373 protein-coding genes and 34 pseudogenes (1 of these 407 running past the window's edge) are annotated in these 461,373 nt (G+C 58.1%); 210 read left to right on the forward strand and 197 right to left on the reverse strand.

What is annotated here, in order from left to right:
• The first annotated feature begins 6 nt into the window (after positions 1-6).
• Together ACSFC7_RS24280 and ACSFC7_RS24285 are read left to right on the forward strand one after the other, a co-directional pair.
• Entirely contained in the window at positions 7-435 is a 429-nt protein-coding gene (locus ACSFC7_RS24280; protein WP_436348482.1) for a PaaI family thioesterase, read from the forward strand.
• Positions 436-649: 214 nt separating this feature from the next.
• Entirely contained in the window at positions 650-1,867 is a 1,218-nt protein-coding gene (locus ACSFC7_RS24285; RefSeq protein ID WP_436348483.1) for a CaiB/BaiF CoA transferase family protein, read from the forward strand.
• 87 nt (positions 1,868-1,954) lie between these two features.
• Here the strand turns inward: ACSFC7_RS24285 and ACSFC7_RS24290 are convergent, their stop codons facing one another.
• Positions 1,955-2,881, reverse strand: a complete 927-nt coding sequence (locus ACSFC7_RS24290) for a ketopantoate reductase family protein (RefSeq protein WP_436348484.1) — start codon at positions 2,879-2,881, stop codon at positions 1,955-1,957.
• 333 nt (positions 2,882-3,214) lie between these two features.
• On the opposite strand from ACSFC7_RS24290, the gene ACSFC7_RS24295 reads away from it, so the two are divergent.
• Positions 3,215-3,499: a HalOD1 output domain-containing protein gene (locus ACSFC7_RS24295; protein WP_436348485.1), complete on the forward strand. Its 285-nt coding sequence runs from the start codon at positions 3,215-3,217 to the stop codon at positions 3,497-3,499.
• A gap of 187 nt (positions 3,500-3,686) precedes the next feature.
• Entirely contained in the window at positions 3,687-4,685 is a 999-nt protein-coding gene (locus ACSFC7_RS24300) for an LLM class flavin-dependent oxidoreductase (protein WP_436348486.1), read from the forward strand.
• An 18-nt stretch (positions 4,686-4,703) separates the two neighbouring features.
• Here the strand turns inward: ACSFC7_RS24300 and ACSFC7_RS24305 are convergent, their stop codons facing one another.
• Entirely contained in the window at positions 4,704-5,669 is a 966-nt protein-coding gene (locus ACSFC7_RS24305; protein ID WP_436348487.1) for a quinone oxidoreductase family protein, read from the reverse strand.
• Between the two features lie 218 nt (positions 5,670-5,887).
• Between ACSFC7_RS24305 and ACSFC7_RS24310 the strand changes: the two genes are divergently transcribed.
• Positions 5,888-7,192: an amidase gene (locus tag ACSFC7_RS24310; protein WP_436348488.1), complete on the forward strand. Its 1,305-nt coding sequence runs from the start codon at positions 5,888-5,890 to the stop codon at positions 7,190-7,192.
• 53 nt (positions 7,193-7,245) lie between these two features.
• Here ACSFC7_RS24310 and ACSFC7_RS24315 read toward each other — a convergent pair whose 3' ends face one another.
• From ACSFC7_RS24315 to nthB (ACSFC7_RS24325), 3 genes are read right to left on the reverse strand one after another with little or no spacing between them, the layout of a single operon-like run.
• Positions 7,246-7,638 carry a nitrile hydratase accessory protein gene (locus ACSFC7_RS24315; protein WP_436348489.1) on the reverse strand — a complete coding sequence of 131 codons (393 nt, stop codon included), beginning with the start codon at positions 7,636-7,638 and terminating at the stop codon, positions 7,246-7,248.
• Positions 7,635-8,438 carry a nitrile hydratase subunit alpha gene (nthA, locus tag ACSFC7_RS24320; protein WP_436348490.1) on the reverse strand — a complete coding sequence of 268 codons (804 nt, stop codon included), beginning with the start codon at positions 8,436-8,438 and terminating at the stop codon, positions 7,635-7,637. Before nthA (ACSFC7_RS24320) ends, ACSFC7_RS24315 begins: the two co-directional genes overlap by 4 nt.
• Positions 8,439-8,444: 6 nt before the next feature.
• Positions 8,445-9,164, reverse strand: a complete 720-nt coding sequence (nthB, locus tag ACSFC7_RS24325; protein ID WP_436348491.1) for a nitrile hydratase subunit beta — start codon at positions 9,162-9,164, stop codon at positions 8,445-8,447.
• Positions 9,165-9,346: 182 nt separating this feature from the next.
• Between nthB (ACSFC7_RS24325) and ACSFC7_RS24330 the strand changes: the two genes are divergently transcribed.
• Positions 9,347-10,279, forward strand: coding sequence for an HpcH/HpaI aldolase/citrate lyase family protein (locus tag ACSFC7_RS24330; protein WP_436348492.1), 933 nt, complete (start codon positions 9,347-9,349; stop codon positions 10,277-10,279).
• 16 nt (positions 10,280-10,295) lie between these two features.
• Positions 10,296-11,057, forward strand: coding sequence for a polysaccharide deacetylase family protein (locus tag ACSFC7_RS24335; RefSeq protein ID WP_436348493.1), 762 nt, complete (start codon positions 10,296-10,298; stop codon positions 11,055-11,057).
• Between the two features lie 42 nt (positions 11,058-11,099).
• On the opposite strand, the gene ACSFC7_RS24340 is transcribed toward ACSFC7_RS24335, so the two are convergent.
• Entirely contained in the window at positions 11,100-11,903 is an 804-nt protein-coding gene (locus ACSFC7_RS24340) for a winged helix-turn-helix domain-containing protein (protein WP_436348494.1), read from the reverse strand.
• Positions 11,904-12,130: 227 nt separating this feature from the next.
• Here ACSFC7_RS24340 and ACSFC7_RS24345 point away from each other — a divergent pair, with 227 nt between their 5' ends.
• Both ACSFC7_RS24345 and ACSFC7_RS24350 read left to right on the forward strand, forming a co-directional pair.
• Positions 12,131-13,291, forward strand: a complete 1,161-nt coding sequence (locus ACSFC7_RS24345; RefSeq protein WP_436348495.1) for an acyl-CoA dehydrogenase family protein — start codon at positions 12,131-12,133, stop codon at positions 13,289-13,291.
• Positions 13,292-13,388: 97 nt separating this feature from the next.
• Entirely contained in the window at positions 13,389-14,324 is a 936-nt protein-coding gene (locus ACSFC7_RS24350) for an NAD(P)-dependent oxidoreductase (RefSeq protein WP_436348496.1), read from the forward strand.
• 715 nt (positions 14,325-15,039) lie between these two features.
• Here ACSFC7_RS24350 and ACSFC7_RS24355 read toward each other — a convergent pair.
• The 3 genes from ACSFC7_RS24355 to ACSFC7_RS24365 form a co-directional block, all read right to left on the reverse strand.
• Positions 15,040-16,983, reverse strand: a complete 1,944-nt coding sequence (locus ACSFC7_RS24355; RefSeq protein ID WP_436348497.1) for an archaea-specific SMC-related protein — start codon at positions 16,981-16,983, stop codon at positions 15,040-15,042.
• A gap of 309 nt (positions 16,984-17,292) precedes the next feature.
• Positions 17,293-17,913 carry a rod-determining factor RdfA gene (gene rdfA, locus ACSFC7_RS24360; RefSeq protein WP_436348498.1) on the reverse strand — a complete coding sequence of 207 codons (621 nt, stop codon included), beginning with the start codon at positions 17,911-17,913 and terminating at the stop codon, positions 17,293-17,295.
• A gap of 542 nt (positions 17,914-18,455) precedes the next feature.
• Positions 18,456-19,220, reverse strand: coding sequence for an IclR family transcriptional regulator (locus ACSFC7_RS24365; RefSeq protein ID WP_436348499.1), 765 nt, complete (start codon positions 19,218-19,220; stop codon positions 18,456-18,458).
• A 473-nt stretch (positions 19,221-19,693) separates the two neighbouring features.
• Between ACSFC7_RS24365 and ACSFC7_RS24370 the strand changes: the two genes are divergently transcribed.
• The gene (locus ACSFC7_RS24370) at positions 19,694-20,821 is read left to right on the forward strand and encodes an acyl-CoA dehydrogenase family protein (protein ID WP_436348500.1); all 1,128 of its coding nucleotides are present in this window, start codon (positions 19,694-19,696) and stop codon (positions 20,819-20,821) included.
• 132 nt (positions 20,822-20,953) lie between these two features.
• Here ACSFC7_RS24370 and ACSFC7_RS24375 read toward each other — a convergent pair whose 3' ends face one another.
• On the reverse strand, positions 20,954-22,321 hold the full coding sequence (locus tag ACSFC7_RS24375) for an MmgE/PrpD family protein (RefSeq protein WP_436348501.1): 1,368 nt from the start codon (positions 22,319-22,321) through the stop codon (positions 20,954-20,956).
• A 194-nt stretch (positions 22,322-22,515) separates the two neighbouring features.
• Between ACSFC7_RS24375 and ACSFC7_RS24380 the strand changes: the two genes are divergently transcribed.
• The 12 genes from ACSFC7_RS24380 (at position 22,516) to ACSFC7_RS24435 (ending at position 34,349) form a co-directional block, all read left to right on the forward strand.
• The gene (locus ACSFC7_RS24380) at positions 22,516-23,706 is read left to right on the forward strand and encodes a CaiB/BaiF CoA transferase family protein (RefSeq protein WP_436348502.1); all 1,191 of its coding nucleotides are present in this window, start codon (positions 22,516-22,518) and stop codon (positions 23,704-23,706) included.
• Positions 23,707-23,777: 71 nt separating this feature from the next.
• Positions 23,778-24,566 (forward strand): enoyl-CoA hydratase/isomerase family protein, encoded by a 789-nt coding sequence (locus ACSFC7_RS24385; protein ID WP_436348503.1) that lies wholly within the window; start codon positions 23,778-23,780, stop codon positions 24,564-24,566.
• A gap of 273 nt (positions 24,567-24,839) precedes the next feature.
• On the forward strand, positions 24,840-25,847 hold the full coding sequence (locus ACSFC7_RS24390; protein ID WP_436348504.1) for a Bug family tripartite tricarboxylate transporter substrate binding protein: 1,008 nt from the start codon (positions 24,840-24,842) through the stop codon (positions 25,845-25,847).
• A gap of 146 nt (positions 25,848-25,993) precedes the next feature.
• Positions 25,994-26,587 (forward strand): tripartite tricarboxylate transporter TctB family protein, encoded by a 594-nt coding sequence (locus ACSFC7_RS24395; protein ID WP_436348505.1) that lies wholly within the window; start codon positions 25,994-25,996, stop codon positions 26,585-26,587.
• Positions 26,584-28,086, forward strand: coding sequence for a tripartite tricarboxylate transporter permease (locus tag ACSFC7_RS24400; RefSeq protein WP_436348506.1), 1,503 nt, complete (start codon positions 26,584-26,586; stop codon positions 28,084-28,086). The genes ACSFC7_RS24395 and ACSFC7_RS24400 overlap by 4 nt, the downstream gene beginning before the upstream one ends.
• Positions 28,087-28,221: 135 nt before the next feature.
• Positions 28,222-29,232 carry an LLM class flavin-dependent oxidoreductase gene (locus ACSFC7_RS24405; RefSeq protein WP_436348507.1) on the forward strand — a complete coding sequence of 337 codons (1,011 nt, stop codon included), beginning with the start codon at positions 28,222-28,224 and terminating at the stop codon, positions 29,230-29,232.
• 56 nt (positions 29,233-29,288) lie between these two features.
• Positions 29,289-29,930, forward strand: a complete 642-nt coding sequence (locus ACSFC7_RS24410; RefSeq protein ID WP_436348508.1) for a UGSC family (seleno)protein — start codon at positions 29,289-29,291, stop codon at positions 29,928-29,930.
• Entirely contained in the window at positions 29,930-30,991 is a 1,062-nt protein-coding gene (locus ACSFC7_RS24415; RefSeq protein WP_436348509.1) for a hypothetical protein, read from the forward strand. Before ACSFC7_RS24410 ends, ACSFC7_RS24415 begins: the two co-directional genes overlap by 1 nt.
• On the forward strand, positions 30,988-31,827 hold the full coding sequence (locus tag ACSFC7_RS24420) for a DUF6282 family protein (RefSeq protein ID WP_436348510.1): 840 nt from the start codon (positions 30,988-30,990) through the stop codon (positions 31,825-31,827). Before ACSFC7_RS24415 ends, ACSFC7_RS24420 begins: the two co-directional genes overlap by 4 nt.
• A gap of 207 nt (positions 31,828-32,034) precedes the next feature.
• On the forward strand, positions 32,035-32,460 hold the full coding sequence (locus tag ACSFC7_RS24425) for a universal stress protein (protein WP_436348511.1): 426 nt from the start codon (positions 32,035-32,037) through the stop codon (positions 32,458-32,460).
• A 116-nt stretch (positions 32,461-32,576) separates the two neighbouring features.
• Positions 32,577-32,996: an acyl-CoA thioesterase gene (locus ACSFC7_RS24430; protein WP_436348512.1), complete on the forward strand. Its 420-nt coding sequence runs from the start codon at positions 32,577-32,579 to the stop codon at positions 32,994-32,996.
• A 222-nt stretch (positions 32,997-33,218) separates the two neighbouring features.
• The gene (locus ACSFC7_RS24435) at positions 33,219-34,349 is read left to right on the forward strand and encodes an MFS transporter (protein ID WP_436348717.1); all 1,131 of its coding nucleotides are present in this window, start codon (positions 33,219-33,221) and stop codon (positions 34,347-34,349) included.
• A 448-nt stretch (positions 34,350-34,797) separates the two neighbouring features.
• Here ACSFC7_RS24435 and ACSFC7_RS24440 read toward each other — a convergent pair whose 3' ends face one another.
• Positions 34,798-36,459 (reverse strand): gamma-glutamyltransferase family protein, encoded by a 1,662-nt coding sequence (locus ACSFC7_RS24440; protein ID WP_436348513.1) that lies wholly within the window; start codon positions 36,457-36,459, stop codon positions 34,798-34,800.
• Positions 36,460-36,636: 177 nt separating this feature from the next.
• Here ACSFC7_RS24440 and tcuA point away from each other — a divergent pair, with 177 nt between their 5' ends.
• A complete protein-coding gene (gene tcuA, locus ACSFC7_RS24445; RefSeq protein ID WP_436348514.1) occupies positions 36,637-38,040 on the forward strand; it encodes an FAD-dependent tricarballylate dehydrogenase TcuA in 1,404 nt (467 codons plus the stop codon).
• A gap of 255 nt (positions 38,041-38,295) precedes the next feature.
• On the opposite strand, the gene ACSFC7_RS24450 is transcribed toward tcuA, so the two are convergent.
• Positions 38,296-39,771 (reverse strand): aldehyde dehydrogenase, encoded by a 1,476-nt coding sequence (locus ACSFC7_RS24450; protein ID WP_436348515.1) that lies wholly within the window; start codon positions 39,769-39,771, stop codon positions 38,296-38,298.
• Positions 39,772-39,921: 150 nt separating this feature from the next.
• Here ACSFC7_RS24450 and ACSFC7_RS24455 point away from each other — a divergent pair, with 150 nt between their 5' ends.
• From ACSFC7_RS24455 to ACSFC7_RS24480, 6 genes are all read left to right on the forward strand, one after another.
• Positions 39,922-40,425 carry a hypothetical protein gene (locus ACSFC7_RS24455; protein ID WP_436348516.1) on the forward strand — a complete coding sequence of 168 codons (504 nt, stop codon included), beginning with the start codon at positions 39,922-39,924 and terminating at the stop codon, positions 40,423-40,425.
• Entirely contained in the window at positions 40,422-41,021 is a 600-nt protein-coding gene (locus tag ACSFC7_RS24460) for a thiamine pyrophosphate-dependent enzyme (protein ID WP_436348517.1), read from the forward strand. The genes ACSFC7_RS24455 and ACSFC7_RS24460 overlap by 4 nt, the downstream gene beginning before the upstream one ends.
• Before the next feature lie 70 nt (positions 41,022-41,091).
• Positions 41,092-42,282 carry an FAD-dependent oxidoreductase gene (locus ACSFC7_RS24465; RefSeq protein WP_436348518.1) on the forward strand — a complete coding sequence of 397 codons (1,191 nt, stop codon included), beginning with the start codon at positions 41,092-41,094 and terminating at the stop codon, positions 42,280-42,282.
• Positions 42,283-42,580: 298 nt separating this feature from the next.
• Positions 42,581-43,681: an Ldh family oxidoreductase gene (locus ACSFC7_RS24470; RefSeq protein ID WP_436348519.1), complete on the forward strand. Its 1,101-nt coding sequence runs from the start codon at positions 42,581-42,583 to the stop codon at positions 43,679-43,681.
• Between the two features lie 127 nt (positions 43,682-43,808).
• On the forward strand, positions 43,809-45,083 hold the full coding sequence (locus ACSFC7_RS24475; RefSeq protein WP_436348520.1) for an MFS transporter: 1,275 nt from the start codon (positions 43,809-43,811) through the stop codon (positions 45,081-45,083).
• 299 nt (positions 45,084-45,382) lie between these two features.
• Positions 45,383-46,324 carry a DUF7260 family protein gene (locus ACSFC7_RS24480; RefSeq protein ID WP_436348521.1) on the forward strand — a complete coding sequence of 314 codons (942 nt, stop codon included), beginning with the start codon at positions 45,383-45,385 and terminating at the stop codon, positions 46,322-46,324.
• Positions 46,325-46,390: 66 nt separating this feature from the next.
• Here the strand turns inward: ACSFC7_RS24480 and ACSFC7_RS24485 are convergent, their stop codons facing one another.
• The gene (locus ACSFC7_RS24485; protein ID WP_436348522.1) at positions 46,391-47,182 is read right to left on the reverse strand and encodes an SDR family oxidoreductase; all 792 of its coding nucleotides are present in this window, start codon (positions 47,180-47,182) and stop codon (positions 46,391-46,393) included.
• A gap of 216 nt (positions 47,183-47,398) precedes the next feature.
• On the opposite strand from ACSFC7_RS24485, the gene ACSFC7_RS24490 reads away from it, so the two are divergent.
• Positions 47,399-48,190, forward strand: a complete 792-nt coding sequence (locus ACSFC7_RS24490; RefSeq protein ID WP_436348523.1) for an electron transfer flavoprotein subunit beta/FixA family protein — start codon at positions 47,399-47,401, stop codon at positions 48,188-48,190.
• Positions 48,187-49,143 (forward strand): electron transfer flavoprotein subunit alpha/FixB family protein, encoded by a 957-nt coding sequence (locus ACSFC7_RS24495; protein ID WP_436348524.1) that lies wholly within the window; start codon positions 48,187-48,189, stop codon positions 49,141-49,143. Before ACSFC7_RS24490 ends, ACSFC7_RS24495 begins: the two co-directional genes overlap by 4 nt.
• A 92-nt stretch (positions 49,144-49,235) precedes the next feature.
• On the opposite strand, the gene ACSFC7_RS24500 is transcribed toward ACSFC7_RS24495, so the two are convergent.
• The 3 genes from ACSFC7_RS24500 to ACSFC7_RS24510 all read right to left on the reverse strand — a co-directional run bounded on the left by ACSFC7_RS24500 (position 49,236) and on the right by ACSFC7_RS24510 (position 52,162).
• The gene (locus ACSFC7_RS24500; RefSeq protein ID WP_436348525.1) at positions 49,236-49,949 is read right to left on the reverse strand and encodes a fumarylacetoacetate hydrolase family protein; all 714 of its coding nucleotides are present in this window, start codon (positions 49,947-49,949) and stop codon (positions 49,236-49,238) included.
• 965 nt (positions 49,950-50,914) lie between these two features.
• On the reverse strand, positions 50,915-51,529 hold the full coding sequence (locus tag ACSFC7_RS24505; RefSeq protein ID WP_436348526.1) for a TetR/AcrR family transcriptional regulator: 615 nt from the start codon (positions 51,527-51,529) through the stop codon (positions 50,915-50,917).
• 150 nt (positions 51,530-51,679) lie between these two features.
• The gene (locus ACSFC7_RS24510; protein WP_436348527.1) at positions 51,680-52,162 is read right to left on the reverse strand and encodes a DJ-1/PfpI family protein; all 483 of its coding nucleotides are present in this window, start codon (positions 52,160-52,162) and stop codon (positions 51,680-51,682) included.
• A 281-nt stretch (positions 52,163-52,443) separates the two neighbouring features.
• On the opposite strand from ACSFC7_RS24510, the gene ACSFC7_RS24515 reads away from it, so the two are divergent.
• Together ACSFC7_RS24515 and ACSFC7_RS24520 are read left to right on the forward strand one after the other, a co-directional pair.
• Positions 52,444-53,904: an acetyl-CoA hydrolase/transferase C-terminal domain-containing protein gene (locus ACSFC7_RS24515; RefSeq protein WP_436348528.1), complete on the forward strand. Its 1,461-nt coding sequence runs from the start codon at positions 52,444-52,446 to the stop codon at positions 53,902-53,904.
• Positions 53,905-53,963: 59 nt separating this feature from the next.
• Positions 53,964-55,619: an aldehyde ferredoxin oxidoreductase family protein gene (locus ACSFC7_RS24520; protein ID WP_436348529.1), complete on the forward strand. Its 1,656-nt coding sequence runs from the start codon at positions 53,964-53,966 to the stop codon at positions 55,617-55,619.
• Between the two features lie 172 nt (positions 55,620-55,791).
• Here the strand turns inward: ACSFC7_RS24520 and ACSFC7_RS24525 are convergent, their stop codons facing one another.
• The gene (locus tag ACSFC7_RS24525; protein WP_436348530.1) at positions 55,792-56,364 is read right to left on the reverse strand and encodes a carboxymuconolactone decarboxylase family protein; all 573 of its coding nucleotides are present in this window, start codon (positions 56,362-56,364) and stop codon (positions 55,792-55,794) included.
• A 725-nt stretch (positions 56,365-57,089) separates the two neighbouring features.
• Between ACSFC7_RS24525 and ACSFC7_RS24530 the strand changes: the two genes are divergently transcribed.
• From ACSFC7_RS24530 to ACSFC7_RS24550, 5 genes and pseudogenes are all read left to right on the forward strand, one after another.
• The gene (locus ACSFC7_RS24530; protein WP_436348531.1) at positions 57,090-58,073 is read left to right on the forward strand and encodes an isocitrate/isopropylmalate dehydrogenase family protein; all 984 of its coding nucleotides are present in this window, start codon (positions 57,090-57,092) and stop codon (positions 58,071-58,073) included.
• Positions 58,074-58,209: 136 nt separating this feature from the next.
• Positions 58,210-58,437: pseudogene (locus ACSFC7_RS24535) on the forward strand (acyl-CoA dehydrogenase family protein); the annotation flags it as partial.
• Entirely contained in the window at positions 58,435-59,259 is an 825-nt protein-coding gene (locus ACSFC7_RS24540) for an acyl-CoA dehydrogenase family protein (RefSeq protein WP_436348718.1), read from the forward strand. The pseudogene ACSFC7_RS24535 and the gene ACSFC7_RS24540, both read left to right, overlap by 3 nt.
• Positions 59,260-59,616: 357 nt before the next feature.
• Positions 59,617-60,393: an enoyl-CoA hydratase/isomerase family protein gene (locus tag ACSFC7_RS24545; RefSeq protein ID WP_436348532.1), complete on the forward strand. Its 777-nt coding sequence runs from the start codon at positions 59,617-59,619 to the stop codon at positions 60,391-60,393.
• 156 nt (positions 60,394-60,549) lie between these two features.
• Entirely contained in the window at positions 60,550-61,752 is a 1,203-nt protein-coding gene (locus ACSFC7_RS24550) for an MFS transporter (protein ID WP_436348533.1), read from the forward strand.
• Between the two features lie 904 nt (positions 61,753-62,656).
• Here ACSFC7_RS24550 and ACSFC7_RS24555 read toward each other — a convergent pair.
• The 7 genes and pseudogenes from ACSFC7_RS24555 to ACSFC7_RS24585 all read right to left on the reverse strand — a co-directional run.
• Positions 62,657-63,190: pseudogene (locus tag ACSFC7_RS24555) on the reverse strand (thiamine pyrophosphate-dependent enzyme); the annotation flags it as partial.
• 8 nt (positions 63,191-63,198) lie between these two features.
• Positions 63,199-63,902 (reverse strand): annotated as a pseudogene (locus tag ACSFC7_RS24560) (MFS transporter); the annotation flags it as partial.
• Between the two features lie 433 nt (positions 63,903-64,335).
• Entirely contained in the window at positions 64,336-64,713 is a 378-nt protein-coding gene (locus ACSFC7_RS24565; RefSeq protein ID WP_436348534.1) for a cupin domain-containing protein, read from the reverse strand.
• A gap of 107 nt (positions 64,714-64,820) precedes the next feature.
• Positions 64,821-66,218, reverse strand: coding sequence for a dihydrolipoamide acetyltransferase family protein (locus ACSFC7_RS24570; RefSeq protein ID WP_436348535.1), 1,398 nt, complete (start codon positions 66,216-66,218; stop codon positions 64,821-64,823).
• On the reverse strand, positions 66,208-67,218 hold the full coding sequence (locus tag ACSFC7_RS24575; protein WP_436348536.1) for an alpha-ketoacid dehydrogenase subunit beta: 1,011 nt from the start codon (positions 67,216-67,218) through the stop codon (positions 66,208-66,210). The genes ACSFC7_RS24570 and ACSFC7_RS24575 overlap by 11 nt, the downstream gene beginning before the upstream one ends.
• Entirely contained in the window at positions 67,215-68,345 is a 1,131-nt protein-coding gene (locus ACSFC7_RS24580) for a thiamine pyrophosphate-dependent dehydrogenase E1 component subunit alpha (protein ID WP_436348537.1), read from the reverse strand. Before ACSFC7_RS24580 ends, ACSFC7_RS24575 begins: the two co-directional genes overlap by 4 nt.
• 246 nt (positions 68,346-68,591) lie before the next feature.
• A complete protein-coding gene (locus ACSFC7_RS24585; RefSeq protein WP_436348538.1) occupies positions 68,592-69,566 on the reverse strand; it encodes an LLM class flavin-dependent oxidoreductase in 975 nt (324 codons plus the stop codon).
• 303 nt (positions 69,567-69,869) lie between these two features.
• Between ACSFC7_RS24585 and ACSFC7_RS24590 the strand changes: the two genes are divergently transcribed.
• Together ACSFC7_RS24590 and ACSFC7_RS24595 are read left to right on the forward strand one after the other, a co-directional pair.
• Positions 69,870-70,865 (forward strand): LLM class flavin-dependent oxidoreductase, encoded by a 996-nt coding sequence (locus ACSFC7_RS24590; protein ID WP_436348539.1) that lies wholly within the window; start codon positions 69,870-69,872, stop codon positions 70,863-70,865.
• A 496-nt stretch (positions 70,866-71,361) separates the two neighbouring features.
• Positions 71,362-72,534 carry a M20 family metallopeptidase gene (locus ACSFC7_RS24595; protein ID WP_436348540.1) on the forward strand — a complete coding sequence of 391 codons (1,173 nt, stop codon included), beginning with the start codon at positions 71,362-71,364 and terminating at the stop codon, positions 72,532-72,534.
• A 26-nt stretch (positions 72,535-72,560) separates the two neighbouring features.
• Here the strand turns inward: ACSFC7_RS24595 and ACSFC7_RS24600 are convergent, their stop codons facing one another.
• From ACSFC7_RS24600 to ACSFC7_RS24610, 3 genes are all read right to left on the reverse strand, one after another.
• Positions 72,561-73,280, reverse strand: coding sequence for an IclR family transcriptional regulator (locus ACSFC7_RS24600; protein ID WP_436348541.1), 720 nt, complete (start codon positions 73,278-73,280; stop codon positions 72,561-72,563).
• A 416-nt stretch (positions 73,281-73,696) separates the two neighbouring features.
• Complete coding sequence (locus ACSFC7_RS24605) at positions 73,697-74,689, reverse strand: TIGR03617 family F420-dependent LLM class oxidoreductase (protein WP_436348542.1); 993 nt, start codon at positions 74,687-74,689, stop codon at positions 73,697-73,699.
• A gap of 65 nt (positions 74,690-74,754) precedes the next feature.
• The gene (locus ACSFC7_RS24610) at positions 74,755-75,390 is read right to left on the reverse strand and encodes an IS6 family transposase (RefSeq protein ID WP_436348543.1); all 636 of its coding nucleotides are present in this window, start codon (positions 75,388-75,390) and stop codon (positions 74,755-74,757) included.
• 175 nt (positions 75,391-75,565) lie between these two features.
• Here ACSFC7_RS24610 and ACSFC7_RS24615 point away from each other — a divergent pair, with 175 nt between their 5' ends.
• Positions 75,566-76,918, forward strand: a complete 1,353-nt coding sequence (locus ACSFC7_RS24615; protein ID WP_436348544.1) for an MmgE/PrpD family protein — start codon at positions 75,566-75,568, stop codon at positions 76,916-76,918.
• A gap of 71 nt (positions 76,919-76,989) precedes the next feature.
• Here the strand turns inward: ACSFC7_RS24615 and ACSFC7_RS24620 are convergent, their stop codons facing one another.
• From ACSFC7_RS24620 to ACSFC7_RS24630, 3 genes are all read right to left on the reverse strand, one after another.
• A complete protein-coding gene (locus tag ACSFC7_RS24620) occupies positions 76,990-78,645 on the reverse strand; it encodes an aldehyde ferredoxin oxidoreductase C-terminal domain-containing protein (protein ID WP_436348545.1) in 1,656 nt (551 codons plus the stop codon).
• A gap of 44 nt (positions 78,646-78,689) precedes the next feature.
• Complete coding sequence (locus tag ACSFC7_RS24625; RefSeq protein WP_436348546.1) at positions 78,690-79,112, reverse strand: PaaI family thioesterase; 423 nt, start codon at positions 79,110-79,112, stop codon at positions 78,690-78,692.
• 146 nt (positions 79,113-79,258) lie between these two features.
• Positions 79,259-80,398 carry an MFS transporter gene (locus tag ACSFC7_RS24630; protein ID WP_436348547.1) on the reverse strand — a complete coding sequence of 380 codons (1,140 nt, stop codon included), beginning with the start codon at positions 80,396-80,398 and terminating at the stop codon, positions 79,259-79,261.
• 453 nt (positions 80,399-80,851) lie between these two features.
• Between ACSFC7_RS24630 and ACSFC7_RS24635 the strand changes: the two genes are divergently transcribed.
• Both ACSFC7_RS24635 and ACSFC7_RS24640 read left to right on the forward strand, forming a co-directional pair.
• On the forward strand, positions 80,852-81,784 hold the full coding sequence (locus ACSFC7_RS24635; protein WP_436348548.1) for a ketopantoate reductase family protein: 933 nt from the start codon (positions 80,852-80,854) through the stop codon (positions 81,782-81,784).
• Positions 81,777-83,000, forward strand: a complete 1,224-nt coding sequence (locus ACSFC7_RS24640; protein ID WP_436348549.1) for an MFS transporter — start codon at positions 81,777-81,779, stop codon at positions 82,998-83,000. The genes ACSFC7_RS24635 and ACSFC7_RS24640 overlap by 8 nt, the downstream gene beginning before the upstream one ends.
• 89 nt (positions 83,001-83,089) lie before the next feature.
• Here ACSFC7_RS24640 and ACSFC7_RS24645 read toward each other — a convergent pair whose 3' ends face one another.
• Complete coding sequence (locus ACSFC7_RS24645; RefSeq protein ID WP_436348550.1) at positions 83,090-84,025, reverse strand: NAD(P)-dependent oxidoreductase; 936 nt, start codon at positions 84,023-84,025, stop codon at positions 83,090-83,092.
• Positions 84,026-84,226: 201 nt separating this feature from the next.
• Between ACSFC7_RS24645 and ACSFC7_RS24650 the strand changes: the two genes are divergently transcribed.
• On the forward strand, positions 84,227-85,732 hold the full coding sequence (locus tag ACSFC7_RS24650; RefSeq protein ID WP_436348551.1) for an amidase: 1,506 nt from the start codon (positions 84,227-84,229) through the stop codon (positions 85,730-85,732).
• A gap of 26 nt (positions 85,733-85,758) precedes the next feature.
• Here ACSFC7_RS24650 and ACSFC7_RS24655 read toward each other — a convergent pair whose 3' ends face one another.
• Complete coding sequence (locus ACSFC7_RS24655; RefSeq protein ID WP_436348552.1) at positions 85,759-86,946, reverse strand: iron-containing alcohol dehydrogenase; 1,188 nt, start codon at positions 86,944-86,946, stop codon at positions 85,759-85,761.
• Between the two features lie 342 nt (positions 86,947-87,288).
• Here ACSFC7_RS24655 and ACSFC7_RS24660 point away from each other — a divergent pair, with 342 nt between their 5' ends.
• The 3 genes from ACSFC7_RS24660 to ACSFC7_RS24670 all read left to right on the forward strand — a co-directional run bounded on the left by ACSFC7_RS24660 (position 87,289) and on the right by ACSFC7_RS24670 (position 91,285).
• On the forward strand, positions 87,289-88,698 hold the full coding sequence (locus ACSFC7_RS24660; protein WP_436348553.1) for an MmgE/PrpD family protein: 1,410 nt from the start codon (positions 87,289-87,291) through the stop codon (positions 88,696-88,698).
• A 73-nt stretch (positions 88,699-88,771) separates the two neighbouring features.
• Complete coding sequence (locus ACSFC7_RS24665; RefSeq protein ID WP_436348554.1) at positions 88,772-89,950, forward strand: CaiB/BaiF CoA transferase family protein; 1,179 nt, start codon at positions 88,772-88,774, stop codon at positions 89,948-89,950.
• A 150-nt stretch (positions 89,951-90,100) separates the two neighbouring features.
• Entirely contained in the window at positions 90,101-91,285 is a 1,185-nt protein-coding gene (locus ACSFC7_RS24670; RefSeq protein ID WP_436348555.1) for an MFS transporter, read from the forward strand.
• A 73-nt stretch (positions 91,286-91,358) separates the two neighbouring features.
• Here the strand turns inward: ACSFC7_RS24670 and ACSFC7_RS24675 are convergent, their stop codons facing one another.
• Positions 91,359-92,204, reverse strand: a complete 846-nt coding sequence (locus ACSFC7_RS24675; protein WP_436348556.1) for an HpcH/HpaI aldolase/citrate lyase family protein — start codon at positions 92,202-92,204, stop codon at positions 91,359-91,361.
• A 139-nt stretch (positions 92,205-92,343) separates the two neighbouring features.
• Positions 92,344-93,327 (reverse strand): LLM class flavin-dependent oxidoreductase, encoded by a 984-nt coding sequence (locus tag ACSFC7_RS24680; protein WP_436348557.1) that lies wholly within the window; start codon positions 93,325-93,327, stop codon positions 92,344-92,346.
• Positions 93,328-93,503: 176 nt separating this feature from the next.
• On the opposite strand from ACSFC7_RS24680, the gene ACSFC7_RS24685 reads away from it, so the two are divergent.
• The 4 genes from ACSFC7_RS24685 to ACSFC7_RS24700 all read left to right on the forward strand — a co-directional run bounded on the left by ACSFC7_RS24685 (position 93,504) and on the right by ACSFC7_RS24700 (position 96,542).
• Entirely contained in the window at positions 93,504-94,640 is a 1,137-nt protein-coding gene (locus tag ACSFC7_RS24685) for a mandelate racemase/muconate lactonizing enzyme family protein (protein WP_436348558.1), read from the forward strand.
• Between the two features lie 140 nt (positions 94,641-94,780).
• On the forward strand, positions 94,781-95,494 hold the full coding sequence (gene nthB, locus ACSFC7_RS24690; RefSeq protein WP_436348560.1) for a nitrile hydratase subunit beta: 714 nt from the start codon (positions 94,781-94,783) through the stop codon (positions 95,492-95,494).
• Between the two features lie 20 nt (positions 95,495-95,514).
• Positions 95,515-96,171 carry a nitrile hydratase subunit alpha gene (gene nthA, locus ACSFC7_RS24695; RefSeq protein ID WP_436348561.1) on the forward strand — a complete coding sequence of 219 codons (657 nt, stop codon included), beginning with the start codon at positions 95,515-95,517 and terminating at the stop codon, positions 96,169-96,171.
• Positions 96,168-96,542: a nitrile hydratase accessory protein gene (locus ACSFC7_RS24700; protein WP_436348563.1), complete on the forward strand. Its 375-nt coding sequence runs from the start codon at positions 96,168-96,170 to the stop codon at positions 96,540-96,542. The genes nthA (ACSFC7_RS24695) and ACSFC7_RS24700 overlap by 4 nt, the downstream gene beginning before the upstream one ends.
• Before the next feature lie 33 nt (positions 96,543-96,575).
• Here the strand turns inward: ACSFC7_RS24700 and ACSFC7_RS24705 are convergent, their stop codons facing one another.
• The gene (locus tag ACSFC7_RS24705) at positions 96,576-97,955 is read right to left on the reverse strand and encodes an MmgE/PrpD family protein (RefSeq protein WP_436348564.1); all 1,380 of its coding nucleotides are present in this window, start codon (positions 97,953-97,955) and stop codon (positions 96,576-96,578) included.
• Positions 97,956-98,086: 131 nt separating this feature from the next.
• Here ACSFC7_RS24705 and ACSFC7_RS24710 point away from each other — a divergent pair, with 131 nt between their 5' ends.
• The 3 genes from ACSFC7_RS24710 to dgoD all read left to right on the forward strand — a co-directional run bounded on the left by ACSFC7_RS24710 (position 98,087) and on the right by dgoD (position 101,871).
• Positions 98,087-99,175, forward strand: a complete 1,089-nt coding sequence (locus ACSFC7_RS24710; protein WP_436348565.1) for an Ldh family oxidoreductase — start codon at positions 98,087-98,089, stop codon at positions 99,173-99,175.
• 131 nt (positions 99,176-99,306) lie between these two features.
• Positions 99,307-100,491: a CaiB/BaiF CoA transferase family protein gene (locus tag ACSFC7_RS24715; protein WP_436348567.1), complete on the forward strand. Its 1,185-nt coding sequence runs from the start codon at positions 99,307-99,309 to the stop codon at positions 100,489-100,491.
• Between the two features lie 201 nt (positions 100,492-100,692).
• Positions 100,693-101,871 carry a galactonate dehydratase gene (gene dgoD / locus ACSFC7_RS24720; protein ID WP_436348568.1) on the forward strand — a complete coding sequence of 393 codons (1,179 nt, stop codon included), beginning with the start codon at positions 100,693-100,695 and terminating at the stop codon, positions 101,869-101,871.
• 195 nt (positions 101,872-102,066) lie between these two features.
• Here the strand turns inward: dgoD and ACSFC7_RS24725 are convergent, their stop codons facing one another.
• The 6 genes from ACSFC7_RS24725 to ACSFC7_RS24750 all read right to left on the reverse strand — a co-directional run bounded on the left by ACSFC7_RS24725 (position 102,067) and on the right by ACSFC7_RS24750 (position 109,050).
• Complete coding sequence (locus tag ACSFC7_RS24725) at positions 102,067-102,954, reverse strand: dihydrodipicolinate synthase family protein (RefSeq protein WP_436348569.1); 888 nt, start codon at positions 102,952-102,954, stop codon at positions 102,067-102,069.
• 166 nt (positions 102,955-103,120) lie between these two features.
• Complete coding sequence (locus tag ACSFC7_RS24730; RefSeq protein WP_436348570.1) at positions 103,121-103,993, reverse strand: NAD(P)-dependent oxidoreductase; 873 nt, start codon at positions 103,991-103,993, stop codon at positions 103,121-103,123.
• 591 nt (positions 103,994-104,584) lie between these two features.
• The gene (locus ACSFC7_RS24735) at positions 104,585-105,850 is read right to left on the reverse strand and encodes an MFS transporter (RefSeq protein WP_436348571.1); all 1,266 of its coding nucleotides are present in this window, start codon (positions 105,848-105,850) and stop codon (positions 104,585-104,587) included.
• A 187-nt stretch (positions 105,851-106,037) separates the two neighbouring features.
• On the reverse strand, positions 106,038-106,841 hold the full coding sequence (locus tag ACSFC7_RS24740) for a creatininase family protein (protein WP_436348572.1): 804 nt from the start codon (positions 106,839-106,841) through the stop codon (positions 106,038-106,040).
• Positions 106,842-106,938: 97 nt separating this feature from the next.
• Positions 106,939-107,757 (reverse strand): alpha/beta fold hydrolase, encoded by an 819-nt coding sequence (locus tag ACSFC7_RS24745; protein ID WP_436348573.1) that lies wholly within the window; start codon positions 107,755-107,757, stop codon positions 106,939-106,941.
• A gap of 75 nt (positions 107,758-107,832) precedes the next feature.
• Positions 107,833-109,050, reverse strand: coding sequence for an iron-containing alcohol dehydrogenase family protein (locus tag ACSFC7_RS24750; RefSeq protein ID WP_436348574.1), 1,218 nt, complete (start codon positions 109,048-109,050; stop codon positions 107,833-107,835).
• Between the two features lie 102 nt (positions 109,051-109,152).
• On the opposite strand from ACSFC7_RS24750, the gene ACSFC7_RS24755 reads away from it, so the two are divergent.
• The 5 genes from ACSFC7_RS24755 to ACSFC7_RS24775 all read left to right on the forward strand — a co-directional run bounded on the left by ACSFC7_RS24755 (position 109,153) and on the right by ACSFC7_RS24775 (position 114,818).
• Complete coding sequence (locus ACSFC7_RS24755) at positions 109,153-110,580, forward strand: class II fumarate hydratase (protein ID WP_436348575.1); 1,428 nt, start codon at positions 109,153-109,155, stop codon at positions 110,578-110,580.
• Positions 110,581-110,704: 124 nt separating this feature from the next.
• The gene (locus tag ACSFC7_RS24760; protein ID WP_436348576.1) at positions 110,705-111,682 is read left to right on the forward strand and encodes a quinone oxidoreductase family protein; all 978 of its coding nucleotides are present in this window, start codon (positions 110,705-110,707) and stop codon (positions 111,680-111,682) included.
• 115 nt (positions 111,683-111,797) lie between these two features.
• Positions 111,798-112,304 (forward strand): peroxiredoxin family protein, encoded by a 507-nt coding sequence (locus ACSFC7_RS24765; protein WP_436348577.1) that lies wholly within the window; start codon positions 111,798-111,800, stop codon positions 112,302-112,304.
• Positions 112,305-112,396: 92 nt separating this feature from the next.
• The gene (locus tag ACSFC7_RS24770; RefSeq protein WP_436348578.1) at positions 112,397-113,365 is read left to right on the forward strand and encodes an LLM class flavin-dependent oxidoreductase; all 969 of its coding nucleotides are present in this window, start codon (positions 112,397-112,399) and stop codon (positions 113,363-113,365) included.
• Between the two features lie 385 nt (positions 113,366-113,750).
• Positions 113,751-114,818, forward strand: a complete 1,068-nt coding sequence (locus ACSFC7_RS24775) for a TAXI family TRAP transporter solute-binding subunit (RefSeq protein ID WP_436348579.1) — start codon at positions 113,751-113,753, stop codon at positions 114,816-114,818.
• A gap of 155 nt (positions 114,819-114,973) precedes the next feature.
• Here ACSFC7_RS24775 and ACSFC7_RS24780 read toward each other — a convergent pair whose 3' ends face one another.
• Positions 114,974-115,936, reverse strand: a complete 963-nt coding sequence (locus ACSFC7_RS24780) for an NADPH:quinone reductase (RefSeq protein ID WP_436348580.1) — start codon at positions 115,934-115,936, stop codon at positions 114,974-114,976.
• 140 nt (positions 115,937-116,076) lie between these two features.
• On the opposite strand from ACSFC7_RS24780, the gene ACSFC7_RS24785 reads away from it, so the two are divergent.
• From ACSFC7_RS24785 to ACSFC7_RS24800, 4 genes are all read left to right on the forward strand, one after another.
• Positions 116,077-116,679, forward strand: a complete 603-nt coding sequence (locus ACSFC7_RS24785; protein ID WP_436348581.1) for a flavin reductase family protein — start codon at positions 116,077-116,079, stop codon at positions 116,677-116,679.
• A gap of 156 nt (positions 116,680-116,835) precedes the next feature.
• Positions 116,836-118,179, forward strand: coding sequence for an adenylosuccinate lyase (purB, locus tag ACSFC7_RS24790; protein ID WP_436348582.1), 1,344 nt, complete (start codon positions 116,836-116,838; stop codon positions 118,177-118,179).
• 428 nt (positions 118,180-118,607) lie between these two features.
• A complete protein-coding gene (locus ACSFC7_RS24795) occupies positions 118,608-120,554 on the forward strand; it encodes a TRAP transporter permease (protein ID WP_436348583.1) in 1,947 nt (648 codons plus the stop codon).
• A 180-nt stretch (positions 120,555-120,734) separates the two neighbouring features.
• The gene (locus tag ACSFC7_RS24800) at positions 120,735-121,532 is read left to right on the forward strand and encodes an SDR family oxidoreductase (RefSeq protein ID WP_436348584.1); all 798 of its coding nucleotides are present in this window, start codon (positions 120,735-120,737) and stop codon (positions 121,530-121,532) included.
• A gap of 47 nt (positions 121,533-121,579) precedes the next feature.
• Here ACSFC7_RS24800 and ACSFC7_RS24805 read toward each other — a convergent pair whose 3' ends face one another.
• The 3 genes from ACSFC7_RS24805 to ACSFC7_RS24815 form a co-directional block, all read right to left on the reverse strand.
• Complete coding sequence (locus ACSFC7_RS24805) at positions 121,580-122,008, reverse strand: universal stress protein (RefSeq protein ID WP_436348585.1); 429 nt, start codon at positions 122,006-122,008, stop codon at positions 121,580-121,582.
• A 357-nt stretch (positions 122,009-122,365) separates the two neighbouring features.
• Positions 122,366-123,730, reverse strand: coding sequence for a CapA family protein (locus ACSFC7_RS24810; RefSeq protein ID WP_436348586.1), 1,365 nt, complete (start codon positions 123,728-123,730; stop codon positions 122,366-122,368).
• Between the two features lie 179 nt (positions 123,731-123,909).
• Positions 123,910-124,419, reverse strand: coding sequence for a MaoC family dehydratase (locus ACSFC7_RS24815; protein WP_436348719.1), 510 nt, complete (start codon positions 124,417-124,419; stop codon positions 123,910-123,912).
• A gap of 102 nt (positions 124,420-124,521) precedes the next feature.
• Here ACSFC7_RS24815 and ACSFC7_RS24820 point away from each other — a divergent pair, with 102 nt between their 5' ends.
• From ACSFC7_RS24820 to ACSFC7_RS24830, 3 genes are all read left to right on the forward strand, one after another.
• Entirely contained in the window at positions 124,522-125,256 is a 735-nt protein-coding gene (locus tag ACSFC7_RS24820) for a fumarylacetoacetate hydrolase family protein (RefSeq protein ID WP_436348587.1), read from the forward strand.
• A gap of 188 nt (positions 125,257-125,444) precedes the next feature.
• On the forward strand, positions 125,445-126,650 hold the full coding sequence (locus ACSFC7_RS24825; protein WP_436348588.1) for an acyl-CoA dehydrogenase family protein: 1,206 nt from the start codon (positions 125,445-125,447) through the stop codon (positions 126,648-126,650).
• A gap of 710 nt (positions 126,651-127,360) precedes the next feature.
• Positions 127,361-128,539 carry an acyl-CoA dehydrogenase family protein gene (locus tag ACSFC7_RS24830; protein ID WP_436348590.1) on the forward strand — a complete coding sequence of 393 codons (1,179 nt, stop codon included), beginning with the start codon at positions 127,361-127,363 and terminating at the stop codon, positions 128,537-128,539.
• A gap of 1,346 nt (positions 128,540-129,885) precedes the next feature.
• Here the strand turns inward: ACSFC7_RS24830 and ACSFC7_RS24835 are convergent.
• A pseudogene (locus tag ACSFC7_RS24835) lies at positions 129,886-130,563 on the reverse strand (IS6 family transposase).
• A 642-nt stretch (positions 130,564-131,205) separates the two neighbouring features.
• Here ACSFC7_RS24835 and ACSFC7_RS24840 point away from each other — a divergent pair.
• Entirely contained in the window at positions 131,206-132,564 is a 1,359-nt protein-coding gene (locus tag ACSFC7_RS24840; RefSeq protein ID WP_436348591.1) for an amidohydrolase family protein, read from the forward strand.
• A 245-nt stretch (positions 132,565-132,809) separates the two neighbouring features.
• Here the strand turns inward: ACSFC7_RS24840 and ACSFC7_RS24845 are convergent, their stop codons facing one another.
• Positions 132,810-133,577 (reverse strand): IclR family transcriptional regulator, encoded by a 768-nt coding sequence (locus ACSFC7_RS24845; protein WP_436348592.1) that lies wholly within the window; start codon positions 133,575-133,577, stop codon positions 132,810-132,812.
• 992 nt (positions 133,578-134,569) lie between these two features.
• On the opposite strand from ACSFC7_RS24845, the gene ACSFC7_RS24850 reads away from it, so the two are divergent.
• Together ACSFC7_RS24850 and ACSFC7_RS24855 are read left to right on the forward strand one after the other, a co-directional pair.
• On the forward strand, positions 134,570-135,790 hold the full coding sequence (locus tag ACSFC7_RS24850) for a CaiB/BaiF CoA transferase family protein (RefSeq protein WP_436348593.1): 1,221 nt from the start codon (positions 134,570-134,572) through the stop codon (positions 135,788-135,790).
• A 592-nt stretch (positions 135,791-136,382) separates the two neighbouring features.
• Complete coding sequence (locus tag ACSFC7_RS24855; RefSeq protein ID WP_436348594.1) at positions 136,383-137,270, forward strand: fumarylacetoacetate hydrolase family protein; 888 nt, start codon at positions 136,383-136,385, stop codon at positions 137,268-137,270.
• A gap of 112 nt (positions 137,271-137,382) precedes the next feature.
• Here ACSFC7_RS24855 and ACSFC7_RS24860 read toward each other — a convergent pair.
• Together ACSFC7_RS24860 and ACSFC7_RS24865 are read right to left on the reverse strand one after the other, a co-directional pair.
• A pseudogene (locus tag ACSFC7_RS24860) lies at positions 137,383-138,666 on the reverse strand (RNA-guided endonuclease InsQ/TnpB family protein).
• Between the two features lie 183 nt (positions 138,667-138,849).
• Positions 138,850-139,851, reverse strand: coding sequence for a TatD family hydrolase (locus ACSFC7_RS24865; RefSeq protein WP_436348596.1), 1,002 nt, complete (start codon positions 139,849-139,851; stop codon positions 138,850-138,852).
• Between the two features lie 133 nt (positions 139,852-139,984).
• Here ACSFC7_RS24865 and ACSFC7_RS24870 point away from each other — a divergent pair, with 133 nt between their 5' ends.
• Both ACSFC7_RS24870 and ACSFC7_RS24875 read left to right on the forward strand, forming a co-directional pair.
• Positions 139,985-141,031, forward strand: a complete 1,047-nt coding sequence (locus tag ACSFC7_RS24870; RefSeq protein WP_436348598.1) for a WD40/YVTN/BNR-like repeat-containing protein — start codon at positions 139,985-139,987, stop codon at positions 141,029-141,031.
• Positions 141,032-141,037: 6 nt separating this feature from the next.
• Positions 141,038-141,442 (forward strand): DoxX family protein, encoded by a 405-nt coding sequence (locus ACSFC7_RS24875; protein ID WP_436348599.1) that lies wholly within the window; start codon positions 141,038-141,040, stop codon positions 141,440-141,442.
• A 438-nt stretch (positions 141,443-141,880) separates the two neighbouring features.
• Here ACSFC7_RS24875 and ACSFC7_RS24880 read toward each other — a convergent pair.
• A pseudogene (locus ACSFC7_RS24880) lies at positions 141,881-142,066 on the reverse strand (ISH3 family transposase); the annotation flags it as partial.
• Positions 142,067-142,817: 751 nt separating this feature from the next.
• Positions 142,818-143,813: an NAD(P)/FAD-dependent oxidoreductase gene (locus ACSFC7_RS24885; RefSeq protein ID WP_436348600.1), complete on the reverse strand. Its 996-nt coding sequence runs from the start codon at positions 143,811-143,813 to the stop codon at positions 142,818-142,820.
• Between the two features lie 313 nt (positions 143,814-144,126).
• Here ACSFC7_RS24885 and ACSFC7_RS24890 point away from each other — a divergent pair, with 313 nt between their 5' ends.
• On the forward strand, positions 144,127-144,465 hold the full coding sequence (locus tag ACSFC7_RS24890) for a helix-turn-helix domain-containing protein (protein ID WP_436348720.1): 339 nt from the start codon (positions 144,127-144,129) through the stop codon (positions 144,463-144,465).
• Positions 144,443-145,117 carry an IS630 family transposase gene (locus ACSFC7_RS24895; protein WP_436348721.1) on the forward strand — a complete coding sequence of 225 codons (675 nt, stop codon included), beginning with the start codon at positions 144,443-144,445 and terminating at the stop codon, positions 145,115-145,117. Before ACSFC7_RS24890 ends, ACSFC7_RS24895 begins: the two co-directional genes overlap by 23 nt.
• A gap of 15 nt (positions 145,118-145,132) precedes the next feature.
• Here ACSFC7_RS24895 and ACSFC7_RS24900 read toward each other — a convergent pair.
• The 6 genes and pseudogenes from ACSFC7_RS24900 to ACSFC7_RS24925 form a co-directional block, all read right to left on the reverse strand.
• Positions 145,133-145,621, reverse strand: a pseudogene (locus ACSFC7_RS24900) (IS6 family transposase); the annotation flags it as partial.
• A 156-nt stretch (positions 145,622-145,777) separates the two neighbouring features.
• The gene (locus ACSFC7_RS24905; RefSeq protein ID WP_436348601.1) at positions 145,778-146,206 is read right to left on the reverse strand and encodes a hypothetical protein; all 429 of its coding nucleotides are present in this window, start codon (positions 146,204-146,206) and stop codon (positions 145,778-145,780) included.
• Between the two features lie 3 nt (positions 146,207-146,209).
• Positions 146,210-147,691, reverse strand: coding sequence for a tripartite tricarboxylate transporter permease (locus tag ACSFC7_RS24910; protein ID WP_436348602.1), 1,482 nt, complete (start codon positions 147,689-147,691; stop codon positions 146,210-146,212).
• The gene (locus tag ACSFC7_RS24915) at positions 147,688-148,212 is read right to left on the reverse strand and encodes a tripartite tricarboxylate transporter TctB family protein (RefSeq protein ID WP_436348603.1); all 525 of its coding nucleotides are present in this window, start codon (positions 148,210-148,212) and stop codon (positions 147,688-147,690) included. Before ACSFC7_RS24915 ends, ACSFC7_RS24910 begins: the two co-directional genes overlap by 4 nt.
• A gap of 48 nt (positions 148,213-148,260) precedes the next feature.
• Positions 148,261-149,268, reverse strand: coding sequence for a Bug family tripartite tricarboxylate transporter substrate binding protein (locus ACSFC7_RS24920; protein WP_436348604.1), 1,008 nt, complete (start codon positions 149,266-149,268; stop codon positions 148,261-148,263).
• Positions 149,269-150,190: 922 nt separating this feature from the next.
• Positions 150,191-150,955 carry an IclR family transcriptional regulator gene (locus tag ACSFC7_RS24925; RefSeq protein ID WP_436348606.1) on the reverse strand — a complete coding sequence of 255 codons (765 nt, stop codon included), beginning with the start codon at positions 150,953-150,955 and terminating at the stop codon, positions 150,191-150,193.
• A 502-nt stretch (positions 150,956-151,457) separates the two neighbouring features.
• Here ACSFC7_RS24925 and ACSFC7_RS24930 point away from each other — a divergent pair.
• The 6 genes and pseudogenes from ACSFC7_RS24930 (at position 151,458) to ACSFC7_RS24955 (ending at position 155,960) form a co-directional block, all read left to right on the forward strand.
• Positions 151,458-152,036 carry a UGSC family (seleno)protein gene (locus tag ACSFC7_RS24930; RefSeq protein ID WP_436348607.1) on the forward strand — a complete coding sequence of 193 codons (579 nt, stop codon included), beginning with the start codon at positions 151,458-151,460 and terminating at the stop codon, positions 152,034-152,036.
• Between the two features lie 20 nt (positions 152,037-152,056).
• Positions 152,057-153,169 (forward strand): hypothetical protein, encoded by a 1,113-nt coding sequence (locus ACSFC7_RS24935; RefSeq protein WP_436348608.1) that lies wholly within the window; start codon positions 152,057-152,059, stop codon positions 153,167-153,169.
• A complete protein-coding gene (locus tag ACSFC7_RS24940) occupies positions 153,162-154,085 on the forward strand; it encodes an NAD(P)/FAD-dependent oxidoreductase (protein ID WP_436348609.1) in 924 nt (307 codons plus the stop codon). Before ACSFC7_RS24935 ends, ACSFC7_RS24940 begins: the two co-directional genes overlap by 8 nt.
• Positions 154,086-154,289: 204 nt before the next feature.
• A complete protein-coding gene (locus ACSFC7_RS24945) occupies positions 154,290-154,718 on the forward strand; it encodes a universal stress protein (RefSeq protein ID WP_436348611.1) in 429 nt (142 codons plus the stop codon).
• Between the two features lie 26 nt (positions 154,719-154,744).
• The gene (locus ACSFC7_RS24950; protein ID WP_436348612.1) at positions 154,745-155,290 is read left to right on the forward strand and encodes an Lrp/AsnC family transcriptional regulator; all 546 of its coding nucleotides are present in this window, start codon (positions 154,745-154,747) and stop codon (positions 155,288-155,290) included.
• Positions 155,268-155,960: pseudogene (locus tag ACSFC7_RS24955) on the forward strand (IS6 family transposase). Before ACSFC7_RS24950 ends, ACSFC7_RS24955 begins: the two are co-directional and overlap by 23 nt.
• Here the strand turns inward: ACSFC7_RS24955 and ACSFC7_RS24960 are convergent.
• A pseudogene (locus ACSFC7_RS24960) lies at positions 155,947-156,241 on the reverse strand (helix-turn-helix domain-containing protein); the annotation flags it as partial. The pseudogenes ACSFC7_RS24955 and ACSFC7_RS24960 sit on opposite strands and share 14 nt — an antisense overlap.
• A 518-nt stretch (positions 156,242-156,759) precedes the next feature.
• Here ACSFC7_RS24960 and ACSFC7_RS24965 point away from each other — a divergent pair.
• Positions 156,760-157,629 carry an SMP-30/gluconolactonase/LRE family protein gene (locus tag ACSFC7_RS24965; protein WP_436348614.1) on the forward strand — a complete coding sequence of 290 codons (870 nt, stop codon included), beginning with the start codon at positions 156,760-156,762 and terminating at the stop codon, positions 157,627-157,629.
• Positions 157,630-157,782: 153 nt separating this feature from the next.
• Here the strand turns inward: ACSFC7_RS24965 and ACSFC7_RS24970 are convergent, their stop codons facing one another.
• Positions 157,783-158,430 carry an HAD family hydrolase gene (locus ACSFC7_RS24970; RefSeq protein WP_436348615.1) on the reverse strand — a complete coding sequence of 216 codons (648 nt, stop codon included), beginning with the start codon at positions 158,428-158,430 and terminating at the stop codon, positions 157,783-157,785.
• Between the two features lie 107 nt (positions 158,431-158,537).
• Here ACSFC7_RS24970 and ACSFC7_RS24975 point away from each other — a divergent pair, with 107 nt between their 5' ends.
• Positions 158,538-158,843, forward strand: a complete 306-nt coding sequence (locus ACSFC7_RS24975) for a hypothetical protein (RefSeq protein ID WP_436348617.1) — start codon at positions 158,538-158,540, stop codon at positions 158,841-158,843.
• Between the two features lie 67 nt (positions 158,844-158,910).
• Here the strand turns inward: ACSFC7_RS24975 and ACSFC7_RS24980 are convergent, their stop codons facing one another.
• Entirely contained in the window at positions 158,911-160,173 is a 1,263-nt protein-coding gene (locus tag ACSFC7_RS24980; protein WP_436348618.1) for an AGE family epimerase/isomerase, read from the reverse strand.
• A 100-nt stretch (positions 160,174-160,273) separates the two neighbouring features.
• Between ACSFC7_RS24980 and ACSFC7_RS24985 the strand changes: the two genes are divergently transcribed.
• Both ACSFC7_RS24985 and ACSFC7_RS24990 read left to right on the forward strand, forming a co-directional pair.
• Positions 160,274-161,293, forward strand: coding sequence for an NAD-dependent epimerase/dehydratase family protein (locus tag ACSFC7_RS24985; RefSeq protein ID WP_436348619.1), 1,020 nt, complete (start codon positions 160,274-160,276; stop codon positions 161,291-161,293).
• Positions 161,290-161,523 carry a hypothetical protein gene (locus ACSFC7_RS24990; RefSeq protein WP_436348620.1) on the forward strand — a complete coding sequence of 78 codons (234 nt, stop codon included), beginning with the start codon at positions 161,290-161,292 and terminating at the stop codon, positions 161,521-161,523. Before ACSFC7_RS24985 ends, ACSFC7_RS24990 begins: the two co-directional genes overlap by 4 nt.
• A gap of 544 nt (positions 161,524-162,067) precedes the next feature.
• Here the strand turns inward: ACSFC7_RS24990 and ACSFC7_RS24995 are convergent.
• Both ACSFC7_RS24995 and ACSFC7_RS25000 read right to left on the reverse strand, forming a co-directional pair.
• Positions 162,068-162,352 carry a hypothetical protein gene (locus ACSFC7_RS24995; RefSeq protein WP_436348622.1) on the reverse strand — a complete coding sequence of 95 codons (285 nt, stop codon included), beginning with the start codon at positions 162,350-162,352 and terminating at the stop codon, positions 162,068-162,070.
• Positions 162,342-163,115, reverse strand: coding sequence for an SDR family NAD(P)-dependent oxidoreductase (locus tag ACSFC7_RS25000; protein WP_436348623.1), 774 nt, complete (start codon positions 163,113-163,115; stop codon positions 162,342-162,344). Before ACSFC7_RS25000 ends, ACSFC7_RS24995 begins: the two co-directional genes overlap by 11 nt.
• Positions 163,116-163,244: 129 nt before the next feature.
• Between ACSFC7_RS25000 and ACSFC7_RS25005 the strand changes: the two are divergent.
• Positions 163,245-164,594: pseudogene (locus ACSFC7_RS25005) on the forward strand (alpha-N-arabinofuranosidase); the annotation flags it as partial.
• A 102-nt stretch (positions 164,595-164,696) separates the two neighbouring features.
• Here ACSFC7_RS25005 and ACSFC7_RS25010 read toward each other — a convergent pair.
• The 9 genes from ACSFC7_RS25010 to ACSFC7_RS25050 form a co-directional block, all read right to left on the reverse strand.
• Positions 164,697-165,458: an IclR family transcriptional regulator gene (locus ACSFC7_RS25010; RefSeq protein WP_436348625.1), complete on the reverse strand. Its 762-nt coding sequence runs from the start codon at positions 165,456-165,458 to the stop codon at positions 164,697-164,699.
• 300 nt (positions 165,459-165,758) lie between these two features.
• Positions 165,759-165,953, reverse strand: coding sequence for a hypothetical protein (locus tag ACSFC7_RS25015; RefSeq protein WP_436348626.1), 195 nt, complete (start codon positions 165,951-165,953; stop codon positions 165,759-165,761).
• A 1,134-nt stretch (positions 165,954-167,087) separates the two neighbouring features.
• A complete protein-coding gene (locus tag ACSFC7_RS25020; protein ID WP_436348627.1) occupies positions 167,088-168,233 on the reverse strand; it encodes an ABC transporter ATP-binding protein in 1,146 nt (381 codons plus the stop codon).
• A 1-nt stretch (position 168,234) separates the two neighbouring features.
• Positions 168,235-169,380 (reverse strand): ABC transporter ATP-binding protein, encoded by a 1,146-nt coding sequence (locus tag ACSFC7_RS25025; RefSeq protein ID WP_436348628.1) that lies wholly within the window; start codon positions 169,378-169,380, stop codon positions 168,235-168,237.
• A gap of 3 nt (positions 169,381-169,383) precedes the next feature.
• A complete protein-coding gene (locus ACSFC7_RS25030; RefSeq protein ID WP_436348629.1) occupies positions 169,384-170,316 on the reverse strand; it encodes a carbohydrate ABC transporter permease in 933 nt (310 codons plus the stop codon).
• 2 nt (positions 170,317-170,318) lie between these two features.
• On the reverse strand, positions 170,319-171,281 hold the full coding sequence (locus ACSFC7_RS25035; protein ID WP_436348630.1) for a carbohydrate ABC transporter permease: 963 nt from the start codon (positions 171,279-171,281) through the stop codon (positions 170,319-170,321).
• An 86-nt stretch (positions 171,282-171,367) separates the two neighbouring features.
• Positions 171,368-172,651: an ABC transporter substrate-binding protein gene (locus ACSFC7_RS25040; protein ID WP_436348631.1), complete on the reverse strand. Its 1,284-nt coding sequence runs from the start codon at positions 172,649-172,651 to the stop codon at positions 171,368-171,370.
• Positions 172,652-172,982: 331 nt separating this feature from the next.
• Positions 172,983-173,117, reverse strand: coding sequence for an RICIN domain-containing protein (locus ACSFC7_RS25045; RefSeq protein WP_436348632.1), 135 nt, complete (start codon positions 173,115-173,117; stop codon positions 172,983-172,985).
• Positions 173,118-173,329: 212 nt separating this feature from the next.
• The gene (locus ACSFC7_RS25050) at positions 173,330-174,202 is read right to left on the reverse strand and encodes a fumarylacetoacetate hydrolase family protein (protein WP_436348633.1); all 873 of its coding nucleotides are present in this window, start codon (positions 174,200-174,202) and stop codon (positions 173,330-173,332) included.
• A 181-nt stretch (positions 174,203-174,383) separates the two neighbouring features.
• Between ACSFC7_RS25050 and ACSFC7_RS25055 the strand changes: the two genes are divergently transcribed.
• From ACSFC7_RS25055 to ACSFC7_RS25090, 8 genes are all read left to right on the forward strand, one after another.
• The gene (locus tag ACSFC7_RS25055; protein WP_436348634.1) at positions 174,384-175,832 is read left to right on the forward strand and encodes an aldehyde dehydrogenase family protein; all 1,449 of its coding nucleotides are present in this window, start codon (positions 174,384-174,386) and stop codon (positions 175,830-175,832) included.
• A gap of 173 nt (positions 175,833-176,005) precedes the next feature.
• Positions 176,006-177,241, forward strand: coding sequence for a mandelate racemase/muconate lactonizing enzyme family protein (locus tag ACSFC7_RS25060; RefSeq protein WP_436348635.1), 1,236 nt, complete (start codon positions 176,006-176,008; stop codon positions 177,239-177,241).
• 894 nt (positions 177,242-178,135) lie between these two features.
• Positions 178,136-179,212 carry a D-xylose 1-dehydrogenase Gfo6 gene (gfo6, locus tag ACSFC7_RS25065; RefSeq protein WP_436348636.1) on the forward strand — a complete coding sequence of 359 codons (1,077 nt, stop codon included), beginning with the start codon at positions 178,136-178,138 and terminating at the stop codon, positions 179,210-179,212.
• Between the two features lie 59 nt (positions 179,213-179,271).
• Positions 179,272-180,315 carry a zinc-dependent alcohol dehydrogenase gene (locus ACSFC7_RS25070; protein WP_436348638.1) on the forward strand — a complete coding sequence of 348 codons (1,044 nt, stop codon included), beginning with the start codon at positions 179,272-179,274 and terminating at the stop codon, positions 180,313-180,315.
• 142 nt (positions 180,316-180,457) lie between these two features.
• Complete coding sequence (locus ACSFC7_RS25075; protein ID WP_436348639.1) at positions 180,458-181,864, forward strand: GntP family permease; 1,407 nt, start codon at positions 180,458-180,460, stop codon at positions 181,862-181,864.
• 96 nt (positions 181,865-181,960) lie between these two features.
• Complete coding sequence (locus ACSFC7_RS25080) at positions 181,961-182,386, forward strand: universal stress protein (RefSeq protein WP_436348641.1); 426 nt, start codon at positions 181,961-181,963, stop codon at positions 182,384-182,386.
• Between the two features lie 84 nt (positions 182,387-182,470).
• Positions 182,471-183,223 carry a M24 family metallopeptidase gene (locus ACSFC7_RS25085; protein ID WP_436348722.1) on the forward strand — a complete coding sequence of 251 codons (753 nt, stop codon included), beginning with the start codon at positions 182,471-182,473 and terminating at the stop codon, positions 183,221-183,223.
• Between the two features lie 160 nt (positions 183,224-183,383).
• A complete protein-coding gene (locus ACSFC7_RS25090) occupies positions 183,384-183,530 on the forward strand; it encodes a hypothetical protein (RefSeq protein ID WP_436348642.1) in 147 nt (48 codons plus the stop codon).
• Positions 183,531-183,813: 283 nt separating this feature from the next.
• On the opposite strand, the gene ACSFC7_RS25095 is transcribed toward ACSFC7_RS25090, so the two are convergent.
• Positions 183,814-184,269 (reverse strand): universal stress protein, encoded by a 456-nt coding sequence (locus ACSFC7_RS25095; RefSeq protein WP_436348643.1) that lies wholly within the window; start codon positions 184,267-184,269, stop codon positions 183,814-183,816.
• A 110-nt stretch (positions 184,270-184,379) separates the two neighbouring features.
• Complete coding sequence (locus tag ACSFC7_RS25100) at positions 184,380-185,207, reverse strand: SDR family NAD(P)-dependent oxidoreductase (RefSeq protein ID WP_436348644.1); 828 nt, start codon at positions 185,205-185,207, stop codon at positions 184,380-184,382.
• Positions 185,208-186,154: 947 nt separating this feature from the next.
• Between ACSFC7_RS25100 and ACSFC7_RS25105 the strand changes: the two genes are divergently transcribed.
• The 7 genes from ACSFC7_RS25105 to ACSFC7_RS25135 all read left to right on the forward strand — a co-directional run bounded on the left by ACSFC7_RS25105 (position 186,155) and on the right by ACSFC7_RS25135 (position 194,351).
• Positions 186,155-187,219: a glycoside hydrolase family 88/105 protein gene (locus tag ACSFC7_RS25105; protein ID WP_436348645.1), complete on the forward strand. Its 1,065-nt coding sequence runs from the start codon at positions 186,155-186,157 to the stop codon at positions 187,217-187,219.
• Positions 187,220-187,386: 167 nt separating this feature from the next.
• Positions 187,387-188,229 (forward strand): NAD-dependent epimerase/dehydratase family protein, encoded by an 843-nt coding sequence (locus ACSFC7_RS25110; RefSeq protein WP_436348646.1) that lies wholly within the window; start codon positions 187,387-187,389, stop codon positions 188,227-188,229.
• Positions 188,230-188,234: 5 nt separating this feature from the next.
• Positions 188,235-188,543: a ubiquitin-like small modifier protein 1 gene (locus ACSFC7_RS25115; RefSeq protein WP_436348647.1), complete on the forward strand. Its 309-nt coding sequence runs from the start codon at positions 188,235-188,237 to the stop codon at positions 188,541-188,543.
• Positions 188,544-189,387: 844 nt separating this feature from the next.
• Positions 189,388-190,038, forward strand: a complete 651-nt coding sequence (gene rdfA / locus ACSFC7_RS25120; protein WP_436348648.1) for a rod-determining factor RdfA — start codon at positions 189,388-189,390, stop codon at positions 190,036-190,038.
• 85 nt (positions 190,039-190,123) lie between these two features.
• Positions 190,124-192,100: an archaea-specific SMC-related protein gene (locus ACSFC7_RS25125; protein ID WP_436348649.1), complete on the forward strand. Its 1,977-nt coding sequence runs from the start codon at positions 190,124-190,126 to the stop codon at positions 192,098-192,100.
• Positions 192,101-192,941: 841 nt separating this feature from the next.
• Complete coding sequence (locus ACSFC7_RS25130) at positions 192,942-193,157, forward strand: hypothetical protein (protein ID WP_436348650.1); 216 nt, start codon at positions 192,942-192,944, stop codon at positions 193,155-193,157.
• A gap of 21 nt (positions 193,158-193,178) precedes the next feature.
• On the forward strand, positions 193,179-194,351 hold the full coding sequence (locus ACSFC7_RS25135) for a dihydroorotase (protein WP_436348652.1): 1,173 nt from the start codon (positions 193,179-193,181) through the stop codon (positions 194,349-194,351).
• 229 nt (positions 194,352-194,580) lie between these two features.
• Here ACSFC7_RS25135 and ACSFC7_RS25140 read toward each other — a convergent pair.
• Positions 194,581-195,138 (reverse strand): annotated as a pseudogene (locus ACSFC7_RS25140) (universal stress protein).
• 130 nt (positions 195,139-195,268) lie between these two features.
• Positions 195,269-195,859, reverse strand: a complete 591-nt coding sequence (locus tag ACSFC7_RS25145; RefSeq protein ID WP_436348654.1) for an IS6 family transposase — start codon at positions 195,857-195,859, stop codon at positions 195,269-195,271.
• Between the two features lie 349 nt (positions 195,860-196,208).
• Here ACSFC7_RS25145 and ACSFC7_RS25150 point away from each other — a divergent pair, with 349 nt between their 5' ends.
• Positions 196,209-197,048: a VOC family protein gene (locus tag ACSFC7_RS25150; RefSeq protein ID WP_436348655.1), complete on the forward strand. Its 840-nt coding sequence runs from the start codon at positions 196,209-196,211 to the stop codon at positions 197,046-197,048.
• Between the two features lie 18 nt (positions 197,049-197,066).
• Here the strand turns inward: ACSFC7_RS25150 and ACSFC7_RS25155 are convergent, their stop codons facing one another.
• From ACSFC7_RS25155 to ACSFC7_RS25210, 12 genes are all read right to left on the reverse strand, one after another.
• Complete coding sequence (locus ACSFC7_RS25155) at positions 197,067-197,873, reverse strand: SDR family NAD(P)-dependent oxidoreductase (RefSeq protein ID WP_436348656.1); 807 nt, start codon at positions 197,871-197,873, stop codon at positions 197,067-197,069.
• A gap of 87 nt (positions 197,874-197,960) precedes the next feature.
• Complete coding sequence (locus ACSFC7_RS25160) at positions 197,961-198,365, reverse strand: PPOX class F420-dependent oxidoreductase (RefSeq protein ID WP_436348657.1); 405 nt, start codon at positions 198,363-198,365, stop codon at positions 197,961-197,963.
• A gap of 19 nt (positions 198,366-198,384) precedes the next feature.
• Positions 198,385-199,092 carry an ABC transporter ATP-binding protein gene (locus ACSFC7_RS25165; RefSeq protein WP_436348658.1) on the reverse strand — a complete coding sequence of 236 codons (708 nt, stop codon included), beginning with the start codon at positions 199,090-199,092 and terminating at the stop codon, positions 198,385-198,387.
• Positions 199,089-199,898: an ABC transporter ATP-binding protein gene (locus ACSFC7_RS25170; protein ID WP_436348659.1), complete on the reverse strand. Its 810-nt coding sequence runs from the start codon at positions 199,896-199,898 to the stop codon at positions 199,089-199,091. The genes ACSFC7_RS25165 and ACSFC7_RS25170 overlap by 4 nt, the downstream gene beginning before the upstream one ends.
• Complete coding sequence (locus ACSFC7_RS25175; protein WP_436348661.1) at positions 199,895-200,935, reverse strand: branched-chain amino acid ABC transporter permease; 1,041 nt, start codon at positions 200,933-200,935, stop codon at positions 199,895-199,897. The genes ACSFC7_RS25170 and ACSFC7_RS25175 overlap by 4 nt, the downstream gene beginning before the upstream one ends.
• Positions 200,932-201,840 (reverse strand): branched-chain amino acid ABC transporter permease, encoded by a 909-nt coding sequence (locus tag ACSFC7_RS25180; RefSeq protein ID WP_436348662.1) that lies wholly within the window; start codon positions 201,838-201,840, stop codon positions 200,932-200,934. The genes ACSFC7_RS25175 and ACSFC7_RS25180 overlap by 4 nt, the downstream gene beginning before the upstream one ends.
• Positions 201,841-201,861: 21 nt before the next feature.
• Entirely contained in the window at positions 201,862-203,109 is a 1,248-nt protein-coding gene (locus tag ACSFC7_RS25185) for an ABC transporter substrate-binding protein (protein WP_436348664.1), read from the reverse strand.
• 329 nt (positions 203,110-203,438) lie between these two features.
• Positions 203,439-204,860, reverse strand: coding sequence for a dihydrolipoyl dehydrogenase (lpdA, locus tag ACSFC7_RS25190; RefSeq protein ID WP_436348665.1), 1,422 nt, complete (start codon positions 204,858-204,860; stop codon positions 203,439-203,441).
• A gap of 1 nt (position 204,861) precedes the next feature.
• Positions 204,862-206,451, reverse strand: coding sequence for a dihydrolipoamide acetyltransferase family protein (locus ACSFC7_RS25195; protein WP_436348666.1), 1,590 nt, complete (start codon positions 206,449-206,451; stop codon positions 204,862-204,864).
• A gap of 6 nt (positions 206,452-206,457) precedes the next feature.
• Positions 206,458-207,471, reverse strand: coding sequence for an alpha-ketoacid dehydrogenase subunit beta (locus ACSFC7_RS25200; protein ID WP_436348668.1), 1,014 nt, complete (start codon positions 207,469-207,471; stop codon positions 206,458-206,460).
• Positions 207,472-207,474: 3 nt separating this feature from the next.
• A complete protein-coding gene (pdhA, locus tag ACSFC7_RS25205) occupies positions 207,475-208,581 on the reverse strand; it encodes a pyruvate dehydrogenase (acetyl-transferring) E1 component subunit alpha (protein WP_436348669.1) in 1,107 nt (368 codons plus the stop codon).
• Positions 208,582-208,699: 118 nt separating this feature from the next.
• Positions 208,700-209,797, reverse strand: a complete 1,098-nt coding sequence (locus ACSFC7_RS25210) for a Leu/Phe/Val dehydrogenase (protein ID WP_436348670.1) — start codon at positions 209,795-209,797, stop codon at positions 208,700-208,702.
• A 191-nt stretch (positions 209,798-209,988) separates the two neighbouring features.
• On the opposite strand from ACSFC7_RS25210, the gene ACSFC7_RS25215 reads away from it, so the two are divergent.
• Complete coding sequence (locus ACSFC7_RS25215) at positions 209,989-210,300, forward strand: pyrimidine/purine nucleoside phosphorylase (protein WP_436348671.1); 312 nt, start codon at positions 209,989-209,991, stop codon at positions 210,298-210,300.
• A gap of 18 nt (positions 210,301-210,318) precedes the next feature.
• Here ACSFC7_RS25215 and ACSFC7_RS25220 read toward each other — a convergent pair whose 3' ends face one another.
• Positions 210,319-211,140, reverse strand: a complete 822-nt coding sequence (locus ACSFC7_RS25220) for an SDR family NAD(P)-dependent oxidoreductase (protein WP_436348672.1) — start codon at positions 211,138-211,140, stop codon at positions 210,319-210,321.
• 205 nt (positions 211,141-211,345) lie between these two features.
• Between ACSFC7_RS25220 and ACSFC7_RS25225 the strand changes: the two genes are divergently transcribed.
• Positions 211,346-212,104 carry an IclR family transcriptional regulator gene (locus ACSFC7_RS25225; protein WP_436348673.1) on the forward strand — a complete coding sequence of 253 codons (759 nt, stop codon included), beginning with the start codon at positions 211,346-211,348 and terminating at the stop codon, positions 212,102-212,104.
• Positions 212,105-212,146: 42 nt separating this feature from the next.
• Here the strand turns inward: ACSFC7_RS25225 and ACSFC7_RS25230 are convergent, their stop codons facing one another.
• The 4 genes from ACSFC7_RS25230 to ACSFC7_RS25245 form a co-directional block, all read right to left on the reverse strand.
• The gene (locus ACSFC7_RS25230; protein ID WP_436348674.1) at positions 212,147-214,174 is read right to left on the reverse strand and encodes a hydantoinase/oxoprolinase family protein; all 2,028 of its coding nucleotides are present in this window, start codon (positions 214,172-214,174) and stop codon (positions 212,147-212,149) included.
• A complete protein-coding gene (locus ACSFC7_RS25235; protein WP_436348675.1) occupies positions 214,171-215,919 on the reverse strand; it encodes a hydantoinase B/oxoprolinase family protein in 1,749 nt (582 codons plus the stop codon). The genes ACSFC7_RS25230 and ACSFC7_RS25235 overlap by 4 nt, the downstream gene beginning before the upstream one ends.
• Positions 215,920-216,027: 108 nt before the next feature.
• Positions 216,028-216,903 (reverse strand): NAD-dependent epimerase/dehydratase family protein, encoded by an 876-nt coding sequence (locus tag ACSFC7_RS25240; protein ID WP_436348676.1) that lies wholly within the window; start codon positions 216,901-216,903, stop codon positions 216,028-216,030.
• An 85-nt stretch (positions 216,904-216,988) separates the two neighbouring features.
• Positions 216,989-217,180: a hypothetical protein gene (locus ACSFC7_RS25245; RefSeq protein WP_436348677.1), complete on the reverse strand. Its 192-nt coding sequence runs from the start codon at positions 217,178-217,180 to the stop codon at positions 216,989-216,991.
• A gap of 305 nt (positions 217,181-217,485) precedes the next feature.
• Here ACSFC7_RS25245 and ACSFC7_RS25250 point away from each other — a divergent pair, with 305 nt between their 5' ends.
• From ACSFC7_RS25250 to ACSFC7_RS25260, 3 genes and pseudogenes are all read left to right on the forward strand, one after another.
• Entirely contained in the window at positions 217,486-218,019 is a 534-nt protein-coding gene (locus ACSFC7_RS25250) for a thiamine pyrophosphate-binding protein (RefSeq protein WP_436348678.1), read from the forward strand.
• Position 218,020: 1 nt separating this feature from the next.
• A complete protein-coding gene (locus ACSFC7_RS25255) occupies positions 218,021-218,605 on the forward strand; it encodes a thiamine pyrophosphate-dependent enzyme (protein ID WP_436348679.1) in 585 nt (194 codons plus the stop codon).
• Between the two features lie 562 nt (positions 218,606-219,167).
• Positions 219,168-219,854 (forward strand): annotated as a pseudogene (locus tag ACSFC7_RS25260) (IS1595 family transposase); the annotation flags it as partial.
• Positions 219,855-219,862: 8 nt separating this feature from the next.
• Here ACSFC7_RS25260 and ACSFC7_RS25265 read toward each other — a convergent pair.
• The 3 genes and pseudogenes from ACSFC7_RS25265 to ACSFC7_RS25275 form a co-directional block, all read right to left on the reverse strand.
• On the reverse strand, positions 219,863-220,498 hold the full coding sequence (locus tag ACSFC7_RS25265) for an IS6 family transposase (protein WP_436348680.1): 636 nt from the start codon (positions 220,496-220,498) through the stop codon (positions 219,863-219,865).
• Positions 220,499-220,991: 493 nt separating this feature from the next.
• Positions 220,992-221,213 (reverse strand): annotated as a pseudogene (locus ACSFC7_RS25270) (aldehyde dehydrogenase family protein); the annotation flags it as partial.
• Positions 221,214-221,386: 173 nt separating this feature from the next.
• Positions 221,387-222,160 carry an IclR family transcriptional regulator gene (locus ACSFC7_RS25275; protein ID WP_436348681.1) on the reverse strand — a complete coding sequence of 258 codons (774 nt, stop codon included), beginning with the start codon at positions 222,158-222,160 and terminating at the stop codon, positions 221,387-221,389.
• A gap of 997 nt (positions 222,161-223,157) precedes the next feature.
• Here ACSFC7_RS25275 and ACSFC7_RS25280 point away from each other — a divergent pair.
• Entirely contained in the window at positions 223,158-224,612 is a 1,455-nt protein-coding gene (locus ACSFC7_RS25280; protein ID WP_436348682.1) for an aldehyde dehydrogenase family protein, read from the forward strand.
• 703 nt (positions 224,613-225,315) lie between these two features.
• Complete coding sequence (locus ACSFC7_RS25285) at positions 225,316-226,254, forward strand: dihydrodipicolinate synthase family protein (protein WP_436348684.1); 939 nt, start codon at positions 225,316-225,318, stop codon at positions 226,252-226,254.
• 141 nt (positions 226,255-226,395) lie between these two features.
• Here the strand turns inward: ACSFC7_RS25285 and ACSFC7_RS25290 are convergent, their stop codons facing one another.
• The 5 genes from ACSFC7_RS25290 to ACSFC7_RS25310 all read right to left on the reverse strand — a co-directional run bounded on the left by ACSFC7_RS25290 (position 226,396) and on the right by ACSFC7_RS25310 (position 231,762).
• Positions 226,396-227,691 (reverse strand): TRAP transporter large permease, encoded by a 1,296-nt coding sequence (locus ACSFC7_RS25290; RefSeq protein ID WP_436348685.1) that lies wholly within the window; start codon positions 227,689-227,691, stop codon positions 226,396-226,398.
• Position 227,692: 1 nt separating this feature from the next.
• Entirely contained in the window at positions 227,693-228,253 is a 561-nt protein-coding gene (locus tag ACSFC7_RS25295; RefSeq protein ID WP_436348686.1) for a TRAP transporter small permease, read from the reverse strand.
• Positions 228,254-228,310: 57 nt separating this feature from the next.
• Positions 228,311-229,348: a TRAP transporter substrate-binding protein gene (locus ACSFC7_RS25300; RefSeq protein WP_436348687.1), complete on the reverse strand. Its 1,038-nt coding sequence runs from the start codon at positions 229,346-229,348 to the stop codon at positions 228,311-228,313.
• 459 nt (positions 229,349-229,807) lie between these two features.
• The gene (locus ACSFC7_RS25305; RefSeq protein WP_436348688.1) at positions 229,808-230,884 is read right to left on the reverse strand and encodes a mannonate dehydratase; all 1,077 of its coding nucleotides are present in this window, start codon (positions 230,882-230,884) and stop codon (positions 229,808-229,810) included.
• 434 nt (positions 230,885-231,318) lie between these two features.
• Entirely contained in the window at positions 231,319-231,762 is a 444-nt protein-coding gene (locus tag ACSFC7_RS25310) for a universal stress protein (protein ID WP_436348689.1), read from the reverse strand.
• Positions 231,763-232,273: 511 nt separating this feature from the next.
• On the opposite strand from ACSFC7_RS25310, the gene ACSFC7_RS25315 reads away from it, so the two are divergent.
• The 4 genes and pseudogenes from ACSFC7_RS25315 to ACSFC7_RS25330 all read left to right on the forward strand — a co-directional run bounded on the left by ACSFC7_RS25315 (position 232,274) and on the right by ACSFC7_RS25330 (position 236,297).
• A complete protein-coding gene (locus tag ACSFC7_RS25315; protein ID WP_436348690.1) occupies positions 232,274-233,212 on the forward strand; it encodes a dihydrodipicolinate synthase family protein in 939 nt (312 codons plus the stop codon).
• A 689-nt stretch (positions 233,213-233,901) separates the two neighbouring features.
• Entirely contained in the window at positions 233,902-234,153 is a 252-nt protein-coding gene (locus ACSFC7_RS25320) for a carbohydrate-binding family 9-like protein (RefSeq protein WP_436348691.1), read from the forward strand.
• Positions 234,154-234,458: 305 nt separating this feature from the next.
• Positions 234,459-234,740: pseudogene (locus tag ACSFC7_RS25325) on the forward strand (malic enzyme-like NAD(P)-binding protein); the annotation flags it as partial.
• A gap of 417 nt (positions 234,741-235,157) precedes the next feature.
• On the forward strand, positions 235,158-236,297 hold the full coding sequence (locus tag ACSFC7_RS25330; RefSeq protein WP_436348692.1) for a tyrosine-type recombinase/integrase: 1,140 nt from the start codon (positions 235,158-235,160) through the stop codon (positions 236,295-236,297).
• Between the two features lie 31 nt (positions 236,298-236,328).
• On the opposite strand, the pseudogene ACSFC7_RS25335 reads toward ACSFC7_RS25330, so the two are convergent.
• Positions 236,329-237,230, reverse strand: a pseudogene (locus ACSFC7_RS25335) (IS630 family transposase).
• A gap of 224 nt (positions 237,231-237,454) precedes the next feature.
• Between ACSFC7_RS25335 and ACSFC7_RS25340 the strand changes: the two are divergent.
• Positions 237,455-237,763, forward strand: a complete 309-nt coding sequence (locus tag ACSFC7_RS25340) for a hypothetical protein (protein ID WP_436348693.1) — start codon at positions 237,455-237,457, stop codon at positions 237,761-237,763.
• Positions 237,764-237,780: 17 nt separating this feature from the next.
• Here the strand turns inward: ACSFC7_RS25340 and ACSFC7_RS25345 are convergent, their stop codons facing one another.
• Positions 237,781-237,927 carry a hypothetical protein gene (locus tag ACSFC7_RS25345; protein WP_436348694.1) on the reverse strand — a complete coding sequence of 49 codons (147 nt, stop codon included), beginning with the start codon at positions 237,925-237,927 and terminating at the stop codon, positions 237,781-237,783.
• A gap of 37 nt (positions 237,928-237,964) precedes the next feature.
• On the opposite strand from ACSFC7_RS25345, the pseudogene ACSFC7_RS25350 reads away from it, so the two are divergent.
• A pseudogene (locus ACSFC7_RS25350) lies at positions 237,965-239,023 on the forward strand (RNA-guided endonuclease InsQ/TnpB family protein); the annotation flags it as partial.
• A gap of 109 nt (positions 239,024-239,132) precedes the next feature.
• On the opposite strand, the gene ACSFC7_RS25355 reads toward ACSFC7_RS25350, so the two are convergent.
• The 4 genes from ACSFC7_RS25355 to ACSFC7_RS25370 all read right to left on the reverse strand — a co-directional run bounded on the left by ACSFC7_RS25355 (position 239,133) and on the right by ACSFC7_RS25370 (position 241,675).
• Positions 239,133-239,582 (reverse strand): DUF6653 family protein, encoded by a 450-nt coding sequence (locus ACSFC7_RS25355; RefSeq protein WP_436348695.1) that lies wholly within the window; start codon positions 239,580-239,582, stop codon positions 239,133-239,135.
• A gap of 573 nt (positions 239,583-240,155) precedes the next feature.
• The gene (locus tag ACSFC7_RS25360; protein ID WP_436348696.1) at positions 240,156-241,037 is read right to left on the reverse strand and encodes a CPBP family intramembrane glutamic endopeptidase; all 882 of its coding nucleotides are present in this window, start codon (positions 241,035-241,037) and stop codon (positions 240,156-240,158) included.
• 77 nt (positions 241,038-241,114) lie between these two features.
• The gene (locus ACSFC7_RS25365; RefSeq protein WP_436348697.1) at positions 241,115-241,351 is read right to left on the reverse strand and encodes a hypothetical protein; all 237 of its coding nucleotides are present in this window, start codon (positions 241,349-241,351) and stop codon (positions 241,115-241,117) included.
• 66 nt (positions 241,352-241,417) lie between these two features.
• Positions 241,418-241,675 carry a hypothetical protein gene (locus ACSFC7_RS25370; RefSeq protein ID WP_436348698.1) on the reverse strand — a complete coding sequence of 86 codons (258 nt, stop codon included), beginning with the start codon at positions 241,673-241,675 and terminating at the stop codon, positions 241,418-241,420.
• A gap of 549 nt (positions 241,676-242,224) precedes the next feature.
• Here ACSFC7_RS25370 and ACSFC7_RS25375 point away from each other — a divergent pair.
• Positions 242,225-242,626, forward strand: coding sequence for a hypothetical protein (locus tag ACSFC7_RS25375; RefSeq protein WP_436348699.1), 402 nt, complete (start codon positions 242,225-242,227; stop codon positions 242,624-242,626).
• Between the two features lie 88 nt (positions 242,627-242,714).
• Here the strand turns inward: ACSFC7_RS25375 and ACSFC7_RS25380 are convergent, their stop codons facing one another.
• Positions 242,715-243,095 (reverse strand): hypothetical protein, encoded by a 381-nt coding sequence (locus ACSFC7_RS25380; RefSeq protein ID WP_436348700.1) that lies wholly within the window; start codon positions 243,093-243,095, stop codon positions 242,715-242,717.
• A gap of 199 nt (positions 243,096-243,294) precedes the next feature.
• On the opposite strand from ACSFC7_RS25380, the pseudogene ACSFC7_RS25385 reads away from it, so the two are divergent.
• The 4 genes and pseudogenes from ACSFC7_RS25385 to ACSFC7_RS25400 all read left to right on the forward strand — a co-directional run.
• A pseudogene (locus ACSFC7_RS25385) lies at positions 243,295-243,885 on the forward strand (MEDS domain-containing protein); the annotation flags it as partial.
• Positions 243,886-244,485: 600 nt separating this feature from the next.
• On the forward strand, positions 244,486-245,994 hold the full coding sequence (locus ACSFC7_RS25390) for a sensor histidine kinase (protein ID WP_436348723.1): 1,509 nt from the start codon (positions 244,486-244,488) through the stop codon (positions 245,992-245,994).
• A 170-nt stretch (positions 245,995-246,164) separates the two neighbouring features.
• Positions 246,165-246,383 (forward strand): hypothetical protein, encoded by a 219-nt coding sequence (locus ACSFC7_RS25395; RefSeq protein WP_436348702.1) that lies wholly within the window; start codon positions 246,165-246,167, stop codon positions 246,381-246,383.
• A 194-nt stretch (positions 246,384-246,577) separates the two neighbouring features.
• Positions 246,578-246,934 (forward strand): DUF7344 domain-containing protein, encoded by a 357-nt coding sequence (locus ACSFC7_RS25400; RefSeq protein ID WP_436348704.1) that lies wholly within the window; start codon positions 246,578-246,580, stop codon positions 246,932-246,934.
• An 87-nt stretch (positions 246,935-247,021) separates the two neighbouring features.
• Here ACSFC7_RS25400 and ACSFC7_RS25405 read toward each other — a convergent pair whose 3' ends face one another.
• Positions 247,022-247,426 carry a nuclear transport factor 2 family protein gene (locus tag ACSFC7_RS25405; RefSeq protein ID WP_436348706.1) on the reverse strand — a complete coding sequence of 135 codons (405 nt, stop codon included), beginning with the start codon at positions 247,424-247,426 and terminating at the stop codon, positions 247,022-247,024.
• Between the two features lie 237 nt (positions 247,427-247,663).
• On the opposite strand from ACSFC7_RS25405, the gene ACSFC7_RS25410 reads away from it, so the two are divergent.
• From ACSFC7_RS25410 to ACSFC7_RS25420, 3 genes are all read left to right on the forward strand, one after another.
• Positions 247,664-247,939: a PadR family transcriptional regulator gene (locus ACSFC7_RS25410; RefSeq protein WP_436348707.1), complete on the forward strand. Its 276-nt coding sequence runs from the start codon at positions 247,664-247,666 to the stop codon at positions 247,937-247,939.
• A 403-nt stretch (positions 247,940-248,342) separates the two neighbouring features.
• The gene (locus ACSFC7_RS25415) at positions 248,343-248,978 is read left to right on the forward strand and encodes an IS6 family transposase (RefSeq protein WP_436348708.1); all 636 of its coding nucleotides are present in this window, start codon (positions 248,343-248,345) and stop codon (positions 248,976-248,978) included.
• Positions 248,979-249,472: 494 nt separating this feature from the next.
• Positions 249,473-249,682, forward strand: a complete 210-nt coding sequence (locus ACSFC7_RS25420) for a hypothetical protein (protein ID WP_436348709.1) — start codon at positions 249,473-249,475, stop codon at positions 249,680-249,682.
• A gap of 129 nt (positions 249,683-249,811) precedes the next feature.
• Here the strand turns inward: ACSFC7_RS25420 and ACSFC7_RS25425 are convergent, their stop codons facing one another.
• On the reverse strand, positions 249,812-250,777 hold the full coding sequence (locus ACSFC7_RS25425; protein WP_436348710.1) for an MBL fold metallo-hydrolase: 966 nt from the start codon (positions 250,775-250,777) through the stop codon (positions 249,812-249,814).
• 338 nt (positions 250,778-251,115) lie between these two features.
• Between ACSFC7_RS25425 and ACSFC7_RS25430 the strand changes: the two genes are divergently transcribed.
• Positions 251,116-252,297 (forward strand): thiolase family protein, encoded by a 1,182-nt coding sequence (locus ACSFC7_RS25430; RefSeq protein ID WP_436348724.1) that lies wholly within the window; start codon positions 251,116-251,118, stop codon positions 252,295-252,297.
• Between the two features lie 125 nt (positions 252,298-252,422).
• Here ACSFC7_RS25430 and ACSFC7_RS25435 read toward each other — a convergent pair whose 3' ends face one another.
• On the reverse strand, positions 252,423-252,728 hold the full coding sequence (locus ACSFC7_RS25435; RefSeq protein ID WP_436348711.1) for a putative quinol monooxygenase: 306 nt from the start codon (positions 252,726-252,728) through the stop codon (positions 252,423-252,425).
• 111 nt (positions 252,729-252,839) lie between these two features.
• Between ACSFC7_RS25435 and ACSFC7_RS25440 the strand changes: the two genes are divergently transcribed.
• Positions 252,840-254,039, forward strand: coding sequence for a CaiB/BaiF CoA transferase family protein (locus ACSFC7_RS25440; RefSeq protein WP_436348712.1), 1,200 nt, complete (start codon positions 252,840-252,842; stop codon positions 254,037-254,039).
• A 131-nt stretch (positions 254,040-254,170) separates the two neighbouring features.
• Here the strand turns inward: ACSFC7_RS25440 and ACSFC7_RS25445 are convergent, their stop codons facing one another.
• From ACSFC7_RS25445 to ACSFC7_RS25465, 5 genes are all read right to left on the reverse strand, one after another.
• Entirely contained in the window at positions 254,171-254,971 is an 801-nt protein-coding gene (locus ACSFC7_RS25445) for a winged helix-turn-helix transcriptional regulator (protein ID WP_436348713.1), read from the reverse strand.
• Between the two features lie 1,283 nt (positions 254,972-256,254).
• The gene (locus ACSFC7_RS25450; protein WP_436348714.1) at positions 256,255-257,424 is read right to left on the reverse strand and encodes a thiolase family protein; all 1,170 of its coding nucleotides are present in this window, start codon (positions 257,422-257,424) and stop codon (positions 256,255-256,257) included.
• Entirely contained in the window at positions 257,417-257,863 is a 447-nt protein-coding gene (locus ACSFC7_RS25455; RefSeq protein ID WP_436348715.1) for a Zn-ribbon domain-containing OB-fold protein, read from the reverse strand. The genes ACSFC7_RS25450 and ACSFC7_RS25455 overlap by 8 nt, the downstream gene beginning before the upstream one ends.
• 129 nt (positions 257,864-257,992) lie before the next feature.
• On the reverse strand, positions 257,993-258,997 hold the full coding sequence (locus tag ACSFC7_RS25460) for an LLM class flavin-dependent oxidoreductase (protein WP_436348716.1): 1,005 nt from the start codon (positions 258,995-258,997) through the stop codon (positions 257,993-257,995).
• A 201-nt stretch (positions 258,998-259,198) separates the two neighbouring features.
• On the reverse strand, positions 259,199-259,969 hold the full coding sequence (locus tag ACSFC7_RS25465) for an SDR family oxidoreductase (protein ID WP_436348725.1): 771 nt from the start codon (positions 259,967-259,969) through the stop codon (positions 259,199-259,201).
• Between the two features lie 148 nt (positions 259,970-260,117).
• Here ACSFC7_RS25465 and ACSFC7_RS25470 point away from each other — a divergent pair, with 148 nt between their 5' ends.
• From ACSFC7_RS25470 to ACSFC7_RS25495, 6 genes and pseudogenes are all read left to right on the forward strand, one after another.
• Entirely contained in the window at positions 260,118-260,453 is a 336-nt protein-coding gene (locus ACSFC7_RS25470) for a Rieske (2Fe-2S) protein (protein ID WP_436348053.1), read from the forward strand.
• 334 nt (positions 260,454-260,787) lie between these two features.
• On the forward strand, positions 260,788-261,939 hold the full coding sequence (locus ACSFC7_RS25475) for an acyl-CoA dehydrogenase family protein (RefSeq protein WP_436348055.1): 1,152 nt from the start codon (positions 260,788-260,790) through the stop codon (positions 261,937-261,939).
• A 126-nt stretch (positions 261,940-262,065) separates the two neighbouring features.
• Positions 262,066-262,341: pseudogene (locus ACSFC7_RS25480) on the forward strand (IS5/IS1182 family transposase); the annotation flags it as partial.
• A 295-nt stretch (positions 262,342-262,636) separates the two neighbouring features.
• Positions 262,637-264,397, forward strand: a complete 1,761-nt coding sequence (locus tag ACSFC7_RS25485; RefSeq protein WP_436348057.1) for an inositol monophosphatase family protein — start codon at positions 262,637-262,639, stop codon at positions 264,395-264,397.
• A 263-nt stretch (positions 264,398-264,660) separates the two neighbouring features.
• The gene (locus tag ACSFC7_RS25490; protein WP_436348058.1) at positions 264,661-265,803 is read left to right on the forward strand and encodes an amidohydrolase family protein; all 1,143 of its coding nucleotides are present in this window, start codon (positions 264,661-264,663) and stop codon (positions 265,801-265,803) included.
• Between the two features lie 1,139 nt (positions 265,804-266,942).
• Positions 266,943-268,325, forward strand: a complete 1,383-nt coding sequence (locus tag ACSFC7_RS25495) for an FAD-dependent oxidoreductase (protein ID WP_436348060.1) — start codon at positions 266,943-266,945, stop codon at positions 268,323-268,325.
• Between the two features lie 96 nt (positions 268,326-268,421).
• Here the strand turns inward: ACSFC7_RS25495 and ACSFC7_RS25500 are convergent.
• Positions 268,422-268,890, reverse strand: a pseudogene (locus tag ACSFC7_RS25500) (hypothetical protein); the annotation flags it as partial.
• A gap of 332 nt (positions 268,891-269,222) precedes the next feature.
• Here ACSFC7_RS25500 and ACSFC7_RS25505 point away from each other — a divergent pair.
• Positions 269,223-270,479 carry an alkyl sulfatase dimerization domain-containing protein gene (locus ACSFC7_RS25505; RefSeq protein ID WP_436348061.1) on the forward strand — a complete coding sequence of 419 codons (1,257 nt, stop codon included), beginning with the start codon at positions 269,223-269,225 and terminating at the stop codon, positions 270,477-270,479.
• A gap of 83 nt (positions 270,480-270,562) precedes the next feature.
• Here the strand turns inward: ACSFC7_RS25505 and ACSFC7_RS25510 are convergent, their stop codons facing one another.
• Entirely contained in the window at positions 270,563-271,822 is a 1,260-nt protein-coding gene (locus ACSFC7_RS25510; RefSeq protein ID WP_436348062.1) for an alkyl sulfatase dimerization domain-containing protein, read from the reverse strand.
• A 360-nt stretch (positions 271,823-272,182) separates the two neighbouring features.
• On the opposite strand from ACSFC7_RS25510, the pseudogene ACSFC7_RS25515 reads away from it, so the two are divergent.
• Positions 272,183-273,181 (forward strand): annotated as a pseudogene (locus ACSFC7_RS25515) (IS630 family transposase).
• 214 nt (positions 273,182-273,395) lie between these two features.
• Here the strand turns inward: ACSFC7_RS25515 and ACSFC7_RS25520 are convergent.
• The 5 genes from ACSFC7_RS25520 to ACSFC7_RS25540 form a co-directional block, all read right to left on the reverse strand.
• Positions 273,396-273,863, reverse strand: coding sequence for a transposase (locus tag ACSFC7_RS25520; protein WP_436348064.1), 468 nt, complete (start codon positions 273,861-273,863; stop codon positions 273,396-273,398).
• A gap of 39 nt (positions 273,864-273,902) precedes the next feature.
• Complete coding sequence (locus ACSFC7_RS25525) at positions 273,903-274,298, reverse strand: helix-turn-helix domain-containing protein (protein ID WP_436348065.1); 396 nt, start codon at positions 274,296-274,298, stop codon at positions 273,903-273,905.
• Between the two features lie 35 nt (positions 274,299-274,333).
• Positions 274,334-274,516: a hypothetical protein gene (locus tag ACSFC7_RS25530; RefSeq protein ID WP_436348066.1), complete on the reverse strand. Its 183-nt coding sequence runs from the start codon at positions 274,514-274,516 to the stop codon at positions 274,334-274,336.
• Positions 274,517-275,035: 519 nt separating this feature from the next.
• On the reverse strand, positions 275,036-277,084 hold the full coding sequence (locus ACSFC7_RS25535) for a TRAP transporter permease (RefSeq protein ID WP_436348067.1): 2,049 nt from the start codon (positions 277,082-277,084) through the stop codon (positions 275,036-275,038).
• Positions 277,085-277,119: 35 nt separating this feature from the next.
• The gene (locus ACSFC7_RS25540) at positions 277,120-278,136 is read right to left on the reverse strand and encodes a TAXI family TRAP transporter solute-binding subunit (protein WP_436348068.1); all 1,017 of its coding nucleotides are present in this window, start codon (positions 278,134-278,136) and stop codon (positions 277,120-277,122) included.
• 244 nt (positions 278,137-278,380) lie between these two features.
• On the opposite strand from ACSFC7_RS25540, the gene ACSFC7_RS25545 reads away from it, so the two are divergent.
• Both ACSFC7_RS25545 and ACSFC7_RS25550 read left to right on the forward strand, forming a co-directional pair.
• Positions 278,381-279,604 carry an acyl-CoA dehydrogenase family protein gene (locus ACSFC7_RS25545; protein WP_436348070.1) on the forward strand — a complete coding sequence of 408 codons (1,224 nt, stop codon included), beginning with the start codon at positions 278,381-278,383 and terminating at the stop codon, positions 279,602-279,604.
• A gap of 166 nt (positions 279,605-279,770) precedes the next feature.
• Positions 279,771-280,835, forward strand: a complete 1,065-nt coding sequence (locus ACSFC7_RS25550; protein ID WP_436348072.1) for a phosphotransferase family protein — start codon at positions 279,771-279,773, stop codon at positions 280,833-280,835.
• A 433-nt stretch (positions 280,836-281,268) separates the two neighbouring features.
• Here ACSFC7_RS25550 and ACSFC7_RS25555 read toward each other — a convergent pair whose 3' ends face one another.
• Both ACSFC7_RS25555 and ACSFC7_RS25560 read right to left on the reverse strand, forming a co-directional pair.
• Positions 281,269-282,165, reverse strand: coding sequence for a TIGR03619 family F420-dependent LLM class oxidoreductase (locus ACSFC7_RS25555; RefSeq protein ID WP_436348074.1), 897 nt, complete (start codon positions 282,163-282,165; stop codon positions 281,269-281,271).
• 141 nt (positions 282,166-282,306) lie between these two features.
• Complete coding sequence (locus tag ACSFC7_RS25560; protein ID WP_436348076.1) at positions 282,307-283,086, reverse strand: SDR family NAD(P)-dependent oxidoreductase; 780 nt, start codon at positions 283,084-283,086, stop codon at positions 282,307-282,309.
• 343 nt (positions 283,087-283,429) lie between these two features.
• Here ACSFC7_RS25560 and ACSFC7_RS25565 point away from each other — a divergent pair, with 343 nt between their 5' ends.
• Positions 283,430-284,503: an amidohydrolase family protein gene (locus ACSFC7_RS25565; protein ID WP_436348078.1), complete on the forward strand. Its 1,074-nt coding sequence runs from the start codon at positions 283,430-283,432 to the stop codon at positions 284,501-284,503.
• 113 nt (positions 284,504-284,616) lie between these two features.
• Here the strand turns inward: ACSFC7_RS25565 and ACSFC7_RS25570 are convergent, their stop codons facing one another.
• The 8 genes from ACSFC7_RS25570 to ACSFC7_RS25605 all read right to left on the reverse strand — a co-directional run bounded on the left by ACSFC7_RS25570 (position 284,617) and on the right by ACSFC7_RS25605 (position 295,351).
• Entirely contained in the window at positions 284,617-285,384 is a 768-nt protein-coding gene (locus ACSFC7_RS25570) for an IclR family transcriptional regulator (RefSeq protein WP_436348079.1), read from the reverse strand.
• Positions 285,385-286,333: 949 nt separating this feature from the next.
• Positions 286,334-288,016, reverse strand: coding sequence for an acyl-CoA synthetase (locus ACSFC7_RS25575; RefSeq protein ID WP_436348080.1), 1,683 nt, complete (start codon positions 288,014-288,016; stop codon positions 286,334-286,336).
• A gap of 237 nt (positions 288,017-288,253) precedes the next feature.
• A complete protein-coding gene (locus ACSFC7_RS25580) occupies positions 288,254-288,970 on the reverse strand; it encodes an ABC transporter ATP-binding protein (RefSeq protein WP_436348081.1) in 717 nt (238 codons plus the stop codon).
• On the reverse strand, positions 288,971-289,711 hold the full coding sequence (locus ACSFC7_RS25585) for an ABC transporter ATP-binding protein (RefSeq protein WP_436348082.1): 741 nt from the start codon (positions 289,709-289,711) through the stop codon (positions 288,971-288,973).
• Complete coding sequence (locus tag ACSFC7_RS25590) at positions 289,708-290,670, reverse strand: branched-chain amino acid ABC transporter permease (protein ID WP_436348083.1); 963 nt, start codon at positions 290,668-290,670, stop codon at positions 289,708-289,710. Before ACSFC7_RS25590 ends, ACSFC7_RS25585 begins: the two co-directional genes overlap by 4 nt.
• A gap of 47 nt (positions 290,671-290,717) precedes the next feature.
• Positions 290,718-291,587: a branched-chain amino acid ABC transporter permease gene (locus tag ACSFC7_RS25595; protein ID WP_436348085.1), complete on the reverse strand. Its 870-nt coding sequence runs from the start codon at positions 291,585-291,587 to the stop codon at positions 290,718-290,720.
• Positions 291,588-291,942: 355 nt separating this feature from the next.
• Positions 291,943-293,049, reverse strand: a complete 1,107-nt coding sequence (locus tag ACSFC7_RS25600) for an ABC transporter substrate-binding protein (RefSeq protein ID WP_436348086.1) — start codon at positions 293,047-293,049, stop codon at positions 291,943-291,945.
• 727 nt (positions 293,050-293,776) lie between these two features.
• The gene (locus ACSFC7_RS25605) at positions 293,777-295,351 is read right to left on the reverse strand and encodes a long-chain-fatty-acid--CoA ligase (protein ID WP_436348088.1); all 1,575 of its coding nucleotides are present in this window, start codon (positions 295,349-295,351) and stop codon (positions 293,777-293,779) included.
• A 499-nt stretch (positions 295,352-295,850) separates the two neighbouring features.
• On the opposite strand from ACSFC7_RS25605, the gene ACSFC7_RS25610 reads away from it, so the two are divergent.
• From ACSFC7_RS25610 to ACSFC7_RS25625, 4 genes and pseudogenes are all read left to right on the forward strand, one after another.
• Positions 295,851-296,630 (forward strand): enoyl-CoA hydratase/isomerase family protein, encoded by a 780-nt coding sequence (locus ACSFC7_RS25610; RefSeq protein WP_436348089.1) that lies wholly within the window; start codon positions 295,851-295,853, stop codon positions 296,628-296,630.
• Positions 296,631-297,288: 658 nt separating this feature from the next.
• Positions 297,289-298,053, forward strand: a complete 765-nt coding sequence (locus tag ACSFC7_RS25615) for a glucose 1-dehydrogenase (RefSeq protein ID WP_436348091.1) — start codon at positions 297,289-297,291, stop codon at positions 298,051-298,053.
• 63 nt (positions 298,054-298,116) lie between these two features.
• Positions 298,117-299,268 (forward strand): annotated as a pseudogene (locus ACSFC7_RS25620) (3-hydroxyacyl-CoA dehydrogenase family protein); the annotation flags it as partial.
• Between the two features lie 190 nt (positions 299,269-299,458).
• Positions 299,459-299,884 carry a universal stress protein gene (locus tag ACSFC7_RS25625; protein WP_436348093.1) on the forward strand — a complete coding sequence of 142 codons (426 nt, stop codon included), beginning with the start codon at positions 299,459-299,461 and terminating at the stop codon, positions 299,882-299,884.
• Positions 299,885-299,926: 42 nt separating this feature from the next.
• Here the strand turns inward: ACSFC7_RS25625 and ACSFC7_RS25630 are convergent, their stop codons facing one another.
• Positions 299,927-300,991, reverse strand: coding sequence for a phosphotransferase family protein (locus ACSFC7_RS25630; protein WP_436348094.1), 1,065 nt, complete (start codon positions 300,989-300,991; stop codon positions 299,927-299,929).
• 290 nt (positions 300,992-301,281) lie between these two features.
• On the opposite strand from ACSFC7_RS25630, the gene ACSFC7_RS25635 reads away from it, so the two are divergent.
• Entirely contained in the window at positions 301,282-302,067 is a 786-nt protein-coding gene (locus ACSFC7_RS25635) for an SDR family NAD(P)-dependent oxidoreductase (protein ID WP_436348096.1), read from the forward strand.
• On the opposite strand, the gene ACSFC7_RS25640 is transcribed toward ACSFC7_RS25635, so the two are convergent.
• Both ACSFC7_RS25640 and ACSFC7_RS25645 read right to left on the reverse strand, forming a co-directional pair.
• Positions 302,064-302,501 carry a PaaI family thioesterase gene (locus tag ACSFC7_RS25640; protein WP_436348098.1) on the reverse strand — a complete coding sequence of 146 codons (438 nt, stop codon included), beginning with the start codon at positions 302,499-302,501 and terminating at the stop codon, positions 302,064-302,066. The two genes, ACSFC7_RS25635 and ACSFC7_RS25640, sit on opposite strands and share 4 nt — an antisense overlap.
• Positions 302,502-302,640: 139 nt before the next feature.
• A complete protein-coding gene (locus ACSFC7_RS25645; protein ID WP_436348727.1) occupies positions 302,641-303,429 on the reverse strand; it encodes an enoyl-CoA hydratase/isomerase family protein in 789 nt (262 codons plus the stop codon).
• A gap of 200 nt (positions 303,430-303,629) precedes the next feature.
• Here ACSFC7_RS25645 and ACSFC7_RS25650 point away from each other — a divergent pair, with 200 nt between their 5' ends.
• The 3 genes and pseudogenes from ACSFC7_RS25650 to ACSFC7_RS25660 all read left to right on the forward strand — a co-directional run.
• A complete protein-coding gene (locus tag ACSFC7_RS25650) occupies positions 303,630-305,330 on the forward strand; it encodes an acyl-CoA mutase large subunit family protein (protein WP_436348099.1) in 1,701 nt (566 codons plus the stop codon).
• Positions 305,331-305,472: 142 nt separating this feature from the next.
• A complete protein-coding gene (locus tag ACSFC7_RS25655) occupies positions 305,473-305,889 on the forward strand; it encodes a cobalamin B12-binding domain-containing protein (RefSeq protein WP_436348100.1) in 417 nt (138 codons plus the stop codon).
• A pseudogene (locus tag ACSFC7_RS25660) lies at positions 305,886-306,362 on the forward strand (ArgK/MeaB family GTPase); the annotation flags it as partial. The gene ACSFC7_RS25655 and the pseudogene ACSFC7_RS25660, both read left to right, overlap by 4 nt.
• A 121-nt stretch (positions 306,363-306,483) precedes the next feature.
• Here ACSFC7_RS25660 and ACSFC7_RS25665 read toward each other — a convergent pair.
• Complete coding sequence (locus ACSFC7_RS25665) at positions 306,484-307,626, reverse strand: acyl-CoA dehydrogenase family protein (protein ID WP_436348101.1); 1,143 nt, start codon at positions 307,624-307,626, stop codon at positions 306,484-306,486.
• Between the two features lie 191 nt (positions 307,627-307,817).
• Here ACSFC7_RS25665 and ACSFC7_RS25670 point away from each other — a divergent pair, with 191 nt between their 5' ends.
• On the forward strand, positions 307,818-308,318 hold the full coding sequence (locus tag ACSFC7_RS25670) for a nuclear transport factor 2 family protein (protein WP_436348102.1): 501 nt from the start codon (positions 307,818-307,820) through the stop codon (positions 308,316-308,318).
• A 349-nt stretch (positions 308,319-308,667) separates the two neighbouring features.
• Here ACSFC7_RS25670 and ACSFC7_RS25675 read toward each other — a convergent pair.
• Positions 308,668-308,876: pseudogene (locus tag ACSFC7_RS25675) on the reverse strand (ISH3 family transposase); the annotation flags it as partial.
• A gap of 235 nt (positions 308,877-309,111) precedes the next feature.
• On the opposite strand from ACSFC7_RS25675, the gene ACSFC7_RS25680 reads away from it, so the two are divergent.
• Complete coding sequence (locus tag ACSFC7_RS25680) at positions 309,112-309,492, forward strand: nuclear transport factor 2 family protein (protein WP_436348103.1); 381 nt, start codon at positions 309,112-309,114, stop codon at positions 309,490-309,492.
• 324 nt (positions 309,493-309,816) lie between these two features.
• On the opposite strand, the gene ACSFC7_RS25685 is transcribed toward ACSFC7_RS25680, so the two are convergent.
• Complete coding sequence (locus ACSFC7_RS25685) at positions 309,817-310,212, reverse strand: nuclear transport factor 2 family protein (protein WP_436348104.1); 396 nt, start codon at positions 310,210-310,212, stop codon at positions 309,817-309,819.
• A gap of 472 nt (positions 310,213-310,684) precedes the next feature.
• Here ACSFC7_RS25685 and ACSFC7_RS25690 point away from each other — a divergent pair, with 472 nt between their 5' ends.
• The 3 genes from ACSFC7_RS25690 (at position 310,685) to ACSFC7_RS25700 (ending at position 314,019) form a co-directional block, all read left to right on the forward strand.
• The gene (locus tag ACSFC7_RS25690) at positions 310,685-312,046 is read left to right on the forward strand and encodes an NAD(P)/FAD-dependent oxidoreductase (RefSeq protein ID WP_436348105.1); all 1,362 of its coding nucleotides are present in this window, start codon (positions 310,685-310,687) and stop codon (positions 312,044-312,046) included.
• Between the two features lie 466 nt (positions 312,047-312,512).
• Positions 312,513-313,598, forward strand: a complete 1,086-nt coding sequence (locus tag ACSFC7_RS25695) for an amidohydrolase family protein (RefSeq protein WP_436348107.1) — start codon at positions 312,513-312,515, stop codon at positions 313,596-313,598.
• Between the two features lie 19 nt (positions 313,599-313,617).
• A complete protein-coding gene (locus ACSFC7_RS25700) occupies positions 313,618-314,019 on the forward strand; it encodes an iron-sulfur cluster assembly protein (protein WP_436348108.1) in 402 nt (133 codons plus the stop codon).
• 373 nt (positions 314,020-314,392) lie between these two features.
• Here the strand turns inward: ACSFC7_RS25700 and ACSFC7_RS25705 are convergent, their stop codons facing one another.
• Positions 314,393-315,238 carry an alpha/beta fold hydrolase gene (locus ACSFC7_RS25705; protein ID WP_436348109.1) on the reverse strand — a complete coding sequence of 282 codons (846 nt, stop codon included), beginning with the start codon at positions 315,236-315,238 and terminating at the stop codon, positions 314,393-314,395.
• Positions 315,239-315,695: 457 nt separating this feature from the next.
• Between ACSFC7_RS25705 and ACSFC7_RS25710 the strand changes: the two genes are divergently transcribed.
• Complete coding sequence (locus ACSFC7_RS25710; protein WP_436348110.1) at positions 315,696-316,529, forward strand: enoyl-CoA hydratase/isomerase family protein; 834 nt, start codon at positions 315,696-315,698, stop codon at positions 316,527-316,529.
• Between the two features lie 203 nt (positions 316,530-316,732).
• On the opposite strand, the gene ACSFC7_RS25715 is transcribed toward ACSFC7_RS25710, so the two are convergent.
• Positions 316,733-317,194, reverse strand: a complete 462-nt coding sequence (locus ACSFC7_RS25715; protein WP_436348111.1) for a MaoC/PaaZ C-terminal domain-containing protein — start codon at positions 317,192-317,194, stop codon at positions 316,733-316,735.
• A gap of 73 nt (positions 317,195-317,267) precedes the next feature.
• Entirely contained in the window at positions 317,268-318,779 is a 1,512-nt protein-coding gene (locus tag ACSFC7_RS25720) for a class I adenylate-forming enzyme family protein (RefSeq protein WP_436348113.1), read from the reverse strand.
• A gap of 277 nt (positions 318,780-319,056) precedes the next feature.
• On the opposite strand from ACSFC7_RS25720, the gene ACSFC7_RS25725 reads away from it, so the two are divergent.
• A complete protein-coding gene (locus ACSFC7_RS25725; protein ID WP_436348115.1) occupies positions 319,057-319,824 on the forward strand; it encodes an SDR family NAD(P)-dependent oxidoreductase in 768 nt (255 codons plus the stop codon).
• Positions 319,825-319,945: 121 nt separating this feature from the next.
• Here the strand turns inward: ACSFC7_RS25725 and ACSFC7_RS25730 are convergent, their stop codons facing one another.
• Positions 319,946-320,581 (reverse strand): IS6 family transposase, encoded by a 636-nt coding sequence (locus tag ACSFC7_RS25730; RefSeq protein WP_436348116.1) that lies wholly within the window; start codon positions 320,579-320,581, stop codon positions 319,946-319,948.
• Between the two features lie 51 nt (positions 320,582-320,632).
• On the opposite strand from ACSFC7_RS25730, the pseudogene ACSFC7_RS25735 reads away from it, so the two are divergent.
• From ACSFC7_RS25735 to ACSFC7_RS25755, 5 genes and pseudogenes are all read left to right on the forward strand, one after another.
• A pseudogene (locus ACSFC7_RS25735) lies at positions 320,633-321,394 on the forward strand (transcription initiation factor IIB); the annotation flags it as partial.
• A gap of 79 nt (positions 321,395-321,473) precedes the next feature.
• On the forward strand, positions 321,474-321,986 hold the full coding sequence (locus tag ACSFC7_RS25740) for a helix-turn-helix domain-containing protein (protein WP_436348117.1): 513 nt from the start codon (positions 321,474-321,476) through the stop codon (positions 321,984-321,986).
• Positions 321,983-322,435 (forward strand): hypothetical protein, encoded by a 453-nt coding sequence (locus tag ACSFC7_RS25745; RefSeq protein ID WP_436348118.1) that lies wholly within the window; start codon positions 321,983-321,985, stop codon positions 322,433-322,435. Before ACSFC7_RS25740 ends, ACSFC7_RS25745 begins: the two co-directional genes overlap by 4 nt.
• Before the next feature lie 198 nt (positions 322,436-322,633).
• The gene (locus tag ACSFC7_RS25750) at positions 322,634-323,455 is read left to right on the forward strand and encodes an SWIM zinc finger family protein (RefSeq protein ID WP_436348119.1); all 822 of its coding nucleotides are present in this window, start codon (positions 322,634-322,636) and stop codon (positions 323,453-323,455) included.
• 246 nt (positions 323,456-323,701) lie between these two features.
• Positions 323,702-324,586 (forward strand): hypothetical protein, encoded by an 885-nt coding sequence (locus ACSFC7_RS25755; RefSeq protein ID WP_436348120.1) that lies wholly within the window; start codon positions 323,702-323,704, stop codon positions 324,584-324,586.
• Between the two features lie 266 nt (positions 324,587-324,852).
• Here ACSFC7_RS25755 and ACSFC7_RS25760 read toward each other — a convergent pair.
• Positions 324,853-325,446, reverse strand: a pseudogene (locus ACSFC7_RS25760) (IS5 family transposase); the annotation flags it as partial.
• Between the two features lie 13 nt (positions 325,447-325,459).
• Here ACSFC7_RS25760 and ACSFC7_RS25765 point away from each other — a divergent pair.
• The 3 genes from ACSFC7_RS25765 to ACSFC7_RS25775 all read left to right on the forward strand — a co-directional run bounded on the left by ACSFC7_RS25765 (position 325,460) and on the right by ACSFC7_RS25775 (position 331,229).
• Positions 325,460-326,080 carry a tyrosine-type recombinase/integrase gene (locus tag ACSFC7_RS25765; protein ID WP_436348122.1) on the forward strand — a complete coding sequence of 207 codons (621 nt, stop codon included), beginning with the start codon at positions 325,460-325,462 and terminating at the stop codon, positions 326,078-326,080.
• A gap of 402 nt (positions 326,081-326,482) precedes the next feature.
• Positions 326,483-330,961 carry a DEAD/DEAH box helicase gene (locus tag ACSFC7_RS25770; RefSeq protein WP_436348123.1) on the forward strand — a complete coding sequence of 1,493 codons (4,479 nt, stop codon included), beginning with the start codon at positions 326,483-326,485 and terminating at the stop codon, positions 330,959-330,961.
• A 46-nt stretch (positions 330,962-331,007) separates the two neighbouring features.
• Positions 331,008-331,229: a hypothetical protein gene (locus ACSFC7_RS25775; RefSeq protein ID WP_436348124.1), complete on the forward strand. Its 222-nt coding sequence runs from the start codon at positions 331,008-331,010 to the stop codon at positions 331,227-331,229.
• 904 nt (positions 331,230-332,133) lie between these two features.
• Here ACSFC7_RS25775 and ACSFC7_RS25780 read toward each other — a convergent pair.
• Complete coding sequence (locus ACSFC7_RS25780) at positions 332,134-332,901, reverse strand: IclR family transcriptional regulator (RefSeq protein ID WP_436348125.1); 768 nt, start codon at positions 332,899-332,901, stop codon at positions 332,134-332,136.
• Positions 332,902-333,140: 239 nt separating this feature from the next.
• Between ACSFC7_RS25780 and ACSFC7_RS25785 the strand changes: the two genes are divergently transcribed.
• Genes ACSFC7_RS25785 through ACSFC7_RS25795 form a run of 3 tightly spaced genes read left to right on the forward strand, consistent with a single transcriptional unit; the run spans position 333,141 to position 336,393 of the window.
• Positions 333,141-334,250, forward strand: a complete 1,110-nt coding sequence (locus tag ACSFC7_RS25785; protein WP_436348127.1) for an amidohydrolase family protein — start codon at positions 333,141-333,143, stop codon at positions 334,248-334,250.
• Positions 334,247-334,729 (forward strand): Rieske (2Fe-2S) protein, encoded by a 483-nt coding sequence (locus ACSFC7_RS25790; RefSeq protein ID WP_436348128.1) that lies wholly within the window; start codon positions 334,247-334,249, stop codon positions 334,727-334,729. Before ACSFC7_RS25785 ends, ACSFC7_RS25790 begins: the two co-directional genes overlap by 4 nt.
• Entirely contained in the window at positions 334,726-336,393 is a 1,668-nt protein-coding gene (locus ACSFC7_RS25795) for a BCCT family transporter (protein WP_436348130.1), read from the forward strand. The genes ACSFC7_RS25790 and ACSFC7_RS25795 overlap by 4 nt, the downstream gene beginning before the upstream one ends.
• 91 nt (positions 336,394-336,484) lie before the next feature.
• Here the strand turns inward: ACSFC7_RS25795 and ACSFC7_RS25800 are convergent, their stop codons facing one another.
• The gene (locus ACSFC7_RS25800) at positions 336,485-336,916 is read right to left on the reverse strand and encodes a universal stress protein (RefSeq protein WP_436348131.1); all 432 of its coding nucleotides are present in this window, start codon (positions 336,914-336,916) and stop codon (positions 336,485-336,487) included.
• A 340-nt stretch (positions 336,917-337,256) separates the two neighbouring features.
• Here ACSFC7_RS25800 and ACSFC7_RS25805 point away from each other — a divergent pair, with 340 nt between their 5' ends.
• Positions 337,257-338,486 (forward strand): saccharopine dehydrogenase family protein, encoded by a 1,230-nt coding sequence (locus ACSFC7_RS25805; protein WP_436348132.1) that lies wholly within the window; start codon positions 337,257-337,259, stop codon positions 338,484-338,486.
• Between the two features lie 364 nt (positions 338,487-338,850).
• On the forward strand, positions 338,851-340,302 hold the full coding sequence (locus ACSFC7_RS25810; RefSeq protein WP_436348133.1) for an aldehyde dehydrogenase family protein: 1,452 nt from the start codon (positions 338,851-338,853) through the stop codon (positions 340,300-340,302).
• 248 nt (positions 340,303-340,550) lie between these two features.
• Here the strand turns inward: ACSFC7_RS25810 and ACSFC7_RS25815 are convergent, their stop codons facing one another.
• The 3 genes from ACSFC7_RS25815 to ACSFC7_RS25825 form a co-directional block, all read right to left on the reverse strand.
• Positions 340,551-340,877, reverse strand: a complete 327-nt coding sequence (locus ACSFC7_RS25815) for a hypothetical protein (RefSeq protein WP_436348135.1) — start codon at positions 340,875-340,877, stop codon at positions 340,551-340,553.
• 119 nt (positions 340,878-340,996) lie between these two features.
• Positions 340,997-341,395, reverse strand: coding sequence for a Rieske (2Fe-2S) protein (locus ACSFC7_RS25820; RefSeq protein ID WP_436348136.1), 399 nt, complete (start codon positions 341,393-341,395; stop codon positions 340,997-340,999).
• Positions 341,392-342,552: an amidohydrolase family protein gene (locus tag ACSFC7_RS25825; protein WP_436348137.1), complete on the reverse strand. Its 1,161-nt coding sequence runs from the start codon at positions 342,550-342,552 to the stop codon at positions 341,392-341,394. Before ACSFC7_RS25825 ends, ACSFC7_RS25820 begins: the two co-directional genes overlap by 4 nt.
• A gap of 983 nt (positions 342,553-343,535) precedes the next feature.
• On the opposite strand from ACSFC7_RS25825, the pseudogene ACSFC7_RS25830 reads away from it, so the two are divergent.
• From ACSFC7_RS25830 to ACSFC7_RS25850, 5 genes and pseudogenes are all read left to right on the forward strand, one after another.
• Positions 343,536-344,553 (forward strand): annotated as a pseudogene (locus ACSFC7_RS25830) (mandelate racemase/muconate lactonizing enzyme family protein); the annotation flags it as partial.
• Between the two features lie 321 nt (positions 344,554-344,874).
• Entirely contained in the window at positions 344,875-345,639 is a 765-nt protein-coding gene (locus tag ACSFC7_RS25835; RefSeq protein WP_436348138.1) for an IclR family transcriptional regulator, read from the forward strand.
• Between the two features lie 351 nt (positions 345,640-345,990).
• Complete coding sequence (locus ACSFC7_RS25840; protein WP_436348139.1) at positions 345,991-347,931, forward strand: FAD-dependent oxidoreductase; 1,941 nt, start codon at positions 345,991-345,993, stop codon at positions 347,929-347,931.
• 77 nt (positions 347,932-348,008) lie between these two features.
• On the forward strand, positions 348,009-348,404 hold the full coding sequence (locus ACSFC7_RS25845; protein WP_436348141.1) for a RidA family protein: 396 nt from the start codon (positions 348,009-348,011) through the stop codon (positions 348,402-348,404).
• Positions 348,405-348,598: 194 nt separating this feature from the next.
• Entirely contained in the window at positions 348,599-350,365 is a 1,767-nt protein-coding gene (locus tag ACSFC7_RS25850) for a sodium:solute symporter family protein (RefSeq protein ID WP_436348142.1), read from the forward strand.
• Between the two features lie 139 nt (positions 350,366-350,504).
• On the opposite strand, the pseudogene ACSFC7_RS25855 reads toward ACSFC7_RS25850, so the two are convergent.
• Positions 350,505-351,427, reverse strand: a pseudogene (locus tag ACSFC7_RS25855) (aldehyde ferredoxin oxidoreductase C-terminal domain-containing protein); the annotation flags it as partial.
• A gap of 50 nt (positions 351,428-351,477) precedes the next feature.
• Here ACSFC7_RS25855 and ACSFC7_RS25860 point away from each other — a divergent pair.
• On the forward strand, positions 351,478-351,672 hold the full coding sequence (locus tag ACSFC7_RS25860) for an SDR family NAD(P)-dependent oxidoreductase (protein ID WP_436348144.1): 195 nt from the start codon (positions 351,478-351,480) through the stop codon (positions 351,670-351,672).
• 34 nt (positions 351,673-351,706) lie between these two features.
• Here ACSFC7_RS25860 and ACSFC7_RS25865 read toward each other — a convergent pair.
• The 7 genes and pseudogenes from ACSFC7_RS25865 to ACSFC7_RS25895 all read right to left on the reverse strand — a co-directional run bounded on the left by ACSFC7_RS25865 (position 351,707) and on the right by ACSFC7_RS25895 (position 359,282).
• Positions 351,707-352,275 (reverse strand): annotated as a pseudogene (locus tag ACSFC7_RS25865) (IS6 family transposase).
• Between the two features lie 202 nt (positions 352,276-352,477).
• Positions 352,478-353,200 (reverse strand): hypothetical protein, encoded by a 723-nt coding sequence (locus tag ACSFC7_RS25870; RefSeq protein ID WP_436348145.1) that lies wholly within the window; start codon positions 353,198-353,200, stop codon positions 352,478-352,480.
• 67 nt (positions 353,201-353,267) lie between these two features.
• Positions 353,268-353,519 carry a helix-hairpin-helix domain-containing protein gene (locus ACSFC7_RS25875; RefSeq protein ID WP_436348147.1) on the reverse strand — a complete coding sequence of 84 codons (252 nt, stop codon included), beginning with the start codon at positions 353,517-353,519 and terminating at the stop codon, positions 353,268-353,270.
• A gap of 613 nt (positions 353,520-354,132) precedes the next feature.
• The gene (locus ACSFC7_RS25880) at positions 354,133-354,882 is read right to left on the reverse strand and encodes a hypothetical protein (protein WP_436348149.1); all 750 of its coding nucleotides are present in this window, start codon (positions 354,880-354,882) and stop codon (positions 354,133-354,135) included.
• The gene (locus ACSFC7_RS25885; protein ID WP_436348151.1) at positions 354,879-355,295 is read right to left on the reverse strand and encodes a phage integrase SAM-like domain-containing protein; all 417 of its coding nucleotides are present in this window, start codon (positions 355,293-355,295) and stop codon (positions 354,879-354,881) included. Before ACSFC7_RS25885 ends, ACSFC7_RS25880 begins: the two co-directional genes overlap by 4 nt.
• A gap of 555 nt (positions 355,296-355,850) precedes the next feature.
• A complete protein-coding gene (locus ACSFC7_RS25890) occupies positions 355,851-358,472 on the reverse strand; it encodes a heavy metal translocating P-type ATPase (RefSeq protein WP_436348153.1) in 2,622 nt (873 codons plus the stop codon).
• A 60-nt stretch (positions 358,473-358,532) separates the two neighbouring features.
• The gene (locus ACSFC7_RS25895) at positions 358,533-359,282 is read right to left on the reverse strand and encodes a helix-turn-helix domain-containing protein (RefSeq protein ID WP_436348154.1); all 750 of its coding nucleotides are present in this window, start codon (positions 359,280-359,282) and stop codon (positions 358,533-358,535) included.
• A 93-nt stretch (positions 359,283-359,375) separates the two neighbouring features.
• Between ACSFC7_RS25895 and ACSFC7_RS25900 the strand changes: the two are divergent.
• Positions 359,376-359,624 (forward strand): annotated as a pseudogene (locus ACSFC7_RS25900) (transposase); the annotation flags it as partial.
• Positions 359,625-359,998: 374 nt separating this feature from the next.
• On the opposite strand, the pseudogene gdhB reads toward ACSFC7_RS25900, so the two are convergent.
• Positions 359,999-361,294, reverse strand: a pseudogene (gdhB, locus tag ACSFC7_RS25905) (glutamate dehydrogenase GdhB).
• A gap of 505 nt (positions 361,295-361,799) precedes the next feature.
• A complete protein-coding gene (locus ACSFC7_RS25910) occupies positions 361,800-361,946 on the reverse strand; it encodes a hypothetical protein (protein WP_436348155.1) in 147 nt (48 codons plus the stop codon).
• 386 nt (positions 361,947-362,332) lie between these two features.
• Here ACSFC7_RS25910 and ACSFC7_RS25915 point away from each other — a divergent pair, with 386 nt between their 5' ends.
• The gene (locus tag ACSFC7_RS25915) at positions 362,333-363,397 is read left to right on the forward strand and encodes a tartrate dehydrogenase (RefSeq protein WP_436348156.1); all 1,065 of its coding nucleotides are present in this window, start codon (positions 362,333-362,335) and stop codon (positions 363,395-363,397) included.
• 256 nt (positions 363,398-363,653) lie between these two features.
• Here the strand turns inward: ACSFC7_RS25915 and ACSFC7_RS25920 are convergent, their stop codons facing one another.
• The 9 genes from ACSFC7_RS25920 to ACSFC7_RS25960 all read right to left on the reverse strand — a co-directional run bounded on the left by ACSFC7_RS25920 (position 363,654) and on the right by ACSFC7_RS25960 (position 375,677).
• Complete coding sequence (locus tag ACSFC7_RS25920; protein WP_436348157.1) at positions 363,654-366,254, reverse strand: heavy metal translocating P-type ATPase; 2,601 nt, start codon at positions 366,252-366,254, stop codon at positions 363,654-363,656.
• Positions 366,255-366,474: 220 nt separating this feature from the next.
• A complete protein-coding gene (locus tag ACSFC7_RS25925; protein ID WP_436348158.1) occupies positions 366,475-367,062 on the reverse strand; it encodes an AsnC family transcriptional regulator in 588 nt (195 codons plus the stop codon).
• 248 nt (positions 367,063-367,310) lie between these two features.
• The gene (locus tag ACSFC7_RS25930; RefSeq protein ID WP_436348159.1) at positions 367,311-369,356 is read right to left on the reverse strand and encodes a dipeptide ABC transporter ATP-binding protein; all 2,046 of its coding nucleotides are present in this window, start codon (positions 369,354-369,356) and stop codon (positions 367,311-367,313) included.
• A 67-nt stretch (positions 369,357-369,423) separates the two neighbouring features.
• On the reverse strand, positions 369,424-370,326 hold the full coding sequence (locus ACSFC7_RS25935; RefSeq protein ID WP_436348160.1) for an ABC transporter permease: 903 nt from the start codon (positions 370,324-370,326) through the stop codon (positions 369,424-369,426).
• Positions 370,327-370,400: 74 nt separating this feature from the next.
• A complete protein-coding gene (locus ACSFC7_RS25940; RefSeq protein ID WP_436348162.1) occupies positions 370,401-371,375 on the reverse strand; it encodes an ABC transporter permease in 975 nt (324 codons plus the stop codon).
• A gap of 39 nt (positions 371,376-371,414) precedes the next feature.
• Positions 371,415-372,926, reverse strand: a complete 1,512-nt coding sequence (locus ACSFC7_RS25945; protein ID WP_436348164.1) for an ABC transporter substrate-binding protein — start codon at positions 372,924-372,926, stop codon at positions 371,415-371,417.
• A gap of 237 nt (positions 372,927-373,163) precedes the next feature.
• On the reverse strand, positions 373,164-373,844 hold the full coding sequence (locus ACSFC7_RS25950; RefSeq protein WP_436348165.1) for an HAD family hydrolase: 681 nt from the start codon (positions 373,842-373,844) through the stop codon (positions 373,164-373,166).
• Between the two features lie 280 nt (positions 373,845-374,124).
• On the reverse strand, positions 374,125-374,325 hold the full coding sequence (locus tag ACSFC7_RS25955) for a heavy-metal-associated domain-containing protein (protein ID WP_436348167.1): 201 nt from the start codon (positions 374,323-374,325) through the stop codon (positions 374,125-374,127).
• Positions 374,326-374,495: 170 nt separating this feature from the next.
• Positions 374,496-375,677, reverse strand: coding sequence for an NAD(P)/FAD-dependent oxidoreductase (locus tag ACSFC7_RS25960; RefSeq protein ID WP_436348168.1), 1,182 nt, complete (start codon positions 375,675-375,677; stop codon positions 374,496-374,498).
• Between the two features lie 654 nt (positions 375,678-376,331).
• Between ACSFC7_RS25960 and ACSFC7_RS25965 the strand changes: the two genes are divergently transcribed.
• On the forward strand, positions 376,332-377,690 hold the full coding sequence (locus tag ACSFC7_RS25965; protein ID WP_436348169.1) for an NAD-dependent succinate-semialdehyde dehydrogenase: 1,359 nt from the start codon (positions 376,332-376,334) through the stop codon (positions 377,688-377,690).
• Positions 377,691-378,156: 466 nt separating this feature from the next.
• Positions 378,157-379,539, forward strand: a complete 1,383-nt coding sequence (locus tag ACSFC7_RS25970) for an NAD-dependent succinate-semialdehyde dehydrogenase (protein ID WP_436348170.1) — start codon at positions 378,157-378,159, stop codon at positions 379,537-379,539.
• A gap of 233 nt (positions 379,540-379,772) precedes the next feature.
• On the opposite strand, the gene ilvA is transcribed toward ACSFC7_RS25970, so the two are convergent.
• The 4 genes from ilvA to ACSFC7_RS25990 all read right to left on the reverse strand — a co-directional run bounded on the left by ilvA (position 379,773) and on the right by ACSFC7_RS25990 (position 382,917).
• Positions 379,773-381,017, reverse strand: coding sequence for a threonine ammonia-lyase (gene ilvA, locus ACSFC7_RS25975; protein WP_436348172.1), 1,245 nt, complete (start codon positions 381,015-381,017; stop codon positions 379,773-379,775).
• Complete coding sequence (locus ACSFC7_RS25980; RefSeq protein ID WP_436348173.1) at positions 381,014-381,184, reverse strand: hypothetical protein; 171 nt, start codon at positions 381,182-381,184, stop codon at positions 381,014-381,016. The genes ilvA and ACSFC7_RS25980 overlap by 4 nt, the downstream gene beginning before the upstream one ends.
• A 95-nt stretch (positions 381,185-381,279) precedes the next feature.
• Positions 381,280-382,419, reverse strand: a complete 1,140-nt coding sequence (solA, locus tag ACSFC7_RS25985; protein ID WP_436348175.1) for an N-methyl-L-tryptophan oxidase — start codon at positions 382,417-382,419, stop codon at positions 381,280-381,282.
• Positions 382,420-382,530: 111 nt separating this feature from the next.
• Complete coding sequence (locus tag ACSFC7_RS25990; protein WP_436348176.1) at positions 382,531-382,917, reverse strand: Rid family detoxifying hydrolase; 387 nt, start codon at positions 382,915-382,917, stop codon at positions 382,531-382,533.
• A 213-nt stretch (positions 382,918-383,130) separates the two neighbouring features.
• Between ACSFC7_RS25990 and solA (ACSFC7_RS25995) the strand changes: the two genes are divergently transcribed.
• Positions 383,131-384,267: an N-methyl-L-tryptophan oxidase gene (gene solA, locus ACSFC7_RS25995; protein WP_436348178.1), complete on the forward strand. Its 1,137-nt coding sequence runs from the start codon at positions 383,131-383,133 to the stop codon at positions 384,265-384,267.
• A gap of 417 nt (positions 384,268-384,684) precedes the next feature.
• Here the strand turns inward: solA (ACSFC7_RS25995) and ACSFC7_RS26000 are convergent, their stop codons facing one another.
• Positions 384,685-386,067: an aspartate aminotransferase family protein gene (locus ACSFC7_RS26000; protein ID WP_436348179.1), complete on the reverse strand. Its 1,383-nt coding sequence runs from the start codon at positions 386,065-386,067 to the stop codon at positions 384,685-384,687.
• Between the two features lie 713 nt (positions 386,068-386,780).
• Here ACSFC7_RS26000 and ACSFC7_RS26005 point away from each other — a divergent pair.
• Positions 386,781-387,914, forward strand: coding sequence for an alanine racemase (locus ACSFC7_RS26005; protein WP_436348181.1), 1,134 nt, complete (start codon positions 386,781-386,783; stop codon positions 387,912-387,914).
• A gap of 120 nt (positions 387,915-388,034) precedes the next feature.
• Here ACSFC7_RS26005 and ACSFC7_RS26010 read toward each other — a convergent pair whose 3' ends face one another.
• Positions 388,035-388,643, reverse strand: a complete 609-nt coding sequence (locus ACSFC7_RS26010; RefSeq protein WP_436348183.1) for a trimeric intracellular cation channel family protein — start codon at positions 388,641-388,643, stop codon at positions 388,035-388,037.
• A 218-nt stretch (positions 388,644-388,861) separates the two neighbouring features.
• Between ACSFC7_RS26010 and ACSFC7_RS26015 the strand changes: the two genes are divergently transcribed.
• Positions 388,862-390,334: a CoA-acylating methylmalonate-semialdehyde dehydrogenase gene (locus ACSFC7_RS26015; RefSeq protein WP_436348184.1), complete on the forward strand. Its 1,473-nt coding sequence runs from the start codon at positions 388,862-388,864 to the stop codon at positions 390,332-390,334.
• A 249-nt stretch (positions 390,335-390,583) separates the two neighbouring features.
• Here the strand turns inward: ACSFC7_RS26015 and ACSFC7_RS26020 are convergent, their stop codons facing one another.
• Together ACSFC7_RS26020 and ACSFC7_RS26025 are read right to left on the reverse strand one after the other, a co-directional pair.
• Positions 390,584-391,771: an MFS transporter gene (locus ACSFC7_RS26020; protein ID WP_436348186.1), complete on the reverse strand. Its 1,188-nt coding sequence runs from the start codon at positions 391,769-391,771 to the stop codon at positions 390,584-390,586.
• A gap of 408 nt (positions 391,772-392,179) precedes the next feature.
• Positions 392,180-394,003: pseudogene (locus tag ACSFC7_RS26025) on the reverse strand (FAD-linked oxidase C-terminal domain-containing protein); the annotation flags it as partial.
• Between the two features lie 106 nt (positions 394,004-394,109).
• Between ACSFC7_RS26025 and ACSFC7_RS26030 the strand changes: the two are divergent.
• Positions 394,110-394,508, forward strand: a complete 399-nt coding sequence (locus ACSFC7_RS26030) for a VOC family protein (protein WP_436348188.1) — start codon at positions 394,110-394,112, stop codon at positions 394,506-394,508.
• Positions 394,509-394,656: 148 nt separating this feature from the next.
• Here ACSFC7_RS26030 and aceB read toward each other — a convergent pair whose 3' ends face one another.
• Positions 394,657-395,964, reverse strand: a complete 1,308-nt coding sequence (aceB, locus tag ACSFC7_RS26035) for a malate synthase AceB (RefSeq protein ID WP_436348190.1) — start codon at positions 395,962-395,964, stop codon at positions 394,657-394,659.
• Positions 395,965-396,167: 203 nt separating this feature from the next.
• Here aceB and ACSFC7_RS26040 point away from each other — a divergent pair, with 203 nt between their 5' ends.
• From ACSFC7_RS26040 to ACSFC7_RS26050, 3 genes are all read left to right on the forward strand, one after another.
• On the forward strand, positions 396,168-397,352 hold the full coding sequence (locus ACSFC7_RS26040; RefSeq protein ID WP_436348192.1) for an NAD(P)/FAD-dependent oxidoreductase: 1,185 nt from the start codon (positions 396,168-396,170) through the stop codon (positions 397,350-397,352).
• A 298-nt stretch (positions 397,353-397,650) separates the two neighbouring features.
• Positions 397,651-398,835: an NAD(P)/FAD-dependent oxidoreductase gene (locus ACSFC7_RS26045; protein ID WP_436348193.1), complete on the forward strand. Its 1,185-nt coding sequence runs from the start codon at positions 397,651-397,653 to the stop codon at positions 398,833-398,835.
• A gap of 220 nt (positions 398,836-399,055) precedes the next feature.
• On the forward strand, positions 399,056-399,415 hold the full coding sequence (locus ACSFC7_RS26050) for a RidA family protein (RefSeq protein ID WP_436348728.1): 360 nt from the start codon (positions 399,056-399,058) through the stop codon (positions 399,413-399,415).
• Positions 399,416-399,698: 283 nt separating this feature from the next.
• Here the strand turns inward: ACSFC7_RS26050 and ACSFC7_RS26055 are convergent, their stop codons facing one another.
• Both ACSFC7_RS26055 and glyA read right to left on the reverse strand, forming a co-directional pair.
• Positions 399,699-401,144: an aldehyde dehydrogenase family protein gene (locus ACSFC7_RS26055; RefSeq protein ID WP_436348195.1), complete on the reverse strand. Its 1,446-nt coding sequence runs from the start codon at positions 401,142-401,144 to the stop codon at positions 399,699-399,701.
• Positions 401,145-401,341: 197 nt separating this feature from the next.
• Complete coding sequence (glyA, locus tag ACSFC7_RS26060) at positions 401,342-402,601, reverse strand: serine hydroxymethyltransferase (protein WP_436348196.1); 1,260 nt, start codon at positions 402,599-402,601, stop codon at positions 401,342-401,344.
• A gap of 212 nt (positions 402,602-402,813) precedes the next feature.
• Here glyA and solA (ACSFC7_RS26065) point away from each other — a divergent pair, with 212 nt between their 5' ends.
• On the forward strand, positions 402,814-403,950 hold the full coding sequence (gene solA / locus ACSFC7_RS26065) for an N-methyl-L-tryptophan oxidase (RefSeq protein WP_436348197.1): 1,137 nt from the start codon (positions 402,814-402,816) through the stop codon (positions 403,948-403,950).
• A gap of 223 nt (positions 403,951-404,173) precedes the next feature.
• A pseudogene (locus tag ACSFC7_RS26070) lies at positions 404,174-405,129 on the forward strand (D-2-hydroxyacid dehydrogenase).
• Positions 405,130-405,643: 514 nt separating this feature from the next.
• Here ACSFC7_RS26070 and ACSFC7_RS26075 read toward each other — a convergent pair.
• Positions 405,644-407,026, reverse strand: a complete 1,383-nt coding sequence (locus ACSFC7_RS26075; protein WP_436348198.1) for an aspartate aminotransferase family protein — start codon at positions 407,024-407,026, stop codon at positions 405,644-405,646.
• 351 nt (positions 407,027-407,377) lie between these two features.
• Between ACSFC7_RS26075 and ACSFC7_RS26080 the strand changes: the two genes are divergently transcribed.
• The gene (locus ACSFC7_RS26080; protein WP_436348199.1) at positions 407,378-407,983 is read left to right on the forward strand and encodes an NAD(P)/FAD-dependent oxidoreductase; all 606 of its coding nucleotides are present in this window, start codon (positions 407,378-407,380) and stop codon (positions 407,981-407,983) included.
• A gap of 68 nt (positions 407,984-408,051) precedes the next feature.
• Positions 408,052-409,524, forward strand: coding sequence for a CoA-acylating methylmalonate-semialdehyde dehydrogenase (locus tag ACSFC7_RS26085; protein ID WP_436348201.1), 1,473 nt, complete (start codon positions 408,052-408,054; stop codon positions 409,522-409,524).
• 147 nt (positions 409,525-409,671) lie between these two features.
• Here the strand turns inward: ACSFC7_RS26085 and ACSFC7_RS26090 are convergent, their stop codons facing one another.
• Positions 409,672-410,859: an MFS transporter gene (locus ACSFC7_RS26090; protein ID WP_436348202.1), complete on the reverse strand. Its 1,188-nt coding sequence runs from the start codon at positions 410,857-410,859 to the stop codon at positions 409,672-409,674.
• A gap of 275 nt (positions 410,860-411,134) precedes the next feature.
• Between ACSFC7_RS26090 and ACSFC7_RS26095 the strand changes: the two are divergent.
• Both ACSFC7_RS26095 and ACSFC7_RS26100 read left to right on the forward strand, forming a co-directional pair.
• A pseudogene (locus tag ACSFC7_RS26095) lies at positions 411,135-411,530 on the forward strand (integrase core domain-containing protein); the annotation flags it as partial.
• A 131-nt stretch (positions 411,531-411,661) separates the two neighbouring features.
• Entirely contained in the window at positions 411,662-412,252 is a 591-nt protein-coding gene (locus ACSFC7_RS26100; protein WP_436348203.1) for an oligopeptide/dipeptide ABC transporter ATP-binding protein, read from the forward strand.
• A gap of 1,106 nt (positions 412,253-413,358) precedes the next feature.
• Here ACSFC7_RS26100 and ACSFC7_RS26105 read toward each other — a convergent pair.
• Positions 413,359-414,792: an MATE family efflux transporter gene (locus ACSFC7_RS26105; protein ID WP_436348204.1), complete on the reverse strand. Its 1,434-nt coding sequence runs from the start codon at positions 414,790-414,792 to the stop codon at positions 413,359-413,361.
• A gap of 578 nt (positions 414,793-415,370) precedes the next feature.
• Here ACSFC7_RS26105 and ACSFC7_RS26110 point away from each other — a divergent pair.
• Entirely contained in the window at positions 415,371-416,762 is a 1,392-nt protein-coding gene (locus ACSFC7_RS26110; protein ID WP_436348205.1) for an SLC13 family permease, read from the forward strand.
• 133 nt (positions 416,763-416,895) lie between these two features.
• On the opposite strand, the gene ACSFC7_RS26115 is transcribed toward ACSFC7_RS26110, so the two are convergent.
• The 3 genes from ACSFC7_RS26115 to ACSFC7_RS26125 all read right to left on the reverse strand — a co-directional run bounded on the left by ACSFC7_RS26115 (position 416,896) and on the right by ACSFC7_RS26125 (position 420,553).
• Positions 416,896-418,230, reverse strand: a complete 1,335-nt coding sequence (locus ACSFC7_RS26115) for a CoA-binding protein (protein ID WP_436348206.1) — start codon at positions 418,228-418,230, stop codon at positions 416,896-416,898.
• 92 nt (positions 418,231-418,322) lie between these two features.
• Positions 418,323-418,868, reverse strand: coding sequence for a helix-turn-helix domain-containing protein (locus ACSFC7_RS26120; protein ID WP_436348207.1), 546 nt, complete (start codon positions 418,866-418,868; stop codon positions 418,323-418,325).
• Positions 418,869-419,782: 914 nt separating this feature from the next.
• Positions 419,783-420,553 carry an IclR family transcriptional regulator gene (locus ACSFC7_RS26125; protein WP_436348209.1) on the reverse strand — a complete coding sequence of 257 codons (771 nt, stop codon included), beginning with the start codon at positions 420,551-420,553 and terminating at the stop codon, positions 419,783-419,785.
• 232 nt (positions 420,554-420,785) lie between these two features.
• Here ACSFC7_RS26125 and ACSFC7_RS26130 point away from each other — a divergent pair, with 232 nt between their 5' ends.
• On the forward strand, positions 420,786-422,456 hold the full coding sequence (locus ACSFC7_RS26130; RefSeq protein ID WP_436348210.1) for a 2-oxo acid dehydrogenase subunit E2: 1,671 nt from the start codon (positions 420,786-420,788) through the stop codon (positions 422,454-422,456).
• The gene (lpdA, locus tag ACSFC7_RS26135) at positions 422,456-423,886 is read left to right on the forward strand and encodes a dihydrolipoyl dehydrogenase (protein ID WP_436348211.1); all 1,431 of its coding nucleotides are present in this window, start codon (positions 422,456-422,458) and stop codon (positions 423,884-423,886) included. The genes ACSFC7_RS26130 and lpdA (ACSFC7_RS26135) overlap by 1 nt, the downstream gene beginning before the upstream one ends.
• Positions 423,887-424,038: 152 nt before the next feature.
• Here the strand turns inward: lpdA (ACSFC7_RS26135) and ACSFC7_RS26140 are convergent, their stop codons facing one another.
• From ACSFC7_RS26140 to ACSFC7_RS26160, 5 genes are all read right to left on the reverse strand, one after another.
• Positions 424,039-425,013 (reverse strand): alpha-ketoacid dehydrogenase subunit beta, encoded by a 975-nt coding sequence (locus ACSFC7_RS26140; RefSeq protein ID WP_436348212.1) that lies wholly within the window; start codon positions 425,011-425,013, stop codon positions 424,039-424,041.
• Position 425,014: 1 nt separating this feature from the next.
• Complete coding sequence (pdhA, locus tag ACSFC7_RS26145; protein ID WP_436348214.1) at positions 425,015-426,172, reverse strand: pyruvate dehydrogenase (acetyl-transferring) E1 component subunit alpha; 1,158 nt, start codon at positions 426,170-426,172, stop codon at positions 425,015-425,017.
• A 251-nt stretch (positions 426,173-426,423) separates the two neighbouring features.
• Complete coding sequence (locus tag ACSFC7_RS26150) at positions 426,424-427,416, reverse strand: aminopeptidase (RefSeq protein ID WP_436348216.1); 993 nt, start codon at positions 427,414-427,416, stop codon at positions 426,424-426,426.
• A gap of 165 nt (positions 427,417-427,581) precedes the next feature.
• A complete protein-coding gene (locus ACSFC7_RS26155) occupies positions 427,582-429,786 on the reverse strand; it encodes an LUD domain-containing protein (protein WP_436348218.1) in 2,205 nt (734 codons plus the stop codon).
• 2 nt (positions 429,787-429,788) lie between these two features.
• Positions 429,789-430,298 carry an LUD domain-containing protein gene (locus ACSFC7_RS26160; RefSeq protein WP_436348220.1) on the reverse strand — a complete coding sequence of 170 codons (510 nt, stop codon included), beginning with the start codon at positions 430,296-430,298 and terminating at the stop codon, positions 429,789-429,791.
• Positions 430,299-430,680: 382 nt separating this feature from the next.
• On the opposite strand from ACSFC7_RS26160, the gene ACSFC7_RS26165 reads away from it, so the two are divergent.
• The 11 genes from ACSFC7_RS26165 to ACSFC7_RS26215 all read left to right on the forward strand — a co-directional run bounded on the left by ACSFC7_RS26165 (position 430,681) and on the right by ACSFC7_RS26215 (position 441,216).
• A complete protein-coding gene (locus tag ACSFC7_RS26165) occupies positions 430,681-431,655 on the forward strand; it encodes a Bug family tripartite tricarboxylate transporter substrate binding protein (RefSeq protein WP_436348222.1) in 975 nt (324 codons plus the stop codon).
• Between the two features lie 8 nt (positions 431,656-431,663).
• Positions 431,664-432,215, forward strand: coding sequence for a tripartite tricarboxylate transporter TctB family protein (locus tag ACSFC7_RS26170; RefSeq protein WP_436348223.1), 552 nt, complete (start codon positions 431,664-431,666; stop codon positions 432,213-432,215).
• The gene (locus ACSFC7_RS26175) at positions 432,216-433,721 is read left to right on the forward strand and encodes a tripartite tricarboxylate transporter permease (RefSeq protein WP_436348225.1); all 1,506 of its coding nucleotides are present in this window, start codon (positions 432,216-432,218) and stop codon (positions 433,719-433,721) included. It begins immediately after the preceding gene.
• A gap of 121 nt (positions 433,722-433,842) precedes the next feature.
• On the forward strand, positions 433,843-434,943 hold the full coding sequence (locus tag ACSFC7_RS26180) for a mandelate racemase/muconate lactonizing enzyme family protein (protein WP_436348227.1): 1,101 nt from the start codon (positions 433,843-433,845) through the stop codon (positions 434,941-434,943).
• A 548-nt stretch (positions 434,944-435,491) separates the two neighbouring features.
• Entirely contained in the window at positions 435,492-436,505 is a 1,014-nt protein-coding gene (locus ACSFC7_RS26185) for an ABC transporter substrate-binding protein (protein WP_436348229.1), read from the forward strand.
• A gap of 64 nt (positions 436,506-436,569) precedes the next feature.
• Positions 436,570-437,355 carry an ABC transporter ATP-binding protein gene (locus ACSFC7_RS26190; protein ID WP_436348230.1) on the forward strand — a complete coding sequence of 262 codons (786 nt, stop codon included), beginning with the start codon at positions 436,570-436,572 and terminating at the stop codon, positions 437,353-437,355.
• Positions 437,356-437,389: 34 nt separating this feature from the next.
• A complete protein-coding gene (locus tag ACSFC7_RS26195) occupies positions 437,390-438,160 on the forward strand; it encodes an ABC transporter permease (protein ID WP_436348232.1) in 771 nt (256 codons plus the stop codon).
• On the forward strand, positions 438,151-438,939 hold the full coding sequence (locus ACSFC7_RS26200; protein ID WP_436348234.1) for an ABC transporter permease: 789 nt from the start codon (positions 438,151-438,153) through the stop codon (positions 438,937-438,939). Before ACSFC7_RS26195 ends, ACSFC7_RS26200 begins: the two co-directional genes overlap by 10 nt.
• A gap of 110 nt (positions 438,940-439,049) precedes the next feature.
• Positions 439,050-440,033 (forward strand): malate dehydrogenase, encoded by a 984-nt coding sequence (locus tag ACSFC7_RS26205; protein WP_436348236.1) that lies wholly within the window; start codon positions 439,050-439,052, stop codon positions 440,031-440,033.
• A gap of 107 nt (positions 440,034-440,140) precedes the next feature.
• Positions 440,141-440,407, forward strand: coding sequence for a hypothetical protein (locus ACSFC7_RS26210; protein WP_436348237.1), 267 nt, complete (start codon positions 440,141-440,143; stop codon positions 440,405-440,407).
• Between the two features lie 155 nt (positions 440,408-440,562).
• The gene (locus ACSFC7_RS26215; protein ID WP_436348729.1) at positions 440,563-441,216 is read left to right on the forward strand and encodes an amidohydrolase family protein; all 654 of its coding nucleotides are present in this window, start codon (positions 440,563-440,565) and stop codon (positions 441,214-441,216) included.
• A 121-nt stretch (positions 441,217-441,337) separates the two neighbouring features.
• Here the strand turns inward: ACSFC7_RS26215 and ACSFC7_RS26220 are convergent, their stop codons facing one another.
• Positions 441,338-441,826, reverse strand: a complete 489-nt coding sequence (locus ACSFC7_RS26220) for a DUF3237 domain-containing protein (RefSeq protein WP_436348238.1) — start codon at positions 441,824-441,826, stop codon at positions 441,338-441,340.
• A gap of 114 nt (positions 441,827-441,940) precedes the next feature.
• On the opposite strand from ACSFC7_RS26220, the gene ACSFC7_RS26225 reads away from it, so the two are divergent.
• A complete protein-coding gene (locus ACSFC7_RS26225) occupies positions 441,941-442,363 on the forward strand; it encodes a universal stress protein (protein ID WP_436348240.1) in 423 nt (140 codons plus the stop codon).
• A gap of 732 nt (positions 442,364-443,095) precedes the next feature.
• On the opposite strand, the gene ACSFC7_RS26230 is transcribed toward ACSFC7_RS26225, so the two are convergent.
• From ACSFC7_RS26230 to ACSFC7_RS26250, 5 genes are all read right to left on the reverse strand, one after another.
• Positions 443,096-444,826, reverse strand: coding sequence for a thiamine pyrophosphate-requiring protein (locus ACSFC7_RS26230; protein ID WP_436348242.1), 1,731 nt, complete (start codon positions 444,824-444,826; stop codon positions 443,096-443,098).
• 196 nt (positions 444,827-445,022) lie between these two features.
• Entirely contained in the window at positions 445,023-446,033 is a 1,011-nt protein-coding gene (locus ACSFC7_RS26235; RefSeq protein ID WP_436348244.1) for an ABC transporter substrate-binding protein, read from the reverse strand.
• 1,275 nt (positions 446,034-447,308) lie between these two features.
• Entirely contained in the window at positions 447,309-448,025 is a 717-nt protein-coding gene (locus ACSFC7_RS26240; RefSeq protein ID WP_436348246.1) for an ABC transporter substrate-binding protein, read from the reverse strand.
• Complete coding sequence (locus ACSFC7_RS26245) at positions 447,956-448,183, reverse strand: twin-arginine translocation signal domain-containing protein (RefSeq protein ID WP_436348248.1); 228 nt, start codon at positions 448,181-448,183, stop codon at positions 447,956-447,958. The genes ACSFC7_RS26240 and ACSFC7_RS26245 overlap by 70 nt, the downstream gene beginning before the upstream one ends.
• Positions 448,184-448,395: 212 nt before the next feature.
• Complete coding sequence (locus tag ACSFC7_RS26250) at positions 448,396-448,722, reverse strand: Rieske (2Fe-2S) protein (protein WP_436348250.1); 327 nt, start codon at positions 448,720-448,722, stop codon at positions 448,396-448,398.
• A 208-nt stretch (positions 448,723-448,930) separates the two neighbouring features.
• Between ACSFC7_RS26250 and ACSFC7_RS26255 the strand changes: the two genes are divergently transcribed.
• The 7 genes from ACSFC7_RS26255 (at position 448,931) to ACSFC7_RS26285 (ending at position 455,321) form a co-directional block, all read left to right on the forward strand.
• A complete protein-coding gene (locus tag ACSFC7_RS26255) occupies positions 448,931-449,557 on the forward strand; it encodes a cysteine hydrolase family protein (protein ID WP_436348252.1) in 627 nt (208 codons plus the stop codon).
• Between the two features lie 279 nt (positions 449,558-449,836).
• Entirely contained in the window at positions 449,837-450,736 is a 900-nt protein-coding gene (locus tag ACSFC7_RS26260) for an EamA family transporter (protein ID WP_436348253.1), read from the forward strand.
• Positions 450,737-450,857: 121 nt separating this feature from the next.
• Positions 450,858-451,694 (forward strand): ABC transporter ATP-binding protein, encoded by an 837-nt coding sequence (locus tag ACSFC7_RS26265; RefSeq protein WP_436348254.1) that lies wholly within the window; start codon positions 450,858-450,860, stop codon positions 451,692-451,694.
• A 2-nt stretch (positions 451,695-451,696) separates the two neighbouring features.
• Positions 451,697-452,512 (forward strand): ABC transporter permease, encoded by an 816-nt coding sequence (locus ACSFC7_RS26270; protein WP_436348256.1) that lies wholly within the window; start codon positions 451,697-451,699, stop codon positions 452,510-452,512.
• A complete protein-coding gene (locus ACSFC7_RS26275; protein ID WP_436348257.1) occupies positions 452,512-453,285 on the forward strand; it encodes an ABC transporter permease in 774 nt (257 codons plus the stop codon). Before ACSFC7_RS26270 ends, ACSFC7_RS26275 begins: the two co-directional genes overlap by 1 nt.
• Before the next feature lie 190 nt (positions 453,286-453,475).
• Entirely contained in the window at positions 453,476-454,243 is a 768-nt protein-coding gene (locus ACSFC7_RS26280; RefSeq protein ID WP_436348258.1) for an IclR family transcriptional regulator, read from the forward strand.
• Between the two features lie 88 nt (positions 454,244-454,331).
• The gene (locus ACSFC7_RS26285) at positions 454,332-455,321 is read left to right on the forward strand and encodes an amidohydrolase family protein (protein WP_436348260.1); all 990 of its coding nucleotides are present in this window, start codon (positions 454,332-454,334) and stop codon (positions 455,319-455,321) included.
• Positions 455,322-455,543: 222 nt separating this feature from the next.
• Here ACSFC7_RS26285 and ACSFC7_RS26290 read toward each other — a convergent pair whose 3' ends face one another.
• Positions 455,544-457,004 carry an aldehyde dehydrogenase family protein gene (locus tag ACSFC7_RS26290; protein ID WP_436348262.1) on the reverse strand — a complete coding sequence of 487 codons (1,461 nt, stop codon included), beginning with the start codon at positions 457,002-457,004 and terminating at the stop codon, positions 455,544-455,546.
• Between the two features lie 165 nt (positions 457,005-457,169).
• On the opposite strand from ACSFC7_RS26290, the gene ACSFC7_RS26295 reads away from it, so the two are divergent.
• The 3 genes and pseudogenes from ACSFC7_RS26295 (at position 457,170) to ACSFC7_RS26305 (ending at position 460,820) form a co-directional block, all read left to right on the forward strand.
• Positions 457,170-458,234, forward strand: coding sequence for an amidohydrolase family protein (locus tag ACSFC7_RS26295; protein WP_436348264.1), 1,065 nt, complete (start codon positions 457,170-457,172; stop codon positions 458,232-458,234).
• Positions 458,235-458,830: 596 nt separating this feature from the next.
• A pseudogene (locus ACSFC7_RS26300) lies at positions 458,831-459,435 on the forward strand (IS6 family transposase).
• Between the two features lie 56 nt (positions 459,436-459,491).
• A complete protein-coding gene (locus ACSFC7_RS26305) occupies positions 459,492-460,820 on the forward strand; it encodes a phenylacetate--CoA ligase family protein (protein ID WP_436348265.1) in 1,329 nt (442 codons plus the stop codon).
• Between the two features lie 63 nt (positions 460,821-460,883).
• Here ACSFC7_RS26305 and ACSFC7_RS26310 read toward each other — a convergent pair whose 3' ends face one another.
• On the reverse strand, positions 460,884-461,373 hold the end of the coding sequence (locus tag ACSFC7_RS26310) for a hydantoinase B/oxoprolinase family protein (protein ID WP_436348266.1). 1,571 nt of this gene lie beyond the right edge of the window; only the last 490 of its 2,061 coding nucleotides appear in the window; its start codon lies beyond the right edge, outside the window; its stop codon occupies positions 460,884-460,886.

The following is a 461,373-nucleotide window of genomic DNA, read 5'->3' on the forward strand; positions in this document are numbered from 1 at the left end:
GTCCGGATGACCGACGAATCGCTATCGACGACGGTCATCGAGGAGACCGGCTTCCTCTCGTGGCTCGGATTGTCGGTCGAGTCGGAATCGGACGGACGAGCGGTCCTCACGTTACCGCACAGGGCCGAACTGACGAACGTCGGTGGTGACGTCATCCACGGCGGGGTCATCGCCACGATCATCGATAACGCGGCCGGATCCGCGCTCAGGACCGTCCTCGAGACGCCCGAGACGGCGACGTACGCGACGACCGATCTGAACGTCTCCTACCTCCGTCCGGCGACGGACGACCTCCGGGCGGAGGCGACCGTTCGTCGACACGGGTCGTCGATGGCGGTCATCAGCGTCGTCGTCCGCACTCGCGGAGACGGCGACGACTGGACGGACGTCGCTGTCGGGCGGGGGACGTTCTTCATCGGGACGGACGGGAACTGACCACGGGCCGAAACCTGATCGAAGCGCTTCGATTGCGGGACTCCTTCGAATGCGGAAATCGGTGCCGGGCGTTCTAGCTCCGAGTGGGCTTCCATCTCGGGAGCTGCAACCGGAAACCTGCCAATAGGCGACGGTCGACCTCTCGAGAGCGCTCTCCGGGCCGACGCGACGGGTCGGAGTAACGTTAATGATGGGCGGCTCCGTACCGTGAAAGATGGACGCGGACAACTCGTTACCCCTGTCGGGGATGAGCGTCGTCGAGCTCGGAAACATCGTTTCCGCCCCGTTTGCCAGCCTGTTGCTCGCCGATCTCGGCGCCGACGTCGTCAAGGTGGAACGACCCGGAACGGGTGATATCGTACGGAACACCGGCGACAGCGGCGAAGCGATCATCAACGCGTACAATCGCAACAAGCGGTCGCTCACGTTGGACCTCAAGACGGACGCCGGACGGTCCGCCTACCACGAGTTGGCCGGCGACGCGGACGTCGTTATCGAAAACCTCGGCCCCGCCGTCGTCGAGCGACTCGGGATCGGCTACGACGACCTTCGAGAACGCAATCCGGAACTTGTCTATCTCTCCATCAAAGGGTTTCACGAGGGGCCGTACGGCGACCGGCCGGGGATGGATATGGTCGCGGAATCGATGTCCGGGCTGGTCGCGATGACCGGCCGTCCCGGCGAGGACCCCGTCCGCGTCGGAACGTCGATCGCTGACATCGGTGCGGCCATGTACGGCACCATCGGGATCCTCATCGCCCTTCGGGAACGCGACCGGACCGGCGAGGGCCAGCGCGTCGACGCCTCCCTGTTCGAGTCCGCGGCGCAGTGGATGGGCTACTGGGCGACGTACGCGGATATGGTCGGTGACGACCACCCCCCGCTCGGCTCGTCGCATCCGTCGTTCGCGCTCTACGACATCTTCGAAACCGATGCGCCCGACGAGCGGGTATTCGTCGGCGTGACGAGCGAACGGCACTGGCCCGCCTTTTGCCGCGCGGTCGACAGAACGGACCTGCTCGCGGACGAGCGCTTCGAGACGGCTCCCTCCCGAATCGAAAATCAGGAGGCGCTCGTCGACGAAGTCGGCGACGAACTCCGCACGTGGGATCGCGATGCCGTAGTCGATGCGCTGCTCGAGGAGAACGTCCCGGTGGCGCCGGTGAACCGACCGTCCGACCTCCTCTCCGACGAGCATCTCGAGGAGGCGGACGTCCTCACGACGGTCGACGGTACCCACCGCGGGGAACGGCGTCGGCTTCGAACGGTTCAGACGCCGATCCGGGGCGACCGAATATCGACGGAACAGCGGCTCGACCCGCCCGCACTCGGCGAGCACTCGCGTGCGGTCCTTCGGGAGGCCGGGTACGACGAGGAAACGATCGCAACGCTGTTCGAAGACGGCGTCACCGACGAACCGGAGCAGAACTGAAGCCGCCGGACGGAACGGGACACCGGGTTCAGCCGGTGGCTGCTACTCCGAGACCCGCTCCGGAGATGTCAGTCAAGTAACGTCCGGTTACTCCTCGAGATAGCTGTACTCGAGGCCGCGAACGAGACGCGTGAGGAGCGCGTTCACCGATACGTCGACCCCTTCCTCGCGCCCCATCTCGACGAGGGCCCCGTTCACCTCGTCGAGTTCCGTCTTGCGCTCCGCTCGGACGTCCTGCAGCATGCTCGAGTCGTGGGAGTAGGAGGCTCGACAGGTCCGCACGATCTCGTCCATCGGGTCATCGGTGGTGAGTTCGATTCCTTTCGCATCGGCGACCGCGATCGCTTCTTCGACGACGAATTCCATCACTGCCCGCGTTTCGTCGCAGTCGACGAGTTCGCCGTTTGAGAGCCGCGTGAGCGAGGCGAGCGGTTTGACGGGGAGGCTGATGAGCTGTTTCGACCAGATGTGGGTGGTCGGATCGTCGACGACTTCAGCCGGTAACGCCGCCTCAGAGAGGGTTCTTGCGACGTTCCGGACGGTTGTGGTATCCCCGCCGCCGAACGTCGAGACGCCGTCGGACGTGTGCCTGACGCGACCGGGCTCCTCCATCACCGCCCCCTGATACGTGACGCCGGCGATCGCACGACGGTCGCCGACGAACTCTCGTAACCGTTCGTCGTGTCGGAGCCCGTTCTGAAGCGAGAGGACGGCGGTGTCCGGTCCGATACAGGCGGCGTGTTGCTCGAGCGCCGATTCGGTTACGTGGGACTTGACGAAGACGATGACGAGGTCGGCGTGACCGACATCCGCGGCATCGGTCGTCGCCGGAACGGCAACGCGGTGGGTGGTCCCGTCGGAGTCGATCCGGAGCCCCTGCTCGTTCAGGCGGTCGACGGCGGCCTGCCGGTGATGGAGGAGCCAGACCTCGTGACCGGCGAGCGCGAGTCGACCCCCAAACAGACACCCCAGTGCACCGGGTCCGATGACCGCGACCTTCATCGCGGAGTCCATTCGTTCATCCGGTGTGGCGTCCAGCCCTCGTTCGAACTGTTCGTCGTGGTCACGAACAGCGAGCCAGTCGCTCTGCCAGCGGCGCGTAGAGACGGTGGTATCATTCTCAGTGGCTATCGTTCTCACCAGCCGACAAAGAGTGTGTCGGACAGCAGTCCGTGTGCTGTGCTGCTGGAGTCCGTTCTCACTCGATACAGCAACGGTGTTTCGAAACGAACGGCAGTTCCCGACGTGCGGGTTCCGACACTATTGACCGCTGCTAACTCCGTATAATGTGTGATACTATCACACAAGCAAAAATACCTTTAACAAGCGCCGTCGCAATACCGACCGATGACCCGTGACCCACCGGAGCGAAATCCGTCGTCAGCGACGACTGCACAGCGGGTACTACCCCACCATTCGACACCGGTCTATACGGTCGTGACCGCAGTTGCGGAACTGGAAGACTGCACTCCTGACGAACTACCGCCGCTGTTCGACGTGATCGACCCCGATGCGCTGACCGAACTCGTCGCGTCGGACGGTGGCTTGACCGTCGAGCGGATCACGTTCCGGTATCTGGAGTACGATATCACCGTCACTCAGCAGCGGATACTCGTTCGCGCGGCCCAGTAACGGTTCGCCGACGTGGCGGCTGCATCTCCCTGGGGCACCGAGTGCCTCGCTCGCTGCCGACTCGAGTACCGGCAGAGCGTTTAATACTGCCGGCGGTGATAGATTGTCATACGATGTCGTATCACAACTCGGTCCGAGAGAATACCGTTCCGGACGCTGAACCCGGTCTCAGTGAGGGGGGATAGCGATGGACGTCAGCCTGATGGGGCTCACCCAACACCCCGGTGACCGAAACGCCGGCAACTGCTTCGACGACCTCCTCGAGCAGGTCCGACTGGCCTCGGAGCACGATTTCGCCGGCGTGTTCGTCGGCGAACACCACTTCACCGACGACATCTACTTCGATAGCCTGCAGACGCTCGCTCGAGCGGCCGCGGAGATGGACGACGGAATGATCGCCGGGACGAGCGTCTGTCTCCTGCCGCTTCACCGGCCGACGCTCCTCGCCGAACGCATCGCCACGCTCGACGTGATCACGGGTGGAAACGTCGTCTTCGGCGCCGCCGCCGGCTACCGAGACGAAGAGTTCGCCACGCTCGGAATCGACAAGGACGAACGAGACGGACGAATGGAGGAGGGAGTCGAGGTGCTCAGACGGCTGTGGAGCGCCGATAGCGCCTCCTTCGACGGCGAGTACGCGTCCTTCGAGAACGTCACGACGCGTCCCCGACCGGTTCAGGAATCGGGGCCGCCGATATGGCTCGGCGGCTCCTCACCCGCCGCCGTCCGACGCGCAGCCGAAATCGGCGACGCCTGGCTCATCGACCCGGTTTCGCCCGTGAGTCAACTCGAAAAGGCGGTCGGTCTCTACGACGACGTCCGCACCGAGGAGCCGGCGTGCCGGCCGATCCGACGCGACGTGTACGTCGCCGAGACCACCGAAGCGGCGATCGAGACGGCGGCTCCCTACCTGCTCGAGAAGTATCGATCGCTCGTCGAGTGGGGAATCATCGACGACGACGACGAGGCCACGAGCGAGCGCGAGCAGTTCGAACGCGTTCGCGAGGGCCGATATCTGATCGGCGATCCGGATCACGTCATCGGCGAACTCGAGGCGTTGAACGATCGACTCGGCGTCGACCATCTCGTCGCTCGCGTGCAGTGGCCCGGGATGGCCCACGACCGGGCGACGGACGCCATCGAACTGCTCGGCGAGGAGGTGCTCCCGCAGGTCGAGTCGCTGTAGCAGTAGGCTTCGATCACACTACGGGCGCAACAGCAGTTTCCCTCTCGTGTTTCGATTTTCGATGTACTCGTGGGCGGCGGCCGCCTCCTCGAGCGGGAACGCGTCGTCGATCACGACCTCGATATCGCCAGCCACGATCCGAGAGAACACGTCGTCTATCGCGGGCAGGACGCGATCTCGGCCGGTCTCGAGCGCTCGCGGAAGGTGATAGCCGACGACCGAAACGTTTCGTAACCGCATCGACCGAAGGTCGGGTTCGCCTTCGCTGCCGCTCGCGGAGCCGATCGACACGATCCGACCGAAGTTCGCGAGGACGTCGAGGCTCTCGTCGAACGTCTGCCCGCCGACGCCGTCGAGGACGAGGTCGACGCCCGATCCATCCGTGAGTTCCGTGATCGCCGCCGCGAAATCCGTCTCGACGTAGTTGATGGGGTGGTCGGCACCTAGCTCGGAGACGAATTCGAGTTTCTCGTCCGTGCTGGCAGTCGCGAAGATCTCGGCCCCGTCGTCGGCCGCGAGTTGCACGGCGGCACTGCCGACGCCACCGGCGGCGCCGTGGACGAGCACGCGCTCGTTCGCCTCGAAGCCGCCCCACTCGTGAAGACAGTTGTGGGCCGTGACGAACTGGACGAACGAGCCTGCGGCCTCCTCGAACGACAGGGCGTCCGGAATTCGAAACACCGATTCGGCGTCGGCGATCGTCGCCTCGGCGTACGCTCCGTCGTCGACGCAGGCGACCACTCGATCGCCGACCTCGAACGCCGCGCCGTCACCGACGGCGTCGATCGTTCCCGCCGCCTCGAGACCGGGAACGTACGGTGGCGACGTACTCGACGAACCGCTTCGTCGCTTGACGTCGGCGAAATTCACCCCGATAGCGGCGTTCCGTATTCGGACTTCGCCGGACTCGGGGGCGGGCGTCTCGGTCTCCGTCAGTTCCAGTACGTCGGCTGGACCGTGGGCTGGTACCTGAACGACTCGCATAGCGATGACTGTGTGTGTCTCCTAATAAGTCTATGGCAGTCTCGGGTGGCTCCGCGCTCGCGTGATCGTCTCTCGGAACCGAATATCGTTCGGACCGCTTACAGAAGAACTAACGTTCGGGCACCCCATCGTCTGTACCATGCTACCAGTTCACTCGTACATTCGATACTGGCTAACCGAAAGGCCACACGACCGTCGGCTCCGCACCGGGTGGGACGATGCTCGGTGATGCCCCGCTCGCGGAAACCGCCGCGGCGCTCCGGTCCGGTGAGCTATCGGTATCGGCGCTGTTCGAGCGGACCGAGGAGCGGATCGACGACCGGGAACACGAAATAGCGGCGTTCGTCGGGGACGACGTCCAGTGGGGTCGCGTCCGCGAGCGAACCGACGCGTTGGAGGCACGGTATCCGGACCCGTCGGACCGGCCGCCGCTGTTCGGCGTTCCCGTCGGGATCAAGGATATCATCAACGTGGACGGGCTTCCGACCCGGGCGGGATCGGCGCTTCCGGCGGCCGCCTTCGACGGACCCCAGGCGGACGTCGTGACTGCGCTGCAGGACGCCGGCGCGATCGTCCTCGGCAAGACCGTAACGACGGAGTTCGCGTACTCGAAGCCGGGTCCGACGCGAAACCCGCACGATCCGAACCACACGCCCGGCGGCTCGAGCAGCGGTTCGGCGGCGGCCGTCGCATCGGGGATGTGTCCCCTCGCCCTCGGAACGCAGACCGGTGGCTCCGTCGTTCGTCCCGCGGCGTTCTGCGGAGTCGTCGGCGTGAAGCCGAGTTTCGGTCGGCTGCCGACCGACGGCGTCCTCCGCTACGCGGAGTCGCTCGACCACGTTGGATTCTTCACACAGGATATTCCGGGGGCTCGACTCGCCGGCGAATCGATGTACGAGCGATGGACCGAACCCGCCGACGACTCGCGACCGCGGATCGGCGTTCCGGCCGATGCGTACCTCTCGCACGCGAGTGACGCCGGTCGTGCGGCGTTCGAGCGTCACCTCGAGGCGCTCTCGACCGCCGGATTCGAGGTCGAACGGACTGACGTCTTCGACGAGTTTCCGACGGTGTTCATGCGCCATCAACGCCTTAAGGCCGCGGAAGCGGTACTGAACCATTACGATCGCTTCGAGCGCTACGGGGAGCGGTATTCGGACGTCATGACCGAACAACTCGAAGTCGGTCGTAGCGTTCGCGTCGACGACCTCGCGACCGATCGCGCGAAACGAATCGACTACCGAGACGCGATCGAGGACGAGCTGGACGACCGGAACGTGGATCTGCTCGTCTCGCCGCCGGCACCCGGCCCCGCTCCCGAGGGGATCGATTCGACGGGAGATCCGATCATGAACCTGCCGTGGACGTACGTCGGCCTCCCGACCGCGACGGTGCCTGCGGGAACGGTCGACGGACTCCCCGTCGGACTCCAGTGTAGCGCACGCTACGACGCGGACGAACAGTTGCTCGCGTGGCTCGAGTCGATTCGGGCGGCACTACCGGGACTGCAGTCCTCGGCGTAATCGCCGAGAGACGTGGAGTTCCTGACGAGAACGATACCGGTCGCGAGTCGAACTCAGTGGTCGTGGGAGTGGTCGCCGACGACGAACTCGGACGCGTCGCGGTCCCCTCGAGCGAACTCGGCTGCGCGTTCCTCGAGTTCGTCTTCGTCGAGCAACTCGGCGTCGCTGAGTAACTGCGCCGTGGCGTCGATCCAGTGGTCGTAGTAGGCTCGCTCCGTGTCCGTCTCGAGCGAGCCGTCGTCGGTTCCGATCCGTTCGATCAACCGTCGCTGAAACGCGTCCCACTCGATCGCTTCGGTCTCCGAGAGGGCGACGACCAGCCCGAACGCGCGGAGTTGATCGGGCGAATCGCACTCCACCGGCGGCGCGTCGGGTGTGCTCGACGCTTTCGGGGATGCGGTATCCGTTGGCGCGCGCTCCCGCTCCCGCTCACGCTCTTCGGTCATGGGTCATTCACCCGGTCGACGCCGATCATCGCGTTACGCGTGACCCGATCCGCCAACTCCTCCTCGGAGCAGGTGTCCGCGTCCGCCGGCCGCTGGGGCAACACCATGTAGCGAATCTCCGAACTCGAGTCCCAGACCGTGACGTCGACGTCAGACTCGAGATCGAGCCCGAACTCCGACAACACCGCTCTGGGTTCGCGGACGACCCGCGATCGGTACGACGGCGTCTTGTACCAGGTCGGCGGCAGGCCGAGCAGCGACCACGGGTAACACGAACAGAGCGTGCAGACGACGACGTTGTGCGTCGTTTCGGTGTTCTCGACGACCCGGAGGTGCTGCTGGCCGATCTCGAAGTCGAACTCCGCGACGGCCTCGTTCGCGTCCTCGAGGAGCCGTTCCTTGAACGCCGGATCCGACCAGGCACGGGCGACGACGCGCGACCCGTACATCGGGCCGATCTCGTCCTCGAACAGTCGGATCACCTCGTCGACTGCATCCGTGCTGATCACGCCCTTCTCGACGAGCAACGACTGGAGGGCTCGAGCCCTGGCCTTGAGGTCGTCGGGCGACTCGTCGGTCGACCCCGCGCGGTCGTGGCTGTGGTCAGCGTCGTCGGCGTGGCTGTGTTCGGAATCGTGGCTGTGAGCAGCGTCGTCGGCGTGGCTGTGTTCGGAATCGTGGCTGTGAGCAGCGTCGTTGCCGTGGTCGTGGCTGTGTTCGGAATCGTGGCTGTGAGCAGCGTCGTTGCCGTGGTCGTGACTACGATCGGAATCGCGGTCGTGGGTGTGTGAATCGTCCATTGCAAATCACTCGCGTTGTGGGGTTTCGGAGTCGCTCGAGGTCGGCGTTTCGGTGCCGGCCGGCTCGAGATACCGTTCCCAGAGGTCGACGGAAACGCTATCGGCGTCCGTATCGTCGTTCCAGAGCTCCGCCGCCTCGAACTCGATCGAGTACAGCGGTTCGGCGGCGTCCGTCCCGTGGGCGACCTCGTCCGGGACGTCGTAGGTTCCACAGACGCGGTCGACGGTCCCGCAAGCGCGTCGCACGTATCGCGGACAGCGCGTGTGGCCGTCCGGATGGTCGTTCCGGACGACGACCTCGTCTCCCTCCTCGAAGGCCGGTTCGACCGGGTCGGCGTCGAAGGACGAATCCCGTCGGAAGGTCGCCCGTACCTGTTCGACCGTGGGTCCGTCGGTCTCCGCGGTGTCTCCGTCCCCGCCGTCCGCCTCCTGCGTCTGGGACTCGAGGCGTGCTTCGAGTTCCGCTTCGGAGACGACCCCTTTCTCGAGGAGCAGCGTTTCGATGCCGGCCGTCCAGCGCTCGAAGTACGACGCCTCGAGGTAGGTCGCCGGCGCCATGCGCTCGATCGCGTGCCGTTTCTCGTCGACGCGATACACTGAGTCGTACTTGAGCAGTTTGTCGACCGCGAAGAGTTGTTTCTCCCACTCGCCGTGGAACGCCGCCGAGTCCGCCGTCTCGACGGGGCCGAATCCGTGCATGCCGCCCATATCGTGGATCCCGTTCATACCACTATCTTGCGACTCATCCACATAGTATTTCTCCCGGTTACCGCACTCGGAACTGATCTCGGCGGGGAGTGATCGCTCGCGGCGAGCCACTGACGGCCGACCGTCGAACGCGAGACCGAGCGGCGGAATCGACCACGGGATTGGGTAACATATAAGGACGCATCGAACGACGTCATCGTATGGAACCGGTCAGATCCGCGCTGTTCGTCCCGGGGAATCGCGAGGAGTGGGTCGCAAACGCCCACACGAACGACGCCGACGTCGTGATCCTCGATCTCGAGGATTCGGTCCCGCCGGGGGAGAAGGACGCGGCGAGGGAGATCGTCGCCGACAACGTCTCGGCGCTCGCCGACGAGGGGCAGCGAATCCACGTTCGCGTCAACGCTCATCCGAACGCGAGCCAGGGGTTCGCCGAACGCGACTACGAGGCGGTCGTCCGCGCCGGCGTCGAGGCGATCACCGTGCCGAAGGTCAGGAACCCGGAGGACGTCGAACGACTCGATTCGGTGTTGACCCACATCGAGCGACGCGAGGGACTACCTGAAAACAGCGTCGAGTTGCTGGTCAGCATCGAGACGGCACAGGCGATGCGGCAGGTGTACGACATCTGTACGGCCGCGGAACGCGTCGCGACGATCGGCTGTGGCGCCGTGAAAGGAACCGACACCAACCGAGCGCTCGGATTCGAGTGGACCGGTCCCGGTCGGGAGGGACTGGAGACGGTTCACCTCCGCCAGCAGGCGCTGATGGACGCTCGAGCGGCGGGTATCGAACATCCGCTCGCCGGTACGTACGTCGATGTCGGCGACATCGAGGGACTCAGAGAGGACATGCAGTTCTCGCGGGAGATGGGCTACACGGGCTACATCGTTATCCACCCCTCTCACGTCGAACACGCGAACGAACTGTTCCTCCCCGACGCCGACACCGTCGAGTACTGGATCGGTGCGCTCGAGGCGCTCCAGGAGGCCGAACGCGAGAACAAGAGCGCGGTTACGTACGAGGGAGAGATGATCGATATCGCGAACGTTTCGACCGCCGAACGCTACCTCGAGTACGCGAAAGCGTTCGAGGACGATCTCGAGCTCGAGACCGACCTCGACGCCTACTGAGGAGAGCCGATACAATATGTCCGAACACGACAGTCTGACACAGAAGCGGCGCTCGATAGCGCCGTATCTCAAGTTCGTTCGAGCCCTGGATCCGGCGATCGATCTCGACACCCGCATTCATCACATCCTCCACGATTTCTTCGACGACGGCATCGATCGGTTGCTCGAGGACCTCGAGGCGGCGGGGGTGACGGCCGGATTTCCGGTCCCCGCGATCTATCTCGAGGAAGACGACCATCTCCGCGAGGCGATCGAGCGAATCGCCGCCCGAGGACACGACCTTGTCGTCCACGGCTATCGACACACCTCCTACATGGAGACGCCGTACGAGATGGCTCTCGAGGAGTTGACGACCGCCCGCGACGCGTTGGAATCGGTTTCGGCGTCGACGCCGACGGGGTTCCACGTGCCGTTCATGCGAGCTAGCGAGGGCACGGTTCGCGCCGCCGAAGACGCCGGTCTCGACTGGCTGCTGGGCCAGCCACCGTCCGAGACGTCGACGACGCTCGAGGTGCTCGACCCCGTCCGTCCGTACGATCTGCAACGCCTCGAAACCGGAACGGCTCCCCGCGACGCGTTCGAACGGTTGACCGCGAGCGCGACGACGACGTCCGTATTGCTGTGTCATCCGAATATTCACGTCCACCACGACGGGGTCGACGCGTTCGCCGAGATACTCGCGAATACCACCTTCGACACCCCGCAGGCCGTCGCGGACGGACGCGCAGACGGCCCCGGACTGTTGCTCGATTGTTTCCCGCCGTTTCGGGTGCGGTAAGCGCGGAAAATCGCGCCGATCGAGGACCGCTTCGCCCGGAATTCAGTCGCTCCGTTCGTCGGTCCCGAGGAGGTCGTGCAGGATCGCGAGCTCCTCGTCCGCGGAGATGTGGTCGGACTCGAGACAGGCGTGAACGACCTTGTGCAGGATTTCCGGGTCGCTAATCGCCGGCAATGACGACTGCGTCTCCTCGAGCGATCGCTCTACGGCAGTGAGTCGCTGAGTGAGTTCGTCGATCTGTGCGTCGCGGTCGTCGGCCCGTGGCAGCCTCGATCCGCCGTCCGTCCGTTCGATGGCCGCCGGTCGCCTCTCGGACGTCTCCCCTCGAGCTACCGCGTCGGGATCGTCGAAATACTGCTCGACGAACGAGCGACGATCGGACCAGTCGAAGCCGTCGATCGAGTTGACGCGTTTGTTGATGCTCGGGCTACTCACACCGAGAATATCGGCGATATCGGCCTGCGTCGCGTCGGGCCGTTCCGCGATGACGCGAAGCGCTTCGCGCTGCTTTTCCGTGACCTCCGTCTCGGTTCGCGTCTCGCTCGCAACGCCATCCCGACCGGTTCCCGTCGTTTCCTCGCCGTTTTCCGTCGACTCGGCAGCCGTCGATCCGGCGTCCACCTCCAGTGCTTCCTCGGCAGGTGCCGTCGCCGGGTCTCCGTACTCCTCGAGCACGTGATCCACGAGATCGGCAGTGGCACCGCTCACGGCCGTCGCGATGTCCTCCATGGACGCGTCGGGGTTCGTCTCTGCGGCGTCTAAGATCTGTTTGTGGATGATCGCACGCGGTATCCTCGTTGACTGTTCCTCTCGGTGACCGTTCGGGCTGGTCGCGGATTCGGACATTGACACTCTATGACAAAGATTGCCACGCTCTACCGTGACTATACCGGTCCGGGATAATATAGTTGGCTACTTCGACGGAGTGTCGACGGCCGCGCTATCGAGGTGCCTCGATTCGCCGAGAGAGGCCGACACAAGGGGCCGAGTCACGTCGATTTCCAGTCCCTCTCCTGTCACGATCCCTGCAGTAGTGAGAACGCTTAATAACGCCTGCCAGTTGAGTATAGGCTATGACAGGGATCTCAAACGTCCTCCTGGATCAAGAACACCAACTGTTCCGTGACGAGACGAAACGGTTCGTCGAGAACGAAGTGCTGCCGGAGGCCAGAGAGCGGGATCCGCAGCAGGAGGAGATGTCGGCCGAACTCGTCGACAATCTCCGCGAGATGGGCTTTTTCGGCATCCTCATCGACGAAGAGTACGATGGTCTCGGACTGGATCTCAAAGCCTACGCGGTGATCGCCGAGGAACTCTCTCGCGGCTGGCTCAGCGTCGGCAGTATTATCGCACGCGGCCAGAGTCTCGCCGGAGCAACCGAAGAGCAGAAGCAGGAATACCTCCCGAAGATGGCGAGGGGAAAACTGCTCAAGAGCATCGCGATCAGCGAACCCGACGCCGGAAGCGACGTCTCGAACATGCGACTGCGGGCGGAGCGAGACGGCGACGAGTACGTGCTCAACGGCCAGAAGATGTGGTGTACGTTCGCGAAGGGCTCGGATTTCATCCTGACGTACGCCGTTACCGACCCCGATGCGGAGCCGTCGTACCGCGGAATCTCCGGGTTCATCGTCGAAAAACCGGCCGGAACGTTCGACCGAGAGGGCCTGAGCGGGACCGCGATCGACAAGATCGGGTACCACGGCTGGAAGACGTGGGAGGTGAACTTCGACGACGTCCGCGTCAGCGCGGACAAACTCGTCGGCGGCGAGGAGGGACAGGGGTTCTACCAGATCATGGAGTTCTTCGAAGAGGGCCGGGTTCACACGGCGGCCAGAGCGGTCGGGCTGGCTCGCGGCGCGCTCGAGGACTCCCTGGGATACGCGCAGGAGCGAGTACAGTTCGACGAACCGATTTCGGAGTTCCAAGCGATTCGGTTCAAACTGGCCGATATGGCGACCGAGGTCGAAGCCGCTCGAGCGCTGACGCTCCTCGTCGCCGACGCCGTAGACGAAGGCGAGGGAGCGGATGCGGAGGCCGCGATGGCGAAGCTGTTCGCGAGCGAAGTCGCAGAGCGCGTCACGAGCGAGGGCATTCAGATCCACGGCGGGTACGGATACACGACCGAGTTCGACGTCGAGCGTTACTGGCGGGATGCCCGACTCACCCGCATCTTCGAGGGGACGAGCGAGATCCAGAAACGAATCATCGCGGATAAGCTGCTTTCCTCGTAGTCCCATCCCCGCTCGATTCTCCTGTCGCCCCACTTCCGATGAACGCTGCCCGCACAGACGATACTTATTTTACTCGCCGTGTGCGTTTATCACTAGCATGTATACGACGGATGTCGGAGTGATCGGACTCGGACAGATGGGCGGCAGTATCGCAGTCAGACTCACCGAAGCCGGATTTTCAGTCACCGGGTACGACGAGAGCGACGAGACGCTCACGCGACTCGCCGAGGACGGTATCGAACCGGGAGACTCACCCGCAGCCGTCGCATCGGCCGCGGATCTCGTCATCACGAGCCTTCCGACGCCGTCGATCGTCGAATCCGTGTATCTCGACGCCGACGGGATCGACGATGGCGCGAGTCGAAGCGACGGGGTGATCGCACTGGAGATGAGCAGCATCGAACCGGAGACGACCCGCCGTATCGCCGCCGAGAGCGAGGCCGTCGAACTCCTCGACGCGCCGGTCAGCGGCGGGCCGACGAACTGTGCGGACGGCTCGCTCATGGCCATCGTGGGCGGCGACGAGACGGTGTTCGAGGGGGAGACCGTTCAGGGCGTACTCGAGTCTCTCAGCGAGCGGATATTCTACGCGGGGGACGTGGGTTCGGGACACACGGTGAAACTCCTGAACAATGTCATGTCGATGGGGAACCTGCTTCTCGCGATGGAGGTCATGTCACTGGGCGTCGCCGCGGATGTCGATGGCGAAGTCCTGTACGAGATTCTGTCGAACACCGGGGGCGCGTCCAATCAGTTCCGGAAGCGACTCCCGAGAGTACTGAACCGAAACTTCGAACCGGGGTTTACGGTGGATTACGCGCGAAAGGATACGGGACTGGCACTCGAGATGGCGGACAATCAGGACGTTCCGCTCGCCCTGAGCGGGCTGGTCAATCAACTCTACACGAAAGCGAGCGCCGAAGGACTCGGTGACGAGGACTGCTGTAGCGTCGTCAAGTTGTTCGAGCAGAGTACGGGAGCCACTGTCGAATCCGAATCCGACGTCGACGAGACGTTTACCGGCTACAGTTGAACCGTTCGAGCAGTTATCGGAGCATTCGAAGCGCTGTCGTCAGAGAACGTTCGGTCGGGTGTCGACGTTCGTCCCTCCGTAACTGGTCGACCACCTCGTAATCCTTTGCGATTGTTGTTCGGTCGACGACTACGTCGGTCGGAATTCAGTGGACGTGATTTTCCCCTCGAGGTGCAACGACCACTTTCGGGACTCGCGGTTGACCGGTGAGCGGGAAGGAACAGCTACCTCGCGGGTCTCTCCACTACGATCTCTAGCCAATCTCGTCGTCGAACGCTCCTCTCCAGGCCGCATTCGTTTACTCGCTCCTCGACGTTCTCGGTGGTCTGGTAGAATCGACGGTCTCCCACCCATCAGTTAGGTCGGACTTTTAGAGCCATTCGTGGCTGCTCACTTAGTTATCTTTCTCTTGACTACTTATCGAATCTCTCATATTACTATCAATCTATCTGCCTTCAATACATGATTGTGGGATATATGGCGCTATTGTGCGTATAACTATATAAAATATCCAAAATTCTCTAATAATATCTGTACTATACGATATTGATCGTCTAACTGTGCAACTACCAGCACTTTACTGGGTCACAATCTCCCACCTCGTACCAGAGAACAAACCCGACTGTTCTCACCATAACTACTGTAATTGGTAGAAATTCCGCTTGATCGATTCGGAATGTCGACGATCCGAGACTGGAACTATTCCCGATGCATATCAGATTGAAGATATATACTGATAATCGTCACTGAGCGCCGACGCGTCCTCGTCGAGCAGGGCGACGACGAGATAGGGGCTGTACGTGTGCAGGTACTCGATCAACGTCGCGATTCGCTCGGAGTCGATCGCTTCGAGCGAATCGAGGAGGAGAAACGGAACCGTCTCGTAGACCTCGTGAACCAGATAGCCGGCGAGCGCGAAGACGAGACCGACGACTTCGCGTTCGCTTTCACTGAGGTGATCTACCGTATCCTTGTAGGTCGTTCCGTTCTTCGTCTGTCTCGCGATGTTGAGGTCGAAGACGCTTTTGCGTTCCTTTCGGCGTCCGCGTCGGACGTCCGTTTCCGTCCGATCGAGCCAGACGCGCTCGATATTTCCGTAGCCGAGGCGTTCCAGGACGGTGTCCATATGCTCGTTGAACTCCTCGACGGCCGTTCGCTCGATCCGTTTGATCTTCGTTCTCGACGCTCCGATCTCGTCTTTGATCGCGTCGCGTTCGGATTCGAGTTCGGCTTCGCTCTCGAGGCGAGTCTCGATCTCTTCGATTTCGTCGTCGATTCCTTCGATTTGGTTTTCCAGCTTTCCGAGATCGTACTCGTACTGATTGGCTTCCCGGTGGAGTTCGAGAACCTCCTCCTGCATGTCTTCTTCCTGGGCTTCGACGTCCTCTTCCAACGCAGAAATTTCCGTTCGCAGGCTGTCACGGCGTTCGGAGAGCCGTTCGATCGCTTCTTCCGTGTTCTCGATCTCCTCGGCTACTTCGGTCTGCCGTCGCTCGATGCGCTCCCGTTCGCGTTGTTTGTCGCGGAGTTCGGATCGCCGATCCGTTAGCGCGTCGAGTTCGTCGTCGATCTCGTTGATGGCGTTGAATTTCTCCTGACTCTGCTCTCGGAGCAGCGAAAGGGTGCTTTCGATCTGCTCTGCGTCGACGACGCTCCCACACGTCCAACACGTCACCGAGTCGTCCGGGAGCAGTTGATCGGTCACCGAATCGCCATTCTCGTCGGTGGTACCGTCGAGGAGGCCGTTCTCCGGGTCCTCGAGCATCTCTTCGTTGAACTGGATGACACTCTGCAGATCGGTGATCTCGGATTCGAGTCGCTGTTTTCGCGTCCGAAGCCTGTCGATGCGCGACTCGATTTCGTCGTGGTCTCCCATGGGCGTGTCCGGGAGGTCGTCGGCCTCGTCCGCAAGCGTCCGTTTCTCGCGCTGGAGGGATTCGAGACTTTCCTTCTCGGTTTCGAGCTCGTAGCGAACGGATTCGAGGTCGCCGCGTCGATCTTGGAGCTCGGTGAGCTTTTCCTCCAACTCGTTCTGTTCCGCGCGTGTCTGTTCGACGCCGTCGTCGTACGACTCGAGTTCCGCCTCCGTTTCGGCGAGCCGTTCTTTCGTCGACTCGATCTCCGATTCGATTCGCGTTCGGTCTTCCTCGAGCGACGGCAGTCGTTTTTTCAGGGACGCGATTTCGTCCAGTTCCTCGTTGATCCGTCGTCGCTCGTCGATGAGTCGTTCGATCTCCGCCTGGATCTCGTCGGTATCGATCGGTCGCATAATGAGATCCCGAAGATCGGTGTCCGTCACCACTGCGCGTCTCGCGTCGTTCGACTCGAGAAGAAATGCGAAGAGTTCTGCGAGAAGGGGCTCCTCGAGATAGGGGTCGCCACCCGTTCGGATCGAGCCGTTCGCTCGTTCGAGCTGTCGGGTGTATGTTTCGTCGCCGATGGTGAGCGTGACGTGAGCCTCGTCGGCGTCCGCCTTCACGGAGACGTCGTCGCTTCCGAGTGCGGCCATGATCGCCTGTAAGAACGAGGTTCGATTGGTCGCATTTCGACCAGCGAGGACCGTCACTCCGGGGGTGATATTCGCGCTCACCTCGTCGATGCCGCCAATATTGGTGACCTCGATCTCGATTTCCTTGGGTTCTAACTCTTGACCACTCATTCGTCTGTATTCCCGCCCACGTTACCATAAGTGCTTCTCTCTACATGTCTCGTGTCTCTCTCCGTATGGCCACTGAATAACTATAGTAACAATACCGTCACTATCTCACTGTTCCGTTCTGATACGCGCTATACTCGCCTCAATCCCTCAACAGGTGTTCCTACTGTTCCTCGGATCGGTACTCGTAGTGCTACTATCGGTATACGAGAATACAACTAACAGCATTTCCACGTTCGACGAGGTGGACGAAGTGACTCTAACCAATACTATCTCCGTAGCGGTCTTCCAGCACGGTCGGTAACCGCTCAGTTAGACACAATCACAACTCGTTCCGTCCGAGAGTTCGGTAATGTTCATCTGTCGGCCACACTCCGTACACGCGACTTGCACCCCGACCATGACACGTGGATTCTCGATCTCGAGGACGGTTCCGTCGTTAACTCGCTCGAGTCTGCTTTCAGTTACGGCCACGAGTTTGTTCTGCAGTTGCTCGACGGCGGTCTGTAACTGTGAGATGGGGTCACCGTCGGTCGCTTCGTAGCGTACACCCCGGTGCTTCTGCAGGTACGTTCGGATCGCCTGATACGAGACGAAATCCGACTCTAACTGATCGACGTCGATACCCTCCCCTTCGAGTCGTCGACGAACCCGGGTGCGGTCTGCAACGCTCGCCGAGTCAGTCGTGAGGAGGCGATAAAAGTTTTCGACCTCGCCGTCGAGTGTTTCGACGTTGGCGTTCCGGAGGATCTGCCGCAATAGCTCCCGATTGAAGTAGTCCGCTAGATCGCGAAGGCTGCGCCGATCTGCCCCTTCTTTCGTCCATTCGGTCTCGATTTCGGCGCCGAGTTCGGCCAAGTCGTACTGGTCGACGAGACGGGCTACTTTACTCGGGCGGCCTCGAGAACTGCTCGATTCTGTATCTTCGTCCATATTTCATCAGTCGTAGTTGATCCCCTAATCAGTTGTCATTGGCAAAGACGGGTTCGCGACACTACCGTCGCCTTTCGGATCGCTACGGATTCGTCCGTCAGAAATGACGAGTTCGGTACTGGCGGATCACCGCTCGACGGTCGCTCCGATCACGAGCAGCATTCCATAACAACTGTACCGGTGTTAGTAAATTCGAAACCTCGTCGTTTCGAACCCAGTTCCGGATCGTCACGAACGCTTCGAATCGATGCGAGTACCCGGCGATGTGCACGGACTCTGCTATACTGGTGTGGGTTCCTGTTCGTACTGATTTGTGGACTATCACAACTGGGAGCAACCGCGTTCGCCCCTGTTAATTCCGTAACAGTGGAACACTTGTTTGGAAAAGAGCTGACTAGATAGGATCCACCGCAACAACGGAACCGCTGTTAGTGAAACGTTCGCTGGGGACGCGGAATCAGAGCCGAGCGAAGTGAGATCGTCCGTTCGAGTGCGCTTCGACTCCCCGTTTGGAGGTCTCAGGATGAAACGGTTCGAGAGCGTTAGTCGGAGTACACGATTTCTAGCTCCAGTTCGTTCACCGTCGCCAGAAGCAGGTCCGGCAACTCATCGTGCAGGAAATCGCCTTTGAGGCGCTGGGCCGGACCGGAGATGGTCAGCGCGCCGAGAATACTGCCGCTCGGCTCTCGTACGGGTGCAGCAACCGCACTGCTCCCTTCGTAGTGTTCCTCGATATTGAACGCGACACCGCTGTCACGAATGGTCTGGAGCTCTTCGAATAGTGACTCTTTCGACGTAATACTCTGCTCCGTGGACGCTTCGATCCCGTGTCTGTCGATAATTTCGTGAACTCGTTCTTCCGGGAGATGCGCGAGAATCGCTTTTCCGGATGCCGTCACGTGGAGCGGGAAGCTCGTGCCCTTTCCGGTAAACGTCTCGACGGCGAGATTTCCGGTGCTCGTGTACACGTACCGGCCGCGACCGTGTTCCTCGGTTACGAAGTGGGTTCGACCACCGGTCTCTTCGGCGAGGGACTCGACCCGTGCTTCCGCTTTCCGGTACGCTGGTTTGCGGCGCCGCGTGTACTCCCCGATGTGGAGATACTCCATGCTGGGGTAGTAGAGATCCCCCTCTTTGATCACGTAGCCTTCTTCCAACAGCGTCTGGAGGTGTTTGTGCGAAGTGCTCGGTGCGATGTCGATCTCCGATGCGATCTCCGTTACCCGCGCCCCGTCCCGTCTGACGAGCTCTTGAACGACAGCCAGGCTGATTTCGACCGCGTTGATCTTTTGCGGGTTGTTTCCCATACTCTGCCATCGAAGACCGAGTATATAAAGTTCACGTCTGAGAAATAATTTTCTTTGCTTTCATGGCTGGGGAATCCAGTCCGAATACGTGACCTGCGAGACTCCTCCTGGAGGGTACCACCGCTTTACTGTTCGGCCGATCTACTCTACTGAGGAATATAATTACTTCGATACTCCTGAAATCAATGTATTAGTCGGCAACAATATATATCACTATTTCTCACCGACGAATCCGACCTACTACTTGATCCTTGCGATTAAGTGGCTAATCAATACTGATTGTGTTCGTATCCTCGCTGAATAACAATATATGTCATTTATTGGCTCGTCTGCTAGGGTATCTCTGCACCCGGCCGTTTTCGAAGAGCGAAAATCACTGTATCAGTAGTTACCATGTGGAACGGTAGCAACTCTCTTGGGCTCATCGTCTCCGCTACCACAACTCTCATACTGCTTTACTACGATCCGATCATATGGACTTCCAGTTGACCGAGGAACAGCAGTTAGTGTATCGAACTGCCTCCGAGATCGCGAAACAGGAATTCGAAGACGATGCGTTCACGTGGGAGGACGAGTTCCCGGCTCAGAATCAGGAGATCCTCGCGGAGCAGGAACTCCTCGGTATCGGGCTTCCGATGGAGTACGGAGGCGGTGGCTACTCGCCCGTCGAAGTGTTGCTGGCCCAGGAAGCCGTCGGTCGAGTCTGTCCGGACACCGCACACATCCTCTCGCGATCGTCGATGGGACCGCCTCGAGTGATCGCGGCACTTGGAAGCGAGTATTTGAAGGAGAAGTACCTCCCGGGCGTCTGCGCCGGAGAGACGGTTATCTCCGTCGCGATCTCCGAGCCCGAGGCGGGTTCCGACGCCGGGAACATGCAAACGAGCGTCGAATACGACGGTGACGAACTCGTCCTGAACGGGAGCAAGATGTGGGTAACGAAAGCCGAACAGTGCGCCGCGTTCCTCGTCTACGCACGGTTCCCGGACGACAATATCGGTGCCATCGTCGTCGATAAGGACACCGACGGACTGTCACTCGACGATGGAACGACGAATATGGCCGGCCACGTTCAGAACGAACTCTATTTCGACGACTGCCGGGTTTCTGAGGAACAGGTCTTGGTTCACGAGAAGGAGGCGTTCAAGGAATTGATGATCGAATTCAACGTGGAACGGTGTCACAATGCGATGATGTGCGTCGCGTGCGGACTGAACTCGTTCGATAAGGCGCTGGCACACGCACAGGAACGCGAACAGTTCGGCCAGCCGATCGGCGATTTTCAGGGTATCGAGTGGAAACTCGCCGATATGGCGATCGAACTCGAGTCCGCGCGGCTTCTGATATACAGAGCGGCGGCCAACGCACAGGATAGCGATCCATCGCGTCTGGAGACCTCGATCGCGAAGGTCAAGGCGAACGAAGTCGGCCAGAAGGTCGTCGACGAAGCGCTGCAGATCCACGGTGCGATGGGGTACATGCAGGAGTCGCCGTTGGAGTACATGTACCGGTGGGTTCGCGGGTGGAAGATCGCCGGCGGTACCGTCGAAGTGCAGCGGAACGGAATCGCGAGCTATCTCAAGAAATACGGACTCGACTGATCGAGCCGATCAGGTTAATACTGATCACCGAACCGGACGTTTCTGCCCGTCGACCGGCCGTTCCCGATCCTCGAGGCGGCGTTTTTGTACGATAGCGGACGACGACGACCGGGAGCGCGCTCTCGGCGAGCGCTATAGCTGTTCGGCGAACGTCGCGACCGAGTCGAACTCGTCGATCGAGAAGGCGTTCTCGATAACGGTCTCCTGTTGGTCCTCGGAGAGGTAACCAGCGCTGATATCGCGGAACTTCTCTTCCAACCGATCTCGCGAGAGCGGCTTCTCGGCTGCACCCAGCGGATACTTCACGAGCTCTTCGTACTGTTCACCCGAGTCCAGCGTGAATATCACGCGTGCCGGTCGCGTCTCCGGGTATAGCTCTTCCATCTCGTCGCTTAGGACGACCTCCACGTTCTCGATCAACGCCTCGACGTCCGGATTCGTCGCGTTCGACGGTTCGAACTGGGCCAGTTTCGCCTCTCCGGTGACGAGCGCGATCGCGACGCCGTACGGGATGCTCATCTGCGTGTCGAGTAGGTTCTCGACTGCTGTCTTGTCGTGATGGGAGGCAGTCCCGTACGTTTCGACGCGGATCGTGTCGACGTCGTCGGCTGTGACTCCTTCGTCTCGAACTGCCAGCGCGGCCTCGATCGGGCCGTGAATGTGACGACAGCACGGGAACGGTTTCAGATAGTTTTCCGTAATCGAGAACGGATCGCCGAGATTCTCGAAGGGCTCGAGATCGTACTCGTCGGTAAACGCCCTCGCGAAGCCGTCTTTCCCCTCGATGATCGTGTCGGGGCCGTCGAACCCGGTCGCGGCGAGTTCGGCGGCCAGAATTCCGGCGTGGGCGGCGCGTCCCGGATGGAATCGTTTGGCCATCGATCCCTTCTCGAGGAACTCGAACAGGCCGCCCGCCTGGGTGCCCGCGAGCCCGAGGGCGTGGGCCGTCTGCGTCTCGTCGAGGTCGAGGAGGCTGCTCACCGCCGCGGCGGCCCCGAAACAGCCACACGTCGCCGTGGCGTGGAACCCGCGTTCTCGGTGGGAGGTCTGGACGGATTTGGCGGTCTTGACCATCCCCTCGTAGCCGGCGACGATCGCGGTGATGAGATCCCTTCCGGACGCGTCCGTCTTTTCTGCGACCGCGAGGGCGGCCGGAATGGCGGCACTTCCGGGGTGTCCGGCGGCGCTTCTGTGCCCGTCGTCGACGTCCAGCGCGTGGGCGAGCGTGCCGTTCGCGAGCGCCGCGAACTGCGCGTTCGAGCCGGCGTCGTTGCCGATGACGGTCGCCTCGTCGTTCTCGTACTGGCTCACGTAGTCGAGCATGTGCCCGCCGGGATCGGTGTCGATTCCCGCGTAGGTGGCTGCGAGCGTGTCGACGAGCGCCTTCTTGGCCCCCTCGACGACGTCGTCGTTCAGTGCGTCGTACGTCAGGTCGGTGCAGAACGCCGCAAGACGGACGGTTTCGCCGTCTGTGAGGCGGTCCTGGGTACTCTGTCCCATACAGGATTCATCGACCGCGGACAGTTATAGCTTACCCGGAAGTCGACGAGATTCCGGTGTCGGGACCGCCTGCCACTACCGACGGAGGCGTCCTCACTCGTATCGATCACGACGGTCCTCTCGACCTTCGCTGCCGAAAAACGTCAGTCAGCTAGTGGTAAGCTTCATATATCCGCGACAGATACACAGCGTGTATGTCACGACCCCTAGATGGCGTGCGTGTCCTGGATCTGGGACAGATCTATCAAGGCGGCTACAGCGGTCTTCTGATGTCGTTTTTGGGAGCCGACGTAGTCAAAGTCGAACCCCCCTGGGGAGAGAACGTCAGGACGCGGAGCGAGGACGGGAAACCGCCGCAGTACCAGTTTCTGAACGTCACGAAACGCGGCATTACGCTCAATCTCAAGTCCGAACGAGGGAAAGAGACGCTCAAGGATCTCGTCGCCGAAGCGGATGTCCTCCTCGAGAACTTCGCGAAGGGGAAGATGGCGGAACTCGGCGTCGGCTACGAGACGCTCAGCGAGGTGAACCCGGAACTCGTCTACGCACACGGATCGGGGTACGGGGACGACGGGCCGTACGCCGATTATCCGGCGATGGATCTCACGGTACAGGCGATGAGCGGTGTGATGAATACGACCGGCTATCCCGAACAACCCCCGGTCAAGGCGGGCCCGGCGATCTGTGATTTCATGGGCGCGCTCCACCTCGTCGTCGGAATCGTCAGTGCGCTCTACGAGCGGGAAGCGACCGGTGAGGGAGAGTACATCGAAGTTGGTATGTTCGATACGATGTTTCCGACGTTGGCATCACCGATTGCATCGCTTGTCGATCAGAACGACGCGCCGGCCCGGACCGGAAACAAACACTCCGGATTGGCTATCGCGCCGTACAACACCTACGAGGTCGAGGACGGTCACGTCGCGATCATCTGCATCTCCGAGCGCCACTGGGAGAACCTGACCGAAGTTATGGGCAGGGCGGAGCTCTCCGAGATGGAGAAGTACTCCTCGAAGGCCCTCCGCGCACAACACATCGACGAGGTCGACGGCTACATCGAGGCGTGGCTGGACGGAAAGACGAAAAACGAGGTGATGGAGATCCTGCTGGAGTCGAACGTCCCGAGCGCGCCGGTCAAGACAGTCGAGGAGATCATCGACGATCCCCACCTCGAGCACCGAAACATGATCGAGTACCTGCCGAATCAGACGGACGGTAGGGAGGAGATGCCGGTCCCGGGGATGCCGATCAAGTTCTCGGGGGCCGAGGAGCCGGAGATCGACCGCGCCCCGTTCCTCGGGGAGCACACCGACGAGATCCTCGCCGACCTGACGGGCTACTCGGAACAAGAGATCGACGAACTGAGAGCCAACGATGCGATCTGAACCAATGACCACCATCGACCGAACCGAGGCGGTAGCGATCTTCGAACGTGGACTCGCACGGGAGGCCAGCCATGAGTAACGACCGCGAGTACGTCGACTATACGGTCGTCGACGGACGCGCCGAAGTCGTTCTCGATAGACCCGACGTCTTGAACGCGTTCGACGCACGGATGCTCGAGGAACTGAACGAGGTGCTGTACGAAGCGATGAACGACTCGGGGGTCTACGCGATTCTCCTCACTGGCAATGGCCGGGGATTCTGTAGCGGCGCCGACGTCAACGAGATGGACGGCCGTGACGACAGGGAGACGCCCTCGAAGTATCGCGCCCACCTCGGAAAGGTACAGAACGTCGTGCGACTGCTCTACACGGGATCGAAGCCGACGGTTGCGGCGATCAACGGACCCGCAATCGGCGCCGGCTGTGACTTCGCGCTCGCGTGCGACCTCCGGATTGCGAGCGAGGAGGCCGTGCTTCGCCAGCAGTTCGTCAATATCGGTCTCGTGCCGGGTGACGGCGGCGGCTGGCTGCTCCCTCGACTGCTCGGGGAAGCGAAGGCGAAGGAGTATCTCCTGACGGGCAAGGATATCACGCCGGAGGCCGCGCTCGAGGACGGACTCGTCGTCGACGTCGTCGAGGACGGCGAGACGCTTTCCGCCGCGCGTGACCTCGTTGACGACCTCGTCTCGAAGCCGCAAGCCGGCGTTCGCGGAACCAAGTCGCTCGTCGACGTTTCGCAGTCGTTCGAAGCGTACGCGCAGGCGGCGTTCGAGCGACAGTGGGAGTGCGTTAACGACCCGGAGCACTCCGAGGCCGTCGCCGCGATGCGCGACGGTCGACAGCCGGAATTCGAAAGATAACGTCAGGACGATCATGAGTGCGGCGATACGAGCGGCGTTCGAGTCCCCCTCGCAGCCGTGTTCGGTACGACCGATCTCGCCCTCGGAGGGATCGGCTTCGCTCCCGCCACATCGATATCGGTCCCCGTGCGGCCGTCGCAAGCGCTCAACTCGGACTTTGGCCGATCTCTATCTACGTCTCGTCGAATACCTGTTGGGAAGCGAACCTGTTTTCCGGTCCTGATACGGCCGTTGGAGTAGATTTATATGATCTTAGGAATATTGACGATGTGTATGCCACATATTACCAGTCGCAGGGACGTGCTTAAATACGGTGGGCTATCGATCGCTGGAACCAGCTTGGCCGGCTGTCTCGGCCGTAACGGTGGCGACGGCGACTATCCAAACCAACCGATTCGGATCGTCGTTCCGTTCTCCGAGGGCGGGAGTACCGACACGTACGCACGACAGTTCCAGCCGCACCTGTCAGACGAACTCGGTGTCGACATTCAGATCGAAAACATCCCGGGTTCGGCGTCGCTTCGCGGAGCACAAGAGGCGTATTCCTCCGAACCGGACGGCTACACGTATCTGATGATGAATCCGCCGTCCACACCGCTGTCGACGCTGATCAACGAGACGGACTGGGACATTACCGAGATGGAAGGGGTCGCGACGTACGAGTCGACGTCGATTCTCATCACTGCGAATCCCGACCTCGAGATCGAGGACTTCGAGGACCTGCAGAGTCGCTTCGCCGACGGCGAACTGAACCAGTGGGCCGGTCAGACGGTCGGAAGCTACTACCACGTCGCCTCCCTCTACCTGCGGGAGAACTACGACATGGATTTCGACGATTACATCGGCTACGAAGGAAACGGTCCGGCCACGCAGTCCGTCGTTTCCGGTGAGAACCCGGCCGGAATCTCCTCGTCGGCGGCGACCGAAGGGTTCACCGAAGACGGTCGACTCGAGGTCGTGGCCCTGCTCGGAAGTGTCGGGACCCCCGCGTATCCGGACGTTCCGACGCTGCCCGATCTCGGCTACGAAGACATGGACTTCCTGGGGAACCTCACCCGGACGTTCGCCGCGCCGCCTGAAACGTCGGACGACCACATCGAAACGTTCTCCAGCGCAGTCGAGAGCGTTCTCGAGGTCGACGAACTCCAGGAATGGGGCGACGATACGGGAGCGAACTTCCTGTACGAGGGCCCGGAGGAAACGGATCAACTCATCGACGAAGTTATCAACACGGTCCCCGAAGAGCTGGATATCGAGTCCATTCGGGAGCAGGTCGACTGAACCCGCTACCACGAGACTCGAGACCAGGTTACAGGATTCATCACTGTAGTTGGAATTCCTGTTTCCCGCCGCGAATTACGGCATTGTCGATAGTTGAGCGGTCGAAGGATAAGCTATAAGCCCATCAAAGTGTGCTATTACTAAACATGGAAATACGAGACAGGATCCACGTTTCTGAAAGAGTGATTGACTATGCAATCAATTTACTGTTCTTACTGGTAGCAATATACGCCTTTATCGAATCGCTTTCGTTCACTGAGTCGGCCCAGATCTGGCCGAGGAACGTGAGCCTCTTTATGATTCTCGCGGGAACGATCCTCCTCTTCAGGGAGTACCTGCCGAACTCGGTGCAACCCATCGTCAAAGACGAATCGCTTTTCGGGGACGGAGACGAGGAGGAGATCGTCGATGAGGTCGGTGCCGGGAAACTCGAGGATGGAGAGGAGTCCGACGCCGAAGGCGACGCGAACGAGGTAGAGGACCTGAACGTCGGACGGTACCCGATAGATAATTCCGTATTCACGGCCCTGAGTATGCTCGGTTACATCGTTCTCGGGTATGCTATCGGTCTGCTCTGGGCGACGCCGATATTCATCGCCTTTTACTGCTGGTGGTTCCAGAAACCGTGGTACCTCACGCTTGGCCTCTCCGTTACCGGGTTTGTGGTCGGGTACGCATTCTGGGACCTGCTGTATCTCCCGATCGATCAGGGCGTGCTCACGGAGCAGGTGATGGGATGAGCTTTCTCGACCCGATACTCGCCGGGCTCGAAATCCTGTTTAGCTGGCCGGCTATCGGCTGGATGGTTATCGGCGTAATCGCGGGAATCATCGTCGGTGCGCTGCCGGGCATGGGTGCGTCCCTCGGAATGGCGATCGTCCTTCCGCTGACGTTGCCATTGTCCGGGGTCAATGCGCTTATTCTCCTCGTCGGAATCTACAGCGGTTCGATGTACGGTGGGAGTATCGCAGCGATACTCATCAACGCACCGGGAACGGCCGGGTCCGCCGCAACCACATTAGACGGCTATCCGATGTCGAGACAGGGAAAGGCCAAGAACGCGATCGCGATCTCCGCGACCTCGTCCGCGCTCGGGGGAACGTTCAGTCTGATCACCCTGCTCGTTCTGATGCCGGTCCTGATCGAACTAGTACTGCTCTTCCAGACCCCGGAGTACTTCGCCGTCGCCGTGCTCGGCCTCTCGCTGATCGTCGTCGTCGCCCGCGGGTCCGTAGCTAAAGGGGTCCTCTCCGGTGCGTTCGGCGTTCTCCTCGCGACCGTCGGTATCGCCCCGATGACACCGACTCAGCGATACACGTTCGGGAGGCTGGACCTGTTCGACGGTCTCGACTTCATCGCCATCCTGATCGGGCTGTTCGCGATCGCCGAAATGATCAAACTGGCTTCCGAAAAAGGCGGCATCGCGCAGGGGGACGTCTCCTTCAGCGGTAGCATCGTCGACGGAATCAAGGAGGCCCTGTCGAAACCGGTGACGATGGTCAAATCGGCGTATATCGGAATGATCGTCGGTGCGATCCCGGGCGGGGGCTCGTCGGCCGCGAATTTCCTCTCGTACGGCGAAGCGATGCGCTCCGCGTCGGATCCCGACGAATTCGGTGAGGGTTCGACCGAGGGTCTCGTCGCGTCCGAAGCGTCCAACAACGGCACGATCGGCGGTTCGATCATTCCGACGATTTCGTTCGGCATCCCCGGAAGCGGCGCTACCGCGGTGCTGCTCGGCGGCCTCCTGATGCACGGCCTCCGCCCGGGTCCGGAGTTATTCTCGGCCGAAGCAGCGACGACGTACGCGATGCTTCTCTCGATTCTCTTCGGAAATCTGGTTATCCTGTCCGTCGGATTGCTCATCGTTACGCGTGCGAGCTACATTACTAAGATCACGACGACGACCATCATCCCGATGGTTATCATGCTCTCCGCGCTCGGCGGGATCGCTCTCCGGACGAACTGGGTCGACGTGCTGACCGTCTTCGCACTCGGGGTGCTGGGATACTGGATGCTCAAGAGCAATTACTCCGTGATCGCGTTCGTGTTGGGGGCGATCCTCGGTCCGATAGCGGAGGAGAACTTCGTCCGGTCGCTCCAGCTATCGGACGGGTCGTACATGATCTTCGCGACGCGCCCGATCACGGCCGCACTCCTCCTGGCGACGCTCGCGATCCTCGTCGGGCCCGTACTGAAGGACCTGTACGAACGATCGAACAGGTCGGCCACCACCTGACGACGGTCTCTCGGTGATCGATTTCACCAGCTAGCTACGATTCGGGTGATCTCTGCGCCCGTTCACCGCTCGCGTTCTGGTACCGCGCCTGTCAATTTCCATCGTATTTATCTGGGTTCGAACGAAGGAACACGTATGAAGTTCGGATTGCACCTGTTCGGTCATCACGACAAGTCACGGTCAGCCGTCGATAACTTTGACACCGTCATCGACCAAGTGGACGCGGCTCGAGAGGCGAACTTCGATCTCCTCTGGATGGGTCACCACTTCCTCGTCGCGGACAACCACAAGTTTCAGTCGATTCCGGCGCTCGGACGGATCGCCGCGAACTCCGGTGACATGCACATCGGAACGTCGTATCTCCTCCCGCTCCAACATCCGATCGTCCTCGCCGAGGAGTTCGCGACGCTCGACGCGATCACGGGCGGCAAAACCATCTTTGCGCCGGTGATGGGGTACCGCGACAAGGAGTTCGATTCGTTCGGGATCGACAAGTCCGACCGCCTCGGCCGGCTCATCGAGGGCGTCCAGGTCATCAAGAAGCTGTGGACCGAGGACAACGTCTCCTACGACGGGCGACACTTTCAGCTTGAGGACGCCACCATCGAGCCCAAACCCGTCCAGGATCCGCGGCCGCCGATCTGGATCGGCGGGAACAAGGATAAGGCGATCGAGCGGGCCGGTAAACTCGGCGACGTCTGGGTCGCCAACCCGCACGAGGACGAGCCCACGATCGCTCGGCAAGTGGAGATAGCCGGCGAACCGAGCGGCGACGGCTACCACGGTGTCATTCCGGCCCGTCGGGACGTGTTCGTCGCCGAGACGGATGCGAAGGCGCTCGAGATATACGGTCCGCAGATCAAGAAGTACTACGACTGGTACGTACAGGAGGGGCAGGCCGACGCGATGGAGAACCCCGACGCGCTCGATCAACGTCTCGAGGATCTCAAGGAGGACCGATTCATCATCGGCTCCCCGGAAACCGTCACCGATCGACTGGTCAACCTCTACGAGAACGTCGGGCTGGACTGTATCCTGATGGGGATGCATCGACCGGGCATTCCCCACGACGACGTGTTGCGGTCGATCGAACTGGTTGGAGACGAGGTCATCCCGGCCGTGCGGGACCGCATCGACGCCGAGTAGCGGCATAAACTTCCGATTTGATAATGGGTATCTCTCTTCATAGATATCCCCAAGGTATGAGTTCTGAAAACGGAACCGATGACGGGACGAACGTCATCGAAGTACTGGACCCGACCGGAAGCGTCACCGTTTCCTCGCACGGAATCGCACCTCGCGTGGACAGCCTCGATGGAACAACGATCGGTCTCCTCGACAACTCCAAGAGTAACGCGAACGTGTTACTGGACGAGATCGGGACCGTACTCGTCGAGGAGTACGGCGTCGAGGACACCGTCTACAGGCGGAAGGATAAGAGCCCGATTCCGGCCGACGACCTCGCGGATCAACTGCACAGTCAGTGCGATGCAGTCGTCAATGCGTACGGTGACTGCGGATCGTGTACGTCGTGGTGCGTCTACGACAGCACCGATCTCGAGAAAAAGGGAACGCCGGTCGCGACGATCAACACCGACGAATTCGTCAAGCTCGGCCAATCCGAGTCCCAATCGCTCGGAATGCCTGGACTGCCGATCGTGACGATTCCGCATCCGATGGGTGACCTCCGCGAGGAAGCCGTTCACGAGCGGGCTCGTAACGCCGTTCCCGAACTTGTCACGGTTCTCACGACCGATCGCGAGCAACTGATGGCGGAGTACGAGAACAAGTATCTCGATGCGGACGAGGAACTGAACGAGTCGGACCTTTACTGCCCGATCTGATGACCGAACTCGAATCAGATATCATCGAGATCGACGGCGATTTCGATGCTGTCAACCGCAAACTGTACATCCGGGGCAAGACCGACGGGCTCCCGGTCGTGCCGCCGACTCTCGACCGCGTCGAATCGATGCTTGAGGGGACCGGTCATGATCCGGACGAGAAACTGGGCGTCGTGCCGCCGAAATACGGTGACGCCACCGTCGAGAAGGTCGCTATCAACGCCGTCATGGCCGGCTGTGAGCCGGAGTACATGCCGGTGCTGATCGCCGCTCTCGAGGCGATGACCGAAGAGCAGTTCAACCTCTACGGGATCAACGCGACGACGCATCCGGTCGCCCCGTTGGTCGTCGTCAACGGTCCGATCGTCGAGGAGTTGAACATCAACTACGGCTACAACGTCTTCGGCCAGGGCTGGCAGGCGAACAGCACGATCGGCCGCGCGATTCGACTGCTCCTGACCAACGTCGGCGGGGGCGCCCCCGGCGATATGGATCGAGCGACCCACGGCCATCCCGGCAAGTTCAGCTTCTGTATCGCGGAGAACGAGAAACGAAACCCTTGGGAGCCGTTCCACGTCCAACGCGGATACGACGAGGACGAGAGCGTCGTGACCGTGATGGGTGTGGAGGCTCCCCACGAGATCAACGACCACGTCAACGAAACCGCGTCCGGGATCCTGACGACGGCGGCGGACGTGTTCGCGACGGTCGGGAACAACAACACCCACCACACGCACGGCGAGATCACTGTCGTGCTCGGGCCGGAACACGCGGACACGATCGCTCGAGACGACTGGTCCCGCGAGGACGTCCAGTGGTACCTCTATGATCAGGCCCGCAACGAACTCGAGAAACTCCGGACCGTCGGTATCACCGAAAACTACACGTGGCACCCGCGATTCGAAACCGACGACGTCGACGCGATGATCCCGCTGGTCGAAGATCCCGACGACGTGAACGTCATCGTCGCCGGTGGTGCCGGTAAACACTCGATGGCGCTTCACTCGTTCGGCGAAACCCGCTCCGTTTCGAAGCGCATCGACGGCGGTGATTCGGCGTGAGGATCGACGGTGCGATCGACATCCACGTCCACGCGGAGCCGTCCCTCTGGGACCGCAAGCACGATATCATCGAACTCGCCGAACGGGTCGAGGCGGCCGGGATGGGGGGCTTCCTCGTGAAGAGCCACTTCGGCAATTCGTTTCAGGCCGCGACGATCGCGGCCGCAGCCGTTCCCGACGTCGATATCTACTCGTCGGTCGCGCTCAACACGTTCGTCGGCGGGTTCAATCCCTCCGCCGTCGAACTGGCGGTCGAAACGGGTGCTAGCGTCGTCTGGCTGCCGACGTTCAGCGCCGCGAACTTCGATACGAGTCACCGCAACTTCCCGTTCTCGGGACAGCACCTCGTCGCGACGGACGACGACGGAACGGTGAAGCCCGACATCGTCTCGGTCATCGAAACGATCGCCGCGGCCGACCGGGACGTCATCCTCGGAAACGGTCACCTGGATCGCGAGGAGACGTTCGCCATCCTCGATCTGATCGAGGAGCGGGGCTACGATATCCCGTACCTGATCACGCACGCGGACTCCGCGTTCATGGGCCTTTCGACGGAGGACCAGGTCGAACTGGCGGACCGCGGCGCGTACATCGAGAAGTGCTATCTCCCCGTCGTCAAGGACGATATCGGTATTCCGGAGATGACGCGCAGCATCGAAGCGATCGGCGTCGATCAGTGTCTCCTCTCGACCGATCACGGCCAGCCCGATAACGCCTCACCACCGGACGCCTTCCGAACGTTCGTCGACGAACTCCGAGCGCAAGGGATCTCCGACGCCGACCTCGAGCACATGTACCGCGACCTCCCTCGAGCGCTCCTCGCCGAGCCCTACTGACGCTCTCCCAGTCGTTTTCCACGTGTGGGGAATGCGTTATCGGCTTTCTCTCTCACTCGCCAGCAGCGCTGACGGTGTCGAGCGGTCCGACAGCGCCGAGCAGTCGGTCCGGGTGGACCCGAGCGAGCACTGTACGACGGCCGACGGAGGCGCTGCTCGAGTCCGACGCGGGAAAACAATAATAACGCCTCGGGATATACAGAGCGTATGTCAATACTCGCAGCAGTCGATCGCTCGGACCGATCCACGTACGTCGTCCGGGAGGCAGCGAAACTGGCTCGAGCGTTCGACACGGAGATCCACGTCCTGCACGTCCTCAGTACCAGCGAATTCGTCGGTCTGGAACGGACTACCGTCGAGACGGAAAACGAAGCCCTCGAGGTCGACGAGGTGCGAGAACTGGCCGCAGAGATCGCCGACGAAGCCGCCAGTGATCTCGACCAGCCGTACACGGCGGTCGGACTCGTCGGCGATGCGTCCAGCGAGATACGCCGGTACGCGACCGAACAGGACGCAGACTACATCGTGTTGAGTCCACGAAAGCGGTCGCCGACCGGGAAGGCGATCTTCGGCAGCGTCGCCCAGAGCGTCATCATCAACGCGAGCCAGCCGGTCGTGACGGCGAGAGAGTAGGACGTCTCCGCTCTCACGTCCGAGCGCGCATCGGAACGGTCGGTCGACTAGCGGTAGTCCGTTGAGATATCCGGGTAGCGGGTATACTTTTGTCTACGGGCCACGATCGATCGTTCGTGAACGCCTCGTACACGTTCGAGCCGTCGGTTCGGCTCCGCGATATCGACCGGAACGGTCACGTCAATCATCCCGTTTACGCCGAGTACCTCGGTGAAACGCGAGCCGCCTACTACCGCGACGTCATCGGAGCGGACATGAGCACGCTCGATACCGTGGTCGTCCACATCTCGATCGACTTCGTCGAGCCGGTCGAGTACGCCGATTCGATTCGCGTCGACACGGCCGTTACCGAGATCGGGACCTCGAGTCTCACCATGGAGTACGACGTTCGCCGGGCCGATGGAACGACGGTCGCGACGGCGACGACGGTACAGGTTCGGTACGGCGGGAGTGGAGACGAATCACGACCGATACCCGACGCGTGGCGACGTGCGATCCGCGACCGCGAGGGATGGACCGATTATTGCGAACCGTAACGACTGCATCCGCTTCGCAGATCGGTCGACGCCGGCTTGAGCGATCGTCCCTCCGACTCCCGGGCGGTCGGTCTCGGCAATATCTTCTCGGTTGAGTGGGTTGATAAGAGTGAACACGAAACGGTAGATAGGTGGCTCATACTGACCGCGAAAATATTCTCGGATATTCGGCACACGCTGCGAATCCTCTGGAGTGATGGACGCGGGATCATTCTCGTCACCATCGCTGCCGGCTGGTTCTTCTCGCTGGGTGTCCGGATGGTCTACCCGGTGTTACTCCCACATATCCGCACGACGTACGGAATGAACCTCTCCACGGCCGGATTACTGCTGACCGCGCTCTGGCTCGCGTACGCGATCGGGCAACTCCCGGGCGGAGTGCTGGCCGATCGGGTCGGCGAGGGTCGAATCATGATGATCAGCTCCCTCGTCTCGGTCGGAATGATCCTGCTGATCGTCACCGCTCAGTCGGTGGTGTTACTCTTCGTCGCGACGATCCTCTTCGGCCTCACGACCGCCCTGTACGGGGTCGCACGGTTCACGTCGTTGAATCACCTCTACCCGAAACACGATGGGGCGGCGATCGGGATGACGATGGGTGCCGGAGACATGGGCAACACGTTGCTCCCGCCGATCGCCGCGTTCGTCGCGACGGTGTTCGCCTGGCAGTACGGCCTCGGTATGGCCGTTCCGATGTTCGCTCTCACCGCGATCGGTCTCTGGCTGTTCGTGCCGGCGAAGACGTCCGAATCGACGGCGGTCGACTCCATGTCTACCGACACGATTCGCTACATTTACTCGGAGATCATGCAGCCTTCGATCCTCGTGATGGCGACCATCCAGATTCTCATCTACTGCGTCTGGCAGGCGCTGACCGGGTTCTACCCCACCTACCTCATCGAGATAAAGGGGCTCCATCCGACGACGGCGAGCGCGCTCTTCGGGTTCTTCTTCGCGCTCGGGGTCGTCGTAAAGCCACTTTCGGGGACGGCTTACGACCGATTCGGCGCCCAAAAACCGCTCCGTGCGATGCTTACCGCGCTGATGCTCGGACTGATCGCGCTCCCGCTCGTGGACGGATTCTGGAGTATCGTACTCGTGACGATCCCGCTCAGCGGCGTTCTGGGCTACAGTGCGATCACGTTGACGTTCATGACGGGCGGGCTTCCCGAAGACATACAGAACACCGGGCTGGGAACGCTCCGGACGACGTACATGGCGGTCGGGGCGCTCAGTCCGACGCTCGTCGGGACCCTTGCTGACATGGATTACTTCGACGAGGCGTTCTTCCTGCTGGCGGGACTGACGTTGGTCGCCCTCGTCATCTCTCTCCGCGTCACGTCCGACTATTGATAGAACGGCCGATCGCTCGCAGGCGTCTCGCGATCACGCGCCGTTCAATTCGCTTCCCGTCAACGGGAGGACGACGTCGTCCGCCGAGTCGAGTTGATCCGTCGCTCGGTATCGTTCGAGCGCGCTCGCGGACGTCGGTTCCACGTAAAACCCGTTCTGATGGAGCCGTTCGAGCGCCCGCTCGACGGCCGGCTCGGCGACGGCGATTACGTCGCCGTCGGTCGCGTCGATCGCCGCGACGAGCTGTCACTCGCGAGCAGGACGCTGGATCTGGATCCCGTCGGAGAGACGTACTCGAGTATGAGTTCCGTCGGACGGTCGGTTCGATCGGATTCCTCGTCGCGCACGATGAGGACAGCCGAGTCAACGGGCTACCGCACTCTATCGCGTTGGCCCTGACACCCGCGTTCGCGGCGTCGCTGTCGTCACGGGTGACGGGTATTCCGGCTCAGTAGCCGGTGACGGTACCGTCTTTGCGCGGCTCCGTCGCGCCGGATAGCGTGTCTCCCCGCTTCCGGACGATCTGTGCGCCGCCGAACATCGACGGCGGGAGGACGCCGACGTCGTGGCCCTTTCGGGCGAGCTTCGTCTGATTCGGCAGCCGTTCCTCGACGCCGAGCGTTCCCGACTCGCGGTATCGCCACCGCGGTGCGTCGAGCGCCGCCTGCAGCGGCACGTCGTAATCGACGAGATTCGAGATGATCTGGAGGTGTCCCTGCGGTTGCATGTAGCCGCCCATCACGCCGAACGCCGCCCAGTCGTCCTCGCCGAAGTTGGCGAGGGCCGGGATCAGCGTGTGGAACGGTCGCTTGCCCGGCTCGAGACTGTTCGGGTGATCCGGATCGAGCGAGAACGAGGCCCCGCGATTCTGCAGGGCGATTCCGGTGTCCCCGGCGACGAGGCCGCTGCCGAAGCCGGCGAAACGGGAGTTGATGAACGAGACGACGTTGCCCTCCTCGTCAGCGACGGACAGCAAGACGGTGTCGGCGTCCTCCGCGTTGGCGTTCGGCACGCCGACTGCGGGATCTCGAATCGGCGAGTCGCCGATCGCGGTCGCTCGTTCGGCCGCGTACGCCTTCGAGCCCAGCGGCGGGATCTCCTCGTACTCGGGGTCCGTGATGTAGCGGTGTCCGTCGGCGAACGCGAGCTTCAGCGACTCGACGAGCGCGTGCGTCCGCTCCGGCGAGTCGTACGGGTGCTCGCCGGCACCGATCTCCTCGGCGATGTTGAGCGCCTCGAGTGCGATCAGTCCCTGATTGTTCGGGGGCAACTCGTAGATCTCCGATCCGTTGTACGTCGTCGAAACCGGGTCGAGGAACTCGGGTTCGAACGCCGCGAGATCGTCGACCGTCAGAACGCCGCCCTTCGACTGCACTTCGTCGGCGATCGCTTCGGCGATCGCTCCCTCGTAGACGATGTCGGCCCCGCGTTCGGCGATCGATCGCATCGAGTCGCCGAGACGCGGCAACGTCACCGTCTCGCCCGCCGTCGGACTCCTGCCGTTCACGAGGTACGCCTCGCGAGCGTGGTCGTCGGTGAACAGCTCCTCGGCTCCCGTCCAGTCGTGGGCGATCACTTCGGAGACCGGATACCCCTCCGTCGCGTAGTGAATCGCCGGCTCGAGGGCGTCAGCGAGCGTCTTCTCGCCGAAGCGCTGGACGGTCGCTTCCCAGCCTCGAGCCGTTCCGGGAACGGTCACCGCGTGGGGTCCGAGGAACGGCATTTCGACCGAGTCGCCGGTAGCCGACTCGTCGACGGCGTACCCCCTCTCTTCAGGGTAGTACCGGGAGAGGTCATCCTCGGATTCCAGCGCATCTCGGACGGTGTCGATCGTCGCGTCGGCGGGTGCACCGCCGCACGAGCGCATCGCCCCGACGTCGCCGTCCGCCGTCCGGTAGAGCGCGAAGACATCGCCCCCGAGTCCGGTCGACGTCGGTTCGACGACGTTGAGCGCCGCGGCCGTCGCGACGGCGGCGTCGAAGGCGTTCCCGCCGTCTCGAAGTATTTCGAGTCCCGCTTCGGCCGCGAGCGGTTGGCTCGTCGCGACCATGCCGCGGTTCGCGTGTACCGTTGATCGTCTCGACGTGAACCGGTCAAGATCGATATCCATGGGACATCGCTGTAAACCCTCACGCCTAAATCTCGTTGTACCGGCAATTTACGCGGCATCGCACCGGTCGGATCGCTGTATTGTGCGCCGTGTTTATGGGAAACGGACGGTTCGGGTCCGAGCGTCACCCGAACCGATACCACTAAGATTCTTCATGAGAATTCTGTGGTAGCTCATATGCAACGCAAAGAGTATGACGTCGTTATCGTCGGCTGTGGTATCGCCGGCATCACCGCAGGGCTCCGCGCAGCGGAACAGGATCTGTCAGTCGCGCTTCTGGAGAAGGCACCGAAGGAAAACCGCGGCGGACACACGCAGTTCACCGAGTCGTTCCGCATCCCGACGGCAGACATCGACCTCGACGCCGAGTTCAACGTCGAGGACTACACGGCCGCGGACTTCTACTCGGACATCATGAAAGTGACCCACTACCGGGCGGACCCGGATCTGGCAGAAGTGGTCACGCAGGAGGCCGCCGAGATGTTCGAGTGGCTGACCGCCCACGGCGTCGAGTGGGAGTACCAGGCGCCCCATCCCGGCTACACCGCCGGTCGCGTCTGGCTCGACGGCGAGGAGATGATCGACGAACTCGTCCCCATTCTCGAGGAGAAGGGGGTCGAGATCTTCTACAAGGCCGACGCCAGAGACGTGATCCGGGGCGACGACGGCTCCGCGGCCGGCATGGAGGCGTTCGTCGACGGCCAGCGGACCCGTTTCGAAGCCGACGCGACGATCCTGGCAGCCGGGGACTACGGCTCGAGCAAGGAGAAGCGGACGCGGTACTACGGTCCGGGCTACGGAAACATGAAAGTCCGCGGGAGTCGTTACAACACCGGCGAGGTCATCGAAGCCGCGATGGACGTCGGTGCGAAGTCCGACGGCGAGTGGGGCGACGCCCACATGGCGCTGATCGACGCCGGCTCTCCCGACGTCGAGGGCGGCATCACCCGCATCGACGGCTACCAGTACGGGCTCATTCTCAACCACGACGGCGAACGGTTCGTCGACGAGGGAGAGGACGCACGAGCGCACACGTACGCGAAATTCGGCCGGCGGATCTTCGAACAGCCCCACCACGAGGCGTTCATCATCGTCGATTCGAAGGTCGTCGACGATGTCGCACACATGGGCCCCTCCCGGGCGATCACCGCCGACTCGATCGAATCGCTCGCACACCGCGTCGATATCGAGAACGTCGAGCAAGCCGTCGAAACCGTCGAGGAGTACAACGCCGCCTGCGAGTCGAACTCGATCGACGATCACGACGCCGAAGTCCTCGACGGGAACAGCACCGAGGGCCTCGACCTGCCGAAATCCAACTGGGCGCTCCCGCTGGACGAACCGCCGTACACCGGCTACCCCGTTACCGGCGGGATGACGTTCGCCTTCGGCGGCATCGCCATCACTCCCGAGGCGGAGGTGCTCGACACCACCGACTCCGTCATTCCCGGCCTGTACGGCGCCGGCAACGTCACCGGCGGGTTGTTCTACAACAACTACCCCGGCGGCACCGGCCTGACGAACGCCGCGGTCTTCGGCAAGGTCGCCGCCGAAACCGCAACCGAGTACCTCGAGCAGTAACCCGATCGATCCGCTCGATAGCCCGCACCGTCGCGAGGACCGACTGGCATCTCTCCGACCGTCGCTTTCCGCCACTCGTTCTCGTTTCTACGGGCGTATTCCGTCGATAGATCCGTCTCTCACCAGTCGGTTCCCGCCGCTGGGTTCGCGTCGCTTCGTCGTTTTGGTACCGTGATCGACCGACGAATCGGTCGTCGATTGCCTCAAAACCGTCTCCGAAAGCGCATCAAAAGGCGGTCGAACGTCGGCGGACCGTTACGCGAACTTGTCGTCCGTCCCTTCGTCGAGTTCGATCCAGACCGTCTTCGTTTCGAGGTACTCCTCGATCCCGTCCACGCCGTTTTCACGCCCCCAGCCGCTCTCCTTGTAGCCGCCTTGGGGCGCGGTGAAACTCGAGTTCCCGTAGTTGTTGACCCAGATTCGACCGGCGCGGATGGCCGAACTCACCCGATGCGCTCGGCGGATATCTTCGGTCCAGACGCCGCCTGCGAGGCCGAAATCCACGTCGTTCGCGATTTCGACGGCTTCCGCTTCCGAGCCGAATTCGATGACGGCGAGCACCGGACCGAAGACCTCCTCCTGGGCGAGGCGGTCGGCGTTGTCGACGTCGGTGAAAATCGTCGGCTGGAAGAACCGGTCGCAGCCGTCGATGGTCACCGGGTCGCCGCCGGTCACGAGCGTCGATCCCGCCTCTTTCGCAATACTGACGTACGACTCGACGGTCTCGAATTGATCGTCGGAGGCCAGCGGCCCCATCTCGGTGTTCGGATCGCTCGGATCGCCGAGTTCGATCCGTTCGGCCCGCGCCGCGAGTTCCTCGACGAACTCGTCGTGGATGTCCTCGTGGAGGAGCAGCCGCGAGCCCGCGGAACAGGACTGGCCGGTCGCCGAGAATATGCCGGCGAGCGCGCCGTTGAGGGCGTTCTTGAGGTTCGCATCGGGGAAGACGATGTTCGGGCTCTTGCCACCGAGTTCCATCGAGGTCTGTTTGAACGTCTTTCCCGCCTGACTCGCGATGTACGAGCCGGTCTCCGACCCGCCCGTGAAGCTGATCTTGTCCACGAGTTCGTGGCTCACGAGTGCCTCACCGGCCTCGCTCCCGTATCCAGTGACGACGTTGACGACGCCGTCGGGGAAACCGGCCTCGTCGACCGCCTCGGCGAGAGCCAGCGCCGACGCGGACGTCTTCTCGTCGGGCTTGAGGACGACGGCGTTGCCGGCCGCGAGCGCCGGCGCGAGCTTCCACGTCACCAGCATCGTCGGCGAGTTCCACGGCGTGATCGCGCCGACGACGCCGACCGGCTCCTTCTCGGTGTAGACGTGTTTGTCCGGCTTGTGGACCGAGATCGTGTCGCCGTGAATCTTGTCCGCGAGACCGCCGTAGTAGCGGTACCAGTCGGGAATCGCTTCGTGCTGACCGCGCATCTCCCGGATCGGCTTCCCGTTGTCTCGCACTTCCATTTCGGCGTGACGGTCGCCTCGCTCCTCGAGCACGTCGGCCAGTTCGAACAAGTACTCGCCCCGTTCGGTCTGGGTGAGGTCCGCCCACTCGCTGTGGAACACGGCCTCGTGAGCGGCGGCGACGGCTCGATCGACGTCGGCTTCGACCCCGCGGGGAATCTTGATCCAGTCGTCGCCCGTGTACGGGTCGGTGCTTCCGAACCACTCGTCAGACGACGGTTCGACGAATTCGCCGTCTATGTAGAGACGGCTGTCATCTGCTGTTGACATTGGTTGTTTCTCCCGCTACGCTCACTTCACTGTTTCCCTGTGTGGCACGGTCAGGGACGGTTTTTGCCGGCCGCGGCATCCGTTTCAGGGGTGTCGTTCCGCGTCTCACGTGTACAAACATATAAATAGCAGAATTCACATGATTTTCGTATGGACTGGGAAGCACAAGCCATCTCATCCCTCAAAGAGGCTGATATCGATATCGTCGCCTATCTCCCGGATACGGCGCTGTCAGAGCTGATCGAACGCGTCGAGGCGGACGACCACTTCGACGCCGTTCCGATCGCACGGGAAGAAGAAGCCGTCGGCATCCTCTCGGGATCGTGGCTGGGCGGCCGACGCGGGGCACTGATCTGTCAATCGAGCGGGCTCGTGAACACGTTCAACGCGCTGGGCTCGCTGAGCAAGCCGACACGCATTCCGTTCCTCGGAATCGTCACTCACCGCGGCGGTCTCGGGGACCACAACCTCGCTCATCGGCCCGCAGAGCATCCGTTACCGGAGCTGTTGGATACGATCGGTATCCGCAACCACTGTCTCCACGACGGCGTCGACGTCGAGCGTCGGATCGAGATGGGCGCTCGATCGGCGTTCTCCATGGAGGAGCCGTACGTGATGCTGCTCGAACGCACGCTCACGGAGGCGGAAGCATGAGTTCTCGAGACAAATCCGCGTATCCGACGCAGTACGATTGTACGGCGGTCATCACCGAAACGATCCCGGACGACGGCGTGATCGTCTCGAACCTCGGCGTCGCGTCCTGGACCCTCTCCGCGGTCGACGACCGCGATCTGAACTACTACATGAAGGGCGCGATGGGAACGACGACGTCGGTCGGACTCGGACTCGCTCTCAGCCGGGACGAGCAGGTGACGGTCCTCGACGGCGACGGCTCCCTGCTGATGTCGCTCGGTTCGCTCACGACCGTCTCGCGACAGAACCCGGAAAACCTCGTGATCGTCGTCATGGATAACAGCGCGTTCGCGACGACCGGCGGCCAGCCGTCGCTGGCCGACGAGACCGATCTGGCCGCCGTCGCCGAGGACTGCGGGCTCGCCGGCTACGACGTCGCGTCGCTCGACGAACTGGAAGACGCCTACGAGGCCGCGATGGAGCATCCCGGACCGGCACTCGTCAATTGCAGACTGGTCACGACCGAACTCGAGGACTATCCCGACCCGGATTACGCCCACTCCTACCGCAAACACCGCTTCCGGACGGCGCTGCTCGACGACGACGGGACGGCGTAACGGTCGGAGACGCCGTTCGACTGTGCCGCGTGATCGAAGCGATTATGTGGCGCTTCCGGCGACATTGCGTATGAGCCCGGACAGGTCCGACAGTTCCTCCCCAGCCGTTGCGATCCTGGGCGGCGGTGTCGTCGGTATCTCCACCGCGATCTATCTCGAGTTGTACGGATACGACACGACGGTGTACACTGATCGAGTTCCGTTCGAAAGCGACCCGGACCCTGCCTTCGCGACGCCGTACGCTGCAGCGTCGGTCCAGCCCGCTTCGGTGACGATGCGTGATCTCCCCCGCGTCTTCGGGACCTCGCAGGCGGTCTTTCGCCTTCTCGCCGACGCCGGATCGATGGGCGTCCGTCGTCAACCGCACTTCGTCCTGTACGAGGTGGATCGTCCCGATCCCGACTACGCGACTGTCGTCGACGGGTTCGAACGCGTCTCCGACCTCGAGGCGTACCCCCGACGACCGGATGCCGCCGCCGTCTTCGGGTGGCGGTTTGACGCCTACTTCGCGGAGATGCCGGCCTATCTCGGCCGCTGTTACGCCCTTTACCGTGCAATCGGTGGCACGGTGACGAACCGCACTCTCACGCGGAGGGAATTCCTCGAGTGTTCGGCCGACGTGCTCGCGAACTGTACGGGCGTCCGGGCGACGGAACTGTTCGACGATCCGCGACCGTTCGACGTGGAGGTCGGCCACCAGGTGATCGCCGAGGGACTCCCGCCCGTCCGGGATGCGTCCGGAAGCATGTTCTCGTACAAGTACACCCCCGACGACGAGGAGATCGGTCGCTCTCTCGCCGGCGAGGTGTACGCCTATCCCCGCATGGACGCCCTCGTGCTCGGCGGGAGTCGCATCGTCGCGGATATTGGACCCGGTGATCGGTGGGAGGGTGAACTCGACGGCGCGACCCGCACGATCGACGGCGTCACGGTTCCCGCACGAATCGTCGAGACGAACGCGGAACTCCTCGAGACCTACGCCGACGTGGACCTTCGCGGAGCGGCCTTCTCGGGGCGATACGGGTATCGCCCGGTTCGAGATCCCGATGGCGAGGGCGTTCGCCTCGAACGCGAGCGGATCGACGGCCGGCCGGTCGTTCATAATTACGGTCACGGTGGTGCCGGCGTCACCCTCTCGTGGGGGTCCGCGGCCGAAACGGCGTCGCTGGTTCGGGAACTCCTCGAGCCGGACCCGAAACCGATCGATGTCGGTGGGGAGTTCGCCGTCGCCGAGCGGCTCGCAGAAACAATCGACGAGTGACAGGATCGCGTCCGAGACGTCGGCCCTCGACGTCGCGAATCGTCAGCTACCGTTCCGGGGCGCCTCGAGCCGCGTTCCGCGGATGGCGCGACCCGCACCGATCTCGTCGCCAGTGCGAGGAGACGGGAGCCGTCGGACGGCCCCGCTGTAACCGTGTCGGTATCGCGAAGGGAACACCTCGTTGACCGTCTCTTCGACGATATCGATGCCTAGCCTCCTCGCGACGACGGCTCACGGGTCGGGTGACCGACTCGTCGGAGGCGATACCTATTTGAAAAACTCTCGCAACGAATGGAGTATGCCTCGCGTCCAGCAGTCAGTACTCGAACCGTTCACCGAAGCGTTGCTCGTCGCCCTCGATACGCCCCGCTCGCTCGCGCCGGACGTCGCCGAGTCGCTCGTGACGGCCGACCTCCGCGGACACAGTTCTCACGGCGTTCGGCAACTCGTCTCGAAGTACGCCGACGAAATTACGGACGGAAAGATCGAACCGAGCGCAGTCCCGCGCATCGAGCGAGAGGGCGAGCCGTGGGCGCTCGTCGACGGCAACCTGGCCTACGGCCAACTCGCCGGTCGACTGGCCGTCGATACCGCGATCGAGCGCGCCAGCGAACACGGGATCGGACTCGTGAGCCTGAAGCGCGTCTCGCACATCGGTCGCGTCGGCGAGTTCGCCGAGCGCGCCTGCGAGTCGGGGATGGCGTTCGTCGGGTTCGTCAGCAACCCGGGGAGCGCGTGGGTAGCGCCACCCGGGAGCGCTCAACGTCGGTTTTCGACGAATCCGATCGCCATCGGCGTCCCGACGTTCGGGGCGCTCGAGTTCCCGCTCGTCGCCGACCTCTCGACGGCGCAGGTCGCCCACGGCAAGATCAAGGAACGAGCCGCCAGCGGTGAGTCGGTCCCCGACGAGTGGCTGGTCGCCGACTCCGGCGAATCGATGACCGATCCGGTCCGCTTCGAAGAGTCGGGTGACGGTGCAATCTTTCCGCTCGGCGGCCGGACGGCGGGGTACAAGGGGTTCAACCTCAGCGTGATGACCGAACTGTTGACCGCGAACGTCGCAGACGGAACCGTCTCGGGAATGTCCGACGTCATCTGGGGGAACCACGCGACGTTCTTCGTCGTCGACCTCGAGGCGGTTACGTCCCCGGAACGGATCGCCGAGCGTGCGGACGCGATCGCCGAGTACGTTCGCTCGACCGATTTCTCCGCCGACCTCACGCCGGGTACTGCTGCAGCGGGGGATGAGACGCTGCTCCCGGGCGAAGCCGAGCACGCCTCGACCGCTCGGTGCCGAGACGACGGGATTCCGTTCTCGTCCGCGGACGCCGCGGCACTCGCTGCCCTCGCCCGCGACGAAGGGGTCGACGAGACCCTCGTTCCGGCCTCGTTTCAGTGACTGGCGAGTTACTATCGTGTTCGCTCGAGGCCGGGAACCGACACGATACCCGAACGATTCGAACGGGTTCCACAACCACTAAATAACCGGCAACTGTGGTTTTCGACGAGAACTTCACCCATCCGCCATGAATGTTACTGAAAATGATCGGGCGATTGCGGGATTTACGATGGCCGGTCACTCGCTGGTTCACTGGTTCGAAACGTCGATTCCGATCTTTCTCGTCGTCTGGCTCGCTGAGTTCGACGTTTCGGTCGCACTGCTCGGTATCATCGTCGCGTTAGGGTACGCTCCGTTCGGACTCGGTGCCCTCCCGGGCGGCGTTCTAGCGGATCGATTCGGACCGAAACGGCTGATCCTGTTGTGTCTCGCCGGCATGAGCACGTCGTTTCTCGTCCTCGCGCTTTCGACGTCGATCTACACGATCGCGATCGGATTGATCTGCTGGGGGATCGCTGCGAGCGTCTACCATCCGGCGGGTCTCGCGCTCATTAGCACCGGCGTCGAGGAACGTGGAACCGTCTTCGCCTGGCACGGTATCGCCGGGAACGCCGGTATCGCTCTCGGACCGTTCGCCGCGGCGACGCTGTTGATCGTCGTCGGTCGATGGCAACTCGTCGCAGCACTGCTGGCGATTCCGGGCTTCGTTGCGGCGATCTACGGACTTCAGGCCGATTTCGACTCGACGGCGGCCGAGGACGACGTCGACGACAGCAACGCTGACGCCCTGTCGCTCTCCGAGTTCCTGTCGAATTCGCGTATACTGTTCTCGAGCGCGTTCGCCGCCGTCTTCGTCATCGTGACCTTCGAAGGGCTCTTCTACCGGGGCATGCTCACGTACCTTCCCGAGATTCTCCACGGGCTGCCGGCGATGGACGATCTGACGCTCTCGGCCGGTCTCGAGGGAATCGAACCCGGGGACTACATTTACGTCGGTCTCCTCGTGATCGGGATGGCCGGCCAGTACGCCGGCGGGAAACTCACGGATCGAATTCCGGCCGAACGGGGACTGATCGCCATCTTCGGCGTGCTCTCCGTCCTCGCCCTCGTTTTCATCCCCGTTATGGCGATGGGACTGATTCCAATCGTCGTCCTCTGTGCCGTGCTCGGATTCTTCCTGTTCGCGATCCAGCCGTTCTATCAGGAGGCCGTCGCGGTCCATACGCCCGCCAACACTCGCGGGCTCTCCTACGGATACACCTACCTCGGCGAGTTCGGTTTCGGTGCGGCGAGCATCGCCATCGGCGGATTCGTCCTCGGTGGCTTTTCGACGGCGGTCTTTTTCGTCGTGCTGGCCGGGTTCGCGGCTATCGGAATGGCGCTCTCGGCGGGGCTGGTCGTCACGCTCGACCGGACCGACTGGCTGCAACCGAATCTCCCGGACGCGAAATCGGGCGACTGACGCCCGCCGTTTCGCGGGATCGACCGTTCTTCCGTTTCGATCGTACTCGTTCACACCGATCGCACACCCGTCGGACGATCGAGCGTCTCATCAGCAGCTCCCCTCGTGGGAGCGCTAGCTGTCGACCGGTGTCTCGAGAGTCGGTCTGATACGCGGTATTCGATGGGATGACATCCCCGCTCCGACCACACTACCGAACTCGTCGGCCGAGACCGAGTAGTCGACGGCCCGTCGGCACTTACTGTAACCTCTCCCACAGAAACTGTGATATTGAATACCATAGAATGGCTACACACTCAATGACTACCGCGACCGCCCCTCCCGACGGAGTCGCTCGTCCACGAACCGCACGCAGCGCTACGCGTTCGCCGATCGGTTTCGGCTTCGTCACGATGGGGCTTCTCGTCGTCTGGCTCGTCTGGGTGTCGGACGGTCACTCACCGTCACCCGGTCTGACGGCCGACCTCACCCGTTTCGAACTCGGCACGCTCGTCGCCGGTAGCTCCGTTCCTGCAGCGAGAACTGCCGTCGAACGAGAACGCGAGCAACTGACTCGGGAGCGCGATGCCTTTCACCGGTTTACGACGGAGGTCGAATCAATTCCCGTCTCGACCGACGGTGGCGTTGGGTTCCCGCTGGTCGGCGTGAGACGGGCGAACGCGGTCGCGGGAGAACTCGGTAGCGTTCGAGCCGCCTACCGCGATAGCGTCATGGAACTGGATCACTTCGACCAGTTTTACGACGAACAGTTGTACGATAACATGTCGTCTGAACTGTCGGAGGACGTCGCGACGGCCGTCGTCCACGGCGATCAGTTCTCGCTTCCGGTAAAGCGAGCGGCGATACAACGGGCGACCGAGGCCGGTCTCCGTCGCGAGCGACTGTTGCAAACGATCGATGCCGAACGCGATTCGCTCGACCGTGCGCAACGTCACCTTCGAGAGATCGAATCCGCTCTCGACGCCGAACCGCCGCTGACCGATTTCACGCTCACCGAACTCTTCGATTACGAGCGACGGTTGACACAGTTGAAAGATCGGTGCGAACGATTGCTCTGTACTCGCCAGCGTCACATCCACTCCGAGGCTACGTTTCGACCGCACCTCGACTTGCTGTTCGTTCAAACCTACCTGTACGCGGACCTCGAGACCGACTTTCCGGTGTTGGACGCCTGTATCCGACGATATTCGCGACTCGAGACGCGTCAGCAAGCGGTGCATCACGAGATTACGTATCGGTGATTCGGGCGTCGACCTGCAGCGGTACTCACACCCGAAACGAATCGCACACCGACCACCGGTCTCCAGTTAGAACGTCGAATCCATCGATCCTCCGTCGACGACGATCGCCTGTCCGTTGATAAATCCGGAGCGCGGTGAGGAGAGGTAGGCGACCAGATCGCCCGTCTCCATGGGATCGCCCAGCCGATCTACGGGAATCGAGCTGGTTTTGTCCGCGAGGGCGTTCTCCATCCGGTCGTACGTTCCGTCCTCGACCGATCGCTCCAGCGATTCCGTCACTCGAGGCGTCTCGTGCGAGCCCGGAAGTACCGCGTTCGCGCGGATTTCGGGTGCGAGCTCCCTCGAGAGCGTCTTCTCGAACCCGACGACGGCCATGCGGATCGAACTGGAGAGTACGTTTCCCGGGTTCGCCCGCTTGACGGACCGGGAAGTGATGTTGGTGATCGTTCCGCCGCTGTCGGCCGCCAGATGCGGTTCCGCGTGCTGGACCAGCCGTACGACACTCATGACCAGCAGGTCGAACGTGTCGTACCAGTCCTCCTCGGTCGCGTCCAGCGGTCCCATTCTCGGTGGGCCGCCGGCGCTCGTCACGAGATGGTCGAGTCGGCCGAACTCCGAGACCGTCCGCTCGACTAGCGTTTCGACGTCGTCTGCGTCCGTCAAATCGCCGGGCTGCGTGATTACCGTCCCGGTTGCAACCGCTTCGATCTCCGTCGCGGCATCCTCGAGTCGTTTTTCGTCCCGACCGTTGATGACGACATCGACGCCCTCCCGTGCGAGCGCTTTGGCCGATACCTTGCCCAGTCCACTGCTCGATGCGGTGATCAGTGCCGCGTTCCCGCGGATATCCAGATCCATACCGACTACGTTGATCCGAGATAGCTTAAGCGTGAGTCCGGTGAACGGGAAGACCGCTATTGGACCGCTCTCCGGAGGCCGGTCTGATAGCGGATCGACGATCGCTGAACTAACTCGTCGACTCTCGCCCTCTTGGTGGAATAGCCACGCTGAGCAGCGAATTCTGTGACGATCGTAATCCTTTATACTGTTAGCGGCAATTAGCACAACCAGCTGATGAAAATCCTTGTTACGGTCAAAGAAGTCGCGACCGTCGAAGACGAGATCGAGATCGAGGGGACTGAGATCGCCGATCAGTACCTCGGCGCCGACCTCAACGAGTGGGACGACTACGCCATCGAAGAAGCCGTCCAGCTCCAAGAGGAGGGCGTCGCCGACGAAGTCGTCACGGTCACCATCGGGTCCGAAGAGTGTGAACAGACCATCCGCCAGGCGCTCGCCAAGGGTGCCGACCGCGCCGTCCGCATCTGGGACGACTCCCTCGAGGGCGTCGACCTGCTCGACGTCGGCGCGAAAACGGAGATCCTCAGCGCCGTCGTCGAGGCGGAGGATCCCGACCTCGTCCTGACCGGCGTCCAGGCCGGCGACGACAGCTTCGCCGCGACCGGCGTCTCCGTCGCCGAGAACCTCGGCTACGAGTGGGGCGCCGTCGTCAACCACCTCGAGCACGCCTTCGAGGACGACGTCGCCTCCGTCCGCCGCGAACTCGAGGGCGGCGTCGAGGAGCTCACCGAGATCGAACTTCCGGCCGTTCTGACGATCCAGACGGGGATCAACGAGCCGCGCTACGCGAGCCTGCGCGGCATCCGGCAGGCCCAGCGCAAGGAACTCGACGTCCAGCGCCTCGCCGACATCGGCGTCGACGAGAGCGCGATCGACGCCGACCTCACGCTGACGGACATGTACGAGCCCGAAAGCGAGAGCGACGCGACGATCTGGGAGGGCAGCCCCGAAGAAACCGCTTCCGAGTTAGGTGACATGCTCCGCGACAAGGGGGTGGCGCCATGACGGACGTCCTCGCAATCACGGAACACCGCCGCGGCGACCTGCGCGACGTCAGTCTCGAGGCGATCACCGCGGGCCGCGCGCTGGCCAACGAGACCGGCGGCGACCTGCACCTGGCGGTCATCAGCGGCACCGTCGACGAGTTCGTGGAGAAGGTCAACCGCGAGGGCGTCGACGCTATCCACACCATCGACCACGGTGAGGAGTTCAACCACGACGTCTACACGCAGGCGATCACCCAACTCTACGACGAACTCGCCCCGCAGTACGTCCTGACGCCCAACAGCGTCAACGGCCTCGACTACGCGCCCGCCATCGCCAACGCGCTCGATCTCCCCGTCGTCACCGACACCATCGGCCTCGAGACCGACGGCGAGACCCTGATCGCCACCCGCGAAATGTACGGTGGCAAAGTCGAGACCACCAACGAACTCGAGGGTCCAGCCGTCGCGACGATCCGGGGTGCCGAGTGGCCCGCCGCGGAGGGCACCGGCGACGCCTCGATCGAAGCCTTCGACGCCGAGATCGACGAGGACGCCGTCGGCTCCACAGTAACGGGATTCGAGGAGGTCGCCGGCGGCGACGTCGACATCAGCGAAGCCGACGTGCTCGTCTCTGTGGGCCGTGGGATCGAAGAGGAGGAGAACATTCCGATCATCGAAGAACTCGCCGACGCGCTCGACGCGACGGTCTCCTCGTCGCGACCGATCGTCGACAACGGCTGGCTGCCAAAGAACCGTCAGGTCGGCCAGTCCGGAAAGGTCGTCACGCCCGACGTCTACATCGCGATCGGGATCTCCGGCGCCGTTCAGCACGTCGCCGGGATGAAGGGCTCGGATACGATCGTCGCGATCAACACGGATCCGAACGCCCCGATCATGGACATCGCCGACTACGCGATCCACGACGACCTCTTCGACGTGGTGCCGGCGCTCACCGAAGAGTTCGGCGGGTAAGCGCGTCGTTCGAACGGGTGGCTTGCACCCGTAACGAAGGGTGCGACCGTGTCCGTTCTCTGTTACTCGTGCGGCGGACGAGCATATCCGTGCTACTCGACGATAGCGTTGCGGAGGGTTCCGACGTTCTCGTACGTAATTTCGATGGAGTCACCCGGCTCGACGAGTCCGGGATTTGCGGGACTGCCGAACGCGACGACGTCGCCAGGACGGAAGGTGAATCGCTTCGAGAGGTACGAGACGACCTCGTGGGGATCGAACAACATTTGTGAGGTGTTCGCTTCCTGTCGCCGCTCGCCGCTGACGTCGGTCCACATATCGATCCCGGTCGGATCGACATCCGTCTCGATCCACGGGCCGAGCGGCCCGGATCCGTCGAACGCTTTCCGCGGCGTCCGACCCTGCTGATCGAGGGCGTCTACGTCGTTCATGATCGTGTACCCCCTGACGACCTCGGGAACCTGCTCGACTGGAACGTCGTGGCAGCGCTCGTCGATTACGGCGGCGAGTTCGCCGGCGTAGGTCAGTTCGCTCGTAAACTCCGGGTACGTAATCGGGTCCTCGTGCCCTAGCAGGGATGCGGGCGGTTTGATGAAAAAGTCGGGCTCCTCGGGCGTTTCGAACCCCATCTGCTCGAGGGTATCTGCGTAATTGCGACCGACGCAGTACAGTGCCGACGGCTCGCAGGGCGGACGCAGGTCGCCGTCGACACCGATTTCGTAGGTTCCGTCGTCGGCGTGAACGACGCCGTCTTCGTACCGACCGGTAGCTACTCCGTCCGAAGTCGAAATCCGTGCGAGTCGCATTACTGATAGTTCAGTGTCTCCTGACGTAGCTCTATCGGTCGTCGCTCACGTAACTCGGCTGCACGTGTCGTCCCTCCATTCGAACTCTCCTCCCGTCACGAGACGCGTGCTTCAAGTGGGCGCACTAGACCCGCACCCATGTCGGATCCAGCGCCGGATCGTTTGGAAGCGACGGGAGAGCGGATCCCATCGATTAGTGGTGCCCGATATCCTTTGAGATGTTTGATCTATCTATTACACATTCTATTACTTAAACTGCCAATTCGCGGCTACAGACCCACCGAGTTGAGCTGGCTTGAGAAGTGAGGGAACGGACGGTAACGCCCCGGACGTTCGCCGTCCGGCTGCATACGGCCGGTCGTGCAGTCCTGAGGAAGTGGAGATTTTGTTTGCTCGGCATAGAACGCTCTCACAGAGCGGCCTGAAAGTGGGACCATCGATATCTGACAGCCTCTCAGATCCGCTGACGTCCTCGAGTGAAATATTATAAAGACCGCCTGAAGGTGTCGAATTCAGAGGACGGCAACGCCGTCACGGGTCGCCATCGTTGAGTCGAGAGTAGCGGCGGTCGCCCTGAGTATGCGCTGTACTAGCCTCGAACTCGAAATCCGGTATGGATGTCGCAGTGCTTAGACGTTCGGAAACTAATGAGCCGCCGTATTCCTACACGGTGTGTTCGAGAAATACGACCCCGCTGAAACCTATCTCTCGTCGTGGACTCCGATCATCCGACTGCATTTTCCCGATTGGATCGATCACCTGTTCGACTACGTCGGCCGAAACCCGTTGAGAAGCAATTTTACGGCCTCGAAATGCGAGTCGATCGGCTTCGCAATTCGTGGGTCGATAGTCGATTACGTGTCGGGGAAGAACGTGAACAGTTCGAACATTACTGTACCAGCCAACGACTCGCTAAAACCATTCAACTGATAAATGCCGTCGGAGGTATATACTGAGTATCGATATTATTCGTTATTAGTCAGAGAATTGAGGATGAACTCGTCGATGGCTTGCCGTGCTTCTTCGGGTGCGTCTTCGTGGCCTAGAGAGATCCGTCGTCCACGGGCGGCGTGAATTACATCCGTAATAAGTTGCCCCATGTGCTCGGCGTCGACGTCGCAAAATACTCCCCGTTCGATCCCTTCTTTGACGACTTCGACGATGCTCTCGTGAATCCGCTCGTAGTGTTCGTTGAAAATTTCGCGGTGCTGCTCGTCGTTCTGGGCGTATGCGAATAGTTCGTGGTAGACCTTCATGCGATCCCAGTGCGTGAACTCGTCGAACTCCGGTCCGAAGAGGCACTGCTCGATACGCGCATCGAGCTCCGTCCGCGGATCCGTCTCTTCGTCTACCTCGACGTTTCCCTCGTACTGCTCGATGACGTACTCGAGAAACGATGACATGAGATCGTATTTCCCGTCGAAGTGATAGTGGATCACCTGCCGAGTCATCTCCATCTCGTCTCCGATATCACGCAGTCTGAGGTCCTTGTATCCGTGCGTGTTGATCGCACGGAACGTGGCCTCCATGATCACTTCTTGCGTGTCTTTGGAGGTTACTTCCGTATCAGATCCGCCCATGGGCAGACTTTGGAGAAGAGCCATATATACTGATTGCTCCACTCGGCCACCGACGATCGCAGAGCGGACAAACGACGTAGAACGGCGTTTTTGCTGGTTATCTATCCGAAACCCACTTCAAGAGCCTCGTTTTATCCGCTCGACTCGGGTTTAGCGATCAGGCCGTTCGTAAAATCGGGTACGCTTCCCTCCAGTGATGACGTTTCCCGCTTGAACGATTCGATCGTCCACGACCGTCGCGTACTCGGAGAGCGTCTCGAACGCGCTGGGATGTGTTGTGGCCCGTCGACCAGCGAGGAATTCCGCCGCGCCAAGCAGCAGACTTCCAATGCAGACAGCGGTCTTGTACTCACAGCCTTCGGCCGTTCGGAGCCACTCGAGGAACCCGTCGTCGTGGCGGAGGTCGCGACTCGTGTAGCCGCCGGGTAGGAAGACGAGATCGTATTCGCCGAGATCCGGTTCAAGGCGGTCCACGTTGAGTGTAAGGTGATCCGACGTTACCGACTCTGAGCGAGCACAGACGTCCCACTCGAGGGGCATGAAATTCATTCGATCGAGACGTGTGAATGGATCGTACATTCCGATGAAATCCAGTGCGGTTATTCCGTCGTACACGCAAAATACAACGTTCATACTGGATATATGTATCGACAAGTAAAAAACAGCCTCCTCAGGAAATACACGAGTAGTTGCTCTTTGATTGCGAGATATCGGAATGGAATATATCCGTATGAGACACTAATATATAAGTGATCTCGAGATTTACCTGAGAATATGCTGTCCTCAGTTACCGACGACTTCCCCCGGTATTCACCGACAACGGCACGCCCCCGGTTGCGAGCCGCCGCACGGTGTTCACTGCTCGATATAAATCGGGTCGGGAATGGCGGTCAGCCACGGAGGGCTGACAGCTAATGGCCGCTCCCTCAGACCGCATGCACGGGCAGGTTCCCCGATGTAACGCGGCAACTGCGGCGGACGAAATCGGTGACGACGACACGGTGTTGGTCAGCGGCTTCGGAAGTGTTGGGTATCCGAAAGCCGTTCCCGTCGCACTGGCGGAAAGCGATCGAAACCTATCGCTGACGGTCGTTAGCGGCGGGAGTGTCGGCCCCGAGATCGACGACGAGCTCGTGAGACGAGGCATGGTTACCAGACGGTTTCCGTATCAATCCCAGAACTCGTCCACGACTGCGGCAAACGATGGAACGCTCGCCTACCACGACCGGCACCTGTCTCGCGTCGGCGACGAGGCACAAACTGGATACTACGGCTCGCCCGACATCGCACTGGTCGAGGCGATCGCCGTCGGCGAAAACTGGTTCGTGCCGTCTACGTCGATCGGGCAGGTACCCGCGTTCGTCAGCGCTGCAGATCGACTCATCGTTGAAGTCAACGAGACGGTTCCCCGGGACGTTCGGGCGTTTCACGACGTCTATCAGCGGGAACTCCCGCCCGATCGAACGACACTTCCGCTTACGGAACCGGACGGACGAATCGGCTCGGCTCGAGTCACGTTCAATCCCGAGAAACTCGTCGGAGTCGTTCAATCATCTCGCCGGGATACGCCCTACGAGTTCCGATCGCCGAACGATACCGACGACGCGATTGCGAGCAATCTTCTCGAGTTTCTGGTTACGGAAGCCGATCACAACCCGGCCCTCGACCGACGGATAGTGCTCCAGTTCGGTGTTGGTAGCATCGGGAACACGTTGATGGAAGCGGTTGAATCGATGGAGCTGCGGGATCGAGAGATCGTCTACTTCGGGGAAGTGGTCCAGGACGGCTTGCTCGATGCCCTGGATAGCGGGGTCGTTTCGGCGGCGAGTGCGACTTCGCTCGCGCTCTCAGCTACGGGAACGGAGCGATTGTTTGACGACATAGATCGGTACGCCGACCGGATCGTCCTCCGGAATACGTCAGTATCGAATAATTCCGGGTTGATCGAGCGGTTCGGCGTCGTCAGCATCAATACAGTCGCAGAGATCGACATCTACGGTCACGCAAACGTCACCCATATCAACGGCTCTCGTCTGCTCAACGGAATCGGCGGTGGCGGCGACTTCACGCGAAACAGTCTGCTGGGTATCGTCGTCCTCTCCTCGACGACGGCTGACGGTGAAATCTCTCGGATCAAGCCGATGGTTCCCCACGTCGATTACACCGAGCACGATTTATCGGTCGTCGTTACGGAACAGGGAGTGGCGGATCTACGCGGGCTTGACCCTCGTGAGCGAGCCAGTGAACTTATCGAATCGTGCGCTCATCCACGCTATCGTGACGATCTTCGGTCGTATACCGAGCAGGCCTGTGCCGGTAGCGGTCACGTTCCACACGATTTAGAGTCGGCGTTTTCGTGGCAGAATACTGACTGAGTTCGTCGAGAGGCGTTGATCCCGATGAACTTATTGTCGCCGACGTATAGGTTGTGGGTATGCTCCATGTCAACGGCCCACTTCTGAGTATCGATGTTACCGATCGGACAACGACGGTAGCGAACATCACCGACGAGTGCGAGCGGTTCATCGGTGGAAGAGGACTGGGAACGAAACTGGCGCACGACCGGATTCCGTTCGACGCGGACCCGTTCGGGCCCGAAAACCGCCTCTTTTTCACACTCGGACCGATGCAGTCCACGACGATGAGTTTTACCGGTCGAATGAACGCGACGTCGCTGTCGCCGCTGACCGACGGAATGGCCTCCTCGAACGCCGGTGGGTTCACCTCGCGGCCCATGGCGAAGACCGGCTACAGTGCGGTGGAGTTCGTCGGAGAGAGCGACGAACTCCTTGCCGTCCACATTAGCGAGGACGAAGTGACGTTCGAACCCGTCCCGGAACTCAGTGAAGCGACGGTGGCCGAAACTGGCGACTATATGCAGGAAACCCACGGAATAGGTGAGAACAAGCTCATCGTCACCGGTCCTGCCGGGGAAAATCTCGTTCGGTACGCGGCGATAATTACCTCCGGCAGCCGCATCTTTGGCCGAGGCGGCCTCGGGGCCGTCCTCGGCTCGAAGAACGTAAAGGCAATCAGCTTCGATGGTGACGCCGAACTCGATATCGACCTGGGCGACGTTCGAGACGAGGTCAATTACCGAGCACGAACGTACGATCACGAGATGAAGCGTTCGGGTACGAACTCTGTGACTGCGCTCTCGAGCCAACGAAATGCTCTCCCGACCGAGAACTTCAAACGCCAATCCTACGAGGAGGGCATCGACGGAATCGACGGTGACGCCGTCGCGGAAAAGAAGCATAAAAAAGGGACCTGTTCCGCCTGTGCATTCGCATGCAAGGTACCGACGAAGGACGAAGAGACTGGAATGGAGACGGACGGACCGGAACACGAGACCGCAATGTCGTTCGGGAGCAACGTCCTTGTCGACGATATCGTTTCGGTGATGAAGTCTAATGAGCTCTGTGACCAGTTGGGAATGGACACTATCAGTGCAGGAAACACCATTGCCGCCTACTTGGAGTCGGAAGGTGGGTTTGGCGACGACGACCTCATCCACGAACTCATAGAGAAAATCGCCTATCGAGAGGGCATAGGCGATATCCTCGCGGAAGGTGTCGATCGAATCCACGCCGATCTCGGCGTCGAGAACTGGACGGTCAAGGGGATGGAAGTTCCGTCGCACGACGGCCGTGAGCTGCACGGCCAGGGGTTGAGCTACGCTACCGCGAACCTCGGGGCAGACCACATGTACGCGCGGTTTTACTCGAAGGAGTATCCGCTGCTACCCCGCGAAGAAGCCCTCGAATCCCACGGTCTCGAGGGGAAGGCAGCACCGCTCATCGAGCGAGAGAACAAAATGGCGCTCAACGATAGCGGTATCCTGTGCCAGTTTTCGTTCTACGTATCCGAAGATCGGTACGAGAGGGCGTTCGACGCGGACTACGAGGACTTACTCGAAATCGGTGCAAGGACAGTCGAACACGAACGACGATTCAACAACCAGCGCGGGTTCGATCGAACTGACGATACGCTGCCGTACGATCTTCCCGGCTTTGAGGCAGCCCTCGACGAGTACTACGAGCTGCGCGGATGGAACGAGGATGGAACCGTTCCAGCGGCCACCCAGTAGCGGCAGTTCGAAACGGACGACAGACGGGTGGATCACGGTTGCCTATACCTCTCTACTCGAGCCAATACGTCGTCCAAACAGATAAAATCGCTTTCCCAGAATTCCACCGAATCGATGATTCGGCCCTACGCTCGCTCCGAATGATCGAAAATAATCTCTCCTCGGATCGACGTTACTCCTGTTCGAGTCCGTCGAGGTCCCAGCCAACGAACGGTTCTTCCGTCTCGACATCGAACGCGGAAAGAGCCGTCTCGAGATAGACGTATGAGCCGATGAGACTCGTGATACCGACCACTGTCTCGACGTCGAAGGCTTCGCGGAGTCGCTCGATGTCTTCGTCGGTCGTCTCACGTCTTGCCGCTGCTCGAGCGTAACTGACGAGAGTCGATTCGGTTTCGTCGAACGGCTCAAGGTCGTGCTCCGAAATCGCTTGTATTTTCTCCGGATCGACGCCTTCAAGGATTGCTATTCTGACGTGTTGGTGCCACTCGTACTTGGCGTCGATCGCTCTGGCTGTCGACAGGATTACCAGCTCTCGTTGTCTGTCCGTCAGGTTCGAGTGTTCCCAAGTGACGCTAATGAAATCTCGAACACCGCGGATATGGTCAGTGTCGTGTGCGAGAGTTCGGTATACGTTTCGTGCTGGACCCTGGCTCAGATGTTGATACTCCTCGGGAAGCGAGTCCGTGCGCTGTGATTCAATGAGCTCTGCAGGTACGTCTTCGGGATACGGAATTCGTGCCATGTGTGCACACTGTGTATACTGGTCTTAATAAACATATGTATCCCCCTCCGGATACTCGACACGGATAATTGACTGTGTGCGAGCTACTGTAGCTACCGACAGTGTGGTCGCTCACGGCGAACCGTCGTTAACCAGAAATGATAGAGTAGCGATGGCCATCGTATACTGAAATCGATTCTTCACCGAACTACCGATCTCAGCGAGTCCAAATCCGAAACTATCGAAGACCGTGTCGGGGTCAAGTTCGTAGGTACCACTCGGACCGAATACATCCGTCGAGTGCGTCGGTATTCGATTATCATATCAGCCAGTCTGGATCTGCCCTTCTGTCAACTCGAGTCCGTTGCCCCGTAGCGAGGTATGAACGGAGCGGCAATAGTAGCCACTGGAAGTCAGTGGAAATCTGATCGTACGATAGCTGTGCGATTAGTGTGGAAACAGTTCCAGTTGTTACCATAGGAACGCGAAAACGGTTACGGGGAATCACGAAGGGACTCGAGATGAAGACGGTCTGGATCGAATTCACGGTGCCAAGAGGTGCCGATAACAGTGCCTCCGCTCTCCTCTTACCCCATTGTAAAACCACACCCATCGAGAAATGATAGCGTACGGACCTATCCCGAAGTATGCGGGCCCCAGCACTCTTAGATCGGTCTGATACTCTGAAAATGTCCAACGTAGTAACAACCAACTCATTTTCCTTGGTACGCTGTGATAGGCATATCATGACTCACGAAATCGCCGTCATTCCGGGCGACGGGATCGGTCAGGAAGTGGTACCCGCCGCAGTCGACGTCCTCGAGGCTCTCGAGATTGACTTCGAATTCGTCGAAGCGGACGCAGGCGACGCGGTGAAAGAAGAAACCGGCGAGGCACTACCACAGGAGACCTACGACCTCGCGGCGTCGGCCGACGCGACGCTGTTCGGCGCGGCCGGCGAGACCGGGGCGGATGTCATCCTCCCGCTCCGGGAGACCGTCCAGTCGTTCGTCAACGTCCGACCTGCAAAGGCGTATCCAGGCATCGACGCCGTCCGTCCTGAGACAGATCTCGTCTTCCTCCGTGAGAACACTGAAGGCGTCTACGCGGGTCACGAGGACCGACTCACACAGGGCGTTTCGACGCTGACACGCGTCGTCACCGAATCGGCCTCGAGAGACCTCGCCGAGTTCGCCTGCGACTACGTTTCAGAAACCGACGAGCACGACGGGTTCTCCATAGTCCACAAGGCCAACGTCATGCGCGAGACGGACGGCCTCTTCCGTGACACCGTCGAATCGGTCGCCGACGAGGAAGGCGTCGAAACGAACGAGGAACTGATGGACGCCTTCGCAACGCGGGTCTGTCTTGACCCCGAACAGTTCGACGTGGTCGTCTGCCCGAACCTCGCGGGGGACGTCCTCTCGGACCTCGCGGCCGGCCTCGTCGGCGGTCTCGGGCTCCTACCCAGCGCCAACGTCGGTTCCGACCGTGCGCTGTTCGAACCCGTCCACGGCACTGCTCCCGACATCGCCGGCCAGGGGATCGCGAACCCGGCCGCAACGATCATCTCCGCCGCGATGCTCCTCGAGTATCTGGGCTACGATCAAGCCAGCGAAACCGTCCACGAGGCCGTCGAAGCCACGCTCAAGGAGGGGCCACGAACGCCTGACCTGGGTGGCGACGCCTCGACCGATGACGTGGAGAAAGGAGTTATATCCGAGTTATAAGAATAGATATAAAAGGCACATGAATGGAAATGGCATGAGTGAACTCTCAGACACGATTATTTCGGACGAGCATCGATTGCTACGAGACGAGACGATTCGTTGACAACGAAGTACGACCCGAAGCGAGCGAGATCCAAGAAAAGAGGAAATGTCCACCGGCCTTATCGAGCAGCTCGCCGACATGGGGTTCTTTGGCATCCTTATCGACGAAGACTACGGCGGCCTCGGGCTTGATCTCAAAGCCTACGCTCTGATTGCCGAAGAGTTATCCTGGGGGTGGCTCAGCGTCGGTAGCATCATCGCTCGAGGACAGAGTCTGTCGGGTGCGACCGAGGAGCAGAAACAAGAATATCGTCCAAAGATGGCTCGTGGTGAGGTACTGAAGAGCATCGCGATCAGTGAACCTGACGCAGGAAGCGACGTTCAGAATATGCGTACTCGGGCAGAGCGTGACGGGGATGAGTACATCATCAACGGCCAAAAGATGTGGTGTACGTTCGCCAAAGGTTCGGACTTCATCCTCACGTACGCGGTCACGGACCCCGATGCAGACCCGGCTTATCGAGGAATCTCGGTGTTTATCGCCGAAAAGCCGCGTGGAACGTTCGATCGGCCCGGATTGAGCGGGCAGCCGATCAACAAAATCGGTTACCACGGGTGGAAGACGTGGGAAGTGAACTTCGATGACATTCGCGTCTCCGCTGATAAGTTAGTCGGCAACGAAGAGGGAAAAGGGTTGTATCAGATCATGGATTTTTTCGAGGAGGGGCGGGTCCATACAGCAGCGCGGGCTATCGGGCTGAGTCAGGCTGCTCTCGAAGACTCGCTAACGTATGCTAAAGAGCGCGAGCAGTTTGATAAACCGATCTCGGAGTTCCAGGCGATTCGGTTTAACCTGGCAGAGATGGCGACCAGAATCGAGGCGGCGCGCGCCTTGACCTTCCTCGTCGCGGACGCGGTCGACAGCGGTGACCGTGCCGACTCGGAAGCAGCGATGGCAAAGCTCTTCGCGAGCGAAATCGCTCAGGAAGTCACTAGCGAGGGGATTCAAATCCACGGTGGATACGGCTACACTACTGATTTCGAGGTAGAACGATACTGGCGTGACGCTCGTCTCACACGTATCTTCGAGGGAACCACCGAGATTCAGAAGCGAATCATCGCAGACAATCTACTTTCCAGTTGAGACGCTCCAACATCGATTCCGAGACCTGCCGTTAGTTCGTAAATCGAGGACGGCGGATGCGTTCGTTCGGTTCGAACTCGCACACCGCTCCGAGAACGGACGCGTCGCAGACCGTCTCGCCGATCACCACCACCCAGATCGGGAATCCGTCATACGTCCCAGTAAGAATCGAGAGAGACGGATGGGAGTTTGTGGGAAACCCGTCTGTGAACGGACGAAACCCGGGATCGAAAGTCCTTTTCACGGAGCGTTATCGTAACCGCTACACGTGAATTATACCGTCTCACTGTGGTATCAAGTCCACTTCGTAAACTCTGCCATAAATATAAATAACGTGAAATCTTCTGTATCAGTACAATGGCCGACGATATCGACTACTGCGTAACGGGCGGTCGCGCCGAAATTACCCTCAACCGTCCAGAGGTTATGAACGCGTACACGGAGAATACATTGATCGAACTAAACCACGCAATCGAAGACGCCCTCGACGACGAAACCGTGTACGTGATATTGCTCACGGGGAACGGTGACGGATTCTGTACCGGTCGTGACCTTCGGGCGGGTACGAAAAGTGACTACCGACTTTCGGAGGGGGAGCGACTCGGCAGAGTCGCCAGCGTCATGCGCCACCTCTACGCCGGTCCCAAACCCTCGGTCGCAGCGCTAAACGGTCCGGCGGTCGGCGGTGGAATGGAGATAGCCCTCGCATGTGATTTTCGGGTGATGAGCGAAAATGCGTTTTTCCGTGACGGACACGTCGACACAGGATTCACCCCGGCTACCGGCGGGGCGTGGCTTCTCCCTCGATTAATCGGGGAAGCGCGGGCCAAGCAGACAGTTCTCCTCGGAGACGATATCGGCCCCGATACGGCCGTCGACTGGGGGCTCGCTCTCGATTCCGTTTCTCAGACGGACCTTCTGGAGCGTGCCCGAACGGTAGCCAACCGCCTACGGGATAAACCTGCCAGTGCACTCCGGGAATCGAAAGCGCTGGTGGATCCAACGATAACTTCGTTCGAGGAACACGCTCAGGCTACGCTCGATGCCCGGTGGGCCTGTCAAGATACTCCCGAATCACGAGAAGCACGCGCCGCCCTACGTGAAGACCGTGACCCGGAATTCAACCGCGACTAGTCCCGAACGAAGACGATTTCAGATCGATAGCGGATCCGGTCATTTATTTATCAAGGACGGCTGTTACCGATGTCGTGATCAGTAAGCGGAAACCACTACCGGTGTAACGATTACTATGGCAGTCGGGAAACGACCTGCAGGCAACGGACGCCCAAAATGAAGGTGCGAACAATCGTTGGACGGGAGCTGAAGATTTTGTGGGCCGACGGAAAGGGAGTATCGCTCGTTGCGATCGCGACTGCGTGGGGTCTCTTAGTTGGTACGCGTATGATTTACCCCGTGATCGTCCCCTATCTCCAAACTAGCTACGGACTGAGTCTATCGGTCGCTGGTCTCTTGGTGACGGTTCTGTGGCTTTTCGGATCGATCGGTCAGTTACCGGGCGGCGTACTCGCAGACAGATACAGCGAACGCACACTTCTGGCGATAAGTACGGTTGTCGTTGCGGCGGGAGTCGGACTCGTCGTTACCGCACCGACGCCTCTCATCTTGTTTATCGCAACGGCGACATGGGGAGTAGGCCACTCGCTCTATCCCATTGCGAGAATCACGTACCTCTCGGATCTCTATTCAGACCACCTCGGTAGCGCTCTCGGCTTGACAATGGCAACCGGGGATATCGGCCAAACGATCCTTCCTCCGATTGCTGCTGCACTCGCCGTCGCGGTCGCGTGGCAGGTAGGGTTGGGATTCGTATTACCGTTTCTCGTTGTAGCCGGTGTTGTCATTTTCTTTATTGTTCCGGGTCAGAGTCCGACGAAACGTGCTGACGATACACGCTCAGTATGGGATTCGCTGGATGTGCTTGGAGAACTTCGTAACCCTACGATGAGGGGCGTAGCAGGCGTTTTGTTTCTTTATATGTTCATCTGGCAGTCTTTCACAGCGTTCTATCCGACGTACCTAACGACCGTGAAGGGGCTCTCTCCGTCTATAGCGAGTATACTGTTTGGAGTGTTTTTTGCGTCAGGTGCAGTAATGAAACCGATGGCTGGTGGAGCCTATGATCGCATCGGAATGCGCTGGTCGCTTCTCGGAATTCTTGTTCCCCCGGTTGCAGGGTTCCTCCTCCTTCCGATAACCAGTAACTTCTGGCTTCTCGTCGGAATCACGGTCCTTATAAGTACCATGCTCGGATCGGGAGCAGTCACGCAATCCTACCTCGCTGATTCGTTTACTGAAGAGATGAAAGGGACCGGACTGGGCGCAATTCGAATGACCACAGCAACGCTCGCTGCGGGAGGCCCGGTCATTTTTGGGATGATAGCCGATTATGGATATTTCGACGAAGGTTACGTCGTATTAGCGGTGATTATGGCAATAACCATCCTGATCACACTCCGAATGCCACGGAGTTGAGTTCCACTACTCCCTGAGAACAGTGATGCGTAGTGAACTTCCCCGTGCAATCACCGATAACTGACCCATAGAGACCGGTTTTTCGGTCATCGACGGCGCTTGCACACATTCCTCCAGAGGAGAACCGATGTCGGTGAATACGGGGATGATACTTTCCACGGGTGTTACATCAGCGTGACGTACTCCGAGTTACTTCGGTCCACAAAAAATCATCTCGGAGCATCCGTTAATCGGTAACGATGTCTTCGGGATTCAGTCTGACTGTGAAACGTGATCTCTGCGTCTACGGTAGCCACTGGAAGTCGGTACCCACCCGATCGCACGAGGGTAGCGCAGTTCGGAGCGTGCGCGGTTCGGAACGAACGACGTGAGTGAGAACCGCGATAAGCGAACGGGAAGCAATGCGACCCGTGAGCGAACGAAGTGAGCGAGAACCATGGACTGTATGATCAATGTGTAATTCCAATTGTTACTATAGTCTGTCTCGTGGCGAATCAACTCGAAGACGTTCGGTCGAGACTGGCACCATAGCACCTCTTTGGACGACGTGACGCGGTTCGCGGTATCGATATCGCCTCTTCGACTGCCACGACCGGGTGGAGACCCTCGAGAAGTTTACTCACTCGTTCGACATCGGGATGGGGGTGATCGACGACGAACGTTATCCGCGAGTGAACACTGTCTTACATCGGTTCGGCGACGAGACGTTCGATCGGTATCCGCCGCCGAGCGGCCAACCCCGTTACTTCGGCCAGCACGTACGGATCGCTTTTGACGACAACCGGCAATACGGCACGGGGATTGGTAGCATTATCATCCGGGGATTCGGTTCGGGTTCCTGTTCGAGTCCGTCGCCCATCCGACAGGGAGCGATCGTTCGGTCCCGGACCGTACAATCCACCGTTCATAGCTCCTCCAATTGAGCTTCGTTCATCGCGAACTTCGCATTGTCGCCGCCGCTGAGGACGATTGAATAAACGTCTTCAGCGGGGTTGATATGCGCGTCCACGACCGACGGTCCGTCGTACTCGAGGGCAGACTGGAGCGTCGCTTCGACCTCATCGCACGTCTCGAGGCGGAACCCCTGCGCGCCAAATGCCTCCGCGAGGCGATCGAAATGGGGAACCCACGAGTACTCCGACGCCATTCGACGCCCATCGAAGAACGCATCCCGCCATTGTTTCACCATCCAGGTATGTTCGTTGTTGAGGACGATCACAGTGACGTCGAGGTTCTCTCGAACGGCGACCGCGAGCTCCTGTATCGTCATGAGAAGCGATCCATCCCCTTCGAAGCAGACGACCGGTTGATCGTCATCTGCGGCGAGACGAGCGCTGATGGCTGCCGGTAATCCGTAACCCATCGTTCCTAATCCGTGGAACGATACCCACGTCCGGGGATGTCGAAACGTCCAGTACTGCATCGCCCACATCTGGTGTGCGACGAGAAACGCGGGAAAAATGACAGTAGTCCCTGTAGGACGTACGTGCCGGCCGTTGCGATGACGAGTGAAAACGCGATCGTCGGCCGAGAAAGAAGCCTGGCGAGTGAACTCAATTCGAGGCTATCTCCCAATGCTTCGTCCGGCCGCCGCGGTTCGGTCGGACGGATCCGCCAGGCAAACAGCACGAAGATCGGAATTCCGACGATCGCGGTCAATGCGATTGCGGGACGCCATCCGTACCGGACACCGACCCAGCCGCCGCAACCGGCGAAATCAGTCCAGCGAGCGGTTCGCTGATCGAATGAAATCCGATGGCCGTTCCGATATCGTCGAACGACTTCGACAGCAGCATCGTCGCGACCGCGTAATGAAGTCCCGCCATACCGCCGAGAACGACCGCAGCGAGAACGAAAACGCTGTATAACGGCGATAGCGCGATCAGAAGGCTCATTACCGTCGTTCCGCCGACGGCGATTAGTATTATCAGTTTCTCCCCGTACCGGTCGGCGAGGATTCCGCTCGGAAACTGTGCGAGGCCGTACGCGAGCCACGTACCGGTCAGGGCGATCCCGATCCACGTGTTCGAAATCCCGAAGTCTTCGGTGATAAACGGGACAACCGGGCTGATCGCCAGTCTCGCAAAGCAGGTGACGAAGAACGCTAGCATACACGAGAGGAGAACAGTACGCCGGTATTGCCAGTTCATGTGAGTGAAGTGTATACGAAGAGGACTCGCGGCAACCCTTATCAGGGCAATGCTTTTCGTGAAACGTGTTTGCCCGTCGGACGGCGAGGGCATCGCGTTCGGAAGCCACTTGAGGCCTTCGTGACACGCTGTATAGTGAACGAAACGGACGGAAAATCAATCTCCGATTCGATATTTTGGCCGGACCACGCTCTCGCAAAACGCTTCGTCCGCCGAACGCCTTCGCGTATTTCTACCGGTGTTACTATCAGTGAACGTCCGGGACCCCGTACAATTCGCTCACTGTATTCGCGCCCCTCTCTGGTTATGACCGCCGCGAAACGGATTGCAAGACACGTGCGATCTATCGCGCGAGATCTGCAAACTCACCCGTGAACGACAGAATTCGCCAGCGGACAGTGGCTAATTCGGTACCCCGGTTGGAACCGATCCGTTACTGCGTCTCGTTGACTACGTGGCCGTCTTGGACCGACGGCGCACCCACCGCTAGCACGAGGGCGACTTCGTTCCTTCTATCGTCATTGAACGCACGGTGTGGACTCTCCGGCTCGGCAACGAAGAACTGGTTTCGTTCGACAACGTACTCTCGATCAGGCGTTTCGACGCGAATTTCGCCATTCACAACGTAAAACACCTCTTCTTGTTCATCGTGATAGTGGAGTCCGCCGATGGGGATGTCCTCCCCTGGAGCAACAGTGTACAACTTCATCCCCAGATTCTTCAGGCCAACCTCACCACTGACACTTCGCGCTTCCGATGGTCGATCCGGGATTGGATCGATACTATTCGGATCGACGACATGGTATCCCATGATCGGTCATGGATACTTCGCTATAGAAGTGCTTCGATGAGCAGACCACCACACACGATCGGTTGATAGCGGTCGAACGGGATCGCGTCTCGACCGTACAGACGGACTCAGAGCCTGGCCATCAGCCGGTCGGGATCCTCGATACTCTCTATAATTGTCTCGACGAACTGGCTGGCAGTTACGCCGTCAACGAGACGGTGGTCGTATGAGAAGGAGAAACCGATCTGTTTGCGAACTTTGACATCGCCATCGACGGCGACAGGTCGTTCTTCGATAGCGCCGATGCCGAGAATTGCGGCCTCGGGGTGACGGATGATCGGTGTCCCGAACGTGCCGTGCTCGCCGTGGCTTCCCGTGTTCGTAATAGTGAACGTCCCATTCCGGAGATCGCCGGGATCGATCTCTCGACTGCGCGCCTTTTCGACTGTCTCCTCGAGTTCTTCGGCAACGTCGACGATCGACTTTTGGTCGACGTCCTCGATTACTGGGACGATAAGTCCGTCCCCGGTGTGGGTCGCGACACCGATGTTGTAGTAGTTGTGCTCGAGGATCTCCTCTTCGTCCATATCGATGGACGCGTTGACGAGCGGGAACTCCCGTAGCGCCGGCACAACTGCTTTCAGGAGAATTGGAGTGTAGGTGATATGAATATCGTGTTTCTCGTCCAGTCGCTCCTTGAGAGCGACGAGTTCGGTCGCATCAGCCTCAAAGCCGGATGTGACGTGTGGAATCTCCCGTTTCGACTGCTGCATATTTTCAGCGATCGCCCGCCGGAGACCGCGTAGCGGTCGACGAACGGTTCGTTCGTTCGCATCGACCTCGGTTTCGGCTACCGCGGCCGAATCACCCGGTGACCCAGCCGCAGAATCGATATCGGGATCAGGAGTTGTCAGTGGTTCCGACTCAGTTTCCGACTCGAGGTACCGATTGATGTCCTCGCGGAGCACGCGACCGTTCGGTCCGGTTCCGTCGATCTCGCGCAGATCGACGTCATTCTCGCGGGCGTGTCGCCTCGTCGAGGGCGGGGCGAACACTCGGTCATCGTCGCGACCGTCCGGGTCGCTGTCCGTCTCAACGCTGCTCGATTCGGTTTCCGGATCGCTCTCACTGCTATTGGTTTCGATGGCCTCGGTTTCGTTGACCGTCCCGGTTTCGTCTCCGGTCTCGACGTCAACATCACTCTCGTCGTGTGCGGTGCTTTCGGATTTTGGTTCGGTCTCGCCTTCCGACGCCTGTTGACGCGGCGCGTCCTCCGTTTCGAACACGGCGATTACCTCGCCGACCTGCTTGATTTCGCCTGGTTCGGCTCGAACCTCAAGCAGCGTCCCTGTACAGGGCGCGGGAATCTCCACGACCGCTTTGTCCGTCTCGACATCGACGAGCGGGTCGTCCTCGCTGACATCCTCATCGGTCTCTACGTTCCATTCGACGATTTCCGCCTCGGTGAGCCCCTCTCCCGGGTCCGGCAGACGGAATTCGAATCGTTGTGTGCTCTCAGAACTCATATTCCATTACCGCCTCGATCGCGTACTGTGCGCGCTGTTCGTCCGGCATATATGCGTCTTCGGTCTGGTGACCTGGGAAGTGAACGTCGTACCCAGTCGCTCGCTTTATCGGCGCATGGAGGTGATCCAACGCGTACTCGTTTATCAGTGCGGAGATCTCTGCACCGAGACCGAGCGTTCGTCGAGCCTCGTGGAGGATCACCGCGCGGCCGGTCTTCTTGACCGACTCGAGTATCGTGTCGACATCGAGCGGTGAGAGCGTTCGGAGGTCCACAATTTCGACGCTGGCGTCGACGTTATCGGCGGCCGTTTTGGCGTGTCGAACCATCGCCCCCCAGCAGTAGACCGTGACATCCTCGCCGTGTCTGACGTACCGCGCTTCGTCGAGGGGAAGTGTATACTCCCCCTCCGGGACCGGTGCCGTGCTGCCGCGATAGATCTTCTTGGGTTCGAGGAAGAAGACGGGATCGTCGTTGCGGATCGACGCTGCGAGCAACCCCTTCGTCTCATAGGGCGTCGAGGGGACGACGACGCGACAGCCTGGGGTGTGTACGAGGAAGGTTTCGGTCGATTCGGAGTGATACTCGCTGGATTTAATCCCGCCACCGTAGGGCATCCGAACCGTCATCGGTACGTCAAGCTGGCCGCCCGACCGTTCGTACATCTTCACGAGCGTATACATGAACTGTCCGAACGCGGGGTAGAAAAAGCCCGTGAACTGGATCTCGGGAACGACACGTTCGCCACGTATCGCCATGCCAACTGCTGTCCCAAGGATCCCGTTTTCCGACAGCGGTGTATCGACGATTCGATCGGAGCTGAACTCGTCGAGGAGCCCCTCGGTTGCGCGGTACACCCCGCCGATCGGCCCCATATCGTAACCCAGTAGCCGAACGCTTTCGTCGCGATGCATCTCCTGGTGGAGCGTCTCGTTGATTGCCGTGACGATGTTCATCTCCGTTGTCTCTTCGCCGATCGTGGCCGTCGACTGTGAACTCATTCCAAACCCTCTCCGGTGAAGTCAGTGAACGGATTCTCGCCGCGTTGTTCGGCGCGCAGTTCCTCTCGTTGGTGGTCGTGTTTCCACGTCGATTCGTGAAGGTGATGTTCGAACATCGTTTCGGGATCGGAAACGGGTACCTCTCGCGCCCTGTCGACCGCTTCTTGGACTTCCTCACGGAGATCCTCACGAATTTTTTCGGGATCATCGTCTCCGAGCAGACCCTCAGAAAGCAGGTACGTCTCCAGTCGATCGATCGGATCTTTATCCTCCCAGTACTCCCGCTCGTCGGTCGTCCGATAGACGCTCTCCTCGTCCGCAGTATTGTGCTCGATCATTCGGTAGGTGACGGCCTCGATGAACGTGGGACCGTCGCCGCGTCTGGCGCGCTCGACCGCCTTTGTTGATGCTTCGTATACTGCGAGGACGTCGTTGCCGTCGACGCGCTCGTAGGGAACGCCGTGAGCCTCGGCCTTCTGTGCGAACGTTTCGGCAGCCGTCTGTCGATGTGACGGTACCGAAATCGCCCACTGGTTGTTCTGACAGATCGTCACTGCAGGCGCATCGAAGACGCCGGCGAAGTTGAGCGCCTCGTGGAAGTCGCCCTGACTGGTCGACCCATCGCCGATATAGGACATCGAGACGTGATCATCGCCACGAAACTCGTCGGCCATCGCCGAACCGACCGCGTTTGTGACGTTTACGGCGAGGGGAACGTAAACGGGCGTGAAATTCACGGGTGGCTCTTCCTCAACCGGCAAATGTTCGTCGATCACTTCCGGCTCCGCACCCATCAACGCGGCGACGGCCCGATCTTTTCGGGCGTTCCAGTAAAGGGACGCAGGCGTCTGGCGATAGGTCGGAAAACACCAGTCACCCTCCTCGAGAGCGGCCGAGGAACCGGCTGGTACGGCCTCTTCACTGGTTGAACGCGCGACGATACTCACTTCGCCTCGACGCTGCATTGCGAGGGTCTTCTCGTCGAAGATACGGGATTCGAGCATCGTACGGTACAGCCGAAGAATCGTTTCTGCATCTATGTCGGGGAGCTCCCCGACGAGGTGACCGTCCGGGTGCAGTATCCGATCGAACTCCTCCGAAGGTCGCTGTTCGGTCCACTGTGCCATGAGATCAGTGTTTGTGGATCGAGATGATATAAGTTGGTGTTGCGACGCGAGTGAAGCCAACGGTATCGGCCATCACTGCCGGGCCGAGTGCGGGGCTCCCGCTCGGGACCACCGCTAATCTCGACGGTTTCAATCGACCGACGCTACTGACGTTCTCGTCCGATAGTCGGGTAGTGGTTTGTGGCGGGTTGTTCGGACGGTAACGGTATTCGGAATTGCCACAGGCTGGACCCACGACCCCGATCGCTATGGATACGTCGGAAGGAGGTGATCTCGGTATAACCGAAGTTGGCGGTCGAGTTCGGCGGGTTCGCTGGACAGCGGGTGCAAGATAACCTCATCGAATCCCTGTCGTTCATACGACGCCAACGTCTCTTTGACCTCGTCGATGGTCCCAAGAAGCCAGTTTTCGGCCGCCTCCGTCACTGACCGGTCCTCGCCGAGCATCTCTCGATAGACGTTCCGCTGGATTCGCCGTGCTTCGTCCGGATCGTCCGCAGGCGTCAGATGCAGATACTGCAGTGCGACTTTGTCCATCGTATCCGGATCGCGGCCGTTCGACTCGAGGTGATCGGCGAACAGCGACCAGTCCGTTTCGAGCGTCGACGGCGCTCTCGGCGGCGCGATCCAGCCGTCGGCAAAGCTGAGTCGGCGTTTGACACCGGTAGCGACGCGTCGACCGTCAGGCGTGTCGACGCCCCCGCCACCTGCGAGGATTCGTGGTGGACGGCCGAGGTTCGGTTCGAGTCGGAACTCCTCGACCGAGTAGAACTCGCCGTCGAACGTCACTACCTCCTCGTCGAACAGCTTTCGCAGAAGTTCGATCCCCTCTAGAAATCGCGCGGAACGCTCCTCCACGGGGACGCCGACGGCGTCGAACTCCGATTCAACGTAGCCCGCCCCCAGGCCGAGTGTGAGTCGTCGACTCGACAACTGTTGGAGGGTGACGGCCCGTTTCGCCGTCAACACGGGGTTTCGAAGCGGCAAGATGAGGATGCTCGTTCCGACCGGTACGGTCTCGGTTTCACCCGCAATCACTGAGAGCGTAGTCATCGGATCGTACAGCGAAGTATCGTAATTCGGGTTCTCGCCGAGGTGTTCGATGAGCCACGCGCCGGCGAACTCGTACTCGTCCGCGAGGCGGGCGTATCGCCGAAATCGATCCGGTGGAACGGCGTGTGTCTTCCGTGCGAACGATGGCAATCCGATACCGAGTTTCATATCCTCTCCTTGTCGTCCGAGAACAAATATCATACGAATAGGGACCATCCGACGAAACCGTCCCCGTCTGGCATCGGTGTCGGACCCGTAGTCGAGCGTCTCGATTCGGAAAACGTCTAGTCACGTCTTTGGGACTCTGAGACCGATAAATACACGGATAGTTGTGCCATTGACGGGTTGCGTTCGAACCGCCGATCTGAAGGACACTCGATCTCGCAACCTCGCGACGACGAGTTGCTCTCCTGGCGGTTCCCGGGGTCCGGGAAAGCTACTAATAGCTTCCCGGGATTGGTACAGGTAGACATGGACTTCGGATTGCTTCTCGTCACCCAGTACGACGAATCGCAGTCGATGCACGGGATCGGAAACGAATTGATCGAACAGACAACACTCGCCCGCGATGTCGGCTTCGATGCCGTTACCGTGGGCGAACACCACGTGACTGACTCTGACCAGTATTTACTCAACGAATCGGTGCTGACTCACGTGGCCCAACACGTCGGCGAAATGGATCTCGCTGCGACACTGGTACTGTTACCGTATCACAATCCGGTTCGGATCGCCGAACTCGGGGCGACACTCGACGTGCTAACCGAAGGGCAGTTTACGTTAGGGGTCGGTCTCGGCTATCGGCAGAAAGAATACGACGTGTTCGGTATCGACCGAGCGGACGCTCCCGGGCGACTCACTGAAGGAGTCGAAATCATCAAACGGCTCTGGACGGAACCCGCCGTTGATTTCGATGGTGAACACTTCCAACTCTCGGACGTTTCGATCCGGCCACAACCGATGCAGGATCCACGACCGCCGATATGGGTCGGTGCGAGCAACGAATCGAGTGTCCGCCGCGGGGCCCGAATCGCCGACGCCTTCCTCGGTGCCCACGTCCCCTTCAATCTCGCCGAGCGTCAAATCGACGATTTCCGAGACGAGCGCTCGAAGACGGATTCGGAACCGGGCGAAGTCGGGTTAATCCGAGAGACGTTCGTCGCTGAGACGACCGAACAGGCCGAACGGACGGTTCGGGACCCGCTTATGGGCAAGTACGAAAGTTATAGCAGCTGGGGGCAGGACGACGTCATAGCGGACGACGACTTCGACTCACCGTGGGACAAACTCAGTCAGGAACGCTTCCTCGTCGGCAGCCCCGACGATGTTATTGAGGACCTGCAACGCTATCAGGACACGATGGATCTGGACCGTCTCGTCATCCGGACGCAGTTCCCGGGTAGCGACTTCGACGACGTTCACGACTCGATCAGGCGGTTCGGCGAAGAGGTCATCCCGTCGTTCAAATAAATTCTACAGTACGGAACAGATGAGGTATACCACCTATCGCCACGTCGCGTAGTTAACTCGTCGACGGCCCAGCATACGTGATCAGTCGAAACGGTGCACTACCGAATCTCTCGTTGTCGGTGGTATACAGACGGGATCGAACCTGAGCGACGTTCATCGGACGACTCTCGGAAGCCAGCGAAAAACGTAGTGTGAAACTGAGTCGTCAACGCTCGGAAACCGAGCAGGAGACTATCTCGAGCGGTAATTCGCTCAAAACCGCGATCGTTCGACCTGTTGATACCTCTGCGAATTACATATGTATGTGTGTAATCGGATATTCCATAATATGGAACGGGGCATTCATCGAACCCGACTGCCAGCGAAGAAGAGACAACTATCCTGCCGCAATCTTCTCTGAGATGCGTACCCCGCCGTTCGTACGTCGGCCGGACGTTGATTCCTCCCACTTCGATAGACCTAATATCACATCCGTTCGACGAAGTACATACCTTGAATGCCAACAGATGACACTCTTTCTGAATCGACAGTTGTCGAACTCGCGAGCGAACTCGTCGGTCGACCGACGCCGAATCCTCCCGGCGACGAGGGCCTCCTCGTCGAATATCTGATTGAGCGACTCGAGGCTTCACCCGTCACATTCGATCTCGAGACGGTGGAAGTCAAGCCAAATCGACCGAACCTCGTTGCAAGGGCCGGCGACCCGGCCGCCGGAACACTCCTCCTAACCGGGCACATGGATACGGTTCCAGCTAACGCTGAAGACTGGGAAACCGATCCCTACGAACTTTCCCGGACGGGTGACGACCTCATCGGCCGGGGGACGGCCGACATGAACTGTGCGCTGGCGGCGAAGATTCTCGCCGTCGAGTCGTATCTGGACGACGACGGCTCGACCGGCGAGATCGTGCTGGCGTTTACGATCGACGAAGAACGTGGTGGCTCCGGCACGCAGGCGCTCGTCGATGGCGGTGTGGACGCAGACGGAGCGATCCTCGGTGAACCGACCGATATGAACGTCGGAATCGCTCACAAGGGAGCCGCCAGATACGAACTGACCGTCTACGGCAAAAACTCCCATTCCGGTCGGCCCGACAAGGGAATAAACGCGATCGTCAAACTGCAACGCGTTCTCGAACGACTCGAGGCGTTAGACGAGGAGATGCGGGAGATCCGCCACGAACTGCTCACGCCAGGTTCCTCGGTAAACGTAACGGAGATTTCGGGAGGATTGGCTCCGAACGTCATTCCTGGGAAAGCGTCAGTAACCGTCGACTGGCGATTTCTCCCGGGAATGTCGACAGATGCCGAGTGGTACGACCAGCGCCTCGAGACGGCACTCGAGGGCCTGACCTACGACGGGAATCCGATCGACGTCGAAATCAATCGTTGGGATTTCGGACGAGCGGTCGAATCGCCACCGGATAGTGCCGTTGTAACCGCCGTCAGAGAGGCAGCACGCGCGGAGGGATTCCCGGCCGATCTCATTGGCTTCAACGCCGGCACTGACGCCCGGTATCTAGTTCACGACGCGAATATTCCAACCGTTCTCTTCGGTCCCGGCCACATCGAAGACGACGCACACACCGTGGACGAGTCGATTGACGTCAACGACCTCGTTGGGACGGCGCGGACGTACAGGCGAGCGATAGAACTGTTCTTCCAATAAAAATCTCCGGTATCACTAAAACAGTATCAGGAGTACCGGAGATTGAGCTCGAGCTCGTTCGACATTCCCAGCAGTAAGGTGATTACTTCGTCCTCGAGCCAATCGCCCTGCAGCCGATTGACCGGCCCACCCACGCTCAGTGCACCAAGAACGGTATCCGACGAATTGAAAATGGGAACGCCCACTGCGATGAATCCTTCGACGTGTTCCTGACTATTGAGTCCGTATCCCCGTTCACGGGTTTCCTCGAGCTCATCTAACAGCTCTTCGCGATTCATGATCGTGTGTGGCGTGAGCTCGGAGAAGCCGTGTGTTTCGATGTAGTCTTCGATTCGTTCTTCCGGCCAGTGGGCCATGATCGCCTTTCCTGCGGCCGTCGAATGAAGCTGAATCCGGGACCCGACACCCAGACCGAGATTCACCGCCTGATTACCGGTTTTCTGGTAGACGTACACCGCTTTTCCGTATTCTTCGACGATAAACTGCGCTTTCTCCCCCGTCTCAGTTGCGATCTTCTCGACTTTCGGTTTGACCATTTCGAACCCGTCGCACCGGTCCCGTGAAAACTCGCCGAGTTCGAGAAAACGAAGGCTGAGATGGTAGCTCGTTCCTTCCCGTACTAGATATTCGTTTTCTTCCAGGGTTTTAAGATGCCGGTGCGTGGTACTCTTCGGGAGATCGAGTTCCGAAGCGAGTTCGGTAACACCCATCCCGCCTTTTTCCATCAGGATCTCGATGATACGCATCGCCATGTGAACCGATTTGACCGTGTTCGGTGAGTCTTGCTCCGGTTGCATAGTTGGCTATGGTACCTTCCAACACATTATTGTTCCGCCTGTCGGAACGCTGTTCGCTCGACAGTCTATTATCGCAAAAATCAGCGAATCAGGCAGGTAACTCCTGTTTCACGGTACTATCTTTTATTATTAATCCCAATATAGTTTCCGGGGTTTCGCCGTCAAATGCACGCTTTCGACGCGTACTCGGACAAATCGGACTCTCTACGGATTCTCGGAGTCGCCGTTTCACTTATCAGAATTATCTGTACCCGGAAGACAATCGAGACGCGTCACCCCGATCGCTGTAGCCGGATTCAGTCGCTACCGAGAAGAGGAATTCTCTACAGATCGTATCGGACCCGGAACCAAGGCCCATAGGCGCCTCAGTGCTGCATATACGCTTCAGCGAACTCAAACGGGAGGACGACCCGGTCAGCGACATCGCTATACATCTCTGTCGCTGCTTCGACGAGTTCGTCCGGTGGCGCCTCGACCGAAAACTTCGCAAGCATCTCGTCCGTGATCAGTTCCGCCATCTCGTCCCAGCGTTGCTCCTTCGAGAGTTCGTGTAGTTCGTCACCGATCGACTTCCAGCCGTGGACCGCGAGTGCGTCGTGATACGTACGGGTACTGCCGTAGAACGCGACTCGTCGACGCACCCGCTCCCTAGCCTCGTCGCGTTCCGCTTCGGTTTCACCGGTGATGGTCAGCGGGCTCACCAGGATCGAAACCTCGTCGGGGTCTCGGCCACTCCGGACAGCGCCCGTTTCGACGTAGTCCATAATAACGTCGGTCACGTACTGCTGTGAGCCGAACGGATGAATCGCCAGCCCGTCCGCGAGTTCACCGGCCAACTGGAGATTGTATTCGTTGAACCCGCCGATATAAACGGGAATGTCCGGGTTTGCTATCGGACCCGGGTTGAACCGCTCGGACATCAACGAGAACGAGTAGTGATCGCCCTCGTACGACAGTTCATCTTCCTCACCTTGAAAGATGTCCCAGATGTGTCGGATCGATTCTATCGTTTCGCGGAGGCGCGGTCCCGGCGCGTCCCAGTCCACGCTGAACCGACGCTCGTTGTGTCCCTTCACCTGGGTTCCGAGCCCGAGAACGAAGCGACCGTTCGAGTACCGAGCGAGGTCCCACGCGAGTTGGGCGGTCACCATCGGGCTTCGCGTAAAGGAGAGCGCGATTCGGGTTCCGACAGTGAGATCGGTCGTGTGCTCGGCCGCCAACACGTGGGGCAGGTAGCCATCGTTGCTATTCTCCATGCTCCAGGCGCCATCGAAGCCGAGTCGTTCGGCCTCCGTCGCAACGTCGATGGTTTCCTCGGACAGCGGTGGAAGGAGCGTATCGATATTCAAGTCACTCATAGCGGTGCTATGATATCGTCGGCGAACAGCCTTGATAAATGTTGGCAACGAACGGAGGGTCGTGTTTAGTTTGTAGCATTGTGGCAGACGGCGAAGGCTTGGAGCCACGACTCTGCTGTTGATGGTTTTGCGTGACTGAAGCAGTTTGAGAACGAAGAGGTACGTCGTTTTATCTCACGAAAGACACGTTCAGCGGCGTTCCGATTTCCATGCTTTTCGTATCGAAATCGGAGCCCAGATCGGCGGAGTGCAGTCTGTAGATGTTTTGCTCCATCGACGAGAAACACGGCATCATCGAGGTCATGTTTCTCAGTGAGTTCCTGCAGGAACCGCTCTGTCAACGCGGTCGTAGTCGTCGAATACAGCCGAATATGGAGGATGTTGTTCGTTTTCGGGTCGACAGCAGTGTACAGCCAATACCGATGTTCATCAAGTTGAATCACCGTCTCGTCGAGCGCAACGTGATTCGGCTTCTCGTCATCCGCCGGCTGTAGATCGCACTTGTGGACCCAATCGTGGACTGCCTTGCGACTCCGTTCGACACCGAATTTCTCTAATTCTCGAACGGTATTCGAAAGCGAGAGACCAGCAAGATGGAGGCGAATACCCAGCTCCATTAGCTGACGCGGTGTCCGCTCTCGCTCCACAAAACTCAAATCGATCCAGTCGCTACATCCACTGAGGCGGTCGATTTTTGGCATAGAGCACACCACAAAATCGTACCGCCTCACTTTTCACGCGTAACGAAACAGCGCCGAACGGAGGCACCACCGCAATCGGTACTACGGCGCGACCGACACCCCGACGGCGCTCTCGAGTGTCGCCAGACGAATAGGTAGGGATACCGTTTTATAACGTTCCCCTGAACCCATCAGTATGGGTGAGACGAACACACTCGCTGCGTTTACCGTCGAGACCACGTACGATGACGTGCCGACCTCGACCGTCGAGAAATCGAAGGAAGCAATCCGAGATCTCGTCGGAGTCGCGGTCTACGGCTCTCACCACGAGATCGGCGAGAAGATCGCAACGTACGTCGATCGGACGGCCGACGGCGACGAGGCAACGGTTTTCGGCCGCGGAACCGCAAGCCCGACCGGTGCGGCGATCTCAAACGCGACCTTCGGCCACGCGATCGATTACGACGATACGTTCGAGTCGATCGTCATCCATCCGACCTCGCCGGTGTTCACGGCCGCGCTGGTCGCCGCGGAGCTCACTGAAGCTTCCGGCCGGGAACTCCTTACCGGCTACGTGGTGGGCTGTGAGGTCGCCTTTCGGATCGGTCACAGCACGTATCCCGGCCACTACCAGCAGGGATGGCATGCGACAGGAACGATCAGTCCGTTCGGTGCGGCCGCGGCGACGGCGTCGGTACTCGGATTGGACGTTGAGGACGCCGAACGGGCGTTCGGTATCGTGGCGTCCTCGTCTTCGTCGTTGAAAAAGAACTTCGGCAGTATGACGAAGCCGCTCCACGCCGGGCACGCCGCACAAATGGGCGTTCGCGCGGGACTGCTCGCTGAGAGCGGGTTCACAGCCGACGAAGCGGTTCTCGAAGGCAGCCTTGGATACGGTGCGGTGATGACACCCGATGGCGAGTACGATCCGTCGTCGATCGATTCGGGACTCGGCGAGGAGTGGGCCGTCGACGACATCGGATACAAACCGTACCCGTCCGGCGTGATCACACACGCGGCGATGGACGCGTTGCGTTCGATCGTGATCGAGGCGGACCTCGAGCCGGCCGATGTCGAGTCGATCACGGTCGCACTCGACGAAGCCGCCTCGGAGATGTTGATCCACGCGGATCCGTCGAACTCCCTGCAAGCGAAGTTCTCGATCGAGTTTTGTCTGGCGGCAATCTTGCGTGAACGCGATGCCGGGATCCACGAATTTACCGACGCGTACGTCGAGCAAGCGGAGACAAAGGCGGCGATTTCGAAGGTCGAACGGGACTTCGAATCGAACCTCTTCGACGGCGACTACGCCGGTTACGGGGCGCGCGTGGATGTCGAAACCGTCGACGGCCGGTCGTTCACCAAGAGCGTTACGCAAGCGCCAGGCTCTCCGTCGAATCCAGTGAGTGAAGAACGTCTTGGCGACAAATTCACCGAGTGCGCTGAAACCGTTCTCTCGGAATCGACCACCGCCGAACTCGCCTCTGTCATCGACTCCCTCGAAGAACCGGACGCGGTCGATCGGCTGACGAATCTGGTCGCACCGTAACTTGACCTCGAAAGACCGTCTCGCCGATAAAATCGATCGAGCCGCTGCCAGAGACGGTGATCTGTGCCGAGTCAGTCGGCGAGGTTCCCCTCGGGAACAACGCCGTCTTCCGACCATCCTCGTTCCGTGTAATAGTCGTCCAGCGCGTCTTCGATCCCCTCGAGTTCGAAGGGGAGGACGTCGTCGGATCGGTCGAACCCGCGCTGGTTGTTGAAATGGCGCTCGAGTTCGACGATTCGGCCACCCGCTTCCAGAAGCGTATCGTAGTCGGTCCCGAATAGCTGTTCATACCGTTCGTCCGAGAGGTAGTTGCTGGCGAACCGACAGATAACCGCCGAATCCTTGACGACTTTCAGGTTCTGGAGGTCGACGAGAATTGGCACCTTTCCGTCGAGCCCCTCGGGATCGACTCTCCCTTCGTACTCGAGGTTGTGCATCTTCGAGTACATGTGATCCGCTCCACGATTTGCGGTGGCGTATCCGAGCGCTCGGCCGTGGAGTACACGGCCGTCGTGGCCCGGGAATTCGAGCCCCTTCGACGTCCAATTCGTCACTCCGAGTTCGTCGTGGATCCTGTCGACGCCCTCCGCGAGCAGATCACCAACCCCCTCGCGGTAGGCGATTTTTTCGACGAGTTCGTGGATCAATTCGGAGTCGCCGAACCGGTCTTCGGACTTGAGATACGCGCCGATGGTGACGCCGGCACTGATGGTATCCAGGCCGAGCTCGTCACAGAGTTCGTTGGACTTCATTACGGAGACGATGTCGTCGACGACCAGATTGCTCCCGAACGAAAAGACGGTCTCGTATTCCGGACCCTCCGTCTCGAGACCCGTTTCTTCGTCTCTCGTCGGGAGTTTACACGCAAAGGCACACACCGAACAGGTTCCGCGTTTGTATTTTTTGGACTCGACGGTGTTACCGTTGATTCCCTCGACGCCTTCGTCGAAGTCCATCCGTTCGAAGTACTGCGTCGGCAGCGAGAACATATCGTTTTTGAGGTCGACGCCGCTGGTCGTCCCCTGTCGCTTCATGATGTGGTCTTTTGTCGCTGCGTCCTGATGGATCTCACCGGCGACCGCATTATCAGGGATCTCGACCGTCGGACGGGAGTCGCCCGTAAACGACACCGTCTTTACGTTCTTCGATCCCAGCACCGCACCGAGACCTCCCCGGCCGAACGCTCGCGAATTGGACGTCATCAGCGACGCGTATCGAACGGTGTTCTCGCCGGCCGGCCCAACGGTTACGAGATGGTCTTCCCCGAGCGAGTGGCGTTCGTTCATCGTCTCGGACGTCTCGCTGACCGTCGCCATTTCGAGATCGGGAACCGATTCGAATTCGACGCCTTCGTCTGTCACGTGTACGGCCAGTAGTTCGTCGCTCTCGCTGGCGATTTCGACACACGAGTAACCCGTGTCTGCGAAGTTCCGTGACAGATAGCCGCCCGCGTTCGTCGAAACGAGACCGTTAGTCAAAGGAGACAACGCCGTCGCGTTCATCCGTCCCGTAAAGCTCATCTGTGAGGTCTGGAACGGGCCCGTCGAAAGGTACGTGCGGTTCTCGGGACCGAGCGGATCCGCGTCGAACGGAATTCGATCGTGTGCGAGTTTCGTTGCAACGCCGCGTCCGCCAATGTACGCCTCGAGGATGTCGTCGATCCGGGTGGTCTCCCAGGTTCGCTCACCGACATCGATGGTGAGCAGTTCGCCGTTAGTGTGGAGCATCACTGGGATAGTAGCACGACGACGAAATAATTGTTTGCCATCGGTTACTGCTCTCGGACCATGTGAATTGAGAGGCGGCCGACGGCGACCGTTTTCTCGCCCTCCGAGGTTCTCGCGGAGACCTCGACCGCGACTGTGCCCATCGTCCGCCCGGATCGAATGACCGTGGCGTCAGCCGTGAGGTCGCCCACGGCGGGGCGAACGTAGGTCACGTTGAGATCGGTCGTGGCGTGGGGGGTCTCGTCCGGATCGTCGATGGTCGTTCGGATCGCGACACCGCCCGCGTGATCGATCAGTGTCGCGACTGCGCCGCCGTGGATGGCTTCGGATCCGGGATTGCGGATCGACTCCGCGTAGGGTAACGAGAGGGTCGCCGCTCCCGTCCCCTGATCGGTAATCTCGATACCGAGATCCGAGAGGTAATCGTGATTGTCCAAGAGCTTGCGATTGTACTCTTCCGCGTTCATGGCTCCTTTGTAGAGTCGATTGACAAAAGTATCTACCTATCGAACTCGTCCTCGAGTGGGACCATGGCTGCTGGATTATGGCCGTTCGGACGTCTTCGATCGACCGCTATTTGGTGCGATCAGTGTGCATTGATTTCCACTGGCTACTATAGCTCGGGCAGCGCCCAGCACGTGATCAGCGCAAGACAGGCGGTCACGCCGAGCAGCCAGAACGCAGTGTTGAGCATTCCCGCGTCACCGAGCCATCCCATTGCGACGGGCCCGATCGAAGCCAACAGCAAATAGACGGTACGAACGAGTCCATTCCCCGTTCCCTGCATCTCCTGGGGCATCGCGTCGACGATATAGGCGTTCGCGACCGGCCAGTAGGCCAACTGGCTGCTCAACAGGACCGACAGAAGGATTATTGTGAGTAGATTGTCCGCAAACGGCAATACGAAGAGCGCGGCGGTCGTAGCACTGAGGGACACGGTGAGCGTTACCCGCATACCGACCAGATCACCGCTCGAGCCGGCGGCGAGTTGCAGGAGAATTCCCGTTGCAAAGAACCCGCCATACAACAGTGCGGCGACCCCTTCGCTGTACCCCTTCTCGAGGACCAGATACGTCGGATAGAACCCGGTAAACGATTGATAGACGACGGAAACCAGAAACATACTCGTCGTTGCGAGCAGGACGCTTCTGTCGTTGAGTCCCGATGCGAGTTTCTCGAGGGTCGTCCACGACAGCGATTCAACGATGGTGTCTTCTCCCGAGGTTCGAGCGGGGACAACCAATCGGAGGACGACGGCAACGGTGAGGACAAGCGGCAGGAGAAATCCGAGCCCGAGTCGCCAGCTCACGGCGACGGTGAGATACCCTGTGATCGGCGGGAGGACCGTCGTACCGATATTACCAAACGCCTGGATGAATCCCATCGCCGTTCCCGCTCGCCGGGGGTAGACATCGTAGAGGACAGTGATTCGTGTCGTAGCGTAGAGCCCGGAACCGAATCCGACAGCGATCGTTCCGAGGAAAAAGGATAGCCGATCGATCGACAGGACGACGATACCGATCCCGATTCCGGTGAGCGTAGTGCTCGAAACGAGGATCAGGCGCTCCCCGAACCTGTCGGCGAGAAACCCGCCCGGAAACTGCATCAGCGCGTAACACGCCCAGAGAACGGTGACGATCAGTCCCGTCGTGGTGAGCGCCAATCCGAGATCGGTCCGAATCGCGGGCAGAAGCGTCGGATAGACGAGTCGAACACCGATACTGACGAGCCACCCGGTCGAAACCGCTACCAAAAGTGCGCCTCTCCCGTCGCTCCACAGGTCGCGAAGCGGCGCCGGAACTACCGACCGGATGTGGCCGCTACCGATCGACGGCATCATTTCGCTCCCCGCTGACTCGAATGAGTCGACGTTCGTAGGCGAGCGCCACTCGTGTGGAAGGTGTCCGACGATAGACGAAGGCTGGATAGTCGACGGGGATCCGCTTCCGTCGTAATGGACGTAGTCACTCCAGCGTTTTCGGTGATTCGACGGTTTCGTCTCGAGGCTGAGAGATCCGGTGCGGTCGGGATGATGCGTGTTCGGCTAGGCACGATGTACGTGCCTCCACGGATGATCACAATAGCTGTTGTTCAATTCAAATACGAAAACACTTCGGTTGGCGTAATCGGATCGCGTGCCCACCGTCTACCGGCAAGAATCGCCTCACAGGACAACATCCATAGCGTTCGAGTGATAGGGTCAGCCATGCGTATCGGGATAGTCGGTGCAGGTGCCATGGGCGGCCTCTTCGGGTCGAAGCTAGCGGACGCCGGTATGGACGTCGTGCTAATCGACACGTGGAACGAACATGTCTCGGCGATCAACGAGGACGGATTACGCGTTCGTACGCCCGATGGCGACCGGTCGGTGACACACCCGACGGCGACGACCGATCCGGCGGAAGTCAGTTCGGTCGACGTGGTGATCATCACGGTGAAGACGGACGCGACGGTCGACGCACTCGAGGCCGCTACACCAATTATCGACGCCGAGACGATTGTCGCGACGTTCCAAAACGGGTTCACCGCACACGAGACGATTCCCGACCGAATCGATACGGGTACGTTCGTCGGTGGCACGACGCGCCACGGTGCTCGCGTGGTGGAGCCGGGTATGATCGTCCACGATGCGAGCGCCGAGACCGTCGTCGGCAACAGCGATAACGGTGGAAATCAGTTGGCAGAGATACTTACTACTGCGGGATTCGAGATGAAATCGACGTCGGATATCCGTCCCTACCTCTGGGACAAACAGTTCATCAGTATCGGTGTCAAACCGACTGCTGCGCTGACGGGACACGTCAACGGCGATCTAGTCGAATTTGACGCCGCGGCGGAGGTCCTCGAAGAATTGGTCTCCGAGGCCGATCGTGTCCGCGAGGCCAAAGGGATCAACGCGATTACCACGAATCCGGTAGCCATGGTCAAAGCGTTCTGTCGGACGAACCCCGACCACGTCTCTTCGGCACTCGAGGACGTTCGCAATCATCGGAAAACGGAGATCGAGCACATCAACGGTGCGGTCGCACGGTACGGTGAAGAAGCGGGCGTCCCGACCCCGTACAATCAAGTAGTGACGGATCTCGTTACCGCAAAGGAACACCAGTATACGAATCAACCCTCCCGATCGAATGGATAGCACTTCGACCCAGCAGTCGGTTCGCAATCGACTCGCATCGACGATCAACGCCCTCTGGGACGACGGAAAAGGAATGATCCTCCTGATCATCTCCTGTGGATGGTTCATCTCGCTGGGCATCCGAATCGTCTACCCAGCGTTGCTGCCGGACATCATGGCCGAGTTCCGGATCGACTACACCAGTGCGGGATTCCTCCTGTCGACGATCTGGATCACCTACGCCTCCGTGCAGTTCCCCGGCGGGTTTCTCGCCGACAGGTTCGGGGAGCGCGCTATCGTGCTTACGAGTTTGCTCGCGGCGCTGGGTGCGATCCTCCTGATCATTCTGGCGCCGATATTTGCCGTGTTCGTACTCGCGACCGTGATGCTGGGCCTGGGGACGGGTCTGTTCGGTACCAGCCGCGTAACGATCCTCTCCGATACCTATCCCGACAATCGGACGACAGCAGTGAGTTTCAGTCAGGCGACGGGCAACCTCGGGAACGCGATCTTACCGGTGATTGCCGGATTTTTCGCCGTCGCCTTCGGCTGGCGGATGGGATTCGGCTACCTTATTCCGGTGTTCGTGCTCGTCGTCCTGGGTATCATGGTTTACCTTCCGCGGCGGACCTCCGCCGCTCCCGACAACGCGCTTGGCGTCGCATACGTCAAAGATCTCGTTCAGGCTGTCTTCAATCGAACGGTATTATTTGCGACGGTCATGCTTTTTTTCATGATGTTCTTTTATCAGGGCGTGACCGGGTTTTTGCCGTCGTATCTTATCGAAGTCAAAGGACTCTCCCAGACGACCGCATCGATTGTCTTCGGGTCCTTTTTTGCGACTGCGATCGGCTTCCAGTTCCTGTCAGGACTCGTTTCCGACCGATTCGGTGAGCGACGCGCGATCGTCCTCTCGGTGCTGATCGGCCTCCCGCCGATTCTGTTGCTGCCGTTTCTTTGGTCAGAGTGGCTGATAATCCCGGTCGCGATACTCTCTTCGGCGACTCTCGGTGCGGTTCCACCGGGCCATACCTATACCGTCGAACTGATGCCGGACACGCTGCAAGGGAGCGGATACGGACTGGTCCGTACGGGGTACATCGGGTTCGGCGCGATTTCCCCACCGATCGTCGGGTTCGTCGCCGATGCCGGCTACTTCAATTTTGTGTTCTTCCTGTTCGCCGCCGCTGTTATCTGCGGAGCGTTGTTCTGCATTCGACTTCCCCGCGTACGGTAATCGAATCGAACGCCTGCATCATCAACACCCCCGTATTTCAGCCCTTTCCCGACCGGCTCAACCCGAGACCGAACGATCACACGGGGATGCTATTTCGATTCGCGATCCACCCCTTCAGTGGTGTCGTACAACCCGATTAGCGCGGCGAGGTCCCGGTCGGCGAGTCCTCGGTCCTCAGCCAGCCGATAGATCGAACTCGTCGCACCGCCGATCGGCATAGGGACGTCAAGAGAGCGTCCGAGTCCCTCGGCCAGCGTTACGTCCTTCCGAAGGATCGACAGATCCCCCTCTGGTTCGTAGTCGCCGGGCAAGACGAACCCCTCGAGATTCCGCCGGAGCGCGTAGCTATCGCCCGATGCGCTGGAGGCGACGTCGAAAAACGTTTCGTCGTCGATACCCGCGTTGCGGGCCATCGTCAGTGCCTCACAGACCGCCGCCGTGTTGACCCCGAGCATATAGTTGTTCGTGAGCTTCATCGCAATACCCGTTCCACGGCCGCCGACGCGGGTAATCGTGTCGCTGTAACACTCGAGAACGGGACCGATCCGATCGACGGTGTCGGCGTCCCCGCCGACCATCGTCGTCAGTGCTCCCCGAGCCGCGTTTCGCGAGCCGCCGCTGACCGGTGCGTCGAGGAAAGCGACCCGTCGGTCGTCACAGACCGAAGCGACAGCGTCCGTTACATCGGGGTCGATCGTACTCGAATCGACGAGTACGTCACCCGCCGAGAGGCCGGCGAGCACTCCGTCCTCTTCGAGCGCGACCGCTTCGACGGCCTCGATCGAGGGCAAGGAGAGCAAGACGACGTCCGCCCGGTCACCGACTTCGCGGGGGCCATCAACGGGTTCGACCCCGTCAGCGGCGACGGCAGCGAGCCGATCGTCGTCGAGGTCGAAGGCGACCGTCTCGAAGACGGCCGCGATCTGTCGAGCGATCGGACCGCCCATGTTTCCGACGCCGATAACGCCGACCGTCGTCTCCTCGGGAGTCACTCGCGAATCGTCTTGGGTGTGGGCTGCCACCATGATCCACTACACTGTCTTCGGGAGCCCCATTAAAGCTATTCTCCGTGGAGCGAGCGAACGCGATCGGCAGGGAAGGCGATCAGTGCTCGATGCCGGAGAAACGGCGACGGTAATCGACAGTCGGTCGACCGCCGGGTCGTCACTGACACGCTGCGGTCCGCCGTGGGGAATACTTACTTTCGCGGGGAAGAATACAGCCCTATGCGAAAGCCATCTGCCGCGGAGCTACGCGAAATCGGTGCCGGGTACCGGATCGACTTTGACGACGAGGACGCCGATCACATTGAGTCGCTGGTCGGGGATATGCTCGAAGGACTCGATGAAATCGACGACCTCCCGATAGAGGAGGGAACGTCCGGTGGCGACCGCTCCTGGCGCGAACCGACAGAGAATCCTCACAACGAAATCGTACACCACTGTGACGTGCCGCCCGTGCCCGACGCTGACGGCCCAATCGTGGGGATGGAAATCGGTTTGAAGGACAACATTGCCGTTGCCGGCGTTCCACTGACTGGAGGATCAGAACTGCTTCAGTCGCTCATCCCCAGAATCGATGCGACCGTGGTCAGCCGGCTTCGAGAGGCTGGCGCTCGAATTACGGCGAAGACGAATCTCGATGAGTACGCCGGCGGTGGGCGGGCGGTCTCGTATCTCGGAGATATCACCAATCCGTACGACACGGACCGGATCGCCGGTGGCTCGTCCGGCGGCAGCGCCGTCGCAGTCGCGACCGGTCGTGTCGATGCCGCACTCGGCTCGGATACGGGCGGCTCCTGTCGGATGCCCGCTGCGATGTGCGGTATCGTCGGACTGAAACCGACGTACGGGCTCGTTCCGCTCAGCGGTGTGATCGAAAACACGTACACGCTGGATCACGTCGGTCCGATGACTCCTGACGTCGATACCGCTGGGCGGGTGTTGGCGGCCATCGCCGGACGCGACTCCAGTGACGCGGCGAGTATGGCCGCGGCCGGCCGCCCGGACTACCTGGTCGGTGACTACGTCGACGCCGTCGAATCCCCACCCGATCCCACCGATCTGACGATCGGCGTCCTTGAGGACGGGTTCGGTGATGGAGTCACGCAACCGGTCGAAGAACAGACCAGAGAGACGATCGCAACGCTTTCCGAAGCCGGTTTCGACGTGGTCGACGTTTCGGTCGATACCTTCGAATACGTCGATACGATCAAAAACATACTCAGCTACACGGAACTAGCGACCCACTGGCGGTCGGGTGCCGTCCCGCTCCGGCGCAACAGTACCATCGATACGGGCTATCAGACGGGGTTTGCGAAGCTCACGGCCCACTCGAGTGCGAACGCGAATCCGTTCTATCGAAGCAGACTGCTCGCCGGCGCTCATCTGTTGGAAGAACACTACGGTCGACCGTACACGCGAGCCCAACGCGCTCAAGCCCTCGTCGACGAGGAACTCGAGGCAGCGCTGGCAGACGTCGACGTCCTCGCACTGCCAACGCTTCCCGATATCGCACCGCGGATCGAGAACGCGACGAACCCCGAGCGTCCGCCCGTTCGGAACTGTCGGCTCGCAAACGTCACCGGCGCCCCGGCGATCACGCTTCCCCACGGTACTGTCGACGGGGTACCGATCGGCCTGCAACTCGTCGCCGGATCGTTCGACGACGCTGCATTGCTCGGCGTAGCCAGGACTGTCGAGAAGACCATAGATGTAGATTTGAGTCCCTGAGACGCACTGTTATCTTCGAACGCCGATTAGAGAATTCCTTCGAGTATTTCGCGGGCGTCGGATTCCGATACCGACCGTGGATTAGCCTCGAGGTGGCGTTTCGACGTGATAGCCATCTCGGCGAGTTCGTCGAGATCGTCTTCGGTGGCTCCGAAATCCCGGAGCCGATAATCTAACCCGATATCCGAGCGCAGTCGGTGAACGCCTTCGACGAACGTCTCTGCGCGGCTCCTCGAGTTGCCCGTTGCGCCGTATAGCTGCGTCCCGAGCGTCGCGTACGTCGGAACCGCTGCGGGAAGGTTGTACTCGAGTACCGCCGGGAGAACCGCTGCGATCGCCTCTCCGTGGGGAACGTCGTACAGCGACTGAACGCCGTAGGCGACGGCGTGGATCGCCGCCTTCCCACCGTTGACGCGTCCGAACATCGCCATCGTTGCCGCAAGCGACATCGCGTTTCGAGCAGCGGGTGAATCGTTACCCCGGTACGTAGCGGGACGGAGGTTCCCCTCGACGAGTTCCATTGCCTGGCTACACAGCGCGTCGGCGAAGGGGTTCGAGGTCGTCGAGATCGACGAGCCGACGGCGTGGGCGAAGACGTCGATCCCCGTTGCCCGTGTGATCGACTGCGGTAGCTCGTCGGTTAGCGCCGGATCAACGATCGCGACCGAAGCGAACGCATTTGGATCGACGATTCCTTTCTTTTCGTGGCCGTCCCGGTCATCGATGATGACCACGGCCGGGGAGACCTCCGCACCGGATCCCGCGGTCGTCGGCAGCAGGATCGTCGGCGCGCCCGAGTTCGGCACGTGTCCGCGTCCGAACGGCTCCTCCTCGAGATTCGGATTCGCGAGAATCACACCAGCGCCTTTCGCGACGTCCATCGAACTCCCACCGCCGACTCCGATCAGGACGTCTGCACTGGTGTCACGCGCAGCGGAAACAGCTTCCCAGACGATCGATATCGTGGGGTCGGGTTCGACGTCGTCGAACACCTCGACCTTGAGGCCCGCGTCACGAAGCGACGCTACGACGGGATCGACGACACCCAACTCGACGAGTTGAGCGTCGGTAATGACGAGTGCACGGTCACCGAATGCGTCGGCACGAGCCCCCGTTTCGGCCGCAGTCCCCCTCCCGATCACGACGTCGTCGGGTGACTGAATCGCAAACGATACGCTCGACGCGAGCCCAGCGGCCCCAGTTGAATCGGACATACCATCCGTTCCGGCGGGAGCTATATCACGTTTATCGTTGACTCGGTACGCGATCGGGTATCGACGCCCGGTGATCAGGCCATTACTGTGACTCGTGCGGTCTGCGGTATCTGTTTACGAGAACGACCGCAGGACGGTTCGCGGTCACTCCGAAATTGACGGACAGCGGTCCGTATCACAGGCGGCGTCCGACGTGCACGTTCTTATCGAAGAGAATACTCAGACACGTCGCAACCGGGTCATCGGGACGCCGGCTCCGAACGTGTACAATCGGTCCGAGAAATCGTAATCGTGGTGACCCGAACACTGATACTTCGGCAGGACCCATGTATAAGTGCTAGCATGACTGTAACGACGGAATACGCGGAGTACGTGACCAACCTCGAGTACGATGACATCCCGGAGGATATCATCGATTATGCGAAGAAACTAACACTCGATGCGATCGGGATTTCGATCGGGGCGACACCGCGAGCGAAGTCCAGCGACTCGTTTATCGACGGCGTCGATTCGCTTGCAGACGGTGGCGACTCGACGGTGTTCGCCACGGGTGAACGGCTCGAGCCCGAGTACGCGGCCCTGCTGAACGGCGCGCTCATCCATAGCCTCGATTACGACGACACCCACCGCGGCGCATCCCATCATCCAGGGGCCACCGTCATCCCCGCATCGATAGCCGTCGCCGAGACGGCCGACCGGGAGGTAAGCGGACGGGAACTCATCACGGCGATTGTCGCCGGTTACGAGGTCAACTGCCGGCTCGGAATGGCAATCAATCCCGAATCACACTACGAGCGCGGTTTCCACGGAACGGCCACCTGTGGAACGTTCGCGGCGACGGCGGCCGCAGCTAAAGTCGTCGGACTCGATACCGAGGAACTCATCAACGCGTTCGGACTCAACGGCAGTCAGGCCGCCGGCTCACAGCAGTATCTCGCGAACGGCTCGTGGAACAAACGGGCACATCCCGGGCTCGCTGCTCACGCAGGTGTGCTCGCGGTATCGTTCGCAGAGGCCGGATTCTACGGCTCTGCTGACCCAATCGAGGGAGAGGACGGGTTCTTCAACGCCTACAGTGACGACCCAAAACCGGAACTGGCGACTGAAGGCCTCGGGGAGCGGTTCGAACTCACGGAGACGGGCATCAAACCGTATCCGTGCTGTCGATATATGCACGCACCGCTCGACGCGATCTTCGAGATTCTCTCGACGAAATCGATCGCGTCGAGCGAGATCGATCGAATCGTCGTCGAACTCTCCGAACCGGGCGTGAAACTCGTCGGCCGACCGGTCGAGCGAAAGCAAAATCCCCAGTCGTTCGTCGATGCGCAGTTCAGCATGAACTTCGGTGCGGCCCTCGCGATCACCGAAGGTGAAGCGACAGTCGACGCTTTCATCGAGACGAGCGAGTCCGAGCACAGCAGTGAGTTCAAACGAATCATGGAGGCGACCGAACTGAAAACGACCGACGAAATAGCCGAGATCTTCCCCGAAAAGTGGGCGTCTCGCGTGACGATCGAAACGGCCGACGAGACGTACGAATCGTACGTCGAGTACTCTAACGGCGAACCCGAGAACCCGATGTCCTGGGACGACGAGATCGAAAAGTACGAAGAATTGACCGATCACCTCCCGTCAGCGACTCGTAACGGCCTCCTCGACGCCGTCCGAAACCTCGAGACCCTCGACACGAGCGATCTCAGCGCACCGATCGAAGCCGACGGGCAGATCGGTACGACTCTCAGCGATTGATCTCGCCAATACTGTATCAGAATGACAACTACAATCGAAAACACTATCCAGTTGGTATCGAATTTGTATCACCATGTACGCACTTGACGACTACAACGTACTGTCGCTCGAGAACGGTATCTCGGCGCCGCTGTGTTCCCGAGTCTTCGGCGATCTCGGCGCCCACGTCGTAAAAGTCGAACGACCGGAAGTCGGCGACGTGAACCGACACTGGGACGGGATCGTCCACGGTCGATCGGCGGCACACGCCTGGGTCGACCGGAACAAGGAAAGCATCGAACTCGACCTGAAAAGCGACGAGGGACGTGAGGTTTTCCTCGAGTTGGCCGAGCAGGCTGACGTCGTCATCCAGAACTCCTCCCCGGGCGTCGTCGAATCGCTCGGCGTCGGGTACGAGGACGTGCGTGAGCGAAACGGGGAAGTCATCTACCTCAACATATCCGGCTACGGCCGATCGGGCCCGTACCGCGACCGGAAGGCGTACGACCTCATCATGCAAGGAGAGACCGGGCTTATCGAAATGAACGGTAGTCCCGACGCGCCGGCAAAGATTCCGCTGTCGATCTGTGACGTCAACGCGGCGATGTGGGGTACGATCGGCGTTCTCACATCGTTGCTCCACCGCGAACGGACCGGCGAAGGGCAGGAACTCGACGTGAGTATGTTCGGCGGGATGCTCTCCTGGCTCGGCTACTTTCCGTTCAAATACTGGTACACGGGAGAGGTTCCCGAGCGCGTCGGCTTCCGACACCACCTGCTGGTTCCGTACGGCCCCTACGAGACGGCCAGCGACGAGTACATCAGTTTCGCCGTCCTGAGCGATGCCCACTGGGAGATCTTCTGCGAGGACGTCATCGACGAGTCGGAACTGCTGACCGACGAGCGGTTCCAGAGCAACGAGGACCGTCTCGGAAACCGAGAGGAACTCGAGCCAGTGATCGAATCGATCATCGCCTCTGAACCGACCGAGTTCTGGAGCGAGCGTCTCGACGACGCCGGTCTGCCGTGGGGCCACGTCAACGACGTCGGCGAAACGCTCGAACACCCCCAGACGGAACACCTCGGAATGATCGGAGAGATGGAGACGGAAGACGGAGACATCAAATACATCGAGAATCCGATCGACTTTGAGACTCTGGAATCACGTGCGGAGCCGATGCCGAAACTCGGCGAGCACAGCGAAGCAATCCTCGATGCGCTGGGATACACGGATGCCCAGATCGAGCAACTGCGGGAGCAAAACGTCATCTAATCGGCGTTGAACCGCTGTCGAGCCGCGCGAACGCCGATTTGCGTGGGCAGTTCCCCTCGCGAGTGAGCAGCGGTCGTGCCGGTCGGTTCCCGCTCGACGGATAGAGATGCCACCGTAGCCTTTTTCCTCCGATACCGCACAGAGGATGTCGTGCACGTACGAACGAGGATGCTGGCAGTTATCTGTGGGGTGTTGCTCGCCAGCGTTCTGGTCTGGTTCAACTATTCGGCCGTCCTGCCGACGATCGCAGACGAGTGGGCACTCTCAGGTACTCGGGCGGGGATCATTTTCGCGGCGTTTCAGGTCGGTTATCTCGTTGCGATTCTCCCGGCGGGATCGTTCGCCGATCGATTTCCGACGCGGTGGGTCATCGCGGTCGGCGCGACGGGAACCGGTACGTTCAGCCTCGCGTTCGCGTTGCTTGGAACCGGGTTCCTCTCCGGGTCAATACTGCGGTTGTTCGCCGGTGTCTGTATGGCCGGCGTCTACGTCCCAGGGATGCGATTCGTCAGCGACTGGTATCCGACTGCCGACCGCGGGAAAGCGATGGGACTGTACGTCGGCGCATTCTCCCTCAGTTCCGGTCTCTCCTTTCTGCTCTCCTCGAGCGTCGCCTCGGCGGTCGACTGGCGCGTCGCCATCGCGACGACGAGCGTCGCGGCGATCGTGGCCGGTCCCGTTCTGCTCGCCTTCGGGACCGATCCGCCGAACGCGACGGTTTCGGACCGCCATCTCGATTTGTCCCTGTTGGGCAACCGCGAGTATCTGTACGCCGTCACCATCTACTCGGCCCACAGCTGGGAGCTGTACGGCGTCCGAAACTGGATTCTCGCGTTCTTGCTGACCGTACCGGCGGTTACGGCGACGGAGGAGTCCGCCCTCTGGGCGGGGCTGCTCGCTGGAATCGTGATGACGGTCGGCGGCGCGGGCAACGTGCTGTCGGGCTGGGCGAGCGATCACGTCGGCAGACCGGCCGCTATCGGGACGGCACTGGGCGTCAGTACGGTAATCACCGTCGCCCTCGGCTTCCTGCAGTGGCTACCGATGGTGGCGCTGGTCGCCGTACTCGTCGTGTACGGAATCGCCCTCACGGGCGATAGCGCACCGACCTCAACGGCAATCACGGAGATCGTCGACGACGGCAACGTGGGGGCGGCGCTCGCGATACAGTCCTTGGTCGGATTCGCAGCGACCGCTGTTTCGCCGATCGTCTTCGGCCTCGTCCTCGACCGCTCGGGCTATCCAGCAGCGTTTCTCACGCTCGCGGCTGGTGCGGTCGTCGGACTCGTTTGTGTCGGACTGCTGTCTAGCCGACATCCACTATACTCCGTCTGAGGAGAGGGGTGCGCGGTCGCCTCAAGAGCGACTCGTCTCTCGTAATCTGACCCGGTACGACCAATCGATATCGTTACAGTTCACCGGCGGCCTCTGCGAGGTCGACGACGCGCTGCGCTTGGGCGATCAGCGGCGGATCGATCATCTGACCGTCGACCTCGAAGACGCCCTTCCCCGAATCGGTTGCTTCGCGTTCGGCTTCGAGTACCTTCCGTGCCCACTCAATGCGGTCTGCTGGCGGCGTGAACGCCTCGTTGATCGGCCCGACCTGAGAGGGATGGATCGCGATCTTACCATCGAATCCGAACTGAACGGCTCGCTCGGTGTCTGATCGAAGCCCCTCATGATCACCGATCTCGGTATACACCGTATCGAGACAGGAGACGCCGCCGGACGCGGCGGCTGTGACTACCTGTTGCCGGGAGTATAGAATTTCCTCACCCTCAGGAGTTCTCGTCGCGCCTACCTCGGCCGCGAGATCCTCGGCACCGAGTCCGAGGACGTCGACGTATTCTGAGGCGGCGATCTCCGGTGCGTTGACGAGCCCACGGCCAGTCTCGACGATCGCAGTAACCAGTGCGTCCGAGTCGGCGGCCTCGAGCAAGGCACCCAGTTTCACGGTCTCCTCGACCGATTCGACCATCGGGAGGGCGATCATATCGGGATCGCTGTCTCCGCCCACAATGGCCTGAACGTCAGTCGCCCCGCCGGTGTCGAACGTGTTTACCCGGACGCCGAGCTCGGTGTCGGTGTCGGTCTCGGAGAGCATCTCGGCGACCGCCTCGCGAGCGTACGCTTTCTCCGACGGCGCGACGGCGTCTTCCAGGTCGAAGACGACAGCGTCGGCGTCGGTCTTCAGTGACTTACGCATCATGTCCGGCTCATCACCGGGTGTGTAAAGTGTCGATCTCCTCGCCATACCGGAACGTAGCGGCCGATCGTAAAATAGGTTGCTAACGAGCGACACCGCGACCGACGCGGGCGGTCCGAACGAACGACAGCGAGTCGTCGATCGGCGTCTGCGTGACTCGGGTTCGAATGCTGGATGACCGCATTCACTACACGTTCGGAATCACATCGTCGCCGATGCGTTCGATACACTCGATAGCGACTTCGTTGTCCATCCCGGGCCAGTGGAGCCGGGGGATCATGTATTCGGCGTCGAGTTCTTCCTCGTACCGTTCGATCTCCGCACAGACTTCCTCGGGCGTCCCAAGCAGGAATCGGTCTTCGGCGAGTTCTTCGAACGGTTTGTGGAGGTCCTGTTCGTCCTCCATCGCCTCGTCTTGTCCCCACTCGATGTATCGCTGGTACTTCGAGAAGAGGTACTCACGGGCGGTGTTGACCGCCTTCTCACGCGTGTCCGCGACGAACGTTTCGCGTATTATCGGGACCTTGGTGTCTTCGCCGCGTTCGAGTCTGACCTCGTCGTACTCTTCTTTCAGATCCCGAATCTCCGTGATCGTCGAGTGGGGGTTGACGAACCACGCGTCGCCAATTGCCGCAGCCCGACGAACGGCGGCTCGAGCGTTCGCCGCGATCCAGACCGGTGGCTGCTCTTTCGGGCGCGGATTGATGGTGACGCCGTCGACGGAGTAGTACTCCCCCTCGTAGACCACGTCCTCTTCGCTCCAGAGCCGTTTCATGAGTTCGACTCCCTCTTCGAAACGACCGACGCGTTCCGATTTCGGAATGCCGAAGCTTTCGAACTCTACATCACGATAGCCGATACCGACACCGGCGATTACTCCCTCCGAAAGGTAATCCAGCGTGGTCAGCTGTTCGGCGATATCGACGGGCTGGTGCAACGGCAGTAACACGACACCGGGTCCGAGTTTCATCGAGCCCGCTTCCGCCGACAGTCTGGCCAGCAACGGTTGTTGCTGGATTTGCACGTAGTTCGCGAGGTAGTGTTGACCGGTCGTGATCATATCGAACTCGGCTTCGCGCGCAGCGATCGTCTGCTCTATCAGGTCGTCGACGAACGCGTCAGGAGACTGAGCAGTCGTCGTCTGACAGTTAATGTATAGTCCGAACTTCATCGTTCTGTAGCAAGACGAGCCGTACGAAAAAGATTGGGATGCGAACCCCGTTCTTTCACTGGCTCGACCCGGGATGTCGCTTTTCGCGGCTCGCGATTTCGCCGCCGGAACGGACGCCCGAACGGTCTCGTTGTCGAGTGAAAATACTTATACCAGCTTCAGTGGAAATACAACCGATGCAGATTACCGATATAGCGGTTACGCCGGTCGTCATACCGATGGAAGCCGAAATCAAGGGGAGTAGCTATCAGAAAGAGAATCGGGGAACGCTCGTGATCACGCTCGAGACGGACGAGGGTGTTATCAGTCGAATCCACTCTGGCGACGTATTAGACACCGAACTCGACAAGGCGGATCAGTTGGTCTCGTTCATCGAAAACGAGATCGCGGATATTCTCGTCGGACGGGACCTGTTCCGGATCGAAGCCACTTGGGAAGCACTGATGGAACGGTCTCGGAAGCTCTTCGCCTATCAGACCGGCGAACGCCAGCTTTTCGTCCACGCGATCGGGGCGGTCGACATCGCTATGTGGGACGCAATCGGGAAGGCCGTCGACAAGCCACTCTATCAGCTGTGGGGAGGGTACCGGGACGAGGTACCGATCGCCGCAATCGGCGGTTACTACGGTGACGGTCGGACGATCGACGATCTAATCGACGAGATGGTCGAGTACACGGAACTGGGTATCGGCGGCGTGAAGCTCAAAGTCGGTGGTCGAACCCCCGAGCGCGACCTGGAGCGACTCGCCGCGATCCGGGAGGCCATGGGCGAGGACTTCTTCATCGCATGCGATGCGAATCAGGGATACGAGGTCGAGGAAGCGGTTGATTTCGCCCGCGGCGCGGCCGATTACGACATCGACTGGTTCGAGGAGCCAGTCGTCTGGCACGACCAGTACGCCGGGATGCGAACCGTTCGTCAGCGATCGACTGTCCCGGTGACGGCCGGCCAGAGCGAATCGACCGTCGAATCGTGTCGTCGGCTGATCGAGGGCGATGCGGTCGATATCATCAACCTCGACGCGAGCATCGCGGGCGGACCAACGGCGTGGCGAAAGGTCGCCGCTATGGCCGACGCCTTCGGCGTGGCCATGGCTCACCACGAGGAGCCCCACATCTCGATGCACCTCCTCGCGTCGATTCCGAACGGACGCTGCGTCGAGTGCTTCCACCCCGACTTCGATCCCGTCTGGCACGAGATGATCGTCGACAAACCGACCGTCGAGGACGGGACGCTTACACTGCCGGACCAACCTGGAATCGGACTCGAGTTAGACGACGGATTCATCAAAGAACACGCCCTCGAGTTATAGCACACCGGCAGTCGAGCGACGAGCCAAGCGGTTGCGGTTCGGTCCACGGACGACTTGCATCGAGTTCGAAGCGCCCGAACCGATCGATCCGTTCCCTCGTGGCGCGAACTATTATGTGCGACGAGACGAAGCAATTCAGTATGAACGGCATCCATGATATGGGCGGTATGCACGGATTCGGCGCCGTCGACGTCGAGGACGAGGCGCCGTTTCACGGCGACTGGGATCGGTCGGTCTTTGCGGTCGAGAAACTCCTCCGGTACCAGTCGTTCTACGGCGTCGACGAGAAACGTCACGCGATCGAACGAATCGACCCCGTAACCTACCTTTCGGCCTCGTACTTTGAGCGATGGGCCATGGGTGCCGAAACGCTGTTACGTGAGAGCATCGCAGTCGACGAAGCGGAGTTCGAGGCGGCTATCGAGGATCACGACGACTCGGGATTGCTCGAGATCGAACGTGACGGAAACGATACCGAGGACGAGACCCTCGTCGACGTCGTTCACGAAGGGTTCCGGCAGGACGCGAATTACGACCGAGATCCGGTCGAGCCGCGGTTCGAACGCGGTACGGAGGTCGTAGTCCGAAACGACCACCCGTCCGGGCATACGCGCTGTCCGCGGTACGTGCGTCGTACGACAGGCACGATCGAAGCCGTGCGAGGGACCTACGTCGTCCCGGACGAAGCGGTCCGCGGCGAGGAGATAGCGGAGCCGCTCTACGGTGTTCGGTTCGATACGGCTGACCTCTGGAACGACGACACTGACGGCGACGCCGTCTACGTCGACCTCTGGGAGCGGTACCTCGAACCGAGCGGCGAATCGCCACAGTCACCACCGTCGAGGAGCGAATAACGATGAGAGATGAACACGAAATGAACGAGAACGAAGCCGACCACGAGACGACCGAACGGGAAGACCACGATCACGAACATCCCCACTCCCACGAAGCGGACGACCCGGATGACCTCAAGTCCAGAACGAGAGCATTGCAGTCACTTCTCCTCGAGAAGGGAGTCATCAGTACCGAAGCCGTCGACGAGGTTCTGCACCTCTTCGAGGAGGAAGTCGGACCGATGAACGGGGCACGCGTCGTCACCCGTGCCTGGTCGGATCCGGCGTTCAAGGAACGGCTGCTCACGGACGCCGACGCGGCGATCGCGGAGTTCGACTTCGAAATCGGACAACAACACGTCTCGGTGGTCGAGAACACCCCCTCGACTCACAACGTGGTCGTCTGTACGCTCTGTTCGTGTTATCCGTGGTCGCTGCTCGGCCTGCCGCCGACGTGGTACAAGTCGCCACAGTACCGCTCGCGGGTCGTGCGCGAACCGCGGGCAGTCCTCTCCGAATTCGGTCTTGATCTCGATTCCGACGTCGACGTCAGCGTCTGGGACTCGAGTTCCGAGGTTCGGTACATGGTGTTGCCACAGCCACCTGAGGATGTAGACGACCTCGAGGAGGACGAACTGGTACAACGAGTCACCCGCGACGCGATGATCGGGGTCGAACGACTGGGTGACGACAGATGAACGAGGCTGACGCCCGAAAACGGCTCGAAGAACTGATCGAGCTGTCGGGGAAAACGGCCGGCACCGAGGAATCGACGTTCGATTCTCCCGCACAGGCTCGCGCCTTCGGATTGGTTCTCGCGCTTTCGCGGGAAGGCGCGTTCGAGTGGGACGAGTTCCAGCAGCAATTGATCGACCGGATCGCGACCGACGACGGCTCGCTCGAGACCGAAACGGAAGCGACGTACTACGATCACTGGATCGCAGCACTCGAAGGCCTCCTCCGCGAGAAGGGGGAACTCTCGACTGCGGAACTCGAAGAGCGAGCCGCCGAGTTCGCCGCCGGCGATCGGGACGCGTCCGAGTTCGTCGTCGGTGAACGCACCCACTGACGCGGGAGCCGGTGGAAGCGATGCCGCAATCGTTCAGTTTTCTCCCGAAACGATCGACTCGACGTCGTCGATCGTCCGAAGCGAGTCGAGCTGGTCGAGAGTTCGAGTTACCGCTTCGTTATCGAGTACGCGGCCGGCACACCGGCGGAACTTCTCGCCGAGTGCTTCGTCCGACAGGGGGTTCGTGGGCGTTCCTGGCGGGATATCCTGCACTCGTTCGTACGTTCCGCCAGCGGTTTCGACGCGGATTTCGACCGTCGTATCATTGTAGTCGAGGGAGTCGTCGACGATCCACTCGACCCGCTCTCGGACGTACTGGACGTCGGAATCGTCGATATTCTGGTCTTCGAAGGCCTCGACGCCAACGTGTGGTCGGGCAATGCCGCTGGCGACGGTATACTCGAGAGAGAACTTCCCTTCGAGGCCGGTGTCCGGGTCCGGGTAGTGGAGCGCGTCGGCCGGACCGGGCGACGTCACGACGCGAACTGATTCGATCTCCTGTGGAGCAATGTCGTTCTCCTCGGCGATACGCTCCGCCGCGTAGATGCTGGTGTGCGTGTAGTAACAGCACGGATACTTCTTCACGTTGAGCCCGTATTTGGAGAGGGCAGTCGGTCGCTCGAGGTCGGGGAGATCTCCGTACGAGACCGCCTCGTCGCCCGAGTACAGTTCCAGAAAGCCCCTGTCGCCGTCGACCGCGTCCGCGGCAGCGGTGAAGCCGCCGGAAGCCAGTCGGGCGGCCGTGACGCCCGAACGGGCGGCCTGTCCGACGTGCATGGGTTTGGTCATCGTACCGAAGTTCTGTTTCAGCCCCGCCGCCATCGACGCGGCCGCGTTGAGGGCGTGGCTCGTCTCATCGGCGTCGAGATCGAGGGTCTTCGCCGCTGCAGCGGCCGCCCCGAAGGTTCCGAGTGTCGCGGTCGAGTGCCAGCCGCGTTCGTAGTGGGAAGGGTTGATCGCGGCCGACAGGTAACACTGGACCTCGAGCCCCGCGACGTAGGCTTCGATCGCGTGTTTGCCGGAACACGCGTCGTCGCTCGCGAGCGCGAGGATGGCGGGAATCATGGTCACGCTCGGGTGACCCGACATCCCCCAGGATACGTCGTCGTAGTCCTGTGCGTGGCCGGCGATCCCGTGGACGAACGCGCCGCCAGTCGTCGTCGTTCCTCGATCTTGTCCCCACAGGGGAACCGACCCCGGTTCCGCGAGTGTCTCCATCGCGATGGTCGTCGGCGGTTCATCCATCCCGGAGATGATCACACCGCAGGTGTCGATGAACGCGCGTTCGACCTCTCGAATGTCCTCGTCAGTCAGGTCGTCGAACGACAGCGATTCGATGAACGTTGCCAGGCGGTCGGTGGTGCCGGATGCAGCGTCGGGATCACCTCGCTGCGGTTCGGTATCAGTGCCCATAGTATCACATCGAGACGAACCCACATATGTGTTCGTCCTTCGATCGAACCGAATCGCTCCAAATCGTTCCACAGACCACCGGACGGTCGGGTGGACGTAACTATTTACTTGTCGCCTCACGAGGCACCGGTATGCAACGGATCACGGCTGAAGAACTGCACGACGTCGCGACGGATCTGCTGGCTGCGCTCGGGACTCCCGAATCGCTGGCACCCCAGGTCGCGGCGTCACTGGTCGCAGCCGATCTCCGTGGCCACGCCTCACACGGAGTGATCAGACTTTCGACGACGTACCAGCCGATGGTCGACGCCGGTGAGATCGATCCGGCAGCGACGCCGTCGGTCGACTACCGAACGGAGGTAGTCGTTTCAGTCGACGGTAATGGCGCGTTCGGCCAGGTGACCGGACGGGAAGCGATCGACGCGGGAGTCGAGTCCGCTCGATCGCTCGGGATGGCCGTCGTCGGCGTGAAAAACGGCGCACATCTAGGGCGGATCGGCGAGTGGATCGAACGGGGAGCCGAGGAGGGAATGATCGTTCTCGCGTACGTCAATTCCGGAGGCACGATGGCGACCGTCGCCGCGCCCGGTAGCGCGGACCGCGTCTTCGCGACCAACCCCATCGCGATGGGCGTTCCGACGTTCGACGAACTGCCGTTTCCGATCGTGTTGGACATGGCGACGAGTCAAGTGGCACACGGGAAAGTCACGAAACGGTCCATCGATGGATCCGCGCTTCCGACCGAGTGGGCCGTCTCGGAGGCGGGCGAATTCGTTACGGACGCGGAAGCGTTCGAAGCGGGAACGGGAGCGTTGCTTCCGCTCGGCGGTCGTGCCGCTGGTCACAAGGGGTTCGGACTCGCCGTCTGTACGGAACTGTTCGGCGGCATCATCGGTGGCGGAACCGTTTACGGACAAGACGCCCCCGAGTGGGTGAGCAACGCGGGTATGTTCGTCCTCGTGGATCCGCTTCGCTTCTCCACGCAAGCGGAAGTCAAGGAAACCGTCGCGAGTGTCCGGAATCACATCGATCGAACATCCTATCCGGATGCGGTCGAAACGGGTGCGGCGACGGCGACCGATCGAGCGTTATTCCCGGGCGAACCGGAACACCGAACGCTCGTCCGCCGTCGGGAAGAAGGAATTCCGATTTCGGACCGCACGCTCGTCGCGCTCGCGGATCTCGCGGACGACCTCGAGATCGAGTTGCAGGCCGTTTGATCGTCGAGACCGAGTGATCCAATCGGTCTTCCGACTGATATCAGTCCGTTGACTGGACGAAAAACGCTGAAGACTCGGGAACGTGGGGCCAGGCGACAAATACAAGTCAATGATCACCAAAGTGTTTAGAAATGGCTGCACCGTTAAGCGATATTACGGTAGTCGAACTCACGCAGATGGTAGCAGGCCCTCATGCAGGAATGCACCTCGCAGACCTGGGTGCCGATGTTATCAAGATCGAACGCCCAGGATACGGCGAGATAGCCAGAAACGTCAAGCCGAAAGTCGACGGTGAGAGTTTCTACTATATGACCGTGAACCGAGGAAAACGCAGTGTGACACTCGATTTGAAGTCGGACAAGGGCCGCGAGGCCTTCCTCGACATCGCCGAAGAAGCCGACGTGATTCTCGAGAACTACACGCCGGGAACGGTGTCGGAACTGGGAATCGGATACGACGACGTTCGGGAACGAAACTCGGACGTCATCTACTGTTCCGTCAGCGGATTCGGACAGACCGGCCCACGAAGCGACGACTCCGGCGTTGATTTCGTCGTACAGGCCTACACCGGCGTCGCATCCATGACACGGGACACCGACGACCGACCGCTTCGAATGGGCGTGACGGTTTCGGATCTCGCCGGCGCGATGTACGCGATCCAGTCTATTCTCGCGAGTCTCCGACGCCGCGATCGGGAGGGGGTCGGCGACTATATCGACGTCTCGCTGAGCGACAGCCTGATCTCGTTCCTGAGTACCCGCGCCGGTTACTCCTTTGCGACGGAGGAACCATTTCCCTCCGTCGCGCGCTCACACGTCTATTTCGCCCCCGAAGGGATCTACGAGACGAATGACGGCTACATCAACATCTCGACAGTAACCGAAGAACACTGGGAGGAACTCTGTGACGTCCTCGACCGGAAGGACCTCCTCGAGCGCCCCGAGTTCGAGACGGCCGACGACCGCTGTCAACACAACGACGAACTCAACGAGATCCTCGAGTCGACGCTGCGCGAACGGCCGACGGACGAATGGGTCGAGGCTATGAAGCCGCGTGGCATTCCGGTCTCGGAAGTCAACGACACGCGCTCGATCTGGCAGGACGAACACACCGAAGAACGAGAGATGCGCTTCGACGTGGAGACGCCGAGTGGCGAATCCTTCCCCACGATTTCTTATCCCGTGAAACACGACGACTGGGAATGGGAGGGAGATAGGTACATCGCCCCGCTTGGCGGCGACACCGAGTCGATTCTCAAATCCGTGGGCTACGACGACGATGATATCGAATCGTTTCGAGAGGAGGAGATCATCTGATGGAAACAAGCGATCCCCCTGCCGAATCCACCCTCGAGCACTGAACGGACTCGCGACGATATCGTACAGTGTGTTTCGCTAGCGATTGCTGGTGGCCGTCTCGACTAGAGAGTGATTCCTCAACCAAAGTATAATATATCAATAACTTTGCCGGCAGCACAATCCGTGAACGATATGACTCCATCCGGTGATGTACAACCGATGCAGATAACCGACGTAACGACCCACCTCGTCGAATCGGACGCGCCGATTTCAGAGTACGGCGTCAACGGATGGCTTATCGTAACGATCACGACCGACGAGGGCATTCGAGGGGTCGGAGAGGCCGGTGCCTGGGCGTACCTCGAGACGACGGCACAGGCGATCGAACGCTTCAAACCGCATCTAATCGGGAACGATCCGCTCAGGCGCGAACACCACCTCCAGTACCTCTATCGAAGCGCCCATTTCCGGGGTGCGGCAATCATGGGCGCGCTGAGTGCGATCGACATCGCGCTGTGGGATATCGCCGGAAAGTACTACGACGCGCCGGTTTACGAGCTATTGGGGGGACAGTGTCGGGACAAACTTCGCACCTACGCTCACGTTATCGGAGGGTCGACCGACGAACTGGCGACGAAGTGTGCAGAGTGTAAATCGGAGGGGTTCACAGCGATCGGACATCTCTCCCCCCTGCTCGACGAATCGCGGGACGAGCCGTATTCAGAAACCCACGCTGGGATGATCGCCGACGCCGTCGAGCGAGTCCGTCGGTACCGCGAGGCGGTCGGCAACGATGTCGACCTCTGTATAGAGATCCACCGCCGACTCGACCCCCAGCAAGCCATCGTGCTGGCGAACGAGATCGAGCAGTATCGGCCGCTCTTTCTCGAAGACCCGATTAGACCAGACAACTTCGATGCGATGCAAAGAGTCGCCGACAAGACGACGATTCCGATCGCGACAGGCGAACGGCTCAGTTCGATCGAGGAGTTCGAACTGCTGTTGCGACGCGACGCCGTCGACTACGTGCGACCCGACCTCTGTTTGACCGGCGGGATTACCGGGGGCAAGAAGATCGCAGGAATGGCCGAGGCCAACTACGTCGACGTGGTCCCCCACGATCCGCTCGGTCCCGTAAGCACGGCCGCGTGCATCCAACTCGGGGCGTCGATTCCGAACCTCGCACTGCAGGAGTATCCGTACCGACCGGAGAACGATCAGGCACCAGGCGAGTCGGTGCTCGACGAACCCTTCCAGTGGGAAGACGGTTATCTGCTGGTTCCAGACAAACCGGGTATTGGGATCGAGTTCGAAGACGGAATTCTCGAGGCTGCATCGTACGAACAGCCGGAACTGATCACTCGGCTCCACGAGGACGGATCGGTCGTCGATCAGTAGCGGAGCGTGAACCGGTGATTCGTTCGGTCTGCTGTACCTGTGTACCGAAGATCACAGGACGGTTCGCAGTCGCTCAGAGAACGACGTACAGTGGTCCGTATCGGCGGGTGGCTCTTCGATTCAATACCGGAAATCAAAACGCGGGTAACCAAGCCGCCGGGTCCGGTTAGCCACCGGATCGTCGAAGTCGATCGATTACAGTCGGGGGACGCCGACGTCGTCCAGCCATCCGTCGATCGCTTCGCGGCCGTCACCACCGACGCTCTCGTACGGTGCTCGCGGCGAGCCGACCTCGACGCCCGCCAGTTCCGTCGCCGCTTTACAGACGGCGATCAGTCCGGCGTCCACCGGTTCCGGCGGAAACGCACCGAACGTTCGCTGGGCCTCAACCGCACGCTCGAGGTCGCCGTCCTGGAATGCCTCGTAGACTGCCATCGAGGGAACGGTAAGCGGCGCCGGCGTGATGATCCCTGTGCCGCCCGTCTGGAGGGTCGGTAGAAAGACATCCATCGTCGAGAGCACGTCGGCGTGTCCCTCGTGGTGGATTCGCTCGAGGAGCCAGCCGAGCTTCTGCCAGTCTCGAGAGCTCTCTTTGGCGTACTCGATACCGTCGATCTTCGCCACGCGCAGCATCGTTTCTTTGGCCATATCAACCGTGACGCTCGGATTGTTGTACGCCAAGATCGGTAAAGCGGTCTCCGCCGCGATGTTCTCGTAGTACCGGACGATCGCATCCTGACTCGGCTTGACGCCCCACGGCGGCATCGCGAGTAGCGCGTCTGCCCCCTCGGTCTCGGCGTGTTCGATGAGATCCGAAACAACCGGCTGAGCGGGATAGGAAACTCCGGCGAGGACCGGTACCCGTCCGTCGACGGCCGCGACGGTTTCGGTGACGACGGTCTTTCGTTCCTCGGGCGTGAGCATCGATGTCTCCTGGACGCCGGTTCCGGACGCGACGATGGCGTGACAGCCACATTCGAGTGTGAACTCAACGCTTTCCGGAATGCGATCTGGAACCAGGGTTCCGTCCTCGTCGAGTGGAGTGACGACTGGTGCCACGACGCCCTCGATATCTGCTGACATGCGCTCTATCGATTCACTGGCTGATACAAAAAGATGTGGATCAGCGGGTTTCGCCGGGATTCGTCGGGCGTTTCGCTGATCGACTCGGGTCTGATGGCGGACTCGACTGCTATCCGTCGGAGAACTGAGTCTCCCCTCGCGCGGTCAGTTTGGACGGTCGTACCTATCAGCTTATCATTACGTCCTCGAGGAACTCATAGATACGCGTCATGTCTGCGTCGTCGCCTTTCGTCGTCCGGGCGTAGCCAACGAGGTCGCGAGCGACGCGGCCGACGAGTAACGGTGCGTCCTGATCGTCAGCGAATTCCGAGAGTAGCCGCATATCCTTGTTCATGAGCCCGAGTTTGAAGCCGACGTCGTACTCGCCTGTCAGCACCTGATTCGGGATCTTGTCCTCGGTCGAGCTGTTTCGACCGGTACTGACACTGAAGATATCTACGAGTTGTTGGCGGTCTAGTCCGGCCGCATCGCCGAGGATTACGGCCTCGGAGGTCGCCAACAACGCGATGTTCGAGAGGTAGTTGTTGAGCAATTTGACCGCGTGACCGTGGCCCGGTGCGTCACCGACGTGGAAGAAGTCGGTTCCGATCGCCTCGAACAGCGGTTTACACGCCTCGAACACCGCCTCGTCGCCGCCGGCGATAATCGAGAGAGTTCCGTCCTCCGCACCGGACACACCACCGCTTACCGGTGCACCGAGAACGTCGACACCGCGCTCGGTGAGACGATTCGCGATCTCGTTCGTCGTCGCCGGCGTCGACGTCGTGAGGTCGACCAGGATCGATCCCTCCTCTAGGACCGCTTCGATCTCGTCGACGGTCGATTCCACGATTCCCGGCGTCGGTAACGACAGAAACACGACTTCCGCGCCCGTCACGGCGTCGGCGCTCGAGGTCGCTGCTGTCGCACCTTCGTCCGCGACTGCCTCGACGGCAGTGTCGTCAATGTCGTACACGGTTACATCGTGTCCCGCCGCAAGGAGGTTTCGTGCCATCGGTCCACCCATGGAACCGAGTCCGATGAATCCAAGAGAGGTCATACCACGACATCATCTACGTAGATCAAAGCTCTTGGGGTCTCCATCTCACTAGCAACTGCGTCATTCGCTAGTTCGGCTGGCTCCCGAACACCGACCGAAAATAATTATTATGAGTTATAATTCCATATTATGGGAAAACTACGAGCGGTTCGATCAGCTTCGCCTGCATATATTTACATTAGTACTAGTGTAAATACCGGTACCAACTGAACGGATTCAAGTTTCTTGTTACCAGACCTCACGCTAGGGGTGGCAAGACCGAGTGTGTTCGATACTGCTATCCGGAACGGGATTCCGCGAAAATCTGCCGGGAATAGCTGGAAGAGCGGTTCGCTACCGCCGGTTTCACATCACAGCGAGGAAATAAATATCCCGTAAAGCGGAACGAACTGCGGCAGAATCGAGATGACGATACACCCGTATTCGTCGTTTTTCACGCTTAGTGTGATGAATCGACAAATACTATCGGAGGCTGCATTCGGACGAGAGGCGAAAAATACTGCAGACGGCGGGAGCGAAACGAAGAATGCAGGAATGGACCGCTCCTTCCTTTCGTCGTACGGTCCTCAAGGCGATCATCGGAGATGGGAGTCAAGTGGGCTGTTCGATATCGGCCTCGATCCGAGTTGAGAAGACGCCTGCGAGCAACATGACCGCCGCAAGCACCCCCAGAGAGATGGTGTACGACGCCGTAATGTCCACGATCAGTCCGAATACAGGTGGAGTAATGATCGCACCCAGCATCACGGCAGTAATTGCGATACTCGTCGAAGCGCCGGTGTGATTGGCCCCGACGAGTTCGTTGGCCATCGCCAGGTAGACGCCATTGTATCCGAGTGCCAGACCGCCGATCAGCACGACCGCTACTGCCACGAACGGTAGCGGGGTACTCGGGGATGCCGATAACAAAGCGAGATAAGCGCCTGCGCCGCCGATGCCGATGAGAAAGAGTAATCGATGTTTGCTCCGCGGAAACCAGTCGTCGGCGAGATACCCGAACAGGATACGCGACCCGACTCCCGCGAGTTGCATTCCGGTGTACAGTAGTCCCGCCGTGGTCGGCCTGAGGGAAATGTGTTCGGTCAAATACAACACTGCGTACGCCATCAGCGTGAACTGACTCGCACCGAATAGAAACCCGACGATTAATAGCGGCGAGAGCCGCGTGGTATTGTAGACGCCGATGAGATCTTGAATCTGTGACTGGAACGCTCCGACTGCCGATTTATCTGCATGCTGGTTCGTACCGATATCGGGCGGTGGCGAATACACGGCGAGTAACACGAGACTGAGTAACGAACAGCCGCCGACGGCGGCGAACGCGACTCGCCAATCCGTATCTGTCGCCACCACAGGAAGCAACGCTGCACCGATCCCACCGCCGATCATCACGCCGGTCTGTTTGATTCCGAGTCCGGTTCCCAGTTGTTCTGGTGGGAACCAATCATAGACACCTTTGTTCGTTCCCGGCGGAATCACTGAATACCCACAGCCGAGTGCGAACAGACCGATTGCGAGGATCCACACATCGGTTCCTAACCCGATAGCGATACTGAACAATCCGATGAGGATCAGACCGATGCTGAGCATCAACCGTTCTCCGAACACGTCGGTCAGGACGCCACCCGGAATGAGCGTGAGGAAGTACCCGAGGTAGAGTGTGACGATGAGCAATCCAACTGCGGACGACGAGAGACCGAATTCGGACCGTATGAAGGGAGTGAGCGCAGTGATGGCCAGAAATGCGAGGCTGCCGATTATCTGGACGGTCAGCATGAGTCCGAGCGCACTCCACTGCCCCTTCAATAACCGTTTTCCGAACTGGTACGACGATGCCTCCGGCGATTTTTCCGGCATGTTGAGGAACAACGACCGGTTTGAGTGGCTGAAGTATAACGATTTTGTTTCTCGAGCACTCAGTCTCCGCGGACGACGCCTGAACGGATGTCGAATGTCACTATCGGCTCGAGAACCGGTAGTCCAGTCGCGTATCAGACGCCGTCTCGAAACCCGAGAACTCGAGCCACCGAATTGTCCCTCAGATTTACGAGTCGATCGTTCGAACGTGTTCGTGGATCGATTCGAGCACCGTCGCTATCTCCTCACCGACCAGTTCGAGGGTACGTTCTCCCGTGGCGGCGCTGGCGGCAGCCGGCTCGCCAAGCGTTCCGGTTTCGGTATACTCATCGAACGATCGATACACCGTGACGGGACCGCCGTTTAGCAAGTCCGCCCCGGCCCGGTCGTACGGCTCGTGTTGGGGCGTCGTAGAGACGCTGTCCTCGTCGACGAGATCCGGCCGAATCGAGAGCATCAGCGAAGTTTCGAGTTCGCCACCGTGCACTCCCGGCACGTCGCTCTGTTTGATATCCTCTACGTCCGATCCCAGAAGGTCGAGATAGAGGAACGTCGAGAGCTCCATCTCGGGGTGTTCCCCTCCAGCAACGGAGACTGCCGTCGAAAGTAGCGATTTGTTTCCCCCGTGCCCGTTCACAAAGGTGACCGCATCGAATCCGCTGTTGGCTGCGGAGTCGACGATATCGGTGATGGTATCGATGAACGTGTCGTGCTCGACGGTAATCGTTCCGCCGAACGGAAGGTGATGTGGGGAGTAACCGGCCCAGATCGGTGGAGCGAGTAAAACCGGAACGTCGTCATCGAGACGATCCGTACCGGCCCGAGCCGCTGCAGTCGCCAGAATCGTATCCGTCCCCGTCGGAAGATGGCGTCCGTGTTGCTCGAGCGAGCCGACGGGAACCATCAGTATCGATCCGTTTCGACCTGCGATGTCGACGATTTCGGCGTACGGCTTCGTGAGCCACGTCTCCTCGAACATATCAGCGCACATATCGAAGAGAACGGGCTACTCCCTAATAGCAGCTTCTGAACGCGACCGATAGCGGTCGTTCCTCCCCCGACCCGACCGACGCGGGTTCACGACACCGTCACAGCCGGTCGACGAACGATCGGAGCTCCGCTTCAAATCGGTCGGGTGCCTCCCAGAAGGGCGTGTGTCCGACGTCCGGATATATCGACGCTTCGGCGTTGGGGATCAACTCGGCGTGTTTCTCGGCGGCTGCAGGCGACACGACGCTGTCAGCCTCACCGTGTGCCAGTAGGACCGGGACGTCGACCTCGCGGAGCGTGTCCTCGTTAACGACTTCCCGCGCCTGCAGCGCCTCGCGGACGTGCGGCGGTGTTTTAACGTTGTAGCCGAGCATGAAGTGGTGATCGTCCGGATCGAGTCGCTCGCTGACGCACAACTCGATGAACGTGGAAAGCGCTGCGACGCTTTCTTCGACGTCGTTCGACTGAAATCCCTCGGCGAGTTCGACGAACGACTCGCCGGCGAAGCGGGCGGCGTCGTCGGTTCCCTTCTCGGAGATCGCACCGACGTAGATCGCTCCCGCGAGATCGTCGGTCCCGTGGACGGCGATATAGTCAGAGACGATGAGTCCGCCGTACGACCAACCGACTATCACTGGATCGTCGCGCTCGAGAGTATCGACGACGGCCTGGACGTCGTCGGCCCAGTGCGTGGGATCGTCGTACGCGTCACGAGGTTTGTCGGAGTCACCGTGTCCGCGAATATCGAACGCGACGAGACGAAAGTCGTCGGCGAGCTCGGAGTCGAACTGCGGCCGCCAGCAGAGCCGTGACTGCGAATATCCGTGGACGAACACGATCGGACGGGAATCGGGATCGCCGGTCGCGTCAACGCGAAGCGATACGTCGTCGGCCCCGGTTACACTATAGCTGTCCATACACGATACTGCGAGGCAGTACACGTACGTATTGGTTCCGGTGAAGAGCGACCGCCACCGTTTGGCACCGCTTCGTCACCACGCGTTCTTGAGGACCGCTTCGATATCGTCGACGTCCGGATCGAGCCCCGGTGGGTTTCGCTCGAGGTTTTGATCCGCAGCGATCGCGGCCGCGATAGCAGGGAGATGATCGCGCTCCACCCCCTCGAGTCCGCGCAGCCGCGAGGGCAGGTCCAGCGTCTCGCGAATCTCGATTACAGCGTCGATTATCGCCTCCGCGAGTTCGTCGTCAGAGCGGCCGGTTGGATCGACCCCTAATCCCTCGGCGATCAGTTCCCGACGGGCGTCGACCCGATCGAAGACGTATCGGAGTACGTGTGGGGCGAGAATACCGTGGGCCTCGCCCTGCTGGACCGGATAGTAAAACGACAGTCCGTGTCCGAACGCGTGGATAATACTGGTCTGGCGACCGTACTGGACCAGAATGATCCCCGTGACGATCCGATCGAGATCGGCATCGGATCGATCGGCGGAGTCGAGTGCCCCGACGGAGGCTCGAAGCAGTTTGAGACCGCGGATCGCCGTCGAGTCGGTGATCGGAGACAGCGAACCGGAGTAGAGCGTTTCGATACCCTTATCGAAACCGTTTATCGCGGATCCGACTAGCACGGAGTCCGGCGTCGTTTCGAACAGTGCCGGATCGTAGAACAGCGCCTCGGGTGTGAGTCTCGGATCACCGAACCGAGCCGATCTGACCTCGTCGTCCAGCGGCGGTTCACCGGCCGGTTGGTCCGTGAGTTTGATCCCGCCACCGGACGACATATCGGCACCGGCCAACGTGGTTGGAACGACGACCGTCGAGGGGATAGCCGTCCCTTCCTCCGGGTTGGGAACGGTACCGGTCTCTTCGATCTCTTCGAGAATGGATTCGAACGACCGGTCGTGGGCGGCTACCAGACACATCACCTTCGCGACGTCGAGACTGCTTCCCCCGCCCAGACAGACCAGAACGTCGATCTCGTCCTCACGTATCCGTTCTGCGCCGTCCGCTGCCGTTTGAATGTACTTCGCCGGAGTCGTCTCGTCGAAGACGTCGACGAGAGTCGATCCTAACCCTGCTGTCACCGGGTCCATCACTCCGCTGTTCGACCCGACGTTCGATCCGCACACGATGAGCGCTCTCTCGAACCCTCGCGATTCGAGAACGGTTCCTAAACGGTCGACACAACCACGACCGTAGATTATCGTTCCGGGATCGTAGTCGAACTCGAACGGTGGTGTGACATTCGTCATACCGGCCCATCTCTTGCGTTCGATATAAATCTGAGGGATCGGACCGGTTGGCCGGTCGAAACCGGGAGAAACTATTAGGAACGCCCTCGAGTTGTACCACTGATGACGGAGGATTATCGAATCGAGTCGGATTCGCTGGTCGGCGACGTGAAAGTGCCGGAGGACGCACTGTACGGCCCACAGACACAGGTCGCACTGGAGAACTTCAACATTTCGGAACTCCGGTTCGATCGAGAGTTCATCCGCACGCTCGGGCTCGTAAAGGACGCTGCCGCTCGGGCAAACGTCGAACTCGACCTCCTCGACGAAGCCAGAGGAGAGGCGATCCAGCAGGCGGCCGGAGAGGTCACCGACGGAGAGCACGACGACGAGTTCCAGCTCAATATCTTCCAGCTGGGCTCGGGAACGAACACCAATATGAACGCGAACGAGGTGATCGCGAACCGTGCCGCCGAGTTGCTCGGCGAGGAACGCGGATCCCGCCACGTTCACCCGAACGACCACGTCAACAAGGGTCAGAGCTCGAACGATGTGATTCCGACGACGATCCACGTTTCGACACGTGTCGCCGTCGAGTCTCAGCTCTTACCCGAGCTAACGCGGCTACAGGAGGAACTCGAGGCGAAGGCGACGGCCTTCGACGATATCGTCAAGACGGGACGAACGCACCTCCAGGATGCGACGCCGATCCGCCTGGGTCAGGAGTTCTCGGGATACGCGAGTCAGATGGAACACGGCGTCGAACGGATCGAGGGAACGCGCGACTCACTCGAGGAACTCGCAATCGGCGGTACGGCGGTCGGAACGGGGCTAAATACCCATCCGGAGTTTCCGGAACTGGTCGTCTCGCACGTAAGCGATGAGACCGGAATCACGTTTCGCGAAGCCGAGAACCACTTCGAAGCGCAGGCTGCTCGCGACGCGATCGTCGAACTCAGCGGGGCCATGAAGACCGTCGCGGTCTCGCTGATGAAGGTGACGAACGACCTTCGATGGCTCTCCAGCGGGCCACGATCGGGGCTGGGTGAGATCAGTTTGCCGACCGTCCAGCCGTCGGGGTCGTCGATAATGCCGGGGAAGCTGAACCCGGTCATCTGCGAGGCGGTCAATCAGGTCGCTGCGCAGGTGATCGGAAACGACACCGCGATCACAACGGCCGGACACGCGGGCGGAAACTTCGAAATCAACGTCATGAAACCCGTGATGGCGTATAACGCGTTGCAGTCGGTCCAACTACTGGGATCGGCGTGCGAGCTGTTGGCCGATCAGATCGTTCCGGGTATCGAAGCCAAAACTAACATTTGCGAGCGAAATGCCGACCGGAGTCTCTCACTCGTGACAGCACTCGCCCCCGCCGTCGGCTACGACCTCGCCGCTTCGATAGCCGGCGAGGCGCTCGCCGAGGACGAGACGCTCGAGGAAGTCACGCTCAAACGGAACGTGCTCGATCAGGAGAAACTCGATCGCTTGCTCGATCCCCGTCGAATGACATCGAGGGGATATCTCGCCGACGAGGACCGATCAGATTAACCCGAGCGAGTCGAGGCCGACCAATCGGTCGCCGGGCCACAAAGCGACGCGCAGACTGGACGGTCCGGGCGGCAAACCCGACTACGATGCTGAAGTATATGTGGATCGAGCCGAAGGGCTTTGTATGCGATCGATTCGGTATCATCAGGCAGGGGAGCCGTCCGTGCTTCGACTGGACGACGTGGATCGACCGTCGCCGGGTCCTGACGAGGTTCTCATCGATGTCCGGGCGGCGAGCATCAATCCGACCGACGCGAAGCGACGAATGCGGGGGACCGGTCCGCTCCCGAAGACGACGGGGTCTGACGTCGCCGGCGTGGTCGAATCGATCGGTTCGGATATCGCGCGGTTTTCGCCCGGTGACAGGGTCTGCGGGACCGGTCTGCACACGGCCCGATTTCAACAGGGATCGTTCGCGGACTACGTCGCCGTTCCGACCGACGTCCTCGCCCCGCTTCCCGACGGGGTCTCGTTCGAACAGGCCGCAGCCGTCGCACTGGTCGGCGTGACGGCCTGGCGAGCCCTCGTCGATCACGCCGACCTCGAACCGGGTGAGACGTGTCTCGTCCACGGTGGGACGGGCGGTGTCGGGCACGTGGCCGTCCAGCTCGCGGCGGTCCACAATGCGGTTACTGTCGCCACAGTCGGTTCCTCGAACGCCAGAGAGGCGGCCGAGGGATTCGGCGCGGACGCCGTCGTTCGATACGATAGCGAGACGCTACTCGAAGACGTCCTCGAGGCTGCTGGACGGGAGTTCGACGTCGTGCTCGATCACCGCGTTCACGACTACTTCGCGTTCGACATGGACGCGGCTGCGTTCGGTGGACGGATCGTACACTACGGCGGCCTCGACGGAGCGGTGACGAACTCGCGGGTTGCGATGCAAAAGGATCTCACGATCAAACCGATGACGATGTCGAACCTCGCGTCACGTCCCGAGACGCCACGGATCGCGGACGTCCTCCCGCGGGTCCTCGGCCTCGTCGGCGACGGATTGCTCGTTCCGGAAATCGCTGCTACCTACGACCTCGAGGAGGCCGTCGAAGTCCACCGATCGATCATGGAAGACAGCTTCGTCGGGAAATTGGTTGTTACCCCGTAGTTCCCTGCAGGCTAGTCGACGGTCGCCTCGCGATGTCCCTGCCTCGGGACGATGGGAGGGGTGTCCGCCCCGAAGACCGTACGGTTTTAACTAGATCCGGCCCGTTGGCGAACGTATGCTCGAGGAAGGCGACAGCGCACCCAACTTCGCGTTACCCTCCACCGCGGGTGGCGAGAAGCGACTGTCAGAGACGATCACAACGGGTCCGACCGTCCTGGTGTTCTTTCGGGGCCATTGGTGTTCGTACTGCGCCGAACAGTTACAGACGTTCAGTTCGCTCTCGTACGACCTGTGGCGACATCTCCAGGTCGACGTGCTTCCGATAACGGGCGATCCGATCCCGGACCTCACCGAAATGCGCGACCGGTTCGACCTGCGGATACAGCTCCTCTCCGATCCCGAACTCGACGTTACGGAACAGTACACGTCGACGGAAACACACACTGCGATCGGCGACAAACAGAGTCGCGGTCGGATTCCGATTCCGACGACGATGGTAGTCGACACGGACCGTGTCGTCAGATACGTACAGGTCGCCGATGATCCGACGGATCGTACCTACGCAAATTACGTTCGACATTTCATTCGGACCGACTTTACCGAACCGTACGTCGAGGAGTGATCAGTATCCCGAATCGCCAGTCGGAAGTGTCCGTTCGGACACGTATTGCCTCCGAGACGTACACTTATCATCTTCGAGACTGAGTTTTCGCTATGACATCGTTCGGCTATCTCTTACCGACGCGCGGGATCGTCCTCTCGAGCGACGATGACGCGACGCTCGCATCGAAAACGCAGACCGACGTGATCAACATGGGGGTACAGGCCGAAACGCTGGGATTCGAATCGGTCTGGGCTGGAGACAGCGTCCTCGCACGACCGCGACTCGAACCCCTGACGACGCTCGCCGCCGTTGCAGCCGCAACTGACACCATCGGTCTCGGGACAGCCGTCTACCTTCCTGCACTCCGTAACCCAGCGAACGTCGCACACCTCACGGCGACGGTCGATCAGCTGAGCGGCGGACGCCTCTCGTTCGGCGTGGGAGCAGGAGCGTCCCGCTCAGACGTCGAAGCTGAGCACGCCAACCTCGACGCTCCATTCGAGGACCGAGGCGAGGCGATAAACGAACTGCTCTCGATAGTGACCGAGCTGTGGTCCGGCGAAACCGTCACCCACGACGGATCGTTCTACCAACTCGAGGGGGCGAGCCTCGGTTTCGGCCCCGTCCGATCACCGACGGTCTACGTGCCGACGGGAGCGTTCGACCCGGACCGAGGCTTTCCGAAGACGATCCGGGAACGGCTGATAGAGCACGGTGACGGCTGTCTTCCGAACGTGGTATCGCCCGACGAGTACCGTGCCTCGCTCGATGCGATCGAGGAGTTGCTCGAAACGGCCGGGCGAGACCCCGCAACGTTCGATCCAGCGCTGTATATGGACGTCGTCGTCGACGACAGCGAAGACGCGGCACGGCAACAGGCCCGAGAGTTTTACGACCAATACTACGGGAAAGGCGTGATAACTGACGAGCAGTTGGCGACCCGTGGGTTGTACGGACCACTGGACCACGTCGAAGCCGAGCTAGGCGCGTACGCCGACGCAGGCGTCGAGACGATGGTCGTTCGGTTTACCGCCCGAGAGCAACGTGCACAGCTCCGGCAGTTTGCCAGTACACTCTGACTCAATGCCGGTCGGAACCTGCTTGGAAATCCGGTACTCGAAACTCAGGTCCACCAGAACCGATATATAGATCCTCGATAATGGACGTCGGGTAGCGTAGCGTCAAACGGACACGGCAGAGCCAGTTTGAAGACCAGCCCATTCGACGTACAGGTACCAGTTCGACGTGAAAGGGATTCAGCAGGGAACGAACCGAAGCGGGGTGTTCGGGGAACGAATAATCGTACCAGCGGAACAGAGATCTGACACCATAGTCCAAAGCAGATATACTACGATTTTAAACATAGTGGTGATCTGTCGCTGTTCCCGAATAATAAAATAACATATATTTTCACAATGCAAAAATAGGGAAAATATATATGTTATAGGAAGCTTCATTGCTAACATGCCAGAAGATAGCAAGACTTCTCGGCGGAAGGTACTGCAAGGTGGGGCTGCACTCGGTATCGCTGGGTTAGCCGGTTGCTTCGGCGGCGACGACGACACGTACGCATTGACGGTCGGCTGTACATCCAGCGGAAGTTCGACGATGCGTGCAGGCCAGGCGATGGCCCGGACGATGGACGAACACAGTGACGAGGTCAGATTCGACCCACAGGCCACTGACGGCCTGATCGCCAACCTTTATGAATACGACAGCGGCGAGTTCGAAGCGGTCGGTGTGGGGATTCACGGCTACTCCCAGGCAATGGGTAGCGAGGGAGACTTCGAAGACGATCCGGTCGAACAGTTGCCACACCTCGGTCCGCTGTACACACGTGCCCAGATCTACCTCGTCGCTCGTGACGGATCCGACGTCGAAAGCGTCTCCGACCTCCGGGACGGTGGCCACAACCTCTTCCCGATTCAGCCCGGGTTCGGGACTCGGCTGCTGACGGAGGAAGTCCTTCGAGAGGCAGACCTCTGGGATCAGAACGAGATCATCAATATCGACGTCGGTGACGCTGCCGGTGCGTTCGAGGAAGAGCGAATCGACGTTGCAGCCGTTTACGACAGCAACGGCGTCGCCCTCGCCGGCTGGGTTCAGGAAATCGACGTCCGAAACGATCTTCACCTGATCGATCCGGACGACGATCAGTTCATCGAGACGCTCGAGAATTTCGAAGGCGCAGACGCGTACGAAACCGAAGTCACCGGGTGGGAACAGGACGTGACCGGTATCGTCGACGAGACGTGGATCTGGACGCTCGACGCCGGGTGGTCGTTCAGTCCTGACGTGCCGGCTGACGTCACGTACGAACTGTGTGAGATGTATGCCGAACACGCGGATACGGTCCAGGAATCCGACGAGACGGCGATGGATTACGACGACCTGGAAAGCCACTTTGCGGGCGGTTTCCTCGAGGGCGCACCGGTTCACGAGGGGGTCGCTGACTTCCTCGAAGATAATGACTTGACGGTCGGCGAGGACGTCTCCGGTGAACGTGGCGGAGACGAAGAGTTCACGGTATAGCCGGTTCGGACTGCGGTCAATTTTTGAGCGCAACCGCCAGCGAAAGCGAAACGCCAATAGTCCCGAGTAACGGATCGGAATCGTAAGGAGAGAACGCGAGTTTCGCCGGGAAACGCGTCGTCTTCCCGAAGCCCACAGCTACGTAGTACTGGAAACTACGGCGTGAGGACGACCTTCCCGAAGAAGCTGTCCTCGATCACGCGTCGTTGTGCCGCGGCGGCCTCCTCGAGTTCGTACGTCTCTGCGAGCTGAATCTCGACGTCACCCTCGCTGAGCAGGTAGGCGATCTTCCGCAACGGAACGCGGAGATCCGGCGTATTGAACATCGTCATCATGGTCAGTTGGAGATCTTTGCGGCGAGTTTCGGAGGAGCGATCGAAGCCGGCGCCGGTTTCGTTTTCGCCGATACCGATAATGCGACAGCCGACGTTCGCGACGGTCGCGTCGAACTGGAGGTACTCGTCGAGTCGATGATCGAGGACGACATCGACGCCGCCACCACCAGCGGCCTGAACTGCTGAAGCGAGATCATCCCGCGCGTAATCGAGGACGGTATCCGCACCGAGTTCGTACAGTTCGTCGTGGTAGGACGGGTTCGCAGTCGTAATGACCCGAGCCCCCGATGTCGCTGCGATCTGTACCGCAGCATGGCCCACGCCACCAGATCCACCGTGAATCAGACAGACATCTGTCGCCTGCAAGTTCGCGTGATCAACGAGTGCTCGCCACGCTGTCACCGAAACAACGCCGGCAGCGCCGGCAGCGACCATATCGACGTTTGACGGAAGCGTCACCAGTCGATCGTCGGGAACCGCAACGAACTCCGCGTAGCCACCGTAGTGATTCTTTCCGATTCCCGTTCCGTATACCGGATCACCAACGTCGATATCGGTGACGTCCTGACCAACGACTGCGGCCGTTCCCGCGACGTCGATCCCCGGAATCATCGGCAGCGTAAACGGCTCCGTTGCGCCCTCTCGAATGTACGTATCGACCGGATTGACACCTGCACCATCGACCTCGACGAGCACTTCGTCTGCCCCAGGGTCGGGGCGGTCGATGTCGCCGACTCGTAACTGGTCCGGACCACCGTGTTCGTGAAAACGTACTGCTCGCATATGGTGTGATGGTTGGTAACATATATAAAGGCAGTGAAACGGGAGTCTTCAGCCGTCCCTGCCCTTCAAAATCGGTATCGGGATATTCCCAGCCGCTTCACGAAGCCTATTTACAATGAGCGCGAAACGTATAATGTTGAATGAAAACGCACACCACATTCGAGCCGGATCCGGAAACCGATGGCCGACTGATAAAGACGGCAGTCGCACCTCGTCCGATCGCCTGGATCAGTTCCATCGACGAGGACGGTATCGACAATCTCGCACCGTTCAGTTCGTACAACTACGTCTCGCCGTCGCCGCCCGTCATCGTGTTCAATACCGGAATCGACGAAAACGGGCAGTTGAAGGACACGCCGCGGAACGCGATCGACACCGAAGAGTTCGTCGTTAACGTCGTCACCGCAAATCTCGCCGAACAAATGGATCGGACCTCCGCGGATTTTCCATCCGGGGAAAGCGAGTTCGACGAGGTCGGGATCCAACGCGCTCCGTCGACGAAGGTAACGGCGCCTCGAGTCGCCGACGCAGTCGTCAGCATGGAGTGTACGCTCTACGACTCGAGGCGAGTCTACGATCGGATGATGGTGCTCGGCGAGGTAGTTTGCTTCCACGTCGCCGAGGAGGTCCTGACGGACGGAAAAATCGAGATGAAACGGGTCGATACGGTTGGGCGGCTCGGGGGACCATACTACACGCCGAGCGATCCGACACCGGTCGAGCGTCTCTGGACGGATTCGTAAGTCATCCCGATACGGGAAGTGTCCGTTCGTTCGCCGTCAGACCCCGATTTCGCTCTCACTAACGAATTCGGCGGTCGAGAAGACCGATTTACGATCGAAATCGGGCCTGATAGCTGATCACAACCATTAACTGATCACGGATCGGCTGATAGAGTGATGTTTCACACGCACGGTCACTTATTCAAGAACGCGTTCGGGACACCGGAGATCCGGGAGGTGTTCACGGAGGAAGCGTACGTCGACCGATTCATGCGCGTCGAGGCCGCACTGGCCCGTGCACAGGCCGACATCGGCGTAATTCCGGAGGCCGCGGCTGAGGAGATAACGAATACCGCCTCAGTCGAACACATCGATCTCGAGGACGTCGAACGGCGAATCGAGGAGATCGATCTGTTCACGGTCGCGATCATCCAGACGTGGAAGGAAGAAATCGGCGACCATGGTGAGTACATCCACTGGGGTGCCACCAGTCAGGACATCGCCGATATGGCGCTGCTGGAACTGATACGAGAGGGCCTTTCGGTCCTCGAAACGGATATCGAGGCGGTCGGAGACGCACTCGAGATACTCGCCGAAACTCACGCCGAAACGCCGATGGTAGGTCGGACCCATCACGTCCACGCGCTCCCGATTACGTTCGGTCTGAAGGCGGCGAACTGGCTGGACGAATTCACTCGCGACCGTGACCGCCTCGAGTCGGCAGTCGAACGGGTCGAAGCGCTGCAGTTTTTCGGGGCCGTCGGAACGCTCGCGTCACTCGGTGAGGACGCACTCGAGGTTCAGGAGCGATTCGCCGAGGAACTCGAGCTAACGGTTCCTGCGACGGCGTGGCATTCATCACGCGATCGGTTCGTCGAACTCGCCAACGCTTTCGCCTCAATGGGGGCGACACTTGGACGCATCGCTCGACAAGTTCTGGTCCTCGGACGAGAGGAGATCGGTGAACTTGCCGAGCCCATCGATGACGGACAGGTCGGAAGCAGTACTATGCCCCACAAGCGAAACCCGATAAAAACCGAGCGGAACCTCGGACTCGCTGCTCTCCTACGGGGACACGCATCGACAATGCAGACGCTAAACGACGGGCACGACGAGCGCGATGCCGGACTCTGGTACGCCGAGTACGCTCTCATTCCCGAGGCGTTTTGCTATCTGAGTCGAGCGCTTCGGAACAGCCGTGAGGTCCTCACGGAACTCGTCGTCGACGCCGAAGCCATGCAGGAGAACCTCGAGCATCACGATGGACTCGTTACCTCCGAGGCACTCATGATGGCGCTCGCCGACACGGTTGGACGCCAAACGGCCCACGAACTCGTCTACGATGCGGTCACGAAGTGTCTAGAGTCGGATAAGACGTTCCTTCGAACACTGCTGGATGACGAGCAGATCACCGCCGTACTTTCCAGCGATGAGATCGAGCGACTGACCGATCCGACCGCCTACACCGGTTCCGCTGACGTGTTCTCCCAGAGAGCCATCGAAAACAGTCGCCAACAGTAACTCTATTCCCCATCGGACGACTCAACTCTGGTGACGTCTAGGGTGCAGGTCACCGTCGACCACGCAGAGACGGACACGGTTTGAACTGGTTGGATGAACTCGGCTACGTTCGCCCGACCGAACTGCGACGCGACCGGGAAATATCGTACCGGATACGATGAATATCTGGCGCAGATGCCGAATTAACGACCTGTTGTGAGAACGTCGGGTTAGATGGTATCCGTTTACGTCGTGGATAAGACCCTCCGTCGCACCAAAATGAATTGACAACTCATCACTGATTCAGCGATAGCTTTAGATAGGTCGATATCATTGGTACTTCGTATGCTGACAAGTACCATGACGCACCGCTATACAACTACTAATATTATCCACCGGTGGTTGTGTAATATAGTCACTAGCCAACACGTAATAGGGTGTAAGAAACTATGAGCTTAAAAGACAAGCTTGACCTGTCGGTCACGATCGCATCGATCCCGTTCTGGGGTATCGTCATCTACTACGCATACTCGCAGATGATGCCCCGTGCTCAGTTCGGCGTGCTATTCCTGGGAGGAATGCTGTTGATATATCTTCTCAGCGAATATACCGAAGAGTTAGAGAAAGACACGTATTATGAACAGATATTGATGATACTATCCGCGTTGGTAGTCATATTCACAACCGGATATATGTATATGAATTTCAATGTCCTCAACGTCTCTCGTACGGGTTACGCTCTCGAATACGAGTACGCCATAGCGATCGCGTTTGCGCTCGCAATGATATATCTCACCTGGAGATCGTTCGGTCTCACGTTCTTGGTCGTCGTTCTGGCCGGTATCGGATACGGCCTGTTTGGCGACCTGGTACCGGGTGTGTTCGGCCACGGTGGAATCTCTCCGCGACGGGTGCTTCGGATCCTCGTGCTTGACCTCGAGGGTTTCTACGGATCGCTCAATCAGTTGATCGCGGCCTGGGTGGCGCTGTTCCTCCTCTATGCGGGTATGCTGCGGGGGTACGGCGCGTTCGACCTGATACTGCGCGTCGCGGTCCGGTCGGCGAAGTACCTCTCCTCCGGAGTCGCTCAAACCGCAGTTATCGCCAGCGCGGTTATTGGATCGGTCAATGGTAGTCAGACGGCAAACGCCGGAATGACTGGCTCGTTTACGATCCCGATGATGAAAGAGAACGGGATGCGAAAAGAGTCGGCCGCGGGCATCGAGGCTGTCGCTTCAACTGTCGGACAAGTTCTACCGCCCGTGATGGGGGCTGCAGCGTTCATTATGGCGTCGCTGGTTACGGGAATATCGTACGTCGACGTCCTCGTTGCCGGTCTCGCGCCGGCGTTCATCATGTTAGTCTGTATCGCCGTCGCCGTTCACTACACCGCTGCACCGCAGCTGGATACCGACAATGTTCAATCGATTGTCGAGGGAACGCTCACTAAAACCGAGGTGATATTCGAGAGTGTCAAATTCGCCGTTCCGATCCTTCTGCTCATCTACTACCTCGGTATCGCACAGTACACGGTGATGACTTCGGCGCTTTACACGGTAATAACCATGTTCATCATGGCATACCTCATGTCGGTGCTGTCTGTCGTGTATGATAACCGTGACTTCTCCGCTGTCGGCGCGGAGATTCGATCGACGACCGAAGAGACGATCGACGGGGCACGGCACGGTGCAGTCATTCTCGCTCCGATTGCGATCATTATTGCCGCGATTAACGGCGTCGTCGACATTTTGGAGGCCAGTGCCGTTCCGACGTCAATCTCGCTCGCGCTGATGGACCTCAGCGGAGGGGTCCTCCTGATTGCCGCAATACTGGGCGTCATCATCTGTATTCTGCTGGGCCTTGGGATGCCCACGAGCGCGGCGTACACCATCGTCGCACTCCTGATTGCACCGGCGTTCATCAACCAGTTCTTTGTTCCCGAAATGGCCGCACACTTCTTCGTCTTCTACGCGGCGATCCTCGCAGGAATCACACCGCCGATCGCGACTGCCGTTGCAGTCGCCGCTGGAGTAGCGGAGGCGGACTTCTGGGGAAGCGCCTTCGAAGCGATAAAAATAGCTGCACCGCTGTTCATTCTTCCCTTCTCATTCATCTATCACCCGGAGATCGTCTCCGGAGAGTTCCACGCGAGTATGTTAGCCACCACGGTGATCATCCTGTTCGGCGGGATCGGAATCATCCACGGCGTCAACTACCGCTTCAGCCTCAACCGGATCGGTCGGTACTCCTTCCGGTGGTTGTTCTTCGTTTTCGGTATCGTGGCGATGGTGTATCCATCCATGATGATTCAACTGGGAGCCTGCGCCCTGATCATCGCGATGCTGGCTCTCCAGAACATGAAGGTGGTGACCGAGTTCAAGCCGATCGCGCAGTAGTCACACGCCGTTTCGTTCATCTCGTTTCGACAGCTCTCGAGCGGAGAACCACTTTTGAATCGGTTCTCACGCCGGGTGGACAGGGGTCAGACACTGGAGTCTGTCACAGTCGGTAACCGCGACGAACGCAACCGCTCTTTACCAAACATTTATACTGTTGCTTATGGGAACTTGTACTCTATGGACCTGGAATTGGCGGGAAAAAGCGCGCTTGTGATGGCCGCGAGCAGTGGGCTTGGCCGCGCAACCGCAACGCAACTCGCAGCAGAGGGAGCAGAGGTAGCAATCTCGTCTCGAAGCCAGGAGAACCTTGAGGAGGCAAAGAATCACATCGTCGAGGAGACGAACGCCAACGAGAGTGCGATTCATCCGATCGTCTGTGATTTATCCGATTCCGAATCGATACGTCCAGCAGTCGAACGGAGTATCGACGAACTCGACGGCCTCGACGTTCTCGTTACGAACCACGGCGGAACGACACCGAAGTACTTCGCCGATGCGACCGTCGAGGAGTTCGACGACCACTACAACTCGATTCTGAAAAGTACCATCATCGTCGTGAAGGCGGCGCTACCGGCACTCAAAGAGTCCGGCGGCTCGATGACACACCTCGTCGCTGCGACGGCGCGTGAACCGCCGACCGGATTGATCTTTACGAGCACGATCCGCTCGGGGTTGTTCGGTCTCTCGAAAAGTCTCGCGACTGAGTACGCGGCTGATAACATCCGGTCAAACTGCGTCTGTCCCCGGAGTATTATGACCGACCGCATCGAGTCGAAGACCGAACAGGTCGCACAGCGAGACGACGTACCGTTCGAATCGGTACTTGAGGATCGGAAGGTAGAGCTACCAATCGGGCGGTTGGGAACGCCCGAGGAGTTCGCGCGAACGGTGACGTACGTGGCATCCCCGGCCGCTGGGTTTCTCACCGGGACCGTCATTCCGGTCGACGGCGGGTGGAGTAAGAGCACGCAGTGAGGTCGAGTCGAGGAGGGAACATACGGTTCGATCGCTCTTTACCTGTGTTACTCCAGCGTAACGGTTACTGGTACGTCCGCAGCGCTGAGGACGCCCTGAAGCGTGCTCCCGAAAATCGCCTTTCCGACCGGACTTCGCTTTCGTCCCGCCATGACGATGTGATCGGCGTCGATCCCCTCTGCGGTCGACATAATGGTTTCGACGACGTTTCCGTGTTCTCTTCGTACCGTTGGAGAATATCCCGCGTCCTTGAGGAGTGATACCGCGGTGTGGACGCTCTCCGGTAGATCCTTTTCGTCGAACATCTCGTCCGAGTTAACGACGCCGCCTTCGCCGTCCGTAACGTCGAACTCTTTGAATATGTTGATAAGGACGATTTCGACATCAGTCGCTTCGATGGGAATCGACGTAACTACATCGACAGTCGCTTTCGCTCGCGCTTCCTCCGAATCTACTGGTACGAGTACAGTGTACATATACGTAATTGAATTGCACGCTCCTTAATAACTTGGGTCGTAACGACGGGAGTCACCCGCGTCGTGAACAGCCGTTTCGGGAGACTTGTTTTCCACGACCCACCCAGGAAAATCGACGTCGAGAGCGAACACCAGATGCCACCCCTGCGTTTTCGGGTCGAACGGACGCATTCGTTCCACACCGAGGAATTATCGTAATAACTGAAACGAATTTTACACCGATCACGCAGCCGTCGGACGATCGGGCGTGCGTCGATTTTCAGTGGTTACGATAAATTCCAGTTGTAATCGCGCATCCGAAGAACGGTGCCCGGCTTTGGGCTACCGGCCCCGTGTAAACCGATGGTAACTATCGACTCAGTCCATTTCGAAGATTGCAGTGGTATCCTCGATCCGGAGATCCGTCCCGAACGGTTCCGAGAGTTCCATGACCGTCTCGAGAATATCGACCGCGGTTTCTCCGTCGGCTCGGACCGGAATCCCACGCTGCGGACGAGAAGCACGTTGTTGAAGCGTACACGGGTGGAGTTCGACGTGTTCGAGCCCACCGTCCTTGGTGAAGGTACATTCCGGGACGATAGTTTCCCAGAACGCATCCGTTGCGAGATCTCCTTTCGGTTCACCCTCGTCGTCATAGAGTCGCGCGTCGAATACGGCCGATACGTCTTGTCGTTCCCCAAGGTCGTACCGTTGAAAGCTCTCCGGTGGTAGTCGCTCGACAGTTTCGTTCTGGACGATAAAGTTGCCGAGCGAGTAGAAGATGGGGCTGTCGTCGTACAGTTCGATCCCCCGAAGCACGTGCGGTCCCGTCCCGATAAACAGATCTGCTCCCGCATCGATGCAGTCACGAGCGAACGACTGAACGAATTCGGGCGTCGTTTCCGTTAATTGCTTTCCGCCTACCCCCTGGTGGGTGTGAAGCGACATGGCGACCCAATCGGCGTTTCTGTCGGCTGCCTCGATCCACTCGAGAATTGCCTGCCGATCCTCGGTCGATGTCTCGTAGGTCAGTCCGGTCTCCGACTCGTCGTTGACGGTCCGAAATTTCATGTCTCCGAAGTGGAAGTAGTCCTGGTCAGTCCAGTCGTGATTGTAGTAAATTCCCCGCTCGATCCAGGACCGCTTCATGGCTTCGATGCCCGCAACCTCGCTGATCGCCCGTAATTGGTCGAGATCTGATGGCGTGATCTGATAGACGGGTTCGACGGAGAGCGGATTCAACCCCGGCCGACCGGGAAGCGTCTGTGATTGGGGCCCTGCGGAACTTCCCGGCGTGATACTGGAACAGGCACTGACGAGTCCAACACGGCCGGCAGGCGTTTCGATGTACGCCGGGCAGCGCGCTTCATAAAGCGTCTTCCCTAATCCCGCAGCGGACAGATTACGTCGGTCGAGTTCGTCGAGTGTAGTCTCGATTCCCCCGTAGGTGAAATCGAAGACGTGGTTCGTCGCTGCGCTAAATAAGTTACAACCCATCGCGGAGAGTTCGTCCAGTACTGCCGGCGGGGCCCTCATGTAAGTCCCGCCACTCGAGGCGGCATGATAATTGTCGTAGTCGTGGACGATGACTTCGAGATTCGTCACCGTGGCATCGGCATTTCGGAGCGTTTCGAGAAGGTTGTCGAACTGCTCTGAGTAACCCTCGTAGGGAAGGATCTCTCGTGTGAGAATTGCATCACCCGTTGCCGAGAGGGAGAGCTCATCGGGTAGGTGGACTGCCATGGTACAAATCCCATCGTCAGTGTGATAATAGTTGCGACGGCTTCCGCTGGCGCGGAAATTGGATGTTACCGACGGGTTCGAAAAGTTCAGTGGCGATCAATCGTTCGCTCGAGCCGCGAAAATCGGAAATGACCGCTTCGTCAAAGCCGTGACGTCGGTGTGGTCTGCGTTCGTATCGATCAGCTCTCGGGGGCCCCCTTTTCGCGAGTGGGAATCAACATCGTGCGTTCGAACTCCATAATGACGTCGGCGTTCTGGTTCACGGCAGTCGTCTTGACAGTAACGATTCCGTCATCTTCACGGGATTCACTGAGACGCTTTTCCAGGACCTCGCTTTCGGCGTAGAGAGTGTCTCCATGGAAGACGGGGTTTGGCATTCTAATATCGCTCCACCCGAGATTGGCAACTGTCTTGTGGCTTACGTCGCTAACACTCATGCCGGCGACGATCGACAACGTGAGCGCGGAGTTGACGAGACACTCGCCGAACTCTGTCTCCTTGCCGTATTCGTCATTGAAGTGCAGCGGATGCGTGTTCATGGTCAACAGCGTAAACCAGATATTGTCCGTCTGCGTGATTGTCCGTGCCGGACGGTGTTCGTAGATGTCTCCGACGGTAAAGTCCTCGTAATATCTACCGTAGTCTTCCCGATATCGGTTCTCTCCTACCTCAATTACATTGCGAACCATGCGCACGTTTGAGAAGTACACCATCACACATAAACGCTTCGGCAAACGTTGGCACACAGCGTGGCCCCATACCTTTAAGACACTCAATTGCCGTTTTTGCATATGGCATGGACACGATTCCGTGACCCCGCAGGTAGCGTTCGAACCGGCGAATGGAACGGCGAGTCAGTCTCCTTCGGGGGGACGACGTACGACCTCGATGAGGTCAATCTCCTCAGTCCCGTCTCACCGAGCAAGATCATCTGCATCGGATTGAACTACGAAGACCACGCGGCCGAAGTCGAGATGGAACTCCCCGAACGCCCAATGTTGTTTCTGAAGGGACCGAACGCGGTCGCCAGCCACGGAGCCAGCATTCCGCTATTGCCGACTGACGTTCGGATCGACTACGAGGCGGAGATGGGTGTGGTCATTGACGAACAGTGTCGGCACGTCGACGCGTCGGACGCAATGGACTTCGTCGCCGGCTACACCTGTCTCAACGATATTTCGAATCGCCACGATCAGGAAGTCGAACAGAACTGGATCCGGGCGAAAGCGTTCGACGGATCGCTACCTGTCGGTCCCGCTGTCGTTCCACCGGAAGAGATACCTGACGATGCCTCGGTCCAACTTCACCTAAACGGGGAGACGAAACAGGACTCGGATCTGTCACAGCTAATCTTCTCCATTCCTGAACTAATCGAGGAGATAACGACATACATGACCCTCGAACCGGGAGACATCATCGCAACGGGAACACCGGCGGGGATCGGTTCGCTGTCCGCCGGAGATACCGTTAGCGTTGAGATAGAGGGAATTGGGACCCTACAAAACGACATCGTTTCCCCACCCTGAGGGGACCTCCAGTTCACAGTCGACTTACCTCCACGGTCGACCGCTTTCACGTGTTCTGATGACCGAGACGTTTCACCCGCGCGTCTCCTTGAGACCGACTCGACGTGACCGCGGACGACCAGCCGTGAGACTGGGTGGGTATACACGTAGCGGTACATTCATTACTTCGGTCATCGATTGTCTCAGATATGGCGCGAGTTTCATGGGACTTCACATCCCTGTCGCCGGAACAAGAACTGATCCAGCGAGAGATCGGACGGATCTGTGAGGAATTCGACGACGAATACTGGCGTGAACACGAGAAAGACCACGAGTATCCCACCGAATTCGCGGACTTACTGGCCGAAAACGGTTGGTTTGGTGCGCTAATTCCTGAAGAACACGGCGGAAGCGAGATGAGCACGGAAGAGATGGTCGTTATGATGGAAACGATCGCGGCCAGTGGTGCCGGTTTTGGCGGTTCTCAGGCGATCCACGGCGCGATATACACGTCCCGTCCGCTCGTCGAGCACGGCACCGAGCAGCTCAAAGAGGAGATTCTTCCGGAAATCGCATCGGGCGAGGCGACGGTACAGTCGCTCGGGCTGACGGAACCGAACGCCGGATCGGAATCAACGGCGATCGAGACGACCGCCGAGCGAGATGGCGACGAGTACGTCGTCAACGGCCAGAAAATCTGGACGTCTCGTCTCGATGTCACCGACTACCTCCTTCTCGTTGCACGGACGAAGAGCCCCGAGGAGGCGACGAAGAAGACCGACGGGATTTCGATGTTCCTCGTCGACATGGAGGACGCGAAGACCCAGGACGCGGTCGATATGAAGTCGATTCCGAAGACCTCTCTCAACCTCTCTCACTCCTTCGAAGTCTGGTTCGACGATCTTCGGATCCCGGTCGAGAATCGTATCGGAGAGGAACACGAGGGGTTTTACTATCTCCTCGACGGTCTCAACGACGAACGGCTCGTTATCGCTTCCGAGTGTATCGGCCACGCTCGGCTCGCGCTCAACAAAGCCGCCGGGTACGCTAACGAACGCGAGGTGTTCGATCGTCCGATCGGAAAGAACCAGGCGATCCAACATCCGCTTGCGAAGGCGTACATGCGGACGCTCTCGACGAAACAACTCGTCCACAAGACGGCCGAGATCATGGACTCAATCGAGCGAGAGCAGGTCGGAATCCTCGCGAACTCCTCGAAGCATCTTGCCGCGGAGGCGGCGTATGAAGCGTCCGATGCGGCCGTCCAAACCTTCGGTGGGTTCGGCGTTGCTCGAGAATACGACGTCGAGCGATACTTCCGAAACGCCCGAATTGCTCGGATTGCACCCATCTCCCAAGAGCTTACGTTAAACTACGTTAGCGAGAAAGCGCTGGACTTGCCACGGTCGTTCTAAGCCTCTCGCACTGCGACAAGGAATCACTAGATCGCCGTCGGTTTCCGTTTCTGTGGGCCCGAGTAAATATCGGACGTTCTATCCGGCAAACTGACTGTTCTCGTTTTTATCGACGATCACGTCGATTGGTGTTCCCGTCGTCGCGTAGCCTGTGCCGTCGCATATCCGACGTCATCGGAATAGTTGAACCGTGGATGAGACCGAGTTTCTTCCCAGACCCGCCGCTTCGTCGAAAGTATGTCTCCAAACGGGTCCTCGTCAGAATCAGGTCACGGATGTTCGGGTCGATAACAGGTTCCATGGCCAACGAATCGAGCAGTTATCATTCGTATTTGGTAACGTAGTACGATTCGCCGATAGGAGAAGGCGATCCGCGAGAAATTCCTGGTGTTTCGTTGCAAGATCGTGAGAAGCGGTTCGTACGAAAAGACTGTCTATCGTTTCTCGAGTGCAGCCTCTGGCACGGGAGTTCCGGACGCTTTCGACGGTATCGATCGTCGGAAAATTCGACGATTTCTATAATTCGAAGCTCGCAGCGTCGAGAATCCTTTCGGTTGACGGAACAAATTATTTGTAAGGTGGCACGTGGCTGTAATTATAGACCGTGTTCGGCAGGCGGTAAGACGAACGGCGCTCCGATAGGCTGCGCTTTCTCGGTACAGCGACGATACGCGCCATAGATTTAATATGGTGTAGTTCCTTATCGAGATATGCTCGAATTTACGGACGAAGAGCGCCTCATTCAGTCCGAAGTACAGAAGATCTGTGAGAACTACGACAACGAGTTCTGGCAGGAAAAAGATCGGAACGCGGAGTATCCGATGGAGTTCGTTCAGGAACTCGGCGAACACGGTTGGCTCGGCACGGTGATTCCCGAGCAGTACGGAGGTGCTGGAATGGACACTCTCGAGGCATCAATCATTCTCGAGGAAATAGCCGCAAGTGGTGCCGGATTCAACGGCTCAATGTCCTGTCACGGTGCAATGTTTATCCCTCGTTCGATTATTAATTACGGGAGCGAGGAGATGAAAAAGGAGATTCTCCCACAACTCGCAAGTGGCGATAAGCTGCTTCAGTGTTTCGCGTTGACGGAACCAAACGCCGGATTCGACTCGACGGCAATCACCACGCGCGCCGAACGCAACGGTGACACATATGTTATCAATGGACAGAAAACGTGGTGTTCTCGTATTCACGCTTCTGACTACATGGTGCTCGTGGCACGAACGACGCCGCTCGAGGAGGTGTCAAAAAAGACGAACGGGATGAGCCTCTTCCTGGTTGATATCGAGGATGCAAAGGAGCAAGGAGCGATCGATACTGCCGAAATTGAGAAGAACATTCGTGCGGCTGTTCCTTCATATGAGGTCTGGTTCGAAGATCTCGAGATCCCTGCAGAGAATCTTATCGGCGAAGAGGACGACGGATTCTACCAGGTGATGGACGGACTCAACGAAGAACGCGTCGTTATCGCTGCTGAAGCCGTCGGGCTGGCACGGGTTGCTATCGACCGCGCCGTCAAGTACGCTACCGAACGGGAGGTCTTCGACCGCAAAATCGGTGCTAATCAAGCGATCCAGCACCCTCTCGCCGAAGCACATGCCAGAATGACGAGCGCCCGGAATATTACCTATCAGGCCGCCCGAGCGTTCAAAGAGGGTCGAGACGTCGGTGAGGCGGCGAACATCGCAGCCTACATGGCTCGAGAAGCGGCCTCAGACGCCACGGACGCTGCAGTCCAGACCCACGGTGGGTACGGTGTAGCGACGGAGTACGACGTCGAGCGATACTACCGCGAGGCCCGGTTGACCCACATTGCGCCGGTGAGCGACGAGATGATCCTCAACTACATCAGCGAACACGTTCTCGGTCTCCCACGCTCGTACTGAGTTCTCCAAGTTGAGTTCTAGGAAGCAAGTATGGGGGCATTGATACTCCTGTACATTTTGCGGCGAAGAACGACCAATCGGTAGAGAGTTCGAATAACGATAGCAACTACAGAATCGGATCAGAAACCGATCACGTAGTCCGCGGTTCTCGTTCCGAACCGCGCTACCGTCATGTGATCGTGGTGTATTGAGTCTCTGCGGCTACTATTGCTGCTGTTACCAGCGGCTCAACCATTCGCAAAATTGACGACCGTTATCATCATGGAATAGTACCGCTTGCCGTGGAATCATTTACCGTACGTTGCACAACCCACGACAGAGGCCGTCAATGATCTGTAGGAGGAGTAGACCTGTCGACCTGATAATGCGCCAGAGATCGTTATCGCTTTTCGTGGGATCGCTACCGAGTGACCTATCTGTTCCACAATATGGAATTCAATGACTATGTTATTCGAATTTACTTAGTTGGAATTAATTTTGTAACCGAGAATGGCAGCGGATACTGGTGTGTTGGACAAAAAGAGGAGGAGTCAGGATAGTACGAAACTAACGAGCGGCGTTCCGTATTGTAGAACACGAGAGGGCAAACAATTCGGGGTAGCCAACCAGACTGCCCTCTGAGGTTCTCGGTTCGTGCGGTAACGGAACTCCAGACCCACCTAAATTACAGTTGTACCTATGTAAATAAACTATATCTATGAATTAGTTGCTTGAAACACAGTGCTGCAATAGCGGCGATATTCCGGTGGGGTTGAGGGAGTGAAACGGATCATTTTCTGCATGATTTCTACTCGAACACGCCCACCTCTGGCCCTATTGGGCAATCTATCTTCGTGGAGTGCAAAAACACCGAAGTTGTTTACAAATTTCAGTATACACTTTTATTTTGCTATCTACCGCTTCAGTTACAACTCAAATAATTGATTTTACGGTCCTATTCCGGAACATTTGACAGCTGATTACTGGGTTTACAACGAACAGACGCTGCCCGGAGTCTGGATTCTATTGTGGTTGAAGGGACTGTGATTCGGTTAATCAACGAGCAGTATCGGCTGGACACGTCTGTCGGTCCAGATCTAGCGACACACCTTGTGAAACGCTTCAACTGACCAGTAATCGATTACTCTTGAGCCGATTCACTCGCAGAATTCAGAGTGAAATACGCCGTGAATGATGATATATTTCAATCAGTTTACTATCTAAATTCATTAACTAAATAAACTAATATTTTCCATATATAGGAATTAAGGAGGACAGAACTACCAATATATACATCAGAATGGGAAGTCTATATATCTACGCTTCTAAATTATTGAAGAATTTATAGGTGGTAAACACGGCACTGTCTAGTTTAGCACCTCCGTTGGCGTCTGTCCGTTGAGTGACTGGTGCGGTCGTTGCGTGTTATAATAGTGTACGAACTGTCCAAGCCATTCTCTGACGCTCGTCCGACTGCCCACCCAGGAGTTGTGGAAGCGGTCAACTCGCATCTTGAAGGTGTGAAACCACTTTTCGATCAAGTTTCGATCAACGTAGTCGAGTTGACCGCTTAACCCTAATCGAGAGAGGGCAGTCAGATATCCATAGCCATCAACGAGAAACACGGTATCGGAGAGATCGTGTTTCTCGGTCAATCGATGCAGGAACGCAGCGGCTGGATCGGTGCCTCGGCGTCCGAACACTGCGACATCGAGAATTAGTCTAGTGTCTACGTCTATTGCAGCGTACACCCAAGACCAGTCGCCGTTAATCTTGACAGCTGTTTCATCAATGGCGACCCGCGACGGCTGCGCCGTCGGCGGGTCTGGCACGTTGTCAGCCAGCCGATGTACCCAGTGCCAGATTGCTTGGTGAGAGCGTTCAACGCCGATCAGGCGAAGACTTGCTTATATCTCTCGAAGCGAACATCCGGTCGCGTGGAGGCGGACGGCGAACACCCTGACGGGCATCGCCGTCCGCTCACGCTCCCAAGCTTCATCAAATTCCGTCGCGTAGCACTCGCTGAGCAGGTCTGCGAGCTGCATGCCAAACTAGCTCTACGACCTGCTCGCTTCTCAAACCGCACTAACTAGACAGTGCCCTCCATCGGATCCTCTCGCTTTCGAATGCTATTCTGCTTTCTGAGAGGTCCGGTACTGACGAGTTCGATCACTCGTTCGTGACTCGATTCGTCGAGTCGACCGAACGCTCGATACTGTCACGTCCCAACTGTGTTTCGGGCTGCTAAAATCACGGTTCAACCTGATAATGGGCAGTGTCGGCCGTGCAATACCGGGATTGGGAAACGAGGAAGTCTCCGTGCGACGAAAGAGTTAGCCAGCGTATCGCAACTGAACCTCTGTAGTTATAGAGGCTGAGAAAAGCAGTACAACGCCACGTCTCTCGTCTTTTCCGATTATGTAACCAACCGTAGTGGATAACGATGGGACCTCTATTATAACCGTGTCCGTATGGAACTAGACCGGTGACAACATATACGGGAAACGGTAATAATGAAAACAACCTTGATTTCGGCCTATTCTAGTAGTCCCGGCCGATAATTTTCGGGTGGAGACGAAAATCGTTCGCGTTCGCCGAAACCGTCGTCTTTGCGTACGACTTACTGTTCGGAGATGTTTTACTAAGCGGTAAATTTTTAACCTCGTGGTTAATCGGTATCAATGGGTATGGCACGAACAATCATACGGAATGGGTCGATCGTCTCGCTCGATCCTGACATCGGTGAGCTAGAAGAAGCGGACGTTTTGATCGAAGACGGGGAAATCATCGAGGTCGGTCACGGGTTATCCGCGTCCAACGCGGAGGTCATCGATGCGTCGAATCACATCGTTCTCCCCGGGTTCGTCGATTCGCACATCCACCTTTGGCAGACACAGGTCAGGGGGATCGCCGGTGACTGGTCGCTCATGGGCGATTACTTCGACGACATGCTGGGGAATATCGCTGGACTGTATCAACCCGAGGATATGTACCTCAGGAACCTGTTCGGCGCACTCGAGAAACTCCACACCGGAACGACGACGGCACTTGACTGGTCGCACGCGATCAATACGCCCGAACACGCGGAACGAGCGGTTGACGGGCTGAAAGATGCCGGTCTACGGACGTTGTACGCGTACGGGCCGCCCGGAAACGACGCGGAAACGTGGTGGTTCGAGAGTACGGAGAGTCATCCGGAGGAACACGTACGCCAACTCCGTGACGAAAAGATCGCCGACGACGACCTGTTGAATCTCGGACTGGCACTTCGCGGTCCCGACTTTACGACCGAAGAAGTGGCGCGGGCCGATATCGAACTCGCACGCGACCTCGGAGTGGTCGCGACGATCCACATGGGGGCCGCCCTCTGGCCGTCGTCGGTCTACGGCGAGGACTACCAGGGCTTCGGTGCGATTACCGATATGCTCGGTCCGGACGTCAACGTCGCTCACGCGAACCACTTCTCACAGGAAGACATCGACCACGCCGTCGAGCAGGGCGTTTTCTTCTCGGCGACACCGGAAGTCGAGATGCAGATGGGACACGGAATTCCGGTAACGGGGAAGGTACTGGAGGCCGGCAGTCGGCCGACGTGGGGCGTCGACGTCTGTTCGAACATTAGCGGCGACATGGGAAGTCAAATGCGAATCGGTCTCCAGGTCCAGCGAATGTTCGACAATCAGGAGATCCTGGAGGGAGACCAGGAGGTCACGGAGGTCAGTCTCACCTGCCGAGACGCGCTCGAGTCCGCGACGATCGAGGGTGCGAGGGCGCTCGGTATGGAAGACGAGATCGGATCGCTCACTCCCGGAAAGCGAGCGGATATCATCATGATTCGAACGGACGACTTCATGACCGCGCCGTGTCACTCCCCGATTCAGACAGTCGTGTTCCAGTCCGATCCGTCCCACATCGATACCGTTCTCGTCGACGGAGAACCGGTCAAGCGCGACGGTGAACTCCTGAATCCGATCGTCGAAGAGGAGTTCGACCGATTCGTGGAATCGGGTTGCCGCTTGATCGACGAAGCCGGACTGGATCTGTAGATTACTCCCTCTTTCGCGGGTATCTCTTCAGCAAGACGACGCTGCTGATTTATTGCGGGTATCGCGGCCGCGAGTGACGACGAAGTAGACGTCCACGACCCGGTCCAGCGGATGTCGTCCCGACGACTCATCGAGGCGTCTCGAACGGATCCCTCGCCAGCGTGAGTAGCCACTCGCCGGTACCTTCCGGTCCGCACTGGTACTCGCCAGTACCGTGCATTGGGAACTGCCGAAACTGGTCCTCGTTACACCGAGTGTTTGATATCGAGCTCCAGCTCGTTGACCGCACCGAGAACCTGCTCGAGCAACTCCTCGGTCAACCCGTCGTCTTTGACCCGGTTAGCCGGGCCCGAGACGCTCAACGAACCGATGACGGTCCCTTCGGAGTCGAGCACCGCGGCACCGACTGCGTTGACGCCCGCCGTCGTTTCCTGTTTGTTGAACGCGTACCCCTGCTGTCTGACTCGCTCTAATTTGTTGGACAGTTCGGCTCGAGTCGAGATGCTGTTCTGGGTTCCTTCGGAGAGACCGTGTTCGGCGACAATCTCGTCGATGCGTTCGTCCGGCAGATTAGCGAGTATCGCCTTTCCTCCGGCACTGGTGTGCAGTGCACCGCGCTTGCCCACGTGAGCCCCGGTCTGGACGGCGCTCTGCCCGACCTCGGTGTACAGATAGACGCGTTTCCCGTGCTCTTCGACGATGAACTGGGCGCGTTCTCCGGTTTCCGCCGCGAGTTCGTCGACCTTCTCTTTGATCTTCGGGTAGGCCGTAACCTGTCGCTGTGCGTAACCGCCTACCGTGAGAAAACCGAGTCCGACTTGGTACTCCTCCCGATCGCTCACCACGTAGTCGTTATCCCGAAGCGTTGCCAGATGTCGATGAACGGTACTCTGAGAGAGGCCGAGATGAGCCGCGAGGTCTTCGATCGTCGCGCCCCCGAGTTCCCGAATGGCCTGCACGATCGCAAACGACGTTTCAGTCGTCTTGACCGTCGATCGGATCTTATCTGCCATGTTCTGTCATGGCGCTCGAGCAGTATAAATCCCGCATATTCGGATCGAGTTAGTGCCGTCTCGTGTTTGAAGCGCTACCGGCCGAGTACGTGCGATAGTCTCGATCGACCGTCTGGCGACGACTCACGGTATCGTTTACTGTCTGTGAACGCTCGTCGCGAGGAGAATGCACTGACGGCACCGACACAGCTGCTTGCCTCGCTCCCGGTACGTCGTACTCCTCCAGGTAGCTTCTCTCGGTACGAGAACGATCCCGAATATTGGGATCGGTATTTTGGTCGAACGTACGAACACGAACGATTGAATGAGTTATATTCTCCAGTAGTACAGCGAGAGGGAATTCAATCGCATGATGTCAAAAGATGGGATTACATTGCCGTTCGAGACCGGCCGGCTGTTACAAGTGGGGTATAACCCTCGAATATTTACGAAAGTACTTATGTAAAAACAGTATCCCGGAAAATGGGACCGTTCAAATAGGGATAGAGAAGGGGTATGGATGATGAATTAGGCGCGATAGGCTGATTATCTGCTCGAATCGAATCCCGATATACGGGACAGAAGCGGTTCGAATAGTGCTAGTGGTCGGCGGTCGCGTAACTGCAGCGGGAGTACCTGAGCACTGCTGTCGGAGAGAGTAACTGCTATGATTCTGTCCGAATCCCTCGAGTCGGTTCTGTTGGCCGAGCCGTCGACCCCGCTCGGTCCGGTTCGTGACGTCGAGTCGCCTCCGTACTTCCTGCTGGCATCGGGACGCTATCACCGGCTTAGACCGAACGAGCGCTCGGCGATTTAGTCTGACCGTGGGAATCACATCCGCCGGTAGTTTTACAACGTGATACACGTATCTCGAGATACGAGCCAGCTTGTTCGCAAGTCTGGCTCTCGACTTCGGTTTGACGAGAGAACAGCTCTGACAACACCCACGACTGTTCGTACTCGCACGCCGACTCGTTCCACTACGGAGTAACAGAACGGCACACGAATCCACTATGAAAGACAACGGAAAAATACTAGACGGCGTAACGGTTCTGGACCTGTCCACGTTCGTTACTGGAGGGTTCTGTTCGGCAATGCTCGCAAACCAAGGCGCCGAGGTGATCAAGGTAGAGCAACCGGGGTACGGTGATGCGATTCGACACTCCGGACCACCGTTCATCGACGGGGAGTCGCCGTACTACTGGACGGTAAACTACGGCAAACGAAGCGTCGAGCTCGACTTGAAGAACGAACGGGCCAAGGAGGCGCTGTACGAACTCGTCGAAGAGGCGGATATCTTCGTTCAGAACTTTCGCCCGGGAACCGCAGAGCGCCTCGAAATCGATTACGATTCGATCACCGAGCACAACGAAGAGATTATCTATCTCGCAATCTCTGCGTTCGGTCAGACCGGTCCGTGGCGCGAACGTTCGGGATACGATCTTCTCATCCAGGGGCTGAGCGGGATCATGAGCGTTACCGGTGAGGAGGGACGACAACCGGTGAAGGTGGGATTGCCGATGACGGACCTCATCACGTCGATGTGGGCGGCGTTCGGGGCGATGACCGCGCTGTACCGGCGGGAACTAACCGGATCCGGCGAGTACATCGACCTCGGGATGCTCGAAGCGACGCTCCCGTGGCTCACCAAGCAAGCGGGACAGATTTTCGCCGGCAACGAAACCCGGCGGATGGGGACGAAGGATCCGGTACTCGCGCCGTACCAGACCTTCGAGACTGCGGACAGCTACATCAACATCTGCATCCTCAACGAGAAGCTATGGATGGAACTGTGCGAGGTTCTCGACCGACCCGACCTGCCGGCCGACGAACGCTTCGAGACGAACGCCGATCGAGTCGAACATCTGGACGAACTCGAGACCGAGATCGAAGCGACGCTCCGAACGAAACCCACCGACGAGTGGACCGAGATCATCGCCGAGGAAGGTGGCGTCCCGGCGGGTCCCGTGTTCGACGTCGAGGAGGCGCTGAGCAATCCCCAGATCGAAGCCCGCGATGCGGTGACCGAGATCGAACATCCCGAACGCGGAACCATTCCCGTGATCGAGCACCCATTGAAGTTCGACCACGTCGATAGCGGGTTCGAACTCCCGCCACCGTTGCTCGGAGAGCACAACCGAGACGTGCTCCGCGAGCTGGGGTACTCGGACGCTGAAATCGACGAGATGGAGGACGCCGGCGTCTTCGGAGAGCCGAGCGGTTCCGGGGAGTAGCGCCGAATGACAGGTGTACGCGCCTCCGGCGTCGGAATGACTCGATTCGAAAGTCGCTCCGATCGGTCGCTCCTCGAACTCGCGACCGTCGCGGCGCAGCGAGCGATCGTCGATGGCGAACTCGTCGCCTGGACCGACGTCGCGGTAACGCCGCCCGACGTTCGGAGTCCGAACCGTATCGGACTCGCCCGTTTCGTCGAGGTCCGACTGATCACACGGGTGAGACGAGACGATCTCGGTCGGCGACCGGGTCGCGTTCGCCGGCGCGTATCGGCTTCGGGACGGAACCGAGACGGTCGAACCGCGGCTGACGTCTCTCGAGTAACGAACGGACGCGACGATTTCGGGGCACGATTCCGCCGAGTCCTCCCGCTCGTCGACGTATCGAGCAGAATATTTTTATCCCGTTAGTGAATCGTTACGGGTAGGTATGGCACGAACACCGCGAAACGAAGTATCCGGACCCGGATACCGAACCGGCGGACGACGTCGGTGTCTCGGCCGCGTTCGATTCGTTTCGGCTGTTCGAGACCTCCTCGACGGAACCGGAATAGCCCTCGAGCGCGCGACCGATGGATACGAGTAACCCACTATGCGAATTGGACAATACACGACGGCGGACACGGAACAGCACTGGTGCGGCGTACGAACCGATGCGGACCGGGTGATCAACCTCTCGGAAGCGGGTGCCGGTGCCGGAATCGATATCCCGACCGATAGCACCGACTTGCTGGCCGACTGGGAGTGGCAACGCAAAGCCGAGCTCGCCATCGAGTACGCCGAGAAGACTGATACCGGCGTCTACGACGAGGCAGCGGTCGATCGACGCGCGCCGGTACTGAATCCGGAAAAGATAGTCTGCGTCGGACTCAACTATCGCGATCACGCCGAGGAGGGTGACAATCCCATCCCCGACGAACCCGTCCTCTTCTCGAAGTTCCCGACGACGGTGACCGGTCCGGAGAGCACGATCGAGTGGGATCCGGAGTTCACCGAGAAGGTCGACTACGAGGCGGAACTGGTCGCCGTCATCGGTCGCGAAACGCGTCGAGTCAGCCCGGAAGACGCACTCGATCACGTCGCCGGCTATCTCGTCGGCAACGACGTCTCGGCGCGCGACCTTCAACACGGTGACGGCCAGTGGGTCCGGGGAAAGAGTCTCGATACGTTCGCTCCGATCGGGCCGGAACTCGTCACGGCGAACGAGATCGACGATCCCCACGACCTCGAGATCTGGGCGGAGGTGAACGGGGAGCGGTTGCAGGAGTCGACGACTGCGAACCTGATCTTCGGTATCGACGAACTGGTCTCGTTCTGCAGTCAGGCGTTCACTCTCAATCCGGGCGATCTTCTCTTCACCGGAACGCCGCCGGGCGTCGGCGTGTACCGTGAACCGCCGGTACTCCTCGAGGACGGCGACAGTGTAACGATCGGTGTCGAAGAACTCGGCGAGCTATCGAACAGCTGCGAGTACCGTTGACATCCTCCCGCGCCTGAAGACGTCCCCAGAACGCTCCGCGTTCTGGTGTGCGAACGAGACGCGACGCGTCTCGTTACCGCGGGAATCCCGACCGCGGTTGGGATATTAAGGTCTACGACAATACCTGTTCTCGCGGTGCAAAGCATCCGCTCTCGGAATCGAACAAATACGTCGATGGCTGTGCCAACCAGCCGTTACTCCTATCTCTCCCATCACAGGCGAGACTCGGAGATACTTTCTGTCGAATATTTTCAGCACCGTTCACATCAGCATTCGCAACCATATCACACTCGTCACACACGTACAACCCGCGTTTCACGCGGTTCGACTTTCTCTCCCGGACACAACACGAACACGACTTGGACGTACCGCGTTCAGATACCCGGTCCACCGAGATACCCTCGGCTTTAGCTTTGTACTCCAACAAGTTCGTGAAACGGTTGAACGCCCACGAGTGCAGGTCAAGATTGCCGTGTTTACCCCAATCCTTCACTTCGCTATCCTCGTCTTCACGGATACCACCAAGGTCGCCAATGGCTATGGTACCACCATCTTCTTCAACACACCGTTCGACGATGTGTTTGGACAGGACGTGAAAGTAGTGAGTGCGACGATTGGACTTTTTCGCGTTCAACCGTGTGGCCTACTCCGAGGACGATTCATCACAGCGAGCGATACGCTTGCTGAAGTAGTAATCGTCCTGCTTCAAGCAGTTCAACGGATACAACTCAGCCTCGCCATCCTCGTAGGCGAGTGCGGCGAAGTTGTTGACACCGAGGTCAACACCCACGGTCTTCCCACCGGGCGTGTCTGGCACATCTACTTCGATGTTACAGACGAGGTGTAACTCCCACTCGTCTTTCGAATCGTTCCAGACTGCGCGAACTTGTTGAACGCTTTTCACGTCGTCCAAGTCAATGTCTGGACGGGTTTAGATGTCGCAGAGGATGAAGTCGGACCAGTATTCTTTGAGGTTCCGCCCTTTCGAGAGGCGGATCCGTCCGTACTTTGTGTGGACTTTGAATCCTGCACCTTTGAACGTGATTGTGGAGCGTGGGTGGTTGTCGTTGTGTTTGCGGTATGCTGGCGGATTCGCTTTCTGGCCCCCGTTTCGGCGTTTCGTGTACCAGCCTTTGAACGCTTCAGCGAGTTCTTCGAGAACGCGCTGACTCGATTGAGAATGTAAGTCGGCGTAGCGTTCGTGGGACTTTAGGTACGATTTTAGGTCGCCATCCTCGGGGATGAGGCCAGTTTCGTTCCAGATACGGTCGCAAGTCCATCTTGCGACGTTCCAGAGTTTACTGGCGGCGAATCCAAGCGGGTTGAGGTCGGGTTGCACTTGTCGCTGGTTCCTGATGGAAGCAACGATGGTGCGTGGGACGACCTCTTTCGCCATACATAACCTATGTTTGCGGAATTATATAATGGTGTTGATTGCGATTCACGCGGAATATCCTGCCGGGCTGTCCTCGGTGGATGGCGTCATCAAGTGACGGCGCGTATCCACGCCGTGAACGGCGTGGTATTGCACCTACTCAGCGTATAACTCGAGGACGGTTCGGACGGTTCGGCCGAGGGCTCACTCCTCGAAGCCGAACACGCGTCGCGGATTCTCCAGGACGACTTTCCGAATCGCCGCTTCGTCGATCCCGTAGCGGTACAGTTCGAAGATCGCTCGTTTCAGCGCGAAGGGGTCGGTGCGGAGCACGTTCGCGCAGTCCGTATCGACCATGATTCGTTCCGGCCCGTACTCGTCGATCGCGTCGGCGACGTCCGCGGCGGTGACGCCGATCAACCACGAGTGGCCGATGGTGAAGCTCAGGTAGCAGTTCGTGTTCTCCATGAGATACTCGGTGTTGTTTTGGTCGGCGTGTGATGCGACGACCTGTTCGTCGTCTATCCCCGCGTCGCGCATCGCTTCGACGTCGATCCTGACCGACTCGAGCGCCGGATTGTCGCCGTCGATCACCGGCTCCTGTCCGAGTCCGGTGTTCTTCTCGTAGCCGGGAGTCTGGACCTCCGGCCGGTAGGGGCGTCCCGAATCGTCGGACTGGTTCGGCGTGTGGAGGATGATCGGCAGATCGTAGGTGTCCGCGAGTTCCATCTGCGCCTGGACGATCGCGCGCTGTTCGTCCAGGTCCCAGGCGCTGACGTGCTGTGACGGCGTCACGCCCGTCTCGCCGAGCGCGACGACTTCGTCGAGTCCACAGTAGTCGTCCATCGCGTCCACCAGCGCGTCCGGATCCTCGATCCGAACACCGGTGTGAATACCCAGGCCGAGTTTGGCCTCGAAGAAGTGGTTCCGCTCGATCGCCGCGCGCCGGTTGATCGCATCGTCCCAGAGGAACCGGACGTCCTCCGCGGTGACCGGTTTGTACGGCGTCCAGTGGTAGCCGGACGCGACCATGACCATGGCTTCACAGCCGGAGAGGGCGTACCGCTCGCGGTCGTCCCAGGAGAGCGTGTGCGCGTGATTGTGGACGTCGATCCACGGGAGATTGAGGAGGTCGGTCGGGAGGTCGGGTTCGTCGTCGATGTACGCCGCGTCGGTCGGTCGCTTCGTCGGTGGTGTCGATGTCATAGCTTTCGTATACTCCTTCCGATGAATGAGTGTTGTGCGCTGTCGGCGTGTCGGATTCGATATTGGTGAACTGCCCACTTAGGGTTTTCCGGGGTGACGAATCTTTATTATGGGCCACGCTCACATATCCCCTATGGCAGTGCTAATCGGCACGGACGACGGGTTGTACCGTCCCGAAGCGATCCCGTTCGAACCGGACGATCCACCGCGGGTGCTCGACTGCGGCGTCGTGACCGCCGTCAGGACCTTCGACCACGCGGACGACGTGTTCGTGGCCTCTTCGACCGGTGCCTACCGCTCGACCGATCGCGGTGAAACGTGGGAGGATATGGGAGTTCCGCTGGGAGACCGTTACTGGCACGCCGGCGAGAGCGAGGTGTGGTCGATCCTCGCGACCGCGGATGGAGCACTGTACGCGGGGACGAACGACCCTTACATTTACCGCTCGGTCGACGACGGCGAGACGTGGTCCGAACTCAAGGGGTTCCGTGACCTGCCGTCGCGAGGCCACTGGGAGTCACCCATCGATCCGCATTACGCGCGACTGCGCGCCCTCGAGGCGGTTCCCGGACGTCCGGAACGGCTCATCGCCGGCGTCGAGGCGGGCGGAATACACCTCAGTAACGATGCTGGCCAGACGTGGATCGACCGACGCGAGACGATCATCGACGATATTCACCAGATCCTTCCCATCTCCGAGGACGTCTGGCTGGCTTCGACCGGCTATCTCGACCACGATCTCGAGAATCTCGGGCTCGGTCACGCCGTCGGCGACGGCGGACTCTATCGGACGACCGACGCTGGCGATTCGTGGACGCGGATCGATACCGGGAACGATTTCTCGTACATCAGGTGCGCGTTCGTTCACGACGGCACGCTGTTCTTCTGCGGCGGCGAAGAGGCCCCTCCCGCTTGGGTCGACGACGAGCACGAAGCGGCGCTGTTCGAATCGACGAACTTCGGCAGGGACTTCGAACGAGTTCCCTACCCCGGAGAGCCACACGAGGTCATCGAAACGTGGTGCGTACACGACGGCGGCGTCCTCTGTGGCTCCGGTCTCTTCGACGTTCCGGACCAACGAGACGACGTCGAAGGGAGAATCATGCGCCGAGACGACGACGGGGACTACCACACCGTCGGGCGACTCGCCGCGAACGTCAGCCGAATGGAGTCCGTCTAACTATTCATGACCCGATCAAATTCCACCCAGCCGCCGTCCGCAGCGGGCCGATTGTTGTACAGCGGTATCCTCGTCTACATGGCCGTAGACGGGTTCAAGAACAACGAAAAGCGCGTCGAGATATCCCGCTCGAGGGGCGTCCCGCTCCCGGAGGTCATGGTCCCGCTCGCCACCGGACTGCTTCTCGTTGCCAATCTAGGGATCGTCTTCTGGAAGTACCCTCGGGCGGCGACCGGTGCGCTCATCGTCTTCTTCCTCGGAACGACGCCCGCGATTCACAACTTTTGGACGATGGACGGTGCGGAACGCCAGCAGAATAAAATCAACTTCTGCAAGAATATCGCCCTAATCGGCGGGGCCGTTACGTTCTTCCGTGAGGCGGCCCGAGAGGCCGAAAACGCCGGCGAATAATCTTGTCCCACTATTGCTATCGCCAGCCGCCTATCAACTATCGAATTCGGTAGCGGAACCGCCTCAAACGTCCGGTTCTCCCGACGAATCGACCTCTCCCGTTCGAAGCAGATGACCGACTTCGCTGTGTAGTATCGACTATTCCGATGTGATAAATTACATTTATTTGTTTTATTTAGATGATATGGGCTATAGGGATTCAGGCACTGTCTAGTTAAGCTATCCCAGCGTATATCGGCGTTTTAGCGTCTGCTTCGGCGTCGTAGTGAAAACGGAGATAGTCACTCTTTGTGAGAAGTATGCTGAAACAGCTGAATTTTCGCCGCCCATGGAACAGTGTGTCGCTGTGTCAGGCTATAGATAGTGATTTCACAGCTGATGCTGCAACTTCACCATCTCTCAGTCCTGCGGTTTTCCTTATATAGACAGTGCCCTGTCCTCACAGAGTTTAGAGACCGAGGTCCCGTCGGCGCACGCACCGACGAGGACCTCGCAGATATCCTCAGCATCGATTTCAGCGTTGTTACCTAGATCGAGGGCAACTTCCTCGTCAAGGGTGTTGACGAGGAAGTTAAGAAGCTGATCCTCGTGGATTTCACTGTCTGCTTGCTGTTTGGAGTGCACATCTTCAGCAAGCAGACGTTCTAACTAAGCGGCTTTGTGAAGTACTGAATCTGTGTCGACGAGGGCCGTTGTTTTGAGCGTCTGTATGTGGCGGTCCGAGCGATCGACGTAGTGGCTGAACGTCGCTTCGTGGTCGAAAACGTGGCACAGTGCTTCATGATCGGCTGGCTTGCGCAGTCGCTGACCGAGCGAGCAGTTAGCGCCAGACGGGTGGACATCCGATCGACGACCGCCACAGTGTCGAGGGGTGCCGGGAACAATGAGTGGACCAACTGCAAGACGGCACACACTCGATCCATCTCGCTGGTCCAATCAACAATTTCTGCGTAGCTCGCGTCCATGTGAACGCGCAGAAAATGCAACATGAGGTGCTTCCAGCCGGCAAACCCGTTGCCAGCCGGATCACTCACCACCGCCGTGAGCTGGCAGCACAACGATTTTGAGCCAGCGACGCCACTTGTTTAACGAAGCGGAAGATGAGTGTATTCACTTCTTCCGCTTCGCTTCCGCCATTACAGAAGCTGCGTAGCGCTACTTCTTCAGCCGGCATGTAGACAAAGCAGATCCAAATCTATCGAGTCGCTCACGATGCTCTTGGAGGTTACCTACCACTTGACCAAGAATGAAGGCGATACGGGGACTGAAGAGTAGTATCCAACCGGACGTTCGTGCTCATGCCCCTGCTGTTGATTGGTGAACTTTTGCGCGTCTGTCAGATCTGGTATTAGACAACGCTATTGTCTCAAGTCTTCTAATTCTCTAGAAAGTCGTCCACGTCCAGTGCAGCCTTCACTCCCATCCCGCCGGCCGTAATTGCTTGTTGATAGTGATGATCAACAACGTCACCTGCACCAAAGATACCTTCGACTGCAGTGGCCGTCTGGTTGCCACCTGTACCTCTCTGCGTCTGAATGTAGCCAGTGTCATCAAGTTCCACTCCTGTTTCTTGGAGATAATCTGTGTTTGGTGTATGACCAATGGCTAGGAAGACGGCCGCAACCTCGAATTCAAAGGTTTCCGTACTGTCCGCATCTAATTTCTCAGTTGGATGACCGTCAGGATGCTCAGCTAATACCACATTATCAACCCCGTCCTCCGCGGTTCCGTTAATCTCTAACGATTCTGTATTGCGTAGGATCTCAATGTTTCCTTCCTCAACATGATCCTTGACTCGGTCAACCCAATAATCCTCTGCGCGGAACCCTGTGCGACGATGAGCTAAATACACCGTATCTGCAAATTTCGTGAGAAAACTTGCTTCTTCCATTGCAGCATCTCCCCCACCGATAACGAGCATATCCTCATCACGGAAAAATGCGCCATCGCAGGTTGCACACGTTGAAACGCCGAACCCCATTAGCTCATCCTCACCAGGGACGCCTAGTGTTCGGGCAGAGGCACCTGAAGCTGCGATAAATGCGTCGCAGGTGTACGTATTTCCATCTTGCAGTTCTACATGGAAGGGGCGCTGGGAATCATCGATTTTGCTAATGACACCATGTTCGATCTTAGCACCAAAGTTCGTCGCTTGGTCTTTCATTTTTTGAATCAATTCTGGCCCAGCTATTCCCTCCGGAAAACCCGGGTAGTTTGCGACATCCGTTGTCAAGGTGAGTTGGCCTCCTGGCTCAAATCCTTCCAATACAAGCGGTTCAAGGTTTGCTCGCCCAGCGTAAATCGCTGCTGATAGCCCTGCAATTCCAGTACCCGCAATGATAAGCTGGTGGCTGTCCTCTAAGCTAGCCATATAGTAAGTACACTCTTTACACCTACATGATTTTTGTGATCAGGCCGCATATTTGCCACACTGACGGATACTCGCGAGATCGAAGTATGCTACTGTGTGATCTGGCTAAGTGTAGCTTCAAGTTTGTACTCGCTAGTTTATGCTCTCTGAGCGCCTCTCTACAGGAATGAGCAGAAAGACGCACGTTGTTGAACTCTCTGACACAGAACGCAGAACGCTCGAGTGATTCATTTCGACCGGTGACCGCAAGGCCGAAGATATCACCCGAGCTCGTATCCTCCTGAAAGCTGATGAGGGGCTCACAGATGCTCAAATCTGTGAGCACCTCGGCTGTTCAATCGGGACGCCCTACACCGCACGCAAAAACTACTGTGAGCGAGGGCTCGCGGCGATCCATCGCCGCAATCCCGACCGCGAGTATGACCTTAAGATGGACGGCAAAGCCGAAGCCCACCTCATCAAACTCGCCTGTAGCGAGCCCCCAGAAGGACACTCTCGCTGGACACTTCATCTCCTCGCCGACGAACTCGTGACCCTCGATGAGATTGACTTCGAGTCGATCTCTCACGAAACCGTTCGACAGCGTCTAAAAAAACACCCTGAAACCGCATCTCTCCGACTACTGGGCGATTCTACCCGAACAGGACGCTGACTTTGTCTATTACATGGAGGACGTTCTCGACCTCTACCACGAACCGTACGACGAGAACCGGCCAGTCATCTGCTTCGATGAGTCCAGCAAAGCACTCCGTGGCCACGAGAGCGACCCGCTCCCGGCGCGCCCGGGAGCGGTCGCACGTGTCGATCACCGCTACGAACGCAACGGGAAACAGCGAATCCATCTCGCCACGGAACCGTTGACCGGCTGGGTCACCGTCGAGATCACCGAGCGGCGACGTACCATCGAATGGATCAACCGGATGGTCGAACTCGCGGATGACCACTACCCGGATGTGGACTGCATCCGGGTTGTGGTCGATCACCTCAACACGCACAATCCCGCCGGATTCTATCAGTTTTTCCCGCCAGATGAGGCGCAAGACTATCTCAATCGGTTCGAATTGCACTACGTTCCCAAGAACGGCAGTTGGTTGAACATGGCTGAGATCGAACTGGGAGTGCTCAAACATCAGTGTCTCGATCGCCGGATCTACCACGCAGCGACCCTCCGCTCGGGGGTCGCTGCGTGGCAGGCTCGTCGGAACGCGGCTGACCGACTCATCGATTGGCAGTTCACCACCGATGACGTACGGATCAAGCTACGCCGATTCTATCCGGTTGAAATTGAAATCGAGGAGAACTAGCAAGAATACGGTTGAATCTACACTGAGCTTGGTTCGGGCGAGAGCAGTGAGATAGCCCATCCCATCGACGAGAAACACCGCGTCGGCGACGCGGTGTTTCTCTTTGAGTTCATCGAGGAACGTTTCAGCCGGATCACGGCCTCGATTCGTCGAAAGTCGTGCATGCAGCACGACTTTCGACTCCACATCGATCGCGGCGTACAGCCACGCTTTTTGTTCGTTTGCAAGCTGGATCTGTTTCTCATCGACAGCAACGCGGTCAGGCTCAACGGTAAAATTCTGCTCGTAGTGGTCAGCATAGGACTGGTACCAGTGCTGAATCGTTGCTCGGGTTCGACTGACGCCGAACCACTCACAGAGGTCTCGACACTCGGCTAAGGAGGCTGATGCGGCATGAGCAGCGCACGCCAGCCGGATGACCCCGGCTGGCGTGCGCGTCTGGTCGCTGTCCAAAAACGGTACATCCGAAGAACCCGCTACGTCAACGTGGAGTTCCTCGATCAGCATCCGTTATCAGTGAGGAACTCCATTCAGTTCAGCCTCAGTCTAGCAGTGCCCAACTCCTTTTATTGCTAACTTAGCGGATTGGGATTCTGATTTTGAACGACGGTCACGGTCATTACCCTCACTCATTCGACCTCCTGATAGTATTAATTTAACTTAATCTTTGTTTGATACGTTCTGTGCGAGATTAGCGAATAGTCGTTGGATCTCTTCTCGACGAGGCGCTGTTGTAAGCCAATCTTTCACATAAGCGAATACTCCTCCAAAGGTGAACCACGATTGTACGGTAACTGTTGTAGTGTCTCCCTCTCTATGGATGATTATCTCGGTTATTAGCTCGTCAAATACCCCCTCCTCTATCTGCTTATATGTATATCCGAATTCTGTCTCGGCGAACTTGAACTTTACATCAATATTGGGGTCTACTTCTTCGTTTCTGGTCGTTACAATCCACTCTTCTTTGATCTCTTCAACGGAGATTACATCGAATGTTCCTTGATATTCGATAATTGTACGCGGTGACAGCTCTTCTCGAACCCTATCCGCTGGAACCTCATATGATTGCGTGGCTTCGACTTTTTCCATGACTTAATCTACCCCCTTCCTTTTTTTATTAATAATGGGTAGGACTAGGAAGAATATAGTTCCTAGAATCATCAGGAATGAGATCGGATTTTCAACGAATATCCAAAGAGAACCATCTGATAACTGTATCGTCCGGTTCAAATTGTTTTCGGCAATTGGCCCCAAAATCATTCCCAAGATGAGCGCGATGAGTGAATAATTGTGCTTCGACATAAAAATGCCAAATATCCCCATCACAATTGCAGTTGGCACGTCGAACCAGTTGTACCTGATTGCATATGTTCCAAATAGGGACAATACGACTACGACTGGGATAATGTATTTCGTGTCAACTTTAGTTAGAGCACCGAACCGCGTGACAACTAATAGCCCAACAACTGGGATTACAATACCCGTCCCAATAGCTAATGCAACATAGAAACTAAACGTGATATTCAGATCACTGCCGAATAATGCCGGACCAGGTTGTATCCCGTGCATTATTAGCGCTCCTAGCAGGATTGCAGAAAGGACACTACCGGGAATGCCGAATGACAGCGTCGGAAGGAGAGCTCCAACTATTGCACTATTATTTGATGTCTCAGTAGCTATCAAGCCATGAGGATTCCCCTCGCCGTATGTATCTTGTTCGCCCGATCGAACGGCTTCTGAATAGGAAATAAAGTTAGCCACGGAGCCACCTGCGCCCGGAATGAACCCAATTATAGTACCGAGTAGTGCGTATTTCAGAACTGCTTTTGGGCGACTGAATACTTCTAATATTCCTTCTGAAACAGATCCCTCCAATTCCGAATCACCTTGGGCTATCTGCCCGGATTCTCCGGATAGCTTAATCATTTCAGCGACCGCAAATAGCCCAAGGATGACTGCAATGAGGTTCACACCATCATAGAGGACGATCGTATCGAAGGTATAGCGGAGATCAGTTCCGGTGCCAGCAAGGCCGACCGTACTAAGTAGTATGCCAATCATCCCCGCAGTGATTCCCTTCACTAGTGACCCCCGAGCAACGACTGTAATCATCGCAAGTCCGAAGAAGGCGACAATAACGTTCTCTGGAGAGCCAAACGCTAAAACGATCTCTATCACTATCGGCGTTACTGCGACTAATATGATTAGGGCAATAGCACCTCCAATTGCAGAAGCTGTGGCTGAGATTGCCAGAGCATTTAGCGCATACCCTTGTCGGGACATTGGATACCCTTCAAAGGTTGAAGCTGCAGAAGCTGCCGTTCCAGGGACATTCATCAGAATTGCTGAGATACTTCCACCATACGTACCACCCATGTACATGCCCATCAATAGAACAAAGGCTGTAACACCATCTACTACGACAGTGAAGGGCAGCGCCAGAGTCATGCCAACTGCAGGCCCGATACCTGGAATCATTCCCAGGAAAATTCCGATTAAAAGCCCGAGAATTACAAATCCAATTGTTGGCCAGCTAAATATCAGAGATACTCCCTGAGAGAGGGCATCAATCATAGAATCCCCCCGGACATCAAGAACAATCCTTCATAGATTGGTATATTTAGATTAATCCCAACTACGTATATTACAGAAAATGAGATAGCTAGGAATAATAGCGTCATTTTGTATCCGATATCGAAATAAAGAGAGAACGCTATAAGAAATGCAATTGTCCCGATCAAATACCCAACTGTTAATATTAAAACGCCAAATCCGATAATTGCTATCGTTGTAAAAGCTGCATTCTCGATCTTAAATACCGCATCTGGTGACTGTTCGTCCTCACTACCGAAGTCCTGGTCTCGGTCCAACATCTGGCTATCTTCCTTTATCACAGCTTCTAGCACACCAGGGAGTTTGTTTTGGGCAAGGATAAGTATCGAACCCACCATGGCAATTATTGAAATATACCGTGGCCACATTGCTGCTTCTTCTGAGAAAGAATAGCTTTTGACAAAGGTGTATGACGAGATGACCAAGAATAAAACGGCAATTGTTCGGTCGTCATCAATGACCTCTAATGCTCTGTAGTTCATATTTGTATAATTTGGTTGGAGTCTTTCAATTCTAAAATAGTACTATTGCTAGTACTGGCTCAGGTCTACGTCATCGGGGAGAGTTTCGAACGTATCCTCCCACGTCGCTTGGAGTATATCAGAATCTGGGGGGAGGAACTCCGCATTTTGGCCACTTTCTTCAGCCCAACTTTGCATCTCGTCGGAGGAGACAGCTGCTTCCGTAGCGTCTACGAGTTGATCTTTGATATCTTGTGGTGTGTCGGTGTGAGCGACAACTGGGCGGGTGCTCGCTGCTGTGAGCGTGTTTGGCATACCATAGTCGAAGTCCCCAGTAATTGATGGCGTATCTGGGAATGCGGGCGATCGGGTGTCTTGCCAGGCACCGACCGGAATGACTGTTCCCTCCTCGATAACTGGTATAGCACCGGAATCAGTTGGGGCCGCAAATGTGGTCTCTCCACTCGCAGCGGCCTGGCTTACGTCTGCAGAACCATCATATCCGACTGGCTCAATCGGGATATCATATTCATCCGCTAGTACATCTGCCTGGATGTGAGTCTTTGACCCCCCCAATAAGGCGACGGTCCCATCGACAGTCCCATCTCGGACGGCGTCGAAAGCCGCCTCCACATCGTTTTCGAACTCGTCATGCTCCGGGGAAGTGACAAGCATGGTGTGACTTGTGCCAAAACCACAGAGCATATCTAAGCTCTCTGGGTCGACTTCCGGTGGGTTCATCAGTGCAGCTATTGCTGCTGAATTATTAACGCACGTACCAATTGTGTGCCCATCCGGCTGTGCAGTAGCAATCGTACTCAGTCCTACCCACTGCCCGCCTCCCGGCTGATTGTTAACCTGTATCGAACCATCGAGTTCCTCTTCCATAAGTGGGGTTAACTCACGGGCGTAGATGTCGGACCCACCACCAGCCCCAAAGGGGACGATGAAATCAATCGTTTTAGTGGGGTAGTCATCTCCACCATCACTTCCGATACACCCGGCAAGAGTACCAAGCCCAGTTACGGCTATAGCAGTACCGCTGCCTTTCAGGAATCTACGACGGTTTATCGTCATACACTCACACATAGTACCACACATAATAAAACCATCGCCGGTGTCAAATGTGGTCGTTCATTGATGAGCAGACATAGATTTACCTTGTCTGACGTAATCAGCCGCTTTGATAATTCAAACGACCTCAACCAATGGCGATTCCTATCCAATGGGTGAATCTGTAGAGAGAAATATCCGCTGACCAAGGTGAGATGTGGGAGCATGCTTTCCGACAAGATAGTCTTGTTATCACACCTACTCACCGTAAGCGAAGTGTCCTGGACAAATGACGATCCGTCGCTTCGAGAGTCCACCATCTATTATCAATAACTAATCGACATAGGGCGGAAGCTGTGGCGATGCCACTCTGGGTTTCCTCGCATGTACGCACCCGATTGAATTTTATTTGCGGATGACAAGCTAGAGGGAAGATTTCGTGAAAATTGTTAGAACCCCGGGGATAGTGTATCTGTGTTATCTCTTTGTGGGATTGACCGAATACATTGACTGCAATTCTTCGGCCGATACACTTGATGACTAGAACGCCGGTGTGTCGTCTAGGTAGGCAGAATGGTAGCTGATTCCGAGCTCACTATCTTTCAGAACAGAAGCTTTCACTAGGCTGGGTGTCGCTGCCTAGTGAAATATTGAGTTGTAGCTTTTGAGGTGTTCTGTCTAATCTGGGTACAGTAAACGACTGGTTCTGGCTTCGTTTTAGACTCTGACACCCTTAATATCCTATATAGTCGGATATACCGGTCTACTCAGCGTAGTATGGCGACGATCCGAGGAGACAGAGTATTAGTGCATCCCAAATAATGGGACCCTTGGAAGTGTGTCAGTAACAACCTCCCAGGAATTACAAGCATATGACTGTAATTAAGTGTCTGTCCCTAACTTACCCTATACTCTTTGAATACAACTACAGAATCACGGATGAGGATTAAACAGCGTGTTTCACGTGAAGGTTTAGTTCATTAGCAACTCCTAGAACTAGCTCTCGCAAATCGTTCTCAAGGTGATCTTCTGTAATCCTATTCGCGGGACCAGATACACTCAAGGCTCCAATCGGACTCCCCTTCCCATTTGTAATAGCTGCACCAATCGCATGTACCCCCTCTGTCGTTTCCTGCTTATTGACCGCGTAGCCACGATCTCGAATGTCTTCCAAGGATTCATACAGTTCTTCTCGATCCGCTATACTATTCGATGTCGGGGTTGGCAAATCCTGTTCGTTAATTATTGCTTTTACGCGTGATTGCGGAAGTTCAGCAAGGATAGCTTTCCCGGCTGCACTGGTGTGAATTGGGCCTCGCTTTCCGAGATATGCCCCTGTTTGGACCGCGCTCTGACCGACTTCCGTATAGAGGTATACTCGCTCTCCGTTTTCTTCGACGATGAATTGTGCCCGTTCTCCCGTCTCCTCAGCTAGAGAATCAACTTTGTCCTTTATCGTCAGAAATTCTGTGATTTGACGCTGGATGTACCCTCCAATTGTAAGGAATTGTAGTCCTACCCTGTATTTGTCCCCTGTGGTCGTTACATAGCCATATTCCCTAAGCGAGACAAGATGCCGGTGAACCGTACTTGGAGCAAGTCCCATATATTCGGAGAGCTCATCAATTGTGGCCCCACCCAATTCTAAGAGACCATCAACAATCTCAAGTGATGTCTCAGTCGTTTTCGCCCGTGATTTTACTGAATCCACTATTCTTCTGCCTATATATTATCCCGCATTCCCGAATATCTTTCGGTGGACATTCATCCATATCAGTCTCGGTATGTTAAGAGCCCTATCCTTTCTATACAGCGGTTTCTTTGCCCTCGTTCACGTGGACTACAGTTCTAATCGTCTTTGGGGTGGAGGACTGGAACCGTTGTGAGAGCTCTATACCTACACTCAAGAGGGGATTTGGAGTTAGCCCGAATATTTGAGATTATTCAAATGGTTTCACTCTTCGAATCATGGACTGTCACGTGCACTAATGATAGACGCGATGATTGTGGAGAACACTTGCTGGAATATCCGGATTAGAGATTCGCCAATAGAGTCTGTACTACCTGTAGATTTTTGATTGCTAGTGCTCTAGGATTCTTTCATTTCAAGATATATCGATATGAACTGGGCTTAGAAAACCAGCATCAATCTCCTCCAGGAACCTGCTAGTATCGCCGAAAGGACTTTAACTATGGAGTTGGTCTATGCTATCATGGATGTAGTAGATCCAACTTCGGCGTCAGACTCGCCTGATGAGTCGTCTGAACTTAACGCCTTGTCGGCTCGGATTGATGGTCTAGAGGGGAAACATGTTGGATTGTACGATAATGCAAAGTTGGCTGCAGAGCCCATCCTGAACGTTCTAGAGGAGAAACTCGAGGAGAAATACTCGGATATCACAATCAGCACTTACTCGATGGAGCACCTGAATTGGGCAAAAGATCCAGATAAGCTCGCAGAAGTTGGTGAATGGGCTCGTGATCTGGACTGCGTTATCGGTGCGATTGGTGATTGTGGATCCTGCACAAAATTCCTCGTGTGGGGTATTCAAGAAGTTGAGGAAGTTGGAACTCCTGCGGTTGGCCTCATTGATGAAGGATTCGAACTGGACTGGAGATCGAATGCTATTGAGCGGGACTGGCCTCTCCGATACTCCAAGATCCCCGTTCGCGCGGAAGTACAAGATGAGGACCGCATCAGTGAGAAATTGACCCCTGAAGCAATCGAAGCGATTGAGGACGAATTGACTCAACCGCTAACTGAGAAGGAACGCGGAAACGCTGACGCCTAACAAAGACTAGTACGTTATCCATGTCGGAACAACAAAATCACCTGCAATCGCTGGAAGAGATCGACAATTCGCTATATAAGAAAGGAGCCACTGACGGTCTCCCGATAAACACTCCCACAAGTGAGCGAGTAGAGGAAATGCTCGCTGGAACCGATTTACCCGCTGACCATGTAATCGGTCGGCTCGGTAACAAAGATAATCCTCTTACCGTAAAACGACTCGCTACAAATGGCGTTATGGCGGGGTGTAGTCCCCTTCACATGCCGGTATTAGTTGCAGGAGCAAAGGCATTAGCAGACCCGGAATCAAACAGTGTCCAATTTTCGGTTAGTACCGGCAGCTGGGCCTACATGTGGATTCTCAATGGTCCAATTCGGAACGATATCGATATTCAAAGCGGTACTGGCGCCTTTGGTCCGGGCTTCCGCTCGAATATGGTTATCGGACGGGCCCTCGGCCTTGCATATAAGAATACTACCCAAATTCATCCAGGAGAAAAGGATATGGCAACAATCGGCAACCCCTTCAAATATAGCATGGTTGCTGGTGAAAATGAAGAGCAGACCCCCTGGGAACCATACCATGTAACTCATGGTTTTGAAAAAGAAGAGAGTACGATCACGCTTGCAGGGCCTAACGCTTTCATTCCATGGACTCCCCACCAGAATGACGCTAAGCATGTTCTCGAGGGGATGGTCTATCATATGTCTACTGGGATGACTGGTGGCGCCATTGCTGATCGGAAAAAGAAAGTGATGCAAGTGCTCTGCCCCTATAACGCTGAGGAGCTAAGCAATGCGGGTCTCAGCAAGCAGGAGGTAAAAGAATATATATGTGATAATTCATATATTTCGACGAATAAATACGCAAGAGGAAAGTGGGGAGATAACGAAATGGAGCAAGTCGATGATGGGAAGGTACCGAGCCTTCAACTCCCCCAGATTCATGACCCAGAGTACGTGGATATATTGACTATCGGCGGTGGCGGGCGGTTTAATGCCACAATTGGTCCAACACTAGGACCACCAGTAACAAAGAAAATAGAGTTCCCTGAGAACTGGGAAGATCTCCTAGAGAAATACAGTCACACGCTCGAACGAGATTGGTATCAGGCCTCCCAATTTTATGACTGAACCCAACAAAAAGAAGCAGGACGTCATCATCATCGGTACCGGACCCGCCGGTCTCACAGCGGGGCTTTATGCCGTACGTGATGGCCTAGAGACGATATTCTTCGAAAAGGAAAGTATCGGTGGTGAATTGATGAACCGGCACGAAATACGTGGATTCCCAGGATTCCCTGATGGGATTGCGGGTACTGATCTCCGTTCTAAACTAACTACAGCCTTAGACCAGTATGAGTCACAAGTTTTGTTAGACGAAGTTAACGCAATTAGTCCGGGCACCCCCCACACCGTACAAACAGCTAGTGGAGAATATTTCGCGGATATCGTAATTGTCGCAACTGGTGGTCGACCGAAACAGCTCGGAATTCCCGGGGAAGAACAGTATCTCGGATACGGGATTTTCCACTGTGCAGAATGTGATGGGCCACTATACCGAGATGAAATTGTTGCCGTTGCGGGCGGAAATAGCCATGCGATTATTGATGCACTGCATCTTGCTGATTTCGCTTCAGAAGTAATTGTGATAGAGCCCAATTCTGAATTAGCAGCAAATTCACCTCTTCAAGATGAAGCGGCGTCTACCCCCAATCTCACTATTGAGACAAATACAGAATTGATCTCGATAAATGGGGAAAACAATATCCTCAAGTCCCTCCAGTTGCGAGATGCAGAAGATAACACGGAGAAAGTTGAAGAAGTCGGTGGCCTCTATGTTCATACTGGAATTGAGCCAAATTCAGAATTTATAGAGGGGACAGGCTTACTTGACAACGATGGACGTGTCAAAGTTGACGCAAAGATGGAAACTGAAATTGATGGCATATTTGCAATTGGGGATGTTCGCCAGTATTCTTCCCAAACAGTAGCATCCGCTGTCGGTGACGGTATTACTGCGGTTAAAGCGGCGAAAGACAATCTCTAATAACTGAGAGTATACGAATACGGAATGAAGACTGCATATCTACCTATCACCGGTAATATGCCATCTCTGTCGCCAATATGGTGACGACGCCCTAATCGATAGCTATCAAACTTCCTACAAGCCTGCCTGTTGTTGTTCGTAATCTTCACCAACTAAGGCTAAACAAGGGATACATTGAAACCCCTTCATTCTCAATAAGATACTATGGTAATCATTGCCGCAGTAGATAGGTCTGATCGTGCAGATCTTGTTATTAATCAAGCTGAAGTGCTGGCAGTTGCTTTTAATGATGAAATCCATGTCGTTCACGTGTTAACTCGTTCAGATTTTGTGGATCTGGAAAGAACAAGTATGGATGAAACAGGTAGTGCGATGGACCCGGATCAAGTTCGGAAAGTAGCAGAGGATATTGCGTCTGACGCGGCGGCAAATCTTACAACCCCCTATGAGACCATTGGGCTGATTGGGGACCCAGCAGATCAGATTGTAAAGTACGCTGATGAGGAAGATGCTAGATATATTGTGGTTACAGGTCGGAAACGGTCACCAGCTGGAAAAGTGATCTTCGGAAGCGTTGCTCAATCCATACTCTTGAACGCTGAATCACCGGTTGTATCCTCTATAGAACCGTAGGTATCTCTATTCGGTAGAATGGGTGTATGGTTCAAAACCTCGACGACGTTGATCGAGGCATTCTCCATGCGCTCCAGGCGAACGCACGTGAGGCGACTGCCGCAGACATGGGCGATATGGTCGGGACCTCGGCCAGCACAGTGCGAAACCGCATCGACTACCTTGAGGAGGGCGTGATTCGTGGCTACCATCCTGAACTCGATTACACGGAGGCTGGGTTCGAACTTCACCTGTTCATGGTGTGTCAAGCACCGACTGCTAAACGAACCGAATTGACCAAGAAGGCGTTAGAACTTTCCAGCGTGATCAACGTCCGCGAACTGACGACTGGTTCTCACAATATCCACATTGAGGCGGTGGCCGTCGGTTCCGACGCAGCGGATGAAACCCGTGCGGGAATCGAGGAGCTCGATGATCTCGAAATTGTGTTCACGCAGCTTATCAATGATCTTCACGTCCAACCGTTCAACCACTTCGGGAAGGACGTGCTCGAGGAGGGCACTGTTAAATCGAGGCTGAAGGAGATGGGAGCCCTTCTATCAAGTGTCCATGATCGAAGAACTCCCACTTGATCCTTCGAAGTCCGAGGATGTAGAATTTTTGGACGAGGAGCGCACGCCAGCCTGGCTGGTCAGGCTGGCGTGCGCGGCCCATGCGTCAGCAGCATCCTTATCGGAGTGTAGCGACTTGCTTGCCTGGTTCGGCGTCGATCGAACCAGGCAAGCAGTCTGGTACTGGTACCAGGCGTACGGAGACTACCACGACGAGGAGTTCACTGCTGAGCCAGAGTGTGTTGCAGTTGATGAGAAACAGGTGCAACTGGCAGAAGGCGAGGACGCCTGGCTATACGCTGCAATTGACACTGAGTCGAAAGTCGTGCTCCACGCATGACTTTCTCCTGGTCGTGGTACGAAGCCAGCGACGCAGTTCCTCCGTGAACTTAAAGAGAAACACCGCGTCGCAGACGCGGAGTTTCTCGTCGATGGGATGGGCTATCTGACCGCTCTTGCAAGAACTGACCTGAGTGGCGATCTCAATTACTCTGAGCGAAACATCGTTGAGAAACTGTCTCAGACCTTCACAATGCGTATTGGACGATTTCACGAGACCTGGAACGGCAGTCAAGCCAGCGCCGAGCGCTGGCTGACTGCCTACACCGCCTACTACAACCACTTCCGAAGTCATCAAGCACTCGACAACGAACCGCCAATTAAACACGCCAAATCAGCGGATGCAATTTAACAGTGCCTTCGAACTCTTTCTGCTCCTTTTCTGAGAGCTTTCGCTTTCTCCCAGATCGGTGAGCATCAGTGACGGCCTGCTCAAGCGACTCGTCGGTGTTGAGTCGCTTGAGCCAGCTATAGATCGTCCGTCGCTGAACGTCGTACCACTCGGCTAGTTCAGTCTGTGTGACGCCGTTTTTGTACGATATTGCCGCTAAGAGTCGTTGTATCGGCTTCTTTCCTTCCACGTTGTCGGGCATCTTGCAATTCCTCGACGGAGATCTCGTCGAGATGATCCACTGTGTTTAGCAACAATGTCTGAGTAGAAAGTTCTAACGACTACTATAGCAGTGCCAGCGTCAAGTAAATATCGAGGAGGTAGAAGTGTCGCCTTGTCAGACAGAGACGACGTGAGAGAATCGGCTGACAGACCGTCAGCACTCGTGGTCTCGGTATCTGGCTCGTACACTTCGAGCTCGTTTTCGAACGTTCCACGAGCTTGCGCCGGTCGTGAATACCGCGTTTCGCTGAAGGGTTCGCTCTCGGATTGAACGGCGCGGTCGGTAGCCCCGTCCCTCGAGAGACATCGATCGGTTATCGTCGTGAACTCTATACGCCGTTGGCGAAGCGAGTCGATGATGGTCCTCCTCCGGACTGTACGCCGTCGACGCGGATCCGGATTTCGTAGTACTGGGTTATATATCTCATATAGAACATGTCTGGAGAAGTGCCAATATATAAATCAGTTCCACCGTACACAGTGAATTGTGTAATCGATTGCAGTCAGATTAAAGTGAGAACCGCTGAAACCGATAGCTATGACTCGTGTCAAACGCGTCGCCGATACCCGTGCGCATACCGGAGAGGGACCGCTGTGGCATCCCGACGAACAGCGACTGTACTGGGTCGATATCCCGGCCGGCCGGCTCTATCGATACGATCCCGAGACCGACGAGTACGAACTCGCCTACGAGACTGATGGCGAACCGCTCGGCGGGTACACGATCGAAGCCGATGGTGCACTCCTCCTGTTCACCCACGGAACCGTAAGTCGATGGGTGCCAGGCGACGAAACCGCCGAGACGGTCGCCGAAATCGACGCCGATACGCGCTTCAACGACGTCATCGCGGATCCCGAGGGACGCGTCTTCTGCGGGACGATGCCCGGCGAGAGCGAGCTCGGCGATCTCTACCGACTCGAGCCGGACGGCACCTCGACGGTCGTCATCGAGGACGTCGACATCCCTAACGGCATGGGATTCTCCAGCGATCGCGAGACGTTCTATTTCACAGAATCCGAGGCCCGCCGAATCTACGCGTTCGAGTACGACCGCGCGACCGGCGACCTCTCGAACGAACGGACGTTCCTCGAGACGCCCGCGGACGACGGTGTCCCGGACGGACTGACCGTCGACGAGGAGGGCTACGTCTGGTCCGCCCGGTGGAACGGCGGCCGGGTCGTTCGATACAGGCCCGACGGGACGGCGGTCGACGAAATCGACCTGCCGGCGCGAAAAGTCTCCTCGGTCACCTTCGGCGGACCGGAGTACCGCGACCTCTACCTGACGACCGCACTCACCGACGGCGACCGGTCCGACGAAGGCAGCGGTGCGGGCGCGCTCTTTCGGATTCCGGACGTCGGCGTCACCGGTGTCCCCGAGTTCCGGTCGCGAATCGCCCTCGAGTAACGTCCTATTCACCGATGGTTTTCGAGTACTCCCGCGGTTTTCCGTAGGATTCCGTCGTCGGTTCGTGATGATCAGGACGCCAGGTAGACGTGGAAAGACCTGGAGACGGCACGAACGGACCTCGAGAGACCGCCGTCGGTAGCTACCCGTGAATCAATCGAGATACCCAGTAACGGTAGACCGGAGTGCCGCGGGATCCGGCGCCGTCGAGGCGGCGTCCGGAAGCGGTTCGGCGACGGCCCCTCGTCGAAAGCGTATCACGGTCGCCCCGGCCGCGGCCGCCGCGGCGACCCCGCTTTCGGAGTCCTCCACGACGAGACACTCGGCCGGATCGATCTCGAGGCTCTCGGACGCACGCTCGTATACGTGCGGAGCGGGTTTCCCCGGCGCGTCGACGTCTTCGGCGCTCACGAGGACGTCCATCGGACCGAGGTCGAATCGCTCGACGACGTGTTCGATCCACGGCCGCGGCGACGAGGAGACGATTCCGACGGCGATGCCACGTTCACGGATCGCGTCGACGAGCGCGGAGACGCGCGGAGTGAGCGTCACGTGTTCGGCGTAAATTCGCTCGCCGGCATCTCTGAGCCGGTTCTCGACCGCGAGTCGATCGTCGGACAGCCCGTACTGTTCCTCGAGTTCGACGAGGGCTTCTTCGAAACTGCGGCCGGTAACCGAGTCGACGGTCAGGTCGGCGTCGACGAGCGGAAAGACCTCTTCGCGCCACAGTCGATGCCAGTGGGACTCGGAATCGACGAGAACGCCGTCCATGTCGAACAACACCGCTCGAAACTGGGACATACCTGGCAGTCTCCGTCGACCGCAAAATGCGTACCGATTCGCGCCACGGCGTCGACTGCGTGGTCTCTATCGAGGGAGTTATCAAATAGGCCGTCAAAACGACGCGTATGGTACAGCTCTCGCTGGTACTCCCGCCGGAGCCGGACTTCCGCTGGCAACTCGCGACGCAGATAGGCGTCACGAGCGTCGTCGTTCATCCGCTGGAGATCGGTGACGGCCGGACTGAGTGGACCGACGACAAACTCGCGAGGATGGTCAACTGGTTCGACGACGCCGGTCTCGAACTGTCCGTCCTCGAGGGCTCCGTCCCGCTCACGGATCGCATCCGCCTCGGGCGGGACGGCAGGAACGACGACATCGAGGTCTTCAAGTCGCAAGACCGTCGAACCGGGGTCGTTCGAACTCGTCTGTGAAGACCAGTCGACGACGTTCGCCGTTCGGTAACCGGTTCGATACGAGAGATCGGTCGCTCGATGCCGGCTACAGCCGGTCGAGAGCCGCGATGCACTCGAGCAGCGCCCGGCCGTTGTGGTACGCCGCCTTGTAGACGGCGCCCTTGCGGCCGACCGGCTCGAGGTCCTCGTCGACGCCGGAGTGCCACTCGCCGTGGTCGCGGTCGATCTGGTGCTCGTCGAGGAACGCCCACGTTTCGGCGAAGACGTCGAGGTACCGCTCGTCGCCGGTGCGCTCGTAGGTGCGCAGGGCGCTGGTCATGCACTCGGCCTGTACCCACCAGGCTTTGATCCGGAAGCTCGCGGGTTCGTCGAAGCCGCCGTAGAAGTAGAAGCCGCCGTCCTCGTCGTCGTACCCGTACTCGAGGGAGTACTCCCACAGCGTCTCGAAGAACTCGCGGTAGAGGTCAGTCGAGACGCCGAGCGCGTCGGCGGCCTCCATGACGAGCCAGACGTTCTCCAGATCGTGTCCGTACGAGACGACCTGGAACTCCTCGTCGTCGATCTTCGGCGACCAGTCGGGATCGTACTTGTCCGTACAGAAGCCGCGTTTCTTCCGGTAGACCGTGTTGGTGAGGATGGCGAGCAGTTCGTGCAGGCGGTCGCGTCCGCGGTCGGTGCCGAACGCCTCGTAGTAGGTCGTAAACGCCTCCATGAGGTGGAGGTGCGTGTTCATCAGCTTCAGCGTCGGATCGAGGACGCTGTCGCCGGACTCCTTGGGAGACCAGTCCGGTTCGATGTTCTCGAGGTAGGTCTGGCCCTCGGTGATCGGCTCCCACTCGGGCGTGAAGTACTCGACGTAGCCGCCGTGCTCGTCGTCCTTGGCGTGTTCGTCCATCAGATCGACGAGTTCGTGGGCGTATTCGGCCGCCTCGTCGTCCCCGGTGGCGCGGGCGTACTCGGAGAGCGCGTAGAGACCGAACGACTGTCCGTACAGGTGCTTGTTGGGTTTGCTCGTGGTCCCGTCGCGTTCGACTTCCCACGCGAAGCCGCCGTTGGCCTCGTCCCACAGCTCCTCGAGCAGAAACGCGATTCCGTGATCGGCGATCTCGAGATACTCGTCGCCGTACCCCTCGCGGGCGAGTCGCGACGTCAGCCAGACCATGCGCGCCTGCGTGACGACCTGCTTGTTGCCGTTCCCGGCGAACTCGCCGCGTTCGTCGTAACTTGTGAGAAATCCGCCGTGCTCGTCGTCGATACTACGCGGGAACCAGAAGTCGAGAACGTTGTCCGTCAGCGTCTCTTCGAGCGACGAGCGACACTCGCCTTTGAGAGCGGATAGATCAGCCATTACGCCTGAACGGTAGTACTAATCGGAAGATAATAATACCGATATCGTAGTCCCTCGCCGACAGCCGTACACGTAGGAGGTCGCGCTCCCACGACGCCGTATGGACGTCTTCGTCATCGGCGGCACCGGCCTTATCAGCGCGGGTGTCGTCCGACAACTGGTCGACGCCGGACACGACGTGACCGCGTTGACGCGCGGCGAGTCGAGCACCGAACTCCCCGACGGCGCGACGTCGCTCCGGGGCGACCGACACGACACGGAACGCCTCGAGGCGGCCGTTACGGACAACGATCCCGACTGCCTGATCGACATGGTCTGTTTCACGCCAGAGACCGCCGAGGAGACGATCGACGCCGTCGCGCAGGTCGACCAGTACGTCCTCTGCAGCACCGTCGACGTCTATCACCGGCCGCCGGAGCACAATCCAGTCGCGGAGGGAGCCGACCGGTACCCGAACGTGAGCGACTACGGCCGGAACAAGGCCGCGGCAGAGGACGCGTTCTGGGAGGCCCACGAGCGGGGCGACCTCGCGGTGACAGTGCTCCGGCCGTGGAGCACGTACGGGGAGGGCGGACGCGTGCTTCACACGTTCGGCGACGGGACGTACTACCTCTCCCGACTGCCCGAGGGGAACCCCATCGTCGTCCACGGGGACGGGACGTCGCTGTGGGGCGCGTGCCACCGCGACGATGTCGCCCGAGCGTTCGTCGGCGCGGTCGGGAACGAGCGGGCCTCCGGCGAGGCGTACAACGTCACCAGCGAGGAGGTGATCACCTGGAACCAGTACCACCGACGGGTCGCCGGAGCGATCGGCGCGCCCGAACCGGAACTGGTCCACGTACCGACGGACGTGCTCGTGGCGGCGGCACCCGACCGCACGGAGATGCTCCGGAAGCACTTCCAGTACAGTACCGTCTTCGACAATACGAAGGCTCGCCGCGACCTCGGCTTCGAGTACACCGTCGCGCTCGAGGACGGGATCGACCGAACCGTCGACTGGCTCGAGGCCCGCGACGCGATCGAGCCGTGGGAGTCGGAGCCGTTCGACGATGCGATCGTCCGAGCGTGGCGCGAGGCGGCCGCGGACATCATCGACAGCGCGGACGAGTTCCGGCAGTGACGGACGCGACGGGAGATGTCGGAAGTCCCGGTAGCTGCGGTGATAGGCTCGACCCGCTTCGCGGAATGGAACACGTCGACGGCACCGCGTTCCAGACCGGGTTGGCGGCACCGTCGAATCGGTTACAGCGCGCTTACGGCGGCGAACACCGGCCTCGAGCGCTCGAGCCGGCACCACACCTCGAGCGCTTCCTCCGACACGAGGTAAGTTCTCGAGTCGGTCCTCAGTGAGAACCCGGCTGATGAGAGCGTGTTCTATCGGTACGTACAGTCACGTGTGAGCACGGACATCGATCAGTACTATGCGGTAATATCTGTTACTAAGATAGGTTACAGGGCGAGACGACGACCTGCCGTGAGCGATTCTCGTCCTCCGACGCGGCCCATCAGTTTGTTCCAAGCGATAGTACGGTCAGTGCCGGTACTCGACGAATTCCCGTTGGCTGGAAGCGGTCTATCATACAGAAATTGAGACTACTATAATAGAACGATACAGAATCTGCTGATGTAATCCCTATGATGATATTTATAGCAAATACTCGATTTATGATCTCGTATGACTACTATATATCGACTATAACACCCAGTCACTAGGGTGATTAGGCGTGTATTGGTGTAGAGTTATACTACTGTACTGTTTGGTATTGATGGACAATTGCGACAGTATCTGTACTCCCAGTGGTCCTTCGCACTGCCAGATGGGGGAGGTATACACTCCCGAGACAGACGGAAATCACGCAGGAGGATACGGACGGTCTCCGCATTCGAGACTCGATCAGTCCAGTTCGGGTAGATACTCGGTGTTCGCCTCGAGCAGGCCGTCGACCATCTCGTCGGTCTTCTCGAGGGTGCACACTGCCGCCGTCAGCGGATCGAGTTTGACGGCCTGCTGAAGTGCAGTCTCGTCCCGCTCGACGGCGAGAGACTGGACGTTGACGTTCGATCGATTGAGGGCCGCGAGCTGCGGCGGGAGATCGATACGGTATCCGACGTCCGTGGTCGAGACAGTGACGGAATCAGTATCGGACCGATCGAGATCTCGACTGTCGTCAGAACGCACTATCGGCGAATCCACCGTCGACGGTGAGCACCTCGCCGGTGACGAACGAGGACGCGTCGCTCGAGAGGTAAATCGCCGCCCCAATGAGCTCTTCGCGCTCGCCGACGCGACCGAGCGGCGTTCGCTCGTCGATCCGGACTCGCTTGTCGGTCCCCTCGGCGTAGGTATCGGCGTTCTGTGGCGTGATGAAGAAGCCGGGCGCGATGGCGTTGACTCGAATCTCGGGTGCCAACTCCTTGGCCGAGGCGCGAGTGAATGCCTCGACGCCGCCCTTGACCGCCGAGTACGCTGGCAGGTTCGCCATCGACAACCGCGCCGCGAGCGAGGAGATGTTGACGATGCTCCCGCCGTCTTCCATCGCGGGTGCGAACGTCTGGGCCACCCGTCGCACGCCGTCGAGTGCGACGCTCGTGACGAACTCCCAGTCGTCGTCTTCGATACCGAGGACGGTCTCTCGAGAGATCGCTCCCTGCGAGGCGACGACGATGTCGATCCCCCCGAGCGTCTCCTCGGCGACCTCTCGAACCCGCTCGAGTGACTCCCGGTCGGTGACGTCACAGGTGACGCGGGCCGTCGTCGCGCCGTGTTCCTCGAGGAGGTCGGCGGTCTGCTCGACTTTTTCCTCACCTCTGCTCGTCGCGATGACGTCGGCACCGTCGGCCGCGAAGCCGACGGCGATCGCCTGTCCGAGACCGCTGGTCCCGCCGACGACGACGGCTCGCTTGTCCTCGACAGTCACCGGTGTGTGCGTATAGTCGTCCATACGGGAGCTACTCTCACACTCACCTATGAAACTTCTCATCGTCAGTGTCTGCCTGCTGGTTCCGTGCGGCTATCACAGCAAGCGATATCAGTTGCTACGCCGAAGTTATATTCACCTAATATATTATGGAGTATTCTCGCCGACCTCGAACTCCCCGTCCTCCGGTGGCCGGGTGGCTGTTTCGCCGACGACTACCACTGGGAGGACGGCGTCGGGCCGCGGGACGAACGACCGCGCCGTCGCAACCTCTTCTGGGCGCAGGGACCGGAGGAAACACCCGAGGAGTCGAACGCCTTTGGCTCCGACGAGTTCCTCGACCTCTGTGAGCGCATCGGCACCGAGCCGTATCTCGCGTCGAACGTCGGCTCCGGTGACCCACAGGAGGCCGCGAACTGGGTCGAGTACTGCAACTACGACGGCGACACCGAACTGGCGGACCGGCGCCGGGACAACGGATACGAAGAGCCCTACGGCGTCAAATACTGGGGCCTCGGTAACGAGAACTGGGGCTGTGGCGGTCGGATGACCCACGAACAGTACGCACGCGAGTACCGCCGGTTCGCGACCTACGTCGGGACCATGGACAACCTGATGCTCGATCACGAACTCGAGCTCATCGCCTGCGGGTTCGAGGGTCACGAGTGGAACCGCCGCTTCCTCGAGGAGGTAAACGGCGCTCCGTGGGGGGCCTCGTTCCCCCTCGACCACCTCACGCTGCACCACTACTACGGTCGCACGATGACCGTCGCCGAGGCCGACGAGGACCAGTACGACACGTTCCTCGCCGAAGCCCTCGAGATGGAAGACCACATCGAGCGAATCGCCGCGGCGATCAACGCGGTGGCCACGACCCGAGACATCGGCGTCATCATCGACGAGTGGGGCTCCTGGCATCCCGAAGCCACGGCGGATAATGGCCTCGAACAGCCCGGGACCGTCCTCGACGCGCTCTCGGCGGCGGCCGTCCTCGACATCTTCAACGACTACAGCGACGTCGTGACGATGTCGAACATCGCACAGACCGTCAACGTCCTCCAGTGTCTCGTCGAGACCGACGAGGACGACGCCTGGGCCCGCCTGACCTACCGAGTCTTCGATTTCTACGCCCCCCACAAGGGTAACGAGGCCGTCCGGACCTCCGTCTCCGCGCCGACTCGCGAACTCGACGACGACGGCGAAGACCGCGAACTGCCGCTCGTCGGCGCGTCCGCCTCGATCGGCGACGACGAGACGTACGTCACCGTCACGAACCTCGACTGCCGTGCGGAACGGACCGTCGAGATCGCCCTCGAGGGTGCGAGTCTCAGCGAGGGCGACGTGCAGGCCGAGATTCTGTTCGCCGACTAGGAACCCGACCTCGAGGTTACCGCCGACAACGCGGACGAGTTCACCGCCGCCGATCTGTCCGTGTCGGTCGACGGTTCGTCGATCGTCGCGGAACTCCCACCGTCGACGGTCGCTGCGGTCTCGATCGAGTAATCGCCTCGAAGCCGCTATCGGCCCTCCGGTTGCGATTTTTTGGACCGATGTAACTACGAGGCGCGTAGTGCCGTTAATCGAACGCGGAGTCGACGGTCCGACTCAGGAGTAGTTGTGCTCGAGTTCGATCACGTTCGCCGCGCCGAGAACTGACTCCGGGAGGTCCTCGTAGAACCGTTCGTCACCGACGCGGTGGACGGGACAGGCGACGCTGATCGAGGCGATGCTTCGATCCGCATCGTCGGTGATCGGCGCGGCGATACAGCGCAACCCGTTGAGTCGCTCTTCGCGGTCGATCGCGTAGCGCTGCTCGCGAATCTCATCGAGTTCCGCGTGGAACGCTTCGCGGTCGGTGATGGTGTGCGGTGTAACTTCCGGGAGCCCGCGCTCGTCGAGGATTTCGTCGACCTCGGATTGCGGTCGGAACGCGAGGATTGCCTTTCCGAGGCCCGTACAATGCATCTGAACGCGCTTTCCCTCGTGGGTGTCCAGTTCGACCGCATTCTCCCCTTTCGCCTGATAGAGGTAGACCCCCATCCCGTTCTTTTCGACGAGCAGATTCACCAACTCCCCCGTTTCGTCGGCGAGTTGGTCGACCTGCGACTGAGCCGTGTCGTAGATCGGCGTCCGGTTTCGCGCGTACGCGCCGAGTCCCAGAAACGACAGCCCGATGTGGTACTCGTCGCCGTCTTTGTCGACGTACTCGTGGTTCGCGAGCGTCATCAGGTGGTTGTGGACTGCACTCTTGCCAATATCGACACGTTCGGCGATCTCCGAGACGCCGGCACCGTCGAGTTCCTGGATGATCTCCAGAATCTCGAACGTCCTGCCGACGGTTCGAACGGGATGTTTCGGCTCTACCATGGTTCTAGCTCACACTGCACCTACATATAGATTGTTCTGTATCACTGAATCAGATTCCATATTACTCACACTGAGTCACTCACCCCAGAACGGAACGCTGCTCACGATCAGGAGTCTCACCTAACTGAAGTTCGACGGCTCGAGTGGAGAGTCGAACCGCCCCGTGTAATCGTCGAAGACGAAAAGCGGGACAACGGCCCGTTAAGCGCGTATTCGAGCACGTGACGGTACGTGGCGACCGGTTTCGAGGAGTCCACCGAAAGAACGACGAAACCGATCGGCCGCAACTGTGAGGCCGTATCACGAGAGCAGTCCACTACTACGTACCGAGACGGTACAGCAGCCGTCTCGGTTCGGGTCGAGAATCGCCTCGAGCGAATGACCCTCGGGGAAAAGGCCTCCCAGCCCGGTTCGGTTACTGCCGACCGGTTGCTCGCCGATGGGGATCTCGACGCCGAGGCCGCCGTCGAGTGGCTCGAGCACGGAGTCGGCCACGTCACACGTCTCGGTGAGGAAGGCGGCCTCTCACCGGCGGATGCGGCGAGGATCCGTATCTGGTCTCCGAGATGGCGCGTGCGTACGTCACCGGCTCCAGGGCGACGGTCGAGACGACGGCGTCTCGCCGACGCTGAACCACTTCGTCGGTCGAAGGCGCGGAGTAGCGGTCGACGACCCGTTCTCGAAACGCTGTTGGAGTCTCCGCTAGCGGACACACCTCTGATGACGGTCGCGGTGGTGTCGCTCATCCAGCGTCGACGAGACGTTCGGTATCGAGTGGGGCGCCCTCGGTCGGCGCTAGTCACTTACGGAGACGGAACCGGGAGTAGCGGGAAATAGAATTCTGCTATACAGAACGAGTTTTCAACCTTCCAGAACGACTCCGGGGGTACACACAGTGTGAATCGTTATTCACTACCAAGGCCAGGGGACGACAGAACCGACTCCGAATACGCAGTCGATAGACCGCTGAGCAACGGTTTCCGTCTCTTTGCCGACCGCTCAGTCTTCCCTTCGAACCGTTCAGGACGGCCCCCTGTCAGCAGGCCGTATCAACACTCGTACGGACCACGGAGGGGTCTCGAGAGGCAACAACCGTAGCGGTATTTACAATAGTAGGAATGTAATATATGTGCCGAGAACCGGGTCTCGACCGCGCAGACGATCGAGAACGTCGGATACGGACTGATTTCGGGAGGCACTCGTGCCATAGTGAACCAGTAGAAACTCCTTCTAGACGAACTTTCTCTAATACAGAACACCAGTCGTGTTGAGGGAGCAAACCGAGCACTGCACAGTCGGTCGCAGCCAGAGGGTTTGAGAACGGACGGTTCCGGACCGAAACTAGCGACCGCTGACGCGTACACGAGCCGATCGGTTCACGGTTCCCGTCCGAGTGGCGGCGTCCGACGGAACTAGCCGATCTGTACGGGTAGCCCCGGCTGATGAAGCACCGGCGTCGGTATCGCGAACTCGAGCAGAAGCAGTCGATTACTGCGAGACGACCGTGATCATCGACGTATCTCGGGAGAAAGCGAATCAATTCGGAGACGACTACGACAGCACTACTGCCGCCACGGCCGCCGATTTCCACGATACACCACCGTCGAATGGACGAGTCGAACTCACTCGTTACGGAAGGACCTCGTCTGGAGCCCCGGAGAACGACAGCGTCCTGTTCTTGAGCGCGACGCCGCTGTCGCCGTCGAAGAGGTGGATCGCCGCTTCGGGAAACTCGACGCTAACCCGGTTGCCGGCGCTAACGCTCGGGATCCCTTCGGTCGTCGCGATGAACTCGTCGTCAGCCGTCGCGCCGTCGAACCGAAGGTGGATGACGTTCTCGTTCCCCATCGGCTCGACGACGACGACCTCGGCCTCGAACCGTCGGTCGCCCGATCGAGAACCGCCGACCCGAACGTCTTCCGGGCGGATGCCGAGGACGAGATCCGTTCCCGCCTCGATATCGCGTCGCGAGTCCGGTGACAGCGGGTACTCGACGGAGCCGGTCACGACTGCGTCCTCCTCGAGACGTCCATCGAAGACGTTCATCGACGGCTCACCGATGAAGCCCGCGACGAACAGGTTGTTCGGCTCGTGGTAACACTCGAGTGGGGTCCCGACCTGCTGTAGCTGCCCGTCGTTTAACACCGCGATCCGATCGCCCATCGTCATCGCCTCGGTCTGGTCGTGCGTGACGTAGACCGACGTGACGCCGAGTTGTTCCTGTAGATGCTGTAGTTCCGTTCGCATCTCCGCGCGCAGTTTCGCGTCGAGGTTCGACAGCGGCTCGTCCATCAGGAACACGTCGGGATCGCGAACGATGGCGCGACCGAGCGCAACCCGCTGTTGCTGGCCGCCCGAGAGTTCGCCCGGCTTGCGATCCAGCAGGTCCTCGATCCCCATCATCGCCGCCGTCTCTTCGACCGTCTCGGCGATGGCCGCGTCGAAGAGATCCGTCGATTCCTCAAGCCCGAAGGACATGTTTCCGCGAACGGTTTTGTGGGGATACAGCGCGTACGACTGGAAGACCATCGCGATGTCCCGTTCCTGTGCGGAGGCGTCGTTGATCGATTTGCCGTCGAGTCTGATCTCCCCGTCCGTGATCCCCTCGAGGCCGGCGATCATCCGCAGCGTCGTCGACTTCCCACAGCCGGAGGGGCCGACGAGGACGAGGAAGTCCCCGTCGGGGACGTCGATGGAGACGTCTTCGACGGCAACGACACTCATCTCTCCATCACGGTACTCCTTGGTTACGTCGTCGAGTGCTAAGCGTGCCATGTCAGATCGTGAGTTCGCGTGCGGTTTCGAGTCGGCGGTTACAACGCGCTTCGCCGGTCGCGCCGTCGAAGATGTGGACGGCATCCGGATCGATGGTGACGACGACCGACTCGCCGACGTCGACGATGTGCATTCCGTCGGTCACTGCACGGAGGGCATTGTGATCGGCCGCATCGTCGGCGTGTGTGAGGGAGACGATGTTCTGATTGCCGTGCGTTTCGGTGACGGTGACAGTCATCCGGAACTCGTACGGTCCGAGTCGCTCTTCCGGCGTCTCGTCGACACGGCGAACGTCGACCGCTTCGGGACGGACGCCGAAGACGAGTTCGTCGGCGTCGCCGACGGTCCGCTCGAGACGCTCGTCGAACGGATACTCGACGTATTCGTTGGCGAATCCATCCTCGGACCGCCGCCCGCGGAGGAAGTTCATCATGGGTTCGCCGATGAATCCGGCGACGAACTGATTCGCGGGCTCGTGATAGAGTTCGAGCGGGGCACCCACCTGCTGGAGCTGCCCACCGTCCAACACCGCGATCCGGTCACCCATCGTCATCGCTTCCGTCTGGTTGTGAGTGACGTAGACCGTCGTCACGTCCAGTTCGGCTTGCAAGCGCTGGAGTTCCGTCCGCATCTCCGCGCGCAACTTCGCGTCGAGATTGGCCAGTGGCTCGTCCATCAGGAACACCTCCGGATCCCGCACGATCGCTCGACCGAGCGCGACCCGCTGTTGCTGGCCGCCCGAGAGCTCACCGGGTTTGCGGTCCAGCAAGTCGCCGATGCTGAGCGTGTCGGCGACGTCCTCGACGCGTTCGTCCATCTCATCGGCGGTGTAGCCCGCTTCCTCTTCCAGACCGAACCGGACGTTCTCCCGAACGGTCATATGCGGATAGAGGGCGTAATCCTGAAACACCATCGCGATGTCTCGATTCTGCGGGACGCGATAGTTCATGTGCTCGCCGGCGATGTAGAGGTCTCCCGACGTGGGGGTCTCGAGACCGGCCATCATGCGAAGCGTCGTCGATTTCCCACAGCCCGACGGGCCGACTAACACGAGGAACTCGCTGTCCTCGACGTCGAGTGTCACGTCCTCGACGGCGACCGTTTCTCCGAATCGCTTCGTCAACTGATCGAGTTGAATTCGTCCCATTGGTTATGCACTCTCCGTTTCCAGTCCTTTCGCGAACTGTTCGGCGAACGCCACGTACAGGATGATCGTCGGCAACGCCGCGAGGAACGCCGCCGACATCCGGATTCCGAAGTCGATGCCGGAGGTCGACGTCCCGATAGCCGGAATGATCAGTGTGACCGGCGCTTCCGGCGAGTTCGCACTCGAGATGAGGGTGAACGAGAACAGGAACTCGTTGTAGATCTGGGTGAACTGGTAGATGAAGACGACGCCGAACATCGGTTTCGAGATCGGGAGGATGATGCGTCGATAGATCTTCGTGATGCTCGCGCCGTCGATCTTGGCCGCCTCGACCAGCGAGTTCGGTAGACTCTGGTAGTACGACCGGAAGAGGATCATACAGATCGGAATCCCGTAGGCGACGTGGGTGATGATCAACGGCACGAGGTCGGCGTGATAGCCCTGGATCAGCGGTACCGTCGCGAACAGCGGCGAGAGCATGTCCGCGAGCGGGAACGTGTTGTTCCAGAACCGTGCCAGGGGCACCAACACGGCCTGGTACGGCACGAAGATCCCGATGAGAAACAGGACCAGAACTCCGAGTTGGCCGCGCCACTTGACCATCGTGAGCCCGAACGCAGCCATACTCGCGAGCAACACGTTGATGATCGTCGCCGGAATCGCCATCAGCAGCGAGTTGATGAACGCGTGCGAGAGCTGATTAAAGGCGTACTCGAGGTTCTCGAGCGTGAACCCCTCGCCCAGTGGCGGCACGAACGGGACCGTCCGGGCGATGGCCTCGTTCGTTTTCAGTGCCGTCATGAGCCCCGTAATCAACGGGAGGAGGAAGAACCCGAGGAAGAGGACGATCAGCGTGTAGTGGCCGATCCGTCTGAGATTGACGTCTTCGACGACCGATGCAACGTCGAGGTTCGTATCGGATGTTGACTGTGACATTGTTAGAGGCTCCCCTGTCGGTACTGGAAGATCAGATACGGTGCGATAACGGCGAGTGAGAGCATCAACAGCAACGTCGCGATCGCCGCGCCGTACGCCCACTGTCCGTACTGGAACGCCTCTCGAACCATCAGCGTCGCCAGGATATCGGTCCCGTTCGGTGGCCGATAGTCGCCGGTGATGGCGTAGAGGAAGTCGAACGCCTTGAGCGCGAACAGCATCAGGACAACGGCGGCGCCGACGGACGCCTGCTTTAGCTGCGGAATGATGATCCGGATATACGTCTTGGTCGGACTCGCTCCGTCGACTTTCGCGGCCTCGAACTGGTCCGACGGAAGCGACTGCAGCCCGGCCAGAAAGACGACCATCGCGTAACCGCTGAACTGCCAGACCAGTGCGAAGATCACGGCCGCGAGTGCGAGCCGTGGATTCCCCAGCCAATCGATCGGTTCGAACCCGAGCGATGTCACGAAGACGTTCAACACCCCGTTCCCCGGGCTGTACATCCACAGCCAGAGCTGTGCCGTCACGACGAAAGAGAGGGCCATCGGCAGGAGATAGATCGTCTGGATCGTCTCCTTGTACCTGATACCGTAATCGAGGAGGACTGCCAGGAACAGCCCGAGCCCCAGCGAAACCGACGTAAACCCGACGAGCAGCACGAAGTTCTGGAACGCAGCCGCCCTGAACGATCCGTCTGCAAGCGCCATTCGATACATCTCGAGGCTCAAGTTATCGAACTGTGGACGGCCGATTCCCGCGTAGTCCGTGAAGGAAATCGCGAGGTTGTAGCCGATGCCACCGTACACTGCGATTCCCATGAGAACGAAGGGGATCCCCCAGTACGGCGACGACCGAACGAAGTCGCTATTGAGGAAGTACCGGAGCTTCGTCCGCCAGTCTACCACCTCTTCGGTCGGTCCTGCCGTCGAATCCGTGTGTTCAGCTGTGTCGTGCGTTGCCATCTGACTGTCCGTTTCTGTCTCCCATGATAAAGAATTTGTTACTTGTCCCGGGGCCTCTCATAGCACACATCGTACGCGATCCGTCGTTACTGGGAAACGGCCTCGAGCAGGGCGTCCGCCGCTGCTTCGGCGTCGTACGGATCCATGAAGTGGTCCCCGATCGCACCCTCACAGTCGTTCTGTTGTCGGGGCTCGACGGCGAGTCCGTGTGCGAGCGTCGGCGGGTACTCCTCGGAGTCGAGGAGATCCTCGTAGGTCATCGCGAGGAAGTCCGTCAACTCGTCCGGATCGATATCGGTTCGAAGCGGCACGGATCCCTTGAGGTTGTTGAACTCGATCTGGGCCTCCCGCGTTCCGACGAATTTCTGCCACTCGACGGTCTCGTCCGGACTCGGATTGTCGTTCGGCGTGACGAACGCGTCGAGGTGGTAGAAGTAGACGCCTTCGGTTCCGGGGAACGGGATCCAGTCCCACTCCTCGCCGTAGTTGAAATCGTCGTCGGCCCGGTACATCCCGTACTGCCAGTTCCCGCCGTGAATACACGCTGCTTCGTCGGCGATCAGTTTCTGCGCGGCCTGGGTGTAGCCGATCGACGACGCGTCGTCGTTGATGTAGTTCTCCTGGATCTCCTGGAGCGTTTCTAACCCGTCGATCATGGCGTCCCTGTCGCCGTCGCCTTCGATGAAGTCCGTGTAGGCGTCGACACCGGACTGACTCGAGAGAATCTGGACCCACGTCTGTAAGCCGAGGAACGCCGAGCGCATCCCGTGGGCGAACGGGACGTAATCGGTCTCGTCGTCGATCGTCTCGAGAGCATCGAGGAGGTCGGACATGCTCCCGAGATCCTCCGCGTCGATGCCCGCCTCGTCGAAGGCGGCCGTATTGTAAAACAGGTTGTTCATTCGATGCGAGCCGATCGGCACCGCCGGCATCTGCCCGTTGAACGTACAGAGTTCGACGGCTCGGTCCTGAATATTCTCCTTCAATCCGTCGGCCTCCCAGACGTCCTCCTCGAGATCCATGAGGACCCCTTCGTACCGCTGGAGGTTGTTGCCCGGCCAGTTGGCGAACGAACTCATCGGATTCTCGTTCGTCAACCGCTGGAGGATGGCCGTGTTCAGTTCGACGTTCCCGTCCCCCCCGACGGCTTCGAAGTTCCCCTCGATATCGGGGTGCTCCTCCTCGAACGCGCTCGTGAGCGTATCGATGGCATCCGCGCCGTCGCCGCCGGTCCAGCCGTGAAGGACCTCGAACCCGTCCCCGCTGCCATCGCCGGTACAGCCTGCTAATCCGGCCGCAGCACTCGCTGCGATACCGCTGAGATACGTTCGTCTATCTATACCATTGGTCGGTTTGTCATTCTCAACCATGCTGGTCAGGAGATATGACCACATATTCATAAAGTTACCGGTGTAGCAACACCGCGAGGTTCGACGCTGGCTCACACTCTGGCGGGTAGTTCGGGAATTCCCCCGTTTCGTGATTCAACCGAATACGGACTGTATGTGACGATTCGACGATACCGATCTGACTGCTCGAGATCATCGCATCGAACGAGGAAACTGAACACGCTCCCGTGTATGCAGAATACACACGGTATTCGAACCAGTGGGGATCGACGGGTGATCTGGGTACCAGGTCGATCCACAAGTCGCGGAAATCGACTGGTAACGAGACCGCAATCGGTGTGATTCTCCCCGATCAGCTCGGATTGAAGTCCCACTTCTGGTTGTCGCCGTCCCACCAACTCCACTGGACGACGTCGGCACCGTCGTCGGTCGATGCGTCCAGTACGTCCGCAACGTACCCGCTCGTGATTGCGCGTGAGCCGTCCACGAGTGAAACCTCCGGTCGGATCGTTCTAGACCAGTAACTCGGGGTTCGCCTCTCGAGCGGGATGGCTCTGGACAGAACGGAACGACGGACGGTTACGCCATCTACCGCCGAAAATGCGCCGCAGAGAGGTTCCAACACACACTCTCAACGGTACTCGTTCGGACCGGTCGACTGCTACTGTCTCTCGCCGTTCGTACTCGCTCGTTGGATAGTCAGACCTCGACGACGGTGTTCGAGAGGATGCCGATCTCCTCGAGGCTGATTTCGATCTCGTCGCCCTCGCGAAGCGTAAACTCCTCGTCGGGAACCAGTGACGTTCCGGTCAGGAGGACCGAGACGTCGGGAACGGCGTTGTGCGTGACGTAACAGTCGACCAGTTCCTCGACGGATCGGACCATCTTACTCGTGTTCGTCGATTCGTCGTAGAGGACGTCGTCGCCCCGACTGATCGTCATCCACATCTCGAGGTCGTGCGGATCGTCGATCGAGTCGGCCGAGCGGACGCAGGGACCGATCGAACAGCACCGGTCGTACACCTTCGCCTGTGGGAGGTAGAGCGGATTCTGTCCCTCGATCGAGCGGCTACTCATGTCGTTGCCGATCGTGTAGCCGACGATGTCGCCTTCGAAGAGGACGACGCCGAGTTCCGGTTCGGGGACGTCCCACTCCGAATCGGCGCGAATGCCGACCCCCTTGTTCGGACCGACGGTTCGGTCCGGCGTCGCCTTGAAGAACACTTCCGGTCGATCGCTCTCGTAGACGTCGAGATACATGTCCGGCATGGAACTCTCGGCCTTGCGCGCTTCCTCGCTGATCCGATACGTGACGCCCGCTGCCCAGACCTCTCCCGAAGAGACGGGTGCTGTCGGCGGGCTCTCCTCGAGTGCCTCGTCCGAGAGGTCGGCCGCGTCCTCGAGCAGGCGGTCGGCGACGGCGTCGACCGATTGGTTGGTGATCGCGGACGCCCGAAGGAGGTCCTCGAACGTCTGCAGTTGTGACGTTGCTGCGGTGAGATCTGACAGTGATCCCGCCGTTTCCACTGCGAGACGAGGGGAACCCCCCTCGCAGAGCTGGTAGTAACGCATGTGGGTATCACCTCCTTTTCGCCCAACCATATTAGCTCTGGTGTCCGGGGATACTATCGCAGTAAATCGGTCGAAGTCGTCATATCGTGTAGTACAGCCCGCAGAACGGGCGACAGCTTCTGAAGCGGAGATTCCTGTACAGATCACAAGAATTCTATACTTCCTCGCCGATGTCTTCGGCGTGACCGCACGCTACCAGAACTACGTGAGCGGGGAGTGGACCGACTGCGAAACGAACGAGACGTTCGAGACGACCGATCCGGCGGCACCGGCGGAAGTCGTCGCCAAGTATTCACAGTCGAGCGTCGCCGACGCGAACGCTGCCGTCGACGCCGCGGTAGATGTACGGGACGACTGGGCCGACACGCCCGCACCCGAACGCGGCGCGATCCTGCGCGAGGCGGCGTCGATCCTCGCCGATCGCACGGACGAACTGACCGACCTCCTCACCCGCGAGGAAGGGAAGACTCATGCCGAAGCCGGCGGTGAGGTCCAGCGGGCCATCGATATCTTCTACTACTACGCGGAGAAGACTCGAGACCTCGGCGGCTCGGTAAAATCCGCGAGCGGTCCGCGGACGAACCTCTACACCGTCGACGAACCGGTCGGCGTCACCGCGTTGATCACGCCGTGGAACTACCCGATCGCCATCCCGGCCTGGAAACTCGCGCCCGCACTCGCCACCGGAAACACGGTCGTCCTCAACCCGGCCTCGGTCGCCCCCGGCGTCGCCGTCGAACTCTTCGAGGCGCTCGACGAAGCCGGCCTCCCCGACGGAGCCGCGAACGTCGTCACCGGTCCCGGCAGCACCGTCGGTGACGCGATCATCACCCACGAGGACGTCGACGCCGTCTCCTTTACCGGCTCCGGCGAGGTCGGCCACATGGTCTACGACACGGCCACCGACGACGGCAAGCGCGTTCAGACCGAACTGGGCGGGAAGAACCCGACCGTCGTCTCCGACAGCGCCGACGTCGAAGAAGCCGCCGAAATCGTCGCTTCGGGTGCGTTCGGTGTCACCGGACAGGCTTGTACCGCCTGTTCCCGTGCGATCGTTCACACCGATGTCTACGACGAGTTCGTCGAGAGCGTCGTCGCGCAGGCCGAGTCGATCGAGATCGGTCCCGGCGACGAGTACGACATGGGCCCGCAGGTCACTGAGAGCGAACTCGAGGGCACCCTCGATTACATCGACATCGCCCAGGAGGAAGGTGCGACCCTCGAGACGGGCGGCGGCCAGCCCGACGGCGAGCGCTTCGGTGACGGCTACTACGTCGAGCCGACGGTCTTCACGGACGTGGACAACGACTACCGAATCGCACAGGAGGAGGTGTTCGGTCCCGTCCTCGCCGTGATCGAAGTCGAAGACTTCGAGGACGGTCTCGAGACGGCGAACGACGTCGACTACGGCCTCTCGGCGAGTATTGTCACGGACGATCACACCGAAGCCGAGCGCTTCGTCCGCGAGGTCGAAGCCGGTGTCGCCAAGGTCAACGACAAGACGACCGGCCTCGAACTGCACGTCCCCTTCGGCGGGTTCAAGCAGTCCTCGAGCGAGACCTGGCGCGAACAGGGTGACGCCGGTATCGACTTCTACACGATCGAGAAGACCGTCTACGACAGCTTCTGACGGAACCAACGGCGTGGGACGACGGCAGTTATTTTTCGAGTGCGTTCACTCACGAGCGCACGGGTCGGCGCGACGTAGAATTGGCGGTGAGCCATACAGAACGAAGTGGCAGCATCTATGATAGTATCCGACATGCCAAACGTGATATACCCCGGCGAATATATGTCGATCGTATGCCGAACTACCGGACGCTACGCGATCCGAACGCAGAGTATACCATGCGCGATCTGTCGTCGGAGACGATGCAGCTGACGGCCGATCGTGGCCCGCGCGACGTCGAGATCACGGACGTACAGACGACGATGGTCGACGGCAACTACCCGTGGATCCTCGTCCGGGTCTACACCGACGCCGGACTCGTCGGAACGGGCGAATCCTACTGGGGCGGCGGCGACGACGCGATCATCGAACGGATGACGCCGTTCCTCGTCGGCGAGAACCCGCTCGACATCGATCGGCTCTACGAACACCTCGTCCAGAAGATGTCCGGCGAGGGCTCGATTTCGGGGAAAGTCATCTCGGCAATCTCGGGCATCGAGATCGCGCTCCACGACGTCGCGGGCAAGATCCTCGACGTTCCCGCCTACCAGCTGGTCGGCGGCAAGTACCGCGACGACGTCCGCATCTACTGTGACCTTCATACCGAAGACGAGGCCGATCCCGTCGCCTGTGCCGACGAAGGCGAACGCGTCGTCGAGGAACTCGGGTACGACGCCATCAAGTTCGATCTGGACGTTCCCTCGGGCCACGAGAAAGACCGCGCGAACCGCCACCTGCGCGGCCCCGAGATCGACCACAAAGTCGAGATCGTCAGCGAGGTCCTCGATCGTGTTGGCAACAGGGCGGACGTCGCCTTCGACTGCCACTGGTCGTTCTCCGCCGGTTCCGCGAAACGACTCGCCCGCGAACTCGAGGCGTACGACGTCTGGTGGCTCGAAGACCCCGTGCCCCCGGAGAACCACGACGTCCAGCGGGAGGTCACCCAGTCGACGACGACGCCGATCACCGTCGGCGAGAACGTCTATCGGACCCACGGGCAGCGCCGGCTGCTCGAGGAGCAGTCCGTCGACATCATCGCGCCGGACCTGCCCCGCGTGGGCGGAATGCGCGAGACCCAGAAGGTAGCCCAACTTGCGGACATGTACTACGTCCCCGTCGCGATGCACAACGTCTCCTCACCGATCGGGACGATGGCGTCCGCACAGGTCGCGGCGGCGATCCCCAACTCGTTGGCCGTCGAGTACCACTCCTACCAGCTCGGCTGGTGGGAGGACCTCGTCGAGGAGGACAACCTCATCGAGAACGGCCGAATGGAGGTCCCCGAGAAACCCGGACTCGGGCTTACGCTCGATCTCGACGCCGTCGAGGAGTACATGGTCGAGGGCGAGACCCTCTTCGACGAAGCGTAGCTTCATCGGGCTCGCTGAGATCTGCTCAGCGTTGTTCGATGCGGCGCATGCCGCGTCGTGCTCGTGAGGAGAGAGCCGCCTCGAGCACACGAGTTGCGGATCACCCTTCAGCAAAACGGTGTTTTTCGGGGAACTGCGTGCTGAACCGCGAGCCCGTTGTGTCTCGATACGCACAGACGCTCGTCTCCGCGAAACGTATCGACTACGGACACACCCATCGATCGGCGACTTTTGTGAGGTGGTTGCTGCTGACGACGAGTGACGACAGGAGTGAGTGCCTCCCAGCGATTGCACCGCTCGACGCGCTCGATCGGGATTCGTCCGCCGTGTGGTCGAACGGAGACCGAGACGGAACGACAAGTAGCACGAAATCTGTTTCTCTATTGTAGAACAGTTCTCTCCCTTTCAGAACGATAGCGAGATTATGCACAATGAACATCGTCAACTATTGACAAAGAAGTGGACTACACTATCCTCCTCAGCGTAACCGAGTGGACGGCTGCTGTGCAGGTTCTACCGGGACGTGTGGGGCACGAATACGCGATCCTCGCACAGTTCAGTCTCGAGCAGCGATCGTCCGGTTAGCATATCGATTCAGTCCCGGGAAAATGGGCTCGAGGCGCGACGAGCGGGACGTATTTTACGATAGTACGGCCGTAATAGTAGCTGTCGAGAAGGTACAGTAACCCGTCAAAATAGCTAAGAGAGACCGCGGTGGACTAATGCTGTGGAACGCTGACTACGTAGAGAACTGTGTGGCGATTATTCTGAATGGTTGTTCTGTTATATAGAACGGCATTCTCGTAACGGGAATCGTCGTCGCCGAGCAGATACGGCCGGTTGCACGGGGTCGAAGTACGAACGATTTTATCCCCCGCGGACGAAACAAAGCGCATGGGGACACATTCAATAGTTGACCGGTTTACGGAACGCGACTGGGAGAGCGGAACCGACGGGACCGTTCGATTCGCACTGGTCGGCCTCGGTTGGTGGACCGTCGACGTCGTCATTCCTGCGATCGAACAGTCGACTCACTGCGAGACGACTGCACTCGTCAGTTCGTCCCAGGAGAAAGCGGATCGGCTCGCGGACCGACACGACGTCGATGCGGCCATCACGTACGACGACTTCCACGACGGCGCCGCGACCGATGCGTACGACGCGGTCTACGTCGGGACGCCGAACGCATACCACCTCGAGTACGTCGAAACCGCCGCCGAACTCGGCAAGGCGGTGCTCTGTGAGAAGCCGCTCGAGGCCACAGTCGAACGCGCCGAACGACTCGTCGAGGCCGCCGAGGATGCCGAAATCCCGCTGATGACGGCCTACCGGATGCAAACCGAGCCCGCCGTTCGGCGGGCGAAGGAACTCATCGAGGACGGGTTCGTCGGCGAGCCGACGCACGTCTACGGCAACAACACCCAGCCGATCCTCGAGATGAATCCGGATCCCGACCAGTGGCGGCTCGATCCCGACGTCACCGGCTACGGCACCTCCGTGATGGACCTGGGCATCTATCCGATCAATACTGCGCGCTTTCTCCTCGAGCGCGATCCGGTGTCCGTGAGCGCACGGATGGCCTCTTCACACGAGGCGTTCGAGGACGTTCCCGACCAGACCGCGACGTTCACCATCACTCTCGAGGGCGATCTGCCGCTTGTCTGTACGACCAGCCAGCACGCACAGCAGGATACACAGCTCAAGATCATCGGCACCGAGGGAACGATCGAACTCGCCCCTGCGTTCCACGGTGAGGCGACCATGCATCTCTCGTCGGAGAGTCTCCGTGCCACCATCGAGGACACCGACTACGGCGCCGTCGAGGAGATGCGCGAGGAGTTCGATTACTTCGCCGACCGAGTGCTCAGTGGCGAGTCGATTCGTCCCGACGGCCGTCACGGACTCGCGGATATGCGAACGATCCGGGCGATTCACCAGGCCGCAGAACGCGACGACCCCGTCGACATCTGACCTCGGCACCGAAGCAGTCGATCCCATAGAATTATAATCGTCGGGCGAGGACTCGAGGTATGCGCGGACTTGCGAAAACGAGCCGAGAGTACGGACGGATGGAACTCGTCGACCTCGAGCGACCGGAGCCAGCACCCGGTGAGGCGCTGATCGAAGTCGACTACGCGGGTCTCTGTGGCAGCGACGCGGGGATCTACAAGTTCAAATCGGCCTTCGAGCGGATGTCGCTTCCCACGACCATCGGCCACGAGTACACCGGCCGCGTCGTCGACGTCGACGACGGTGTCACGGAGTTCGACGTCGGCGACCGCGTCGTCGAGCGGCCGATCCGGGGCTGTGGCTCCTGCTATCAGTGCCGGCTGGGCGAGGAGAACGTCTGTCAGGACGCGGTGATCACCGGCGTCGACCACGACGGTGCGTACGCAGGGTACATCTCTGTTCCCGAAACCGCGCTCCAACACGTCCCCAGCGGGGTCGACCCCAAACACGCCGCGCTCGTCGAACCGACGAGCATCGGCGCTCGAGCCGTCATCCAGAACTCGCGCGTCGGTGCCGGATCGCGCGTCATGGTCGCCGGCCCGGGACCGATCGGACTCCTGACGGCCCAGATCGCCGACGCGCAGGGCGGTGACGTCGTCGTCGCCGGCGTCGGCAGCGACACGAACTATCGGCTCCCGCTCGCCGAGGAACTCGGCTTCGGGCCGCTGAACGTCGAGGAGCACGACCTCGAAGCCGCCCGCGCGGAGCTGACCGACGGCGCCGGCTACGACGTCGTCTTCGACACGACCGGCCACCCCTCCGGCCTGACGATGGCCGTCGACGAGGTGCGAAAGGGCGGCCAGATCGTCATGGTCGGCCAGACGGGCGAGACGACGATGGAATACTCTCCGCTCGTCCGCGCGGAGATCGACCTGCAGTGTTCCTACGCGTCGACCTGGGAGGATTTCGAGCGATCGATGCGGCTCATCGAGTCCGGCGACGTCGACCTCGAGACGTTCCTCGACGATCGGTACTCGTTGCTCGAGGCCGACGAGGCGTTCGAATCGTTCCTCGCGGGAGACACTTGCAAACCCGTCTTCGACGTGAGTACGCTGCGGGAGTGAACGGCCTGCGATCGGACGATTCGGCTGTCTCGACGGGTCTCCACGATCGGTAGCTATCCGGATTATCTGTGACTGTGTAGATAATTATTCTAAAGTAACATCCACCAAAGATTATTTGGCAGGTAGTGATATCTGTGTTACCATGGCGCTGGAGAGTCCGGTAGTCGTCTTCGGTATTGGATTGATCGCAGTCATCGCGCTGTTGGTCTGGTTACGCGTTCCGGCGTTCATCGGACTGATACTCGCGACGCTGATCGTCGGTGCGGCGACGGCCGAGGTGCCGATGGGGGAGGTTCCAGCCGAGACGGCAGCGGCCTTCGGTGACACGATGGTCGGTGTCGGTATTCCGATTCTGATGGCGGCGGTGATCGGAAAGACGATGATGGAGAGCGGGGCTGCCGAGCGAATCGTCCGCTGGTTTCAGTCGTTTACCAGCGAGGAACACTCGTATCTCGCACTCGGTGGATCGAGCGGCGTGCTCGCGATCCCCGTGTTCTTCGACAACGTCTTCTTCCTATTGGCGCCGCTGGCCCGGTCGATGCGCGCTCGAACGGGACGCGACTACGCGCTGTTCATTACCATCGTCGGCGCCGCCGGGGTCACCGCTCACGGGTTCGTGCCGCCGACTCCCGGACCGCTCGCGGTCGCCCTGGAACTCGGCGTCGATCTCGGACTGACGATGCTGGTCGGCGCCGTCGTCGCGATTCCGATCGTGATCGTCTCCGGCGTGTTCTACGGCAAGTGGATCAATCGGCACGTCGACGTCCCGCTCCGGGAGACGATGGGCTCGTCCGTCGACCGCGTTCAGGAGTTGGCCGACCGGCCGCTGTCCGAACTGCCCGGCATGTTCGAGGCGTCGCTGCCGATCCTGCTCGCGGTGTTCCTGATCGCGTCGAACACGACGCTGGACTACCTCCTCGATATGGCCGCCGAAGATACCTTCGGACTCGGCGCGTTCGAAGGGACGCTCGAGGCGGTCGAGCCGGCGACGGCCTTCGTCGGCGATCCGAACTTCGCGCTGACCGCCGCCGCGATCGCGGCGGCGATAACTTACTACCGAATGGAGTCGCTGACTCGAGAGGTGTGGTCCGACGAACTCGTCGACTCGCTGCAGAGCGGCGGACACATCGCGGCGATCACCGCCGCCGGCGGGGCGTTCGGTGCGATGCTCGCCGCTTCCGGGATCGGCGAGTACATCGCCACCACGCTCGAGGGGCTCGGCATTCCGCTACTGGTCGCCGGCTTCGTCATCGCGGCGACGATTCGCATCGCGCAGGGCTCGGCGACGGTCGCCCTGCTCACGACCGCAGGGATCATGGCACCGCTCGTGGGCGACCTGTCGGTCAATCCGGTCTACCTGGTCATGATCATCGGCGCGGGCGGTTCGATCTTCTCGTGGTACAACGACAGCGGCTTCTGGATCGTCAAGGAAATCGGCGGCTTGACGCAGGCGGAGACGTTCAAGATCTGGACGGCGCTGACGACGATCGTCTCGCTGACCGGATTCGTCGTCGTCATGGTCCTTTCGACGCTGTTCCCGCTCACCTAATCGTCGCGAACACCCGTCCGCTTCGAAACCATACTATTGCGGAATTCATTCGGTAGCGAGAAAATATATTTACGTGAGGCGTGCGATAGCGTGTATATGGTCGTCGTCACAGCAATCGACGGAGAAGAAGGCTCGAAACAAGTGCTCTCGGAGGGGTGGAAGCTTGCAGACCGGTTCGACGAACCGCTTCACGTCGTCCTCGTCCACGAGGGAGCGGATCATCAGTATCTCATCAAGAAGTCGCTCGACTTCGACGGCTCGATCACGTCGGAACAGGCGGCAGCGCTCGCCGACCGGGTCGTCGCCGAGGCCGCCGAGGGCGTAACCGACGAGTACGAAGCGATCGGTCGTACCGGCAACCCCTCGGAGGAGGTCCTCGACTACGCGAGCGACGTCGACGCGAGCTACGTCGTCGTCGGCGGTCGCTCCCGGTCTCCCGTCGGGAAGGCGCTGTTCGGCAGCGTCACCCAGTCGGTGTTACTCGACGCCGAGTGTCCGGTCCTCGCCGTCATGGACGAGTAGTGGGGAGGTGGGATTCACCGCCCGCTCGGTCGAGGTGCGTTCGCCGCCTCAGGTCCGTCAGGCGACGGACTGCTCGTTGACCTGATACACCGCGACGCGACGGGTGGAGAACTTGCGGTCACGTTCGAACTCGAGCGGTATCGGACGGCGTCTCTCGAGACGACGCGAGCCGTGGAGGCCGTCGCCCGCGAGATCACGTCCGGGACGACCGAACGAAAGGCCGCGTCGGCGCTTCGACGCGCGCTCTCGAATCGCGGCTTCGCGTCGCCGGTCGTCCTCGTCGGCGGCTCGGATCGTTCGGTCCGGCAGCGCCATTTTACTCCGACCGACGCCCCGCTGGATCGGTTCGGTCACCTGACGGTCGTCGCCGAACGCGGCGGCCACAACGTCGCCGTGACGCGAACGGTCGCGTTCGATCCGCCGGAGTGGCTCCGCGACCGCCACGATGCGACGTGTCGAGTCGCCGCGACGGCTGCAGCGGCGACGCTGGACGCGGCCCGAACCGGTGCGACCGCCGGGGACGTCTTCGACGCGATTCGAACGGCGTACGATGCGGTCGGCTATCCCGACGAGTGGCGAGCGCACCACCAGGGCGGAGCGATCGGCTACGAGAGTCGCGAGTGGACCGCCGGTCCCGACGCCGAACGTCCCGTCCTCGAGCCGTTTCCCTACGCGTGGAATCCGACGATTCGGGGGGCGAAGTGCGAGGATACGATCCTCGTCGACGACGGAGTGCAGGTACTCACCTCGACCGGCGACTGGCCGACGACGAGTTACGATGCCGTCGGGTTCGACGACTCCGTTGCGTTTCACGATCCGCTCGAGGGGCGGGACTGACGGATTCGAGGAACCACAGTCTTCATTACCCCTCGAGTCGACCCCGAAAACGGGTCGTCGACGGTCGTCAGCCACCCTCGCGTCTCGCCGCGACCTCGAGCATCTACGGCGTCGTAGCTCGACCAACCGATGTTCCGACGACCCTCCTTTCAGATCGGATGTGACGAGGCGCTACAGCGAACTGCGAACAGCGTTCGTCGCGGGGAAGTGTATTTCGGCGGCGATCAACTGCGGGGCGATTCCGATCGAACGGGTAGCAGACGATCAGCGAGAGCTACCGACGAGACGTTCCAGCCTCGACGGCTGATCCGTCGTCGGTCGTCGCTTCGGAACCGCGCCGGAGTTCGACAATCGTCGTGGTAACATTTTAGTGATTAGCGATAGTCCGTTCCGCTATGGAGTACGAGTGCCCTCGCTGTGCACGACTGATCGCCCTGGACCAGCATCTCTCGAGTTGTCCGCACTGTGGCCACCTCTCGAACCACGGTGCCGACTAGTCGGAGAGCGACACGGTCGAGACCGGCGTCTGGTGACTGGATCGCAAAACAGCAGTCGCTGGAACTGTCGGGCCAGACAGTGTCAGGTTCGCCTCACGAATCGCTACAGACGAACGTGACGGGACAGGGCGACGAGAGGAGGACCTCCTGTGCGGTGGATCCGAACACGGCCTTGCCGACCGGCGATCGCTGACGGCCCGCGACGACGACGCGATCCGCATCGACCTCGGTCGCCAACTCGACGATCATTGGTCCCTGTTCGCCGACGGCACCGCGAATCTCGTACTCGAGATCGGCCTCCTCGAGGCTGCTTCTGAGATCCTGGATCGCCGCGTAGCGGTCGGCAACTCGGTCGGGACTCACGGATTCACGGTCCGGGTCGAATTCGAGCTGAGAGAGCCGCTGCTCGTACTCGTCGTCCGTAAAGACGTGTGCGAGCACGACGGTCGCATCGGCCGGCTTCGCCGTCGCGAGTACCGTCTCCATGATCGCTTCGGATCGGTCGGTATCCGTCGGTCCGATCGCAACGAGAATCGTATCCAATGACATCATATAACACGCCATGGTCAGTTGCCTTAACTGTATGGGACAGGAGTCGATCGCTCGAGGAGGTCGCACGGGGACCGATACGAAATCGTGGCCCAGAGTCACGCGTGACGCTAGAGAACCTGATAGCCGCCGTCGACGTAGAGGAGATGCCCGGTGACGTAGCTGGCCTCGTCGGACGCCAGAAACAGATACGAGCCGGCGAGTTCCTCGGGCGTTCCCATTCGACCCATCGGAATATCCGTGGTGAGTTCCTGCTCGTCGAGCTCCGGGAGCGTTGCATCGCTGGCGACGAACCGATCGTCGACGTCTCCATCGGGGTCGGGATTGCCCGTGCCGAACGTCGTCTCGATGATCCCCGGAGCGACGGCGTTGACGCGGATATCGTGCGGTGCGAGTTCGAGCGCTGCGACGCGAGTGAGCATCATCACTGCGCCCTTCGAGGCGTCGTACATCGAATGTCCGATCTGGGCGTACTCGGAACTGACGGACGCCGTATTGAGGATACAGCCCGGATCGTCCCTGGCGAGCATCTCTCTGGCGGCCGCGCGACAGCCGGCGAAGACGCCGCGGACGTTGATCGCGAACACCTGATCGAACGCGTCCACGTCGGTCTCGAGGAGGGAGCCGTGGCGATAGATGCCGGCGTTATTCACCATGACGTCGACGCCGCCGAACGCTCTCGCGGCCTCGACAACCGACGTCACGTCCTCGGGATCCGAGACGTCCGTTTCGACGAACGTCGCTCGGCCGCCAGCATCCTCAATGCGTTCGTGGGTCGGAGCCGATTCGTCGTCGTCTTTCGGTTCGTCGCGGATATCGGCGACGATAACTGTCGCGCCGGCCGCACCGAACCGGCAGGCGACTTCTCGGCCGATACCCGACGTGGCGCCGGTCACGATGACGGTCTCTCCGGAGAAATCGTACGCTACTTCGCCCATTCTCTCACTCGGAGAACGAGTCACTTAACAGTTCCTTCGGACCGCTAGCGGGCAGCGACTGACATCGACTGTCGTCGCTTCGTCTCGTGTCGATAAACGTCGTTCTGAAATAGTTCCGGACCGTTCACTGTCGTCCGGACCTCACTTCGTCGGGACGCGCACACGCTAACCGACGTACTGGAGCGCGACTGACACCCACATCCGACGGTGAACTGATTCCGCTCGGCGGCGAACTCGAGAACAGCGTCGCGATGGCGGTATTTCGATACTGTCGGTCAACGCAGTCGACGACCGCCGACGCTATCGGATCCATCGTTCGGAGGCCGGATCTCGTGTGCCACGCAGTTCCCGTTTGGTATTACCGGCCACACACCCATCTTCAGTCACGGTTCGAGTGGGGGAGGTCCCGTGAGGTACACCTCACCGCGTAGACCGCGTTTTTCTGTCCAATTTTTACGCCCACATGGATGTAAAACACTCCTTCCGGATCCCAGCGTCACCACATACCGGATAATCGGCCATTTTACCGCGCTAAACCGAGCGATCCGGTGAGATAGGATGCCGACGAGCACGTCACATTGACCTCGATCACGTTCGCCGTGCTGAGAACGCTATTCTGTATCTCGTCCCTGAACACCTCCGCGTCGAATCGGTTCGTCGGCCCGGAAACGCTGATCGCTCCCACGAGGGTATCGTTCGATCCCGCCATCGTCACCGAACGGTGTCAACAAACCGACTGCAACGTCTCGTAGACCGTCCTGTAGCTTGGCGTACGCCATGGTTCGGAATCAGCAAGATAACAGATGAAGCCATGACTACTCCGTTTCGTCGTCCGCTCGGCAGTCTCGGCCGAAACTGTCCGAGACCGGAAGTCGACGGTGGAAGACTGTTCCCGACGCGTCCGACAAGGTTTATGCCGAATCCGGCAAACTAGTAGCCAACGTCACATGAGTACGTCCCTCGAAGAGGCCATGACGGACGTTGCAGCGTACACCGTCGCTCGCGACATGGAGAACGAAGTCTGGCAGAAAGGCGTCGCCATCAACGGCTTGCTCGCGATCGAACGCGAGGAGTTCGTCGAGGCCGCCAGAGACCTCGTCGACCGCGCTGTCGAGACCCAGGACAGCAACGGACAGCTCTCCTACGGGCCGAGCTACCCGATCGAGGTGTTCCAGCACGGCAAAGAGTACGACGCCAACTGGCACATCGACGAGCGGAAAGCGATGAACACGAACAACACCACGTCGATCGGCCACGGCGTTCTCGACTTCTACCGCCGAACCGGCGAGGAGCGTTACCTCGAGGCCGCCCGCGGCGAGTATGAGAACCTCCAGTCCGTCTCCCGAACCGAAGACGGCGGCATCCCCCACCACGTCCCGGAACTGTCGGGCGTGAAGGGGTTGTGGATCGACTCGGTCTACATGATGTGTCCGTTCTTCGCCCGCTACGGGGCCGCCGCAGACGATCCCGAGGCGTTCGACGAGGCCGCCAAACAGCTCATCGTCCACGCGAAGCACCTCCAGGATCCCCACACCGGGCTTTTCCGCCACATCTGGCACGAACAGCCCAACAGCTACCCACAGAGTACCTTCTGGGCCCGCGGCAACGGCTGGGCGCAGGCCGCGATCGTCGACGTCCTCGAGTACCTCCCCGAGGACCACGATGACCGCGACCAGCTGATCGAAATCTTTCACGACGTCGCCTCGGCAATCGTCGAGCGACAGGACGATAGCGGGATGTGGTACAACCTCGTCGACGATCCGCACACGCCGCTCGAGAGTTCGGGCACGCTCATGTACACCTATGCGTTCAAGCGCGCCCTCGAGTTGGGAATCGTCTCCGACGAGAAGTACGAGCAAGCCGCCCAGAACGCGATGGACGTCTGTCGGGGACTCGTCGACGACGAGGGTGCCGTCCGACGGGTCGCCGGACCGCCGGGCGGACCGGGCGCACCGCTGACGTCGACATTGTACGGACAGGGGTTCTTCCTGCTCGCTGCGGCGCAGTTCTAGTCCCGGACCGGATTTCTCGAGTGCCGGCGAGCTTTTTCGACTGAATTGTCGTCGCTCACGACACCCTCGACCCTGCACACATTACCGGTGTCGACTCACGATGCGTCCCCGGCGCGACGTGGTCCGCTGACCAAACAATTATGAGCACTTGGCAGCAATCGATAGCCATGAACGTCCTGTTGACCGGTGCGTACGGCCGATGTGGAACCGCCATCATCGATCACCTGCACGACGATTCCGGCTACGAGTTTACTTACCTCGATCGTGAGGAGCCCGACGAGAACGGCGAGTACGGCGAATACGAGACGATCGTTGCCGACGTTGCGGATAGTCACGCCGTCCGCGACGCCGCTGCCGACCAGGACGCGATGATCCACCTCGCCGGCTACCCCTTCACCGACGGCACGTGGGACGACGTTCACCAGCCCAACATCATCGGCACGCTCAACGCGCTCGAGGCCGCTCGCGAGGCCGAACTGGAGACGGTCGTCTTCGCCTCGTCGAACCACGTCATGGGGATGTACGAGTCCGAGAACGCCCCCGAACTCTACTTCGGGACCGAGTCGTCCTTTCGACTCTCTCACGAGGATCCCGTTCGTCCGGATTCGTACTACGGCGTCTCGAAGAGTTTCGGCGAGGATCTCTGTCGGTACTACGTCGAGAACTACGAGTACCCGAAACGAGCGCACGCGATTCGCATCTGCAGCCTTCGTATGCCCGAGTACGATCATCCGTACGGCGACGCCGAGCACGACGTCGACGACGGCGAGTACGAGCGCGACAGCGACGAGTACGCCCAGCAGGTCGCCCGGATGAAGGCGATGTGGCAGTCCCGACGCGACTTCGCGCACATGATCGACCGCTGTCTTCGGACCGACGACGAGCGCTTCGAGATCTTCAGCGGCGTGAGCGACAACGATCGACGCTGGTACAGCATCGAACACGCTCGCGATACGATCGGCTACGAGCCACGGGACAACGGCGAGGAGTGGGACTCCCCGCCGGAATAGCGACTTTGAAGGGGATTGGCGACGAATCGGGCGGCATGCACGTGACCTGTACCCTCTACGGGCCGCTTCGGGACGCGGTTGGCGACAAGCGCCTCGAGCGCGAGGTGTCGAGCGACGCTACCGTCGGTGACGTCTTCGACGACCTCGGCGAGGAGTACCCCGAGATCCGGGACCTGGTGTTCGACGGTGACGAGTTCAGCGGCTCGATCAGCGTGATGCGAAACGGCCGGAACGTCGCCTTCGAGGACGGCATCGAGACGCCGGTCGAGGACGGCGACGATCTCAGTGCGTCGCCACCGGCAGAGGGCGGCTGACGTGATCTCGCTCCGTCCGTCCCGCCGACTGCCCCGTACCGGACTGAAATTGGCACGAAAACGAAACGGCATACCGTACAGCGCGGCGCGTGTTCGTTCTCAATCGGCCTGTGCGAACCCGAAACGATCAATCCGATCGGACCCAAAGGCACGTTCGTCATCGGATACCGCACACAGCGAATCGATGGCGGTCGACTATGGGCCCACTCGAGTACGGAACGGTAACTGGTGCATAGCCCGCGGGCGTTCGAGCGTCACGTCATCGGTGGCCGAAACGCTGATCGAGGTCCGAATGAGAGAATTTTGATAGGTCGGTTTCGAATACGGGAGCCACGATTCGATGATCGCTGGCAGTGCGCGGCTGAAACAATTTGAAGACGAGAAGGTGCTTGGTTTCACCATTATACATACATGTATATTCGATGCTGATTCCCATTCGTGTATCGGAATCAAACCCCTCGTTGGGACTGTCCGCAGTACTGATTAGTCAAGCACGAGATGATTCGGCGATCTACCCGTTGAGGATAGTATGTCACACGTACGACCACGACTGTGTACGGCCCTTCAAGGCCGGTTATGGGTTAACTAATTCGTGACCAGTATTCGAACGAATAGTTAAGCCCTGTCGGCTGATACGGGTCCAGTACGCTGGTAGTGTTCTAGTGAGCATGAACGATATCGTGACGCTATCGGGACGATAAGTGACATATTTATTATTTATCTCTGAAGTAGATACTATCGATGTAGAAACGGACGTCCGGCAGTAAAGTTTATTACATTCATACCCCCGTAAATCAGTTCGCGACCCAAATATTTTTTATCTGCTGGCCGATAACCACAGTTAGTGACCGAACGTACCCATTCATCAGAATCAGAGACCGCGTGTGGATGCAAGCTCGGACGCGTCGCTACCGAGTACGAGCTCCCGAACCTCGACGACGAGCTGGTTACGTACTGGACTGGCGACGGCGACGAGCAGTTGAGCACGCGCCAACTCGCAACGTACGTAAACCAGCGAGTGCTCGAGGCCGCACTCGAAGACGCGAATATCCTCCTCAAAGACGGTGAGATCGAGAACACGTACCGGCTGTTGACCGATGACGACGTCAGCAGCGGTACACAGGTGCAGACGCGGAACGAACTCGAACGTGACGGCGTCCCGATCGACCAGGTCGAGTCGAACTTCGTCTCCCACCAAACGGTCTACAACCACCTCACGGATTGTCTCGCTGCGACACTCGAAACCCCGAGCGACGACGAACGAGTGGAACGGAGCGCCGACAAACTCGGCGCGCTCCAGAACAGAACCGAGGCGGTGACGACGGACACCGTCGCCCAACTCGAGCGAAACGATATCCTCGACATCGGCGAGTTCAACGTGACCGTCTCCGTTACCGTAACGTGTGAGGACTGCTTACAGGAATATCCGATTCGAACGCTGTTGGACGAACGCTCCTGTGACTGTCAGGACTCATCCGCGGACGAGACCCGATAAGAGGGAATCGACACGGATTTCGTGACAAACTTCTACAAATACGGAAGGGGTAAATTATTTTTGTTGGGAGCGAGAACCCGGATACATGCAAAGTGACCTGGATAGGGCGGAACAAGATACTCCGGAGCGAGCGACGCTCTCCGTCGACAATATCGGCGGAATCGACGAGACGGAGGTCTCGTTCCAGCATGGGGTAACAGTTCTTTCGGGACGAAACGCGACTAACCGTACCTCGTTGTTACAGGCGATCATGGCGACACTGGGGAGTGATCAGGTCAGTCTCAAAGCCGACGCCGAGGAGGGACACGCGAGACTCGAACTGGGTGACGACACCTATCGGCGAACGCTTCAGCGTCGGAACGGGACCATCGTCACCGACGGCGATCCGTATCTCGACGACCCCGAGCTCGCGGACCTCTTCGCGTTCCTGCTCGAATCCAACGAAGCGCGACAGGCCGTCGCCCGGGGCGACGACCTTCGCGAACTGATCATGCGACCGGTCGACACCGACGCGATCAAGGCCGAGATCGAGCAGTGTCAACGGCGGAAACAGGAGATCGATAACCAACTCGCAGAGCTGGACGAACTCGAGGGGAAACTGCCCGACCTCGAGGCGAAACGGACGCGAGCGACCGACGAAATCGAGAGCCTCGAGGAGGAACTCGAGGAGGCACAGGCGGAGCTCGAGGAGACCAACGTCGACGTCGATGAACGGCGCGAAGAGCAGTCCGAACTCGAGACGAAACTCGAGGAGCTACGCGAGACGCGCTCCGAACTCGAACGCGTCCGTGATCGGATCGAAACCGAACGCGAGAGCATCGAGGCTCTCGAGGAGGAACGCGACGAGGTCGAAGAACGCCTCGAATCGCTCTCGTCCGGCGACGAGGGGGAGATCAGCCGGCTCGAGGCCGAAATAGAGACGCTTCAGGAGGAAAAGGCGGCGCTCTCCGACGAGATCTCACAGCTCCAGAGTACGATCCAGTTCAACGAACAGTTGCTCGACGAGCAGGAGTCGGTACTTCCGGACGCCGAACAGGACGACGGCCCGGTGACGGACGAGTTACTCGCCGACTCGGAGACGGTCACCTGCTGGACCTGTGGATCGTCGGTTGCGCGCGACCAGATCGAAACGACGATCGAACAGCTTCGAACCGCGCGACAGGACCGGCTGGAAGAGCGATCCGAAATCAGTTCCGAACTCGACGAGCGGCGGGAGACGCTGTCTACGATCAACGATAACCGCACGGAGTACCGACAGACCCAGCGACGTCTCGACTCGATCGACGACGAGATCGACCGACGACGCGATCGCATCGAGGAGTCGACCACCGAACGCGAGGAACTCACCGACGAGGTCGACGATCTCGAGGCCACGATCGACGACCTCGAGGCCGACGATTACAGCGGCATCCTCGACCAGCACAAGGAAGTCAATCAACTCGAGTTCAAACTGGAACGGAAAGAGCGCGAACGCGACGAACTCGACGATCGAATCGCCTCGATCGAGGAGCGTCTCGACGAGCGCGAGGAACTCGAAGCCCGTCGCGACGACATCACCGACGAACTGACCGACCTGCGCACGCGGATCGATCAGATCGAGGCCGATGCAGTCGAGGCCTTCAACGAACACATGAAGAACCTGCTCGAGGTACTCGAATACGGTAATCTCGATCGGATCTGGATCGATCGGACGAGCCGCGAGGTCCGCGAGGGTCGTCGCAAGGTCTCGCGCTCGTCGTTCGACCTCAAAATCGTCCGGAGCACCGACGACGGTGCGGCCTACGAAGACACGATCGATCACCTGAGCGAGAGTGAGCGGGAAGTGACAGGTCTCGTCTTCGCCCTCGCAGGCTATCTCGTCCACGACGTTTACGAGACGGTTCCGTTCATGCTACTCGACTCGCTCGAGGCGATCGATTCCGAACGGATCGCGATGCTCATCGAGTACTTCGAGTCCTACGTTCCGTACCTCGTCGTGGCGTTACTCGACGAGGACGCACAGGCGGTCGAAGTGGATCACGGTGTGGTTACGGAAATCGACTCGGCCTCTGCGGCCCAGTAGCGCCGGGGTAGGCACTCCACGCTCGGCTGGCCGTCAATACGAGGCGGTCGACGAAACGCGGACCAGCCGTTGCGTCTCGCTGGACCTTGCTTTCGAGCGGCGATCACGAACCGGCGGGGCCCGGCGATCGACTCCGCTACGATAGAGTGAGGAAGTTGGACGACACAATAGTTACGGAATTTGCAGTAGTTACAATAGGTAAAATAGTCACAATAGGTGAACATTTAGATAGCCGGCAGAGATCACTGCGCAAAACAGTCGCGATATTCCTCCAGTTCGGTTGACGACTATCGTACTACCGAGCGTGATGGATGCGTGAATTCGTAATTGATGCGGCTGGGATATTGAATGATTTGATATCTGGGAGGATAGGTTAACATCTGTTCAAATAAAATGTTCGTGACGGCCGTCTCGATCTCGGAACCCACTGATAACGACGTCCACGGATACTAACGCAAACGATTACCATCCGCAGATGAACCATCTCTTCGACGCCGTTGTACTTTCGATCTCTAGGATCAAAATAAGAATGATTCGATCGACCAGGCTGGCCCGATAGTACTGTAATCAAGTCATACGACCGAAATTCGGACGAATGGCCACCCACCGGGCGGCGTTGTTGGTCAACGATTCCAATGATTCCGCCTACACGCTCAAGGTGGGACAGTAAGACGCCTCGAGCGGGTCACGATCTCGCTCGTAGATTCGATGGAGGGCCGAATCAAAGGCTGATCGATTCAAGATATGACTGATTAGATATCAGTTCGTATAAGCGACAGCTTGTTGATTCGAAGCCGGCTATCGACCTCTCCCACCGTCACGCCACAACCGGCCGTCTCGCGTGCAATCAGCTTCATCGTGTCGCGGACTGTCCACGGCTTCTCGTCCGGCTCAGTTTCGAGCACAGTCACCCGTCTCGAGCGATCTGGATGCGACGAGAGCGGGCCAGCGCTCCGTCCCGATCGAGCGGACGATCGACGCCGAGGGGAACTACCTCATTCCGGGGTTCATCTGCCCGCACAACCACATGGGGATCTCCCGGTACGAGCACGACTAACACACGCAGTACGAACTCGACATGGAGACGGAGACGAAAGCGTGCCTCGCCGGCGGCGTGATGTCGTTCTTCACGTTCCTCCTGCAGGAGGTGCCGTACGGTGCCAGACATGGATTTCTTCGTCGAAACCGGCGAACGGCAGTCCTACATCGACTTCGGTTCCACGCGATCGTCCACCAGGACCACCACATCGACGAGATCGACGACCTCGCCGCCGAGGGGATCCGCTCGTTTAAACTGTTCTTCAACATGTACAAGACGTCCGCGCCCGAACTCGGGATCGGACACTCCGACGCCGGCCGCGTCTACACCGTCCTGAAGAAGACGGCCGAGATGGAGAACGCGGTCGTGATGTTCCACGCGGAGAACGACGATCTCGGCCCGGTGAAAGTAGAAGAGATGAAAGAGGCCGGGCGGGACGATCTCAGCGCCTGGGCCGACGCCTCGCCGGGCATCAGTCAGGCGATGCAGATCGAACAGATCGGCATGCTCACCGAGCACACCGGCGCGACGTCGTACGTCGTTCACAACAACATGGAGGAGACGCTCAACGCCCTCTCTCGGTACCAGGAACGCGGCGTCAACCTCTACGGGGAGACCCTGCCGAGTTTCCTCGCCAACCACTGCGAGGACGAGGACGTCGGTCTCTGGGGGAAGATCTCGCCTCCGATCGGCTACGAGGACGATCAGGCGGCGCTCTGGAAGGCGCTTCGGAACGGCACGTTCCAGAACGTCGGCACCGATTACCGCCCGTACCAGCTCGAGTTCAAGGGACCGCGAGACGGGAGCGTCTGGGACTCGCCGCCGGGAGATCAGGGTCTGCAGACGTTCCTCCCGCTCATGCTCAGCGAGGGCGTAAACAAGAACCGGATCTCGATGGAGCGGATGGTCGAGGTCTGTTCGACGAACAACGCGAAACGGTTCGGGATCTACCCGCGGAAAGGCGCGCTCGTGGAGGGCGCAGACGCCGACGCCGTGATCGTCGACCTGACGAAATCGTTCACCGTCGACGAGGACTACCTCTACGGACTGGACAACCGCTGGTGTTCGGCGTTCGGCCGCGAACTCACCGGTGCGCCGACGCACACGATCAAAGGCGGCGAACTCGTCGTCGAGCACAACGACGTGCTCGCCGAAGGCGGGGACGGGCGGTACCTTCCACGGTACGAAGACGGGGTTCCAGTGGCCGAGTGAGTTACCGTGCTCCGGTCCTCGAAAGCCCCTGACTCGGCCGCAATTGGTGCTGCGACCCCGCGCTGCGCTCCGAGAGAGCGGAGGAGACGAGCGAGCGGTCCGCCAGTTACGTACCGATAGCAGTCTGACGGGTTATCTATCAGGTAGATCCTCCGTATAACCATATTAATTATATTTTCGAAAAGTGCCTTTGATTCTCCGCTTTTGCATCGGAATTATCGTTCGCGTTTCAGGAGTGCAGTCTGAAAACGGTGGACGGTATCGACGAGAAGGACGGCACTCCCGAAATCGTCCATCTCGTGCAATTCACACGGATACCGTTCAACCGGACCAGGACGGACTCGTACGGATAGGTCGAGGCGTCGTCGGTCGCGCGGACCATCAGTACCGGCATCGGCGCCGTGTTGACGACGCGTTCCGCGACGCTCCCGATGACGTATCGCTCGAGGCCGTCTCGCCCGTGGGTTCCCACAACCACGAGTTCGACGTCCTTCCGCTCGGCGTAGTCGACGATTGCGTCGTGGGGCGCGCCCTAGACGACGTCCGTAGTCGCGGGAACGTCGCGGTCCACCGCCTGTTTGCGGGCGTCCGAGACGACCTCCTCGCCCTCGCTTTCGAGGACGTCCACGACGTCAGTACCGATGCGGATCTGACTCGGCTCGTTCGTGTCCGCGACGTATCGGAGGGTGACGCTCGCGTCGTGATCGCCGGCGATCTCGAGCGCGTGATCCAGCGCCGCAGTCGCCGAATCGCTCCCGTCGACGGGAACGAGAATACGGTCGCACATGGTTACCGTCGACTACATTCCGTGCAGGGATACGACTTGACCTTCCGAGCAGGAATCGGCTGTCCCGTGAGAGCGCGGTACCTGTCAGTTCCGAACGCTCCGCGTTCGACGGCTGCAGGAATGGTCGTGTTTAGTTTGTAACATTGTGGCAGACGGCGAAGGCTTGGAGCCACGATTCTGCTGTTGACGGTTGTGCGTGGCTGAAACAGTTTGAAAATGAAGAGGTACGACGCTTTATCTCTTGGAAGAGATGTTTAACACTGTTCCGGTTTCCATGTTTTTCGAATCGGAATCGGAGCCCAGATCGCCGCAGTGCAGTCTGGAGATGTTTTGCGCCATCGACGAGAAACACGGTATCGTCGAGGTCATGTTTCTCAGTGAGTTCCCGCAGGAACCGTTCTGTCAATGCGGTCATAGTCGTCGAATACAGCCGCATACGGAGTATTATGTTCGTTTCTGGATCGACAGTAGTGTACAGCCAATAGCGATGTTCGTCAAGTTGAATCACCGTCTCGTCAAGCGCGACGTGATTCGGGTCCCCGTCAACTGCCGGCAGTAGATCGTATTTGTGAACCCAATTGTGGACTGTCTTTCGACTGCGTTCGACACCGGACTTCTCCAATTCTCGAACTATATTCGAAAGCGAGAGGACAGCAAGATTGAGTCGAATACCGAGCCCCATCAGCTGAGGCGGTGTCCGCTCTCGCTCCACAAAATTCAAATCGAGCCAGTCGCTACATCAACTGAAGCGGTCGATTTTTGGCATAGAGTACCACGAAATCGTACCACCTCACTTTTCACACGTAACGAAACAGCGCCGCCAGAGTAGTACAATGGGAGCACCCCTGAGTAGTCTGTAACACACGTGGCATATACTCACAAGGAGAGTAGTGGAGCTGTGATCGACAGACGCCGTGTGCTCGAGACGCGATCGAACCCCGTAGCCGCGCGTCTCTCAAGTCGCTCGCCGACCGGTCGTTCGATTGACCGATACAACCGTCTCACTCGCCAGAACGGGTGTTCATCGACGGTACGTTTTTACCAGTGGATGTCAATTTCTACCGTATCTCATGTCGAGACCAATCGACCACGTCGTCTTCGCAGCGGACGATCTGGATTCCCTCGAAGAATCGTTCGCCGGCGCCGGATTCGAAACGGCCTACGGCGGGACCCACTCGAACGGGATCACGCACATGCACCTCATCGGGTTCGGCAACCTCTCGTACGTGGAACTGATTTCCAAGAACGATCCCGACGGGACCGCACCGTGGTGGAACGACCAGATCGATACGAACGCGGGCGCATCGGCGTGGTCGGTGACCGTCGACGACATTGACAACGAAAGCGACCGACTGGCCGACGAGGGGTTCGAAATCGAAGGCCCGACGAGGTTTTCCCGAGAGCGACCCGATGGAACGACCGTCGAGTGGGAGCTAGCGATCGTCGGCGGCCGACCGCAGGGGACGCCGATACCGATGCTCGAGATGGATCACACCCCCCTCGAGTGGCGCGTCGAGGTGACGACCGATCCGGACACCTCGGGGCTAATGGGACTCACGGAGGTCGTCATCGGCACGGACGAACTCGAGGAAACCGTCAACGGACTCGAGACGTTCTTCGGTACGTCCTCGACGCAAACGCGCGAGGAGGACGCGCTTGAGGCGCAGGTCGTCTCGTTCGACGATGCTCCTGTCGCAGTTGCGGAACCGCTCGTCGCGGACTCGTGGTTGGCTGACCGTATCGAGAGCAGTCAAACGCCACTGCCGTGTGCGTTCCTCGTCGACGCGACGGATGTCGCTGCAGTTCGAGAGCAGTTCCGGATCGACGAAGAGACCTCGTGGGGCGACGATACCGTCTATTGGTTCGATATCGATGTCGGGGGTCGCTTCGGTGCAGTCGATCGGTCGTAACCCCTGAACCGACTCATCTCATCGACTCTTCGAGCCCCAGCCGAAACTCGTCCAGCCGCCGTCCAGCGTCAGTACCTCACCGGTCGTGTAATGACCGCCCGCTGCGAGGAAGACGGCACAGTTGGTGACCTCCTCGTGGGTTCCGAATCGACCGAGCGGGGTTCGGTTCTCTATGTGTTCCTCGGCGTAATCGACGTACGGCCACTCGAGGTCGTCCCCAGCGGATTCGCCTAACGGTGCTTCGGCCAACCGGGTCTTGATGTATCCCGGTGCGAGTGCGTTCACGTGAATTTCGTGGTCAGCGAACTCGACGGCAGCGTTTCGCGTGAGATTCTCGATGCCGGCTTTCGAGGCGTTGTACGGGGCCCGGCCCTGCACGCCACCGGCACCGTAGATGCTGCTCATGTTGATGATCTGTCCGTTACCGTCCTGCTCGATCATCCATTCGCCGGCGACTTGACAGCCGAAAAAGACGCCCGTGAGGTTAACGTCGATAACGCGTCGCCAGTCTTCGGGCGTCTGTTCCAACAGCGGTTTCTCTACGGTTGTTCCGGCGTTGTTGACCAGTACGTCGAGCGATCCGTACTCGTCGACGGCAGCGTCCACGAGGCCAGCGACATCGTCTTTCTCCGTCACGTCCGCTTCGACGCCGATCGCGTCACCGCCGGCTTCGCGGATTGCCTCGGCGGCCTCCACTGCACGCTCTTCCGATCGCGAGTTCGTCACGACGTTTGCGCCCTCTGCGGCGTATCGTTCCGCGATCGCTCGTCCGAGACCCGTACTCGAGCCGGTGATAACGGCTGTCTTTCCGTCTAGTTCGGTCATAGCCATCCGAGTGATATGTTTTCAGGTAACAAAAAGTTCTAGCGACGGACCGATACGGCGGATAGAACAGCGGTAAATTCACCGCCGTCACTCCGGTTGCGGGATGGTCCGTCCGACGGCGTGATCTGGCCGAATCGTCAGTTTGACGCGGTCGGCGTCCCGGTCGCTTGGGAACTCACAGCCCCAGTACTGTTCGGAGAGCCGGTCGATGAACGCCATCGCATCCGTTTCGCTGCGCTCGACGACGGTTCCCCTGACGGTCAGAAACCGATACGGGTTCTCGGGATCCGTCACCGAGATCGAAATTCTCGGATCGCGCTCGAGGTTTCGGTTCTTTCTCGTATGGACTTTCCCACCGATGTACACGTACTCGCCGTCGTAATCCACCCAAACAGGAGCCTGATGCGGGCACCCGTCTGGAGACACCGTGGCGACGTGTGCGATAGCGTCACCGGTGAGCAAATCTTCGTAGTCGCTAGGAATTTGGGTCATGAATATCTGGGCCAGAGAGCTATTCGCCGAGGTAGAGTTCGGCGATCTCCGGGTTCTCGAGGATCGCCTGTGCGTCGTCCTCGTACTTGACCTGGCCCTGTGCGAGGACGTAGCCGCGATCGGAGATGTCGAGTCCGGCGCGAGCGTTCTGTTCGACCATCAGCACTGACGTGCCGAGGCTGTTGATTTGCTGAACGTTTTCGAACACATCCTGGACGAGCGACGGGGCGAGCCCCGCACTCGGCTCGTCGATCAGTAGAACGTCGGGATCGACCATCAGTGCGCGTGAAAACGCGAGCAGTTGCCGTTGGCCGCCGGAGAGGGTTCGTGCCTTCTTGGATCGCTTCTCCTCGAGAATCGGAAACCGATCGAACAGTTTGTCGATCATCTCCTCGGACTCGTTGTCGGCAGTGACGCCACCGATTTCGAGGTTCTCCTCGATTGTGAGCGAGCCGAACACGTTGTCGGTCTGTGGAACGTAGCTGATCCCCTGGCGGACGATATCTTCCGGCATCTGCCCGGATATTTCGGTCCCGCGGAGTGTGATCTTTCCGTTCCACGGCTGAACGAGACCGAAAATTGTCTTGATCGCCGTACTCTTTCCGGCGCCGTTCGGGCCGATAATGCATACGATTTCGTCCTCCTCGAGGTGCATGGAGACGTCGTGCAGGATCTGGAGGTCACCGTAGCCGCTGTCGACGTGGTCGATATCGAGTACTGTCATCATATATCACCCAGGTAGGCGTTGATGACTCGTTCGTCCGACTGGACTATTTCCGGTGGGCCTTCCAGTAACACGCGCCCCTGATTGAGGACGATGACCTCTTCGGCGAGCCCCATCAGGAAGTCGATGTCGTGCTCGATGATGAAGAACGTATAGCCGTGTTCTTCGTTGAGTTCTTCGATGAAGCCCGCGATCTGGTTCACCAGCGTCGGGTTGATCCCGGCCACCGGTTCGTCGAGCAACAACACGTCTGGTTCCGCCATCAACGCACGTGCCAGCGCCAGCAGTTTCATCTGTCCGCCGGAGAGGCTCGTCGTCGGCTCGGTCGCGAGATGATCGATCTCGAAGAACTCGAGCAGTTCTATCGCCCGCTCGAGGTTGGCTCGCTCTTCGCGAGTCACCTCGGAAGCCGAAACCCACAGCGGAAGGATCGATTCACCGAGTTGGGACTGGGCACCGACGAGCATCGCCTCTCGGACGGTCATGTTCTCGAGCCGACGGGGCGTCTGGAACGTTCGCAACAGTCCTTCCTGGACGATCTTGTTCGGCTGCTTGCCGGTGACGTCAGTTCCGTTGACCTCGACCGTACCGCTGTCGACCTCGTAAAATCCGGAGATCTGATTGAACAGCGTCGATTTCCCGGCACCGTTCGGACCGATCATTCCGGTGATCGAACCCGATTGGATAGCCAACGAGACGTCATCGGTGACGACCAGTCCGCCGAACGATTTCTGCAGGTTACTGACTTCGAGAACGGTATCCTCTTTCTCGAGGTTAGCGCCGTCGTAGGAGAGTTCGAACGAACTCATGACTGTCCCTCCGTATCGTCGAGGCTCTTGGGCCAGATCAGTTCGTCACGTGGCGGGTAGAGTCCCTCGGGTTTGAATCGCATGATGAGGACGATGAGGACGCCAACGATCAGCAATCGAAGCGGACCCGTACTCAGCGCTGCGAAGACCGAGAAATCGGTGAGGAACCGGGTGCCCTCGAGGACGGCCACGAGAATGAACGCCCCGACGACGGCACCGCGATTACTTCCACTGCCCCCGAGGATGACGGCGACCCAGACGAAGAACGTCTCGAGCGGATTGAGGTCCGTTGGGTCGACGTATCCGATGAAGTGGGCGTAGTAGACCCCCGCGATGGTCATGATCACGCAGCCGAGGACGAACGTCTGCATCTTGAACGAGAACGCGTTCTTGCCGAGTGACTCGGCGAGATCCTCGTCGGCCTTGATGATCTGCATAACTCGTCCCCATGGCGAACGATGAATCCGTCGGAGAAAGACGAAAACGATTAGCCCTGCTATCGCGACGATCAAGAGGTTCGTGGTGACGGCGTCGAACGGGAGGCCGTCGAGTACGCTCGGAATGCCGGCTAAGCCCGCCATTCCGGCGGTAATATGGGTCTCGTTGGCAACCAAGAGACGAAAGATCTCCGAGAAGCCGAGCGTCGCGATAGCGAGGTAATCCGCGCGCAGTCGGATCGCCGGGAGCCCGACGATCACCGCGGCGATCACGCTGAAGATGATCGCAACGACGAGTGCGAAGAGCGGGTGCCACTCCAGTCCCATCGGTGACGTCCCTGCGGTCGCAAGCGCGGCGACGTACGCCCCGAGTCCCCAGAAGGCGACGACGGCGAAGTTGATGATCCCGCCGTAGCCCCACTGGACGTTAAGCCCGAGTGCGAGGAGCACGTACATGCCACTCAGTGCGAGCAGATACGTCGCGTACGCGACGGTCAGTGTCCCGGTAAGAATAGCGAGGCCAAGCAACGTTATGAGAGCGAACAGTACGACTGACGTGGACCCTAGCGTTTGATCGGTCTTCGGAATGGTGACGTTCATGTCGTTTCCTCCCCGAGGATTCCACCCGGTCTGACGAGAAGAATAATGATCATAATTGTGAACGCGACTGCTGCGCCATACTCGGAGCCGACACCGGGAACGACGGGCGTCATTTCGTGGGCGAGTCCGATCGCGAACCCGCCGAGCATCGCTCCGTAGATACTCCCGATTCCACCGAGGATCACGGCAGCGAAGATCAGGAGGAGTATGTCGAACCCCATCAGTGGACGGATGAGCGTGTGGAGTCCCAGAAAGACCCCGCCCATGGCAGCGAGCGCACCGCCACCGACCCACATCGTCAGGACGGTCTCTCGAGGCCTGATCCCGCTGATCCGAGCGAGATCGCTGTTGTCAGCGGCCGCCCGCATTTTCTTGCCCAGCATGCTGTACTGGAGAACGAAGTGCAATGTAGCGACGACCACAGCGGTGACCAGCACGATCACGAGCATCCGATTAGTGACGGCCAGTCCGGTGGCGTCCCTGATCGAGCCGATCGGTCCGCTTCTCGGGAAATTATACGATCGAGCACTCGAGCCGAACCCCATCCAGATGAGCGACCGATAGATGAGGGCAACACCGAAACTCGTTATGAGCAGCGCTATCGGGCCGCTATCGAGCGGCTTGAAGACGAGATAGTGCGTCGCGACCGCGACGATGATTCCGATGACGAGCCCGACAATGACCGTTACGAGAAGCTCGGGAGAGAAGACGCTTGTCGGCTGGAGACCGATTTCGGTGAGGCCGAGATTCGCGACCAATCCGCCGTACGCACCGGCCACCATGAGATCACCGTGTGCGAAGTTCGGAAAGTCACCGATACTGTAGACTAATGATAGTCCGACCGCCCCGAGCACGATAATACTCCCGTATACGATACCGTCTATTGCTAATTGAATGGCCGACATTGTTGCGAATGGTGTAGCAACTTAGATCTCGTCCGCCGAGATCGTATCACCTATCTGGTACTCGTGATCCTCCACAGTGTAAATCTCGTAGACGCCGACCGGATCTCCGTTTTCGTCCAGTTCGCCGGGACCGCTCGGGCCGACGTAGTTGACGTCCTCTGAACTCCCGTCCTCAAGTATCTCTTTCGCTTCTTCGAACGAGTTTACTTCCTCGCCCGGTTCCCTCGTCACCTCCCGAATGTGCTCTGCGATCGCCTCGCCGGTGAACTCGTCGGCGGCTTCGATCGCCATTGCACCCCACATCAGGGCGTCGTACGTGTACGCCGAGTAGACGTTCGGATTTTCGTCGAACTCGTCGTTGAACCGCTCCTCGAACTGCGCGTATACGTCGGATCCCTCTGGCGGTCCCTCCCGCACTCCCTTGAGGGTTTCCTGGCTTCCTGGCTCCGTGTTTTCGAGGATAGTGTCGGCGATGGTGCTCTCGGCCCCGTAATACTCGACTTCCTCATTGTACCCCTGATCGTACGCGTCGTTGATCAGGACAGTCGCTTCGTCGGCGTACGTGGCGAGCAGCCACGCGGTCGCGTCCGTGTCGGCCATCTCGGAGAGTTCGGAGCTGTAGCTCGCCTCTCCGGGGTCGTGTGAGCTGTTATACGCGACCGTTCCGCCCATTTCGTTCTCGAAGTGCTCTTCGACCACCTGTCCCATCGCATCCCCGTAATCGTTGTTGATCCACGTAACCGCAATCGTGTCGTGACCATCCTCTGCCATCATGTTGGAGAGAACGGCCCCTTTGCCGGCCCCGCTCGGGACCGGTCGAAGCAAGTTCGGATAGTCGCTCACCGTTGCACCCGAACTGGACTGTGCGATATGTACGACATCCGTCCCATCGACGACGCTTTCGTGGATCGCGATCGAGACGCCGCTGCTAACTGAACCGTACAACAGCGGGACGTTCTCCTGATTGATCAGTCGCTGGGCCGCGTTGACCCCGGACTGATTCGAACTTTCGCTGTCCTCTAAGATGATCTCGAGTTCTTCGTTGTCCGATCCAAGTCCGACGTCGTTAATGTCTTCGAGTGCCAGTTCCCGGGCACGCTCGTTGTACTCACTGCCGTAGGGGGCTAACGTCCCGGTGAGTGCATCCACCATTCCGATGACATAGCCATCCGTCTCACCGTTATCTTGTAAGCACCCTGCCAGCGAACCAAACGTGACTGCACCTGCACCAGCTAGTACCGTTCTGCGCGCTAGATTATCGTCTACCATACACGTTATCATGGTAGTCATAGACAAACATATAGGTTCTGGTTCAGCACATCAACGCCGATACCTGTACTATTGATAGATTCTACAAATTATTTATCCATATTAGTTTTGATGGCATTGCTGGAAGCAATATTCTACGACAGGTGTTTGTTATCAGTGATGTGAATTGCCGTCAGCCACACCAAGAAAACCACGTTGGAGCAACTGGTTGCCATCTGTGCTGATCGACGGAAACAATTCATCCAGTCCGGACGACCGACCTCGCATTCTGATTTCGGCGACGTCACCCTCAATTCGGCTTCTCGAACGCTGGACGCTGAGTGAGTCGATCAGTTGACCGTATGTATCGCTTGGTTGCGTGCGTGTTTAGCAGCTTCAGCGACTGCTTCGGACAGCGTCGGATGTGTGTGAACGGTTCCGTACACGTCCTCGAGTGTGGCCCCCAACTCGATTGCGAGCCCGACCCCGGCAACGAGTTCCGATGCCTCACGACCGACGATCTGTCCCCCTAGAACGATCCCCGAGGGGTCGTCAGCGACGATCCGCACGAATCCGGTATCCGCGTCAGCTGTCAATGCACGGCCGTTCGAACGAAACGAGACCTCCCCAACGACCGGATCGAATCCCTCGTCGTACGCTTCGTTCGCTGTCAGCCCAACCGTCGCGATCTCCGGGTCGGTAAACACGGCGGCCGGAATCGCGTAGTGGTCGAGCGCCGCCGGCCCACCAGCGATGACGTCGGCAGCGACCACCCCTTCGGCGGTCGCCGCGTGTGCGAGCATCGGTTCGCCCGTCACGTCGCCGACGGCGAAGATGTGCTCCTCGGCAGTGCGCGCGCGGTCGTCAGTTTTGATGAATCCCCGCCCGTTGGTCTCGAGACCGGTGCTTTCGATCGACAGCGTGTTAGTAACCGGTTCGCGACCGATTGCGACCAGCAGCCGGTCAGTCCCGTACCTCGACTCATCTCCCGATTCCGTCTCAGTAACGACCGTCAGTTCGTCGGCCTCTCGGCGAAGGTCCACCGCTCGCTCACCGAAGTTGAACTCGACACCGAGGGCCTCGGTGCGCTCACGGACGACCCTCGAGATATCGTCCTCGAACGTCGGAAGGACATCCTCAAGCAGCTCCACGACCGTAACGTCGACGCCCAGTCTGGCGAACACGCTCGAGAGCTCCATTCCGATGTAGCCGCCGCCAATGACGACCAGGCGCTCCGGAACGGTGTCGGTCGCGAACGCGTCCCGAGCGCTCCAGATTGACTCGGTTTCGAACGCGAACCCGGGAAGTTCGATCGGCCGCGATCCCGTCGCAATGATCGCGTGTTCGAACTCGATACTTTCGGATCCCTGTCCGTCACCGCCGTGGGCGATTCGGACCCTGTTCAGTCCCTCGAACTGCGCGGTTCCATCGATGAGTGTTACGCCGTTCGCCGAACACAGCGTCTCGACGCCGCCAGTGAGTTGCGAGACGACGTCGTTCTTCCAGTCGAGAAGCTCCGGGAGGTCTACCGTGGGTTCGGCGTGGACCCCCATGTGTTCGCCGCCGCCCGCACGATGGGCGAGTCCGGTTGCCGCGAGATAAGCTTTCGACGGAATGCAGCCGTGGTTGAGACAGGTACCGCCATATGCCTCTTTCTCCACGAGAGTGACGTCGATATCGCGCTGTGCAGCCCGAATGGCGGCCGAATACCCGCCTGGTCCGCCACCGATGACGAGTAGTTCCGTGTTACTGATAATGTCTCCGACGACCATCTCAATCCTCCACCAGCAATAGCTGCGGTTGCTCGAGAGATCTCATCACGGTGTTCGTAAACTCGGCGGCGTCGGCGCCGTCGATCACGCGGTGATCGAACGAGAGCGACAGCGGAAGCGTCGGTCGGGCGACGACGTCGCCGTCTTCGACGACCGCTCGCTCGTCAATTGCACCGAGTCCGAGGATTGCAGTTTCCGGATAGTTGATGATCGGCGTCCCGTACTCGCCGCCGATCACGCCGAAGTTTGTGACGGTGAACGTCCCACCGGTCATCTCGTCGGGTGTCAGTTTGCGCGAGCGAGCGCGCTCTGCGAGGTCGTCGATCTCCTCGGCGAGCGATGCGATCCCCTTCTCGTCGACGTTCTCGATGACTGGCACCAGCAATCCGGCATCGGTCGCAACAGCGATACCGATGTGATACTTCCGTCGTATGCGAATCTCGTCGTCGTCCTCCTCGAGCCTCGAGTTGAGTATCGGATGGCGTTTCAGCGCCGCAACGACGGCTTTCAGAACGAACGGCAGGTACGTGAGTGACGCGCCCCGATCCTCAACGGCAGCCGTGAGCTGCGTTCGCGTGTCGACGAGTTCAGGGATAGTCGCCGTATCGTGATGGCTGACGTGGGGCGCGGTGAACTTCGACCGGGACATCCGCTCACCGATGGTTCGCCTGACGCCCTCGTACGGACGCGTCTCGATTGCGGCGTCGGTCTTCGTCGGGGGTGCAGTCGTCGCGGCCGGTCCCGTCCCGTTGTCGGCCGTCGCGGCTGTCGGTTGTCCGGTGGATGTGGGCCCAGTGGTGGTCGATTGGTCCTCAACGTAGCGCAGAACCTGCGTTTCGGACACGTAGGCCTCTCCGTCCCGGCGTTCCTCCGTCGGAACGTCGTCGATATCGATCCCGTTCTCGCGAGCGATCCGTCGCGTGTTCGGGCGGGCTAACGTAAGACTTCGGCCGGCCGCGGGGGCGGATTCGGTGGCGGCCACCTCACCCGGCGGTGCGTCGGACCCGACATCGCCGCCACTTGGCTGTTCGGTGCGGTGAGGTACCGTTTCCGTACTCTCCGACGCCGTCCGTTCTGGGGACGAATCGATAGCTGATCGAACGTCCGCTTTCGTGAGACGAGTCGCAGAGCGACCGGACGCGAGTGCTTTTAGGTCAACATCGTGTTCCCGAGCGTACCGGCGCACCGACGGCGGTGCGATCGGGCGGCCCCGCTCGCCGCGTTGCTCCCCGGTCGAACCGATGCGGTCACTCGCATCAGTATCAGCTGTCTCGACTGTCATCTCCGAGCGCTGTTCGCGGTCATCGACCGACTCTACCGAGTCAGGATCGTCTCTCTCGAGGTCGACTTCACCGACCCGAATCGTGATCAGTACGTCGCCGACGGGAACGACCTCCCCTTCCGCCGCGCGGAGTTCGTCGACGACCCCCGTGTACGGCGAGGGGACTTCGACCACCGCTTTGTCCGTCTCAACCTCAGCGACCGGCTGGTCTTCGGCCACCTCGTCGCCGGGTTCGACGAGCCACTGAACGAGTTCCGCCTCTGCGATCCCTTCGCCGACGTCCGGCAGGGTAAACTCCTTGCTGGTCATTGGCTGTCAGAACTCGACCGTCTCCCGGATGCCGTGTTCGATGCGAGCGGCACTCGGCAGGTAGTAGTCCTCGAGCGCGTACAACGGGAACGGGGTATCGTACCCGGTGATGCGCTTGATCGGTGCTTTCTGGTACAAGACGGCCTCATCTTGGATCGTCGACGTCAACTCGGCCGCCATCCCGCCCGTCTGGGGCGCTTCGTGGACAACGACGCCCCGTCCGGTGCGCTTGAACGCGTCGACGATCGTCTCCTCGTCCAGTGGATAGATCGAGCGCACGTCGACGACGTGGCAGTCGATGTCGTCCTCGGCGAGCGTCTCGGCGGCCTCGAGCGTCGGCCTGACCATCGCCCCCCAGGTGAAGACGGCGACGTCCGATCCCTCGCGGAGTACGTTCGCTTCGCCGATCGGTACGGTGTAGCGCTCGTCCGGAACCTCCCGCTTGAACGATCGGTAGACGAGTTTCGGCTCGAGGAAGACGACGGGGTCAGGGTCCTCGATCGCACTAGCGAGGAGCCCCTTCGCGTCGTACGGCGTCGACGGAACGACGACCTTGAGCCCCGGTTGATGGGCGAAGAACGATTCGGTGGATTCGGAGTGGTGTTCGGGGGCACGGATCCCCCCGCCGTAGGGGACGCGAACCGTCAGCGGACACGTAAAGCGTCCTCGAGATCGCGTTCGGAACCGCGCCGCGTGGTTGACCAGTTGATCAAACGCCGGATAGACGAACCCCATGAACTGGATCTCCGGAACGGGTCGAAATCCTCGTACGGCCATTCCGATCGACGTACCGATGACTCCCGACTCGGCGAGCGGCGTGTCCATCACCCGATCGCTGCCGAACTCGTCGACCAATCCCTCGGTCGCCCGGAACACGCCGTCGTTGTCGCCGACGTCCTCCCCGAGGACGAGGACGTCGTCGTCTCGTTTCATCTCCGTGTACAGTCCCTCTCGAACCGCCTGTACCAGCGTCAGGGTCTGGCTGTCGACCGCCGCTGGATCTGGTGTTGTGGTTGCCATTCGTTAGTCGCGCAGAAACGCTTCGTCACCGTACTGTTCGTGTAGTTCGCGGAACGCCGCCCGTTGCTCCTCGAGCCGGTCGGGAAGTTCGTCGAAGACGTGCTCGAAGATGTCGTCCGGATCCGGCTCGTAGGCCTCCGCGATCTCGACCGCTGACTCGATCTCTTCGGTGTTTTCCTCCTCGATCGCGTCGATCCGTTCGTCGCTCAACAGCCCGCGCTCGCGGAGGAACGTCTCCATCCGCGAGATCGGATCGCGCTCGCGCCACGGCTCCGTCTCGGACTCCTGGCGATAGTTCGAGGGATCGTCACTCGTGTTGTGAGCGCCAACCCGGTACAACAACGCCTCGACCAGGGTCGGACGAGGGGCGTCCGACTCGGAGTCACGAGCCGTCTCGAGCGCCTTCCGAGTCACCTCGTAGACCGCGAGCGGATCCATGCCGTCGACACGGACACCCTCGAATCCGTATCCCGACGCCTTCTGGGCGAGCGTCGACGCGGCGGTCTGTTTCTCGATCGGGGTCGAGATGGCCCACTGGTTGTTCAGACAGAAGAACACGTTCGGCGTATCGAAGACGCCGGCGAAGTTGAGTCCCTCATGGAAATCACCCTCGCTAGTCGCCCCGTCACCGAAGTAACAGACGACCGCACTGTCGTCGCCGTCCCGGAGCTTCGACGCCATCGCCGCCCCGGTCGCGTGAGGGATCTGATCGCCGATCGTGATACAGATCGGGAAGACGCTCGTGTCCTCCGGAACGACGCTGCCCTCTTCGTGGCCCATGTAGTACTGCAGGATGTGCTCGAAGCCGAGGCCGTGCGTGACCGTCGCCCCGTGGTCGCGATAGTACGGAACGATCCAGTCGTCGTCGCGCAGGGCGAAGGCGCTCCCCACGAGGGCGCCCTCGTGGGCGAGCATCGTCGAGTACGTCCCCATCCGACCCTGTCGCTGGAGACTCACCGCCCGTTCGTCGAACTGGCGACACAGCCGCATCTGTTTGTACATGTCGACGAAGACGTCATCGTCGAGGTCCGGCGGCGTTTCGCCGTCGAGCACTCGTCCGTCTTCGTCGAGGATCTGTTCCTCCGCTTGAAACCCGGGTTCGAAACTCATTGGTTGCTGATACTCTCGGTGTCTCCGCCGCCGTCGGTTGCGACCGCTGAGACGGCGGTCGAACTCCCGCTACTACTGTCGGTGGTTGAACTGCATGTGTACATTGTGTCTGAAATCGTTACCACTGGGGCTTTCGGGTCTCGTGGACCTTCTGGCGCATCGTTTTCATCGCGTCGATACGCTGCTGTGCGATATCGTTGGCGACTTCGTAGGTCGGGCGATCCTCCTCGTCGGCGCGGCGGCCGATCGTCAGCATCCGATCGTAGATGCCGTCGATCATGGCGCGCGCTCGCGTGTGCTTGTACCCACCCTTCCGAAGGAGATCGGTGTCGTCGATGGTTCGTCCAGAGTTGGCGAGATAGTCCGGTGCGTACAGGATCCCTTCCTCTTGAAGCATCGTGCCGTGGCGCTCCTCGTCGTCGAGTTGGTTGTTAGCCGCCCCACAGACGATGTCACACTGTAGCCGCGGAATCGTGTCGTCGTTCAACACGAAGCCGAGTGCCGACGGCGCGAACACGTCGCAGTCGATGTCGTAGACGTCTTCGGGGTCGACGGAACCGACGCCGTACTCGTCCTCGAGGTAGTCGATCTGTTCCTCGTTGATGTCCGACACCGTCACCTGCGCACCCCGCTCTTGGAGGTAGCGGACGATACTGGTCCCCATCTCGCCGACGCCCTGGACGGTCACGTGGAGGTCCGCGAGGTCGCGGTCGCCGCCGTACTCGAGTTCGCAACACGCCTCCATCGCCTTGATGACGCCGAGCCCGCCGCCGTGGTAGTCCTCGGGGTGGTCGAACTGTTCCGGAAGCCCGATGATGTAGTCCGTCTCGTCGCCGATCCAGCGCATCGCCTCCTGGTCGGTACCGACGTCGGCCCCGGTGACGAATCGGCCGCCGAAACTGTCCACCATCCGCCCGTAGGCGCGGTAGAGGTCCTCGCTTCGCTGGTCCTCGTCGTCTACCCAGATTACACCCTTCGCACCGCCCATGTTGATCCCGGAGATTGCGTACTTGTAGGTCATCGCACGCGACAGTCTGAGGACGTCGATGATCGCTTCCTCCTCCGATTCGAAGGCGTACCGTCGGGTCCCACCGGCTGCGGGTCCGAGCGTCGTATCGTGAATCGCGATGAATCCGCGAAGACCAACTTCGTCGTCACGGAACGCTTTGAACTCGTTGTGACTATGCTCGCCTAATAGCTTGTGAATTTCTACCATGCGGTGAGTACCCTATTGTCAGTACGTGGTTTTATAGATTTTGCAACCCGTGGCTTTCCGTGACACATCATCGTACGATTAACCCATATTTGGGAGTAAAAATCATACTGCTACCGGTCGAGGCGAAAGGCACTGGCCCAGACCGGATCCGACGATAGCATTTAGTGGGCAGGCAGTAACGATACCAACATATGTCGAACGATACGTTCGAAAGCGCGACGATAACGAAACGGGCGAACGTCTACTACGATGGCGACGTCACCAGCCGATCGCTGGTTACCGACGACGGCGTACGAAAGACCCTCGGGATCATGCACCCTGGCGAATACGAGTTCGAAACCGAAAACGAGGAACACATCGAACTGTACGCCGGTAGACTCACGGCCACGGTCGACGGCGAATCGACCGAGTACGAAGCAGGTGAGTCGTTTACCGTCCCCGCAGCGACGACGTTCGAGGTCTCGATCGCTGAACTCGTCGATTACTGCTGTACCTACGAGTGAGTGACTGAGTAAGGGCAACTACCGTCCCTTGCTTCCCCACCCGAACGCGAGCCAGCCACCATCAGCGTTGAGTATCTCGCCGGTCGTGTAGTGGTCGCCGGATGCGAGAAAGAGCGCGACGTTTTGCATCTCCTCGAGCGTGCCGAACCGATTCAGTGGCACCCGATGCTCGATGTGCTGGTCGTCGTACCCGTAGTACGGCCACTCGTCCTCGTCGAGGATGGTGTCTCGGTCGTCGCTGTCTCGCGTCTGTTCGTCCAACTGCGTTCGGATGAATCCCGGTGCGAGCGCGTTCACGTGGATATCGTGTTCGGCCAGTTCGACCGCCAGGTTCCTCGTCAAGTTGTTGACGCCGCCCTTCGACGCGTTATACGGGGACCGTCCCTGGATGCCGATTTTCCCGAAGATACTCGATATATTTATGATCTGTCCGCCGGTTCCCTGCTCGATCATCTGCCGTCCGGCCGCCTGTGCACCGTAGAAGACCCCGGAGAGGTTGACCTCGATTACGTTCTGCCAGTCCTCGGGGTCCATCTCCATGGCCGGTTCGATAACCGAAATGCCGGCGTTGTTGACCATAATATCGAGGCTGCCGTACTCATCGACGGCGGCATCGACGAGTGCCGACACCTCCTCGGGGTCGCTGATGTCGCCTTCGACGGCGATTGCGGAACCGCCGTTCTCGCGAATTTCCTCGGCAGTCGTTTCCGCTCGCTCCTGCGATCGGGAGTTCGTTACAACGTTTGCTCCTTCCTCAGCGAATCCAGTGGCGATTGCGGCGCCGATACCGCTACTCGATCCTGTAACAACCGCTGTCTTGTCCGCTAGCTTGCCAGACATACACATCCACAGTTCCCCCGAGGCCACATATCATTTTTGTCAAATGAGTATTATATCCGTGCGGGCCGTCCTCACGAACGTGGTTGACTGTGCAGTACGCAACTGGGACGCTGATTTCTGGTGCGGGACAACTCGCCTGAACCCGTGGACGATCCATCCCATGATGTGGGATAGATTTTTACCATCGCGGTTGTACTGTGGTACCATGGGCCAAAAAAGTCGGATCAAATCGGCTGAAACCACCCTACAGATACTTGAGACGATCAGAGAACTCGATGGGGCCGGTGTCGGGGAACTGGCCGCCGAGCTCGACCGACCGACGAGTACGGTTCACAACTATCTGCAGACCCTCGAGCAAAACGAGTACCTGGTCAAGGAAGACGATACTTACAGGATCAGCCTACGATTCCTCGCAGTCGGCAAACACATCGAGAATCGACTGACGATCCGCGAGATTGCAACGCCAGAGATCGACGAACTCGCAGCGCAGACGGGCGAACTCGCCAGTGTACTGGTCGAAGAACACAACAAGGGTATCTACGCCTATCTGCAAAGCGGCGACAACGCGCTCTATCTGGACGCCCATCCCGGAATGCGTACGTACCTCCACCAAACCGCACTGGGCAAGGCGATGCTGTCGGCATTCGACGAAGACCGAGTCGACGCCGTCATCGACGATCACGGGCTACCGAGTGCGACGTCGAACACGATTACCGATCGTGACGAATTAATGCAGGAACTCGCTGCGATTCGCGAACGGGGATACGCGATCGATCGCGGAGAACGGGTTTCGGGTATCCGCTGTGTCGCGGTTCCGATCACCCCGTCCGGAGACGATCCCTGTGGCGCAATCAGCGTCTCCGGACCGAGAAGCCGAGTCAAAGGAGAGTTCTTCGAGGAAGAACTGCCACAACTCGTCCAAGAAGCGGCAGATATCATCGAAATCAACCTTCGATTCTCGTAGCCGTCTCGTCCGATTGAGTTTCCGAATCGAAAACGCGATCGGTCAGAGCGTGACGATCACGTTCCCATTGTCCGTCACGTTTGCAGTCGTCTCCGGCGGCAGCAGCGAGGTACAGCCCGGTTCCTCGATGATCGCCGGCCCCTCGAGTCGCTGGCCGATCGAAAGTCCGGATCGGCGGTAGATCGGTGTGGCTCGGAACCCGCCCTCGAAGTAGACGTCCCGTTCAGTTCGAACGGCGTCGGCGTCTGCGTCGACGGATTGCGCTTCCAGCGGGGCCGTCTCGACCGTTCCGGTCGACCGAAGCGCGACGAGTTCGACGGGTTCGTCCGGCATCGAGTAGCCGTACAGTTGTTCGTGAACGTCGTGGAACCACTCGACGGTGGCCGCGAGTGTCTCCTCGGTGACCGTCTCGCCGGCTAGCGCCACGGTCCGCTCGTAGGACTGTCCCTCGTACCGAACGTCGATTGCGTGCTCGATGTCGACCTCGTCGCGCTCGAATCCCTGCTCGTCGAACCGGTCGACGAGCGTCGCTTCCATCGAATCGAACTGCGAGCGAGCGATTTCAGCGTCGGGTCGCGTACTGTGAGACGCCTGTGACTCGTCCAGTCGAATGTCCGCGAGCAACAGCCCCCTGGCGGAGAACACGCCTGGACTCTGCGGGAGCACGATCGAGTCCATCTCCATCTGCCACCCGACTGCGGCCGCCTGCAGCGGGCCGGCCCCGCCGAAGGCCGCCAGCGAGAACGACGCCGGATCCTGACCCCGTTCGACGGTCACCTTCCGAATCTGACGGCTCATCTTCGCGTTTGCGACCTTCAGGACGCTCATCGCGGCCTTCTCGAGGGACTCGCCGAGCGGATCGGCGATCTCGGTTCGGAACCGATCGCGGGCTCGCTGCGCCGCGGTCGACATGTTCCCCTCGAGGAACGCGTCGGGATCGATCCGACCGAGCACGAGGTTGGCGTCGGTGACCGTCGGCTCCGTGCCGCCGCGATCGTAACAGATCGGCCCCGGATCTGCGCCCGCGCTCTGGGGACCGACTCGGAGTCCGTCCCCTTCGTCGATCCAGACGATACTCCCGCCGCCGGCGCCGACGGTGTGGATATCGATCATCGGCGTGTTGATCGGCAAGTCGTTGATCTCGCCCTCGGTCGAGCGAACGATATCGCCGTCTTCGACGACGCTGACGTCGGTACTCGTGCCGCCCATATCGAGTCCGATGACGTTCCCGAGGGCCTCGGTCTGGCAGACGTCCCGCGTCGCGACCGCGCCCGCCGCGGGACCGGAGAGTACCGTCCGGATGGCGAACTCGGTCGCCTGCGTCGTGCCGAAGATGCCACCGCCCGAGTGCATGACGGTGAGCGGCACGTCGAGATCGCGGTCGACGATGCCGGTATCGAGTCGATCGAGGTAGTCCTGGATCCGGATTTTCACGGCCTCGTTGAGCACCGTCGTGACCGTCCGATCGTACTCGCGTCGCTCCGGGTAAACTGCCGACGAGAGCGCGTAGTCCAGTTCGGAATCGACCCGTTCGATGATCTCGCCGATCCGCTGCTCGTGATCGTCCTCGAGGTACGAGAACAGACACGAGACGACGATCGAGTCGACGTCCGCTTCGGCGAGCGACTCGGCGGCCGCCCGGGCCTGCGTCTCGTCGAGCGGATCGATGATCTCGCCTGCCGAATCGAGACGACCAGGTACCTCCCGTCGAAGTCGACGGGGAATCAGCGCGGGCGGTTTGTCCACCTGCAGGTTGTACAGCTCGGGACGGGTCTGGTCGCCGATCTCCAAGACGTCTCGCAGCCCCTCGTTCGTTATCAGTCCGAGGTCGGGGATATCGCCCTCGAGAACGGCGTTCGTGCCGACGGTCGTTCCGTGACTCAGGAACGAGACCGTCGACGGGTCCGTGTCCGTCTTCTCGAGGATCTTGTCGATGCCCGTCAGCACGCCCTCGTCGAAGTTCGGCGGTGTCGACGGCGTCTTGGTAATGTGTATCTCGCCCGTAGCTGCATCGTACAGCACCACGTCGGTGAACGTGCCGCCCGTGTCGACGCCGATACGGACCGTCATTCCGACTCACCTCCGTCAGCAGCGGCGGTGTCACGGAGTTCGCTTCGACGAGCCGCCGTCGCGTCGTTGTCGACGCTCGTCTCGTCGGTCAGTTCGACGCCGTACGCCTCTCGAGCCGCTTCCGGCGACACCTTCTCGTTCCGGACGTCCTCGAGGACGGCTTCCGGATCGCGCTCGAGCGGATTACCGTACCCGCCGCCGCCCGGCGTCTGGATGCTGACAACGTCGTCGGGGTTCAGTTGCGTCGTCGACTTGGACTCGAGTTCGACTTCGGCGTCGGTGTCGGGATTGCGGAGGAACCGGGACGGTCGTGCGCTCTTCCCGCCGAAGACGCCCCACGGCGCCGAGCGAGTTCGGTCGGTCAACAGCGAGAACGACGCGCTGTGATCGTAGAACTCGAGGTCGCGGCGGACGCCGAGTCCGCCGCGCTGTCGGCCCGCACCCGCCGAGTCCGAAATTAGCGCGTATCGTCGGACGTAGACCGGAAGCTCCGATTCTAGCTCCTCGATGGGACTGTTGGCCGTGTTCTGGAAGTGCGTCTGAACCGCGTCCATCCCGTCTTTCTCGGCGCGACCGCCGTAGCCGCCGGCGACTGTCTCGTAGTAGACGTACTCTGACTCGTTTCGCGGGTCGGTCCCGCCGTAAGCGACGTTACAGACCATTCCCTTCGTCGCGCCGATGGTCTCCTCGGGAACGGCGTCGGCGAGCGCTTTGGTAACGAGATCGCCGGCGCGCATCGGAATCTCCCAGCCGCCGGCGACCGGAGCGTTGTCGGAGGGATTGACCATCGTTCCCTCGGGCGTTATCACCTCGAACGGGCGGTAGAACCCGTCGTTCTTCGGGAGGTCGGTGCCGATAAAGGCCATAACGACCGACATCGTCCCGGCGAAGATCATCGCGGGGGTGCAGTTCAGTGGCCCGGTGTTCTCCGCAGCCGTCCCGGTGAAATCGACCGTTATCTCGTCGCCGTCGACGGTGATGGCCATCCGGAGTCGGACCGGTTCGTCGACGATGCCGTCACCGTCCATGTAATCCTCGGCGGTGTAATGACCGTTTGGGAGGTCGGAGATCGCCGCCCTGACCCGCCGCTCGGTGTAGTCGAGCAGTTCGTCGAGATACGTCGTGAGTTGGTCCGCTCCGTAGGACTCGTACAGCGCCGTGAACCGCTGCTCCCCGATGCGGTTGGTTCCCAGTTGTGCCTGGTAATCGCCGCGGCGCATATCCGGCCGGCGAACGTTCCGGAGGATCAGCGACAGGATCTGCTCGTCGTAACTCCATTCACGGACCGCTCGAACGCCGGGGATGATAAGCCCCTCCGCGTACAGCTCCGTGCTGTCGTTCGGAATGCCACCCGGCGTCCCGCCGCCGATATCGACGTGGTGGGCGGAGTTCGCGGCGTAGCCGACGATCTCGTCGTCGTGGAACAGCGGCGAGATGAGCATCACGTCCGGCAAGTGAACCGCTCCCTTGTCCGGGTCATTGATGAGGATTCCGTCGCCGGGCTTGAGGTCGTCCTCCCAGTCGGGGACGTTCTTCGGAATAACGGAGACCAGTGAGCCGATATGCTGTGGCGCGATATCGTGCTGTGCGATGTGACGCAAGTCGGCGTCGAACAGCGCGCACGTGTGGTCGCGTCGGATTTTGATGTTCGTCGAGTAGGCCGTCCGCTGGAGGGTAACGCCCATCTCCTCGACGATACTCTTCAACGAGTGACGAAATATTTCTAGTTCGCCCGTATCTACCATACAATCACTTCCGAGTCTCGTCTCATAAAGATGCGGGCGCCAACCGGATGGGAAAGACCCACAGTCCCGTCCGAAATGGGCGACTCACTGCTATTCGAAACGGGCGATTCACTGCTCACTCGGCGGCTCGGTCCACTCGGCGCCGTTGTCCTGTGGATCGTAACCGAGAACCTCGCGATTGTGCTCAAGGTCTACCCACTTCCCGTCGTTGTCGCTGACCCCCCAGAAGATGTCGAACTCGACGGTCTCGTCGGTGAGACAGCGCTCGACGAGATCGCCGAGGTCGCGATGGGAGAGCCAGGTCGCTTTCAGTCGCTCTGCCATGTACTTGTAGTCCTCGCTGTCTCGGTCCCACAGTCCGGCCTCGACGCCTTCCTCTGCGAGTCCGTATGGGTGGTCATGAGTGTCGTCCCGGACACTCTTGATGCGAAGCGAGTAGAACCGACTCGGATACTCCCGCGTGTTGGTCATAAAAGCCGGGTGGACCGATCCCAGCGGGCTCTCGTGGCTCTCGACGTAGAGTCGGCCGAGGGCCTCGCCGAACACCTTCGAGAGCCCGTAGAACGAGTCAGGTCGGACCGGCGTCTCGTGATCGAGCGCGAGATCGTAATCGGAGTCGTAGAGCTCCGGCGCGAGGTTGAGTTCGTACATCCCGACCGTGTGAATCGACGAAGCGAAGATGAACCTCTCGATTTCGGCATCGGCGACCGCTTCTAACACGTTGTACGTGCCGATAAAATTCGTCCGAAGGATCTCGTCCCACGCGCCGCTCAGATCGACCAGCGCCGCGAGGTGAATCACTGTATCGTGGCCGTCGAAGTGGGGTCGAATGTCGTCGTACTCGGTGATATCTGCGACGACCGTTTCTCGCTCGGGATGCTTCGTGACGTCGAGACACGTGAACTCGAACTCGTCTCGATCACCGAGCCGGGAGAGAATCGCCTCACCGACGGTTCCGTTGGCACCTGTGAGTAGTATCTTCATCCTCCTAAGAAAAGGGGCCGTGGACCGACAAATACGTTCGGGTCGTCTCCATCGCCGGGTCGACCGGTTCACTGCCTCGACCGGATCAGTACGGTGGGAACCCCGGCCAGGCGACATCCGGGTTGGTCCGAACGTCGAGGACGAGCGGGACTGACGGCTCCGATTCACAGTACTCCTCAAGGACGTCGAGTTCGAAGTCGAACGCGTTTTCGGCCTCCTCGATCGTCGTCGCGACTCGAGTCGCTCGATTCGCATCGACGCTTACTCGGTCGACCAACGCCTCGACAGTCGCGAACGCATCTCACAGTAACGCGACAGTCGGGTCGCGGTATCGCCCCAAACGTTCATTACAGCTGTTGTGGTACCAATGGACATGGATGGCAGCAGTTCACAAGAATCTTCCAGATACAGCAATGGTAATTCCATCGTTCCGCCACTGAGCGATTGCACGTCAGTCAACGGTCTATCTGTCGGTAACTGTGTCCCTGTACACCAACCCACCCAAACGGCAGATGTCAATCACACGGCTGAGAACGTTACGAGGGTCGAGAACGCTTCGTCGAGTACCGAGGTGACCACAACGTGACATCCTCGAACCGCACGGACCAGTGGATTCTCGATGCAGTCGACGCACTGAAGCAGGCCGACGTGGAGGTCGTCGCTCACTTACCCGATTCGAAAATCGGACCCCTTATCGAAGCTATCGAGTCCGACTCGGCATTTGAAACGGTACAGGTCGCTCGCGAAGAGGCTGCAATAGGTGTCCTTACGGGCGCGTGGGTTGGCGGAGCACGCGGGGCATTGCTCTGTCAATCGAGTGGACTGGCAAACGCCATAAATGCAATCGGATCGCTCGCACTCCCCGCTCGCACACCCTTTTTCGCTGTCGTGACCCGCCGCGGGAATCTCGGCGAATTCAACGTCGCACAGGTGCCCGTTGGCTACAACATCGACCGTATTCTCGACGATTTCGGCGTCCGCAACGACACGGTAACTGAGGCCGACGACGTTGGACACCGTATTCGGTTAGCTGCAGAGTCGGCATTCTCGACGGCGACGCCGTACATCATCCTCCTCGAGCAAACAGTAACCGGGAGTAAATTAGAGGGGCTGTAGCATGTCGGACGGTACTCCCAAAACTGCCGATCAGATCGCGTGTACCCGGCGACTTCTTGACGTGACACCGGATGCCGTCCTCGTCTCGAACCTCGGCGTCGCTTCGTACGTCCTAGCAGGCGTCGCTGACCGGGAACGCAACTTCTACCAGTGGGGAAGCATGGGTGTCACGATGCCCGTCGGATTAGGACTCGCGCTCGTCTCCGACGAGCACGTTACGGTCCTCGAGGGTGATGGATCACTACTGATGTCACTGGGTGAGCTTACGACAGTGGCCCAGCACAACCTCGACAACCTTACTGTGGTCGTCTGGGATAACGAGACGTATGCAACCACCGGTGGCCAACCGACTCGTTCGTCGGCCGTGGACTTCGTCGGTGTGGCCGAAAGCTGCGGCGTTCACGCAACTGAAGTTCACAGTACCAATGCGTTTGAGACCGCGTATCGAAACGCAATCACAACCGATGGAACCTCGATGATTGTCTGTCGTGTCGATCCCGTCGATTCCGATGATCGGCCACCAATTGACTATCCAGCTATTGCCCGCCGAGTTCGTGATACTATCGCCGACGACCCGATTCGATAAGTATAAATAAAGAGACAATATTCTACAACATAGCGCAACTCAGTGGAGCCGATTGTTTTAAACTATCAGTGTAGAATCTATTCACCGATCGAGAAACAAAAATGAACAGGGGAAAGTACAATCTGGGACAAGAGCTCGATATAGAGCGCAAGGGGTTTTGTTTCCCTATATAATAATTGGAAATATCTCGTGTCGTACAATGTGGTTGGAGGAACCGACATAATGGGATAATCATCCCAGCCATATTAATTCGATACTGAATATCGGTTTTTTCATACCCGGCCGCACCACCCATTACAATTGTATGGGTGTAAATAACGAAGGAGACAGCTATGAAATAGATAGGTACCACGGTCCGAATGAAGAGCCAGCGTACTCGAAATATATATATATATATATATATATATATATATATTGGCTCTCTGACATCCAACTCGTACAAAGCAAAGGTGACACCTCATTTACAATAATCGCTCTTGGGTAGAGGATTGTTGGTCAGTTCTCTGCAGTAGCTAGAAGTCGTAGCGGGCAAGGATGGCGCGTTCGCGCCACCCGACAAACGATGATTCCAATCCAGACGTCCGTCTCGGAGCGTCGTGCCGCGAACCTGCTGGCACAGGTTCGCTGGCGTAACGGTGTCTATTGTCCGCGCTGCCGTGCCGAATCACGGATTCGCTATCGAGTGTTCCAGCGGTATCTCTGTAAGAATTGCGACCGCACTTCAATGATCAGACCGGTACCGTCTTCGAACACTCGGAAGTTGCACTCAAAAAATGGTTCTTCGACGTCTATGCCTATATCCGCTTTAACACGAGTCTCAGACAGCTAGACGTCGAGATTGAGTCTCCTACAAAATGGTCTACCGGCGCGTCCAGCGTTCGCAGGAAGCGCTGGACGCGCCTCGACCACAGCTTGAAGGGCCGGTCGAAATCGATGAACTCTACGTGAAAGCCGGACTCAAAGGCCGCGAGCACGCGGTCGGTCGCGCTCGCGTGGTCTGTCCACGCGCGGGAGAGATTCGTACGATCAGAACAAGCCATCTGTGTTTATTCTGGCTGATTGCGGCTCCGGCGACCGCTATGTGCTGCCAGCGAAAGCCGCCGATGAATCGACGATTTAACTTCTCCTTGCTTATCGCAATGAGGAGTCGCTCACTGTCTATACTGATGACTTTCGAGCGTACGACTCACTGGACGAGGACGACGCATTTGACCGCGAATACGTCGTCTACGGCGACGGTGAGTACGCTGGCATTGTTCAGATTAGCTGGTTCCAGCAGTATGCGTAGCTCTGCAACCATGTTTCAGCGGTTGCCGGATCGGCGTTTCTGAAACAGTTTCCAAGCTGGGAGGTACGTCGTTTTATCTCTCTGAAGAAACGTTCGACAGCATTCCGATTTCCGTGTTTTTCGTATTGAAATCGGAACCCGAGATGATGGAGTGCAGCTTTGAGCCACGGTGCTGAATCGACGAGAAACACAGCGCCTTCGACATCATGTTTCTCTCCGAGTTCGTGTAGAAACATCTCTGTGAGTGCGGTTGTACGCGTTGAATAGAGCTTGAGGTGGAGGAATTCGTTGGTTTCGGGATCGATAGCAGCGAACAGCCAGTAGCGCTGATCAGTGAGTTGGATCACGGTTTCGTCAAGCGCAACGAGATTCGGCTGTTTTCCAGTAGTCGGCTGTAAATCGGCTTTCTGGACCCAATTATGAATCGTCGATCTCGCCCGTTCGACACCGTACCTCTCTAAGACAGAAACAGTATCTAAAAGTGATAATTCGCTCAGGTGGAGCTGGATACTCAATCGCATTAGCTCGCGTGGTGTCGCCTCGCGCTCCACAAAATCTAATTGAACGCCGCTACTAGAACCATTGAGGCGGGTGAATTCTGGCATGGATACCTAGAATTCTGACCGCCTCGCTTTTCAGACCGTATCTGAACAGCGCCCTTCGAGAGATGCAAGCAATTCTTCACTATGATCTGGTCGAAGTAGTAGGAACCGTCAAAACGTATAACGTCTAGCGCGATATTTGATCCTCAGCGAGCGAGCGCGGTCCTCGTGGTTACTCCAGTCAGGGCGGTCCGGCGATCGTCCGAAGAGTCGCGGACGCCCGTGATTCTGCTAGTTCAGCGTGAATATAGTCTAAGCCAGCGGAAACCACTCCCTGATTGTTTCGTAGAGTGGGTCAACAGACGACTCGATTCATCGATGCGAGAGCTCAGTCCGATACGAAAATGCTATCGGGCCGTACAGATGTGCTACGCCCTCACGCGAACCCATTTGCTCACCTGCTAGCTATTCCATACAGTCAAGTCTCTTCCTATCGCCGCCTACCTATAGCTCGACCGCTTCTTTTGCGCTACGGGTGACAACCTTTTCTTGTTGGCTAATAGTTCATGTAGACTGTTTTGGTCGTTGTGAAGAAGTCAAGGCCGACATCGCCCTGTTCGCGGTATGTATTCGTCGAGGATTTCTTGTAACCTCCGAAGGGAACGTGTAACTCGAGTCCAGTCGTTTTCTCGTTGACCTTCGCGACGCCGGCTTCGATCCCGTCGACGAACCGATTGGCTTCGGTCAGATCAGCCGTAAAGATACTCACCGAGCGACCGGTCCTCGCCGAGCGCCTCGTTCTCGATCCGGTTCGTATCGCAGGTGATCTGTCATCGTGTGATAGCAGAAGTTATTGGACACGGGATAACTGATGCATTCGCCCAACGATCAACGGGCCCCTTCTGTGCAGCGAATCAGCGAACCGGCGGAGCTAGCGCCGGTCAGCGGTAGCTACGAGAACTTGGTGTTGAGTTCGATTACGTTTGCGGCCCGCTGGACGCTCTCGGCGAGTTCTCCGTGCAGGTAGTCGTCCGTAATTCGACTGACCGGTCCCGTGATACTGATCGCGCCGAGGACGGTCTGTCCGTTTCTGATGGGTGCGGCGATACAGCGCAGCCCCTCGATGTTCTCCTCGTCGTCGATCGCGTACCCCCGCTCGCGGATCGTCTCGAGTTCGTCGAAGAGGTCGTCAGGATCCATGATCGTTTTCGGCGTCTTCGGCGTGAACGTCGCGTTGCTGATGATCTCTTCCTGCCGCTCGGCGGGGAAGTACGCGAGGATCGCCTTCCCGAGCGACGTCGAGTACATCGGCTGCTTCCTGCCGGCGCGCGAGATCGTCTCGACCGCTTGATTCCCGCGGGCCTTGTAGAGGTACGAGACCTGGTCGTGTTCTTCGAGGCCGAACTGGACGATCTCGTCAGTCTCGTCGGCCAGATCGTCGACTTCGTCGACGATCACGTCGTAGTTAGTGACCTGACTGCGCACGTCGTTAGCCATGTCCAGCACTTGGAGGCCCAGGCGATAACCGTCGCCGTCGCGGACAATGATCTCCTGGCTCTCGAGGGTTTTGAGGTGGCTGTGGATCGTGCTCTTCGAGTGGCCGAGTTCGTCGGCGAGCTCGGTCACGTTGGGGCGGTCGTTCTTCCGAATCGCGTCTAGCACGGTGAACGCGATCTCGACTGATTGGATCCGGCGTCCCGCGCGTTCGTTTGGGGCGTTTACCATATGCCACTGTCAGACGTCTCGAACACATAAGTTTGTTCCCCAGAGGGGAACTACTGATGGCGGAATATGCCGACACGTGGACCGCTGCGACGGCGCGGCTGACAACGATGGCCATCGTCGGTTAGCGTTCGATAGTGTAGTGTATCACTCAGTCAGAGCGATAATCCGGCCTGTAAATCACACTTACCGGCTCCGCGAGAGACGCCTCTAGCCTGAATTCAGTATTTCCCACACGCGAACGCGGCTGATGGCCATATTCACGAGGGTTAGAGCCTGTGAGTGAAGTATTCGAGATTGAGAATTTCAATCATCGAATCCACGCACCCATATTTACAATCGTATGGACGTCAATATTCCCTCACATCCATTACGAAAGTACTTCTGTAAAATTCGGCGAGGGGGAACCAAGCACGACGAACGGTCGGCGAACAGCGGTGTTGAGTCGGTTAACCATCGCTATCGACCTCCGGTAGTATGAGAAACCGCGTTGCTATGAGAGCGAACGAACGACCCGATCGGTGGCGTCGTCCACAATTCGCCGGCAAGTGGGTTCGGTATCGAAATCGCGGACCGAGAAGTCGTCTGGTGGCGTATCGGCGTCTGACGGTATACAGCGGTGACAAGCGCAACTGAGTCCGATTCGGGCGATCAGGAGGGACTTGTGTCGGGATCTTCAACGGTTCGAGACCATTAGGCGAGCCACTCGTACAGTCCATCGTCGGGCACTGAAACGAGTGGCTCGTGACCACGAGATCCAGATAGCCGCTGACGTCATCCTGACTGTCGATGATCGCTTCAAGAATTATTTCGCGGCGTCGAGAGCCTGTGTCCGGTCGTCTCGTTTTGCCTGGAACTCATCGCCACGTCGCTTCGCATCACCTATATAAATTAGTAGCGTTCGTGCTGTCGATTTCTTCGCGGCTCGGGCGCGACAGAAGTCGCTAGTATCGCCTCAAAACTAACATTAATATAGACAAGGCCGGAATGACTGGCACGAATGCCGACAGCGCACCGTAACTACGTCGACGGAGAGTGGGTAGAATCGAGTTCCGGAGACACGTTCGAAGTACTGAATCCCGCGAACACAAACGAAGTCGTCGGGGAGTTCCAGTCGTCGACGGCTGAAGACGCCGAGGCGGCCGTCGAGGCCGCGGTCGCCGGCAAAGACGAGTGGGCGTCGACCCCCGGTCCCGAGCGCGGTACGATCCTCAAGGAGACGGCACAGATCCTCGAGGATCAGAAGGACGAACTGACCGAGACGCTGACCCGAGAGGAGGGGAAGACGCTCGACGAAGCCGGGGGCGAGGTCCAGCGTGCGATCGACATCTTCTACTACTACGCACAGAAGGCTAGCGACCTCGGCGGCACCGTCAAGTCCTCCAGCAGCACGGACACGGAACTCTACACCAAGCGCGAGCCGCTCGGCACTGTCGCGCTGATCACACCGTGGAACTACCCCATCGCGATCCCAGCCTGGAAGCTCGCACCTGCGCTGGCGGCCGGCAACACCGCCGTCATCAAGCCCGCCTCGGCGGCGCCGACCGTCGCCTCGAAGCTGCTCGAGGCGCTCGACGAAGCGGGACTGCCCGACGGCGTCGCGAACTACGTCACCGGTTCCGGGAGCGAGGTCGGCAGCGTGCTGACCGACCACGAGGGCGTCGACGCCGTCTCCTTCACCGGGAGCACGCAGGTCGGAACCTCGGTCGCACAGGCCGCCGCAGACGACCTCAAACGCGTCCAGTGTGAGATGGGCGGGAAGAACCCGACGGTCGTGATGCCCAGCGCCAACGTTGACGAGGCGGTCGATATCGTCGGAAGTGGCGCGTTCGGCGTCACCGGTCAGGCCTGTACCGCCTGCTCCCGGGCGATCGTCCACGAAGACGTCTACGACGAGTTCGTCGAGGGTGTCACCGAGTACGCCGAGTCGATCGAGATCGCCCCGGGCGTCGAGAACGCCGATATGGGTCCTCACGTCACGCGCAGCGAACTCGAGGGCACCCTCGAGTACGTCGAGATACCCGACGAGGAGGACGGTGCGACCCTCGAAACGGGCGGCGAACGGCTCACCGGCGACGAGTATGACGACGGCTATTTCGTCGAGCCGGCGGTCTTCTCTGACGTGACCAGCGACATGCGCATCGCTCAGGAGGAGGTCTTCGGTCCGGTGCTGGCGGTGCTGAAGGTCGGGAGCTTCGAGGAGGGCCTCGAGGTCGCAAACGACGTCGACTACGGCCTCTCCGCGAGCATCGTCACGCAGGATCTCACCGAGGCCAACGAGTTCGCCGAGAGCGTCGAGTCGGGCGTCGCGAAGGTCAACGAGAAGACGACCGGGCTCGAGCTCCACGTCCCCTTCGGTGGCTACAAACAGTCCTCGACGGACACCTACCGCGAACAGGGCGACGCAGGCCTCGACTTCTTCACGTCGACGAAGACGGTCTACCTGAACTACTAACCAGTCGTCGACTCGTTCCAGAGGCCGCATTTCGATTTCGGTTCTTTTCGGCAATCGGGGTATCGTTCATGAGGTAAGTCGGCGTGACAGTTCTGAGCTGGCTGAGTCGGAATCGGTCGCCGACCTTGATCTCCTCGATAATATCTACTCGAACATCGATCGTCGCGGTTTTCGAGAGTGAATGAGGATGCAGTCAGCGTTACGTAGTTTCTGAGGCTCTACCTCGCCGTCCATCATGATGCGGCCACAGTGCCACACGAGAGTATGCCGATGTCGAAAGCAGGATGCGGATCGTTCAGGTGGCAGTCTTTGGTCCCGCGAAGATCACCGAGAAAACGACGGGACTCGAACTTCACATTCCGTTCGGCGGCTACAAGAACTCCTCAACAAACACGTACCGCGAATAGGATGGTGCTGGATTCGAGTTGTTTACCAGACGGAAACCACTATATAAATCACTGAACGATTCGAACGCCAATACTGCGAGTACGACTGATCGTTCCGTCACTGTAACTGCCGTTTTTCACGCCTGGTTCCCCACTTGACCGCCGAAGTTGTATTGGATACCAATTAGCAATCAGGCGTAGCGATTTCTTTTGCCTGGTCCTCGAGAACTGTCTAAAAGCCGTAACTTAGTGCTTATTTTGCGGGCTGAATCACCGTAGGCGATGGTTTTATGCTATTTCAAGAGACTAATGTATCTATGGCATTGTCTGCCGATCAGGTGCAGGAACACCTATGTGGCGTCGCCGTCGGTCTCCTCACTCCGTTCGACGAGGAGTTCGAGATTGAACACGAGAAAATCGCACAAAATGCGACCGCTCTGTACGAGGAGGGTATACGAACGTTTCTTGCGACTGCGAATATCAGCGAGTACCACTCGTTATCCCAGAGAGAGCGCATAGAGACAGCCGAAACGGCTGTCGAAGCACTCCCGTCAGATGCCTGTGTTCTCGCGGGTGTCGGCGGGAGTACTGTCGATGCTCGGGAACTCATTCAGGAGTACGAGCGAATCGATGTCGATGCGATGATGGTTATGCCACCGGATCACACCTACATTCACGAGGAGGGGCTTCTCGAGTATTATCGCAAACTCGGAGCGAGTACTGAACGCCCGCTGGTCCCGTATGTCCGTGGATTCAACCCATCTATAGAGTATCTCGGAAAGCTAACTCGAATCGAGAGCGTCATCGGGATCAAGTATGCACTGAAAGATCCGGTGAAACTTGGTGCCGGAATCGCAGCCGGTGACGATGATGTCGTCTGGGTCAACGGCCTCGCCGAACCGTTTGCAGTTGCATACTGGGCAGAAGGTGTCGAAGGGTTCTCCGCCGGGGTGAGTAACTTCCGCCCCGAAGTCGGGCTGGAGTTGTTCGACGCGCTCTCTAAGGGGGACTGGGGCCGGGCACGAGAACTCCGAAATATCTGTCTGCCCTATCAGAACCTCCGCGAGGAGTGCGGCCATGACAACGAAATCCCGGGTGCTGTCAGTGTCCCCGTGGTGAAAAAGGGACTCGAACTTGCTGGCCTTCACGGTGGGGAAGTCCGCGAACCGATTCGTTCGCTGCCCGACGAGATCGAACGCGAGGCTGAGAAACGCTACAGCGAACTTGACGATAACATTGACCGTCTGATCGAATAAGACGATACATTCGTCGATTTTCGTTACTGGGCGCTCTGTATCGGCGAGGTACTTCCTGTAGAGATGCATCTGCAGAATTATCAGCCGATATATACTGCCCTACCACCACTCGAAACGGCCGTATGAGAACGGGAGAGCCCGTTAGAAGAAGTAGTTCTTCGGAAGATAGGTCGAGACTTCCGGCACGAGTGCGACGATCAGAATAACGACCAGTAGGGGAATATAGAACAGAACCATCGCACGCATAACGGTCTCGAGCGAGGCGTCGGTCACCTTTTCTAGAACGAAGAGAACGGATCCTAGCGGAGGCGTCACGACACCGGTCATAAGCGAGAGGATCATCACGATACCGAAGTGAATCGGATCGATCCCGAGCGTCCCGATGATCGGCATCAGGATCGGGACCATGATCATAATCGTCGCAGTGATGCTCATGAACGTTCCAATGAGCATGAACAGCGGGACGAAGAGCAGGATCGCGACCGTTGGATCCGTCGTGAATCCCATAATCGCATCGGTTAACAGGACGGGGATCCGGAGCTGCAACGCGACGAGACCGTATAGCATCGCTAGGGAAATAATGAACAGAATGGAGAACGTCTCGACCATTCCGTCCTGGAATTCCTCGAGCAGAACCGTTCCGTTGAGCGAGCCCTGATAGAAGCCTAACGCAATCGCGTAGAGGACTGCAACCGCACCTGCCTCCGTCGCGGTAAACATACCAGAGAGAATGCCGCCGACGATGAAGACTGGAATTATTAGCGCGGGTAACGCGTTGAGGAACTCCTGCCCGATCACCCGCAGTCCCACGGCTTCGCCTTTCCCGTATCCCTTCCATCGAACAACGAGATACGTGAATACGGAAAGAACTCCAGCAAGTAGCAGCCCGGGCACGATGCCGGCGAGGAACAGCGCCCCAATGGACTCTTCTGCCAACACGCCGTACAGAATAATTGGAACACTCGGCGGAATGATCGGGCCAATAATCGATGATGCGCCAGTAACACCGATTGCCGTCTTTTTATCGTATCCCTGATCACGCATCGCGTTGTACTCGACTCGGCCGAGCCCTGCAGCGTCAGCGACTGCCAATCCGGACATTCCGGAGAAGATGACACTCGCACCGATATTGACCTGTGCGATGCCGCCCCGAATCCGGCCGAATACGGCGTTTGCGAAGTCGAAGACTTCCGTGGTCATGTCCGTTCTATTCATCAACCGGCCTAACATGAGGTAGAACGGAACTGCGAGCAATGTAAACGAGTTCAGGCTGTGCATCAATTGATTCGACATCAGGCCGTAATTGAGGGGCGGACCGAACGGGGAAAGCATGATGAGCACGCATGCGGATCCGATCGCGATCGCGACGGGCATGCCGAGCGAATAGAGAAGCAGCAATCCGCCGAGGAAGATGAGTGCGATCAGTAGCAGCTCCATCTTATTTCCCCTCCTTGTTCGCGCGGTTTTCCTGATTCATGAGTTGCTGGTTGAGATCGCCTGTCGTTAGTATGGAGCGTAGATTGATCGATTCGTAGATGGTCATCATCCCGAGGGAGGCTGTTATCGTCCCATACACCCATCCCTGTTGGACCGCGTTCACGGCGACCATCGATGTATCCCAGTTTCGGAGCGTCGCTCGCAGTCCAGCGTACGTCAGCATGATCAGGAAGATGATCGTCAATACCTGTGCAAGGATATCGACGATAGTCCCGATCACTCGAGAGCGTTTTTCGAGCTGGGTAGAGACGATTGTCATTTTGATGTGTTCACCGTTTCTGGAGGCGACTGCGGCCCCAACGTACGTACCGACCATAAGCGAATATCGCGCGAGTGGTTCCGTCCACCACGCTCCACCACTAATTGGGAGATTGAGGACGCGGATGATTATCTGCACGGTCGTCAGCAGCAACATTAGGATAAAAAGGAATGTTGCTATATTAAGCACGACCCAATCGTACCATGTGTCTTTTTTCAGTCCTAATGACTGATCGATATCCATGTTCAATAATAATAGATGCTATAGCATAATAGCACCGGTTTTGTGCGACTGCGTCACTCAGAGGTTTCGCCAGTCATCCCACGAGCCCGCATATTCCTCTTCGAATAATTGTTCGATAGCAGGAGCGGCGGCCTCATAGAACGCCTCTGAATCGACGTCTTCGACGATTTCCATGCCGTTTTCTTCGGCCTCAGTGAGTAGGTCGTCTTCAGTGTCTCGGGCCCACTGCGTCGCCTCTTCAGTAACCTCATCGACGATCTCGTCGAACAGATCCTGCTCGGACTGATCCAGTCCGTCATAGAAACTGGTACTGACGTACATCTGTCCACTCTGTGGAAGATGGCTAGTGAGACTGAAGTAGTCCTGTACTTCCCAAAGGCTAAGCGAAGCGATCTGGGCAGGTGGACCTTCGGATGCATCGACAACACCCTGTTGAAGGCCCGAATACAGTTCATCGAGTGAGACAGGTGTTGGATTCGCACCAACGGCTTCCCACGCATTCACCCATGCATCGTGACTCGGAAGCCGTAGATCCATCCCCTGAACGTCCTCAGGAGTACGAACTGGCTCGTTCGACGTGTAATGTCGCATTCCTCGATAGACCCGGGGACCAGCGACTTTAATCCCTGCTTCCTCGAGAGCCGGGTACACTTCTTCCTCGAACTCGTCCGACTCCATGATCTTCTGCTGTTGTTCGAAACTATCGAGGACGAACGGCGAGTTGAAGAAGTAGTACTCGGTTGCGTAGAGGTCGTAAGCGTCTGACCCCCCGGTGTACATATCAACTGCACCTTCAGACATCAGATCGAACGTCTCGGCTTCTGATCCGTACGAACCGCCGTAAGAGAACTCGACGCTGATATCGCCGTCCGACTCCTCTTCAATGCGTTCTTTGAATTGCTGGCCCGCGTAGACCAGTGAGGTCCCTTCTTCCATCACACTCGCGAGCGTGATGGTAGTACTTCCATCATCCTCACCACCCATACACCCAGCGAGACTCGCTAATCCCGACGCGCCGATTCCCATTTTCACGGCCTGTCGCCGTGTCACGTCAGTCAAACCACTCTCACTACTGATCGTCTGATTGCCAGACATACTCACACCATTGTAGTGATAGTATATGAACCTTACCCTTAGTTTCCTCTATAGTAGCGATGAATATGTAATATGCTGTATTTTTTCATATAAAAGTGTGGTAAACCATCACATAGTTAGTGATCGGCGCGCTCGCTGGGAAGGTCACATTCTGTCTCTGGAAGCGACGGTGTTAGACCACTTCCGTTCCTTTTGAGATGACCCTGTAGGAATTGGTAGGACGTAGGCAGTCGTCTTGAGGGGAACGAGTCGAATTCTGTCTCGCTTATTTCTCGGACGGTTTCGATCACCGATCTCTTCAGCCTGTCGAACGATACTTTGACGAAGCGATCTTCGGACTCGGCATTGCCACGGACGGAATACTTTGCTTGATCTGAACGTCGGACGTCTGATATATTCGACGTCCGTAGCGCTTACCGCAGAACCGTTACTTCGAACGAACAGCGTTAGCGAACTGGCCTACTTGGTCTCGGCCGTTGGCGTCGTCTGCATCGGTTCCGAACGGACCGTATCGATAACACCGCGGAGATAGCCGACAGTGAATCCGCGTGCTCGGTGTCGCCAGTCGTCATCGCCTTCCATCTTCGGCACGTGGTCGGGAATAACGGCACCCTCGAACCCAACATCGTGGAGTGTTCTCACCGCGTCGGCGGTGTCGAAGTTCCCTGTATCGACGAATGCTTCGTGGAACTTCGGTACCGTCCCGACGACGTCGCGGAAGTGAATAAAGACGATCTGATCGCGCTCGCCGAATCGGCGGATGACGTCAGTAATGTCCTCACCCATCTGTGAGAAACAACCGAGGCAAAGCTTCAACCCGTGATTGTCGCTTGGAACGAGCTCCATGGCCTTCTCGAAGTTCTCGACGTTACGGAATAGGCGCGGAATCCCTCCGAGTGACTCGAGAACTGGCGGATCGACCGGGTGAAGCGCCAGGTCGACACCAGCCTCCTCGGCCACTGGAAGAACTGTCTCGAGGAAGGACTGGTAGTTGTCCCAGAACTCCTCTTCGGTGTACGCGCGATCAAGACCGGGTGCGAGTTCGTCCGGATCGTCGAGTTCGTCGTAATCGAAGGCGGTTGCCTCAGCACTACCCCGCGTCTCGACGGGCGAGGTCCGCATCGGAACGACACTGCGAGGATTCCACTGATAGCCTAATACTGGGATGTCGGCTTCCCCGAGATTTCGAATCAAAGTCGTAATTTGGTCGAGTGCCTCGTCCGCCCCATCGCGGCCAAACATGATGTCTCCGTACATCGAATACGGGAGAGATTGGATGCCTGTGAAGGACAGCCCCGCGTCCTCAACCTGCTCTCGAGCGGCTGTGAGTTCCGAGATGGACGGAATCTGGTTCGGACCGACTGCGATCGTGTCGGTTCCATCGCGATCGTTGAATTCGTCAGGCTCTTCCTCCGTGTCAGCGTGGTCGACGAAAATGTCCGTCGCACCGAGCTGTCGAATGTACCGTAACCGAGACTCTGACAGGGATCGTGTTCGAACGCCGACGCGAACATCAGCACTGCTGTTTCGGTCCATACTGTGTTCTCTTTTCGGAGCAACTAAATTCTTCCGAAGACTACAATGAGTGATCGCAGACCGAACGAAAGTACGACAAACGGTTAACGGTTACTCCAACCGGTGGGATCTGTCGTGATGAGCGGATCTAACTGAGAGCCGAAAAGCTAGGTGTGCCCACTTGCTATGGGACAGCAATATGGGTCTAGCGTTTTCGGGGAGCTACGACAAGTGGCGCAACGTTCCCTCGATCAGCTTCAAGGGGGCAAGCGGTGACTTGCAGTCCGGTAGTTCACCGTATTTGATTGCGCCACCTGGCTGATTTCCGTTTTAGGACATAAACCCTACTATCCATCGACTATCCGGCTAACATTCGTTATAATCTGGCCGCGTTTCATAACGCACCACGTTAATTCTAGCAGAAACTATCCCCGATGGTCGACGGTTCTCCTGCATTATGACGATACCGTCGTTACGGTAACTGGCCCGTCGAACTGGAGAATGACCGATTGCGCTACATCGCCGAAAATCGCTTTCCCAGTCGGGGAACGCTTTTTCCCGCTAACGAAAACGTGTTCGCAGTTCTCTTCTTCAGCGACTTGAATGATGTCCTCCGGAATCGTTCCGACGATACCTATCGCTCTGTACGGAACATCGTCACCGAACTCATCGCTCGCAATATCCTCTGCTTCGGTCTTCGAAAGTTCCTCCATTTCGTCGATACTTTCAACCTGTCTCCCCGACTTCGCCTGTCGTTGAAGATTATTCTGGAACTGTTTTTCGTCGATGACCCTACAGAATAGGATTTCCGCTTCCGTCCCAGTAACGTGTCGCTTTGCTGTTTTCAGCAGCTTTTGATCCGGTTCGTCTTCAGTTTGGACGACAAGTACCGTTCCCATACCATCTATACTATCGCGGTGATATATAAAATCCGGCCTCCGACGAGGACGCTGTTCAGACACGGTTGAGGGGATGAGCAGTGTAATTCCTCAGGTGTTCGTGTTCGAGCGTGTAAGGTCCTACAGCTACCGGGATTCCATCGGCACTGGCGGCGTTGAGGCGATGAAATCCGATGTAAAGTCCTAGCATGACTGCAAAGCCGCTTTCAACCGAGGTTCGACCACGAGCGCGCCGCCGACGTTCGGGTTCCAACCAATTCCGGCGAACCTGCGTTCAGTCCGTCTGCGAGCCGGATCGAGTTGATTGGGTTCCTACTGTAGGGCGTCGCCGCGCGCAACCTGACGTCGGCTGCGATTCGTTCGGCGACGACGGACGGTACCCGCTCCGTAAGAGCGGTGCCGTCGCGCGAATCGCGAGTCTAACTCGTTTGTCAGAGCGGAACGGGGACCGCGCCCCGCGAGGTCGGATTTAGACGATGGATTTATGTGATGCGCGATACACCGAGTTGCTATGTCATTGCCAGCCGAGCAGGTACGGAATCGTCTCCGCAGTGTCGCCGTCGGTCTGTTGACGCCGTTCGACGATGACCTCGAGATCGAGTACGAGAAGATCGCGGAAAATGCCCGGGAGCTGTACGACGAGGGGATCCGAACGTTCCTGGCGACCGCGAACATCAGCGAGTACCACTCGCTGTCGGCGAGCGAGCGCGTCGACGTCGCCGAGACGAGCGTCGAGGCGCTCCCGTCGGACGCGTGCGTCCTCGCCGGCGTCGGCGGCAGCACGCCGGATGCTCAGGACCTGATCCGCGCGTACGATCGCATCGACGTCGACGCGATGATGATCATGCCGCCGGATCATACCTACCTCCACGAGCAGGGGTTGCTCGAGTACTACCGCGACCTCTCCTCGGTCACGGAGACGCCACTGGTGCCCTACGTCCGCGGCTTCGATCCGTCCATTGACTACCTCGTCAGCCTCAGCCGGATCGACGGCGTCGTCGGGATCAAGTACGCGCTGAAGGATCCGGTCAAACTCGGCGCGGCCGTCGGCGCCGGCGCCGACGACGTCGTCTGGGTCGACGGCCTCGCGGAACCGTTCGCCGTCTCGTTCTGGGCCGAGGGCGCGGAGGGCTTCTCCGCGGGCGTCAGCAACTTCCGTCCGGAGATCGGCCTCGAACTGTTTGACGCGCTCTCCGAGGGCAACTGGGAGCGCGCCCGCGAGCTCCGGAACATCTGCCTACCGTATCAGAACTTCCGCGACGAGACCGGTCAGGAAAACGAGATCGACGGCGCGATCAGCGTCTCGGCTGTCAAGAAGGGCCTCGAACTCGCCGGGCTCAACGGGGGCAACGTGCGGGAGCCGATTCGCCCGCTCGCCCCCGAAGAGGAGCGGAAGGCCGAACGGCTGTACAACCAGCTCGAGGACGACATCGAATCCCTCATCGAGTGATCGATTCGCACCGATGCGTATCGAGTGACGGCTACACAGCGGCAGCGTTCTCGAGTTCCCTTTTTACGAGCCGCCGAGATGATGGGTGTCCGACGTTTCTCTCGGCACTTCGTTCCCCAGATAGGAACGACAATCGGTACGAGACGTCCGATTCGATCCGTTTGCAGACGTTCGGTTTTCGATCGCTTTGCTACGCGATGCAGTGGAGTGAGCGCCACTCTCCCGTTAGATCGGTCCCGTCAATCGCTATAGCGGATCGACGCACTGACGTCGATCCAGCGCACGTCTCGGATCGATATGCAATTCAGTCTCTCTGCGGTAGACCGACCAGTGGTCGGAATTCGGCTCTCGGGAATCGCGGAGGACGAGGGGGTCTCACGCCGGAAATAACGACCGTGGTCGCAGGTCGATGGCCTCGAAACAGAGCGATCGCGTCTCGAGGCACGTGAATTGGTCACGTATTCGCACGCGCACAGCGAGGATGATTACAATCGTACACCTGTAATTGTTCGCGGGAAGAGAACCGCTCGGCTCGCTGCGGTCGGCGATGGGTCAGTGCGGCGCCCGCGGTCTCGAACCGCATCGATTTATTACGGCGCCGTTGGAAGGCGGATGTACGTTATGAAGACGTATACGAGCAGGCGAACGGCAACCGATATTTCCCTCACCGGGACGGTCTCTGGAACGCCTTGGGAAGCCGCGACGCCGTTCCGTATCGGCAAATTCTCCTGCACGACGGGGAGCCGACACCGCGTACGACGGGGCGGGCACTCGACGACGACCAGGCGATCGACTTGCAGTTTCACGTCGAGGACCGCGATATCACCCCCGACGTGACCGAACGCAATGGTTCGACCTACCGTGACAGTTCGATCGAGTTCTTCGCCGTTCCCGACCCGGACGATGACTCGGAGTACTTCAACTTCAAGCCGACCTGCTGAGCCAGTCCAAGCTCGCGTGGAAGGAACGGAACTGGGAGGAATACGGCATTGGCCACGACCTCGTCTCGGTGGACACCGCCGAGAAACTCGCGATCGAGACGTCCGGTCATAGGCCAACGACGAGGATGGTGGCTCGCCGCCGTGTTCCCGTTCGCGTTCCTGTACCATCCCGGGAGCATCTCGGGGCAGTTCATGCCGGCAGTCATCACCACCGGTGCGATCGCGCTGCTGGCTGCGCTGGCGATCATTTACGGGATTACTTCCCGATCGCTCTCGACCACTGGCTCACGCTCGCGGTTCAGGCCGTTTTCGTCGGCCTTGCGGCCGGCGACATCGTCTCACAGGATATGCTCCGGTCGATAGCCGACGATCTGATCATATTCGCGATGGTGAATCCGACGCCCGAGATCGGCTACGAGGAGGTTAAGAAGGCCCGCGAGGACACGGTCATTATGGCGACGGGCCGCTCCGACTACCCGAATTAGGTCAACAATGTCCTCGAATTCCCCTTCATCTTCCGCGGCGCGCTGGAAGTGCGCGCGACTGAGATCAACGGGGAGATGAAAGTCGCCGCCGCAGAGGCGCTGGAACCGCACTGTCACTGCTACGGTACCAGCTGGTGTGCTCATAGGAGGGCTACGACCCCGCAGCGACCGTCGATAACCCTCGAATCGATTCCGAAAATCGCCGATAGAGCGCCGTCTCCCGGCGTAATTCGACCCGTAGTCGACAATCGGCTTCAAAGTGTCTCACACCCTGTCGCACCACGATCGTAGGTCGTTCCGAATTGGTCCGACTCAGATTTAATATATCATCATATACTTTATCAGGTCGTTGAGATCGGCAGTACAGACGTCTCGCTGGCGAATTCGGACGAATTTGCCGATCGACTGGACACGCTTGATTAGACGAATAATCAAGTGTAGTTTTATGAGAGTCCGTCCCCTCTACGAATCACGAACGATGCAACTGGGAAAGAGATGGTCTCTCGAGGGCGATAACGCATGAGTCCGGAATCGACGGCCGTCGGGGCACCGCTCGAGGAGTTCCTTCGGTCGAAGTCCAAAGGCGGCGAGGAAAGCGGGAACTACCGGCGGAACCTCGAGCGCTGTCTCGAGGACTTCCTCGCGTGGCTCGAAGCGGATTCACGGTCTGGAACGACGTTCGACGAAATCGGCGAGCGGACGTTTCGGCGGTATGCTCGAGAACTCACAACCCGAGACCTCACGCCCGGAACGATTCGAACCTACTACGCCCAGGTGAGCGCCTACATCGGATGGTGCGTTCGAGAAGGACTTCTCGAGGTGAACTACGCTCAACGAAACGTCGCGAAGGAGCCATTGCCAGAGAACAACGGACGACGATCAGGGGATCAACAGGCCTGGACCGACGAACACCGGCTATTGATCACTCGTCACGTCGACGAACAAGCTCACGACGCAGCAGATGAGAAGGGATTCGGCGCGATCAAAGAGTTCCGCGATCGAGCTCTTGTCTATGTCCTCTGCTACTCGGGGGTGCGGGGCGGAGAAATCTTCGCGGACCCAAAGGATGATCGGCGAAACGGGCTTCGGTGGGGGGACGTTTCCCTCGAGGATCAGAAGATGACCGTCCTTGCGAAGAAGCAGGATTGGTCCGATCGGTCGCTGACGAAACAGGCTATAAATCCTATGCTACGATACAGAAATATACTCGATCCGGCCAGTGACGACTGGCCAGTGTTTCCGACGTTTCACCTTCCTTCGCTCTATGAAACGCTTCGGACTGGATTACGAGACGTTCACAGTTGGTCAACCGACGATATCGAAACGTTCGTCGACGAACTCACTGGACAGACCGAAGTGTTCGAAGCCCTGCGCGAATACGACCTCCCACCGACCTCGATCAATACAGACGGTGCTCGTAGGATCATGCGCCGACTCTGCGAGGAAGCCAATCTCGAACTCGAGGGGAAACATGGCTATCTTGCCCCTCACGGAGGACGCCGTGGCGCTGGAGAGGTGATGGTTCGACAGCGCGGATTTACCGCTGCTGCCCGTCTCTTAGATAACAGTGAGGAAGTCGTTCGCAAGTCATATTCACATATCGAAGCGAAAGAGATGGCCGAGGATGCTGGAAACGCCTTCTCAGAACATGATCAGTGAGTTTCAGTACCTCACAAAGCTATAGTAGGAGTTAGAAATAATTGCTCGCCTCCGGTATAGAGAGCCGATCAAGAGTGGTATCAATCGCTGTTGTGAGTTCAGAAAGTGAATCAAAGAACTGGTTGCTTAGTGCTGATTGGAGTTGTCTCCAGCACTCTTCGGCCGGATTGAGCTCTGGTGAGTACGCCGGCAATCTCACGAAGGTGAGGTCGTCACGGGCCGCAAGGTCCGTAACGGCCGACGCCTGAAATACGGTGCTCCATCCAGTACAATGATCAGATCATCTTCGAGCTCTTGGCATAATGCAAGAATGAAATGTTTCGCGTGTTCGGCAGTAACATACTCTTCGAATCGAGAAAAAAAAGCGATCACCGTCTTCGGTGATCGCGCCCAAAAGACACGTCCAGTTACGTTGTCCAGAAAGTTCGACGGCCGGCCGCTCCCCCTACTTTTTTGAGTTTCTCGCGGAACGTTCTTGTTCTTCAGCCTCAGATTCGGCAGCTGTACGGCGTGGTTTTTGATAGCTCAATCCCGCTTCTTTGAGCAACCGCCGGCAACTCGGGATCGAGTACTCGACATCATAGGTCTCGTCAAGATATCGCTGGACGAGCGCCGGCGCGTCAACCCCAACGTTCTCTTATGGTTTGTGGACAGTTTCCTTAAACTCATTTTACCTCTTTTCTGAGAGCTTTCGCTTTCTCCTAGATCGGTGATCATCAGTGACGGCCTGCTCAAGCGACTCGTCGGTGTCGAGTCGCCTAAGCCAGCTATAGATCGTCCGTCGCTGAACGTCGTACTACTCGGCTAGTTCAGTCTGCGTGACGCTGTTTTTGTACGCTATTGCCCCTAAGAGTCGTTGTATCGGCTTCTTTCCTCTACGTTGCCGAGGGCATCTTGCAATTCCTCGATAGAGATTCCGTCGAGATGATCCACTGAGCAACAGTATCTGGGTAGAAAGTTCTAACGACTACTATAGTGTGTGTCACTCGATAGTTAGCCGCACAGTCTCGAGTCGTCCGGTCAGAAACAGCGACTGCCGTTGATGGTCGTGTCGGCACTCATCGCTCGAGGTCATGCACCGAGGCGGTTCACAGGACCGCAGCTCAATCTGCGAAGTAGAGCAAGGTTCTATATTATTGCGTGTTGAGTCAGGAGATATGAGCAAATCTGTCGACGTCTCTCAACAGTATACATTTACGTCGTCGATTGACGTTACAGCCATACTGGATCGGCTTGAAGTCCAATATCTGGATGTCAACGAACATCGCGCGATCGTCATCTTCGCCGGCGGGATTCTCAATCTCGAGAGTCAAGTGGGACCGTTGACCGATCTCGAGCGTGCAGAGATCACTGTCTATGATCTACCACTGAACAGCGATAGGAATACTAAGAGCGAGACTGAAGCCGCGATTGAACTAATCGAGGACTTCAAGAACCAATTATTCGGTGCCACAAACGCTGTGTGATCAGGATCTATCTTTTTTCAAGAGAGAATCCCGTCGTTTACGACGGTGAGAGGTTCCCCATCAATGAGTGTTAGTTTCTCACGTTTGACAGTTGAGGTGGGGCTGACGTATTTCACGTCTTCATCGTCGCAAAGATCGTCGAAATCGCTGTCGGTCGTGATCAAGTGACTTCCTCCCTATTTGCTCACGGGCGCGAAGCGGTACGGCAAACGCAAGTCCGACGATAGAGCGAACCCGCCCGGATACCGCAAACGCAACTATTACGACCAAGACGGCAACCGAGTCCACGAAGAACACCCGCGAAGCACGGTGACGTGGAAACAGAAAAGAATTCGACACGAATCGAAACACAACCGAGTTCGTTTGTCGAAAGGCGCGAATCACAAAGACCACCCGCGAGACTGGGATTGCATCCTCGTTGAATATGGGACGCGGCCCGAAGTCTCCGTGGAGAACTTACAGCAGGTTCGCGCCGTCTACGACAAGTCGAAGGGGCGGTGGGAACTGCATCTCGTCTGCAAACACGAAGTGGACACACCCGACGCACCCGGTGCCGAGACGGCGGGTATCGACCTCGGTATCTGCAACTTCGCCGCTGTTGCGTACAGCACGGAAGAAGCCGACCTGTATCCCGGTAATCGGTTGAAGCAGGACGGATACTATTTGCCGAAAGAAATCGCCAAGTGCGACGATTCGGGTGGTGAACGGGCCACGCGACTCCATCACAAGTGGTCGGAACGCCGCACTCACTTCTTCCACTCCCTCGCCAAGCACATCGTTGAACGGTGTATCGAGAAGGGTGTTGGTCACATCAACATCGGGAAGCTCAACGGTGTGCGTGAGGATGAGAACGGTGCGTCGAAGAACTGGGGCCGACACGGCAACCTTGACCTGCACGGGTGGGCGTTCGACCGATTCACCAACATCCTCGAATACAAAGCGAAGATGGCGGGTATCGAAGTGAAGACGGTGTCCGAACGGGATTCCAGTAAGACGTGTTGCGTTTGTGGTAAGGAGGATGATAGTCAGCGTGTTGAACGCGGCCTGTACGTGTGCGACGAACACGATGATGCGTTCAATGCTGATGTGAACGGGGCGGAGAACATCCGTCTCAACATCAACGACGAAAGTAACTCCGAGTCTTCGGCCAGTTTGGACGGGGATAGGAGTACCGGCTGGTTGGCACAGCCCGGAGTATACCTATATGACTTGCCACGCGGATTCTTACCGCGTGACCAAGTGGTAGACTGTAAACCGTAATATCCCAACGCTGAGCAAATCGGAGATTTGCGAGGTACGCGAATCTTCGATTCGCTTGACTCGGGAATCCTCGCCCTTCAGGGCGGAGAGGATGTCAAGTGCAGGACTGTTACTGGGAATCGATCTGTTCATAATTCTCTATAATCACTTTCATACACCATTGACCAAGCCCTAATCCAGTAATCGTCCAAATGGCAGCCGAGACTGCTCGACGTTGGTATGCTGCAAACAGCCCGTAGATCATCGCCATCAAACCAATACTGTTCAACAGCTGGGGGTACCCGATACCGATCAGTTGGTTTCCATCATCCATCCATCGCTTTTCAGCCTGCACAACACGGTACATCCAACTATCCAACTCTTCATCCGGCTCGCTGAACAGCACAGGGTTGAGAAATCCGAAGACGATGACTAGCAGTGCCAGCCCTCGTTTCCGGAAATAAATTGCCATCACGAATAGTGGCCACGAAAGGAGCCGACTCCATCCGCTTTTCGGATTCGAGTGACGCCTCCATATAATCTCCCCAATACTGCTGCTGTCCGTCTGGTTCCCGTCCATCACGGACCACACTTGGTGAGTGACTGATGTTAATGTGTCTACTTATCATATATTTTATCAATTGTACATTATGGAGGATGCCATCGGAAACCAAGCCAATAGTGAGGTATTCTCTTGGTGGGTCACGACCCAAATAAAGACAAGATACTGCTGTTGGAATCTCTTCCTCAGTACTGTTCTTTGAAATTAATAGTGTGTGAACCGAACGTGAAGTCATATGGTTCGCAGAAATGGACAGCTCTTCAGTTAACGCACGAAAATATGGTGTATCTCTCACCCTGACTTTCGGTACTCGTGGACTGCAGTGGCTTTGTTGGACGTTGCTGGGATGAGATACGGGACGACCAGGGGTCTTGTACTGGCCGCTGTTGTCTGTATCGTTGCAATCGGAGTCCAATTCACCAGTTGTGGACATCCGAACATTCGGAAGTTCGGGAAGCGAACAACCGCTTGCAACCCCGCTGTAGACTACATACGTGATCACGGATTTGTACTGATTGAATGTACAGGAGAAGGGACACCTTCAGCTTCGAGGCTCTGGATTCCGAGAAACTCATGCGACGGCTGATCTCACTATGTTATTCTCTGGTGTGTCAGTGAGAGGTCCCGGGGACCGTGGATGCTGACGATGATCGCTGCGAGGACGATCAGAATGATGACATTCAGCCGGTACAACTGTGTGCCCCCGGGGCCAGAGTGGAGATTCGGGATCAGGACGTTTGTTGCCTGGAGGGAGGCATGGAGGATAGTCGCGAGCAGGAGGCTGCCGTTCGTGTTGTTGTACAGCCAGGTGAACACGATCGAGATGGCCAGTACGGATGGGACATACCACAGGAACGGTATTGCGGATTGGGCGGCTTCCGGTAACAGAAAGAAGGTGGGGACGTGCCAGACCGCCCAGATTACGCCGATGATGTGGCTGCTGGAAAGGGCGGTTGTCCGTGACTGGAGGCGTGGAAGGGCATAGCCGCGCCATCCGATCTCTTCGAACAGGCTGGCGAGAAAGAAGAAGAGCGAGATGAACAGCACTGTCGTGGCAATGCTGCCAGTGAGGAGTGATTTGAAGTCAGCGGGTACTTCACCGGGGATTGTCGGGGACGATCCGCCCAGCAGACTGTAGATCGCGATGGAGGAGAGGTTGAGGATCGCTGGGAACAGCAGTGCGGCGAGGTACCACCGTACTGGTACTCGCCACGTCAACAGTGGAGATAATAGGTCGTGGAGACCGCGCCACCCGTTCGTTGCGACGGTGAGTACGATGGCGGCGATCGTCGGAGTCAGCAGTATGATGGTGGCGAGGGTTTCCGGGATGGCTATCTGGAGCGTTCCGCGTGCCGAGGCTGCGAGCAGGAGGCCAATCTCGATAGAGAGTAGCAGTGTGAGTATGAAAAATGCGGAGGTAGCTCTCACTGCTGGGTCTTGCAGGAGTGGTCGCTTCCCGGCTGTTGCCGCCATACGGATGGTTGGCGGGATGAGGTATTAAATGAGGAGGAGTAGAGTCCTGAAGCAGAGGTAGAGTTCAGACGGATCTCTTACGTTCGGACTCCGAGCGCCCCGGCAGCAATTGAGACAACCACCGCGATCGCGATCCCCTTGACGGTGAGCTCCGGAACGAGGCACGTGACGGCCATGATGGAGTTGCGCACCTCTTCATTTGTCGGTGGATCCTCGAGCGAGACATCTGCTTGGTGGGCGGTGATACAGCCGTAGGTGAGGGCGACGTACCAGATGAGGATGAGTGCGAAGAGGTAGACGACTGCGCGCGTCATATATACTCCCTGAGAGGCTTATCAGCTGATGTTGAAAAAGTATCGGCTTTGGGGAAAAACGAGCGGTTAGCGGCGTGAAAGTTGGATGCCGCGAGCGATGACATAGATGAGGACACTGGCAAGTCCTGTTGCGATGAACAGGAACGCGATCGCGTTCCCCAGTTCGAAGAAGAGGCTCCCTGGACGGGCATAGCCGATGTTCCCGATACCAAAGCGGCCGATGCCAGCGAGGAAACCCCAAAAGAGGAGAATAGCAGCGATGCGGGCTCCTTCTCTGAGGATTTCTTGGAGATTGATCGGTGTGGGGCCTGACTCAGTAGCCATAGCACACCAATTATTAAACACCCTATAAGTGCTCTTGGATTGCAGGTCGTGGGCCGAGAACAGCAGTCTCCAATTTCGGGAGAGGCCACATATGAAGAACGTAGTCCCAACGTATTTCTGTCATACCAGTGTAAACTTTTGCTGTGATGCGGTTCCGTTCCGAGGTGTCGTGGCTACAGACTGTGGACCTGCAGCGGATACTGGTCGGTAAGGTGGTACTTGGAGTGTGTGCCATCATTGGAGGGGTGATGGCGCTCGCATACGCTGATCTGTTACCTGACGTGGCGTTAGTGGTCGGTATCCCTGCCCTGGTCGCGACCATCTTGGTGGATACGTTTTTGTACAATACATTCCGGATCGAGACCGGAGTACTGGTCTGGGGGTTCATCGCAGGTTTTGTGTACCTCGAATCTGTGGCTATTGGGCTGTTGATTCGCTGGGTTCGGTCACGCCGTAATGCCGGAGAGTCAAGACGGTAGAAACATTTTTCACAGTACTTATCAATGTTCAAATGTGATCTCGCCTAGAACTCGATCTGCCCTTCGAGTCATGGAGAGCGTCCTCGCTGCGGTTGTCCTCCTTATCGGTCTCATCACGGTTGCTGATCTGCCGCGACCGTATCCGTCATGGCCAACGATCGGAGCGGTACCGGTTGATCCAGAACTCGTTATCCCGGCACTGCTCAGCCTCGCTGTGCTTATTGGGGTGATTGTAGACGGTCTCAGCGTAGGATCGGTCGTAAGTGGTCTCCTCGGTGTCATCACGCTGTGGATAGCACTGATGAGCTTGCACACGTTGTATACTGTCGAGACAGGTGGTGTTTTCTGGGGTGGGTTCTTCACCCTCATCAGCGGCGTTACCCTCGCGATTGTTGTCCTTATCCGGGCGGCCCTGCGCCAGACCTCTTCCGGTGGAGTCCCACGCCGCCTTCGGAGCCGGTTCGGTAATTGACGGCACCATCAGTTGAACGCGGCATATTGCTGCTGTCTCAATTACATTCTATGCTAATCTGCGAGAAGGTGTGACTGTTATCAGTAGGTTATACGAGAAGTGTTGCAGCGGCCTCAAGAACGGTGACTGCGATGAACAGCGCGATGACGAATGCAGCGGCAGCCACTGTTGGTGATGAGTTGCGTGCGACTGCATACTTCGCGGCTGCGGCGCCGATGATTACGGACAGGGCGATCATCCAGCCGGCGGCCACTAGTACGACTCCCAGGGAGTAGGGCTGTGCATGTGCAAGAATCCACCCCGGGAGTGCGGGATAGTAGATATCCGGGTACAACAGGGCGACCATCTCGTACTGGTCGTAGGGAAATATCACTCCCAGGGCGCCATCAAGGTACAGGATACCAACCCACCATACCATCAGTACTAGCAGGGCAATTCCTGACGCCTTGAGGACGGACATCCGGTCCATATGTGAATCTGAGATGTCCGATGACTTAAACAAGGTCGAAAGTCCAAGAGTGATTTGGCCGTGAGCGATGTTGCACCTCGTAGGGGAGCTGGTATAGAGTTTTGGTAGTTTGTTGAGTTTGACCATTGGATTTCATTTTTTTGATACCTCCTTCAGAGAGTGACCAAGTATTTACACGCTGCTAGGCTACCGCCCCCCAATGAGTGACCAGGTCGAAGGCAGCGAGTGTCCATCAAGCCTCGAAACAGGGCTTGATGCACTTCGTCAGAGCCCGGATTTTCGTGGTCCGGTCGAGCCTCTTGGCGAGCACGAGCATGCTAACGACCATCTTGCGCTTATCTACGAGAGCCGTGAAGAACAGTTTTCAGCTGCAACCCCGTTCATCCGGCAGGGTCTCAAACTGGGCGAGCGGTGCGTGTACATTACTGAAGAGAATCCCCGTGACGTGGTGATTGAGGAGATGCAGGCTCGCGGGATCGACGTGGAGACTGCCCTCGAATCTGGACAACTGTCGATCCACGATGAGCAGGAAACCTATCTCCGGAAGGGATGGTTCGATCCGGACGATACAATTGCGTTCCTTGACGAAGCGATCACTGCGGGGAACGAGGAGTTTGATGGATTCCGTGTGACCGGGGAGATGGGATGGGTCCTAGGTGATGACCCTGATGTTGAGGATGTCGTCAAGTGCGAGAGCAAGGCGAACTATCTGTTTGAGGATGTGAACGGGATGGCGCTCTGCCAGTATAACCGCGAGCGATTCCCGGCTGAGGTTATTCGCGATGTCATTAGCACGCATCCACACCTTATCCACAGCAACAAGGTCAGCCATAATTTCTACTATACGCCGCCATCGGAGTTTTTCGGACCCGAACGGCCCGATCGGGAGGTTGACCGGTTGTTAGGGACGTTAGGGGAGCAGACCGAGGCGAAGGCCACACTGGAGGAGCGCGAACGGATTCTTCAGTGCCAAACTGAGATCGTCGAGGATCCGACGCTGTCGTTCGAGGAGAAGTTACAGGCGCTGTTTGAGCTGGGCTGTGAGCGGTTCGATCTCGAACTCGGAGCACTAGCCCGCGTCGATACCGACGAAGATTGGTTCGAGGTCGAGGTAGTCAGCGACGAGCACGAGCACTTCGAGCCAGGTGTCGAACTCCCGTTGTCTGAGACCTACTGCACTGCTGCAACCGAGATCAGAGCGGCTGGGAGCGTCTCTGATCCCGCACGAGAAGGGTATGACGATATCTTCGTCTACGAGGAGTTCGGGATCCGGGCGTATCTCGGCACCTACGTCGGTGTTGAGAGCGGTACCGACAGGACGTTCTTCTTCGTCAGCTCTGAGGCCCGTGACAAACCCTTTTCCGACGTTGAACACGCGTTCATCCAGTCAATGGGGCAGTGGGTGAAGTACGAACTCGAGCGCCGCCATCGTGAGCGCAAACTCGAGCAGCGTGAACAACGGTACCGAACCCTTGCGGAGTCGTTCCCGAACGGTGTGGTAACCATGTTTGATACGGATCACCGGTGTACGCTGGCTGCGGGGCAAGCGTTCGACAATCTCCCGATATCTGGTGACGAAATCGAAGGCCAGACGGTCGGTGAGGCGTGGGGTGAAGAGGCGGCTACGATTGTTGAGCCGGCGTACGAGGATGCGCTCGATGGCGAGGAACGAGTGGTCGAAGTCGAGTATGCTGATCGGGAGTGGCGCATTTTCGTTGTTCCGATTAGAGATGAAGCAGGGACCGTCTTTGCGGGGATGACGATGGCGCAGGACGTCACTGAGCAAAAGGAACGTGAACGGTTTCTGCAAGATACGAAAGCCCAACTCGAGGCCGCGACCGAAGCTGGGGCGGTCGGGACCTGGGAGTGGCATGTCCCGGAAGACCGATTCGTCGCAGGTGCTTCGCTCGCCAGACAGTTCGGGCTCGATCCTGACGAGGCTCGCGAAGGTGTCTCACTCGATCATTTGATCTCGTCAATTTATAAGGAGGACCGAGAACACGTCGAGGCGAAGATCGAAGACGTCCTCGAATCTTGCGGGGAGTACGAGACAGAATACCGCGTCTGGAACGAAGATGATGAGCTCCGATGGGTGGTCGCTCGCGGTCACGTCGAGTGTGACGAAGATGGGAATCCGGTGCGGTTCCCTGGTGCGCTCACCGATATCACCGAGCGGAAGAAGAATCAACAGCGACTCGAGGAGACGATTGAAAAACTCGAACGGTCCAATGAGCGGCTCGAACAGTTCGCGTACGCCGCATCGCACGATCTGCAGGAACCCCTGCGGATGGTCTCGAGTTACCTCCAAATAATTGAGCGCCGGTATGAGGATGACCTCGATGACGATGGCGAGGAGTTTCTCGAGTTCGCGATCAATGGGGCCGACCGCATGCGTGACATGATCGAAGCTCTCCTCGAGTATTCGCGCATCGAAACACGTGGTGATCCGCTCGAACCGATCGATCTCGATGTTGTCTTCGGGGATGTGCTCGATGACTTGGCCATCCGGATTAAACAGAGCGACGCTGACATCACTGTTGATTCGCTTCCGCAGGTGCAGGGCGACCGGAGGCAGATACGCCAGTTGTTCCAGAACCTTCTAGATAATGCGATCACGTACAGTGGCGATGAACCGCCGCGAGTTCATGTCTCGGCCGAGCAAGATGGTTCGGAGTGGATCGTCTCCGTTCGTGATGAGGGGATTGGGATCGATTCAGAGCATACCGATGAAGTTTTCGAGGTGTTTCGGCGGCTTCATAGCCGTGATGAGTACCCTGGGTCTGGTATTGGGCTTGCACTGTGTCAGCGGATCGTTGAGCGACACGGTGGCAAGATCTGGGTGGAATCTGAACCTGATGAGGGGACGACGTTCATGTTCACCTTGCCGGAGTTGATCTGACACCGAGTATTAACCGTATGTAGCGCGCGCTCCAGAAATCTGGTGATAGACTGAGTTGGATGAAAGACAGGAAATGTGTTAATAGAGGGTGCGACACCGTTATCAGCGTACCCGACCTGAACTGTGTGAGAGTTCGGATCGCGATCAATCCTCTGAGCCCTCCATCTATCATGGACACCAATCACCCCTCAAAGTCCGCTGGCGACGCGATAGGCGCATTCGAACACGAACTCAGAGAGTTGATCCTGTCTGCGTATAGCCGTGGCACCGCCATTGAAGACACGTGGGAGATCAACTCCCCGGTTTCTGATGCTCCGAACTGGCGAGTAACGATCGAGAAGGTACCTCCTGGGGAACGGACGTACGACCCGTCGTTGCTCGAAGAATAGCCGGGACCACCACAGTTGCGTCACCCCAACCAGCCGAAACCACTGAATGTCACTTTTCTAGTATATTTTTCAGATAAGAAGGTTTATGTGAACCCTTCACATGATCCGAGGTAGACGTACTCTGCTGAAGTTGTTCCGCGAGGGAATGCCGGACAGACCGCCGTGTAAGTACAGTAGCCGCCCCCAAGATAACTATGATGCCGGAAACCAGCGACCCGAACCAGCCCGAGAGAGAGCGCCGTGAGATCACCCCGACACAGCTGTTCACGGCTTTTTCACACGAGCGCCGACAGCACACACTGGCGTATCTAGCGCAGAAGCCAGCGGCAATCCCGATCGGTGACCTGGCCGAGTACATCGCGATCAAAGAAGAACAGCCATCGTATGAATGGTATGAGCGGGTGCTCACCGATTTGGCGCACAGTCACCTCCCGCACCTGCGTGAGGCGGAACTCATTCACTATGATGGGGAGGAGGAAACGGTGGAGTTAGCGGTTACACCGAGTGTGGTGGCGCCGTACCTCGAGTTGGCCGGGTACGCTGACGCGTAGGTGGCCGGGCACCCCGTCAGATCACCACTGGACGGGGATCGGAGCGAGGTTGTGGCCGCAAGGCCCGGAAAATGAGTGGAGAGGCGATTACTCGTCCAGCAGTTGCTGGGTGAGTGCCGTGTCCTCGTAGCTGGTGAACTGCTGGACCTTCCCCTCAGCCATGTCGACGACGTGGACGGCAGGCACTTCAATGACATCTCCGTCCGGCGTGGTCGCCCGGTGGGTTCCTTCCATGACGACGGTGTCGCCGCCGTCGATGAACCGGTCGATCACGACGTCGAAGTGGTCGAAATGCTCGAGGAGTGGTGCCCAGGACCCTTCCATGATGGCTTCCGGGCCGTGGTGGGTGCCGGCGCCGAACGGGAGTCCTTCAGGGACGGTCCAGGTGATATCGTCGGCGAAGCCGGCGAGACACTCTTCGAGGTCTCCGCGATTGAACGCGTCGTATAGCTGTTCGGCGATTTCGACGTTATTTCGTTGGGTTGTTGCCATGCGAATCTCCAACTAGGATCTACGCCATCCGGTGGCATATACTGTTCATCTGATACCAAGACAGGTCCTGGATCTGTCTAGTCGGTCACTCGATCAGTTGCCGTATCCCGTTGAAACACGGGGGCAGACAGTGGATAGGGAGCGGGTGATAGGCTGCATTCGGTATGAACTGCAAACAACGGTGTATGCGTAGGATAACAATGAATCAGACAATGGAACGGACTGTGTGTTTCCACGATGGACGACCTCACCGGGTTTCAGCGTGACCTGCTGTACGTGATCGCCGGCGCCGACCAGCCGTCCGGCCAGGACGTCAAAGAGGAGGTTGAGCAGTACTACAGTGCCGAGATCAACCACGGTCGACTCTACCCGAATCTGGACACCTTGGTCAACAAGGAGTTGGTGGAGAAAGGCCAGCTGGATCGCCGGACTAACTACTATGCAATCGCGGACAGCGGTGAAACTCGTATTCAGGAGCGACGCGAGTGGGAAGCCCAGTACGTCGATATCTGACCGGGTCCATTGGACCGATAACCTGTATAGTGTAATTGGACCGGAGATCAGAAGGTGGTCCTCATGGGAGCTGGGACTACTCCGCTTGCGTCCCAGCGAGAATTTTGCTTGTCACCGGTTGAACCAGCGGGTGCGAGGAAGCCCTACACCCGGCCGCCGAGACCTCGAGAGGACCACCTAATCGGCTCTGTGGAAATTATCAGCTTGTGATCGGTTTAATGGTCTCAGCGATAAGTGCAGATGTCCAATGGAACACAACTCGCCTAGAGTCTGCCTAAACTGGATGCAGAGGTTCGATTCAGCAATGCGGTGCCGGTTCTTTCGTGAGAACAGGCGAACAGGCGATTGACAGGTGCTGTTTCGTTAAGCGTGAAAAGTGAGGCGGTACGATTTTGTGGTGTCCATGCCAAAAATCCACCGCCTCAGTGGGTGTAGCGACTGGATCGATTTGAGTTTTGTGGAGCGAGAGCGGACACCGCGTCAGCTGATGGAGCTCGGTATTCGCCTCCATCTTGCTGGCCTCTCGCTTTCGAATACCGTTCGAGAATTAGAGAAGTTCGGTGTCGAACGGAGCCGCAAAACAGTCCACGATTGGGTTCACAAGTGCGATCTACAGCCGGCGGATGACGAGAAGCCGAATCACGTCGCGCTCGACGAGACAGTGATTCAACTTGACGACCATCGGTATTGGCTGTACACTGCTGTCGATCCGGAAACGAACAACATCCTCCACATACGGCTGTATTCGACGACTACGACCGCGTTGACAGAACGATTTCTGCAGGAACTCACTGAGAAACATGACCTCGATCATGCCGTGTTTCTCGTCGATGGAGCAAAACATCTCCAGACTGCACTCCGTCGATCTGGGCTCCGATTTCGATACGAAAAACATGGAAATCGGAACGCTGCAGAACGTGTCTTTCGTGAGATAAAACGACGTACCTCTTCGTTCTCAAACTGTTTCAGTCATGCAAAACCGTCAACAGCAGAATCGTGGCTCCAGGCCTTCGCCGTCTGGCACAATGCGACAAACTAAACACGACCCTCGATTGAGGCGGTTGATTTTTTGGCATGGAAAATCCTGCCGCCTCACTTTTTACGCTTAATGAAACAGCACTGTTTTGAGTCAGCGGCTGAAGTCGTTTCTCTTCCCGCCAGCAAGAACGACCGCAGAAACGGAATCCATGTGATCAGTACGTTTGTAGCCTTATAATCACGCGAAGAATGTACTATAACAATCTCTATGGAGTGATATCGAGTACGTATCTTGGCAGAGCTTTGAACACGTCCTCAGCTAGTTGAAATACAGTGTTTCACACTATCGTTGGCGGAAGCAAACGGCTGTGAAACCTTCATTTCAGTAACCGATTGTCCGGCGTGCTGTCAGTGAAAGACTCGTGGCGATCTTACTGATAATTGTACCCAAGACCGTTAACCACAGTAAACAGCAATTATACTCAACTCCGAGAAAACCACTGTAGATTGTCGCCACAGAAATACTAAATACAGTCCAAACAGGATGATTGTGGTATGACTCCAAATATCACACTAGTACAGGTAGATGACGTTTCTACTGATTCTCAAGTATGTCACTACGACGAACTAGCCGAACCGGTGAAGGAACAGTTCCCTCAGTTGACCGAATTAGAATCGATTCCGGTCGATCGGGCAATTGCAGATAGATTCGACGATTACGAGCTGATAAAGTATACCAACTACTACAAGGTGATCGTCAACTAATTGGTGAAACTATGACAAACAGTACTTCCTAATACGATCCGTGTTTGAGGCAATTTTTAGAGTACCCAGTTTCGATGTGTGAGTAATCACTATGATGCACCAAACAACAGTGTAGAAGACATAATTACATCACGAGGTCCGTTCATATCGGAGTACAGAATCTGTTTCGCACTGGCGCACTCGGTTGTCGTCTTCAAGTAAATCAAGGTGGCCAACTACCTCGGACATACCGGAGAACATTTCGGTTGCTGGAAGATCGGGGAACAGTTCACGCATAATTGTATACGCTGTCGTGGGTTCGTTGTCGGCAACATAATCTGCAATTCGTTCTTTTCGGTCTAAATGATGCGAGATTGTTTGCCGAGCACGGTCTTGCAGAACTGGAATCGGACGGCCGTGCCCTCCGTATCCGGTCATGTCCTCGAATGCGAGCAGTTTTCTTAACGACTCGAGGTAAGTCGGCAAGCTCCGTGTTCGCTCATTGGACGAGTTCGGAGCCAGTGTTAGCATCGGATTTGGGGTGATCTCTGGGAGGATATGGTCCCCAGTGAACATGAGGTTTTCAGACTTGAGCCAATAACACATCGAGCCGGGTGCATGGCCCGGTGTAGAAAGACACTCTAGCTCGACAGCACTGCCGATAGTTTCACCGTCGCTTACCCCGTGTGTAATAGTCACTGGGTCTTGATACATAACGTACGCTTCGGGCAGCTCGAGTACTGTATCGACGGTTTCCTCCGGTACCCCTAACGACAATAGGAACGGGCGGAAATACGCTTGCTCGCTTCGAAAGTAGTCGATGGGATTAGCCATCCATTCGACGGCATTTTCGTGAGCAAGAACATGCGCACCCGATTGATTGACAATCCGCTGAGTGCCGCCAAAGTGATCCATATGCGGGTGCGTAATGATTACACGATTGATGTCCTCGATACGATAGTCGTGTCGAACAAGCGCATCCACCAGTTGGTCATACGCTTCGTCCGTCGCTGGCCCGGGGTCAACGACAGTGAGTTCCTCTCCCCCGAAGAAGTAACAGTTTACGTCACCAATGGTAAACGGCGTCGAAATTGGCACGCGTACTGGAGTTTCCATGGTATTACTATGTGTGTACACTCACATAATTGTTCGCTGAAAGGGACACAATAGCTGGCGAGTAGCCGACACCGCAAGTAATACTGAATCGATACACAGCCTAGTCGTGCGGTCGCCCAAATTAGCCAAAGCGATGAGCACGGTACTCTTGATGATGAATTCCATTCAACTGATAAATATCGGTATCATCGGAAAAGACGGCGAGGAATTAGTCTGATTAGCATGCTACAGATATCACAGTATGCTGAGTAATGCAGTCGAAACTATTACGATTTGTTTGGGCAAACCGCGTCAGTAGAAACGTTTTTACTTCCGGTACGAGTGTGATTAACACGCCAATGAAGGACGCTGTTATTGTCGATGCAGTGCGGACTCCGTTCGGAAAGAACGGTGGATCGTTCCGAGATACACATCCACAGGATCTCGCAGCAGAACCGTTGAAAGCACTCGCAGAGCGTAACGCCTTCGACGGCGCGACAACTGTCGAGGACGTGATTTACGGCTGTGTGACGCCGACCGATGAACAGGGACTAAACATCGGTCGACTCGCTCCGATGATCGCTGGCTGGGGGGATCACGTTCCTGGTGTCCAATTGAATCGGATGTGTGGATCAGGGCAGCAAGCGGTCAACTTCGCTGCCAGCATGATCATGTCCGGACAACACAATGTTCTTGTCGGTGGTGGCGTCGAACACATGACCCGTGTTCCGATGGGGAGTGATGCGTCCAGCGACCAAAATACCTACGCCTCGGACTCTGTCGTTACCGACTCCTATTTCGAACAGTTCGACGAACTCACGTCACAGGGTGAAGGCGCCGAGCGCATCGCGGAGGAGTACGGATTTACGCGCAGCGAATTGGATGAACTCGCCGCTGACTCACAACAGCGATGGGGCGATGCTTGGGACGCCGGACACTACGACGAGCAGGTTGTCCCAGTCGAAACCGAACTCGAGGGCGAGACCGTTACCCTCGAACAGGACGAACACCCGCGGCCTGACACCGATGCGGAAGGGTTAGCGAACCTCCCACTTGCCTTCCGTGAGGAAGGTGAAGGTGTTTTGCATGCAGGTAATTCGTCGGGAATCGTTGACGGTGCTTCAGCGGTCCTTCTCGCTAATGAAGAGACTGCGGCCGAGCGTGGCTGGGAACCGATGGCTCGGATCGTCGCAACGGAAGTCGTCGGTGTCGATCCGATCACGATGCTCAAGGGCCCTATCCCGGCGACCGAACAGGTCCTCGAACAAGTAGAGATGGAAATCGAGGATATCGACCTCTTCGAAGTCAACGAAGCGTTTGCATCCGTCGTCGCCGCATGGCTCAAGGAGACCGGCGCATCCTGGGAGGATACCAATGTTAACGGCGGGGCAATCGCTCACGGACACCCGCTCGGTGCAACTGGCTCGATGTTACTGACGAAACTCGCTCACGATCTCGAGCGCACGGGACAAGACTACGGGCTCGTCACGATGTGCATCGGATTCGGGCAGGGAATCGCAACAATAATCGAACGCGTATAGCACTAAAAGGCATGAGTGCTACTCTTCGGTGCCGGTTGGCTTCGAACGGAGGTGAAACCGGAGCAGAATAACCCCCTGCTGGCTTTGCTACCCATCTCCCATTGAGGACGTTTTATCAACACAGGTCACATCTCCAGTGGTGTTTCGTTTTCGATCTCGTACCGGATTACCTCGGGTTCGCCAGCGAGCAGCTCAGGAAGGGTGTCTTGGAACGCTTGTAGGTGAGCGGACATCGTATGTGATTTAAGTGCAGTTTCGTCTTCGTACTGTTCGAAAATTCGAATGATCGTTGGATCCTGCAGGTCGGTCATTGCTTGATACGTGAGGACGCCGTCTTCTGCATGTGATTTCTCTACCAGTTGGGAGATTTCTTCGAGCGCTGTCTCACGGCGGTCCGGGTCAATCGGAAAGCTCGCGTGAATTACAATCATTGCAAGTAAACCATATCTGGCTTCTCCCAAAAGTACTTTTGCTCTATGATGGTCCCGGAGTGGCAGGGTCTCCGAAGCAATCTTTATCAGGCCTGCTAGAAAATTCAGGGTATGTCGCTGCCATTTGATGGTGTTCGCGTGTTAGAACTGAACCAATCGGGTGTCGCAGGAAATGCGTCCCAGTTGCTCGGTGACATGGGTGCTGAAGTCGTGAAAATCGAGCCACCGGACGGGGACAACATTCGCGATTATCCTGCGCAATTTTCGCTTCCAGATGGGAACAGTCACGTCTTCGCGAACGTGAACCGCAACAAAAAAAGCGTCCCCATCGATCTGAAAACCACTGAGGGCCGCGAACTCTTCTTGGAACTAGTTGCTGGGGCAGATGTCGTTATCGAAGGTTTCCGTCCAGGGGTCGTCGATCGCCTCGGCGTTGGATACGAAACGGCACGGGAACATAACGAATCGATTGTCTACTGCTCGCTCACGGGGTACGGACAGGACGGTCCATACGAGCAGTGGGTTGGACACGATATCAATTACATCGCCGTCTCTGGACTCTTGGGTATGACTGGAGAGAAAGACGGCAAGCCCGCGTTGCCAGGAATTCCCGTCGCCGATTTCGCCGGATCAATGATGGCAGCGTTCCAAATTAGTGCTGAACTTCGCGGCGCAGAACGAACGGGAGAAGGAGAGTACATCGACGTCTCGATGACAGACGTCGTCGCCTTCCTCTTTGGCTGGATCTATCTGCCCTTTACCCACCACCCCGACTCCGACGGCATGAAGCGCGGAGAGACCTTCCAAACCGGTACCTATCCCTGCTACGACGTCTACGAAACGAAAGACGGTCGGTATATCTCAGTCGGCGCATACGAACCGTACTTCTGGGAGGCTCTGTGTCTCGAGTTAGAACTCCCAGAGTATGCCGATCCCGAGTACCGGTTCGCCGAGGACGCAGTCAGAGACGCACTTGCAGAGCGATTCGCTGAGCGAACACTGACCGATTGGATGGATACACTCGATCCAACGGAGATTCCTGTTGCTCCAGTCCATACGCCGAAAGAAGTCTGGACTGATAAACAGATTCAACACCGAGCGCTCGAGCAGACCGTCGAGAAAGGCGACCACGAGTTTACACTCATCAACAGTCCAGCTAGCACGGCTTCCGAGAAAGACCGAATTCGGTCGCCTCATCCGGAACTCGGAGAACACGTTCGAGAGGTTGTTGCTGAAATTGGACTTTCACAGAGCGAAATCGACAAATTGATCGAAGCAGGCGTTCTCAATACCGCAGACACCAATCGATAGGAACGGTGCGTTCGATTTGCGGAGTAATGTGGTTCGAGTTGGAGAGCTGCCTCATCAGACTAGCCGCTGTTGTCAACGTGGACTCTTGGAATTTTCCTGTTATTATCTCATTCAATTTTTCTAATCTGTAATCAAATACAATCGGTGCAAGTGGAGCTGTCGATTACCTGCTTGAGTATGTCAAGTTCTTCTTCTTCGGTTATACGATTTGATTCCATACAAGCGTGGACAATTTTATGTGTGAGTTCAGAATCATTACCTATCGAACACCGGTCACGAGGTGTCTCCTGCGAGGATTGCTCAAGAGCCTCGACCCGTTCAGACAGCGTCACAACCCTTTCCGAGAGCTGCTGTAGCAACCGTGACTCGGGCTCGATCGTAGTCGGTAGCTGTCCACCATTATCATCACCACTATCATTATCATCATTGTCATTATTATCGAACAACGCAGTGACGAACTCGCGACGGGCATTCCACTCAAATCCATTAATCCCGTTGACACGTTTGTTTACTGCGGCACTGCTGACATCTAAGTGGTCTGCGAGTTCACGTTGTGTCGCATCGGGGTTTTCGTAGATTGCTTCGAAGGTTTCGCGCTGACTGTCTGTGAGGTCGGCGAGTTCGATTGTTGGGTCCGCTGGCTCTGGCTCACTCTTATTCTCGATTGCTGACCCAGAATCTGTGCTGTCGGAGAGCGAAGGTTCCAGATTGTCGTCTTGCTCCTCAGTTTCATGCGTCGTTTCTTCGACTGGATCACCATATTCCTCGAGAACGTCTTCGACCAAGTTTTTCGATGCGCTACTAACCGCCGTTGCTAACTCTGCCGGAGAGGCTGTCGGTTCCGCTTTCGCCGCGTCGAGAATTTTCTTATGAATTATTGCTCGCGGCATCGGCTGTTCAACATTACTAGAGGTGTGTGCTGAGTTGCTCATTGTTCACCCGTTACGATGTTGGCACTGAATACCACACCGTATAAACGAATTGTTATCGTGCATTGTTATCAATGTTTGGGTTGAGCGAGTGAGAAACACAATCGATAAGACCGAAATAGGATCGGTGAACTACTCCGCCCTACCGCGCTCGGGCCTACCCGGCCTTGCTTGTCGAGGACGGAGCTTCCTGTTTCTACGTCGGAACTTGTAGGAACAGATCCCACAGCGTCCACGAGACGCTTGCGTCTCGTGCGGCCCATCAGAACGCGAAGCGTTCTGAGGACGGTTCCAGACTCCGTAGGTGACTTCCCTTTACGGGTGGTTCGGAGTGTCCCACTCCTACCGAATCGACACTCGGCCACAACCGACGATGCACGCTTATTGTCGCGTTTGAACAACGCCGGAAGCGTGGTGAGCATCTTACTACCGTCTTCGATCCTGGGGTAGTAAGAGTGTCGAATCACACGAAAACAAAGCGTGCGGACGCTGTATCTCCTCCCTGTTCGCGCCGTCGGCGCTCGCTGAGGAAGGGGGCTTAGTGCCCTCAATTACAGCTAAATTCGATAGCAGCCAAATTCTCAGAGCGGTATCTACGGTAGTCTCATCGCTCGAAACGAACAAAGAGGAGTGTGCGTGCCTTGTTCTATGCCCTATTCAGGGTCGATTATACCACAGGATATCTGTACACAGTGTGGTTCTGTTCCGACGATACCAAAATACGGAATCTCGATTGTTAACAGCGGTTCGAAACTGGTATAGACCGCAAACAATGGTGTAGTAAGCCGTCGGTCTCAGTGTCGATTGCAGACAAGTAAAATCGGAGTGCAGGAGTAGATACAAATATTTACGAACGTACTTTTGTAATAGATTTCTAGTACGTGTAAGCCCACAGATGCCGGTAGCGGGTGTAGAGAGCACACGACTCGAATTTACACCGGTTCAGGAGGTTCCCACCTAAACTGTTGAGAGCTATTCCGACATTACCAAAACTGAAACTGGACCAACGGCGAGGACGAAGGTAGCCAATCTATTACAGTATCGCTGAAAGTTGATGAATATCCAACCGCATGGCAGTCGTACAATGATATGTGGTTTATTTCGCGCAACGAGTGGCGCATTGTTTCATCTGATATTATAGTACTCTAATCTACACCACTCGGCTAACCAAACACGACACACAGGGATAGACGATCTGTAACTACTCAGTTCGGTTCACTGTGTAATCCTGCTGATCAGGATAGCACAACCATTCGATTTGAATAATTGAGACAGTATGGTCGGGCCTATGGCTCGCTAAGAATTGTCACACCACACTGCCCGTATGCACCAAAGACGTGCGCAAGACCTGTTTTGATGTCCTCGACCTGTCGTGGACCAGCCTCGTCCCGAATCTGGAGAACGAGTTCGTGGACCTGACCGAGGTGGGATGCCCCGATTGGTTCCCCCTTTGATATCAACCCACCGCTGACGTTCACTGGCAAGTCACCATCTCGTTTAGTGACTCCTTCGTCGATCAATCGACCGCCTTCGCCCTGCTCACAGAAGCCAAGCTCTTCGTATGCTTCAATCTCGCTAAACGCGTCGGTATCCTGGACTTCGGCGATATCGACGTCATTGGGTGTGATATCGGCAGCCTTGTAGGCCTTTTCTGCAGTCGTTCGGTGAACTGTGAGGTTGTCGGTCGGCGTTGTACAGTAGGATGCAGCCTGTTCGACCGGGAAATCTGACGTCTGGTGGACACTCGAGTCGATTTTCACTGGGTCGTCGATGCTGAACGACTCGAGGACGTCACGGCTACAAACGACGGCGGCCGCTGCCCCCTCGTTCGGCGCACAGAGTTCGAGCAGGCGGAGCGGATCACAGACCAACTGCGAGTCCATGATCTCCTCGAGACTGAATTCCTCTGTGTAATGTGCGTTAGGATTGTCAACGCTGTTCGCGTGGTTTTTCACTGCTACCTTTGCAATCTGTTCCTCGGTCGTCCCGTAGTCGTGCATATGCCGTTGTGCGTTCAGAGCCCAGTACTGTGGATTCTGTGAGAGGCCGAGGTGAGCCATCCAGTCCGGGTAGGTTTCTCGCGGATCAATAAAACCGCGCGGCATCTTTTCGACCCCGAACGCGAGAACGATGTCAAATTGGCCGCTACTAACGAGATGTTGCCCGAGTTCGAGCCCGAGGACACCAGCCGCACATGCGGCGTCTAAATCGGAAATCGGAATCCCAGTTCGGCCGAGTCGCTCGAACACTTGCAATCCCGCCGACGTCGGCAACGATGTGTTCGAACAAAAGCCAATCTCGATATCCTGAACCGACATATTGGCATCGTTTAGTGCCACGAGAACGGCTTCCTCCCCCATCTCTTGGAACGTCTTATCGTCGAATCGACCAAATTCATGGATACCGATGCCGCCGATAAACGCCTCTCGCGCCAGTCCAGCATCCGGTTCACTCATCTGATTCACCTCCCGTTGGTTCGAACGCGTACGTGAGATACGTAGTTTCGTCTTCTTCCCAACCAACGCTTACGGAGAGTTCGACGGAATCACCAATCTCGACAGCGGCCGGATCTGCCTCGATCGCACTCAACAGGCGGACTCCTTCTGGAAGATCGATGTAGCCGACCGGTCTCGGCGACCACTCTTCACGATCGGTGGTCCCAACTTTGAATGGGTCCGTTGGCGGGTGACGCTGAACGGTATAGCTTGCAACCTCACCAGTTCGGCTAAACGTCACTGGTTCGACGGCCTCGCTAGCACAGTTCTCACAGCGATTGCGAGTGCCAAACAGTGCTACCCCACAATCGTGACATTCAACGCCACACAAACGGACTGCGTCTATCCCGTCGTCCATTCCGGTCATGAAACCCTGCGCAAATGGTTCTATCTCTGCCATACTCGTATTGGTGAGTGTAGGACCATATATCTATGGGGAACTGCACCACACGCTGCCATAGCGGCTACTATCTCACGTATGGACCACTATTGAACGACGATCAAGTCAACAAGCAGACAGGCGGTATCGCTATGCCAATCTCTCTCGAACCATCGGGATAACGGTCTCCCCCATGAGCTCGACCGAGTTGAGCACGGTCTCGTGTGGGAGTTCCGGCATATGCATCCCGAGGATCAGACAGTCAACGGCCATGTTCTCGTGAAGCCAAACAATTTTGTCCGCAACCGTCTCTGGTGACCCGACCAGAAACGGGCTGAAGCCAGGCTCGGTCAGCCCGAAGTCACGGCTACTGCCAGTTGCCCCACGGTAGCCTTCGTTTTCGTACCACTCGACGGCCTCCTCGAGCACAGGCTGGTACGTCTCGATTGCTTCTGCGTCGGTTTCTGCAACAAACCCGTTCATGGCCATCGGCTGGATGGTGTGCATCCCTGTTCCTGACGTATAGGTATCACGGTTGAGACGTTTTGCGAGTGTCCCTTCGTCCGTATTCGCTTGTACGTACGCGTACCATGCATCGCCTGTTTCGCGTGCTCGTTTTACTGCATGGTCGGTGTTCCCACCGATCCAGATGGGTGGCCGTGGCTCTTGAACGGGCTTTGGATTGATCGTACAATCGGTTACGGAGAAGAATTCGCCATCGAAGGTTACGGAGTCTTCAGTCCACAACCGCTTGATGAGTTCGACGCTCTCGTGTAGTCGTTTCCCCCGCTGTGCTTTCGGAATCCCAAACGCATCGAACTCGGCATCACGATACCCCGCAATCGGTGCGAGTGCTGCCTTTCCGTTAGTAATCACGTCTAGCGTTGCCATGTGCTCTGCAATTTCGACCGGATGATGAAGTGGCAGCAGTTGGCACGCAAGTGCATGCATGTCCCCGCTTTCGGCCGCCAGCCGTGACAAGGCGGGGATCGCCTGAAACCGTTGATTGTCCGCAACGACGTAGTGGTGGCCAGCGTTTATTAGATCAAAACCCCCATCTTGAGCCGTGCGTACCTGCTCAAGAACGGTTTGAAAGTTATCAACTGGTGAATGCTGTTTCGAGTGGTTACCGATAACAGCGAGTCCAAACTTCATGTGGTATGCGATGTGCTGACACGTACATAAAGACTAGCAAAAATGAAATTATTATGAATAATTCGAGTCACTTTCAGCGGGAACCGACGCTGGCCGGTACTGCGGGCGTAAACGGTACTCCAGGCGGGGGCACACGAGAAATTGAAGTTGTAAATCGTTGCAGTTGTTGCTATCGGCCATACAGCAGCGGGCAGTCGGCACTCACGTCTGTGTTCGCCCACCGTCTACGATAATCGACTCACCAGTCACGTAACTAGCGAGGTCACTCGCAAGATACACCGCTGTATTCCCGACATCTTTTGGCTCGCCACGCTCTCCAAGTGGAATCGACTCTAAGAGCCGTTCGCCGGCTTCAGTTCCAAAGACGGAGCTGTCTTCGTTCATCATCGCCGTGTCGATGGACCCCGGATGAATAGCGTTGACCCGAATCCCATTCCGTCCGAGACGGTCTGCGAGTGCATACGTAAACAGCCGTACCGCTCCCTTCGAGGTACAGTAGGATGTATAATCCCCCGCCCCCCGATAACCAGCGACGCTTGAGAGGTTGATGATCGAACCACCCGCAGCGTCGACCATCTTTCGGGCTGCAGTTTGCGCACCGAAGAATACACCCTTAACATTGACGTCCATCAATTGGTCAAACTCCGCTTCAGTGACTTCGAGGAAGGACTCGTCCCGAAACGTCCCAGCGTTGTTAACCATAATGCTGATGCCGCCGAACTCGTCAGCAGCGTCGACGGCACGCTCGAGGTCACTGACGTCAGTAACGTCACACTCAACGTACCGGGCGGACGCGTCTGTTTCGTTTTCGATCTGTTTATGGGTCGATATCCCTCCCTCCCTCGGTTCGGGTTGGAGGTCGGCAATAACGACATCTGCACCATGACTTGCAAACTGCAGCGCGATCGATCGACCGATTCCACTTGAACCACCAGTAACGACGGCAGTATCTCCTGATAACAACCTAGACATACGTGGTCTACTACCACAGATAGGAACTACCGGCATAAAATTACCGTAGCCGTTCTTCTCGCTCCTTTCGAGAAACAATTGTAGTAATACCCAATCAGTTCCGAACTGGCCCCGAAGATTTACCATGGTCTACATACATTGAGTAGATATGGAAGTAACCGTCTGTCCCGCGAGTGACTTACCGCCGGGTGAGCGAAAGATCATCAACGTTAACGAAACGGAGATCGTCGTTACTAACGTAGATGGCGAGTACTATGCGGTTTCGAACTTCTGTCCACATATGGGCGGTCCCGTCGGACACGGTCCAATTGAGAGTGATGATGAGGAGACAACCATCGCCTGTCCATTTCATGGTTGGCGGTTTGATCTCGATTCAGGCAAACCGGCTTTCCCCACCGACAAGAAACAACTGAAAACGTATCAGACAACGCTCGATCTCTATGATGTCGACGTAGACGATGGCGTCTTGAAGATAGAGGTGTAGTGGGGGTATAATGAGTTGTTTGAGTCCATACGTGTGTTGGCAAATTCTCCCTCAGACACACCACCCAGATAACTGGTACACTGGTTAATTCTATCACAATAATTTCCCAGCGTACATACTGTTCAAACTGTTATTTAGTAGCACACCATGTCGTTCGCTACGCCCGTTCACGCCGGTCACTTACGGATCACACAACACCCGTTTGTTACGCTACGACTCTCTCTTTGCTTCGAATCGAGTTCTCGCCGATTGAGCAGTGCCTACTGGAAACGCTAGCTGACCGGCGTTCTAGCCGAGCAAAAAGTTATTTGCCATGGAGAATAACCATAGAGTGATGTCCAGGATTCTCTCGGACGAACATCGTGCGGTTCGGAATGCCGTGCGAGACTTCGCCGAATCAGAGATAGCACCCGTGGCTCGAGAGTACGACGAGCCCGGAAAGGTACAGTTCCCATGGGAGATCTTTGAGAAGTCCGCTGATCTCGATTTCCTCACGCCACACTATCCTGAAGAGTACGGTGGCTCGGGAATGGACTTTCTCTCGATGATTATTGTCCACGAAGAGTTCAATCGCGCGGACCCTGGAATCGGAACTGCCGTGCTCTCAGCCAAATTTGGTACCGAAATGATTCTCGAGTACGGCGATGAGTGGCAAAAAGAGGAGTTCGTCAAGCCTGTTGTAGCAGGTGACGTTACTTGTGGCTCCTCGATTAGTGAACCTGACGCTGGCAGCGATGTCGCCGGCCTCCGGACGACGGCCGAAAAAGACGGAGACGAGTACGTCCTCAATGGATCGAAAACGTGGGCCAGCACCAGTCCGGTTGCGGAGTTCATGGTCGTCATGGCTAAGACAAGTCCCGGCGAGGGTCATCAGGGAATTAGCGCCTTTATCGTCCCAACAGACACCGACGGATTCACGATCGAAAACGATATTCCGAAAATGGGACTTCGGGCGAGTCCAACTGCAGAAATCACTATCAGTGACGCACGAGTTCCGGCAGAAAATCTGATCGGCGACGAAGACAAGGGATTCTATCAGCTGATGAACTTTTTCAACGAGAACCGGATCATGGTCGCTGCAAACGCCTTGGGTGCTGCGGCTGGTGCGTACCGGCATGCATATCAGTATGCCCAAGAGCGGGAAGCCTTCGGACAGGAAATCGGAGAGTTTCAGGGGCTGCAGTGGAAACTCGCTGATATGGCCACGAAAGTCGAGACAGCGCGCTCAGTCACCTATCGAGCAGCAGCACAGGCTATTGCTGGTGAGGACCCACGACAACTGGCATCCATTGCGAAGTACTACGCGAGCGAGATCTGTGAAGACGTCTGTTCTGAGGCGATTCAAGTCCACGGTGGCTATGGCTATACACGAGATTTCCCCGTCGAGAAATTCTATCGAGACTCTCGCGTACAAAAGATTGTCGAGGGAACGAGCGAGATCCAACAGAATATTATCTATGAGAGCATCGATGAGAGTCAGTTATAGCTAAACGTTCGATCGAGTCTGGTTTCGACCAGGCTATGGTGAATCGTTGGATGTAACTGACTTGATCCGTTGCAACTAGGGAAACAACGGATGCTTCAGGTCCAAAATTTCCGGCTTCAGTGAAAAGTGGTAACGCTAGCTAAAAGTGCTGTTAGTGGCCGAGCTGAATCCGCCGTCCCACAGGGTAGCAGCAGATTCGCCGACTATGCGGTTGTTTTGCTGCATCGTCTCCGGATTTATTTGGAGAAATCCCATCGTGAAGTACTCAATCTCTTGAGCGAGATGCTACAGATACTCGAGGAGCGTCCTCAACGCGGCCGATATCTTTAATTATTCGCGGTATTGAAAATGTGTGATAGAATCAAGATAGTGGTCTGGCGAGTGCTGTTGCGCCTGCCGGCGTAACTGCACGACCTATCTGGTTGTGCTGCGATGGACGCGATATTTTACAACATCAAGCGTGTTATGAGGTAGGCAAACACAACGGCCAATGTTAACACGGTCGCCTATCAGTGAATCGTCGACTACGCAGAGATGGCTAATCTGGTTTCTCAGAAGGAAGGGTAACGGAAACTGGATATCAAGTCCCTTGTCTCGAAAATGGTTCTAGTGCTAAAGGGTTTCTCTTCACGAGATTCTGGCCTACTGGGAACTTTTTTTATAAGTGTCTGGGAAAGCGTGAGTACGGTTATCACAAATGCAAGGTCGCAGACTAGCAACAATAGACGAGATTATCGCCATTGTGAGCCCAGATAGCGATGAATCACTTGCCAGCCTCGAGAGTTGGACTCAAGATCAGAACATCGATCTCTTTACCGTTGATGTTGGCAATACGATTGACGACGTCTACAATGAGAATCGAGCTACACTCGGTGTCACGCTCGGCGGTGACGGTACCTTTCTGGAGGGGATCAAGTCATTTGCCCCACGGGATATCCCCCAACTCGGGGTTAACACGGGATCGCTCGCCTTTCTGGCCCGCGTCGAACCGGCGGACCTCAGGGCTGCGCTCGATGAGACACTTCGCGGCCGGGCGTCAGTCGACAGCCGCCAGCAGGTGCACGTTGAGGCTCCGGGCGTAGATGCGACTGGGATCAACGACGTCATGATACAGCATGTCCCACCGGAGAACCCAATCGATCGCAAGATTACGCAACTCGACGTTTTCGCCGACGGCGAGTACGTCGGTGAGTTCGAGGGAACGGGTGTCGCGGTCTCGACACCAACTGGGTCGACCGGTGTCTCTCTGTCCGCCAACGGGCCAATCCATTACCCGGTCAACAACCATACGCTTCAACTTGTCCCGCTACATACCCATCAAATCGGCGTCCGACCGGTCATCTTCTCCCCCGAAACTGAGCTCCGAATCACCACTAAGGGGCAAGCGAGTCTGCTCATTGACGGTGGCAGAGCGAACACAATCCTCAGCGACGATGACGAGATTATCGTCACGGGTGCTGACCAGCTTGCCCATGTCGTCCGGACCAGCTACGATGATCACTTCTTCACTGCGATTTCGAAGAAACTGGGTTGGGATGTCCGTGACGACGCTGAGACAGCCGCGACTACGGTAAGTGAGACAGAGAGCGCCACGAACACGTTCACTGGTTTAGAATCCACAGATGACGACGGCGACACCATCGATCGAGCTCTCACTATCGCGAAAGAAGCTGCCGAGGCCGCCGGCGAGCCACTCCGGGATCTTCATGGACAGACCGAATCGGTCGATGTCAAAAGCGACAAGTCCGATATCGTCACCGAGGCCGATCACCAGGCTGATCGGATCATTACGACTGTCATTGGGAACGAGTTCCCCAACCATGCTATCTTCTCTGAGGAGAGCGCGCGCCAGACCAACGCGAAGTCAGATTACACTTGGGTAATCGATCCTCTTGACGGGACGGGTAACTTTGCGCACGGTAATCCCAACTACTCGATCTCGATCGCGCTCGTCGAGAAAGACGAACCGGTAATGGGCGTCGTCTACGTTCCCGAAACCGATGAACTGTTCAGTGCCGTTGCTGGTGGTGATGCAACGAAAGACGAAGTCCAGATTGAGACAACCGATCGGAATCGTCTCGACGAGAGCATGCTCATCTCGGGCTACGATCCCGACGGCTCGTTCCTCTCGAACTTCTATCAAGAGTCCCGCGGCGTCCGTCGGCTCGGCTCAGCCGCGCTCAACCTGTGTTATCTCGCCAGCGGTAGCGCCGACGCTACTTGGGAATACGATACCTATCCCTGGGATGTCGCCGCCGGTCTCGTGATCGCCGAGGCTGCTGGCGCGGAGATTACCGATGAAACCGGACAACCATTCGAATTCAGTCTCAAGACTGGTGATCGGAAGGCACTGCTCGGCTCGAATGGTACGCTCCATTCTGCGCTGCTTGAGCACCTTGAGAGCGGACTCTCCGTCCCACAACAGCGTCCCGCTTCGACACACTCAGAGTCGGAGTAAGTAGCGTTGGCGGTCGGGTTTCTATCCAGACGATCCCTGCCCGGGGGTGCCCCATCACGCGCGCGATCCGGAAATAAGACGATTTCACAGCAGCCATATTATTTTGGCGGACTAGCTCGGTTCTATCTAGCGATTCACTAGGTTACTTTCGACAGTAACTATCCTACAAACTTCACACTCATCTCGGTTTTTTCTCTCCGATGACAGAGTCGTTGCGACTCAACACCACAACATTTAGGAGCAGTGGTGTGTAATCTGATACCATGGCTGTAGAATCCGAAGAGATTTCTGGACACGAAAAGGCCCAAGGGATGATCGAGCGGATGGAAGATTACACAGTCGTCGACTGTGATATCCATGAGATGATTTTCGATATCTCTCGGTTGGCGAAATACATGGATGAACCATACAAGAGCAAGGTCGAACATCTCGCTCGGACCGAGGAACCGCTCACACAAGGAATCGGCGGCTCATATGAGATGGATGTTAATCCCTCTCCAAGTGGCGACGGAAATCCGTACGGGCTCGAGGAGAACGCTTTCCCAACGAAGCCGTCCAGACTGGATACCTTTATGGACCTGTTCAATACGGATTACCTCGTGCTTCACGGCCACATGATCTTGCTCGTAAGTAGTATTCGGGACCCGGGCCTCGCGAGCGCCCTTTATTCAGCATCGAACGATATGCTCCTTAACGAGTGGTTAGACGAGTACGATGGCGTCAAAGCGACACTCCGGGTTGGAACCCAAGACCCACAACGAGCGGTCGAAGAGATAGAGCGTGTTGGTGACGAAAAAGACTTCATCGGGGTTCATATTCCGGGTGGCAGCAAAACGCTACTCGGGGATCCTGCTCTGGAGCCAATCTATCAAGCCGCTCAGGATAAGGGTCTCGGGATTGACGTCCATCCATCCCGAAGCAATTCCCCGTGGTCGAGTGCGTACGCCGCACCGAGTATCCAGAGTACAGCCGAAAATCTGTCGACGACCAATCAGCAGATGATCGCCCAACTGACGAGCATGGTGTTTAACGGGATTCCAGCGAAGTTCCCCGACCTGCAGTTTATTTTCATGGAACATGGGATCACGTGGCTTCCGTGGATCATGGGTCGGATGGATAAGACCTACGAGCGGCGGAAACATGCCATGGAGTGGCTCGACACGAAACCAAGTCAGGCGATCCGCGACAGTTTCTACTTCGGTACTCAACCCATCGAAGATGTTCCTGGTCCGGGAGTTCTCAAGCAGATGTTCGATATGATGAACGCTGAAGAGCTACTCGTCTATACGACTGATTTCCCTCACTTCGATTTTGACTATCCTTCGATGCTTACGATTCCAAACATGGATGAAAGTGCTGAACGGCGTATTTTCGGCGAAAACGCGATGGAAGTCTTCGATCTGTAGCGGATCGCTGCCTTTCGCCGGTCATACGATTGACGTCTGGGTTCGCAATGACGCCGCCACATGACAGGATATAAATGCTTTCTGAATGGGGTACCGACTTGACTCAATCAGAACACTCGCACTTCTAAAGCGGTACTGTCACCATTCAACGGTTCTCAGCCGAGCGGGAAACGAAGTAGAGCTTTAATCTCCGCGATTAGCAACATGGGCTATAGTTCCAGTTGTTACTATAAATGAACATTGAGCGGTTCGAGTCCCATTTCGACCATCGTTGGTGCTGAGATAATCGCTACCGTTACATATGCTGCTGCCCCTAGCATTCCCAGCCCAAACAGGAGACTTGAGAACATCGCGAAGATTGCAACGAAGATCAGGATACCGGCTGCTAACCCAACCATCTGTACTGCAAACCCTTGGATAAATCCGGTGAGGTCAACGATGTTGATGAAGATGCGGCTTCAAGCTGAGTTAGAAGGGACGTTTTGTGTGGTACTGATTGTTATTCAACAAGCGTTGAACCGTTTCCCATCTACCTGTTCGTCTTTTACTTTGCGTTATTATCGGTAATCATGCTACCGATTGCTGTTATCTGTACAGTCGCTTGTAAAATATCTGGAGCCAATTTCTGAGTGGCTGCGGAGCCTACGCTCAGAATCAGCCTGTTTACCTTCCTCGTTCCTTTCATTTTCCTGTTCAACTCTGATTTAGCCGTGTGGCAAGGTTATCAGACCTGGATTACGTTTTTCTTCTCCCTCTCTGGAATAGTGTTCACTATCATGGGAATTATCGGTTACAATTTCGGTAGTCGCCTCTCGCTGATAGTGTGTATTTCGGACTGAGTTTTGTGATATCCTTTGCACCAGTGTCTGGATGCGTGGAGTCGTGTTCGCTACTTGGTGGCAGTCGAGCTGCAATCCAATTTTGATATCCTGCGACAGTACGTCCAACAGAACTCATCTCGGCCAAATAAATAGCTCGCTACGGACTATAGCGAGCAGTGACGTACCCACTTCGACACCCTCTGCGAATCAGCAAAGGTATTCGCGTGAAAAAACAAACACATTAGGAGAGTGCTCTACAGGGATATGCCTGACTTAGATACTAACCACTTAAATATCCAGACAGCCACTGTTACCATTATGGTAGAAGATAGCGTGTCAACTAATGTCGCTATTGTCGGTGCCGGTATGGCTGGCCTTGTCACGGCCGTCCAAGCATTGCGTCGAGGCGCTAATGTTATTCTCCTCGAAAAAGGTCACAGAGCAGGTGGAACAATGTATCTCTCTGGTGGTGCACTCTGGACGTACGAAACTGAGGAAGAAGCTCGCGAAGTGGCGCCGCATGGTGATGAGGACCTACAGCGAATCGTTATCAATTCGTTCGAAAATGGACTTGAGTGGCTGGAAGAAGATGTTGGGGCAACGCTGTCGACGCTTGAACCCGATGTCCCCGGAAAAGGAAAATCATTCGACCCACCCGAATTCACTCAGTTCATGGTCGATCGGATTGAGGATTTAGGGGGGACAATACATCTCGAAACCTCGATGAAAGAACTGCTTACAGCTAACACGGGTCGCGTCGTCGGCGTAGCTGCTATGAGTCCCAATGGAAAGCAGCTACGCGTCAAGGCAGAGAGCGTCGTCCTAGCGACCGGTGGGTTCCAAGGGAACGAACGACTCCTCGAACAACACATCACGACTCATACAGAGAATCTCTGGCTCCGGGCGAATCCGTGGAGCACTGGAGACGGCCTTCTCGCCGCACTTGATATCGGAGGGAAATCGACCCGCGGAATGAGCCACTTCTACGGCCACAACATGGCCGCACCGCCCGCAGATTTCGATACATCGCAGCTGGCGGATGCCACCCAGTACTACGGTCCACGTGGTATCACACTCAACACGGCTGGCGAACGCTTCACCGACGAGTCCGAGTCGTTTCTCGAAGAGACACTGGCCCAAGATACAGCAAAACAGGCCGATGGTCGGGGCTACCTCGTCATCGATCGAGATATTTACGAGATGAACTGGCACAATGAAACTGTGGGAGAGATGGTCGACCGAGCGGGGGCGTTCGGGGGCCGGACCGCCGAGTGCGAGGACCTCAACGAAATTCAGACCATACTGGATGAGTGGGGCGTCAACGGGCGCCGGGCAATCAAAACGCTCAGCCGATACAACAGGTGTGTCCAAATTGGCAAAACATCCAACCTAGCAGTGCCACGGGCCGACAACCGAGATCCGATCAACTCACCGCCCTTCTACGTCGTTGAGGTCCAACCTGGGATTACATTCACAATGGGAGGGCTTCACGTGAACGAACGGATGGAAGTCCTCCGGCGTACGACAAGCAGTTCCACGATTTCGCAGAATCCTATCGACGATAGGGATCAGATTTCCTGGCCGATCGGTGGTCTCTACGCTGCCGGCGTCGACATCGGAAACGTCAACGACAGACACTATATTGGCGGGCTCGCACTTGCACTCGCCTCCGGCCGAATCGTTGGCAAAAACGTCGCCTGAATTCGGGAGTGATGCTTCTTTTCGGATAAACTCGAAAACTCATGCAATCGGTTATCGTCGATCGGTTCAGAGACAATTCAGGAATAGTGGCACTGTCTAGTTCAGCACCTCCTCAGTCGGCGTTGGCCATTGAGCGCTTAATTCGGCTGATCGTGGTTAGAATGATGTCTAAAGCGTCTGAGCCAGTGGCGTGCGCTGGCTGGACTGCCCCGCCAGAAGGAGTGAAAAGCGGTCGATTCGCATCAAGACAGTCTGAAACCACTTTTCGACCTGTGCCATTTCGAGTACTTAAATCCGATCTCAGCCCGTTAGATTGAGATAGACGATGACAGAAGCAGTTCATTCTCGGACACAGCGTTCTTCGCATCAGACCTTCTCCGAGGGGTACAGTCAGTCACCGACGACCGCGAGCAAATTTTACTCGCTGTTCGACGAAGTCGACAGCGAGTTCATCGCCGAGCAGTTCGAAATCGGCAAGCACACTGCTAAGCACGAAGACGTCGATTTCGAGCAGGAGCTTTGATTCTGTGTCGATCGCAGCGCACAACCACTTCTTTTCGCCATCCCGTCACCACTGCTTGTTTCTCAGACTGTCCTCTAGGCAGTTCTGACCACCTCATCTCGTACATCTACAAGAAAGTTCGTGTCTTTCGATTCGTCGACAGTGCAGACGTGGTCTACCAACGGACTATCGCAAGAGAAGTTATTGAAGACTACGACCCGGCAATGATCTAAACTGTTGCTCACTTCCTGCAGTAGCTGTCGCTGTTTATAATCCATATAGAGATTGTCTATATTATCCCGTTAGATGTTTAAATACCCTCATATTTGTAAGAAACTTGCCCCATCACCACGGTATTCCCTACTTTTATGTTGACTGATGAAGAAGGATAAAGTGTGCCTCAAACTCCAATTGATGCGTATACGACATTTGCGCAACGAGATTTGTCCGGTCGTGAAGTGACAGAGGATACGTACCATATTTTTGCGAGAAGCGGGATTACCGTCTTCGAAACAGACGACGGCCTTGTACTCGTTGATACGGGAATATATAGTGAGTCTGCTGCAATGGCAGAGAAACTCCGTGATTTTTCTCAAGAGCCTATAGAGACAGTAATTCTCACTCATGGTCACATGGATCACGTATACGGTCTTGATGCGTATCTTCTTGATGGTCAAGATGAACCGACGATCATCGCTCACGAAAACATGGCAGATCGATTTGACCGATACGAACGGACGATAGGATATAACGAGGCGATCAACGCTCGTCAATACGGTGGGACAGCTTCGGTATATGGCCGTCTTGAGAACCTCGAAGACAGTCTATTCGGTTGGCCTGACCATCCACCGACAACATGGTATAAGGATGGGCTCACAATTAACGTCGGTGGCCTCACTTTAGAGATCCATCATGGAAAGGGCGAAACCGACGATCACACCTGGGTATACTGTCCCGAGCGTGATGTTCTCTGTTCGGGTGACCTATTCGCGAACGTTCCACCTAATGCTGGCAATCCGCAGAAAGTCCAGCGGTACCCCGAAGGGTGGGCGACGGCTCTGCGCGAAATGGCTACGAAGGAACCCCGGGTGCTATGTATGGGCCACTTCGCACCAATTGTGGATCAGCCTGAAGAAGTGAGTCACCGTATGCGGACAATCGCGAATTTTCTGGACACCTTAGTTGAGCGGACGTTGAACGAACTCAATAATGGTGCCCCACCACATACTGATATCGTTCACAGGGTTTCAATTCCAGAAGTGGATGAACCATGGTTCGAAGAGAAGTACCATGATACAGAGTTTATCATCCGGAATATCGTCCGGTACTATGGGGGCTGGTGGTCCGGCCGTCCCAGCGAACTCAAGCCAGCCAGTCGATCGGAACTGGCTACTGAAGTGGTAGCGTTAGCAGGCGGTACTGAAAACCTGCTTACGAGAATACAACAAAAGCTTGATCAGGGGGAAATAAAATTAGCATGTCACTTAGCCGATTATGCATTAGAAGCAGCTCCTGATGACAAATCAGTTCAGTCACTTACTGCAACAGTGTATTCTGAGCGCGCAGAGCAAGAAAAAGATGGTGTCTCGAAGAATATATTTACTGCAGCTTCGGAATACGCAGAGGATGGCCGCCCATTTTGTAGCCGGTAATAACTCAGCTACCCAATTCATTGTATCTCCTACACTGGGTGTCCGTCGTCAAGTCCTAATGGCCAAGTAGTGTTGATAAGCGACTAATGGAACGCTCGACCATCAGCAGCGTAATCTGCAGCTGATAAAAAGAGATTTGTTGCCATCAAACTATCTTCAAAGTCAGCCCTGGCCTCATATATAGTAATCGCAGCGGACTGCACTCTGTCATTTTCTGGCGCTGCCTCCAGTGCATAGTCGACAAGATGAGTTGCAAGACGAAACTCTTCATTGTCAAGAAGCGACAGTGCCCGTTCTGCCACCTCTACAGGCCCTCCGGCTAAAGAGGTGATTTCGGTCGCAAGTTCATCCCTCGCCGAAGGTTTCAACTCGCTTGGACGGCCGGACCACCAGCCGCTATACATCCTGATTACATTTCTGACAATGAACTCTGCCTCGTCATATTTCTCTTCTAACCACGGAGCATCAGTTTCTGGTGGTTCAACCTGTTGTACAATATCCACATGAGGTGGTGCGCCGTCATTAAGCAGATCGATTGTTTGTTCCACAATTGAATCGAGATACTTTGCGGTTTCCAACAACACATTTTGGATTTCGTTAGGTGAATCAACAAATACAGAACCGTGCCCTGGACACAGATGGCGGGGATCCTTTGCGGCCATCTCTTTCAAGGCCATTGCCCACTCTTTGGGGTACCGCTGGACTTTCTGCGGATTGCCTGCATTTGGTGCTTGGTTAATGATCAGGTCGCTACTACAGATAACTTCTCGTTCCGGACAGTATACCCAACTGTGCTCATTAGTTTCACCGCGAGCATGATATATTTGGAATGTGGCTTCCCCGACTCCAATACTTATGCCCTCTTCGTGAAGCGTATCAGGCGGTATGTCAGGTGTTCTATATGAAGTCTGTTCGTCAAATACTTCTTCCGTTACTTCATTCGTCCCACCAATTTGCCGGGCACTGCACGCCTCTTTTAGTCCCACTGTCCGCTCATACCTCTTGAAGCGGTCAAGAATATTCTCGTGAGCAATTACACGAGGCTGACTTTGATCCTCTTTGAGGAAATGTTTTAAGCCGTGGATGTGATCAATATGGCCGTGAGTGTAGATAGCTGTGTGAACCGGTTTGTCAGTGAACTCCCGAAGTGTTGACGCCATATCGGGAGCAGGGTTGAACCTTGATCCGCTGGACATTCCAGAATCAATTAAGACTAATCCATCATTGGTTTCGAAGGCGATTACGTTGCTTATATTCGACATGAAGTACGTCCCATCGGTAACTTCGACAGGGTCGTTAGACCACCCCAACATTTCATGAGACTTTTTGGCTTCGTCTTTCATACAGAAATGCATTGCTCTGGCCTCATTTATATCCTTGTACTGGAAGTGAGAAGTGCATATCGTCGGTCTCCCTTGTTAGAATGGTGAACGCTGGTTAACCACGACATAGACGAAAGATGGGCTGCTCAAGCCGAAACAGAAACGTACTGAATCAGTAATTTGTTTCCTGCTCGTGTGGCGTAGATTGTTGGTGAGTTAGAGCACAGTTTCAAGGGTGGTTTTGAATGCTTCTTCTCCCGTTTTCGTAAGACTCTGTGGCAGAGTTGAAACGCTCGCAAATACGGTCTAAGTATCTTCCCAACCGTTGAGTTGCTATAGTAACCGTTAGAATTATTTGCTTGTAGAGACATACAACAGATAGTGGATCATCTCGACGAGATCTCAGTCGAAGAGTTGCAAGATGCTCTCAACAACGTGGAGGGAAAGAAGCCGACACAACGGCTCTTACCGCAGTAGCGTACCAAAACGGCGTCACGCAGACTGAACTAGCCGAGTGGTACGGCGTGGAGCGACGGACGATCTATAGTTGGCTCAAGCGACTCGATACTGATGAGTCGCTTGAGCAGGCTGTTTCTGATGCTAATCGATCTGGGAGAAAACGGAAGCTCTCGGAAAAAGAGCAAGAACAGTTTGAAGCAACTATCCACGAATCTCCTGAGGAAGTTGGGTTCAACGCGCCGGCGTGGACGCCGGCGCTCGTCCAACAGTATCTTGACGAAACCTACGATGTCGAGTACTCGATCCCGAGTTGCCGGCGGCTGCTCAAAGAAGCGGGATTGAGCTATCAAAAACCATGCCGTACAGCCGTCGATTCCGATGCTGATGAGTAAGAAACGTTCCGCGAGGAGTTCAAAAAAAGCGGCGGGAGATGGACGCCACAGTAGTCTGTATCGATCAAACCAAGAAATCCGTGCAAGTCGAGCCGCGTGCCGCTTGGTTCCCCGCGGCACGCGGCCGTCTGTCGAATTATCCGGCCAACGCGACTGGACGTGTCTCTTGGGCGCGATCACCGAAGACGGTGATCGCTTTTTCGCTCGATTCGAAGAGTACGTAACCGCCGAACACGCCAAACATTTCATTCTTGCATTATGCAAAGAGTTCGAAGATGATTTGCTCATTGTGCTGGATGGAGCGCCGTATTTTCAGGCGTCGGCCGTCACGGACCTGGCGGCCCGTGACGACCTCGTCTTCATCACGTTACCGGCATACTCGTCAGAGCTAAATCCTGTCGAGGAGTGCTGGAGACAACTCCAAGCCGCTCTCAGCAACCGCTTCTTTGAGTCACTCGACGATCTTATAACGGCGATTGATACAGCTCTTGACCAGCTCTCTATACCAAAAGTGAGTGATCATTTCTAATCTCTACTATAGTTCTCCACTTCTTTGATTGACGGATACAGTCGGTGGAGTTGTGTCCGCGCATCCTCGTTTGTGAACTACAAGTCAACAGTAACATTCTGCTCGTTGAGTGTTCGTTCCCACGCAGCGACCTCCGACCGGAGGATCGCTGCATTCGCAATCCGGCGGTTGAGACACTGCGTCTGGATCGAACTCCAGACGAGTTCGGCCATGTTCAGCCAACTCCCGGCGTGGGCGGGTAGTAGAACTCAAACCGATCAAGATACTCGCGTGCTTGCTCTGGTGGGAAGAGCCGATAGAAGGCAGCTGGATTGTGAGTGTTGATATTGTCCAAGACGACCCGTATGTGGTCAGCATCCGGGTAGTCGTCAGCAATCGTTACCATGCAGTCGATCCACTCACACGTCCGCCTATGTTCCCTCACATAGAAACGACACTGGCCGGTCATCGGTTCAGTCGCCACGTGAAGCATACGTTTGCCGTTCCGTCCGTAGTGATGATCGCTTCGAGCGACCGCTCCCGGTGTTGCCGGGAGCGGGTCGTGGACATGCTTGCGCCGTTCTTTGCTAGACTCGTCGAAACAGATGACCGGACGAGTTTCGTCGTACGGTTCTTGGTACAGCGAGAGGAGCGTTCCATCCGATAGACGAACTCTGCGTTCTCTTTGGGTGGGATGAGTCAATACTCAGAGCGGTGTGGCTTCAGGTCGTTTTTTTAACCGCTATCGAACGGTTTCCTCGGAGATGGAGTCGAACTCGATCTCCTCAAGCGTGACAAGGCGGTCAGCAAGGAGTGCGTACGTCCAGCGAGACCGTCCTTCTGGTGGCTCTGAGCAGGCAAGAGCGACAAGGTGGGATTCGGTACGGTCATCGAGTTTTGGCGTATAGTCTCGGTGGGGTTTGCGGCGATGAATCGCCGCAATCCCTCGCTCGGCGTAGGCTCTACATGCATTGTAAACGGTTTTGGTGTGACAACCGACGTGCTCACTGGTTTGGGTATCAGTGAGCCCGTCGTCAGCCTTCAAGGATCTTTGCGCGGGTAATATCCTCAGCTCGGTGGGTACCTTTCGAGGTGAACGTCTCAAGTTCTTAGTGCTCCTCCTCAGACAGTTCAACAACGTGCTGCTTTCTGCTCCTTCCAGTAGATACGCGCTCAGAAGAGATAAACTAGCAACTCGACGGTTAGGACGGTACTAAGTTTGTCTTTGGAGACGCTTCCGTGCGGCAAGAGACACTGTTGCGCCAGCGACGCGTGACTCTCGTAGATGTTCTCGAGCAGTCCAAGGTACTCAGCGAGTACGTCGCTGGCGGTGTCGCCATCGGTGAGACGACGCACCGTCGAGGTGTATCACCTATTATTCATGAGTGGTAGAGGATAAATAAGTCTCTCTTCTTGCAGATCGGGGGATCGGTGTCCCCGTCGGCGGTCACGCAGACGAGGACCTCGAAAATGTCCTCTGGCTGGATTTCAGCGTTTTCTCCAAAGTCTATGGTGCGGTGAGAACGTTAATGAGTTGGTCTTCGTGGATTTCACTGTCCACTTGTTGCTGTTTGTTGGACACAACTCAGCAAGCGGACTTCTCGACTAAAGACTTTGTGAAGTACTGAATCTGGTCGCAATTGCAGGGCGCCGTATTTTGGCGAAGACGCAATAGAAGCCATTGATCTGTAGCGGTCGCTGCGTTTTATTTTCCACTCGATCGACGCCTCGATTCGTGACGGCGTGGCCACATCGACAGCTAGCAGCGAGTGCTGAAGGGACAAGCCGGTTCAATGTCCTGTAGACAGCTAACTGCTCGAGGGGGTGCTGTCGCCATCCAACGGGTTCGCAGTTGATCGAAAATCGAGTGGAGTGTTACTCTCTACGATTAGCAACGCGAGATAGTTTCACCATCCCTGCTGGACGGTTATGGTAGAACAGCACTGCAAGCAGAATGGCACTCAATATGAGCCGAACCGAATCTATCTGGACGAATAACACGGGGAAGCTAATGAAGAGATAAAGAATTCGTCTCCTCATTGGTACTTTCTCGTGGAAGTTGTAGCCAATAACCGAGATGAGAATAAAGACAAGCCCAAGAAGGGCAAAGCCAAACGTGATCCACGTCTGTGCTCCATCCCACTGTACCAGTTCCGTGTTAAACAGGAAGACAAACGGCACGAGGAACGTAAAACCACCAATTCGAAGCGTGGTCACTGCGGTTTCCCAGAAGTCAGCCTGGGCGATATTTGCAGTAATTGCACATATTACTGCAACGGGTGGTGTAATCGCAGATAAAATTGAGAAATAGAAGACGAACAGATGAACATTAAGCGGCTCGAGTCCCATTTCGATCAGCGTTGGCGCTGAGATGATTGCCACAGTCACGTATGCCGCTGCGCCTGGCATTCCCAGCCCAAACAGGAGACTCGAGAGCATCGCGAGGATTGCAACGAAGATCAGGATACCTCCTGCTAACCCAACCATCTGTACTGCAAACCGTTGCGTGAATCCGGAAAGGTCAATGATGTTGATGAAGACCCCTAGTGAACCCATGACGATGGAGATCGGTGCCAGATTGACAACGCCGATCTTTGAACCCTCGAGGGTTCGATTAAACCATTCTTGGAACGTATCTAGCGTGATCCCACCGAGGAATATATCTCTACTAATCGTCGCGAGTAACAGCGCAACCGTACTGTAGAGTCCAGCATAAAGAGGGTCGTACTGGAGAACGAGGAGCGTATGGATAAGAACTACCACCGAAATAATATACGGTGCAGGGACAGTCAACCGAGAGAGCGTGCCCATTTTTCTGGCTTCGTTTAACTCTTCGAACTCGTTCGTTGTACTTGGTGAGGTTTCGGTGTCAGTCTCGGAATCTGTGCGGGTCTCCTCAATACAGTCATTCATTTCGATAGGGTCTACAGTATCAAATGCCCAGTCATGCTTATTAGATAAGAACAATATTGCGAAGAACAACGGAATATAGAACAAAAGTGCGGGAATCAAGCCTGCTTGAACGACTTGGAAGTACGGGACACCGACAATGTCTGCCATTAGAAACGAGGCAGTTCCCATAACCGGTGGCATGATCTGGCTACCAGTACTGGCCATGGATTCAATGCCAGCAGCTTCTCGACTACTGATACCTTGCTGTTTCATAAAGGGGATCGTGAACGAGCCAGTTGTGGCCGCGTTTGCAGCAGAACTTCCAGTCAATGAACCGATGAAAGCGCTCGTAATAACTGCGACGTTCGCGACACCCGTTTGTGATCGTTCCGCAACTTGTTTTCCAATTGAAATGAGGTAGTCCATCCCTCCATGACCTTCGAATAACCCTGCAAACAGAATAAATATTGCAACCCAAGTTGCTCCGATTTGGAGGATAAACCCGTAGAGGCCATTGAGGCCGATTGTGTTGGTGAAAATAATGCTTTCAGTGGTCATTCCGGGATGGTTAAGAATTCCAGGAAGATATGGCCCTGTTAATCCAAAAACGATACCGCTTGCTAACGCCAACCCGAATGCTCTACCAAATGCTCGCCAAGTACCATGAAGTACGATAAGTATCAATAGGCCACCAACAAACAAATCAGTAGTCGAGTATATGAGCAGAGGCGAGGCTTCATTTAGCCACCGATCATAGGAGAAATACACATATATTGTGGCAGCAATTAAACTGCTTAGCATAATTGCTGTAATTTTATTTTGGAACGACTCCTTTTTACTTGTTGGTGAAATATTGTACGTGTGGAGATAGAATACTGTTCCTAACAGACCGAGGTGAATGTTTGCATGAGGAATTCGGTCCATTGGAATAGCATATGCATAGTACATATGCCATACCACAGTGATCAGTCCTACTGCGTAAATAAGTCGTTCTACCGTACGTTGGTTGATTGTTTTATTTATCACTTTCATTTTCTAAATACTAATAAAGAGTTGTGGTCACGAATCTACAGGCCCTGTTCCTGGTAGAGTTCGGCAGCGCCGGGATGTTGATCGATTCCAGTACCCTGACGTTCATGATCACCCATCATTTCGATTCCTTCAAGCCATATTTGGGCTGTTGCGTGACTTTCCGCGATTCCTTCAACTTGCTCCCAAACAGCGTCAACGAAAGCATAGATGAGATCCTCATCAGTAGTCTCTGCTGCATAGAGATTATAGGGTTCCTCAGTCCACGGTAATTCATCGTACTGGGACACCATTTCTTGCTGATCTTCGGTTTGATGTGTGGTATCTGTCGAGAGTGTCGTGAGCTGGAACCTATCGCTGTCTTCAATTCCTGTGGTGTAGGTATCAGTTGGTTCTACAAGCGAGATATCGTCAATTGAGTATAACTCTTCAGCCCAAGCAGCAATAGTTGATCCATCAGTCCGGGGGACCATAGCAACGTCAAGCCGGCCACTATCGAGCCCTTGTGCCAATTCCGTCCAAGGGATAGACGGCATTTCTATATCAATCTCCCCATAGATTTCCTCAAATAGATTTGTGTAAAAGTAGTTGACATCACCACCGCCAGGACCGACACCGAGAGTGGAACCCTCCAAGTCATCCGTCGTCTCAATACCGGAATCATCTCTTGCATAGTAGACCCCCCCGTTGAATTGGTAGAAATTCAAAACTGATTCGAGTTGATGCTTTGCCGTAGTTCCTCCATACTGTCCAAGATCTTCGTTCCGGTCAAAAGCAACCGTAAATGAACCGACTGCCATATCATATTCACCCTGAGCGGTCTGCTGTATGCCTTGCATCGATGGAACAGGTGAAATTTCGACGTCTACGTCATCAGTATAATCATTTACCTCAGCTGCGATGGCTTGCATCGCTTGATACAAAGCTGACGCTGAATCTCCTCCAGCCACAGTCAGTTGGTTTTCTGCTCCTGTCCCAGTACCTCCAAAACACCCTGCAACACTAATCGACCCAATCGTTGCTAAGCCCGTCAGTGCCTCACGCCTTGTTGGCATACCACCCCCGACATGCTCTATTCTCTTAATACTTTGGCCACTCGTCACTCGAATAACGTAGACTGAACCGAGGAAGGCTACATACTACCGGTCTGCACGAACTGATGTGTGTTTACCGCAGTGATCAAACCAGTATGCTACATACGGTAAACAACACAGTACCACTGATAACCCTGAAAAGAGCCGCTAGTGTTATCACATCCGAACTTATTTGCTATAGCCACAGCAACTCAGAGGTACGTAAATGAGTCGAACATACGATGACTCCGATCAGGCAGTGGAGCTAGCGAACCGAACCCGAGAATTCATCCGCCAAGAGGTAATCCCCGTCGAACAGGAACTCTTACTCGGTGGCAATGAAGTCTCTCAGGAGGTTATTGACGACCTCCGGGATAAGGCCCGTGACACAGGTGTGTACGCACCACAGGTGTCCGAAGAATACGGCGGACTCGGATTGTCCTTCCGGGATGCGATGACAGCGTACGAACAGGCTGGACAAAGCCTCTTGGGGCCACCATCCATTCGCGTCGATGGCCCGGACGAGGGGAACATGCATACACTCGAGATGGCAGGAACCGAAACGCAGAAAGACCGGTGGCTTCGTCCGCTCGTGGACGGTAAGATTCGGTCGGCCTTCTCGATGACAGAGCCAATGCAGGGTGGTGGCTCCGATCCGAAAATGATCCAGACAACTGCGGAAAAGGACGGTGACGAGTGGATTATCAACGGGCACAAGTGGTGGACATCACAAGGCACTGAATCAGACGTTCTGTTCGTAATGGCTCGGACTGACCTCGAGGCCCATCCCTATGAGGGGTGCTCGTTTTTCATCGTCCCTACAGAGACGCCAGGCGTCGAAATCCAGCGCGACGTCCCACACATGAGCGGTAATGGATGGGGTGTGAGCCACGCAGAGATCATCTACGATAACGTCCGTATTCCCGAATCAAACCTGCTTGGTGAACGCGACGAAGGATTCAGTCTCGCCCAGCAACGACTCGGTCCTGCAAGACTGACTCACTGTATGCGGTTTTCTGGAACGGCCGAGCGAGCACTCGAGACGGCAAAGGCATACGTGGCTGAACGGCGGTCCTTCGGGGAACCGCTGGCAGACAAGCAGGTGATCCGTCACGAACTTGCTGATGCAGAAACCAAACTTCACGCTGTTCGAACGATGGTCCGCAACGCTGCAAGCCGGATCGCAGACGGGGAGGAGGCCCGAACCGAGGTTTCGATGTGCAAAGTATTCGCAGCGAATACCGTCAATGAAATCGTCGATACGGCGATGCAGTACTGTGGTGCAAACGCGATCGGGCGCGATCTACCGTTGTCGTACCTCTATGAAAACGCGCGTGTATTCAGGTTCGTCGATGGCGCAGATGAGGTTCACCGGCGAACCATCGCAAAGGACATTATGGACGACTACGATCCAGCCATGATAGATACCGTGACGCGGTTCCAACAGTAACCAATGGCTCTGTGTCGGCTGTTTCAGTAGCGTGTTGAACACAGAAGCAGATACCGACGTTTCTATATTGTCCCTCACAGCTCTCGAACACGACTTGGCGACGAAATTGGAGCTATGAAGGAATTTCAGCGAAGGTATTAAGAGCGAGAGTAACCGTATAACGGTCATGAGCGACCACGAGGCAACTAGCCTAGTCGATCCTGCAGCCCTGAAACAGTACCTCGAGAATACGGTATCAGAAAGGACCGAAGAGACGTTTCATATTGACCGTCATCAAGAAGGACATTCGAACGAGACGTTTTTTATTACGTGGGGGGACCGTGATTTAGTGCTTCGTCGCCCACCCCACGGTGAGACCGCTGACTCCGCCCACGAGGTCCTGCGAGAGTACCGGATCATGAGTTGTTTACAAGAAACCGACGTTCCCGTTCCAAACACAGTGGCTGCGTGCGATGATCCGTCTGTAATCGGAGCGGAGTTTTATCTGATGGACCAGTTGAAGGGCGACGTTATCCACGAAGAAGAAGTTCCACGATTTCAGAAACCAGAGCACCGAAAGGCAAAGGCGGACGAACTGATTCGGACGCTTGGCGATATTCATATGCTCGACTACGAAGCTGCGGGACTCGGTGATCTCGGTCATCCGGACGGCTTCACGCAACGACAAGTAACGAGGTGGACCGACCAACTCGAGTGGGCCTTCGAACGAACGGAGGAGGTACGAGAGATTCCGGCGCTCAAAACGGTTGGATCATGGCTCGAGGACAACATTCCTAATCAGCCGAATCCCAGTCTCGTCCACGGTGATTATCAGATAGACAACGTCATGTTCGCCGAGGGAACGCCCCCGGAGATCACTGCTGTCTTTGATTGGGAGATGAGTACGGTCGGAGATCCTCTTACCGACTTAGGATACTTCCTCGCATATTGGGCAGATCCTGACGATCAGAGTGAGTACTCGGATCTCATGCCGACGTTTACCCTCAATGACGGCTACCCCACTCGCCGCGAGATGGCTGCGATGTACGAAGAGTATACCGGTATCGAATTCACAAACGAGCAGTTTTACCGAGCACTCGGCGTGTACAAGGTCGCCGGTGCCTGTGAGATGTTTTACGCACGCTACCTCACAGAAGGTGGTGACAATCCACTTTATCCACAGATGGAAGAGATGGTTCCTGTCATCGCCGCTCGAGCGTTACGCATCACTAACGGAGAAGAGCCGCTGTGAGCCAGCATCTGCTGGGAGATGGCCAACCTATCGATAAACCCAGCTTCTGTGTTGCAACTGGCCACGTTGGAAAAGGATTCGTGGAAGGACTATAGTAACAACTGAAACTACTCACACACCGATCGCAACGCCCGGCAGCGGGTCACGTCGGTTTCCGTCTGTTCACGGCTATCTGCGGCGCAACGTACCGCGAATTCGGGATAATGAAGCAGGCTCACCGTACCTGTTCGCATGGGTCGCAAGATCTTGATCTCGGCTATTCGCTCGTCCGCTGTTCTCATTTCACCTGGTCACGGACCACGTTGCTCCCCGTTCGTATTGCCGTGGTTCTCACTTCGTTCGTTCCGAACCGCGCTTCTGTTGGGCAGTCGGGTGTACACTGACTGTCACTGACGACAGTATCTGATAGTCACCTCGTGATGAGACAGACCGGTTACGATAGTTGAGAGAGTACTGAGTCGCTGAACCGCTCGAGTTGGGTAATTTGATCGTCGGGGTCGCCGCTCGTAAACGCGAGATCGAACTGCGTAACACCAACATCACGAAACGCTTGGATATCTTCGATGATCTTTGCCGGTTCACCCATAAGGGGACGATCGGGTGTGGTTTCTCCCCTTGTTGCGACGTAAAATGGGCGCGAGACCCCGACTGCAGGTTCGCCATCCCGGTTGTAATCATCCCACGCATTCAGTGCCCGACTTCGAAGCGACGAAATTTCATCAGGACTCTCCCAAACGACGACGAATCCATCGGCAAACTCCGCGGTTCGTCGGAGTGAAGCGCCGGACGTTCCGCCGATCCAGACCGACGGGCCATCCTTACGCTCAGGAGCAGGGCGGAATCCTGTTTTGTCAAACGAGTACGTTTGTCCGTCGTAGGCGAATTCGGGAGTATTACAGGCAGTAGTGAAAATCTCGAGGAAGTCATCAAGTCGAGCACCACGTTCCTCAAACGGAACGTTGAGCACATCGAATTCGGTCTCGAGCCAGCCCGGTGCGACACCAACATCGACGCGGCCGTTTGAGAGCGCATTGACGGTGAAAATCTCGTTCGTCAGTTCTACAGGGTTGTGCAACGGTGCGATACACATACTCGTTTTCAGGCCGATATCGTCGGTTACAGCCGCTAAGAACGAGAGAACTTCGAAGGTCGTGTAGGTATTTTCACCGATGTCGAAGTGAGCTGGTGGCTCACCGGAGGGGCTAAACGGTGATTCGGACATCTCTTCAGGAAACGTTATGTGTTCACCGACGGTGAGGCTGTCGAAGCCAGTATCTTCCGCTGTCGTTGCAACCCGCCGAAAGGTCTCCGGACTGGCGTGTTCACCCATCGTACGAACTGTCGGCATGAAATCCATGGTATTTCTTTGCACATACTACTCTGTTCGCCGGTTCCAGTTAAAATTACCTCCGCAGTTCGTTCTCCTGGACGAACTCCGAATAACTCTTCGTCGCACCGTCACATCGCTTGGTCAGACTTCAGGTGGTTCTTCAACTGTTGGAATTCCTTCTGCAGTAATCGTTTCGCCGTTGATGTACGACGAGGCAGGGCTAGCGAGAAACTGTGCAATATCAGCGATTTCCTCTGGATGGCCGAAGTGCCGGTCGACTTGGGTCCGATCGGGTTCTTCTCTGGCCTCGAGTCCCATCTGTGTTTTAACACCTTCTGTTGCGACAAGTCCCGGTGAGATACAGTTAACACGGATGTTATCATCTGTCCATTCGTATCCGAGCGTTCTGGTGAGATTGATAACGCCTGCCTTGGCAGCGCCATAGTGACTCATCGTCGGGGCACCGTATTCGCCACCGAGGCTTGCAAGATTGATTACGACACCACCGTCCGTTTCCTGCATATACTCGTTTGCAATCTGAGAGCACTGAAAAACGCCGTGTAAATTGATGTCGACGATGGTTTTCCAGCCATTTTCGCTAATATCAGCAAAACCCGACATAAAACCGGCTCCAGCATTGTTGACGAGGATATCGAGACGTCCAAACTGGTCGACAGTCTGCTCAACGAGTTTTCGAACCGACGATCGGTCAGTAACGTCACACTTGATAGCAACCGCTGACCCATCGGCCGGCCCAGCGTTGATATCGTCGGCGACCCTTTCAATATCGTCTGCCGTCCGAGAGCAAACAACCGTATTTGCACCAGCTTTGGCATACCGGTGTGCGATTGCTTTGCCGATACCTGTAGACGCACCAGTAACAATTGCAGTCTGCCCATCTAAGCTAAATCTACCAGCCATGCTATTTTCTCCATCTGACTAATGGCCAGTCCCCGTCTTAAAGGTCACTGTTGCTATAGTTAGTAAGATTATACTATGTGGTATCGATATCTCACGCTATCCGCGGCCACCATCAGGTGCTAATAACTTACACACGACGAAACCAATACTAACGGCTCGGTCAACTTCGTCTATATGAGCGAGAGTACCTGAACTCGAAGGACCCAACTCGGGAACCACCAGATCAGTCGGGTTGCAAAATCATGCCTGAAACGCGTTAAGCGTGGTAACCAACATACGACAACATAGTTGTACTTCGAATCGGTAGAAAGAGTTAATTTGCTGGGTTTTGAAGTGATTACCTATGACCAAGGGTATAATTGATACAGTTGTCCATCAATGGACTGTCGACTATGCTGATATGGCCGAGTTGATCCCACAACAGGAGTGGCAGCGAAAACTCGAGATTAAGTCACAAGTGATCGATCCAGGGTCGGGAACGCTCGTGCCTACCACACCATGGCATCACGCGTTTTGGAACGAGGACGCGCCAGAATACGAGGACACCGATCTCTCTGAGTTGGCCGAGCAGTACTCCGATCCGGAGTTTTACGAAGAGAAACTGGCAGCGAACAACGTTGAGACTGCCTTGTTGACCGGGCACGAAATGCGGTTCCTGCCCGGAAACCTCGAGCCAGCGTACAAGGCTTCGCTCGCGTCTGCGTACAACGAACTCCTCAAGCGTGACTGGGTTGGGCCATCATCCCGAATGAAAGGATGTGTGCTAGTTTCGGCCAGCGATCCCGAGAAGGCTGTCGAGGAAATAGAGAAATACGCCAACGATCCGGATATGGTCTCAGTCCTGTTGTATAGCGGCGTCGAACTCCCACTTGGACACGAGTACTATCATCCGATATACGAAGCAGCTGCAGACGCCGACATGCCAGTGATGATCCACTCGTCGGGACACGTAATTTCCCGGCAGACTTCAATGGATAAACCGCGTCACTTTGCGACCTATGACACGTTATTGCCTCAGAACCACATGGCAAACTTCGTCAACATGGTGTTTAATGGTGTGTTCGACGACTATCCAGATCTGGAGGTGATCTGGGCGGGTGAGGGAGCCGAGTGGTCTTTGCATATTGGTTGGCGTGCTACACGCTATTATCGAAACATCGAGCCAGAAGTGCCACGCGTTTTGGAGAAAGAACCGCATCTGTACCGAAACAACTGTTACTTCACGACCTACCCACTGACTGCACAGGAGACGGGATCCATCGCCGATTATTATGAAATGATCGGAACAGAGAATCTCCTGTATGGCTCCGGCTATCCGCTCTGGAACGGCGACGAACCGACCGACTTTGACGACTTTGATGAAGACTTGCGCGATCAGATTCTGAGAGAAAACGCGAAAACGGTGTTTGACCTGTAGCATTGGAAATAGCAGGTTGGGAATCGACGATTGCCATACGTAGTCACTCTACTGACCGACCTCAAGATTTCTTCTCGATCGATCAGCTTCTGATTCGAGCGTGAGTCCCGTACTTAGCTGTAGGTGATGTTGAGTTCAATCTTGTTTTTGACTTCGAGCATTTTGTTTGCTATATCGTTCTCGAAGGTCTCAATATCTTTATTAGCAGCCGTATACGAACTGATTGCTCCGAGCAATTCGTTGGTAGATTTGTCGACGACTGGGGTGGCAATCCCGTACATTCCCTCAATACCCTCCTCGTTGTCGAGTGCGTAGCCCCGGTCCCTGATCGTTGTGAGTGTACGTTGTAGGTTGGCTTCGTCTGTGATCGTCTGGTCTGTAACCGGTGGAAGCCCGCGGCGCTCTAAAATCGTCTCGATGCGCTCGGGGTCAGATTTTGCCAGTAACGCCTTGCCGGGAGCGCTGGCGTGCATCATCGTCTTCTGTCCCAGTGATCCAATCAGTGGGCCACTTTCTTGACCCTCTGCAGTGTAGATGTACACACCGTATCCGTTCTCTTCAATCATCAAACTCGCGTGACGGTTGGTTTCCATCGAGAGCTTGTTGAGATGGGGTTTTGAATACGTGTATATCGAAGAAGAAAGACGCATCTGATCACCAAGTTCTAATAGTCGGCTACCAAGCTGATACTCTTCCCCCCGTTTAACGACGTTGCCGATAGCTTCCAGTGTATAGAGATGGTCAAAAGTCGTACTCAGAGGGTACTCAAGGTGAGTAGACAACTCTTCCGCTGTCGCACCATCTAACTTCACTAATGCGTCGAGAATCGCCGCTGATTTTTGAACTGCCTTGATTTTCATTTCTCGATCGGGTATATCCATGTATACATGTACCATCCGTCAGGGTTTGTATGTTCCGGTATTATCGTAGACAGATCAGCGGGGCCGATCTCAGAGAAAAAAGATTCCTCCCTGAGTTAACCGCAGGACGGCACCAACTTCTCCGTATCAAATCATGTGGTGAAACAGGAATGATTACCAGAGATTGTCCCTAGACGCTACATAGCGCTACGATATCGTCGTAATAGGATTAGGTACGGGACACTAACAACTGATTTGGACCATTGAATCCACAAGATGGGAACAGTGTGACTACTCGTTGCTAGTCGATCAGACAAAACGAACGCGTGAACGCTCTTATCTAAGAGAGGTATTATTTACAACCATACTGTTGTAATGGTTAGCGCTAACGTTGTTCAGTAGTGCTGCTATCCATGCTACAGTATAGTCGGACGATATCATACTGCAGAACGTATTTTGACATTGTCGGAACAAAATATGGATATGCCCCATAGCATGATATTCTCTGAAATACTATAAGAGCCAGACAGCAAAATATACACGGGGAGCTTGTTGCCGTCATACGATCCACAGCCTCGTGTCCCTCTAGTGCCCGTACTGCCGGTCTAAGTTGGTGATCAAGTACGGGCAGCTATCGAGTGCATCACAGGTATCGCTGTAGGTATGGTGGACGCGTCTTCAACAACATTACCGACAACAAGAACGCGATAGATGTCTTCGACATCTAATTCCACTCTCCGGCATATAGTTTGCAGATGATCTTCAACCTGATGTGTCTTGCTACTCCCTTTCACGACGGATCTCCGCACTCCGTTCACCACGCTTCAACACTGTCGATACTCTCGTCCCGGTACACGTCTCCTGACGAAGACATCCGTCGAACACTACCCCCGGGACGGGAGGATGCGGGTCTCGTCAAACGGATTGAACACCCAGGAGCGTCGTATCCGGGCGACCTCATGTTGGTGCACTACTGGTCGTCTCCTGCACTGTCCCGATCACGGAGCGCCTCTCTGCGGATTTTTCCGGTCGTCGTACGTGGGAGATTCTCGACGAATTCGATTTCTCTCGGATATTCGTACTTCGCGAGTTGATCTTTGACGTGTCGCTGTATTCCCTCGGCAAGTACGTCGGATGGCGCGTAGTCATCGTTCAGCGTGACGAACGCCTTGGGGATCTCCCCCCTGACGTCGTCCGGGACGCCGACGACGCCGGCATCGGCAACCGCGTCATGGCTGCCGACGGCGTCTTCGATTTCCTCTGGACCGAGACGGTACCCAGAACTGATGATGACGTCGTCCATTCGACCGCGAAACGAGACGTAGCCGTCTTCGTCGTATGTCCCCAGGTCGCCGGTGTGGAGCCACCCGGATCGGATCGTCTCGGCAGTTGCGCCTGGCTGGTTCCAGTACTCTTTCATACAGCCCGGATCACCGCGACAGCGGACCGCGATCTCTCCCACGGTGTTCGGCGCTACCGGATCCCCGGTCTCGGAGTCGACGATTCGCACCTTTCGTCCGGGGACAGGTCGTCCGATCGTCCCTTTTTTCGACTCCATCAGGGCCTCGCACTCAATGATGATCGGGTTCATCTCCGTCTGACCGTATCCCTCGTGAACGACGGCACCGTCGAAGACCCGTTCCGCCCAGTCAGCGACGCGCTGACCCAGCGATTCTCCACCACTAGTGAGAACGCGAACGCTGTCGACGTCGTATCGCTCGTCAGGAGCGTCGACTTGCATCATCATCCGCAAGGCGGTCGGGGGGATGAACACGTTCGAGACGTCATATCGCTCGAGTAGTTCGAAGACTCGCTCGGCGTCGAACTGACCATCGTAGGCGACGACCGGCTGCCCTTGGAACCACGGATATAGAAAGCTCTTGAGGGTCGCGATCCACCCCCAGCCACCGACGCCCCAGTACACGTCCGAATCGCGGACCTCCATGTTCGAGAACAGCGGCACGTCGGCCGGGAGATTGCCGAGCAACCACTGGTGCCCGTGGAGGACCCCTTTCGGATCACCGCTCGTGCCGCTGGTGTACGCGAGGAGTGCGCCGTCGTCTGGTTCGGTCGCTACCGTGTCGAACGATCCGGACGCGGCAGCCAGTTCATCTCTGAAATCCGCCTCACCTGCACCGGGGTCTTCGACGTCCACGGTAAGAACGTGCGACACATCGGGGCAATCGCCGCGGACTGTTCGGAGCGGTTCGATAACTGAATCGTGGACAATGACGCCCTTCGCGCCGCTGTCTGCAAGCCGGTATCGGAGGGCGTCGGGGCCGAAGAGGGTGCTGAGCGGGATCGAGATTGCCCCTAGCTTCCACGCGGCGAGGTGCCCGACGGCGTTCTCGAAGACCGGTGGAGCTGCGACCGCGATTCGGTCGCCACGTTCGAATCCCTGCGCGAAGAGGTGGTTGGCCAGTTCGTTCGCGGCCGTCTGCAATTCACGGAACGTGTACGTGGCCTGATCGCCCTCTTCATCTTCGTAATAGAGTGCTACGGTTGACGGATTGGACGCCCAGCGGTCACAGACGTACGCCGCCATGTTAAACGTCTCCGGGAGCTCCCATTCGAACGCGTCGTCCAGCTCCTCGTAACTATCCCACTGCTGCTCGTGGAGGTTGTACGCGTCCAGCCGCTTCACCGATTCCATATCAACGGATTGACGAACAGTAGGTAAAAGCTTTTGGTAGCTGTCCGGTGATCTGGATTTCGAGTAGAATTGTGCCATGAAATTGGACCGTCGAGCACGGGAGAAGTGTTCGCAAACCTATTTCCGAAGTGGTTGTCTCTCCGGTGCTGTCGTTTGCGTGCTGCGGAATACTCGGACGAAAACTAGACGACGCCGATACCGTCGACGGCGAGGTCGATGACCACCACCGATGCCGACTCAGGTGACGCCGATGTACGCATCGCGTACGTACTCGTTGTTCTTGAACTCGTCGGCAGTTCCAGAGAGCTCGATGGTGCCCGTTTCGAGTAGGTAGAGTCGCTCTGCATGCCGCATGGCGAACGACGAGTTCTGCTCGGCCAGCAGGATCGATAACCCCTCCGATCGGAGTTCCTCCATCGCGTCGCTGATATCGTCGATGATAATAGGAGCCAGACCCTGTGTCGGCTCGTCAAGCATCAACAGTTCGGGGTCGCTCATCAACGCACGTCCGATCGCGAGCATCTGTTGTTCACCGCCGCTCATCGTGTTCGCTTCTTGTTCACGACGCTCGTTGAGTCGAGGGAAAAGATCGTACACGTACTCGAGTCGCTGCCGAGTCTCGGCTTCTCCCTGGAGATGCGCCCCCATCAGGAGGTTCTCGTGAACGGTGAAGAACGGAAACAGGTCGCGGTCCTCCGAGCAGTGGATCACGCCATACTCGACGATCTCCCGTTCGGACAGATCCGAGAGTTCGTTGCCGTTGAACCTAACCGTTCCATCGTAGTCGAGGACGCCGCTAATCGCGTTGAGCATTGTTGTCTTCCCGGCACCGTTCGGACCGATAACGCTCACGATCTCGCCACGGTCGACGGTGATCGAAACGTCGTCGATTGCCCGGACGCGATCGTAGTAGACGTTCATGCCGTCGATCTCAAAGAAGGGGCTCGATGACATTCACACACCCCCGGTTTCTCCAGCGAGGTACGCCCGTTGAACGGAATCGTTGCTCGTGATCTCCGTCGGTGTCCCGGACGCAAGCAGTTGTCCGTCGTTTAATACGACTACTCTGTCGACGAGTGCCATCAATCCGTGCATGTTGTGATCAACCACGACGATAGTCGTTCCATCCTCTCGAAGACTGTTGATATGTGAAGAGAGTGTCCTGATCTCCGCCCGGTTCATTCCTGCGAACGGTTCGTCGAGTAGTAGGGTGTTCGGTTCGGTAGCGAGAGCCTTCGCGATTTCGAGTCGACGTCTGTCGGCATGGGACATTGATCCGGGGAGCATATCGAGTTTCTCCTCGAGGTCGACGCGAGCCGCAATCGCTTGGATTTCCTCGTCGTCGGCACCTCCGCGGAACGATAATCCGCTATTTGGCAGCGTGAAGATTCGGATGTTCTCCCTAGCAGTCATAGACGCAATCGGGTTCGACTCCTGAGAGACGCGTGCGAGTCCGAGATTCACTATTTCATGAGTTCTCCAGTCGGTTATCTCCTCGCCCCCGAAGGTGACGCTACCCCCACTCGGTTCGTGATTTCCCATGATACAGTTGAAGACCGTCGTCTTCCCGGCTCCGTTCGGTCCGATGAATCCCAGTATTTCTCCCTCGAGTACCTCGAACGACAGCGAATCGACGGCGACGAGCCCGCCGAAGTTCTTTGTGAGCTCATCGACCGTCAGCACCGGACCGGTCACTCGCTGTCACCTCCGAACTCACCAAGTACGTCCCAGATCTTCGTGAACAGCCCGTCGGGAAATTTGAAGAAGATGACCAGAACGATCGTCCAGAGGACAATGTAGCGGACGTGCGAACCAAGCGGACCCAGTAGGATCTCGTCACGGAGCATGATGAACAAGAACGCGCCCCCGATCGGACCGAGGATGGTACTCATACCGCCGATGACGGCCATCGCAATGAGTTCGATGTTACGCCCGACTGCTAACACGGTTCCTGGGTCGACTAATCCGTAGAAGTGCGCGATCAGCACGCCACCGATCCCCATCGGAACTGCGCTGTACGTGAACGCCCACAGCTTAAACTTCGTCGTGTCGAGACCAGCGGACTCCACCGCTGCTTCGTTCTCGTTAATCGCTTTGAACACGGTCCCAACGTTCGATTGACTGACCGCCAGTAGACCGGCAGCGATCAGCAGCATGGGAACGAACGAGATGTAGAACAGTTCGGTGGGATCGTACGTGATCGAACCGATATTCAGTCCGAACTCTCCGCCCGTGTAGTCATTGAACATGTACACCAACCGAATGCTAACGAGAACTATCACTAGCGTGATGAGCGAGAAGTACGGTCCTTTGAGTCGGAGAGACGGAAACGCGAATACATACCCCGCAAGGACCGCCATGAGGACCGAAACTGGGAACGTTACCATGATCGATAACTCCGGGTCGACATGTGTCAGTAACAGTGCTGTGGTGTAGGCGGCTGTGCCGGAGATGAACGTGTGGCCGAAGCTCATATATCCCGTGTAGCCGCTCAATATGCTCCACCCCATGGCGAAGATAGCCCAGATGCAAGCCAGACTGAGACTATAAGTGTAAGGCCCCGCCCAGAACGGCACCGTCGATATGGCACCGAACGCGACGACGATCACTGCGATCTGATAGCCGTTCGCATTGAATCTATCGAGCCAGTTCATACCGTCCTCGTCGTGATCAGTAGTTTCGCATTCATTCGAGTGCATTATTACTCACCCGCCCCCTCAAGTAGTTCACGACCGTACAGCCCCTCTGGCATGAAGAGTAGGATGCCAATTAGCACGAGGAGTGCTCCGATACTTCGCATCTCCGGCCCTCCGATCTCTATCGCTATCGTCTCGAGATAGCCGATCAGGTAGGCACCTACTATCGATCCTTTTATACTTCCGAGCCCGCCAACGACGACGATGATGAACGCGATGACGAGCGGGTTGAGCCACATGGTCGGACTGGTCTGGATCGTCGATCCGAGAAAGACACCGCCGAGACCGGCGAGTCCCCCTGCGATCAGCCACGTTTCGACCTTTACTCGTCCGATATTAACACCCGTAAACTTGGCACCCCGCTCCGACATCGATAGTGCTAGTATTGCCCGTCCTCGTTGCGTTTCCGTTACGTAATACCAGACCGCAACCAGGGCAATCCAGGACACGACAAAAGCAAACATCTGGTTGTATCTGACCCTATTACCGAAGATAATCGCCGAGCCGGAAACGATTGGCTCGAGGATCGTCGGCTCGTTCGAGAACTGAAAGATCATGATCTCCTCGAGGATCAACGCGAGCATCATCGTAACCAGAAAGACAGAGGTCATGTTCTCCTCAATGTAGCGGACGATCCCGTAGTAGATGGCTGTCGAAACGACAGCGGCAACGACAATCGCGGCGACCAGTCCACCGAAGGGCGTGAGGAGTGAAGAGGTGTACAGGAAGGCGTACGCACCGATCATGAGGAGTGCTCCGTGCGCGAGGTTTAACACGTTCCCAACGCCGAAAATCAGCGCGAACCCGATCGCGATGAGTGCGTAAACCGCACTGATGAGAGCACCGTTCAGGAGGATGGAGAAGACATCTACCATGGATTACCAACCCCTCGCCCAAGCATGTTCGGCGAGACCGAAGCTTCGTTTCTCGCCAGCACTGGTCTGTGTCGAACGGTGCGTTGGGCTCCCGCCGACCACGATAGCCGCAACCGTGTCACCGGTAACCACCGTCCGTCTCTGAGTCGTTCGGTTCGGTAGCTGTACGTGTCAAGTGATCAGTCGTGGTGGATGGGTATTTGCGACTGTGTAACGTTGTTCGCATTGTTCGTTAGTGTCTCCCTCCCTGATTCGTATCAGTGTTCGTATTTATTCGTCCAGTTCTCCGGCGGTTCGTCCGGGCTGTCGACAAACCGCCTCACAGATCTCCGGTTTGGTCCGCCGGAGTCGGCGTTCAGAGCCAGTCCGGTGCGAGGTGTTCCGATGATGCGACTGCTTCCGGCCAGACGGTGACGAACTCGCCATCGTCTTGCCATTGCGGTGTGACCGCACCGCGCCCCGTGTTCCGCGAGTTCGTGAGGTCACTATCGCGTCCGTAGAATCGGATTCTGTCGGCGGGGCCGGATTCGTCCATCTCCGTTACCTCCTCTGCAATGGCGTCGCTGTCGTCGATCGAGCCAACCTCCTCGGCGGCGTGTTTGAACGCGTACAGGCTGTCAACGAAGTGCAGTCCCAAATACATCGGTCTCATCGGCTGACTGTCGTACTCGGACTGATACATCTCGAGGATGGACTCATCGTTTATCGCTTCTCCCGTTCGTGACCCACCGATCGTCGTTTCGTACAGACAGTTTCCGTTGGTCGACTCCCAGTATCGTGACGACATGGACGCGACGCTGGACCCTTCCATCGCGAAGGGGTACTCGTTCGAGGCCCAGTCGGAGAGTAACCCGACGCCCGGAATGGCCGCGTGGAACTTGAACAATACATCCGACCCATTGTCCTCGACATCGCTGAGTATCGGCGCCCAGTCAGTCGTGTCAATATCGACTCTAAGATTGTCGTCGATGGTCAGCCCATATTCGTCTTCCATCCGGTTCGGTGCGATCTGCTCTACTGCCTCGGTCCAAGCGGCGTCCTCATACATCATCGTGTACGAATTCCAGCCATGTGTATCACTGAGAAACGCGGCGTAATCCGCGTACGCCTCGGCTTGATCGATGGAATTCGTGTTCATCTGGAAGATTCCCTTATACGTCTCGTAGTCGTCCGCAGCGTAATTCTGGACGATTTCCGGTGCCGCAGCACCGCCGACGAAGAACAGGGCGTCGGACTCGGCAATCCGATCGATGACCCCGAACGCTCCCTCGCTCGATATGGTGCCGCCGAGCATGTCGACACCCTGCTGAAGATAGTCGTTCACCAGTCGATTCGTTGTTGACGCGGACGACTCCGTGTCACCGACGTGGAGCTCGATCTCTTCGCCCATGATTCCACCCTCTTCGTTCAATCGATCGACGTAAAGTTCGGTTAGTCGTTCCGCCCCTATACCGACGTCCATGTCCATGGGGGCGAGAAGAGCGACCGATAGTCCGTCGCCGCTATCACCACCAAGACATCCGGCAATGGTGGCTACTGCCCCGGCACCGACCGTTCCGGCGAATTCGCGACGCCCGGTTTGGAGCCGATCAGTACTCGTTGTGTTTCCATTATCTTCGCTGGAAACGTTTGCTTCCTCGCTCATCGATTGTTGAGACGTATCCACCTTTATTAAATATTGTCCATATCACCATCCAATTGATTATTTGATATTAAAGTTCTTTCTATACGTTGGACAAACCGGGAAGATTATCTCAACTCACTGTCCCACAGCGTTCGACATGTGGTCCGGACTACCGGATCCGGTAAACGCTACGGCGCGCATATCGAGTGTCTCGGACGCTTGGAATATAGAGCTATTGTTCAGGAAAGCGTGGTTTCGGCGATGCGGACCGTCATAGGCGCTCCGCCCATGATAACGTTTCCCGTCGGCCAGAGTCCGTGTCCATATAGCATCATCCAACGAGTACGTCGTCGATGTCAATCAAGCGACGGCGTGGGTCACGCTCAACCGTTAGGACTCGCGGAACGCACTGAACGAACGCCTGACGATGTGCGAGGCGATCGATCGGGCCGAGAGTGACGTTGAGGTGCAGGTGATCGTCCTGCGCGGAGCGGGAGAGGAGGTGTCCTCGGACGGCTACGTATCACGCCGGTCGACGACGAGTCCGACCTCGTGCTGTCGGCCGTCAGTTCTCGTCGCGGAGTTTGTACTTTTGGATTTTGCCGCTTGGGTTGCGCGGGAGGTCCTCTCGGAACTCGTACCGCCGCGGCCGTTTGAACTCGGCGAGATCGTCGCTATCCCTGCAGAAGGTATCGAGATCGTCGGACGTCACGTCGCCGTCTGGAATGACGTATGCAACGACCCGTTCGCCCCACTGGTCGTCCTTCTCTCCGATTACCGCGACCTCGGCGACGCCATCGTGCTGGTAGAGGACGTTCTCGACCTCAGTCGGGTAGATGTTCTCGCCGCCGCTGATGATCATGTCGTCGATCCGATCGACGAGGAAGAGGTAGCCGTCCTCGTCGAGATATCCCGCATCGCCAGTAAAGAACCAGCCGTCGCGGATCGCGTCCGCCGTCCTCTCCGGCCGGTTCCAGTATTCCTCCATCATCGGCGGTCCCCGAAGTATGATCTCTCCCGTCTCGCCGGTTTCGACGGTGTCCTCGGGCCCGACGAGACCGTTCGGGCTCTCGTCTTCGGTCGGTTCGACGATGCGCACCTCATGGTTCGGGGCGGCGCGGCCGACGCTCTCGGGGTGCTCGCGGACCTCGAACGGGAGGATGAACGTCGCGCACGGCCCCATCTCCGTCATGCCGTAGGCCGTCGCATAGTCTTCGGTGAACGTCTCGATGCACTCCTCAAGCAGCGACGGCGGCATCGGCGCAGCGCCGTAGACGCCAAGTTCGAGCGACGAGCCGTTGAACGAGTCAAGGTCCCGCGATTCTTCGAGCAGTTGGCGCCAGATCCTCGAGGCCACGAAAAGGTGCGTCGCACGCTCTTCATCGACGACCTTGAGGGCACGCCGCGGATCGAAGTCGTGGAGGATCACCGACTTCGCGCCGAGATTGATTCGCGTGAGAAGCCCGCAATTGAGTTCGGCGTTATGGTACAACGGCATCGCCGAGATGCCGACATCCGTGAAATCCAGCCCCATCTGCCCGGCGTAGAGCATGTTATGATAGGTCGCGTCCCGGTGGGAGTGGACGACTCCCTTCGGCCGCCCTGTGGTCCCGCTCGTGTACATGATCGCGTACGTATCCGTCGGCTCGATCGAGACCGACGGCGACGCGGTGTCCGCGCTCGCTACCACGTCGTGGAACCCGACGGCATAGTTGGGTGTCTCCCCAACATCGTCATCAACGTACACGTACTCTTCGATCGTCTCAAACCCGTCGCGGCCATGCTCGACCGTCTCCCGGGTCGCCTCTTCGAAGACGAGCATCGTAGAGGCAGAGTCGTCGAGGATATACTCGACTTCGCTAGGCGCGAGCCGGTAGTTGATAGGATTAAAAACGGCGCCGGCGCGGAGGAGGCCAAACAGAGCGACTGCGAACTCGGCGGAATTGTGGAGAAACAGCGAGACACGATCGTTCGGTTCGACGCCGCGGTCCCGGAGCGCATTCGCGAACCGGTCGACACGCTCGTCGAACTCGGTGTAGGTCATGCGGACGTCCTTTCGGGGGTAGACGATCGCTTCCCGATCGGGATACTTCTGCGTCGTGCGTGATAGCGTCTCGGGTAGTGTGGGAAGGTAATCCATGGCTCTGTATTTCGCGATCAGTGTGTTAGCTTTTTCGCCGCGGTAAACAGTCCTATATCGGTAATTATCTGTTTGACTAACATCTTATCGATTGAACGCGCATTTCGCTTGAAGAGTCGGTCACGGCCTGTGGCATATATACATTTGATTGCTTGCGTGGATACGCAACGGATGGCATATACCTTCACGATCGTGTAGACTTCCATATTAATTCTTACGGTCATACATTTTTCCAGTTGACGCTGACGACTGGCCTTCGGTAGTGCCGGAACTGAGTGCTTTCAAATCAAAACAGCGGCCGTACAGAAGTTTATTAAGCAGGGAATCAACTCATCACTTTGCGTCGCTTATAAAAGAGTGCAGTAGAAGTCAGAGAGGAGTCCTTTATCGAATTTCGGACAGACAGTCAGGAAATCCTTCATATTCGTTGTCAGAGACACTTAAAGCGCAACTGACCTGCACCAGTGCATATATGCCACTTGGTCACAGTTGTGGGTATATGGAGTATATCGACGCTTCAGTAGAAGACGGTATTGGGACCATCACGCTCCAACGATACGACGAAACGCGAAACGCGTTCGACGACAAGATGAAATACGAGATTATCAAGACACTCGAGGAGTATCGAGACAACGATGCAGTTCGGGTAATCCTCTTTCGAAGCGAAGGAGACGTGTTCAGTTCTGGTGGTGACCTAAGCGAAGGTGGTGAAGATACCCACTCGCTTCGGGTTATCAAGCAGGCTGCCGATGACTGGGAAACACTCTTCATGACGATGGTGACACTCGAGAAGCCCACAATTGCGGCAGTGGACGGGGATGCGATCGCAGGCGCGGTCGATTTCCTGATCTTTACGGATTTCGTCATTGCAAAAGAGTCTGTGGAGTTCATACTCCCGGAGATATACATGTCTCACATCGACTGGTTTAACGTCGCGATGTTGCCACATCTTGTCGGCGTAAAGCAAGCGCTTGATTTCATTATGACGGGTGGACCGATCACCGCCAGCGAGGCTGAAGCAATGGGACTGATAACGGATGCCGTTCCAGACGATGCGTTCGAAGAGAACATCGATGATTTGACGTCCTCGTTGAAACAGGCCACGCCGACGATGCTCCAAAAGGTCAAAGAGTCAATATACGCGAGCGCCAATATGTCTCCAGCGTCAGCATACATGTATACAAAACAAGCCAGCATGAAGAATCTCCGAGAGAATGCTGACTTCAAGGAAGGTTTCGACGCACAATACCAACAGCGGGAGCCAGAGTGGTCAGAGTGAGATAACTGTGAGATATATATTGTCTAAAAGTGAGTAAGTACGAACACCGGAGTGTTTTGTCGTACCTAAATTTTAAATGATATTTTTGTCGTCTCGAGTTGCTCCGTAAGCCACTCTACGCACTCGAGTCATTGCACATACGATCGATAGGTCCAGAAATGGGGATAGGTGTCGGTCGTCACGATCGAGGGGCCGATAACAGTACAGCAGTACTTCGACATCGTCGGAAAACAGGCTGTGAAACTGGAGCCATCGAGTAGTTCAGTCAGTCGCTATCGAGGAACCGTGGCGTGATAGACAAATGTACAACTGTAATTTAAATGCTTTCTACCCCTAATAACAGCTGGACTGATTTAGCCTGTAAAGTAAAGAGAGAGGAAACAGGCATCTATGTAGCTGTTTTGGCAATATCGAAACAAACAGAGCGGTGATTGGCACTGGACCAACACCAGCGTGTCGAGTTGCCGGACCACATGAGAAGCAGAAACTGGAGACTCACCGTTACAAGCAGGGACAGAAGGGAATCAGAGCTGAGCGGGCTTACTCAATTTCCTACCTCAGTCATGCCTAACAGTATCAGGACCCGACCTGAAACGTGGGGTTGGGTGTTGAGCAAACAGCAGATAGACTTTTAGGTATGGTTTCAAAATAACAGACCATGCAATCGATTACTGGGGCCGTTGTGGTCGTTACCGGTGGTGGATCGGGTATTGGAAAGCAAACCGCACTTGCGTTCGCAGATCGTGGTGCACACGTTGTAATCGGTGATGTCAATACCGATAGCGGAGTGGAAACCGTCGAAACGATACGATCGAACGGTGGGAAGGCACGGTTCGTGGACACGGATGTCACTGATGACGACGATGTCGAAATGCTCGTCCAGACGGCTGTCGACGAGTTCGGCGGGCTGGATATCGCATTCAACAATGCGGGTATCGCAGACAGCCGAACGCTCGTCGAGAACAAATCGATAGACGACTGGCAACGCGTCGTCGATGTCAATCTCTCCGGCGTCTTTCGGTGCATGAAACACGAACTCGAGGCAATGCAGGAAACAGGGGATGGAACGGGAGCAATCGTCAACAATGCCTCGGTGACCGGTCACGTCGGTGTCGAAGCCGCATCGGCGTACGTGTCGGCAAAACACGGTGTTGTCGGGCTCACGAAGGCAGCAGCTCTGGAGTACGCTGAAACAGGTATCCGGGTTAACGCCGTTTGTCCAGGATTCATCGATAACGCTGTGACCACTGATTCGGAGACCGGTAGAGATGACGAGCACGACGAAGTTATCGATCGCCACCCTATCGGTCGGTTAGGCAAGACTACAGAGATCGCAGAAGCCGTCCTCTGGGTTAGCTCCGACGACGCATCTTTCGTGACTGGAGAAACCATCAACGTGGACGGTGGCTATCTCGCCCGGTAACTGGGCGACTGATCATTTTGATGTAGCTATCTATAAGTGGGCGATTGCTAAAATACGGTGTGTATGGAACACACTGACGTACGTACAATTGCTGTAATTGGTGCCGGTAACATGGGCCACGGGATCGCTGAAGTGGCTGCACTAGCCGGATACGACGTCCACCTGCGGGATATTACCGAGGAGTTCGTCGAAAACGGCTACGAACAGATCGAATGGAGCGTCACCAAGATGGTCGAACAAGACCGCCTCACTGACGCGGAGGGAGACGCGACGCTCGAGCGAATTGAGACCTTTGTCGACCTCGAGGCTGCATTGCGTTCAGTTGAGTTCATCATCGAAGTCGTCCCAGAGCAGATGGAAATCAAAACGGACGTCTACGCGGACCTCGAGGAGCATGCGCCCGATGACGCGATATTTGCGTCAAACACGTCGACGTTTCCAATCACCACACTCGCGGAGTCGACGGATCGACCCGAGCAGTTCTGCGGGATGCATTTTTTCAACCCGCCAGTTCGGATGCCACTCGTCGAGGTTATCGCAGGTAAACACACGAGTGAGGAAACGTTAGCGCTTACGGAAGAGGTCGCCACGGAATTCGGCAAGACGCCAGTTCGTGTTCGGAAGGACGTGCCGGGGTTTATCGTCAACCGCGTCTTGGTACCAATGTTAAACGAGGCTGCATGGCTCGTCGAAACCGGCGAAGCTACGATTGCGGAAGTTGATAGTACCGCAAAATACAGCCTCGAGCTACCGATGGGCTGTTTCGAACTGACGGACCAAATAGGGATTGACGTCGCACTACACGTCATCGAGTACATGCACGAGTCGCTTGGACCGGCGTACAAACCGTGTCCGCTCCTCTCAGAGGTGGTCGATGCTGGAACCCACGGGAAAAAGACTGGCGAAGGGTTTTACAACTACGAAGACGGCGAGGCAACGGTTCCAGACGATCAACACCGGACTGATGTCGAAGAGCAATTGGTCGGCGTCGCAGTAAACGAGGTCGCGAAACTCGTTGCGGCAGACGTCGCTGACCCAGCAGCCATCGATGAGGCCGTGCAACTTGGAGCGGGATTCCCGAACGGACCGACCGAACTGGGGGCAGACCACGGCTACGAGCGACTTGTTACGGTGCTGTCAGAGCGTGCGGAACAAACTGGTTCCCCACGATACGAGCCGTCGGCCCAACTCCGTGATTGGGCAGCCGACGGTGGACCGGACGAACGCTGACTCAGAGGTACCACGAGACTTCCGTGCGATTAGGCTTGCACCCAGGGGAGTGGTCACCCGAGGACTTCACCGACGGAATTCGAGATAAACGTCAGTTTCAACGCAGCCGAACATGAGGAAGCGGTTCGCCGTATATCCCGAGATTTAAGACGGCTCTGTACATACTAGTGATAGAATGCGTATCTTACTCCCCATCGATGCCGAGGAAGACCGGGCAATCGCAGCCGTCGATGCTGTCCGTTCTCTCCCGAACGCAGCGGAGGCGATCGAGGTAACAATTCTGAACGTCCAAGAAAAAATGGAGGGGGCCGCTGATGAAGGTGGACAGGTCAGCTCTGAAGACTGGTACAACGAAACGCACTTTCCATCGAGTGTCACGCTTGCAGAGGAGCAACTACAGGATGCCGGCATCACCGTCGAGAAACGTCGAGAGCACGCAGATCCGCCCAAAGAGATACCAAAGACGGCTGATGAAATCGATGCAGACTGGATTATTATGGCTGGTCGAAAACGGTCGCCTGTTGGGAAAGTCCTGTTCGGAAGTGTCGTCCAATCAGTGTTGCTCCATGCCGATATCCCGGTAACCGTGGTCTCAGCGTAACAATACAGTCACTGTGCGATTTTTGATTCAGGTCGAGTACGGTTACAGTGGCGCCTCGCTTTCGATGAGGTCCTGTGCGTACGATGCGAGTTTCGGAACCCGATCTTCCATACGGGGATACAGTGGGTCGTCACTGTTGTCCTCAAGGTAGCGCCGGAAGAACATTTCACCGAGGCCAGCCATCTTGTACGCCGCCAAAACGAGATAGAATCGCGGATTCTTGAACGTGATGTCCGATCGTGTCTCGTATAAGTCGACGAGTTCACGTCTGGTTTGGTAGCCGTCTCGAGACAGGAACGACGGTTGCAGTTCTGGGAGTGGTCGCGCCGTTGATTCGTCGGTATGCCAGAAAAACAGCATCCAGCCCAGATCAGTTAACGGATCACCGATAGTGCTGAGTTCCCAATCGAACACCCCAGTAATTTCCGGCGTGGTGTCTGGCTCGAACATCACGTTGTCGAGTTTGTAATCGCCGTGGACGAGTGTCTGTGGGTGTGAGTCGGGAACATTCGCAGCGAGCCAGTCACCGACCTCGAGCAGCGTCGGAACGGTCCGAACGTCCGACGTTCGCTCAAATGCCCACTCAAGTTGAGAAGTCCAGCGGTCGACCTGTCGTTCAGTAAAACCGACCGGGTGGCCAAAGTCACGCAGGCCGACAGCATCGTAGTCTACCGAGTGAACCCTCGACAGCGTCTCTACCAGTTCAGTGCCAATCCGCTGGCGCTGTCTCGGGGTTGCAAACCGCACCGGTTCCTCATCGCGAAGCACGTCGCCCTCGAGCGCTTCAACGGCGTAGAAACTACTGCCGATAACCGAGTGATCTGCACATGCAAGAACTGCATCAGGTAGCGGGATATTGGTGTGCTGGAGCGCATCAATTACCTGATACTCCCGAAGAACATCGTGGGCGGAATCAGCAGTCTCGCCCGGCGGCGGACGTCGAACGACGAGTTCGCGTTCATCCCACGTGACGAACAGCGTTTCATTTGAATGTCCTTCTGGGTGATGTTCGATCTCGAATGCTGTTGCAGCGCCGAGTTCCGTTTCGAAGTACGAGCGGAGAGCGCCCTCGTCAACAAGCCGTGTGATGTACTCTTCTTTGGGCATGTTTCACCTGTGTCTGACGTTGAGTCAGTGTGTGGATATTCCAGGCAACGGTCTATGGCCATTTATCTTTAGCGGGATCCCCGTCCTCAGCGAAACAGTGGGATAACTGTAGTGGCAGTTGCCCGCAGTGAACACTCGTTCGAGGGGGTCATCAACTGATACGTAAGTACGTTACTGCCGATAAGAACGTTGATAACAAGTCTCGCTGCGCAGTAACACAGCTCCGCCGAACAACGAACAATCGACTCTTCTGAATAGAATTATATGATGTTGTATCGTGACTGAGAACCATGGGAACAGTTTCCTATGATTTCGACGGTGAGACGGTTATCGTTACCGGTGGCAGCTCCGGGATCGGCCGACAGATCGCACTCGAGTTCGGTAGCGCAGATGCAACGGTTCTCGTCGCTGACATCCAAAAGAAGCCGCGAGACCCTGATACAGCGCCGACACACGAAGTCATCAACGACAGTGGTGGGTCCGCGGAGTTCATCCAGACCGACGTTTCTGACCCCCAGCAGATCGAAACTCTCGTCGAAGCGGCACGCCAGTTCGGCGGTGTAGACATCATGGTAAACAATGCAGGGATCGTTGAACGTAAGGACTTTTTCGACGTGACTGCGGAGTCACTCGACCGACTACACGGAGTCAACGTCCGTGGTGTCCTTCTTGGCTGTAAATACGCTTCTCAGGACATGCTAGCGCGTGATGATCCGGGTGTGATCCTCAACACATCATCCCCAAATTCTGATCTCATCTCGACGAATCATATCGAGTACGACGCGACAAAAGGGGCAGTACGGATGATTACACGAAGTGCAGCTTATCAATTAGCGGAGTACGGTATCCGGGTGAACGCGATTGCACCCGGACTCACGCCGACGCAACTTTCAGAGGGCGGTGCCGAAGCGGCCAAGCAAGCCATCGAAGATGGAAAACTTCACAAAACGATTCCGATGAGGCGACCGAGTGATCCGAACGAAATTGCTACTCCGTCGCTCATGCTATGTAGTGACGCAGCATCGTATATTACCGGCGAACAACTGTACATCGACGGCGGTTATCAGGTCGTCTAATCATCCCCTTGTTCAGAGACGTCGACTGACCATGGGGAGTCAGCGCTTAGGTCCCCGGTCTTGTAGGCACCTCTCGCCGTGGTGACCGCCGTGTCCGCAGACCGGACGACAATATCGGCAATTGCAATGTCTTCCCCACAGCGGAGCACGTCAGCAGTGGCCTGCAGATCGGCCGTTGCGGGACGGAGATAATCCACACGCATGTCTACGAGGGGGGCAAGTGAATCTGTCTTCGAGATGACCGCTGCTGCCCCAACAGCATCCGCAAGCGTAAATGCGACCGGCGCAGCAGCAACGAAGCGATCGTCTCGAAGCGAGTACTCCGGTTCGGGCTCTATGTATCCTTCAGCGTGCCCAGCCGCAGCCTCCGTGATCGTAAATTCGACTACCTCTCGAAATGGCACCTTCTCATTAAGATATGTTGGCAAATCCATCTTGATAGTCCGTTACCAGCACACATCCATAATATCGTCGATAACGGCACATGAAACGTTCATACCAGAGGGCAAATATCTAGTGACAGGTTTTTTATCAACACACTCGACACACAGCGTTGGCGCTTACGGACCCGAACTACCGACCGATGAACTCCGGGTCCGTTCCGTCGAAAAAGGCCTTGAGCCCGCGCTCGTAATCGTCCGTTCGCGCTGCAGCAGCAATTCCATCCGTCTCCGCCGCGAGGTGTTGCTCGAGTGAGTGCTCGTAGCTCTCAGTGAGTAAGCGTGTCGTCGTTCCGAAGGCATGAGTCGGGCCACTCGCAACCTCGCTGGCGATATCAGCCAGTCGCGCGTTGAATTCGTCACTCGAGACAACTTCGGTGGCTAATCCCAGCTCCGCAGCCTCATCGGGGTTGATCGGAGTATCTTGAAGGACGATCCGCTTTGCTTCACGGAGTCCGACTAACCGCGGCAAGAAAAAGGTCCCACCACCGTCTCCAGTGAGACCGATTCCCGGATACGCGTATTTGAGTAGCGCATCCTCACCCAGAATCAGGAGATCTGGGAACAGCGTGAGGCTGAATCCGATACCAGCAGCAGTCCCATTTACGCCGCCAACGACCGGCGTCTCTGTTCGATGAAATTGCACAATCGCTTCGTGGGCCCGACCAGCCAGTTCTCGAAGGTGTGCCGTATCGGACTCGTCGCCGGCTAACGCCGAGAGATCAGCACCGGAGCCAAAGAAATCACCTGCATGCGTCAGTACGATACAGCGAGTGTCTGCGTCCTCACCGAGTGTCGTTGCTACCGAGACGAGTTCGTTGGCCATCTCGAGTGTGAGCGCGTTTCGTCCGGCTGCACTATCGAGAGTGACGGTCGCAACACCATCGTCATGGTCTATCGACAGGTTGTCGTATGTACCCATGGAACAGGGTAGGCTATCGGCTTTGTTAACAGTTTTTGCTTCGCCATGGACAGCCAGAGATAAGGCTTGCAAGAGAGCTACCAGCCGATATCGTTCCGACAACGACAGCGAGCGATATTGCTGCTGCAATCGGGTTCGTGGCAGACGTATTGGGTAACCAATAACAAGACTTTAGAAGGTTGGCATTCAGGAACATACCAATGTACGACGAGCAGGAGCTTGATGCGATTCGGGAGCAACAAGAACAGTGGGAAGCAGAGACACTAGAACCAGTGCTCGAAAACCATGGTGAGCGACAGGACCGATTCGCAACGGTCTCGAACCACGAAGTCGACAGGCTCTATACGCCAGATGACATCGCAGATCTCGATTTTGATGACGACATTGGATTTCCCGGCGAACCACCGTACACGCGAGGCCCGTATCCGACGATGTATCGTGGACGCACGTGGACAATGCGTCAGTTCGCCGGATTCGGAACTGCTGAAGAGACGAACGAACGGTTTCACTATCTCATTGATGAGGGACAAACTGGACTGTCGACGGCGTTCGACATGCCGTCGCTGATGGGCATCGATTCGGATCACAAGATGAGTCAGGGAGAGGTCGGGAAAGAGGGAGTTGCAGTCGACACGCTCGCGGATATGGAAATCCTCTTCGACGGTATCGACATCAGCGAGGTTTCTACCTCGTTTACGATCAATCCGTCTGCAGCAGTTATCTACGCGATGTACATCGCACTGGCAGACCAACAAGGAATTGAGCGAAGCGAGGTTCGGGGAACCCTCCAAAACGACATGCTCAAGGAGTTTATCGCTCAAAAAGAATGGGTCATCCCACCAGGTCCGTCACTTGATGTCGTTACCGATACGATCGAGTTTGCCGTCAAAGAGACGCCAAACTTCCACCCCGTCTCCATCTCGGGGTACCACATTCGTGAAGCTGGTTCGACGGCGGCCCAAGAGGCAGCCTTCACACTCGCTGATGGCTTTGCATACGTTGAAGACTGTCTCGACCGCGGACTCGATGTCGACGAGTTTTCACCGTTACTGTCCTTTTTCTTTAACTCCCACAACAGTATCTTCGAAGAGGTCGCAAAGTTCCGGGCCGCACGGCGCATCTATGCTCGCGTAATGGACGAGTGGTACGATGCAGACCAACCCGAGTCAAAGCGACTGAAGTTCCACACCCAGACGGCAGGCCAATCGTTAACCGCTCAGCAACCGCTCAACAATATTGTCCGTGTTACGATTCAGGCACTTGCAGGTGTTTTCGGCGGCACGCAGTCACTGCATACCAACAGCTTCGACGAAGCACTGGCACTTCCCAGTGAGAAGGCAGTTCGCGTCGCCCTTCGTACTCAACAGATCATCGCTGACGAGTCGGGGGCTGCTGATATTGTTGATCCAATGGGCGGCAGTTTCGCAATCGAGAAACTCACCAACGAGATGGAATCCGAAATAATGTCCTATATCAAAGAGATTCGGGAGATCGGTGACGGCTCGATCCGCGATGGTGTCCTTGACGGTATCGACCAAGGCTACTTCCAACGCGAGATCGGTGATGCAAGCTACGAGTATCAACAGCACGTCGAACGCGGCGAAGAGGTCGTCGTCGGTGTTAACAAGTATACGATCGAGGAAGACACCTCACCTGATATCTTAAAGGTAGATGATACAACCCGTAAACGCCAGCTCGAGCGACTCGAGCGTGTCAAAGACGAACGCGACGATGAAGCCGTCAATTCGGCGTTAGAGGCACTATCAACGGCTATCGAGAACAGCGAGAATGTCATGCCGTATATCATTACTGCAGTGAAGGCCTACGCGACGATGGGCGAGATCATGCAAGTGCTCGAAGACCATCACGGTTCGTACCAAGAACAGCTCAGTCCGGTCTAACTAAGACAGGAAACAGCCTTGTGCGTTGTTTACGAGAGGCAGAGTTGAGACAGATCCTCTCGGTTACAAATCGAGCAGTACACCACAAGGAAGTATTTTCAATTTCGATACTATCATACGTGGATACGGCAAACACTGACGTATGAGTGGTGAAACTAATCAACAAAGTATCAGGTGTATGGTTGCCAAAGTTGGCCTCGACGGCCACGACCGGGGTGCACACGTTATCGCCCGTGCGTTCCGCGATGCCGGCTTCGAAGTGATCTACTCGGGATTACACAAAGCCCCTGAAGAGATCGTGCAAGCAGCAGTCCAAGAAGACGTCGATGTGCTAGGGATCTCGATTCTTTCGGGCGCACACGATACACTCGTCCCGAAAATTATGGACGGACTTGAGGAGTACGACGCGAAAGACGATACGCTCATTCTCACTGGCGGTGTTATTCCCGACGAGGATCGCGAGGACCTCAGAGCAGAGGGTGTCTCTGCAATCTTCGGTCCCGGGACATCGATCGAGGAGACAATCGAATTCGTCCGTGAAAACGCGCCTGAGCGATGAGTACAAACGACGTACTACTCGAGGAATTGCGTTCAGGGAAACATCGAGCGTTGGCTCGGGTCATCTCAAAAATCGAAGACCGCACGCCGGGTTACAGAGATATTGTCTCTGAACTCTATGCATACACGGGCGACGCCGACGTGATCGGTATTACGGGATCGCCGGGTGCAGGGAAATCGACATTGGTCGACAAGCTTGCCCAAACCTACCGCGATCGAGGCGAGACGGTGGGAATAATCGCAATCGATCCATCCTCTCCGTTTACGGGCGGTGCAGTGCTCGGTGATCGCATTCGGATGGCATCGACGGTCGGAGACATGGACGTATTTGTCCGCTCAATGAGCGCTCGCGGGACACTCGGTGGGCTCTCGACGGCGACTGCAGACGCCGTCAAGGCGATGGACGCATTCGGCAAGGACAAGATTATTATCGAAACGGTTGGTGCCGGCCAAAACGGACTTGAGGTAGATAGGCTCGAGTAGGTGTATGACTTCGTGTGTCGGGGATAGGGTATTCTGAGAGGACACGAAAGAGAGATTGGAGGATGTGTCGGTGTGTTCCCGTCGGAAAACTGCCTAAGTTCACCATCCCAAATTATTCCAATAGGTGTTGTGCAATCGTGTTTCGGAGGACTTCACTCGTTCCTTCATAAATTTCGTTGAGTTTTGCGTCCCGATAGAATCGTTCGGCGGGGTAATCCTTTGTATAGCCGTAGCCGCCATGGATCTGAATGCCTTCATTGGCGACCTCACGGGAGACTTCACTGGCGTAGAGCTTTGCTTGTGCTGCCTCTTTGATAAAGTTCACACCACGAATCTTCTTATCGGCAGCGTCATGCATAAGCAACCGCGCAGCACGCGTTTTCGTGTCCATGTCAGCCACTTTGTGCTGAATAGCCTGAAAGTCAGCAATCGATTGGCCAAACTGATCCCGCTCCTGACTGTAGTTGATTGCCTCATCCAGAGCTGCCTGTGCGATACCAATCGCTCGGGCAGCAATGGTAATACGGCCGCCATTAAGCGTTTTCAACGCTTGGACGAATCCATCCCCTTCCTTCCCCAGCCGACGATCAGCGGACACCCAGAGATCGTCAAAGCGTAATTCAGCGGTTGGACAGCCTTTATCACCGAGTTTATCCTCAGTCCCCTCAACCATGAACCCCTCGTCTTCCTCAGGGCGAACAATAAACGAGGAAATTCCCTTGCTTCCTGCATCCGCGTCGGTCTTTGCGAACAGTACGACTGTGTCCGCGACCGATCCGTTTGAAATCCAGAGTTTTCCGCCATTGATACGGTAGCCGTCTCCATCTCGCTCGGTTACCGTCTCCATCGCCGACACGTCGCTGCCGGCCCCCGCTTCCGATAGTGCAAACGCGCCGATATCCGTTCCCGCCGCCACTGGTGTCAGATACTGTTCCTTCTGAGCCTCAGTTCCGAATGCATAGAGCATGTTCCCCGCCAGTGAGGTGTGTGCGGCAACGATTGTTCCGAGTCCGCCCGACCCGCGGGCGATTTCTGCCAAGGCTGCCGGATACGCGTGATAATCGAGTCCCGAACCACCGTACTCCTCAGGAAACGGCATTCCCATCAAGCCAAGTTCCGCGAGTTCATCGACGAGTTCGTGTGGAAAGTCGTCCGTTTGGTCGATCTCTCCAGCTACCGGAACAACTTCCTCGTCAACGAACTCCGTGACCATCTCCACGATCTGGCGTTGCTCGTCAGTAAAGCGAAGCTCCATGCGAAAGGGTTTCACTCGAACAGATTATAGCTGTTCCTCTTTGTCGAAAATGGTTCCAGTAAGCCGTGCAAGCCGTCCTATTTGAACGATGGTGAAGGGAACATGCTACTGGAAATAGGTCGAGAAAGGCTACACCGGGATCAAAAATATTAGTGGAGAACTTTTATTTAGCATTTCAACAACCACCAGTTATGGAGCTAGAAGAGCGAGTACAACGACTCGAGGATCGTGAAAATATCAAGAAGCTTAAATACGAATATGCGCGGCATCTCGATAACAGGTCTTGGAAACAGTGGACGAAATTGTTTACGCCAGACGCCCAGTGTACGTTCAGTGGACTTGGAACGTTCCATGGACGTGAGGAACTACTTTCTCTAGCCAGGGAGACCGTCGCCCCTGCATTCGAGTATTCAGCACATGTGATGCATCATCCAGAGATAGAAATTGATGAAGATACAGCCACCGGACGATGGCTCGTTGATATCTTCTTCGCGTTGCAAGATGATGAAATTGCGGGATGGCGACAAGGTCGATACACAGATTCGTATCAACGTGTTGACGGAGAGTGGAAACACTCGTCGGTATCGCACACATTTGACGCGCGAAATCGATTCGATTACGGGTTATCCCACGACGATCGATGGGGTGAACTTATCGAATTTGGTACTGCAATATCGAATGACGATGGCTAATTATCTGTTCACCCAACCGATTCAGAAAAATTAGTTTGCGAATAGACATCCCTTCGTAAAGGTATGGAGCAGCCATCAACGAGACAGTTGATTCGGGTCGCGTAATAGCGTATGTGACGCTGAAATCATCCTAAGTCGGAGATACATCAATGATCACCTAATCGAGGATCTGTGCTAAACGATTGGCCGGGTAGAAGCAGACGAAAATATGGTAGAGGAGACAGACAAACTGCGCCCGCAGCATCTGGCATCGGAAAGGAAACTAGTGGTCGAATAGCTCACCGTTGATGGTGACCGACACGGTGGGGTCGGTTACGGTCCGGACCCGAGAGGCTTTGCGATGTCCCATGTCGTCACATGGGGCAGCGTCGTGCTCGTTGCAGGTTTCCCAGATGGAGGTCTGGTTGACTGCTGCAAGGATGACGACATCCCATATCTCGCCGAGATTGAGGGGCGAGCCCTCGATCCCTGGCAGCGGGAGCTGACCGACTACCTCTTCCGCTACACCTTGACATCCGACGCCGAAAGAACACCGTCTGATTGGGAGAGTTTGATCACATCACCTCAACCAGACATCTTCCTCATCAATCCGATGCTTTAGCTCCGGCTCTCACACCAGTTGGGAAGTACCGAGTGTACTGGATTAACAAAGGTGATTGATGAGTATTAACCGAGCTCAAATGGACGAACTAAGGGTTCGTACCAAACATGATAATCATAAGTGAAACCACACCCGCAGTCTCACTTCATCCCAACATTTATATCCGGGAGCATTGTACGTCAATGGTACACAATGGCAAGAGACGATGTTAAAATCGTGGAACAGTTCCTAGACGCGGCTGGAGAAGGAGACATGGACACGGTCGTCGAGATGTCACACCCAGACTATATCATGCGGGAACCCGAATCGCTCTCGTACGGCGGAACGTACGAAAGCGTCCCGGATCTGTTCGCAGATATGGATGCCGCGTACGAGGACTTCTCGTGGGACCTCCAGTGGGTCACTCAAGCTGGAGATCAGGTACTGTGTTATGTCTCAGTCGAAGGTACACCAACAGGCGGAACAGCATTCGAATCAACGGCTATCGAACTGATTCGCGTCGAAGATGGATTGATCATCGAGGAGGAAGTGTTCTACAGAGATACAGAGAAAATCCTTCAAGCGAGTCAGTAGACGGGCAGTAGACTGCTATCCATCCGAACAGCTGAGTTTCTTCGGTCCGTTCCAAGAATTGTGAGAATTAATGAATAATCAGAGTAGAGGAAGTCCGTTGTACAGCCCAGTATCTGCTGTTCTCTGTAACTCATCTCGGTGGCGACCGTTTGTTCGATGCTCTCAGGAAGTACTTGATCACCTTCTCGAGACGGGCGTCGTAGTGGTCGATCCGTTCTGCTCGGATAGTCCAGACAGTGTTATTTTCAATTATTATGTTGAGATATTTTCTGACGTTTCTCCGAGATGGAGACGATAAAATGAGTCGTTCGGTACGCTGGTTTCTCAAAGTCCTGCTTCGATTAGTTTAGCAGTGTCCTTGTAGAACACTTCTGCCTCCACTATCTGGTCGTTCTCGACTCTAAACAGTTCAACAGCTGATGTATCGAACTCATCTCCATCAGCAACCTTTCCGTTGATGTCGAAATAAATTGCGACCCAGTCGCCTGCTTGTTCCATCCATCGTCTCTCAAAATCGAACTTCTCATATTCCTCAGCGAACGCGGAAAACTCCTCCTCCCAGATGCTCTTCCCTTCCAGCGTGCCACCGTATGGGAGTGATTCTGGTTGTGTCATTGTACAATCAGGGTGGGTGAGATCCCTCATCGTCTCTATGTCCGGTTCGTCCCCACCAGCCGCCTCTTGGAACTTATCCAGTAATTTCAGGTCGTCAGTTGTCATCGTAGTACCTCGATATGAGGGTCTGTCCGGAGTTATAAAAAATTTGGGTGGAGCCCACAGGGACCGATGACGAACAACCTCTTGCAAAGCGATCCATGATGTGTGGAGTCCGAGAATCTGATATGGCCTGCAATGCCGGCAGACACAGTAGCAGAAGGGGTCTGAAGAGTATTCTATACTCTTCCGAAAAGCAGAGGACACGTATTTCATTACGGAGAGAACCCTAAGTTCATTATGTTTGATTGTGTTTGGTGTCTGAATAGTGCCCATCCCTTGTTAACATGCAACAGTAAACAGAATATTTAAGTGCATGTCTATATCAATGACTGGTTGGATATATGACGACCACAATTCCGCATAGTCCAACTGACGCACGTTACACAGACTCCCATCATGGGCTTACGAAGATGTTATCGTTAAAGAGGTCAATCAAATGACTCTGTCAACTGTTCCTCGATACGACGCCGACGCAGTGAGCGATATCGGCGAACATGCCGTGGTTATCGGTGGATCGTTCTCGGGTATGTTTGCCGCACGGGTTTTATCTGACGGGTTCGACCGCGTCACGGTTATTGAACGCGACGAACTCCCCGACGAGCCCGGCGCGCGCGACGGAGCCCCTCAGAGTTACCACACACATGGGTTCCTCGAAGCAGGGAGAGCTACGATGGAAGACCTCTTTCGCGGATACGGAGAGCGGTTTTTCCAAGAAGGAGGTGTCCTAGTCGATACGTCACGGGAACTAGCGCACTACCAGGCTGGTGGATTCGTCGCCGGGGGAACCAGTCGAGACCAACTATACACGGCGAGTCGGGGACTTATCGAATACGTGATGCGCGAGAAGCTCAATGAGATTAAAAATATTGAGATTCGCGATGGCTGTCAGTTCCTCACGTATCTCACCGAAGATGGTTCCGCCGTGGAAGGAATCAAGATGCGGGACGAGACTGGTGATAGTATTGATTACCGGGCGGATATCGTCGTCGATGCTACTGGCCGCAGCAGCCGTACACCACAGTGGTTGGAGGACCAGGGCTACACTCCACCTCCGGTCAGCGAAGTCACAGTTAATGTAAGATACTCTACAGCTACTATCGAACGGCCGTCGGATGATCGACTCGCGATGCTCGCTGGTCCGGAACCACCGCGGAAGCGTGGCGGGTTCCTCGCACCGATCGAAGACAATCAGTGGGAAGTCCTCCTCCAAGGGATCCATGGTGAGGTGCCACCTGACGATCAGGAAGGATTTAAAGAGTTCGCAGCAAGTCTCCCCTTCACACATCTGGAGGAGCGACTTGAGGCTAATGACTTTACTTCCAGTGAGATCCACTCGTATCCGTTTCCGTCGAATCTCCGTCGTCACTATGAAAGTCTCGAGGAATTTCCAGAAAATTTGATTGTGACCGGTGATGCGGTTGTTAGCTTCAATCCGGTCTACGCTCAGGGTATCTCGGTGGCAGCGCTTGATGCATTGTCGCTCCATCACACCCTCGCCGAGGACGGGGCCAATAATGTGGCGCTGCGCTATTTCGACCGTATCGAGGACCATATTGATAACGCATGGGGAATGTCGATCAGCGCAGATCTGGCATTTGAGGAGACTGAAGGCGAAAAACCACCAGGTATGGATCAGATGAATCGATATACTGCTAAGGTTGTTCAGAAGGCACATAATGATCCAGAACTGGCCAGTCTCTACCGACGAATTGCCAATATGGAAATTCCTTCGTCAGTACTGTTTGAACCAGCTGTTGTCGCCCGAGTCCTTGAACCCGATGACGGAAATTCCGAAAACAAACAGATTACACCAGATATTCTCAGTGATGTTTTCTGAATACCTCTCTGAACCGCAAACTCCGGCTTTGGCGACAAGCCAATCACGTAGAGTATAGAAGTATCTCAAAATCATCCACGCACGATGTAACACCTGTAGTGGTGACACTTTTTAGATTGAAACTATACGAATCACCGTGGGAACTCGAGTCCGACACAAATAACCGTGTTACGGAAAAGTGTGAAGGTGAACGATCATCAGATTCGCTTAGAGAGTTTAGCGAGATGAAAACAATAGGTCAGTTAACATCATTGGTACTTTTTATCATTTTAACTAGTTAAACGTCGATCCACCTCACTCTCAAACCGCCGCAGTCACGCTAAATCAGGATTTGCAGAAATACCTTTTATTATCGAATCATCATACAGTGCCACTACTAAACGCGATTATGACATCCCATGATTATCGTTAGTGAGCCCCATGTTAACATAACACTTATTAGAATGGAGATTGTCAACGATAGTTGATGTACGAGGGAGTACTCGTAGGAGACGGTGTACTGCACGCATACAACAACACTCGAGAGAACGCGGTGAATGAAACTGGGTTCAATGTCGCTCAGTTCATCCAAGCATTCACGGCCCACCATACGGTTCCCGACGATTCGAAGCTTCCGGAAAAAGAATGGTACCGAAACTTCTCGGCGGAGGAGATTGCAAAGGTTTCGTTTCTAGAAAGTGACGTTGACTTCGGCGTCTACCACGCCACACCCATCTTCGATTACTTCAAGGACGGTTACTCCTCGGTCGAATCTGGGATTGAGATGCGTGATGAAAACCCGGAACGTGTGAAGGTCCTCGGGGCCGTGAACCCACTCGATCCGAATGCTCTCGAAGAAGTCGACCGACAGGTCGAGGAACTCGGCGTGGATGGGTTCAAACTTTACCCGACCTTCTACAAACCCGGCGGAAGAGTCCAAGAGCTCCGTGCTGACGGTGATTGGCTTCCGATCATTGAACGGGCGGTCGATGTTCACGGCATCGATCACATAGGGTTCCACAAGTCCTTCCCGCTGGGGCCGACCGGCCTTGACCACCAAGACCCAGGTGATGTCGCTGACATCGCTTCGCAGTTCCCGAACGTGGATTTCGAACTCCTGCACACGGGTTATGTCCCGTACTTCACCAAGCAGGCAGTGATGATGACTGGTAATTACGACAATATCTATCTTACCTTTGAAGGTACAATGAATCAAATGCACCTGAACCCCGGCCGATTCGTCGATATAATCGGGAACCTGCTTAACTTCGGCAACCCCGAACGGCTGATCTTTGCCTCCGGTGTTCCAGCGTTCCATCAGCAGTACCTCATTGAGATGTTTATGGACTTCCAGATCCCGGAAGAGGCTCGAGCAAAGCACAACTACCCGAAACTGACGGACGACATCAAGAAGAAAATCCTTAGCGAGAACCTGATCGACCTGTACGATTGGGACAAAGATGCGCTGCTTGACGCAGTTGAGAACGACAAATGGGCCAAGCGTCGCGAAGAAGTCGGACAGCCCGCCCCCTGGTCAAGTATCGAGAACATCGCACAACCCGCTGATGACTGAGACTATAGAGAGATACACAATGACAAACAAAGATCTTATCGATGCCGTGAAACACGAAGTCGCCAAAGTAAACGACCCCTGCACCTGTGTAGAGGGGAATCCTGAGAGTATTGTCGATCTGGGTCTCCTTGAATCCGTAGAAATCAATGATGGGAAAGCCATCATTCATATACTTCCGACCACACCATTTTGCCTCTATATGACGGACATCATGAACAAGGTCGAAGAAAACGTCGAGACGTTAGATAGGATCGAGTCCGTAGAGGTGACCCAAGAGACAGAAGAACTCTGGACTTCAGATAGAATGGCCGATCATCTCCAGCAACAAGATCAAGAAATGGAGAAAAAATACGCCAAGTACGTCTCTGAGCAATCAGAGATGGACACCGCCGCAGCAATGGAAAACGTAGAAATCAGGTAGGCTTTGCAACAAGCAATCATATAAGCGGTTCTTCTCCTTCTTCGATTCACGCCAGCACGGCCAATAGTAGTTTAGATGGTAACATCCCCCTCTCTTCCGATGAGCCTGACGAGGAAAAGCCGAACCAATCGATACCATCGAAGTCCAGAAAGGCATGCTTGAGTTCAGTTCAATTCGTACTCATCGCAACGGCTGACATCGAAACCATCTCAAGTGTCTGCATGATGGTTGCTCCCAGAACAACCACGGATATCGTCGATCAATTCACATCACTGGTTAAGAATGTTAGAACGGAACTGTCCATAATCGTCTGGCTGTAACAGGTATTAACCGACCATAGAAGGTGGAGTACCGCCTAAGCGATTTAATAAGTCTAGTAATTCACATCATCTAGAAACTCTCGGACTCGGCTTACAAAGTAGTCAGGTCGTTCCTCGGGAATCCAGTGTCCCGACTGCTCGACGACATCGGTTCGAACATCGTTAGCAACTTCTTTCATGTCTTTACCGACCCGATCCTGGAAAACACTTCCAAGTGCCAGAACGGGTATCTCAAGCGGTTCCTTAGAAAGTTCTTTGAAATTTTTCACGTCGGTATCGTACGCGCGGTAGTACTCTGATCCCCCTCTGACTCCTGCATACCCCGAATAACAACGCAGATACTCCTCAATTGTTTCCTGATCGATGGCAGACGAATCGAAGGCATAGTTGTTATAGAAATATGGGAAGTAGCGGTCCTCGTTGCCAACAATAAGTTCCTCGGGAAGGTCCGTAAGTCCGTGGAATCCAAAGTGCCAAAACGCATTTAACGGGTCCTCTTCCTCCCGGACACCGGGAAGAAGACAGTCCATGCCAACAAGCGCCTCGACTTCGTTTCGATACTGAGCAGCGTACGCATAGGCGACTGGCATTCCCCAGTCGTGGCCGACAACCGCAGCTTCCTCGTATCCGAGTTCCTGAACGAGTTCGTGGATATCTGTCCCAACATTCTTTTTATCGTATCCAGATCGTGGTTTTTCGGAGTCGCCCATACCACGGAGGTCGGGTGCGATAACTGTGTAGTCTTTGGCAAATTTAGGGATAACTTCTCTCCATTCGTACCAGGTCTGTGGCCAACCGTGGAGTAGAACTAGGGGTTTACCTTCACCGGCTGTAACGTAGTGAAGCTGTACGTCGTTGACAGTGGATCGGTCATGACGGAGTGATGGCTCTGCCGACATAGCAATAAAATCTTGATCTGATGATATAAATATTGTGTCTTGAATATTACATTACCCGGGAGTGTCGGCAGTGGGCAGACTGGATCCTCCTCAGACGTAGCCTAATATCGTTGTAATCCAGGTTACTAGTCTTGAGAGGAGGGATTTAATCCGGATAGTATTTAGAAGAAGGAGAAATCTCTCGAAGGAGGAGCCTCACAACTCATGTAAACCTTAAATCGTACGACGATAACAAGTGGCGATGTTACTCCGAATACATAGTGAGTGGCAGCGTTCAACAGCGTTAACATCGCGAAATGTATCGCGAACGATGACCTATTGTGCAATTTGGAGGCCGTCAACGATCCGAAACTGTCGAATACTCTGGACTACGGGTATAACAACGCATATGATGTGACGAGATCCCTAATCCAATCCGTAGAAATCACTTTACCTATGGACTTCGCTTGGACTGTATATGGGAGCAGCTATTGATTATACGACTGATGTAGATTGCACAGTAGCGCATATCAAACTCAACCGTCCCGACTCGCTAAACACACTCAACAACCGACTCATTGAGGAGTTGTGTGACGCACTCAAGCGTGCAGAAGCAGCCGAGGACGTTCGCGTTATCGTTCTGTCTGGAGCTGGTGATGAGGCATTTTCTGCCGGGTATGACATTACGCCACAAGATGAGTCATCTGATCCAGTCCCATCGGTCGATGAATTACTGGATGAGTTTGAAGCGGCGACTGATCACGTGCATGCAGTCTGGGAGTGTGACAAACCAGTGATCGCGGCTGTCGACGGTTACTGTCTCGCAGGCGGCAGTGATCTCGCGATGGCCTGCGATCTTGTTTTCGCGACCAACCGATCGACGTTTGGCTATCCAGGGCTACGAATGGCAGGCGTCCCGCCAACACTTATCTATCCGTTCGTAATGAATCTACACGAAGCAAAGGAGCTCCTGCTTTCGGGGAAAATCGTCGATGCAGACCGTGCAGCACAGTTAGGAATGGTCAATAGGGTTGTCCCGTCTGATCAACTAATGGATGCTGTGTCTGCTGAGGTAGCAGAAATCCGGAAGATGCCCGGAAACAACGTTCGAATTCTCAAACACGTGCTTAACGGTGCTGCTGAAATGCAGGGTGCAAAGCCGATGTTCAAATACAGCGAACTATTTGATGCGTTAGGCCATCAGACGGAGTATGGTAAGGAGTACTATCGTATCGCAACCGAGGACGGGTTCGACGCCGCGCTCGAGTACATGAACGAGGTGGACAAACGGATGGTTCCGTCCGACAAATAGCGCGATACAGCCACATCGAATGCGGGAGTTTAGTCAGCGCGGGAATCAATACCAATAACCGCCACTGAACGTCAGTAAACACTTAATCGCACGACAGTAGCGCGGGTCGAATCGAAGTGAGAGTTGCGAACATACGAACGGGGCCCGACGTAACTCGTGAGCAACTGTGTAATGGGCATGTTAACCGTTAATTGACACTATGGCTACTCCTCTTCTGTGGGCGTTCGGTTGGCGATACTGTGGGAGATAAACGACAGTACTTCGGTATCGTCACGAGTCGCGCTATGACGGAAGTACACGTGGCCACGATCAGACCGGCTCTCTGATGGCGATTTCTTGGAAATTTTGACGCGGAACTGGAGTGTGTCTCTTGGACGAACAGGTTCGTGGAAGCGCAGTTTGTCCATTCCACCTCCGCCAATGAGGGCAATATCATCGTCGCCGCGAACGAACTCCGTCGTGAAGAACCGAACCGTGAGACACAGTGTATGGAGCCCGCTGGCAACTAAGCCACCAAACATCGATTCCTCCGCTGCCTCTTCGTCAATGTGGAACGGTTGTGGGTCGAATTGTTCTGCAAACGAGATTATTTCGTCTTTTCTTATAGTGTAAGTGCCTGTTTCATGAACCACACCACACTCGAGGTCCTCATAATAGCGAGTCATACCTGATTAAACACGACGAAGAAATTAAATCGGTCGGTATCAGCAATTGAAGAAGTTGTTCACCTAAGCGTTATCATGCAGATTCGTGTTCTGTCCGGTCCCAATGATTTGGATCGGTTTCCTCCTCACGTTCCTCAAGGACACCCTTCTGAACCCGTTCTGTCGACGATGTCGGAAGGGTATCAACGAGTTCGATGTATCGGGGCCATTTGTATTCGCTCAAATGCTCCTGACAGTGCTCGAAGATCGCTTCAGGAGTCGTCTCCCTACCAGCTTTCAATTTAACAACTGCCTTGATTACCTCACCACGAACATCGTGTGGTGCTGGAATGACGGCAACGTTATCGATTTCTGGGACGCGGTTGATGATCTCTTCTATTTCCTCGGAGGAAATGTTCTGGCCCGATCGACGGATAATGTGTTTCTTCCGGTCGACAAAATAGAAGTATCCCTCCTCGTCTCGTTTCCCGAGGTCACCCGTATAAAACCAGCCATCCTCGAACGCGGCGTCGGTCTTTTCGGGTTCGTTATAATAGCCTTTCATCAGATACGGCGATTTGGTGATGATTTCACCCGTTTCTCCTCGCGGTACCTCGTTTCCATCCTCGTCAACGATTTTCATTTGTTTCTTCGGGGAGGGGAAGCCAATGCTGTCTTCTTTTCGTCGCTTCGGATCTGGGGGATTCATCGTAATGAACGGTGATTCGCTCAAGCCGTAGCCGCTCACCAGCCGAACATCGTATCGTTCCTCGACCTCCGGCCGAATTTCCTTCGTATAAATGAGATCGACTGGATTGTTGGTATCATCTTCACTCTCAGGAAGATTCTCGAGCATGCGCAAGAGACCACCAACCGCGAAAAAGACGGATACGTCGTGTTCTCGCATCCAGTCCCACCAGTTCGATGAAGAGAATCGTTCGAATATTACCGTTGTCGCGCCGGCCGCACAGGGTGCAAGGCAGGTCGGCCACCAGATGGCATGGTGAAGTGGATGAGCCGAAGCGACGTTGTCAGCGGGGGCAAACCCAATTCGGTCAGCAAAGTTGATTGCTGCCTCCGTCCACGTGCAATGTTTCAGTTCGCATGCTTTTGGCGGTCCAGTCGTGCCGCTCGTGTAGATGTGAACGAGCGGTTCCTGATCTGAATACTCGAGTGGATCGATCGACCTTGATTGGTCGGAGCGTTGTGAACGGAACAGTTCGAGTGTCACTATGTCTGGCCCATCATCAGTGTCCGCAACCGCCTGTTCTGCAGTGTCCGCTAGTTCCGTCGTTGTAATGAGTATTTCCGGCTCTGACAAACTTAGTTGGTGTGTGAGCGCCTCTGGTTTCAATTCCGGATTGTTTGGTGTGAAGACGGCACCGATCTTCGAACAGGCAAAGACGAGTCCGACGTGTTCTGGACAATTTGGAAGCAACGTCCCTACTCGCTCGCCTTTGGAAACATCTAATTCACGAAGTGTATTCGCTGACTGAGAGACACGGTCATCGAACGCTGAGTACGTATACTCCGTTCCTTCAAAGTTCAGATAGGTCTTATTGGGATTTCTCTCTTTCCCTCGTTCAAGGAGTTCGTGGGCAAGCATCAGTAGTAAGTTTGTCTGACTACTCTTAAATATTCATGTGTATCATTCACATTAGGATTTGTGATAGAGAGAAACTGTAAGTTGATTTTCCATCTATGGGTAGTATCCGACATATAGGGCCGTGGTGAATCGGCATACAGCGTTGGATTTGTTCAGCACACAGCACGTTTGCTGTTGTGGACGATACACATCAGGACGATTCACGGAACTCACAATAGAATGTTGTTGTACAGTGTGTAGCACAACGTTCATGTCCCTAATCTATGTACCCTATGTCATGGGACTTGATGCCTTCTCACTAGACGGACGCGTTGCAGTCGTAACGGGCGGAAGCCGTGGTATTGGCGAGGAAATCGCCGTCAAGATGGCCGAATCAGGTGCAGCGGTTGCACCAGTTGCCCGATCGGCAGACGCACTTGAGGAAACTGCAGCACGAATCGAGGACGCGGGCGGAACGGCTCACCCGCGGGCCCTCGACGTAACTGACATTGTAGCAGTCGAAGCGATGTTCGACGATGTGAAATCGTCGCTCGGCCCAGTTGATATTCTCGTGAACAACGCGGGAACTAACCCGTTTTTTGGAAACCCACGGGAACTGGACATAGAGACGTGGAACAAAATTCTGAATGTTAACGTCACTGGAGCATTCCACTGTGCACGCGAGTTTGGTCGCCGCGTGGATGTCCGTGAGGGGACCGGATCGATCGTCAACATCGCTAGTGTCGGCAGTGTGGTCGCGCTGCCGTCTCAAGCACCGTATACAACATCCAAGCACGCACTCGCTGGGTTAACAAAATCACTTGCTATCGACTGGGCACCAGCCATCCGAGTGAATGCGCTTGCACCGGGCTACGTGAAAACTGATTTTACCAAGGGCGTCCGGGAGAATGACCAGATTCGGGCTGACCTTCTCGAGTCGATTCCACAGGATCGGTTCGCTTCCCCTGCAGAAATCGCAACAAGCGCAGTGTATCTTAGTAGTGACGCTGCGAAATACGTAACCGGTGAAATCCACGTTGCTGACGGCGGGATCGCCGCTCAGTAGACACTCCCTCCTTTGTGCAAAACGGGAACTGTCCAATATGGATTACGCGGTGACCACGTCGTTTTCGGCAGTGGAACAAGCAGGTCTTTTAAAAGAGTTTGTACTATTCTATGGGTCGTGTTTAGTTTGTCGCATTGTGCCAGACGGCGAAGGCCTGGAGCCACGATTCTGCTGTTGACGGTTTTGCATGACTGAAACAGTTTGAGAACGAAGAGGTACATCGTTTTATCTCACGAAAGACACGTTCTGCAGCGTTCCGATTTCCATGTTTTTCGTATCGAAATCGGAGCCCAGATCGACGGAGTGCAGTCTGGAGATGTTTTGCTCCATCGACGAGAAACACGGCATGATCGAGGTCATGTTTCTCAGTGAGTTCCTGCAGAAATCGTTCTGTCAACGCGGTCGTAGTCGTCGAATACAGCCGTATGTGGAGGATGTTGTTCGTTTCCGGATCGACAGCAGTGTACAGCCAATACCGATGGTCGTCAAGTTGAATCACTGTCTCGTCGAGCGCGACGTGATTCGGCTTCTCGTCATCCGCCGGCTGTAGATCGCACTTGTGAACCCAATCGTGGACTGTTTTGCGGCTCCGTTCGACACCGAACTTCTCTAATTCTCGAACGGTATTCGAAAGCGAGAGGCCAGCAAGATGGAGTCGAATACCGAGCTCCATCAGCTGACGCGGTGTCCGCTCTCGCTCCACAAAACTCAAATCGATCCAGTCGCTACACCCGCTGAGGCGGTCGATTTTTGGCATGGACACCACAAAATCGTACCGCCTCACTTTTCACGCTTAACGAAACAGCACCCTGAATGGAGAGCTCACGATCAAGACCAGCGAAAGCGGACGGGCTCTCCACTGACTGCGGCACGTCACAACCGAGGGCTGTCGACGGAAATCGGTCGGAGGAAAGATGCGAACGGGAACGAACTCTCCGGGCGAAAGCGCCGGCAGCTATCCCGGATGCGGCGTGAACAGACTCGTGGTCGCTTCCAGTCGAAAGCCGAGCGAAACCTCGCACACGGCTTGGGCGAAGTTCGAAGAATCGCGAGCGTCCTCGAGCTCTCAGGTTCGGTTCGGGATCAGGCGTGTCAACTGTTCCGGAGCGCTCAAACCGAAGATCTGCTTCGAGGCAGATCAATCGAGGCGATAGCGGCAGCAAGCGTCTACGGGGCCTGTCGATGTAACGGCCACTCACGGTTACTCGACGACGTCGTCGACGCAGCACGCGTTGAACAATCGAGAGTCACGAATGCGTACAAGACACTGAATACAGAACTCGGGCTGCCGACCCAGCCTGTTCGCCCTAGCGAATTCATCCCCCGTCTCGCGTCAGAACTCGATGTTCCAGCGTACATCCGACAGCGAGCCCGAAGGTTGGCTGAACAGTCTGAATCGACAGGAGTAGCGTCGGGTGTCAAACCATCAGGATTCGCAGCTGCCTGTCTGTATAAGGCGGGTCGTGAAGAGGGACTATGGCTGACGCAGGCGGAAGTCGCTGCGGCGGCGAGCGTCACTGCAACGACCATCCGGTCGCATCGAGACACGTTAGAGGAGCAGGTAGCCTGACAATGCTCCTGTACAAGCACCGTTGGAAGGAATAGTTTTCTCAGGAAATTATTTGTTCATAGAGTGCGTAGCAACCAGTATGACCGAGACGTGGGATGACATCAACGAGCAGGTCAAAGCGGACTGGAAAGAGGATACCACGCCATTCGAGCGGGTGTACGAAATCGTTGAGCAAACCCACAATGGGCAGTCGGCAGCCGAGTTCGCCGACCGCGCCCTCGTGAGCGAACCGACGGCACGTCGACACTGCAAGACGCTCGTGAACACGGGCTTCGCCGAGACGGAGCAGGACGGCCAAACAACGCTGTACAAGCGAAACAGCGACCGGGTTTTGATGTCCCGGATCCGCGAGCTTCGTGAGGAAGTCAATCGGCCGGAGTTGCTCGATAGCATCAAGGAAATGAAGGCCGAGATCCGGCGCTATGAGGACCGCTACGACGTGGTGTCACCCGAAGAGCTCAGCCAGCAACTCGACGCCGACGAGACGGAGGGCTGGGACGATCTCACCGCGTGGCGAACGACGCGGCAGAATCTCGCCGTCGCCCAAGCAGCACTTGCCTACGACGAGGCCAGCCACCAGCTTGCTGTATGAGCGAGGACGACCGAGCCGGCAAGTTCGGACCGATCTATCTCCCGGCGCTCCAGCGGATTCGTGACCTCTGGCTCGAGCTCGAGCCGTTAGTCGACGCAACCTCGTACGATGACGTCGTCGCACCCACGGAACTGCAGATCAGTCTCAGCGACGGCCTTGGAGACGCCGACGCTGCGCGACTCGATATCCAGTGGAGCGAACTGGGGATGTATTCGTTTCATTACGTCGATAGCGAAGACGTCAACTGGCGATTCGATCGGCACCCGAATACACACTCACCCGAAATCCATTTCCACCCTCCTCCCGAGGCCGCCACGACGGCAGCCGAACCGTCCTGTATCGACGTGACCGAGGTGTCACTCGTCACTCGTGCAGTCCATGCGATGTGGCGAGCAGCGTACGAGGACGATGACCTGGATCGGCTGAATAGTGCGTCAAACCCACCGTGAGGAGTACTACCACGGGACTAAAAGGGATCTCCCCTTTGAGACACGGCCGTAGCGGTATCCCGTCGCGCCCGGAGTGGTGTTGATGCGGTACTGCAACAGTATCGCGGCTTCTCTCAGAGTGAGAACGTTCCGATCTGGAGCGAAAGCGAGATCGACGTATCGGTTTTTCCCGCTCGCGCTGGAACACCGTCCACGCACATGGACGTAACCGAGGACATGGTTCGGGATGTCTGCACGGACGCGGTCTTCGAGCGCGGCGATCGATACCTTGCTGAGGGCCGTGTCCATGAGATTCACCGCGTCGACACCACCGTAACCGCCGTCGTGAGCGGCAGCCATCAGTACGATGTCCGTGTTGACCTCGCCGCCGACGGGTTTGCCCCGTGGTGCGACTGTCCGTACGACGGGCCGGGAACGTGCAAGCACGTCGTCACCGTGTTGCTTCGGTGTGTTGACGACCGTCCCCAAGACGAAGGCGATCGACTCGACGCTGCACTCAACGGTGCCGACGCCGACGAGCTCCGCGCGTTCCTGCGTGAAGAACTCGTGACCGATGCGGACCTCCGCGATCGGTTTCTCGCCCATGCCGGTAGGTCAACGAGGCGGTCGGTCAACGAACTTCGCACCTCGATCAATCGGCAGTTTGAGGAGACGAACCCTGAGTACGACGTCGTTTTCGAGCCGATCGACTTCACGCAGTGGTTCGATCTTGCGAACGAGTACCGCAAGCAGGGGCAGTACAGATCGGCGATGATCGTCTACCGGGCACTTATCGAGTCGCTTGACGACAACATGGAGCGCGTCGACGGCGCATACGACCACTTCTCGAGTGCGTTCAGACGGGCACTCAACGGGTACGTCGACTGTGTCGTGGCCACGGAACGCGACGCCGACACGGTCACAGACGCCGTCGCATTCCTCGATGAGCGAGCGACGTCGGGAACGCCATTCCTCGCGGAACACTTCGAGCGGGCAGCGGCCGAGCTCCGAGAAAAGGTGGGCGAACAGTCCTGCGAGTAGCTCACGCGGCGTCGACGACGTTCGGAGCGCGTCATGATTGGTCCGCGACGAGCGATACTTGGACTCGCCGATGTTGAGGGGCTCCGCGTCAGTGAGGGCGGCGACATCAATGGTCGTAGCGCATCATACACCTAGTGATGGATTGGAGAACATTACGAGGTCTCTTCGCGTATAATCAAGAAGAAGTCGCGAGCACGGTCACCCTGACGTTGAAATACCATCCCGGCAGAACCTACGAGCCAATCGATGTACAACCGATACTCTGACTTTGAGGAACTGCGGCCGACCGGCGAGACGACCCACATTCCAGACGATAAGCTGAACGGATGTGGGGATTGGGAGGCCCGCCGGCAGCGTGTTGCATCAACCAGTACAGGATATCCGGACCAGCAGACCGAGTCTGAGAACGAGTGTCGATCCTGTGGGGCATCGATTCCGACCTCTCAGACGAAGTGCCGGTTCTGCCTCACGAACCATCTCGATGGAACCAGCGACGAGAGTCCCACACCAGATACTGAGTGGATACTACACCATATCGTCCATCTGCTCGTCGAGGCGTCGACGTTCTACACCGCCGTCGCGAAGGGTGCTGCTGCGGCCACGCTACTCACGAAGGCTGACAGGGATCCAGCGGTCGACAACTGCCAACTGATCTACGACCTCGATGTAGAGCCCGCCGCACAGCTGGCCGACAAGTGGCCCTCGATCCCCGAAGCAGTTCGAGCTACCTCCGAAAGCGGTGAACAGCTACTCACTGTCGTTCGTGAGTGGACGGGACAGACAGAGTCGACGCAGTCGCGGCGTGAGGGGGCTCACACGACGTTTCTCTACAATGAGGGAGGACACGATATTTGCGTCGAAGGGTGGCTTACAGCCCTGCTGGAGAGCGCGGAGAACGACGTCTGGTTGGTGCCAGCGATTGCACTCCAGCGTTCCGTCGACGACGACCATTCCGAGAATCGTCAACCCAGTGCTCCCTCGAAAATGCGTCTTGAGTGTCGCAAGTGCGATCGGAACACTGTGCATCAGTTCCAGGAGTTCGAGTCAATCCCAGATGAGGAGTGGTCTGGCCAGCCGATGTGGTATTGCCAAGTATGTGAAACGCCACGGTATGGACCTAATCTGAAATAAAGTGTCGCGCCATAGCCCCCAAATTAACCAACGGTTTTAGGAATGTTGGCTCTGTTGAAATCCTCTTCTTTAGAGACTTATTCGCATGAATCTACTGATCACTACACGTGCGCAAGTACCTTTTTCCGCCTCGGGATTCCTCACTTCGTTCGGAACCTCTCGGCGCAAAAATCTACGGTAAAAAGGCCGCTCGCTCCCGATGGTCGCTCGCGGGTGCTGTGCTTGTGGCTCTACCGCAGCGGTAACGCCTCAGCCTGTACTGGTCATTAGATGGCTCGGTCAAGATTGTGGACGATACACGCAAGGGCGAGTTCACGAAACTGCTTCCACTAGCGTCGTGAACGGACGAATGCACCGTATTTTCGCTTGAGACGGGAATTGACCGTTTCGTTCTGGCTCCGTTGGCCGTAGAGTTCCGTATCCAACCGAGCGTTCCACGCTTTCTAAAGTGATGAGAACTCACGGTGTTTGATCAGCGGACGAATCGAATTTTCGTGGGCCATCCCCCGAATCTGCTGATCGTCGTATCCCTTGTCTCCAAGCAGAACTTCGACTTCAGATGTGTTGCGGTTGATGAGCGATGGTGCGATCTGCGTATCGTGTTTTCGGGTCGTTGTAATGTGGAGATTGAGGATTGCGTTCGCTCTGGTATCAACTAAGAGCGTGACCTTCAACTGCTGAATCGTCAACTTCGCCCGTTTCGTGTAGTGTTTCGAGGCGTGGCTGCGGTCGAACCCCGAGGCGTCGATTCCCACAACACCGTTAGTCGGGAGCAGTGAGACAGAGAGATTGAGAAGCACTCGCCAAACGGCCATATCGAATCTGCCGAACGCTTTACACAGCGTCCTTCGGGTTGGGATTCCGAGATAAACCATGTCCGAAGGCGGAAATCACGATCTCGATCCGATCGATCCGAGTACCGCGCAGCAACTGTACCTCGATCACAAGGCGTCGCAGGCGATAGAGAAGACGGTCCAGGGTCACCGATACCGAACGAATCACTTCGTGCGGTGGTGCGACGAGAAGGGGATCAACAATATGAACGACCTCACGGGGCGGCACATTCACGAATACCGCCTCTGGCGAAAGGAAGACGGAGACCTGAACGCGGTCTCACTCCAAACACAGATGAGTACGATTCGGGTGTTCCTGCGCTGGTGTGGGTCTATCGAAGCAGTTGATCCGAACCTCTACACCAAAGTCATGGTCCCACAGGTCCCTCCGGAGGAGCAACAACGGGATGAGTTGCTAGAAAAAGATCGGGCAGAGGAGATCCTGTCGTATCTCTCGAATTTCTACTACGCGTCGATCAAACACGTTCTGCTCGCCCTTCTATGGGAGACGGGAATTCGGATCGGCGCTGCCAAGTCACTCGATCTACAGGATATCAATCTAGAGGATGAGTTCTTGCGATTTAGCCACCGACCAGAGACGGGAACACCGTTAAAAATGGGACTGGTGGCGAACGACTTGTGGCAATCTCACCGGGTTTAGCAGTCTTACTGGAGGACTATATCGAAAATACGCGTCCTGATCAGACCGATGATGCCGGACGTGAACCACTGTTGACGAGTCGCCAAGGACGGCTCTCTAGGAGTAGCATGCGCCGCTATGTCTACAATATCACAGCACCCTGCTTCCTCGACGAGGAGTGTCCTGATTGTACGGGGAGTACAGACGCGAAGTGCCCCGAAGCAGTAGCTCCACACACGGTTCGGCGAGGGAGCATCACCCACTTTCTAACGAAAGATGTCCCAACCGAAGTCGTCGGGGACCGGATGGATGTCAGCCGAAAAATCCTAGATAAGCACTACGACCGCCGATCAGAGGAGGTGAAGCTAGAGCAGCGACGCTCGTATCTCGAATCCGCGAAACTAGACTCAATCAAATCCAATTATGGCACCAAACATGAATGAAGATAGAGATGGTGGGGACAAGGGCAAAGAGCCCATTAGTCCCTCCAACGTCACGGAAGTAGTCCAGTTCAGTAGGTCAATGCTGTTCACGACCCTGAAATTCCTCACCCGAGATGACAATCAACGCGGGGCACCCCCCGTCTCCGATGAGAAGTTGGTGGAGCCCGATTATGCACCCGCACCGGCGCTCACAACGCTTGGCGACAAGCACGAGGAACACGTCATTGAGCAACTCGCCCCCATGGCTGGAGTTGTCCGCGTCTGGGAGGTCGCCGAGAACGCGCCCGACCTCTCCGGGCACCCAGACGCGGTCTGTGATCCCGACTTCGGTGACGACAAGATCATCGAGACCGTTGAGCGCGTCGCCCGCGGCGGTACCCGCGGCCCGGCCCTGCTTGTCAGTCCCGACCTCAACGGCTGGGTTGACGACTTCCCGATCAACAGCGAGGCCGACATCGTGGTCATCTGGCCGCCGAAGGCCGACGACGACACCGACGCCGCTGTCCACATTCGGGCGATGGACGTGAAAGCGGGCGAAGAGAAGCCTCACCATCAGCTTCAGGTCGTTTTTTACTCGACGATCATCAACAACATCCTCAAGGAATGGACGGACGTAGATTACGACCTCACGGCGGGCATCATTGACGGCGACACTAGCGTCGACCTTCTCGACTACGAGGAGCTGCCGTCGTTCAACCCGGCGTCCCGCCGCGAGGACATCCGGTGGTTGCTCGCCGAGGATGGCTTTCTCAACGAGGTGTTCGGCCGCGAGGACGTGCCGATGTTCGAGCTGGGGAAGGCCGCCCACGAGTCCCAGTACGGCGAGTACTTCTACATCACCGCAGTCGAGCAGCAGGACATCAGTCTTCTCGGCCTGTCGCTGCCCGAACAGATGGCCTACCGCGAGCAAGACCTGCACACGCTCAAGGACGTCGCCGCACTCGTTGAGCAACCCGAGGACCTGCGCCCCTACAATGACCTACCTGTCGTCCGCGACGGCTACGAGGACGTGGTACAGGAGCTGAATGGTGACCTACGTGTCTCCGAGAAGACGCAACTCACCGCCCAACGGGCGCAGGCCAAACTTGGTAAGCTCAATCCGTCCTGCCCGCTCGCCAACCACGAGGCGGGTTGGAAGGGAAAGGTCTGGCTGCAGGGCAGCGGCAAGGCCGACCTTCCGAACGACGATCCGCCGGACAGCTGGGACATTGACCTGCCCATCCTGCAGGACTCGCTGATCCGTGTCTACCTCAATGTGGAGATGGACTACATCAACGAGCGAGGTCTGATGCTCAGTGCCGCTGTCGACTGCGGTCGGCTCCACCCCGACGACCCCAATGACGACTACGACCCTCGTGAGAACATCATCTCGTTCTCAACGGCCGTCGACGAGATCCCGGATGACGAGAACGAGTATGCCGACATTGAGGGTGAACGTCTCGAGACGTTTGTCGAGGCCGTGTTCACGGCCATCGAACAGGTCGCTAGCGAGATCAACGTCGACAAGGAGGATACCTCGTATCACTTCTACCTGCACAGCGAAGGAGAGCGGCGTTCCCTTACGGACGCCCTGCGGCGGCACGACGACCGCTACGCCTGCCGCATCCTACGGGATGTCCTCGACCTGCGCGGCGGCATCAAGGACTCGGTGCCGCACCTAGAGCAGTCAATGGTCAGCGTTGTCCAGCCCGCGCTCATGAACCACTGCGCGTTCGCCGAGCCGGGCTACGGCATCCCGCACGCCCACGACCAAGTCGCCGGGTACGACAAGGAGTTCTGGCAGCACACACGGGCCGCGGACGACGAGACGGTCGACCTTCGTGACGAGTTCGCCTACCAGTTCATCACCCGTTCCGCCCCGGGGCGCAGGCGGACGGACGGCTCCTTCGAGTTCATCAGCGACGGCGAGGAAAGCCACGACGTCTACTATCCGACACGGGCGCGGAACCGCTCGCAACTCCCTGTCGAGTACTTCTGGGGAACCACGGACATCGACGTACCGCACGAGGAGTGGAAAGACACCGAAGAAGGCTTCGAGGGGCTCGCCAACCGCTTCGTCTGGGTCGACTCCAGCGAGGAGGAACTCCCCATCTACAAGGAGGACATCGAGGCACTCGGCGAGCGGCTCGCGCTCGCCCTCCGCGACATTGAGCGCGACCTGAAATTCTGCGAGAAAATACTCAACAAGGACAGCACTGTCGAGAAGCACCCGCTGCCGGCGAGTCTGCCACGGCTCGAAGTAGAACTAGGCGACCGCAAGAACCGGTCGCTGGCCGACTGCGGCAGTGACGTGGTCGACCTCGAACACGAGGCGTCGCTCCGTGAACTCGAACGGCGGCGCGACAAGCCCGTCCTCGAACGCATCCGCACCGGACGGGCGATCCCAGTCATTGTCGAATCCTTCGAATCGGACGCCTGCGATGTCGTCGCCGAGATGGGCTACGATCACCCCGCCCTCGACGGCGAGAACCGCGAACTCCTTGAGCAGGCCTGCCGCGTCGACGGCCCGTTCGTCATCGCCTCGAAACTCTCGACGGACTCCGGCGAACTGGCTGTCGACACCAACGAGTGGTCGGTCAGCAACGCGCCCCGATTCAGCATTGAGAACCTCGACTGGGACGCCGGCAACGTCCACCTTGAGGGAGCCAGCAAGATGTGGTGGCGCAACGATGAGTACGAACAGTGGTACCCGACGCCCCGCTTTGGCGAGCCCGCCGAGAACGGCTACGAGCGTTCCATCAACGAGGGTGACCTCCTCATGCTGGACGAGGACGGCATGACCATTGGGACCGCCCGCGCCAACCACGCGCTCAACGGCGCAGACGGCAACCAATTGTACGACCTGCTGGAGTCCATCCGCACCGGCTCGTACACCCCCGCCGATCTCGTGACGAGCGGCTTCGACGCCGCCGGCGTCGAGGACTTCCTTGACGACCTCGAGGAGGCGGCCGAGGCAAGCGACGACGATGAGTTCGTCACGCCCGACAAGAAGCAGCGGGAGTTCATCGAGACGATCGATGTCAAGCTGAGCCTCCTGCAGGGCCCGCCCCGCACGGGGAAGACGAAGGGATCGCTCGCACCGGGCTTGCTCTCCCGCGCCAGCAGCCGCCTCGTCAACGAGGAACCGTTCAATGGGCTCATCGCTGCGCCCACGCACACCGCCATTGACGAGGTACTGGACGAGACCGCCCACCTCCACGAGTGGTGCCTCAACGAAGACGTCGGTGACGTTGAGGGTGTTCAGCTCGTCCGCCTCGACAAGACCCCGTCGGACGGTGGGCACGACGACGTACGATACGTCGACACCAGCGACAGCAGCGACATGGGCTGGCTCGTCCGCACGCTCTGGACCGCCAGGCTCGACGGCGTGCGGTCGGTCATCGTGTTCGCCACGCCACAGTCCGTCTTCAAGCTCACCAAGCAACTCTACGACGGCAACGAAGCTCCGTCCGCCGCCTACAGTGCCTCGCCCCAGTTGTTCAGCTTGCTGGCCGTCGACGAGGCGTCCATGATTACGCTTCCACAGCTGTTCATGGCGAGCCCACTCATCACACAGGACGCCCAGACGGTTATCGCGGGCGACCACCGACAGATGCCGCCGGTACAGCAACGCGGGTGGATCGACGAGGATCGTACGCCCACGATCCAGTCTGCGGCGTTCCTCTCAGCGCTGAACTTCTGTCGGTACCTGCGCGGCAATGACGTCGAGCGGCTCAAGCGGCACGACCTCTTCGGTGAGGACTCGCCGGAGGCGGATGGCATCGAGTTCACGCGGCTGCAGAAGACGTATCGCTGCCACCTCGACGTCACGGAGTTTCTCCGCCGCTGGATGTACGAGCAGGACGGCATCAAGTACGTCTCCGACGTGGACTCGACGCTGGAGACCGCCGACGGCGACGTGCCCGACGCGCTACATCCCGTCTTCGAGGAGTCGCCGCTGATCCTCATCACGCACGATGATCGCGGCAGTCAGCAGCGCAACGAGACGGAGGCCAACCTCGTCAGTCGGCTCTGCGAGTTGGTGCCGGGCGAGGAGGGCGGCGGCGTCGTCACCCCGCACAACGCGCAGAAGGCCCTCATTGGGGCTCGCACCGGCGACGACGTGGACGTGGACACTGTCGAGCGGTTCCAAGGCGACGAGCGTGAGTGCATCGTTGTCTCCGCCGCCGTCAGCGCCCCCTCCTACCTCGACCTCGAGATTGACTTTATCATGAATCCGAACCGGCTCAACGTCGCGCTCTCACGGATGAAGAAAAAGCTCGTCGTGGTCGCACCCGAGTCGCTGTTCGAGCTGGTTCCGCAGGAGAAGGATGCCTATCAGGACGCCCAAATCTGGAAGGGCCTGCACGCGACAGCTACCAAAGGCGGCCCCGCCACGACCGGCGAGGGCGAGACCACGGGCACGACATTCCGTGTTTACACGTTTGACGGCTACGAGGAGGTGCTTGGCGACGACTGAGGGTAGGTGAACCATGTTACGACTGTGAAGAGGCGCCGTCACGGCGATGCCAACGGTGCGCATTAACGTCGTGGCGTTCACTCCCCGACGTCGACGAGGAACCGATCTGCGAGGTGATCGACCACCTCGAATCGGAGCACGATACGGCGGCCCACCTCGAGCGGATTCGGGAGCTGAGGAGATGCTCGAGCAGGATATGCACATACATGGCTACAAGGAGAACAACGTCCTGTTCCAGGAAGCCGAGGAACTGTTCGATGCGGAGTGATCGGTCCGAACCTGTGACGAAACGCCCGTTCTGGACCGGATTCACTCACTGGTGAGTGGCGACTACTCAGCCCTCAGTTGAGGGCGCAGTACATCCGCCCTTTATGATTATCATTAGGGCGAGGAATCCATATAATTATAAGATAAGAATTATAACAGTGATCGATTGGGATTCTGTCTCCGAATCACGGCGAACAATTCTCTAATCTACTGTCAACATGCGAATATCGGCCTCTGAGCGAGATCTACGATTAGCTCACGAATTTCACCGGAAATCGTCCTACACGCTTGAGCATTTTATTGTTAATTCGGTTTACCGGCCCTGTAACGCCGGAATCAGATTTTTGATTCGTGTTTCTATGAGTCTGTTAGGCAAACATAACCTGACATTCACATCGGGATAGCGACTATCCATAAATAATGGTATGATTACTCCACTAACTGTGAATCTCGGCGGTCGTTGACCGAGGTGATGGCTAGTCCAAGTACCGAGCGATCAACTCGCAGCAATCGTCGCGTCCGACTCCTCTGCCACCGACACGTGGTCAAGGAGTTGACAGTCTCGGGGAACGCACAGCAGCGCAGAAACCGGTCGACTCTGGTCAGGCCTCGATGCGTTCGAAGAGGGCCGCGTCAGGAGCAACCACCCCCTGAAATGACGAGCGTAGCGACATCGCAGAGGTAGGAATCTTGACTGATGTATTACAGAGGTACAACTGTAATTGCATGATCAGCGATCGGAACGTTCGATGCCTACCTTACGGCGACATCGCGCGAACCGACAGGTAGTATCGCCCACAAACCGTACTTCTATAATGCTTTATAACATTTGATGGAGGAGAATTAATAATTTTGACGGAGCTTTTCGCGTATATCGAATCAATGGAGAGCTACGTGCGGCGTCATTACTGCGACGCGTAGTTTAATTCGATCACATTGACTGTCGAGAGCAACGAGTTCTGGAGCTCACTTTCGGTATCGTCCTCCTGAAGACGATGCGCTGGACCGGAAACGCTCAACGCACCGACGACCGCTTCATCCGGCCCCATGATCGGCGCTGCAATCGTCTGCATCCGCGGTTTGTACTCCCCCCGCTCGAACGCGACGCCAGTTTCCCGGACCTTCTCAAGGTTCGTGAACAGTTCCTCGCGGTCCGTAATGGTGTTCTCCGTTTTGGCCGGCATTCCATGTCGGCCGAGGATCTCATGAACGCGTTCGTCCGGGTAGTGGGCCAGCATTGCTTTGCCCGCTCCAGAGGAATGCATCTGAAAATGCATCCCGGGGAAAGTTTCGTAATCGATGCTGCGACTGCTGAGCATCACGTCGAGGGCGATACAGAGTCCCCCCTCTTCGATCGAAAGCGTCACCAGTTCGCTGCTCGATTCCTGTGCGAGCTGTTTGACGTCGTGTCTGGCGATGTTATAGAGCGGAACGGACTTGCGGACGATGGATCCCAGTTCCAGATATCGAAGGCTTAGTCTGTACTCGCTGTCGATTTTCGTTACGTATCCGAGTTGTTGAAGGGTACTCAGATAGTCGTGAGTGACGCTCGGCGGGCGATCAACACGTTCGGCGAGTTCGGTGACGCTGATTCGACCGGACGCCTTCATCTCCTCGATGAACTCGTGCATCGTCAGGAGAGCTTTTATTGGCCGGTTCGCTGTTTCGGTCATACGCTATGATCGTTTCCAAGGGATAAATACATTCGGGATAGTCGAATTACTGGCATTCCATCTGGCCGCACCAGTTGTGGAAACGAGCGCCGTAGTTATCCGATGTCGGTCGAAGACGATTCGACCATCGCGAATGTGAAGCAGTGGTTTATCAACTGCCAGTACGAATAAAAAAGCCCGCGATACGGCCCGTTGAGGGGAATGTTTATGTACTTCGATGAAGGATGTAACGATGTCACATGGCACAAGATGCGACGCAGCTCGGACAACGTGACCAGCAACTGTCGTTGCTCGATGCTGACGTTCACCAGCGGTGGGCCGACGACGAGGAGATCGTCCAGTACTTGCCGGAACGGTACAAGGACGACGGCCTCGTTCTGCCGGCGTTGCTTTATCGCAATCCGGGCGAGTTCCTCCGGCAGGACGAGATCACCGAGGATGGAGGCAAACCGGGTAGCGATCTGGAGAAAATCGTCACCGACCATCTCGACAAGTACGATATTGACTACGCGATGCTGACGGGGAACTCGTGGTTCAACCTGGCCGCGCTGCCGAACCGCGACTACGCCGTCGAGCTCGCACGTGCGTACAACGAGTGGCTCGTCAACGACTGTCTCCCCGTCGATGATCGCTTCCTCGGCTCGCTGTACATCGCGCCGAAAGCGCCCGAAAAATCTGCCGACCTAATCCGGGAGTACGGTGATCACCCGCAGATACGGCAGGTGATACTTCCCGGCGGCGCCGAAGTCCCGTACGGGAGGCCTCAGTACTGGCCGATCTACGAGGCGGCCGAAGCGCACGACCTCGCTGTTGCCGTTCACCCCTACTCTGAGGGCCACGGCACGAGCAACCCGCCGACCGGTGCGGGAGCGCCGAATTCGTATATCGAGTGGCACACCGTTCTCGGCGCCTACTACATGGGTCAACTCGCCAGCCTCGTCACCGAAGGCGTGTTCGTCGAGTACCCTGACCTGCGGTTCGCGTTTATCGAGGGCGGATACGGCTGGGTGCCACACTTCATGTGGCGTCTCGACAAAAACTGGAAAGGGCTTCGGTCGCAGGTACCGTGGCTTGATGAGAAACCGAGCCACTACATCAGAAATAACGTCTGGTTCGCCAGCCAGCCGATCGAAGAGCCGGAACGGACCGAGCATCACAACCAGATCCTCGAGATGATGCACGCCGACGAGACCCTGATCTACGCGTCGGATTACCCCCACTGGGACGGCGATGACCCCAGTTGGGGGCTTCCACCAATGGACGAGGAGATGGAACGAGCAATCAAGGCGGAAAATGCACGGGAGTTGTGGAACCTTCCTGCCGATCCAGCGGAACTGGGTGAACCATGACCGAGAAACGATTCGAAATTTGTCCGACATCGGAACTCGAACCGGGAGACAGACGCATCGTGACGCTAGACGGCTTCTCCGTCGGCGTGTTCAACGTCAACGGCGAATACTTCGCACTCAAAAACGACTGTCCCCATCAGCGGGCGCCCCTCTGTGAGGGCAAACTGAGCGGAACGACCCGGTCGGACCGACCGGGCGAGTACGAGTGGGAGCGCGACGATCAGATCATCAGCTGTCCTTGGCACGGGTGGGAGTTCGACGTGACCACCGGCGAGTCGGTGTTCAATCCACACGAGGTAAAGACGATGACGTTCGACGCGACGACCGAGAGGGAAGTCCGTTCGGACGGCGGGGGCAGGGAAGGTCAATCCGATTCGGCCGCCTGTGACAGTTGCGGGGTCGATCTTGAGGACAACGAGCCGCCCGTGGAGACGTACGACGTCAAAGTCGAGGAGGAGCTCGTGGTGGTCTACCTATGAGCCGATCGAACTGGACGGCCGAGTTCGACCGCTTCCGCGACGAGCTAGATACCGCCGTGTTCGTCGTCGGCGCGATCCTAACGATCATCGCGATCGGACTGATCGCCGTGCAACCGGACAGAGCGTCCCAGGTATTGACCGACACCAACACCTTCCTCTGGTCGAACGTCGGTTGGGTGTACCTGTGGGCCATGTTCCTCGCGGTCATGTTCTGCCTGTGGCTGTTATTCGGACCGTGGGGACGCATCAAACTGGGCGGCGAGGACGATGAGCCCGAGTTCTCGTTTTTCCAGTTCTTCGCCATGCTGTTCTCGGCGGGGCTCTCGACGGGTCTCGTCTTCTTCGGTCCGTCGGAGGCGCTGTTCCACTACGACGCGGGGATGCCGTTCGTCGCTGCCGAAGCGGGGAGCGAATCGATCATTCCCGGTGCGGTACAGTACACGATGCTTCACTGGGGGCTCTCGCCGTGGTCGGCGTATCTGCTCGTCGGCGTGACGATCGCGTACTACGTCCACCGGAGAGGTGCTCCGATCAAACCGTCCACGATTTTCGCGCCGTTCATCGGCGTCGAGAACCTCGACAAGTGGTGGACCAAGCCGCTCGACATCATGATCGTCGTGCTCTCGGTCGGCGGCGTCGCGGTCTCGCTTGGATTTGTCGTCACCCAGTTTACCACTGGCATCACGTATAACACCGGGTTCGAGTTCTCGAATCCGATGTTACTACTGCTCACCGTCGGTCTCACAATCGGGTTCACGATCTCAGCTGCGCTCGGCGTCAACCGGGGTATTCTCCGGGTGTCGACGCTAAACGTGTGGTTGTTCGCGATTCTGCTCGGAGCGCTGTTCGTCTTCGGTCCGACAGCGTACCTCTTCCAGCTCGGCACCGAATCGGTCGGCGGTTACATCTCGAACTTCGTCCAGATGAGTCTGTACATGGACACGGCCGGAGACGGTGCGTGGGTCGGCGCCTGGACAATCTTCTACTGGGCGTGGTGGTTCTCGTTCGCACCGATGATCGGCATTTTCCTCACGCGTATCTGTCGCGGTCGAACCATCCGTCAGGTGATGTTCGCCGGCCTCGCCGGGACGACAGCCGCGTCGTTCATCTGGTTCATCGTTCTGGGCGGAACATCGATGTGGACCGAACACAGCGGCGCTGCGGACATTCTCGGTCCGGTCGGTGAACACGGAGAGGAAGTCGCTGCGTTCCCGCTGTTCGAAGCGATCATTCCGACGATGGAGATCGGCGGCACGACGCTTCCTTTCGGTGAGCTATTCGCCGGTCTCTACCTGCTGTTAGTGTTGACATTCCTCATTACGACCGTCGACTCGACGACGCTCAGTCTGGCCATCTTCACGAGCCAAGGGAACGAGAACCCGTCCACGGTGAACCGGGTCAGCTGGGGCGTTATGGTCGGACTGCTCACGTCGTTGCTTCTGATCGCCGGTGGACTCCAGGCCCTGCAGGACCTCGTCGTCCTCATCGGACTTCCGATCGCGTTCGTGCTGTTCATCTGCCTCGCCGGGATGATTATCGAACTCGAGAAGCACCACCCGGTGTTGCTGACTGACCGCGGTACGAAAGACGATACAAGCGATGAGAACACTCCGTCGCCATCAGTGAGCCTGTCCGACGGCGGTCAACCACCGTCCGAGGAGTAAGAGTTAGTTTTCACTTTTCGCGACGCGTGACACAGCCAACTACTCGCAACTCGATAAAACGGGTCGACTGAAGGCCGGCTCTCGCCGGAGATCAGTCCTGATCAGTCGGTACGTGAATAACTGGCGTCCGTGCCTGCAGGAGAACCGACTGACCGACGCTTCCGAAGAGTGCCTTTCCCGTCGGCGACCGCTTTTCCCCGGCGATCACCACGTATCGCGCCCCGATCTCGTCCGCATACCGAACGATCTCAACAGCGGGGTCGCCGACTCGGGCGGTCGGCTCGAACGTCGTCCCTGCGTTCGGTGCTGCGCGGTCGATGAGCTCGTCGACATACTCTTGAACGCGCATGTTTTCCGTGACATCGATTCCCTCCACGTCGACGTCGAGTATCTCGACGAGTTCGTTTCGCTTGAGGACGTGGAGAACGTGCACGTCTTCTTCGAGGTCCTCTGCAAGTTGCGTCGCTTCGGCGAGTACGGCCGTCGCCTTCTCGGTCGTATCGATGGCTGCTACCAACGTCATGATACCGTATTGTACCAGTACCGTCATAATTCCATCGCCGATTTTTGACAGCAGAATTACGTTTAGCCTAATGAGGAAAGCGCTGTGGTGCTGACCGCGATTTCGGCCAGGGTAGTCACGCCGGCCGATTCCTCGAAGGGGTCGATCTCGTGTACCCCTCGAGCGGAGAAGCGTAGCCAGCCTGCGAACATCATGCTAATCTGGAAAGAATCCCCCTATTCTCAATAGATCGTCTGGTGCCTGATCTCAGATCACTTCGCGCACGTAGTTAGCGGAATCGTCAATCCCGGATGAGATGCATAGAGTTAACACGGATGACCCCGATATATTGATTGCTAGTATGACCGGTAAAACAGTAGTCCTCGGAGGGTCCGGAGCCATGGCTTCCGGGTGCGTTTACGACCTGTACAAGACCTCGGATTTCGACGAAGTCGTCATCGCGGACTTCGATGAGGAAAACAGTCGTCGGTTACTCGAGATCATCGACGACGACCGATTCTCCTACGAATCGGTCGATGCGACCGACACGGACGATCTGATCCGCGTCCTCGAGGACGCCGATTACGTCGTCAACGGACTGCCGTACCAGTTCGAAGACAACGTTCTCGATGCGATCGAGGAGGTCGGTGGTATCAGCGGCGTCGATCTGAACGCGTTCGACTTCGACCAGATCCTGGACCGCTCGGACGAGTTCGCCGCTGCAGACAACGAACTCTGGTTCGCCAACGGTGGCCTCGTGAGCACGATCGCTCTCGGAATGCTGGGCTGTCAGCAGTTCGACGAAGTGGACGAAGTCAATTTCTACTGGGGAATGTTGCGGCTGTTGACGCAGACGACACCCGGGTTGACCGACACCGTGACCTACGAACACGACCCGAACGTCGACGAACGAGCGAAGTGGGTCGACGGCGCGGTCGTCAACGATCTCCCCGCGTTCAGTCAGAAACGGCAGTTCGAATTCCCATCGCCGATCGGTGAGCGAGAGACATACGTGATCTCCCATCCCGAACCGGTAACGTTCCCGAAAGCGCCGATCGCTCAGGAGACGGACATCAATAACGTCATCACGCGGGGAGTCTGGCACGACGAGTGGAAGCGGTACGAGCAGACGTTACACGCGATGAACGCGTTCGACGAGGAGAACGAGGACGTCCTCGAAACGCTTCAAGATCACGTCAAGAGCGAAGGCCAGCGCGCTGAACAGTGGGGCGATCCCGACGACCTACTCGCAGATCAGGACTGGACCCCTCAGACGATCCTCTCAGTCGAGGTCACTGGAACGGTCGACGAGCAGGAAGATACCGCGGTCTTCCATCTCGAACAGCCGTACCCGTTCTTCGACGGCAACGAAATCACGACCATGCGGGAGTACGGAATATACGTCGGCGTCCCGATGTCCGTGACGCTCCAACTGATGGCCGCAGGCGAAACCGACACCGACGGGGTATTCATCACGGAGACGAGCGGTCTCGATCCGGAACGATACTTCGAGGAGATGGAGGCTCGTGGTTTCGACCTCGTCGCCGAGTCGGTCCCCGAAGACGCTACCACACCGACGGCGTCCGACTGACTCGAACCAGAGTACGCCGCAACGCGCCGAGCGGGGCGCACTCGCTACGTCGACCACTGTGTGATGACGAATTGAGGAGGTGATCTACGGGCGGTTCCCTCGATACGTATTTCTGCGAACGGATCGACTCCTCCTTTTCTGGCTCTCTCCAGCATGGGACGTGACGATCGGTTTCGGGTCCGAGGGTATCGAACTTGTTCCTCGACGGACGGCTCCGACGGTGATCGAACCGATCCGGACAAGCTCGTAGCCGTTTGATGCCGATCGGAGTCGGACTCCAGATCCGCTGGTCGGTTGGAATGGCGAGCGGAAAGCCAGCAATTCCCAAAGAGATAAGACGGTGTCTCGAGAAATATACGTCTGCATGCCACGGACCTATAGAAACTACTGTAGCGGCGAGTGGATCGAGTCCAAAACTGGCGACACGTACCCAGTAACGAATCCAGCGGACACTGACGAGGTTGTCGGACGTTTCCAGCTGTCGTCGGCCGCCGACACGAACCGGGCGATCGAGGCCGCCGTCGACGCACAGTCGGAGTGGGCCGGGACTCCCGGACCGGAACGCGGCACCGTTCTCCGTCGAACGGCGTCGCTCCTCGAGAACCGATCTGATGAACTCACTGAGACGCTCTGTCGCGAGGAGGGGAAGACACGAGACGAGGCCGCCGGCGAAGTGCAGCGTGCGATCGACATCTTCTACTACTACGCGGAGAAGGCGCGGGACTTCGATGGGACTGTCAAACCCTCGAGCAGCACCGATTCGGAACTACATACCAAGCGCGAACCGCTCGGAACCGTTGGACTCATTACGCCGTGGAACTACCCGATCGCGATTCCGGCTTGGAAACTCGCCCCAGCCCTCGCGAGCGGGAACACCGTGATCCTCAAACCGGCCTCGGAGGCACCTGCCGTCTCGCACGCGATCGTCGACTGTCTCGACGAAGCGGGACTTCCCGCCGGCGTCGTGAACTTCGTCACCGGACCGGGTAGCGAGGTCGGGGCCGCACTGTACGACCACGAGGCCGTCGACGGGATCTCGTTCACCGGAAGCACGTCGGTCGGAACGATGGTCGCACGCGCCGCTACGGACGATCTCAAACGCGTCCAGTGCGAGATGGGCGGCAAGAATCCGACGATCGTCATGCCGAGTGCCGACGTCGACGAGGCCGCCGAAATCGTCGGCGGCGGCGCGTTTGGAACGACCGGTCAGTCCTGTACCGCTTGCTCCCGTGCGATCGTCCACGAGGACGTGTACGACGAGTTCCTCGAGTCGATCACGGCCCACGCCGAATCGATCGATGTCGGTCCTGGGCTCGAGAATCCCGGCATGGGCCCGCACGTCTCGGACGACGAACTCGAGTCGACGCTCGAGTACATCGACGTCGGTGCGAACGAAGGGGCGACCATCGAAACCGGCGGAAGTCGACTTTCGGACGGGCAGTACGACCGCGGGCACTTCGTCGAACCAACGGTATTCTCCGGCGTGACGAACGACATGCGGATCGCTCAGGAAGAGATTTTCGGGCCGGTGCTGTCAGTGATCGCGGTCTCGGACTTCGCGGAGGCGCTCGAGGTCGCAAACGACGTCGAGTTCGGGCTCTCCGCGAGCATCCTCACGCAAGATCTCACCGAGGCGAATCGGTTCGTCGACGAGATCGAAGCCGGCGTCGCGAAGGTCAACGAGAAGACGACCGGACTCGAGTTGCACGTTCCCTTCGGCGGGTACAAGAACTCCTCAACGAACACGTACCGCGAGCAGGGTGACGCCGGCCTTGACTTCTTCACGACGACGAAAACGGTCTACATGAACTACTAGTCGACGAGACGCGGGTGCCACTCGTAGCGCAACCAAAGCGGCCGAGCTATCGGTAGGCGGCGATAGGGTGGGACTCGGCTGTATGGAACGGATCGCAGCCGTGCAGATGGCCTCGCTCGAGGGCGTAGCGAATCTGTGCCTCCTCGTCGTATTTTTGTATCGGGTCGAGGTCTCGTATCGATGTGGCGGGCCATCCGTCGATCCGTTCTACAAAACGATCGGGGAGGGATACGACGGCTCGTTCTCACTCAGTCGTCGAACACCTCGGTTATCGTCTCCCGAAACTCCTGAGAAGTCATTTCGAAAACCGTGTTCGCCTCCGAATCACGCCATCGGCGGACGGTTCGAACTGGCCGTCCGTTGACGCGGATTTCCCAGTCGTTGTCCGCCCCCGGCGTCGGATCGGCGAACTGGATGTCACAACGGTATTCCTCCTCTAAGGCGCTAACGACCTCGTGAACGTACGTCTCGTCAGTGAAGACCGGCGCATCGTACGTCGGGAGATCGAGTTCCGCACGTAATTGTTCGTTCTGCTTCCACCACGACGGCTGCTCGTCGGGACTGTCGTCGCCCATAGAGAGACAAACGCACGCACGCAACATAGTAATTCGGATGCGCTATTCGAATCTCGAAAACGCAAAAGAAGCTCTTGCTTCCGCCTTCCGTATCCCTGTCGGCGGTCTTTCACGGCGACCTACGTCGAGACGATAACATTCCCCTGCTCAACGCGCACGGGGAATGAACGGAGCTTGACGTCCGAGTCGGAGAGGCACTGTCCCGACGTGATGTCGTACTCCCAGCCGTGCCACGGACAGTTGAGGACTTCTCCATCCCGGCACCAATCGAGTTCGACCTCGAGCGAGTCGCGATCAAAGTCTGCCTCTACAGTCCCGGTAACCGGCCCCTCACAAAGCGGACCACCTTGGTGTGCACACCAGTTAGTGTATGCTTTGTACTCGCCGTTGACATTGAATACACCGACCTCGCGTCCGTTGAGGAGGACGACGATACGATCGCCATCCGCTAGTTCATCTTCTTGAGCGACAATATGCTCGTTCTCCGCCAGGCTCAGGTCCTGTTTTTTTGTACTCATAGATTCACCTCGATGTCGAAGACCTCAGCGGCATTACCGTAGAGGATTTTATTTCGTTTCTCCTCGGACAGTGATTCGAGGTGTCGCATCAACACTTCCGTGTTATCGATATCGAAGTGGGGATGATCCGTTCCGAACATGAGGTTGTCTGCCCACATCTCGATATGCTGTTGTAGGTGCTGAGCGTTGTTCGGTTCCTCGAGGGGTTGAGTGAGGAAGTAGAATTGATCACGTACGTAGTCTTCCGGCGGTTTTTTGAGAAGTGGCACTTCGCTTCGGCGCTCCTTGTAATCCCGATTCAGCCGGTACACGAGCGAAACCCAAGCGACCCCCGCTTCTTGGAATACAAAATCGAGATCGGGGAACTTTTCCGGAACACCGTTTTCGATCAGACTTGTCAGGGTTAGCAGTTGCGAGAAAATGTGAGCGAGCGAGTGATTCGCGAAGTAGGAGTTGAGTTCGTACTGGAGAATCGGGAAGTCGATCGCTAGGTCGGCGGCTGCAGCTCCGTGATATACCATGGGCAGGTCATTGTCCTCCGCAGCACGGTATATCGGATCGTACTCCGGATCACCGAGCGGCGTCCCGACACCGCTGGTGTTCAGGAGAATCCCGACGATCTGGTCGTGTTGCGCAACTCGTTCGATCTCTTCGACGGCGGCTTCGGGGTCCTGGGGAACGACGGTTGCCAGCCCCGAGAAGTTGTCGTGGCCCTCGAGGAATCGATCGACCATCACCTCGTTGGCGGCTCTGTTCAGGTTGACTGCCTTATCCGTCTGTGGAATGCTATTAAATTCCGGCAGATGGTTGACGATCGGATAGTCGACGTGAAATTCGTTGGAGAGCACCTCTTCGATATCTTCGACGGGATCCGTTACTTGCATCAATTCGGTGGGTAGCTTCCCACTCATATCGCGGTCCCAGGTGTCGGTCGGATACATTCCGTCGTAGGAGGAGGTATCCGGCCGAAGGTTGTACTCCAGCTGGGTCCGATACGGCTCATCGAGGTATTCCAGCATATCCCGCTGGATCCCCTCGTTACGGAACGACGTGTGGACGTCCACATCGATCACCGGAACGTCTTGGAGCTTCTTCGCTAGTTTATTTGATTTCGCATGGTCACTTCTACGGGCGAGCGACTGATTGCTTTCAGCCATACGTGAATAGTTATCACGGTGAACCTCATAAAGGTTATTGTACAACAGATAGAACGGTGAACGAGGCGGTGAGACGGTGAGAACTGATTCCCGACCGACTTACTGTACCACCATCCTCGAGCGAGTCGTTTCGATAATAGACGATGGCGTTTCACGCCAGCCGAGGGTTGATTCGGTAGTGACGCTGATGCGCCCAGTCGAGCAGGGGCGTTCGAGAGCGGAAGAAGATGCGTGTGGACCTCTTGGTTCGCACTGGGTGATGGATTTTGTGAGGTCTCTGATTCGACTACGGCGAACGGATGCAACACTTCAACCGTGACGGGGTGGAGCAGTGGGTCCGGACTCGCTCGCGGAGTGCGTGAACCGAGTGTCCCGAGAAACACAGCTACGAGACAACGGTCGCACACGCGTCGGGATAGGAGTGTCGAAAGTCTGATCTAGAGAACTGCTAGCAAGACGTTCGATAAACCCGAATATCGGGATAGACTCGCTGCTGGTCCGGTTTTCAGCGCATGAACGGAAGTTACCAGATGGGTTTACGAGAGTACGTATGTAATATACTCGAGCGGGCCTCGACCGGAGAATTCGGCTCTGTCGAATCACTGGAAGACGTATTCTGCTCGAGCATCGGCTTCGCCACGCGTACGCGGAGCCAGTGTTTCGAATCGAGAGACGACTCGCGAGGAGTCATGTAGCCGTAGAACCAGCGGCAGTGTGGCGGTTTCCGTCGTCAAACGAAGGAAACACTGAAATCAAGCCTCGTATATCGATCCCACGAAGGTAAAGATTTAATACGGATTTCACCAATTCGTATTGTGTGTGTTGATACCAATCGACTAAGTCAAAGCGCTCTAGCGTGCTGAACGACATCCACTACCCACGAAGCGGATACGCATACCAATGAGAACTAACACCACAGGTTCGACGAAGAGACGAAGCGTTCAGACGAACAGCCCCGACCGGTCCCGAATAAGAGGTCGAGTATGCAGATAGAATCGATCGACGTCTGCCAAGTCGACCTTCCGTACTCGGGTGGTGTCTACCACCTGTCCGGCGGCCGGACGTACTCCGAGTTCAATGCGACTATCGTTCGACTCGCTACCGACGACGGCCTGGAAGGAAGGGGGGGAATCGACACCGTTCGGTCCGAACTACGTCGCTGCCCACGCACGCGGCGTTCGGGCCGGTATCGAAGAGATGGCAGACTCGGTACTCGGTTGCGACCCGCGTCACGTCGATCGAGTGAACGAGACCATGGACCAGTCGTTAGTGGGACACAAGCACGCGAAGACCGCGATCGACGTGGCGTGTTGGGACCTATTCGGAAAAGCGACCGACATGCCCGTGTGTGACCTCCTGGGTGGCACCACGAACACGAGTATGCCGCTCATCTCCTCGATCCACGCCGGTGACCCGGAAGAGATGCGCCAGCGAGTCGCCGACTATCGCGATAGAGGGTACAAAGGCCACTCAATCAAGATCGGGGCCTCGCAATCGGACGGTGGCCCCGGGCTGGACGCGACTCGAATCGAGCGAGCGCTGGCGGATGCCGAACACGACGAGTTCTTCATCGTCGATGGCAACGGTGGACTGACCGCCGAACACGTGTTACGCGTGCTATCCCTCCTGCCGTCGGGTCTCGATTTCGTACTGGAGAACCCCTGCGAGACGTGGCGTGAAAACGTTTCACTACGGCGGAGAAGCAACGTTCCGATGTATTTCGACGAACTGGCGAACAGCGACGAGTCGATACTGCAGGCGATTGCCGACGACGCGGTCGACGGTATCGGGTTGAAGATATCGACGAGCGGCGGGCTGACACCCGGGCGCCGGCACCGTGACATGTGTCTCGCCGCAGGCATCCCGCTCAGCGTCCAAGCGACGACGGGGTCGGAGATCGCGTTCGCCGCGCTCGCTCATCTGGGCCAGACCGTTCCACCGGAGATGCTCCGATGCGTTCTCGACTCGAGTGAGATCGATAATATCGAATATATCAGATTTTATTGGCGATAGACACTGGGGGAGACGCGAAAGTGGTCTCCAGCAGGGACTCGGCGAACGACTTTCCGCTTGAAACGTCAAAGGGAGAGTCCTGTACGAGGTCCTCATCGTCCAAGGGCTACGACCGAATCGCTCAAAGAATGCAGGCCCATTGCTGTACACGAGTCTATTTACGGTCGTATGAATGTAAATAATCCCGCCGTCGTGGCTTTACGCTACTCTGTTCATACCAACATTATACCGAAATTGATGGGGCTTAAAAAAGAGAGCACAAATTAAAAGCCCGACATTTTTAAGTGTTCACCCGGCTAGGTCTTCGATATGACTGGAACTGGACCGACACGGCGGATAAAAACAGCGGACAATGTTTTCGATATATTCGATACCATCCAGGAAGAGAACGGTGCTACGATTGGAGAGATCGCTACCAAGTTGGGTCTGGCGAATAGCACCGTTTCCGACTATCTGGCCACGTTGGAAGCTCGCGAATACGTCGTGCGGGAAGGAAACGAGTTCCGACTCAGCTTCAAGTTCTTAGATTACGGAATCCACGTCAAGAACAAAGATCGATTGGCGCAGACAGCCACGCCGATTCTAGAACAGAAGGCCGTCGAAACCGGAGAAGTCGTCTATCTAATCGTAGAGGAGCACGGTCGAGCAATATTCTTGGACAAGAGTGTAGGTGAGCGGGCAACCGAAACCACCGGACGTGTAGGGCTCCGTGCGAACTTGCACTACTTGGCCGGGGGGAAGGTGATCTTGGCACATATGGATCGGACAAGGGTTGACCAGATCATCCAGAATCACGGACTGCCGAAACGCACGGAGAATACGATAACGAACCCAGAAGAGCTGTACGACGAACTAGACGAAATCCGGGAACGGGGAACTGCATACAACATGGGGGAAGAGATTGAGGGGCTTCGAGCCGTTGCCGCTCCGGTGATCCACGGAGACGAAATACTGGGTGGTATCAGCATCGCGGTTCCCTCGACGCGATTCGAGAATTCGGAGTACAAGGAAACGCTGTTGACAGCCGTGCGGGAAGCGGCGAACGAGGTCGAGCTTCGACTGCGATACGAGTAGGAGAAGAGCGAAAATCGCGGCGTGCTGCCCCGCGGGGTCGCGATACTCTATTGATACCGCGGTCACGTTATTCTACAGGAGAGTAATAGACGGAATCGAAAATCACCGGTCTCGTTCGACCAGCTGATCTCCGAACCTCGGTGAACTCGAATCCCCGCCGTACCATCTCGTCAGAGTAGTCTGTTGGAAAGTTCCCACTGGGCTCCGTCGCAAAAATCGAACGACTCTTCCTTGAGGCAGGTTTCGCGTGCTTCGCGCTCGGCCAGTGTATCGACGCAGCAGACGACGTGAAGCAGTGGTCGGCATCTACTCTGAGAAAATACTATATATGTCGATGCCTTTTGCCATCATATGGCATATCCGACCTTACTCCAGGAGACGGATCTCGGGCCTGTTTCGCTAAGGAACCGGATCATGAGTTCCGGTCACCAGACGACTTTGGTCGAGGACTACCTGCCAACGGAAGACTTCTTCGCGTACCATCGCGCCCGTGCTCAGGGGGGAGCTGGCCTCATCGTTCTTGAGGCTCACTCTGTTCATGAAAGCGGTTTATTAACGGACCACACGATCGATGCTAGCCGAGATGCTATTGTTGACGAGTACCGACCGTTCGCGGAGGAGATCAACAGCCTCGGAACCAAGCTATTCTGTCAGCTATTCCACGGTGGTCGGGAACGATATTCCGGCGATTACGCGCCGCCAGCCCCAGCGCCGTCCGATACGCCAACTGAGCGACTGCATGTTATTCCCTGTCCGATGGAAACGGACGAAGTCTATGAGATGATCGAGGCGTATGCAGACGCAGCCGAACGGATGGACCGTGCAGGGTTAGATGGGGTAGAAATCGTCGGCTCGCATAGTTATCTCCCCGCACAATTTTGGAATCCGTCTCTAAACGATCGCTCTGACGAGTTCGGGGGGAGTCTCGAGAACCGATGTCGCTTCACCGTCGAGATCGCCGACCGGATTCGGGATCGTGTGAGTGATGACTTTACCGTAGGTATTCGACTCAGTGCTGAGGAGAAACACAAGCACGGACTCTCTCTGGAGGAAACACTCCCAATAATCCAGCATCTTGACGAGGCCGCCACGTTCGACTACTGGAGCGTCGTCGTAGGGAGTTCGAGCACCCATAAGGGGTGTAGCTACATCGTCCCGCCAGCCTCCGAGGACCGACAGATCGTCCGTTCGCCCGGCGAGGCAGTCGCCTCAGTGATCGAATCTCCGCTTATCCTCACCTCGCGTATCAATACCCCTGCGAAAGGTGAAGAGATGGTCAGCGACGGTCCAGCTGACGTCGTCGGAATGACCCGGGCGCTCATCGCGGATCCGGACATGCCTGCCAAAGCAGCCGAGGGCCGCGAGTCGGATATCCTTCCCTGTGTTTCCTGCAATCAGGGCTGTATAGGGAGGTACCAAGAGGAGCTCCCGATCCGCTGTACGATGAACCCAGTTACGGGCCGAGAACGAGAGTTTCGTACGCTCGAGGCGGCCGAGTCCGCCAAAGAGATCGCGGTCATCGGTGGCGGACCAGCCGGTCTCGTTGCGGCGTCTACAGCGGCGGAGCGTGGCCACGAGGTGACGCTCTTCGAACAACGAGACGTCCTCGGTGGAAAGATACGGACGTATGCCGACCTCGACCACCGTGGTGCGTACGGCGAGTGGGTCGAGGCGATGGTGAATCGACTCGAGGCTTACGAGGTCGATATCGAACGAGGAGTCGAGTTCGATCCGGGACAGTCTTCCGGGTACGACGTCTATCTTCTCGCAATCGGGAGTCATGGACGGAAACCGGACATTACTATCGATGACGATGCGCACGCGGTGACCGCCGTCGAAGCGCTCGAAAACCCCGAAGAACTCGGCGAATCGATCGTAGTATCCGACTGGGACGGAAACTGGAGTGCACTCGACCTGGCAAGTACGCTCGGATCGGAACACGACATCGAGGTGATCACCTCGGCGTACACGGCCGGAGAGTCGGTCCAGCAGTACCGGCAGAATCAGTTGCTCGCAAAGCTTGACGAACTCGATGTAACGTTGACGCCCCATCACCGCGTTCGTGAAGTCAAGGAGTCGAATATCGAGTTAGAGAACCTCTTTTCCGAGTCAGTCGACGAACGTCACGGCGTCGATACAGTTGTTTTCGCTCACGGTGGCGAGGCCGACTACTCCCTCTATCGGAACCTCGTTGCGGAGGGGGCGCAGGTCGAACGAGTCGGTGACTGCTGGGCTCCTCGGTCGCTAGACGAAGCCGTCTGGGAGGGATTCAAAGCGGCAACTGAGATCTGATCCTGTCGAGAGATCGTAAGGATCCCTCTGTCGGAGAAAACGTTAAACACTTGGAAAATCATTCATTAGGTGGTCTTATGACCTTCGAGACATTCCATACTGGGACGAACTGGGAGACTGATGCCGACTTCTCCCAAGTGGCGCGTATCCCGGCTGACGCCGACATCGTCGTCACCTCCGGTCAAATCGCCTACGACGAAGACGGGAACGTAGTCGGGCGGAACGACATCCACGCCCAGGTCGAGCAGTGCTTCGAGAACTTAGGCCGAACGCTGGAATCAGCCGGCTCGTCGTACGATAACGTCGTCAAGCTCCGGTACAGTATTACCGATCCGGAGTACTACGAGACGATCAAGGACGTTCGTACAGAGTATCTTACCGAACCGTACCCGACCGGGATGCTGGCAGTGGTCGACGAACTCGCGGAACCGGAACTTATGGTGGAAATCGAAGCGATCGCAGTCGGAACGTAGCACTGTTCCGAAGCGGCACGCCATACTCTTTATCGACAGTGGTGACCCAGTAACCGACGGACGTCCGAGCCTCGTCGGGTTCCAGGATTGGTTCACGTCCAGAAGCATAACGAGATACGTTCTATATAATACACCCGAATACGTGGGTGTAATATATAACAATCTTTATGGGGTATTGGGCGGGACTGAAATGCATGGTAGAGGTTAACTCATTCGTAATAGGTGTCGGCATATCATTAGTAGCGTTCGTCCTCATCGGTGGATACGCCGGTCGACTCGTAGACGACATGGCCGACTACTACGTCGCCGGTCGAAACGCTCCGACGTTGCTGATCGTTGGAACACTGGTCGCGTCGTTCCTCAGTACCGTCGCGTTCCTAGGTGAGCTGGGGTTCGTCTACGACGGATACGGATACCTCCTGTTGGTGTTACTTCCGTTTAACGCGGCGGGCTACGTGATCGGCTCTTACTTCTTCGGTAGGTACATCTACCAGATGAAGCCGTTGACTGTCCCGGAGTATTTCGGAAAGCGATTCGATTCGAACCGCGTCAGGATCATCGCTGGGCTGACTTTGATACTGGGACTCAGTGTGTACTTGGTCGCAATTACACAGGGACTCTCGCTCCTGCTTGAAGACATTGCGCAGATCAGCTACGGATGGAGCGTGTTGATAGTCGTACTCGCTTACGTCTCGTTCACGTTCTACTCGGGTTCACAGGGCGTCGTGATCACCGACACGATCATGTTCTTGATATTCGTCGGCGCCACGGTAATCGCCGGTCCATTCATCGTGATCGCCACGGGTGGGTGGCCTGAGGTCATCCAGCAGCTAGCGTCATCGAATCCCGATATGCTCGCCTGGCACGGCTATATGGGTGAGGGTGATTACATGGGTGGACCCATCACGTCTCTCATCTGGGCGATCACCCTCGGATTCGTGTGGGGGATGGTCGTGGCAATCAGCCCGTGGCAGACGAGTCGGTATATTATGGCCAAGGACGAACACACGATCTTGCGGTCGGGCCTCTTCAGTATGGGCATCCTGATGCTGCTATACCTGATCTTTGTGCTGGCCATCCCGAGCATCCGTCTGATCAATGCCGATATCTCACCCTCTGATATGGTGTTCGTCTGGGCGGCTCAGAACACTCTCCCGCTAGCGGTCGGTGTCATTGTGATTTCCGGAATCGTGGCTGCTGGACTATCGTCCTGCTCTACGTTCCTCTCTCTCGTCGGATTCAGTCTGAACAGGGACCTCGCAGAAGTTTCGGACATCGACTACTTTGACGATTACACTGAAGAGGACTTCCTGTGGCTGAGTCGACTCTTCATGGTGGTCGTCGCCGTCGCCGTGTTCGTGATGACGTATTTCCAGCCGCCAGCTGTAATGTGGATCGGGTACTTCGCCGCGACGTTGTTCGCTGCGTCGTGGGGGCCGATCGGCTTCCTTAGCATATATTCGAAACGCGTTACCGAAGCGGGCGCCTTTTGGGGAATCGTCGTCGGATTCTTCGCAGTAATCGTCACCGAAGCGCTCCAGGAATACGCTGGGCTAACTCTCCCGACATACCTTCACTCTGTAATCATCGGGTTCGTGCTTAGCACGGTGGCGATCGTAGTGGCGAGTTACCTGACCGAACCCAGTCCGACCGCGGTCGAGCGAAGAGAAGAGATGGTTCGGGCAACTGGCGATTATGACCTGACGAAAGTCAACCGAACGGTGACGTACACGAAAGGCCTGATGGGTATGGGAGTCATTCTGTCAGCGATCATGTACGTGTTCTGGTATCGGCCGTTCGCGGACACCGTCGGGATGGGCGGTATGAATGGAAACCTGGGGCTAGCACTCTACTACGGGGCCGTCCCGATTGCAGTCGCCGCACTGTCGTACTGGCTGATCAAGCAATGGGACACGGCCTCAGTTAGCGAAGAGAAGCAAGTTATGGTCGGTGAGGACTAGAACGTACAAGTCGATCGTATTGCTTCAGCCACGCTGAAGCGGAAACCGACGAAGATTGGCTTCGAGCGTTCGCCTTCGCGTGGACTCACGAACACTACCATCGATACGGGCAGGGCGAACGGGCTCGCCCATCGCGGTGTCAGGTTTCTGCGGCTGTACGGTCTTCGGGCAGGGCTTCACCAGGGACGACACCGTCGCTCCAGCCACGAGCGTCGTAGTACTCGTTGAGGGCCGCTGAAAGTCCGGCAGGTCGTAGGGTAGATCGGCATCGTCCACGCGGTCGAACCCCTGCTGGTTGTTGAAGTGACGCTCCAGAGTGACGATGCGGTCGCCGACAGCCAGCAGGTCTTCGAAGTCGGCGCCGAACAGCATCTCGTAGCGCTCGAGGGTCATGTAGTCGCGGGAAAACTTGCAGACGACGCTGGTGTCGTTCAGCGCCATTCCCCTCGGTAAGCTGGTCACCGACTCCCTCCTGATGGGCGATCTTCTCTACGAGTTCGCGGACGAGTTCATCGTTGCCGAACTCGTCCTCGGCAGCGAGGTAGGCCTCGACCGTGTTACCCGCCGAGATAGCGTTGTGGCCGTACTGGTCGCACAGTTCGTTGGACTTCATCACCTCGACGATGTCATCGACTCCGGAGTTCGACCCGAAGGCCATCGCGACTTCGAACTCGGGGCCCTCCGTTTCGACACCCTCCACATCGTCTCTCGTGGGAAGCTTGCAGGCGAACGCGCAAGCCGAACAGGTCTCCTTCTTGTACTTCTTCTTCTCGACGCCGGCGCCGTTGATGCCCTCAACGCCCTCGAACTGGTGCTCAAAGAAGTGGTAGGAGGGCAGCACTCCATCTCGTTGGCGAGGTCCATCACCGTGATCGTCCCCTGGCGCTTCATAATGTGGTTGTCGGTCGCGGCCTCGCGGTAGATCTCCATCTGGCTTGCCGAGATCTCGATGTTCAGCGCGGAGTCGCCGTCGAAGGTGAGTGCCTTTACGTTCTTCGTGCCCAGGACCGCCCCGAATCCGCCACGGTCGAAGGCCCGCTCTTCGGACGTCATGATCGAGGCAGTGGAATCGGAAAAGCCACGGCCAAAAGGTTCGCCTCGGTGGGGTGGACGTGGCTATCTGCTCTAGAAATCAGGAGGACGTTACTGCCGCCGCTGAAGCCATCTCCGAGGTGACCGAGGGAGAAATTCTCCCGGTCGAGTGTAACGTCCGGAACCGATCTGAGATGGACCGAATGGTTGAAGCAACGGTCAACGAATTCGGCCGGCTCAACGTTCTCATCAACAACGCCATCGTGTTCGGATAAGCTGGTTCCATGCGAAGGCGAATGATTTGATGAACTAACCAGTAGTTTCTGAGTAAGTATTGATAAAGAAGTTTGAGAACGAGAATTTCGGCGTCTTATCTAACAAAAGATACGTTCGACGCTGTTTTGATTTCCATGTCGCTCGTATCTGAAATCGAGGCCATACCGTTGACAGGCGTAGTTCAGTGACTTATCGCTGTCGACGAGAAACACAGTGTCATTGATTCCGCGTTTCTCGCACAAATCTGTGAAGGACGAATTGCTATAACCTTTGTTTTAGTCGTGATAAGCTTTGTATGGGGTAATACGCTTGACTCTAGATCGACAGATATATACAGCAATATTGTTCATTGCCGAGCCGGATCACCGACTCGTTAATCGCGACGTGATCCAGCTGTTTCCTAACTGGTGGCTGTAGATCCGCCTTGTGAACCTAGTTATAAACAGTCGATCGAGTCCGTTCGACACCAGATATATCTATAATCCGAATGGATTTCGAAAGCGAGAGAACAGCAAGATGGAACTAAAACTGAGATTTATCAACAGTATCAATGTTTCTTCGCGCTCCACAAAATCCGAGTCGAACTGGCGACCATCGGGAATGAATCACTTTGAATACGTCACATCTCACTCCTTCAATCTTATCTGAACACAACCCCTCGGAACAGCGATATCGAATTATAAATATACTCGTGTGATATGTTTGAATGGTGAGATTATTATCTGGCCGGTCGCTTGACGAAGACTAATCCCGAGATTGTAGCTATCTGGGTTACGCTGCTGGTTGAATATGATCGGCAGGAGATCAAGCAGCTAGTTCTTCGCGTCCGCGCTGGGGGTCTCTAGTCGCTCTATCAGGCGTCTCGATGCTGACTGATGCGAACTCGTCCTCCAGTCGCGCCAGCAGCGTCTCGGCCCTCGTCAACTGCGTCGGCGTCCCCTCGAGGTGATCGCCGGTCATTGCGACGAATCGGTTTCGATCATAGACCTCCAGCGTCTGGTCTCCGGTCTCGTCAAGTGACCCGATGAGCGACTTGATGCCGTCCGAAAGACGACCGCGAGCGAAGATGTAAACGCCGGTACCTGAGGTGGAGATTGCAGCGTACGAATCGGTGTCGTCGATCAGGTCCTGTGCAGCGCAGCTTGGTTCGCTGTCGATCACGACGTCATCAAGGTCCAGAAACACGACGTCATCGTTGCGGGTGATAGCATACGCCAGATCGAGGTCGTGGGGGAGCTTCGACCGCCAGCGCGACGCCTCCCGGAAGGAGGTCCAGTTCGCCGGATCCATCGCGTCGACGTACCGGAGCGCATCTCCAGTCTCCCACGGTGCACGTGGGATCTTCCGTCCGTCGTCCGTCTGCTTCCAGAGGAACCACTGGTCGCGATCGACCATCTCCTGTGGGAATCGCTCGCTCTCGAGGGGGCCGCCGCCTTTGTCGTCGTCAGGGAAATCACTGCCACCGCTCGTCTCGTCCACTCCGGCAGCGTCACCTGATTCACCGTCGCGGTCGCCTTCGACAGCCACTGTTTCACCGCCGTTATCGGTTTCCGTCGAATCTGAATCCTCAGTAAGTCCGGTAGCGCCTTCACGGTCAGTGGTGGGTTGACCACACCCCCCCTCGTGTCGAGCCCTCCGCCGGGTCGGAGGACGTCTCGTGCGTTTCCGACAGTCCATCGAGTTTCTCCTGCGCAGTCTCCTTGAAGTACTGTGCGAGGTCGTCACCGATATACCGGGCTTCGGTCAGTTCGTCGACGGAGGCCTGGGCCACGTCCTCGATCCGATCGAAGCCAGCCTGCAACAGGTAGTGGCGGTACCGTATTGCGTACTCATCGAGCTGGACCACAGATCGGCCGGCACCCGAACCAAAGAGGAGTAAAAGGCTCTCTTCTGCCGATTCAGGTGGAACCAACGCTGCAGCGAGGTCCGCATAGGCATCCGCCACCTCGGTCCGATCCGCGTTTACGGAGTCGGCGATCTCAGAGATGAAGGTGTGCTCCCACCTGCATTGTTCTCGAGCGGCGGCCCGAATACACTGCGCAGTGGTCTCGGTGATCCTCGGCGTTCGATGGAGTTCGCGGACGGAAGCTTCCGCGACGTCGGCAGCGCATTCGTATCCGACCAGAAACCAGGTATTATATAGCGGCACTTAGTTTATATAGATAGAATATCCACCTACAACTGCTCAGACAGCCAGTATCACTAAAATAGATGTGTCTATTGAATATATAATTAGACAGATGATTTAATATAAGAAACCATGAAGTGCACTGCTCAAGTGATAGAGACTCAGTATTCGAGATGAACCAAGAGGCTACGTCGAGTTGTTCTGGGAAGGGCTTAAAGAGAACGTGAGATGAGAATGAAATGACAACGGTTCCAGACCGGATTCGTAGCTGGGGTGACGATTGCGCTCCTAATATCCTATTCTGGGGAGCGCTGTAAGGCTCATAGGCAGATCAATCGCTGGCATTTTCGAGAATCTCGTCAACGGCCTGTGCCGTCTCGCTGGCTTGGATGTCTTGATAGGACTCATCGGTGACGTCCATCGACGTATGCCGGAGCGATTTCTGTGCGACCTCGGCGTGCCCTTTTTTGTACAATTCATGGCCGATACCGCGACGTGCGCCGTGGGGTTTCAGATACCCTCCCGGGTCATACTCGAGGTCATCATACGCGCCGTCCAGTTGCTCCAAGAGCCGTTGCAGGATCGATCGAGCGCCGTTCGTCGACAGGGACGGCTGCGGCATTTCGTGCTCGCGTAGCAGCTCGTCGATCGACTTTCGTTTAAGCATCGTCTCGATGCGTGCCTCTGAGAACTCGTCGACGAGCGCCTGTTTCTTCGACGGGTAGTGGTTCGTCGGAAAGACCGGCCACTCCTCTGTCGGTGGCTTGAGGACTCGTTTGTACTTCTCGAGCGCTGACGCTGCCCGCGGCGGGAGCTGAGCCTGCTGGTATGGATCCTTGTCTTCACGACGGACCTTCCCTAGCACGGTGATGGTATTCCCCTCGAGGTCGACATCGTCCCACGTGATCCCGTTGCGACGGTTGTCTCTCGAGACTGCGAAGACCTCCGCGCCGCGGACCCCGGTCAGACTGAGGATCGTTACGATCACTCGGTCTCGGTACCGCTCGAGGCGAAGTTTCGGCGGGACCTGCGGTGGCGTGAGCGCGCTATCGACGCGATCGCGACAGAACCGAAGTGTCATCTCCCGTTCTTTCGACGACCAGAACTGCCGGTCGGGCTGGGATGTGATCTGCGGGAGGAACTCGTCGGCGTCGTTCCGATTCGCCGGATTCGTGTCGATATGACCGTCACGGACTGCGAACGACAGGAACGCGCGCGGATGTAGTCGTAGTAGGTATGGACCGTCGACGCTGAGAGTTCACGATCGTCAGAGTCGGTCTGATCAGCTAGATACTCACCGTAGCGTCGGCACAAGTCGCGGTTGATCTTGTCGAACGACTCGAGGCCGAAGTGATCGATCCACTCCTCGAGGACGTGGTCGACTGTGACCTTCGATCGGCCGGAGAGAGTCTTCTTGTAGCGCTCTTTCACTGCTCTGACGGCGTTTCTCCCACCGCTCGAGCGGTCAGGAACCTTTCTCTCGCTGGAATCCATCTATTCGGATTCGCATACAGTAGCGACCCTCGTAAAGTTACTATGTCAAACTGGTATTTAGACAAGTAATTCAAATAGTCCTTAATTCTCCTGTTTTCGGCACGCTCGATCAACTAAGCGTACAATATAACTCTCTATAAATACTATATTACTATATCTTTTGCAGTTGCTGGAGTTCACAGATTCTGCGTTTGGATTTCTACAAACCACCAACTAAAAAACAGATCTAGTAGAGCCCGAACTAATTCAGCGTGTTGTAAGATTTGGCCGGCGGGTGTCAAGGTCAGTGGGTCGCGTTGTGGAAGGCTGCGAACGCTGCTGGCGGCCACCCCTGAAAGGATTCCTTCGGGATGACGAAATTGGCCTCGTCGAGACTGTGAGCGCGTAGCGAATAGTGCGCTGCGGGAGCCGCATCTTTTCTGCAATCTCTCGCTGCGTCAGTGTTTCGTGGCCCTCCAAGACGTTCGCGACGAGGTGCGGACTGTCGAGGGCATCCAACCGTGCCTCTGGGGACTCGTCGGGCCTAACGAGAGGGAAGGAGACATGGGGAACGTATCAGTCTTCGACGGGCGTGATTTGTGAGAGACGCATCGCGTTCCCTGTCACGCCGAGAGTCATCCCGGCATCCCCGATTAGGACAGCCACCCAAATGGGGACGAGGCCGAACGGAACGGCGAGCGCGAGCGCGGCCTTCGCGGCGAGACTCACCCAGATGTTCTGCCGGATGATGCCGTTCGCGTCGTGTGAGAGTTCGTAGAGGTAGGGGAGCCGAGAGAGATCGTCACTCATCAACGCGATATCTGCTGTCTCGAGGGCGGTGTCGGTCCCGGCCGCGCCCATCGCGATCCCAACCGACGCCGTCGCGAGTGCAGGCGCGTCGTTCACGCCGTCTCCGACCATCGCGATACCGTTGTAAGTCTCGTCCAGGTCGCGGATCGATTCAACCTTCTCGTCGGGGAGGAGTTCCGCGCGGAACTCATCGACGCCGACCTCGTCGGCGATGGCACGTGCGGTCCGCTCGTTGTCCCCGGTGAGCATCACGACGTGCTCAACCCCAAGGTCGTGCAGGCGTGCGACCGCGGATCTCGCCTCCGGGCGGATCTCGTCGGCAACCGCGATGGCGCCCTCAAGTTCGTCCTCGGTGCCGACGAGGATGACCGTCTTCCCCTCGGATTGGAGGTCGGGGATGGTGTTCTCGAGGAGATCGAGACAGCCGTTCCGCTCGCACAGCTGCTGGGAGGTCTGCGTGACGACCCCGCCGTCGGTGACAGCGTGGACGTGCGTGAGATCGAAGCCGAGTTCCTCGAAGAACCCGGGCTTGCCCGCATAGTGCGTCTCGCCGTCAAGGTCGGCGCGTACGCCCTTCCCGGTGACCGACTCGAAGGTGTCGACCGAGCGCTTTCCAAGATCGTTCTCGGCAGCGTGCTCGACGATGGCCTCACCGATGGGGTGCTCGGAGCGCGATTCGAGGCCGCGTGCGCACCGGAGGACATCCTCCTCGGTGTTGCCGTTGAGGGCGACGACGTTCGTGACGGCGAGTTCACCCTTCGTGAGGGTGCCCGTCTTGTCGACGGCGAGCGCGTCAACGTCGCCCATCGCTTCGAGGTGGCTACCGCCCTTGATGAGGACGCCGTTCTTCGCGCCGCTCGTAATTCCGGAGACGACGGAGACGGGCGTGGAGATGACGAACGCGCAGGGGCACGCGAGGACGAGGAGCGTCAGGCCGTAGACGATGGACTGCTCCCAGGCGGTGCCGAGCAGATACGGCGTCCCGATGGTGACGAGAACGGCGAACGCGACAACGGCAGGCGTGTAGTAGCCGGCGAAGCGTTCGACGAACTGCTCGCGCTCGGTCTTGTTCCCCTGGGCGTCCTCAACCATCTCGATGATTCGCGAGAGCGTGTTGTCGCCCGCCTCAGAGGTGACCTGCACTTCGAGGTAGCCCTCCTCGTTGATTGTGCCAGCATACACCTCGTCGCCCCCGGTCTTGTCCACGGGCACGCTCTCGCCCGTGATGGGCGCCTGGTTCACGGCGCTCTCGCCGTCAACAACCTCGCCGTCCATCGGAATCTTCTCGCCCGGCTTCACACGGACGACGTCGCCGACGCGAACGTCGTCCACCGGAACGGTGACCTCCTCGCCGTCGCGGACGACGGTTGCCTCGTCCGGGGAGAGGTCCATCAGTTCCTGGAGGGAGTTGCGGGCCTTGTCCATCGAGTAGCGTTCAAGTAGTTGGGCGACGCTGAACAGGAACGCGAGCAACGCGGCCTCCATGTAGAGCCCCTCGCCAAAGCCGAGGCTGACGGTGACGGCGCCGATGATGGCGAGGCTCATCAGGAGGTCGATGTCGAAGTTCCGGTTGCGCAGCGAGTAGTAGCCGCCCCGGATAATCTCCTGGCCGCCGGTCACGACGGCGACGAGAAAGAGGAAGTCCGCGGTCGAGAACGCCACGCTGCCGGCGGCGAGCAACTCGGAATTCAACCCGCTGAGGACGAACTCGAACAGCAGGCCCAGCAGGGTGAAGCCGCCGCTGATCCACGACTTGATCGCTCGCGTGCTGCGCCAGACACTCTCAGTCTCTGCGAGGGCGTCACCGTCGGCTTCGCCCGAGGCGGTCGTCTCCGTGACGTCGTAGCCGGTACCTTCGATGGCGCGCGTAATCCCGTCCGCGGAGACGTGGGACTGATCATAGGTGACGACGACCTTCCCGGTCGTTGGTTGAGTCTGGTAGGTGGTAACGCCGTCGAGTTCGTCGAGGGCGTTCTCGACCTTCCCCGCACAGGATGGGCAGTCCATCTCGGGGACGGTGAACTTCTCGGTTGTTTCACCGACGCCAGATTCAACGGTGTAGCCGGCTTTCTTGACGCGCTCGGCGATTTCGCCCGGAGCCGTTCGACTCTCCTCGTAGGAGACAGAGAGTGTCCCAGTAGTCACCTGAGGGTCAACGGCAGTGATGCCGTCGAGTTTTTGGACGCTATTTTCTACCTTTCCCGCACAGGACGGGCAGTCCATCTCGGGGACAGAGAACTGGGCGACGTCGGCCTGATTCGACGAGGTTGCGGTTACGCGGTTGGCATCCTGTCCATTGTTGTGATGGACATGATCGTTCCCGTGTTCGTGGTCATGAGAAGGGGATTCATCACCTGGTTCGTGTGAATCCCGGTCGGATGGTGTCATCACCTTACGGTAGGAGTGAGAGTTCGATATGTCTTTGTTGGAATATTCCAATTCCGGCGGTCAGCGCGGTGCCAGCCGTTCTTCCGCCACCCGCTCGCCGGCGACGTGCTGCTTCGCCAGATGTTCCTCCGCTCGGCGCAGTCGATAGGTAAGCGTCGACCGCGGCACGTCGAGATGCTCGGCCAGCTCGCCGACGTCGACCTCTCGCGGAGATTCGTAGTAGCCGTGCTCAACGGCAGCTTGGAGTGCGGCCTCCTGCTCCGGAGTCAGGCCGGTCTGTGTCCCGTCGCTTCCCCCTGCCGAGGTCGTCGTGTCCGCGGTTCGGAGCATCTCCATCTGGGCGCACTCTCCGACGGCCGTCTCGAGGGCATCGAAGAACGCTGCCACATCGCCTTCGCCGGAGTGAATGAGCCGCCACGTGTAGTGGCGTCCCTCGTGACGTGTCTCGAACAGAACGCCGTCGCCGAGGTGGTCACGAACGATGTGGGGAACCGAGGTGCAGGCGGGAGTGCGCTCCCAGTCGGTGTAGAGGATGAGCGTGTCGTCCGCGCGGTCGAGGATGCGGGTGGTCTGCGTGGCACCGCAGTGCTCGGTCGCCAGACAGTCAGCGTAGTAGTCACCGGTGAAAAAGGCGTCCTCGATGTCATCGAGCGCATCGGGGGTTCCGGTGGCGTGGTCAACCCGCCAGAGACGGTCGGCAGTGGCGTGGAGTGAGAGCGAGCGGACGCGAGAGTCGGGGTGGTCGGCGAGGGCGTCCGCCACCCTGTTGCATCCCGGCTCGTATTCGAGAGCGAAGACGAGTTCGCGCATACCCTGTGTAAGGCCTGCTACGACATAACTCATAGGCTGGGGCTTCGTCTACTGGTGGCCGTCAGATGACGTCGTCCGGGTCGTGTACCTCCAATTCTCGCATTATGCAACGAGTTCGAAGATAATCTGATCATTGTACTGGATGGAGCACCGTATTTTCGGGCGTCGGCCGTCACGGACCTGGCGGCCCGTGACGACCTCGCCTTCGTGAGATTGCAGGCGTACTCGCCAGAGCTCAATCCGGTCGAAGAGTGCTGGAGACAACTTCAATCAGCACTAAGCAACCAGTTCTTTGATTCACTTTCTGAACTCACAACAGCCATTGATACCGCTCTTGATTGACTCTCTATACCAAAGGTGAGTAATTATTTCTAATATCTACTATAGTATCGTCATCGAGATGCGCGACGATAGTCAGAAAAGCAAGTGTAGCGGGGACGCCGTCAACGGCGACGCGTACGGCCAACTTCGGGGCGTCTTGGTGGACCTCGGCCAAGCGGAGGTACAATCATTGGTCGCCGAGTACCGGGCGCTGAGTATGATCTTCACTTGCGCTGAGCTCTAAGGGGGATCGTTCGCGTTCACGTGGCCGAACGGGGACTACCCATAGACAGTGAAGTGATGTCTGAACCGTCAACGTTATCGGTCGGCTTATAGGGCCAGCAGGTACCATGCTCGAGGGCTGATTCAAGATGAACCGGCTGCAACAGGCGATGTCACGGCCAGAGCCCACGGGTGGATTTTGCTGTCCCGATACGTTCAAGTGCGACCACGTACGCGGCCTCACGGAAGGTCACGTCTTTTTCTTCGTGGATCTTACGGATTTCCTCCCAGGAGGAGAGCATCTGATCTTCGAGCTCTCGATGCACACGTTCGAGGTCCCACTGACGACGGTTGATGTCTTGGAGCCATTCGAAGTAGGAGACGGTGACTCCACCAGCGTTCGCGAGGATATCAGGAATAACTGGTATCTCACGCTCTTCGAAGATCGTATCAGCTTCCTTCGTCGTCGGGCCATTGGCGCCTTCGACGATGATGTCGGCCTGGACGTCGTCAGCATTGTCCTCGGTGAGGACGCCGCCAATCGCGGCCGGGACGAGGACGTCGACGTCAAGTTCAAGCACTTCATGAGTGTCGAGTTGCGTTGGAGCGTCGTAGGTTGTCACGGCGTTTGGATCTTCGTCGTAGGAGGGAACGGCGTGCGTATCGAGGCCAGTAGGATCGTAGATTACGCCATTCACGTCTGAGACACTGACGACGTTGGCACCCCAATCATCGAGGGCACGAGCGGCGTTGGCACCGACGGAGCCATAGCCCTGTACGGCGATGGTGGTCTCCGAAAGGTCCCGGTCAAGATAGTCGATGACTTCGTGGGTGATGATGGCGACGGAGCGACCGGGAGCCTCCTCATGGCCCTTGCTCCCGCCGATAACCGGTGGCTTGCCGGTGACGACGCTCGGCGTCGTCTCACCCTGCTGCATGCGATATGCATCCATCATCTACGCCATCGTCTGAGGGCCGGTACCCATATCGGGGGCGGGGATGTCTCGCGTCGGTCCGATGACATCGCGTAATTCTTCGATAAACCGACGAGTGAGCCGTTCCATTTCGCCCTCGGAGAGGTCGTCCGGATCGATGACGATGCCACCCTTTGCGCCACCAAATGGCAAGTCCATTACGGCACACTTCCACGTCATCCACATGGCGAGCCCCTGTGACTCCTCGGCAGAAACCTCGGGATGATAGCGCATACCGCCTTTGTACGGGCCACGGACGTCATCATGTTGGGCACGATAACCGGTGTACGTCTCGATCGACCCGTCGTCACGTTTGAGGGGAACCGTCACTTGGACCACCCGGGTGGGGTTCTTGAGCCGCTCGATCACTCCCGGCTCTACGGTAACGTACTGCGATGCTTTGTCGACTTGGTGGAGTGCTGTTGCTAACGCAGAATCGTCTGGGTCGGCTATCTCGTCACTTGTCTCCTCGTCAGGGTACTCTTCGAGACTCATTATGGGCTTACAGTCACACCTTGACCTTACCTAAATATATATTTTCAATATACCCTTAATTATTTCCTATAAGATATTTGATGTTCCTATCGCGAGCCCCGGGCTCGCTTCTGGCCGACCGAAGCGTGGGCAACGAATTAATAGACAAATTTCCGGCACCTCCGCGTGATAGTTTGTTTGCCGAGCTATATATTGTCGACTACAGTATACGAATCGGAGGTGGCGGTAGCGTCTTCAGGGAGCAACGCCGCGATAAGATAACCAGGGTGCGCTTCGAAGTGATCGATGACCTTGCGATTCGGTCAGAATCAATCGCCTCGAGAGAGTCCAACAGCATGAACGGAACCTGTTCGTGGACGTCGTGCACGAGATAGCCCGCAAGGGCGAAGACGAACCCTGTCACTTCGCGCTCACTCTCCGACAGATGCCGAAGCGTATCCTCGTATGCCATGCCCTTCTCGGACTCGCGAACGATTTGGAGTTTGAACTGGTTCTCTGATACTTTCTAGCGGCCCTTCTTGACCTCACTCACAGTCCGCTCGATCCAGATCCGAGCGAGATTGTCGTACTCGAGTGTCTCGAGTAACACCTCCATCTGCTGATCGAACGATTCCGTAGCTTTTGCTTCGATCTGGTCGATTCGCGTCCGCAAGTCTTCTAGCTCTTTGGTGATCTCCTCTCGACGATCCTCCAGTCCTTCACGTCACTCAATCTCGGTCTTAATATCATCGGTCTCCTGGATGACGCGCTCCCGTTTTTCTCGGGGCGATTGAGATTGACCTCCTGCTGGTTCACTTTCTCGTGGAGTGATAGGATTGTCTAGTCCTTCTGGGTCTGTAGTTCTTCGATACGATCTTCGTGGCGTTCGATCTATGATAATGATTAAAATTTGAGTGATCATACATCACGGATAATATGGCAGGGGTATTATAATAGTAACATTCAAAGTAATATAACCCTAACTATAGAAATATAATTTCCCGTCGAGAAAACAGCCACAACAGTAACTTACTTGCTTTAAAAAAGTAGAATAGACATGTGGTAACTCACGAAATAGCGGTTGTTCCAGGCGACGGTATCGGCAACGAAGTCACTGAGTCCGCCATGACGGTCCTCAAAGCGATCACCGAGTCAAACAATTTCGACATCGAGCTCGACACGTTCGACTGGGGTAGTCAACGGTACCTGAACGAAGGCGAAATGATGCCCGAGGACGGGCTAGACCAGCTCGAGGACTTCGATTCCGTCTTCCTCGGTGCTGTTGGCCATCCGGATGTCCCCGACCACATTACGCTCAGCGGACTGCTCCTGCCGATCCGAAAGGGATTCGACCAGTACATATGTAAACGACCAAATGTTCTATTCGACGGCATCGAGTCCCCACTGCGTGGGTATACAGGCAACGAGATCGACCTCGTCGTTTATCGCGAGAACACGGAGGGAGAGTACGCCGACGTCGGTGGTCGCGAACACCGCAACCAGGATCACGAAGTCGCAATTCAGAGCGCAACCTTCACTCGCCGTGGGACCGAACGCATCGTCCGCCGAGCGTTCGAGGCAGCTGTCGACCGCGACGGACACCTAACGTCGGTCACGAAGTCGAATGTGCAGACCTACTCGATGGTGCTCTGGGACGATATCGTCGAAGAAGTAAGCGAGGAGTTCCCCGAGGTGACGGTCGAACGGTTACTCGTCGACCGTGCCGCGATGGATCTCGTCCAGCGGCCCGACAAGTTCGACGTCCTCGTCGCCTCGAACTTGTTTGGAGACATCGTCACTGACGTCGCAGCGGCGGTCACTGGCAGCCTCGGTCTTGCTCCGTCAGGTAACATCAATCCGGAGGGAACACATCCCTCGATGTTCGAACCAGTACACGGATCAGCCCCCGATATCGTTGGCGAGGGCACCGCGAACCCGCTTGCGTCGATACTAACTGGAGCGATGATGCTCGACCATCTCGGCGAACCGGACGCGGCGACCGAAGTCCGCCGTGCGGTCGACGAACAACTCGCCGCTTCGGATGGGCCCAGGACACCCGACCTGGGCGGCACCGCTACGACGGACATCGTTACCGAAGACCTGCTCGATTGGATCCGTCCGTGAACCGCTCGGCCTGAACCGTCTCGTGGTGTATCGCATCGCTCGGTACCCTTCCAATCCGTTCACGTGGGCTTCCAGGCAGCACGCTAGCGATCGTCCTCCACGTCGGGGTTCAAGTAGAAATCCGCCCAGAACTCGCGCGCACGGTCTGTCGACTCTGACCAAGAACACAGGCCTTCCACCGATGGGTTCTAAACTCGATCGGACCTGCGATTGAATCCTCGGAACTGAAGACGGCCGAGGAAGCGGAGAGACCTCCCTAGCGGAGCCGGCCGAGCAGTTTGTAGTCTTGCTCGGCGGAGTACCGGCGGAACAGGAGACTGTTAGCTAGTACCGAAACCGACGAGAATGCCATCGCACCCGCTGCGAGCACGGGCTGTAGCAGTCCGAGGGACGCAAGTGGGATCATCGCGGTGTTGTAGCCGAGCGCCCAGACGAGGTTCTGCTTGATCTTCTGAAGCGTCGCATCCGAGATGCGAATGGTCTTCACTACGTCTACCGGGTCGTCACGCATCAACGTCACGTCCGCCGCTTCGATAGCCACGTCCGTACCGCTACCGATGGCTGTTCCGACGTGCGCGACCGCCAGCGCAGGGGCGTCGTTGACCCCATCGCCGACCATCATCGCCTTTCGACCGTCGGCCTGAATGTCCTCGATAGCCCCGGACTTGTCCTTGGGAAGTACTTCAGCGCGTACGTTCTCGGCGTCGATCCCAACCTGTTTGGCGACCGCACGAGCGGTCCGTTCGTTGTCGCCCGTGATCATCATTACGTCGACGTCGCGTTCGTGGAGCTGGCCCACGGCGTCTTTGGCACTCTCCTTGATTGTGTCCGCGTTGGCGACCACGCCCACAAGTTCGCCCTCGTAGGCGACCAGCATCGCCGTCTTCCCGTCGCGTTCGAGCCGTTCCATCGTCTCTGCAGCGGGCTCGGGATTGATGCCGTTGTCTCGGAACAGCTTCCGATTCCCGACTAGGACCTCGCTGTCGTCAACTGTCGCCTGGATACCGTGTCCGGGAACGTTCTCGAACGCCTCGGGCTCGGTCACGTCGATACCGCGCTCCTCGGCGCCGTCGACGATCGCGCGGGCGAGCGGATGCTCGCTGGCGCTCTCGGCCGATGCCGCCAGTCCGAGAACGTCGTCTTCGGTGAACTGATCGTAGCTCCGCATCGATCCACCGTCGGCCGCCATGTCGTAGCCATCCGGGGCCGAGTCGGCGCCGCCGAAGACGACAATGTCGGTGAGTTCCATCTCGCCGGCGGTGAGTGTCCCGGTCTTGTCGAACACCACTGTGTCGACGTCCTTCGCGCGTTCGAGGATGTCGCCGCCCTTGAACAGGACGCCGTTCTGTGCACCGATGGTCGTCCCGACCATCGTTGCGGCGGGCGTCGCCAGGCCGAGTGCGCAGGGACAGGCGATTAGTACGGACGACGCGAAGACGATGACCGCGAACTCGAACGCCGATACCGTCCCACCGATTACAGTCGGTCCGCCAGCGACCTGCCCCCACAGCGGGAGCCAGTCGACGAACCCGCCGAACGTCTCGGGGAACAGGAACCAGACAGTACCCCAGAATAGGGCGTTCACGATCACCGCCGGCACGAAGTACGCGGAGATTCGGTCCGCGAGATTCTGGATGTCGGGCTGCCGAGACTGGGCTTCCTTGACCGTCTGAACGATCTGCTGGAGCGCCGTGTCCTCCCCGACGTTTGTCGCCTCGACGACGAGGACGCCATTCTCGTTGATCGTCGAACCGACGACCTCGTCGCCTTCCTCCTTCTCTACCGGAACTGACTCTCCGGTCACCATCGACTCGTCGACTGCGGATTGACCGTCGACGACGACGCCGTCCGTCGGAATCTGCTCGCCTGGCCGGACCTTCATCCGATCGCCGACCTCGACGTCTTCGAGGGGGACCTCCCGCTCGGTACCATCCTCGACGAGCGTCGCAGTGTCGGCCTCCATCTCCAGGAGCGTCCGAAGCGCCTCGCCGGCCTGCCCCTTCGAGCGCGCCTCGAGGTAGTTCCCGAGCGTGATGAACACGAGGATGAACGCCGCCGTGTCGAAGTAGACGCTCCCGGCGATCAGGTCCGCGAGGACCGCGACCGAGTAGAAGTACGCGGTCGAAGAGCCGAGTGCGATGAGGACGTCCATGTTCGCGCGGCCGTTCTTGACCACTGCCTTGTAGGAGTTCTCGACGAACGGCTTGCCGAGGACGACGTAGACGGGGGTCGCGAGCGCGAACTGGACCCAGCCGAACCCGAACCCGAAGACGGTCTCGGGGAGGACCTCGCCACCGAGAAAGAGCTCCTCGGCCATGAAGAACATCAGCGGAACCGACAGTATCGCACCGAACAGCGTGAGACGGAGCTGCTTCCGGATCTCGGCGTTGCGAGCCGCGTCCCGGGCGCTTTCCTCGGACTCGCTGTCGCCGTCGTCTTCCACGATCGGCGAGTAGCCGGCGTCCTCAATGGCGTCGTACATCGCTTGCCGCGAGGTCGTCGCGGGGTTGTACGTCACCCGCGCCTCGTCCGTTGCGTAGTTCACCTCGGCGTTGACGACGCCGGGGACCGATTCGAGGACCTCCTCGTTCGTCTCCGCGCAGTTCGAACACGTCATGCCGGAGATGCCGATCGTCACCGTCTCCGACACCGCACTGTACCCCGCCTCGTCGATCGCCGCGTATATCTCGTCGAGCGAGGTCGCCTCGGGGTCGTACTCGACGGATCCCTCGTCAGTGGCGTAGTTGACGTTCGCCTCGGTGACCCCCTCGATAGATTCGACGGCATCACCCACCGTCGCCGAACAGTTAGCGCAGGTCATCCCGGTGATGTCGAGATGTATCGTTCTCTCCTTCATGTTATGCTAGAGGGGCTCCTCCTTTAGTGGCTTTACTACTTCGAAATTCGACTATTACCCCCTCTAGAATTTGGTATCAAAACCACCAAACCCGAGGGTCTGCTTCTCCGGGTCAAAAAATATCTCTGGGAGCATCATATTCCTCGACTCGATGACGCTAAATATAGGATTCTCGGAACACGTTCAGTCCGGGCGACATGAAGCGAGCACGAGCAGAACCCTACGCCTCTTGTTCAAGCTGCTGATACCGCTCTTGGAACCGACCACGACATGACCCACAGCAGAAATGATAGACGGTCTCATCGAATCGGACCGACTCGCCTTCTTTGTCCACCGTGTTTCCACACTCGGCACACGTAATCGCGAACTCGGTCCCTTCCAGCGAAGGTGCCCACTCGAGATCGTCGACGAGCGTTACCGAGTAGTCCGCCGAGATGTCCTCGAGGAGCCCTTCGATCCAGTTTCGGACGTTCTGTCCTTCCGCACGGCCGTACACCCAGATCTTCCCTTCGGCGGTGACGAAGAGATGTTCGATACCGCTGGCCCCACTTAGTCGACTCCGTAGCTCTTCCGCGACGTCCTTGCTGTTATCGAACTGGACGAACACCGGGATACCTGCACGCAGCTGTCCCCGGTTCATATCGACAGTGAACCGATTGATGATCTCTGCCTCCTGCAGACGCTTGACCCGGTCTGAGACAGCCGGCCCGGTCAGTCCGACTTTCTTCCCGATTTCGCTAAATGGCCGACGTGCATCTTCCGTAAGCATCGAGAGGATCTCCAAATCCGTCTCGTCCAAGTCGCGCATACCTTCCCATACCTACTCCAGCTACAATACTTTTTCCCAGGTTAAGCTTTCTATAACCGAGTCAAATCCTTTCTCCTCTTTGGGTCCCAAGCAGTGGCGGGTAGTTCGATTCTGCGAAACCGCTATCAACTCCATCGACAGACTAATCTATGTCAGGTATTGCTAGAAGAACGCTCGCGCGGTATCGCGATAGTTCGACAGGATAGGCGACGAAGTGGGGTTTTGATCCGGCGAAAGCGGAACCGACGTTACAACTCTTTCCCCATCTCGGATTCGTCGAGATGACATGCAATGTTGTGGTCCGGGTCGTCACTCGTGTCCACCGATTCTAACTCCGGTTCTTCCACGTCGCAGACGCCTTCGATCGCCTTCGGACAGCGAGTGTGGAAGCTACACCCAGATGGGGGGTTTCGCGCACTCGGGACGTCTCCTTCGAGGCCTGCAAACTGGTTTTTGCTGTTCGGATCTGGGCTCGGGTTCGAGGACAAGAGCGCCCGCGTGTACGGGTGGTACGGCGGCTCGAAGATCGACTCCTGGCTGCCGACCTCCACGACTTCCCCCAAGTACATCACCGCGATACGGTCACTGAGGTACTTCACGACACTGAGGTCGTGACTGATGAACAGGTACGACGAGTCGTAGTCCTCCTTGAGCATCGACAGCAGGTTCAGGATACTCGCCTGGACGCTGACGTCGAGCCCCGATAGGGGTTCGTCGAGCACGACGAACGACGGGTTCGCCGCGAACGCACGGGCGATCGCGACCCGCTGCTTCTCGCCCCCGGACAGCTCGTCCGGGAAGCGCGAGGCGTACGCCCTGTCCAGATTCACCTGATCCAAGAGCGACTTCACCCGGTCTTCGCGCTCGTCGGACTCCATGTCCGTGAAGAGCTCTAGCGGCCGTGAGACCTGGGACTCGATACGTTTGCGAGGGTTGAGACTCGAGTGCGGGTTCTGGAAGACAATCTGAGCGTCCGATCTGAACTCCCGGAGATCAGACCCGCTGAGGTCAGTGATGTCTTCGCCTTTGAACCGCAACGTCCCGGCGTCTAGGTCGAGTAGCCGCAGGAGCAACGACCCGAGCGTACTCTTCCCGCACCCGCTCTCACCGACCAGCCCGAGCGTCTCCGATGGCCTCACGTCGAGGCTCACACCGTCGACGGCACGAACCGGGTCCTCTCCGCCGAAGATCTTGTCGAAGAAACTCGAGCTCCCAAAGTGCTTCTTCACGTTCTCTGCGGATAACACAGGTTCGGCGTCGCGATCGACCGTTTTCGTGGACGTGGACTGGCGGGTCTCCGGGAGAATCGGATCCGCTTGCACTTTGTCGTGCCGACAACAACGCGTCTGATGAGACTGGTCGCTGTCGTCGTCGACGGAATGCATGTCGATCTGGCCGGTCCGACATTGGTCCTCCGCGAACTCGCACCGATCGGCGAAGATACAGCCGCTGGGGATGTCGTACAGGGAGGGAATCTGTCCCTGAATTGGGTCCAGCTTCGTATCCTCCTCGATGCGCGGAAGCGCCGCCAACAGCCCCTGCGTGTACGGGTTCGCTGGGTCGTTGAAGACCTCCGTGACCGTCCCCTTCTCCATCACCTCACCGGCATACAGGATGGTGAGGCGTTCGCAGGTCTGCGCGATCACGGACAGATTGTGCGAGATCAGTAGGATCGCCGTGTTCAGGTCCTCTTTGAGGTGCTGGATGAGCTCGAGGATCTTCGCCTGCGTCGTCACGTCGAGTCCGGTCGTCGGCTCGTCGAGGATTAACAGCTCTGGGCTACACGAGAGCGCCATCGCGATCAGGATTCGTTGCTTCATCCCCCCGGACAACTGGTGCGGATACCGGGTTGCGTTGTACTCGGGATCGCTGATTTCGACCTCCGTGAGGAGTTCGTGCATCCTCGAACGCGCTTCCCGCTTGCTCATATCGCTGTGCTCGATGATCGTTTCCGTGATCTGTTCACCGACGGTCAGACTCGGATTGAGTGACGCCTCCGGGTCCTGGGGTACGTGTGCAATCTGTCTGCCGCGCAGTTCGTGTAGCTCCTTCTTCCCCACCGTCGTCAGATCCTGGGATTTGAACTGGATACTCCCCGAACTGATTTCTCCGTTGTCGCCGAGATACCGGAGGATGGCCTGTGCGAGCGTACTCTTACCGCTCCCGCTTTCTCCCGCGATTCCGAGTGTCTCGCCGGAGTGGATGTCGAGGGAGACGTTCCGAAGCGCTTTGACCCGTCCACTCTTGGTACGGTAGTCGACGGAGAGCGAGTCCACCGAGATGAGGGGTTCCATCGTGGTCTTTGTCGCACTATTCGACGCCGCGGGCATATCGTTGGTTGAAGTGGTATTTTTTGACATCTTAGAGGGTGTTCGAACCTTCGACGTTCGGGTCGAGCGCGTCGCGCATCCCGTCTCCCAGGAGATTGAAACCCAGGATGGTCAACGCCAAGAACAAGCTGGGCCAGAACCAGAACCAGATCGAGTTCCAGATGTGGACCCTGGAGGTCGAGATCATGTACCCCCAGTCGGGCGTCGGGGGCTGGATTCCGAGACCGAGGAACGATAGCGATGCCCCCATGAGAATCGCGAACCCGATCTTCACCGACGCCTCGACGATTACGGGATAGATCGCGTTCGGGAGGATCTCTCTGAACCAAATGTACATACCGGACTCCCCCCGGGCCTCCGCTGCCGTTATGTACTCCTCTTCGGTGATCGAGAGAGTGCTGCTCCGTGCGATGCGAGCGATACCCGGGATGTACACCACGCCGATGGCGATGACCGCGTTCACGAGCGACGATCCGAGCATCGCGACAATCATCAGCGCGAGCAATAGCGCGGGGATGCTCAGCACCGTGTCCATCAGGCGCATGAGAACCTCGTCGACGCGACCACCCGTGTAGCCCGCGATGATCCCGAGTGGAAGACCAACGACGACGGCGAGACCCGTCGCGGACAGCCCGAGGGCGAGACTGGAGCGGCCGCCGTAGACGACGCGCGAGAAGATGTCGCGTCCTAGGTGGTCCGTCCCGAAGAAATGCTCAGCACTGGGCGCGCCGTACGACGGCCCCGTCGTCGCCGTCGGATCGTGCGTTGCGATCTCCGGTGCGAGGATGCTGATCAGGATGATTGGCGTAAGTAGGATGAGCCCGGCGAGACTATGGCGGTTCGTAAGGAGGAGGAATACGCCCTTCTTGAAACGCTCGAGATAGGCTTCGAGGCCGGTGCGTGAAACGGTAGAGTATGAGGTATTCATATCCATGAGTGGTCACCGAGGGTGGCCGATTCGTCAACCGGTTCGTAGTTGTTGTATGAGGTGTTCATAACCATGAGTGGTCACTCTGTGTCGGCTCCGTAGCTGATCCGTGGATCGAGATACGAGTACAGGATGTCCGCTCCTAGGTTCGAGAGGGAGTACGCGATGGCCGTGACCATGATGGTGGACTGCAGTACCGGGATGTCACGACTGATCACAGCGTCGACCAACAGGCTTCCGAGCCCCGGGTAGGCGAACACCTCTTCGACGACGACGATGCCGCCCATCAGGTAGCCCAGGTCCAGGGCGAGGAGCGTGATAGTGGGTAACAGCGCGTTCCGGAGCGTGTGTTTGAACAGCACTTTGTACTCGCCTAACCCCTTCAGTCTCGCAGTGCGTACGTACTCCTCCCGGAGCGTCTCGATGACTTCCGTCCGGGTTAGCCGCATCACGTGCGCGGTGAGGAGTATCGACATGGTCACGACTGGCAGCACCAGTGACGACAACCATCCCGTTACTCCGCCATTTTGGATGGAGGTGTAGCCGCCCGCGGGGAAAACTGAGAACACCGGGCCAGCGAACAGGATCAACAGTCCGGTACCCATCACGAACTCAGGGATACTGATCCCCAGGTACGAGAGACCACTGATTCCTAGGTCAATTTTCGAGTTGTGGTATACGGCCGCGATCACGCCGAGGGGGATGGCAAGGATGGAGACGGTGGCCATCGTGAGTATCGCGAGCTGGAACGAGCGCCAGCCGTTGTCGATGATGAGGGTAAACACGGAACGCCCGTTCCGCGTGTAGCTCGTTCCCCAGTCTCCGGTGACGAACCCAGTAATCCAGTCGAGATACTGGACGTACACTGGCCGGTTCAGGCCGAGCTGTTGTTCTAGCGCTGCAACCTTTGCTGGCGTTGCTTCCCGCCCGAGGATGATCTCCGCTGAATTCCCCGGCAGAACAACCGTCACCCCGAACACGATGATCGAGATCAACAGCATCGTTATTGCTGTATATCCCAACCGTTTCAGAACGTACGTGAGTAGATTTCTCATTTTTAATGTAGTCGTTGTTAGAGTGACTTAGATCTTGCTTCAGACCTGGTTATTTCCATCGACCGACACCTGTTCGTAGAGGCCCTGGCCCCTGATGGGGTGGCGCTGCCAGTCATTGACCCATTCTCCCTGGGCTGCCGTCAGGTTTTCGAAGAAGGGGATGATGTACGCGCCTTCCTCGTGCTCGAGTTCCTGGAGTCGACCATAGAGCTCCTGACGCGTCTCTTCGTCGGTGGTCCGGGCTGCATCCTCGATGATCTGGTCCTTCTCGTCGTTCTCCCACTCATTCTCGGACCACCACGGACCGTCAGAGTGGAGCAGCCGCGAGACCAGCGAGTTCTCGTTGAACTTCGTACCGTAGGAGCCGCAGTAGGCAGGGGCCTGTCCCCAGACCTCGCTCACGTACTGGTCGTACGAAAGCTGCTCGATTTCCATCTCGACCCCGATCTCCCGGAGTTGCTCCTGGAACAGGATCGCCGAGTTCAGCTGTGTCGCCGGTTGCCCGGGCGTGTAGAACGTGATGTCGAAGTCCTCCGTCAGGTGGAAGCCATCGGGGTAGCCGGCATCCGCCAGAAGCTCCTGAGCGCGATCAACGTCGCGCTCGCGTTGGGGGAGGTCATTGTGGAACGGGAAGAACGGCGCGATGATGCTGTCGTTCGCCACCTGACCGTGGCCCTGGAGCACGCTGTCGACGAACTCCTGCCGGTCGATACCGAGTTTCATGGCCCTCCGCACGCGGTTGTCGCTGAACGGCTCGACGGAGGTCTTCATCACAAACGCCTTGAACGACCCACCCGTGACCGTCGCCTGCTCCACGTTCGGGAGTCCTTCGACGCGACTCATCTGGGAGATGTCCGTGCGACGGTCGATGTCCGTTTCGCGGTTCTGGAGTTGCGTAATCGCTGTCGAGTTGTCCGTGATGGTCTTGAACGTGAGCGTGTCGACGAGGGGGAGGCTGTTCCCCTCGGAGTCGGTCCCGTAGTAGTCCGGGTTCCGTTTGAGGACGAGTTCGTTCTCGCTCGGGAACGACTCGAGGATGAAGGGCCCACTCCCGTAGTCGGTGGTGCTGATGGAGTCGATGTCGTTCTCGATGGCGGATTTGGGGACGATGGACGCCCATCCCTTCGCGCCGAACACCGGGAAGTCTGCGTTCCCCGTGGAGAGCGTGAACTCGACGGTCGAACTGTCGACCTCTTCGACCGATTCCACACCGCCGAGCGACCCACTCGGGGGGAGGTCGTTCTCGATAATTGTGGTATAGGTTGCCACAACGTCTTTCGCTTGGACGGTCTCCCCGTTGTGATGGAAGGTTGCGTCGTCGCGGAGTTCCACCACCCATTCACTGAGGTCGTCGTTCTGGGCCTCCCAGGACGTAGCGAGGTCGTTCTCCCGCTCCATGTCGTATGTGACCCCCGACAGTTGAGAGTACATCAGCCGCCCCGCCAGCATGTTCGTGAACTTCGACGGTGTATGCATGGGGCTCAGATTCGTGATCGTCCGTGGTGCCGTAACCGTGACGTCGTTCGAACCGGCCGGGGATGAACCTCCCATACAGCCGGCGAGGCCAGTTGCCACCCCGATACCTGTTAATTGAACGAACCGACGACGGCCGACGTCCGATGCGAGTGACACCACATTCTGATCCGTGATATTGTCTCTCATGTCGCGCTACCTCACATGTGACTGGGAACCAATATAAACGTTTCCCCCACACAGAACGGTTTATGGATTGTTACGTAACCTGTCGTTCGACTAATGGGCTGCAGATCCGGAGAAGGTACCGTTCGATTACGCGACGAGTTCGACGAACTCGGGGAACGAATCGACCTCCAGATCGGGTTCTCCGAGTATCGTCTCCCAGACTGCGTCGCTACGGTTGAGCCAGACGCCCTGCATCCCGGTACGCATCGCACCTAGGACGTCGTGCCACGCACAGGTCACGTGGGCGATCTCTGCGACGCCCGCGTCGGCTTTCGATGCCGCGTGCCGATAGAGACGCCGATCGGGCTTGTAGAGACCCACCTCGGACGCACTGATCGCATCGGAAACGAGATCCTCGATGTTGGCATGTTCGACGAGGTGGTCCAGCATATCAGGATCACCGTTCGAGAGCACGTACACCTCGTACCCGGCCGAGACGAGCTCCTCGATGCTCTCGGAGACGTCGCCGTACACCTCCATCTGGTCGATCTCCCCCAGCAGTTCCTCCTGCTCTTCGGGAGTGATATCCATGTCCAGTGTCCGAACGGTGTAGTCGAGCGCGTGCTCGTACTTCTCGCGGCACGTCGGGAACTCCTCGAAATTCGTCCCGACGAGACCGTACATCGTGGACCGGTGGTCCCAGAGCCGAGCCGCCTCCTCCGGCTTGTCGGTGTAGGGCTCGAACGCGTGCTGTGTCGAGAGCTCGTCGACCAGTGTACTGTAGGAGTCGACCAGAACGGTTTCTACTTGATCAGGATCAAATGCCATCTCGATTGCTCAATATCTGTTCTGGATGTTAAACTTTTTCCTTCACCCCCGCTGCATCGATGCAACACGACGCCCCTGGCACCATCCGGTCAGGCCACCTACATCGACGCCTCGACGCGCCGAACATCTCCCTCCGATTCGTGCTGGAGGAACAGTCCGGCCCGTCCAAACCAGAGTAGTACGGGCAAGCGCGGGAGACTGGACACGCTGTCCGGAAAAATGCGTCAACTGTCTCTCCCGTCTCCGGGGAACGAGTCACCGGTTCCAGCGCTCCGGGAATCTACGCCTCTTCGGCAGGGTAGCCGGCGTCGACTGCGGCCTCGACGAGTTCGTCGACCGGTGCATCGCCTTCGACAGTGACCGTCGCCGTGTCTCTGTCTGCAGAGGCAGATTCGGCACCGTCTACTTCCAGAACGGCGTCTTCGACGGTCTGTTCGCAGCCACCGCACGTCATGTCGTCTACGTGGATCTCCTTCGGCATGCATTCACACTCTCTGTTTCTCTCTACTTAAATGTTTACTGTCCCAGAGAGCTGGACGTTCCTCGGACAATTGTTGCCCACAGATAGCGGGGCTCGAACGAGCCGGTTGGACTCTCGTGAACCGGCGTCACTTACGCGGGTTCGAATCCGACTCGTCGTTTCGTTGGCGGTTAGTCCTCCCCGTGGTGGTCGCCGAACAGCGCTTTGTCCTGCTCGATCGGGTCGTCCTCCGCGAACCGCTCGAACCGGTACGGGGTGAGGTCAAACCGTGGCTCCAGGCCGAGGATCTCCTGGGCGATGGACTCGCCGAATGCCGGCGCTTCCTTGAACCCGTGACCGCTCGGCCCGGCAATATTGAAGAAGTTGTTGACCGCAGCGGTCTCACCTGCGATGTGATGCGAATCGGGCGACATCGTCACGACCCCCGACCAGGAGTCGATGACCCTCGCGTCGGCTAATTCCGGGAACCGAAACTCGAGCCGGTCCAGGATGTGCTCAAGGAACTCGTTGTCGACACCCTCGACTCCGGTATCCAGATCGACCGAGGGACGCTCGATACCGCCGACGATGAACTCGCCGCCGGACTCCGGCTTCGTGTAGATATCCGGCTGGACGGCGACGTCCGATACCGAGGGGTAATCCAGTTCGTACGGTGTATCGGATTCGAGTGCGACGAGCTTGGATTCATGCCAATCCAAGGGGAGACCGAGTCCGACCATCTCTCCAATCCGACCGGCCCACGGACCGGCAGCGTTCACGACTACGTCCACTTCTTCGGTCCCTCGACTGGATTCGACGGCGGCGACGGTCCCGTTCTCCACTTGGATATCCTCGATGGGGGTCTTCGTATGAACCGTCACGCCGAATTCCCGTGCCTTGTTGATTAGCGCGTTCGTGACCAAGTACGGGTCTGCGAATCCAGCTGCAGTGTCCAACATCCCGAGGCTGACATCGGTAGTGTCTATTCCGGGGAAGACCTCCTCCATCCGCTCAGGTTCGATTAGGTCGACATCGATACCGACGTCTTCGACGAACGACGCCATCCGCCGGACGCTGTCCTCGGCGTCCTCGTTAACGAGCTTCAGGTATCCATTCTTGTGGACACCGCCGTCCTCACCGGTGTGTTCTTCCAGATTGTACAGGAACTCGCTGCCTCTGCGAGCAATCTTCACCTGGAGTGCAGTCGAGTACGTGTGGCGAACGAGGCCGGCAGAGTATGCGGTCGAACCCTTGTTGCCCGCGATATGGCCACTTTCGTAGACCGTAACTTCCGTATCTTCGCCTCCTAACCGCCCAAGGAAGTATGCTACTGACGCGCCAGAAACACCTCCACCAATAACTGCTATTTTCATCGGTTCGAATTCCTTGCCGATTCTACAAAAGTATTTTTGTAATATATCTAACCGAGCCGGGTGGGGTTAGTGCAACTTACACCTCGATTGCGACTCGTGGACACAAAACGCATCCCGAATTTTCGAGCAGGAACCGGTCAGCGATCAGTGGAGACGGGGTACGAACCTCGAGCAATAGCGAAGATGTTCGTGCAGACTGTAATGGGGTCGGGTCCCATCACCCTAGTTGTTCGGGTCGAAGTCAACGGTCAAGCACGACTGCCACTGGGCTGGATTCCATGTGTTTATATGCCAGTTACATTGGAATCATAGGACCACTATCTAACCAGTGTAAACCATCTTCAAATCGCGTATTTCAGGCCTCTCTGACCACACTATGGGTTTATTCTCATGAGGAAGATTACGATACAATACTCTGTTACAGTCGTACGTCTGTAATACAAAATTCGGCCCGTAAATGAAGGCACAATATTCCAATTCAGCTAACTATGGATTTTATACAGTCCAGGAGCATCCCACAATGCCACCACTCACCGGTACGAAGGGGAGTGCGTGCCACAGGGAAGATTGCCGTGAGTCCCGTCTCTATGAATATACGTGCGAATCGACCACCCGACCCAAAACTCTATGTTGCTGTAATACCCATTGGGGAACATGGGTCAGACGAACCCTCTCACCGAGGAGTCTATCGAAGAGCCAGAGATGGGTAGTATCGATATCGATTCCGTCCTTGACGCCGCAGTCACCTCGGCCTCGCGCTGGGAGATGACGCCCCTCAGTGAGCGGGAAAAACGGCTGTCCGCTGCAGCCGACGTTCTCCGTGAGAACACAGAACGGTATGCTCGCATGATAACAGAGGAGATGGGAAAGCCCATCTCTCAATCCACAAGCGAGGTTGAGAAGTGCGCGTGGCTCTGCGATCACTATGCTGAATACGCCGGTACCTATCTGGACTCGGATACGCAGCCAAGCCCGCCGGGGACCGAGGTTCGTACGACGTACGAGCCGCTTGGACCGCTGCTGGCCGTCATGCCCTGGAACTTCCCATTTTGGCAGGTGTTCCGGTTCGCGGTGCCGAACCTGACCGCCGGCAACGTCGCAATCCTCAAACATGCCCCCAACGTGACGGGATGTGCGGAACTGTGCGAAGAAGTGTTTCGAGAGGCCGGCTATCCGAACAATGTGTTCCAGACAGTGTTCGCGTCCGTCGATCAGGTCCACGATATTATCGAGGACGACCGAGTCCATGGGGTGACCTTCACCGGTGGCATCGAAGCCGGGAAAGCGGTCGGATCCAGTGCAGGAGAGAACCTGAAGAAGTCGGTGCTCGAACTCGGCGGGAGCGATCCGTTCGTCGTCTTCGACGATGCAGCGGTCGAGGAAGCCGCCGAGGACGGAGCCTGGGCACGTATCGAGAACTCCGGTCAATCGTGTAACTCGGCGAAGCGGTTCATCGTGCACGAATCGGTATACGACCAGTTCCTGGAGAAATTTACCGCCGAGTTCGAGTCGTTCACCGTTGGCGACCCGACCGACGAGGAGACGGACATCGGCCCGCTCGCACGGTCCGACCTCTTCGAGCGAGTAACGCGGCAAGTCCGGGAAAGCATCAACGCTGGAGCCTCCGTCGAGTTTGGTGGACTTCCCGAAGATAGCGACGACCTGATCTATCCGCCGACGATCCTCACTGATATCCCCGCCGACTGTCCCGCACGCACGGAGGAGATTTTCGGCCCTGTCGCCTCGGTCTTCAGTTTCGAAGACGAGGAAGAGGCGATTCGCCTGGCGAACGATACGAACTACGGCCTCGGCGCGAGCATCTGGACGGAGGACGAGTCTCGTGGTGCACGACTCGCCGATCGGGTGAATGCAGGATTCGTCTTCGTGAACGAGTACACGAAGTCCGATCCCCGCATCCCGTTCGGCGGAGTTAAGGACTCCGGCGTCGGCCGCGAGTTGTCCGAAGCAGGAATCAAAGAGTTCGTGAACAAAAAGACGGTCTGGATCGAATAGACCGACAGAGCCTCGGTTCGATTGGTCTGCGCTGAAGTGGACGGCCGTGATTTACCTGAGTTCTGTGTACTTGCGTATCCCCACTCGCGAAAGGACAGTAGCTATTGGTCGTCAAACTGTTTCAGTCACGCACAACCGTCAACAGCAGAATCGTGGCTCCAGGCCTTCACCGTCTGGCACAATGCTACAAACTAAACACAACCGACTCGTCGAACCGTACGTGACGGTAGCAAGAATTAAGCGCCATCCGAGGTAAAGGACGCCTGCATAGCAGAGAGACATCGGACCGTCCGATCTCCAGCGACCAGGAAGCGAGAACCCGTGGAGTCGGACACCCGAGGACTCGCCGGCGTGCTGAACGTGGCGTGGTACGAGTCGAACGATCACGCGCCTCCACTCAACACGCCGTCGCAGGAAACCCCTCCGCGAACCGCCAGACCGACCACAACCGACACACTACAACGTGATGCAGACAATCAATCCGACTACCGGCGAACCCATCGAGACGTACAGCGAACACGACCACGACACCGTCGAAACGCTCCTTCAGCGCTCGGCCGACAGTTTCGACTCGTGGGGCGACCGCCCGATAACCGACCGGCAAGCGCTGGTCGGGTCGATCGCCGACGTCCTTCGAGAGAACGACGAGGAGTACGCGCAGCTGATGACGAGAGAGATGGGGAAACCCATCAATCAGTCTCGTGCAGAGATTGAGAAGTGTGCGTGGGTCTGCGAGTATTACGCCGAGCGCGCCGCCGAGTTCCTCCAGGACGAACGCGTCGGCGTCCACCCCCAGGCGCGTACGAAGGTCTCCTACGACCCCCTCGGACCCCTCGTCGCAGTGATGCCGTGGAACTATCCGTTCTGGCAGGTCCTCCGCGTCGCGGCACCGACGCTGGCCGCCGGGAACACGATGCTCCTGAGTCACGCGCCGAACGTCACCGGCGCTGCGAAGGCCGTCGAACGCGTCCTCGCCGACGCCGGCTTCCCGGAAGGCGTCTTCACGACGCTCGTGATCGACACCGAGACGATCCACGACGTCGTCGCCGACGAGAGAGTCGCAGCAGCGACGCTCACCGGGAGCGTCGGCGCGGGACGCGCCGTCGCGGAGACCGCCGGCAAACACCTGAAGCCGACCGTCCTCGAACTCGGCGGGAGCGACCCGTTCGTCGTCCTCGACGACGCCCAGCTCGACCGGGCGTGCGAGGTGGCCACCCAAGCCCGCGTGAACAACAACGGGCAGGCGTGCGTCGCCGCAAAGCGCTTCATCGTCGTCGACGACGTCTACGAGGAGTTCCGCGACGGCTTCGTCCGCGAGATGGAGTCGCTCACCGTCGGCGATCCGACCGACGAGGCGACGGACGTCGGTCCGATCGCGCGTGCGGACCTGCTCGACACCCTCGAGACGCAGGTCAGGGAGACCGTCGACGGCGGCGCGACGGTGCTGACCGGCGGCGAGACGCTCGACCGACCCGGGTACTTCTTCGAGCCGACGGTCCTCGAGGACGTTCCGGATGGGAGTCCCGCCGCGTGCGACGAACTGTTCGGCCCCGTCGCCTCGCTCTTCCGCGTCGAGGACGAAGCCGAGGCCATCGCACTCGCGAACGACTCCGACTTCGGCCTGGGCGCAAGCGTCTGGACGCAGGACCTCGACCGCGGCGAACGCATCGCGGAAGCGTTCGAGGCGGGCTGTACGTTCGTCAACGAGATCGTGCAATCGCATCCGAAACTTCCCTTCGGCGGCATCAAGAACTCCGGGTACGGGCGCGAACTCGCCGCGAACGGGATCCGCGCGTTCACGAACGAGAAGACGGTCTGGGTGTCGCCGCCAGACGGGCTGGACGAGTAACCGTATCGAAGTCGACTCTTCACGACCCGGGTACAATCGTTTTGGCTCCCGGTGAATCGTAGAAATGCAGCGCGATACGTGACTGGCGAGATCGCCAGCCTCACCGGCGAGAAGGGACGGGACGATGGAGGACGAACTGGAGACATCAAGACTGGGATCGTTACCGAAACCTGACCGTCGAGCGAGTCCGGACCCGGGAGGTGACGAGATCGGCAACCTGATCGCTGCAACCCTTATATCTCGCCGTGGTCAACGACATCGACGTTGCCGAGTTCGTCGAGTTCGTCGAGGACGGACGCGAGATGGTCCGGGCCACTCCCCTCGATACCGAGCGACAGGGGCGTTCGATTCGGGTCGTCCCCGGCGGTCAGCCGCGTCCGTTCGAAGGCGTCGAGTTCCGCACCCCTGTCCTCGATAGTCCTCGTCAGCGAACCGAGTACCGTCGGCCAGTCGTCGACCAGCACCGTGGCTTCTACGTACCGTCCGAGCCTTTTCAGCCCGAGCCGCGCGAGTTCGCCGTGGTCGGTGAGGTCGACGTTGCCGCCGGAGACGACGGCGGCGACCCGCTCGCCCTGGACGTCCACCGCTCCCGAAACGAGAGCTGCAACTGGGGCTACGCCCGCGGGCTCTGCTACGGTCTTCGCCCGCTCTGCGAGCAGCGCCGTCGCCACGGAGAGGTCCTGATCGCTCACAGTAACAACGTCGTCGACCCGTTCGCGGACGACTGCGAAGGTCTTCTCGAGCAACCGTGTGTCCGCAATCCCATCCGCGATCGTATCGACACCGGTGAGTCGATGAATCTCGTCGTTCTCTAGCGACGGCTTTCCGTGGGCAGCGCCATCGGGCTGCACGCCGACGACACGAATGTCGGGGTCGTGGTCCTTCAGGGCGGTGGCGATGCCGGAGATGAGCCCGCCGCCCCCGACGGCCACGAGCACCGTGTCGGGGTCGGGATACTGCTCCAGTAGCTCGAATCCGAGGCTTCCCTGCCCAGCGATGACGGCTCCGTCGTTGAAAGGGTGAACGAACTCGTACCCCTCCTCCCGGGCCAGTTCGAGGGCGTACTCGGCCGAGCGCTCGTAGATGTCCCCCTCGACGACGACATCCGCCCCGTAGTCGCGCGTGGCCTCGATCTTCACTGCGGGTGTGATCTCCGGGACGACGATGGTCGTATCGATATCCAACAACTGGCCGGCCAGCGCGACGCCCTGGGCGTGGTTTCCGGCACTCGACGTTATCACCCCTCGCGCTCGGGCATCGTTCGAGAGCTGGGACATGGCGTTGTACGCTCCCCGGATCTTGAACGAGCCCGTGCGCTGCATGTTCTCCAGTTTGAGACCGACGCCGGACGCGCTGCTCAGCTCGGCAAACGTAGTGGAGGTGTCGAGCGGAGTCCGGTGGACGACGTTCCCGAGACGGTCCCTCGCATCCTCGACTTCGGCGACTGTCACCACGTCGGACGCGGCCGGAACGGTCATGGTCGCCGTCCAGCCGTGGCGAGGCTGGTACCCATAAGGGACTCTACGCGAATGCGCCCCAGTTCGTCGACGATGCGGGCGATGGAGACGAACGTACTCCAGACGGCTTCTGGATGCCGGTAGCGCTCATGTCGCAGGTCGCCGACGCGGCTCTCGGCTGCTGTCATATGTCCCAGATTACCCCCTTCGTACCTAATACTTCCCCCGAACGGCGGACTGGACGTCGCCAGATACGACGGCCTTCGGAGTACCGTACCGGCAGTCAGAGTCGGCCGTCGAACCTGAACAGGTCGACGTGATTCTCGGTTTCACCGTCCGTCACGAGATCGGCGAGCGTCTCTCCGACCACGCTACAGTACTTGTATCCGTGACCCGAGAACCCGGCAGCGATCGCCACCTGCGGATGGTCCGGGTGCTGGTCGATGTAGAAGTAGCCGTCGGTGGACGAGGTCACGATACAGGACGACAGCGCCATCGTGGGACCTGCGGCCTCTGGGAAGTAGTTCCGTGGGAGTTGGCGCAACAGCTCTTCGTCCTGGAGGGTCGGTTCGTCCCGCCAGTCGTCCGGGTCGATCGGTTCGGGCAGGTCGGGCGAACGTCCGAACTTGAATCCCGGTCGCCCGTACTCCGGGAACCCGTAGAAGGTCCCTTCGGGAACCGCAATGTCGAAGACGGGGAAGTTCTCGGGGGTGAACTTGGCTGGTGCCTCGGTCTGCAACCACGCCATCACCCGTCGTTCCGGGACCAGGTGTCCCTCGAGCACGTCGAGGTGTTTCGCGGCCCATCCCCCTGCCGTGACGACCAGGTTATCGGTTACGTAGGTTCCTCTGTCGGTCTCGAGCCGCACTCGACCCTCGTCGGGCTTCCAGTTGCGGACGCGTTCTCGGGCGTGGACGGTCCCACCGGCAGCATGCGCTTGTTTCACGTGTTCGATGATGGCCTTCTCGCACGCGAGAAATCCACCGTCCGGCTGGTACACGCCCTGGTAGTGATCTGGGAGTTCGTACCCGGGAAACCGCTCGTTCATCTCCTCGCCCGAGAGGAGTTCGTACTCGAGATCGTTCGCCTCGCAGACTTCCATCTCGTCCCGTACTTCCGGTCCGTCGGGCAGTCCAGCCTGGATCGATCCGGTGACGGTCAATATATCCTCGCCGGATTCCTCCTCGAGCTGCCACCAGAGCTCCCGCGCACGCTTTGCGAACTGACCGTACCCGGGGTGCTCCGACTGCGTGAGCCTGAAGATGCGCGTATCGCCGTGGGACGACCCCCTCGCGTGCGGGATGTCGAACTGTTCGATTCCGAGGACATCGGCGCCCCGCTTTGCGAGATGATACACTGCGGCGCTTCCCATCCCTCCGACACCGAGCACTATCGCCTCGTACTCCATCGTCTGGTCTGCCATTGCCGAGAGATACAGAAACAGGCGGTAAAGTCCTTTCGGCGCCCTCGAAGACCGCCCGTATCCTCCACGTTCGCTTCACTCCTCCCGACGTCGTGCCTGACCGCGACAGCTTCAGGACAGGTTCGCGATAGCGTCGATCTCAACGTCGACATCGTCGGGGAGTCGGGCAGCTTCTATACAGACCCTCGCCGGCGGGACGTCACCGAAGTGCTCGGCGTAGGCCGCGTTGACGGCGTCGTAGTCATCGAGGTCGTCGACGTACACCGTCACCTTCACGACGTCGTCCAACGTGCCCCCTGCTTCCTCGACGACCGCTCGGAGGTTTTCCATCACACGATCGGTCTGCTCTCCAATGCCGCCCTCCACTTCTGCTCCAGTCTCGGGGTCGACTGGACCGAACCCCGATACGAAGAGGAACCCGTCGGCGATGACGCCCTGCGAGTAGGGGTTGTCGTTCTGTGGTGCTCTCTCCGTGGTTACCTCCGTCTGCTTACGCATGTCAAGTACCTCACCGTCAACGTAAGTAACAGTTTCTATATCGAGCAGAAAATCCGATGTGTGACGAGTGGTCTCACTTGCTGTGCTTCAGATCGCTCACTACTACGCGATACTAAACTGGCCTTCCCGAATTCCACTTGTTGTTTGTAGGCACACGGGGGCTTGAACAACCTCACCAAAACAACTATTAAGTCCTATTCGAAATATGTCCCAATGCCACAGGGCAATAGCTACGACGTAATCGTCGTCGGCGTCGGTGGAATGGGAAGCGCTACCGTGTACCACCTCGCGAAGCGCGGCGTCGACGTGCTGGGACTCGAACGGTACGACATCCCGCACGCGAACGGGTCCTCTCACGGCGAATCGAGACTGTTACGCTTACCCCAGACCAAGGGACACGAGTACGTTCCATTGGTTCGGCGAGCGAAGGAGCTCTGGCTCGACCTCGAGGAGGAGGCAGGGAACGAGATCTTCGTCGAAACAGGGACGATCGGGATCGGTCCCGCCGGGTCCGACAAGATCACGGACGCCGTCGATTCGTGCGACCGCTACGACATCGAGTACGAACTGCTGTCGTCCGACGAGGTCACCGACCGATTCCCGGCGTACGACATTCCCGACGACTACCAAGGGCTCTATCAGGACGACGGCGGGTTCGTCGCGAGCGAGAAGGCGATAACCGCGCACGTCCGGCAGGCGCAATCACACGGCGGCACCGTACACGCGCGAGAGCGAGTACGCGACTGGGAGCCCCTCGGTGACGGCGTGCGCGTCACCACCGACCGCGGGACGTACACCGCGGATCACCTCGTCGTCTCGTCGGGAGCTTGGGCTGGCAAACATCTCGATCTGCTCTCGGGGAAACTGCAACCCGAACGGCGAGTGCAAATCTGGATTCAACCAGAGCGAGAAGCGGACTTCGCACCCGAATCGTTCCCGGGATTCACGTTCCAGGCCCCCAGCGGCTCCTACTACGGGTTCCCGAACTACGAGCGACCGGGATACAAGTACGGAAGAACGCCTGAAACGCCGGACGTGATCGACCCGGACGACTGGCAGGACGAGCCCACTCTCCAGGACGACGAGTTTCTCAGACGGTTGGCGAACGACCACTTCCCGACCGGACAGGGGCCGACGATGGCGATGTCCTCGTGTATCGTCACGCGTTCAGTGGACAATCACTTCTACGTCGACACTCACCCCGAGTATCCGCAGGTGGCGATTGCGGCCGGCTTCTCGGGGTCGGGGTACAAGTTCTGTAGCGTGATCGGCGAATCACTCGCCGATATCGTGACGACCGGTGACACCGAGAACCCGATCGAGAAGTTCCGATTTGGGAATCGTCTCTGAACCGGTCGTAGGATCGTCGAAGACCGTTAGGGACGCATTCTCAACGATCCGGTAGTTGATGGCGGTTGCGTTCAGATCCCCGAATGGAACTTCCGCCTCCGGTGATGACCTGAAGGACGACACGTGCGAAGACAGCGATGGATAGCCGACCATCGAGAACCGTAGTTATTGAAAAGAGCAGTCTAAATCCTCCTCTCCCGAATCGTGGCTATGTAGACGTCGTATCCATTGGCTATCGACAATGCTTCGTCGTACGGGTTCGACCAGAGGAGGGGGTTTCTCGACCGAGAAACGTCAGTCACTAGTGAGGTCACCGTTAGCAATGGTTCTTCGAATTCAATGAGCACACCGCGGTCGAGTCATCAAACTGCGGTCTTCGTTCTCGACCACGGTAACTGGAAACCGAGCGGCTGGTCGTCAGTCGGCGACCGATGCGGTGGCCGTCGCGTGGTCGATCGCATCCTCGACGACGTCGAGTGCCGTTTCGGCGAGGTCACGGGTGAGGACCAGTGGCGGGAGGAGCCGGAGGATGTTACCGTGTCGTCCTGCCTTCCAGACGAGGACGCCGTTTTCGAAGCAGTAGTCCTGGATGGCGTCGCCGATGTCGCCGTCCGGCTCGCCGTCGGTATCGACGAACTCCGCGCCGATGAACAGGCCCTTGCCGCGCACGTCGACCAGCTGCGGGTTCGACTCGGCGACCTCCTCGAGGCGAGTCCTGATGTAGTCGCCGAGTTCGCGTGCGTGGGCCAACAGGTCGTGCTCCTGGATGTACTCGATGGCGCGGGTCCCGGCACGCATGCCGACGACGTGACCGCGGTACGTCCCGGCGTGATCGCCGGAGTCCCACGTGTCGAGGTCCTCGTGGTACATCGTCGCGGACAGGGGGAAGCCGACGCCGCCGAGGGCCTTCGCGGACGTCATCACGTCTGGCGTCACGTCGTACCACTCGCTCGCCCACCACTGCCCGGTCCGCCCAAGCCCGGCCTGAATCTCGTCGAAGACCAGGGGGATGTCGTTGTCGGTGGCGATGTCGCGCAGCCCCTGCAGGAAGCCTTCCGGCGGCGCGACGACGCCACCCTCGCCCAGCAGTGGTTCGACGAAGATTCCCGCGGGATTTGCGAGCCCGCCGTAGGGGTCCTCGATGATAGCCTGAACCTCTTCGAGGGCGTGGTCGACGGCCTCCTGTGGCGCTTTGTCCATGTGGAACGGGTACGGGTACGGCGCGTGCACCACGTCGGGGAGCAGTGGCGTGTATGCTTCTTTGAATTTCTTATTCGACGTGACGCTCATCGCACCGCTGGTCGCGCCGTGATAGGCGCCGCGAAACGCGATGAGGCCGTCGCCGCCGGTGTTGTACTTGGCGAGCTTGATCGCCGCTTCGATCGCGTCGCTCCCCGTCGGACCGCCGAAGACGGTACGCATGTTGCCCTGAAGACCGTCGGGCGCGATCTCGTCGAGCTTCTCGATGAGCTCGAGGCGCGCCTCGGTGGGGAAGTCGACGGTGTGGACGAACTTGTCGGTCTGCTCGTGGACCGCGTCGAGGACGTACGGGTTCGAGTGACCGACGTTGAGGACGCCGATGCCGGCGAACATGTCGATGAACGTGTTGCCGTCGACGTCGCGAACGGTCGCACCCTTCCCCTCGTCGAACGCGATAGGGATGTCTTCGGGGTAAGCGACAGCACTGGAGTCTATCCGTTGTTGCTTCTCGATGAGCGCGCGCGATTTCGGGCCGGGAACGGAGTCGACCGAGGGTGCATCGTCGAAGTGTAACTCCTCTATCGTTGGGCTGTGTACCATATGTGTACTACCCTGATTCGGAACTCCCATAAATATGTACATCGGCTTGTCGATTCTCGTCCGAGGGGCTGACGTACTGCTCTCCAGTTCGCGTTGCGAACCACGCGGGAGAACGGTCAACTGGACCACCGTATGAGGACCCTCGCGTGCATATGGACTCATTCCAACGTGACCGCGCCGAGATCACCGAAGATCAGCATCTATGACGGGGTTCGGACCCCGTTTATATGTGGACGACTTTGGAATTACAAGTGTAGTGCTGTAATACGGTCATCCGATAATGCACTTGAAACCACGGTGAATGGCGTTGCAACCCCCCTCATCACCAGAATTTCTACTACTTCCCGGGGCACAGTCCAAAGTAAAGTAGGGATAAATACAGAGTTGCATCTATTTCCGATGTAGAGACAGTGGAGAGAGATTCCCCTAGTCGAACGAAAGTCGGGGATAATCGTTGCGAGGTCGCCGTTTTATGTGAGAAAGAGGCGTTACGGCCCTGTAACGACGTACGAAAATCATAACAGCATCGAACGTGCCGTCAGAGAAGCTAAACGGCCAGCTAGTTATATGAGCAACAGCTGTAGGAATGCCAAAGCGGCGATTATTGAAACATGGCCATCCGCGTTCGCAATTGCATGGAAGTAACTGACTGAACACCACCCCGAATCAGTTCCAGCAGAGATATAGTCTCCCTTGTCGAGGAGCTGAATTACATGCCACTTCCGTCCTTCGCAGAGATGCAACCCACCCTCGGAAAGTCAGTTGACGAACTCGAGACACCGATTGTGATTGGCGACCTCGACGTGTTAGAACGGAACCTCGAGACCTTTCAGTCACTCGCCGAGCGTTCGGGAGTCTCCGTTCGGTCCCACACCAAGGCACACAAGATTCCCGAAATCGCGCGACTCCAAGAAGAGTACCTCGATCACGGCGTCCTCTGTCAGAAGTTGAGCGAGGCTGAAATCATGGCGCGGAACGGTATCAAGGACATCCTCCTCGTCTGTCCGGTCGTCAGCGAGACGAAACTCGACCGCCTCCTCTGGGTCGCAGACCACACCGAACACTTCGCAACGATGATCGAATGCCGAGGAAATATCGAACCCCTCCAATCGGCGGCAGCGGCTCGAGACGTGACGATCAACGTCGTCCTAGAAATGGAAGTGGGACTCGACAGGATGGGCGTCGAACCCGGCGAGCCGGCGCTCGAAGTGGCTGAGTTCATCGACGCCCAACCAAATCTCTCCCTCGAAGGGGTACTCGGGCACGACGCTCAAGTGTCCATTGACGCGGACACCGAAGAGGAGTATTTCGCGGGTTGTCAGGGCGTTGCTGACGATTTATCGTTGACTGTCGATCTCCTCGAAGCCGCAGGAATCGAAGTGGAAACCGTCACGAGTGGCTGCAGTGCTACGGCGCGGTTCATGGCGAAACAAGATGTCATCACCGAACTCGACCCCGGTCGATACGTGTTCAACGACGCAACCCTCCTCGAGAGCCGGGTCGACATCGGAAAGGAGGACTGTGGCGCGACGGTCCTGACGACGGTCATCTCGCGGCCCACTGACGACCGAGCTATCGTCGATGCCGGTTCGAAGACGATCTCCTACGCGGAATGGACCAACCCCGTCCCCAAGAGTCGCGACGACCTAACGTTCGAGCGGAAGTGGTCTGAGCACGGAATGGTCGACGTGAGCGAAACCGGGGAAGAGGTCGAGGTCGGCGACCGTCTCGAGTTCATCGTCCCCACCTTGTATGGGGCCGTCAACCTCCAGGACACGATCCCGGGCGTTCGGGAGGGACGTGTCGAGGAGGTCTGGCAGGTTGAGGCCCGCGGGAAAGACAAGTAACGTCTCTCCGGCAACCAGTTGCCAGCAACGAGCAGCGTAATTCGGCTGCAGTTCGTAGTCACCATCGACCTCCTGCGCATTACGCTACGAACGAATCTTAGTCAGGTGACTCGAATTGGATTACTTACTCAGTAAGCCTATGTTCTGTACGGTCGGGAGATCCCAGTTATACGTAACAGCGGCGAACCGGGCCACGACAGTCACTACCGCACACATCACAGCAGCCGTACTCTCGGTCATCCCCACTGTTCCCACGATCCAGTAGCCACTCCCACCAAGGACGGCGCAACTAGCGTAGAAATCTTCAAAGAGGATGAACGGAGATCGATCAAGGAGAATATCTGCAAACGCACCTCCTCCGACGGCATTAATTGTTGCAATAGCGATGACACCGAATGCTGAGACACCTGCCTCAGTTGCAACGATAGCACCGGTCGTAGCGAAGGCAGCGAGTCCGATAGCATCCGCGACGAGAGTAATTGGATGGGTATCCGGTGACGACAAAAAGACGCTTAGTACAATTGCTAGGACGACACCGAATAGCCCGAGACTGATTTCGACAGGAGACTGGAGTGCTAACGGAACTCTCGTTACGAGCAGATCGCGGGTTGCTCCACCAGCAAACGCCATCGCTAGCCCCACGATTATAATCCCAAAGACGTCGAACTCCTCACGAATCGCCTTTGATGAGCCAACGAGGGCGAACGCAACCAAGCCGATGGTGTTCATCAGAGCGAATGGGTCGCCAAACAGGATTGCGATGTAGTCCGGTCTCACGGCTCTCGGTTACGAGGTCGAATTTCTTGAGTGCCTCGTATTAACACTCTACTCAGACGCGTTGTAGGGGTAGCTGTCTTGGGATTGACGATATTGATCTGACAAGAGGGCTATCCGAGATCGGTTGCCACGACACGCAGAACTATTGTTGTAGAGTTAGAGTACTCAATGTGGACAATCGAACAGTACCAGAGACTCAGGTACAGAACCTGATCGGTGCATCGAGACGGACACCGAGTGAAGGGGAAGTGTACTCGGTCTCAAATCCCGCTACAGGAGAACAGATCACCGAGTTCCACGAAAGCACGCCTGCGGCTGTCGACGAAGCAGTGACGGCAGGCAGCGACGCGTTCGACTCGTGGAAGAACACACCGGTCGAGGAACGGATCCAGCCACTCTTCGAGTTCAAACAGCTCCTGGAGGATCACCAGGACGACATCGCCGAAACCGTCGTGAGAGAACACGGGAAGACCCTCGACGAGGCCCGAGGAGAGATCAGGCGCGGCATCGAGAACGTCGAGGTCGCCTGTGGAATCCCGTCGATGATGCAGGGCGGCCACCTGCAGAATGCAGCCCCGGAAATCGACGAAACCGCGGTACGGAAACCGCTCGGCGTCTTCGCCGCAGTGACGCCGTTCAACTTCCCGGCAATGATTCCCCTCTGGTTTCTCCCCTACAGCGTCGCGACGGGGAACACCTTCGTCCTGAAACCGAGTGAGAAGTGCCCACTGACCGCGCAGTACCTGATCGAGCTCGCGGTCGAGGCTGGCTTCCCCGACGGCGTCGTCCAGCTCGTGAACGGTGGCGCGGACACCGTGAACGCGCTCATCGAACACCACGGCATCTCCGGTATCAGCTTCGTCGGGAGCACGCCGGTCGCCAAGCACGTCTACGAGTCCGCAGCGAAGCACGGAAAGCGCGTCCAGGCGCAAGGCGGCGCGAAGAACCACGTTCTCGTGGCGGCCTCGGCCGATCTCGACTTCGCGGCGGAGCAAACCGTTAGTTCTGCGTTCGCGAACACCGGTCAGCGGTGCCTCGCGAATCCCGTTGCCGTCGTCGAGGACGACATATACGACGCGTTTGCGGAGCGCGTCGTCGACGAAGCTGCGAACATGGCAGTCGAGAATGGACTCGAGGAAGATACCGACATGGGTCCGCTCATCTCCGAAGTGCATCGCGAGAACGTCCTCTCCTACGTCGAGACCGGTATCGAAGAGGGCGGTAAACTCCTCCTCGATGGCCGCGATAGTGACCTCCCGTCGAAGGGGTGCTTCCTCGGACCGACGGTCTTCGGCGAGGTCGATCCGGACGCGACGATCGTCGAAGAGGAGATCTTCGGTCCAGTCCTTGCACTCATCCGCGCGGAAGACTTCGATCACGGTCTCGAGCTCGTCAATCGAAGCGACTTCGGGAACGCCTCCAGCCTCTTCACCGAACGAGGGAGTGACGCGAAGCGATTCCGTCACGAGGTCGACGCCGGCAATCTCGCGGTCAACGCGGGCACCGCCGCCCCGATGGCGTTCTTCCACTTCGGGGGCAGAAAGGCCTCCTTCTTCGGTGACCTCCACGCACAGGGCGAAGACATGATACACTTCTACACCGACAAGTCGATCTACATCGAGCGCTGGCCAGATACCCAATAACTGCCCGTTTTCATTCTAGAAACTTCAGCTACGAACACCGACCTCTGCCCGCTAACAGTTCCTACTCAGGATTGATGAATCGGTTGTCGGCTTGGTCGAGAAACTATTCTATATGATGTATTCTCTGGATCCGGCTGTTTCATATCGGGAGACGACCTGGATTACCAGAGATTAGGCGGAGTACAAGGTGTGTCGTGACTGAAAGCTTCTCTTGGAGACGCTTCTGATGACGCCATAGCGACCCCGGCGTTAGGACCTTGTACTTGGGAGAAAGTGACCGGTCTCTCGTCGGACACCAACTAGGAGGACCAGGGCGGCCGCGACTGGCAAAGCCGCACAGAATGTATATACGGGCCAGAAGCCGACGAACTCGACGGTCGGGACTGCCACAATGGGTCCGGACGCACCGCCGATATCCCCAAAAACGTTGTTTGTCCCTACGGCCCGACCCATTTCACTCTCGGCGACCAGATCACCTAACAGCGCCATCAGTGGCCCGCTTGTGCCGCCCTGTCCGAGCCCGATACATACACAGGCGATAGCCAGCAGTAACGCTGAGTCCGCGATTGCAAATAGGAGGAAACCGGTCGACAGAACGCCCAGAAACAGAAGCAAAATCGGGACTCGTGACTGAGCCTGATCGCTGATGGACCCACCGAGATACATCGATAGGCCCGCAGCAAATACGGTGAAGCCCATGAAGATCCCTGAGGATCCCTGAGCATCGAATCCGAAGGCGCTGAGTTGGTTCTGGTTAAGGAAGAGGACGAGCGTCGCGAACAGTGCCCCGATGTAGACAAAAAGCACGGCGAAGTTCACGAGTCCAATCGTGACCGCAGGGAGATCCATCTTGATTTCCCATGGTTTAACCAATTGATTCACTTCTCCTTCAACGTGTGTTTCGGGCACCGTCTGGTGTGCAATGACGCTAGCGAGGAACGCGAAGACGGTAGCGACCCCGAACGCGACGATATCCCCGGAGAGTTCACTGACGATACCGCCGAGTACCACTCCCGTCGGAAACCCGAAAAGTACCCCGCCTCGGATGAGGCCCATATTCGATCCACGCGATTTGCCGTCGCTGATGTCATCGGCGATTGTGTACGCAGTCGCGAAGACGAGCGCGCTTCCAACACCCCAGAGGAGGCGGGCACCTAAGAACCACGCTTCAGGAAGCGGTGCGATCATTGCGACCACGTGGCCGAACGTAGAGATTCCCTGGACGTACATTCCGATAACGAACGGTTTTCTCGTCCCGAATCGGTCCACGAGACTCCCGGCTGGTGCATTCGTGAGCAGACGCGAAAACCTGTTTGCGCTCAAGATAAGTCCGACGAGAAAGGGGGAGAACCCGAGAACAGTCCCGAGATTCGGTAGGATGGGATAGACTACGCCGCCGCCAAAGCCGATGAAAAACGTACTGGCGATGACTGACACAAGAACAAGTCGTTTCTCGGTTTTCGTTCCAGGATGCCAACTATTCACATTCGAAACGACCGTTCCTGAACTCCTTGAATGTAACCAATCCGGAACCGATGAGTCTGTCGTACTATGATTAGTTCAATACTAGTAGTTGAAAATAATTATTGTGTGAGTGTTCGTATCTCCCGATTAGAGCGATCGATTCAAATTGTGAGTGAGACCGTGAACCACGCGTTCAATAGCGTCCGTACTCGGTCAACCAAGTGAAATTGTGGCCGTCGAAACCGACCGCTTGCAATGCTTCAAAACCGATGACGACGGTTCTATTGGCGGCCTTGTCGAGCAATGACTGAACGGATCTCTCTCACGAGGTGCTCCGGAATGGATTGTAAATTCTACTGCATACGAACGCGAGGCGTTCTCGTCGGTCTGTCGGCACGTCCCACAGCCGTTACAAAGTTCGACCAGATGCGAGAACCCACCCTGGTCCTCAAAGTCGAGCGTCGTCTGCGGTTCCAGGGAGTGGTAGTCGGCGCCGTACCGGAGGTTCTCTCGCATATCGGCACCGACGCCCCTATCGGAGTCGGGGCCGACGTCGTCTGGGCCGTCGCGGTAGACGACGTTCCCGGGATGCATCGCCCAGCCTGGGTCGAACGCGGTCTTCACTTCCTTGAACGCGTTCCAGAGATCGTCACCGTACATCTTCGGGTTGAACTCGGTGCGCGCCATCCCGTCGCCGTGCTCGCCAGAGAACGAGCCGTGGTGTTCCAGAACGAGATCCGTCACGTCCTCCGTTATCGAGTGCATCGCTTCGATACCGTTCTCGCTCTTCAGATTGAGGATCGGCCGAATGTGAAGCGTGCCGGAGCCAGCATGCGCGAAGTACGACGCGGAGGTACCGTGGTCGTCCAGGACGTCCTCGAACTTCTCGACGTACTCAGCCAGCTCTGCGGGCGGGACCGTCGCGTCCTCGATGAACGGATAGGGCTTCGGGTCGCCCTCGAGCGACATCAGGAGCGGGATTGCTGCCTTCCGGAGCTTCCAGAGGTCGGCCTGGTCCTCCTCGGAGTACGCCTCGATGACGTCGAACGCCTCCCCTTTCTGCAGGAAGCGTTCGTTGGTAGCGCGGACGGCCGACTCGAAGTCGTCGTGGAGCTCCGAATCGTATTCGACCATCAACGTGGCCTCGGTACCTTCCGGTATCGACTTGACGTACTCCGAATAACCGTCGGACGCCGCTGCCAACCGGAACACTTCGTCGTCCATGAGTTCGACGGCGCTGACGTCGTACTCGAGTGCGACCGGGACCGCTTTCATCGCGTCGACGAGGTCGTCGAAGCAGTATAGCGCCAACGCAGTCTCATCGGGGACCGTGACCAGCGACAGTTCGGCTTCGACGATGACTCCGAGCGTGCCTTCTGACCCGACGAACAGCTTCGAGAGGTTGATGACGCGTTCACCCTCCTCGTTCTCGTCGATGACGCGGTCGAGATTGTACCCGGACACGGACCGCTTCAGGTCTGGATAGCGTTCTTCGATCTCGCTCTGGTTCTCCTCGACTGCGTTTCGAACCGTCTCGTAGATTTCCGCTTCGCGGTCGTCCTTCGAGACGATTTCGTTCCACTCTGCTGAATCCAGCGTGACTTCCCGGGCGTGGATGAGGGAGCCGTCGGAGAGCACCGCCTTGACCTCTTCAGTATACGCGTCGGTGATCCCGTACCGCACCGAGTGCGCCCCCGTTGAGTTGTTCCCGATACCACCGCCGACTGTCGCCCGATTGGAGGAGGCGGGGTCCGGCGCGAACTTCAGTCCGTCCGACGCGAGTCTGTCGTCGAGGTCGTCTTGGACGACGCCGGGCTGGATTCGAGCGCGGTGCTCGTCCGGTCGGACGTCGAGCACGTCGTCCATGTGCCGAGACATGTCGAGGACGACACAGCCTGGGCCGACGGCTTGTCCGGCTAGCGATGACCCCGCTCCCCGCGGCATCACCGGCACGTCGTGGTTCGTGGCCACCTCGATCGTCTTCTGGACGTCAGTGGTATCCTCGGGGTAGACGACGCCAGCGGGTTCGGCGCGATAGATGCTTCCGTCGGTTGCATAGAGAATCCGGGCGTACTCGTCGAACTCGACACCACCGGAAACCGTCGCTCGGAGGTCCTCGGCCAGGTCACGATACGCTCTCGTATCCGAGCGATCAATGTCCAGGTCGTGAACCGACCACTCCGACTCGCCATCCTCAGCGGCCATGATGCTGTAATTTCCCCCAAGAGCGACGATAAAGGTTGTGCTCAATGTATACGCTCCACGAACGAATCCCGTTAACTATTTCCACAAGAGCCAACGTATCGTAGGCATGCCACGTGCAGCAATATTACACGTTTGTCTGAACGTCGCCGATGCATCCGAATCGATCGAGTTCTACGAACAGCTCGGATTCGAACGATCGTGGCAGTTCACCACCGCCGATGGCGAGACGACGAACTACTACATAGCGGACGAAAATGGCGTCGAACTACAGCTCTCGGAAACCACCGGTGAGGAGGACTTCGAGATGGGCTCCGGCTGGGACCATCTCGCGCTCGGCGTCGACGACGTCGACCAGACCGTCGAGACCATCGGCCACTACGGAATCGCCGAAAAGCCCGGTACACAGCCCGAGGCGGGCGCTTACACCGCATTCATCGAAGATCCGGATGGACACCTCGTCGAGCTCATCGAACCGCTCGAGGTTGACGAATCGCCTGAACCGTAGATATCAGCGGGGGAGCAAACTGTAGGGCCTAATCCCCTCCAATTTCAGCAAGAGTGTCCGATGCAAGGCGAGTCCGATGTGATGTACCGGCGGGAGAATTTGAGTTCGATTTTCGACGCGGACCCCTCGAACGATGCAGTGCTGTCGTTCAGGCCCCGACGTTCGTCGCGCGTTGGACGACGTCCGACCCGTACATCTCCTCGAGCTCCTCGTGCTGGTCCGGACGATGTTGGTAGACGTCTTGGAAGAGCGCAACAGGAGTCTGCGCGGCCTGATACGTCGCCTCGTCCCACATCCGGTCATTGCTCAGCTCCACGGTGACACCGTCGATGACGATCGTTGCGGCCTGTGTCATCGCGATAGCGCCCTTGCCAGCCTCCTTGGCAGCCTCGAACTCCTCCATCGAATCGACGATATCGTCCATACTCGGGACGTACGCAGTGAGATCGAGCAACTCCTCGTTGAGTTCGTCCTCGTCGAGTTCGCGCTCGTCACCACCAACGGACAGGATGTACTGGTCCTCTCCCGTCTGTTCAAGTCCGATTTCGTCGCCATCGTAGACGTGCTGGCCGTCTACGTGCTCCAGTTCGATCGTCTGGTCGGCGAGTTCGAGTAACCAGCTGCCGGTCTTGGGCGGGAGTGGTGCCTTGTTCGCTTCGACGACCTGCCCGGGCGTCAGCGACCAGATCCCGAGCATCCCCTTCGCCTGATTCTCGGTCATCCGATCGTTGTAGCCTTCGACGTCGCGGATGTCGTCGTATGGACCGTCGACCGCGATGAGGCCGGCAGCGCTCGCGCCACGGGAGGTGTTGTGGCGGAGCTCCGGCCACGGTGGGAGTTCCCCAGTCGGCGTCATCGCTCGCATGTCCTTGGTGTAGTCGACCTCGCCGTCGACGAGCAGGAATAGGCGTTCGAGGTTGTTGGAGGGCTTGCCCATTTCCTCGCGGAGGTCTCCCATTGCGAGTTCAGCTTCACCGCTTTCGACGATGACGGACATGGAGAGACTCCCCTCCTGGAGCCCATGTTCGTTCTCGATGATGGTGACGAACTCGTCGGCCTTCTTCCAGTCGTCGATGTCGCCGACCTCCGGAATGACGAACCCGTCGATGTGGTCGACAGCACCGTTCTCGGGATTCGCAATTTCGAGCATCTGCTGGAATCCCTGGTATCGCGTCGATGGGCTCTCACGATGCCATACGACGCGGGGGTGGATCTCGCTGGGGTAATCGGAGCCGTGTTCGGCGACCACGTCGATGATGTTCTCGACGCCTTCAGCTCGCATGGTCGGCGCCGTCGCATCCTCGTTGTCAGGCACCCAAGCGTCTGGTGCCTGTATCCCTCGAACCTGCGCTGCACTGCGCAGCATCTTCGCCGAATCCGATTCACCTTCGACCGCTGTCGGTGTCGTAAAGAACGTCCGAACGAACTCGCGCTCGTAATGTCTCTTCGTACTCATTTGACCATCTGAGTAGTCTTCGCACGACCTATTAAACATTATGTGTCACTAACATTGCTGTTGGTGGTCCCTGTCGCAGTTTTCAGATGAGTACAGTACCGAATGCATGTTCGTCAATCATACGAAAACGGGGCACGTATTTTTTTCAATTGGGTGGGTACTAGCGGAAGAAATAATATGACGTGCCAGGAACAAGGACCTGGATGTCACGGACGTACGCAGTCATTGGCGGAGGGATCGCTGGAGCGAGTATCGCGTATCATCTCAGTGAGCGAACCGACGAGGAGATCGTCGTCTTCGAAAAGGGCGAACTGGCGACTGAGACGACGGCGAAGTCGATCGCTCAGTTCGGATTCTATGGGGACGAGACGCAGTATCAGATGAAGCGATACGCGAAGCGTCTCTACAATCAGTTCTTCCAGGAGGCACAGTCGCCTCTCGAATACGTCTCTGCGGGCCATCTTTACCTCACGGGGGAGACAGAAACGGCAGAGGAGTTGAAGGCAGCGATCGAAGCTGGCGGCGACGACTCGCTGGCATCGTACGCGAACGGATTCGAACGCGACTCGGTCGAGTATCTCCCCGGAGACGAGATCTACGATAAGGTACATGCGCCACTACTCGACGAAGATCGCGTGGAGGGGGCGCTATTCCGCCCGAACGTGGGCTACATGACCCGACCGAGGGAACTCACGCTCGAGTTCATCGAACGGGCGAAGGAGAATGGAGTCTCCATCCGTACAGAGACAGCGATTACTGACGTAGAGACGGAATCGAACCAGGTTTCAGGCATAGTAACCGATGACGGCGAGCGAATCCCGGTCGACGAAGTCGTCTGTGCGGCAGGCCCGTGGAACAAAGAACTCGCCGAATCGGCCGGCGTTTCGGTGCCCATGAAGCACACCCTCGCTCCCGTATTGCAAATTACGCCACCCGGGCAGTGCGAATATGCGATGCCTGGAATCAGTCACATCGATTCGTCCTTCTCCTTCTATTCCCGCAACAACGACGAACTGCTCGCCGTCTACTACCCGGGCGGATACGACAAGGCTAGCGAGTTCGATCTCGACGAGATCGATGATGCAGTTCCATCCGATATCCGCAGCGACGCGTTGGACGAGATGGAGAAGCTATTCCCAGTCGCACAGGGCTGCGAGGTGACCGACGAGTGGACGGGCGTTCGATCGGTTACCCCCGATGGAAACCCGATCGTCGGGTGGACCGAGCTAGAGGGCTTCTCGATCGCGGCATTCCACACGTCTGGGATTCAGCTCTCACCGGCTATCGGAAAAATGATCGCAACCCAACTCGTGGACGGTGATCGCGGTGAGTACTACGATGCTCTCTCGATCAGCCGTTTCGACGATCATACCGACTACCACCAGTAACGCTGTTCGGTGAGTCGTTCCTGCTAACCGGCGTGTAGCGCCTGGATTTACCACATCACCAGACGGTCGATATCGTGGACGGCAGGTTTCAGACGAGTCTCGTTGCTGCAGTCGTTCGCGTACGGCGTCATTGTGCACGTGGTCGAACGGCGAGAAGACGGCCCTGGTCATTGATTCTGGTGCTATCGGGGCGCGTTGACCCACGGACCGTGCACGATTGTCGGAGTCAGATGATTCCAAACCAAATTCTTAGAAGCAGCACAATATTTATCTCAAATGAGTACTTTTCTTCTCAGAAGTGAGGGAAACGACAGAGTATGCGATTATCGGAGGCGGTATTGCCGGTGCGAGCATCGCCTACCACCTGAGTGAGCGGACGGACGTATCGATTACGGTCTTCGAGCGAACCGCTCCGGCCTCGGAGACGACGTACAAGTCAGTCGCGATGATGGGGCTCTACGGTGACGAAGTGCAGTACCGGATGAAACGGTATGCGCTCGAGTTCTACAATCAGTTCTTCGCGGATCGTCGGGCTCACCCTCAATACACGTCGATGGGTCGGCTCGTTGTCGCCACTACGGAAGAGGGCGCATCGAAGCTCCAGCGAGCAGCCCAGGGGAAGGCGGATATCGGGATGGTCGCCAGCAACATCGGGAACGCACAACTCGAGTACATTCCGGGGGACGAGCTCCAGAAGACCCTCATGGTGCCGCCGGTGAACACTGACGAGATCGAAGGTGCGCTTCACCGACCCAAAGTCGGGTACATGAATCGTCCACAGGAACTGACCTACGAGTTCATCGAGCGGGCGAAGGAGAACGGCGTGGAGTTCCGGTCGAACACGCCCGTCGACGAGGTCGTGACCGATAGTGGGCGCGTCACCGGCCTCGAAACGGAAGCCGGCTTCGTCGAAACACAGCACGTAGTTAGCGCAGCAGGGCCGTGGAACATCAAGATCTGCAACCAACTTGGACTCGACGTTCCGTTACGGCATACGCTCGCCCCCGCAATTCAGCTCCAACCACAGGAAGACCTCGAGTGTTCGCTTCCGAGTATCGAGCCGTTCGACTCTCCGTACTCGATCCACAGACAGAAGGAAGACGAAGTGATCGTGTCCCACTATCCGGGGTCCTATCAGGAAGCCGGTACCGAATACGACCCCAGTAAACAGAGCGATTCGGTCCCGAGCGATATCCGGGAAGGGGCTATCGACCAGATCGACCGCCTGCTGCCGAGCCTCCTCACCGCAGACATCGTCGACGACTGGGTCGGCGTCCGTTCCCTGACTCCTGATAAGAACCCGATCGTCGGCTGGACGGCCATCGAAGGGTTCTCTCTGGCCGCATTCAATACGTCAGGTATTCAACTTTCGCCTGCGGTCGGGGAGATCATCGCTCGACAGCTCGTCGACGGAGACCCTACGGAGTACTACGACGACCTCTCCATCACGCGCTTCGACGGTCATCCTGACGTTCGCCAATAGTTTCGAACGGCCCCTATAATGGAACTCCACCAGTTCGATCCGACGCTTCCCTAGCTGGCCCTCCCCGCTGATAGAATCTAGCGTCTTACTGAATTCGCTCCGGACTTCGAGAGAGGTCGACCAACTGACCCGTTCCTGATACCCGCACAACGGCCAACTACCAGTGGAATTGATAAAGACATAAGTATTGAGACGGTGAGTTCGAATCCGTCTGGAGGTTATTAGCCCAGATGGCGTTTACGAGAGTAGTTCACCGAATTCACGTGCAGTCGTTCACGACGACATAGTGTACGTCTCCGGTATCGTCGGTTACGACGGCGAGACAAACGAGTACGGTGAGACCATGACCGAACAGACCCGCCTCGCGTTCGAGAACATCGAGACGACCCTCGAGGCAGCAGGGTCCTCTCTCGACAACCTTCTTCGGTTGGAAGTATTCTACAAGGATGCCGATCTGAAGCGGGATATGGACGAGGTGTTCCGGGAATACCTCGACGAACCCTACCCGACGCGTGCTGCCCTCGTCAACGACTTCAGTGGGGACGCGCTGCTCGAAGTCGTCGTAACCGCGTATCGCTGAATTCTTCGAGGGTTCCTTTTTCAGCCTGTGTGTGCTTGTTAGGCGTCGTTCGATCTCGGTGAACCTACTCACGTCACTAGTATTCGGGACCGAGCGGTACTGATCGTTTCTGATCTCACCGGTGGAGACCACGAGCCTTATCGAGAAGACCGGAAGGAGGTACACGCCAACCACTGTGGTTGACGTTCAGTCAAGCCACTGTTATCATCTCCGGTTCGGTCGTAGTGATAGCGCCGAACAACCGGGTATTACGAAGAGTCCTCTCGAGGATGCTCTTTGAATCCTAACTCTCGTACTTGAAGCAGATGTTCTTTACCTGCGAGTACTGGTCAAGCGCTTCGGTCCCTTTCACGCGTCCGAAGCCGCTGTTCTTCACCCCGCCGAAGGGGGCTTTGATGCCGCCAGCATACCATTCGTTGACGTAGACCTGGCCCGAACGTAACTCGCGTGCGATACGGTTCGCCCGGTCGATGTCCTTCGTGGCGACGCCACTGGTGAGACCGTACTCGACGTCGTTGGCGATCTCGATCGCCTCTTCTTCGTCGCTGAATTCGATGACCGACAGTACGGGGCCGAAGACCTCCTCTTGAGCGATCCGGTCGTCGGGAGACACGTCGTCGAATACAGTCGGTTCGATGAAATACCCCTCGGAGACGTCTGGGAGGGACTCGGTGCTCCGTCCTCCAGTGACGAGATTCGCCTCTTGTTTTCCGATCTCGATGTAGTTCCGGACTTTCTCGAAGTGGTCGCTACCGATCAGTGAACCAATGTCCGGATCATCCACTCCCGATCCGACGGTTAGCTCCTCGAACCGCTCTACAAGGACGGGGATGAAATCCTCGTGGATAGCTTCGTGGATCAACAACCGGCTCGCTGCACTGCAGGTCTGGCCAGCGTTACTCAAGCAGGCGATGACGAGATCGTCCGCCATCTCGTCGAAATCGGCGTCCGGGAACATCAGGTACGGGTTCTTCCCGCCGAGTTCGAGCGTCACTGGCGTCAGGTTTTGCGTGGCGCTCTCCATCACTTTTTGGCCCGTACGCACACTACCTGTGAACCCGACCTTGTCGATATCCGGATGGGCGCTCACTGCCGCACCCGCTTCGTCGCCAAATCCGGGCACGATATTGACGGCCCCATCGGGAATCGACGATTCGGCGATGAGTCTCCCCATCTCGATAGCGGTCAGTGGCGTCAACTCGGCAGGCTTGACGACGACCGTATTACCGACGGCCAGAGCTGGTGCCAGGGACCGGGCAAAGAGCTGGACCGGGTAATTCCAGGGGACGATCTCTCCGACGATACCGTACGGTTCACGCCGAGTGAAATCGGTGTATCCCGAGCCGACCGGGATGCTATCCTCGCGTGTGACGTCGATCGCGGATGCGTAGTACTCGAAGTAGCGTGCAGCCTGGTTTACGCTGTGTTGACTGTTAGAGAGGGGCTTTCCTTGGTCGAGGCAATCCAGTTTCGCTAACCGATCCGCGTTGTCCCGAAAGTTCGTTGCTATCTCTCGCAGGATGGCGGCACGTTCGGCGTTACTGGTCTCTCGCCACTCCGACTCGAAGGCTTCGCGGGCGGATTGAACAGCGGTGTCGACGTCCTCTTTCGCGCCTCTCGAAACCGTTGCAAGCTGTTCCTTCGTCGCGGGATTGTCCGTCTGGAACGTCTCTCCGCTCGACGCCCCCGTCGTCTTCCCATTTATCACTAGCTCGAATTCCGAGTCCAAGTCTAGTGCTGATGGGCTATCAAGGGAACTCATAGTTCTACGTATCTCTTCTGTATATTAAAAGCAGCGGTAGGGTAGATAGTTCGGGATTATAGAATGTTCACGTCAGGGGCGAAGTCCTCCGAGACACCGAGCCGGCGATTCTACACGGGGTTCTAGTGTGGGACCACTGGGACGAACAGAACTGGATGCGACTCCTAGAGAAGATCCTCGTAGAGCGGGTTCTCGTCGCAGAGGACCTGGACTTCCTCCCGGACCGATTCCCGAACCGACTCGTCGTCGGGGGCGTCGAGGACTCGAACGACCAGATCCGCAACCGCTCGCAGGTCCTCCTCGTCGAAGCCACGAGTCGTGAGTGCAGGGGTCCCGAATCGGATACCTTGCGGGTTCCACGTGTCCGGATTGGACTCGCCCGGCACCCGTTGCGCGTTCAGGACGATGTTCGCGTCCTCGAAGATTTCTTCCGCGTCAAGGCCGGAGAGGTCCGGGTGGGTCTCTTCGAGATCGACCAGGACCATATGGACTTCAGTCCCGCCTGAGAAGACGGAGATACCCTGTTCCTGTAGGCGATCGCTGAATGCCTGCGCGTTGTCGACCACCTGCTGCGCGTACTCCTCGAATTCGGGGCTCAGGGCCTCCTTGAACCCGGCTGCTTTGCCCGCGATGCAGTGCATGTGCGGGCCGCCTTGCGATCCGGGGCTGACTGCGCTGTCGACGTCGGAGGCGTGTTCCTCGTCGCACATGATGATGCCACCGCGTCCAGCTCGGATGGTCTTGTGCGTGGACCCGGTGACGAAATCTGCGATACCGACCGGATTGGGGTGGACGCCCCCTGCCACGAGACCGTTGATGTGTGCGATATCCGCGAGGTGGTACGCGTCGACGTCCTCCGCGATATCCTGAACTCGCTCCCAGTCGACGATGTGAGGGTGCATCGAGTATCCTGAGATGATCAGGTCAGGTTCGAACGCTTCGGCGTGCTCGCGAAGTCCCTCGTAGTCTACGTGACCCGTATCAACGTCGATTCCGTACTGTTCGACCTCGTAAAACTGGCCTGCGGAGTACGCCTGGTGTCCGTGGGAGCTGTGAGCGCCTTGATTCTGGTCCAGCGCAAGGATCTTGTCACCGGGGTCGAGGGCGGCGAGGTAGACTGCCTCGTTCGCCTGCGTCCCGGAATGCGGTTGGATGTTGACGTGCTCGGCACCCCAGAGTTCCTTGGCACGATCGATGGCGAGCTCTTCGAGCTCGTCGGCATACTCGCAACCACCGTACCAGCGGGTCCCAGGGAGGCCTTCCGCGTACTTGTTTGCCATGACGCTGCCCTGGGCCTTGAGGACGGTCTGGCTGACGTGGTTCTCGCTGGCTATCATCTGGAGCGAATCTCGTTGCCGATTGAGTTCCTTCGTGAGTATCTCCCCTAGCTCAGGGTCCTCTGCACGGACAGGATCGTAATCCATGAGCGTTGGTATGAGTAATGAAGTACATAAAGATGCTTGTTCCTGTACAGTGGTATTGAATCAGCTACGATCGATCCTCTCCCGTTCGTCCCCCGAATTCGCTCGACTCAAGGAGTGCTATCAGGGCCTTCAGCTCCCCCAGAGTTGGCGACGTGGCCACTGCCGACGTTGCTGCCGAAAAGCTTTTTCCACATTATACGAAAGATAGCCCAATGTCACAGGGCGATAGCTACGACGTAATAGTCGTCGGAGTCGGCGGAATGGGAAGCGCTACCGCGTACCACCTCGCAGAACGGGGCGTCGACGTGCTCGGAATCGAACGATACGACATCCCGCACACGCACGGGTCCTCCCACGGCGAATCGAGACTACTGCGCTTGCCACAGACGAAGGGACACGAGTACGTCCCGCTGGTTCGGCGCGCGAAGGACCTCTGGCTCGACCTCGAGGAGGAGGCAGGGAACGAGATCTTCGTCGAAACAGGGACGATCGGGATCGGTCCCGCCGGGTCCGACAAGATCACGGACGCCGTCGATTCGTGCGACCGCTACGACATCGAGTACGAGCTGCTGTCGTCCGAGGAAGTCACTGACCGATTCCCGGCGTACGACATCCCCGACGACTACCAAGGGCTCTATCAGGACGACGGCGGGTTCGTCGCGAGCGAGAAGGCGATAACCGCGCACGTCCGGCAGGCGCAATCACACGGCGGCACCGTACACGCGCGAGAGCGAGTACGCGACTGGGAACCCGACGGTGACGGCGTCCGCGTCACCACCGACCGCGGGACGTACACCGCGGATCACCTCGTCGTCTCGTCGGGGGCATGGGCTGGCAAACATCTCGATCTGCTCTCGGGGAAACTGCAACCCGAACGGCGAGTGCAAATCTGGATTCAACCAGAGCGAGAAGCGGACTTCGCACCCGAATCGTTCCCGGGATTCACGTTCCAGGCCCCCAGCGGCTCCTACTACGGGTTCCCGAACTACGAGCGGCCGGGGTACAAATACGGAAGAGAACCTGAAACGCCGGACGTGATCGACCCGGACGACTGGCAGGACGAGCCCACCCTCCAGGACGACGAGTTTCTCAGACGGTTGGCGAACGACCACTTCCCGACCGGACAGGGGCCGACGATGGCGATGTCCTCGTGTATCGTCACGCGTTCAGTGGACAATCACTTCTACGTCGACACTCACCCCGAGTATCCGCAGGTGGCGATTGCGGCCGGCTTCTCGGGGTCGGGGTACAAGTTCTGTAGCGTGATCGGCGAATCACTCGCCGATATCGTGACGACCGGTGACACCGAGAACCCGATCGAGAAGTTCCGATTTGGGAATCGTCTCTGAACCGGTCGTAGGATAGTCGAAGACCGTTAGGGACGCATTCTCAACGATCCGGTAGTCGATGGCGGTTGTGTTCAGATCCCCGAATGGAACTTCCGCCTCCGGTGATGACCTGAAGGACGACACGTGCGAAGACAGCGATGGATAGCCGACCATCGAGAACCGTAGTTATTGAAAAGATACGAAGACTAACAATCCAGCGTCAACGACTACAGATCCATCACACATGATCGACAATCCAGATATCGTCGTCTTCAGAGAGGGGACGGAGGGGCTATCGATGGAACCGTACACAGAGGCGTTGCGCGAGCGCCTGCCCGACCGTACCGTCGGACTCGCGCGTACCCCCAGAGAGAGTACGAATTGATCGAGTTCGGGCGCGCCGCAACCGGCATCACGATCACGGAGGACCAGCTTGACCACGACGAGAACCTGGAGCGGTTCGCGTGCACGTTCGCTGGCACCGACCACCTCCCATTGGACGCGCTGGCCGAACATGGCGTGGCAGTCACGAACGCGGGCGGCATTCACGCACCCGGTATTGCAGAGCAAGCCATCAGGAACATGTTGACGCTCGCTCGTCGCCTCCACGAAGGCTGGCGGCGCAAGCAGAACCGGGAGTGGCGGCACTTCCAGTCGGATGAGTTCACCGGTTCGACCGTAACCGTCGTCGGTCTCGGCTCCATCGGGAACGCCGTCGTCCAGCGCCTCGAAGGATTCGACGTCCACACCATCGGTCTCCGGTACACGCCAGAGAAGGACAGCCCCACGGACGAGGTGATGGGGTTCGACAACGCTGAACTCCACGACGCGCTCGCACGCACCGACTATCTCGTCATCGCGTGTCCACTCACCGAACTCACTCGAGGGCTCATCGGCAGTGACGAACTGGCGACGATGCCGACCGATAGCGTCCTCGTCAACACCGCCCGTGGCCGAATCGTGGACACCGATGCGCTCGTGTCGGCGCTCCGCTCGAACAAGATACGCGGTGCAGCACTAGACGTGACGGATCCCGAACCGCTACCCGAAGACCACCCGCTCTGGAACCTCGAGAACTGCCTCATCACGCCACACACAGGCGGGTACACGCCGAAACACTGGGACCGACTCGCAGCGATCGTCGCACGAAATCTCGACCGACTCGATGCGGAAACGGAACTGGAGAACCAGGTCGTATAATCCGACATGCATTGACAGAGGCCGTATCCAGTGCAGAATATGAGGATCGCAATACGTACCTCGAAAGAGGAGCACTCCAAATTCGTGAATCGCCGATCTGAAGCGGTTCATTGGACCGAGGACTGAATCGACCGGGATACTGCGTCGATCCCGGCTCGGAGGTCGTCGGGGCTGGCAATGAGCGGCAGGGAAAGTGAGTGAGTCGGGTGGCCGGACGACCACTACCGACGAGAACGCCATTTTCACGGCAATCCTCGATGACCTCCTTACAGCAGCAGTCTAAATCCTCCTCTCCCGAATCGTGGCTATGTAGACGTCGTATCCATTGGCTATCGACAATGCTTCGTCGTGCGGGTTCGACCAGAGGAGGGGGTTTCTCGACCGAGAAACGTCAGTCACTAGTGAGGTCACCGTTAGCAATGGTTCTTCGAATTCAATGAGCACACCGCGGTCGAGTCATCAAACTGCGGTCTTCGTTCTCGACCACGGTAACTGGAAACCGAGCGGCTGGTCGTCAGTCGGCGACCGATGCGGTGGTCGTCGCGTGGTCGATGGCGTCCACGATCACGTCGAGCGCCGTATCGGCGAGCTCGCGGGTGAGGACGAGCGGCGGGAGGAGCCGGAGGATGTTACCGTGTCGTCCTGCCTTCCAGACGAGGACGCCGTTTTCGAAGCAGTAGTCCTGGATGGCGTCGCCGATGTCGCCGTCCGGCTCGCCGTCGGTATCGACGAACTCCGCGCCGATGAACAGGCCCTTGCCGCGCACGTCGACCAGCTGCGGGTTCGACTCGGCGACCTCCTCGAGGCGAGTCCTGATGTAGTCGCCGAGTTCGCGTGCGTGGGCCAACAGGTCGTGCTCCTGGATGTACTCGATGGCGCGGGTCCCGGCACGCATGCCGACGACGTGACCGCGGTACGTCCCGGCGTGATCGCCGGAGTCCCACGTGTCGAGGTCCTCGTGGTACATCGTCGCGGACAGGGGGAAGCCGACGCCGCCGAGGGCCTTCGCGGACGTCATCACGTCTGGCGTCACGTCGTACCACTCGCTCGCCCACCACTGCCCGGTCCGCCCAAGCCCGGCCTGGATCTCGTCGAAGACCAGGGGGATGTCGTTGTCGGTGGCGATGTCGCGCAGCCCCTGCAGGAAGCCTTCCGGCGGCGCGACGACGCCACCCTCGCCCTGCAGCGGTTCGACGAAGATTCCCGCGGGATTTGCGAGCCCGCCGTAGGGGTCCTCGACGATGGCCTGGACCTCCTCGAGGGCGTGGTCGACGGCCTCCTGTGGCGCCTTGTCCATGTGGAACGGGTACGGGTACGGCGCGTGCACCACGTCGGGGAGTAGCGGCGTGTACGCCTCTTTGAACTTCTTGTTCGACGTGACGCTCATGGCACCGCTGGTCGCGCCGTGGTAGGCGCCGCGGAACGCGATGAGGCCGTCGCCGCCGGTGTTGTACTTGGCGAGCTTGATCGCCGCTTCGACCGCGTCGCTCCCCGTCGGTCCGCCGAAGACGGTACGCATGTTGCCCTGAAGACCGTCGGGCGCGATCTCGTCGAGCTTCTCGATGAGCTCGAGGCGCGCCTCGGTGGGGAAGTCGACGGTGTGGACGAACTTGTCGGTCTGCTCGTGGACCGCGTCGAGGACGTACGGGTTCGAGTGACCGACGTTGAGGACGCCGATGCCGGCGAACATGTCGATGAACGTGTTGCCGTCGACGTCGCGAACGGTCGCACCCTTCCCCTCGTCGAACGCGATAGGGATGTCTTCGGGGTAAGCGACAGCACTGGAGTCTATCTGCCGTTGTTTTTCGATGAGCGCGTGCGACTTTGGGCCAGGGACGGAGCCGCCGGACGGTGCCTCGTCGAAGTGTAACTCTTCTATCGGTGGACTGCGTACCATATGTATACTACCCTGATTCGAAGCCCACATAAATATGTGCATGCGCCGCATCGATTCTCGACAGACCCCGACCTCGGCAGACGCGGCGGTTTGAGCGCCGGGCGCCTCCTGAAGCCTCGTATGAACCCGATGGGTGTCCCTGGCGATTCCGACCCGGCCATGACTGAGTGCCTCCATTCACCTGCGTCACGAACCGCGCCCGGAGTCTCTTTATAAGTCTCGGACTTTGGAATTACAAACGTATAGTTGTAAAACGCTCCGCGGTTCTCCATTTCCTGCGATAGCGAACCACACCTCAACCCCTTGCTGGCGGAGTACCGCGCCCTTCTGGGGCCAACAATCCAAAGTAAAGTGTATATAAAACAGCGTCGTGCCCCCTCGCGGTGGAAGAACGACGTCGAAGGAAATTCTGTCGGCGAACGAGCCGTAGACGACGGCGGGAGCCCCGAACTGGGCGTCCTGGGGTCGGGATTCGACCGCGACGCCGTCGAGTATATACCCGCAGCGGAGATCGCGGAGTACGGGATGCCGGTCGTCAACCACTACGATTCGTCGTTTTCCTTCCACCGACGCAGCCCGGACGAGTTCCTGATCAGCTACTATCCCGGGGGGTACGATTCCGCGACTCGATACGCACCCGAGGACGTTCCGGACTCGGTCCCGTCGTCGATCCGCCGGGAGGCACTCTCGCTCGCCGAAGGGTTATTCCCCGCTGTCGACGACCCGTCGATCGTCGACGAGTGGGTCGGCGTCCGCTCTGCCACCCCCGATGGGAACCTGATCGTCGGCCGAACCAGCGTAAACGGATTCCACATCGCAGCGTTCCACACGTCCGGAGTCCAACTCGCACCTGCAGTCGGACGGATCGTCGTTGAACAGGTCCTGAACGGCGAACGGACCGAATTCTACGAAGACGTATCGATCACCCGGTTCGACGGGTACCACGACTCATTCTGATTGGAACGGGATGCGCGACTGGTTGCCACGACACGCACAATTATAATCGTAGAGGGAGAGTGCCGAGTGTGAACAACCGGACGCTACCAGAGACGCGGGTACAGAACTGGATCGGTGGATCGAGACGGACACCGAGTGAGGGACAGGTACACTTGGTCTCGAATCCTGCAACGGGTGAACAGATCACCGAGTTCCACGAGAGCACGCGTGCGGCCGTCGACGAGGCAGTTACGGCAGGTAGCGACGCGTTCGACTCGTGGGAGGACACGCCGGTCGAGGAGCGAATCCAGCCGCTCTTCGAGTTCAAGCAGCTTCTGGAGGAACACCAGGACGACATCGCCGAAACCGTCGTAAGAGAACACGGGAAGACGCTCGACGAGGCTCGAGGGGAGATCAGACGCGGCATCGAGAACGTCGAGGTCGCCTGTGGGATTCCGTCGATGATGCAGGGTGGCCACCTGCAGAATGCAGCACCAGATATCGACGAGACCGCGGTACGAAAACCGCTCGGCGTCTTTGCCGCAGTGACGCCGTTCAACTTCCCGGCGATGATCCCACTGTGGTTTCTCCCATACAGCGTCGCGACCGGGAACGCCTTCGTTCTGAAACCGAGCGAGAAGTGCCCACTGACCGCGCAGTACTTAATAGAACTCGCGGTCGAGGCCGGCTTCCCAGACGGCGTCGTCCAGCTCCTGAACGGTGGCGCGGACACCGTGAACGCGCTCGTCGAACACCCAGGCATCGCCGGCATCAGCTTCGTCGGGAGTACGCCAGTCGCCGAGCACATCTACGAATCCGCAGCGAAACACGGAAAGCGCGTCCAGGCGCAAGGCGGCGCCAAGAACCACGTTCTCGTGGCTGCCTCGGCCGACCTCGACTTCGCGGCGGAGCAAACGGTCAGTTCTGCGTTCGCGAACACCGGTCAGCGCTGCCTCGCGAACCCCGTCGCCGTCGTCGAAGACGACGTGTACGACGCGTTTGCGGAGCGCGTCGTCGACGAAGCTGCGAATATGATCATCGAAAATGGACTCGGGGAGGACACCGACATGGGGCCGCTCATCTCAGAAGTACATCGCGAGAACGTCCTCTCCTACATCGATACTGGTCTCGAAGAAGGCGGTAAACTCCTCCTCGATGGCCGCGATAGTGACCTCCCGTCGAAGGGGCGCTTCCTCGGGCCGACGATCTTCGGAGACGTCGATCCTGACGCGACGATCGTCGATGAGGAGATCTTCGGTCCGGTTCTCGCACTCGTCCGCGCGAAGGACTTCGACCACGCCCTGGAGCTCGTTGATCGGAGCGACTTCGGGAACGCCTCGAGTCTCTTTACCGACAGAGGCAGCGACGCAAAGCGATTCCGCCACGAGGTCGACGCCGGCAATCTCGCGGTCAACGCGGGCACCGCCGCTCCGATGGCGTTCTTCCACTTCGGGGGCAGAAAGGCCTCCTTCTTCGGTGATCTTCACGCACAGGGTGAAGATATGATCCACTTCTATACCGACAAGTCGATCTACATCGAGCGCTGGCTGAATACCCAGTGACAGTTCGTTCTCGTTTCGAAAAAAGGCTGGCTACTGAAACCGACTGCCGAACCCTCGTTCGTTGCAAGCGGCCGTCTACGATGCCCCGAAGCCGACCGCGGTAGGTCTCTCGGCGGCAAAGCCAGCCAGTGACCGTACGTTCCTCGCTCACTCCGTGCTATGGAACGGATAGTGGATTCTACTGCACAAGAATGCGAGGACGAGGCAGATACCACCGACCATCGTAATCGAGATGAACGGTGACGTCTCGCCAGCAATGGCGCCGCCTGCAGATCTTGCGACGAAGTACAGGAGTCCGTATACCATCGAGACACCGCTGAGAGTAGTAGCCCTTCCGGTTGTCTCTATGCGATCGTTTAAGAACGTGCTCCCCAGGGTGGCAGTCGTGGTGTTGAACAACCGAGAGTAGAAGAATATCGGAATTGCGATCGTATGTATGGGAATCGTCGCTGAAAGAGCGACTACCAGGACGAGCGGGCTGAAGAGGAACCAGCGACCTATCCCAAATGTACTTCGAACCTGGGGAGCGAGGAACGACCCTGCCGATGCGGTCACCATGAGACCGGCATAGAGCGGCCCCAGCGTCCCTGCAGTGAATCCGACAGTCTGAGAGATCGGTTGAATGAACACGTCGACGGTGGTCGGGATCGACATGAGAACTCCGGAGATGAACGTAAATGCGGCCAGATCGTTATTTGTCAGAATCCTCTCGAGGGACTCGCGGAAATCAGCAAGATCGAACGTCTCCGTACGACCCTGTGTCGATTCGGGAAGTGTTCCGACGATTATCGCTGCCAGCGCAGTCATCGTAGCCGCAACTAAGAATGGTAGCGCTGGCTGGATAGTGTAGAGTACACCGCCGAAAAGTGCGGTGATAGCTGCTGAACCGTAATACATGCTCATTCCTCGACCGCGAATCCGAGTGTACGAATCGGTGGCGTTTCGCTCCTTTAGGAGATCGTATAGCCACGCGTCAGCGCTGCCTGATCGAAAGGTGGCAGCGACACCCCAGATACCGTAGAATGTTACGAAGGCAATCGCTGAGTCAGAAAAGGCGAAACCGAGATGGACGACTGACTGAGAGAGGGCTCCGAGAACGAGTCCGTTCCGACGACCGATTCGATCTCCAAGATATCCCGTTGGGATTTCGCCCACGAGCATACCGAGAAAGTATGTCCCCGTCGCGACCCCGATGTCGGCGAAACTGAGCCCTTGGCTGAGAGCGAAAATCGTGATAATCGGGTATACTACCCCTTCCGAAACGAACGCGCGATATGCGTAGAACTGGATGAGTCGAAGTTTGAACTCACTGAAATCCGTCTTTTCCTGAATCATTTCGGTGAATATGCAGCGGTGAGTTCGTTCATATCGCTAGATCTATGGTATAATGTTATCATCTAGTATATAATTGGACTGCTGCTTGATGAGCTTCAGGTCGGTTGACAGTCGGTTATGACAAACTGGTCTGTCTTTATTCTTCTTGTTGCTTTTTGAATATATCGGATTGTGAGGCAGTGTCTAGTTAGGCCAGTTTGAGGAATGAGCAGGTCGTAGAGTTAGTTTGGCTATGTCACTCGCAGACCTGCTCAGCGAGTGCTACGCGGCGGAGCGACTGGTCTTGGGTATATGCTGCAATCGACCTAGATTCGCGGTTGATTCTTGATGTCGCAGTCTTCGGACGACGAGGAACCGATCCAGCCGCTGCGTTCCTGCATAAATTGACCGAGAAACACGATCTCTCCGAGACGGTGTTTCTCGTTGATGGCTACGGCTATCTGACTGCCCTCTCCCGATTAGGGTTGAGCGGTCAGCTCAACTACGTTGATCGAAACCTAATCGAAAAGTGGTTTCATACCTTCAAGATGCGCGTTGACCGCTTCCATAATTCGTGGGTAGGCAGTCGGACGAGCGTCAGAGAATGGCTTGAATAGTTTGTACACTACTACAACACACAACGACCGCATCAATCATTTAACAGACAGACGCCAGCAGAGGTGCTAAACTAGACAGTGCCCTCTATACGATAATGTGATCGATAGAGCATCCAATGACCGGGGTTCAACTGAATAGAATCAGGTTTCTCGAGCAGGAATGGGACTAAATATCGGAAGTATCCGTTTATCTCACCTCGTAGCAGTTGAGTGGTGGAGAAAAACAGCGCATTGCACTCGTTCGCGCGTTAATGATGAATCCCGATCTCATCTTGGCAGACGAAGCGATCAGTGCGCTTGACGTGTCGCTTCGTATTGAAATGATGAACCTGATGATCGAGTTGCAGGAACACATCGGCACGTCATATCTCATGATCTCTCACGATCTATCGAATGCACGGTATATGGCGGAGAAGACCGGTGGCTATATTGGAATTATGTATCTCGGCGAAATCGTTGAGCTGGGTACGGCGACAGAGGTAATTGAAAACCCTAGCCATCCATACACGAAGGCACTCAAGTGGGCGACTCCTGAGCTCAGCACGTTTGAGGATAGCGGTGAAGAGATGCCGATTCGGGTTATTGACATCCCGGATGCAGTCGACGTTCCTAGCGGGTGTCGATTCCACACTCGGTGCCCCAAAGCTCGAGAGGTGTGCACTCAAGAACGTCCGGAACTAGCGATAGACAAAGCAAATGATGAGTACCGCGCGGCGTGTTTTCGGGATTACGGTGACGATCATCCATATTGGGAAAGTCCAGAAACCACGGAAGTGAAAGAACAAACTCAGCAGTAGGACTCCATCCGTACCCGATTTCTACTGGAAACGCTTCGTTCTCTATCTCCGGTATTGGATCTAACGAATTGATTGCACTGCTCTGTTGTGAATCTCAATACATTCGTTTAGTGAGAAGAAATTGGTTATATCTCATACAGGGGTATTGTACCAGCAGTGCTATTGTACCTATTGCACTTGTTGTATCCATTTTACCTACTGGACCTATTTCACCTATTGGACCTATTGCTTCTGTTGGATCTGTTGTCGATATCAGTTCTACTACTTCTATGAATTCCTTCTATTTCCGTTCTTGTGGTGATTCCTTTCCCAGAGTAAAGCGTTGGAGGCCTGAACGCAAGGTTCATGCCGTGGCCAGAAATCGCTCTCAACGTACGGAGTGTGGCGTCTTCGATGAGTTTTGCGATCGACGCAGTGTCATTCTTCTCAAATAATTGATGTTCCTCTTGTAGATAGCGTCGGCGAGATTGCTGGCATGCACGACCTTCCAACCTATCTCTTTCCACCATTCTTAGCGAAGTGTCTTGTCGAATCCTCGAGTCCCCACTGTAGTCGGATTGTACGATGTGCAAACTACGGGTTGGACAACGACCGCGTGGTTGAGTGGTGACCGTCGCGATCTTCGTGGGCCGTCCGGTCGATTTGAGCAGGGTTTCTGTAGCCCTGTCGACCAAGGCCGTTCGAATGGGGTCGTTGAACGCGCCGGCTGTCGCAGCGCCGTGCGGTGACAGATGTCGGTATCCGTCCTGAAACCGACCCATGAGTGGACCGAATCGGTTTTCGCTGTGCCCAACCTGAGCCCCAACCACCAACTTGCTGGCCTCGGCATCCGTTCGCTGTTTGTGAATCGACCGTATTGGTGTCCGTTACACTCGGATTAGTTTACAGGTGAATGTGTGTAATTCGAACGTTAAATCGCTCGATCTGATACCGTTCTCTCCCTTAATAGGCCCCAGTACGTGGTGCTGTGCTACTACCTCCTCCCGCTGTTCGCTTGGATGAAAATTCCGTATTATACCGAAATCGATCCCGTTTGTTCTCTAGTGGCGAACAACGATTACCTCTCTACAGTACAAACCGGGATGACTGTGAGTCAAGCGAATCACTTACTCCGTCGATCCCGTCGATTGGTCGCGAAGTGAACGGCTGACGTCGCGCCAGACACCGGAGTAGTACCGGTAGAGCGTGATCACTGCCGGAACGAACATTTCCGCGATCAGCGAGACGAACAGCGCCGTGATACCGAGGGGTGTCACGACTCCGAGGAACGCGATCGGCAAGGCGAAGCCGTAGAGCCCCACCAGGGCGGCGTAGAACGGCCAGCGTGTGTCCCCGGCGCCGCGCAATGCGCCTGTCGCTGCCTCGTCGAGCCCGAGCCCGATCGTCGCGACGGCCGTGATGCGGACGAACGTCGTCGCCAGATCGACGGTTATGGGGTCGGTGACGAACAACTGTGCAATCGGTTCGGCGAAGACCACGACGAAGACGGCAGCAACGATGTAGGAGCACAGCGAGAACCGAATGATCTCGTCTCCGTACGCCGCTGCGAGGTCCCCCTCACCACTGCCGAGATGACGGCCGACGAGACTGCTCGAGGCGATGGAGAGCCCCCACGAGAGGCTATTGATCAGGTCTCGCATCCGGCGGGCGATCTCGTATCCAGCGACGGCGACGGAGCCGAAAACTGCGGCGATGGCGAGCAGCGGAAATGCGACCGCGGCCCGTGCGAGTTGCTGGAACATTAACGGCGTACTCACAGCGACGAGCGCTCGTAGCAGCGACGGATCGACGACGGGACCTGCGGCGGTCAACCCAACGGGAAGGGCGTCTCGAGTCGGGTACGACTTCCCCACGAGTCCCCAGAGCAGTCCGACCGTAATGAGTGCAGTCGAGACGGCGGTGCCGATTGCGGCTCCGACGACGCCCAGGCCGAGGCCGAAGATCAACACGGCGTTGAGGACGATATTTACGGCGGCGCCGCCGCCACGAATCAGCATCGGAGTGAACGTGTCGCCGATACCGGCGAAGATGCGACTGGCGACTTTGTTGTAGAACTCGAAGACGATTGCCGGAGCGACGATCAGTAGATAGGTCGCGCCGTACTCGATGGCTGCGGGATCGGAGCTCATGATTCCGATCAGGAACTCGGCTTGCCAGTATAAGGCCACGGCCAGTGGGACTGCAAGCGCCGTCGCGACCAGATAACTCTGGGTGATCGCCCGGTTGGCCAGCCCGATCTCGTCGGCGCCGTAGTGTTGGGAGACAAGACTGATCGATCCACCTGATAACCCCAGCGAGAGGCGGTCACCGAGTTGCCAGTACGCGTACGCGAACGCGAGTCCGGCGATCGCGGGCGGTCCGAGTACCAGCCCGACCATCGCGATGTCGGCGGTCTGCTTCGACATCCGTGCGAGCCCGGTGACGATACGCGGCCAGGCGAGGTCGACCGTTGCCCGTAACCGCGATCGCTCGATGACGTTTGCGCGCTCTAAGAGCCTTGTGAGTGCGCGCAAGAAGGCACTAATCACCCGAACTACCATCCACCGGTACCTCACTCAGGCGCATACTAAATGTTCGCATACGGAACGACGGCCGTCGCGGAACTGCCTTCGCAGCGCTGATCCTCCGAGACGCGGTCTCCAACGATGTAGCCGATAAGACAGTCTCGAGTCACTGCCCGAGATAGTACCAACTGGAACTGGTTACACACCGATCGCACATTCCGCGGTTCTCGCTCCCTTCGTTCGCTCACGGGTCGCTTTGCTCCCCGTTCGGCGTCGCGGTTCTCGCTCCCTTCGTTCGCTCACGGGTCGCTTTGCTCCCCGTTCGGCGTCGCGGTTCTCGCTCCCTTCGTTCGCTCCGAACCGCGCACGCTCCGAACCGCGCACGCTCCGAACCGCGCACGCTCCGAACCGCGCACGCTCCGAACCGCGCTGCCCTCGTGCGATCAGATGTCGACTGACTTCCAGTGGCTACTAGACACCTCGAGTCGCCGCCCGCTTTGACTCATCTCGGACCCGACGATACATCCCGTCGAATCGACCGACTACACTCGAATCGGAGATCGCTAGTGAAACCCCGATAGATTTAACCGAGCACTATGTGAGTGTAGGTATCAATGAATGGCCGGTCGGTGATCGAGCAGATACAGACACCGCCGATCTCGTTTGCCGTCGCGATAGCGGTCACCGCGACGACGTGGATCGCAGTATCGGGTATGGGAGACGCCGCGTGGATGCTTTCGATCACCGTCTTCTGTATCGCCCTTTGGATCCTCACGCCGGTCCCGCCTGCCTACACAGGGCTGATCGGGATCGGTCTCATCGCCGTGACGTTCTCGACCGAACTGGCGCTGACCGGGTTTCAGAAACCGGCGACGTGGCTCATCGGATTCGGATTATTGATGGGTGAGGCGACCCGCCGGAGCGGTCTCGCGAACTGGGCGGGGACTCGTATCACGGCACGAACCGTCTCCGAGTCGGTGCGGATGCAGCCGGTACGGACCTATCGTCGGCTCCTGCTCGCGCTCTCGATCGGCGCCCACGCGCTGGCCTTTCTCATCCCCTCCTCGCTCGTTCGCATCCTGATTATCGCACCGATCCTCACGGAGACCGGTGATCTCTTCGACGATCGCGAGGCACGCGTCGGCATCTTCCTCGGCCCCGCCTTCGCCACGTTCTACGGCTCGTCGGGGATTCTCACTGCCGACCTTCCGAACATCATGCTCGCTGGCTTCGGTCAGTCGATCGCCGGCCATCACATCTCGTGGTCGGAGTGGTGGTTCCATATGTACCCGGTTATGGGCCTGACGCGAGTACTGCTGGTCTGTGGAGTGGTCTACTATCTGTTCCGGCCGGACCCGTCCTCGAGTGTCTCCGTTCCGGACGGAACCGGTACCACGACGCGTACCGAGCGGCGGATGCTGGCGTTCCTGCTCATCGGGGCGCTCATCTGGGCGACCGATTTCGTCCACGGCTTTCATCCGGTGGTCGGCGCGCTCGTCGTCGTCGCGCTCGCGTTCCTCCCTAGCGTTGGCGTCACCGACTTCGAGAGCGTCGGTGAGACGGACTTTTCGATCCTGTTTTTCATCGCCGCCGTGTTTGCGATCGGCGACGGGCTGGCTCACACCGGCTTCACCGAAGATGCGGCCGATCACCTGCTCGGGCTGATTCCGACGGATGCCTCGCTGGCGGCCATCCTCGCGGTCGTCTTCGGCATCACGTTCCTGCTGACGTTCCTGATGGAGGGGCTGGCCGTCGCCAGCGTCCTCACACCGATCCTCATTCCGTATGCGGAGGCCGCTGGGCTGCCGCTGACACCGGTGTTGATGTCGGAAGCGCTAGCGCTGAGCTCGTACTTCTTCCCCTACCAGTCGGCAGTCCTCGTCGTCATTCTGGCCGAGGGAACTGCCGACACTGGTGAGGTCATCCGCACGACGGTCGCCTGTTCACTTGTGTCGATCCTCGTGTTGCTGCCGCTCCAGTTGATCGTCTTCACGCTGCTGTACTGAGGACTGCGTGGTATCGTACTCCTTCGTATCGTACTTCCCGTGACGTCGAGACTCGTATTCGCGTCGCGACTCCAGTACGTTCGACAACAGCGAACCAGGCGAAAAGCACGGAGTCGGTGATCCGTCCGCCGTCCTACGCGTCGTCGGAGATCGAGTCGATCAGCGCCGCGACCGCGTGAGCGCCACGCTCGGGTGCCTGAAAGGTCGGGATACCGAAAGCTTCCATCTCGAGGCGCTCTTCCTCGAAGCTGTCCGGGCCGGCCACGGTGAAGAGGATCGGTTTGTCGACCTCCTCGGAGAGGGTCTCCAGTTCCTCGACGGGGTAGCCCAGCGAGTCCTCGTAGATTTCGTAGACGATGACGATGTCGACGTTGTCGTCGCGAGCGACGGCGTCGATGACCTGCCCGAACTCGGGCAGCGGGCGGCCGGTGTCGACCGGGTTTTCCGTGTAGGTGATCCCCTGCAGGAGGTCGTCGACGCGCGCTTGCGTGTCGTCGTCCAGGTCGGGGAACACGGCGCCGCGCTCGTTGAGTTCGTCGGCGATGATGATTCCCGGGCCGGCCTGGGCGGTAACGACGCCGACGTGTTCCCCTGCCGGCGTCGGCGTGTCCGCGATCGCGCGGCTGGCATCCAGGAGTTCGGTCACCGAATCCACGAAGACGACTCCCTCACCGGCGAGGGTCTCCTCGTAGGTCGCGCGGTCCTGAATCGGCGCGCCGGTGTGAGACTGGACGAACTCGCTCAGGTCCTCGCTGCCGGCCTTGTACGCGACGATTGGCGTCTCCGCGTTCCGACAGACCTCGAAGAAGGCATCGATATCCTCGGTCCCCTCGATGTGGAGCGCGATCGCGTCAGTCTGGGGGTCATCATCGAGCACCGGAATGAGCTCGGCGAAGCCGGTGTTGGCGCGGTTTCCGAGGCCGAACATCGCCGAGACGCCGTACTCCTCGCGGTCAAACTGGAACGAGGACGTGATTCCGACGCCACCGCTCTGGGCGACGAGGGCGACGTTCCCCGTCTCGACCTCCCGGATCTGTGGCACGAACGAGCCGTAGAGATCTAGATGTGGGATACAGTAGCCCGCCGTGTTCGGCCCGAGGACCGTCATGTCGTACTCCTCGCCGATCCGAACGACATCGGCCTCGAGTTCTTGGCCATCCTCGTCGACTTCCGCGAAACCGCCGGCGAAGATCACAGCGGCGCCGACGCCTGCCTCGCCACACTCCTCGAGGACGTCCGGGACGACGGGGCTGGGGACGCAACACAACGCCAGATCGGCGTCGGTGTCGGCGACCGATTCGACGAACTCGTAGCCGTAGACACTCCCCGAACTGGAGGGGTTGACCGGGTAGACGTCGCCGTCGTAGGACCGAATGTTGGTCATTGCGTCGTTCCCGAGTTTCCCGGGGGTTTTCGACGCGCCGATAACGGCGATTCCGTCCGGATCGAAGAAATCGGTTACTCCCATACCGACTCATGGTCGAACAATGTAATATAAATTACGGAGAAGTGATTCTTATCGCAGGTCAGCAATCGGTTATTGAAATATTTGTAATATATTTACTCGTTGTACTCGAGATACTGTCGCCCTTCTTCCGTTTCCGCGAGAATGTTATCGAAGACGGCGGCTTCCGTTTTAAATTTATGAACGGTATGGAGCATAGTATTGTGGAATTCTGAAATTAGCTCTCCATGATCCTTAAAGAATTCGTGCACCCACCGCTCCATCTCGTCATCCGTCCGGAACTGTGAAATTACGTGCCACTGGTAGTCGCTGTCCGCGGTAAAGAACATCAGCACGTGGGGATTGTTCTGGAGTCGATCGTAACAGTTTCGCCAGTTGTCCTCGAAGTTCGGGAAGTTAAACGAAATGCGGAACAGGTAGTGGCGGAATATTTCCCGGTTCGGAAGGATCGTTTCCCGGAAGATTTCCTGTTCGGACATCGTCCGCAAAATCTCGTTGATCCGGTTGTGAGAGAGGGTGATACCGTACTCTTCCTTGAGGATCCGACTGAGTTCTCGTGTGGACGAGGTTGGATGATCAACTCTCGCTTTCAGAATGGCGATATCACGTGGGGAGACGTCGAAGGAATCGTCTTCATCCATTGTGATTGCTCGTGTGGGATGCACTGTAAAAAGGTTACCCAATATCTCACGACCGTCACGCATGTGAAAATGGACCTCACCGGTAATTTCTCCGCGGATCGAACCGGCAGCGACCGATTCGATACTGAATGTGGATTCATATTCGTTCGCCAAGAGAAACGTGACGTTCAATATAGGCAAACGACCCATCGTCGCGGACGATATTTGAGGGGTCTTTATTCTTCGCCCATGGTTCTAAATACCGATAGATAATCTCTCCGTGAAATAATAGGTGCGTGGATGCGACACACTGCGGATAGATAGACATTACGCTACACTGTTCATCTGTGGAATTCTCGTCCGAAACAGGACCTATCGATTATTTACTGTGGTATATCACATTTATCTGGGGTAGAGACGGTAACTGTTCGAAATCACATCACCCCCTCTTCGCTGGGTAGTCGGCTATCTGTGAAACGGATAGACGGACATTCGTAACGATTCGCTACACGCCCGTTGAGTCCCTCGAGCAGCGGTGGCTTCTCTTGTGGGGCTGTTTCTCTGTGTCCTTGGAGCCGACCGGTCGACAGGTCGGGCACAGATGTGTTCGAATAGTTTGAATATCGTAAATCAGAGAGGTTTTGTCGAGACTGGTGCCGAGTAGCGATTTGATCGGTACAGAACTGTAATTCGATACCATTACTCTCATTCCAAGTATTTACACCAGTACGATTGTAACTAAACGTGCCCAGTTGTCGGCCGTGGCGGCGTACTCGGTAAAAGCACTCGGATAGAACGATATCGTTCGGCTATGCTGTGTCCACCCTCGTGAGAGACGAACAGGCGTGTAACCTCACAGCGGCTCCGTCATCCCCTCGAGAAGTGGCTACCACAGTCGAATTCTGACCGCATTGCTGCCGGTCGGGGGTGACAGGCTACGAGTACGTCTGGTTGAGTTCGATGATATTCGCAGCGTGTTTCAGCTGTGGCAGGATGTCGTCCTGGATGCGCTGCTCGCTCATTCGGCTGTTCGGTCCGGAGACGCTGATCGCGCCGGAGATACTGTCGTCCTTGAAAACCGGTATCGCGACGCAGCGGAGTCCCCTGATGCGCTCCTCGATGTCGTACGCGACGCCCTCACTTCGAATCTCATCGAGTTCGCCCTCCAGTCGGTCGCGGTCGGTAATCGTGTTCTCGGTCTTTTCGGGGAGCCCGTGCCGGTCGATGATTTCCTCTCGACGCTGGGCTGACAGGTGCGCAAGTACCGTCTTGCCCAGCGCGGTCGTATGAAGGTGGACGGACTGCCCTGTATACGAATCAATGTTCACCGCGTTCGCTCCCTGCTCGCGGCGGATGAATATGCCGCGGCCGTTCTCCTCGACGAGGAGGTTGACCAGTTCGCCCGTCTCGGTGGCCACCGTCTCGAGTTCCGGCTTTGCGACGTCGAACAACGTTTGCTTCTGTCGGGCAAAGGCACCCAGATCGAGCAACTGAAGTCCGAGTTCGTACGTCTGTCCGTTCTCCACCACGTAGCCCTCGTGCTCGAGTGTCTGGAGGTGATTGTAGGCGCTGCTCTTCGGGAGATCGAGTTCGTTGGCGATCTCGGTCGTCGTGGCTCCGTCGAGCGATTTCAACGCTTCGAGGATCCGGAACGCGGTCCCCACCGTTTTGACGCGCGTTCGTCCCTCGCTGTCGGTTGATCCCATACCGCAGCTAACGGTTCGCGAGACAATAACTGTTATTCGTGGCTTGCGAACAGCTATACAGTTAATTGTTCGGAATCGTTCGCTGCATTGATGCGGTCGGGTTCTCGATCGAATTCGTCGGCTACAATGGACGTGGGCTCAGTCGCTGTCAGGTTACGGCGGGAGCGACTGGCGTCTGACACGACTGACCGAAGAGCGTATGCATCTCTGTATGAGTGTGTATAGTATAACGATGAAAACCGAGTTTGAACTACCAGACGTCGGTGAAGGCGTTGCCGAGGGTGAACTCGTCTCCTGGCACGTCGACGTCGGCGACACAGTCGAAGAGGATCAGGTACTCGCCGAGGTCGAGACCGACAAGGCACTCGTCGAAATCCCGTCACCCCACGATGGGGAAATCGTGGATCTGCGGGCTGAAGCGGGAGAGATGGTTCCCGTCGGCGACGTCCTCGTCGTGTTCGAGGTCGACGGGACGTCGAGCGCCGAGCCTGCCACGTCGGACGAGGCGAGAGGGACCGATACCGCGAGTTCCGAATCACCCGAGACGGCGACTACGGCGGCGGATGACGAGACGAACGCGGCCGATGCCCCAGCGGCATCGGGCGGGGAAACCGTCTCGGACGGACGCGTCTTCGCACCGCCGAGCGTGCGGCGACTCGCTCGCGAGGTCGGCGTCGATATCGCGTCGCTTCCGGCGACCGACGCGGGGGACCGGGTCTCCGAACGGGACGTTCGTGAGGCTGCACGGGGGGTGACCGACGATTCGCCGGCGTCCGAACCCGCGGCTAGCTCCGACACGGGCGACCTCGAGTCTGACGCCGGTGTTGCCACTGGCGGCCTCGAGTCGCCGGCCCCTGAACCCGATGCGGCAACGCCGGAACCGAGCCAACCAGCCGCGGTCGACCGAAACGGCGGCGCTGCGGGGGCGGTCGCCGGTTCCGACGGTGCGGACCGAGATCGGACGCTGGCGATGCCAGCGACTCGACGGCTCGCCCGGGAGGAGGGCGTCTCACTGGACGCCGTTCCGGCGAGCGAACGCCGCGATGGGAAAGCGTTCGTGACACCGGACGACGTTCGCGCGTACGCGACGAGCGATGGGGCCGCGTCCGAGGCGACTGCCGGAACCGCCGCGACCGCGGGCAGCGCCACGAATACGACCCCCTCGAGTTCGCGCGCGTCGGCCACCGAGGTTCCCGGCGGTCCTGGACCCGGTGATCGAGTTCCCTACACCGGCGTCAGGCGGACGATCGGCGACCAGATGGCAACGTCGAAGTACACTGCGCCCCACGTGAGTCACCACGACGAGGTCGAGGTGTCGGAGCTCGTCGACGCGCGGACGCGGCTCAAAGAACGGGCCGACGAACGGGGTGTCAAACTTACCTACCTTCCCTTCGCGGTCAAAGCCGTGGTGGCGGCGCTGAAGGAGGTGCCGGCGATCAACGCCGAACTCGACGAAGACGAGGACGAGATCGTCCTCCACGACGAGTATAACATCGGCATCGCCGTCGCCAGCGACGCGGGACTGATGGTTCCCGTCATCGACGATGCCGATCGGAAGGGGTTACTCGAACTCGCCCGGGAGATCAACGACAAAGCCGAGCGCGCACGTGACCGGTCGATCGGTCTGGAAGAGATGCAAGGCGGGACGTTCACGATCACGAACGTCGGTGCGATCGGCGGCGAGTACGCCTCGCCGATCATCAACTATCCTGAAGCGGGGATCCTGGCGCTGGGATCGATGAAGGAACGTCCCTGGGTCGACGATGGCGAGGTCGTCGCCCGGCCGACGATGCCGATTTCGATGTCGGTCGATCACCGGATCGTCGACGGTGCCGAGGCCGCACAGTTTACGAACGAGGTCAAGCGATACCTGAACGCGCCCGAACTACTACTACTCGAATAATGGTCGTTGGAGACGTAACAACTGGCACTGACGTATTGATTATCGGCGGTGGCCCCGGTGGCTACACGGCCGCGATTCGCGCCGCACAACACGGACTCGATGCGACGCTCGTCGAACGAGACGCCTACGGCGGCACCTGCCTGAACTACGGCTGTATCCCGTCGAAGGCGATGATCACCGCCACGGATATCGCCCACGAGGCCCGCCACGCCGAGACGATGGGGATCCACGCCGATCCCACCGTCGACATGCGGACGCTCGTCGAGTGGAAAGACGGCGTCGTCGATCAGCTGACGGGCGGCGTCGAAAAGCTCTGTAAGGGCAACGGCGTCAATCTGGTCGAGGGAACGGCGACGTTCGTCGACGACGAGACCGTCCGTATCGCTCACGGCGGCGAAGGGCAGGGCAGCGAGTCCATCGAGTTCGAACACGCGATCGTCGCGACGGGGAGTCGACCGATGGAACTGCCCGGCTTCGACTTCGCGGACGACCGCGTCTGGTCCTCACGGGACGCGCTGGACGCCGACGAGGTGCCCGACGAACTGGTCGTCGTCGGCGCCGGCTACATCGGGATGGAGCTCTCGACAACGTTCGCGAAGGCCGGCGCCGACGTCACCGTCGTCGAACTGCTCGAGGACGTCCTGCCGAGCTACGAGGACGACATCTCCCGCGTGGTCAGGAACCGCGCAACGGACCTCGGCATCGACTTCCGGTTCCACGAGAGCGCGATCGAGTGGCTCGCCTCCGACGACGGTGACAGCATCGAGGTCGTCACGGAGAGCGAGGGGGGCGAGGAAACCGTCCTCGAGGCCGACCGCGTACTGGTCGCCGTCGGCCGCGAACCGGTGACCGACGGACTCGAACTCGAGGCGCTCGACCTCGCGACCGACGACCGCGGGTTCATCGAGACCGACGACCGCGCGCGGACCGATCTCGAACACGTGTTCGCCATCGGCGACGTGGCGGGCGAACCGATGCTGGCGCACAAGGCCAGCGCCGAAGGGATCGTCGCAGCGGGCGTCGCGGCCGGCGAACCGGCGGCGCTGGACCACCAGGCGATCCCCGCGGCGGTCTTTACCGATCCGGAGATCGGAACCGTCGGCCTGACCGAAGCCGAGGCCGAGGACGCGGGCTGCGACCCCGTCGTCGGGTCGTTCCCGCTGCGAGCCAGCGGCCGCGCGCTTTCGATGGACGAGTCCGAGGGGTTCGTTCGGCTCGTCGCCGACGCGGAGACCGAGTTCCTGCTGGGTGGTCAGATCGTCGCCCCAGAGGCCTCGGAACTGATCGCGGAGGTCGGCCTCGCGATCGAGATGGGGGCGACCCTCGAGGATCTCGCGGGAACGGTCCACGCGCATCCGACGCTCTCGGAGGCAGTGATGGAAGCAGCCGAGAACGCACAGGAACAGGCAATTCACACGTTGAATCGGTAGCGCGCGTTCACCTGAGCGATCGGCTCTGACTCGCGGTTTGAACGGTACCTGCCGCTCGCGTCGCTTTCGGCGTCCCAATCGTACTGAGCGGTTTCGAAATCGTCCCGACTACTGACCGTCGTGACGACCGACCGGAGAAAATCGTTCGATCGTCAGTGTGCGACGGTGTCTTTGATTGCTTCCTCGATACGGGGCGGATGCGGAATGTAGTAATCCTCCATCGCCAGCCCCGGAACCGGGGTGTCGAAGCCGGCGACACGCTCGATCGGCGCCTCGAGGTACATCAGAATCTCGTCGTTGATCGTCGCGACGAGTTCGGCGCCGAAGCCGCCGGTTTTGGCGGCCTCGTGGACGACGACACAGCGGCCCGTCTTTGTGACCGACTGGATCACGGTCTCCTTGTCGAGCGGGGAGATGGTCCGCAGGTCGATCACCTCGGCGTCGATTCCCTCGTCCGCGAGGTTGTCGACCGCTTCGAGGGTCTTGTGCATCATCGCACCCCAGGAGATGACGGTGAGGTCCTCGCCCTCCTGCCGGACGGCGGCTTCACCGAGCGGTTCAGTGTAGGACCCCTCGTCGATATCCTCTCTGTAGGAGCGGTAGACGTGTTTGGGCTCCATGAACAACACCGGATCGGGGTCCCGGATGGCGCTGATGAGCATCCCCTTGGCGTCGTGGGGTGTCGAGGGGATCGCGACCTTCAGCCCGGGGATGTGGCTGTAGATCGACTCGAGACTCTCGGAGTGGTGTTCGAGAGCGCGGACGCCAGCCCCGTAGGGAGTCCGAACGACCATGGGTGCGGTGAGTTCGCCCCGGGTCCGCCAGCGGATCCGGCTGGCGTTCGTCACGAGTTGATCGAACGCCGGCGGGAGGAAGCCGGAGAACTGGATCTCCGCGATCGGCCGAAAGCCGTGGGTCGCCAGTCCGACCGCCCCACCGACAATCGCGATCTCCGAAAGCGGGGCGTCGAGGACGCGGTCCCCGCCGAACTCCTCTTTGAGCCCCTCCGTCGCCCGGAAGACGCCGCCGGATTCGGCGACATCCTGCCCGAAAACGACGGTCTTCTCGTCGTTATCCATCTCCTCGTGTAGTGCGTCGTTGACTGCTTCAATAATTGTCGCGTTCATGTTACCCCTTGGGCCGCTGTTCGATATACTCGTACATATCCGGGCGCTCCTCTAACAGTTCGCGTAACTCCTCGAGCTGACGTTCGAGCTCCGGCGGCGTCTCCTCGTGGAGGTGCTCGAAGATATCGTCGATGCCCCGCTCTTCGAACTCGTCGGCGGCGTCGACGGCGTCGGAGAACTCCGCTTCGACCTCCTCGCGGATCGCCTCCTCGTCGATAGCGTCCCAGCGATCGGTCTCCTCGAGGAATGCCTGATAGCGCTCGAGTGGGTCCCGGTTCTGCCACTCCTCAACTTCGTCGTCCGAACGGTATCGCGTCGGGTCGTCGCTGGTGGTGTGTGCACCCCGACGGTAGGTGACGGCCTCGACGAGTACCGGGTTACCCTCGAGGGCCCGTTCTCGCGCCTTCGAGACGGCGTTGTAGACGGCGAGGACGTCGTTGCCGTCGACGCGGATCCCGTCGACGCCGTAGGCGAGGGCCTTCTGGGCGACCGTCTCGGCGTTGGTCTGCTTCTCGAAGGGCAGCGAGATGGCGTACTGGTTGTTCTGGCAGAAGAACACCGCCGGGACGCCGAGCACGCCGGCGAAGTTCAGCCCCTCGTGGAACGCGCCGGTCGAGGTCGCGCCGTCCCCGAGGTTCGCAAAGGCGATGGTGTCCTCGCCGTTCAGTTGCATGCCCCACGCCTTCCCGGTCGCCAGCGGGATGTGCGAGCCGATCGAGATGGCCATCCCGAAGATATTGGCGCCCTCCATTCGAGAGGCGTCCTCGACGCCGCGCCAGTACAGCAAGAGGTCGCGCATCGAGAGACCGTGCATCAGTAACGCGCCCGCCTCGCGGCCGTACGGAAAGATCCAATCGTCCCGGGAAAGCGCAAAGCCGCTGCCGATGATGCTCGCCTCCTGTCCGCGGCCGGAGGCGACGGTGCCGAGCCGACCGCGACGCTGGAGTTTGGTCGCGCGGTTGTCGTAGACCCGTTGCAGGAGCATCCAGCGATAGAGATCACGGAGCGTCTCGTCGTCGACGTCCGGAACTCGATCGGCGTCGTAGGACCCGTCGGGACGGACGACTTGGTACGTTTCGATCTCTAGATCTCCTTGCGTGAGCGGGTCGACGCCGGTGTCGACCGACTCGGGGGTAACTGATCGTAGGCTATCATCCATAGTACGCCTCAACATGTCTCGAACAACCGTATAAATCTTTGCTACTCTTTTACATTCGCCCCACCTCTCGGTCGCGTGTCGGTCGATCCGTCGAACCACCGTTCTTGTGACCCACGATTTCGCCGTTCGACGGGTGTTTCTGTCTCTGCCAACCCCTCGTGAACTGCGACCCAACGGTACCGGCGTCGGTAGAGAAAGGCGAGGATCGACGATACCGGTTCGATTTCGACGCTACAGTCGCCTCGGCGGTATTACTGATCGGCGAAGGCGGGGATCTTAAACTCGCGGTCCTCCAGAACTGTCTCGCCGTCGAGTTCGAGCGTCGCCGACTGGAGGGTGATGTCGAAGTGAAGCGGCGTCCGGGTTTCGCCCCCGAGGTTGCTGCTCGTCCCGAATCCGACGTGGACGGTCCCAAACACGCCGTGATCGTTGATGAAGCCGCCGTCGAGTTCGGTACACTTCGGGTTCATTCCCACGGCGAGTTCGGCGGCCTGACGCACCGCCGGATCGTCGTACTCGGCCCAGATCCGCTCGACCTTTCGCGCTTCCTGCCCGCCGTCGATGCTCGTCACGCTCCCGTCTTCGATCTCGACCACGATGTCGTCCTCGAGCATGCCGATGCCGAGGTTCGGGATGGATCCGTCGAAGACGATCCAGCCGTTCGTCCCCTCGGCGACCGGCGTGACGTTCGCCTCGGCGCAGTAGGCGACCGTGAAATCGCCGGGTTCCGAGACCGTGCAGGTCAGTCCGTTCCCCTCGCGCCCGCCGAGGGCGAAGGTCACGTCGGTCCCGTTCGGCGCCGTCAGGCGCGCGGTCTCGGCCGACGAGAACAGGTCGCCCATCTCCCTCACTTTCGGCGCCAGTTCCTCGAAGTCGACCCGCAGACCGTCCGCGCGTAGTTTCTCGAGGGAGAGTTTCCCCATCGCGACGACCCGGGCCCCCTCCTCAAGAGCCTGACTGGCCGCCGCGCTGTGTGCGATCGCCCTAGTCGGAACGAGGATTATCACGTCCGCTTCGCCCATCGCGGCGGCGACCGTCTCCGGCGGTTCGTTCCCGTCGTACTCCCGCGGCGCCATGAGCGCGACCGACGCCTCGGCATCCAGCGTGTGGACGGCCGTAGCGAGTCGTTCGGTGACCTCGTCCGACCGCCAGTCTCCCACGATCAGAACGTGCTCGTCCGGTTGGACGTTCGCGATACGGTCGGCGATAATTCTCGCGCCTTCGATCTCCTCGACCAGACTCATACCCGATAGACAGGGTATTCGCTCTTAAACATGACGAACGTCGAAACCGATCAGCCGAGCGAGAAAATCGATCCATCGGCCAGGTATCGGGCTCGCGCCGGTACGCATCGGCGAGACCGGTTCCATCGCAGCGATCGGTGGATCCCGATCACCTCGCCACGCCGACTAGCGTGGCGCGACGAGTTCGACCGGGTGGACGGACTCGCGCGGGAACAGCGATCCCAACTGCTCGTGACAGGACGCGCCGCTGGCGACCAGCGTGCGATCGGTCTCCCCCTCGAACTGCTCGCGCAGGGTGTCGCCGACCTCCATGCTGAGCTCGTAGTACTCCGACTTGTAACCGAACGAGCCGGCCATCCCGCAACACTCCACGTCCGAGGTCACGACGTCGTAGTCCAGCTCCGAGAGCACCGCCTCCGTGTACGCGTCCGCCCCGAGCGTCCGCTGCTGGCAGTGACTGTGGTAGGCGACGTCGGCGCCGCCCTCGAGGACGTCCGCGTCCGCGCCGTTCTCCAGCAGGCCGTAGACGTACTCCATGATCTCGTAGCTGTTTTCGGCGAGGCGCTCGGCGCGGTCGGCGGGCAGCAACCGGTCGTACTCGCGGCGAAACGCCACCAGGTCCGAGGGTTCGATGACGACCACGTCCCGCCCCGCCTCGATGGACGGCTCGAGGCTGTCGGCGACGCGAGTCGCGTTCGTCCGCGCCGTCTCGATCATGCCCTGGGAGAGCGGCGCGCGGCCGCTCTCGTAACAGGGCGCAACCGCGACGTCGACGCCGAGCGCCTCGAGCGTTCTGACGGCGGCCTTTCCGCGGTCGACCAGCACGTAGTTCGTGTAGGCGTCCGGGTAGATGACGGCCGACCGGTCGCCGTCGCCCGCCGACGGGAGCGGCTCGCGGTCGGCGAACCAGTCGCAGAGCGTCGTCCGCTTGAACGCGGGTAACTCGCGGCGCCGGTCGACGCCGAACGCGCGCTCCATGAGCACCCGGGACGGGCCGAGGTCGGCCAGCCAGTTCGAGACCGGCGCCGTCGCGCTGCCCAGGCGGGCGAGCATCCCGTAGTTGCCGAACAGGCGCTTCTGAATGTCGAGTCCCCCCGGCTCCTCGTCGGGCGTCAGCCCCTCCACGAGCGAGTCGAACCGCTTGGGGTCGGCACCGCGGTTGATGCGGTCACGGACGACCGTGTTGATCCACGGAATGTCGATCTTCACCGGACACGCGTTGACACACCGGGAGCAGCCCGTACAGAGGTCGTTGAACTCCGCGGCGGACTCCTGTCCGTGGACGCCCGCCTCCCAGCCGGTCGCGATGCCGCCGGTGTAGGTCTCGCCGCCGAACGCGTGGCCGCCGACGTGCTGAAAGTTCGCACACGAGTTCGCACAGGCGCCACAGCGGATGCAGTACAGCGTCTCCCGGAGCTCGTCGTCCTCGCGCATAGCCGTGCGGCCGTTGTCGATGAGCACGAGGTGGAACTCGCGGTCCTCGGCGCCGCCGCCCGACAGCGGTTCGTCAGGGTTCTCGAAGTCGATGACCGGCGAATCGACCGGCGGCGACAGCAGCGACAGGTAGGTCGCGATGTCCTGACCGCCGGCGGCCTTCGCGATGAGTTCGGCGAACGGCGGAAACTCCCGCACGCTCGGGATGAGTTTCTCGATGCCGGCGACCGCGACGTGGGTCTCCGGCGTCACCGCGCACTTCCGGGCGTTGCCTTCGTTGGTCACGAGCGCGATGGTCCCCGACTCGGCGAACACGAAGTTCGCGCCCGTCATCCCGACGTCGGCGTCCCTGATCTGCTCGCCGACGTAGTCGCGCGCGAACTGCGTGAGGTCCGTCGCGGTCTCGAACGGCGTCTCGGGATCGAAATGGGCGTTGAAGAGCTCGGCGATCTCCTCGGTGGACTTGTGGAACGCGGGGCCCACGAGGTGGGAGGGCGCTTCGTCGGCGACCTGCAGGACGAACTCCCCGAGGTCGGTCTCGTAGACGCCGACGTCGTTCGCCTCGAGCGCCTCGTTGACCTCGATCTCCTCGCTGGTCATCGACTTCGACTTGACGACCGACTCGGCGTCGTTGGCCTCGACGACCTCGGTGATGTAGCGGTTGGCATCGGCGGCGTCGTCGGCGAGGTAGACCGTTCCGCCGTTGTCTTCGACGCTCTCGCGGACCGTCTCGATCAGTTCGGGGAGGCGTTCGATGGCGTCTTCCTTGATGCGGCGGGCCGCCGACCGGAGGTCCTCGATGTCGTCGGTCCTGGCGTTGGCCTCGTACCGACCGTTGTTGATGTGGTTCGTGTTCTCGAACACCGCCTCGCCCTCGGTCTGGAAGAGGTGTCTGATGCGCGCGGCCTTCTCCGCTCGAGTGGTGGTTTCCGACATGATTAACGATCCGTGATGACGATAGCGTAGACGGTTTGCGGGCCGTGAACGCCGCGGACGAGTTCGCCCATGTCCGCGGTCGCACTGGCGCCGGTCGCCAGAATCGCGGAATCGCGGCCCGCGTCGAACTCCTCGTCCAGCCACGACGCGACCGACTCGACATCCTCGTGGAGGTCGCTCGCGCGAATGACGCCAACGTGCGTCCGCGGGTACAGACTCACCGGTTCGGTGCCGTCGGCATCCGACTGGATCACGAACGTGCCGTGCTCCGCGATCCCGCCGTGCACGCGCGTCACGCCGGTCTCGGCGTCCATGAGCAGTCGCGGCGTCGGCGGGACGGTCACCTCGGTGTCCTGGAGGGAGACGCCCTCGATCCCGAGTGGCGCACCGACGGCCGGCGGTTCGACCACCTCCTCGAGGGCCGCCTCGAACGCCGCCGCCTCGACGCGCGTGGACTCAACGTTCGCGGCCGCCATTGACGATGCGAAACGCTCTGTGATATCCGCTACCATTCATCGAGAAATCGCTCCGACACGTGTTATACCTACCGATCGGTTACACCGGTCGGACCCGCCGTTCCGGCGACAGCGACCGAATCGGTCGCTGCAGATCGTCCGTCCCAGCCGTCCGCGATCGACTCCATCGCCACGCCGACGGTCGAATCGCCGACGACCGACGAAGGCGCAGTCTCGGGGTCGACGGCCGCGCGGCCCTCGACGGATCCGCTCCCCCCTCGTCTCCGCTCGACGGGGCTCCGATCGGCCGAACCGGAGTGAGAACCGTCGTTTCGCATTCGGAACCAAAATTTCACAGTCGCCGATGCATACCGAGACCTCGGTCACGTCTGTATCTTATAATAAGTATTAATAGGTGCGTCGGGTTCTACCACATTGCATGTTCAGTAGGCGTGCGTACGTCACGGCAGCGGGTAGTATCGGGACGGGGTTGCTCGCCGGCTGTCTCGGCGGCGACGGCGGTGGAGAATACCCCAGCGATCAGTTCCATGTCATCATCTCGTGGGGGCAGGGCGGCGGAACCGACATCTATACGCGGCAGATCTGGCAGGAGATCGCGGACAGTCACGACGTCGGCGTGCAGTTCGAAAACATCGAAGGCGCAGCGGGGATGCAGGGACTGAGTCGGATCTACAGCGCCGATCCCGACGGCTACACCCTCGGTCCCATCAACTCGCCCGACGTGGCCCAGTTCCTCATCCAGGAGCCCGGATTCAGCGTCAGCGATTACAGTTACATCGGCGGCTACACGCGGGACGTCTGGGTGTTAGTATCGAACCCCGACTCCGGATTGGACGACTTCGGAGCGATCGCTGACGCGTACGAAAGCGGCGACATCGAGGCGATCGGCGGCCAACCGACCGGTTCCCCAAGCCACATCCTCGCCGAGACGATGAAAGGACGACTCGATCTTCAGTGGGAGAGCTTCATCGTGTACAACGGGAGCGGCCCCGTTCTCGAGGCGGTCGCCAGCGGCGAGGTTCCGGTCGGTATCGTCACCGAGACGGCCGCCGAAGACGCCCAGAGTCAGGTCAACGTGAACACCGCGTTACACAGCGACGGGAGCGGCGTGTTTCCCGACTTACCGACGTACACCGACGCCGGGTACGAACCCGATATCGACTTCATGGGCGGCTTCACGCGGGCGTTCATCGCGCCGCCGGACCTGCCGGACGATCAACTCCAGACTCTGACCGATAGCCTCGAGGAGACGCTCCAGAGCGACGCGATGGCGGACTGGAGCGACGAGACGGGCAACGACGTCGAGTTCATCAGCCCCGACGAAGCGCTCTCGATCATGGAGGAGAGCGAGGAGGCGATCCCCGAGAACGTCGACCTCGAAGAGCTGCAATAGGCACACCCATGGCCAGTTCACTTTATCGTACGATAACGGACCGAGCGACGCCGGAATCGGTGATGCTCGTCGGCATGCTCGTGGTCTCGAGCTACATGCTCGTCGAGTCGTTCGCGTTTTCCTACCAGGTCGCCATCTTTCCCCGCTTCACCGCGATCGCGACGATCTGCGGCGTGCTCCTGTTGCTCGCACGGGGGTATCTCCCCGAATCGATACGGAACGCCGTCGACGATTCGGGCTCGATGTTCGATTACGAGGAAGACGAACTCGTCGAGTCCGAGGAGGCGGTCACTTCGCGAGCGGAGCGAGACGGCGAGCACGGAGACGCGTCGCCACACGCCGAGCGACAGCAAGCGATACTCGTCGGCCTGTTGGCCGGATACGGGGTCGTCGGCTACGCCATCGGCCTCGTGCTGGCGACACCGCTGTTCGTGATCGCGTACTCGGCGCTCTTCGGCATCCGAAAGCGAATCGCGGCGGTGTTGCTCGGCGTGGCGATCACGATCGCCCTCTCGTTCGACTACATCCTGCCGGTCGACCTGATGCAGGGTGGGCTATAGATGATCGGAGGCGGCTTCTCCGGAGCGATCGACATCCTCTTCACTGGGAGCACGATGGGCTGGTTGATCGCCGGCATTCTCGTCGGGATCGTCATCGGTGCGATACCCGGCCTGGGCCCCAATCTCGGGTTAGCGGTAGTGCTCCCGTTGACGGTTCGTATGAGCGGACCCGACGCGATCATCCTGCTGATAAGCATCTACAGCGGCGCGATGTACGGCGGCAGCATCGCGGCGATCCTAATCAACACCCCGGGGACGGCGGCGGCCGCGGCCACGACGCTCGACGGCTACCAGATGACGCGCCAAGGGCGTGCGATGGACGCGCTCTCCGTCTCGGCGACGGCGTCGGCGGTCGGCGGGCTGTTCGCGATCGTCACGCTGATCCTGCTGACGCCCTACCTGACGACGCTCGTCCTCCTCTTCGGATCGCCCGAGTACTTCCTGATCGCGCTGTTCGGGATCGCTTTGATCACCGTCGTCGCACGCGGCTCGCTCGTCAAGGGGCTCACCGCCGGCGCCTTCGGCTTGCTCCTCTCGACGATCGGCTTCCCGATCGCCGTCGGACAGCCGCGGTACACGTTCGGCACGATGTTGCTCTTCGACGGGTTGAACTTCGTCGCAGTCCTGATCGGTATCTTCGCCATCGGAGAGATGATCAAGCTCGCCGGCGAGCGCGGCGGAATCGCTAAAGACGGCGTCGACATGGACGGCAGCGTGTTCTCCGGCGTCGTCGACGTGTTGCGGGCGCCGATCACGACAATCAAATCCGGATACATCGGGATGTTCATCGGCGCAATTCCCGGCTCCGGCGCGTCCATCGCGAACTTCGTTTCCTACGCGGAAACGGTTCGGAGCGGCAGCGGCGACGAGGAGTACGGCTCGGGGAACTACCGCGGCGTCATCGCCTCGGAAGCGGCGAACAACGGAACGGTTGCCGGTTCGCTGATTCCGACGTTCTCGTTCGGCATCCCGGGGAGCGGATCGACCGCGATCCTGCTCGGCGGGCTGATGATGCACGGGCTGAACCCCGGTCCGGAGCTGTTCACGACGAACATCGACATTACCTACAGCGTGTTCCTCGCGCTACTGATCGGCAACATCATCATCCTCGCCGTCGGGCTCTTCTTCATCACGAAGACCTCGTACGTCACCGCGGTGAACTCGAACTACCTCATTCCCCTCGTGATCGTCTTCTCCACCCTCGGCTCCCTCGGACTCCGGGGGAACTGGCTCGACGTCTTCACCGTCCTGTTCTTCGGCGTGTTCGGGTTCTTCCTGATGACGTACGATTACTCGATTATCGCGTTCGTCCTCGGAATTATTCTCGGCCCGATCGCGGAAGAGAACCTCATCCGCTCGTTGCAGTTGTCAGACGGCTCGCTGATGGTATTCGTCAACGAGCCGATTCCGCTGATCCTGACGCTGATGACGGTCGCCCTCGTCGGTCTCCCCTTCCTAAAAGCGATTGCATCTCCGTTCCAACGGTACGTGATGAGCGTCAGGTGACGAGGTCTCCCCTCCCCCTTTCAACGGGACACCCAGGCGCTCAAGGCTGACACCGTCCCCGCACGCTCGAGATGAGTAGCTATTTGGCCCTCGGTCGGGTTGCTATCGATGGGATTCCTGCATGGAAATCACAAGCGTACGAGCGTCGACGTACACAGTTCCCGCGGACGTACCCGGCGAGGACGACCTCGATGACACGATCGTGTTCGTTACCGTTGAAACGGACGAGGGGATCACCGGATACGGCGAGACCGGGTACCTCTATCCGGAGGCCACGGCGTCATTCGTCAACGAGCAGATCGCACCGCTGGTAACCGGGCAGAACCCGCTCGAAACGGAACGCGTCTGGGACCTGCTCTACCGCGAACTCAATCCGCGAGCGCAGACGGGAACCTGGAGCACGGCTGTGAGCGCCGTCGATATCGCGCTCTGGGACATCAAGGGAAAGAAGTACGACGAGCCGGTCTGGCGCCTCTTGGGCGGCGCGTCCGAGACGGTCCCGGTGTACTATACGATCGGACAGGCGATCCGGGATGAGGCGCGACTCGCCGAGATCGTGACCGACCTCGTCTCGGACGGGGCGGAGCGAATCAAAATCGTCGTCGGAAAGGGCGAGTGGGCGACGCCGAGAATCGACGCGAGGCGAGTGACCGCGGTACGCGACGCTATCGGCGATGACGTCGAGTTAGCGATCGACGCGAATTACCTGTACTCGGTCGACGAAGCGCTCGAACTGTGTAATCGACTCGAGTCGGTCTCACTGAGCTGGTTTGAGGAGCCGGTATACGGAAACGACGCGTCGCTGTTATCGGACCTGCGTACTCGAACGCGCGTTCCGATCGCGGCGGGACAGAACGAGGGCCACCGCTTTCGCCATCGGGAGCTGATCGAAAACGGGGCGGTCGACATTAGTTTACCGAACGTCTGTTTCGTTGGCGGCTACACCGAAGCGAGCAAGGTAGCCGGAATGGCGGACGCGTTCAACCTCCGGGTCGCACACGGCGGGGGCTGGCCGTTCCAGAACATGCACCTCCAGGCGGGCGTGGCCAGCGGGTCGATCGTCGAGTTCCACGACATCGTCTGGGAGGTAGGCAAGAAAATCTACGAATCACCGCCGGAACCGTCTGGTGAGTCGATCTCGCTCCCGGAAAGACCAGGACTCGGGATAACGCCGGACTGGGACGTGCTCGACGAGTACGAGAACGGGAGCGATCGCTTGTAACCGCGGCTCCGGATCGGCCGACCGCTACAGATACGAGCAGGTGACGGGATCGACCGACAGTCGGTGATTCCCGGAAAACAAGTAGATCGCGCGCGAACGAATCACCGGACGGCAACTCTGCGTGCAGTCGACGATCGGTCGAATACGAGCGCGGAGATCGATACTCCTGTCCCGCGAGGACAGGTCGGATCGCCTGCCGAGGAGATTATCGACGCGATCGAGCGCGCCCATCGTACGGTTCCCCGTGCTCAAACTCTGACCAATTAGCGACGATTTGTCAACCATTCCTGCCGCTATCTGCGCCGGTGATCACGCCGGAAGACTCACCGCGCCAGAATCGCGGCGCACACGCCCCTGACTTCCGTTGGTTGATAACTTCCCGGGCGTTCGGATGGCCGACAGATGTACCGTCGCGTCACGTCTTACCGACGGGTTTCGGCGATCCAGTTAAGAGATGCACAGATCTCCGCCACTAATATAACTGTCGTAAGAAGTGATATATTATACTATCCGCAATCCTTTTACTAATATAGACAAATTGAGCGCATATGCTATACAGTAACAGGAGGTCGTTCCTCAAAACTGGTGCAGCAGTAACTACTGCCGGGATTGCGGGACTGGCGGGGTGCACGGGTGGCGTCGACGAGGACACCCTTCGGTTCAACTTCGTCGTTCCGATCGAGAACCTCGGATCGCTGTTGGACATCCCCGAGATTCAAGACCAACTCGACAACCTCGGCGACGAGTACGATCTCGAGGTCTCGCAGGACGCGAGCACGCCCGACTCGATCAACTCGCTGGCGGCCGGGGAGGCCGACATGGCGCTGGTCACGACCCAGAGCTTCGGCGGCGCGGTCGTGGGGGACGCCGTTCCCGACGGGCTGACGGCGATCGCAACCGACTTTTGGGACGCGCATCCGGATCACTTCGGGTTCGAGATCTACTCGCTGCCGGACTCGGACATCACCGAACCGGAGGACCTCGAGGGGCAGACGCTCGGGGTCAACGCGACCGGGACCGGCATCCACGCGGTCTACCTGAAGATGCTGCAAGAGGTCGGACTCAGCGAGGACGACGTCGACTTTCAGGAACAGGGGTTCCCGACATTTATGGAGGGACTGCAAGACGGCATCTTCGACGCGGCCATCTTCCCCGCGCTCTTCGCCGTGGGGCCGCGCAACGAGGACTTCACCGAGGTCTTTACGAGCCACGATGCGTACGACGGCACCTACCCGTTCGCGTTCACCGTCGCGACGAACAACGCGCTCGACGAGAAGTCCGATGCCGTCGAGGCCTGGGGCGAAGACTACGTGAACGTCGTCAACTACATGTTTGAGAACCGCGACGAGGTCGTCTCGCTGGCCGCGGAGCACTTCGAACTCCCCGAGGAACAGGTCGACGAGTTCTTCCTGACCGAGCATGACTACTACCGGGACCAGATCGAGATCGACCACGACGCCCTGCAGGCGACCATGGACGAACTCAACGACCTCGGCCTCCTCGACGGTGAGTTCGACGCCGAGGAGAACGCGACCAATGAGTACATCGAGGATCACCTCTGAGACATGTCCAATGATATCCATTCGCACAAGCTTCAAATACCCACTCGTCTAACCGACAGCCACAATGGTCCAAGGACACGTCACGATATCGAACCTCGAGAAAGTGTACGAATCGGGCGGCGAACGAACGAAGGCGATCGAAGACCTCTCGCTGGAGGTCCCGAGCGGCGAGTTCCTCAGCGTCGTCGGCCCAAGCGGGTGTGGAAAGAGCACGCTGCTATACCTGATCGCCGGCTTTCTCGAGGAGACCACGGGCACGATCGCCGTCGACGACGAGCCGATCGACGGTCCGGGAACCGATCGGGGCGTCGTCTTTCAGGACTACGCGCTGTTCCCATGGCGGACGGTGATGGGAAACGTCACCTACGGATTAGAGCAGAAGGGCGTCGATAAGTCCGAGCGAAAGGACACCGCCCAGAAGTTCATCGACATGATGGACTTAGACGGCTTCGAAGACAAGTATCCCAAGGAACTCTCCGGGGGGATGAAACAGCGGGTCGCGCTCGCGCGGACGCTGGCCTACGACCCGAAGATCCTCCTGATGGACGAGCCCTTCGGCGCGCTCGACCAGCCGCTTCGGGAGGCGCTGCAGGATCACCTCCTCGAGATCTGGAGCGACTTAGAGAAGACGGTGATCTTCATCACCCACGACGTCGAGGAAGCGGTCTACCTCTCGGAACGGGTGATGATTATGACGCGACATCCGGGAACGAAGAAGACGGCCGTCGAGATCGACATCGATCGGACCCAGCCGCGAGAGGACATCATCCTCTCCGACGAGTACACCGAGACGAAAAACGCCGTCTGGCAGTCGCTCCGGGAGGAGACGAAACCCCAGGCACAGCTCTAACACGATGTCATACGCCGATTTCAGACTAGACCGGTTGGAAGAATCGGTCCCCGAACCGCTATGGCGGATCGGGAGATTCATTTTCGAGTGGGTCCCGCTACTGATCTTCGCGGGGCTCTGGAAGTTCGCCAGCGGTACTATCGTCAACGAGAACATTCTTCCGTCCCCCACGGAGGTCGCGCTCGCGACGTGGGAACTAATGATCGCCGGCGACGTGATCCCCCACCTTCAGATCTCGCTCTATCGGGTGGGCGTCGGGCTCGCGTTGAGTATCTCCGTCGGGGTCCTCCTCGGCGTCGGCATGGCGCGGTCGAAGCCGGTAGAGAACGTCTTCGAGGTGTTCCTGGCGCTGGTCTACCCCATCCCGAAGGCCGCGCTGGTGCCGCTGGCGATCCTCTGGCTCGGTGTGGGTACGGAGACGGCGATTCTGATCGTCTTCCTGGCCTGCCTGCTGCCGATCGTGTTGAACAGCTACAACGCGGCCCAGAACATCGACCGGAACCTGATCTGGTCGGCCCAGATGATGGGCATGCCGTCGTGGAAGATCCCGCTGAAGGTCGTCATCCCGGCGACGTTCCCGAGCATCCTCACCGGGATTAGACAGGCGATTCCGATCGCCTTCATCGCGCTGGTGAGCGCCGAACTCATCGCGTCGAACGAGGGTGTCGGATTCGAGATTCTGCGCTACAGTCAAGTCGGCGCCTACACAAAGATGTTCGCCGTTCTCGTGGTCATTTCGGCGGCGGCGTTCTTCGCCGTTCGCGGCTACGAGTGGACCGAACGGAGGTTGATTCGATGGACGTAGGCAGCGCGACCCTCGACCGGTCCAGCCTCGTGGACTTCGCCAAGGCGACGGCCTCACTGGTCGTCGTCTTGCTCCTCTGGGAGCTGGTCACTCAGCTCGAACTCATCCACTACTACTTCCTGCCGCCGCTGTCAGATATTCTGGTACGCGCGGACAGCTCGTTCGCGTCACTGACGGCCGACGGGACGATGTTCCGTCACGGCTATCTGACCGTCCGGCGGGCCCTGATCGGGCTCGTCATCGCGTGCGTACTCGGGATCGTCGTCGGCGTCCTGAGCGCCCGGAGCCGGATCGTGGGCTGGTTCTGGGACCCGATCATCGAGGTCGGCTACCCGGTGCCGGTGATCGCGCTCATCCCCGTGTTCCTGTTCTGGTTCGGCAGCGGAGACACGCCCATCATCGCGCTGGTCGTCGTCGGCTGCTTCTGGCCCGTCGCGCTCAACACGCGCAACGCGACCCGCGAGGTCGACGAGAACCTCATCTGGTCGGCGCGGATGATGGGCACTTCCGACCGCGAACTGGTCCGGAAGGTCGTCATCCCGGCCGCCTCGCCCGGGATCATTTCGGGGATTCAGATCGCACTACCGATCTCGCTGATCATCACGTTCGTTTACGAAATGGTTGCCGGGACCGCCGGACTCGGCTACCTCGAGATCCAGGGCGTCCGGTCGTTCGACTCCGTGCAGGTGTACGCGACCCTGATCGCGATCATGATTCTCGGATTTGTCCTCGACCGCGCCCTGCGGGTCCTGCGTCACAGGTTCCTCGCCTGGACCTGAACCGACCCGTACCGCTCCCGGATCGGCATCCGTCCGCGCTCGAGCCCGGTCGAACCGATGCAACCGTATAAGTGAGTCGCTGTCCCATCCTCGAGCGAGGACTACACACAATGCACGTTGCGATTATCGGCGGTGCGAGTACGATCGGGTCGACGGTCGCGTACACGTTAGCGTCGGCGGACCCGACGCTTACTATCACGCTCGTCGACAAGGCAGAACGACCCGCATGGGCCCACGCCCTCGACGTCACCCACTCCGTCTTTCACTCCGCACGGGCGCCCGTAGACGCCGAGACGGCCGGCGTCTTCGGCACCGTTCGAGCGGTCGGCGCTGACGAACTGGCTGCCCTCGAGCCCGACCCCGATCTCGCGGTGTTCACCGCCGCAGCGCCCCGGCCCGACGACGCGACGGACACCGACGCTCGCGAGGCCGAACTCGAGGCGAACCTCTCGATCGTCGACGACGTCGTGGCCCAGTTGCGATCGGTCGATCCTGTCCCCGTCCTCGTTCTGACGAACCCGATCGATCGGATCACGTATCGCCTCTGGCAGCGACTCGGGTGGCCGCGAGAACATTTCCTCGGCTACTCGCTGTCCGAGACGGCGCGGACGGCGTACAAGATCGGTGAGATACGGGACGCACGTCCGGCTACCGTCTACTGTCCGGTGATGGGCGAACACGGCAGTGGAATCGTCCCCGTTTTTTCGAAACTCCGCGTCGACGGCGACCCCGCGACCCTGTCCGATGCGGAGCGAGCGAACGTCCTCGAATACGTTCGTGAGATTCCCTTCGAGATCGCGAAGGGGCGAGGCGCGTCCGAGACGTCGCGGTGGGTGACGAGCGCCGGCGTAACGCGGCTGATTCGAACGATGTTCGCCGACGGGTCGGACGAGACGGAGATTTCCGTCTGCCTCTCGACGCCGGTCGATGGCGAGTACGGGCTGGCCAACGGCTGTCTGAGCGTCCCCGTGACGCTGACCCCCGACGGCGTCGGCGAGATTCTCGAGTGGGAGCTGGCTCCCGACGAGGAACAGCGCCTGCGAGACGCCCACGACGCGATTCGGGCCGATTTATCCGACCTGCCCGATCCGTAGTCGGTTCCGTGGTACGGTCTCACACAACAGTTATGAGCTAACACGAAGACACGTATGGTGTGGTAACAGTACACAACGAGTCACCCAGATACCGGGTGTGATACAGCATGATCGACGCCGCAGAACACCGCGTCATCGACTGCGACTGGCACTATCAGGGCTCGTTCGAGGAGGTCGCGGAGTATATGGACGAGCCGTGGCGAACTAAATACAAGAGGAGTAACTGGGGGGACAGTGGGGTCAAACAGAACCTGAGTTCGTTCTTCCCGATGTCGACCGGCGACCGGCAGGCCTACGAGAAGGTCGTCCGCGAACACTCGAACTATCCGGACAAAACCGAAATCCCGGATCAGGGAGGCCATGGAGTTCCTTGACATCGACCAGTCCCTCCAGATTTCGCTTCTCGCACTCGCGATGGGTGGCGTCTAGACGGCCGACGAACGCACCCAGGCGTTCGCGAAGGGACACATTCGATTCATGCTCGAAGTAAGTCCTCGATCCCGACGACGGCGTCTACGGACTCGTCCCGCTGCCTTACAGCGACGTCGACGCCTCCCTCGAGATGGTCGAAGACGAGGAAGCGATTCGGGGCGGCTGTTTCGTCACTGCGGGCGCGAACCCGCCGCTGGGCAACCGCAAGTACGACCCGATCTACGAGCGCTTAGAGGACGCGGGACTCCCGATCGTCTTCCACACCGGCGGCTCGGGACTGGACGACTACGTCCGCGCCGGCTACGAGGAGATGATCGAGACGCACACACTCGGCTTCCTCGAGTCAAACATGTCCCAGCTTGTCAGCCTCGTCTGCCAGGGCGTTCCCGAGAAGTTCCCCGACCTCGACATCGTCTCCATGGAGTCGGGCGTCACCTACGTCCCCGGTCTCATCAGTCGTCTCGAAGAGGAGTACCACAAACGCCCCGAAGAGGCCCCGCTGCTCGAGAAACGACCCAGCGAGTACATCACCAGCTACTACTTCGGAACCCAGCCCCTCGAAGTGTCGGCCAGTCGCAGACTGCTCGAACTCTGTTTCGAGATGCTGGGGTCCGACCGGCTGCCGTACGCGTCGGACCACCCCCACTGGGACTTCGACAGCCCGTCGATCATCATGGATCTGCCGTTCCTCTCGGACGAGGATCGGAAGCGAATTCTCGCCGGAAACGCCGCGGAGGTGTTCGACCTGTGAGCGCCGACACCGACGGTCTCGTGCGGGTCAGGCCTACGGGCGCGTTCGACGACGGCGACCACGAGGTCGTCTACGTCGACGACGGGAAGTGACGTCTCGATCGCTCGTTTCTCGACCCGGTTCAGGCGACGCGGTACACCGCCAGTTTCACCCCGTTCGGCTGGCGGATTCCCGACGCGACGAAAATACTCTGAGTGAGCCATTCGAGCTCCGGATCCGCGGTCTCGAACTGCGGAGTCGACTGGAAGTAGACTTCGTCGGGTTCGACCGGTTTCCCGTCCCGGAGTCGCTCTTTTGTCTCCGGCGGTGCGTAGCGAATGCCGCGATTCTCGACGTAGACCCGCGAGCCGTCGTCGGTCTCGAAGGCGTACTTCGCGACCAGTTCCGTCGGTCGGTCGACGCGAAACAGCTGGTAATCCGCCCCGGCCGGAATGACGTGTCCCTCGATACGTCCGGAGACCGTCCCGTCGACGATGGGGATGATCCGGCGCTGCCCGTCGCCGGTCTCGCCGATCTCGATCGGATCCTCGACCTCGATCTCGAGGTCCAGGACGTGTTCCAGCGTCGGTTCGAGTGCGGATCGACTGTGAGTACCGCTATCTTCGTCCATACGAGTGATATGAGTGGCGAGCACAATAGTGCTATTGGGATTGCAGCGCCGACTCCGGGAACCCCGCCGCTCCGGCACCAAGCTATTTAATGGTTGAGAGACAATTGTGAGCATATGACAATCATTTGTGCACTCGACGATGACGAGTTCAGCGACGCGGTTATCACGACGGCAAACGATCTTGCCGAGGCGTACGACGACGAACTCGTCGTGTTACACGTCATGACTCAGGACCAATTTGATACTCGGGTGGAGAGTCGGGACGAGTACTACGTCGACGAAGGAGCGAACGATGCCGCGAATACGGCCAGACGGATCGCCACGGAGACGCTTGCGGACGCCGGTCGCGTGGACGCGACGGGACGAGTCGGCTCTCCCGCTGCAGAGATCATCGAAGCGACCGAACGATACGATCCACGATACCTCGTCCTCGGCGGCCGCAAGCGATCGCCAGTGGGCAAGGCACTGTTCGGGAGCATCACGCAGTCGGTCCTCCTCGAGGTCAGTGCGCCGACCGTGACGATCATGTACGACTGACGCTGGACCCGTCAATCGGTCGCTCGCAGGGGATCGGCGACGAGCTGCGGTGTGTACTCGGTCTCGTGCGTAGTATGATATTACCATAGTAAACGGATCTTACTGTCGGGTCGGTAGCGGAAACTCACTCGTCCGAAGCGACCCAGCGATCCCACCGTTCCGCTCGAGTGATACGTCAGTGCCGATCGGGTCGAGTTCCCATCGATCGTAACCTGTGGTGAAACTGAACAGATATGGAACAGGTGGGCCTGAACAGGTTTGGAACAGTTTGAATGTCCTCATATGATATATTATACTAGATTGCGATTAGTATATCATTGGATGTATATCCCGTTGATCGCCGGTTCCATAGAACGGAGTGATTCTGGACGAAAACCGTGAATACAACCTCTATTGCACGTTTTACTTCGTAGGTCGAACTGATTCGCTGCTTTGCGCCGTCAGCAGCGTGACTCCGAATCAAAATCGGTTCTCTATCGGCCAATCACCCGACTGACTGGCTATCACGTCGGTAGTTCGCTCTCATCGGTCGTTGCCTACGCCTCGACAGATTGAGACAGAATGACAGAATAAGTATATAGATGTGAAACCAATAGCTATCGTGACAATCGATCTGTCGTGGATCGACAGTAGTCCCTCGATCGGTGCTCTGACTGGTTCCGCTCCGGTTCGGGGGACCCGCGCTGTCGTCTCGCCCTCGAGACGCCGCTCGCTCGAGAGTTCCTCTCCTCGTTAGGAGATGGGCTCGAGTCGAACGTCGATCACGGCGTGGGTCCCGTCGTCGACTGCCTCGACGCCAGCCTCGAGCGCCTCGACGAGTCGGTCTGGATCCGTGACCGTATCGGTGTGGGCGTCGACCACGTTCGCGGGTGCAGTGAGATCGGCGGATCGTTCGAACACTGATCCGGGGACGCCGTCGTCCGCGGCAGCGCCGTCGGGGTGTTCGGAGAGCGTCGACGTCTTGACTGCGTTCCAGCCGCTATTGTTGTAGATCACGGTTAGCGACGGCGCGTCGGCAGTCGCGGACAGCCAGTTCCAGGCAGTGGGTATGGAGAAGAAGTACGAGCCATCGCCGACCAGCGAGATGATCCGGTCGTCCGGTCGTCCGAGCGACGTACCGACCGCGGCGCCGCCGGTCCATCCGAGGCCTGCACCGCCCTTCTGGTAGTAGCTCCGCGGCTCAGTGAGCTCGAGGTAGTCCAGTACGGTGCCGCGACTCGTCACCGTGTCCTCGATGACAATAGTCGACTCGTCGACGACGTGATTGAGCGCATCGGAGAGGACGGCTGGGGTGAGCCGGTCGGACGACTTCTGGTCCGCGAGTTTGTCCCGCTGCTCCTCGCGGCGCTCCGCGACGACGCGACGCCACCGGTCGCGGCCGTCGTCGCCGGCGGCTGGATCCAGCCGTTCGGTCACGTCCTCCAGAATCGCCGTCGCGTCGGCGCGGACAGTCCGAGAGATCGGGAAATCCCATTGCGGGTAGAGCCGTTTCGTCGGATCGACGTCAAGCTGGATGACGGGCGCGTCGGGCGTCCCTCGAGCCGGTACCCACGGGATGTCCGTATCGGCGACGACGATCAGATCGGTCTCGTCGAATACCGCCGTGGGTTCGTAGCCGGCGTGGAATTCGTGGTCGCGCGGGAAACAGAGGTGCGTCGGCACGTGCTCGACGACGCCCGCACCCGCAGTCTCCGCGAATTCGACGAGTGTCTCGAGGCCGCGGGCCGACGCCGGCGATCCGATCCGGCTGGTGATAACGAGTGGTGCGGTCGCGTCCTCGATCCGGTCCGTGAGTGTCTCGACGGTCTCCGCGTCTGCGCCTGTCCGCTGTGAGACGGTTTCGAGGTTTGTTCGGCTCGGTGCGGGGTCGATCTCGGTCTCGAGCGCCTCACGGGAAGCGGTCAGATAGACCGGACCCTCCGGGACCGTCTGCGCTCGCTCGAGACCGCGTGCGACCAGTCGGTCGGGATCGGCTGGGGGCTGGTACTCCCCCTCCCAGCGGCAGTACTCCTCGACAATGGCCGGTTGATCGAAGACGTCCTGCACGTAATGAATAGCGTGATCGCGGGAGCCGGGGTGGCCGCTCTCGGTCACGGGGGCTAACCCCGAGATGATGAACACGGGTACGTTCGCTCGATGGGCGTTGTGCATCGCCGCGCCGAGGTTCTGCGTGCCCACGTCGACGTGGACGAGTACCGCCTGCGGTTCGCCCGTCGTCACCGCGTAGCCGTGGGCGACGCTCATCGCGACGAACTCGTGTGGGCAGGTGATCAGTTCCGGTATCTCCTCGCCGTCGCCGTCACGCTCGAGACGGGCCATCGCTTCGAGCAGCGGCGTGTGATCCGTCCCGAGGTTGCCGAAAATGTACGAGACGCCGTGGTCTGCGAGCGAGCGCAGCAGTCGTTCTCCGGCGCTCATCGGATCGTCGTCGGTGGGGTTCTGACTGTCCGTTCGTTCTTCCATGTCTGTTGCTAACTATGTCCACGTTCGGGGATTTATACTTTGGTCTGTCCTCGAGCGACCAGTCGTCGACCGCTGGGCCGTCGATAGCCCCTCGTCGATCGGTCGTACCGCGCCGCGCTACGTCGGTGGATGGTCGATACGATATCCGGTCCCGGCCGTAACGGACCGATTCTAGTGGCGATCGCGGTCGGTCGGATCACAGGAATTCGTCGGTGAAGATGTCGCCGACGTCGTCGACCGCGTTCTCCTCTTCAATCAGACCGGTATCGAGCAGGAGGTCTTGGGCGCGGTCCATTTCCTCCTGTTCGATGTTGCCGTCTTGGGCCCAGAGTTCGTACTCGCGTGCGAGTTCAAGTGACTGCTCCCAGGGTTCGGTCCCGACGTCGAAGGACGGGTAGAAGTCGTACTCTTGCGATCGACTGATGAGATCGTCAGCGTCCTCCTCGTAGACCGCCTGCTGGGCTTCGACGATGAAATCGGCGACCTCCTGGAGGTCCTCCGACTCGTTCTCGATTTTCTCCTCCGTCGTGGCCCACACCAGCGCCGTCTGATCGTTCGTTACCTCGTATTCCCATGGGAACGCAAGGATAGACGCAAATCCCTCCTCCTCCGCCGCGAAGCCGGCGCTCGACGTGACTGCCGCGGCGTCGAGTTCTCCCGATTCGATGGCGGCGAGTCGGTTTTCGGTCCCCGCCATCGTCGAGTACTCGACCGCCTCCGGATCCCCGAGTTCCTCGTTGACCATCGCGACGGTACTGGCGTAGGAGACCGCTGACGTGTCCTGGATGCCGATCGTCTGCCCCTCGAGATCGTCCCAGCTTTCGATCTCGTCGGTGACGGCGAGCGGGAAGACGTACTCGTTCCCGTTGCCGAGGAAGGCCTTGATCGGAATGCCCTCCGCACGGGAGTTGATCAGCGCCTGTAGGCTGATGTAACAGAAATCCGCCTCGTCACTGACCGCGCCGGCCACGACGTCGGAGAAACCCATGAAGGCGGTTCGCTCCGCTTCCATGTCGTGTTCCTCCTGTGCCCGGTCGTCGAACAGCGGAAACGCGGCGTACTCCCAGACCGGTGCGGTCGGTCCGTTGACGCCGATCTGATAGGAGTCGCCCATGCCGCCGTCGCCGCTACTATCACCGATACAGCCACCGAGTGCGATTCCCGCAGTCGTGGCTCCGACACCTGCTATGAACTGTCTCCTGTCCATGGTGTGATGGCTGTTCTCAGGGGACATAAGCAATTTTAAAGTTTGTAAACATAAGAGTGGATGAGGATACGTCTGTCAGCACTGAATCTAGAACTCGAGGGTCGGTAACGCCGGCCGAACCGTTCCGCGATCGTCTCGACGCCCTGAACTACCAGCGGCGGACCAGCCGTACGAGTCCAGACCGAGCGGCGAGTTCGAACGCGGGACGGCACGGTCCTCGAGTACCGATCAGTTCCGGTCATCGGCAGTTCCGTTCGCAGGTTCGCCGTCGTCACTGTACTTCGCCCCGCCCGGTTCGGATTCGGCCCCGTTAGTACGGGTGCTGTAGACCGGACAGGGACGGTTATCGTCGCGGGCGAAGCTGGCAAAGTGATTGATCGAACGCGTGGCCACACGTCCCCTGTTGCTGCTGATAGCGTTGACACCGTCGACAGCAGTCGAGGAACAGCCGGTCCGCTCTCTCGAACTCGTCTGTCATGTGTCGGATGGATGCACCTCCCACGGATATCGCAATAAGCATTCGGTCGGCCGTTACCCGGAATGCGACTCGCATCGTCCTGATACGTCGATCACCGCTAGATGCGAGCGGTGTTCGGGGCTATTACTACCGCATCATATGAGGAATAATCCGAAAATATCGAACGCAGATTGCAGGGAATCACCGCTTCGGTCCGCTCGCTGACGTCGTCCGTGATCCTCATCGGCGCCGCGGTTATTTACAAATGTACTTGTGTAAAGACAGTTCGCGCGTATTTACACCAGCACTTCCGTAAGTCCCAGTGATGGCCGGAGAGATCGGGACCGCGGCCGATTCGTCTCGACCTCGCCACGATCCAGACGCCGTCGAGACGGCCGTGACCGACGCCAATAGCCACCGTCGCGCTTCCGATAGTCGCGATGAGAGATCCGCCGAGAAAACCCAACTTACATTTCTCGTATCGGACGGGTACTCCTCCCGGTGGATATTCTCGCCTATAACAACTCTCTTTGAGTTTCTATGTCCGTTCATAGCCGTTCGGATATACCGAACTAGTAGCCGACTTCCCGATGATAATTCGTTGAATAGATCGCGACGACCGTGTCGGTGATCTCGAGATCGACCACCCTAGACGGACCCTCTCGGCAGATTTCGGGAAAATCTGAACGGAATATTCCGTGGTGGAATCCGCGTACCGTTCGATATATGCTCACGCACAACCTAATACCGGGGCGACAGTTTCGCCAGTTCGTTTCGTGTTCTGGACGATTCGTCGGCGTCGATCGGCTCACTGTCCGTTAAATCTCGCCCACGAACCGATCGTCGAGGATCTCGTTCGGCGGGGTGCGATCGTCCTCGTCGAGCAAGTCGAGTTCGACGCTCAGGTCGATCGAGTTCTCCATGCGCTCTTCGGACATGTTCGTCTCGTAGTCGCGAGGCCACATGTCGTTCTCGACCGCCGTCTCGAACACGTGGACCCAGCCGTTCGCGGGGATATCCGAGAGGTGGTCGTACTCCCACGGGAACGAGAGGATCTCACCGTAGCCGTCCGCTTCGGTCTGGAACGCACCGCTCAGGAAGGCGATGATCGCGTCGACCTCGCCCGCCTCGAGCGAGGCCATCCGTTCGGCCGTCCCGAGGATGTTCTGGTAGTTCACCGCGTCGACGGAACCCAGTTCCTCGGCGACCATCGCCTCGGTGAGGACCGTCGACGACGTCAGGGGTTCGTGGACCGCGACGTCGGCGCCCTCGAGATCGTCCCAGCCGTCGATGGAGGGATCGACCACGAGCGCGTGATAGAACTGGTGGACGACGGTTCCGATCGTGACCACGGGGACGCCCTCGTTCCGCTGACGGGTGATCGCCGCGGGCGTCAGGTAGCCGACGTCGATCTCGCCTTGCATGAAGCCGCCGGTCATCACGGTCGGACCCGCAAACGTCTCGGTCACCAGTTCGACGTCGTGGTTCTCCGCCAACCGTTCCTCGAGGACGGGGAACAGTGGGTAGTAGAACACCGGGTATACCGGCGACGTTGCGCCGACGGTATCGTGTCCGATAGCTCGCCGTCGTCGCTGTCACCACCGACACAGCCGGCGATCGCCGCCGTGGAACCCACGGCGGCCGTTTTCAGAAACGTACGCCGCTCTACCCCAGGTGAGCTATTGTTTGACACACCTACGAACTGGGGTCTATTCCCGATAATTTAAAGCCTCCGGCTGTCTCCGTGGCGACCGAGGTTGGATTAACCAACCGAACGAGAGACCGAATCGATCCGAGAGCGGGACCGCGGGTCGTATCGCGACGATGACTCGCAGTCACTGACTCCGCTCGGACACCGCGTTGATCGAGCGAAGTCGAAGCCGCCGAATTCGCCCGCGGCGAAAACTAGAGTTCGACGCGAACGTCGTCGCCCTCGATCGTCACCGAGTACGTCTCGACGGAGTGATCGCTGTGTTCGTGATCGCCCGATTCGATATCGAACCCCCAGCCGTGCCACGGACAGTAGACGCACTCTTCTTCGACCTTCCCGTTTCCAAGCGGTCCGCCCTGGTGAGGACAGACGTTGTTCACCGCGAAGTACTCCCCGTTTTCGTAGAAGATCGCTATTTCCTCGTCGTCGACGTCGACGACCAGCGGCGCCCCTTCCGAGACCTCGTCCGTAGAACCGACGACGCGGGACGTACTCGCGTCTTGACTAGTCTGATCAGCCATGTACACGCTACCAAATTCCCTTCAACTACGTATATCTGTTCCATTTATTCGGTTACACCCTGAGCGAACGGAGGCCGGTCGACCGGGACCGACTCCCTCGCGACCGTGTCGACGCAGTGTGGGGATTTCCGGACTGCTGCCCTCGTCACCCCTCCGCCGATGGACGTGACCGAAACCAATATGGAATTGGCTACCGTCCACACACCGCATGGATGTCGACCTCGAGTCGATCGATATCACTGACGTCAGCCTGATCGTCGTCGACGCACAGACGGCGTTCGCCTCGGAGACTAGTCCCCTCGCAGACCGCGGCGTCGACATGGCGCCGATGATCGAGACGGTCACGCGGCTTCGCACGCTACTCTCGAGTGTGAGGGACGCGGCCGTTCCGATCGCTTTCACGCGGTTGGTCCGCCGGGCCGACGGGAAGGACGCCCCACGAACGGTCTACGACGTCTGTCCCGGGATCTACCGCGACGGGGAGCCGATCTGCTGCGAGGGATCGCCCGAAACCGCGTTTCTCGAGGGGATCGAACCGCTCGAGGACGAGTACGCCGTCGAGAAGCAGCGCTACGACGCCTTCGTCGGAACCGACCTCGACAGACACCTCCGAACCGAATCCGTCTCGACGGTGCTGATCGCCGGGTTCGCGACCAACGTCTGCGTCGAGTCCACGGTCAGAAGCGCACACGAGCGCGGTTACGACGCTCTGGTCATCGAGAACTGCTGTAGCGCGTTCGACGAGCGTGCGCACCGGTCGGCGATCGATAACGTCGAATCGTACTTCGGCGGGACGCTCTCGCTCGAGGGGGCGATCGGTCTCCTCTCCGCGTGACCGCCGCAACCGGTGAGATCGTCGGTGCGGAGCGCTCTTCAGTGCGTAGCGATGGTCCGTGGATCGGTCGACCGCCCAGTGGCGTCCCGCGACGAGGCGTCGAATCCGTACGTTTATGTGTGATTCACGACCACAGATGAAACGATGTCCGCGTTCGAACGTGAAAGGGGACCGTCTGCTCGGCGGATCGAATCACAGCGCGGTCCGTTCGACGCTCGCGTGATCGAGCATCGATCCGTGATCGCCGGCCCACACGCCGAGCGGCGGAGCCGGTAACCGATGCTGTCGACGCTGCCGATCGGTGCGTTGCTGGCCGCCGTCGGTGCGGCGGGACTGGCCGTCCAGGCGCTGTGTATCCGGTACGGAACGGTCCGCAGTCAGTCGACCCAGGCGCTGCTCGTCGTACTCGCCGTCAACCTGGTGGCACTCACGCCGGTCGCGTTCGCCTTCGCCGATCCGTTCGCCGAGTTCACCCAGCGCTCGCTGCTCGCATTCGTGGGTGCCGGACTCGTCGGGACGATGGCCGGTCGCGCGTTCTACTACGAGGGAATCAAGCGGATCGGCGCGAGTCGGTCCGAGCCGATCAAAGCGTCGCAGCCGTTGCACGCCTCCCTGCTCGCCGTCGTCGTCCTCGGCGAGGTCGTCACGGGGCCGCACTTCGTGTCGATGCTCTGTATCGTCGTCGGCATCGCCCTCATCACGTGGGAGACCGCCCAGAACGGCTTGACGTCCGGCGAGGCGAACACGGCCGCGCTGGTGTTTCCGATCATGGGCGCAGTGCTGTACGGGATCGAACCGGTGATCGCGATGCTCGGTTTCGGCGAGGGTACGTCAGCGCTGTCCGGGCTGTTGGTCAAGACGGTCTCGGCGACGATCGGATTCGTCGCGTATCTCTCCTGGCGACGCGCCGTCCCCGCGCTCTCGGCGTACAACCTCGCCGAACTCCGCTGGCTCGTCGCCGCCGGACTGGCCAACACGACCTTCCTCGTGGCCTACTACTCGGCCCTGGAGGTGTCGACGGTCGCCGTCGTGGTACCGATCGTCCAGTCGAGTCCCCTCTTAGTGATCGTTCTCTCCGCGCTGTTCGTCCGGAACGATCTCGAGCGGATCTCCCTCCGCCTCGGGATCTACACGCTGTTCGTGATCGCCGGTGCGGTCGGCGTGACGGTATACGGCTGAGATCGGCCTGGACTAGCCTATATTGTCCCCTCGAACGACGGTATCCGACAGCAATATTTATGGCCTTGCGTGTTATTGATCGGCATACGCGTTTCGTACCACAACCGTCACGGCCACTACTATGAGTAAACAAATCGACATAGATTCCGCATCCAAGACGTACGGCTCGGGGGAGGGCATGCTTCACGTGATAGACGAGATCGACATCGATGTCGACGCGAACGAACTGGTCGTCATCGTCGGTCCGTCGGGGTGTGGGAAGTCCACCCTGCTGAAGATGGTCGACGGACTCGTCTCGCCGACCAGCGGCGAGGTCCGTATCGGCGGCGAGACCGTCACCGGCTCCCGTTCGGAGGTCGCGATGGTGTTTCAGGACTTCAATCTCCTACCGTGGCGGACCGTCCTCGAGAACGTCAAGTTCGGCCTCGAGGTCCAGGGCGTCGACGGGGAGACGCAGCGAGAACAGTCGCTCGAGTGGATCGAGAAGGTCGGTCTCGACGGGTTCGAGGACAGCTACCCGCACGAACTCTCCGGCGGGATGCAACAGCGCGTCGGGCTGGCGCGAGCGCTGGCGATCGATCCCGAGGTATTGCTGATGGACGAGCCCTTCGGTGCCCTCGACGCCCAGACGAAAGACAAGATGCAGACGGAACTCCTACGCCTGCTCGCCAACGAGAACAAGACCGTCGTCTTCATCACCCACGACATCCGCGAGGCGATTCTCATCGCCGACCGCGTGCTGGTGATGTCGACGAAGCCCGCAACCATCCTGGCCGACCTCGACATCGACTTCGAGCGGCCGCGGTGGAACCGTCGGACGGAGATCGAGACCAGTGACCTGTTCGAAGAGTACGAAACCCGGATCCGGAAGGAACTCGGTCTCATGCCGACCGATACCGTGGCGGGCGGCGCCGATGTCACGCCGGATACCGAGACCACCCAGCAATCCGTGGAATAACAATGGCGACCAAACAATCGAACGCTCCGGGCGTACTCACCAACGTTCGCACCCGTCTCGAGCCGTACCAGGGAATCCTGATCCGACTCGCCGCGGTCGCTCTCGTGTTGCTCGCCTGGGAGAGGTACGCGGGGACGCAGCCGGATTACCTGTTTCCCCAGCTGAGTGCTATCGGCGAGGCGTTCGTCCGACAGATACAGGAGTTCGGCCTCGTCGAGGCCTACGCCAGGACGATGGCGACCGTGTTCATCGGGTACGCGTTGGCCATCGTCGTCGGCGTCGCCGTCGGGTTGAGCATGGGCCTGGACGAGCGGATCGAGGTGACGCTGGATCCGTACGTGAGCGCGATGTACGTCGCACCGGTCTCCGCGCTCATCCCGGTCATCATCATGGTCGGCGGGGCCAGCTTCGAGAGCAAGATCTTCGTAGTCTTCCTCTTCGTCGTCTTCGAGATGATCATCAACACGATGAACGGAACGAAGACGGTTCCGGACGGGCTCGTCAACGCCGGTCGATCGTTCGGCGGCGGTCGCAATACAATCGTCAGACGGATCGTCATCCCGTACACGCTGCCCTACATCTTCGCGGGTATGCGACTGGGAATCGGTCGCGCGATCAAGGGCGTGATCCTCGCGGAACTGCTCATCGAGTTCTCGAATCTCGGTGCGATCATCCGCGAGTGGGAGCAGATGTTCCAGATCGCCGGCGTCCTCTCGGTGACGCTCCTGTTGATGCTGACGGGAATCGTACTCACCCGTGCCGTCAGCGCGATCCGCGACAGGATCATTACGTGGGAAGCCGACGGAGGTGACCACTGATGGTGTTGAATCCGAACCGCCAACGGGACCAGCGGCTCATGCAGGCCGGGTTCGGCCTCCTGCTCATCGGGCTCTGGACGGTCGCCGGCCTGTTCTCGCCGCGGATCTTCCCGTACCCGTGGTTGATCGTCGAGGCGATGATCGAACAGTTCGCCAGCGGAGCGATGACGGCCGCGCTGGCCAGCGCCTTACAGGCGATCATTATCGGCTACCTGATGGCCGTCGTCGTCGGCATCAGCGTCGGGCTGGCGATGGGACTCAACGACTTCGTCGAGACCTTCATGGATCCGTACCTCGACGCACTGTACGCGCTGCCGTTCGCGGCGATCATCCCCGCGATGATCCTCTGGTTCGGGACCGGACTCCAGATCCGGGTAGTCGTCGTCTTCGGCTTCGCGGTGTTCCCGATCATCATCAACACGCTCGAGGGCGCCAGGTCGATCCCACAGAACCTGTCCGATCTCTCGCGGTCGTTCGACGCGGGGCGGTTCTACACGATCAGACACATCATCATCCCGTACGAACTGCCCTACATCCTGGCCGGGTTGCGGCTGGGAAGCGGACTCGCGGTGCGCGGTCTCGTCGTGACCGAACTGCTGGTCGCCGTGACCGGCTTCGGCCAGCTGATCACGCAGTGGAGCGCCGCGTTCCGGATGGAGGGTGTCATCAGCGTCGTCCTCGTCCTGATGGCGCTCGGCGTGATCTTCACTTGGGCGCTGGGACAGGTCGAGGAGCGAGCCATCGGGTGGGACGTCTCTACGATCGACAACTGACCGGACCGAATCGGCCGCCGTGACGGCCGGTACGCTTTTTTGCGGTGTCGGTCCGCGTTTCAGAATCGCCTCGTTACCACTAGCCGACTGCTATCGACCAGTAGCCATTGGACCTTGACCACCTCGCGCTCTCACGACGTTCGATATATCAGAACGTTTTTGTCGCTGCCACCCGTTATTTGTTGGTATCATGCAGGATGGTGCCAAACGACAGGTCAAAACGGCGGTCAGGGTGTTCGATATCGTCGATGAAGTTCAACAGCGAGAAGGGGCACGACTGGTGGATATCGCCGACGCGCTCGACGTCTCGAAGAGTACTGCACACCAGTATCTCTCGACGCTGGTCGATCTCGGCTACGTGCGGAAGGTCGACCAGGAGTACACGCTCGGCCACAAGTTCCTGAACCACGGGATCCACGCCCGCAAACAGTACGAGATCACGAAGGTCTGTCGACCGACGATCGAGAACCTCGTCGAGGAGACCCAGGAGATGGCCTGGGTGACCGTCGAAGAACAGGGCAAGGCGGTCTACCTGGACAAGGTAAAGGGCAATCGCGCTGTCCAGACGCTCGCCCAGGTCGGAACGAGCGCCCACCTCCACTACCTCGCGTCCGGGAGGGCGATGCTCGCGAGCATGTCCGACGAGGACGTCCACGAGATCATCGACCGGCACGGGCTACCGGCCAAGACAGAGCAGAGTATCACCGACGCCGACCAGCTGTTCGAGGAACTCGAGGAGATCCGCGAGCGGGGCTACGCGGTCAACGACAGCGAGGCGACCCCCGGGGTCCGAGCAGTCGGTGCCTCCGTGACGGTCAACAGCGACATCTACGGCGCGATCGCCGTCACGGGCCCGGAACACCGGTTAGATGACGAGACGCTCGAGGACGACATCGTCAAACCCCTGTTGGGCGCGACCAACGAGATCGAACTCAAACTGGGGTACCAGATCGAGTAACGGGAACCCGTCCCGTCTTCCGCCGACTCGGCCGTCCACTCCTTTCGACCGGTAGCTTCATATTCCATGACGCACTGTGTGTGAACGAATGCCAGAGATCATAGATAGCTATTCGCACATCGGTAGCGAAGCCGTCCTCGACGAGTTCGAGACGGTCAATCCGAGCATCGAACTCTCGAGCTTCCGAAACGCCCCGCGGCTGTTCGCCGTCGACGACCGGATCGAGTACCTCGATCACTACGGGATCGACCAGCAGGTGATCAGCCTCGTCGGGCCGAACATGTGGCTGGGAGCGGACCCCGAGGACTCGTTCGAGGCCGCGCGACTGGGCAATGACGAGGTCCGCGACATCGCTGATCAGTACCCCGACCGGTTCCTCCCGATCGGCAACATCCCGTTTCTGACGGGCGAGTACGTCGACGAAGCACGGCGCTGTATCGAAGACCTCGACTTCCACGGGCTACAGATTTTCTCGAACATCAACGGCCGCATGCTCGACGACGAGGAGTTCGAGCCGTTCTGGGAGATGGTCGACGACCTCGACGTTCCGGTCTGGATTCATCCGCAGCTCCACGACTGGCACGACTACGACGAGGGATCGACGTGGATCTACAAGATGATGGGGTGGCCGTTCGACACCAGTATCGCGGTCGCGCGGCTGATCTTCAACGGCGTCATGGACCGCTACGAGAACCTGGAGATCGTCAGTCACCACCTCGGCGGGGCGATTCCGTACTGGATCGGCCGCGTTCGGTCGTGGTACCAGACCCGACAGGAGGAGCCGGAACTCTACACGAACCCGGACCTCGCCGACCTCTCCGAACCGCTCGACGCATACTTCGATCGGGTCTACGGCGACACGGCCGTCAGTTCCCAGGGCGAGACGTATCCGCTGCGATGCGGCTACGAGTTCTTCGGCGAGGACAACGTCCTCTACGGCGCCGACTACCCCTTCGGTCCCGAGAAGGGCGAGTACTGGACGCAGACGATCCCCCAGGCCATCGAGGACCTCGACATCCCAGCGGAACACAAACGAAAGATCTACTCGGAGAACGTCAAATCGCTGCTCGACCTGTAAGACGAACCCGACGCGAGGCGACTCGCCCGACCGAGCGCCCGCTCTCGTCGTACCGACGGGAGCCGAGCCGTCTGCCATCACTCGCCGACACGTGTGCTGTCTGCCCGGTACTCGTCGCCGCCCACCCTCGCGGGCTCGTTTTTCGACACTCGAGTCACTCGCGCTCGAGTGCCGTTCTCGATTCCGGCACCGGGAGAACAGTAGCGGTCCGCTCGAGGCGACTTATCCGTCAAGCGCGCTATCGGATGCGTCGCCGTACTCGATGTTGACGGTCTTGAGCTGCGTGTAGTGGTCGATCGCCTGCATGCCCTTCTCGCGGCCGAGGCCGCTCTTCTTGTAGCCGCCGAACGGCGTCTGCGGGTACGAGCCGGAGTACTGGTTGACCATCACGCTGCCGGCCTCGATCTCGTTCGCGACGCGGTGTGCACGACCGAGGTCGTTCGTCCAGACAGTCGCGTAGAGGCCGAACTCGGTGTCGTTGGCCCGACGAATCGCTTCCCCCTCCTCTGAGAACTCATAGAGGGTGATCACGGGCCCGAAGACCTCCTCACAGGAAATCGGTACGTCGTCTGCAGCCCCCTCGATCACCGTCGGCTCGTAGAAGTGCCCCTCGCGATCGGGCGCTTCGCCGCCAGTCAAGGCGGTCGCTCCGTTCTCGAGGGCCTCGTCAACGTACCGCCGGACCTTCTCGAGGCCGTCTTCGGAGACGAGCGGTCCGAGATCGGGATTCTCAGCGCCCGGTCCGATCGAGATCGATTCGACAGCCTTGCGGAGGGCGTCGCGGAACCCGTCGTAACGGTCCTCGTGGACGAAGATCCGCGTCGTCGCGAAGCACACCTGGCCGCTCATTAGCGTGAGCGCCTTCATCGCGCCCTCAACGGCGTCCTCGAGGTCGGCGTCCTCGAAGACGATCGCCGGGCTCTTCCCGCCGAGTTCGAGCGCCGTCGGAACGACGTTGTCGATCGCGGCCTTCCCGACGGTCTGTCCGGTCGAGACCGAGCCGGTGAACGTGATCTCGTCGACACGGGAGTCGTCCGTGAGCGCGGCGCCCGTCGTCACGCCGTCGCCGGGGACCACGTTGAGGACGCCATCGGGGAGGCCCACTTCCGTGGCGAGCTCGCCCAGTTTCAACGGCCCGAGCGGCGCCTCCGGCGCGGGCTTGACGACGACCGCGTTCCCCGCCGCGAGCGCCGGACCGATCCCGCGACAGCAAAGCAGGAGCGGCGCGTTCCACGGCACGATCTGTGCGCTCACGCCCAGCGGTTCCTTACGCGTGAACGCCTGCTGGTTGCCCGGAACGGGGATCGTCTCGCCCTCGATCTTCGTCGTCAGGCCAGCGTAGTACTCGATGTAGTCGGCCGCGCTCGCGGCGAATCCCTTCGACTGACCGATCGGTCGGCCGTTCTCCCGCGTCACGAGCTCGCCGAGTTCGTCGGCGTGGTCACCAATCGTCTCTGCGAACCGCCGGAGGAGCCGACCCCGTTCGGACGGATCCATCGCCGCCCAGTCGGATTGCGCGCGTTTCGCCGACTCGAGGGCGTCGTCGACGCCCCGCTCACCGCTCTCGGCGACGGTCGCGGTCGGTCCGCCGGTCGCCGGGTTCTCGACGTCGAACGTTTCGACGCCATCTCGGTGCTCGCCGTCGATGTATACCCCGTGGTAGTCGGAACGCTCCTCTTGCATGGGTTGTTAATCCATCCCATTTCACAAAGAGTCTTCGCCTCGAGACCGGCGTCTCGTGTCTAGAGGACTCCGACGGCTCGGGAGTCGACGACAGACGGCGGTCATCGTGTGGGATGTGGTACCAGGGATAAGACTAATAGGTTCCGCTACAGATATCACAACACTATGAATCAGACGATTATTGATGGCGAGTGGCATAGTGCCGAGTCCGGCTCGGAGATTCGAGAATACCTCTCGGACGAGGAACTCCGAGAGAACGAACGGTCGGGGTACACCGCGGGCCCAGATGACTGGGGCCCGATCCAGTGGGACGGCTGGGATCGGAGCGCCGGCGGCCGGAGCTCGATCGAGATCCATCAGTCCGACATCGAGGTGGCCGAGGACGTCGATACCGTTCGGGAGCGGTTAGGTATCGATCGAGTCGTCTTCTCGCCCGGTCAGTTCCGGATGACGACGATCCCCGCGCAGGACAAACAAGTGCCCTACATGCGAGCGCTGAACGATCTGACCGTCGATCACTTTGCAAAGGGAGACGGGACGTACTACGCGAAGCTGTTCGTCATGGGGGATCACCCGAAGGAGAGCGCCGAAGAGATCGAACGCTACGCCGACGAGGACGGAATCGTCGGCGCCATGATCACCGACGTCGGGCCGACGTTCCCGATGGGGCACAAGAGCTATGAACCCCTCTACGAGGCGGCCGAGAAACACGATATTCCGATCATCCTCCACTCGACGACGGGTATCGTAGCCGGCTTTCCCATCACCGGAATGCAACCGACGAACTTCGCAGAGTTCCACACGCTCGCGCACACGGTGCCGAAGATGTGGCACGCGAACAGCCTCATTCAGCGCGGCATCCCCGAACGATACGACGTCGACATTGGGTTTTGGGAGGGTGGCATCTCGTGGGTGCCTGCCCTCGCCGAGCGACTCGACCGCGAGTACCTCGAACGCTCGAGCGAGTTCGCCGACCTCTCGCAGTTACCGAGCGAGTACCTCTCCGAGTTCTACTACGGCACGCAACCGCTTCCCGAGCCGGAGACTAAAATGATCGACTTCGTCGACCTGATCGATCGAACCAATCTCGAGGATCAGATCGTCTACACCTCCGATCGACCGCACCAGGACTTCGACGCTCCGGCGGCGGTCGACAACATCGAAGGACTGAACGACGAGCAGCGACACAAGATCTTCAGCGAGAACGCCACTGAACTATTCGGACTGTAAACGCTCATACCGCCTGTCGTAACGGCGGCAGCAGAGCCAGGGTTACGATGTGGACTCCCGCCCGGAACGTCCCTGGCGAGCGACTAGCCGCTGGTCTCGTTCGCTTCCGTGCCATGCGTGCCCTGTTCTTTCCCGAGATGGACGGCGGAGTCTGCATCGACGCTGCTCTCTCCCATCGACCCGTTGTCCACTGGAGGACCGACCTGCTGCCGGGTGTCTCGATCCTGCCTCTCGATGACCGTATGGGGAGGCGGCCCGCCGGCTCAAAACCGTTGCTTCCAGCAGCTATCGACGCTGTGTCGCGAAAACTCTCCGAGATCCGGTTCGAGTGTCGCTGTTTCGATCTGCATACACTGTAGCGTCCTCACCGGTTGCTCGATTTCTGCACGTCCCTTCGCCATGGGTTCGGTGTATTCCCTAATCATTCGTCGTTCGGTATGTGCGAACCGATATCCGTCTGCTTTTCTGGGAAGCGTCCATAAGATCGCATAATCCATTCTTCTGAAAACTAGGTGGTGTTCAGATAAGGTTGAAGGAGTGAGGCGTGGCGTTTTCAAAGTGATTCATGCCCGAAAACGCCACGCCTCACTCCTAGTATCGGCCAGTTCGACTTGGATTTTGTGGAGCGCGAAGCAACACCGCGGTTGTTGATGAAGCTCAGTATTCAGCTCTATCTTGCTGGACTCTCGCTTTCGAATACTGTTCGAGTTCTCGATATATTCGGTGTAAATCGGGTACGATCGACCGTTCATAACTGGGTTCTCAAGGCCGATCTACAGCCCGATTCTGGACGGGGTCCGGATCACGTTGCGGTTGACGAGACGGTGATCCGACTCGACGATGAACAGTACTGGCTGTACGCTGCCGTCGAGCCAGATTCGAACGAATTACTCCATACAAAGCTTGAACCGACTAGAACCAAGATGATAGCAAGTTTGTTCTTCACGGAATTACGCGAGAAACACGATGTCGATGACGCAGTGTTTCTCGTCGATGACGACAAGTCACTGAACTACGCCTGTCAACGACATGGTCTCGATTTCAGATGGAGCGACATGGAAATCGGAACAGCGTCGAACGTGTCTTTCGAGAGGTGAAACGACGAATCTCCTCGTTTTCAAACTGCTTCAGTAACGCTCATGCAGAAACTGCTTATCAGTGGCTCACCTCATTCGCCTTCGCATGGAACCAGCTTATCTGAACACGATGGAATACTCGCACCTCAAATTTAACACAGTTCTCGTAGTAGAGTGCGTCATGGATAACGTGTATGCATCGATAGAGACCAGGCCATGGGGCGAAGTCGAACAGATACACGAAGACCTCCTCAAGGACCAGATCGAGTATCTTGCGTCAGAATCCGAGTATTACCGGCGAAGATTCGATGCGTGGGAGATCAGTGCAGACGAGATTGATTCGTTAGAGACACTACAGGAGGTCCCGTTGACAACCAAAGATGACGAGCGCGCCTGTCAGGCGGAAACGAACCAGGACCAACCACTTGGTGAACACCAAGCAGTTCCAACGGAATCGCTGAGTCGGACGATTTCGTCATCAGGGACGACCGGAAAACCGACGTACTTCGGTCTGACTGAACGCGACCGAGAACAGTGGAACAAGGTGCTAAAGCGGTGTTTTCATACCGCAGGGATCCGGTCAGAGGAAACGGTTATCTTCGGCGTCGGACAGACGATGGTCCCAGGCGGGACGCCGTACTTCGAGGGGCTAACGGAGTTGGGATGTAACGTCGTTCCTGCGGGCGGTGGCACTACCGACCGGCTCCTCTCGGCGATTACCGATCTCTCGGGAGACGTGCTCTTTACGACGACCTCGCACCTGCGATACCTCTCTGAGAACGCTCCGGAACAACTTGGACACGGCGTCAACGAGTTACCGGTGACGAAACTGATCGGCGGCGGCGGGCCCGGAATCGCGACTCCTGAAATCCGTCAGGAGCTTTATGAAACGTGGGACGCGACGACCGTCCGAGAGATCATGGGGCTGGGCGACGTCATTGCCTGTCTCTGGGCAGAATGTGACGAAGAAGATGGAATGCACTACCACGGACAGGGCCACGCTCATGTCGAACTGATTGATCCCGAGACGGAAGCGCGAATTCCGTTCGAAGACGGCGCTGAAGGAGAACTCGTCTATACACCGTTGCGGCGCGAAGCGACACCGCTGTTGCGGTTCCGGTCCGGTGACGTCGCACGGGTAGCCGGGACGTCGTGCGCCTGTGGTCGAACATCACCAAAAATTCAGTGTATCGGGCGAGCGGACGACATGCTCATCTATAAAGGGATGAACGTCTTCCCGTCAGCGCTTCGTGACGTCGTCTCAGACATTGAGGGACTCTTACCCTACGCGCAGGTGGTCGTCCCCGACGCCGATACGGTCCACTTCGAAGAGCCAATCCCGATGCGGATCGTCGTCGACCCGGAGACCGACCGCGAGACGGAAGAAATCGTCGACGATGCGGCGATGGCAGTTCGCTCACAGCTGAAGGTGCGAATCGACCCGCAGCCGTCTTCCCTCGAGTCGATCGAACTCTCCGAGTACAAAGCTGATCTCGTCGTCGAGGGGTAGTCCCGTCCCTGCGATCAGTGTTCGGTTTGTGGTGAAAACGAGGATGAAAGGCTGCGTGGTGTACTACTGTCTCATTACCGGACTTTCCTTCTCGCCGTCAGGCCAGCTTCCGTAATGCTCAAGGATGTCTTCGTCCGGCTGCTTTTGCTCCCACTCGTCGATGAACTCGTTGAACGGCTGTGCGTCTTCGAGTCGCTGCTGGCGGAACTCCTCGCGTCGGCGTTCGGTGGCTTCTTCGTCAACGGTGAGCGTCTCGTCGTCGTACTCGATCTGGTATATATCCGTTGCGGATCGATGACTCACGCGATCGTCTTCGATGTCGTTCATAACGGCTTCTGGATCGCGCTCGAGTGCGTCACCGTAGCCGCAGCCACCGCCGGAGTGACCGACGAAGAGGTCGCCGTTCTCGTAGGGTTTCGACTCACGAACGTGGCTGGTGATGTTGTACTCGGCGTCAAGCGTCTGGTCCTGTAACAGCTCAACAAGATCATCGGGGACGTAGTCACCGTTTTTCATTCGCTCTTTCAGGTCCGAATCTGTGATTGTGATACCG

The sequence above is a fragment of the Natronorubrum halobium genome (assembly GCF_051351675.1).
Taxonomy (GTDB): Archaea; Halobacteriota; Halobacteria; order Halobacteriales; family Natrialbaceae; genus Natronorubrum.

Bases quoted from the DNA above. Each gene is read 5' to 3' on its own strand.
- ACSFC7_RS25755 (WP_436348120.1), top strand. From the start codon at position 323,702: ATGTACAACCGATACTCTGACTTTGAGGAACTGCGGCCGACCGGCGAG.
- ACSFC7_RS25790 (WP_436348128.1), top strand. From the start codon at position 334,247: ATGACCGAGAAACGATTCGAAATTTGTCCGACATCGGAACTCGAACCG.
- ACSFC7_RS24655 (WP_436348552.1), bottom strand. From the start codon at position 86,946: ATGTCCGATTCAACTGGGGCCGCTGGGCTCGCGTCGAGCGTATCGTTT.
- ACSFC7_RS24585 (WP_436348538.1), bottom strand. From the start codon at position 69,566: ATGAAACTCGGTATCGGATTGCCATCGTTCGCACGGAAGACACACGCC.
- ACSFC7_RS25740 (WP_436348117.1), top strand. From the start codon at position 321,474: ATGACCGAGACGTGGGATGACATCAACGAGCAGGTCAAAGCGGACTGG.
- ACSFC7_RS25845 (WP_436348141.1), top strand. From the start codon at position 348,009: ATGACCTTCGAGACATTCCATACTGGGACGAACTGGGAGACTGATGCC.
- ACSFC7_RS25540 (WP_436348068.1), bottom strand. From the start codon at position 278,136: ATGCCAACAAGGCGTGAGGCACTGACGGGCTTAGCAACGATTGGGTCG.
- ACSFC7_RS24425 (WP_436348511.1), top strand. From the start codon at position 32,035: ATGTCAATACTCGCAGCAGTCGATCGCTCGGACCGATCCACGTACGTC.
- ACSFC7_RS25175 (WP_436348661.1), bottom strand. From the start codon at position 200,935: ATGAACGTCACCATTCCGAAGACCGATCAAACGCTAGGGTCCACGTCA.
- ACSFC7_RS25445 (WP_436348713.1), bottom strand. From the start codon at position 254,971: ATGAGCAACTCAGCACACACCTCTAGTAATGTTGAACAGCCGATGCCG.
- ACSFC7_RS26210 (WP_436348237.1), top strand. From the start codon at position 440,141: ATGATCGACGCCGCAGAACACCGCGTCATCGACTGCGACTGGCACTAT.
- ACSFC7_RS24820 (WP_436348587.1), top strand. From the start codon at position 124,522: ATGGCATGGACACGATTCCGTGACCCCGCAGGTAGCGTTCGAACCGGC.
- nthA (WP_436348561.1), top strand. From the start codon at position 95,515: ATGAACGAGAACGAAGCCGACCACGAGACGACCGAACGGGAAGACCAC.
- ACSFC7_RS26250 (WP_436348250.1), bottom strand. From the start codon at position 448,722: ATGGCTGATCAGACTAGTCAAGACGCGAGTACGTCCCGCGTCGTCGGT.
- ACSFC7_RS24520 (WP_436348529.1), top strand. From the start codon at position 53,964: ATGCTCCATGTCAACGGCCCACTTCTGAGTATCGATGTTACCGATCGG.
- ACSFC7_RS24970 (WP_436348615.1), bottom strand. From the start codon at position 158,430: ATGTCCCAGTTTCGAGCGGTGTTGTTCGACATGGACGGCGTTCTCGTC.
- ACSFC7_RS25375 (WP_436348699.1), top strand. From the start codon at position 242,225: ATGGAGAGCGTCCTCGCTGCGGTTGTCCTCCTTATCGGTCTCATCACG.
- ACSFC7_RS25455 (WP_436348715.1), bottom strand. From the start codon at position 257,863: ATGGCAGAGATAGAACCATTTGCGCAGGGTTTCATGACCGGAATGGAC.
- ACSFC7_RS25970 (WP_436348170.1), top strand. From the start codon at position 378,157: ATGCAGACAATCAATCCGACTACCGGCGAACCCATCGAGACGTACAGC.
- ACSFC7_RS24440 (WP_436348513.1), bottom strand. From the start codon at position 36,459: ATGGATATCGATCTTGACCGGTTCACGTCGAGACGATCAACGGTACAC.
- ACSFC7_RS25300 (WP_436348687.1), bottom strand. From the start codon at position 229,348: ATGTCTGGCAATCAGACGATCAGTAGTGAGAGTGGTTTGACTGACGTG.
- ACSFC7_RS24505 (WP_436348526.1), bottom strand. From the start codon at position 51,529: ATGGGCGGATCTGATACGGAAGTAACCTCCAAAGACACGCAAGAAGTG.
- ACSFC7_RS25750 (WP_436348119.1), top strand. From the start codon at position 322,634: ATGGACGTAACCGAGGACATGGTTCGGGATGTCTGCACGGACGCGGTC.
- ACSFC7_RS25010 (WP_436348625.1), bottom strand. From the start codon at position 165,458: ATGGTAGAGCCGAAACATCCCGTTCGAACCGTCGGCAGGACGTTCGAG.
- ACSFC7_RS25725 (WP_436348115.1), top strand. From the start codon at position 319,057: ATGGGACTTGATGCCTTCTCACTAGACGGACGCGTTGCAGTCGTAACG.
- ACSFC7_RS24915 (WP_436348603.1), bottom strand. From the start codon at position 148,212: ATGAACTACAGAGCATTAGAGGTCATTGATGACGACCGAACAATTGCC.
- ACSFC7_RS26090 (WP_436348202.1), bottom strand. From the start codon at position 410,859: ATGATTCAGGAAAAGACGGATTTCAGTGAGTTCAAACTTCGACTCATC.
- ACSFC7_RS24710 (WP_436348565.1), top strand. From the start codon at position 98,087: ATGCAACGGATCACGGCTGAAGAACTGCACGACGTCGCGACGGATCTG.
- ACSFC7_RS25305 (WP_436348688.1), bottom strand. From the start codon at position 230,884: ATGGACCGAAACAGCAGTGCTGATGTTCGCGTCGGCGTTCGAACACGA.
- ACSFC7_RS24355 (WP_436348497.1), bottom strand. From the start codon at position 16,983: ATGAGTGGTCAAGAGTTAGAACCCAAGGAAATCGAGATCGAGGTCACC.
- ACSFC7_RS24845 (WP_436348592.1), bottom strand. From the start codon at position 133,577: ATGGCAGATAAGATCCGATCGACGGTCAAGACGACTGAAACGTCGTTT.
- ACSFC7_RS25495 (WP_436348060.1), top strand. From the start codon at position 266,943: ATGGTAGAAGATAGCGTGTCAACTAATGTCGCTATTGTCGGTGCCGGT.
- ACSFC7_RS24980 (WP_436348618.1), bottom strand. From the start codon at position 160,173: ATGGCTGATCTATCCGCTCTCAAAGGCGAGTGTCGCTCGTCGCTCGAA.
- nthB (WP_436348560.1), top strand. From the start codon at position 94,781: ATGAACGGCATCCATGATATGGGCGGTATGCACGGATTCGGCGCCGTC.
- ACSFC7_RS24500 (WP_436348525.1), bottom strand. From the start codon at position 49,949: ATGCGACTCGCACGGATTTCGACTTCGGACGGAGTAGCTACCGGTCGG.
- rdfA (WP_436348498.1), bottom strand. From the start codon at position 17,913: ATGGACGAAGATACAGAATCGAGCAGTTCTCGAGGCCGCCCGAGTAAA.
- ACSFC7_RS25510 (WP_436348062.1), bottom strand. From the start codon at position 271,822: ATGAAAGACGAAGCCAAAAAGTCTCATGAAATGTTGGGGTGGTCTAAC.
- ACSFC7_RS24725 (WP_436348569.1), bottom strand. From the start codon at position 102,954: ATGTCAGCAGATATCGAGGGCGTCGTGGCACCAGTCGTCACTCCACTC.
- ACSFC7_RS25575 (WP_436348080.1), bottom strand. From the start codon at position 288,016: ATGGAATCGGTGAAGCGGCTGGACGCGTACAACCTCCACGAGCAGCAG.
- ACSFC7_RS24665 (WP_436348554.1), top strand. From the start codon at position 88,772: ATGTACGCACTTGACGACTACAACGTACTGTCGCTCGAGAACGGTATC.
- ACSFC7_RS26285 (WP_436348260.1), top strand. From the start codon at position 454,332: ATGCCAGAGATCATAGATAGCTATTCGCACATCGGTAGCGAAGCCGTC.
- ACSFC7_RS25670 (WP_436348102.1), top strand. From the start codon at position 307,818: ATGGAGCTAGAAGAGCGAGTACAACGACTCGAGGATCGTGAAAATATC.
- ACSFC7_RS25380 (WP_436348700.1), bottom strand. From the start codon at position 243,095: ATGGACCGGATGTCCGTCCTCAAGGCGTCAGGAATTGCCCTGCTAGTA.
- ACSFC7_RS26290 (WP_436348262.1), bottom strand. From the start codon at position 457,004: ATGCAAGAGGAGCGTTCCGACTACCACGGGGTATACATCGACGGCGAG.
- ACSFC7_RS25770 (WP_436348123.1), top strand. From the start codon at position 326,483: ATGGCACCAAACATGAATGAAGATAGAGATGGTGGGGACAAGGGCAAA.
- ACSFC7_RS25595 (WP_436348085.1), bottom strand. From the start codon at position 291,587: ATGGTAGATGTCTTCTCCATCCTCCTGAACGGTGCTCTCATCAGTGCG.
- dgoD (WP_436348568.1), top strand. From the start codon at position 100,693: ATGCAGATAACCGACGTAACGACCCACCTCGTCGAATCGGACGCGCCG.
- ACSFC7_RS25310 (WP_436348689.1), bottom strand. From the start codon at position 231,762: ATGGGAACGGTACTTGTCGTCCAAACTGAAGACGAACCGGATCAAAAG.
- ACSFC7_RS24755 (WP_436348575.1), top strand. From the start codon at position 109,153: ATGACGGAGGATTATCGAATCGAGTCGGATTCGCTGGTCGGCGACGTG.
- ACSFC7_RS24305 (WP_436348487.1), bottom strand. From the start codon at position 5,669: ATGCGAGTCGTTCAGGTACCAGCCCACGGTCCAGCCGACGTACTGGAA.
- ACSFC7_RS25370 (WP_436348698.1), bottom strand. From the start codon at position 241,675: ATGGCTACTGAGTCAGGCCCCACACCGATCAATCTCCAAGAAATCCTC.
- ACSFC7_RS25360 (WP_436348696.1), bottom strand. From the start codon at position 241,037: ATGGCGGCAACAGCCGGGAAGCGACCACTCCTGCAAGACCCAGCAGTG.
- ACSFC7_RS24765 (WP_436348577.1), top strand. From the start codon at position 111,798: ATGCTCGAGGAAGGCGACAGCGCACCCAACTTCGCGTTACCCTCCACC.
- ACSFC7_RS25315 (WP_436348690.1), top strand. From the start codon at position 232,274: ATGTCATTGCCAGCCGAGCAGGTACGGAATCGTCTCCGCAGTGTCGCC.
- ACSFC7_RS25275 (WP_436348681.1), bottom strand. From the start codon at position 222,160: ATGGTAAACGCCCCAAACGAACGCGCGGGACGCCGGATCCAATCAGTC.
- ACSFC7_RS25600 (WP_436348086.1), bottom strand. From the start codon at position 293,049: ATGGACGTCGGTATAGGGGCGGAACGACTAACCGAACTTTACGTCGAT.
- solA (WP_436348175.1), bottom strand. From the start codon at position 382,419: ATGGCAGACCAGACGATGGAGTACGAGGCGATAGTGCTCGGTGTCGGA.
- ACSFC7_RS24465 (WP_436348518.1), top strand. From the start codon at position 41,092: ATGAGCCCGGACAGGTCCGACAGTTCCTCCCCAGCCGTTGCGATCCTG.
- ACSFC7_RS25410 (WP_436348707.1), top strand. From the start codon at position 247,664: ATGGACGACCTCACCGGGTTTCAGCGTGACCTGCTGTACGTGATCGCC.
- ACSFC7_RS25715 (WP_436348111.1), bottom strand. From the start codon at position 317,194: ATGACTCGCTATTATGAGGACCTCGAGTGTGGTGTGGTTCATGAAACA.
- ACSFC7_RS25930 (WP_436348159.1), bottom strand. From the start codon at position 369,356: ATGGAACCCCTCATCTCGGTGGACTCGCTCTCCGTCGACTACCGTACC.
- ACSFC7_RS24600 (WP_436348541.1), bottom strand. From the start codon at position 73,280: ATGCGTATCATCGAGATCCTGATGGAAAAAGGCGGGATGGGTGTTACC.
- ACSFC7_RS25590 (WP_436348083.1), bottom strand. From the start codon at position 290,670: ATGAACTGGCTCGATAGATTCAATGCGAACGGCTATCAGATCGCAGTG.
- ACSFC7_RS24490 (WP_436348523.1), top strand. From the start codon at position 47,399: ATGAAAATCCTTGTTACGGTCAAAGAAGTCGCGACCGTCGAAGACGAG.
- ACSFC7_RS26255 (WP_436348252.1), top strand. From the start codon at position 448,931: ATGGATGTCGACCTCGAGTCGATCGATATCACTGACGTCAGCCTGATC.
- ACSFC7_RS26040 (WP_436348192.1), top strand. From the start codon at position 396,168: ATGTCACGGACGTACGCAGTCATTGGCGGAGGGATCGCTGGAGCGAGT.
- ACSFC7_RS24405 (WP_436348507.1), top strand. From the start codon at position 28,222: ATGAAGTTCGGATTGCACCTGTTCGGTCATCACGACAAGTCACGGTCA.
- ACSFC7_RS26230 (WP_436348242.1), bottom strand. From the start codon at position 444,826: ATGGAAGAACGAACGGACAGTCAGAACCCCACCGACGACGATCCGATG.
- ACSFC7_RS25185 (WP_436348664.1), bottom strand. From the start codon at position 203,109: ATGGTAGACGATAATCTAGCGCGCAGAACGGTACTAGCTGGTGCAGGT.
- ACSFC7_RS25700 (WP_436348108.1), top strand. From the start codon at position 313,618: ATGACAAACAAAGATCTTATCGATGCCGTGAAACACGAAGTCGCCAAA.
- ACSFC7_RS25365 (WP_436348697.1), bottom strand. From the start codon at position 241,351: ATGACGCGCGCAGTCGTCTACCTCTTCGCACTCATCCTCATCTGGTAC.
- ACSFC7_RS24610 (WP_436348543.1), bottom strand. From the start codon at position 75,390: ATGCCAAAAATCGACCGCCTCAGTGGATGTAGCGACTGGATCGATTTG.
- ACSFC7_RS26105 (WP_436348204.1), bottom strand. From the start codon at position 414,792: ATGGTAGTTCGGGTGATTAGTGCCTTCTTGCGCGCACTCACAAGGCTC.
- ACSFC7_RS26175 (WP_436348225.1), top strand. From the start codon at position 432,216: ATGATCGGAGGCGGCTTCTCCGGAGCGATCGACATCCTCTTCACTGGG.
- ACSFC7_RS24530 (WP_436348531.1), top strand. From the start codon at position 57,090: ATGACTCACGAAATCGCCGTCATTCCGGGCGACGGGATCGGTCAGGAA.
- ACSFC7_RS25565 (WP_436348078.1), top strand. From the start codon at position 283,430: ATGACCAAGGGTATAATTGATACAGTTGTCCATCAATGGACTGTCGAC.
- ACSFC7_RS26130 (WP_436348210.1), top strand. From the start codon at position 420,786: ATGAAAACCGAGTTTGAACTACCAGACGTCGGTGAAGGCGTTGCCGAG.
- ACSFC7_RS26220 (WP_436348238.1), bottom strand. From the start codon at position 441,826: ATGGACGAAGATAGCGGTACTCACAGTCGATCCGCACTCGAACCGACG.
- ACSFC7_RS25465 (WP_436348725.1), bottom strand. From the start codon at position 259,969: ATGTCTAGGTTGTTATCAGGAGATACTGCCGTCGTTACTGGTGGTTCA.
- ACSFC7_RS25290 (WP_436348685.1), bottom strand. From the start codon at position 227,691: ATGGAGCTGCTACTGATCGCACTCATCTTCCTCGGCGGATTGCTGCTT.
- ACSFC7_RS25125 (WP_436348649.1), top strand. From the start codon at position 190,124: ATGCAAAGTGACCTGGATAGGGCGGAACAAGATACTCCGGAGCGAGCG.
- ACSFC7_RS25555 (WP_436348074.1), bottom strand. From the start codon at position 282,165: ATGGGTGAACACGCCAGTCCGGAGACCTTTCGGCGGGTTGCAACGACA.
- ACSFC7_RS25815 (WP_436348135.1), bottom strand. From the start codon at position 340,877: ATGGGCGACGACAGTCCCGACGAGCAGCCGTCGTGGTGGAAGCAGAAC.
- ACSFC7_RS25940 (WP_436348162.1), bottom strand. From the start codon at position 371,375: ATGAGAAATCTACTCACGTACGTTCTGAAACGGTTGGGATATACAGCA.
- ACSFC7_RS25220 (WP_436348672.1), bottom strand. From the start codon at position 211,140: ATGTCTGGCAAGCTAGCGGACAAGACAGCGGTTGTTACAGGATCGAGT.
- ACSFC7_RS24565 (WP_436348534.1), bottom strand. From the start codon at position 64,713: ATGGGATACCATGTCGTCGATCCGAATAGTATCGATCCAATCCCGGAT.
- ACSFC7_RS25850 (WP_436348142.1), top strand. From the start codon at position 348,599: ATGGTAGAGGTTAACTCATTCGTAATAGGTGTCGGCATATCATTAGTA.
- ACSFC7_RS25710 (WP_436348110.1), top strand. From the start codon at position 315,696: ATGGGAGCAGCTATTGATTATACGACTGATGTAGATTGCACAGTAGCG.
- glyA (WP_436348196.1), bottom strand. From the start codon at position 402,601: ATGGATTACGATCCTGTCCGTGCAGAGGACCCTGAGCTAGGGGAGATA.
- ACSFC7_RS25665 (WP_436348101.1), bottom strand. From the start codon at position 307,626: ATGGAGCTTCGCTTTACTGACGAGCAACGCCAGATCGTGGAGATGGTC.
- ACSFC7_RS25580 (WP_436348081.1), bottom strand. From the start codon at position 288,970: ATGTCATCGAGCCCCTTCTTTGAGATCGACGGCATGAACGTCTACTAC.
- ACSFC7_RS25235 (WP_436348675.1), bottom strand. From the start codon at position 215,919: ATGGTAGATACGGGCGAACTAGAAATATTTCGTCACTCGTTGAAGAGT.
- ACSFC7_RS25615 (WP_436348091.1), top strand. From the start codon at position 297,289: ATGCAATCGATTACTGGGGCCGTTGTGGTCGTTACCGGTGGTGGATCG.
- ACSFC7_RS24290 (WP_436348484.1), bottom strand. From the start codon at position 2,881: ATGGACTCCGCGATGAAGGTCGCGGTCATCGGACCCGGTGCACTGGGG.
- ACSFC7_RS25945 (WP_436348164.1), bottom strand. From the start codon at position 372,926: ATGGGAGGTTCATCCCCGGCCGGTTCGAACGACGTCACGGTTACGGCA.
- ACSFC7_RS25170 (WP_436348659.1), bottom strand. From the start codon at position 199,898: ATGAGTTCGTTCGAACTCTCCTACGACGGCGCTAACCTCGAGAAAGAG.
- ACSFC7_RS24965 (WP_436348614.1), top strand. From the start codon at position 156,760: ATGACTCGTGTCAAACGCGTCGCCGATACCCGTGCGCATACCGGAGAG.
- ACSFC7_RS26155 (WP_436348218.1), bottom strand. From the start codon at position 429,786: ATGTCGGAAACCACCACTCGAGCGGAGAAGGCCGCGCGCATCAGACAC.
- ACSFC7_RS24830 (WP_436348590.1), top strand. From the start codon at position 127,361: ATGCTCGAATTTACGGACGAAGAGCGCCTCATTCAGTCCGAAGTACAG.
- ACSFC7_RS26125 (WP_436348209.1), bottom strand. From the start codon at position 420,553: ATGGGATCAACCGACAGCGAGGGACGAACGCGCGTCAAAACGGTGGGG.
- ACSFC7_RS25470 (WP_436348053.1), top strand. From the start codon at position 260,118: ATGGAAGTAACCGTCTGTCCCGCGAGTGACTTACCGCCGGGTGAGCGA.
- ACSFC7_RS25765 (WP_436348122.1), top strand. From the start codon at position 325,460: ATGTCCGAAGGCGGAAATCACGATCTCGATCCGATCGATCCGAGTACC.
- ACSFC7_RS25485 (WP_436348057.1), top strand. From the start codon at position 262,637: ATGCAAGGTCGCAGACTAGCAACAATAGACGAGATTATCGCCATTGTG.
- ACSFC7_RS25775 (WP_436348124.1), top strand. From the start codon at position 331,008: ATGCCAACGGTGCGCATTAACGTCGTGGCGTTCACTCCCCGACGTCGA.
- ACSFC7_RS24855 (WP_436348594.1), top strand. From the start codon at position 136,383: ATGCGAATTGGACAATACACGACGGCGGACACGGAACAGCACTGGTGC.
- ACSFC7_RS25535 (WP_436348067.1), bottom strand. From the start codon at position 277,084: ATGAAAGTGATAAATAAAACAATCAACCAACGTACGGTAGAACGACTT.
- ACSFC7_RS24315 (WP_436348489.1), bottom strand. From the start codon at position 7,638: ATGACCGAAGAGCGTGAGCGGGAGCGGGAGCGCGCGCCAACGGATACC.
- ACSFC7_RS25450 (WP_436348714.1), bottom strand. From the start codon at position 257,424: ATGAGTGAACCGGATGCTGGACTGGCGCGAGAGGCGTTTATCGGCGGC.
- ACSFC7_RS24785 (WP_436348581.1), top strand. From the start codon at position 116,077: ATGAAAACGCACACCACATTCGAGCCGGATCCGGAAACCGATGGCCGA.
- ACSFC7_RS25150 (WP_436348655.1), top strand. From the start codon at position 196,209: ATGTCGAGACCAATCGACCACGTCGTCTTCGCAGCGGACGATCTGGAT.
- ACSFC7_RS26030 (WP_436348188.1), top strand. From the start codon at position 394,110: ATGCCACGTGCAGCAATATTACACGTTTGTCTGAACGTCGCCGATGCA.
- ACSFC7_RS25950 (WP_436348165.1), bottom strand. From the start codon at position 373,844: ATGGCATTTGATCCTGATCAAGTAGAAACCGTTCTGGTCGACTCCTAC.
- ACSFC7_RS25110 (WP_436348646.1), top strand. From the start codon at position 187,387: ATGAACGTCCTGTTGACCGGTGCGTACGGCCGATGTGGAACCGCCATC.
- ACSFC7_RS25075 (WP_436348639.1), top strand. From the start codon at position 180,458: ATGGCGCTGGAGAGTCCGGTAGTCGTCTTCGGTATTGGATTGATCGCA.
- ACSFC7_RS25955 (WP_436348167.1), bottom strand. From the start codon at position 374,325: ATGCCGAAGGAGATCCACGTAGACGACATGACGTGCGGTGGCTGCGAA.
- ACSFC7_RS25440 (WP_436348712.1), top strand. From the start codon at position 252,840: ATGTCGCTGCCATTTGATGGTGTTCGCGTGTTAGAACTGAACCAATCG.
- ACSFC7_RS25885 (WP_436348151.1), bottom strand. From the start codon at position 355,295: ATGGATTCCAGCGAGAGAAAGGTTCCTGACCGCTCGAGCGGTGGGAGA.
- ACSFC7_RS24285 (WP_436348483.1), top strand. From the start codon at position 650: ATGGACGCGGACAACTCGTTACCCCTGTCGGGGATGAGCGTCGTCGAG.
- ACSFC7_RS25330 (WP_436348692.1), top strand. From the start codon at position 235,158: ATGAGTCCGGAATCGACGGCCGTCGGGGCACCGCTCGAGGAGTTCCTT.
- ACSFC7_RS24525 (WP_436348530.1), bottom strand. From the start codon at position 56,364: ATGGCACGAATTCCGTATCCCGAAGACGTACCTGCAGAGCTCATTGAA.
- ACSFC7_RS25745 (WP_436348118.1), top strand. From the start codon at position 321,983: ATGAGCGAGGACGACCGAGCCGGCAAGTTCGGACCGATCTATCTCCCG.
- ACSFC7_RS25280 (WP_436348682.1), top strand. From the start codon at position 223,158: ATGCCGACAGCGCACCGTAACTACGTCGACGGAGAGTGGGTAGAATCG.
- ACSFC7_RS24310 (WP_436348488.1), top strand. From the start codon at position 5,888: ATGCTCGGTGATGCCCCGCTCGCGGAAACCGCCGCGGCGCTCCGGTCC.
- ACSFC7_RS26225 (WP_436348240.1), top strand. From the start codon at position 441,941: ATGACAATCATTTGTGCACTCGACGATGACGAGTTCAGCGACGCGGTT.
- ACSFC7_RS25180 (WP_436348662.1), bottom strand. From the start codon at position 201,840: ATGTCGGCCATTCAATTAGCAATAGACGGTATCGTATACGGGAGTATT.
- ACSFC7_RS24390 (WP_436348504.1), top strand. From the start codon at position 24,840: ATGCCACATATTACCAGTCGCAGGGACGTGCTTAAATACGGTGGGCTA.
- ACSFC7_RS24735 (WP_436348571.1), bottom strand. From the start codon at position 105,850: ATGCCGGAAAAATCGCCGGAGGCATCGTCGTACCAGTTCGGAAAACGG.
- ACSFC7_RS24450 (WP_436348515.1), bottom strand. From the start codon at position 39,771: ATGTCAACAGCAGATGACAGCCGTCTCTACATAGACGGCGAATTCGTC.
- ACSFC7_RS24760 (WP_436348576.1), top strand. From the start codon at position 110,705: ATGCGATCGATTCGGTATCATCAGGCAGGGGAGCCGTCCGTGCTTCGA.
- ACSFC7_RS24640 (WP_436348549.1), top strand. From the start codon at position 81,777: ATGGATAGCACTTCGACCCAGCAGTCGGTTCGCAATCGACTCGCATCG.
- ACSFC7_RS24685 (WP_436348558.1), top strand. From the start codon at position 93,504: ATGCAGATTACCGATATAGCGGTTACGCCGGTCGTCATACCGATGGAA.
- ACSFC7_RS26160 (WP_436348220.1), bottom strand. From the start codon at position 430,298: ATGGTAGCGGATATCACAGAGCGTTTCGCATCGTCAATGGCGGCCGCG.
- lpdA (WP_436348665.1), bottom strand. From the start codon at position 204,860: ATGGTCGTCGGAGACATTATCAGTAACACGGAACTACTCGTCATCGGT.
- ACSFC7_RS25835 (WP_436348138.1), top strand. From the start codon at position 344,875: ATGACTGGAACTGGACCGACACGGCGGATAAAAACAGCGGACAATGTT.
- ACSFC7_RS25230 (WP_436348674.1), bottom strand. From the start codon at position 214,174: ATGACGGTCCGTATCGGCGTCGACACGGGCGGCACGTTCACCGACGTG.
- ACSFC7_RS26115 (WP_436348206.1), bottom strand. From the start codon at position 418,230: ATGGGAGTAACCGATTTCTTCGATCCGGACGGAATCGCCGTTATCGGC.
- ACSFC7_RS24330 (WP_436348492.1), top strand. From the start codon at position 9,347: ATGGAACCGGTCAGATCCGCGCTGTTCGTCCCGGGGAATCGCGAGGAG.
- ACSFC7_RS24810 (WP_436348586.1), bottom strand. From the start codon at position 123,730: ATGGCAGTCCACCTACCCGATGAGCTCTCCCTCTCGGCAACGGGTGAT.
- ACSFC7_RS25405 (WP_436348706.1), bottom strand. From the start codon at position 247,426: ATGGCAACAACCCAACGAAATAACGTCGAAATCGCCGAACAGCTATAC.
- ACSFC7_RS25425 (WP_436348710.1), bottom strand. From the start codon at position 250,777: ATGGAAACTCCAGTACGCGTGCCAATTTCGACGCCGTTTACCATTGGT.
- ACSFC7_RS25020 (WP_436348627.1), bottom strand. From the start codon at position 168,233: ATGGCACGCTTAGCACTCGACGACGTAACCAAGGAGTACCGTGATGGA.
- ACSFC7_RS25095 (WP_436348643.1), bottom strand. From the start codon at position 184,269: ATGTCATTGGATACGATTCTCGTTGCGATCGGACCGACGGATACCGAC.
- ACSFC7_RS24885 (WP_436348600.1), bottom strand. From the start codon at position 143,813: ATGGCTAGCTTAGAGGACAGCCACCAGCTTATCATTGCGGGTACTGGA.
- ACSFC7_RS26270 (WP_436348256.1), top strand. From the start codon at position 451,697: ATGGCGACCAAACAATCGAACGCTCCGGGCGTACTCACCAACGTTCGC.
- ACSFC7_RS24615 (WP_436348544.1), top strand. From the start codon at position 75,566: ATGGGTGAGACGAACACACTCGCTGCGTTTACCGTCGAGACCACGTAC.
- ACSFC7_RS25895 (WP_436348154.1), bottom strand. From the start codon at position 359,282: ATGCGCGAACTCGTCTTCGCTCTCGAATACGAGCCGGGATGCAACAGG.
- ACSFC7_RS25680 (WP_436348103.1), top strand. From the start codon at position 309,112: ATGGCAAGAGACGATGTTAAAATCGTGGAACAGTTCCTAGACGCGGCT.
- ACSFC7_RS25420 (WP_436348709.1), top strand. From the start codon at position 249,473: ATGACTCCAAATATCACACTAGTACAGGTAGATGACGTTTCTACTGAT.
- ACSFC7_RS24905 (WP_436348601.1), bottom strand. From the start codon at position 146,206: ATGGAAAAAGTCGAAGCCACGCAATCATATGAGGTTCCAGCGGATAGG.
- ACSFC7_RS26165 (WP_436348222.1), top strand. From the start codon at position 430,681: ATGTTCAGTAGGCGTGCGTACGTCACGGCAGCGGGTAGTATCGGGACG.
- pdhA (WP_436348669.1), bottom strand. From the start codon at position 208,581: ATGAGTTTCGAACCCGGGTTTCAAGCGGAGGAACAGATCCTCGACGAA.
- ACSFC7_RS26235 (WP_436348244.1), bottom strand. From the start codon at position 446,033: ATGGACAGGAGACAGTTCATAGCAGGTGTCGGAGCCACGACTGCGGGA.
- ACSFC7_RS25460 (WP_436348716.1), bottom strand. From the start codon at position 258,997: ATGAAGTTTGGACTCGCTGTTATCGGTAACCACTCGAAACAGCATTCA.
- ACSFC7_RS26185 (WP_436348229.1), top strand. From the start codon at position 435,492: ATGCTATACAGTAACAGGAGGTCGTTCCTCAAAACTGGTGCAGCAGTA.
- ACSFC7_RS24385 (WP_436348503.1), top strand. From the start codon at position 23,778: ATGAGTAACGACCGCGAGTACGTCGACTATACGGTCGTCGACGGACGC.
- lpdA (WP_436348211.1), top strand. From the start codon at position 422,456: ATGGTCGTTGGAGACGTAACAACTGGCACTGACGTATTGATTATCGGC.
- ACSFC7_RS24645 (WP_436348550.1), bottom strand. From the start codon at position 84,025: ATGGTGGCAGCCCACACCCAAGACGATTCGCGAGTGACTCCCGAGGAG.
- ACSFC7_RS25560 (WP_436348076.1), bottom strand. From the start codon at position 283,086: ATGGCTGGTAGATTTAGCTTAGATGGGCAGACTGCAATTGTTACTGGT.
- ACSFC7_RS25390 (WP_436348723.1), top strand. From the start codon at position 244,486: ATGGGGCAGTGGGTGAAGTACGAACTCGAGCGCCGCCATCGTGAGCGC.
- ACSFC7_RS24545 (WP_436348532.1), top strand. From the start codon at position 59,617: ATGGCCGACGATATCGACTACTGCGTAACGGGCGGTCGCGCCGAAATT.
- ACSFC7_RS25160 (WP_436348657.1), bottom strand. From the start codon at position 198,365: ATGACCCAAATTCCTAGCGACTACGAAGATTTGCTCACCGGTGACGCT.
- ACSFC7_RS24950 (WP_436348612.1), top strand. From the start codon at position 154,745: ATGGTTCAAAACCTCGACGACGTTGATCGAGGCATTCTCCATGCGCTC.
- ACSFC7_RS25605 (WP_436348088.1), bottom strand. From the start codon at position 295,351: ATGGATTACCTTCCCACACTACCCGAGACGCTATCACGCACGACGCAG.
- ACSFC7_RS26275 (WP_436348257.1), top strand. From the start codon at position 452,512: ATGGTGTTGAATCCGAACCGCCAACGGGACCAGCGGCTCATGCAGGCC.
- ACSFC7_RS25785 (WP_436348127.1), top strand. From the start codon at position 333,141: ATGGCACAAGATGCGACGCAGCTCGGACAACGTGACCAGCAACTGTCG.
- ACSFC7_RS26150 (WP_436348216.1), bottom strand. From the start codon at position 427,416: ATGAGTCTGGTCGAGGAGATCGAAGGCGCGAGAATTATCGCCGACCGT.
- ACSFC7_RS24850 (WP_436348593.1), top strand. From the start codon at position 134,570: ATGAAAGACAACGGAAAAATACTAGACGGCGTAACGGTTCTGGACCTG.
- ACSFC7_RS25100 (WP_436348644.1), bottom strand. From the start codon at position 185,207: ATGGGCGAAGTAGCGTACGATTTCTCCGGAGAGACCGTCATCGTGACC.
- ACSFC7_RS25720 (WP_436348113.1), bottom strand. From the start codon at position 318,779: ATGCTTGCCCACGAACTCCTTGAACGAGGGAAAGAGAGAAATCCCAAT.
- ACSFC7_RS25490 (WP_436348058.1), top strand. From the start codon at position 264,661: ATGGCTGTAGAATCCGAAGAGATTTCTGGACACGAAAAGGCCCAAGGG.
- ACSFC7_RS24395 (WP_436348505.1), top strand. From the start codon at position 25,994: ATGGAAATACGAGACAGGATCCACGTTTCTGAAAGAGTGATTGACTAT.
- ACSFC7_RS24400 (WP_436348506.1), top strand. From the start codon at position 26,584: ATGAGCTTTCTCGACCCGATACTCGCCGGGCTCGAAATCCTGTTTAGC.
- ACSFC7_RS24280 (WP_436348482.1), top strand. From the start codon at position 7: ATGACCGACGAATCGCTATCGACGACGGTCATCGAGGAGACCGGCTTC.
- ACSFC7_RS24660 (WP_436348553.1), top strand. From the start codon at position 87,289: ATGACTGTAACGACGGAATACGCGGAGTACGTGACCAACCTCGAGTAC.
- ACSFC7_RS25255 (WP_436348679.1), top strand. From the start codon at position 218,021: ATGTCGGACGGTACTCCCAAAACTGCCGATCAGATCGCGTGTACCCGG.
- ACSFC7_RS25570 (WP_436348079.1), bottom strand. From the start codon at position 285,384: ATGGATATACCCGATCGAGAAATGAAAATCAAGGCAGTTCAAAAATCA.
- ACSFC7_RS25650 (WP_436348099.1), top strand. From the start codon at position 303,630: ATGTACGACGAGCAGGAGCTTGATGCGATTCGGGAGCAACAAGAACAG.
- ACSFC7_RS25475 (WP_436348055.1), top strand. From the start codon at position 260,788: ATGTCCAGGATTCTCTCGGACGAACATCGTGCGGTTCGGAATGCCGTG.
- ACSFC7_RS24460 (WP_436348517.1), top strand. From the start codon at position 40,422: ATGAGTTCTCGAGACAAATCCGCGTATCCGACGCAGTACGATTGTACG.
- ACSFC7_RS24580 (WP_436348537.1), bottom strand. From the start codon at position 68,345: ATGGCACAGTGGACCGAACAGCGACCTTCGGAGGAGTTCGATCGGATA.
- ACSFC7_RS26140 (WP_436348212.1), bottom strand. From the start codon at position 425,013: ATGAACGCGACAATTATTGAAGCAGTCAACGACGCACTACACGAGGAG.
- purB (WP_436348582.1), top strand. From the start codon at position 116,836: ATGTTTCACACGCACGGTCACTTATTCAAGAACGCGTTCGGGACACCG.
- ACSFC7_RS25685 (WP_436348104.1), bottom strand. From the start codon at position 310,212: ATGACAACTGACGACCTGAAATTACTGGATAAGTTCCAAGAGGCGGCT.
- ACSFC7_RS24795 (WP_436348583.1), top strand. From the start codon at position 118,608: ATGAGCTTAAAAGACAAGCTTGACCTGTCGGTCACGATCGCATCGATC.
- ACSFC7_RS25550 (WP_436348072.1), top strand. From the start codon at position 279,771: ATGAGCGACCACGAGGCAACTAGCCTAGTCGATCCTGCAGCCCTGAAA.
- ACSFC7_RS26265 (WP_436348254.1), top strand. From the start codon at position 450,858: ATGAGTAAACAAATCGACATAGATTCCGCATCCAAGACGTACGGCTCG.
- ACSFC7_RS24650 (WP_436348551.1), top strand. From the start codon at position 84,227: ATGCGAAAGCCATCTGCCGCGGAGCTACGCGAAATCGGTGCCGGGTAC.
- ACSFC7_RS25610 (WP_436348089.1), top strand. From the start codon at position 295,851: ATGGAGTATATCGACGCTTCAGTAGAAGACGGTATTGGGACCATCACG.
- ACSFC7_RS25195 (WP_436348666.1), bottom strand. From the start codon at position 206,451: ATGACCAGCAAGGAGTTTACCCTGCCGGACGTCGGCGAAGGGATCGCA.
- ACSFC7_RS25105 (WP_436348645.1), top strand. From the start codon at position 186,155: ATGAGTACGTCCCTCGAAGAGGCCATGACGGACGTTGCAGCGTACACC.
- ACSFC7_RS25340 (WP_436348693.1), top strand. From the start codon at position 237,455: ATGAGCAAATCTGTCGACGTCTCTCAACAGTATACATTTACGTCGTCG.
- ACSFC7_RS25000 (WP_436348623.1), bottom strand. From the start codon at position 163,115: ATGGACGACTATACGCACACACCGGTGACTGTCGAGGACAAGCGAGCC.
- ACSFC7_RS25825 (WP_436348137.1), bottom strand. From the start codon at position 342,552: ATGGCTGAAAGCAATCAGTCGCTCGCCCGTAGAAGTGACCATGCGAAA.
- ACSFC7_RS25800 (WP_436348131.1), bottom strand. From the start codon at position 336,916: ATGACGTTGGTAGCAGCCATCGATACGACCGAGAAGGCGACGGCCGTA.
- ACSFC7_RS25400 (WP_436348704.1), top strand. From the start codon at position 246,578: ATGATGCCGGAAACCAGCGACCCGAACCAGCCCGAGAGAGAGCGCCGT.
- tcuA (WP_436348514.1), top strand. From the start codon at position 36,637: ATGCAACGCAAAGAGTATGACGTCGTTATCGTCGGCTGTGGTATCGCC.
- ACSFC7_RS25135 (WP_436348652.1), top strand. From the start codon at position 193,179: ATGGAGACGGAGACGAAAGCGTGCCTCGCCGGCGGCGTGATGTCGTTC.
- ACSFC7_RS24975 (WP_436348617.1), top strand. From the start codon at position 158,538: ATGGTACAGCTCTCGCTGGTACTCCCGCCGGAGCCGGACTTCCGCTGG.
- ACSFC7_RS25655 (WP_436348100.1), top strand. From the start codon at position 305,473: ATGAGTGGTGAAACTAATCAACAAAGTATCAGGTGTATGGTTGCCAAA.
- ACSFC7_RS25025 (WP_436348628.1), bottom strand. From the start codon at position 169,380: ATGGGACGAATTCAACTCGATCAGTTGACGAAGCGATTCGGAGAAACG.
- ACSFC7_RS24770 (WP_436348578.1), top strand. From the start codon at position 112,397: ATGACATCGTTCGGCTATCTCTTACCGACGCGCGGGATCGTCCTCTCG.
- ACSFC7_RS24680 (WP_436348557.1), bottom strand. From the start codon at position 93,327: ATGAAGTTCGGACTATACATTAACTGTCAGACGACGACTGCTCAGTCT.
- ACSFC7_RS25820 (WP_436348136.1), bottom strand. From the start codon at position 341,395: ATGAGTACAAAAAAACAGGACCTGAGCCTGGCGGAGAACGAGCATATT.
- ilvA (WP_436348172.1), bottom strand. From the start codon at position 381,017: ATGACCGTTCCGGCCGCGTCCGACGTGGTGACAGTCGCCGAAGTCGAG.
- ACSFC7_RS25810 (WP_436348133.1), top strand. From the start codon at position 338,851: ATGCCACGGACCTATAGAAACTACTGTAGCGGCGAGTGGATCGAGTCC.
- ACSFC7_RS26010 (WP_436348183.1), bottom strand. From the start codon at position 388,643: ATGAACACCATCGGCTTGGTTGCGTTCGCCCTCGTTGGCTCATCAAAG.
- ACSFC7_RS25840 (WP_436348139.1), top strand. From the start codon at position 345,991: ATGGCATATCCGACCTTACTCCAGGAGACGGATCTCGGGCCTGTTTCG.
- ACSFC7_RS24825 (WP_436348588.1), top strand. From the start codon at position 125,445: ATGGCGCGAGTTTCATGGGACTTCACATCCCTGTCGCCGGAACAAGAA.
- ACSFC7_RS24295 (WP_436348485.1), top strand. From the start codon at position 3,215: ATGACCCGTGACCCACCGGAGCGAAATCCGTCGTCAGCGACGACTGCA.
- ACSFC7_RS24705 (WP_436348564.1), bottom strand. From the start codon at position 97,955: ATGGGCACTGATACCGAACCGCAGCGAGGTGATCCCGACGCTGCATCC.
- ACSFC7_RS25920 (WP_436348157.1), bottom strand. From the start codon at position 366,254: ATGAAGGAGAGAACGATACATCTCGACATCACCGGGATGACCTGCGCT.
- ACSFC7_RS25935 (WP_436348160.1), bottom strand. From the start codon at position 370,326: ATGGATATGAATACCTCATACTCTACCGTTTCACGCACCGGCCTCGAA.
- ACSFC7_RS25030 (WP_436348629.1), bottom strand. From the start codon at position 170,316: ATGTCACAGTCAACATCCGATACGAACCTCGACGTTGCATCGGTCGTC.
- ACSFC7_RS24300 (WP_436348486.1), top strand. From the start codon at position 3,687: ATGGACGTCAGCCTGATGGGGCTCACCCAACACCCCGGTGACCGAAAC.
- ACSFC7_RS26205 (WP_436348236.1), top strand. From the start codon at position 439,050: ATGCACGTTGCGATTATCGGCGGTGCGAGTACGATCGGGTCGACGGTC.
- ACSFC7_RS25645 (WP_436348727.1), bottom strand. From the start codon at position 303,429: ATGGGTACATACGACAACCTGTCGATAGACCATGACGATGGTGTTGCG.
- ACSFC7_RS24805 (WP_436348585.1), bottom strand. From the start codon at position 122,008: ATGTACACTGTACTCGTACCAGTAGATTCGGAGGAAGCGCGAGCGAAA.
- ACSFC7_RS25695 (WP_436348107.1), top strand. From the start codon at position 312,513: ATGTACGAGGGAGTACTCGTAGGAGACGGTGTACTGCACGCATACAAC.
- ACSFC7_RS26005 (WP_436348181.1), top strand. From the start codon at position 386,781: ATGCCACTTCCGTCCTTCGCAGAGATGCAACCCACCCTCGGAAAGTCA.
- ACSFC7_RS24455 (WP_436348516.1), top strand. From the start codon at position 39,922: ATGGACTGGGAAGCACAAGCCATCTCATCCCTCAAAGAGGCTGATATC.
- ACSFC7_RS25795 (WP_436348130.1), top strand. From the start codon at position 334,726: ATGAGCCGATCGAACTGGACGGCCGAGTTCGACCGCTTCCGCGACGAG.
- ACSFC7_RS25295 (WP_436348686.1), bottom strand. From the start codon at position 228,253: ATGGATATCGATCAGTCATTAGGACTGAAAAAAGACACATGGTACGAT.
- ACSFC7_RS24635 (WP_436348548.1), top strand. From the start codon at position 80,852: ATGCGTATCGGGATAGTCGGTGCAGGTGCCATGGGCGGCCTCTTCGGG.
- ACSFC7_RS24570 (WP_436348535.1), bottom strand. From the start codon at position 66,218: ATGAGTTCTGAGAGCACACAACGATTCGAATTCCGTCTGCCGGACCCG.
- ACSFC7_RS24715 (WP_436348567.1), top strand. From the start codon at position 99,307: ATGGCTGCACCGTTAAGCGATATTACGGTAGTCGAACTCACGCAGATG.
- ACSFC7_RS24840 (WP_436348591.1), top strand. From the start codon at position 131,206: ATGGCACGAACAATCATACGGAATGGGTCGATCGTCTCGCTCGATCCT.
- ACSFC7_RS25040 (WP_436348631.1), bottom strand. From the start codon at position 172,651: ATGGTTGAGAATGACAAACCGACCAATGGTATAGATAGACGAACGTAT.
- ACSFC7_RS24675 (WP_436348556.1), bottom strand. From the start codon at position 92,204: ATGGCGAGGAGATCGACACTTTACACACCCGGTGATGAGCCGGACATG.
- ACSFC7_RS24370 (WP_436348500.1), top strand. From the start codon at position 19,694: ATGGACTTCCAGTTGACCGAGGAACAGCAGTTAGTGTATCGAACTGCC.
- ACSFC7_RS24930 (WP_436348607.1), top strand. From the start codon at position 151,458: ATGGATGTAGTAGATCCAACTTCGGCGTCAGACTCGCCTGATGAGTCG.
- ACSFC7_RS25705 (WP_436348109.1), bottom strand. From the start codon at position 315,238: ATGTCGGCAGAGCCATCACTCCGTCATGACCGATCCACTGTCAACGAC.
- ACSFC7_RS25805 (WP_436348132.1), top strand. From the start codon at position 337,257: ATGACCGGTAAAACAGTAGTCCTCGGAGGGTCCGGAGCCATGGCTTCC.
- ACSFC7_RS24865 (WP_436348596.1), bottom strand. From the start codon at position 139,851: ATGACATCGACACCACCGACGAAGCGACCGACCGACGCGGCGTACATC.
- ACSFC7_RS26000 (WP_436348179.1), bottom strand. From the start codon at position 386,067: ATGGTACACAGCCCAACGATAGAGGAGTTACACTTCGACGATGCACCC.
- ACSFC7_RS24595 (WP_436348540.1), top strand. From the start codon at position 71,362: ATGCCAACAGATGACACTCTTTCTGAATCGACAGTTGTCGAACTCGCG.
- nthA (WP_436348490.1), bottom strand. From the start codon at position 8,438: ATGGACGATTCACACACCCACGACCGCGATTCCGATCGTAGTCACGAC.
- ACSFC7_RS24550 (WP_436348533.1), top strand. From the start codon at position 60,550: ATGAAGGTGCGAACAATCGTTGGACGGGAGCTGAAGATTTTGTGGGCC.
- ACSFC7_RS25890 (WP_436348153.1), bottom strand. From the start codon at position 358,472: ATGACACCATCCGACCGGGATTCACACGAACCAGGTGATGAATCCCCT.
- ACSFC7_RS24375 (WP_436348501.1), bottom strand. From the start codon at position 22,321: ATGGGACAGAGTACCCAGGACCGCCTCACAGACGGCGAAACCGTCCGT.
- ACSFC7_RS26280 (WP_436348258.1), top strand. From the start codon at position 453,476: ATGCAGGATGGTGCCAAACGACAGGTCAAAACGGCGGTCAGGGTGTTC.
- ACSFC7_RS26260 (WP_436348253.1), top strand. From the start codon at position 449,837: ATGCTGTCGACGCTGCCGATCGGTGCGTTGCTGGCCGCCGTCGGTGCG.
- ACSFC7_RS24940 (WP_436348609.1), top strand. From the start codon at position 153,162: ATGACTGAACCCAACAAAAAGAAGCAGGACGTCATCATCATCGGTACC.
- ACSFC7_RS25215 (WP_436348671.1), top strand. From the start codon at position 209,989: ATGTCGAACGATACGTTCGAAAGCGCGACGATAACGAAACGGGCGAAC.
- ACSFC7_RS24510 (WP_436348527.1), bottom strand. From the start codon at position 52,162: ATGAACGTTGTATTTTGCGTGTACGACGGAATAACCGCACTGGATTTC.
- ACSFC7_RS25155 (WP_436348656.1), bottom strand. From the start codon at position 197,873: ATGACCGAACTAGACGGAAAGACAGCCGTTATCACCGGCTCGAGTACG.
- ACSFC7_RS24985 (WP_436348619.1), top strand. From the start codon at position 160,274: ATGGACGTCTTCGTCATCGGCGGCACCGGCCTTATCAGCGCGGGTGTC.
- ACSFC7_RS24945 (WP_436348611.1), top strand. From the start codon at position 154,290: ATGGTAATCATTGCCGCAGTAGATAGGTCTGATCGTGCAGATCTTGTT.
- ACSFC7_RS25430 (WP_436348724.1), top strand. From the start codon at position 251,116: ATGAAGGACGCTGTTATTGTCGATGCAGTGCGGACTCCGTTCGGAAAG.
- ACSFC7_RS24380 (WP_436348502.1), top strand. From the start codon at position 22,516: ATGTCACGACCCCTAGATGGCGTGCGTGTCCTGGATCTGGGACAGATC.
- ACSFC7_RS24780 (WP_436348580.1), bottom strand. From the start codon at position 115,936: ATGCGAGCAGTACGTTTTCACGAACACGGTGGTCCGGACCAGTTACGA.
- ACSFC7_RS25960 (WP_436348168.1), bottom strand. From the start codon at position 375,677: ATGAAAATAGCAGTTATTGGTGGAGGTGTTTCTGGCGCGTCAGTAGCA.
- ACSFC7_RS25625 (WP_436348093.1), top strand. From the start codon at position 299,459: ATGCGTATCTTACTCCCCATCGATGCCGAGGAAGACCGGGCAATCGCA.
- ACSFC7_RS25210 (WP_436348670.1), bottom strand. From the start codon at position 209,797: ATGGTAGAAATTCACAAGCTATTAGGCGAGCATAGTCACAACGAGTTC.
- ACSFC7_RS26190 (WP_436348230.1), top strand. From the start codon at position 436,570: ATGGTCCAAGGACACGTCACGATATCGAACCTCGAGAAAGTGTACGAA.
- ACSFC7_RS24540 (WP_436348718.1), top strand. From the start codon at position 58,435: ATGGCTCGTGGTGAGGTACTGAAGAGCATCGCGATCAGTGAACCTGAC.
- ACSFC7_RS24590 (WP_436348539.1), top strand. From the start codon at position 69,870: ATGGACTTCGGATTGCTTCTCGTCACCCAGTACGACGAATCGCAGTCG.
- ACSFC7_RS26180 (WP_436348227.1), top strand. From the start codon at position 433,843: ATGGAAATCACAAGCGTACGAGCGTCGACGTACACAGTTCCCGCGGAC.
- ACSFC7_RS25395 (WP_436348702.1), top strand. From the start codon at position 246,165: ATGGACACCAATCACCCCTCAAAGTCCGCTGGCGACGCGATAGGCGCA.
- ACSFC7_RS24775 (WP_436348579.1), top strand. From the start codon at position 113,751: ATGCCAGAAGATAGCAAGACTTCTCGGCGGAAGGTACTGCAAGGTGGG.
- nthB (WP_436348491.1), bottom strand. From the start codon at position 9,164: ATGAACGGGATCCACGATATGGGCGGCATGCACGGATTCGGCCCCGTC.
- ACSFC7_RS25990 (WP_436348176.1), bottom strand. From the start codon at position 382,917: ATGCGTAAGCAGACGGAGGTAACCACGGAGAGAGCACCACAGAACGAC.
- ACSFC7_RS24515 (WP_436348528.1), top strand. From the start codon at position 52,444: ATGGCCGCTCCCTCAGACCGCATGCACGGGCAGGTTCCCCGATGTAAC.
- ACSFC7_RS25965 (WP_436348169.1), top strand. From the start codon at position 376,332: ATGGGTCAGACGAACCCTCTCACCGAGGAGTCTATCGAAGAGCCAGAG.
- ACSFC7_RS26120 (WP_436348207.1), bottom strand. From the start codon at position 418,868: ATGGATGAAGACGATTCCTTCGACGTCTCCCCACGTGATATCGCCATT.
- ACSFC7_RS25265 (WP_436348680.1), bottom strand. From the start codon at position 220,498: ATGCCAGAATTCACCCGCCTCAATGGTTCTAGTAGCGGCGTTCAATTA.
- ACSFC7_RS24740 (WP_436348572.1), bottom strand. From the start codon at position 106,841: ATGTGCGCTGATATGTTCGAGGAGACGTGGCTCACGAAGCCGTACGCC.
- ACSFC7_RS25070 (WP_436348638.1), top strand. From the start codon at position 179,272: ATGCGCGGACTTGCGAAAACGAGCCGAGAGTACGGACGGATGGAACTC.
- ACSFC7_RS24730 (WP_436348570.1), bottom strand. From the start codon at position 103,993: ATGACCTCTCTTGGATTCATCGGACTCGGTTCCATGGGTGGACCGATG.
- ACSFC7_RS24410 (WP_436348508.1), top strand. From the start codon at position 29,289: ATGAGTTCTGAAAACGGAACCGATGACGGGACGAACGTCATCGAAGTA.
- ACSFC7_RS25880 (WP_436348149.1), bottom strand. From the start codon at position 354,882: ATGACACTTCGGTTCTGTCGCGATCGCGTCGATAGCGCGCTCACGCCA.
- ACSFC7_RS25925 (WP_436348158.1), bottom strand. From the start codon at position 367,062: ATGCGCGACTTGGACGAGACGGATTTGGAGATCCTCTCGATGCTTACG.
- ACSFC7_RS24350 (WP_436348496.1), top strand. From the start codon at position 13,389: ATGTATACGACGGATGTCGGAGTGATCGGACTCGGACAGATGGGCGGC.
- ACSFC7_RS26305 (WP_436348265.1), top strand. From the start codon at position 459,492: ATGGATAACGTGTATGCATCGATAGAGACCAGGCCATGGGGCGAAGTC.
- ACSFC7_RS24875 (WP_436348599.1), top strand. From the start codon at position 141,038: ATGACCCGATCAAATTCCACCCAGCCGCCGTCCGCAGCGGGCCGATTG.
- ACSFC7_RS24475 (WP_436348520.1), top strand. From the start codon at position 43,809: ATGAATGTTACTGAAAATGATCGGGCGATTGCGGGATTTACGATGGCC.
- ACSFC7_RS24815 (WP_436348719.1), bottom strand. From the start codon at position 124,419: ATGGTTCGCAATGTAATTGAGGTAGGAGAGAACCGATATCGGGAAGAC.
- ACSFC7_RS25545 (WP_436348070.1), top strand. From the start codon at position 278,381: ATGAGTCGAACATACGATGACTCCGATCAGGCAGTGGAGCTAGCGAAC.
- ACSFC7_RS24495 (WP_436348524.1), top strand. From the start codon at position 48,187: ATGACGGACGTCCTCGCAATCACGGAACACCGCCGCGGCGACCTGCGC.
- ACSFC7_RS25435 (WP_436348711.1), bottom strand. From the start codon at position 252,728: ATGATTGTAATTCACGCGAGCTTTCCGATTGACCCGGACCGCCGTGAG.
- ACSFC7_RS25080 (WP_436348641.1), top strand. From the start codon at position 181,961: ATGGTCGTCGTCACAGCAATCGACGGAGAAGAAGGCTCGAAACAAGTG.
- solA (WP_436348197.1), top strand. From the start codon at position 402,814: ATGTCACAGGGCGATAGCTACGACGTAATAGTCGTCGGAGTCGGCGGA.
- ACSFC7_RS24700 (WP_436348563.1), top strand. From the start codon at position 96,168: ATGAACGAGGCTGACGCCCGAAAACGGCTCGAAGAACTGATCGAGCTG.
- ACSFC7_RS26110 (WP_436348205.1), top strand. From the start codon at position 415,371: ATGAATGGCCGGTCGGTGATCGAGCAGATACAGACACCGCCGATCTCG.
- ACSFC7_RS25980 (WP_436348173.1), bottom strand. From the start codon at position 381,184: ATGACAGCAGCCGAGAGCCGCGTCGGCGACCTGCGACATGAGCGCTAC.
- ACSFC7_RS25200 (WP_436348668.1), bottom strand. From the start codon at position 207,471: ATGGCAACCACAACACCAGATCCAGCGGCGGTCGACAGCCAGACCCTG.
- gfo6 (WP_436348636.1), top strand. From the start codon at position 178,136: ATGGGGACACATTCAATAGTTGACCGGTTTACGGAACGCGACTGGGAG.
- ACSFC7_RS24935 (WP_436348608.1), top strand. From the start codon at position 152,057: ATGTCGGAACAACAAAATCACCTGCAATCGCTGGAAGAGATCGACAAT.
- ACSFC7_RS25630 (WP_436348094.1), bottom strand. From the start codon at position 300,991: ATGCCCAAAGAAGAGTACATCACACGGCTTGTTGACGAGGGCGCTCTC.
- ACSFC7_RS25225 (WP_436348673.1), top strand. From the start codon at position 211,346: ATGGGCCAAAAAAGTCGGATCAAATCGGCTGAAACCACCCTACAGATA.
- ACSFC7_RS25415 (WP_436348708.1), top strand. From the start codon at position 248,343: ATGCCAAAAATCCACCGCCTCAGTGGGTGTAGCGACTGGATCGATTTG.
- ACSFC7_RS24750 (WP_436348574.1), bottom strand. From the start codon at position 109,050: ATGACGAATGTCACACCACCGTTCGAGTTCGACTACGATCCCGGAACG.
- ACSFC7_RS25285 (WP_436348684.1), top strand. From the start codon at position 225,316: ATGGCATTGTCTGCCGATCAGGTGCAGGAACACCTATGTGGCGTCGCC.
- ACSFC7_RS24485 (WP_436348522.1), bottom strand. From the start codon at position 47,182: ATGGATCTGGATATCCGCGGGAACGCGGCACTGATCACCGCATCGAGC.
- ACSFC7_RS24910 (WP_436348602.1), bottom strand. From the start codon at position 147,691: ATGATTGATGCCCTCTCTCAGGGAGTATCTCTGATATTTAGCTGGCCA.
- ACSFC7_RS24920 (WP_436348604.1), bottom strand. From the start codon at position 149,268: ATGACGATAAACCGTCGTAGATTCCTGAAAGGCAGCGGTACTGCTATA.
- solA (WP_436348178.1), top strand. From the start codon at position 383,131: ATGCCACAGGGCAATAGCTACGACGTAATCGTCGTCGGCGTCGGTGGA.
- ACSFC7_RS25355 (WP_436348695.1), bottom strand. From the start codon at position 239,582: ATGGACGGGAACCAGACGGACAGCAGCAGTATTGGGGAGATTATATGG.
- ACSFC7_RS24620 (WP_436348545.1), bottom strand. From the start codon at position 78,645: ATGCTCCACACTAACGGCGAACTGCTCACCATCGATGTCGGTGAGCGA.
- ACSFC7_RS24335 (WP_436348493.1), top strand. From the start codon at position 10,296: ATGTCCGAACACGACAGTCTGACACAGAAGCGGCGCTCGATAGCGCCG.
- aceB (WP_436348190.1), bottom strand. From the start codon at position 395,964: ATGAGTACGAAGAGACATTACGAGCGCGAGTTCGTTCGGACGTTCTTT.
- ACSFC7_RS25060 (WP_436348635.1), top strand. From the start codon at position 176,006: ATGCCGAACTACCGGACGCTACGCGATCCGAACGCAGAGTATACCATG.
- ACSFC7_RS24605 (WP_436348542.1), bottom strand. From the start codon at position 74,689: ATGAGTGACTTGAATATCGATACGCTCCTTCCACCGCTGTCCGAGGAA.
- ACSFC7_RS25035 (WP_436348630.1), bottom strand. From the start codon at position 171,281: ATGGCAACGCACGACACAGCTGAACACACGGATTCGACGGCAGGACCG.
- ACSFC7_RS25240 (WP_436348676.1), bottom strand. From the start codon at position 216,903: ATGAAGATACTACTCACAGGTGCCAACGGAACCGTCGGTGAGGCGATT.
- ACSFC7_RS25730 (WP_436348116.1), bottom strand. From the start codon at position 320,581: ATGCCAAAAATCGACCGCCTCAGCGGGTGTAGCGACTGGATCGATTTG.
- ACSFC7_RS26170 (WP_436348223.1), top strand. From the start codon at position 431,664: ATGGCCAGTTCACTTTATCGTACGATAACGGACCGAGCGACGCCGGAA.
- ACSFC7_RS26200 (WP_436348234.1), top strand. From the start codon at position 438,151: ATGGACGTAGGCAGCGCGACCCTCGACCGGTCCAGCCTCGTGGACTTC.
- ACSFC7_RS26075 (WP_436348198.1), bottom strand. From the start codon at position 407,026: ATGGTACGCAGTCCACCGATAGAAGAGTTACACTTCGACGAGGCACCG.
- ACSFC7_RS25635 (WP_436348096.1), top strand. From the start codon at position 301,282: ATGGGAACAGTTTCCTATGATTTCGACGGTGAGACGGTTATCGTTACC.
- ACSFC7_RS24625 (WP_436348546.1), bottom strand. From the start codon at position 79,112: ATGAACGCGGAAGAGTACAATCGCAAGCTCTTGGACAATCACGATTAC.
- ACSFC7_RS24345 (WP_436348495.1), top strand. From the start codon at position 12,131: ATGACAGGGATCTCAAACGTCCTCCTGGATCAAGAACACCAACTGTTC.
- ACSFC7_RS25640 (WP_436348098.1), bottom strand. From the start codon at position 302,501: ATGGATTTGCCAACATATCTTAATGAGAAGGTGCCATTTCGAGAGGTA.
- ACSFC7_RS25050 (WP_436348633.1), bottom strand. From the start codon at position 174,202: ATGCGTTACTACCAGCTCTGCGAGGGGGGTTCCCCTCGTCTCGCAGTG.
- ACSFC7_RS24480 (WP_436348521.1), top strand. From the start codon at position 45,383: ATGACTACCGCGACCGCCCCTCCCGACGGAGTCGCTCGTCCACGAACC.
- ACSFC7_RS25165 (WP_436348658.1), bottom strand. From the start codon at position 199,092: ATGATGACAGTACTCGATATCGACCACGTCGACAGCGGCTACGGTGAC.
- ACSFC7_RS24745 (WP_436348573.1), bottom strand. From the start codon at position 107,757: ATGGACAGCTATAGTGTAACCGGGGCCGACGACGTATCGCTTCGCGTT.
- pdhA (WP_436348214.1), bottom strand. From the start codon at position 426,172: ATGGATGATAGCCTACGATCAGTTACCCCCGAGTCGGTCGACACCGGC.
- ACSFC7_RS24365 (WP_436348499.1), bottom strand. From the start codon at position 19,220: ATGGGAAACAACCCGCAAAAGATCAACGCGGTCGAAATCAGCCTGGCT.
- ACSFC7_RS24470 (WP_436348519.1), top strand. From the start codon at position 42,581: ATGCCTCGCGTCCAGCAGTCAGTACTCGAACCGTTCACCGAAGCGTTG.
- ACSFC7_RS24415 (WP_436348509.1), top strand. From the start codon at position 29,930: ATGACCGAACTCGAATCAGATATCATCGAGATCGACGGCGATTTCGAT.
- ACSFC7_RS25780 (WP_436348125.1), bottom strand. From the start codon at position 332,901: ATGACCGAAACAGCGAACCGGCCAATAAAAGCTCTCCTGACGATGCAC.
- ACSFC7_RS24340 (WP_436348494.1), bottom strand. From the start codon at position 11,903: ATGTCCGAATCCGCGACCAGCCCGAACGGTCACCGAGAGGAACAGTCA.
- ACSFC7_RS24870 (WP_436348598.1), top strand. From the start codon at position 139,985: ATGGCAGTGCTAATCGGCACGGACGACGGGTTGTACCGTCCCGAAGCG.
- ACSFC7_RS26295 (WP_436348264.1), top strand. From the start codon at position 457,170: ATGAATCAGACGATTATTGATGGCGAGTGGCATAGTGCCGAGTCCGGC.
- ACSFC7_RS24575 (WP_436348536.1), bottom strand. From the start codon at position 67,218: ATGAGTTCACAGTCGACGGCCACGATCGGCGAAGAGACAACGGAGATG.
- ACSFC7_RS24800 (WP_436348584.1), top strand. From the start codon at position 120,735: ATGGACCTGGAATTGGCGGGAAAAAGCGCGCTTGTGATGGCCGCGAGC.